The 452,003-nt window shown below is 73.4% G+C and carries 394 protein-coding genes, 4 tRNA genes, 7 pseudogenes and 1 riboswitch (2 of these 406 cut by a window edge); of the genes and pseudogenes, 168 read left to right on the forward strand and 237 right to left on the reverse strand.

Annotated elements, in window-relative coordinates; all coding sequences use genetic code 11:
- Positions 1-60: the beginning of an MBL fold metallo-hydrolase gene (locus tag IE308_RS04985; protein ID WP_190216734.1), read on the reverse strand. Its footprint begins 1,134 nt before the window's first position; only the first 60 of its 1,194 coding nucleotides appear in the window; its start codon is at positions 58-60; its stop codon lies beyond the left edge, outside the window.
- Between the two features lie 213 nt (positions 61-273).
- On the opposite strand from IE308_RS04985, the gene IE308_RS04990 reads away from it, so the two are divergent.
- Positions 274-1,518 carry a helix-turn-helix domain-containing protein gene (locus IE308_RS04990; RefSeq protein ID WP_190216735.1) on the forward strand — a complete coding sequence of 415 codons (1,245 nt, stop codon included), beginning with the start codon at positions 274-276 and terminating at the stop codon, positions 1,516-1,518.
- Between the two features lie 127 nt (positions 1,519-1,645).
- A complete protein-coding gene (adh, locus tag IE308_RS04995) occupies positions 1,646-3,163 on the forward strand; it encodes an aldehyde dehydrogenase (protein WP_190216736.1) in 1,518 nt (505 codons plus the stop codon).
- 120 nt (positions 3,164-3,283) lie between these two features.
- On the opposite strand, the gene IE308_RS05000 is transcribed toward adh, so the two are convergent.
- Positions 3,284-4,036, reverse strand: coding sequence for a helix-turn-helix transcriptional regulator (locus IE308_RS05000; protein WP_190216737.1), 753 nt, complete (start codon positions 4,034-4,036; stop codon positions 3,284-3,286).
- A 119-nt stretch (positions 4,037-4,155) separates the two neighbouring features.
- Here IE308_RS05000 and IE308_RS05005 point away from each other — a divergent pair, with 119 nt between their 5' ends.
- The 3 genes from IE308_RS05005 (at position 4,156) to folE (ending at position 5,864) form a co-directional block, all read left to right on the forward strand.
- On the forward strand, positions 4,156-4,695 hold the full coding sequence (locus IE308_RS05005; RefSeq protein ID WP_110633460.1) for a DUF2231 domain-containing protein: 540 nt from the start codon (positions 4,156-4,158) through the stop codon (positions 4,693-4,695).
- Between the two features lie 76 nt (positions 4,696-4,771).
- Positions 4,772-5,212, forward strand: a complete 441-nt coding sequence (locus IE308_RS05010; RefSeq protein ID WP_190216738.1) for a hypothetical protein — start codon at positions 4,772-4,774, stop codon at positions 5,210-5,212.
- A 1-nt stretch (position 5,213) separates the two neighbouring features.
- Positions 5,214-5,864 carry a GTP cyclohydrolase I FolE gene (gene folE, locus IE308_RS05015; RefSeq protein ID WP_190216739.1) on the forward strand — a complete coding sequence of 217 codons (651 nt, stop codon included), beginning with the start codon at positions 5,214-5,216 and terminating at the stop codon, positions 5,862-5,864.
- Between the two features lie 73 nt (positions 5,865-5,937).
- Here folE and IE308_RS05020 read toward each other — a convergent pair whose 3' ends face one another.
- Positions 5,938-6,141, reverse strand: a complete 204-nt coding sequence (locus tag IE308_RS05020) for a cold-shock protein (RefSeq protein WP_086605444.1) — start codon at positions 6,139-6,141, stop codon at positions 5,938-5,940.
- A gap of 330 nt (positions 6,142-6,471) precedes the next feature.
- Here IE308_RS05020 and IE308_RS05025 point away from each other — a divergent pair, with 330 nt between their 5' ends.
- The 3 genes from IE308_RS05025 (at position 6,472) to IE308_RS05035 (ending at position 10,237) form a co-directional block, all read left to right on the forward strand.
- Positions 6,472-7,992 carry a glycoside hydrolase family 43 protein gene (locus IE308_RS05025; protein ID WP_190216740.1) on the forward strand — a complete coding sequence of 507 codons (1,521 nt, stop codon included), beginning with the start codon at positions 6,472-6,474 and terminating at the stop codon, positions 7,990-7,992.
- Positions 7,989-9,716: a cellulase family glycosylhydrolase gene (locus IE308_RS05030; RefSeq protein WP_229908705.1), complete on the forward strand. Its 1,728-nt coding sequence runs from the start codon at positions 7,989-7,991 to the stop codon at positions 9,714-9,716. Before IE308_RS05025 ends, IE308_RS05030 begins: the two co-directional genes overlap by 4 nt.
- 119 nt (positions 9,717-9,835) lie before the next feature.
- On the forward strand, positions 9,836-10,237 hold the full coding sequence (locus IE308_RS05035; protein ID WP_190216741.1) for a DUF779 domain-containing protein: 402 nt from the start codon (positions 9,836-9,838) through the stop codon (positions 10,235-10,237).
- A 30-nt stretch (positions 10,238-10,267) separates the two neighbouring features.
- Here IE308_RS05035 and IE308_RS05040 read toward each other — a convergent pair whose 3' ends face one another.
- Positions 10,268-11,053, reverse strand: coding sequence for an SGNH/GDSL hydrolase family protein (locus tag IE308_RS05040; protein WP_110633446.1), 786 nt, complete (start codon positions 11,051-11,053; stop codon positions 10,268-10,270).
- Between the two features lie 148 nt (positions 11,054-11,201).
- On the opposite strand from IE308_RS05040, the gene pdxR reads away from it, so the two are divergent.
- Both pdxR and IE308_RS05050 read left to right on the forward strand, forming a co-directional pair.
- Entirely contained in the window at positions 11,202-12,614 is a 1,413-nt protein-coding gene (pdxR, locus tag IE308_RS05045) for a MocR-like pyridoxine biosynthesis transcription factor PdxR (RefSeq protein WP_190216742.1), read from the forward strand.
- Positions 12,615-12,784: 170 nt separating this feature from the next.
- The gene (locus IE308_RS05050; protein WP_190216743.1) at positions 12,785-13,750 is read left to right on the forward strand and encodes an aldo/keto reductase; all 966 of its coding nucleotides are present in this window, start codon (positions 12,785-12,787) and stop codon (positions 13,748-13,750) included.
- A gap of 107 nt (positions 13,751-13,857) precedes the next feature.
- Here the strand turns inward: IE308_RS05050 and IE308_RS05055 are convergent, their stop codons facing one another.
- The gene (locus tag IE308_RS05055) at positions 13,858-14,751 is read right to left on the reverse strand and encodes a M23 family metallopeptidase (protein ID WP_190216744.1); all 894 of its coding nucleotides are present in this window, start codon (positions 14,749-14,751) and stop codon (positions 13,858-13,860) included.
- Between the two features lie 4 nt (positions 14,752-14,755).
- Positions 14,756-14,915: riboswitch (cyclic di-AMP (ydaO/yuaA leader) on the reverse strand.
- Between the two features lie 491 nt (positions 14,916-15,406).
- On the opposite strand from IE308_RS05055, the gene IE308_RS05060 reads away from it, so the two are divergent.
- Positions 15,407-16,204, forward strand: a complete 798-nt coding sequence (locus tag IE308_RS05060; RefSeq protein ID WP_190216745.1) for a tyrosine-protein phosphatase — start codon at positions 15,407-15,409, stop codon at positions 16,202-16,204.
- Positions 16,205-16,228: 24 nt separating this feature from the next.
- Here IE308_RS05060 and IE308_RS05065 read toward each other — a convergent pair whose 3' ends face one another.
- The 20 genes from IE308_RS05065 to IE308_RS05155 form a co-directional block, all read right to left on the reverse strand.
- A complete protein-coding gene (locus tag IE308_RS05065; RefSeq protein ID WP_190216746.1) occupies positions 16,229-16,351 on the reverse strand; it encodes a DUF6126 family protein in 123 nt (40 codons plus the stop codon).
- Positions 16,348-16,971: a helix-turn-helix domain-containing protein gene (locus tag IE308_RS05070; RefSeq protein ID WP_190216747.1), complete on the reverse strand. Its 624-nt coding sequence runs from the start codon at positions 16,969-16,971 to the stop codon at positions 16,348-16,350. Before IE308_RS05070 ends, IE308_RS05065 begins: the two co-directional genes overlap by 4 nt.
- Before the next feature lie 62 nt (positions 16,972-17,033).
- The gene (locus tag IE308_RS05075; protein ID WP_190216748.1) at positions 17,034-18,455 is read right to left on the reverse strand and encodes an aspartate aminotransferase family protein; all 1,422 of its coding nucleotides are present in this window, start codon (positions 18,453-18,455) and stop codon (positions 17,034-17,036) included.
- Positions 18,452-20,389, reverse strand: coding sequence for a 1-deoxy-D-xylulose-5-phosphate synthase (gene dxs, locus IE308_RS05080; RefSeq protein ID WP_190216749.1), 1,938 nt, complete (start codon positions 20,387-20,389; stop codon positions 18,452-18,454). The genes IE308_RS05075 and dxs overlap by 4 nt, the downstream gene beginning before the upstream one ends.
- A gap of 31 nt (positions 20,390-20,420) precedes the next feature.
- Positions 20,421-21,584: a flavodoxin-dependent (E)-4-hydroxy-3-methylbut-2-enyl-diphosphate synthase gene (ispG, locus tag IE308_RS05085; RefSeq protein WP_110633419.1), complete on the reverse strand. Its 1,164-nt coding sequence runs from the start codon at positions 21,582-21,584 to the stop codon at positions 20,421-20,423.
- Positions 21,585-21,588: 4 nt separating this feature from the next.
- Entirely contained in the window at positions 21,589-22,611 is a 1,023-nt protein-coding gene (hpnH, locus tag IE308_RS05090; RefSeq protein ID WP_110633416.1) for an adenosyl-hopene transferase HpnH, read from the reverse strand.
- Positions 22,612-22,616: 5 nt separating this feature from the next.
- A complete protein-coding gene (locus tag IE308_RS05095) occupies positions 22,617-23,258 on the reverse strand; it encodes a phosphorylase family protein (protein WP_110633413.1) in 642 nt (213 codons plus the stop codon).
- Positions 23,258-25,306, reverse strand: coding sequence for a squalene--hopene cyclase (gene shc / locus IE308_RS05100; protein ID WP_110633410.1), 2,049 nt, complete (start codon positions 25,304-25,306; stop codon positions 23,258-23,260). Before shc ends, IE308_RS05095 begins: the two co-directional genes overlap by 1 nt.
- Positions 25,307-25,422: 116 nt before the next feature.
- Positions 25,423-26,559: a polyprenyl synthetase family protein gene (locus IE308_RS05105; protein WP_190216750.1), complete on the reverse strand. Its 1,137-nt coding sequence runs from the start codon at positions 26,557-26,559 to the stop codon at positions 25,423-25,425.
- The gene (gene hpnE, locus IE308_RS05110; protein WP_190216751.1) at positions 26,559-27,986 is read right to left on the reverse strand and encodes a hydroxysqualene dehydroxylase HpnE; all 1,428 of its coding nucleotides are present in this window, start codon (positions 27,984-27,986) and stop codon (positions 26,559-26,561) included. Before hpnE ends, IE308_RS05105 begins: the two co-directional genes overlap by 1 nt.
- Positions 27,983-28,111: a DUF6380 family protein gene (locus IE308_RS37415; protein ID WP_373314432.1), complete on the reverse strand. Its 129-nt coding sequence runs from the start codon at positions 28,109-28,111 to the stop codon at positions 27,983-27,985. Before IE308_RS37415 ends, hpnE begins: the two co-directional genes overlap by 4 nt.
- Positions 28,111-29,061, reverse strand: a complete 951-nt coding sequence (gene hpnD / locus IE308_RS05115) for a presqualene diphosphate synthase HpnD (protein WP_110633403.1) — start codon at positions 29,059-29,061, stop codon at positions 28,111-28,113. The genes IE308_RS37415 and hpnD overlap by 1 nt, the downstream gene beginning before the upstream one ends.
- Complete coding sequence (gene hpnC, locus IE308_RS05120) at positions 29,058-30,011, reverse strand: squalene synthase HpnC (RefSeq protein ID WP_229908706.1); 954 nt, start codon at positions 30,009-30,011, stop codon at positions 29,058-29,060. Before hpnC ends, hpnD begins: the two co-directional genes overlap by 4 nt.
- Positions 30,012-30,342: 331 nt before the next feature.
- Positions 30,343-31,131 (reverse strand): ABC transporter ATP-binding protein, encoded by a 789-nt coding sequence (locus IE308_RS05125; protein ID WP_190216753.1) that lies wholly within the window; start codon positions 31,129-31,131, stop codon positions 30,343-30,345.
- Positions 31,124-32,053 carry an ABC transporter permease gene (locus IE308_RS05130; RefSeq protein ID WP_190216754.1) on the reverse strand — a complete coding sequence of 310 codons (930 nt, stop codon included), beginning with the start codon at positions 32,051-32,053 and terminating at the stop codon, positions 31,124-31,126. The genes IE308_RS05125 and IE308_RS05130 overlap by 8 nt, the downstream gene beginning before the upstream one ends.
- 118 nt (positions 32,054-32,171) lie before the next feature.
- Positions 32,172-33,056: a glycosyltransferase family 2 protein gene (locus IE308_RS05135; RefSeq protein WP_190216755.1), complete on the reverse strand. Its 885-nt coding sequence runs from the start codon at positions 33,054-33,056 to the stop codon at positions 32,172-32,174.
- Complete coding sequence (locus tag IE308_RS05140; protein WP_190216756.1) at positions 33,053-33,832, reverse strand: CDP-alcohol phosphatidyltransferase family protein; 780 nt, start codon at positions 33,830-33,832, stop codon at positions 33,053-33,055. The genes IE308_RS05135 and IE308_RS05140 overlap by 4 nt, the downstream gene beginning before the upstream one ends.
- Positions 33,810-34,871 carry an iron-containing alcohol dehydrogenase family protein gene (locus IE308_RS05145; protein WP_110633389.1) on the reverse strand — a complete coding sequence of 354 codons (1,062 nt, stop codon included), beginning with the start codon at positions 34,869-34,871 and terminating at the stop codon, positions 33,810-33,812. The genes IE308_RS05140 and IE308_RS05145 overlap by 23 nt, the downstream gene beginning before the upstream one ends.
- Positions 34,859-35,611, reverse strand: a complete 753-nt coding sequence (locus tag IE308_RS05150) for a phosphocholine cytidylyltransferase family protein (protein WP_190216757.1) — start codon at positions 35,609-35,611, stop codon at positions 34,859-34,861. The genes IE308_RS05145 and IE308_RS05150 overlap by 13 nt, the downstream gene beginning before the upstream one ends.
- Positions 35,608-37,446, reverse strand: coding sequence for a DUF5941 domain-containing protein (locus IE308_RS05155; protein ID WP_190216758.1), 1,839 nt, complete (start codon positions 37,444-37,446; stop codon positions 35,608-35,610). The genes IE308_RS05150 and IE308_RS05155 overlap by 4 nt, the downstream gene beginning before the upstream one ends.
- A 414-nt stretch (positions 37,447-37,860) precedes the next feature.
- On the opposite strand from IE308_RS05155, the gene IE308_RS05160 reads away from it, so the two are divergent.
- Both IE308_RS05160 and idi read left to right on the forward strand, forming a co-directional pair.
- On the forward strand, positions 37,861-38,799 hold the full coding sequence (locus IE308_RS05160) for a cation diffusion facilitator family transporter (protein ID WP_110633381.1): 939 nt from the start codon (positions 37,861-37,863) through the stop codon (positions 38,797-38,799).
- A gap of 154 nt (positions 38,800-38,953) precedes the next feature.
- The gene (idi, locus tag IE308_RS05165) at positions 38,954-39,550 is read left to right on the forward strand and encodes an isopentenyl-diphosphate Delta-isomerase (RefSeq protein WP_110633378.1); all 597 of its coding nucleotides are present in this window, start codon (positions 38,954-38,956) and stop codon (positions 39,548-39,550) included.
- A gap of 41 nt (positions 39,551-39,591) precedes the next feature.
- Here idi and IE308_RS05170 read toward each other — a convergent pair whose 3' ends face one another.
- Positions 39,592-40,101, reverse strand: coding sequence for an ATP-binding protein (locus IE308_RS05170; RefSeq protein WP_110633375.1), 510 nt, complete (start codon positions 40,099-40,101; stop codon positions 39,592-39,594).
- A gap of 230 nt (positions 40,102-40,331) precedes the next feature.
- A complete protein-coding gene (locus IE308_RS05175) occupies positions 40,332-40,910 on the reverse strand; it encodes an HdeD family acid-resistance protein (protein ID WP_190216759.1) in 579 nt (192 codons plus the stop codon).
- 153 nt (positions 40,911-41,063) lie between these two features.
- On the opposite strand from IE308_RS05175, the gene IE308_RS05180 reads away from it, so the two are divergent.
- Positions 41,064-41,813 carry an enoyl-CoA hydratase/isomerase family protein gene (locus tag IE308_RS05180; protein ID WP_190216760.1) on the forward strand — a complete coding sequence of 250 codons (750 nt, stop codon included), beginning with the start codon at positions 41,064-41,066 and terminating at the stop codon, positions 41,811-41,813.
- Here IE308_RS05180 and IE308_RS05185 read toward each other — a convergent pair.
- Positions 41,800-42,435, reverse strand: coding sequence for a DJ-1/PfpI family protein (locus IE308_RS05185; protein ID WP_190216761.1), 636 nt, complete (start codon positions 42,433-42,435; stop codon positions 41,800-41,802). The two genes, IE308_RS05180 and IE308_RS05185, sit on opposite strands and share 14 nt — an antisense overlap.
- Positions 42,436-42,731: 296 nt before the next feature.
- Positions 42,732-43,694 carry a GlxA family transcriptional regulator gene (locus IE308_RS05190; RefSeq protein WP_190216762.1) on the reverse strand — a complete coding sequence of 321 codons (963 nt, stop codon included), beginning with the start codon at positions 43,692-43,694 and terminating at the stop codon, positions 42,732-42,734.
- 124 nt (positions 43,695-43,818) lie between these two features.
- Between IE308_RS05190 and IE308_RS05195 the strand changes: the two genes are divergently transcribed.
- The 3 genes from IE308_RS05195 (at position 43,819) to IE308_RS05200 (ending at position 47,501) form a co-directional block, all read left to right on the forward strand.
- Positions 43,819-44,688: an SCO6745 family protein gene (locus IE308_RS05195; RefSeq protein ID WP_190216763.1), complete on the forward strand. Its 870-nt coding sequence runs from the start codon at positions 43,819-43,821 to the stop codon at positions 44,686-44,688.
- 131 nt (positions 44,689-44,819) lie between these two features.
- Positions 44,820-44,951: an LPFR motif small protein gene (locus IE308_RS37185; protein WP_268256463.1), complete on the forward strand. Its 132-nt coding sequence runs from the start codon at positions 44,820-44,822 to the stop codon at positions 44,949-44,951.
- 147 nt (positions 44,952-45,098) lie between these two features.
- Positions 45,099-47,501 (forward strand): Tex family protein, encoded by a 2,403-nt coding sequence (locus IE308_RS05200; RefSeq protein WP_190216764.1) that lies wholly within the window; start codon positions 45,099-45,101, stop codon positions 47,499-47,501.
- A gap of 36 nt (positions 47,502-47,537) precedes the next feature.
- Here the strand turns inward: IE308_RS05200 and IE308_RS05205 are convergent, their stop codons facing one another.
- From IE308_RS05205 to IE308_RS05215, 3 genes are all read right to left on the reverse strand, one after another.
- A complete protein-coding gene (locus IE308_RS05205) occupies positions 47,538-49,175 on the reverse strand; it encodes an ABC-F family ATP-binding cassette domain-containing protein (RefSeq protein ID WP_190216765.1) in 1,638 nt (545 codons plus the stop codon).
- Between the two features lie 73 nt (positions 49,176-49,248).
- Entirely contained in the window at positions 49,249-50,274 is a 1,026-nt protein-coding gene (locus IE308_RS05210; RefSeq protein WP_190216766.1) for an oxidoreductase, read from the reverse strand.
- A 169-nt stretch (positions 50,275-50,443) separates the two neighbouring features.
- Positions 50,444-52,399, reverse strand: coding sequence for a Xaa-Pro dipeptidyl-peptidase (locus tag IE308_RS05215; RefSeq protein ID WP_190216767.1), 1,956 nt, complete (start codon positions 52,397-52,399; stop codon positions 50,444-50,446).
- Positions 52,400-52,586: 187 nt separating this feature from the next.
- Here IE308_RS05215 and IE308_RS05220 point away from each other — a divergent pair, with 187 nt between their 5' ends.
- Positions 52,587-54,092 (forward strand): M1 family metallopeptidase, encoded by a 1,506-nt coding sequence (locus IE308_RS05220; protein WP_190216768.1) that lies wholly within the window; start codon positions 52,587-52,589, stop codon positions 54,090-54,092.
- A 7-nt stretch (positions 54,093-54,099) separates the two neighbouring features.
- Here IE308_RS05220 and IE308_RS05225 read toward each other — a convergent pair whose 3' ends face one another.
- The 3 genes from IE308_RS05225 to IE308_RS05235 all read right to left on the reverse strand — a co-directional run bounded on the left by IE308_RS05225 (position 54,100) and on the right by IE308_RS05235 (position 57,038).
- The gene (locus IE308_RS05225; RefSeq protein WP_190216769.1) at positions 54,100-55,023 is read right to left on the reverse strand and encodes a PfkB family carbohydrate kinase; all 924 of its coding nucleotides are present in this window, start codon (positions 55,021-55,023) and stop codon (positions 54,100-54,102) included.
- Positions 55,020-55,508 carry a macro domain-containing protein gene (locus IE308_RS05230; RefSeq protein ID WP_190216770.1) on the reverse strand — a complete coding sequence of 163 codons (489 nt, stop codon included), beginning with the start codon at positions 55,506-55,508 and terminating at the stop codon, positions 55,020-55,022. The genes IE308_RS05225 and IE308_RS05230 overlap by 4 nt, the downstream gene beginning before the upstream one ends.
- A 63-nt stretch (positions 55,509-55,571) precedes the next feature.
- The gene (locus IE308_RS05235) at positions 55,572-57,038 is read right to left on the reverse strand and encodes an amino acid permease (protein ID WP_190216771.1); all 1,467 of its coding nucleotides are present in this window, start codon (positions 57,036-57,038) and stop codon (positions 55,572-55,574) included.
- A 230-nt stretch (positions 57,039-57,268) separates the two neighbouring features.
- Between IE308_RS05235 and IE308_RS05240 the strand changes: the two genes are divergently transcribed.
- Positions 57,269-57,967 carry a MerR family transcriptional regulator gene (locus IE308_RS05240; protein WP_190216772.1) on the forward strand — a complete coding sequence of 233 codons (699 nt, stop codon included), beginning with the start codon at positions 57,269-57,271 and terminating at the stop codon, positions 57,965-57,967.
- A 48-nt stretch (positions 57,968-58,015) separates the two neighbouring features.
- On the opposite strand, the gene IE308_RS05245 is transcribed toward IE308_RS05240, so the two are convergent.
- Genes IE308_RS05245 through IE308_RS05255 form a run of 3 tightly spaced genes read right to left on the reverse strand, consistent with a single transcriptional unit; the run spans position 58,016 to position 62,639 of the window.
- Positions 58,016-60,196 (reverse strand): 3-hydroxyacyl-CoA dehydrogenase NAD-binding domain-containing protein, encoded by a 2,181-nt coding sequence (locus IE308_RS05245; RefSeq protein WP_190216773.1) that lies wholly within the window; start codon positions 60,194-60,196, stop codon positions 58,016-58,018.
- Positions 60,197-60,240: 44 nt separating this feature from the next.
- Positions 60,241-61,455, reverse strand: a complete 1,215-nt coding sequence (locus IE308_RS05250) for an acetyl-CoA C-acetyltransferase (protein WP_190216774.1) — start codon at positions 61,453-61,455, stop codon at positions 60,241-60,243.
- The gene (locus IE308_RS05255) at positions 61,452-62,639 is read right to left on the reverse strand and encodes a CaiB/BaiF CoA transferase family protein (RefSeq protein WP_190216775.1); all 1,188 of its coding nucleotides are present in this window, start codon (positions 62,637-62,639) and stop codon (positions 61,452-61,454) included. Before IE308_RS05255 ends, IE308_RS05250 begins: the two co-directional genes overlap by 4 nt.
- Before the next feature lie 216 nt (positions 62,640-62,855).
- Here IE308_RS05255 and IE308_RS05260 point away from each other — a divergent pair.
- Positions 62,856-64,034: pseudogene (locus IE308_RS05260) on the forward strand (saccharopine dehydrogenase family protein).
- Positions 64,035-64,061: 27 nt separating this feature from the next.
- On the opposite strand, the gene mmpA reads toward IE308_RS05260, so the two are convergent.
- A complete protein-coding gene (gene mmpA / locus IE308_RS05265; RefSeq protein ID WP_190216776.1) occupies positions 64,062-64,223 on the reverse strand; it encodes a morphogenic membrane protein MmpA in 162 nt (53 codons plus the stop codon).
- A 180-nt stretch (positions 64,224-64,403) separates the two neighbouring features.
- On the opposite strand from mmpA, the gene IE308_RS05270 reads away from it, so the two are divergent.
- Entirely contained in the window at positions 64,404-64,622 is a 219-nt protein-coding gene (locus tag IE308_RS05270) for a hypothetical protein (RefSeq protein WP_190216777.1), read from the forward strand.
- On the opposite strand, the gene IE308_RS05275 is transcribed toward IE308_RS05270, so the two are convergent.
- Complete coding sequence (locus tag IE308_RS05275) at positions 64,553-65,293, reverse strand: endonuclease V (RefSeq protein ID WP_190216778.1); 741 nt, start codon at positions 65,291-65,293, stop codon at positions 64,553-64,555. The genes IE308_RS05270 and IE308_RS05275 overlap by 70 nt on opposite strands.
- 101 nt (positions 65,294-65,394) lie before the next feature.
- Here IE308_RS05275 and IE308_RS05280 point away from each other — a divergent pair, with 101 nt between their 5' ends.
- Positions 65,395-65,691, forward strand: a complete 297-nt coding sequence (locus IE308_RS05280) for a YciI family protein (protein WP_190216779.1) — start codon at positions 65,395-65,397, stop codon at positions 65,689-65,691.
- 19 nt (positions 65,692-65,710) lie between these two features.
- Here IE308_RS05280 and IE308_RS05285 read toward each other — a convergent pair whose 3' ends face one another.
- Positions 65,711-66,034, reverse strand: coding sequence for a plasmid stabilization protein (locus tag IE308_RS05285; protein ID WP_110633316.1), 324 nt, complete (start codon positions 66,032-66,034; stop codon positions 65,711-65,713).
- A 73-nt stretch (positions 66,035-66,107) separates the two neighbouring features.
- Complete coding sequence (locus IE308_RS05290; protein ID WP_373314435.1) at positions 66,108-67,235, reverse strand: WD40/YVTN/BNR-like repeat-containing protein; 1,128 nt, start codon at positions 67,233-67,235, stop codon at positions 66,108-66,110.
- Positions 67,236-67,469: 234 nt separating this feature from the next.
- Between IE308_RS05290 and ssgD the strand changes: the two genes are divergently transcribed.
- Positions 67,470-67,886 carry a spore wall synthesis regulator SsgD gene (gene ssgD / locus IE308_RS05295; RefSeq protein ID WP_110633313.1) on the forward strand — a complete coding sequence of 139 codons (417 nt, stop codon included), beginning with the start codon at positions 67,470-67,472 and terminating at the stop codon, positions 67,884-67,886.
- 44 nt (positions 67,887-67,930) lie between these two features.
- Here the strand turns inward: ssgD and IE308_RS05300 are convergent, their stop codons facing one another.
- Positions 67,931-68,761, reverse strand: coding sequence for an isocitrate lyase/PEP mutase family protein (locus tag IE308_RS05300; protein WP_190216780.1), 831 nt, complete (start codon positions 68,759-68,761; stop codon positions 67,931-67,933).
- A gap of 400 nt (positions 68,762-69,161) precedes the next feature.
- On the opposite strand from IE308_RS05300, the gene IE308_RS05305 reads away from it, so the two are divergent.
- The 5 genes from IE308_RS05305 to IE308_RS05325 all read left to right on the forward strand — a co-directional run bounded on the left by IE308_RS05305 (position 69,162) and on the right by IE308_RS05325 (position 75,029).
- A complete protein-coding gene (locus IE308_RS05305) occupies positions 69,162-70,790 on the forward strand; it encodes an ABC-F family ATP-binding cassette domain-containing protein (RefSeq protein WP_190216781.1) in 1,629 nt (542 codons plus the stop codon).
- A gap of 138 nt (positions 70,791-70,928) precedes the next feature.
- Positions 70,929-71,705 (forward strand): dimethylargininase, encoded by a 777-nt coding sequence (ddaH, locus tag IE308_RS05310; RefSeq protein WP_110633302.1) that lies wholly within the window; start codon positions 70,929-70,931, stop codon positions 71,703-71,705.
- 219 nt (positions 71,706-71,924) lie between these two features.
- Positions 71,925-72,899 (forward strand): acyl-ACP desaturase, encoded by a 975-nt coding sequence (locus IE308_RS05315; RefSeq protein WP_190216782.1) that lies wholly within the window; start codon positions 71,925-71,927, stop codon positions 72,897-72,899.
- Positions 72,900-73,005: 106 nt separating this feature from the next.
- A complete protein-coding gene (locus tag IE308_RS05320) occupies positions 73,006-73,848 on the forward strand; it encodes a hypothetical protein (RefSeq protein WP_190216783.1) in 843 nt (280 codons plus the stop codon).
- A gap of 227 nt (positions 73,849-74,075) precedes the next feature.
- Positions 74,076-75,029 (forward strand): hypothetical protein, encoded by a 954-nt coding sequence (locus tag IE308_RS05325; RefSeq protein WP_190216784.1) that lies wholly within the window; start codon positions 74,076-74,078, stop codon positions 75,027-75,029.
- Positions 75,030-75,074: 45 nt separating this feature from the next.
- Here IE308_RS05325 and IE308_RS05330 read toward each other — a convergent pair.
- Positions 75,075-75,150: transfer RNA gene (locus IE308_RS05330), tRNA-Trp, on the reverse strand.
- A gap of 113 nt (positions 75,151-75,263) precedes the next feature.
- On the opposite strand from IE308_RS05330, the gene IE308_RS05335 reads away from it, so the two are divergent.
- Together IE308_RS05335 and IE308_RS05340 are read left to right on the forward strand one after the other, a co-directional pair.
- A complete protein-coding gene (locus tag IE308_RS05335) occupies positions 75,264-76,673 on the forward strand; it encodes a vWA domain-containing protein (protein WP_190216785.1) in 1,410 nt (469 codons plus the stop codon).
- A complete protein-coding gene (locus IE308_RS05340; RefSeq protein ID WP_190216786.1) occupies positions 76,674-78,500 on the forward strand; it encodes an AAA family ATPase in 1,827 nt (608 codons plus the stop codon).
- 11 nt (positions 78,501-78,511) lie between these two features.
- Here the strand turns inward: IE308_RS05340 and IE308_RS05345 are convergent, their stop codons facing one another.
- From IE308_RS05345 to IE308_RS05365, 5 genes are all read right to left on the reverse strand, one after another.
- Positions 78,512-80,095 (reverse strand): ribonuclease inhibitor, encoded by a 1,584-nt coding sequence (locus IE308_RS05345; protein ID WP_229908707.1) that lies wholly within the window; start codon positions 80,093-80,095, stop codon positions 78,512-78,514.
- Positions 80,092-81,432 carry an SDR family NAD(P)-dependent oxidoreductase gene (locus tag IE308_RS05350; RefSeq protein WP_190216787.1) on the reverse strand — a complete coding sequence of 447 codons (1,341 nt, stop codon included), beginning with the start codon at positions 81,430-81,432 and terminating at the stop codon, positions 80,092-80,094. Before IE308_RS05350 ends, IE308_RS05345 begins: the two co-directional genes overlap by 4 nt.
- 30 nt (positions 81,433-81,462) lie before the next feature.
- Positions 81,463-81,534, reverse strand: a tRNA-Glu gene (locus IE308_RS05355).
- 9 nt (positions 81,535-81,543) lie between these two features.
- Positions 81,544-81,618 (reverse strand) — tRNA-Gly (locus tag IE308_RS05360).
- A 94-nt stretch (positions 81,619-81,712) separates the two neighbouring features.
- Positions 81,713-81,958 (reverse strand): WhiB family transcriptional regulator, encoded by a 246-nt coding sequence (locus tag IE308_RS05365; protein WP_110633283.1) that lies wholly within the window; start codon positions 81,956-81,958, stop codon positions 81,713-81,715.
- Positions 81,959-82,173: 215 nt separating this feature from the next.
- Between IE308_RS05365 and IE308_RS05370 the strand changes: the two genes are divergently transcribed.
- Entirely contained in the window at positions 82,174-82,965 is a 792-nt protein-coding gene (locus IE308_RS05370) for a VOC family protein (protein ID WP_110633280.1), read from the forward strand.
- 49 nt (positions 82,966-83,014) lie between these two features.
- Here IE308_RS05370 and IE308_RS05375 read toward each other — a convergent pair whose 3' ends face one another.
- Together IE308_RS05375 and ligD (IE308_RS05380) are read right to left on the reverse strand one after the other, a co-directional pair.
- Positions 83,015-84,055 (reverse strand): LacI family DNA-binding transcriptional regulator, encoded by a 1,041-nt coding sequence (locus tag IE308_RS05375; RefSeq protein ID WP_190216788.1) that lies wholly within the window; start codon positions 84,053-84,055, stop codon positions 83,015-83,017.
- Between the two features lie 344 nt (positions 84,056-84,399).
- Entirely contained in the window at positions 84,400-85,431 is a 1,032-nt protein-coding gene (ligD, locus tag IE308_RS05380; RefSeq protein ID WP_190216789.1) for a non-homologous end-joining DNA ligase, read from the reverse strand.
- Between the two features lie 73 nt (positions 85,432-85,504).
- Between ligD (IE308_RS05380) and IE308_RS05385 the strand changes: the two genes are divergently transcribed.
- Entirely contained in the window at positions 85,505-86,575 is a 1,071-nt protein-coding gene (locus IE308_RS05385; RefSeq protein ID WP_190216790.1) for an ATP-dependent DNA ligase, read from the forward strand.
- A gap of 52 nt (positions 86,576-86,627) precedes the next feature.
- Here the strand turns inward: IE308_RS05385 and IE308_RS05390 are convergent, their stop codons facing one another.
- Positions 86,628-87,818: a zinc-dependent alcohol dehydrogenase gene (locus IE308_RS05390; protein WP_110633270.1), complete on the reverse strand. Its 1,191-nt coding sequence runs from the start codon at positions 87,816-87,818 to the stop codon at positions 86,628-86,630.
- Between the two features lie 260 nt (positions 87,819-88,078).
- Here IE308_RS05390 and IE308_RS05395 point away from each other — a divergent pair, with 260 nt between their 5' ends.
- The gene (locus IE308_RS05395) at positions 88,079-89,050 is read left to right on the forward strand and encodes a DUF3048 domain-containing protein (protein WP_190216791.1); all 972 of its coding nucleotides are present in this window, start codon (positions 88,079-88,081) and stop codon (positions 89,048-89,050) included.
- A gap of 3 nt (positions 89,051-89,053) precedes the next feature.
- Here IE308_RS05395 and IE308_RS05400 read toward each other — a convergent pair whose 3' ends face one another.
- The gene (locus IE308_RS05400; RefSeq protein ID WP_190216792.1) at positions 89,054-89,518 is read right to left on the reverse strand and encodes a MarR family winged helix-turn-helix transcriptional regulator; all 465 of its coding nucleotides are present in this window, start codon (positions 89,516-89,518) and stop codon (positions 89,054-89,056) included.
- Between the two features lie 180 nt (positions 89,519-89,698).
- Between IE308_RS05400 and IE308_RS05405 the strand changes: the two genes are divergently transcribed.
- From IE308_RS05405 to IE308_RS05435, 7 genes are all read left to right on the forward strand, one after another.
- Entirely contained in the window at positions 89,699-90,454 is a 756-nt protein-coding gene (locus IE308_RS05405) for a CoA transferase subunit A (RefSeq protein ID WP_190216793.1), read from the forward strand.
- A complete protein-coding gene (locus IE308_RS05410; protein WP_190216794.1) occupies positions 90,454-91,101 on the forward strand; it encodes a CoA transferase subunit B in 648 nt (215 codons plus the stop codon). Before IE308_RS05405 ends, IE308_RS05410 begins: the two co-directional genes overlap by 1 nt.
- Positions 91,102-91,177: 76 nt before the next feature.
- A complete protein-coding gene (gene pcaH / locus IE308_RS05415; RefSeq protein ID WP_190216795.1) occupies positions 91,178-91,951 on the forward strand; it encodes a protocatechuate 3,4-dioxygenase subunit beta in 774 nt (257 codons plus the stop codon).
- 6 nt (positions 91,952-91,957) lie between these two features.
- Positions 91,958-92,563 carry a protocatechuate 3,4-dioxygenase subunit alpha gene (pcaG, locus tag IE308_RS05420; RefSeq protein WP_190216796.1) on the forward strand — a complete coding sequence of 202 codons (606 nt, stop codon included), beginning with the start codon at positions 91,958-91,960 and terminating at the stop codon, positions 92,561-92,563.
- Positions 92,560-93,897 carry a 3-carboxy-cis,cis-muconate cycloisomerase gene (pcaB, locus tag IE308_RS05425; RefSeq protein WP_190216797.1) on the forward strand — a complete coding sequence of 446 codons (1,338 nt, stop codon included), beginning with the start codon at positions 92,560-92,562 and terminating at the stop codon, positions 93,895-93,897. The genes pcaG and pcaB overlap by 4 nt, the downstream gene beginning before the upstream one ends.
- The gene (pcaDC, locus tag IE308_RS05430) at positions 93,894-95,009 is read left to right on the forward strand and encodes a bifunctional 3-oxoadipate enol-lactonase/4-carboxymuconolactone decarboxylase PcaDC (protein WP_190216798.1); all 1,116 of its coding nucleotides are present in this window, start codon (positions 93,894-93,896) and stop codon (positions 95,007-95,009) included. The genes pcaB and pcaDC (IE308_RS05430) overlap by 4 nt, the downstream gene beginning before the upstream one ends.
- A gap of 40 nt (positions 95,010-95,049) precedes the next feature.
- Entirely contained in the window at positions 95,050-95,841 is a 792-nt protein-coding gene (locus IE308_RS05435) for an SDR family NAD(P)-dependent oxidoreductase (RefSeq protein WP_190216799.1), read from the forward strand.
- A gap of 275 nt (positions 95,842-96,116) precedes the next feature.
- Here IE308_RS05435 and IE308_RS05440 read toward each other — a convergent pair whose 3' ends face one another.
- From IE308_RS05440 to IE308_RS05450, 3 genes are all read right to left on the reverse strand, one after another.
- A complete protein-coding gene (locus IE308_RS05440) occupies positions 96,117-98,798 on the reverse strand; it encodes an ATP-binding protein (RefSeq protein WP_190216800.1) in 2,682 nt (893 codons plus the stop codon).
- 232 nt (positions 98,799-99,030) lie between these two features.
- Positions 99,031-99,915, reverse strand: coding sequence for a hypothetical protein (locus tag IE308_RS05445; RefSeq protein ID WP_190216801.1), 885 nt, complete (start codon positions 99,913-99,915; stop codon positions 99,031-99,033).
- Positions 99,916-99,942: 27 nt separating this feature from the next.
- Positions 99,943-100,341 carry a hypothetical protein gene (locus IE308_RS05450; protein ID WP_190216802.1) on the reverse strand — a complete coding sequence of 133 codons (399 nt, stop codon included), beginning with the start codon at positions 100,339-100,341 and terminating at the stop codon, positions 99,943-99,945.
- A gap of 89 nt (positions 100,342-100,430) precedes the next feature.
- Here IE308_RS05450 and IE308_RS05455 point away from each other — a divergent pair, with 89 nt between their 5' ends.
- The gene (locus tag IE308_RS05455) at positions 100,431-104,171 is read left to right on the forward strand and encodes a CHAT domain-containing protein (RefSeq protein WP_190216803.1); all 3,741 of its coding nucleotides are present in this window, start codon (positions 100,431-100,433) and stop codon (positions 104,169-104,171) included.
- 76 nt (positions 104,172-104,247) lie between these two features.
- Positions 104,248-105,357, forward strand: a complete 1,110-nt coding sequence (locus IE308_RS05460; protein ID WP_190216804.1) for a DUF2510 domain-containing protein — start codon at positions 104,248-104,250, stop codon at positions 105,355-105,357.
- Between the two features lie 173 nt (positions 105,358-105,530).
- On the opposite strand, the gene IE308_RS05465 is transcribed toward IE308_RS05460, so the two are convergent.
- Positions 105,531-106,145, reverse strand: coding sequence for a TetR/AcrR family transcriptional regulator (locus IE308_RS05465; protein WP_110633229.1), 615 nt, complete (start codon positions 106,143-106,145; stop codon positions 105,531-105,533).
- A gap of 169 nt (positions 106,146-106,314) precedes the next feature.
- Here IE308_RS05465 and IE308_RS05470 point away from each other — a divergent pair, with 169 nt between their 5' ends.
- Positions 106,315-107,115 carry a phosphatase PAP2 family protein gene (locus IE308_RS05470; RefSeq protein WP_190216805.1) on the forward strand — a complete coding sequence of 267 codons (801 nt, stop codon included), beginning with the start codon at positions 106,315-106,317 and terminating at the stop codon, positions 107,113-107,115.
- Positions 107,112-108,074: a DMT family protein gene (locus IE308_RS05475; RefSeq protein WP_190216806.1), complete on the forward strand. Its 963-nt coding sequence runs from the start codon at positions 107,112-107,114 to the stop codon at positions 108,072-108,074. Before IE308_RS05470 ends, IE308_RS05475 begins: the two co-directional genes overlap by 4 nt.
- 46 nt (positions 108,075-108,120) lie before the next feature.
- Here the strand turns inward: IE308_RS05475 and IE308_RS05480 are convergent, their stop codons facing one another.
- The 6 genes from IE308_RS05480 to IE308_RS05505 all read right to left on the reverse strand — a co-directional run bounded on the left by IE308_RS05480 (position 108,121) and on the right by IE308_RS05505 (position 115,376).
- Positions 108,121-109,002 (reverse strand): LURP-one-related family protein, encoded by an 882-nt coding sequence (locus IE308_RS05480; protein ID WP_110633223.1) that lies wholly within the window; start codon positions 109,000-109,002, stop codon positions 108,121-108,123.
- Positions 109,003-109,077: 75 nt separating this feature from the next.
- Positions 109,078-111,129, reverse strand: coding sequence for a phosphocholine-specific phospholipase C (locus tag IE308_RS05485; RefSeq protein ID WP_190216807.1), 2,052 nt, complete (start codon positions 111,127-111,129; stop codon positions 109,078-109,080).
- 263 nt (positions 111,130-111,392) lie between these two features.
- Positions 111,393-112,208, reverse strand: coding sequence for an ABC transporter permease (locus tag IE308_RS05490; protein WP_110633219.1), 816 nt, complete (start codon positions 112,206-112,208; stop codon positions 111,393-111,395).
- 18 nt (positions 112,209-112,226) lie between these two features.
- The gene (locus IE308_RS05495; RefSeq protein ID WP_110637273.1) at positions 112,227-113,102 is read right to left on the reverse strand and encodes an ABC transporter permease; all 876 of its coding nucleotides are present in this window, start codon (positions 113,100-113,102) and stop codon (positions 112,227-112,229) included.
- On the reverse strand, positions 113,099-114,298 hold the full coding sequence (locus tag IE308_RS05500; protein WP_190216809.1) for an ABC transporter substrate-binding protein: 1,200 nt from the start codon (positions 114,296-114,298) through the stop codon (positions 113,099-113,101). The genes IE308_RS05495 and IE308_RS05500 overlap by 4 nt, the downstream gene beginning before the upstream one ends.
- Before the next feature lie 40 nt (positions 114,299-114,338).
- Positions 114,339-115,376, reverse strand: coding sequence for an ABC transporter ATP-binding protein (locus IE308_RS05505; protein WP_190216810.1), 1,038 nt, complete (start codon positions 115,374-115,376; stop codon positions 114,339-114,341).
- 115 nt (positions 115,377-115,491) lie between these two features.
- Between IE308_RS05505 and IE308_RS05510 the strand changes: the two genes are divergently transcribed.
- Together IE308_RS05510 and IE308_RS05515 are read left to right on the forward strand one after the other, a co-directional pair.
- Complete coding sequence (locus IE308_RS05510) at positions 115,492-116,226, forward strand: FadR/GntR family transcriptional regulator (RefSeq protein ID WP_110633211.1); 735 nt, start codon at positions 115,492-115,494, stop codon at positions 116,224-116,226.
- Between the two features lie 37 nt (positions 116,227-116,263).
- The gene (locus IE308_RS05515) at positions 116,264-117,052 is read left to right on the forward strand and encodes a cache domain-containing protein (RefSeq protein ID WP_229908709.1); all 789 of its coding nucleotides are present in this window, start codon (positions 116,264-116,266) and stop codon (positions 117,050-117,052) included.
- 72 nt (positions 117,053-117,124) lie between these two features.
- Here the strand turns inward: IE308_RS05515 and IE308_RS05520 are convergent, their stop codons facing one another.
- On the reverse strand, positions 117,125-117,793 hold the full coding sequence (locus IE308_RS05520; protein WP_190216811.1) for an MmyB family transcriptional regulator: 669 nt from the start codon (positions 117,791-117,793) through the stop codon (positions 117,125-117,127).
- 240 nt (positions 117,794-118,033) lie between these two features.
- On the opposite strand from IE308_RS05520, the gene IE308_RS05525 reads away from it, so the two are divergent.
- From IE308_RS05525 to IE308_RS05535, 3 genes are all read left to right on the forward strand, one after another.
- Positions 118,034-118,690 carry a helix-turn-helix domain-containing protein gene (locus IE308_RS05525; protein WP_110633203.1) on the forward strand — a complete coding sequence of 219 codons (657 nt, stop codon included), beginning with the start codon at positions 118,034-118,036 and terminating at the stop codon, positions 118,688-118,690.
- A 15-nt stretch (positions 118,691-118,705) separates the two neighbouring features.
- Positions 118,706-119,254, forward strand: coding sequence for a toxin-antitoxin system, toxin component (locus IE308_RS05530; RefSeq protein ID WP_110633201.1), 549 nt, complete (start codon positions 118,706-118,708; stop codon positions 119,252-119,254).
- A 141-nt stretch (positions 119,255-119,395) separates the two neighbouring features.
- A complete protein-coding gene (locus IE308_RS05535; protein WP_110633198.1) occupies positions 119,396-119,620 on the forward strand; it encodes a hypothetical protein in 225 nt (74 codons plus the stop codon).
- On the opposite strand, the gene IE308_RS05540 is transcribed toward IE308_RS05535, so the two are convergent.
- Both IE308_RS05540 and IE308_RS05545 read right to left on the reverse strand, forming a co-directional pair.
- Entirely contained in the window at positions 119,617-120,429 is an 813-nt protein-coding gene (locus tag IE308_RS05540; RefSeq protein WP_190216812.1) for a 4'-phosphopantetheinyl transferase family protein, read from the reverse strand. The genes IE308_RS05535 and IE308_RS05540 overlap by 4 nt on opposite strands.
- A complete protein-coding gene (locus tag IE308_RS05545; protein WP_110633192.1) occupies positions 120,426-121,286 on the reverse strand; it encodes a metallophosphoesterase family protein in 861 nt (286 codons plus the stop codon). The genes IE308_RS05540 and IE308_RS05545 overlap by 4 nt, the downstream gene beginning before the upstream one ends.
- 258 nt (positions 121,287-121,544) lie before the next feature.
- On the opposite strand from IE308_RS05545, the gene IE308_RS05550 reads away from it, so the two are divergent.
- Positions 121,545-122,666 (forward strand): ATP-grasp domain-containing protein, encoded by a 1,122-nt coding sequence (locus IE308_RS05550; RefSeq protein ID WP_110633189.1) that lies wholly within the window; start codon positions 121,545-121,547, stop codon positions 122,664-122,666.
- Positions 122,667-122,812: 146 nt separating this feature from the next.
- The gene (locus IE308_RS05555; RefSeq protein WP_190216813.1) at positions 122,813-124,504 is read left to right on the forward strand and encodes a carbohydrate binding domain-containing protein; all 1,692 of its coding nucleotides are present in this window, start codon (positions 122,813-122,815) and stop codon (positions 124,502-124,504) included.
- A gap of 286 nt (positions 124,505-124,790) precedes the next feature.
- On the opposite strand, the gene IE308_RS05560 is transcribed toward IE308_RS05555, so the two are convergent.
- Positions 124,791-126,128, reverse strand: a complete 1,338-nt coding sequence (locus IE308_RS05560; RefSeq protein WP_190216814.1) for a 6-phospho-beta-glucosidase — start codon at positions 126,126-126,128, stop codon at positions 124,791-124,793.
- A 101-nt stretch (positions 126,129-126,229) separates the two neighbouring features.
- A complete protein-coding gene (locus IE308_RS05565) occupies positions 126,230-127,213 on the reverse strand; it encodes a phosphotransferase family protein (RefSeq protein ID WP_190216815.1) in 984 nt (327 codons plus the stop codon).
- A gap of 220 nt (positions 127,214-127,433) precedes the next feature.
- Between IE308_RS05565 and IE308_RS05570 the strand changes: the two genes are divergently transcribed.
- Positions 127,434-128,618 carry a sensor histidine kinase gene (locus tag IE308_RS05570; RefSeq protein ID WP_190216816.1) on the forward strand — a complete coding sequence of 395 codons (1,185 nt, stop codon included), beginning with the start codon at positions 127,434-127,436 and terminating at the stop codon, positions 128,616-128,618.
- On the forward strand, positions 128,615-129,280 hold the full coding sequence (locus IE308_RS05575; RefSeq protein ID WP_190216817.1) for a response regulator: 666 nt from the start codon (positions 128,615-128,617) through the stop codon (positions 129,278-129,280). Before IE308_RS05570 ends, IE308_RS05575 begins: the two co-directional genes overlap by 4 nt.
- Here IE308_RS05575 and IE308_RS05580 read toward each other — a convergent pair.
- On the reverse strand, positions 129,275-129,685 hold the full coding sequence (locus IE308_RS05580) for a VOC family protein (protein WP_110633171.1): 411 nt from the start codon (positions 129,683-129,685) through the stop codon (positions 129,275-129,277). The two genes, IE308_RS05575 and IE308_RS05580, sit on opposite strands and share 6 nt — an antisense overlap.
- 202 nt (positions 129,686-129,887) lie before the next feature.
- On the opposite strand from IE308_RS05580, the gene IE308_RS05585 reads away from it, so the two are divergent.
- The 3 genes from IE308_RS05585 to IE308_RS05595 all read left to right on the forward strand — a co-directional run bounded on the left by IE308_RS05585 (position 129,888) and on the right by IE308_RS05595 (position 134,486).
- The gene (locus IE308_RS05585; RefSeq protein ID WP_190216818.1) at positions 129,888-132,008 is read left to right on the forward strand and encodes an MMPL family transporter; all 2,121 of its coding nucleotides are present in this window, start codon (positions 129,888-129,890) and stop codon (positions 132,006-132,008) included.
- A 158-nt stretch (positions 132,009-132,166) separates the two neighbouring features.
- Complete coding sequence (locus tag IE308_RS05590) at positions 132,167-133,567, forward strand: glycoside hydrolase family 16 protein (protein WP_190216819.1); 1,401 nt, start codon at positions 132,167-132,169, stop codon at positions 133,565-133,567.
- 184 nt (positions 133,568-133,751) lie between these two features.
- Positions 133,752-134,486 (forward strand): D-Ala-D-Ala carboxypeptidase family metallohydrolase, encoded by a 735-nt coding sequence (locus IE308_RS05595; RefSeq protein ID WP_110633163.1) that lies wholly within the window; start codon positions 133,752-133,754, stop codon positions 134,484-134,486.
- Between the two features lie 9 nt (positions 134,487-134,495).
- Here the strand turns inward: IE308_RS05595 and IE308_RS05600 are convergent, their stop codons facing one another.
- The gene (locus IE308_RS05600; RefSeq protein ID WP_190216820.1) at positions 134,496-135,425 is read right to left on the reverse strand and encodes a helix-turn-helix domain-containing protein; all 930 of its coding nucleotides are present in this window, start codon (positions 135,423-135,425) and stop codon (positions 134,496-134,498) included.
- Positions 135,426-135,571: 146 nt separating this feature from the next.
- Here IE308_RS05600 and tkt point away from each other — a divergent pair, with 146 nt between their 5' ends.
- The 8 genes from tkt (at position 135,572) to IE308_RS05640 (ending at position 146,149) form a co-directional block, all read left to right on the forward strand.
- Positions 135,572-137,647 (forward strand): transketolase, encoded by a 2,076-nt coding sequence (gene tkt, locus IE308_RS05605; protein ID WP_190216821.1) that lies wholly within the window; start codon positions 135,572-135,574, stop codon positions 137,645-137,647.
- 19 nt (positions 137,648-137,666) lie between these two features.
- Positions 137,667-138,812, forward strand: a complete 1,146-nt coding sequence (gene tal, locus IE308_RS05610; RefSeq protein WP_190216822.1) for a transaldolase — start codon at positions 137,667-137,669, stop codon at positions 138,810-138,812.
- Positions 138,809-140,371, forward strand: a complete 1,563-nt coding sequence (zwf, locus tag IE308_RS05615) for a glucose-6-phosphate dehydrogenase (RefSeq protein WP_190216823.1) — start codon at positions 138,809-138,811, stop codon at positions 140,369-140,371. Before tal ends, zwf begins: the two co-directional genes overlap by 4 nt.
- On the forward strand, positions 140,368-141,294 hold the full coding sequence (opcA, locus tag IE308_RS05620; protein WP_110633148.1) for a glucose-6-phosphate dehydrogenase assembly protein OpcA: 927 nt from the start codon (positions 140,368-140,370) through the stop codon (positions 141,292-141,294). Before zwf ends, opcA begins: the two co-directional genes overlap by 4 nt.
- 1 nt (position 141,295) lies before the next feature.
- Positions 141,296-142,942, forward strand: coding sequence for a glucose-6-phosphate isomerase (gene pgi, locus IE308_RS05625; RefSeq protein WP_190216824.1), 1,647 nt, complete (start codon positions 141,296-141,298; stop codon positions 142,940-142,942).
- Between the two features lie 2 nt (positions 142,943-142,944).
- Complete coding sequence (gene gnd, locus IE308_RS05630; RefSeq protein WP_110633142.1) at positions 142,945-143,820, forward strand: phosphogluconate dehydrogenase (NAD(+)-dependent, decarboxylating); 876 nt, start codon at positions 142,945-142,947, stop codon at positions 143,818-143,820.
- Between the two features lie 83 nt (positions 143,821-143,903).
- Entirely contained in the window at positions 143,904-145,367 is a 1,464-nt protein-coding gene (locus tag IE308_RS05635; protein ID WP_190216825.1) for an AsmA family protein, read from the forward strand.
- A gap of 116 nt (positions 145,368-145,483) precedes the next feature.
- On the forward strand, positions 145,484-146,149 hold the full coding sequence (locus IE308_RS05640) for a TetR/AcrR family transcriptional regulator (protein ID WP_190216826.1): 666 nt from the start codon (positions 145,484-145,486) through the stop codon (positions 146,147-146,149).
- Positions 146,150-146,166: 17 nt separating this feature from the next.
- On the opposite strand, the gene IE308_RS05645 is transcribed toward IE308_RS05640, so the two are convergent.
- Positions 146,167-146,508: a VOC family protein gene (locus IE308_RS05645; RefSeq protein ID WP_190216827.1), complete on the reverse strand. Its 342-nt coding sequence runs from the start codon at positions 146,506-146,508 to the stop codon at positions 146,167-146,169.
- A 179-nt stretch (positions 146,509-146,687) separates the two neighbouring features.
- On the opposite strand from IE308_RS05645, the gene IE308_RS05650 reads away from it, so the two are divergent.
- Both IE308_RS05650 and IE308_RS05655 read left to right on the forward strand, forming a co-directional pair.
- Complete coding sequence (locus IE308_RS05650) at positions 146,688-147,461, forward strand: maleylpyruvate isomerase family mycothiol-dependent enzyme (protein WP_190216828.1); 774 nt, start codon at positions 146,688-146,690, stop codon at positions 147,459-147,461.
- 67 nt (positions 147,462-147,528) lie between these two features.
- Positions 147,529-148,740 carry an MFS transporter gene (locus IE308_RS05655; protein WP_190216829.1) on the forward strand — a complete coding sequence of 404 codons (1,212 nt, stop codon included), beginning with the start codon at positions 147,529-147,531 and terminating at the stop codon, positions 148,738-148,740.
- Positions 148,741-148,776: 36 nt separating this feature from the next.
- Here the strand turns inward: IE308_RS05655 and IE308_RS05660 are convergent, their stop codons facing one another.
- A complete protein-coding gene (locus IE308_RS05660) occupies positions 148,777-149,232 on the reverse strand; it encodes a PPOX class F420-dependent oxidoreductase (protein WP_190216830.1) in 456 nt (151 codons plus the stop codon).
- A gap of 89 nt (positions 149,233-149,321) precedes the next feature.
- On the opposite strand from IE308_RS05660, the gene IE308_RS05665 reads away from it, so the two are divergent.
- The 3 genes from IE308_RS05665 (at position 149,322) to IE308_RS05675 (ending at position 152,578) form a co-directional block, all read left to right on the forward strand.
- Positions 149,322-149,903, forward strand: a complete 582-nt coding sequence (locus IE308_RS05665) for a TetR/AcrR family transcriptional regulator (protein WP_190216831.1) — start codon at positions 149,322-149,324, stop codon at positions 149,901-149,903.
- Positions 149,900-151,285, forward strand: a complete 1,386-nt coding sequence (locus IE308_RS05670) for an MFS transporter (protein WP_190216832.1) — start codon at positions 149,900-149,902, stop codon at positions 151,283-151,285. Before IE308_RS05665 ends, IE308_RS05670 begins: the two co-directional genes overlap by 4 nt.
- Positions 151,286-151,348: 63 nt before the next feature.
- A complete protein-coding gene (locus IE308_RS05675) occupies positions 151,349-152,578 on the forward strand; it encodes a serine hydrolase domain-containing protein (RefSeq protein WP_190216833.1) in 1,230 nt (409 codons plus the stop codon).
- 14 nt (positions 152,579-152,592) lie between these two features.
- On the opposite strand, the gene ribA is transcribed toward IE308_RS05675, so the two are convergent.
- Entirely contained in the window at positions 152,593-153,267 is a 675-nt protein-coding gene (ribA, locus tag IE308_RS05680; RefSeq protein ID WP_110633113.1) for a GTP cyclohydrolase II, read from the reverse strand.
- Between the two features lie 45 nt (positions 153,268-153,312).
- On the opposite strand from ribA, the gene IE308_RS05685 reads away from it, so the two are divergent.
- Complete coding sequence (locus IE308_RS05685) at positions 153,313-154,083, forward strand: creatininase family protein (RefSeq protein WP_162655647.1); 771 nt, start codon at positions 153,313-153,315, stop codon at positions 154,081-154,083.
- 119 nt (positions 154,084-154,202) lie between these two features.
- Here the strand turns inward: IE308_RS05685 and IE308_RS36785 are convergent.
- The 5 genes and pseudogenes from IE308_RS36785 to IE308_RS05705 form a co-directional block, all read right to left on the reverse strand.
- Positions 154,203-155,576: pseudogene (locus IE308_RS36785) on the reverse strand (lysylphosphatidylglycerol synthase transmembrane domain-containing protein); the annotation flags it as partial.
- On the reverse strand, positions 155,573-156,583 hold the full coding sequence (locus IE308_RS05690) for a class I SAM-dependent methyltransferase (RefSeq protein WP_190216834.1): 1,011 nt from the start codon (positions 156,581-156,583) through the stop codon (positions 155,573-155,575). The pseudogene IE308_RS36785 and the gene IE308_RS05690, both read right to left, overlap by 4 nt.
- The gene (locus IE308_RS05695) at positions 156,580-157,788 is read right to left on the reverse strand and encodes a glycosyltransferase family 4 protein (protein ID WP_190216835.1); all 1,209 of its coding nucleotides are present in this window, start codon (positions 157,786-157,788) and stop codon (positions 156,580-156,582) included. The genes IE308_RS05690 and IE308_RS05695 overlap by 4 nt, the downstream gene beginning before the upstream one ends.
- On the reverse strand, positions 157,761-158,159 hold the full coding sequence (locus IE308_RS05700) for a 6-pyruvoyl trahydropterin synthase family protein (RefSeq protein WP_110633104.1): 399 nt from the start codon (positions 158,157-158,159) through the stop codon (positions 157,761-157,763). The genes IE308_RS05695 and IE308_RS05700 overlap by 28 nt, the downstream gene beginning before the upstream one ends.
- Positions 158,160-158,272: 113 nt before the next feature.
- Positions 158,273-159,265 (reverse strand): zinc-dependent alcohol dehydrogenase, encoded by a 993-nt coding sequence (locus IE308_RS05705; protein WP_190216836.1) that lies wholly within the window; start codon positions 159,263-159,265, stop codon positions 158,273-158,275.
- Positions 159,266-159,372: 107 nt separating this feature from the next.
- Between IE308_RS05705 and IE308_RS05710 the strand changes: the two genes are divergently transcribed.
- A complete protein-coding gene (locus tag IE308_RS05710) occupies positions 159,373-160,146 on the forward strand; it encodes a CDP-alcohol phosphatidyltransferase family protein (protein ID WP_190216837.1) in 774 nt (257 codons plus the stop codon).
- Between the two features lie 30 nt (positions 160,147-160,176).
- Here IE308_RS05710 and IE308_RS05715 read toward each other — a convergent pair.
- The 6 genes and pseudogenes from IE308_RS05715 to IE308_RS05740 form a co-directional block, all read right to left on the reverse strand.
- A pseudogene (locus tag IE308_RS05715) lies at positions 160,177-160,399 on the reverse strand (MFS transporter); the annotation flags it as partial.
- Positions 160,400-160,443: 44 nt separating this feature from the next.
- Positions 160,444-162,198 (reverse strand): ABC transporter permease subunit, encoded by a 1,755-nt coding sequence (locus IE308_RS05720; protein WP_190216838.1) that lies wholly within the window; start codon positions 162,196-162,198, stop codon positions 160,444-160,446.
- Positions 162,199-162,201: 3 nt separating this feature from the next.
- Positions 162,202-163,707: an ABC transporter substrate-binding protein gene (locus IE308_RS05725; protein ID WP_190216839.1), complete on the reverse strand. Its 1,506-nt coding sequence runs from the start codon at positions 163,705-163,707 to the stop codon at positions 162,202-162,204.
- Positions 163,704-164,255 carry a GNAT family N-acetyltransferase gene (locus tag IE308_RS05730; RefSeq protein ID WP_190216840.1) on the reverse strand — a complete coding sequence of 184 codons (552 nt, stop codon included), beginning with the start codon at positions 164,253-164,255 and terminating at the stop codon, positions 163,704-163,706. Before IE308_RS05730 ends, IE308_RS05725 begins: the two co-directional genes overlap by 4 nt.
- A gap of 113 nt (positions 164,256-164,368) precedes the next feature.
- Entirely contained in the window at positions 164,369-165,481 is a 1,113-nt protein-coding gene (locus IE308_RS05735; protein ID WP_229908712.1) for an ADP-ribosylglycohydrolase family protein, read from the reverse strand.
- 31 nt (positions 165,482-165,512) lie between these two features.
- Positions 165,513-165,911: a hypothetical protein gene (locus IE308_RS05740; RefSeq protein WP_110637266.1), complete on the reverse strand. Its 399-nt coding sequence runs from the start codon at positions 165,909-165,911 to the stop codon at positions 165,513-165,515.
- Between the two features lie 163 nt (positions 165,912-166,074).
- On the opposite strand from IE308_RS05740, the gene IE308_RS05745 reads away from it, so the two are divergent.
- Positions 166,075-166,404 carry a deoxyxylulose-5-phosphate synthase gene (locus tag IE308_RS05745; RefSeq protein ID WP_190216841.1) on the forward strand — a complete coding sequence of 110 codons (330 nt, stop codon included), beginning with the start codon at positions 166,075-166,077 and terminating at the stop codon, positions 166,402-166,404.
- 21 nt (positions 166,405-166,425) lie between these two features.
- Here the strand turns inward: IE308_RS05745 and IE308_RS05750 are convergent, their stop codons facing one another.
- The 10 genes from IE308_RS05750 to IE308_RS05795 all read right to left on the reverse strand — a co-directional run bounded on the left by IE308_RS05750 (position 166,426) and on the right by IE308_RS05795 (position 178,206).
- Complete coding sequence (locus tag IE308_RS05750; RefSeq protein ID WP_190216842.1) at positions 166,426-168,324, reverse strand: discoidin domain-containing protein; 1,899 nt, start codon at positions 168,322-168,324, stop codon at positions 166,426-166,428.
- Between the two features lie 144 nt (positions 168,325-168,468).
- Entirely contained in the window at positions 168,469-169,827 is a 1,359-nt protein-coding gene (locus IE308_RS05755; RefSeq protein WP_190216843.1) for a GH1 family beta-glucosidase, read from the reverse strand.
- Positions 169,828-169,856: 29 nt separating this feature from the next.
- Positions 169,857-170,696 (reverse strand): carbohydrate ABC transporter permease, encoded by an 840-nt coding sequence (locus IE308_RS05760; protein WP_110637262.1) that lies wholly within the window; start codon positions 170,694-170,696, stop codon positions 169,857-169,859.
- 31 nt (positions 170,697-170,727) lie between these two features.
- On the reverse strand, positions 170,728-171,720 hold the full coding sequence (locus IE308_RS05765) for a carbohydrate ABC transporter permease (RefSeq protein ID WP_110637264.1): 993 nt from the start codon (positions 171,718-171,720) through the stop codon (positions 170,728-170,730).
- A 5-nt stretch (positions 171,721-171,725) separates the two neighbouring features.
- Positions 171,726-173,042: an ABC transporter substrate-binding protein gene (locus tag IE308_RS05770; protein ID WP_190216844.1), complete on the reverse strand. Its 1,317-nt coding sequence runs from the start codon at positions 173,040-173,042 to the stop codon at positions 171,726-171,728.
- Positions 173,043-173,265: 223 nt separating this feature from the next.
- Entirely contained in the window at positions 173,266-175,341 is a 2,076-nt protein-coding gene (gene fusA, locus IE308_RS05775; RefSeq protein ID WP_190216845.1) for an elongation factor G, read from the reverse strand.
- Positions 175,342-175,765: 424 nt separating this feature from the next.
- The gene (locus IE308_RS05780) at positions 175,766-176,461 is read right to left on the reverse strand and encodes a nucleotidyltransferase domain-containing protein (RefSeq protein ID WP_190216846.1); all 696 of its coding nucleotides are present in this window, start codon (positions 176,459-176,461) and stop codon (positions 175,766-175,768) included.
- Positions 176,462-176,564: 103 nt separating this feature from the next.
- Positions 176,565-177,560, reverse strand: a complete 996-nt coding sequence (locus IE308_RS05785) for a zinc-binding dehydrogenase (RefSeq protein WP_229908714.1) — start codon at positions 177,558-177,560, stop codon at positions 176,565-176,567.
- A gap of 118 nt (positions 177,561-177,678) precedes the next feature.
- Positions 177,679-177,766: transfer RNA gene (locus IE308_RS05790), tRNA-Leu, on the reverse strand.
- A 122-nt stretch (positions 177,767-177,888) separates the two neighbouring features.
- A complete protein-coding gene (locus tag IE308_RS05795; protein ID WP_190216847.1) occupies positions 177,889-178,206 on the reverse strand; it encodes an ANTAR domain-containing response regulator in 318 nt (105 codons plus the stop codon).
- 419 nt (positions 178,207-178,625) lie between these two features.
- Between IE308_RS05795 and IE308_RS05800 the strand changes: the two genes are divergently transcribed.
- The 6 genes from IE308_RS05800 (at position 178,626) to IE308_RS05825 (ending at position 187,722) form a co-directional block, all read left to right on the forward strand.
- Entirely contained in the window at positions 178,626-181,133 is a 2,508-nt protein-coding gene (locus IE308_RS05800) for a glycosyltransferase (protein ID WP_190216848.1), read from the forward strand.
- A complete protein-coding gene (locus IE308_RS05805; protein ID WP_190216849.1) occupies positions 181,130-182,683 on the forward strand; it encodes an ArnT family glycosyltransferase in 1,554 nt (517 codons plus the stop codon). Before IE308_RS05800 ends, IE308_RS05805 begins: the two co-directional genes overlap by 4 nt.
- A complete protein-coding gene (locus tag IE308_RS05810) occupies positions 182,680-183,981 on the forward strand; it encodes an alkaline phosphatase family protein (RefSeq protein WP_190216850.1) in 1,302 nt (433 codons plus the stop codon). Before IE308_RS05805 ends, IE308_RS05810 begins: the two co-directional genes overlap by 4 nt.
- Positions 183,966-184,976 (forward strand): hypothetical protein, encoded by a 1,011-nt coding sequence (locus IE308_RS05815; RefSeq protein ID WP_190216851.1) that lies wholly within the window; start codon positions 183,966-183,968, stop codon positions 184,974-184,976. The genes IE308_RS05810 and IE308_RS05815 overlap by 16 nt, the downstream gene beginning before the upstream one ends.
- Positions 184,977-185,038: 62 nt before the next feature.
- Positions 185,039-186,256: an endo-1,3-alpha-glucanase family glycosylhydrolase gene (locus tag IE308_RS05820; RefSeq protein WP_190216852.1), complete on the forward strand. Its 1,218-nt coding sequence runs from the start codon at positions 185,039-185,041 to the stop codon at positions 186,254-186,256.
- Positions 186,253-187,722 (forward strand): purple acid phosphatase family protein, encoded by a 1,470-nt coding sequence (locus IE308_RS05825; RefSeq protein WP_190216853.1) that lies wholly within the window; start codon positions 186,253-186,255, stop codon positions 187,720-187,722. Before IE308_RS05820 ends, IE308_RS05825 begins: the two co-directional genes overlap by 4 nt.
- On the opposite strand, the gene IE308_RS05830 is transcribed toward IE308_RS05825, so the two are convergent.
- The 20 genes and pseudogenes from IE308_RS05830 to IE308_RS05925 form a co-directional block, all read right to left on the reverse strand.
- Positions 187,712-188,179, reverse strand: coding sequence for a MarR family winged helix-turn-helix transcriptional regulator (locus IE308_RS05830; RefSeq protein WP_190216854.1), 468 nt, complete (start codon positions 188,177-188,179; stop codon positions 187,712-187,714). The two genes, IE308_RS05825 and IE308_RS05830, sit on opposite strands and share 11 nt — an antisense overlap.
- A gap of 59 nt (positions 188,180-188,238) precedes the next feature.
- On the reverse strand, positions 188,239-189,387 hold the full coding sequence (locus IE308_RS05835; protein WP_190216855.1) for a sugar phosphate isomerase/epimerase family protein: 1,149 nt from the start codon (positions 189,385-189,387) through the stop codon (positions 188,239-188,241).
- Positions 189,384-190,799: an alkaline phosphatase family protein gene (locus IE308_RS05840; protein WP_190216856.1), complete on the reverse strand. Its 1,416-nt coding sequence runs from the start codon at positions 190,797-190,799 to the stop codon at positions 189,384-189,386. The genes IE308_RS05835 and IE308_RS05840 overlap by 4 nt, the downstream gene beginning before the upstream one ends.
- Complete coding sequence (gene eboE, locus IE308_RS05845; protein ID WP_190216857.1) at positions 190,796-191,956, reverse strand: metabolite traffic protein EboE; 1,161 nt, start codon at positions 191,954-191,956, stop codon at positions 190,796-190,798. Before eboE ends, IE308_RS05840 begins: the two co-directional genes overlap by 4 nt.
- Positions 191,957-191,959: 3 nt before the next feature.
- Positions 191,960-192,808, reverse strand: coding sequence for a TatD family hydrolase (locus tag IE308_RS05850; RefSeq protein ID WP_190216858.1), 849 nt, complete (start codon positions 192,806-192,808; stop codon positions 191,960-191,962).
- Entirely contained in the window at positions 192,808-193,428 is a 621-nt protein-coding gene (locus IE308_RS05855) for an EboA domain-containing protein (protein WP_373314482.1), read from the reverse strand. Before IE308_RS05855 ends, IE308_RS05850 begins: the two co-directional genes overlap by 1 nt.
- Positions 193,425-194,426, reverse strand: coding sequence for a sugar phosphate isomerase/epimerase family protein (locus IE308_RS05860; RefSeq protein ID WP_190216860.1), 1,002 nt, complete (start codon positions 194,424-194,426; stop codon positions 193,425-193,427). The genes IE308_RS05855 and IE308_RS05860 overlap by 4 nt, the downstream gene beginning before the upstream one ends.
- Positions 194,423-195,481 carry an SCO3242 family prenyltransferase gene (locus IE308_RS05865; RefSeq protein ID WP_190216861.1) on the reverse strand — a complete coding sequence of 353 codons (1,059 nt, stop codon included), beginning with the start codon at positions 195,479-195,481 and terminating at the stop codon, positions 194,423-194,425. The genes IE308_RS05860 and IE308_RS05865 overlap by 4 nt, the downstream gene beginning before the upstream one ends.
- A complete protein-coding gene (locus tag IE308_RS05870; RefSeq protein ID WP_190216862.1) occupies positions 195,478-196,602 on the reverse strand; it encodes an inositol-3-phosphate synthase in 1,125 nt (374 codons plus the stop codon). The genes IE308_RS05865 and IE308_RS05870 overlap by 4 nt, the downstream gene beginning before the upstream one ends.
- A gap of 84 nt (positions 196,603-196,686) precedes the next feature.
- Positions 196,687-198,024, reverse strand: a complete 1,338-nt coding sequence (locus IE308_RS05875) for a ThuA domain-containing protein (protein WP_190216863.1) — start codon at positions 198,022-198,024, stop codon at positions 196,687-196,689.
- 14 nt (positions 198,025-198,038) lie between these two features.
- Positions 198,039-200,516, reverse strand: a complete 2,478-nt coding sequence (locus IE308_RS05880; RefSeq protein WP_190216864.1) for a PQQ-dependent sugar dehydrogenase — start codon at positions 200,514-200,516, stop codon at positions 198,039-198,041.
- An 83-nt stretch (positions 200,517-200,599) separates the two neighbouring features.
- Positions 200,600-201,598, reverse strand: coding sequence for a sugar phosphate isomerase/epimerase family protein (locus IE308_RS05885; protein ID WP_190216865.1), 999 nt, complete (start codon positions 201,596-201,598; stop codon positions 200,600-200,602).
- A 16-nt stretch (positions 201,599-201,614) separates the two neighbouring features.
- Positions 201,615-202,931, reverse strand: a complete 1,317-nt coding sequence (locus IE308_RS05890; RefSeq protein WP_190216866.1) for a Gfo/Idh/MocA family protein — start codon at positions 202,929-202,931, stop codon at positions 201,615-201,617.
- A gap of 64 nt (positions 202,932-202,995) precedes the next feature.
- Positions 202,996-204,048: a substrate-binding domain-containing protein gene (locus IE308_RS05895; protein WP_190216867.1), complete on the reverse strand. Its 1,053-nt coding sequence runs from the start codon at positions 204,046-204,048 to the stop codon at positions 202,996-202,998.
- A 17-nt stretch (positions 204,049-204,065) separates the two neighbouring features.
- The gene (locus IE308_RS05900; RefSeq protein WP_190216868.1) at positions 204,066-205,085 is read right to left on the reverse strand and encodes an ABC transporter permease; all 1,020 of its coding nucleotides are present in this window, start codon (positions 205,083-205,085) and stop codon (positions 204,066-204,068) included.
- Complete coding sequence (locus tag IE308_RS05905; RefSeq protein ID WP_190216869.1) at positions 205,082-206,599, reverse strand: sugar ABC transporter ATP-binding protein; 1,518 nt, start codon at positions 206,597-206,599, stop codon at positions 205,082-205,084. Before IE308_RS05905 ends, IE308_RS05900 begins: the two co-directional genes overlap by 4 nt.
- Before the next feature lie 237 nt (positions 206,600-206,836).
- Entirely contained in the window at positions 206,837-208,018 is a 1,182-nt protein-coding gene (locus IE308_RS05910) for an ROK family transcriptional regulator (protein ID WP_190216870.1), read from the reverse strand.
- A 222-nt stretch (positions 208,019-208,240) separates the two neighbouring features.
- A pseudogene (locus IE308_RS05915) lies at positions 208,241-208,918 on the reverse strand (GntR family transcriptional regulator).
- Positions 208,919-209,170: 252 nt separating this feature from the next.
- Positions 209,171-210,118: a beta-ketoacyl-ACP synthase III gene (locus IE308_RS05920; RefSeq protein WP_190216871.1), complete on the reverse strand. Its 948-nt coding sequence runs from the start codon at positions 210,116-210,118 to the stop codon at positions 209,171-209,173.
- Between the two features lie 133 nt (positions 210,119-210,251).
- Positions 210,252-210,602, reverse strand: coding sequence for an ArsR/SmtB family transcription factor (locus IE308_RS05925; RefSeq protein WP_110633003.1), 351 nt, complete (start codon positions 210,600-210,602; stop codon positions 210,252-210,254).
- 135 nt (positions 210,603-210,737) lie between these two features.
- Between IE308_RS05925 and IE308_RS05930 the strand changes: the two genes are divergently transcribed.
- From IE308_RS05930 to fdhD, 3 genes and pseudogenes are all read left to right on the forward strand, one after another.
- Positions 210,738-212,186: an MFS transporter gene (locus tag IE308_RS05930; RefSeq protein ID WP_190216872.1), complete on the forward strand. Its 1,449-nt coding sequence runs from the start codon at positions 210,738-210,740 to the stop codon at positions 212,184-212,186.
- A gap of 104 nt (positions 212,187-212,290) precedes the next feature.
- Positions 212,291-212,419, forward strand: a pseudogene (locus tag IE308_RS36790) (2Fe-2S iron-sulfur cluster-binding protein); the annotation flags it as partial.
- Positions 212,420-212,426: 7 nt separating this feature from the next.
- Positions 212,427-213,275, forward strand: coding sequence for a formate dehydrogenase accessory sulfurtransferase FdhD (gene fdhD, locus IE308_RS05940; RefSeq protein ID WP_190216873.1), 849 nt, complete (start codon positions 212,427-212,429; stop codon positions 213,273-213,275).
- 119 nt (positions 213,276-213,394) lie between these two features.
- On the opposite strand, the gene IE308_RS05945 is transcribed toward fdhD, so the two are convergent.
- Complete coding sequence (locus tag IE308_RS05945; RefSeq protein ID WP_190216874.1) at positions 213,395-213,832, reverse strand: MarR family winged helix-turn-helix transcriptional regulator; 438 nt, start codon at positions 213,830-213,832, stop codon at positions 213,395-213,397.
- A 113-nt stretch (positions 213,833-213,945) separates the two neighbouring features.
- Here IE308_RS05945 and IE308_RS05950 point away from each other — a divergent pair, with 113 nt between their 5' ends.
- Positions 213,946-214,863, forward strand: a complete 918-nt coding sequence (locus IE308_RS05950; protein ID WP_190216875.1) for a quinone oxidoreductase family protein — start codon at positions 213,946-213,948, stop codon at positions 214,861-214,863.
- Positions 214,864-214,935: 72 nt separating this feature from the next.
- Here the strand turns inward: IE308_RS05950 and IE308_RS05955 are convergent, their stop codons facing one another.
- A complete protein-coding gene (locus IE308_RS05955; protein WP_190217377.1) occupies positions 214,936-215,952 on the reverse strand; it encodes a bile acid:sodium symporter family protein in 1,017 nt (338 codons plus the stop codon).
- Positions 215,953-216,141: 189 nt separating this feature from the next.
- Here IE308_RS05955 and IE308_RS05960 point away from each other — a divergent pair, with 189 nt between their 5' ends.
- A complete protein-coding gene (locus tag IE308_RS05960; RefSeq protein WP_190216876.1) occupies positions 216,142-217,023 on the forward strand; it encodes a LysR substrate-binding domain-containing protein in 882 nt (293 codons plus the stop codon).
- Here the strand turns inward: IE308_RS05960 and IE308_RS05965 are convergent.
- The gene (locus IE308_RS05965; RefSeq protein WP_190217378.1) at positions 217,002-217,976 is read right to left on the reverse strand and encodes an Lrp/AsnC family transcriptional regulator; all 975 of its coding nucleotides are present in this window, start codon (positions 217,974-217,976) and stop codon (positions 217,002-217,004) included. The two genes, IE308_RS05960 and IE308_RS05965, sit on opposite strands and share 22 nt — an antisense overlap.
- A 120-nt stretch (positions 217,977-218,096) precedes the next feature.
- Here IE308_RS05965 and IE308_RS05970 point away from each other — a divergent pair, with 120 nt between their 5' ends.
- The 4 genes from IE308_RS05970 (at position 218,097) to IE308_RS05985 (ending at position 223,440) form a co-directional block, all read left to right on the forward strand.
- Entirely contained in the window at positions 218,097-219,596 is a 1,500-nt protein-coding gene (locus IE308_RS05970; protein WP_190216877.1) for an MFS transporter, read from the forward strand.
- A 256-nt stretch (positions 219,597-219,852) separates the two neighbouring features.
- Positions 219,853-221,679 carry an AMP-dependent synthetase/ligase gene (locus IE308_RS05975; protein ID WP_190216878.1) on the forward strand — a complete coding sequence of 609 codons (1,827 nt, stop codon included), beginning with the start codon at positions 219,853-219,855 and terminating at the stop codon, positions 221,677-221,679.
- 130 nt (positions 221,680-221,809) lie between these two features.
- On the forward strand, positions 221,810-222,646 hold the full coding sequence (locus IE308_RS05980; RefSeq protein WP_110632978.1) for an aldo/keto reductase: 837 nt from the start codon (positions 221,810-221,812) through the stop codon (positions 222,644-222,646).
- A gap of 110 nt (positions 222,647-222,756) precedes the next feature.
- A complete protein-coding gene (locus IE308_RS05985) occupies positions 222,757-223,440 on the forward strand; it encodes a glycoside hydrolase family 75 protein (protein ID WP_190216879.1) in 684 nt (227 codons plus the stop codon).
- Between the two features lie 6 nt (positions 223,441-223,446).
- On the opposite strand, the gene IE308_RS05990 is transcribed toward IE308_RS05985, so the two are convergent.
- The 3 genes from IE308_RS05990 to IE308_RS06000 form a co-directional block, all read right to left on the reverse strand.
- Positions 223,447-224,148 carry an SDR family oxidoreductase gene (locus IE308_RS05990; RefSeq protein WP_190216880.1) on the reverse strand — a complete coding sequence of 234 codons (702 nt, stop codon included), beginning with the start codon at positions 224,146-224,148 and terminating at the stop codon, positions 223,447-223,449.
- A 113-nt stretch (positions 224,149-224,261) separates the two neighbouring features.
- On the reverse strand, positions 224,262-225,185 hold the full coding sequence (locus IE308_RS05995) for a class I SAM-dependent methyltransferase (protein ID WP_190216881.1): 924 nt from the start codon (positions 225,183-225,185) through the stop codon (positions 224,262-224,264).
- 162 nt (positions 225,186-225,347) lie between these two features.
- Positions 225,348-227,096, reverse strand: a complete 1,749-nt coding sequence (locus IE308_RS06000; protein WP_190216882.1) for a glycoside hydrolase family 6 protein — start codon at positions 227,094-227,096, stop codon at positions 225,348-225,350.
- Positions 227,097-227,609: 513 nt separating this feature from the next.
- On the opposite strand from IE308_RS06000, the gene IE308_RS06005 reads away from it, so the two are divergent.
- Both IE308_RS06005 and IE308_RS06010 read left to right on the forward strand, forming a co-directional pair.
- Positions 227,610-230,528 carry a glycoside hydrolase family 48 protein gene (locus IE308_RS06005; protein ID WP_190216883.1) on the forward strand — a complete coding sequence of 973 codons (2,919 nt, stop codon included), beginning with the start codon at positions 227,610-227,612 and terminating at the stop codon, positions 230,526-230,528.
- A gap of 271 nt (positions 230,529-230,799) precedes the next feature.
- Complete coding sequence (locus IE308_RS06010) at positions 230,800-233,484, forward strand: cellulose binding domain-containing protein (RefSeq protein WP_190216884.1); 2,685 nt, start codon at positions 230,800-230,802, stop codon at positions 233,482-233,484.
- Positions 233,485-233,526: 42 nt separating this feature from the next.
- On the opposite strand, the gene IE308_RS06015 is transcribed toward IE308_RS06010, so the two are convergent.
- On the reverse strand, positions 233,527-234,492 hold the full coding sequence (locus IE308_RS06015) for a helix-turn-helix transcriptional regulator (RefSeq protein ID WP_190216885.1): 966 nt from the start codon (positions 234,490-234,492) through the stop codon (positions 233,527-233,529).
- Between the two features lie 39 nt (positions 234,493-234,531).
- On the opposite strand from IE308_RS06015, the gene IE308_RS06020 reads away from it, so the two are divergent.
- Together IE308_RS06020 and IE308_RS06025 are read left to right on the forward strand one after the other, a co-directional pair.
- On the forward strand, positions 234,532-235,011 hold the full coding sequence (locus IE308_RS06020) for a hypothetical protein (protein WP_110632954.1): 480 nt from the start codon (positions 234,532-234,534) through the stop codon (positions 235,009-235,011).
- On the forward strand, positions 235,008-235,508 hold the full coding sequence (locus IE308_RS06025) for a hypothetical protein (RefSeq protein ID WP_190216886.1): 501 nt from the start codon (positions 235,008-235,010) through the stop codon (positions 235,506-235,508). Before IE308_RS06020 ends, IE308_RS06025 begins: the two co-directional genes overlap by 4 nt.
- On the opposite strand, the gene IE308_RS06030 is transcribed toward IE308_RS06025, so the two are convergent.
- Together IE308_RS06030 and IE308_RS06035 are read right to left on the reverse strand one after the other, a co-directional pair.
- On the reverse strand, positions 235,453-236,214 hold the full coding sequence (locus IE308_RS06030) for a class I SAM-dependent methyltransferase (protein ID WP_190216887.1): 762 nt from the start codon (positions 236,212-236,214) through the stop codon (positions 235,453-235,455). The two genes, IE308_RS06025 and IE308_RS06030, sit on opposite strands and share 56 nt — an antisense overlap.
- A 22-nt stretch (positions 236,215-236,236) precedes the next feature.
- Positions 236,237-236,542, reverse strand: a complete 306-nt coding sequence (locus tag IE308_RS06035) for a 4a-hydroxytetrahydrobiopterin dehydratase (RefSeq protein ID WP_190216888.1) — start codon at positions 236,540-236,542, stop codon at positions 236,237-236,239.
- A 164-nt stretch (positions 236,543-236,706) separates the two neighbouring features.
- On the opposite strand from IE308_RS06035, the gene IE308_RS06040 reads away from it, so the two are divergent.
- A complete protein-coding gene (locus tag IE308_RS06040; RefSeq protein ID WP_190216889.1) occupies positions 236,707-237,546 on the forward strand; it encodes a helix-turn-helix domain-containing protein in 840 nt (279 codons plus the stop codon).
- A 7-nt stretch (positions 237,547-237,553) separates the two neighbouring features.
- On the opposite strand, the gene IE308_RS06045 is transcribed toward IE308_RS06040, so the two are convergent.
- Complete coding sequence (locus IE308_RS06045; RefSeq protein WP_190216890.1) at positions 237,554-237,979, reverse strand: hypothetical protein; 426 nt, start codon at positions 237,977-237,979, stop codon at positions 237,554-237,556.
- Between the two features lie 222 nt (positions 237,980-238,201).
- On the opposite strand from IE308_RS06045, the gene IE308_RS06050 reads away from it, so the two are divergent.
- The 4 genes from IE308_RS06050 to narJ all read left to right on the forward strand — a co-directional run bounded on the left by IE308_RS06050 (position 238,202) and on the right by narJ (position 240,749).
- Positions 238,202-239,065 carry a Sco1979 family transcriptional regulator gene (locus tag IE308_RS06050; protein ID WP_190216891.1) on the forward strand — a complete coding sequence of 288 codons (864 nt, stop codon included), beginning with the start codon at positions 238,202-238,204 and terminating at the stop codon, positions 239,063-239,065.
- A gap of 22 nt (positions 239,066-239,087) precedes the next feature.
- Positions 239,088-239,903 (forward strand): SAM-dependent methyltransferase, encoded by an 816-nt coding sequence (locus tag IE308_RS06055; protein WP_110632934.1) that lies wholly within the window; start codon positions 239,088-239,090, stop codon positions 239,901-239,903.
- Between the two features lie 97 nt (positions 239,904-240,000).
- Positions 240,001-240,255, forward strand: a complete 255-nt coding sequence (locus IE308_RS06060) for a hypothetical protein (RefSeq protein WP_190216892.1) — start codon at positions 240,001-240,003, stop codon at positions 240,253-240,255.
- Positions 240,255-240,749, forward strand: a complete 495-nt coding sequence (gene narJ, locus IE308_RS06065; protein WP_190216893.1) for a nitrate reductase molybdenum cofactor assembly chaperone — start codon at positions 240,255-240,257, stop codon at positions 240,747-240,749. The genes IE308_RS06060 and narJ overlap by 1 nt, the downstream gene beginning before the upstream one ends.
- Before the next feature lie 39 nt (positions 240,750-240,788).
- Here narJ and dnaK read toward each other — a convergent pair whose 3' ends face one another.
- The 5 genes from dnaK to IE308_RS06090 form a co-directional block, all read right to left on the reverse strand.
- Complete coding sequence (dnaK, locus tag IE308_RS06070) at positions 240,789-242,654, reverse strand: molecular chaperone DnaK (protein ID WP_190216894.1); 1,866 nt, start codon at positions 242,652-242,654, stop codon at positions 240,789-240,791.
- Positions 242,655-242,808: 154 nt separating this feature from the next.
- A complete protein-coding gene (locus IE308_RS06075; protein WP_110632925.1) occupies positions 242,809-243,234 on the reverse strand; it encodes an OsmC family protein in 426 nt (141 codons plus the stop codon).
- A 120-nt stretch (positions 243,235-243,354) separates the two neighbouring features.
- A complete protein-coding gene (locus IE308_RS06080; protein WP_190216895.1) occupies positions 243,355-244,734 on the reverse strand; it encodes an amino acid permease in 1,380 nt (459 codons plus the stop codon).
- 87 nt (positions 244,735-244,821) lie between these two features.
- Positions 244,822-246,969: an alkaline phosphatase family protein gene (locus tag IE308_RS06085; protein ID WP_190217379.1), complete on the reverse strand. Its 2,148-nt coding sequence runs from the start codon at positions 246,967-246,969 to the stop codon at positions 244,822-244,824.
- A 170-nt stretch (positions 246,970-247,139) separates the two neighbouring features.
- A complete protein-coding gene (locus tag IE308_RS06090) occupies positions 247,140-247,541 on the reverse strand; it encodes a hypothetical protein (protein ID WP_110632917.1) in 402 nt (133 codons plus the stop codon).
- Positions 247,542-247,624: 83 nt separating this feature from the next.
- Between IE308_RS06090 and IE308_RS06095 the strand changes: the two genes are divergently transcribed.
- Both IE308_RS06095 and IE308_RS06100 read left to right on the forward strand, forming a co-directional pair.
- Positions 247,625-248,398 carry an MBL fold metallo-hydrolase gene (locus tag IE308_RS06095; RefSeq protein WP_190216896.1) on the forward strand — a complete coding sequence of 258 codons (774 nt, stop codon included), beginning with the start codon at positions 247,625-247,627 and terminating at the stop codon, positions 248,396-248,398.
- Positions 248,395-249,033: a DedA family protein gene (locus tag IE308_RS06100; RefSeq protein WP_373314443.1), complete on the forward strand. Its 639-nt coding sequence runs from the start codon at positions 248,395-248,397 to the stop codon at positions 249,031-249,033. The genes IE308_RS06095 and IE308_RS06100 overlap by 4 nt, the downstream gene beginning before the upstream one ends.
- A 27-nt stretch (positions 249,034-249,060) precedes the next feature.
- Here the strand turns inward: IE308_RS06100 and IE308_RS06105 are convergent, their stop codons facing one another.
- The 3 genes from IE308_RS06105 to IE308_RS06115 form a co-directional block, all read right to left on the reverse strand.
- A complete protein-coding gene (locus tag IE308_RS06105) occupies positions 249,061-250,209 on the reverse strand; it encodes an MBL fold metallo-hydrolase (protein ID WP_190216897.1) in 1,149 nt (382 codons plus the stop codon).
- Positions 250,206-251,453 carry an aminotransferase class I/II-fold pyridoxal phosphate-dependent enzyme gene (locus tag IE308_RS06110; RefSeq protein WP_190216898.1) on the reverse strand — a complete coding sequence of 416 codons (1,248 nt, stop codon included), beginning with the start codon at positions 251,451-251,453 and terminating at the stop codon, positions 250,206-250,208. The genes IE308_RS06105 and IE308_RS06110 overlap by 4 nt, the downstream gene beginning before the upstream one ends.
- Positions 251,454-251,587: 134 nt before the next feature.
- Complete coding sequence (locus IE308_RS06115; protein ID WP_190216899.1) at positions 251,588-252,349, reverse strand: hypothetical protein; 762 nt, start codon at positions 252,347-252,349, stop codon at positions 251,588-251,590.
- Between the two features lie 236 nt (positions 252,350-252,585).
- Between IE308_RS06115 and IE308_RS06120 the strand changes: the two genes are divergently transcribed.
- The 5 genes from IE308_RS06120 to IE308_RS06140 all read left to right on the forward strand — a co-directional run bounded on the left by IE308_RS06120 (position 252,586) and on the right by IE308_RS06140 (position 256,461).
- Positions 252,586-254,379: a thiamine pyrophosphate-requiring protein gene (locus IE308_RS06120; RefSeq protein WP_110632906.1), complete on the forward strand. Its 1,794-nt coding sequence runs from the start codon at positions 252,586-252,588 to the stop codon at positions 254,377-254,379.
- 62 nt (positions 254,380-254,441) lie between these two features.
- A complete protein-coding gene (locus tag IE308_RS06125; protein ID WP_190216900.1) occupies positions 254,442-254,840 on the forward strand; it encodes a DUF2795 domain-containing protein in 399 nt (132 codons plus the stop codon).
- Entirely contained in the window at positions 254,837-255,268 is a 432-nt protein-coding gene (locus IE308_RS06130; protein WP_229908715.1) for a CBS domain-containing protein, read from the forward strand. The genes IE308_RS06125 and IE308_RS06130 overlap by 4 nt, the downstream gene beginning before the upstream one ends.
- Positions 255,265-255,912, forward strand: a complete 648-nt coding sequence (locus IE308_RS06135; protein WP_110632900.1) for a diguanylate cyclase — start codon at positions 255,265-255,267, stop codon at positions 255,910-255,912. The genes IE308_RS06130 and IE308_RS06135 overlap by 4 nt, the downstream gene beginning before the upstream one ends.
- Before the next feature lie 6 nt (positions 255,913-255,918).
- Positions 255,919-256,461 (forward strand): type 1 glutamine amidotransferase domain-containing protein, encoded by a 543-nt coding sequence (locus IE308_RS06140; protein ID WP_190216901.1) that lies wholly within the window; start codon positions 255,919-255,921, stop codon positions 256,459-256,461.
- Between the two features lie 15 nt (positions 256,462-256,476).
- On the opposite strand, the gene IE308_RS06145 is transcribed toward IE308_RS06140, so the two are convergent.
- On the reverse strand, positions 256,477-256,755 hold the full coding sequence (locus tag IE308_RS06145) for a DUF6158 family protein (RefSeq protein ID WP_110632894.1): 279 nt from the start codon (positions 256,753-256,755) through the stop codon (positions 256,477-256,479).
- A 60-nt stretch (positions 256,756-256,815) separates the two neighbouring features.
- On the opposite strand from IE308_RS06145, the gene IE308_RS06150 reads away from it, so the two are divergent.
- The gene (locus tag IE308_RS06150; RefSeq protein WP_190216902.1) at positions 256,816-257,934 is read left to right on the forward strand and encodes a baeRF2 domain-containing protein; all 1,119 of its coding nucleotides are present in this window, start codon (positions 256,816-256,818) and stop codon (positions 257,932-257,934) included.
- 18 nt (positions 257,935-257,952) lie between these two features.
- Here IE308_RS06150 and IE308_RS06155 read toward each other — a convergent pair whose 3' ends face one another.
- Complete coding sequence (locus IE308_RS06155; protein ID WP_110632888.1) at positions 257,953-259,572, reverse strand: ABC-F family ATP-binding cassette domain-containing protein; 1,620 nt, start codon at positions 259,570-259,572, stop codon at positions 257,953-257,955.
- A gap of 190 nt (positions 259,573-259,762) precedes the next feature.
- Between IE308_RS06155 and IE308_RS06160 the strand changes: the two genes are divergently transcribed.
- The 3 genes from IE308_RS06160 to IE308_RS06170 all read left to right on the forward strand — a co-directional run bounded on the left by IE308_RS06160 (position 259,763) and on the right by IE308_RS06170 (position 262,464).
- Positions 259,763-261,256: a bifunctional phosphatase PAP2/diacylglycerol kinase family protein gene (locus tag IE308_RS06160; RefSeq protein ID WP_190216903.1), complete on the forward strand. Its 1,494-nt coding sequence runs from the start codon at positions 259,763-259,765 to the stop codon at positions 261,254-261,256.
- 158 nt (positions 261,257-261,414) lie between these two features.
- Positions 261,415-262,236 carry a methyltransferase domain-containing protein gene (locus tag IE308_RS06165; RefSeq protein WP_190216904.1) on the forward strand — a complete coding sequence of 274 codons (822 nt, stop codon included), beginning with the start codon at positions 261,415-261,417 and terminating at the stop codon, positions 262,234-262,236.
- A gap of 54 nt (positions 262,237-262,290) precedes the next feature.
- Positions 262,291-262,464: a hydrophobic protein gene (locus tag IE308_RS06170; protein WP_110632880.1), complete on the forward strand. Its 174-nt coding sequence runs from the start codon at positions 262,291-262,293 to the stop codon at positions 262,462-262,464.
- A gap of 63 nt (positions 262,465-262,527) precedes the next feature.
- Here the strand turns inward: IE308_RS06170 and IE308_RS06175 are convergent, their stop codons facing one another.
- From IE308_RS06175 to IE308_RS06235, 13 genes are all read right to left on the reverse strand, one after another.
- The gene (locus tag IE308_RS06175; protein ID WP_190216905.1) at positions 262,528-262,812 is read right to left on the reverse strand and encodes a gas vesicle protein K; all 285 of its coding nucleotides are present in this window, start codon (positions 262,810-262,812) and stop codon (positions 262,528-262,530) included.
- The gene (locus IE308_RS06180; RefSeq protein ID WP_110632874.1) at positions 262,809-262,997 is read right to left on the reverse strand and encodes a gas vesicle protein; all 189 of its coding nucleotides are present in this window, start codon (positions 262,995-262,997) and stop codon (positions 262,809-262,811) included. Before IE308_RS06180 ends, IE308_RS06175 begins: the two co-directional genes overlap by 4 nt.
- Entirely contained in the window at positions 262,994-263,785 is a 792-nt protein-coding gene (locus IE308_RS06185; protein WP_110632871.1) for a GvpL/GvpF family gas vesicle protein, read from the reverse strand. The genes IE308_RS06180 and IE308_RS06185 overlap by 4 nt, the downstream gene beginning before the upstream one ends.
- Positions 263,782-264,138, reverse strand: a complete 357-nt coding sequence (locus IE308_RS06190; RefSeq protein WP_190216906.1) for a gas vesicle protein — start codon at positions 264,136-264,138, stop codon at positions 263,782-263,784. Before IE308_RS06190 ends, IE308_RS06185 begins: the two co-directional genes overlap by 4 nt.
- Entirely contained in the window at positions 264,135-265,364 is a 1,230-nt protein-coding gene (locus IE308_RS06195) for an SRPBCC family protein (RefSeq protein ID WP_190216907.1), read from the reverse strand. The genes IE308_RS06190 and IE308_RS06195 overlap by 4 nt, the downstream gene beginning before the upstream one ends.
- The gene (locus tag IE308_RS06200; protein ID WP_162655640.1) at positions 265,364-266,029 is read right to left on the reverse strand and encodes a DNA primase; all 666 of its coding nucleotides are present in this window, start codon (positions 266,027-266,029) and stop codon (positions 265,364-265,366) included. The genes IE308_RS06195 and IE308_RS06200 overlap by 1 nt, the downstream gene beginning before the upstream one ends.
- The gene (locus IE308_RS06205; RefSeq protein WP_110632863.1) at positions 266,026-266,289 is read right to left on the reverse strand and encodes a gas vesicle protein GvpG; all 264 of its coding nucleotides are present in this window, start codon (positions 266,287-266,289) and stop codon (positions 266,026-266,028) included. The genes IE308_RS06200 and IE308_RS06205 overlap by 4 nt, the downstream gene beginning before the upstream one ends.
- A 3-nt stretch (positions 266,290-266,292) precedes the next feature.
- Positions 266,293-267,066 carry a GvpL/GvpF family gas vesicle protein gene (locus IE308_RS06210; protein WP_110632861.1) on the reverse strand — a complete coding sequence of 258 codons (774 nt, stop codon included), beginning with the start codon at positions 267,064-267,066 and terminating at the stop codon, positions 266,293-266,295.
- A complete protein-coding gene (locus IE308_RS06215) occupies positions 267,063-267,494 on the reverse strand; it encodes a gas vesicle structural protein GvpA (protein ID WP_110632858.1) in 432 nt (143 codons plus the stop codon). The genes IE308_RS06210 and IE308_RS06215 overlap by 4 nt, the downstream gene beginning before the upstream one ends.
- Positions 267,495-267,574: 80 nt before the next feature.
- A complete protein-coding gene (locus IE308_RS06220; protein WP_190216908.1) occupies positions 267,575-267,928 on the reverse strand; it encodes a gas vesicle protein GvpO in 354 nt (117 codons plus the stop codon).
- Positions 267,929-268,027: 99 nt separating this feature from the next.
- A complete protein-coding gene (gene ligD / locus IE308_RS06225) occupies positions 268,028-268,954 on the reverse strand; it encodes a non-homologous end-joining DNA ligase (RefSeq protein ID WP_229908716.1) in 927 nt (308 codons plus the stop codon).
- Positions 268,951-270,798, reverse strand: a complete 1,848-nt coding sequence (locus IE308_RS06230) for a transketolase (RefSeq protein ID WP_190216909.1) — start codon at positions 270,796-270,798, stop codon at positions 268,951-268,953. Before IE308_RS06230 ends, ligD (IE308_RS06225) begins: the two co-directional genes overlap by 4 nt.
- Complete coding sequence (locus IE308_RS06235; RefSeq protein ID WP_190216910.1) at positions 270,795-272,426, reverse strand: NAD(P)/FAD-dependent oxidoreductase; 1,632 nt, start codon at positions 272,424-272,426, stop codon at positions 270,795-270,797. The genes IE308_RS06230 and IE308_RS06235 overlap by 4 nt, the downstream gene beginning before the upstream one ends.
- A gap of 168 nt (positions 272,427-272,594) precedes the next feature.
- Between IE308_RS06235 and IE308_RS06240 the strand changes: the two genes are divergently transcribed.
- Positions 272,595-273,554, forward strand: a complete 960-nt coding sequence (locus IE308_RS06240) for an LLM class F420-dependent oxidoreductase (RefSeq protein WP_110632843.1) — start codon at positions 272,595-272,597, stop codon at positions 273,552-273,554.
- A gap of 12 nt (positions 273,555-273,566) precedes the next feature.
- On the forward strand, positions 273,567-274,658 hold the full coding sequence (locus IE308_RS06245) for an enolase C-terminal domain-like protein (RefSeq protein ID WP_190216911.1): 1,092 nt from the start codon (positions 273,567-273,569) through the stop codon (positions 274,656-274,658).
- Between the two features lie 55 nt (positions 274,659-274,713).
- On the opposite strand, the gene IE308_RS06250 is transcribed toward IE308_RS06245, so the two are convergent.
- The 3 genes from IE308_RS06250 to IE308_RS06260 form a co-directional block, all read right to left on the reverse strand.
- Positions 274,714-275,757, reverse strand: a complete 1,044-nt coding sequence (locus IE308_RS06250) for an SDR family oxidoreductase (RefSeq protein WP_190216912.1) — start codon at positions 275,755-275,757, stop codon at positions 274,714-274,716.
- 6 nt (positions 275,758-275,763) lie between these two features.
- Positions 275,764-276,306: a phage holin family protein gene (locus IE308_RS06255; RefSeq protein ID WP_190216913.1), complete on the reverse strand. Its 543-nt coding sequence runs from the start codon at positions 276,304-276,306 to the stop codon at positions 275,764-275,766.
- 159 nt (positions 276,307-276,465) lie between these two features.
- Positions 276,466-277,404, reverse strand: a complete 939-nt coding sequence (locus IE308_RS06260) for an arginase family protein (protein ID WP_190216914.1) — start codon at positions 277,402-277,404, stop codon at positions 276,466-276,468.
- 112 nt (positions 277,405-277,516) lie between these two features.
- Here IE308_RS06260 and IE308_RS06265 point away from each other — a divergent pair, with 112 nt between their 5' ends.
- Positions 277,517-277,864, forward strand: coding sequence for a DUF6204 family protein (locus IE308_RS06265; protein WP_190216915.1), 348 nt, complete (start codon positions 277,517-277,519; stop codon positions 277,862-277,864).
- Here IE308_RS06265 and IE308_RS06270 read toward each other — a convergent pair.
- The 9 genes from IE308_RS06270 to IE308_RS06310 all read right to left on the reverse strand — a co-directional run bounded on the left by IE308_RS06270 (position 277,836) and on the right by IE308_RS06310 (position 290,256).
- Entirely contained in the window at positions 277,836-278,399 is a 564-nt protein-coding gene (locus tag IE308_RS06270; RefSeq protein ID WP_190216916.1) for a GNAT family N-acetyltransferase, read from the reverse strand. The two genes, IE308_RS06265 and IE308_RS06270, sit on opposite strands and share 29 nt — an antisense overlap.
- A 259-nt stretch (positions 278,400-278,658) precedes the next feature.
- A complete protein-coding gene (locus tag IE308_RS06275) occupies positions 278,659-279,582 on the reverse strand; it encodes a S66 peptidase family protein (RefSeq protein ID WP_190216917.1) in 924 nt (307 codons plus the stop codon).
- Positions 279,579-281,543: a S9 family peptidase gene (locus IE308_RS06280; RefSeq protein WP_190216918.1), complete on the reverse strand. Its 1,965-nt coding sequence runs from the start codon at positions 281,541-281,543 to the stop codon at positions 279,579-279,581. The genes IE308_RS06275 and IE308_RS06280 overlap by 4 nt, the downstream gene beginning before the upstream one ends.
- A gap of 5 nt (positions 281,544-281,548) precedes the next feature.
- Positions 281,549-282,853, reverse strand: a complete 1,305-nt coding sequence (locus IE308_RS06285; RefSeq protein ID WP_190216919.1) for a M20/M25/M40 family metallo-hydrolase — start codon at positions 282,851-282,853, stop codon at positions 281,549-281,551.
- Positions 282,846-283,679 (reverse strand): M55 family metallopeptidase, encoded by an 834-nt coding sequence (locus tag IE308_RS06290; RefSeq protein WP_190216920.1) that lies wholly within the window; start codon positions 283,677-283,679, stop codon positions 282,846-282,848. The genes IE308_RS06285 and IE308_RS06290 overlap by 8 nt, the downstream gene beginning before the upstream one ends.
- 100 nt (positions 283,680-283,779) lie before the next feature.
- The gene (locus tag IE308_RS06295; protein ID WP_190216921.1) at positions 283,780-284,520 is read right to left on the reverse strand and encodes a class I SAM-dependent methyltransferase; all 741 of its coding nucleotides are present in this window, start codon (positions 284,518-284,520) and stop codon (positions 283,780-283,782) included.
- Positions 284,521-284,597: 77 nt separating this feature from the next.
- Entirely contained in the window at positions 284,598-287,108 is a 2,511-nt protein-coding gene (locus IE308_RS06300) for a SpoIIE family protein phosphatase (protein WP_190216922.1), read from the reverse strand.
- A 160-nt stretch (positions 287,109-287,268) separates the two neighbouring features.
- The gene (locus tag IE308_RS06305) at positions 287,269-289,662 is read right to left on the reverse strand and encodes an MFS transporter (RefSeq protein ID WP_190216923.1); all 2,394 of its coding nucleotides are present in this window, start codon (positions 289,660-289,662) and stop codon (positions 287,269-287,271) included.
- Positions 289,663-289,812: 150 nt separating this feature from the next.
- On the reverse strand, positions 289,813-290,256 hold the full coding sequence (locus IE308_RS06310; RefSeq protein WP_190216924.1) for an SRPBCC family protein: 444 nt from the start codon (positions 290,254-290,256) through the stop codon (positions 289,813-289,815).
- Positions 290,257-290,437: 181 nt separating this feature from the next.
- Here IE308_RS06310 and IE308_RS06315 point away from each other — a divergent pair, with 181 nt between their 5' ends.
- The 4 genes from IE308_RS06315 (at position 290,438) to IE308_RS06330 (ending at position 294,180) form a co-directional block, all read left to right on the forward strand.
- Positions 290,438-291,484 (forward strand): Rv2578c family radical SAM protein, encoded by a 1,047-nt coding sequence (locus IE308_RS06315; protein ID WP_190216925.1) that lies wholly within the window; start codon positions 290,438-290,440, stop codon positions 291,482-291,484.
- Positions 291,485-291,619: 135 nt separating this feature from the next.
- On the forward strand, positions 291,620-293,215 hold the full coding sequence (locus IE308_RS06320) for an alpha/beta hydrolase (protein WP_190216926.1): 1,596 nt from the start codon (positions 291,620-291,622) through the stop codon (positions 293,213-293,215).
- Positions 293,216-293,260: 45 nt separating this feature from the next.
- On the forward strand, positions 293,261-293,659 hold the full coding sequence (locus tag IE308_RS06325) for a RidA family protein (protein ID WP_190216927.1): 399 nt from the start codon (positions 293,261-293,263) through the stop codon (positions 293,657-293,659).
- A 20-nt stretch (positions 293,660-293,679) separates the two neighbouring features.
- The gene (locus tag IE308_RS06330) at positions 293,680-294,180 is read left to right on the forward strand and encodes a GNAT family N-acetyltransferase (protein ID WP_190217381.1); all 501 of its coding nucleotides are present in this window, start codon (positions 293,680-293,682) and stop codon (positions 294,178-294,180) included.
- Positions 294,181-294,234: 54 nt separating this feature from the next.
- On the opposite strand, the gene IE308_RS06335 is transcribed toward IE308_RS06330, so the two are convergent.
- Positions 294,235-294,822 (reverse strand): adenylosuccinate lyase, encoded by a 588-nt coding sequence (locus IE308_RS06335; RefSeq protein WP_190216928.1) that lies wholly within the window; start codon positions 294,820-294,822, stop codon positions 294,235-294,237.
- A 373-nt stretch (positions 294,823-295,195) separates the two neighbouring features.
- On the opposite strand from IE308_RS06335, the gene IE308_RS06340 reads away from it, so the two are divergent.
- The 9 genes from IE308_RS06340 to pssA all read left to right on the forward strand — a co-directional run bounded on the left by IE308_RS06340 (position 295,196) and on the right by pssA (position 306,131).
- On the forward strand, positions 295,196-297,001 hold the full coding sequence (locus IE308_RS06340) for a 3-hydroxyacyl-CoA dehydrogenase family protein (protein ID WP_190216929.1): 1,806 nt from the start codon (positions 295,196-295,198) through the stop codon (positions 296,999-297,001).
- Between the two features lie 160 nt (positions 297,002-297,161).
- On the forward strand, positions 297,162-297,974 hold the full coding sequence (locus IE308_RS06345) for a TetR family transcriptional regulator (RefSeq protein WP_190216930.1): 813 nt from the start codon (positions 297,162-297,164) through the stop codon (positions 297,972-297,974).
- Between the two features lie 407 nt (positions 297,975-298,381).
- On the forward strand, positions 298,382-299,719 hold the full coding sequence (ccrA, locus tag IE308_RS06350; RefSeq protein ID WP_190217382.1) for a crotonyl-CoA carboxylase/reductase: 1,338 nt from the start codon (positions 298,382-298,384) through the stop codon (positions 299,717-299,719).
- A gap of 17 nt (positions 299,720-299,736) precedes the next feature.
- Positions 299,737-301,785, forward strand: a complete 2,049-nt coding sequence (locus IE308_RS06355; RefSeq protein WP_110632776.1) for an ethylmalonyl-CoA mutase — start codon at positions 299,737-299,739, stop codon at positions 301,783-301,785.
- Positions 301,782-302,741: an HpcH/HpaI aldolase/citrate lyase family protein gene (locus IE308_RS06360; protein WP_110632773.1), complete on the forward strand. Its 960-nt coding sequence runs from the start codon at positions 301,782-301,784 to the stop codon at positions 302,739-302,741. Before IE308_RS06355 ends, IE308_RS06360 begins: the two co-directional genes overlap by 4 nt.
- Before the next feature lie 4 nt (positions 302,742-302,745).
- Entirely contained in the window at positions 302,746-303,258 is a 513-nt protein-coding gene (locus tag IE308_RS06365) for a MaoC family dehydratase (protein WP_110632770.1), read from the forward strand.
- Between the two features lie 2 nt (positions 303,259-303,260).
- Positions 303,261-304,466 (forward strand): acyl-CoA dehydrogenase family protein, encoded by a 1,206-nt coding sequence (locus IE308_RS06370; protein WP_110632767.1) that lies wholly within the window; start codon positions 303,261-303,263, stop codon positions 304,464-304,466.
- 170 nt (positions 304,467-304,636) lie between these two features.
- Complete coding sequence (locus IE308_RS06375; RefSeq protein ID WP_110632764.1) at positions 304,637-305,293, forward strand: phosphatidylserine decarboxylase; 657 nt, start codon at positions 304,637-304,639, stop codon at positions 305,291-305,293.
- A 22-nt stretch (positions 305,294-305,315) separates the two neighbouring features.
- Positions 305,316-306,131: a CDP-diacylglycerol--serine O-phosphatidyltransferase gene (gene pssA / locus IE308_RS06380; RefSeq protein ID WP_190217383.1), complete on the forward strand. Its 816-nt coding sequence runs from the start codon at positions 305,316-305,318 to the stop codon at positions 306,129-306,131.
- A 70-nt stretch (positions 306,132-306,201) separates the two neighbouring features.
- On the opposite strand, the gene IE308_RS06385 is transcribed toward pssA, so the two are convergent.
- The gene (locus IE308_RS06385) at positions 306,202-307,353 is read right to left on the reverse strand and encodes a glycerate kinase (protein WP_229908717.1); all 1,152 of its coding nucleotides are present in this window, start codon (positions 307,351-307,353) and stop codon (positions 306,202-306,204) included.
- 167 nt (positions 307,354-307,520) lie between these two features.
- On the opposite strand from IE308_RS06385, the gene IE308_RS06390 reads away from it, so the two are divergent.
- Together IE308_RS06390 and IE308_RS06395 are read left to right on the forward strand one after the other, a co-directional pair.
- Positions 307,521-308,654 carry an ADP-ribosylglycohydrolase family protein gene (locus tag IE308_RS06390; RefSeq protein ID WP_190216931.1) on the forward strand — a complete coding sequence of 378 codons (1,134 nt, stop codon included), beginning with the start codon at positions 307,521-307,523 and terminating at the stop codon, positions 308,652-308,654.
- Positions 308,651-309,142 (forward strand): NUDIX domain-containing protein, encoded by a 492-nt coding sequence (locus IE308_RS06395; RefSeq protein WP_190216932.1) that lies wholly within the window; start codon positions 308,651-308,653, stop codon positions 309,140-309,142. The genes IE308_RS06390 and IE308_RS06395 overlap by 4 nt, the downstream gene beginning before the upstream one ends.
- A 32-nt stretch (positions 309,143-309,174) precedes the next feature.
- Here IE308_RS06395 and IE308_RS06400 read toward each other — a convergent pair whose 3' ends face one another.
- Entirely contained in the window at positions 309,175-309,372 is a 198-nt protein-coding gene (locus tag IE308_RS06400) for a type II toxin-antitoxin system VapB family antitoxin (RefSeq protein ID WP_110632748.1), read from the reverse strand.
- A gap of 83 nt (positions 309,373-309,455) precedes the next feature.
- Here IE308_RS06400 and IE308_RS06405 point away from each other — a divergent pair, with 83 nt between their 5' ends.
- Together IE308_RS06405 and IE308_RS06410 are read left to right on the forward strand one after the other, a co-directional pair.
- Positions 309,456-310,181, forward strand: a complete 726-nt coding sequence (locus tag IE308_RS06405) for an SIR2 family NAD-dependent protein deacylase (protein ID WP_190216933.1) — start codon at positions 309,456-309,458, stop codon at positions 310,179-310,181.
- Between the two features lie 125 nt (positions 310,182-310,306).
- Complete coding sequence (locus IE308_RS06410; RefSeq protein ID WP_190216934.1) at positions 310,307-310,666, forward strand: DUF4190 domain-containing protein; 360 nt, start codon at positions 310,307-310,309, stop codon at positions 310,664-310,666.
- An 18-nt stretch (positions 310,667-310,684) separates the two neighbouring features.
- On the opposite strand, the gene IE308_RS06415 is transcribed toward IE308_RS06410, so the two are convergent.
- From IE308_RS06415 to IE308_RS06425, 3 genes are all read right to left on the reverse strand, one after another.
- Positions 310,685-311,173 carry a methylated-DNA--[protein]-cysteine S-methyltransferase gene (locus tag IE308_RS06415; RefSeq protein WP_190216935.1) on the reverse strand — a complete coding sequence of 163 codons (489 nt, stop codon included), beginning with the start codon at positions 311,171-311,173 and terminating at the stop codon, positions 310,685-310,687.
- 20 nt (positions 311,174-311,193) lie between these two features.
- Complete coding sequence (locus tag IE308_RS06420; protein WP_308440076.1) at positions 311,194-312,678, reverse strand: DNA-3-methyladenine glycosylase 2 family protein; 1,485 nt, start codon at positions 312,676-312,678, stop codon at positions 311,194-311,196.
- 79 nt (positions 312,679-312,757) lie between these two features.
- Positions 312,758-314,695, reverse strand: a complete 1,938-nt coding sequence (locus IE308_RS06425) for a heavy metal translocating P-type ATPase (protein ID WP_190216936.1) — start codon at positions 314,693-314,695, stop codon at positions 312,758-312,760.
- 44 nt (positions 314,696-314,739) lie between these two features.
- Here IE308_RS06425 and IE308_RS06430 point away from each other — a divergent pair, with 44 nt between their 5' ends.
- Both IE308_RS06430 and IE308_RS06435 read left to right on the forward strand, forming a co-directional pair.
- On the forward strand, positions 314,740-315,099 hold the full coding sequence (locus IE308_RS06430; RefSeq protein WP_190216937.1) for an ArsR/SmtB family transcription factor: 360 nt from the start codon (positions 314,740-314,742) through the stop codon (positions 315,097-315,099).
- A 19-nt stretch (positions 315,100-315,118) separates the two neighbouring features.
- Positions 315,119-316,264 (forward strand): MFS transporter, encoded by a 1,146-nt coding sequence (locus IE308_RS06435; protein ID WP_190216938.1) that lies wholly within the window; start codon positions 315,119-315,121, stop codon positions 316,262-316,264.
- Here the strand turns inward: IE308_RS06435 and lpdA are convergent.
- The 3 genes from lpdA to msrA all read right to left on the reverse strand — a co-directional run bounded on the left by lpdA (position 316,261) and on the right by msrA (position 322,595).
- Positions 316,261-317,673 carry a dihydrolipoyl dehydrogenase gene (gene lpdA, locus IE308_RS06440; protein WP_190216939.1) on the reverse strand — a complete coding sequence of 471 codons (1,413 nt, stop codon included), beginning with the start codon at positions 317,671-317,673 and terminating at the stop codon, positions 316,261-316,263. The genes IE308_RS06435 and lpdA overlap by 4 nt on opposite strands.
- 134 nt (positions 317,674-317,807) lie before the next feature.
- Positions 317,808-321,731, reverse strand: coding sequence for a glycoside hydrolase family 2 TIM barrel-domain containing protein (locus IE308_RS06445; protein WP_190217386.1), 3,924 nt, complete (start codon positions 321,729-321,731; stop codon positions 317,808-317,810).
- Positions 321,732-322,073: 342 nt separating this feature from the next.
- Positions 322,074-322,595, reverse strand: coding sequence for a peptide-methionine (S)-S-oxide reductase MsrA (gene msrA / locus IE308_RS06450; RefSeq protein ID WP_190216940.1), 522 nt, complete (start codon positions 322,593-322,595; stop codon positions 322,074-322,076).
- A gap of 289 nt (positions 322,596-322,884) precedes the next feature.
- Between msrA and IE308_RS06455 the strand changes: the two genes are divergently transcribed.
- The gene (locus IE308_RS06455) at positions 322,885-323,565 is read left to right on the forward strand and encodes a class I SAM-dependent methyltransferase (RefSeq protein ID WP_229908718.1); all 681 of its coding nucleotides are present in this window, start codon (positions 322,885-322,887) and stop codon (positions 323,563-323,565) included.
- Between the two features lie 9 nt (positions 323,566-323,574).
- Here the strand turns inward: IE308_RS06455 and IE308_RS06460 are convergent, their stop codons facing one another.
- From IE308_RS06460 to IE308_RS06475, 4 genes are all read right to left on the reverse strand, one after another.
- Positions 323,575-324,099, reverse strand: coding sequence for an O-acetyl-ADP-ribose deacetylase (locus tag IE308_RS06460; RefSeq protein WP_190216941.1), 525 nt, complete (start codon positions 324,097-324,099; stop codon positions 323,575-323,577).
- Positions 324,096-325,505 (reverse strand): phytoene desaturase family protein, encoded by a 1,410-nt coding sequence (locus tag IE308_RS06465; protein ID WP_162655639.1) that lies wholly within the window; start codon positions 325,503-325,505, stop codon positions 324,096-324,098. Before IE308_RS06465 ends, IE308_RS06460 begins: the two co-directional genes overlap by 4 nt.
- 164 nt (positions 325,506-325,669) lie before the next feature.
- Positions 325,670-326,518, reverse strand: a complete 849-nt coding sequence (locus IE308_RS06470) for an inositol monophosphatase family protein (RefSeq protein ID WP_190216942.1) — start codon at positions 326,516-326,518, stop codon at positions 325,670-325,672.
- Positions 326,519-326,617: 99 nt separating this feature from the next.
- Positions 326,618-328,456, reverse strand: a complete 1,839-nt coding sequence (locus tag IE308_RS06475; protein ID WP_190216943.1) for a gamma-glutamyltransferase family protein — start codon at positions 328,454-328,456, stop codon at positions 326,618-326,620.
- A 126-nt stretch (positions 328,457-328,582) separates the two neighbouring features.
- Between IE308_RS06475 and lplAB the strand changes: the two genes are divergently transcribed.
- On the forward strand, positions 328,583-329,647 hold the full coding sequence (lplAB, locus tag IE308_RS06480) for a lipoate-protein ligase LplAB (protein ID WP_190216944.1): 1,065 nt from the start codon (positions 328,583-328,585) through the stop codon (positions 329,645-329,647).
- Between the two features lie 33 nt (positions 329,648-329,680).
- On the opposite strand, the gene IE308_RS06485 is transcribed toward lplAB, so the two are convergent.
- Both IE308_RS06485 and IE308_RS06490 read right to left on the reverse strand, forming a co-directional pair.
- The gene (locus IE308_RS06485; protein ID WP_190216945.1) at positions 329,681-330,343 is read right to left on the reverse strand and encodes a response regulator; all 663 of its coding nucleotides are present in this window, start codon (positions 330,341-330,343) and stop codon (positions 329,681-329,683) included.
- A complete protein-coding gene (locus tag IE308_RS06490) occupies positions 330,340-331,611 on the reverse strand; it encodes a sensor histidine kinase (protein ID WP_229908719.1) in 1,272 nt (423 codons plus the stop codon). Before IE308_RS06490 ends, IE308_RS06485 begins: the two co-directional genes overlap by 4 nt.
- A gap of 167 nt (positions 331,612-331,778) precedes the next feature.
- Here IE308_RS06490 and IE308_RS06495 point away from each other — a divergent pair, with 167 nt between their 5' ends.
- Positions 331,779-332,804 (forward strand): carboxymuconolactone decarboxylase family protein, encoded by a 1,026-nt coding sequence (locus IE308_RS06495; protein ID WP_190216946.1) that lies wholly within the window; start codon positions 331,779-331,781, stop codon positions 332,802-332,804.
- A gap of 118 nt (positions 332,805-332,922) precedes the next feature.
- A complete protein-coding gene (locus IE308_RS06500) occupies positions 332,923-333,594 on the forward strand; it encodes a hypothetical protein (protein WP_190216947.1) in 672 nt (223 codons plus the stop codon).
- 40 nt (positions 333,595-333,634) lie between these two features.
- Here the strand turns inward: IE308_RS06500 and IE308_RS06505 are convergent, their stop codons facing one another.
- The 9 genes from IE308_RS06505 to IE308_RS06545 all read right to left on the reverse strand — a co-directional run bounded on the left by IE308_RS06505 (position 333,635) and on the right by IE308_RS06545 (position 344,829).
- Positions 333,635-335,158, reverse strand: a complete 1,524-nt coding sequence (locus IE308_RS06505) for an NCS1 family nucleobase:cation symporter-1 (protein ID WP_190216948.1) — start codon at positions 335,156-335,158, stop codon at positions 333,635-333,637.
- Positions 335,159-335,277: 119 nt separating this feature from the next.
- Positions 335,278-336,300 carry a TIGR03842 family LLM class F420-dependent oxidoreductase gene (locus IE308_RS06510; protein ID WP_110632694.1) on the reverse strand — a complete coding sequence of 341 codons (1,023 nt, stop codon included), beginning with the start codon at positions 336,298-336,300 and terminating at the stop codon, positions 335,278-335,280.
- 30 nt (positions 336,301-336,330) lie between these two features.
- The gene (gene hydA / locus IE308_RS06515) at positions 336,331-337,731 is read right to left on the reverse strand and encodes a dihydropyrimidinase (RefSeq protein WP_110632691.1); all 1,401 of its coding nucleotides are present in this window, start codon (positions 337,729-337,731) and stop codon (positions 336,331-336,333) included.
- A 34-nt stretch (positions 337,732-337,765) separates the two neighbouring features.
- Complete coding sequence (locus tag IE308_RS06520; RefSeq protein ID WP_190216949.1) at positions 337,766-338,608, reverse strand: nitrilase-related carbon-nitrogen hydrolase; 843 nt, start codon at positions 338,606-338,608, stop codon at positions 337,766-337,768.
- Between the two features lie 158 nt (positions 338,609-338,766).
- Entirely contained in the window at positions 338,767-340,332 is a 1,566-nt protein-coding gene (locus IE308_RS06525; RefSeq protein ID WP_190216950.1) for a PucR family transcriptional regulator, read from the reverse strand.
- 37 nt (positions 340,333-340,369) lie between these two features.
- Positions 340,370-341,620 (reverse strand): aspartate aminotransferase family protein, encoded by a 1,251-nt coding sequence (locus tag IE308_RS06530; protein ID WP_190217389.1) that lies wholly within the window; start codon positions 341,618-341,620, stop codon positions 340,370-340,372.
- A gap of 29 nt (positions 341,621-341,649) precedes the next feature.
- Positions 341,650-342,492, reverse strand: coding sequence for a nitrilase-related carbon-nitrogen hydrolase (locus tag IE308_RS06535; RefSeq protein ID WP_190216951.1), 843 nt, complete (start codon positions 342,490-342,492; stop codon positions 341,650-341,652).
- Positions 342,493-342,610: 118 nt separating this feature from the next.
- The gene (locus IE308_RS06540) at positions 342,611-344,464 is read right to left on the reverse strand and encodes a hypothetical protein (protein WP_190216952.1); all 1,854 of its coding nucleotides are present in this window, start codon (positions 344,462-344,464) and stop codon (positions 342,611-342,613) included.
- A 113-nt stretch (positions 344,465-344,577) separates the two neighbouring features.
- Complete coding sequence (locus tag IE308_RS06545; RefSeq protein WP_190216953.1) at positions 344,578-344,829, reverse strand: helix-turn-helix domain-containing protein; 252 nt, start codon at positions 344,827-344,829, stop codon at positions 344,578-344,580.
- A 33-nt stretch (positions 344,830-344,862) separates the two neighbouring features.
- Between IE308_RS06545 and map the strand changes: the two genes are divergently transcribed.
- Complete coding sequence (gene map, locus IE308_RS06550; RefSeq protein WP_190216954.1) at positions 344,863-345,630, forward strand: type I methionyl aminopeptidase; 768 nt, start codon at positions 344,863-344,865, stop codon at positions 345,628-345,630.
- A 120-nt stretch (positions 345,631-345,750) separates the two neighbouring features.
- A complete protein-coding gene (locus tag IE308_RS06555) occupies positions 345,751-348,291 on the forward strand; it encodes an ATP-dependent Clp protease ATP-binding subunit (RefSeq protein WP_110632671.1) in 2,541 nt (846 codons plus the stop codon).
- 6 nt (positions 348,292-348,297) lie between these two features.
- Here the strand turns inward: IE308_RS06555 and ggt are convergent, their stop codons facing one another.
- Entirely contained in the window at positions 348,298-350,100 is a 1,803-nt protein-coding gene (ggt, locus tag IE308_RS06560) for a gamma-glutamyltransferase (protein ID WP_190216955.1), read from the reverse strand.
- A 79-nt stretch (positions 350,101-350,179) separates the two neighbouring features.
- On the opposite strand from ggt, the gene IE308_RS06565 reads away from it, so the two are divergent.
- The gene (locus IE308_RS06565) at positions 350,180-350,935 is read left to right on the forward strand and encodes a hypothetical protein (protein ID WP_190216956.1); all 756 of its coding nucleotides are present in this window, start codon (positions 350,180-350,182) and stop codon (positions 350,933-350,935) included.
- A gap of 449 nt (positions 350,936-351,384) precedes the next feature.
- Here the strand turns inward: IE308_RS06565 and IE308_RS06570 are convergent, their stop codons facing one another.
- Together IE308_RS06570 and IE308_RS06575 are read right to left on the reverse strand one after the other, a co-directional pair.
- Positions 351,385-352,128, reverse strand: a complete 744-nt coding sequence (locus tag IE308_RS06570; protein WP_110632665.1) for an amino acid ABC transporter ATP-binding protein — start codon at positions 352,126-352,128, stop codon at positions 351,385-351,387.
- 125 nt (positions 352,129-352,253) lie between these two features.
- A complete protein-coding gene (locus tag IE308_RS06575; protein ID WP_190216957.1) occupies positions 352,254-352,673 on the reverse strand; it encodes a DUF6278 family protein in 420 nt (139 codons plus the stop codon).
- 177 nt (positions 352,674-352,850) lie between these two features.
- Between IE308_RS06575 and IE308_RS06580 the strand changes: the two genes are divergently transcribed.
- Positions 352,851-354,614, forward strand: a complete 1,764-nt coding sequence (locus tag IE308_RS06580) for an SGNH/GDSL hydrolase family protein (RefSeq protein WP_190216958.1) — start codon at positions 352,851-352,853, stop codon at positions 354,612-354,614.
- A 40-nt stretch (positions 354,615-354,654) separates the two neighbouring features.
- On the opposite strand, the gene IE308_RS06585 is transcribed toward IE308_RS06580, so the two are convergent.
- From IE308_RS06585 to IE308_RS06600, 4 genes are all read right to left on the reverse strand, one after another.
- A complete protein-coding gene (locus tag IE308_RS06585) occupies positions 354,655-355,434 on the reverse strand; it encodes an exodeoxyribonuclease III (RefSeq protein WP_110632655.1) in 780 nt (259 codons plus the stop codon).
- Between the two features lie 53 nt (positions 355,435-355,487).
- Entirely contained in the window at positions 355,488-356,123 is a 636-nt protein-coding gene (locus tag IE308_RS06590; protein WP_190216959.1) for an MBL fold metallo-hydrolase, read from the reverse strand.
- 38 nt (positions 356,124-356,161) lie between these two features.
- Positions 356,162-357,457 carry a bifunctional 3-oxoadipate enol-lactonase/4-carboxymuconolactone decarboxylase PcaDC gene (pcaDC, locus tag IE308_RS06595; protein WP_190216960.1) on the reverse strand — a complete coding sequence of 432 codons (1,296 nt, stop codon included), beginning with the start codon at positions 357,455-357,457 and terminating at the stop codon, positions 356,162-356,164.
- A gap of 270 nt (positions 357,458-357,727) precedes the next feature.
- Complete coding sequence (locus tag IE308_RS06600) at positions 357,728-358,867, reverse strand: PucR family transcriptional regulator (protein WP_190216961.1); 1,140 nt, start codon at positions 358,865-358,867, stop codon at positions 357,728-357,730.
- Between the two features lie 87 nt (positions 358,868-358,954).
- On the opposite strand from IE308_RS06600, the gene IE308_RS06605 reads away from it, so the two are divergent.
- Entirely contained in the window at positions 358,955-360,010 is a 1,056-nt protein-coding gene (locus IE308_RS06605) for a ferredoxin reductase (protein ID WP_190216962.1), read from the forward strand.
- 7 nt (positions 360,011-360,017) lie between these two features.
- Positions 360,018-361,136, forward strand: coding sequence for a fatty acid desaturase family protein (locus IE308_RS06610; protein WP_190216963.1), 1,119 nt, complete (start codon positions 360,018-360,020; stop codon positions 361,134-361,136).
- Positions 361,137-361,413: 277 nt separating this feature from the next.
- On the opposite strand, the gene IE308_RS06615 is transcribed toward IE308_RS06610, so the two are convergent.
- The 6 genes from IE308_RS06615 to IE308_RS06640 form a co-directional block, all read right to left on the reverse strand.
- A complete protein-coding gene (locus IE308_RS06615; RefSeq protein WP_190216964.1) occupies positions 361,414-363,099 on the reverse strand; it encodes a ribonuclease J in 1,686 nt (561 codons plus the stop codon).
- 687 nt (positions 363,100-363,786) lie between these two features.
- The gene (locus IE308_RS06620) at positions 363,787-364,131 is read right to left on the reverse strand and encodes a MerR family transcriptional regulator (protein ID WP_030176886.1); all 345 of its coding nucleotides are present in this window, start codon (positions 364,129-364,131) and stop codon (positions 363,787-363,789) included.
- Positions 364,132-364,817: 686 nt separating this feature from the next.
- On the reverse strand, positions 364,818-365,276 hold the full coding sequence (locus tag IE308_RS06625) for an ATP-binding protein (RefSeq protein ID WP_190217390.1): 459 nt from the start codon (positions 365,274-365,276) through the stop codon (positions 364,818-364,820).
- Between the two features lie 220 nt (positions 365,277-365,496).
- Complete coding sequence (locus IE308_RS06630) at positions 365,497-366,885, reverse strand: MFS transporter (RefSeq protein WP_373314445.1); 1,389 nt, start codon at positions 366,883-366,885, stop codon at positions 365,497-365,499.
- Positions 366,882-368,912, reverse strand: coding sequence for a PEP/pyruvate-binding domain-containing protein (locus IE308_RS06635; RefSeq protein ID WP_190216965.1), 2,031 nt, complete (start codon positions 368,910-368,912; stop codon positions 366,882-366,884). The genes IE308_RS06630 and IE308_RS06635 overlap by 4 nt, the downstream gene beginning before the upstream one ends.
- A complete protein-coding gene (locus IE308_RS06640; protein ID WP_190216966.1) occupies positions 368,909-370,282 on the reverse strand; it encodes an ATP-grasp domain-containing protein in 1,374 nt (457 codons plus the stop codon). Before IE308_RS06640 ends, IE308_RS06635 begins: the two co-directional genes overlap by 4 nt.
- 299 nt (positions 370,283-370,581) lie before the next feature.
- Here IE308_RS06640 and IE308_RS06645 point away from each other — a divergent pair, with 299 nt between their 5' ends.
- The 9 genes and pseudogenes from IE308_RS06645 to IE308_RS06680 all read left to right on the forward strand — a co-directional run bounded on the left by IE308_RS06645 (position 370,582) and on the right by IE308_RS06680 (position 381,572).
- The gene (locus tag IE308_RS06645; RefSeq protein ID WP_229908720.1) at positions 370,582-371,883 is read left to right on the forward strand and encodes a PAS domain-containing protein; all 1,302 of its coding nucleotides are present in this window, start codon (positions 370,582-370,584) and stop codon (positions 371,881-371,883) included.
- Positions 371,884-372,356: 473 nt separating this feature from the next.
- Positions 372,357-374,002: pseudogene (locus IE308_RS06650) on the forward strand (M4 family metallopeptidase).
- A 135-nt stretch (positions 374,003-374,137) separates the two neighbouring features.
- Positions 374,138-374,701, forward strand: a complete 564-nt coding sequence (locus IE308_RS06655) for a phosphatase PAP2 family protein (RefSeq protein ID WP_190216968.1) — start codon at positions 374,138-374,140, stop codon at positions 374,699-374,701.
- Between the two features lie 155 nt (positions 374,702-374,856).
- On the forward strand, positions 374,857-375,228 hold the full coding sequence (locus IE308_RS06660) for a phage holin family protein (RefSeq protein ID WP_190216969.1): 372 nt from the start codon (positions 374,857-374,859) through the stop codon (positions 375,226-375,228).
- Entirely contained in the window at positions 375,225-375,737 is a 513-nt protein-coding gene (locus IE308_RS06665) for a DUF3618 domain-containing protein (RefSeq protein WP_190216970.1), read from the forward strand. Before IE308_RS06660 ends, IE308_RS06665 begins: the two co-directional genes overlap by 4 nt.
- Before the next feature lie 301 nt (positions 375,738-376,038).
- Positions 376,039-377,793: pseudogene (locus tag IE308_RS36795) on the forward strand (DNRLRE domain-containing protein); the annotation flags it as partial.
- A 258-nt stretch (positions 377,794-378,051) separates the two neighbouring features.
- Positions 378,052-380,034 (forward strand): amidase domain-containing protein, encoded by a 1,983-nt coding sequence (locus IE308_RS36800; RefSeq protein WP_229908768.1) that lies wholly within the window; start codon positions 378,052-378,054, stop codon positions 380,032-380,034.
- Position 380,035: 1 nt separating this feature from the next.
- Positions 380,036-380,560 (forward strand): hypothetical protein, encoded by a 525-nt coding sequence (locus IE308_RS06675; RefSeq protein WP_110632610.1) that lies wholly within the window; start codon positions 380,036-380,038, stop codon positions 380,558-380,560.
- Positions 380,561-380,798: 238 nt separating this feature from the next.
- Positions 380,799-381,572 carry a polysaccharide deacetylase family protein gene (locus IE308_RS06680; protein WP_190216972.1) on the forward strand — a complete coding sequence of 258 codons (774 nt, stop codon included), beginning with the start codon at positions 380,799-380,801 and terminating at the stop codon, positions 381,570-381,572.
- Positions 381,573-381,594: 22 nt separating this feature from the next.
- On the opposite strand, the gene IE308_RS06685 is transcribed toward IE308_RS06680, so the two are convergent.
- The 8 genes from IE308_RS06685 to IE308_RS06720 all read right to left on the reverse strand — a co-directional run bounded on the left by IE308_RS06685 (position 381,595) and on the right by IE308_RS06720 (position 392,558).
- On the reverse strand, positions 381,595-383,967 hold the full coding sequence (locus IE308_RS06685; RefSeq protein ID WP_190216973.1) for an SWIM zinc finger family protein: 2,373 nt from the start codon (positions 383,965-383,967) through the stop codon (positions 381,595-381,597).
- Positions 383,967-386,831 carry an SCO1167/SCO6262 family helicase gene (locus tag IE308_RS06690; protein ID WP_373314446.1) on the reverse strand — a complete coding sequence of 955 codons (2,865 nt, stop codon included), beginning with the start codon at positions 386,829-386,831 and terminating at the stop codon, positions 383,967-383,969. Before IE308_RS06690 ends, IE308_RS06685 begins: the two co-directional genes overlap by 1 nt.
- A 127-nt stretch (positions 386,832-386,958) precedes the next feature.
- Positions 386,959-387,540 carry a sugar kinase gene (locus tag IE308_RS06695; protein ID WP_190216974.1) on the reverse strand — a complete coding sequence of 194 codons (582 nt, stop codon included), beginning with the start codon at positions 387,538-387,540 and terminating at the stop codon, positions 386,959-386,961.
- Entirely contained in the window at positions 387,537-388,685 is a 1,149-nt protein-coding gene (locus IE308_RS06700; protein WP_110632599.1) for an ROK family glucokinase, read from the reverse strand. Before IE308_RS06700 ends, IE308_RS06695 begins: the two co-directional genes overlap by 4 nt.
- Before the next feature lie 117 nt (positions 388,686-388,802).
- Positions 388,803-389,594, reverse strand: a complete 792-nt coding sequence (locus IE308_RS06705) for an ATP-binding cassette domain-containing protein (RefSeq protein ID WP_190216975.1) — start codon at positions 389,592-389,594, stop codon at positions 388,803-388,805.
- Positions 389,591-390,628, reverse strand: coding sequence for an ABC transporter permease (locus IE308_RS06710; protein WP_110632593.1), 1,038 nt, complete (start codon positions 390,626-390,628; stop codon positions 389,591-389,593). Before IE308_RS06710 ends, IE308_RS06705 begins: the two co-directional genes overlap by 4 nt.
- Positions 390,625-391,626: a sugar ABC transporter substrate-binding protein gene (locus IE308_RS06715; protein WP_190216976.1), complete on the reverse strand. Its 1,002-nt coding sequence runs from the start codon at positions 391,624-391,626 to the stop codon at positions 390,625-390,627. Before IE308_RS06715 ends, IE308_RS06710 begins: the two co-directional genes overlap by 4 nt.
- A gap of 194 nt (positions 391,627-391,820) precedes the next feature.
- The gene (locus IE308_RS06720) at positions 391,821-392,558 is read right to left on the reverse strand and encodes a GntR family transcriptional regulator (RefSeq protein ID WP_190217393.1); all 738 of its coding nucleotides are present in this window, start codon (positions 392,556-392,558) and stop codon (positions 391,821-391,823) included.
- Between the two features lie 128 nt (positions 392,559-392,686).
- Between IE308_RS06720 and IE308_RS06725 the strand changes: the two genes are divergently transcribed.
- A complete protein-coding gene (locus tag IE308_RS06725) occupies positions 392,687-393,709 on the forward strand; it encodes a Gfo/Idh/MocA family oxidoreductase (protein ID WP_190216977.1) in 1,023 nt (340 codons plus the stop codon).
- A gap of 68 nt (positions 393,710-393,777) precedes the next feature.
- On the opposite strand, the gene IE308_RS06730 is transcribed toward IE308_RS06725, so the two are convergent.
- The 13 genes from IE308_RS06730 to IE308_RS37190 all read right to left on the reverse strand — a co-directional run bounded on the left by IE308_RS06730 (position 393,778) and on the right by IE308_RS37190 (position 407,242).
- Entirely contained in the window at positions 393,778-394,278 is a 501-nt protein-coding gene (locus IE308_RS06730; protein WP_190216978.1) for a hypothetical protein, read from the reverse strand.
- A gap of 33 nt (positions 394,279-394,311) precedes the next feature.
- Positions 394,312-395,496 carry a cytochrome P450 family protein gene (locus IE308_RS06735; protein ID WP_190216979.1) on the reverse strand — a complete coding sequence of 395 codons (1,185 nt, stop codon included), beginning with the start codon at positions 395,494-395,496 and terminating at the stop codon, positions 394,312-394,314.
- Positions 395,497-395,575: 79 nt separating this feature from the next.
- On the reverse strand, positions 395,576-396,259 hold the full coding sequence (locus IE308_RS06740) for a response regulator transcription factor (protein ID WP_190216980.1): 684 nt from the start codon (positions 396,257-396,259) through the stop codon (positions 395,576-395,578).
- Between the two features lie 100 nt (positions 396,260-396,359).
- Positions 396,360-397,616: a sensor histidine kinase gene (locus IE308_RS06745; protein ID WP_229908721.1), complete on the reverse strand. Its 1,257-nt coding sequence runs from the start codon at positions 397,614-397,616 to the stop codon at positions 396,360-396,362.
- A 121-nt stretch (positions 397,617-397,737) separates the two neighbouring features.
- Entirely contained in the window at positions 397,738-398,427 is a 690-nt protein-coding gene (locus IE308_RS06750) for a DUF5825 family protein (RefSeq protein ID WP_308440080.1), read from the reverse strand.
- Between the two features lie 32 nt (positions 398,428-398,459).
- Positions 398,460-400,388: a RiPP maturation radical SAM C-methyltransferase gene (locus IE308_RS06755; RefSeq protein WP_190216981.1), complete on the reverse strand. Its 1,929-nt coding sequence runs from the start codon at positions 400,386-400,388 to the stop codon at positions 398,460-398,462.
- 221 nt (positions 400,389-400,609) lie between these two features.
- A complete protein-coding gene (locus IE308_RS06760; protein ID WP_190216982.1) occupies positions 400,610-402,448 on the reverse strand; it encodes a S9 family peptidase in 1,839 nt (612 codons plus the stop codon).
- Positions 402,445-403,755: an MFS transporter gene (locus IE308_RS06765; RefSeq protein WP_190216983.1), complete on the reverse strand. Its 1,311-nt coding sequence runs from the start codon at positions 403,753-403,755 to the stop codon at positions 402,445-402,447. The genes IE308_RS06760 and IE308_RS06765 overlap by 4 nt, the downstream gene beginning before the upstream one ends.
- A gap of 527 nt (positions 403,756-404,282) precedes the next feature.
- Positions 404,283-404,909, reverse strand: coding sequence for an Rv1733c family protein (locus IE308_RS06770; protein WP_190216984.1), 627 nt, complete (start codon positions 404,907-404,909; stop codon positions 404,283-404,285).
- A gap of 269 nt (positions 404,910-405,178) precedes the next feature.
- Positions 405,179-406,084 (reverse strand): rod shape-determining protein, encoded by a 906-nt coding sequence (locus IE308_RS06775; protein WP_190216985.1) that lies wholly within the window; start codon positions 406,082-406,084, stop codon positions 405,179-405,181.
- Positions 406,081-406,455, reverse strand: coding sequence for a TraR/DksA family transcriptional regulator (locus tag IE308_RS06780; protein ID WP_110632563.1), 375 nt, complete (start codon positions 406,453-406,455; stop codon positions 406,081-406,083). The genes IE308_RS06775 and IE308_RS06780 overlap by 4 nt, the downstream gene beginning before the upstream one ends.
- Positions 406,456-406,501: 46 nt before the next feature.
- Positions 406,502-406,813 (reverse strand): TraR/DksA C4-type zinc finger protein, encoded by a 312-nt coding sequence (locus tag IE308_RS06785; protein ID WP_110632560.1) that lies wholly within the window; start codon positions 406,811-406,813, stop codon positions 406,502-406,504.
- Between the two features lie 294 nt (positions 406,814-407,107).
- Entirely contained in the window at positions 407,108-407,242 is a 135-nt protein-coding gene (locus IE308_RS37190; protein ID WP_268256468.1) for a hypothetical protein, read from the reverse strand.
- On the opposite strand from IE308_RS37190, the gene IE308_RS06790 reads away from it, so the two are divergent.
- The 4 genes from IE308_RS06790 (at position 407,193) to secD (ending at position 411,588) form a co-directional block, all read left to right on the forward strand.
- Positions 407,193-408,146 carry a sensor histidine kinase gene (locus IE308_RS06790; RefSeq protein ID WP_190217396.1) on the forward strand — a complete coding sequence of 318 codons (954 nt, stop codon included), beginning with the start codon at positions 407,193-407,195 and terminating at the stop codon, positions 408,144-408,146. The genes IE308_RS37190 and IE308_RS06790 overlap by 50 nt on opposite strands.
- 2 nt (positions 408,147-408,148) lie before the next feature.
- Positions 408,149-408,844: a response regulator gene (locus tag IE308_RS06795; protein WP_110632554.1), complete on the forward strand. Its 696-nt coding sequence runs from the start codon at positions 408,149-408,151 to the stop codon at positions 408,842-408,844.
- A 59-nt stretch (positions 408,845-408,903) separates the two neighbouring features.
- Complete coding sequence (locus IE308_RS06800) at positions 408,904-409,275, forward strand: hypothetical protein (protein WP_190216986.1); 372 nt, start codon at positions 408,904-408,906, stop codon at positions 409,273-409,275.
- A gap of 78 nt (positions 409,276-409,353) precedes the next feature.
- Positions 409,354-411,588: a protein translocase subunit SecD gene (gene secD / locus IE308_RS06805; RefSeq protein ID WP_190216987.1), complete on the forward strand. Its 2,235-nt coding sequence runs from the start codon at positions 409,354-409,356 to the stop codon at positions 411,586-411,588.
- Positions 411,589-411,738: 150 nt separating this feature from the next.
- On the opposite strand, the gene IE308_RS06810 is transcribed toward secD, so the two are convergent.
- Positions 411,739-412,557: an AIM24 family protein gene (locus IE308_RS06810; protein ID WP_190216988.1), complete on the reverse strand. Its 819-nt coding sequence runs from the start codon at positions 412,555-412,557 to the stop codon at positions 411,739-411,741.
- A gap of 102 nt (positions 412,558-412,659) precedes the next feature.
- Here IE308_RS06810 and IE308_RS06815 point away from each other — a divergent pair, with 102 nt between their 5' ends.
- On the forward strand, positions 412,660-413,406 hold the full coding sequence (locus IE308_RS06815; protein ID WP_190216989.1) for an SDR family oxidoreductase: 747 nt from the start codon (positions 412,660-412,662) through the stop codon (positions 413,404-413,406).
- A gap of 168 nt (positions 413,407-413,574) precedes the next feature.
- Here IE308_RS06815 and alc read toward each other — a convergent pair whose 3' ends face one another.
- Together alc and allB are read right to left on the reverse strand one after the other, a co-directional pair.
- Positions 413,575-414,690, reverse strand: a complete 1,116-nt coding sequence (gene alc / locus IE308_RS06820; protein WP_190216990.1) for an allantoicase — start codon at positions 414,688-414,690, stop codon at positions 413,575-413,577.
- A 78-nt stretch (positions 414,691-414,768) separates the two neighbouring features.
- A complete protein-coding gene (allB, locus tag IE308_RS06825) occupies positions 414,769-416,106 on the reverse strand; it encodes an allantoinase AllB (RefSeq protein WP_190216991.1) in 1,338 nt (445 codons plus the stop codon).
- Between the two features lie 248 nt (positions 416,107-416,354).
- Between allB and IE308_RS06830 the strand changes: the two genes are divergently transcribed.
- Positions 416,355-417,158, forward strand: coding sequence for an IclR family transcriptional regulator (locus tag IE308_RS06830; RefSeq protein WP_110632541.1), 804 nt, complete (start codon positions 416,355-416,357; stop codon positions 417,156-417,158).
- Between the two features lie 363 nt (positions 417,159-417,521).
- On the opposite strand, the gene IE308_RS06835 is transcribed toward IE308_RS06830, so the two are convergent.
- Positions 417,522-417,806: a DUF5955 family protein gene (locus IE308_RS06835; RefSeq protein WP_373314448.1), complete on the reverse strand. Its 285-nt coding sequence runs from the start codon at positions 417,804-417,806 to the stop codon at positions 417,522-417,524.
- Positions 417,807-418,026: 220 nt separating this feature from the next.
- Here IE308_RS06835 and IE308_RS06840 point away from each other — a divergent pair, with 220 nt between their 5' ends.
- Positions 418,027-418,641: a nucleotidyltransferase family protein gene (locus tag IE308_RS06840; RefSeq protein WP_190216993.1), complete on the forward strand. Its 615-nt coding sequence runs from the start codon at positions 418,027-418,029 to the stop codon at positions 418,639-418,641.
- A gap of 186 nt (positions 418,642-418,827) precedes the next feature.
- Positions 418,828-420,453 carry a malate synthase A gene (aceB, locus tag IE308_RS06845; RefSeq protein ID WP_190216994.1) on the forward strand — a complete coding sequence of 542 codons (1,626 nt, stop codon included), beginning with the start codon at positions 418,828-418,830 and terminating at the stop codon, positions 420,451-420,453.
- Positions 420,454-420,509: 56 nt separating this feature from the next.
- On the opposite strand, the gene IE308_RS06850 is transcribed toward aceB, so the two are convergent.
- Both IE308_RS06850 and IE308_RS06855 read right to left on the reverse strand, forming a co-directional pair.
- The gene (locus IE308_RS06850; protein ID WP_190216995.1) at positions 420,510-421,415 is read right to left on the reverse strand and encodes a HipA family kinase; all 906 of its coding nucleotides are present in this window, start codon (positions 421,413-421,415) and stop codon (positions 420,510-420,512) included.
- Positions 421,416-421,430: 15 nt separating this feature from the next.
- Entirely contained in the window at positions 421,431-422,927 is a 1,497-nt protein-coding gene (locus IE308_RS06855) for an IucA/IucC family protein (RefSeq protein WP_190217397.1), read from the reverse strand.
- Positions 422,928-423,669: 742 nt separating this feature from the next.
- On the opposite strand from IE308_RS06855, the gene IE308_RS06860 reads away from it, so the two are divergent.
- The 5 genes from IE308_RS06860 (at position 423,670) to IE308_RS06880 (ending at position 429,718) form a co-directional block, all read left to right on the forward strand.
- Positions 423,670-425,175, forward strand: a complete 1,506-nt coding sequence (locus tag IE308_RS06860) for an IucA/IucC family protein (protein ID WP_190216996.1) — start codon at positions 423,670-423,672, stop codon at positions 425,173-425,175.
- A 106-nt stretch (positions 425,176-425,281) separates the two neighbouring features.
- A complete protein-coding gene (locus IE308_RS06865; RefSeq protein WP_190216997.1) occupies positions 425,282-426,820 on the forward strand; it encodes a hypothetical protein in 1,539 nt (512 codons plus the stop codon).
- A 16-nt stretch (positions 426,821-426,836) separates the two neighbouring features.
- Positions 426,837-427,598 carry an NUDIX hydrolase gene (locus tag IE308_RS37195; RefSeq protein ID WP_268256465.1) on the forward strand — a complete coding sequence of 254 codons (762 nt, stop codon included), beginning with the start codon at positions 426,837-426,839 and terminating at the stop codon, positions 427,596-427,598.
- Between the two features lie 51 nt (positions 427,599-427,649).
- Positions 427,650-428,912 carry a VWA domain-containing protein gene (locus IE308_RS06875; RefSeq protein ID WP_110632515.1) on the forward strand — a complete coding sequence of 421 codons (1,263 nt, stop codon included), beginning with the start codon at positions 427,650-427,652 and terminating at the stop codon, positions 428,910-428,912.
- Complete coding sequence (locus tag IE308_RS06880) at positions 428,912-429,718, forward strand: hypothetical protein (protein WP_190216998.1); 807 nt, start codon at positions 428,912-428,914, stop codon at positions 429,716-429,718. The genes IE308_RS06875 and IE308_RS06880 overlap by 1 nt, the downstream gene beginning before the upstream one ends.
- Before the next feature lie 90 nt (positions 429,719-429,808).
- Here the strand turns inward: IE308_RS06880 and IE308_RS06885 are convergent, their stop codons facing one another.
- The gene (locus IE308_RS06885) at positions 429,809-430,438 is read right to left on the reverse strand and encodes a winged helix-turn-helix transcriptional regulator (RefSeq protein WP_190216999.1); all 630 of its coding nucleotides are present in this window, start codon (positions 430,436-430,438) and stop codon (positions 429,809-429,811) included.
- A gap of 87 nt (positions 430,439-430,525) precedes the next feature.
- On the opposite strand from IE308_RS06885, the gene IE308_RS06890 reads away from it, so the two are divergent.
- The gene (locus IE308_RS06890) at positions 430,526-431,734 is read left to right on the forward strand and encodes a pyridoxal phosphate-dependent aminotransferase (RefSeq protein WP_190217000.1); all 1,209 of its coding nucleotides are present in this window, start codon (positions 430,526-430,528) and stop codon (positions 431,732-431,734) included.
- Here IE308_RS06890 and IE308_RS06895 read toward each other — a convergent pair.
- From IE308_RS06895 to IE308_RS06905, 3 genes are read right to left on the reverse strand one after another with little or no spacing between them, the layout of a single operon-like run.
- Positions 431,715-432,389, reverse strand: coding sequence for a 4'-phosphopantetheinyl transferase superfamily protein (locus IE308_RS06895; protein ID WP_190217001.1), 675 nt, complete (start codon positions 432,387-432,389; stop codon positions 431,715-431,717). The two genes, IE308_RS06890 and IE308_RS06895, sit on opposite strands and share 20 nt — an antisense overlap.
- Positions 432,386-436,945 (reverse strand): type I polyketide synthase, encoded by a 4,560-nt coding sequence (locus IE308_RS06900; RefSeq protein ID WP_190217002.1) that lies wholly within the window; start codon positions 436,943-436,945, stop codon positions 432,386-432,388. The genes IE308_RS06895 and IE308_RS06900 overlap by 4 nt, the downstream gene beginning before the upstream one ends.
- An 11-nt stretch (positions 436,946-436,956) precedes the next feature.
- Complete coding sequence (locus tag IE308_RS06905; protein WP_190217003.1) at positions 436,957-439,161, reverse strand: MMPL family transporter; 2,205 nt, start codon at positions 439,159-439,161, stop codon at positions 436,957-436,959.
- A 210-nt stretch (positions 439,162-439,371) separates the two neighbouring features.
- On the opposite strand from IE308_RS06905, the gene IE308_RS06910 reads away from it, so the two are divergent.
- The 3 genes from IE308_RS06910 to IE308_RS06920 all read left to right on the forward strand — a co-directional run bounded on the left by IE308_RS06910 (position 439,372) and on the right by IE308_RS06920 (position 441,147).
- A complete protein-coding gene (locus IE308_RS06910; RefSeq protein WP_110632497.1) occupies positions 439,372-439,971 on the forward strand; it encodes a histidine phosphatase family protein in 600 nt (199 codons plus the stop codon).
- Between the two features lie 62 nt (positions 439,972-440,033).
- Positions 440,034-440,666 (forward strand): hypothetical protein, encoded by a 633-nt coding sequence (locus IE308_RS06915; protein ID WP_190217004.1) that lies wholly within the window; start codon positions 440,034-440,036, stop codon positions 440,664-440,666.
- A gap of 58 nt (positions 440,667-440,724) precedes the next feature.
- Positions 440,725-441,147 (forward strand): acyl-CoA thioesterase, encoded by a 423-nt coding sequence (locus tag IE308_RS06920; protein WP_110632491.1) that lies wholly within the window; start codon positions 440,725-440,727, stop codon positions 441,145-441,147.
- Here IE308_RS06920 and IE308_RS06925 read toward each other — a convergent pair.
- Positions 441,144-442,001: an NAD(P)H-binding protein gene (locus tag IE308_RS06925; RefSeq protein ID WP_373314449.1), complete on the reverse strand. Its 858-nt coding sequence runs from the start codon at positions 441,999-442,001 to the stop codon at positions 441,144-441,146. The genes IE308_RS06920 and IE308_RS06925 overlap by 4 nt on opposite strands.
- 96 nt (positions 442,002-442,097) lie before the next feature.
- Here IE308_RS06925 and IE308_RS06930 point away from each other — a divergent pair, with 96 nt between their 5' ends.
- Entirely contained in the window at positions 442,098-442,895 is a 798-nt protein-coding gene (locus IE308_RS06930; RefSeq protein ID WP_229908722.1) for a helix-turn-helix domain-containing protein, read from the forward strand.
- 4 nt (positions 442,896-442,899) lie between these two features.
- Here the strand turns inward: IE308_RS06930 and IE308_RS06935 are convergent, their stop codons facing one another.
- From IE308_RS06935 to IE308_RS06975, 9 genes are all read right to left on the reverse strand, one after another.
- A complete protein-coding gene (locus IE308_RS06935; protein WP_190217005.1) occupies positions 442,900-443,850 on the reverse strand; it encodes an endonuclease/exonuclease/phosphatase family protein in 951 nt (316 codons plus the stop codon).
- A 143-nt stretch (positions 443,851-443,993) separates the two neighbouring features.
- Positions 443,994-445,361 carry a nucleobase:cation symporter-2 family protein gene (locus IE308_RS06940; protein WP_190217006.1) on the reverse strand — a complete coding sequence of 456 codons (1,368 nt, stop codon included), beginning with the start codon at positions 445,359-445,361 and terminating at the stop codon, positions 443,994-443,996.
- A gap of 249 nt (positions 445,362-445,610) precedes the next feature.
- Entirely contained in the window at positions 445,611-446,996 is a 1,386-nt protein-coding gene (locus IE308_RS06945; RefSeq protein ID WP_190217007.1) for an 8-oxoguanine deaminase, read from the reverse strand.
- Positions 446,997-447,071: 75 nt separating this feature from the next.
- Positions 447,072-448,484, reverse strand: a complete 1,413-nt coding sequence (locus IE308_RS06950) for a nucleobase:cation symporter-2 family protein (RefSeq protein WP_190217008.1) — start codon at positions 448,482-448,484, stop codon at positions 447,072-447,074.
- 64 nt (positions 448,485-448,548) lie between these two features.
- Positions 448,549-449,484, reverse strand: a complete 936-nt coding sequence (gene pucL, locus IE308_RS06955; RefSeq protein ID WP_110632474.1) for a factor-independent urate hydroxylase — start codon at positions 449,482-449,484, stop codon at positions 448,549-448,551.
- Between the two features lie 8 nt (positions 449,485-449,492).
- Positions 449,493-449,894: a hydroxyisourate hydrolase gene (gene uraH, locus IE308_RS06960; protein ID WP_190217009.1), complete on the reverse strand. Its 402-nt coding sequence runs from the start codon at positions 449,892-449,894 to the stop codon at positions 449,493-449,495.
- Between the two features lie 8 nt (positions 449,895-449,902).
- Positions 449,903-450,412: a 2-oxo-4-hydroxy-4-carboxy-5-ureidoimidazoline decarboxylase gene (gene uraD / locus IE308_RS06965; RefSeq protein WP_190217010.1), complete on the reverse strand. Its 510-nt coding sequence runs from the start codon at positions 450,410-450,412 to the stop codon at positions 449,903-449,905.
- Between the two features lie 143 nt (positions 450,413-450,555).
- Positions 450,556-450,924 carry a helix-turn-helix domain-containing protein gene (locus IE308_RS06970; protein ID WP_190217011.1) on the reverse strand — a complete coding sequence of 123 codons (369 nt, stop codon included), beginning with the start codon at positions 450,922-450,924 and terminating at the stop codon, positions 450,556-450,558.
- The gene (locus IE308_RS06975; protein WP_190217012.1) at positions 450,921-451,169 is read right to left on the reverse strand and encodes a YkoF family thiamine-binding protein; all 249 of its coding nucleotides are present in this window, start codon (positions 451,167-451,169) and stop codon (positions 450,921-450,923) included. Before IE308_RS06975 ends, IE308_RS06970 begins: the two co-directional genes overlap by 4 nt.
- Before the next feature lie 136 nt (positions 451,170-451,305).
- Here IE308_RS06975 and IE308_RS06980 point away from each other — a divergent pair, with 136 nt between their 5' ends.
- On the forward strand, positions 451,306-452,003 hold the 5' portion of the coding sequence (locus tag IE308_RS06980) for a TIM barrel protein (RefSeq protein WP_190217013.1). Its footprint extends 142 nt past the window's final position; the window shows 698 of its 840 coding nt (coding positions 1-698); the start codon lies at positions 451,306-451,308; its stop codon lies off the right edge, out of view.

A 452,003-nucleotide genomic window follows, 5' to 3' on the forward strand; every position in this document is an offset into this window, starting at 1 on the left:
GCCGAAGGCCGCGGGCCGTAGCGCGCTGGGCCCGGGGCTCGTCAGACGGAAACCGGTCACGGCACCTCCAGGTGGAGTCGGGGCGTTCCATTATGGTCGGCTGGTGTGACGGACGGCGTGGCGGGCGGGAGCGGCCCGCACCGGCGGACGCCGTGGAGGAGCCCCGTCCCGCCCCCGCGACCTTGCTTTCGCGGCCCGCTTGACCGATAACTCTGTGGTCGGCTCGTCACGCACGGACAACGGGCCCCGTCCCCGACGACGGCAGGGGAAGTGATGTCACAGCGCAGTGACCTGAGGCAGCGCAGGGCCACGCTGGAGGGCGAGTGGTCCCGCTGGATCCCGCAGCTGAGGACGGCTCGCCGGTCACCGGCCGGCGGCGGAGTCGCGCTGCGCCCGGAGGTGGCCGAGTCCTGGCTGCGCTCGCTGAGCAGTGTGGACCCGCACCGCGACAGCGCTCCGGCCGCCGAGGACGGCTCGGTGGCGCGGCGCTGGGCCGCCTCGCCGCTGCGCCGGCCCGTCGACGACCTCGCCGGGGAACTGCACAGCATCGCCGACGACGCCGGGTTCGTCACCGCGGTCACCGACGAATCGGGCACCATCCTGTGGACCTGTGGCGGGCGCACCATGCGCAGCCGCGCGGAACGCGTCAACTTCGCTCCGGGCGGCCGCTGGGACGAGCCGGACATGGGCACCAACGCCCTCTCCCTCGCCCTGCGCACCGGCCGCCCCAGTACGGTCTTCTCGGCCGAGCACCTGGTGTCCGCGCTGCACGGCTGGGTCTGTTACTGCGCCCCGGTGCACGCCCCGGACGGCCGGATCCTCGGCGTCCTCGACCTGTCCACCACCTGGGACCGTTCGCACCCGCTGGCCATGTCCACGGTGCGGTCGCTGGTCACCGCGATCGAGAGCCGGCTGGCCGCCGAGCTGCCCGCGCCCCGGCCGCCGGCGCCCGGCACCCCGGTACGGCTGGCGTGCCTGGGTGTGGAGCGGGCGGAACGGGGCGGCGTACCGCTGCCGCTGCGCCCGCGCCAGCTGGAGATCCTCACACTGCTCGCGCTGGAGCCGGACGGGTTCACGGCGGAGCGGCTGCGGGAGGCCGTCTACGGCGACCGCCCGGTGACCGCCTCCACGTTCAAGGCGGAGATCTCGCATCTGCGGCGCGCCCTCGGCGGTGGCGTCACCCCTCGCCGCTACGCCCTCACCACCCCCGTGACCTGCGACGCGGTGGAGGTGCTTGACGCGCTGCGGCGGGGCGACACCAGCACCGCGCTGCGGCACTACCGCGGCCCCCTGCTGCCCCGCTCCGAGGCGCCCGGCATCGTCGAGTGGCGGGCCCAGCTGGAGGTGGCCGTCCGTGAGGCGGTGCTCGCGAGCACCGGCCCGGAGGACGCCCTGCGCTACGGGGAGCGGGCGCCGTACGACGCGCAGGTGCACGAGCACGCGCTGCGCCTGCTCGCCCCGGACGACCCGCGCCGCCCGATCGCGCTGGGCCGGCTCAGCACGGCGCTGCGCGACTGACCGGGCGGGCCGTGCGCGGGGGACGTACGCCAACCTCCCGCCAACCTTGCGGAGCGACAGTGGCCCCGGCACCGCGGCACCAGGCCGCCGTGCCGGGGATACGCACCGTCCTTCGAGGAGAGCCGCCATGGTGTACGCGCAGCCCGGATCAGAAGGCAGCATCGTCGAGTTCGCCCGCCGCTACGACAACTTCATCGGCGGCGAGTGGGTCCCGCCGGTCGAGGGCCGGTACTTCGAGAACCCCTCTCCGGTCACCGGCGCGACCTTCACCGAGGTGGCGCGTTCCACCGCGCCCGACGTCGAGCTGGCGCTGGACGCCGCGCACCGGGCCGCCGAGAAGTGGGGCCATACCTCCACCACCGAACGCGCCAACATCCTCAACCGGATCGCCGACCGCATCGAGGCGAACCTGGAGAGGATCGCCGTCGCCGAGACCTGGGAGAACGGCAAGCCGGTGCGGGAGACGCTGGCCGCCGACATCCCCCTGGCGATCGACCACTTCCGCTACTTCGCGGGCGTGGTCCGCGCCCAGGAGGGCAGCATCGCGGAGATCGACGCGGACACGGTCGCCTACCACTTCCACGAGCCGCTGGGCGTGGTCGGCCAGATCATCCCGTGGAACTTCCCCATCCTGATGGCCGCGTGGAAGCTCGCGCCCGCGCTCGCCGCCGGCAACTGCGTGGTCATCAAGCCGGCCGAGCAGACCCCGGCCAGCCTGCTGTACGTGGTCGACCTGATCGCCGACCTGCTGCCGCCCGGCGTCCTCAACGTCGTCAACGGCTTCGGCGTCGAGGCGGGCAAGCCGCTGGCCTCCAGCCCGCGCGTGGCCAAGGTCGCCTTCACCGGCGAGACCACGACCGGCCGCCTGATCATGCAGTACGCCAGCGAGAACATCATCCCCGTCACCCTGGAGCTGGGCGGCAAGAGCCCGAACATCTTCCTGCCGGACGTCATGGCCGCCGACGACGACTTCCTGGACAAGGCGGTCGAGGGCTTCGTGATGTTCGCGCTCAACCAGGGCGAGGTGTGCACCTGCCCGTCCCGGGCGCTGGTCCACTCCTCGATCTACGACGACTTCATGGCCCGCTGCGTCGAGCGGACCCGGGCCATCGTCAGCGGCGACCCGCTCGACCCGGCCACCATGATCGGCGCGCAGGCCAGCAACGACCAGTACGAGAAGATCCTTTCCTACATCGACATCGGCAGGAAGGAGGGCGCCGAGGTCCTCACCGGCGGCGCCCCGCGCACGGTGTCCGGCCTGGAGGGCGGCTACTACATCGAGCCGACGATCTTCCGCGGGACGAACGACATGCGGATCTTCCAGGAGGAGATCTTCGGCCCGGTCGTCTCGGTGACGACGTACGACTCGGTCGACGAGGCCCTGAAGATCGCCAACGACACGCTGTACGGCCTCGGCGCGGGCGTGTGGACCCGCGACGGCAACACGGCCTACCGCCTGGGCCGCGAGATCAAGGCCGGCCGCGTGTGGACCAACTGCTATCACGCCTACCCGGCCCACGCGGCGTTCGGCGGGTACAAGAAGTCCGGCATCGGCCGCGAGACCCACAAGATGATGCTGGACCACTACCAGCAGACGAAGAACCTCCTCGTCTCCTACTCCGCGAAGAAGCTGGGCTTCTTCTAGACACCGGCACAAGGGGCGCCCGACCAGGAAAGCTGCCTGGTCGGGCGCCCCTTTTCGCGTGCGGCGTGCGGCGCGCGGCGTGCGGCGTGCGGCGTGCGGCGCGCGGCGTGCGGCGCGCTGTCAGCGGTCCTCGGCTGCCGCCTCGTCGGGATCCGTCTCCGCGGGCGTGAGCCGGACGCAGCACTCGCCGGGCCGGGGGGCCAGGACGGCCTGGACTCCGCTGATCCGCAGGCCGTCGAGATAGCCGGTGAGGAAGGCGTGGTTCATGCCGCACACCAGGTCGGGGGCCTTGGCGGCCAAGGGGTGGAAGGGGCAGTTGCGCAGGCGGATGTCGGTGGGGGTCTCCCGGACGGGTTCGTAGCCGTGCTCGTCGAGCATGCGCTCGCACAGGGTCAGCCCGCGTTCGGCGCCGAGGCGGCCGGGGCGCGTCTGCTCCCGTTCGCTCTCGCCGAGCAGGCGTCCGCGCACTCCGGCGGTGCGGGTCGCCGCCTGCGTGGCTCTCTCGTCGGGTCCCTCGGTCAGGACGGCGTCCAGCAGGAGGTCCGCCAGGAGTTCATGGCGCCGGTCGGGGATGCTCACGGTGAGCTGGGTGTCGGTGGGCTCGTAGACCTTGGGCTGCCGGCCGACCTTGCGGACGCCGCCGGGTGTTTCGTAGCGGGCGCGCAGCAGGCCGGCGTCGACGAGCTTGTCGAGGTGGAAGGCGGCCAGCTTGCGGGAGATGCCGACGCTGGCGGCGGCCTCGTCGCGGGTGACCGCGCGGTGGGCCCGCCTGATGAAGGTGAACATGCGTCGCCGCAGGTCCTCGCCCAGGACGCTCACGGAGTCGATGGCGGCGTCGGCCGCCCGGGTCGGCGGTATCGGATCAGAAGCCACGGGACCACGGTAACTCCTTCTCGTATGGGTATTCGCGTTGTTCGACCACGTCGACCTGGGCATCTTGACGACCGGACGTAATAAGACCAAGATTTGTTGGTGAAACTACGGAGGTCGCGATGACGGTGAACGAGTCCCAGCTTCAGGCGAAGCGGCCGGTCAGTGCCGCGCTCGCCGGCCCGTACGGCCACCCCTTCCACCCGATCCTGGTGACGGTGCCGATCGGCGCCTGGGTGGCGAGCCTGGCGTTCGACATCGCCTCCCATGTGGTGGACGATCCGGCGTTCCTGACCCAGGGCTCGGAGTGGCTGATCGCGGTCGGGGTGATCGGCGCGCTGCTGGCCGCCATGGTCGGCTTCCTCGACCTGTTCGCGATCCCCTCCGGAACGCCCGCGTTCCGCACCGGCCTGGTGCACATGGCGCTGAACCTGGGCGTGACCGTCGCCTACGCGCTCAACTTCCTGTGGCGGTACGGCACGTACACCGACGGCGGCAGCGTCGGCGCCGGCCGGCTCGCCCTGTCCGCGGTCAGCCTGGCCGTCCTCGGTGTCTCGGGGTTCCTTGGCGGCAAGCTCGCCTACCGCTACGGCGTGCGGGTCGCGGACGAGAGCACGCAGGCCGAGGGATACGCGGCCGGCGGCTCCGGCCGGGCCTCCTGACGGCCGCCCCGTTCCCTTCCCACGGCCCGGTACCCGGCGGGCCGCCTCTCCCCTCACCATCGGCTAGGAGTTCCTCATGGACATCGCCGCACTGATCGCCTGGGTGGTCACCGCCCTCGGCGGCTTCTACCTGCTCGGCACCTGGATCCAACGCGGCGGGATCCGGCAGCAGCAGTCCGGCACCAGCCGCCTGCCCGCGCCGGTGATCTTCGGGCACTTCGCCCTGGCCGCGATCGGCCTGGTGGTGTGGATCGTCTACGTCGTCGCGGACAAGGACGCCCTGGCCTGGACGGCCTTCGGCCTGCTGCTGCCGGTCGCCCTGCTCGGTTTCGCGATGCTGGCCCGCTGGATCCCCGTGCACCGCGAGCGCGCCGCGGCCGCTGCCACTCCGGGCGCGGAGGGGACCGTCCCCGCCGAACGGCACTTCCCCGTGGCCGTGGTCGTGGCGCACGGCCTGTTCGCCGTCGTCACCCTCGTGCTGGTCCTGCTCACCGCTCTCGGCATCGGCGGCAGCTGACATGACCGAGTCGTCCCACCGCACAGCGGTCCGCATACGCCCCGCCGACCAGGCGGCGCCCGCCGTGCCCGCCCTGCGGGTGGTCCACGAGCCCGACGGGATCGACCTGGCCGCGGCGGAGCGCGCGGCCGGCCAGTTCCTGAACGCCCTGGGCGTCTCCACCGCTTCGGAGAGCCTGCGCGGCACACCGGGCCGGATGGCCCGCGCCTACGCCGAACTGTTCAGCCCGCGCCCCTTCGACCTGACGACGTTCCCCAACGACGAGGGCTACGACGAACTCGTCCTGGCCCGCCGCATACCGGTCCGCAGCGTCTGCGAGCACCATCTGCTGCCGTTCGTCGGCACCGCCCATGTCGGCTATCTGCCCGGCGGCCGGATCCTCGGCCTGTCGAAGCTGGCCCGCGTCGTCGAGCACTTCTCCTGCCGCCCGCAGGTCCAGGAGCGCCTGACCAAGCAGGTCGCCGACTGGCTGCAGACCCATCTGGAGCCCAAGGGCGTCGGCGTCGTCATCGAGGCCGAGCACAGCTGCATGACCCTGCGCGGGGTGCAGGCCACCGGCTCCAGCACCATGACCTCCACCCTCCTCGGGCTGCTGCGCACCGATGCCCGCTCGCGCAGCGAGTTCCTCGCGCTGACCGGCACCACCACCTGACCGGCGGCACCTGCCCGCATACGCCGAGCCCGGCGCCCCCGCGGTGGGGACGCCGGGCTCGGCGTTCAGCGTGTCAGGCGGGGCGGATGTTCTCCGCCTGCGGGCCCTTCTGGCCCTGGGTGACGTCGAACTCGACCTTCTGGCCCTCGTGCAGCTCGCGGTAGCCCTGGCTCGCGATGTTGGAGTAGTGGGCGAAGACGTCAGGCCCGCCACCCTCCTGCTCGATGAAGCCGAAGCCCTTCTCGCTGTTGAACCACTTGACCGTGCCCTTGGCCATGGCTGTCTCCTTGGAGGAAAGCCGGGCCCGCACCTTGCGGCCCCGGAGGTGATCGCCCTGGTCCAAAGAGGCGCCGTACAGCAAGAACGCCCGTGAGGCGATCACGGGCGAACGGAACTTCGGAACCACGACTGCTGATCACGACGCTACACCGGCGACACGGTGTCCGCCACCGATCACGCGGCGGCGTCCGAAAAGCGTCCGGCGTGGGGGCTGCCGCTCGTGTCGAAGCGCATCGACGACCACCGAACCCTTGTTTCACCGGAATCACGTCCACTAGCTTGCCGTGCCTAGTGAAGCGCTTCGACGCGCACTCGACGAAGGGACAGCGTGTCCGCCGAGCCTGTGATTCCCGGCTTCCATCCCGACCCGAGCATCTGCCGGGCGGGTGACGACTACTACCTCGCCTGCTCCAGCTTCGAGTACTTCCCGGGCGTCCCCCTCTTCCACAGCCGCGACCTGGTGCACTGGAGGCAGATCGGCAATGTCCTGGACCGGCCCGGGCAACTGCGGCTGCCGGCCGGCATGCCGTCCTCCGGCGGGATCTACGCCCCCACCCTGCGGTATCACGACGGGCGCTTCTGGCTGATCGTCACCAACGCCAGTGAGGGCGGCGGGAACCTCGTGGTCACCGCGACCGATCCCGCGGGGCCCTGGTCGGACCCCGTGTGGGCGCCGGGCGTGCCCGGCATCGACCCCGACCTGGCCTGGGACGAGGACGGCACCTGCTGGTGCACGGTGGCCGGGGTCTCGCAGCTGCGGATCGACCCGGTCACCGGACAGACGTACGACACCCCGCGGCCGGTCTGGTCGGGTGCGCCCGGCGCCAAGGCCCCGGAGGCACCGCATCTGTACCGGATCGGCGCGTACTGGTACCTGCTGATCGCGGAGGGCGGCACCGAGCGCGGCCACGCCGTGTCGATCGCCCGCTCCCGCACACCGGACGGCCCGTTCGAGCCGTGCCCGGCCAACCCGGTCCTCACCCACCGCGGCACCGACCACCCCGTGCAGAACACCGGCCACGCCGACCTGGTGGAGGGGCCCGACGGCTCCTGGTGGATGGTCTTCCTCGGGGTACGGCCCCGGGGCGGGACGCCCGGCTGGCACGTGCTCGGCCGGGAGACCTTCCTGGCGCCCGTCACTTGGGTGGACGGCTGGCCCGTCGTCGGCGAGGTGGCGCCGGACCCGTCCGCGCTGCCCTGGCCGCTCACCCCCGGCCCCGCCGAGGAACCCCGGGACGACTTCGACGACCCCGGCCTGCGGCCGTACTGGATCTCGGTGCGCGACCGCCCCGCCGAGCACGTCACCACCGGCGAACGCCCCGGATGGCTGACGCTGCGCGCGCGGGGCGGCTCCCTCGACGCGCCCGACGTCGTCTTCACCGGTCGCCGCCAGCAGCACCACGCCTGCCGGGCCCGCACCCTCGTCGACGCGTCCGAGGGGCGCGGCGGCCTCGCCCTACGGCTCGACGAACGGCACCACTACGCCATCGAGGCGAGCGGCACGCGCGTGCGGGTCATCACGCGCATCGGTGACGTGCGGGCCGTCGTCGCCGAACGGGAGGTTCCCGCCGGGCCCTTGGTGCTCGCCGTCGCCATCGCCGATCCCCCACCGCCGCACGGCCCGTGCACCGGCCCCGACGTCGTCTCCCTCGGCGTCGAGGAGCCGGACCGCACGTTCAGCGAGCTGGCGTCGCTCGACGGCCGCTATCTGTCCACCGAGGTCACCGGCGGCTTCACCGGCCGGGTCATCGGCATGTACGCCGCGCACGGCTGCGTCCGCTTCGACTGGTTCGACTACCTGCCGGACGACCGTGCCCGCACGACCGATCGAGAGGGGAACAGCACGTGAACACCCTGCACGGAAGTCGCCGCGGCCGCGGCCCGGGACGTCTGGCCGTCCTGCTGCTGGCGCTGGTCACCCTGCTGGGGATCGGCGCGGGCACCGCGCCGGCCGCCCCCGGCCGCCACCGGGTGCCGGTCTCCGCCCTGGGCGCGGTCGCGGCGATGCAGCCCAGCTGGAACCTGGGCAACACCCTCGACGCCATCCCCGACGAGACGTCCTGGGGCAACCCGCCGGCCACCCGGGAACTGCTGCACACCATCCGCACGCAGGGCTTCCGCAGCGTCCGCATCCCGGTGACCTGGACGGACCACCACACGGCCACCGCCCCGTACACCATCGACCCCGCATGGCTGGACCGCGTCGAGCAGGTCGTCGACTGGGCGCTCGCCGAGGGCCTGTACGTAGTCCTCAACCTCCACCACGACTCCTGGCAGTGGATCGCGAAGATGGCCGGCGACCACGACCACGTGCGCGCCCGCTTCGACGCCCTGTGGACCCAGATCGCCCACCGGTTCCGCAACGCGCCGCGCACGCTGCTCTTCGAGAGCGTGAACGAACCGCAGTTCGAGAACGCCACGGACGCGCAGAAGGCGCGGTTCCTGAACGAGCTGAACACGTCCTTCCACTCGATCGTCCGCGGCTCGGGCGGCGCCAACGCGGACCGTCTGCTGGTCCTGCCCACGCAGTACTGCACGCCGTCACAGCCCCTGATGGACGACCTGGCCGCCACGATCGGCGCGCTGCACGACCGCAACCTGGTCGCGACGGTGCACTACTACAGCTGGTATCCGTTCAGCGTGAACATCGCGGGCGGCACCCACTACGACGCCACCGCGCGCAAGGACCTCGACGACGCGTTCGCCCGGATGCACGACACGTTCGTCGCCCGTGGCATCCCCGTCTACCTCGGCGAGTACGGCCTGCTCAGCTGGCCCGACCACTTCCACCCGGACCGCGTCGAGCGCGGCGAGGCGCTGAAGTACCTGGAACACCTCGGGTACCGGGCGCGCGCCGCCGGTGTCACCACCGCCCTGTGGGACCCCTTCGCCTATCTGGACCGCACCACGCTGCGGTGGCGGGACCCGGCGCTGTTCGCCTGGATCAGGTCGAGCTGGACCACCCGCTCGGCGACCGCCTCCTTCGACAAGGTGTTCGTGCCGAGGTCCCGGCCGGTCACGGACCAGTCCCTCACCCTGGACCTCAACGGCACCCGCTTCCGGGGGCTGTGGCACGACGGCACCAGGCTCGTGGCCGGGCGCGACTACACCCTCTCCGGCAGCCGGCTCACCCTCACCGCGCGGGCCCTGACCCGGCTGACCGGGGACCGCGCCTACGGCGTCAACGCCACGCTCCAGGCCCGGTTCACCAGCGGGCTGCCGTGGGTGATCGAGGTGATCACCCAGGACACCCCGGTTCTCGCCGACGCCACCGGGACGACGGGCTCGTTCACCGTCCCGACGCTGTTCCGGGGCGACGTGCTGGCGACCCTGCACGCCACGTACGCCGACGGCGGCAACGCGGGACCGGCCGACTGGACGCCCTACCAGGAGTTCAACAAGGCGTTCTCGCCCGACTACGGCAACGGCGCGATCGTGCTGACGCCGGACTTCCTGAACACCCTGCGCGACGGCCAGCCGGCCACGCTGGTCTTCCACTTCCACAGCGGCGCCACCGTCACCTACCAGGTCACCCGGTCCGGCGACTCGGTCACCGGCACGGTGGTGCCCTGACCGCCGGTCGCAGGTTCCCGTGGACGGCCTCCTGACGTCCGGCCGCCGATCGCGCAGTATCGGGTGAGGGAGGCCAAGGCCCGTCCGGGCCTGCCGGCCGGTGACGAGACGAGGTGCGCATGGACACGCGACGGGTGACCCGGGTCGAACTGACCGAGGCCGCGGCGGACTTGCTCCGGCAGCTGACGAGCCGTCACGGCCCGGTCATGTTCCACCAGTCCGGCGGCTGCTGCGACGGCAGCGCACCGATGTGCTACCCGCGCGGCGAGTTCCGCGTCGGCGGTTCGGACGTCCTGCTCGGCCATGTCGCCGGGGACACGCCGTTCTGGATGAGCGCCGACCAGTACCGGTACTGGGAGCACACCCATCTCACCGTCGACGTGGTCCCCGGCCGCGGCAGCGGCTTCTCCCTGGAGGCCCCCGAGGGCGTGCGGTTCCTGCTGCGCTCGCGGGTGCTCACCGACGAGGAGTGGCAGCGGATGGCGGCGGAGCCGCCGCTGCCGACGGGCGCCGAGGGCTGACCCCGGGCCCGCCGGGCAAGGCGGCGCGGCTCAGGCCACCGCCGCGATCCGCATCTTGATGTCGTCCGGGGAGAGCGCGCCCTTGGCGGTGACGTGGTCGCCGGAGGACTCGCCGCGCAGCCGGCGCCCGATCCAGGGCACCAGGTACTCGCGGGCCCAGTGGACGTCGTCCCGCCGCACCTCCAGCGTGCCGCGCGGCGGCAGCGGCGGCCAGGCCTGCTCCGGGTCGGCCGGCACGTCGAGGCCGAGCGCCTGGCCGGCGCGCAGCGCCACCCGCGTGTGGCCCTCGGGCGACAGGTGCAGCCGGTCGTCGTCCCAGGCGCGCCGGTCCTGCACGGACTTCAGCGACCACAGGTCGAGCACCGGGCAGCCGTACCGGTCGGCGATGGCCCGCACATGCCCGTTGTAGGTGGCGATCTTGCCGCGCAGGTGCTTGAGCAGCGGCACGCCGCGGGTGTCGAAGCCGGTCGTCACCATCACGGTGCCGGCCGCCGCGGCGAGCTGCGCGACCGCCCGCTCGAACCGTTCTGCGACCTCGTCGGGGTCGGTGCCGGGGCGGATGATGTCGTTGCCGCCGGCGCAGAACGACACCAGGTCCGGCGCCATGGCCACGGCCTGCGGAAGCTGGTCGGCCACGATCTGGTCGAGGAGCTTCCCGCGCACGGCGAGGTTGGTGTACCGGAAGTCGCCCTCGGGCCGCCGGTCCGCGAGGAGTACGGCGAACCGGTCGGCCCAGCCCACGAACTGCCCGTCGGGTCCGGGGTCGCCCACGCCCTCGGTGAAGCTGTCCCCCAGCGCCACGTACGACCCGATCACTGATCTGCTGTCACTCTTCGAATCGTCTGCCACAGCCGTCCATGATTCACCCTTGAATGTGACCTACGCGACCGTAGGCAAGGGTTGACGGTCGGTGAGATAAGCCACTGCCCAACTCCTTAAAGTGTTGGCCAAGGAGGGAATAGGCATGCCTCAGGACCGCCCGGGTCCCGCCTGGAGCACCCTGCTCGACCTCGACGGGCAGCCCGCCGGGCCCCTGCACCGGCGGCTCGGCTCGGCGCTCAGGTCCGCCGTCGTCACCGGCCGGATCGCGCCGGGCAGCGCCCTGCCGCCGAGCCGGGTCCTCGCGGCCGACCTCGGCTGTTCCCGCTGGGTGATCACCGAGGCGTACGCACAGCTCGTCACCGAGGGCTATGTGGAGGCGCGCAGCGGCTCGGCGACCCGGGTCCGGGCGGGCGCGGTGTCCGTGCCGGGGCCGGCGCGGACCGGCCCGGAGCCGTCGCGGCCACCGGAGTTCGACATGCTGCCGGGCGTGCCCGATCTGCGGGCCTTTCCCCGCAAGCGGTGGGCGGACGCGGTGCGCGCGGCGACCTCCTCGATGAGTTCGGCCGACCTCGGACTGCCCGACTGGCCGGGCCATCCCCGGCTGCGGCAGCGGCTGGCCGCCTATCTCGTGCGCGGCCGGGGCGCCGTGGCCGCCGCGGAGAACGTCGTCGTGTGCGACGGCACCCTGGACGGCGCGGTACGGCTGTGCCGCGCGCTGCGCCGGGCCGGGCACACGTGCGTGGCCGTGGAGGACCCCGGCTGGTCGCGGCTGCCGGCGGCGGTCACGGCGGTCGGGCTGACGCCGGTGCCCGTGCCGGTCGACGGCGACGGGCTGCGCGTCGACCGGCTGCGCGCGCTGCCGGAGGTGCGGGCCGTCGTGGTGGCACCCGCCCACCAGTTCCCCACCGGCACGGTGCTGTCACCGGCCCGGCGCGCCGAACTGCTGCGCTGGGCGCGGGAGGCGGACGGTCTGGTGCTGGAGGACGACTACGACGCCGAGTTCCGCCACGAGCGGCGGCCGATCGGCACCGTCCAGGGCATGGACCCGTCCCGGGTGGTCCTCATGGGGTCGCTGAGCAAGACGCTGTCCCCGGCCCTGCGGCTCGGCTGGCTGGCCGCCCCGCCGCGCTGGACGGAGGCGCTGCGCGCGGAGGAGGCGGCCACGACGCCGCCGCCCGTCATCGACCAGCTGGCGTTCGCGGAGTTCCTGGACGCCGGGTGGTACGACCGTCATCTGCGGGCGTCCCGGCTGCGCTACCGGCGCCGGCGGGACCTGCTGCTGCGGGAGCTGGCCGCCGCGCTGCCCGGGCTGGAGGTGTCGGGCGCCGCGGCCGGCTTCCATCTGCTGCTGCACCTGCCGGAGTGCTCCGCCGAGCGGGTCGTCCGCCGGGCGGCGCGGCGCGGGCTGCGCCTGGCCGGCCTCGACCGCTACCGGGCCGAGCCCGCGGGCGGCTCTCCCGCCCTGGTGCTGGGCTACGGCAATCTCTCCGACGCCGCCGTCCCGGAGGCCGTACACCGCCTCGCCGCGTGCGTGCGGGCGGAGTGCGGGGGGTGAGGGGCCGGCGGGGCGGGCGGGTCCCCGGTGCCGGCCGGCCGGAATCGGTCCGGTTTTCCGCGCCGGAATCGGTCCGGTTTCCCGGTCCGCTCGGCGCCTACGGTGGCAGGGCGCCGCGGCCCCGCCCGCGGCCGCATCCCAAGTGACCCAGCGAGCAAGGGAGTTGCGCCATGCTGCGACGCCGTATCGGAGGGGCGGACGGGCCGGAGGTGGGCGCGCTGTGCCTCGGCGCGATGACGTTCGGCACCGCCCTGGACGAGGCGACGTCCTTCGCCGTCCTGGACCGCTTCGTGGAGGCGGGCGGGAACCTGATCGACACCTCGGACAACTACGCCTTCTGGCTGCCCGGGGCCACGGGCGACGAGAGCGAGACCACCGTCGGCCGCTGGATGGCGAGCCGCGGCGCCCGCGACCGCGTGGTGATCTCCACGAAGTTCGGCGCGCGCCCCACCGTGCCCGGGGGCGGCCTGGAGGCGGCGGAGGGCCTGTCCGCGCCCGTGGCGCGCAAGGCGGCCCAGGAGAGCCTGCGCCGCCTGGGCACCGACCGGATCGACCTGTACTGGACCCACATCGAGGACCGGTCCGTCCCGCTGGAGGAGACCCTCGGCGCGCTGGACGAGCTGGTGACCGCCGGGCAGGTGCGGGTGCTGGGTGCCTCCAACCACCCGGCGTGGCGCATGGAACGGGCCCGCGCGCTCGCCCGGCGCAACGGCTGGACCGGCTACACCTGCGTGCAGCAGCGGTATTCCTACCTCCAGCCGCGGTTCGACGTCGCCCTGCCCGAGGGCGGCCATGTCCATGTGACGCCGGAGATGCTGGACTACGTGCGCAGCGAGCCCGATCTGACGCTGATGGCGTACTCGACGCTGCTGTTCGGCGCGTACTCCCGGGACGACAAGCCGCTCTCGCCGGCCTACGACCATCCCGGCACCGCCCGTCGCCTGGCCGCCGTGCGCGCGGTGGCCGCCGAGCTGGGCGCGACGCCGGGCCAGGTGGTGCTGGCGTGGCTGCTCGGCGGTGACCCGGCCGTCCTGCCGATCGTGGGCGTCAGCTCGGTCGCGCAGCTGGAGGAGCTGCTCGGCGCCCTGGAGCTGACGCTGGACCCGGAGCAGCGGGACCGGCTCGACCGCGCCTGAGAGCCGTGCGCAGACGGGCCGAAGGCCGGACCCAGGGGAAGAGGTCCGGCCTTCGGCGGCGCGTGTCGGGCAGGGGGTGGCGTCGGTGAGCAGCCCCCTGGCCGGGGTCAGCCGACCGAGACGCCGTGCGAGCGCAGGTAGGCGACCGGGTCCACGTCGGAGCCGTAGTCCGGCGTGGTGCGGATCTCGAAGTGCAGGTGCGGGCCGGTCACGTTGCCGGTGGCGCCCGAGAGGCCGATCTGCTGGCCCGCGGTCACGGTCTGTCCGGCGGAGACGGACAGCTGCGACAGGTGGGCGTACTGGGCGTAGTAGCCGTCGTTCAGCTTGATGACGACCTGGTTGCCGTACGCACCGCCCCAGCCCGCGGAGACGACGGTGCCCGCGGCGACGGCCTTGAGCGAGGTGCCGGTCGGGACGACGAAGTCGACGCCGGTGTGGTAGCCGCTGGACCACATGCTGCCCGCCAGGTGGTACGGCGTGCCGACGGTGGCGCCGCTCACGGGGAGGCTGAAGCCGGTGACGGGGGCGGCCTGGGCGGCCGGCGCCGCCTTGGCGGCGGACTGCTGCGCCTTCGGCGCCGAGGACTTGGCGGCCGGCTTCCTCGCCGGACGCTCGGCGTTCGTGGAGGCCGCCGCCTTCTTGCCGAGGGTGAGCTTCAGGCCGGGGTGGATCAGCGACGGGTCGCTGCCGATGGCCTCGCGGTTGTCGGCGTACAGCTTCTTCCAGCCGCCACTGACGTGCTGCGTCTGGGCGATCTTCGAGAGGTAGTCACCGGACCTGACCGTGTAGGTACGCACGCCGGTCTTCGTCGCGGCCGTCTTCCCGGCGGCGACGGGAGCCGACTGCACGGCCTTGTCCGGGGCGGACTGCGGGGTGGCCGCGTGGGCGCCGGTGGCTCCCAGGAGCGGGAGGGCGAGCGCGGCGCCACCGGTACCGGCGACGGCGATGGAACGGGTGAAACGCTGAGCCTTGGGACGACGGTGCTTACCCTTCGCGGGCATGGCGAATTCCTCTCCGGCGCCTGCGAGGTGAGCTGTCGGGTGCGGACTGGAGATGTCCGGCCGCGCTTTTCGGCGCGACTAAACCCCAAGCCGTTCCGGGAACCGGAACAGGCGGTCGTACCTGTGGGTCCCCCGCTCCTGCCGGGCACGGGTGAGTGTGTGCGGGCCCCGGGCGGCGGCAGGATTCGGCGTTCCGCCCGGATCGGTGTGGAACGTAAGCGAGCAAGACGCACGGAAACAAGCGCGGGGTTCCACATACGCCGATTTCACGTGATCGACAGGCGGAATCGCCGGTCACCCTGCGTGTATTCCGTACCGCTTCGCTCTGCCAATTCCCCAGCAGAATGGCAGGTATTACGTGAACATGACGGGCGACGGACGGTCACGGTTATGACGCTCCTCACGCACGCCACCGCCATGACCCCCTATTTCCTTGCGACTTGGAATGAAGGCTGCAATTCGGACAGAAAGCCCAGAGGTGCCGCAGTCGGGGGAAATCTCTCGCTCTGCGAGCGTGCCCCGGCGTGTGCCCCGTCGCGCCCCCGCCGAGCGCCTGTGGACAACCCGTTGCCCCAGGAATCCATGTCGTATCGTCGAAAGGCACATCCCGTCGGCCTGAGCCGCGCCGGCGGGAGCCGAGAGGGAGGAGCCCTTCGTGACGCAGCAGGTGCCGTCGACCGAACCCGAGCTGGCCGGAGTGCGCAACTTCCGCGACGTGGGCGGACTGCCCACGGTCGACGGACGGCGGGTGCGGCACGGCGTGCTGTTCCGCAGCGGTCACCTCGCGCACGCCACGCAGGAGGACGCCGCCTTCCTGTCCTCCCTCGGCCTGCACACGATCTTCGACTTCCGCAACGCGGCCGACCAGAAGCTGGAGGGCCCGGACGTCGCCCTGCCCGGCGTGCGGAACGTGAACCTGCCGCTGAGCGACCCGGCCGACGGCGCCGAGTTCTGGAAGATGGTCCGTGACGGCGACATCGAGCAGCTGCGCGGAATCCTCGGCGACGGCAGGGCCGCGGCCCGGATGATCGCCTCCTACCGGCAGATCATCAAGGAGCGCACCGCCGAGCACTCCCGGGTGCTGCACGCGCTCGCCGAGGACAGCGTCCCGGCCCTGATGCACTGCGCGGCGGGCAAGGACCGCGCGGGCCTCTCCATAGCCGTCACGCTCCTCGCCCTCGGGGTGGAGCGGGAGGCGATCATCGCCGACTACCTGGAGTCCAACGCCAAGCACCGCCGCTACAAGGTGCACCGCAGCAACGGCTCGGGCGACGCGTACTCCCCCGAGGTCATGGAGCTGCTCAGCCCCCTGTTCGACGCGCGCGCCGAGTACCTGACGGCCGCCTTCGAGACGATCGAGCAGACCTGGGGCGACGTCGACACCTATCTGGAGCAGGGCCTCGGCCTGGCGCCCGCGACCCGCGAGCGGCTGCGCGAGCGCCTGCTGGACTGACCGCTCCGGCGGGCCGTCGTACGGCTACTGGTTGGCGCCCACCTCGAACAGCAGCCAGATGAACGCGGCCAGCACATGGCCCACCGCGATGTAGATGATCAGCCGGATCCACAGGGTGCGCGGAAACCTCTCCTCGCGGTCGTTCATGACGTCTCTCCAGGGGTGTGGCCGAGGCACAGCGTGGCCGTCGGGCTCTGCAGCAGCGTGTGGACGAAGAGCAGCTCCGCCCCGCCCTCGTCCTGGGCGGCGATACGGTGCGGGGTCAGCGAGTCGAAGTGCGCGCTGTCCCCGGGGGCGAGGCGGTGCGTGGTGTCGCCCAGGCGCAGCACGAGCCGGCCGGCGAGGACGTACAGCCACTCCTCACCGGGGTGGACGCGCACGATGTCGCCCTGCGAGCCGTAGGGGACGCGGACGCGCAGGGCCTGCATGCCCCGGCCCGGCGCGCCCGCCTGCCAGTACGTCCAGCCGCCCGCCGCCGTCGGCTCCATGTCGGCGTGGCGCACGACGGCGTCCCGCTCGGCGACCGTCTCGCCGAGCAGCTCGGAGACCGTCGTACCGTAGATACGGGCGAGCGCGAGCAGCATCGGCAGGGAGGGCTGGCGCTGCCCGGTCTCCAGGCGGGACAGGTGGGCGGGCGACAGTCCCGCGGCGCGGGCCGCCGCCTCCAGGGTGAGACCGGCCCGGCGGCGCAGGGCGCGCAGCTGGGGCGCCACGGTCGGCAGGCCTTCGGGGGCCGGCCCGTCGGGCGGGCCGTCGGAGGAGCTCATGCCTCCATTGAGCCGAAGTTTTGCCTCTGCGGCAATTTTCTTGCCTCAGAGGCAAAAGCTCGTCAGCGGTTGGCCACCGCCTGCTTCACCAGCGTCTTGCCGAAGTCCCACATCAGCCCGCCGCCGCTGTGCGCGTCGTCCATCACGGCGGTGAAGGCGTCGACGAACCGGTCCACGTCCGCCTCGTCGATCACCAGCGGCGGGATCAGCTTGATCACCTCCAGGTGGTCGCCGGAGACCTGGGTGAGGATCCGGTGCCGCTGGAGCAGGGGCACGACCACCATCTGCGCGAACAGACCCTTGCGGGCGGCCTGGAGCATGGTCCAGCGGCTGCGCAGTTTCAGCGACTTCGGTTTCCCGAACTCGATGCCGATCATCAGGCCCCGGCCGCGCACGTCGGCCAGCAGCTCGTACTTGCCGATCAGGGCGGTGAGCCGGGACTTCAGCAGCTCCCCCATGGCCCGGGCGTTCGCCACGGTCTGCTCGTTCTCCATGACGGACAGCACCGCGAGCCCGGCGGCCATGGCCTGCGCGTTGGACCCGAAGCTCGCCGAGTGGACCAGCACGCGGTCCATCGACGAGTACACCTTCTTGAAGATCCAGTCCTTGCCGAGGGTGGCGCCGACCGGCACATAGCCGCCGGAGAGCGCCTTGGCGACGCACACCAGGTCCGGCTCGACGCCGTCCTCGTGCTGGTAGGCGTAGAAGTCGCCGGTGCGGCCGAGGCCGGTCTGCACCTCGTCGGCGATGAGCAGCGCCTTGTGCCGGTGCAGCAGCTCCTGCGCGGCCCGCAGATAGCCGGGCGGGGCCTCGTGGACGCCCTTGCCCTGGATCGGCTCGACGATCAGCGCGGCGACATCGCCCTTGCGCAGCTCCCGGGCGAGCGCGTCCAGGTCGCCGAGCGGGACGGCGGTGTCCGGCAGCAGCGGGGCGAAGCCGTCCCGGAAGCCGGACTCGCCGTTGACCGACAGGGAGCCGGTGGTCAGGCCGTGGAAGGCGTGCTCGCAGTACAGGACGCGCGGCTTGCCGGTGGCGTACCGGGCGAACTTCAGCGCGCCCTCGACCGCCTCGGTGCCGCTGTTGCCGAAGAACACCCGGTCCAGGTGCGGGCTGTGCGCGAGCAGCTTCTCCGCGAGCAGGCCGGGCAGCGGCTGGCAGTCGAACCGGGTGAGGTCGGCCAGGTTCAGGTCCAGCACGTCGTGCAGCGCCTGGCGGACCACGGGGTGGTGGCGGCCCAGGCCCATCACCCCGAATCCGGCGAGCATGTCCAGGTAGTCGTTGCCGTCCGCGTCCCAGAAGTGGGCGCCCTCGGCCCGCTCGTAGACCTTGTCGAAGCCGATGGTGTGCAGCATGCGCGGGAGCTGGTGGTTGAGGTACTTGCCGTGCAGCTCGTAGCGCTCGGCCCCGCGTGCGGCCAGCAGGGCGGCGAGGTCGAACCCACCGGCCTGCGAGGGCGACGGCGACGCGGATTTGGCGGTTGTCATGCCTGTTTCTCCTTGGACGGCTCTTCCTCGGCGGCCGGGCCGGTGCCCTCGGCGTGCGCACCGATGTCCTTGACGGCCAGGCTCGCGCTGATCCGGCCCGCGACCTCGACGGGCGTCAGCCCGATGTCGGCCAGCACCTCGCCGCGCTTGGCGTGCGCGAGGAACTGCTCCGGGATGCCGAACCGCCGTACGGGGACGTCCACGTCGGCGTCGCCGAGTGCCAGCGCCACCGCGCTGCCGACGCCGGCCGAGCGGCTGTTGTCCTCCACGACGGCGACCAGCCGGTGCCGGGCGGCGAGGCCGGGCAGCGCCGGGTCGACCGGCTTGACCCACCGGGGGTCCACGACCGTGCAGCCGATGCCGCGCGCTTCGAGCAGCTCCGCCGCCTGGAGGCAGACGGGCGCCATCACGCCGACCGCGACCAGCAGCACCTCCGGCCGCTCGGCGCGGTGCAGGACGTCCAGTCCGCCCACCCGGTCGACCGCCGGGATGCTCGGCCCGGCCGACTCCTTCGGGAAGCGGACCAGTGTCGGCGCGTCGTCCACGGCGACGGCCTCCCGCAGCTGGGCGCGCAGCTGGTCGGCGTCGCGCGGCGCGGCGATCCTGAGGCCGGGCACGACCTGGAGGATGGACATGTCCCACATGCCGTTGTGCGAGGGCCCGTCGACGCCGGTGACCCCGGCCCGGTCCAGTACGAAGGTGACCCCGCAGCGGTGCAGGGCGACGTCCATGAGCAGCTGGTCGAAGGCGCGGTTGAGGAAGGTGGCGTAGACGGCGACGACCGGGTGCAGCCCGCCGGTGGCCAGGCCGGCCGCGGAGACAACCGCGTGCTGCTCGGCGATGCCCACGTCCCACACCCGGTCGGGGAAGCGGGCGGCGAACGTGCCCAGGCCGACGGGGTGCAGCATGGCCGCGGTGATCGCCACGACGTCGTCGCGCTCCTCGCCGATGCGGACCATCTCCTCGCCGAACACCGACGTCCAGGACGGCCCGCCCGCGGGGACGAGCGGCTCGCAGGTGAGCGGGTCCATCACGCCGACGGTGTGGAAGTGGTCCTCCTCATGGGCGAGGGCGGGCTCGTAGCCGCGGCCCTTCTCCGTGAGGCAGTGCACGAGGACCGGCCCGTGGAAGCGCTTGGCTCGCCGCAGCGCCGACTCGACCGCCTTGATGTCGTGCCCGTCGATCGGGCCGACGTACTTCAGGCCCAGGTCCTCGAAGAGGCCCTGCGGGGCGAAGGCGTCCTTGAAGCCCTTCTTGGCGCCGTGCAGGGCCTCGTAGACGGTGCCGCCGACGACCGGGGTGCGCTGCAGGACCTCCTTGCCCCAGGCGAGGACCTTCTCGTAGCCGTCGGTGGTGCGCAGGGTCGCCAGGTGGTTGGCGAGGCCGCCGATGGTCGGCGCGTACGACCGCTCGTTGTCGTTGACGACGATGATCAGCGGCCGGTCCTTGGCGGCCGCGATGTTGTTCAGCGCCTCCCAGGCCATGCCGCCGGTGAGCGCGCCGTCCCCGATGACGGCGACGACGTGCCCCTTCCCGCCCTGCACCTGGCGTGCCTTGGCGAGGCCGTCCGCCCAGCCGAGGGCGGTGGAGGCGTGGCTGTTCTCGATGACGTCGTGCTCGGACTCCTCGCGCGAGGGATAGCCGGACAGACCGCCCTTGCCGCGCAGCTTGGAGAAGTCCTGACGTCCCGTCAGAAGCTTGTGGACATAGCTCTGGTGTCCGGTGTCCCACAGGATGCGGTCGACCGGCGACTCGAAGACCCGGTGCAGGGCGACGGTGAGCTCCACCACGCCCAGGTTGGGGCCGAGGTGACCGCCGGTCCTGGCGACCGCGTGCACCAGGAACTCCCGTATCTCCTCGGTCAGTTCACCGAGTTCCGCCTCGGACAGCGCCTTCAGGTCGCGTGGTCCCCGGATGTTCTCCAGAATGGTCACGCTCGGGCCCCCTCTCGGTCCGTGCCGTACGTCAGCTCACCGTCACTGCCGGTTTCCCCGGGTCCGGGGCGGTGCCCTCCCGTTCCATCCGCTCGGCGATCTTCATCGCCTCCTCGATCAGCGTCTCGACGATCTTCGACTCGGGGACCGTCTTGACGACCTCGCCCTTGACGAAGATCTGGCCCTTGCCGTTGCCGGAGGCGACGCCGAGGTCGGCCTCGCGGGCCTCGCCGGGGCCGTTGACGACGCAGCCCATGACGGCGACCCGCAGCGGCACCTCCATGCCCTCCAGGCCCGCCGTGACCTCGTCCGCCAGCTTGTACACGTCGACCTGGGCGCGCCCGCAGGACGGGCAGGAGACGATCTCCAGCCGCCGCTGCCGCAGCCCCAGCGACTGGAGGATCTGGATGCCGACCTTGACCTCCTCGACGGGAGGCGCGGACAGGGACACCCGGATCGTGTCGCCGATGCCCTGGGAGAGCAGCGCGCCGAAGGCCACCGCGGACTTGATCGTGCCCTGGAAGGCCGGGCCCGCCTCGGTCACGCCGAGGTGGAGGGGGTAGTCGCACTGGGCGGCGAGCTGGCGGTAGGCCTCGATCATCACGACGGGGTCGTTGTGCTTGACCGAGATCTTGATGTCGCGGAAGTCGTGCTCCTCGAAGAGGGATGCCTCCCACAGCGCCGACTCGACCAGCGCCTCCGGGGTCGCCTTGCCGTACTTCTCCAGCAGCCGCTTGTCGAGCGAACCGGCGTTGACGCCGATCCGGATCGGCGTGCCGTGGTCCTTCGCGGCCCGCGCGATCTCGCGCACCTGGTCGTCGAACTTCTTGATGTTCCCCGGGTTCACCCGCACCGCCGCGCAGCCGGCCTCGATGGCGGCGAAGACGTACTTCGGCTGGAAGTGGATGTCGGCGATGACCGGGATCTGCGACTTCCGGGCGATCGTCGCGAGGGCGTCCGCGTCGTCCTGCGTCGGACAGGCGACGCGGACGATCTGGCAGCCGGACGCGGTGAGTTCGGCGATCTGCTGGAGCGTGGCGCCGATGTCCGACGTACGGGTCGTCGTCATGGACTGCACCGACACCGGCGCCCCGCCCCCGACCGCCACCGGCCCGACCTGGATCCGCCGCGACACCCGCCGCTCGGCGACCGGCCGGACCGGTACCTCGGGAACGCCCAGGGAAATGGCGGTCATGACGTCACTCCCGGTTTCCGGAGACCGTCTCGCGCATCGCCCGCAGGGACTCCTTCAGCGAGCCCATGGTGGCGAGGACGGCGGTGGGCTCGTAGCCGCAGTGCGCCATGCAGTTGGCGCAGCGCGGGTCCTTGCCCCGGCCGTACTTGTCCCAGTCGGTCTCCTCGATGAGTTCGCGGTACGTCGGCACGTAGCCGTCGCTCATCAGGTAGCAGGGCCGCTGCCAGCCGAAGAGGGAGTAGTTGGGGATCGCCCACGCGGTGCACGGGAAGTCCACCTTGCCCTCCAGGAAGTCCAGGAAGAGCGGGGAGTGGTTGAGCCGCCACTTGCGCCGGTTGCCGCCCGCGAAGGCCTTCTTGAACAGCTCGCGGGTCTGCTCCACGCCCAGGAAGTGCTCCTGGTCGGGCGCCTTCTCGTAGGCGTAGGCGGGCGAGATCATCATCTCGTCGACCTTGAGGTCGTCGTTGAGGAAGTTCAGGACCTCGATGATGGTCTGCGGGGTGTCGGTGTTGAAGAAGGTGGAGTTGGTGGTCACCCGGAAGCCGCGCCGCTTGGCCTCCTTGATGGCCTCGACCGCCTCGTCGAACACGCCCTCCTTCGCGACGGACTCGTCGTGCCGCTCACGCAGCCCGTCGATGTGCACGGCGAAGGCGAAATAGGGAGAGGGCTTGAACTTGTCGATCTTCTTGCGCAGCAGCATGGCGTTGGTGCACAGGAAGACGTACTTCTTCTTGGCCACCAGCTGGCGCACGATCTCGTCGATCTGGGGGTGCATCAGCGGCTCACCGCCGGCGATGGACACCATCGGCGCGCCCGACTCCAGCACGGCACCCACGGCCTGCGCGACCGGCATGCGCTGCTTCAGCACACCCGCCGGGTGCTGGATCTTGCCGCAGCCCTCGCACTTGAGATTGCAGGCGAACAGCGGTTCAAGCTCCACGATCAGCGGGAACTTGTCCCGCTTGCGCAGTTTCTGTTCGGCCAGGTATGTAGCGACCTTGATGGACTGGCGCAGCGGCATGGCCATCGGGCTTACCTCCTCGGGAGCAGCACATTGCGGTGCCATTCGTAAAAAGCAGGTAGTACGGAACGAAGAACGCGGAAAGCCGATATTCCACCGCGCACCGTGCCGATCCGGACGAGTTCATGTTCTGGAGCGTCCACGACCACCCGGACGGCCGCAACCGGGCGCTCGCCCGAGCGCACGGCGCTCAGGAGCGTGGCCGCCGACTCCATGTCGACGGCGATCGCGCCGGTCGCGCGCAGCGCGGAGCGCTCCGGGCCGCGGACCACATGGTCCGAGCCGGTGAGCGGGCCGGTGTGGACCGTGCGCCCGGGCAGGATCCGGGCGAGTTCCTTGACGAGCAGTTCGGTGCCGACGCAGGCCACCGTGGACCGCGGGTCCCGGGTCTCCTCGGCGACGACCAGGTCGCCGGGGTGCATGCCGGGCGCGAGTCCCGCGCAGAAGCCGGTGGCGAGCACGGCGGCGTCGGCGAACGCGGGGTCGGCCAGCAGCCGGGCGACCGACCTCTCGGCCGCCCTCGGACCCATGCCGGTGCGCAGCACGGTGACCGGCCCGCCCGTCTCACCGCGATCGCGCCGGCGCAGGGCGAGGTGCTCGATGCCGAGCGCGCAGGCGATCAGCAGCGGGGCCGGGGCGGGCTGGGTGCTCATCACATCCCCTTGGCCTCGGCCCGGGGCCGGTCCGCGGCGCGGGCGCCGGGTGCCGGAAGCCGGCCGGCGAAGGGGTCGCCGTTGAGGTACCGGCCGAGCGCGGTGAGCGGGAACACCTGCCGGTACAGGTGGTAGTTGATGGAGAAGTCCCACGGGAAGCCGGTGCCGGTGAAATACGGCTCGTCCCAGGAGCCGTCCTCGCGCTGGGTGGCGGCCAGCCACGCGACGCCGCGCTCGACGGCCTTGGACTCCTTCTCCCCCGCCGCCAGCAGCGCCATCAGCGCCCACGCGGTCTGCGAGGCGGTGGAGGCGCCGCGCCCGGCCCACTTGCGGGCGTCCTTGTAGGAGCGCAGGTCCTCGCCCCAGCCGCCGTCGTCGTTCTGCACGGACTCCAGCCAGGCCACCGCGCGCCGGACCGCCGGGTGCGAGGCGGGGATCCCGGCGGCCACCAGGGCGGGTACGACGGATCCGGTGCCGTAGATGTAGTTGACGCCCCAGCGTCCGAACCACGAGCCGTCCGGCTCCTGTTCGGCGAGCAGCCACTCGATGCCGCGCCGGGTGCGCGGGTCGTGTGCGAGGCCCTCCACGGCGAGCATCTCCACCACGTGCGCGGTGACGTCCGCCGACGGCGGGTCGATGACCTCACCGAAGTCGCAGAACGGCAGCCGGTTGGGGAAGGGGCTGGTGTTGTCGACGTCGAAGGCGCCCCACGCGCCGTTCTTCGACTGCATGCCGAGGTTCCAGCGCACCCCGCGCGCGATGGCCCCCTCGACCCGGTCGGGGTCGTGGTGCCGGACCCTGCGCAGCGCGAGGACCACCTCGGCGGTGTCGTCGATGTCGGGATAGTTGTCGTTGTGGAACTCGAACGCCCAGCCGCCGGGCGGCAGTCCGGGGCGGCGTACGGCCCAGTCGCCGGGGCGGACGATCTCCTCGCCGAGCATCCAGTCCGCGGCCTTCACCAGCTGCGGATGGTCGGTCGGCAGTCCCGCGTCGACGAGGGCGATGGTGGCCAGGCAGGTGTCCCACACCGGCGACTGGCAGGCCTCGATCATGCGGGCGCCGTCCTCGCGCCACACGGCGAACCGTTCCAGCGAGGCGAGCCCCTCGCGGATCACCGGGTGCTGGAGGTCGTAGCCGAGCAGGTGCAGCGCGATGATCGAGTACACGGCCGGGGGCTGGATGCCGCCCCAGCAGCCGTCGTTCTCCTGCCGTTCGATGATCCAGCGGGCGGCGGTGTTCATCGCGGCCCTGCGCAGCCGCTTCGGGGCGACCTTGCGCAGCGCGTGCAGCGCCTTGTCCAGGCGCTGGAAGGCGCCGTCCCAACTGGCCACCGGGGCAAGGGGCTTGACCGGGTTGGGGTGGGCGGGGTCGGTGTGCAGCTCGTCCAGCGGGAAGGGTGCCGGGCGCACCGGGCGCTTGGCGGAGACGATGGTCAGCGGCACGATCGTCTGCCGGGCCCAGCAGCCGAAGTCGTAGATGTTGAGCGGGACCCAGGTGGGGAAGAAGATCAGCTCGGGCGGGAGTTCGGGCAGGTCCTCCCACTTCCACCAGCCGAACAGCGCGAGCCAGATCCGGGTGAAGACCCGGGCGGCGGCGATGCCGCCCTGCGCGCGGATCCACGCGGAGGCCTTCGCCATGTGCGGCGCGTCCGGCGCGTCACCGGCCAGCCGCAGGGCGACGTACGCCTCGATGGTGGCGGACAGCTCGCCCGGCCCGCCGTAGAAGGTGGCCCAGGTGCCGTCCTCGCGCTGCTCGCCGCGGATGAACAGCGCGGCGGCCTGGGCGGTGGCCTCGTCGAGGATGCCCAGGAACTGGCGGAGCAGCAGGTCCTCGGCGTCCATGGTGACGTTGGTCTCGAGGTCGCCCTTCCACCAGCCCTCGGCGTCCTGCCGCGCCAGCAGGAAGTCGGTGGCACGCGCCACCGCGCGCCGGGCGGCGTCCGGTACATCCGGTACCCCGGCCGCCGCGGGGATGTCGGTGCGGGTTTCGCTGGCCGCGGCAGCGCGGGGCGGCAGTGCCCCGGTGCTTCCGTCGGTCGTCGCTGTCATGGCTTCCCCTTCGTGCAGTCGTGCAAGTCGTGCTGCTGTGGGTCCGCCGTCGGCCGGTGCCGTGTCTGCCGCGGCACCGGCCGGCGACTACGCGTCGGGTGTTCGACCGATAGTGATCATCTCTTCCGTACGACGACGAAGTCCGCGAGCGCCGTGAACCGCGCCCGGACCTGCTCGGGCATGTCGACGGCGTCGAGGGCTTCGATGGCGATGGTGTGCTGGCGGCGCGCCTCCTCGGCGGTCCAGTCCCGGCCGCCGGCCTCCTCGATGAGGCGGGCGCGGGCCGCGAACTCCTCCTCGGAGAAGTTCTCGAAGTCGCTGCTCTTGGCGTCGGCGGCGAGCAGCTCGCCGAGTCGCGCGGCAGCGGGGCCCTCGGCGGCGAGCGCGGCGACGACCGGCAGGGACTTCTTGCGCTGGCGCAGGTCGCTCCAGGTCTGCTTGCCGGTGGCCTCCGGGTCGCCCCAGATGCCGAGCAGGTCGTCGACGGCCTGGAAGGCGAGGCCGAGGTGGTAGCCGTACTTCTCCAGCGCGTCGGCGGTGGCGTCGTCCGCGCCGCCGAGCACCGCGCCGATGGAGGAGGCGCAGGCGAGCAGGGCGCCGGTCTTGTTGCCCTCCATCTCCAGGCACTCATCGACGCTGACGCGGTCGCGGTGCTCGTAGGAGATGTCCTGGGCCTGGCCGTCGATCAGCGCGCGGGTGGCGGTGGTCAGCCGGCGGGCGGCGCGGCCGGCCTCCACGGTGCCCAGCTCCAGCAGCACCTCGTTGGCGAGGGCGAACAGGGCGTCGCCGACCAGGATGGCCTGGGCGGGGCCGTGCACCTTCCAGACGGTGTCGCGGTGGCGGCGCTGCTCGTCGCCGTCCATCAGGTCGTCGTGCAGCAGCGAGAAGTTGTGCACCAGCTCGACGGCGACCGCGCCGGGCACGCCGGTCTCGGGGGCGGCGCCGGTGACCTCGGCGGACAGCACGGCGAGGGCGGGGCGTACGGCCTTGCCGCCGTCGCCGGCGGTGGGGTTGCCCTGTGCGTCGATCCAGCCGAAGTGGTAGGCGGCAACGGTGTCCATGGGCGGCGCCAGGCGGTCGACGGCCGTCCGCAGCACCGGCGTGGCAAGCGTCCGGCCGCGCTCCAGCAGCGCGGTCACGTCCACCGCGGTCCTCCGAGCGGCCGTCTCGGCCGGGGGCACAGTGGGCACAGTCTCTCCTCTTGTTGCGGTACCGGGGGTGCGGGAGCCTGCCGCGCCGCGCTCGCCGATCATCACGCCGCCTCCTCGAACGCGAAGAGATGGCGGGGGCGGGGCCGGCCCAGGGCGCCGAGCGCGGCCTCCGCCGCGCTCACACCGCTGCGGACCGCACTCTCCATGGTCGCGGGCCACCCGGTGGCGGTCCACGCTCCGGCCAGGTACAGGCCGGGGGCCTTGGTGCGGGCGCCGGGCCGCAGCCGCCCGACGCCGGGGGTGGGAGCGAACGTGGCGGTGCGCTCCCGGGTCACGAAGAAGTCCAGCACCTCGGCGTGCCGGGTGTGCGGCAGCAGCCGCCCGAGTTCCGGGAGGTAGCGCTCGCGCAGCTCGGCGACCGGCCGGTCGATGTCGTCCTGCGCCGCCGACTGGGACAGCGCCAGGTACTGGCCGCCGCCGCTCAGCCCGGAGGCCTCGGTGCGGTCGAACACCCACTGCACGGGCGTGCCGAGGGCGGCGAAGAAGGGGGCGTGGAGGACGGGACGGTCGTAGACGACGTGCACGTTGAGGATCGGCGCGGTGCCGATGTCCAGCAGCCGCTCGGGGGCGTCGAGCGCGCCGGGCGGCAGCAGGTCGTACGTCTCGCGCTGGGGTACGGCGAGCACGACGGCGTCGGCGGTGAGCGTGTCGCCGGGAACCTGAACGCTCCAACGCCCGTTCTCGTCAATAGAGATGGAGGTGACGCGTGTACGGAGTCCGATGCGCACGCCCGCGGTCTCGAGCGCCTTGCGGGCCAGCCGGTCGTGCAGATCGCCCAGGGGGACGCTCGCCCAGCCGATGTCGGCGGCACCCGGGTCGGACAGCAGACCGGTCTTGAACACCATGGCGGCGAGCCCCAGCGAGGCGTCGCCGGCGACCGCGTTGAGGGTGGCGACGCCGACCAGGTCCCACAGGGCCTCGACGGCACGCGCCGACTGGCCGTGCGCGGCCAGCCAGCTGCCGAAGTCCTGGTCGTCCAGGGCCGGATCGGTGAGGTCGAGCCCCTTGAGCGCGAGCGCGGCGCGCCCCACCTTGGCGCGCTCGGCGAGCGAGAGGTGCGGGTAGGTGGCGAGGCTGCGTCCCAGGTGCAGCGGGACGGGCAGCGCGTCGCGCCGCAGCCGGCCGAGCCGGCGCCCCTCGGGCTTGCCGGCGTCCACGACGGGCACGTCGAGACGGCTCTGCAGCGGAGCCAGGTCGGCGGCCTGGATCCGGTCGAGGAACCAGCGGTAGGCGGTGCAGCAGCGCAGGTAGACGTGCTGTCCGTTGTCGACGGTCAGTGCGCCGCGCCGGAAGGAGAAGGCGAGGCCGCCCAGTCTCGGTCTGCCCTCCAGCAGGGTGACGCGGACGCCCGCGTCGGCGAGCGCCAGGGCGGCGGTGACGCCGGCGAGGCCGCCGCCGATCACCACGGCGTCCCGGCCGGGCCGGGCGGCGTGATGTGGTGGCCCGTCGGACCGGGTCCCGTCGGTCATCGCACGCCCTCCCCTGCCCGTCCGCCGAGATGGGTGAATGCTGTACGGCAGGCCGTCGCAGTCAGGGACGCCGCGCCGCACCGGAGGGTTGCGTGCCGCATGCCGCCTTCCGAGGTCGAGTCCATCAGGCGCGCCTCCTGACGGTCTGCCGGGAGACGTTCCGCGCGTCCAGGCCGGACAGGCCGCGCACGGCGACGTAGGCCTTCTCGTGCCCGGGCAGCGAGACCCGGCCGCGCAGCACGGCCTCCGGGTCGCGCTCGATGCGGTCGAGCAGGCGGCGGTAGATGCCGGCCATGGCGGCGACGCAGGCGCCGCTGCGCCGGTCGAGCATGGGCAGCAGGCGGTAGCCCTCGGCGAAAAGAGCGCGGGCCCGCCGCACTTCGAAGTGCACGAGGCCCGCGAAGTCGGAGCCCTGTGGTGGGGTCGGCCCGTCGAACCCGGCGGAGCAGCCGAACTTGGCCAGGTCGTCGGCCGGGAGGTAGGTGCGTCCGCCCTGGGCGTCCTCGCGGACGTCCCTCAGGATGTTGGTGAGCTGGAGCGCGAGCCCGAGCGTGTCGGCGTACTCCGGCGCGCGTTCCGCGCCGCGCGCCCCCGGTTCGGTGCCGAACACGCCCAGGGAGAGCCGCCCGATGGCGCCCGCCACGCAGCGGCAGTACACCTTCAGGTCGTCCCAGGTCTCGTAGGTCTCGCCGCGTACGTCCATCTGGACGCCGTCGATCAGCTCGTCGAGACCGCCGAGCGGGATCGGGAAGTGCTCGGCGGCGTGCGCGAGGGCGACCGCGACGGGGTCGGTGTCGTCCTCCTCGACCTCGCCCGCGCGGATACGCGTGAGCAGCGCCCGGGTGTCCTCCAGCCGTGCGACCTTGACATCGTTGCTCAGCGCCCCGTCGCCGATGTCGTCGACGCGGCGGGAGAACGCGTACAGGGCCGACATCGCGCGCCGCTTGTGCGTGGGCAGCAGCCGGATGCCGTAGGCGAAGTTTCGGGCCTGCTGTCCGGTGACGGCCTCGCAGTAGCTGTAGGCGGCGAGTACCGGTGCGGACGCGGGCGGTGGCAGCTCCACGGTCCGGATCACCCCTCTCCTCGCAGAGTCACGCCCACCTCACGCAGCAACCGGAGCTTGCCGTGCCGGGGCGGGCCGGGAAGTACGTCGTAGTCGGCGGCGGCGATCGCGCCGAGGGCCGCCCGTCCCCCCGCCACGAACCCTGCGAGCAGCAGTTTCAACCTGCCGTGGACGCTACCCACCAGGGGGGCGCCTTCATTCAGCAGATCGCGGGCGCGTTGTGCCTCGTATGCAACCAGGGCGCGCACCGATGCGCCCGCGGTTTTCGCCGCGAGGTCCGCCTCCTGGACGTGAAAACGCTTCATGTCGGCGGCGGGGAGGTAGATACGGTCGCGGCCGAGGTCCTCGGCCACGTCCTGGAGGTGCTCGACGATCTGCAGCGCGGTGCAGACGGCGTCGGAGCGGCGGATCCGCTCGGGGGTCGAGGTGCCGGTGACGGCGAGGACGAGGCGGCCGACGGGGTTGGCGGACAGTTCGCAGTAGGCGAGGAGGTCGTCGAAGGTCTCGTAGCGGCTGACGAGCTGGTCCTGCCGGTTGGCGGCGATCAGGCCGAGGAAGGGCTCGGGGGTGAGCGAGCAGCGGCGCACGGTCGGCTGCAGGCGGCGCAGCAGCGGGTGCCGGGGCGTGCCGTCGAAGACCCGCCACAGGTCGGCCTCGAAGGCGTCGAGCAGGACGAGCCGGTCCTGGGCCTCGCCGGGGGCTACCCCGAGCAGGCGGGCGTCGGCGCCGCCGGGCGCCAGGTCGCCGTCGCCGATGTCGTCGACGAGGCGGGCGAAGCCGTAGACGGCCATGAGGTCGGCGCGCCAGGCGCGGGGCAGGAAGAAGGGGGCCACGGGGAAGTTCTCGTCCGCGGCCTTGGCGAGCGTGCCGTGCCCGGGGTCGCCCGCGTGCGCCGGCCGCGCGGTCCCCACTCCCGCTGTCGTTCCCGTCACCGCGCGCTGCCCCGGGCGGGGACGGCACATGCTGCGTTGAGCTGGGGAGTTTCCGTAGCCATTGCCGTCACATCTCCCGTTCTACACTGCCGACCCAATACACACTATTTCGGACACGCCGCCCGGCGGTCCGCACGGCTGCCCCAAGTGAGGGTGTCGCGCATTATCTCCCCACTTGCCGCCTTTGGGGACCGGTACAGCTTACGTTGTACAACGCAGCGGGGACCGCGGGGGTGTCCTGCACATCACAACAACACACCGATTGGCTCCAAGATTCCTTACGGGAGCCGTAGTTGACGTTTCTTTTGCAGACGCAGGGCCCCGCCGGAGCAGTTCCGGCGGGGCCCTGGGCCGGTCGGGGTCACTTCCCCGTGAACTTCTCGTACTCCTTGAGCACCTCTTCCGTGGGCCCGTCCATGCGCAGTTCGCCGCGCTCCAGCCACAGCACACGGTTGCAGGTGTCACGGATGGACTTGTTGCTGTGGCTGACCAGGAACACCGTGCCCGCCTCCTTGCGCAGCTCCCGGATGCGCTCCTCGGAGCGCTTCTGGAACTTCGCGTCACCGGTGGCGAGGGCCTCGTCGATCATCAGGACGTCGTGGTCCTTGGCGGCGGCGATGGAGAAGCGCAGCCGGGCGGCCATGCCGGAGGAGTAGGTGCGCATCGGCAGGGTGATGAAGTCGCCCTTCTCGTTGATGCCGGAGAAGTCGACGATGTCCTGGTAGCGCTCCTTGATCTCCTCCCGGGACATGCCCATGGCGAGCCCGCCGAGGATCACGTTGCGCTCGCCGGTGAGGTCGTTCATCAGCGCCGCGTTCACGCCGAGGAGCGAGGGCTGGCCGTCGGTGTAGACCTTGCCCGACTCCGGGGGCAGCAGGCCGGCGATGGCGCGCAGCAGGGTGGACTTGCCGGAGCCGTTGGAGCCGATCAGGCCGATGGCCTCGCCGCGGTAGGCGACGAAGGAGACCCCCCGCACGGCGTGCACCTTGCGCACCCCGCGCGCGGCCTCGTCGGAGCCCCGCTTCAGGATGCGGCTGAGGGCCGCGGTGGCGCTGCCCTTGCCGCCCCCGCCGCCGTTGACCCGGTAGACGATGTGCACGTCGTCGGCGATGACGGTGGGGACGCGGGCGTCGGTGCGCTGCTCAGCCACGGCCGTACCTCTCCTCGGCCTTCCAGAAGTACACGAAGCCGCCGGCCGCGAAGAGCACGGCCCAGCCGACCGCCGCCGCCCACACGTGGGGAGGCAGATTGGACGAGCCGTAGCCGTCGATGAGGGCGAAGCGCATCAGGTCCATGTAGATGGCGGCGGGGTTCCACTGCAGGGCGGTGGTGACCCAGTCCGGCTTGTCCGCCAGCATCACCGGGATGGAGAACATCACGCCGGACGCGTACATCCAGGTCCGCATGACGAACGGCATCAGCTGCGCGAGGTCGGGGGTCTTGGCGCCGGCCCGCGCCATGATCAGGGCGAGGCCGGTGTTGAACAGGAACTGCAGCGCCAGCACCGGCACGATCAGCAGCCAGGACAGGTCCGGGTAGCTGCCGAACCCGGCCGCCACCAGAAACAGCACGATCATCGAGAACAGCAGCTGCTGGAGCTGCTGGAGGGAGAAGGAGACCGGCAGCGAGGCGCGCGGGAAGTGCAGCGCGCGCACCAGGCCGAGGTTGCCGGAGATCGCACGGACGCCCGCCATCACGGACGACTGCGTGAAGGTGAAGACGAAGACGCCCGTGACGAGGAACGGGATGTACACCTCGCGGGCCATCCCGCGGTCCGCCTTGAGGATCACGCCGAAGATGAAGAAGTACACGGCCGCGTTCAGCAGCGGCGTGGCCACCTGCCAGAGCTGGCCGAGCTTGGCCTGGCTGTACTGGGCGGTCAGCTTCGCCTGGGAGAACGCGAGGATGAAGTGGCGGCGCCCCCACAGCTGCCGGACGTACTCGCCGAGGCCGGGCCGGGCACCGCTCACGGACAGCCCGTACCGGGCGGCGAGCTCGGCCGCCGTGAGGCCCTCGTCGGGCGATGCGGCCCCGCTCAGCGTGACGGGGTCGTCATGCGTTGTCTCACTCACAAGTGGAAACTTTCGTCTTCGGATTGCGCGGCCTGTACGGGCGTGCGGCCGGGACCGGGTCGGTCCCTCCGGCCGGAGCCGTCGGGTCACGGCCCGCACGCTCTCACGGTCGAGCCTGTCAGATGACCGGCGGGCGGCCCAGTCTCGTCAGCCGCCACACGGTACGCCACTTCATGGGCCGGCGGGGCCCGCACGGGGTGGTCCAGCCCTCCCGGAACCCGCCGAACCAGGCCCTCAGCGCCGCCACCCGCGGCCGGCGCAGCAGCGTCAGCAGCAGCCAGACCCCGAGGTAGACGGGGACGAGCGGGGCGGGCAGGTTGCGGCGGGCCAGCCAGACCCGGTTGCGGGCGACCATGCGGTGGTAGACCGCGTGCCGCGAGGGCGCGGTCGCCGGGTGGTACAGCACCATGTCGGACCGGTAGTCGATCATCCAGCCCGCGTCGAGGGCCCGCCATGCCAGGTCGGTTTCCTCATGGGCGTAGAAGAATTCCTCCGGCAGCGTCCCGACCTGCTGGAAGACCGCGGTGCGTACGGCGTTGGCGCCGCCGAGGAAGGTGGTGACCCGCGAGGAGCGCATCGGGTCGGCGGCGCGCAGCCGCGGCACGTGGCGGCGCTGGGTGACGCCGGAGGCGGGGTCGGCGATGCGGAAGCTGATGATGCCGAGCCGCGGATCGGCCGCGAAGGCCTGCCGGCACAGCTCGGCGGTGTCGGTGCGGGCGAGCAGCCCGTCGTCGTCGAGGAACAGCAGGATGTCGACGTCCCGGCCGCCCGGGCCGAACGCCTCGATGCCGGCGTTGCGCCCGCCCGGGATGCCGAGGTTCTCCGGCAGCTCGATCGTGCGCACCCCGGCGGGCAGGTCCGGCACCGGGGAGCCGTTGCCGACGACGACCACCTCGACGGGGTCGCCGTCCTGCGCGGCGACGGACTCCAGCAGCGCCCGCAGTTCCCCGGGGCGGTTGCCCATGGTGATGACGACCGCGCCGACCTTCACCGGAACGCTCACTTCAGCCTGCGCGAGGCGAGCACGGACACCAGGTGCAGCACGGTCTGCAGCATCGCGATGCCGGCCAGCACGGCGGTGCCGAGGCGGGTGAAGTACAGGTCGCCGCGGACGTGGTCGGCGATCGCGAGGACGAGGATCAGCAGGGACGCCTCGATGCCGAGGATCAGCCGGTGGAACTTGAGCGCGGCGGCGGCCCGGCGGGCCAGCGCCATGCCGGAGGAGCGCATCTCGGCGGCGACCTCCTTCACCGGAGGCATCCCGGCCTGGTGGCGGGCGACGCCGACCAGGTCGGTCTCGGCCTTGATGAGGATCGCGCCGAGCGCGGCGAGCGTGCCGAGGAAGGCCCACAGCCAGTCGATGCGCCCGCTGCCGAACAGGTCGGCGGCGCGCAGGCCGAGCCCGACCAGCACGGCCGCGTCGGTCAGATAGGCGCCGACCCGGTCCAGGTAGACCCCGCCGAGGGAGTACTGCTTCTTCCAGCGGGCGATCTCGCCGTCGACGCAGTCGAGCAGCAGGTACAGCTGCACCATGACCACGCCCAGCACGGCCCCCCACACGCCCGGCACCAGCAGCGCCGGGGCGGCGAGGACGCCGCACAGGGTCATCAGGTAGGTGAGCTGGTTGGGCGTGACCCGGGTGTTGACCAGGTAGCGGTCGACGCGCAGGGACACCTCGCGCATGTAGAGGCGTCCCATCCAGTGCTCGCCGCTGCGCCGGTCCTTCACGCCCGCGGGGTGGACGACGGGCCGGAGTTCAGCTACCGATGGCCTTGACATAGTCGGCGTAGGTGTCCTTGATCTGCTCGGTCGTGAGGTCGAGGTGTTCCAGGATGGTGTAGCGGCCGGGGCGGGTCTGCGGGGCGAACTCGACGACCTTCACGAACTCCTCCGCCGAGAAGCCGAAGTCCTCCGCGCGCACCGGCAGCCCGTGCCGGCGCAGCACCTCGGTCATGAACACCGACTCCTCCGGCGCCCCGCGCAGCCACATCGCGAAGGCCGCGCCGAAGCCGCACTGCTCGCCGTGGGCGGCGGCCCGCTTGGGGAAGAGCAGGTCGAAGGCGTGGTTGATCTCGTGGCAGGCCCCGGAGGACGGCCGGGAGTCACCGGAGACCGACATGGCGATGCCGCTGAGGACCAGCGCCTCGGCGAGCACCTGCAGGAAGTCGTTGTCGCCGATGCCGCCGGGGTGGCGGAGCACCGCCTCGCCGGCCTGGCGGGCCATCGCCGCGGCCAAACCGTCGATCTTCTCGCCGTTGACCCGGTTGGCCAGCTCCCAGTCGCGGATCGCGGAGATGTTGGAGATCGCGTCGCCGATGCCGGCCCGGACGAAGCGCACCGGCGCCTCGCGGATGACGTCGAGGTCGATCACCACGGCGATCGGGTTGGGCACGCCGTAGGAGCCGCGGCCGGCGTCGTTGTCGAGGGTCGCCACCGGGGAGCACAGGCCGTCGTGGGCCAGGTTGGTGGGGACCGCGACCAGCGGCAGGCCGACCCGCGCCGCGGCGAACTTGGCGCAGTCGATGATCTTCCCGCCGCCGAGGCCGACGACGGCGTCGTAGTGGCCGGCCTTCATCTCGCCGGCCAGCCGGATCGCGTCGTCGAGGGTGCCGCCGCCGACCTCGTACCAGTCGGCGCCGGGCAGCGACGGCGCGATCCGCTCGCGCAGCCTGGCTCCCGAGCCGCCGCTGACCGCGACGGCGAGCCTGCCGGAGTGCGAGATCCGCTCGTCGGCGAGGACGTTGCCGAGGTCGTCCAGGGCGCCGGGGCGGATGTCGACGACGACCGGCGAGGGGATGAGCCGGGTCAGTAGAGGCACGCGATCTCCCGTCCGCGGGCCAGGTCGTCGTGGTTGTCGATCTCGACCCACTGGACGTCACCGATGGGGGCGACGTCGATGCGGAAGCCGCGGTTGACCAGCTCCTGGTAGCCGTGCTCGTAGAACTGCTGGGGGTCGGTCTCCCACACGGTCTTCAGCGCGTCGGCCAGCTCGGCCGCGGCGTCGCCCTCGATGAGCGTGACACCGATGTACTCGCCGGTCGCCTCGGCGGGGTCCATCAGCTTGGTGATCTTCTGGACGCCCTTCTCCGGGTCGACGACGACCTTCATCTCCTCGTCGGCGAGGCTCTTCACCGTGTCGAGGGCGAGGATGATCTTCTTGCCGTCGCCGCGGGCGGCGAGCAGGGTCTTCTCGACGGAGACCGGGTGGACGGTGTCGCCGTTGGCGAGGATCACGCCGTCCTTGAGGGCGTCACGGCCGCACCACAGGGAGTAGGCGTTGTTCCACTCCTCGGCCTTGTCGTTGTCGATCAGGGTGAGCTTGAGGCCGTACTTCTGCTCCAGGGCCTCCTTGCGCTCGTACACGGCCTCCTTGCGGTAGCCGACGATGATCGCGACCTCGGTCAGGCCGATCTCGGCGAAGTTGCCGAGGGTGAGGTCGAGCACCGTGATGCTGTCCTCGTTGCCTGCGGGCCCCACCGGCACCAGCGCCTTGGGCAGCGTGTCGGTGTAGGGGCGCAGACGCCGTCCGGCGCCGGCCGCCAGCACGAGGCCGATCATGCGGTTTCTCCTTCGTCGTGTACGGCGGGCGCGCCACCCTGGTGGGCGGCCACCCAGAAGCGGATGCTCTCGGCGAGCACCAGCACGGCGACGGCCACGGCGAGTGCCGTGAGCGCCACCTCGAACTGCGGGGCGGTGAGCAGTGCGGCCAGGACGGTGACGAGCAGCGTCCGGCCCTCGTGTCCCCCGGTGGCCCTGACGAGCCAGGCCGGGGGTGCTCCGGCGTTGCCGCGGATGCGGTACACCGTGTCGTAGTGATGGTAGGCGACGGCCGCCACCAGCCCGAAAGCCGCCGGAAGCACGCCGTTCACCCCCGATGTCGCGGCGAGGACCAGCACGGTGCCGTACTCGCCGGCGCGGAAGAGCGGCGGGACGAGCCAGTCCAGGGGCCCGGTCAGCGGGCGGGAGACGGCCTCGGCGGCGCACAGCGTGTACAGGCCGGCGAGCAGGACGACCCACCAGCTCGGGCCCCAGGACCAGGCGGCGAGCACGACGGCGGCGGCGCCGAGGGCGGCGGCGAGCGGGGCGACGCGGGGGCCGGTCGCCGGCACCAGGCGGACGAGCAGCTGCACGACCGGACCGTCGTCCGCGAGGTCGGCCAGCGCCTGCGCCGCCCGGTCGGTGCGGCGGGCCTTGCGGGTGACGGAGCGCAGGACGCGGCCGGCGGTGGTGTAGAGGGTGGCGAAGGCCATCCAGGCGAGGAGCGCGCAGAAGGTGACGCGCGGGGTGGTGAGCGCGGTCAGCAGGGCGATCATGGCCCAGCGCTCGCCGATGGGCAGGATGATCACGCGCCGGACCCACACGCTCCAGCCGACGCCGTCGAGCCGTTCGGACAGGGCGGCGGTGGGGGCCGCGGCGGAGGTGGCGTCGGCGTCCTGCTGGGCCTCGATGAAGGCGAAGTCCACCATGTGCCGGGTGGTCTGCAGGACCATCGCGGCGAGCGCGAGCGCCCATACGTCGTCGGTGCCGCCGTGGGTGGCGCCGAGCGCGAGGCCGGCGTAGAAGGCGAACTCCTTGGCCCGGTCGAAGGTGGCGTCCAGCCAGGCGCCGAGCGTGGAGTACTGCAGGGAGTAGCGGGCGAGCTGGCCGTCGGTGCAGTCCAGCACGAAGGAGGCGATGAGCAGCACGCCGGCCGCGACGAAGCCGCCGCGGGCGCCTGTGGCGGCGCAGCCGGCCGCGATCAGCGCGGTGAGCAGCGAGGCGGTGGTGACCTGGTTGGGGGTCAGGCCGCGCCGGGCGCACCAGCGGGCGATGTAGCGCGAGTAGGGGCTGATGCAGTACGTGGTGAACAGGCCGTCGCCGGACTTCACGGCCGACTTCAGGCGTACGGCCTCCTCGTCGACGGCGGCGACGGCCTGCCGTGCCTCGTTGCGGGCCTGCGGGTCGGCGGGCACGGCGGCGACCAGGCTGCCGAGGGCGGGGCGGTGCACGTCGGCGCCGTCCGCGTCGAGCGCGGCGGTGATGCGGTCGGCGAGGCCGTCCACGACGACCGCGGTGCCGTCCCCGGCGCCGGGGACGGCGTCCGTGCCGGTCGCGGAGTGCTCACGGGCCATGGCGCGGGTGAGGGCCTGGCGGCCGGCCGCGCGCGCCGAGACGGCGCCCGGTATCGCGGCGAGCGCGAAGCGCGGGTCGGTCAGGGCCAGCCGCAGGGCGTGCACATGGCCGACGAAGCGGGCGTCGACGACGGCGACCCGGTCCTCCTCGGGGACCCGGGCGAGCAGCGTCTCCGCGTGGGCGGCGTCGGTGGCGGGGCGTACCTCGAACCCCAGCGCCCGCAGATCGCCCTCGATCGACGAGCCGGGGACCGGCTGACCGGTGAGGATGGCGGTCGGCAACCGAACTCACTTCCCTGGGTGCCGGCGCGCTGCGCCGGTGCTGAGCATGGTGGGGACGCCCCTGGGCTTGCCAGCCGGGCGGCATGTCCGGCAGAGGCTATCCGATACGGGATGAGCGGTGTTCACCGCCCGTTCACGGGCCGCTCCCCGCCGGATCCGCGCCGGTTCCGTGCGGCTCGCGGGGCCTGTGCCGAGATCATCATCGGCGATGGGCCGCGCGCCCGACAAACCGTGCACGCATACCCGGCATTCGGGACATCGGGGCGCTCTGACCTGCGGAAGCCCGCAGATCGCGGCCGGCGATGCGTTTCTGCAGGTCAGAGCAGATGACAACGGTGTTCAGTACCGCGTTGCCGGATACCCCCCACCCGTAGTTCACTGGGGGTTCCGGACGGCCGGCGGAAGGGCGGGTTCATGGGGGCTGGGCACGATCACGGGCATACGCACGCGGCGCCGGCGGGCGGCACCGCCGCCGCGGCGTACCGCGGCCGGCTGCGGGTGGCGCTGGGGATCACGGTCACCGTCATGGTGGTCGAGATCGTCGGCGGGCTCGTCGCCGACTCGCTCGCGCTGATCGCCGACGCGGCCCACATGGCGACCGACGCCGTCGGGCTGGGCATGGCACTGCTGGCCATCCACTTCGCGAGCCGCCCGGCCGGCGCCAACCGCACCTTCGGGTACGCCCGCGCGGAGATCCTCGCCGCCCTCGCCAACTGTCTGCTGCTGCTCGGGGTCGGCGGCTACGTCCTGTACGAGGCGGTGCAGCGGTTCCTCACGCCCGCGGGGACCGAGGGCTCCCTGATGGTCGTCTTCGGCGCGATCGGCCTGGCGGCGAACACGCTGTCGCTGACGCTGCTGATGCGCGGGCAGTCGGAGAGCCTGAACGTGCGGGCGGCGTTCCTGGAGGTGGCGGCGGACGCGCTGGGGTCGCTGGCGGTGATCGTCTCGGCCGCGGTGATCCTGGCCACCGGCTGGCAGGCGGCCGACCCGATCGCCTCGCTGGTCATCGGCGTGATGATCGTGCCGCGGACGCTGAAGCTGCTGCGCGAGACGCTCGACGTGCTGCTGGAGGCGGCGCCCAAGGGGGTCGACATGGACGAGGTGCGGGCCCACATCGTCGCCCTGGACGGGGTGGAGGACGTCCACGACCTGCACGCCTGGACGATCACCTCCGGCATGCCGGTGCTGTCGGCGCACGTGGTGGTGCGCTCGGACGTCCTGAACGCGATAGGGCACGAGAAGATGCTGCACGAGCTGCAGGAGTGCCTCGGCGGTCACTTCGACGTGGAGCACTGCACCTTCCAGCTGGAGCCGGTCGGGCACGCGGAGCACGAGGCGCGGCTCTGCCACTGACGCCCGCACTCCCGTACTGGCGTTCAGGCGGTTCCCGGACCGCGGCACCGGGAATGATCACCTATCGGGCCCCGCTTCCGGACGCCGTGGCGTGCCGGGAGTGCCTGAGGTGTACGGCAGACTGGGGGCGCGAGGACCGATGCGAAGGATGGGTATGCCGATCACTCCTGCCACCGCGGCGCACAGTTCGTCGGCGAACGGCACCGCGGATGCGATTTTGCTCGAACTGGTCGACGAGAACGGCGTGACGATCGGCACGGCGGAGAAGCTCACCGCCCATCAGCCGCCCGGGCAGCTGCACCGGGCGTTCTCGGTGTTCCTCTTCGACGACCGGGGGCGGCTGCTGCTCCAGCAGCGGGCGCTGGGCAAGTACCACTCCCCCGGCGTGTGGTCCAACACCTGCTGCGGCCACCCCTACCCGGGTGAGGCGCCGTTCGCGGCGGCGGCCCGGCGCACCTTCGAGGAGCTGGGGGTCTCCCCGTCGCTCCTCGCGGAGGCGGGCACCGTGCGCTACAACCACCCGGATCCGGCCTCGGGCCTGGTGGAGCAGGAGTTCAACCACCTGTTCGTGGGCCTGGTGCAGACCCCGCCGCGGCCGGACCCGGAGGAGGTCGGGGCGACCGCCTTCGTGACCGCCGCCGAGCTGGCGGAGCGGCATGCGCGCGACCCGTTCTCGGCGTGGTTCATGACGGTGCTGGACGCGGCCCGTCCCGCGATCAGGGAGCTGACGGGCCCGTCGGCCGGCTGGTGAGCCGTCGGCTCCCTTTCCTCCACGGAAGCCGTACGGCGGTTCTAACGCAGTGCGGCGGGTTTGAGCGGCAGGGCGGCCCAGATCACCTTGCCGCCGCTCGCCGTGTGCTCGACGTCGCAGACGCCGCCCGCCTCCCTGGTGATCTCGCGGACGAGGAGCAGTCCGCGGCCGCCGACCTGTGCGTGGTCGGCCTCCAGGGCGGTCGGGCGGTAGGGGTGGTTGTCCTCGACGGACACCCGCACCCACTCGGCGCCGACGGCCACCTCGACGGCGAGCATCGGGGACAGCAGGGCGGCGTGTTTGACCGCGTTGGTCACCAGTTCCGACACGATCAGCAGCAGCCCCTGCACCAGGTCGTCGGAGGCGGGCACGCCCTGGCGGTACAGCAGGTCGCGCACGGCGTGCCGCGCCTGCGGGACGGAGGAGTCGGCGGCGGGAGCGGTGAACCGCCACACCCCTTCGTACGGCAGCGGGTCCGGGGGGCTCGCCTCGTACGGTGCGTCCGCTCCGCCTGCTGGGCGTGGGCCGGGCCCGCGCCCCTGGTCGTCCATCGTCCGGTCGCCACCCTCGCGCTCGATTGTCACCACATGACGAGTGTTGGTAACGATGCGCTGCGTTCCCGATGACTGAACACAAGTCAGCGACTATCGAACGTTTCTGACCGTTGGCGTATGACACGGTCAGATGTGGGACTGCTCCTGTTCCGGCCGGACCGACTTCGCGAACTCTTCGGGTTGTACGGGTTTGGCGGCGGCGCCCTCCCGTCCGTGCCGGCGCCCCTCTAGGGGATCCGGTCGGAGACCATGCCGACGATCCTGCGGCCGCCGAACCCGGTGGCGAGCAGGCCGAGGCCGTCGAAGAGCAGGGCCAGGGAGAAGAACGTGCCGATGACGTACTGACTGCTGCTCGGCCACTCGGCCAGCACCAGGATGCCCAGCAGCAGGTCGAAGACGCCGAGCAGCAGGGTCCAGCCGAACTGGGAGCCGCGCACCACCAGGCTGCCGACCACCCGGAACAGGCCCGCGCTCAGGAACAGCAGCGCGGCGAACATGGTGAGCGCCGCGGCGGCCGCGTCGGGACGGCGGATGACGACGACACCGGCGGCGATGTTGAGGGCGGCGACGATCACGCCGAGCCAGAAGAAGCTGGTCCCGCGGGCCTGGACGGCGTGGAGCAGGCCCACCACGCCCCCGATCAGCAGCAGCCAACCGAAGAGGATCATCGAGGTGAGGGTGGCGACGGCGACGTAGACGAGTCCGACGAGGCCGGCGATCACCAGGATCACACCGAGCACGGCGATCCAGCTGAAGTCGCGCTTGAGCTTCTTCGCCTCGGGCCGGCGACGTTTGGACTTGGCCATGGGGGGCCTCCTCGGTTTCCTTGCCCTATCAGTAACGTTTGCCCAGACAGCTCCCGGTGTCACCCGTCCCACCGGATCTGTCCCCTCCGGCCGGTGTTCCCCCGGCCGACGCCGCCGCCCAGCCCCGCGAGGTGGCCGGATAGCATCCGGCGCATGGAGCCCCAGCTGCTGCACAGCGTCACCGAGTCGGTCGCCACGGTCGTCATCCGGCATCCGGAGCGGCGCAACGCCATGACGGCCGGGATGTGGCGGGCGCTGCCGCCGCTGCTGGACGGCCTGGCCGCCGACCCGGAGGTGCGGGCGCTGGTGCTGACCGGGGAGGGCGGCACGTTCTGCGCGGGCGCGGACATCACCTCGCTGCGGGAGGGGCCGCAGGAGGCGCAGGAGCTGGCCGTGCGGGCCGAGGAGGCGCTCGCGGCGTTCCCGAAGCCGACCCTGGCGGCGGTGCGGGGGCACTGCGTGGGCGGCGGCACACAGCTCGCCGCGGCGTGCGATCTGCGGTTCGCCGAGGAGGGCGCGCTGTTCGGGGTGACTCCGGCCAAGCTGGGGATCGTGTACCCGGCGTCCTCCACCCGCCGTCTGGTCTCGCTGGTGGGCAAGGCCGGCGCCAAGTACCTGCTGTTCTCGGGCGAGTTGATCGACGCGGCGCGGGCGCTGCGCACCGGACTGGTCGACGAGGTCCTGCCGGGGGGCGACCTCGACAAGCGGGTCGCCGAGTTCACCCGGATCCTGGTCTCCCGCTCGCAGCTGACGCAGGCCGCGGCCAAGGAGTTCGCCGACGGGCGCACCGACCGGGACGTCCACTGGGCCGAGCGGGCGCGCGGCAGCGGCGAGGCCGCGGAGGGCGTCGCCGCGTTCCTGGAGCGCAGGCAGCCGCGCTTCACCTGGACTACGTCAGGATGAACCGGCTCCTCGCGCGCAGCGCCTCGACGAGGTGCGCGGGGGCCTTGTCCGGAGAACCGGCGTCGTAGGCGGGCTGCGGGTCGTACTCGGTACCCAGTTGCACCGCCTGGGCGACATCGTCGCCGGCGATCCGGCCGACGAGGCTCAGGCCCATGTCGATGCCGGCGGAGACACCGGCGGCCGTGACGTACTTGCCGTCGAACACGACGCGCTCGCCGGTGGGTTCGGCGCCGTACGCCCGGAGCTGGTCGAGGGCGAGCCAGTGCGAGGTGGCGCGGCGGCCGCGCAGCAGCCCGGCCGCAGCCAGCAGCAGGGAGCCGCTGCACACGGAGGTCGTCCAGGTGCTCGTGGCGTCGGCGGCGCGCAGCCAGTCCAGCAGCGGCGCGTGCTCCATCAGCGCGCTCTGGCCGGGTCCGCCGGCCACGACGACGACGTCGGGGTGCGGGACCTCGGCGAGCGCCTTGTCGGCGGTGAGCGCGACGACGCCGGTCTCGGTGCGCAGGGGGCCGGGCCGCTCGGCGACGAAGACGGTCTCGGCGCCCGGGAGACGGGAGAGCATCTCGTAGGGGCCGACGACGTCGAGGGCGGTGAAGCGGTCGTAGATGACGAAGGCGATCTGCATGGGGTTCCTCTCGGTGGTGGGCGCTCCGGTGTCCCGCGTGGGTCGGCGGGCCGGAGTCGCCGTCGGGTGGCGGGCGGTCGGGTGATCCACGTGGGTCAGCGGGCCGGTGCCGTCGTGGTGGGCTGTCCGTCGTTCCAGGTGGGTCAGCGGGCCGGGGTCGCCGTCGGGTGACGGGCGGCCGGGTGATCCGGGTGGGTCAGCGGGCCGGTGCCGTCGTGGTGGGCTGTCCGTTGTTCCGGGTGGATCAGCGGGCCGGGTCGCCGTCGCGTGGTGCGCTGTCGGTCGTTCCGGGTGGGTCAGCGGGCCGGTGCCGTCGGGCGGAAGCGGCGCCGGTACTCGGCCGGGGCGGCGCCGAGCGCCTTCACGAAGGCGCGGCGCATCGCCTCGGGGGTGCCGTAGCCGCTCGCGCGGGAGATCTCCTCGACGCCGTCGGTCGTGTCCTCCAGCAGGCGCCGGGCGTGTTCGAGGCGGACCCGGTCGACGTAGCGGCCGGGGGTCATGCCCGTCTCGGCGTGGAAGGCGCGGGCGAAGTGGCGGGGCGAGAGCAGCGCGCGGGCGGCGAGCGCCTCGACGCTCAGGTCCGCGTCCGGGTGCTCGGTGATCCACCGCTGGACCTCGCGCAGCGGTTCCCGGCGGGCGGTCTGGGTGGCTAGCTGGGCGCTGAACTGGGCCTGGTTGCCGGGGCGGCGCAGGAAGACCACCAGGTGGCGGGCGACGGTGAGGGCGGTCTCCCGGTCCAGGTCCTCCTCGACCAGGGCGAGCGCGAGGTCGATGCCGGAGGTGACGCCGGCGGAGGTGGCGATGTGTCCGTCGCGTACGTAGATGGGGTCGGGGTCGATGTCGACGGCCGGGTGGTTGCGGGCGAGCGAGTCGCAGTACGCCCAGTGGGTCGTCGCGCGGCGGCCGTCCAGCAGGCCCGCCTGGGCGAGCCGGACGGCGCCGGTGCACACGGAGACGAGGCGCTCGGCGCGCGGGCCGTGCGCGCGCAGCCACTCGGTCAGCTCCGGGTCGGGCAGGCGGGTGCCCTGGCCGCCCGGGACGAGGAGGGTGTGCGGGTCGGGTTCGGCGGTGAGGGCCGCGTCCGGGACCAGGGTCAGCCCGCTGGAGGTGCGCACCGGGGCGCCGCCGAGCGAGGCGGTGCGGATCCGGTACGACCCCGGCCACTGCTTCTCGGCGCCCGCGAAGACCTCCAGGGGGCCCGTGACGTCGAGGCTCTGGACGCCGTCGAAGAGGACGATGAGAACGGTTCGCTGCGGCATGCCGGTGATTCTTCGGGGTCCGGAGCACGGCAGCAATGACGGGTTCCCCACCTTTCCTGCCACACGGGGGCGGGTGGCCGACCCGGGACTGGAGGAGGTACCGACCGGTCGGTAACGTGCGGGCATGACTACTGCCGTCCTGGAGCCGCGCGCCGGCCGCCGCTGTCACAACGCGCTGAACTCCCTGCACGCCACCCACTACTTCGCGCCCGAGCTGGGCAAGGAGCTGGGGGCGATCGGCGTCACGGATCCGCGTGCCGTCAACTTCGCGGTGCGGTCCGCCGCGCTCGGTCCGGTGGGAGCCGGCACCGTGGCGGCGACCTTCTACAACTACAAGTACGAGCTGGTGGCACGGCATGTGCCCGCCGTGTGGGAGACCGCCTCGCCCGAGGACGTCCTCGCGGCACGCGCGCGTGCCGTCGACGCCTCGCTGCGGCGGCTGCTGGGCACCGAGGTGCTCGCGTCCGCGGAGATGGCCGAGGCCGCGCGGCTGGCGCTGCGCGCCGCGGAGGCCTGCACGCGCGCGGGGCGCCCGCTGTACTCCGGGCACGCCGACCTGCCCGTGCCCGAGGAGCCGCACCTGGCGTACTGGCACGCGGCGACGCTGCTGCGCGAGCACCGCGGCGACGGGCACCTCGCCGTGCTCGTGGCGGCCGGGCTCGACGGTCTGGAGGCCGTGGTGACGCACACCGCCACCGGCAAGGGCATGGCGCCGAAGTGGGTGTCTGTGACCCGTGGCTGGACCCGGCAGGACTGGGACGCGGCGGTGGACCGGCTGCGCTCACGCGGCCTCCTCGACGCCGACGGCGAGCTGACGCAGGCGGGCGTCGCCCTGCGGGAGCAGATCGAGTCCGACACCGACCGCCTTGACCGGACCCCGTACGAGCACCTCGGCGCGGAGGGCGTGGCCCGCCTGACGGAACTCGCCACCGCCTTCGCCCGCACCGCCGTGGGGTCGGGGGCCTTCCCCGCGGATCTCTTCGGCAAGGGGTGAGCCTCCGGCCCGGCGCGGGCTCGGTCGCGCGGTCGACTGGCCGCCGGGAGCATGGGCGTGCGCCGGTGCGGTACCCGTCCCCCGCAGCCCGTGAGGGTGTCTCACGGGCCGTTCGACGAGAGGGGACACACGTGTTGCGTGCGATCGCGGATGTGCTGCGGCAGGTCGGCTCGGCGGTGGCGACCGTCGTGACGCTGCCGTTCCGGGCGGTGGCCCGGCTGTTCGGCGGCGCCTCGGGGACGGCACGGGGGCACCGGGCCTGACCCCCGGGCGACGCGCGGCGGCGGGCCCGGCCCCCCGGTGACGGGTGCGGGCCGGGCGCCCCGCCGGGGCCGCCCTGATCCCCGGCTGTCGGTGTCACCTGCCACAATTGCCGCGCACCCCGAAGTGGAGAAGGCGGTACGGCAATCGTGACGACACCCGGGTCCCTCGGAGCAGGGTCCATCGAAGGCAGGATCGCCGAGGAGCTCGGCGTACGGGAGCGGCAGGTCAAGGCCGCCGTGGAGCTGCTGGACGGCGGTTCGACGGTGCCCTTCATCGCCCGCTACCGCAAGGAAGCGACCGAGATGCTCGACGACGCGCAGCTGCGCACGATCGAGGAGCGGCTGCGCTACCTGCGGGAGCTGGAGGAGCGCCGGACGGCGATCCTGGAGTCGGTGCGCGAGCAGGGCAAGCTCACCGACGAGCTGGAGGCGCGGATCCGCGGCGCCGAGACCAAGGCGCGGCTGGAGGACATCTACCTGCCGTACAAGCCCAAGCGGCGCACCAAGGCGCAGATCGCGCGCGAGGCGGGGCTGGAGCCGCTGGCGGACGGGCTGCTCGGCGACCCCACCGTGGAACCGCTCGCCGCCGCTGCCGCCTTCGTCGACGCGGACAAGGGCGTCGCCGATCCGCAGGCCGCGCTCGACGGGGCCCGCGCGATCCTCACCGAGCGGTTCGCGGAGGACGCCGACCTCATCGGCGAGCTGCGTGAGCGCATGTGGGTGCGCGGCCGGCTGGCCGCGAAGGTGCGCGAGGGCAAGGAGGAGGCGGGCGCCAAGTTCGCCGACTACTTCGACTTCGCCGAACCGTTCACCGAACTGCCCTCGCACCGGGTCCTCGCGATGCTGCGCGGCGAGAAGGAGGAGGTCCTCGACCTCGTCCTGGAGCCGGAGGAGCCCACGGAGGGCCCGTCGTCGTACGAGGGCATCGTCGCGGCGCGGTTCGGGATCGCCGACCGCGGCCGCCCGGCCGACAAGTGGCTGACGGACACCGTGCGCTGGGCCTGGCGGACCCGCATCCTCGTGCATCTCGGCATCGACATCCGGCTGCGGCTGCGTACGGCCGCCGAGGACGAGGCGGTGCGCGTCTTCGCCGCCAACCTGCGCGACCTGCTGCTCGCCGCCCCGGCCGGCACGCGCGCGACCCTCGGCCTCGACCCCGGCTTCCGTACGGGCGTGAAGGTCGCCGTGGTCGACGCCACCGGCAAGGTCGTCGCCACCGACGTGATCTACCCGCACGTCCCGGCCAACAAGTGGGACGAGGCCATCGCCAAGCTGGCGCGGCTGGCGAAGGAGCACGCGGTCGAGCTGATCGCGATCGGCAACGGCACGGCGTCCCGCGAGACCGACAAGCTCGCCGGTGAACTCATCAGCAGGCATCCGGAGTTGAACCTCACCAAGGTGATGGTGTCGGAGGCGGGCGCCTCCGTGTACTCGGCGTCGGCCTTCGCCTCGCAGGAGCTGCCCGAGCTGGACGTGTCGCTGCGCGGCGCGGTCTCCATCGCGCGCCGCCTCCAGGACCCGCTGGCCGAGCTGGTGAAGATCGACCCGAAGTCGATCGGCGTCGGCCAGTACCAGCACGACCTGTCCGAGGTGAAGCTGTCCCGCTCGCTGGACGCGGTGGTCGAGGACTGTGTGAACGGCGTCGGCGTGGACGTGAACACCGCCTCGGCGCCGCTGCTCGCCCGGGTGTCCGGCATCACCTCCGGGCTCGCCGAGAACATCGTCGCGCACCGCGACGCGAACGGCCCGTTCACCTCCCGCGCCCAGCTGAAGAAGGTGCCGCGGCTCGGCCCCAAGGCGTATGAGCAGTGCGCGGGCTTCCTCAGGATCCGCGGCGGCGACGACCCGCTGGACGCCTCCAGCGTGCACCCGGAGGCGTACCCGGTGGTGCGCCGCATGGTGAAGACCACCGGCCAGGAGGTCGCCGCGCTGATCGGCAACACATCGGTGCTGCGGTCGCTGAGGCCGCAGGAGTTCGTGGACGACACCTTCGGTCTGCCGACCGTCACCGACATCCTCAGGGAGCTGGAGAAGCCCGGCCGCGACCCGCGGCCCGCCTTCCGCACCGCCACCTTCAAGGAGGGCGTGGAGAAGATCTCCGACCTGTCCTCCGGGATGGTCCTGGAGGGCGTGGTGACGAACGTGGCCGCGTTCGGCGCGTTCGTCGACGTCGGCGTCCACCAGGACGGCCTGGTCCACGTGTCGGCGATGTCGAAGAACTTCGTCAAGGACCCGCGCGAGGTCGTCAAGCCGGGCGACATCGTCAAGGTGAAGGTCCTGGACGTGGACATCCCGCGCAAGCGGATCTCGCTGACGCTGCGCCTGGACGACGAGGCCGCGCCGCAGGAGCGGTCCGCGCCGGGCGCCGGACGGCAGCGCGGCGGGCGTCCGCCGCAGCAGCGGCAGGGTGGCGGGGGCCGTGGGAGCGGCGGTGGTCGCGGTGGCGGCAACGGTGGCGGCCGGCAGGCCGCGCCTCCGGCCAACAGCGCCATGGCGGACGCGCTGCGCCGCGCCGGGCTGCTCGACCCGAAGAAGGGCGGCCGGGGCTGACCCGGCGGGGGCCCGGCCGCGGGCCGGGCCCCCGTGTCAGCGTTCGGTCACCTTGCCGTCGGCGACCTCCAGGCGGCGGGTGACGCGGACCGCGTCGAGCATGCGGCGGTCGTGGGTGACCAGCAGCAGCGTGCCGTCGTAGGCGTCGAGGGCGGACTCCAGCTGCTCGATCGCGGGCAGGTCGAGGTGGTTGGTCGGCTCGTCCAGGACGAGCAGGTTGACGCCGCGGCCCTGCAGCAGGGCGAGGGCGGCCCGGGTGCGCTCGCCCGGGGACAGGCTCGCCGCCGGGCGCAGCACATGGTCGGCCTTGAGGCCGAACTTGGCGAGCAGGGTGCGCACCTCGACGGGCTCGGTGTCGGGGACGGCCGCGCAGAACGCGTCCAGCAGGTTCTCCGGACCGTGGAACAGGCCGCGCGCCTGGTCCACCTCGCCGACCAGCACCCCCGAGCCGAGCGCGGCGTGCCCGGCGGCCGGCGGGATCCGGCCGAGCAGCGCGCCGAGCAGGGTGGACTTCCCGGCGCCGTTCGCGCCGGTCACCGCGACCCGGTCGGCCCAGTCGATCTGCAGGGAGACCGGGCCGAAGGTGAAGTCGCCGCGGCGGATCTCGGCGTCCCGGAGGGTGGCGACGACGGCGCCGGAACGCGGGGCGGCCGCGATCTCCATGCGCAGTTCCCACTCCTTGCGGGGCTCCTCGACGGCATCGAGGCGTTCGATCATGCGCTGGGTCTGGCGGGCCTTCGCGGCCTGCTTCTCGCTGGCCTCGCTGCGGAACTTGCGGCCGATCTTGTCGTTGTCGCCGGCCTTGCGCCGGGCGTTCTTGACGCCCTTGTCCATCCAGGAGCGCTGCATGCGCGCCCGGTCCTCCAGCGCGGAGCGCTTGTCGGCGTACTCCTCGTACTCCTCGCGGGCGTGCCGGCGGGCGACGTCGCGTTCCTCCAGATAGGCCGCGTAGCCGCCGCCGTAGAGGGTGATCTGCTGCTGGGCGAGGTCGAGTTCGAGGACCTTGGTGACGGTGCGGGTGAGAAACTCGCGGTCGTGGCTGACGACGACGGTGCCGGCGCGCAGTCCGGTCACGAAGCGTTCCAGGCGCTCCAGGCCGTCGAGGTCGAGGTCGTTGGTCGGCTCGTCGAGCAGGAAGACGTCGTAGCGGGACAGCAGCAGGGAGGCGAGGCCGGCGCGGGCCGCCTGCCCGCCGGACAGGGAGGTCATCGGCTGGTCCAGGCCGACGGCGAGGCCGAGGGAGTCGGCGACCTCCTCGGCGCGCTCGTCCAGGTCGGCGCCACCGAGCCCGAGCCAGCGTTCCAGGCTGGTGGCGTACGCGTCGTCGGCGCCGGGCGCGCCGTCGACCAGCGCCTGGGTGGCCTCGTCCATCGCCCGCTGCGCCTCGGCGACACCGGTGCGGCGGGCGAGGAACTCCCGGACGGTCTCCCCCGGCCTGCGCTCCGGTTCCTGCGGGAGGTGGCCGACGGTGGCGGTGGGCGGGGAGAGCCGCAGCTCGCCCTGCTCGGGCGCGGTCAGCCCGGCGAGCAGTCTCAGCAGGGTGGACTTGCCCGCGCCGTTGGCGCCGACCAGCCCGATCACGTCACCGGGGGCGACGACGAGGTCGAGTCCGCTGAACAGGGTGCGGTCGCCGTGCCCGGCGGCGAGGTTCTTGGCGACGAGGGTGGCAGTCATCAGGGCGCCGATTCTATGAGGCGGCGGAGCGGCCCCGCGCTCGGGCTTCCCCGGCGGGGCCGTCGGCGGCCGCTCAGCGGGGCACCGCCTCCACCAGCACGTCCGACGACGTCCTCGCCACGAGGAAGGCCCGGCCCCGCACCGCCTTCGGGTCCAGCGGGATGCGGTGCCGGCCCGCCTCCAGGACCCCGTCGAAGACCTCCTCCTCGTGGGTCCGTGAGAGCCGGTCGAGACGGTACGCGGTGAGACGGACCCGGCACGGCGAGCCGACCTCGACGCTCGCCTCGCCGTCTGCGGCGGCCAGCCGGGTGAGCCGCCGACGGTCGGCGGGGGCGCGGTCCAGGGCGTGTTCGATCTGTGCGACGAGCAGCGGGACGATCGGGGCGAGCGCGTCGACGCAGGTGATGTCCACCCCGGCGGCGTCGAAGGCCCGGCGCACGACGGCGCGTTCGGCGTCGCCGACCGTGTCGCCGAACGCGACGGCGCCGTAGCCGCGGAGTTCGTCGGCGGGCACGTCCTGCGCGTCGCGGGTGATGTCGGCGCCGATGCCGATGGTGCGCAGCGCGGCGGCGAGCCTGGCGAGCAGAGCGACGCGGGCGCCGATCAGCAGCACTCGGCGGCGGCCCGTGCCCGGTGCGGTGCCGTCCAGGAGGGAGCGCAGGGCCGTACGGTACTCCTCGCCGCGGAAGCGGAACGGCCCGGTGCCGTGGTAGCCGTCGCGTTCCAGGTCGACGTTCTCGCCGGTCTGCCAGGCGAAGTCCCGCCAGACGTAGTCGTCGCCGTCGCGTTCGATGACCGCGGTGACGGCCCCGCACGCCAGGTCGGCGCACTCGGGGCAGCCGTAGACGACGTACCGTCCGCCGGGCAGCGGCGCCGGGGCCTGGAGCAGCAGACTGTGCACCTGCTCGGTGAAGATGGCGGGCGGCACGTCGGAGGCGAGCGGGGAGACGGCGTCCAGGTCGGAGAGCTGGAACAGCAGTGGGCGGCCGTCGACGACGAAGTCGAGGAAGTCGCGGTGGATCTGGTAGCCACCGCCGGCGAGCACCGCGCCGGCGCGCATCGCCGGGGCCAGGCCGAAGGTCGCGTACGCGGCAGACATGCGGTGAGTATTCCCCCCGCGCGGCCGATGTGAGCACGGCATGGAGGATTCCGGTACGGCCGCGCGGATGTCCGGCCCGGGGACGGGACCGTCGGCCCTGCCCCCGGGGGTGTTCAGCCGAGCACGAGGGCGCGCGGCCGGGTCGGCGGGCCGCCTCGGGGGCGCCGGCTCACCGGACGTCCCCGGGGATGCGGTGCGCGTCCGGGGACGGTCGCACGCCGTCCAGGTGTCCGGCCCCGGGCGTCGCCGCCGGCGTCCCGGTGGTGGCGCGGGCGAAGGCGGCGGTGCCGCCGAGCAGCGGGAGCCGGGCGACGGTGCGGGACAGGTCGAGGGTGAGGGTGGGGGTGGTGGAGGGCGGGTCGATGAGGTCCTTGTCGGTGCCGGCGACGATCAGCGCGAGCCGGTGCCTGGCGGGGATCACGTGGTCGGTGGCGGCGAGGGAGAGGGTGAGGGTGTAGGGCGTGCCCGGGGTGAGCGGTTCGCCCCTGCGGTCGGAGGCGTGGTTGCCGAGGTCGCCCCAGCCGCGGCTGACGACGGTGAAGCCGACGTCGGCGGTCTTGGCCCTCGTCTCCTTGTAGCAGGCGCTGTCGCCCGTGGTGCTCGCGCCCCAGCAGGTGCGGTCGGTGAGGGTGGTGATGCCCTCGGCGGCGTCGGCGTAGTCGCGGACGGTGTCGGGGCCGAGGTCGACGAGGACGGCCGACAGGTGGGCGGTGGTGGTGGTCGGGGTGGCGGTGACGGTGACCTTGGAGGTGCCGGACAGGCGCAGGGGGCGGGTGAGCGGCGCGGTGGTGAAGCCGGCCTTGTCGGGGGTCGGTTGGTCGATGTGCGCGGCCCAGTCGGTCTCGCCGTGCCGCGGGTCGTCGGTGAAGGTCTCGGTGCCGGTGGCCCGGGCGAGGCCGAGGGTGCCGACGCCGGCCTGGGTGCCGGGGGCGGGGCGCAGGAGGGTGGTCCGGGTGCCGGTGGGCGGCCAGACGGGCGAGGTGACCCACTGGTCGGGGTGGCGTTCGATGTCGGCCATCGGCTCGCGGTCGATGCCGTTGTCGTAGCCGAGGAGTTCGTGGTCGAACCAGCGGTGCAGGGTCTCCACCCAGGCGGTCCGGCGGAAATCGAAGGGGTCGACGTGGCCGGTCTGGGAGAGCCAGATCTTGCGCTCCACGTGGTGGCGTGCGAGCGCGTCCCACCACTGGCCGACGTGCTTGGTGCGGACGTTGAGGTCCTGCATGCCGTGCACGAGGAAGACGCTGGCCCGCACCTTCGCCGCGTCCTTCACGTAGTCGCGCTCGGTCCACAGGGGTGTCCAGTCGCCGGTGCGCGGGGCGCCCTCGGCCAGTTGCCGCTGGACGGCGGCGCACTTGGCGCGGGCGTCGGGGCTCTCGACGTAGTTCGACAGCCAGTCGGGGCCCGAGTCGTACAGCGGGGCGCCTTGTTGGAAGTAGTAGTCGTACCAGGAGGAGATGGCACTGATCGGGACGATCGTCTCCAGGCCCTTGACGCCGGTTGCGGCGACGCCGTTGGCGATGGTGCCGTCCCAGCTCTTGCCGATCATGCCGGTGCGGCCGTTGGTCCAGCCGGCGGTGGCGGGGGTGGTGCCGGTGCGGGTGGTGTAGGCCCTGGCGCGGCCGTTGAGCCAGTCGATGACGGCCTTGGCGGACTGGATGTCGGAGCGGCCGCCGACGTCCACGCAGCCGTCGGAGCGATTGGTTCCGGCCAGGTCGACGCCGACGAAGGCGTAGCCGCGGGGAACGAAGAAGTTGTCGTAGAACAGCGGCATCTGCACGTCGTCGCCGTGGGCGTCGTACGTCTTCTTCTGGCTCTCGTTGCCGCGTCCGCAGCAGGAGTAGTAGGGGCTGGCGTCCATGATGACGGGCACCTTGCGGCCCTGCCGGGCGGCCTCGCGGGGCCGGACGATGTCGGCGGCGACGCGGTCGGTCCTGCCGTCCCCGTCGCCGTCGAGGCCGGTGTCCACCCAGACGGCCTCGCGGACGGCGTTCTCGTACGAGTAGACGGGCCGGCTCTCCCGCGGGGTTCCGTGGGCCGTCGCCGGGGTGAGGAGGGCGGCCGGCAGGGCGACGGCCGCCGCGGTCGCGAGCGTTCTCCAGATCCTGAAGCGCGTGCGTTTCGGCATGGGCGGACGGTACATCGGTCAACTCCCGTGCAGAAGGGGGCGAGCCGGGCCGGAAAGGCGCATGGGCCAGGTTCGGTCATGACGGCCGGATGGCGATCGTGTGACAGCAGTGGCCGTGGACATGCTCAGGGCACAGGGATTCCATAGGCTCCCAACGGACAGCGTGCCCCTACGACTTGGAGCTTTCGTGCACCGCAGAATCATCGCGCCGGGCGCACTCGCTGCGGCCTCCGTCCTGCTGGCGATCCCGGCATCGGCCGCGAGCGGCACCCCCGGCGCACCGGGCATCGGCGACCCCTACTACCCGGCCTACGGCAACGGCGGCTACGACGTCTCCCACTACGACCTCCGGCTGAAGTACCAGCCGGCCACCGACGAACTGGAGGGTACGGCGACGATCCTGGCGCGGACCACGCAGGATCTGTCCCGCTTCGACCTGGACTTCCTGCTGGACGTCAGCGAGGTGCGGGTCAACGGCGCCGTCGCCTCCTTCACCACCGCGGGCGAGCACGAGCTGGTGGTGACCCCGAAGTCGCCGCTGGCCAAGGGCACGGCGGTCACCGTCGTGGTCCGCTACCGCGGTGTGCCCTCCTCGAAGAAGGCGTACGGCTTCACCAGCTGGCACCGCACCCCGGACGGCGGTGTCGGCGCCAACGAGCCCGAGGCGGCCTGGTGGTGGTTCCCGAGTAACGACCACCCCCTCGACAAGGCCACCTACGACGTGTCGGTGCTGGTGCCCGACGGCACCCAGGCCATCTCCAACGGCACGCTGCAGTCGACGAGTTCACGGCTGGGCTGGACGCGCTTCAACTGGCGCTCCAACAAGCCCCAGGCCACGTATCTCGCGACGCTCGCCGTGGGGAGGTTCGACATCACGACCGGCACCAGCGACAGCGGCATCCCCGTCGTCAACGCCTACAGCAAGGACCTCGGCGACAACTACGACGCGGCGCGCTCCAGCGTGGAGCGGACCGGGGAGATCGCGGACTGGCTGAGCGGCTGGTTCGGCCCCTACCCGTACAACGCGCTGGGCGGGTACGTCCCGAACACCACCACCGGCTACGCGCTGGAGACGCAGACGCGGCCCTTCTACAGTCCGCGGCAGTTCGCGAACGGCTCCAACACCTCCGTGGTCGTGCACGAGCTGGCCCACCAGTGGTACGGCGACCTCGTGTCCGTCGCCGGGTGGAAGGACATCTGGATCAACGAGGGCTTCGCCCGGTACGCGCAGTGGCTGTGGTCGGAGCACGAGGGCGAGGGCACCGCGCAGGAGCTGGCGGACTACGTGTACGCCTCGCACCCGGCCGACGACCCGTTCTGGACGGTGAAGCCGGGTGACCCGGGGCCGGAGAACCAGTTCGACATCGCCGTCTACGACCGGGGCGCGCTGGCGCTGCAGGCGCTGCGCAACGAGATCGGTGACGACGCCTTCTTCGCGATCCTCAAGGGCTGGCCGCAGCGGTACGCGTACGGCAACGCCTCCGTCGCCGACTTCCAGCGCTACGCCGAGCAGGTCTCCGGCAAGCCGCTGGCGGCGCTCTTCGACACCTGGCTGTTCCAGCCGGTGAAGCCGGGTGCGCCGGCGGCACGGGAGGCGTCGGTCGCGGCGCGGACGCTCGGCGCGCCCGGGGCTCCGGTGCAGCCGAGGTCCTGGAAGAAGATCGCGGCGACGAACGGCGTGCACGCGCACTGACGCCCGGTCAGGGTCTGGATGGCGCCGGGTCCGCCTCGGCCGCGCGGGCCAGCAGTTCGTCCCGGGTGATCGCCGATGCCTCGGTCGAGGGGATCGTGCAGGCGTGGGCGCCGGCGATCGCGCCGAAGCGGGCGCACCGCTCGGGCGTCTCGCCCGCGAGCAGGCCGTGGAGGAAGGCCGCCGCGAAGGCGTCGCCCGCCCCGTTGGAGTCCACCACCGGGGCGGGCGGCGCCACCGCCGGTACGTGGGTCACATCGCCGTCGGCGAGCAGATACGCGCCCTCGGCGCCGGCGGTGGCGACGACGATCCGGGCCCGGCCGCGCTCGGCGACGCGGCGCATGACCGCCTCGGGGTCGGTGAGGGCGGCGGCGGAGAGGAACACGATGTCCGCGCCGTAGGCGAACGCCTCGTGGTACGGATTCTCCCCGTCCCAGTCGTGCAGGTCGGTGGAGACGCCGACTCCGGTCTCCCGCAGCAGCGGCAGGGCGTCGGCGCACGGCTGGGTGATGCACACGTGCACATGCCGGGCGCGCTCGGCGAGGGCGCGGACGGTGTCCTCGGGCAGCCGGTCGCCGGGCCGTGCGCGACTGGTGTCGTACAGGGACAGCCGACGGCCGTCGGGGCCGACGAGGTTGACCGCCCGCTTGGTGCCGGCCGGCTGCGGCACATCGGTGAACGCGATGCCGTGCTCCCGGTGCAGAGCCCGGACGAGGTCCCCCTCGTGATCGTCACCGACCAGATCGAGGTGATGGGTGCTCAGCCCCAGCGCGGCCAGCCCCAACGCCATGAAGTCCCCGGTCTGCCCGGCACGGGTCCGGATCCCGGAGTCGATGTGATAGCTGTCCGCGTAGGGCAACGGCAGCTCGGGCACGTACACGATCGTGTCGACCCCGGCCCCACCCAGCACGAGCACGTCGATGTCCCGGCTCATCGCGAGTCCTCCCCCTGGTCGTACACCGTCACGGTGACCCCCCTCTTGACCAGGCGCTCCTGGATGAGCGGCTCGATGCGGGACCATCTGCCGCCCGCGAGTCCGCAGCCTATCCGGGGCATGTGCACCGAAGCGCCCAGTTTCTCGGCGTGGTCGGCGAGGCGGCCGAGGGCCGTGTCGATGGCCTCGTAGCGCACGGGGACGCCGTTGCTGCCGGTCCTGATCCCCCGCTGGCCGATCATGTTCGCCACCCACACATACGGCTCGACCTGGACCAACTGCACGGCGCCCAGCCCAAAGTCGTTCGTCGACCGCGCCCGGTGCCAGGCGCGGTAGGCCTTCTCAGGCTCCGGCCAGCGGCGCGAGAGCGCCAGCACGAAGCCCTTCCCCCATCCCCCGATGTCGTTCGCGACATGGGCGATCACTTTGACGCCCTTGCCGAACGGCACGGTGGCGTCACCCCGGACATAAGTGATCTCCGACATGACGCCACCGTAGGCGATGCCACTGACAATCGCCGTGGCCTGGGGAAACGCCCCCTAGACCGGTTACTGCGTGATCTTGCCCAGTTCCCGGTCCGTCTCCTGGGAGACGCGGCGGCGGACGCCGTACCAGCCTGCTACGAGGAGGACCGCGATGCCGGGGATCAGGAGGAGGGTCTTGCGGCCGACCTCCGGGTCGTTCCACATCATGCCGAGGCAGGCCAGCAGGAACGCGATCGTCGCGATCTCGGTGACCGGGCTGCCGGGGAGGCGGAAGGACGGGCGGGCGAGGAGGCCGGCCTTGGCGCGGCGGACGAAGACCAGGTGGCAGATCATGATGATCACCCAGGTGCTGATGATGCCGAGCGAGGCGACGTTCAGCACGATCTCGAAGGCCTGGCTGGGCACGAGGTAGTTCAGGCCGACGCCCAGCACGCAGATGCCGCAGGTCAGCAGGATGCCGCCGTAGGGCACCTGGCTGCGGCTCATCACGCGGGTGAACTTGGGCGCCGAGCCCGCCATCGCCATGGAGCGCAGGATGCGGCCGGTGGAGTACAGGCCGGAGTTGAGCGAGGACATGGCGGCGGTGAGGACGACGAGGTTCATCACGTCGCCGGCGCCGTCGACGCCGATCTTGGAGAGGACCGTGACGAAGGGGCTCTCGTCGGCGGAGTACACCGAGCCCGGCAGCAGCAGGGCGAGCAGGATGACCGAGCCGCAGTAGAACAGGCCGACACGCCACATGATCGAGTTCACGGCGCGCGGGACGATCTTCTCCGGCTCGGCGGTCTCGCCCGCGGCGACGCCGACCAGCTCCAGCGCGGCGTACGCGAAGATCACGCCCTGCATGACGAGGACCACCGGCATCAGCCCGTGCGGGAAGACGCCCCCGTGGTCGGTGATCACGCTCAGGCCGGGCGTCTGGCCGCCCACCTGGTGCTGCGTGGCCAGCAGGAAGATACCGACGAGCATGAAGGCGACGAGCGTGGCCACCTTGACGATGGCGAACCAGAACTCCATCTCGCCGAAGATCTTCACGGAGATCAGGTTCACGGCCAGCACCACGGCGAGCGCGATCAGCGCCAGCACCCACTGCGGGATCGGGGTGAAGAAGCTCCAGTAGTGCGTGTACAGGGCGATCGCGGTGATGTCGGCGATGCCGGTGGTCGACCAGTTCAGGAAGTACATCCAGCCGGCGACGTAGGCGCCCTTCTCGCCGAGGAACTCGCGCGCGTACGACACGAACGAGCCGGACGACGGGCGGTACAGGACCAGCTCGCCCAGCGCGCGCACGACGAAGAAGGCGAAGACGCCGCAGACGAGGTAGGCCAGGGCGAGCGCGGGGCCCGCGTTGTGCAGCCGGCCGCCGGCGCCGAGGAAGAGGCCGGTGCCGATCGCGCCGCCGATCGCGATCATGTTGACGTGGCGGTGCTTGAGGTCCTTGCTGTAGCCGGCGTCGCCCGCGTCCGCGGGCGTCCGGGTCGCCTCGGGGGTGGCGGCGACCTGTGCCGTGTGCACGGCGTCCTTGCTCACGGGGTGGATCCGTTCTGTGGTGCGCCCGAGCGGGTTCTCCGCCGGATGTGCTTACGTGCCTCGGCCCGCACCACCGGTCGCGGCACAGACCAAGGCAGCAGCTTCCCAGAGGGATCAGCCGTCATGCGATGGTCCATGTCACAGAGCGGTTCTTCTCACACGCCCTTCACCTGCCGTTTTCTTCTCCTCACAGGTGTCACAGCATTGGTGAGACAGCGATACTGCTGCACATGACGACCACCGACGAGCCGACCCTCACGATCGACGAGCTGGCCGCCCGAGCGGGCGTCACCGTGCGGACGGTCCGCTTCTACGGCACCAGGGGTCTGCTCCCGCCGCCCGTGCTCGGCCCGCGCCGGGTGGGCCGCTACGGCGCCGGGCATCTGGCGCGGCTGGCGCTGATCGAGGAGCTGCAGCACCAGGGCATGACGCTGGCGGCGATCGAGCGGTACCTGCGGCAGCTGCCGGCCGACCTCAGCGCCCGGGATCTGGCGCTGCACCGCGCGGTGGTCGCGTCGTGGGCGCCGGACACGGTGGAGTCGCTGAGCCGGGAGGAGCTGGACCGCCGGGCGGGGCGTCCGCTGTCCGAGGCGGAGGTGGAGCGGCTGACCGCGATGGACGTCGTCGCCCGAGACGGCGACAGCTTCCGCGTCGACGCCGGGCTGCTGCGGCTCGGCGTCGAGCTGCTGGACGTACCGCTGTCGCAGGAGACCGTGCTGGCGGCCCGTACCGTCCTGATCGAGCACTCCCGGGCGGCGGCCCGGGAGCTGTCGGGGCTGCTGCGGGCCGCGGTCGCCGACCTCGGCCCGCAGGACGTGAAGTCGCTGTCCGCCCATATGCACCCGCTGGTGGTGCAGGCCCTCCTCACGACCTTCCAGCGGTCGCTGAAGGAGGAGCTGCGGGAGTGGCTGGACGGCGACGAGGGATGACGCCCGGCGCGCGCCTCGTGAAGCGGGGGCGCCGGGTGAGCCCGGCGTTCAGCGGCCGTCGGTGAACGTCTCCCCCTTCTCCGCCTTCTCCACCAGCAGCGCGGGCGGCGTGAAGCGCTCGCCGTAGCGCTCGGCGAGTTCACGCGCGCGTGCCACGAATCCGGCGGGGCCGCCGTCGTAGCCGTTGATGTACTGCAGCACGCCGCCCGTCCAGCCGGGGAAGCCGATGCCGAGGATCGAGCCGATGTTGGCGTCGGCGACCGAGGTCAGCACGCCCTCCTCCAGCAGCCGGACGGTGTCCAGCGCCTCGGCGAAGAGCATGCGCTCCTGCATGTCCCGGAAGGGGATCTCGTACCCCGGCTTCGTGAAGTGCTCGCGCAGGCCGGGCCACAGGCGCACGCGCTTGCCGTTCTCGTCGTACTCGTAGAAGCCGGCGCCGCCGCTGCGGCCGGTGCGGCCGAACTCGTCGACCATGCGGTCGATGAGGGCCTCGGCGGGGTGCGGCGTCCAGGTGCCGCCGGACTCCTCCACCGCCCGCTTCGTCTCGCTGCGGATCTTCCGCGGCAGGGTGAGCGTCAGGTCGTCCATCAGGGACAGCACCTTCGCCGGGTAGCCCGCCTGGGCCGCGGCCTGCTCCACCGACGCGGGCTCGACGCCCTCGGCGACCATGGCCACGCCCTCGTTGATGAAGTGGCCGATGACCCGTGAGGTGAAGAAGCCGCGCGAGTCGTTGACGACGATCGGCGTCTTGTTGATCTGCCGGACCAGGTCGAAGGCGCGCGCGAGGGCCTCCTCGCCGGTGCGCTCGCCCTTGATGATCTCCACCAGCGGCATCTTGTCGACCGGCGAGAAGAAGTGCAGACCGATGAAGTCGGCCTGCCGCTCCACCCCTTCGGCGAGCTGGGTGATGGGCAGGGTGGAGGTGTTGGAGCACAGCAGCGCGTCCGGCGCGACGACCGATTCGATCTCCTGGAACACCTTGTGCTTGAGCGAGGTGTCCTCGAACACCGCCTCGATGACGGCGTCGCAGCCGGCGAGGTCGGCGGCCTCGGCGGTGGGCGTGATGCGCGCGAGCAGCGCGTCGGCCTTCTCCTGGCTGGTACGGCCCTTGGCGACGGCCTTGGCGCACAGCTTCTCGGAGTAGCCCTTGCCCTTGACGGCGGCCTCCAGGGAGACGTCCTTGAGGACCACCTCGATGCCGGCGCGGGCGCAGGAGTAGGCGATGCCGGCGCCCATCATCCCGGCGCCCAGCACGGCGACCTTGCGGACCTGGCGGGGCTCGACGCCCTTCGGGCGGTTGGCGCCGGCGTTGACGGCCTGGAGGTCGAAGAAGAACGCCTGGATCATGTTCTTGGCGGTCTGCCCGGTGACCAGCTCGGTGAAGTAGCGGGTCTCGATGGTGATCGCCGTCTCGAAGTCGACCTGGGCGCCCTCGACGGCCGCCGCCATGATGTTGCGCGGCGCCGGGTAGGGGGCGCCGCCCAGCTGCTTGCGCAGGTTGGCGGGGAAGGCGGGCAGGTTGGCGGCGAACTTCGGGTGCGCCGGGGTGCCGCCGGGGATCTTGTGGCCGGGCAGGTCCCAGGGCTGGTGCGACTCGGGGTGGGCGTCGATGAAGGCGCGGGCCTTGGCGAGCATCTCCTCGGGCGTGTGGGCCAGGTCGTGGACGAGGCCGTTCTCCAGGGCGCGCTTGGGCGTGTACTGGGTGCCCTGCAGGAGGACCTTCAGCAGCGCGTCGGTGATGCCCATGAGGCGGACGGTGCGGGTGACGCCGCCGCCCGCGGGCAGCAGGCCGAGGGTCACCTCGGGCAGGCCGATCTTGGAGCCGGGGGCGTCCAGCGCGATGCGATGGTGCGAGGCGAGGGCGATCTCGTACCCGCCGCCGAGGGCCGCGCCGTTGAGGGCGGCGACCACGGGCTTGCCCAGGGTCTCGATGCGGCGCAGGGCGCTCTTGATCTCGGTGGCGGTGTCGAAGACCCGCTGGGCGTCCTCGGGGCCGGCCTTGATCATGTCCTTGAGGTCTCCGCCCGCGAAGAAGGTCTTCTTGGCGGAGGTGTAGATGAAGCCGCGGATGGAGTCCTTCTCGGCCTCCGCGCGCGCGGCGACGGCCGCGATGGAGGCCCGGAAGGCCTGGTTCATGGTGTTGGCCGACTGGTTCGGGTCGTCGAGGACGAGGGTGACGACGCCGGTGTCGTCCTGCTCCCAGCGGATGGTGGTGGGCTCAGTGCTCATGGAAGCTGCTCCGTGGAGGTCCGTGGTGATCCGTTGGGAGGGGGTCAGACGCGCTCGACGACGGTGGCGATGCCCATGCCGCCGCCCACGCAGAGCGTGGCGAGGCCGTAGCGCTTGTCCTGCCGCTCCAGCTCGTCGACGAGCGTGCCGAGGATGATCGCGCCGGTGGCGCCGAGCGGGTGGCCGAGGGCGATGGCGCCGCCGTTGACGTTCACCTTGTCCAGGGACAGGCCCATGTCCTTCACGAAGCGCAGGACGACCGCGGCGAACGCCTCGTTGATCTCGACGAGGTCGATGTCGTCGATGGTCAGCCCGGCCTTGGCGAGGGCCTTGCGGGTGGCGGGGGCGGGCCCGGTGAGCATGATGGTGGGCTCGGAGCCGGAGACGGCGGCGGAGACGATCCGCGCGCGCGGGGTGAGGCCGTAGCGCTCGCCGACCTCCTTGGAGCCGATGGCGACGAGGGAGGCGCCGTCGACGATGCCGGAGGAGTTGCCGGCGTGGTGGACGTGGTCGATCTTCTCCACCCAGTGGTACTTCTGCAGCGCCACGGCGTCGAAGCCGCCGAGTTCGCCGATGTCGGCGAAGGACGGCTTGAGCCTGGCGAGGGAGTCGGCGGTGGTGCCGGGCCGCATGTGCTCGTCGTGGTCGAGGACCGTCAGGCCGCTGCGGTCCCTCACGGGGACGACGGAGCGCTCGAAGCGGCCCTCCTTCCAGGCGGTGGCGGCCCGCTCCTGGGACAGCGCCGCGTACTCGTCGACGTCCCGGCGGGTGAAGCCCTCGATGGTGGCGATGAGGTCGGCGCCGATGCCCTGCGGGACGAAGTTGACGGCGAGGTTGGTCATCGGGTCGTTGAACCAGGCGCCGCCGTCGGAGGCCATCGGCACCCGGGACATCGACTCCACCCCGCCCGCGAGGACGAGATCCTCGAAGCCCGAACGGACCTTGGCGGCGGCCATGTTGACGGCCTCCAGACCGGAGGCACAGAAGCGGTTCTCCTGCACGCCGGCGACGGTGTCCGGCAGCCCGGCGGCGATCGCGGCGATGCGGGCGATGTCGGAGCCCTGGTCGCCGACCGGTCCGACCACGCCGAGCACGATGTCGTCGATGGCGGCCGGGTCCAGGCCGGGGAAGCGGTCGCGGAGCTCGTGGATGAGGCCGACGACCAGGTCGATCGGCTTGGTGCCGTGCAGGGCGCCGCCTGCCTTGCCGCGGCCGCGCGGGGTGCGGATCGCGTCGTACACGTACGCTTCGGTGCTCACGAGGAGGCCTTTCGCTCAAGGGGTTCGGGGCGAGGGCTGCGGCCGCGGTCGTCCGCCGCGGCCAGGAGGCGGGGCGCGTCCCAGTCGCGGGCCACGTCCTCGGTGTCGGCTCCGGGCCGCGCGGGGCCGGTGCGGACGGCGGTCGGGGTCGCGGAGAAGCGGGGCGCCGGGGCCGGCTGGGTGAGGCCGCCGTGGTCGGTGAAGGTGCCGCGGGCGGCGAGGTGCGGGTGGTGGGGGGCCTCGCGCAGGGACAGTACGGGCGCCACGCACGCGTCGGTGCCCTCGAAGACGGCGGTCCACTCGTCCCGGGTGCGGGTGCGGAAGCGGGCCGCGACGGCCTCGCGCAGTTCGCCCCAGCGGGTGACGTCCGTGTGGTCCGCGACGCGGTCGCCGAGGCCGATCAGGCGGACGAACTCGGCGTAGAACTGCGGCTCCAGCGCGCCGACGGCCATGTGGCGGCCGTCGGAGGTCTCGTACGTGCCGTAGTAGGGGCAGCCGCCGTCGAGGAGGTTGGCGCCGCGCCGGTCCTGCCAGGCGCCGGCCGCGAGCATGCCGTGGATCATGGCGCTGAGGTGGGCGGCGCCGTCGACGATGGCGGCGTCGACGACCTGCCCGGTGCCGCTCACGCGCGCGTGGTGCAGTGCGGCGAGGACGCCGACGACGAGGTAGAGGGAGCCGCCCGCGTAGTCGCCGAGCAGGTTGGCGGGGGCGGCCGGGGGCCGGTCGGGGGCGCCGATCATGCCGAGGGTGCCGGTGAGGGCGAGGTAGGCGATGTCGTGGCCGGCGGCCGGGGCGAGCGGCCCGTGCTGGCCCCAGCCGGTCATCCGGCCGTAGACGAGCCTGGGGTTGCGGGCGTGGCAGTCTGCGGGGCCCACGCCGAGGCGTTCGGCGACGCCGGGGCGGTACCCCTCGATGAGGACGTCGGCGCGGGCGGCGAGGTCCAGGACGCGGGCCGGACCGTCGGCCGCCTTGAGGTCGACGACCACCGAGCGCTTGTTGCGGTTGGTGACGTCGACGGCGGGGTCGATGCCGAGGCCGGGTCCGCCGGGGCGGTCGACCCGCACCACGTCGGCGCCGAGGTCGGCCAGCAGCATGGCGGCGAACGGGCCGGGGCCGATGCCGGCCAGCTCCACCACGCGCACGCCGCTGAGAGGGCCCTGACCCGCTGTCGGTGCTGCCGCCATCCGGCCCCCTCGCCGTGGACGTCGATATGACACAAACGATGTAACACCAGTGATGCTAAGAACACGTTCCACCGGGCACAAGACCTCACGAGCAAGCGCTTAGTCCATTGTGCGTACGGGGTGCCCGCCCCCGTCCAGGGCGGAGCACGGGCGGAGCACTCCTCACGCTAGCCTCAGCCACCGACAGCGGCGCGGCCGCACGACGCGAGGAGTGTCATGAACAGGCTGAACAGGACGGACCGCCCGTACGACATCGTGCTCTTCGGGGCCACCGGTTTCGTCGGGACGCTGACCGCGGAGTACCTCGCCGCGCACGCGCCGGACGACGTCCGCTGAGCGATCGCCGGCCGCAGCGAGCGCAAGCTGGCCGCACTGCGCGAGCGGCTGCCCGGCGGCGAGCGGGTCGGCGTCCTGCGGGCGGACGTCGACGACCCGGCCTCCCTGCACTCCCTCGCCGAGCACGCGCGCGTGGTCGCGACGACCGTCGGCCCGTACATCCGCTACGGCGAACAGCTCGTCTCCGCCTGCGCCGACACGGGCGCCGACTACCTCGACCTCACCGGCGAGCCGGAGTTCGTGGACCTGATGTACGTCCGGCACGACGCACGCGCGCGGGAGACGGGCGCCCGGCTGGTGCACGCCTGCGGCTTCGACTCCGTGCCGCACGACCTGGGGGCGCTGTTCACCGTCCGGCAGCTGCCCGAGGGCGTACCGCTGCGGGTGGACGGATTCGTGACCGCCGACGCCACGTTCTCCGGCGGCACCTTCGCCTCGGCGCTCGGCCAGTTCGCCCGCGGACCGCAGATGCTGGCCGCCGCCCGGGAGCGCCGCCGGCACGAGCCCCGGCTGCTGGGCCGCCGCGCGCTGGCCCCGACCGGAACACCCCGGTTCGCCAAGGAGATCGGGGCCTGGGCGCTGCCGCTGCCGACCATCGACCCGCAGATCGTGCGCCGCTCGGCCAAGGCCCTGGAGGCCTACGGCCCCGACTTCCGCTACCGCCACTACGCCGCCGTACGGCATCTGCCCGTGGCGGTGGGCGGGGTCGCCGCCGTGGGGGCGCTGTTCGCGGCGGCCCAGGTTCCGCCCGTCCGGCGCTGGCTGGCGGACCGGATCGAGCCGGGCGAGGGGCCGGACGCCGAGAAGCGGGCCAGGAGCTGGTTCAGGGTGCGGTTCGTCGGCGAGGGCGGCGGCCGGCGCGTCTTCACCGAGGTCTCCGGCGGCGACCCCGGCTACGGCGAGACGGCGAAGATGTTCGCCGAGTCGGCGCTCTGCCTGGCCCTGGACGACCTGCCGCCGACGGCCGGGCAGGTCACGACGGCGGTCGCGATGGGCGAGGCGCTGACCGAGCGGCTGGGCGCGGCGGGCATCCGCTTCCGGGTCGCCGCGCACGCCTGACGCGGCGCTCCCGCTGATCCGGCGGCGCTACCGGGGCCACTGCACGACCGTGTAGACCATCCCGCAGATCCAGGCGAACCCGGCCAGCGCGGCGAGCACCAGCGCGGCGGTCACGGCGCGCTCGACGGGCCGGTCGGGGTCGGTGAGCGGCGGGGCGGAACGGCGGGCGGGAGCGCGATGCGTCGTCATGGGCGCCAGCCTGGCCGAGGGCGGCGGGGCGGGGCATCCGTACGGCTACTCAGAACAGGTACTCAGTCCGGGGCGCCCGCCGCGGGCCCGCACGGCACCGCCGTTTGAGACTTTCCCCCGGCCCTCCCCCAAGGCGGTGGGAAAAGTCTCAACGGGGAGTTCAATGAAACACTTGAGGGCATGAAATTCGTACTCGAAGTCGCCCTGGACGAGGGCGCGTTGAAGGACGACCCGGTGGCGGAACTCGGCCGGATCCTGCGGTACTGGGCCGGCAACGTCCGTCACTACCCGCTGCGGCCGGGCGACCGCTCCGACATCTACGACTCGGGCTACCGGGACGTGGGCGAATGGCGGGTGGTCGCCTCCGGAGAGGCCGCCTCCCGAGAGGTCGCCTCCTGAAGCGCCCTTCGGCACAGGGAGTCCGCGCGGCGGGTGGTCTCCGGGAGGCGGTAGGCCGGGGTGAGCGCGAGGACGTGGGCGCAGGCGTTGTCGAGGGCGACGCGGTGGCCCACGGAGACGAAGACCGGCTTCACGCCGTCCCGGGTGCGCAGGGCCCGGCCGACCTCCTCCTCGCCCGCGAGCAGCGGCGAGGAGGAGCCGCGCCGGGTGCCCGGTTCGTCGTAGGTGAAGGTGAAGGGGTTCTTGGCGACGCCGATCACGGGGAGACCGGTGAGCACGCCCAGGTGGCTCGCGAGGCCGAAGCGGCGCGGGTGGGCGAGGCCGTACCCGTCGCACACGACCAGGCCGGGCGGGCGGGACAGGGCGTCGAGGGCGGCCAGCACCGTGGGGATCTCACGGAAGGCGAGCAGGCCGGGCACGTACGGGAAGGAGACGCCGCCCACGGCGGTGGCCTCGGCAAGGACCTCAAGGCTCGCCGCGTCCAGCACCACGGCCGCCGCCGCGACGACGTCGCGCTCGTCGTCGTAGGCGACGTCGACCCCGGTGACGTACCCCGTGCCCGGGGCCGGTCCCGGCTCGTCGAGCACCACCCGGGCCCGCAGTTCGTCCTGGACGGCGCGGGCCTGCTCCTCGGTCGCGGGCCAGCCCGCGGGAATCCGTACGGTCGTCATGATGATCGTGAGACTACGCCGCCGGGGCCGCTGCCGGGAGCGCCGCCGGGCCGGCCGCCCGGGCCCCGGGCCGGTGACCCGGGGAGCGTAGGCTCGCGATCATGTTCGTACTGGAGCTGACCTACACCGCCCCGCTGGAAGCCGTGGACGCCGTGCTCGACGCCCATGTGGACTGGCTGAACGAGCTGTACGCGCAGGGTGTCTGCCTCGCGTCCGGCCGCAAAAGCCCCCGTGACGGCGGGGTGATCCTCGCCGTCGCCGAGAGCCGGGAGCGGATCGAGGAGATCACCGCGGGCGACCCGTTCGTGACCGCCGGGGTGTGCACGTACCGCGTCACGGAGTTCGTGGCGACGAAGACGGCCCCGGAGCTGGAGCGTTTCCGGGAAACGCTCGCCTGAGGCTCCGGGGTCGGCCGGCTCACTTGCCCAGGGCCCGCTGCAGCTCGCTCTTGTTCATGTCCGAACGGCCCTTGATGCCGCGCTGCTTGGCCTCCTCGTAGAGCTGGTCGCGGGTCGGGCCCTGGGAGCCCTTCCCGGACCGCTGCCCGCCGCGCTTGCCGGAGGACATGTCCTGGGTGGAGGTGCGGCTGGCGGTCTTGGACTCGCCGGAGCGGGCGCGTTCCTTGTTCACCGTCCGGGCGGCCATCTCCTTGGCCCGCCCGGTGCTCTCGCCCCGCTCCTCCGCGCTCTTCTTGATGTGCTCGTACTGGCGTTCGCGCTTGGGGCTCGAACCGCGTGGCATGGTCGCTCACTTCCTCTCACGTTCGGCGACCGAGTACCCCCATCGCACACCACTACGACCTTTCAGGCGCGGCTCAGCCCTCCAGACGGGCGACGCGCCCCTTCTCGCCGGCCGCCCAGCAGCCGAAGTCCGGTGCGCAGTCCACGGTGTCGTACGACCCGGTGTCGACGGTCCGCCAGGTGCGTCCGCCGTCGGTCGTGAGGTCGGTGCCGGTGGGGCCGACGGCGAGGGCGGCGCCGCGGCTGTGCGGCAGCCAGGCGGCACCGGAGCGGTAGGCGGGCGGCGCGCCGGCCGCGGGCCGCCAGGTGCGGCCGCCGTCGTCCGTGACGGCCGCCGCGCGCGGGGAGGCCTGGTCGGGGCGGTAGTCGCCGCCGACGGCCAGTCCGTGCGTCCGGTCGCGGAAGGCGAGCGCGAAGACACCGCGGGCCGGATCACCGGCGGGGACGGGGGTGTCGGCGGCGGTCCAGGTCCGTCCCCGGTCGGCGGAGTGCAGCACGCGCGCGCGTGCCGCGCCGCCGGTGGCCAGCCAGGCGTCCTTCGGGCCGGACGTGACCAGGCACTGGCCGCTCGCCGCGAACCCGGCCTCGCCGTCCAGGGCGGGCGGCATGCCCGCGTCCGGCAGCACGGTCCAGGTGCGGCCGCCGTCCCCGGTGGACAGGATGCGGAAGCGGCCGTCGACCGGATCGCTCATCGCGAGGCCGTGGCGGTGGTCGAAGAAGGCCATGCAGTCGTAGAACGCCTTCGGGTCGGCGTTGCGGAAGGTCTCCGCCCAGGTCCGGCCCCCGTCGTCGGTGCGGTACACGCGTGAGGCCTCGCCCTCGCCGATCGCCAGCACCACCGCGTGCCGCGCGTCGAACGCCTCCACGTCCCGGAACTGCAGGTCCTCGGCGCCCGGCGGCGAGACGTTCCGCCAGCTCGCGCCGCCGTCGGTGGTGCGCAGCACGGTGCCGCGGGTGCCGGCCAGCCAGGCCGTGTCCCGGCCGACGGCGGCGAGGCCGCGGAAGCGGACCTCGGGGGTGCCGGTGTCCTTCGGCGCCCAGTGGACCGCGCCCGGCCCGCGTCCCTGCACCGGTGCCGGCTCCCGCGCCGCGGCCGGCAGCGCGGCCACCCCCGCCAGCGCCGCCCCGCACACCGCCGCGGCCACCCGTCCGAGTGCCCGCCGCCGCCGTCCCGTCCGTCCCGTACGCCCCATGGTCGTCATGGCGGGCGAAGCTAGCCCACTCCCCCGGCGCCGTCCAGACCACCGGAAATGTCCCAAGTGCCGTATACGGCACGGGAGAAGCGGGCGGTGACGGCTGTGCATGAATGCGGTGACAGAGGTCACTCGGCTCCGGGGTGCACGGATGGGCCGGTTCCGACGTCTCTAGAAGTGCCGGTGCCGTCCGCCCGTCATTGGTTGAGCCGTCACGTTGAGCCGTCACAAGGGAGCAAGGCGTTGTCCACCGTCATCGCGCAGCCCGTGGAGGCGCGGCTCGTCGCCGCCGCGCCGCGCATGCCGACCATCCCCGCCACACTGCACTACGACCGGCGGGACCCCTTCGCCGTCCGCATGACCTTCCCCGCCCGGGCCACGCTGGAGGGCGTCGAGGTGTGCTGGACCTTCGCCCGCGAGCTGCTCGCGGCCGGTCTGGAGGGACCCGAGGGCCAGGGTGACGTCCGGGTCCGGCCGTACGGCTACGACCGCACCGTCCTGGAGTTCCACGCCCCCGAGGGCACCGCCATCGTGCACGTCCACTCGTCCGACATCCGCCGCTTCCTGGAGGCGACCGGCGCCCTGGTGCCGGCGGGTCTGGAACACCTCCAGCTCGACCTGGACCACGGTCTGGCCGAGCTGATGCGGGACGCGCGCTGAGGCCGGTGGGAGCACCCCGCCCTGACGGCCCCTGACGGCTCCGCTCAGCCCTCGACCGACAGCAGCCCGTTGAGCCGCCCGTAGTCGAGCCCCCCGGCCAGCGTCCCGTACGTCCCCGCCTCCAGCAGCTCCCGGGCGGCGCGGTGGACCAAGGCGTGCACGGCCTGGGCGATGCCCGAGCCGACGCTGACGCGGGCGACGCCGAGCGCGGCCAGTTCGGCGACGGCTGGCGCGCCGGGACCGGCCATCACGTTCAGCGGCGCGTCGACGCCGTCCACGAGCAGCTTCACCGTCCCCGGTTCGGCCACCCCGGGCACGAAGACCCCGTCGGCGCCCGCCGCGCGGAAGGCGGCGGCCCGCTCCAGCGTCTCGTCCACCCCGCCGGCGCCCTGGAGGAAGGTGTCGATGCGGGCGTTGACGAACAGCGGCACCCCCGCCCCGTCCGCGGCGGCCCGCGCGGCCGCGATCCGCTCGGCCTGCTCGGCGACCGGCCTGAGGCCCCCGCCCCCGTGCAGGGCGTCCTCGATGTTGACGCCGACGGCACCCGCCGCGAGCACCGCGCGCACGGTCTCCGCGACACCGTCCGCGTCGGCCGCGTAGCCGCTCTCGATGTCCGCGCTGACCGGCACCCGCACCGCCGCGGCGACGTCCGCGACCACGGCGAGCGCCCGGCCGCGGTCCACCCGGTCCCCGTCCGCGGCCCCCAGGGCCCAGGCGAGCCCCGCACTGGTCGTCGCCACCGCGGCGGCCCCGGCGTCCTCGACGAGGCGGGCACTGGCGAGGTCCCAGGCGTTCGGCAATACGAGGGGCCGCCCCGGGACGTGCAGGGCGTGGAAGGCGAGGGCGCGGTCACGAAGGGTGTTCGGCGTTGTCATGCGGATCACTCAAGCAGCCCGCACCGGACGGTGGCTGGCAGGAATCCGACATCAACCGCGCGCCCCTGATTGCCCCCGATTTAATTCCGTTGACACCCCGGAGGCCCCTTCCTACGGTGTACGAGGTCCTGTTGCCGTCGATTGGAGAAGGACGTTGCTCCTCTGAGGTCATGAGACACCGCGTCACGCACCGGTGAGGTGTGTGCGCAGCGTGCGACCTCGGCGTCGAGCCGTCCTCCGGCACAGGGCTTTTCTCCGTCTCCGCCCTCCCCGGACGCCCGGGACACCCCTGGGCTCCCCCGGACCTGCCCGGACTCTTCCGACTCCCGCCTCCGCTGTCGCCGCGCGGTGTCTCGACACGCGTTTGCCCTGACCGCACCGACGCAACCGCGAGGCCTGTATGACCATGTCGATCACCTGTACGTCCCTCTCCTTCGCCTGGCCCGACGGCACCGTCGTCTTCGACGGCCTCGACGCCTCCTTCGGCCCCGGCCGGACCGGACTCGTCGGCGTCAACGGCTCCGGCAAGTCCACCCTGCTCAAGCTGGTCGCCGGGGAACTCGCCCCGGCCGACGGCGCCGTCCGCGTCGCCGGCGAGGTCGGCTGGCTGCCGCAGAACGTCACCCTCGACACCGCGCTGCGGGTCGACGAGGCGCTCGGCATCGCCGCGCGCCGCGCCGCCCTGCACGCCATCGAGGCCGGTGACGTCTCCGAGGAGCACTTCGAGACCGTCGGAGACGACTGGGACGTCGAGGAGCGCGCCCTCGCCACCCTCGGCGAGCTGGGCCTCGGCCACATCGACCTGGACCGCACCATCGGCGAGGTGTCGGGCGGCGAGTCCGTGCTGCTGCGGCTGGCCGCGCTGCTGCTGCGCCGCCCCGACGTCCTGCTGCTCGACGAGCCCACCAACAACCTCGACCTGTACGCCCGGCGGCGGCTGTACGCGGCCGTGGAGGCCTACTCCGGCGTCCTGGTCGTCGTCAGTCACGACCGTGAACTGCTCGACCTGGTCGACCGGATCGCCGACCTGCGCGGCGGGGAGGTCACCTGGTACGGCGGCAACTACTCGGACTACGAGGAGACGCTCGCCGTGGAGCAGGAGGCGGCCGAGCGGATGGTGCGGGTCGCGGAGGCGGACCTGAAGAAGCAGAAGCGCGAACTCGTCGAGGCGCGCACCAAGCTGGCCGCGCGCACGCGCTACGCCAACAAGATGTACGAGAACAAGCGCGAACCCCGGGCAGTGATGAAGCTCAGGAAGCGCGCGGCGCAGGTCTCGGCCGGCAAGCACCGCATCCTGCACGAGGAAAGGCTCGCCGAGGCCAAGGAGCGGCTCGACGAGGCGGTGGAGGCCGTACGGGACGACGACGAGATCCGCGTCGAACTGCCGTACACGGCCGTACCGCCGGGCCGCGGCGTCCTCACGCTGCAGGACCTGCACCTCGCGTACGGCGCGCGCGTCGAGGGCGGCCTGGATCTGCGCGGCCCGGAACGCATCGCGCTGATCGGGCGCAACGGCGCGGGCAAGACGACCCTGCTGCGCACGATCGCCGGGGAGCTGGCGCCGGTGTCGGGCGAGGTGGCGGCGCATGTGCCGCTGCGGTTCCTGCCGCAGCGGCTGGACGTCCTCGACGACGAGCTGACCGTCGCCGAGAACGTGGCCCGGTTCGCGCCGGACGCCGGCAACAACCGGGTGCGGGCGCGGCTGGCCCGCTTCCTGTTCCGCGGGGCGCGCGCCGACCAGCAGGCGGGGACCCTGTCGGGCGGCGAGCGGTTCCGGGCGGCGCTGGCCGCGCTGATGCTGGCCGAGCCCGCGCCGCAGCTGCTGATGCTGGACGAGCCGACGAACAACCTCGACATGGCGAGCGTCCGGCAGCTGACCACGGCCCTGGAGTCGTACCAGGGGGCGCTGCTCGTGGCCAGTCACGACCTGGCGTTCCTGGAGTCGATCGGCATCACGCGCTGGCTGGTGCTGGAGGAGGGTGTGCTGAAGGAGGCCACGGAGGAACATCTCGGGAGGGCCACAGCCTGACAACGGCGGTTTTGCCCGCACGGGCCCGGCCTGCATGATGGCGGACCGGGCCCGTCACGGCCCGACCGGGTCCGGAGACGGCCCGACCGGGTCCGGTGACGGCCCGCAGAACCACCCCGCCGATACGGAGACCAGCTCGTGCCCAGCAAGAAGGCCCTCGTCCGCCGCCCCAGCCCCCGCCTCGCCGAAGGTCTGGTGACGCACATCGAGCGCGAGAAGGTCGACGTCGAGCTGGCCGTGGAGCAGTGGGAGGCGTATGTCGCCGCCCTGAGCGCGCACGGCTGGGAGACGATCGAGGTGGAACCGGCCGACGACTGCCCCGACTCGGTGTTCGTCGAGGACACGGTCGTCATGTACAAGAACGTCGCGCTGATCACCCGGCCCGGCGCCGAGGCCCGCCGCCCGGAGACCGCCGGGGTCGAGGAGGCTGTGGCGGCGCTGGGCTGCTCGGTCAACTGGATCTGGGAGCCCGGCACGCTGGACGGTGGTGACGTGCTGAAGGTCGGCGACACGATCTACGTCGGCCGGGGCGGGCGGACCAACCCGGCCGGTGTGCAGCAGCTGCGGGCCGCGTTCGAACCGCTCGGGGCCCGGGTCGTCGCCGTCCCGGTGAGCAAGGTGCTGCACCTGAAGTCGGCGGTCACCGCGCTGCCGGACGGGACGGTCATCGGGCACATCCCGAAGGTGGACCGGCCCGCGCTGTTCCCGCGGTTCCTGTCCGTGCCGGAGGAGTCCGGGGCGCACGTGGTGCTGCTGGGCGGCAGCACGCTGCTGATGGCGGCGAGCGCGCCGCGGACCGCGGAGCTGCTGACCGACCTCGGCTTCGAGGTGGTGACGGTCGACATCGGCGAGTTCGAGAAGCTGGAGGGCTGTGTGACATGCCTCTCGGTGCGGATGCGGGAGCTGTACGCCTGACCGGGTGATCCTCTCCCCCGTTCGGCCCTGGGACCTGCGGGTCCCGGGGCCGCTCTGTACGGGGTGGCCGGCCGTGTTGACGGTGCTGATCAGCGGTCTTTACGTCGTGCTTAACCTACGGCTTCGTAACCTACGGGTTCGTAGCCTACGATCCCGTAAGTTCCCGGCGCCCGCTCGCCGGAAGATGTTGCTCCGCTTTCACGTCCCCCTGGAGATCCCGTGACGATCACTTCCCCGCACCTCGGCAGCCCCGCCGTCTGGACCGACGCCCGGCTGCTGTACGCCCTGGAGGAAGTGGTCGAGCAGGAACTGAACCGGCATCTGAAGGTCGCCAAGGACTGGATGCCCCACGAGTACGTCCCCTGGAGCGACGGCCGCAACTTCCCCGGCTTCTTCGAGGACGGCGAGGCCTGGGACATGGAGCAGTCGAAGGTCACCGAGGTCGGCCGGATCGCCCTGGTGGTGAACCTGCTGACCGAGGACAACCTTCCCAGCTACCACCACGAGATCGCCACCCTGTTCGGCCGGGACGGCGCCTGGGGCACCTGGGTGCACCGCTGGACCGCCGAGGAGGGCCGGCACGGCATCGTGATGCGGGACTACCTGCTGGCCTCCCGCGCGGTGGACCCGGACAAGCTGGAACGTTTCCGCATGTCCCACATGAGCGAGGGCTTCGAGTCGGACAACCGGCACTCGATGCTGCACTCCATCGCCTACGTGGCCTTCCAGGAGCTGGCCACCCGCATCTCCCACCGCAACACCGGCCACCAGTCCGGCGACCCGGTCTGCGACCGCATGCTGGCCCGCATCGCGACCGACGAGAACCTGCACATGGTCTTCTACCGGAACCTGCTGAAGGCCGCCTTCGAACTCGCCCCCGACCTCACCATGCAGGCCGTGCGTGACGTCGTCGTGAACTTCCGCATGCCCGGCCACGGCATCCCCGGCTTCGAGCGGGCCGCCGCGCAGATGGCCATCGGCGAGGTCTACAACCTGCGGATCCACCACGACGACGTGCTCCAGCCGGTGCTGCGCTTCCTGAAGGTCCTGGAGATCGACGGCCTCGGCCCCGAGGGCCTGCAGGCGCAGGAGGAGCTGGGGATGTTCCTCGGCGGCCTGGACGCGGAGGCGTCGAAGTTCGACGAGCGCCTGGCGGCCCGCAAGGCGCGGATGGCGGCACGCGGCCGGATCTGACGCGCGGGGCGGTACGGCACAGGGCTCGGGTCAGGGTGCCGAAGGCTCGCACACGGGGTCGATTTCACGGTGCGGGGCGGCCCTGGCCTGCGGCATCATGCCGTCCATGTCTGACACCAGCACCGCGGAACGGGCGGCCGGGTTCCTGCTCGGCCTCACCGACGAGGACACAGCCGCCCGGGTACGGGCGCGCACCGGCCTGCCCGGCCCGGAGGACCGCGACGAGACCCGGCTGCGCATCCGGCGCACGCTGACCTGGGCGCGCGCGGGGCTGCCGGGCTCCGTGACCCTCTGGGCGCTGCAGGAGGACGACCCGGAACTCAACGCAGTGCTGTGGCAGTACGCGGTCACCGACCCGGGCCTGCGCCGGGCCCTGGCCCGTGGCGTGCCCTTCGGGCCCGGCCGCACGGAACAGCTGCCGGTGGACGAGGCGATGGCGGCCGAGGAGCCCGAGATCCCCGAGAGCTACCTGCGTCTCGGCCTGGTCGGCGCGCTGCGCGCCGTCGACTCGCTCGGCAGGGCCCGCTCGGCCGCGTCCATGGTGCTCACCGAGGAGGACTGGTGGACGGTCACCGTGGCGGACGACGAGCAGCCGCTGCCCGGGTACGCCCGCTGGGCGCTGTCCGTCCGCCCGGACTGTCCGCCCGAGCTGCGGGCACAGTTCGGCTCCCACCCCAAGTTCACGCACCGGCTGCGGCAGGCCGGGGTGCTCGACGGCCCCGCCGAGTACGCCACCGCGCACGGCCCCGCCGTCCGCGTGCTGGACGTGCTGTCGCTGGGCCATGTGCTGTTCCCGGCCCGGATGCGCGCCGCCGAGGACGCCCTGCGCCCGCTCGTCCACGAGCATCTGGGCGACCACGAGGAGGCCTGGGCGATCCTGGCGCAGCTGATGGGCACCTTCCACGGCACCGCACCGGAGCTGATCGCGACGGCGGGCGCCATCGCCTGACGGAAGCCGGGGGACGGCACAGGGGCGGACGGCCGTACGCGCTGCCCCTCCCCGCTGGTGACTCTAAGCTGACAAAAGGTACGTCTTGCATCCCGGGCTGACGGAGGCGCCGCCGCGACTGCTCATCGGCGAGGGAGGCCACCATGGGGCACAGGAGACACCCGCGATCCCGGGGACGCGTTCTCGCCGCAGCGGTCCTCACCGGGGTGTCGGTCGCCGGAGGAACCGTGGGCCATGCCGCAGCGGCGGGTGCGACGGCCCGGGAGCGCGCCGAGGCCACGGTGACATGGCCGGCCACCGCGACCGCTCCCGGATGCGAGGTGGCTCTGCCCTCCAGCGTGTGGAGGGCCCCCGTCGACGCCCTGCCACGCCATGCGCGCTCCGACGCCTACGTGGCCTCGATCGGCGCCGACGCGCGCTTGCATCCCGACTTCGGCTCCGGCCTGGACGACGGCCGGCCCTTCGGGATCCCGGTCACCGTGACCGACGGGAACGTCCCGGAGGCCGAGGTCGCGTTCGACTACGCCGACGAATCGGACCCCGCGGGGTACCGGATACCCGACGACGCGCGTGTGGAGAACGGCCCCACCAGTGACGGCGACCGCCATGTCGTGGTCTTCGACCGCGCCCGGTGCCGGTCGTACGAACTGTTCGACGCGCACCTGCAGAGCAGCGGCCGGTGGCACGCGGGGTCCGGCGCGGTGTTCGATCTGCGGTCCACCGCCTTGCGGCCCGACGGGTGGACGTCGGCCGACGCGGCGGGGCTGCCGATCCTGCCTCTGCTGGTCCGCTACGACGAGGTGGCGTCCGGTGCCGTCCGGCACGCCCTGCGCATCACCGTTCCGCGCTCCGACCGGTCACATGTGTGGCCGGCGCGCCACGACGCCGGTGCGGCGGACGACCCCGATCTGCCCCCGATGGGCCTGCGGCTGCGGCTGAAGCAGTCGGTGGACACCTCCGGGCTGCCCCCGCAGGCGAAGGTGGTCGCGGAGGCACTCAAGCGTTACGGAGCCGTGGTGGCCGACAACGGCTCCGCCTGGTTCGTCTCCGGCGACCAGGACGAGCGGTGGGACAACGAACAGCTCGCGGCGCTCAAGGCCTTCAAGGGAAGCGACTTCGAGGCTGTGGACACCTCCTCGCTGCGGACCGACCCGGACTCGAGCGCCGCCCGTACTCCCTGAGTCATCAGGTGCGGTGCGGCGGCGGGAGACATACGTCGCGGGAGGGGCGGGGCGGCTGGATTCGAACCAGCGTGTTCTGGTTTTGGAGACCGGTGCGCCTGCCTCTGCGCTACGACCCCGCCTTGCCGGCCAGCGTAATGGCTTGGCCCGTTGTCAGTGGCGGCTGGTACCAATGGAGCACGGGGGATCCCGGGGATCGGGGGATCCGGGGGACGGCACCACGGGGGAGCACACATGACGTACGGAGACGGGGGGCGACGGCTGCGCGCCCCGGTGGTCGAACTGACCGACCTCAGGGCGCTGGAGCGGTACCGGCCGGCGGACCCGGGCGTCGTCGCGGAGGCGCGGCGGCTGAAGGAGGCCGCGCTGCTGGACTTCGGGCTGACCGAGTCGGCGGTGGCGTCCTGGCTGTACGCGAAGTGCCGGCACCAGATCCCGACGACGGCGGTGGACACGGCGGCCGTGGTGGCCTCGGGCGACGGCACCTGCCTGCTGCTGTACCACCCCGGCTTCTTCGTCGGACTGGGCCTGGACGGCGTGAAGTTCGTGCTGTTCCACGAGGCGCGGCACCTGGTGCACCGCCATCTGCTCGCCGAGCCCGAACTGCGCGAGGACCCGGTGTTCGAGCTGGCCGCCGAGGTGTCCGTCAACCACGTGGCGCTGATCCGGCTGGAGCGCGAGGAGCTGCCCCTCCTCGACGGGCGTCCGACGGGCGTGGACCCGCGGCGGGTGTACGAGGCCTACACCGCCGACCTGACGGCGCACGGGCTCCAGCCGGTGCCGTACGAGACGTTCACCGAGACGGACATGCGGGTGTACGGCGAGCTGAAGCGAATGCACCACCCGCCGGTCCCGGACCCCCGGCTGTGCCTGCACCTCGGCGAGGACGGCGTGCCGCTGGACCAGCGGACGATCGACGAGATCACCTCGTCCGCGCTGCTCAACTCCCTGCTGGCGGCCCGGCGCGGGCACGCGGGCGCCGAGCGGGAGCTGCTGGACCTGATGGGCCGCACGGAGGAGGGCTCGGCGCGGGCGGCGCGGCTGTGGGGCAACCTCGGCGCGGGCCTGCTGCGCGGGGAGACGGCCCGTACCCGGACGGTCGACTGGTGGCAGCGCTGGCTCGTCGACGTGCTCGGCTCGAAGCTGCGGGACGGCGAGCGGCTGGTGTACCCCAAGAAGCGGGGCGCCCTGCTGGCGGCGCTCGGCCAGGACCCGATGCTCGCGCGGCGCGGCCCGGTGCGGGAGAAGGTCCTCGTCATCGCCTACGACACCTCCGGGTCGATGCCCGACCACGTCGTCCGCTGGCTGACCGACCTGGTCGGCCGGATCGACGGCGTGGAGGCGCACTGGCTGTCCTTCGACGCGGTGGTGATGCCGTTCCGGCCGGGCGAGCGGGTCTACGGCGGGGGCGGCACCAGCTTCCAGGCCGTCGCCGACTACGTGGAGGGCCGTACGGAGGTCGGTGGCCGCCGGCTGGACGTCACCCCGGACGCGGTCGTCGTCCTCACCGACGGTTACGCGCCGCCGATCAGCCCGGCCGAGCCGGAGAAATGGATCTGGCTGATCACACAGGGCGGCAGCGAGTGGCCCGAGACGCACACCCCGGCGATGGCCTGCCATCGCGTCACGACAGGATCGCGGTAGATGAGCACGCAGACGGAGCAGTTGACGGGCCTTGCCGACAGGCGCCGCCCCGACGGGCCCTCGCGGCTTGAGGAGTTCATCGACGCGATGATCGAACTCGGCCAGACGGGGCAGATCTTCGGCGAGCACGGCATCGGCAAGACGGCGACGTTCTTCTCGCACATCGCCCGCGCCCACCCGGACACCGCGCTGGTGTACGTCCCGGCGGCCAACCTCACCCCGGACGACCTGCTGGTCAACGCGCCGGTGCGGGACCCCGAGACGGGCGAACTGGTGCTGCAGCAGCTGGTGATGAGCCAGCTGAAGCCGGGCCGGCCGTTCGTGCTGCTCATCGACGACTCCCTGCAGGCGGGCGACACGATCCAGTCGCAGCTGATGCAGGTCGCCTGCAACTGGACGCTGGGCGAGCACGACCTGCGGGAGCTGGGCTGCGTCGGCGTGTTCCTCACGGACAACGAGTCGCTGGCGGAGACCTCGGCCCGGCGCGGTGACCTGGCGCTGCTCGACCGCATGGTGACGATGCGGATCACGGCGAACGACACCTCCTGGCGGCGGCATCTGGCGGCCAGGTACCGGCCGTGGGACCTGACCGAGGTGTTCTCGTTGTGGGCGTCGCTGCCGCACGGGCTGCGGGAACTGCTGTCCCCGCGCACGCTGGACCACATCCTGGCCAACGCGCGCGAGGGGTTCCCGCTGCGGTGGGGGCTGCCGCTGGTGGACGGCGAGCGGCTGCGGCTCGCCGAGCCGGGCCCGGACGGCCGGCCGGGCCAGAACCGCACGGCGGAGATCCTCGACCGCATCGCCCGTGCCGTCGGCGCGCCGAACCCGCCGCGGATCGCCGACCCGGTACGGCAGGTGGTGCGGGCGGCGCTGCGCAACCGCTGGACGGTGCTGCTGCAGGGCCCGCCCGGCTGCGGCAAGACGGAGCTGGTGCGGGAGACGGTGCGGGAGGGCCTGGGCCGGGAGGCGCTGTACTTCTCGCTGCCCGTGACCAACGTGGAGGACCTGTGCGCCCCGGTGCCCGCGCCCGACGGTACGCTGGACAACCTGCTCGCGGCGAAGTTCACGGGTCCGGAGCCGAAGGCGATCGTGTGGGACGAGTACAACCGGCCCAAGGACAAGGCGGCGTTCGCCAAGCTGATGGAGATCACCCAGGAGTGGTCGCTGGCGGGGCGGCGGATCGAGAACCTGCGGGCGCAGATAGCCGTGCAGAACCCGCCCTACCACCTGGGCCGCAAGCTGCTGGTGTCGCGGAACAACATCGCGCAGGCGACCCGGTTCACGGCGTCGCTGGAGGTGGAGCCGGAGGACATCCCGGCCAACGAGTGGCTGATCGACCGGTACGGCGCGGACGCCGAGACGGTGCTGGAGTGGTGGAAGCACGACATCGACGAGGAGGGGCGGGCCTGGATCACCAAGCGCACCCTGGAGCGGCTGATCAAGCTGCACCGGCGGGGGCTGCCGCTGGAGATGGCGACGGTCTACCTCGGCGACGGGGAGTACGCGCCCGTGCCGCTCACCGCGCTGATCGACCGGCTGCGGGGCCGCCCGGTGACCGGTCTGCGGGAGCTGGCCCGGGACGTGGACGCGTGGGAGGCGCGGCTGCGGCGGGCGGCCGAGCGGTCCTCGGAGGGCGGTGCCGACAGTGACGTCGTGCACCAGATCCTGGCCAACGCGGAGCTGTCCCAGCTGAAGAAGCACCGGGCCGCGGTGGTCCGGCTGGTGGCGCTGCTGCCGGCGAAGCTGCGGGCGACCTATCTGGTGGGGGCGTCGGAGAAGCAGCAGCGGTTCTGGACGGAGGTCTTCATGACGATGCGCAAGCGCTGACGGCGGACCGGCTACGGCTGCCGGGGCGGGGGCGCCGTGCGGTGGACGCTGCGGACGGCGGCCACGTCGGCGGGGACGGCGGGGGCCGGGATGTGGGCGCTGAACGCGGCGAGGCGGCGTTTGATGCTGGAGGCGATGCCGGGACCGAGGACGAAGCGGGTGGGCGTGGCGGCGCGCGGCGCGGTGTCCAGGAGGCGGTGGGCCTCGCGGCTGCGCATCCCGGTGTGGCTGAGCACCAGGTGGGCGAGGCGGTGCTCGGCGCCGGCCAGGGCCGCGGCGATCGTCTCGGCCGCCGCCAGGTCGACGCGGTTGTCCGCCGCGCCGAGCACGGCCGCGGCGCGTACCCGGCCGAGGTCCAGCAGGCCGACGCCGGCCGCGGTGGCCGCCGTGACCAGCCGGGCGGCGGCAGCGGGCCCGATGCCGTTGCTCGCGACCGACAGGCGGGTGAGGCGTCCGTGCGGGGCGCGGTCCAGGGCGTCGGCGAGCCGGAGGGCGCCCGCGTCGCCCAACCGGGCGGCGGAGACGTACAGTTCGTCGACCGCGCCCGCGGCGAGCACCGCGCCGAGGGCGTCCGCGCCGGCCTCGCCGAGCGGGTTGCCGCCGAGGTAGAGGCGGGCGATCCGGCGGCCGTTGCCCGCGGCGGCGAGCAGGGCGTCGGCGAGGACGACGGCACCGGCCGGGTCGAGGCCGGTCTGCACGAGGTCGAGGGTGCGCAAGGTGCGGGCGGAGTCGATGAGTTCGGCCGCGGCCCGGCCGGCGGCGCTGCCCAGCGGGTTGCGCTTCAGCCACACGCCGGTGACGACCTGCGGCGAGGCGCGCAACCGGTCGGCGATACGGCAGGCGCCGCCCGCGGTGATGCCGTTGCAGCCGAGGTACAGCGTCTCGACGGCGCTGCCGGCCACCGCCTCGGCGCCGTCGTCGCCGAGCGCGTCCGTGCCGAGCAGCAGATGCCGTACCGGGGAGGGACCCTGCCCGAGTGCCTCGGCGACCAGACCGGCGCCGCGCGCGCCCAGCGCCTGCTTGCACAGATCGAGCCGCCCGTCGGGCAGCACGGTCCCCGCGGCGAAGTCCAGCCGCTCCCCCGCCGGCCGCCCGGCCCGCAGCCAGTCCAACAGCGGCTCCAGCTCCCCCAGCGGCCGCGGCACGACCACCGGCACCCCGGCGAACCTCACCGGCCTTCCGCCCGGCACCGGCCCGACGGGGTCGGGCTCGGTGGGGTCCGTCCCGACCGCGTCCGTCCCGGACGGGTCCGGCTCGGTGGGGCCCGTCCCGATCGCGGCCGCGGACGCCTCCGTCTCGCCGGGCACCGGCCCAACCGAGTCCGGCTCGGCAGGGTCCGTCCCGACCGCCTCCGCCCCGGACGGGTCCGGCTCGGTGGGGCCCGTCCCGAGGGCGGCCGCGGACGCCTCCGTCTCGCCGGGCACCGGCCCGACGGGGTCCGGCTCCGTGCGGTCCGCCCTGATCTCCTCGGCTCGGGACGCCTCCGCTCGGGACGGGCCGCGCTCGACGGGGTCCGCCCCGACCGCCTCCGCCCCGGACGGGTCCGGCCCAGTCGGGCCCGGTTCCCTCGGCTCCGGTTCCGTCGGGTTCGTCACCACTCCGCCTCCTGGTAGTCCTTGAGGAACACGCCCGAGAGCGGGGCGCCGGCCTCGCCGCGGACTATCGGGTCGTAGACGCGGGCCGCGCCGTCCACGACGTCCAGCGGGGTGCGGAACCCGGCGCCCGCCATGCGGGCCTTCTTCGGGGCGGGGTTCTCGTCGGTGATCCAGCCGGTGTCGACGGCGCACATGTGGACGCCCTGCTCGGCGAGTTCGGCGGCGGAGGTGCGGGTGAGCATGTTGAGCGCGGCCTTGGCCATGTTGGTGTGCGGATGGCCGGCGGTCTTGTTGCGGACGGCGAAGCGGCCCTCGACGGCGGTGACGTTGACGACGTAGCGGCGCGGGTGCGGGGAGGCGAGCAGCAGCGGCAGCAGCCGGTCGCACAGCAGCGCCGGCGCGAGGGCGTTGACGAGCTGGGTCTCCAGCACCTCGGCCGGGTCGAGCGCGCCGAGCCGGGCGGACCAGGAGTTCTCCGGGGAGGGGTCGGGCAGCAGCCCGGCCTCGTCGGCCTCGCGCAGCGCGGCCGGCAGCGCGGCGGCCGAGCCGGACAGCATCCGCATCGGCGTGAAGCCGGGTGCCCGGCGCGCGCCCTCGGGCAGGGCGTCGTACTCGCCGGCGGCGAGCAGCGCGTAGGACTCGGGCGGCCGGCGCACGGTCTGCGCCGCGTTGTTGACGAGGATGTCCAGCGGGCGTCCCTCGCCCCGCAGTTCCTCGCACAGGCCGAGCACCTGCCGCGGGTCGCGCAGGTCGACGGCGAGGACGGTGAGCCTGTCCCGCCAGGCCTCGCTGCCGGGGACGGCGTGGAAGCGGCGGACGGTGTCGTGCGGGAAGCGGGAGGTGACCAGCAGCTCGGCGCCGTCCCGCAGCATCATCAGCGCCAGCTGGAAGCCGATCTTCACGCGGCCGCCGGTGAGCAGGGCGCGGCGGCCGGTCAGGTCGGTGCTCAGGGCGCGGCGGCGCCGGTTGTCGGCGGCGCAGTCGGGGCAGAGCCGGTGGTAGAAGGTGTCGACCTGGCGGTAGGCCGACTTGCAGACATAGCAGTGGCGCGACTTGCGGTACACGCCCCCGCTGCCGGGCTCGGCCAGCGGGGCGTCCTCGCGGCGGTCCAGGGCGCCGGTGGCGGTGGCGGCCATCGTCGCGGCGTCGGAGGCGGACACCTCGGCGCCGCGTGCCTTGCGCCGTTTCAGCCGCCCGTCGCGGGCGAAGGAGGCGGCGACCTGTTCGGCCCGCAGCCGGACCGGGTCGTCGACGGGCAGCGCCCGCAGCTTGCCCACCACCGCGTGGAAGGCGGCCAGCTCCGCCTCGCTGATCGCCGTACCGGTCCCCTCGCCCATCCGTCCCCGCCCCTGTCCGTGCCGCAACCGTGGTCCCGGCCGGATTCGAACCGGCGTATCCGCCCTGAGAAGGCGGCGAGTCTGCCTCTGCTCTACGGGACCCGGGACGCGCCCGGACGGCCGGATTCGAACCGGCGTGTCTTCGTCTGGGCAAGACGGGTGCGCCTGCCTCTGCGCTACGCCCGGACGCGCCCGGTGATCCTATCGGCACCCGGCCCCACGGCTCGCACGCGTTTTCGTACGGCGGTCGGCTGGAAGCCCTGCGGGGAGGGCGGGGCGCTCACGAGCAGGTACGCCGCAGGGCGAGGCGTTCCTTCTCGGACAGGCCGCCCCAGACGCCGAAGCGCTCGTCGTGCTCCAGGGCGTACTCCAGACAGGCCGAGCGGATCGGGCACAGCCCGCAGATCCGCTTCGCCTCCCGCACGGAGCTGCCGGGCTCGGGGAAGAAGAAGTCGCCCCCGGTCTGCGCGCACAACGCCTCCTGCTGCCAGGCGAGGTCGGGCGCGGGGATCGTGTCGATGTGCATGGCCGAGAGCCTGCCGCGCGGCGAAAAACGTTCGATCAACGCGCGATCAACGCGCCCTGTCAGACCTCCCGCCGCTCGATGATGCCCGCGCCGCGGGGCCGGGCGCACGGCGGCGCGCCCGCGCGGTGCGGCGGCGGTTGTCAGTGGGCGGTGCAAGACTCGGCAGAGCAGGCACCCCGGACGACGGGGCCCGGCACAGGAGAAGGAGGGCGAAGATGCTCACCACCCGTTTCGTCGACGGCGCCCCGAACTGGATCGATGTCGGCACGTCCGACATCGAGGGCGCCACCCGCTTCTACGGCGCGCTCTTCGGCTGGCAGTTCGTCTCGGCCGGCCCGGACGCCGGTGGCTACGGCTTCTTCCAGCTGGACGGGAAGACCGTGGCGGGCGGCATGCAGACCACGCCGGAGCAGGGCCCGCCGTCCTGGACGGTGTACTTCCAGAGCCGGGACGCGCAGGCCACGGCCCAGGCCGCCGGGCAGGCGCACGGCCGGGTGCTGTTCCAGCCGATGGATGTGATGGGCCAGGGCCACATGGCGATCCTGGCCGACCAGGCGGGCGTGTCGTTCGGGATCTGGCAGCCCGGGCAGAACAAGGGCGTCGACCTGGCCGGCGATCCGGGCTCGCTGTGCTGGGTCGAGCTGTACACGCCGGACATCGCGGCGGCCGCCGCGTTCTACCACTCGGTGCTGGGCCTGGAGACCTCCGCCGTGCCGTTCCCCGGCGGTGTCTACACCTGCGTCAACCCCGCCGAGGGCGGGGAGGACGCGATGTTCGGCGGGATCGTCCCGCTGGCCGACGACCCCACGGAGACGGACGCCTTCTGGCTGCCGTACTTCGAGGTGCCGGACACCGACGCGGTGGTGGCCGACGCCGAGAAGCTCGGCGGCACGGTGCGGGTGCCGGCCACCGACATCGAGGGGGTGGGCCGCGTGGCCCGGCTGGCCGACCCGTACGGCGCCCGCTTCGCGGTGATCAAGAGCGCGCCGCCGCAGCAACAGCAGTAGGCATCGCCGCAGCGGCCCCTCGGCAGCTGTCGTCGTCCCGGCGGCCGTGTCAGGCGGAGGCGCGGCGGACCAGGGTTGTCGGCAGGACCACCCCGGTGGGCGGCTCGGAGCCGTCGGCCGGCGCCGCGCCGTCCCGGGGGCTGCCGAGCAGCAGCCTGGCCATGAGCCGGCCCATCTCCTCGATGGGCTGGCGGACGGTGGTGAGCGGCGGGTCGGTCTGCTCGGCGAGGGGCAGCATGTCGTCGAAGCCGATCACGGCGATGTCGTCGGGCACCCGCAGCCCGCGCTCGCGCAGGACGCGCAGCGCTCCGGACGCGGTGAGGTCGTTGGCGGCGAAGACGGCGTCGAGGCCGGGGCAGCGGTCGAGCAGGGCGCGCATCGCGCGCTCCCCGCCGGCCGGGGTGAAGTCGCCCTCCGCGACGAGCCCCGGGTCCGTGCCGGCCATGACGTCCCGGTAACCGGCGAGGCGGTCGGCGGCGGAGGTCTGGTCGAGCGGGCCGGTGATGTGCGCGACGCGGGTGCGGCCGAGGCCGACGAGGTGGCGTACGGCGTCGCGGGCGCCGCCGCGGTTGTCGCTGTCGACGTAGACGGCGGCGCGTTCGTCGTCGTCGCTCCAGCCGGGCCGTCCGCCGAAGACGGTCGGCACACCAGCCCGGCGGATCAGTCCCGGCAGCGGGTCGTCGAGGTGCAGGGAGAACACGAGTGCCCCGTCGACATGGCCGCCGGCGAGGTAGCGGCCGACGCGCGCGTGGTCGTCGCGGCCCTCGGTCAGCAGCAGCACGAGCTGGTTGTCGTGGGCGGTCAGCTCCTTGCTGATGCCGCGCAGTTGCAGGGCGAAGAAGGGATCGGCGAAGACGCGGGTCTCGGGTTCGGCGATGACGACGGCCACGGCGTCGTGGCGCCGGGTCACCAGGCTGCGGGCGGCCTGGTTGGGCACGTATCCCAGCTCGTCCACGGCTCGCAGGACCCGCTCGACCAGGGGCGGGCGGACCCCGTCGCCGCCGTTGACCACCCGGGACACCGTCGCCCGCGACACCCCGGCCCGCGCCGCCACGGCCTCCAGGGTCGGACGCGGCGCTGTCTCGGTCACTTCGGGGCTCCTCACCGGCGGTTGCGGCTCAGGATAGCCCCGGCGCGACGGGCACACGCCGTCAGCCGTCCTGCGCCGGCAACGCACGGACACGGCCCTCGACGGCCCTCCACGCCCAGCGCACGGACACGGCCCCCGACGGCCCTCCACCCCCAGCGCACGGACACGGCCCCCGACGGCCCTCCACCCCCAGCGCACGGACACGGCCCCCGACGGCCCTCCACCCCCAGCGCACGGACACGGCCCCGACGGCCCTCCACCCCCAGCGCACGGACACGGCCCCCGACGGCCCTCCACCCGAGCGCCGGGACACAGCCGTCGGCCGCCCGTGCGCGTCCCGCCCCTCAGTCGCCCTCCGCCGCCTGCTTGGGTTTCCTCGCCCGGCTCGGCTGCACCCGCTTCGGCTCGCCCGGCATCTTCGGGTACTCGGGCGGGTACGGCAGGTCGCCCAGGCCGTGGTCGTGCTCGTCCTTCGTGGCCAGCTCCAGGAGCGCTTCCAGGGAGTAGCGGTGGTCGTCCATGTCGGCGTGGACGTCGCCGAGGGCGGCGAAGCGGGCCGGCATGGTGGCGAGGTCGAAGTCGCGGGGGTGGGCGTCGCCGACCTCCTCCCAGCGCAGGGGCGCGGAGACCGGGGCGTGCGGGCGGGGCCGTACGGAGTAGGCGGAGGCGATGGTGCGGTCGCGTGCCGTCTGGTTGTAGTCGACGAAGATCTTCTCGCCCCGTTCCTCCTTCCACCACTTGATCGTCACGTGGTCCGGCATGCGCCGCTCCATCTCGCGCCCCACCGCGATGGCGGCCCGCCGCACCTGGGTGAAGGTCCAGCGCGGCTCGATCGGCACGAAGACGTGCAGGCCGCGCCCGCCGGAGGTCTTCGGGAAGCCGCGCAGCCCGCCGAACTCCTCCAGCACGGCGCGCAGTTCGCCGGCGGCGCGCACGGCGTCGGCGTAGTCGGTGCCGGGCTGCGGGTCGAGGTCGATGCGCAGCTCGTCGGGCCGGTCGACGTCGGCGCGGCGCACCGGCCAGGGGTGGAAGGTGAGGGTGCCGTACTGGGCGGCCCACACCACGGCGCCCTCCTCGGTCGGGCACATCTCGTCGGCGCTGCGCCCGCTGGGGAAGGTGATGTGGGCGGTGGGGATCCAGTCGGGCATGTTCTTCGGGGCCCGCTTCTGGAAGAACCACTCGCCGGTCAGCCCGTCGGGGTAGCGCTCCAGGGTGGTGGGGCGGTCGCGCAGGGCGCGCAGGATGCCCGGGCCGACGGCCAGGTAGTACTGCGCGAGGTCCAGCTTGGTGAAACCGCGCTCCGGGAAGAAGACCTTGTCCGGGTGGGACAGCCGTACCGTGCGACCGCCCGCCTCCAGTTCCACCGCGTCACCCATGCGGCCACCGTAGGCGCACCCCGCAAACATCGCATACCGGGCATTCCTGGCCGTGGCAGAGCAGAATCGAGGCATGGATCTTCCGGTGATGCCCCCCGTGAAGCCGATGCTCGCCAAGTCCGTGGCGAGGATTCCGGAGGGGATGCAGTACGAGGCGAAGTGGGACGGGTTCCGGGCGATCGTGTTCCGGGACGGGGCCGAAGTCGAGCTGGGCAGCCGTACCGGCAAGCCGTTGACCAGGTACTTTCCCGAGCTGGTGGCGGCGCTGCGGGAGCGGGTGCCCAAGCGGTGCGTGCTGGACGGGGAGATCGTGATCGCGCGGGAGGGGCATCTGGACTTCGACGCGCTCACCGAGCGCATCCACCCGGCCGACTCCCGCGTGCGCACGCTGGCGGAGCGGACCCCGGCCTCCTTCGTCGCCTTCGACCTGCTGGCGCTGGACGACGAGGCGGTGCTCGACGTGCCGCTGAGCGACCGGCGGGCCCTGCTGACCAGGGCGCTCGCCAAGGTCACTCCGCCGGTGCACGTGGCGCCGGCGACCACGGACATCGAGGTGGCGCGGTCCTGGTTCGAGCGGTTCGAGGGCGCGGGCCTGGACGGGGTGATCGCCAAACCGCTCACGCTGCGCTATCTGCAGGACGAGCGCGCCATGTTCAAGATCAAGCACGAGCGGACGGCGGACGTGGTCGTCGCGGGCTACCGCCTGCACAAGTCCGGCCCGGTGGTCGGCTCGCTGCTGCTCGGGCTGTACGACGACAAGGGCGCCCTCCAGCACGTGGGCGTCTCCGCGGCGTTCCCGATGAAGCAGCGGGCCCAGCTGGTGGACGAGCTGGAGCCGCTGCGGATGGACGACGTGGCCGGGCATCCGTGGGCGGCCTGGTCCGACGAGGCCGCCCACGAGACGGCCCGGCTGCCGGGGGCGCCGAGCCGCTGGTCGGGCAAGAAGGACTTGTCGTGGGTGCCGCTCAAGCCGGAGCGGGTGGCCGAGGTGGCCTACGACCACATGGAGAACGGGGCGCGGTTCCGGCACACGGCCCGCTTCCGCCGCTGGCGCCCGGACCGCACCCCCTCCAGCTGCACGTACGCGCAGCTGGAGGAGCCGGTGCGCTACGACCTCGCGGAGGTGCTGGGCACCGGCGGCTGACCGGGGCCTCGCCGGGCGCCCCGCCCTCTCCCGCTCAGGCCTCGCCCCGCGGTCAGGGCTTCATCAGCACCTTCACCGCGCCCTCCTGCTTGCGCTGGAACATCTCGTAGGCGTGCGGCGCCTCCTCCAGCGGCACGCGATGCGTGGCGAAGTCGTCGACGCCGAGCGGGTCCTCGTCGGTGAGGTACGGGATGATCTCGTCGCTCCAGCGGCGCACGTTGGCCTGGCCCATACGGATCTGGATCTGCTTGTCGAACAGCGTGAGCAGCGGCAGTGGGTCCGCCATGCCGCCGTAGACGCCGACGAGGGAGAGCGTGCCGCCGCGGCGCACCAGGTCGATGGCCGTGTACAGGGCGGCGAGCCGGTCCACGCCGAAGCGTTCCGTGAGCGGCGCGCCGATCTTGCGCGGGAGGATCGAGACGGCCTGCTGCGCGAGCTTGGCCGCGGCGCTGCCGTGCGCCTCGGTGCCGACCGCGTCGATCACCGCGTCGGGGCCGCGCCCGTCGGTCTCGTCGCGGATCGCGGCGACCAGCTCCTTGTCGCTGTCGAAGCTGCGCAGGTCGAACGTCTCCACGCCCCGCTCCTTCGCCCGGCGCAGCCGCTCGGGCACCAGGTCGATGCCGAACACCCGGCCGGCGCCGCGGACCTGCGCGACCCGGCAGGCCATGTCGCCGATCGGCCCGAGCCCGAGGACGGCGACGCTGCCGCCCTCGGGCACGTCGGCGTAGGAGACCGCCTGCCAGGCGGTGGGCAGCACGTCGGAGAGGTACACGAAGCGGTCGTCGGGCGGCCCTTCGGGGATCTTGATCGGCCCGAACTGCGCCTGCGGCACCCGCAGGTACTCGGCCTGCGCGCCCGGTACGGCGCCGTACAGCCGGGTGTAGCCGAAGAGCGCGGCGCCCATGCCCTCGCCGGCCACCTGGGTGGTCTCGCACTGGGTGGGCAGTCCGTTCAGGCACATCCAGCAGTCGCCGCAGGCGATCTGGAAGGGCACCACGACCCGGTCGCCGGCCTTCAGGTCGGGCACGCCCGCGCCGACCTCCTCGACGATGCCGATGGGCTCGTGCCCGAGGATGTCGCCCGGTGTCATGAACGCCGTCAGCACCTCGTACAGGTGCAGGTCCGACCCGCACAGGCCGGTGGAGGTGACCCGGATGACGGCGTCCGTCGGCTCCTGGATCTTCGGATCGGGCACGTTCTCCACGCGCACGTCCCGCTTGCCCTGCCACGTCACTGCCCTCATCTGCCCGCTCCTCGGTCGTGTCGCGTCGCCTGGCATGCCCCCGTCCGTCGGGCGCCGGGTACCCGGCGGCTCCGCGGACAACCGTTCGACGGGCCGGTACGTCGAACCGGGGACCCGGGGCCGATCGGCGGATTCGCCGAGCACGAACAGAGCAGGGACGGGACCGCACGGCTCTCCGCCTGATTTGTCCGGGTATGCACGCAATAGTCCTATGAGCGGACAATCGACATACAGCGGAGAACGGGGTGGCGGCGGTGGGCATGAGACGAGGAACGCGCACCCGGCGCGCGGAACGGGCGAGAGCGGCGGCCCTGCTGGCCGCCGCGGTGACGATGGCACTGGCGGCGGCCTGCACCGCCCCGGGCGGCACGCACGACGACGGGCGCCCGCCGGACCCGTCGCCGAGCACCCGGCACCACGGTGCCGTCCTCGCGGTGAAGATCGACAACGCGCGGGCGGCCCGGCCGCAGACCGGCCTGAACGCCGCGGACATCGTCTACGCCGAGCAGGTCGAGGGCGGCCTGAGCCGGCTGATGGCGGTGTACGCGACGGACATGCCGAAGGCGGTCGGCCCGGTGCGCAGCGCCCGCGAGTCCGACCTGGAGCTGCTGCGCCAGTTCGAGCGGCCGACGCTCGCCTTCTCCGGCGCGCAGAAGAAGCTGCTGCCGCTGATCGACGCGGCCCCGCTGCGGCCGGAGACACCCGGCAAGGTGTCCGGGGCCTTCTACCGGGGCACCGACAGGCCCGCCCCACACAACCTCTATCTGCGCCCGGACCGCCTGCTGCCCACCGCGCCGGGCCGGGACGCGCTGACGACCGGCTTCCGCTACGGCGCGCGGCCCGCCGGCGGCACGGCGGCGACGAGCCGCACGGTGCGCTTCCCCGCCGCGACCTTCACCTTCACCTGGTCCGACGCCCTGCACGGCTACCGGGTCTCCATGGACGGCACCCCGACGGTGACCACGGACGACGGGCCGGTGGCGCCGCCGACGGTGGTCGTGCAGTACGTGAAGGTCCACCCGTCCGCCTTCCACGACTTCCTCGGCAACCACACGCCGTACACCGAGACGGTCGGCTCCGGGCGGGCCGAGGTGCTGCGCGACGGCCGCGCCTACGACGTCACCTGGGAGCGGCCGACGCCGGCCGACGGCACGCGCTTCACGACGCGGGACGGCACGCCGGTGAACTTCGCCGAGGGCCAGGTGTGGGTGGTGTTCGCGTCGGCGAGCTGAAGCTCAGCCCTGCGTGACGAGGGGTTCCGCCGGGTTGCGGAGCCCCTCCGCCGCGTCCGAGACCCGCCGGATCAGCTCCAGGAACACCGCCTGTTCCTCGGCGGAGAGCGGGGCGAGGAAGACCTGGTTCATCCGGGCGGTGCGCACGGCCAGCTTCCGGTGCGTGCGCTGCCCCTCGTCGGTCAGCCGCAGCAGGGAGCGCCGGCCGTCCTGCGGGTCCCGGACCTTGTCGAGCAGGCCCCGCCGGGTCAGCCGGCTGATCACTTCGGCGATGGTCGAGCGGTCGAGGCCGACGCGCTCCCCCACGGTCCGCTGGTCGAGCCCCGGCTCGGTCACGAGCGCGTTGAGCACCGCGAACTGCGGTGAGGTGATCTCCTCGGAGACCATCGTGGTCCACAGCAGGTAGTGGGCCTGCTGGAGCCGCCGGGCAAGGTGCCCGGGGTGGGTGGAGAGGTCCACCGCGGCCATGTGCGCTCCTGGTGTCGGTGCCGTCGATTCCGTCGGTGCACTGAACAATAGCGACCATCCCCGTCCCTGTCTCGCGCCATCACTCCAGCTCTTGACGGCTTCGAGCTCCGGTGGCACCGTGAGCGCACCGCGCCGAAATACTCAGTGCGCTGACTAATTGACGGAGATGGGGCTACACGGATGGACAAGGTGGTCGCCACGGCGCCGGAGGCGGTGGCCGACGTGCCCGAGGGCGCGTCGCTGGCCGTGGGGGGCTTCGGGCTGAGCGGTGTGCCGAACGTGCTCATCCAGGCGCTGTACGAGCGCGGGGTGGGCGGCCTGTCGGTGGTGTCGAACAACTGCGGGGCGCTGGAGACCGGGCTCGGGGTGCTGCTGGCGGCGGGCCGGATCACCCGCGTGACCGGCTCGTACATCGGCGGGAACAAGGAGTTCGCCCGCCAGTACCTGGGCGGGGAGCTGGAGCTGGAGCTGATCCCGCAGGGCACGCTGGCCGAGCGGCTGCGGGCCGGCGGGGCCGGCATCCCCGCGTTCTACACCCCGGCCGGAGTCGGCACGCAGATCGCCGAGGGCGGGCTGCCCTGGCGCTACGACGGCTCGGGCGGGGTGGCCCTCGCCTCGCCGCCCAAGGAGGTGCGGGAGTTCGACGGGGTGGAGTACGTGCTGGAGCGCGGCATCCGCACCGACTACGCCCTGGTGCGCGCCGCGAAGGGCGACCGGCACGGCAACCTCGTGTTCAACAAGTCCAGCCGGAACTTCAACCCGCTCGCGGCGATGGCCGGGCGGATCACGATCGCCGAGGTCGAGGAGCTGGTCGAGCCGGGCGGGCTGGACCCGGACCAGGTGCACCTGCCGGGCATCTTCGTGCAGCGCGTGGTCGCCCTCACCGCCGACCAGGCGGCGGACAAGAGGATCGAGCAGCGGACGGTGAGCAGCTGATGGCCTGGACACGCGAGCAGATGGCCGCCCGCGCGGCGCGCGAACTTCAGGACGGGCAGTACGTCAACCTCGGCATCGGTCTGCCGACCCTGATCCCCAATCACCTCCCGCCGGGCGTCGAGGTGGTGCTGGAGAGCGAGAACGGCATCCTGGGCACCGGCCCCTACCCCACCGAGGACGCCGTCGACCCGGATCTGATCAACGCCGGCAAGGAGACCGTCACGGTCCTGCCGGGCGCGTCCTTCTTCGACTCGGCGCTGTCCTTCGCGATGATCCGCGGGGGGCACATCGACGTCGCGGTGCTGGGCGCGATGCAGGTCTCCGCCCGCGGCGACCTGGCCAACTGGGCCGTCCCCGGCAAGCTGGTCACCGGCATCGGGGGCGCGATGGACCTGGTCCACGGCGCCCGCACGGTCATCGTCGTGATGACCCACACCGCCAAGGACGGCAGCCCGAAGATCCTCGACACGTGCACGCTGCCGCTCACCGGCCGGGCGTGCGTGAACCGGATCATCACCGACCTCGGCGTCCTCGACGTCACCGACGACGGACTGGTCCTCGTCGAGACCGCGCCCGGCGTCACGGCCGAGGAGATCACCGCCCGGACCGCCGCGAAGATCCGCGTCCCGGAGGAGACCGCGGCATGAGGGATGTCTACATCGTCGACGCGGTCCGCACCCCGTTCGGCAAGAACAACGGCGGACTGGAGCGTTAGGAACGTCCATGACCCTCACCCAGCACGACATCGACCAGGAGATCGCGGCCGAGCACGCCGCGTACGACAAGCGCGTCGCCGACGGCGCGCCCGTGGAGCACCACCCGCGGCGCGACTACGCGCCGTACCGCTCCTCGGTGCTGCGGCACCCGAAACAGCCGCCGGTCACCATCGACGTCACCCAGGACCCGGAGCTGGTCGAGCTGTCCTCGCCGGCCTTCGGCGAGCGGGACATCACCGAGATCGACAACGACCTCACCCGCCACCACCGCGGTGAGCCGATCGGCGAGCGCATCACCGTCTCCGGCCGGCTGCTGGACCGCGACGGCCGGCCCGTGCGCGGCCAGCTGGTCGAGATCTGGCAGGCCAATGCGGCCGGCCGGTACGCCCATCAGCGCGAGCAGCACGACGCCCCGCTCGACCCGAACTTCACCGGCGTCGGCCGCACGCTCACCGACGACAGCGGCTTCTACCGGTTCACCACGATCCAGCCGGGCCCCTACCCGTGGCGCAACCACGTCAACGCCTGGCGGCCCGCGCACATCCACTTCTCGGTGTTCGGCACCGCGTTCACGCAGCGGCTGGTGACGCAGATGTACTTCCCGAACGACCCGCTGTTCCCGTACGACCCGATCCTGCAGTCGGTGACGGACGACGCGGCCCGGCAGCGGCTGGTCGCCACCTACGACCACAGCCTGTCCGTGCCGGAGTTCTCGCTGGGCTACCACTGGGACATCGTGCTGGACGGCCCCGCCGCCACCTGGCTGGAAGAAGGACGCTGACCTGCCATGACGAAGATCGACACGAGCAGGCCGGAGACCGTGCTGCCCACCCCGTCGCACACCGTCGGCCCCTTCTACGGGTACGCGCTGCCGTTCCCCGGCGGCGGTGACATCGCCCCCGTCGGCCACCCCGACACCATCACCCTCCAGGGGCGTGTGTACGACGGCGAGGGCGTCCCGCTGCCGGACGCCTTCCTGGAGCTGTGGGGCCCCGCCCCGGACGGCACCGTGCCCACCACGGACGGCTCCCTCCGCCGCGACCCGGCGACCGGCGGCTATCTCGGCCGCAACGGCGTGGAGTTCACCGGCTGGGGCCGCGTCCAGACGGACGCGGGCGGCCACTGGTACGCGCGGACGCTGCGGCCGGGGGCGCGCGGGAACAGCGCCCCGTACCTCAGTGTGTGCGTGTTCGCGCGCGGACTGCTGGTCCACCTGTTCACGCGGATCTACCTGCCGGGCGACGACGCGGCGCTCGCCGCCGATCCGCTGCTGGCCCGGCTCGACGCCGGGCGGCGCGACACGCTGATCGCGCGGGCGGACGGTGCGGGCACCTACCGTTTCGACATCCGCCTTCAGGGCGAAGGCGAGACGGTCTTCCTGGAGTTCCAGTGACAGCTGCGGAGTTCGACACCGGCCTGCTCGCCCCCGGCTGGGCGGGTTCCCCCGCCGCGTCCGCGACGAGCGACGCGGCCTACCTGCGGGCGCTGCTCGACGCGGAGGCCGCGCTCACCCGGGCGCAGGCCGCGCTGGGCCTCGTCCCCGAGGCGGCGGCGCGGGCGGTGACCGACGCGGCGGACGCCGGCGGCTTCGACGTGCGGTCGCTCGCCGAGCGGGCGCGCGGCGGCGGCAACCCGGTGATCCCGCTCGTCGCCGACCTCACGCGGGCCGTGGGCGAGGAGTACGGCCCGTACGTCCACCGGGGCGCGACCAGCCAGGACATCATGGACACGGCGGCCATGCTCGTCGCGGTCCGCACGCTGGACCTGGTCCTGGCCGACCTGGACCGTACGGCGGACCGGCTCGCGGAACTGGCCGCGGCGCACCGGGACACGCCGATGCCGGGGCGGACGCTCACCCAGCACGCCGTGCCGACGACGTTCGGGCTGAAGGCGGCCGGCTGGCGTTCGCTGGTGCTGGACGCGCGGGACCGCTGCCGCGCGGTGCGGGAGTCCCTGCCGGCGCAACTCGGGGGCGCGGCGGGCACGTTGGCCGCGTTCGCGGTGTACGGCGCCGAGGACCCGACGGGGCTCGTGGCGGCGTACGCCCGTGAACTCGGGCTCGCGGCACCGGTGTTGCCCTGGCACACGCTGCGCACACCGGTCGCCGACCTGGCCGGCGCGCTGGCGTTCACCGCCGGGGCGCTGGGGAAGCTCGCGGTGGACGTGCTCACCCTGTCCCGTACCGAGATCGCCGAGGTCGCCGAGGGCAGCGGCGGGAGCTCGTCCGCGATGCCGCACAAGGCGAACCCCGTGCGGTCCACGCTGATCGCCGCGGCGGCCCGGCGCGCCCCGCAGCTCGCGGCGACGCTGTACGGCTCGCTCGCGGCGGAGGACGAACGTCCGGCCGGCGCCTGGCACGCCGAGTGGGAGCCGCTGCGGGAGCTGCTGCGGCTGGTGGGCGGCGCTGCCCGCGACGCGGCGGAGCTGGTCGAGGGGCTGCGGGTGCGTCCGGAGACGATGCGGGACCACCTCGGCCTCACCCATGGGCTGATCGTCTCCGAACGGCTCTCGGCCGAACTGGCGGGGGCGCTCGGCCGCGCCCGCGCCAAGGAGCTGCTGACCCGGCTCGCCGAGCGCACCTGCGCGGAAGGCGTGCCGTTGGCCGAACTCCTGGCCGCCGAGCCCGAGTTGAAGGACGTCGACGTCGACCTCGGCGCGTCGGCCGACCCCGCCTGTTACACGGGCTCCGCGGGAGCCCTCACCGACCGTGCTCTGGAGCGACGTTGACCAGGAAGCTGCTCGACCACCGTGCCGAGGGACCCGATACGGCTCCCCCGCTGCTGCTGGGGCCGTCGCTCGGCACCTCGAACGCCCTGTGGGACGCAGTCGCGCCCGAGCTGTCGGCCGGGCACCGGGTGGTCCGCTGGGACCTGCCCGGGCACGGCGCCTCGCCCGCCGGCCTGATCGGGCCGGGCGCCACCGTGGGCGACCTCTCCGGCCTGGTCCTCGACCTCGCCGACTCCCTCGGCGTCGAGCGGTTCGCGTACGCGGGCGTGTCGCTGGGCGGCGCGGTCGGGCTGCACCTGGCCGTGCACCACCCGGAGCGTGTCACGTCGCTCGCGGTGATCTGCGCGTCGGCGCACTTCGGCGGGACGAGCCCCTGGCGGGAGCGGGCCGAACGGGTCCGGCGGGAGGGTGTCGGCTGGCTGCTGGAGAGCGCCCCGGCCCGCTGGTTCGCCGGTGACTTCACCGTGCCCCGCCTTATCCGCGACCACGGCGAGGCCGACCCCGGTGCGTACGCCGCCTGCTGTGACGCGCTCGCCGCGTTCGACCTGCGGGACCGGCTGGCGGACATCGCCGCGCCCACGCTGCTCGTGGCCGGGCGGGAGGACCCGGCGACCCCGCCCGCGCATCTGCGGGAGATCGCGGACGCGGTGCCGGACGCCGCGCTCGTGGAGATACCCGGCGCCTCGCACCTGGCGCCCGCGCAGTGCCCGGAGGCGGTCCTGACGGCGCTGCGCGCGCACCTCGGCGGGGGTGCGCGGCGCGGGATGGAGGTGCGGCGGCAGGTGCTCGGCGACGCGCACGTGGACCGGGCGCAGGCCCGGCAGACGCCGTTCACCGCGCGGTTCCAGGACTTCATCTCCCGCTACGCGTGGGGCGAGATCTGGACCGACCCGACGCTCAGCCGCCGCGAACGCAGCATGATCACGCTGACGGCGCTGGTGGCGCACGGCCACTACGAGGAGCTGGCCATGCACGTGCGCGCGGCCCGCCGCAACGGGCTCACCCCGGAGGAGATCGGTGCCGTCCTCCTCCAGACGGCCGTGTACTGCGGGGTGCCCGCGGCCAACTCGGCGTTCGCGACGGCGCAGCGGGTGCTGGCCGAGGAGGACTGAACGGGCCGCGCGGTCCCCGCCGGGGCCCTACGGTGGTGTCATGTCCACTGTTCTCCTCACCGGCGCGACCTCGGGTCTGGGCCGGTACGTCGCCTTCGAGCTGGTCCGCTCGGGCCATCTGGTCCTCGCCCACGGCCGCGACCCGGCCCGCACCGAACAGCTGGTGACGGAACTGCGCGCCGAGGGCGAGGCCGAGGGGTTCGTCGCCGACCTGGCCTCGCTGGCGCGGGTACGGGAGCTGGGCGAGCGGGTCGCGCGAGCGCACCCCGAGCTGTCCGTCCTCATCAACAACGCGGGCATCGGCGCCGGGCCGCCCGGCGCGGGCCGCGAGGTCAGCGCCGACGGACACGAGCTGCGCCTCGCGGTGAACTACCTGGCGCCGGTCGCGCTCACCCGCGCCCTGCTGCCGGTGCTGCGCGCCAACGCCCCCGCGCGGATCGTCAACGTCGGCTCGGCGGGCCAGGAGCCCGTCGACTTCGACGACCCCGGACTGAGCCGCGACTACGGCGGCTTCGCGGCGTACTGCCGCAGCAAGTTCGCCCTCGCCGCGCACACCTTCTCCCTCGCCGAGGAGCTCGCGGGCACCGGGGTCGCGGTGAACGTCCTGCACCCGGCGACCTTCATGAACACCGGCATGGTCCGCGAGGCCGGCGTCCAGCCGTGGAACACGGTCGCGGACGGAGCCCCGGGCGTCCTGGCCCTGGCCACGGAGGACCTGGGCACGGGCCACTACTTCGACGGCACCACCCCGGCCCGGGCCCACGACCAGACGTACGACGCGAAAACCCGCGAACGCCTGACCGAACTGACGGAGCGGCTGCTGGGCGATTGAGCGCCGCCCGGGCGGACTGCGGAGGCGGCCTCGGGGCCCGGTGGCCGCCGGGGTTGCCGGGAGGCGCGGCTGCCGCCGGGCCCGAGGCGGCGGCGCGGGGCAGGGGCCGGCTCGCCGGGGCGGGCGGCGCGCGGCCCTCCCGGCCGAGCCACCCCTCGGCGCGCTGCCGCGAGGCCGCCCCGTGGGCCGACCACCGTCCCGGCGCTGCGCCGAAAGCCACCTCGCGAGCCGGCTACCGTCGGGGCGCTGCCGCGAGGTGGGCTCGGTCGGATCCCTCAGGTCAGGCCGTGGCCCGTGTCCAGTTCCTGTTGGGCCCGGGCTGCCAGGCCGTCCGCGCCGCAGGCCCGGGCCAGGTCCAGGCCGCGGCGGAGTTCGGTGACCGAGCGGGCGGCGATGCCGTACTCGACGCGGGCCGCGGCGTGTTCGTACTGGCAGGGGGAGGACTCCAGGTAGGCGACGGCCTGCCCGGCGAGGCGGACCGCGCGCTGACCGGTCTCCAGGGCGGCGGCGCAGCGCAGGGCCTCGCCGATGGCGGTGTCGGTGCCGAAGCGCTCGGCGCGGCGGCGGGCCTCGGAGGCCAGCTGGGCCGCCCGGGACGGCTCCTCCGTGGCGAGGGCGCGGGCCAGGTCGACCGCCCAGGGCACCATGACCGGGTTGTGGTGCCCACGGGAGGCGGCGGCCTTCTCGGCGGCCTGCAGCTCGTCGACGCCCTCCTCGGTGCGGCCGACGGCGAGCAGCAGCCGGCCGCGCACGGACTGCGGGTCGGGCAGCACGATGGTGGACGGGTAGGGCGGGTGGAAGCCGTACTGGTCGGCGACCGACCAGGCCTCGTCGATGTGGCCGCGGGCGAGCAGGGTGTCGACCAGGCCGCAGGTCGCGGACCAGTACAGGGGCAGCCCCCGGCCGACACGCTCGGCGAGGCGCAGGGACTCCCGCAGGATGCTCTCGGCGTCCCGGAGACGGCCCTGGCGGCGGTAGGCGAGGCCGAGGAAGGCGTTGGCCAGGGCGAGGTGGCCGCCGCTCCAGCCGGCCACGGTGTAGGCGCGCAGGGCCTCGGCGAACAGGCTCTCGGCGCGGTCGAGCCGGTCCGCGTAGGCGTACGAGCTGCCCAGCATCATCAGCAGCTCGACGCCCCACTCGGTGTCGGTCCAGCCGAGGCCGGGCGCGAGGCGGCCGTTGACGAGGGCGCGGTCGCACAGCTCGACGACCTCCTCGGCGCTCTCTCCGCGGGTCATGGCGTCGAAGCCGCGCAGGATGAGCAGCGCCCGCTCGGAGTTGTCCCGGCCGGTGCACGTGCGGGCGAGGCCGGCGAGCCGCTCGGAGCGGCCGGGCGTGGCGGACTCGCCGGCGTGGATGCCCTCCCACATGTACTGCACGGCCTGCAGGCGCAGCCGGGCCGGACCGTCCGGGTGCCGGGCGGCCTCGGCCTCGACGGTGCGGACGGCCTCCTCCAGCTGGTCGTTGTGGAGGAGCGCCTGGGAGAGGCGGAAGACGGCGTCGACGCGTTCGGCGCCCTCCAGGCCGGGCATGGCGAGCGCGGTCTGCAGGTGGCCGATGGTCCTGGCGGGCGCGGTGAGCAGGCTGGCGCAGCCGAGTTCGAAGAGCACGCGCGCGTGGACATCGGGCAGCGGCGGTTCCAGCAGGGCGCGCTCCAGGCAGCGGCGGGCCGCGTCGGGCGCCCCGACGGCGAGGTGCTCGCGGGCGGCCTCGCGCAGTTGCTCGACCAGTTCCTGGTCGTCGTCGGGGTGCACCTGGAGCAGGTGGCGGGAGGCGGCCGCGGCGCCGAGGCCGCTGTCGGTGACGACCTGCGCGGCGACGCCGTGCCAGGCACGCCGCAGGGCGTCGGGGATGGAGTTGTACACGGCGGTGGCGATCAGGGGGTGCACGAACTCCAGGGCGCCTTCGCCCGCCCGGCCGGAGGCCGGGTCGGGGGCGGTGAGGATACGCGCGGCCTTGAGCAGGTCGGCACACCGCGCGGCGTCGTCGAGGCCCATCGTGGCGAGCTTGGCGACCAGGTCGACGGTGATGCCGTCGCCGAGGATGGCGGCGGCCCAGGCGCACCGGGTGGCGTCGATGCCCAGTTCCTCCAGGCGGGCGACGAGGCCACCGCCGCGGGCGGAACGGTTCAGGGCGCGCAGTTCACCGGCCGAGGTCTCGGCCGGCTCCAGCTCGCTGTCCTGGACCTTGGCGAGGAGTTCGACGGTCTCGTAGGGGTTGCCGCCGGTGACCGCCCACACCTCGCGGCAGAACGGGGCGTCGGCGTGGGCGCCGAGGGTGGCGCGGGTGAGGCCGGCGACGGCGTCCGGGGTGAGCGCGCTCAGCGTGCCGGCGGGGCGTCCGGCGGCGGCGATCTGCTCCAGCAGCTCGGCGTTGACGCCGCGGACGTCGCCGGGCCTGCGGGCGACGACGACCAGCACGGACAGGTCGTCGAGGCGGTCGGCGAACGCGGCGAGCCAGCGCAGGGTCTCCTGGTCGGCCCAGTGGGCGTCGTCGACGAGCAGGACGAGCGGCCAGTCCCGGCGGGCGAGGCGCCGTACGGCCGCGACGAGTCCGTCGCAGACGCCCTGCGGGTCGGCGGGCCGTTCGCTGGGCTCGGCTATGCCGAGGGCGGGGCCGGCGATGTCGTACCAGTCGCCGAGGTACTCCCGGGCCTCCTCCGGCATCATCGACACGAGCGCCGGCTGCAGCAGCTGCCGTACGACGTTGAAGGGGACGGAGCGCAGCGTCTCGCCGCCGCGCGCGGACCAGACGGTGCAGCCGCGGGCCTCGGCGAGCCGGCGGATCTCGGCCAGCAGCGCGGTCTTGCCGAGGCCGGCCTCGCCCCGGAACACCAGTAAGCTGCCCGAGGACGACCGGTCGGCGCACAGGGTGTCGACCGCCCGTGCGACGGCGGCGACTTCCTCGTCACGCTCCCACAGGGAAGCCGAGGCGGCCGCCGTGGGCCGGACCTCCGTCATCCCGCTACCTCCCCAAGTCGCCCGACCGACGTGCAGGTCCCGAGCGTAGTCCCCCGGCACGGCGTTCGGACAAGGGTCGGCGGACCTGTTGCCGTGACGGGTGAAAGGGGGTAGAGGGCGCGGCGGCACATGGGGCGCGATGGCGCGCGGTCGGCGTCAACGGGACACCGGGCGCGGAGAATTGACCGTCCGTCGCCCGGGTTTGACGCCGCGCACGGATCCGGCGGCCCCTTCATGCGCCCTTCCTCAGCTGTTCGGTGATGCGCAGCCCGACCGCGTGGGAGAGCGGGTGGCCCGCGGGCGCCTCGATGCGCAGCGCCGCCGCGAGGTCGTGGCCGTGCAGGTCCACGACGGACTCGGCGAGGTCGGCCAGGCCGGCCGCCGCGCTCCTGCCCCGCTGCCGTCCCGCCACCACCGCGGCGAGGGCGATCACGGCGGCCGGCCACCAGCGTGTCGCGAGCACGGCGTAGGGCACCGCCCAGGCCGTGAGCCGGGTCGCCGCGTCCAGCCGGTCCCGGGCGCCGGTGATCGCCGTCCGGACGGCGTCGGGGACGATGAGCCACAGCCGCGGCCACGCGGCCACCAGGTCGATGCGGTACTGCTGCCACACACGGCGGTCGGCGGCCGCGACCCGGTCGCCGATCCACGTCGGGCGGCACGGCGGCTCGACGCCGATCCGGGCGCGGCGGGCCGCCAGCCGGTCGAGGCGGTCCTGGCGGCCGGGGGCCGAGGACGCCGCGCGAGCGGCCTCGAAGGCCTCGTCCGCCGCCTCCCACCGCTGGTGACGGCTGTTCACCAGGGGGGCGCCCAGGCGGCCCGGCCACTGTCGCAGCCAGACCGTCTCGACCAGTGCGGCCAGGGCCCGGTTCACCAGACCCGCCGCGGTCGCGGCGAGGCCGGCGCCCACGACGAGCGCCCCCATCGACGCCGGCCGCCCGTCGAGGCCGGAGGCCTTGCGGTCGAGGGTGTCGACGAGGAACCGCGCGTCGAGACCGTGCCGGTGGCCGAGCGTGAGCGCCACCACGGTCGTGCCCACGAGCAGGAGGCCGGGCAGTACCACTGCGCTCAGCCATCGGTCCGCGATCCTGCGGCCCACGTCGACCAGCAACGAGCCCATGTTCCGCCCCCGCCCCGGTGGTTCGTGTCATCGGCCGGTCACGAGTGGCCGTTCGCCGATGTCGCACATCGGCGCGTCGTGCCCGGCCCGCCGCAGGACCGCGCGCGGGCAGACCCCCAGCGGGCAGACGTAGGGCCGGTCCGCCACATGGCCGCCGCCCGTGGCGACCGACGGCACGCCACCGGGCGGCTCCTGGCCACCGGCCGTTCTGGTGCCGCCCGCACCGGGAGAACCCGTCCCCGGTCCCGCGGCGTCCGCGTCCAGGCCCAGGGCGGCGAAGAGCGCGTCGAGGCGGTCGGTGTCGGGCCGTCGCCCCTGCCGTACCACGTCGACCACTTCGTCGAAGACGTCACGCGCGCCCCGCCGCTCGGCGAGGCGCAGCAGTCCGAAGAAGTCGTCGCACAGATCAGCGAGCACGAGAGCCATGGCGCATCCCCCCATATCCTGGTTTGTTATCCCCAACACCCGGGCTGCCAACCGCCGTTGGGGGACCCGGGCCAGGGAGGGGGAGGCTCGTGGGTATCGGCGCCGACATCCTGACCGGGCTGCGCAGGGCCACGCTGCGTCGCCGTCTCAGCCGGCGGCTCGACCGCCACCGCGCCACCGGCGATCCGCGGGCCGTCCTCGCGGCTCCGGCCCGGGCGGTGGCAGAACGGCTGGCCGCAGCCGTCGGGGACCGCGTGGACCTGCCCTCCCTGCGGGCGCTGGCCCGTTTCCACGCTGCGTGCGGGGAGGAACGGGGCCCGGACGACGGGCGGGCCGACCGCTTGCGGGCACGGGAACTCGCCGACCGCATCAAAAGCGTGGACCCCGATGCCGTACCCGAGTCGGTGATCGCGCTGTCGGGCCGGTCCGAGGCCCTGGAGCCCCCGGGCGACGACCCCGCACTCGCCCTGCTGGTCCACGCCCTGCGCACCGGTGAGGGCGCACCGGCCGTGGAGGCGGCGCGGCTGCTGCGGCAGGAACTGCGGTCGAGGCCCGACGACCCGGAGCGCGGCATCACGCTGGCCCTTCTGGGCGGGGCACTCCTGATCGCCTCCGCGACCGGGACGCCCGGAGCCGACGTCGACGAGACGGTCGACGTGTTCCGTGCGGCGACGGCCGCGCTCGAGGACGATCCGGACGGCGCCTCCGCCGTGGGCCAACTCGGGTGGGCGCTGGCCCTGAGGTACCTCGACCGCGGCAGCGCCTCCGACCGCGACGAGGCCGTCGAGGCGCTGCGGGAGTCAAGCGTCCTGGTCGCCGGCGACCCGGCCCAGATGGTCGTCACGCTCACCCTGCTCGGCGGGCTGCTGCTGGAGAGGTTCGCCGCCGACGGGCGGCCCTCGGACGAGGCGGAGGCGCTGGACGTCCTGCGCGACGCGGCGGCGCGGACCGCCGCCGACCCGGCCGGTGTGGGCGAGTTCGCGGGCCTCGCCGTTCCGGCGCACCTGCGTCCCAGCCCGGGCAAGGCTCCCGCGCTCCTCGGCTCCGCGCTGTACGAGCGCTTCGTGAGCGGCCGCGGTCCGGCGGACCTCGACGAGGCGATCGACGCCCTGCGTACGGCGTTGTCCTTCGACGGGACGACCTGGCACGGCGGTGCCCCGCAGCCCGGGTCCGGCGCGTCGTCGGCGATCGGGGGCGATTCCCGGCTGCACACCCTGCTGAACCTGGGCTCCGCGCTGATCAGCCGCTACGACCGCGACGGGACACCGGGGGACGCGGACGAGGGCATCGCTCTGCTGGACGAGGCGGCGCGGAGCCGGCCGTCCGGTGATCCGGACCGCGCCCTGACGTACGGACGGCTGGGCATCGTCCTGACGCGCGCACTCGGCCATCGGGACGCCGCGGCGGACCTGTCGCGGGGTATCGAGGCGCTGCGGGAGGCCGTGGCGGCCACCCCGGACACCGACGCCGGGCGCGCGGACCGGCTCGCCGACTTGGGTCAGGCGCTCCTGGACCGGTTCGTCGTCTCGGGCGCGTACGACCCGGACGAGACCATCGAGACGCTCCGCGCGGCCGTGGCCGCGACCGGGGAAGGGCACCCGGACCGGTCCCGGAGGCTGACGTCCCTCGGCACGGGCCTGTGGACGCGGTTCCAGCGCGTCGGCGGGCTGGCCGATCTCGACGAGGCGATAGGGCTGGGGCGCCGCGCCGTGGCCGCGGCCGCCCCGGGTTCGTTCGACGAGCGCGCTTCGCGGCTCATGCTGGCGGCCTGGCTGCACGGCCGGTTCCGCCGTACGCGTCAGGACGTGGATCTCGAGGAGGCGCTGGAGGCCATCCGGCGGGCCGTCGCGCTCACCGGGGACGACCCCGAGACCCGAGGGGTCGCCCTGGCCACGCTCGGCACCCTCCTGCAGTCCCGCTTCCAGCACCGTGGCGCGCCCGAGGACCTGCGGGCGGCCGTCGAGGCCCTCCGCGCCGGCGTCGAGCTGCGGCCCGCGGACCATCCCCGCGGACGCGCGCTCGCGCGGGCCAACCTCGCCAACGCCCTGCGTCTCGCCTTCGACCAGGGCGGCCCGCTGAGCGACATCGACGAGGCCGTCGACGCCCTGCGCGGCAAGCTGCCGTTCGACGCCGACGTCGTCAACCTGGCCGCCACCACCTGCGCGCTGGGCGAGGCACTGGCGAGCCGGTACCGGCGCACCCGGGAGGAGGCCACCCGGCGGGAGGCCCTCGGCTGCCTGCTGGAGGTCGCCGACATGGTGGCCGCACCGGCTCACCTGCGTCTGCAGGCGGCCAAGGCGTGGACGGCCCTCGCCGCGGACGTGGAGGACTGGCCCGACGCCGTCGCGGGCGCCTCCCGCGCGACCGAACTGCTCGCCCTGCTGGCCTGGCGGGGGCTGCCCCGCCGGGACCAGGAGCGGCTGCTGTTCGACCACGAGGGGCTGGCGGGGGACGCCGCCGCCTACGCGCTCCTCGCGGGCGACAGCGGGCGTGCCCTGGAGATGCTGGAACACGGTCGCGGTGTGCTGCTCGGCCAGGCCCTCGACACCCGCACGGACATCGGCGGGCTGCGGTCCCGCCGGCCGGACCTCGCGCGCCGCCTGGAGGAGATACGCGACGCCGTGGACTCGGGCGGGTCCGGCGACCTCGTCCCCGGACAGCCGCCGGCCGACGCGCGGCCGGCCACGGGCGCCGACTACGAGCGGCGTCTGCTGCTGGCGCGGGAGTGGGACGGCCTGGTGGAGCGGATCCGCCGGCTCGACGGCTCCCTCGCCGGCTTCCTGCGGCGTCCCGACGCGTCCCGGCTGCGCGGGGTCGCCGCCGAGGGCCCGGTCGTCGTCCTCAACGTCTGCGACCTGCGCAGCGACGCACTGGTCCTGACGGCCGGCCGGCTGCTGACCGTGCCGCTTCCGGACGTCACACCGCAGCGGGTGGCCGAGTACGTCGTCGACTTCTACCTGGCCCTGCAGGACCCGGCGAAGCCGAGCGCCCGCGCGGCCCTGGAGGACACCCTCGCCTGGCTGTGGGACGCCGCCGCGGAACCCGTGCTGGACGCCCTCGGCCTGAGTGCGGTGCCCCCGGACGGGACACCGCCCCGGTTGTGGTGGGTGCCGACGGGACTGCTCACGCTGCTGCCCCTGCACGCCGCCGGACGGGCGGACGACGGAGTGCTCGACCGTGTCGTGTCCTCCTACGCGCCCACCGTCGGTGCCCTCGCGCACGCCCGGAACGCCGTGCGGGCGCCCGGGGCCACGCGGGTGACGGTGGTCGCCCTGCCCGGCGACGGCCTGCCCAACGCCCGGCGCGAGAGCGAGGACATCGCGCGTCTCTTCCCCGGTGTGCGGCAGCTGGTGGACGGCGGGGCGACCCGGGACGCCGTCCTGCGCGCCCTGCCGGCCAGTCACGTGGTCCACTTCGCCTGCCACGGCGCCCAGGACCTGGAGGACCCCTCCCGCGGGCATCTGCGCCTGCACGACGGGATTCTCGACGTCCTGGAGCTGAGCCGCCTCCGGCTGGGTACCGCGGAACTCGCCTACCTGTCCGCCTGCCAGTCCGCGACGGGCGGTGTCGCCCTGGCCGACGAGGCCGTCCATCTCGCGAGCGCGTTCCAACTCGCCGGATACCGCCAGGTGATCGGCACCCTGTGGCCCATCGAGGACGCCGCCGCGGCGGACATCGCCCGGGACGTGTACACGCGCCTGCGACGGGAGGACGGCGCCCCCGCCACGGACGAGGCGGCGGCGGCACTGCACACCGCCGTCCGCCGGGCACGCGCCGCGCATCCGCGCGAACCGCACCTGTGGGCCTCCCACATCCATCTCGGACCCTAGTCTGGCGCCCTGCACCAGGGGGCCGGGCGCGGGGGCCTCTCATCCGGCTTTCAGCGAGGGCTCATACCGTAGGCCCATGACGCAGGTGACTCCCCCCGGGTGGTACCCCGACCCCGGGCAGACAGATGACGGTCCCGCCGGCGAGCGCTGGTGGGACGGCACGGCGTGGACGGAGCGGACGCGCCCCGCGGGGCCGGCCGCCGCGTGGGGTCCGCCCGGGCAGCCGCCCGCGCCCGCCGGGGCGGACCCGGCGGCGCCGACGCAGACGGCGTTCCCGGCGTACCCGGGCGCCTCGACTCCGCCCGGCGCGCCCGGGTACGGCGCACAGCCCGGGCAGGGAAACCCGTTCGGGTACGGCCCGCAGTCGGGGTACGGCGCGCAGCCCTACCCGGTGCACCCGGGCTACCCGGGCGTGCCGCCGGCGCCGGGCGGGCGGCGCGGGGTGCGGACCGGGATAGCCGTGGCCGCCGCGGTCGCGGTGCTCGCCTGCATCGGGGTCGGGGTGTGGGCGCTGGCCAAGGACGACGGCGGTGGCGGCCGGGACGAGGCCCGGCAGGGACAGCCCACGCCCGGCGGGCCGGACGGCGGCGGTCCCGGCGGCCCGGGCGGCGGCGGGTCCTCGCCCTCGCCGCGGCAGTCCGAGGCGCCGCGGATCGAGAGCGGGGCGGTGACGGACCGGGTCAGCGGCATCAGCCTGCCGATCCCGAAGGGCTGGTACGGCCAGGAGAGCGCGGCCGGCGCCGCGGTGACCGACAACGACAGCTACAAGTGCCCCGGGGACACCAGCAAGACCTGCACCAAGGGCGGCGCGTACTCGGCGCCCGCGTTCGCGCTGGGCACCCGCGGCAGCACGGCAGAGGAGGTCGCCAAGGCGGACATCGCGGACAACGCCGAGGAGTCCTACGGCGGCGCCACCTACGGCAGCATCACCTCGCACCAGCAGCTCGCCGCGAAGGCCGTCACCGTGGCCGGGCAGAAGGGCTATCTGGTCCGCTGGAAGGCGGTCACCAGCAAGGGCGCCGACGGCGTGGTCGAGTCGCTGGCGTTCCCCTCCCCGGCCGACTCCCGGCAGATCGTGGTGGTCCGCTTCGGCGTCGACGCCGACCAGGACGTGTCCGTCATCGACGAGATCACCCGGGGCATCCAGGCCGCGTCGACCGGCGGCGGCAACGGGCAGGAGGTGTAAGGGCCGTCCAGCCCGTGAGAGCGATCGGCCGGGCGGGGTCCCTCTCCGCTCAAGAGGGACCCCACCCGGCCGGGGGGTGCGCGCCGCCCCCGTCCCCACGGTGCGGCGCGGTCAGACCACCGTCCAGTCATCCCGTGGACGGCGGCCTGGGTCTCAGGGCCTGTTGACGGTCCCTAGGTCAGGCCGAGTGCCGGCAGCACGGCGACCTCCGTGAAGCGGACCAGGTAGTCCTGGTCGGCGTACTGACCCTCCAGGATCGGCCGGACGCGCAGCAGGCCGAACAGCTGCGCGGGCACGAACTCCAGCGCCGGATGGCCGGCCGCGACCTCGCCCCGCTCGACCCCGCGGCGCAGGATCTCCTTGAGCGCGGCGACCTCGGGCTCGACGAGCGCCTCGCGCAGCGCGCCCGCCAGCTCGGCGTCCTGGGTGACGGCGTGGCCGAGCGCCTGGAGCAGCTTGGTGTCCTTCACCGCCCAGTCCCCCGCGGCGCGGGCGGCCTCGCGCAGATCGTCGGCGAGCGAGCCGGTGTCGATCCCGGTCAGCCGCGAGGTGCGGCGCGAGCGCAGGGCGGCCACCACGAACTGCGGTTTAGTCTTCCACTGCCGGTAGAGGGTGGACTTGCTGCAGCGGGTGCTGGCGGCGATGCCCTCCATGGTCACGGCGTCGTACCCGCACTCGCGGATCTGGTCGAGGACAGCGTCGAAGAACTCCTGCTCACGCTCGGGCGTGAGCTTGGAGCGGCGCGATGCGGCGGTCGTCTCCGGCCCGTCCGCGGCCTGCGACGTCATCGGTGTCTCTCCTCGGATCCATGGTGTGCCGAACGTCATCGATACGCCAGTGTACCGGTACCCGCGCGTATCGGTACACTGGCGTATCGGTACGACGTCGTATCGATGCCGTGTTCAGCCACACGGCAACGCACCACCCACGCACCACCGTCAGCGAAGGGGCCGGGGGATGAATGCCCGCACCGAGCCTGAAGAAGAAGCGGAGTCCGACGCGATAGCGCGGCCCCCGCTCGTCCGTGAGCTCCTGCTCGTCGCAGGTCTCTTCCTCGTCTACAAGTTCGGCCGGCAACTGGCCACGGGCCACACCGGCGAGGCCTTCCACAACGCGCACCGCGTGTGGGACCTCGAACGAGCGGTCCGGCTGCCCGGCGAGGGCTCGGTGCAGTCGCTGCTGCTGCACGGCGACACCCTGGTGCACCTCGCGAACACCTACTACGCGACGGTCCACTTCCCCGTCACCGCGGCGTTCCTGGTCTGGCTGTACCTGCGGCGCCCCGCCCACTACGTGTGGGCCCGCCGGGTGCTGGCGGCCGTCACCGCCGCCGCCCTGGCGCTGCACCTGGCGTTCCCGCTGGCGCCGCCGCGGATGCTCGCGGCCACCGGCCTGGTCGACACCGCGGCCGTGTACGGCCCGTCGGTGTACGGGCCGCCGCGGACCGACCACCTCTCGAACCAGTTCGCGGCGATGCCGTCGCTGCACTTCGGCTGGGCCCTGATGGTCGCCGTCGGTCTCATCGCGGCGACCCGCTCCCGGTGGCGGTGGCTGTGGCTGCTGCACCCGGCCCTCACCCTGTTGGTCATCGTCGGTACGGCCAACCACTACTGGCTGGACGCGCTCGTGGCCACCGCCCTGCTCGGCGCGACCCTCGCGGTGATCCACCTTCCGCGCCGCACCGCCACGACGGCGGGCCGCGCACGCGACGACCTCGCCCCGGCCCCGGAGCGCGAACTCGTGGGGGCGCACCGATGAGCGCCGCCCTGACCGCCGTCGTCCTGTCCCTGTTCTCCGCGGTCGCCTACGCGGCCGCCGCCGTGGCCCAGGAGCGGCTCGCCGCCCGGTCCGCCGGCACCGGCCTGCTGCGGCTGCTGGGCAGCGGCGCGTGGTGGGGGTCGGTGACGCTGAACGCCGCCGCGGCGCTGCTGCACGTCGTGGCGCTGAAGTACGGCCCGCTCACCGTGGTGCAGCCGCTGGGCGCGCTGACGCTGGTCGCGGCGGTGCCGATGGGCGCGCGGCTGGCCGGGCGGCGGGTCGGCGCGCTGGAGTGGCGCGGCACCGGCTTCACCCTGCTGGGCCTCGGCGCGATCCTCGTCACGGCGTCGGGTCCGGCGCCGGACGACGTGCTGAGCGTGCCGGAGGCGCTGGCGGTGGCGGGTGCGACGGCCGCCCTGATCGGCACGCTGTCCTGGGGCGCCCGGCCGGGCCTGCGGCACGCCACCGCCTCCGGGGTCGCCTCCGGGGTGGCCTCGGCGCTCACCCAGACCGTGACGGTGGCGGCGACGGACCGCTCGGGTCCGCTGCTGAGCATGCAGGTGGTCGGGGTGGCGCTGCTGGTCGCGGCGTTCGCCACGGGCGGCCTGCTGCTGTCGCAGACCGCCTACCGGGGCGGGCTCGGCGCCCCGCTCGCGGTGGTGACCCTGGCCAACCCGGTGGCCGCGGCCGTGATCGGCGTGGCCCTGCTGGGCGAGCGGCTGCAGGGCGGGGCGCTGGGCGCGCTGCTGGCACTGGCGGGCGCGGGGCTCGCCGCCTGGGGCGTCGTCCTGCTGACCCGGGCGAACGCGCCCGCCGCCCCGGTGGGCGAGGAGCGGGACGATACGGCCGAGGAGGCGCACCCCGTGGCCGCGGTGCTCGCGCTGGACCCGGCGGGGGCGTCGGCGGAACCCGCGCTGGTGCCCCGCCCGGCGGACCCGGGACGCCTCACGCCCCTGTGAACGACAGGCCCCGGCCGGGGCGGCGGGCGGCCGGGGCGGCGGCCGGTCAGCCCAGGCCGCGCGCGTCCTGCTTGAGCGCGGTGTCGACGGTCAGCGCCGTCGCCACGACCAGGCTCAGCAGCGGCTCGGGCAGCTGGTAGTGGATCTGCAGGACGTAGTTGTCCGCGGTGGTGAACATCGTCTTGGCGAGGCCTTCCCAGGTCTTGGTGATCCGGGCGACCTCGTTGCCGGCGTGGTCGACGATGGCGAAGTTCCACGCCCGCCAGTTCTCCGCCTTGATCGCGCCGACCTGCTGGCCGTTGACGTTCATCGCGAAGTTGATCTTGCCGAAGACGTTCTGCTGGACGATCTCGCCGACCGGGGTGCCGTCCGGGCGCTCGACGATCACCCGCGACTTGAAGATCTTGCCCGGGCGGGTCAGCAGCAGGACGGGCTGCCCGTAGGCGTCCCGGATCTCCAGCCTGATCTTCATGAACTGGTCGATGCTGTACAGGAAGCGCACGATCTTCCGGAACCAGCTCTGCCCGACCTGGACGACGGCGCCGAGCTGGTTGCCGTTCTGATCCATGACCTTGTACTCGTTGGTCAGCTCGATCAGCTTGGCCTTCTGGTTCACCACCAGCACCGGCTCGGAGAAGAGGGTGCCGCCGCCCGCGGCGCCGCCGGCCACCCCGGCCTGCTGCTGCACCTGGCGCTGCACGCGCTGGTCGGGGCCGGCCTGGTGGGGTATGTGCGGGGCCTGCGCGGGCTGGTGGGCCTGCTGGACCGGCACGGCCTGCTGGGCGGGGGCCTGTTGGGCCTGGGCCGCGGCCTGCTGGTCCGGGCTGGTGTGCTGGGTCCACTGCGCTCCGTCCCAGTAACGGAGTGTCTGGGGCGCCCCGTGCGGATCGGGGTACCAGCCTGCAGGTGTGTTCGAATGCGTGGTCACCGGGGCACACTACCCCGAGCCCACCAGCCCGTGACCAGACCCTACGGCTCGCTGTTCACCGCCGCTTCACCCACCTCACAGGGTGGCGATCGCCGGGTCGCTGACGCCCGGCGCCCCGTTCTCGACATGTCCGGCGAACCGCCGCAAAAAGGCCGGGTCGCCCTCGGCGGTGACGGTGAGGTCGTACCAGCGCCTGCTCGCGGTGAGGTCGACGCTCTGCCGGACGGTGGCGCCGGGACGCATGCTGAGGGTGCGCCGGGTGCCGGTGTAGCCGTCGGCGACCGTCAGACGCACCGTGCCGGAGCCCTTGTTGGTGAAGGTGAGCTGGAGGCCGCTCCCGCTGTGCCGTGCGGTGACCTCCGGGCCGGCGGCCTTGTTGCGGCCCTTGAAGGCGCGCAGGAAGCCGTTGGGGCCGTGCACGGTCAGGTCGTAGGAGCCGCCGGAGTACACCGAGTTCCAGGTGTCGGCGAGCGTCTTGCCGGCCTCGGTGGTGTACGTCCAGGGGCCGTCGGTGCGGTTGCCGGACGTCACCAGGAAGGCGGCGCCCGCCTGCGCGCCGGAGGCGAAGGTGAGGGTGAACTTCCCGGCCGCCGCGTCCACCGAACCGTCCGTGTACGGCGCGTACTTCAGCGGGCGGGTGGGCCGCTGCCCGCGCTCCTGCCGGGGCAGGACGCCGTGCGCGGGCGGCGTGGGCACGTAGTCGGGGTGGCGCAGGCGGTCCGGCGGCTCGTAGCCGGCGGTGTCCGGCAGGGCGACCGGCCGGGTGTCCGTCGCGGAGAAGTCGAAGGCGGAGGTCAGGTCGCCGCAGACCGCGCGCCGCCAGGGCGAGATGTTCGGTTCGCGCACGCCGAAGCGGCGCTCCAGGAACCGGATGACGGAGGTGTGGTCCAGCGTCTCCGAGCAGACGTAGCCGCCCTTGCTCCACGGCGAGACCACGAGCATCGGCACCCGCTGGCCGAGCCCGTAGGGACCGGCGGCATGGCTCGCGTCGCCCGGGAACAGGTCCGGGCCCGGGTCGACGGTCGATTTCCCCTGCGCGGCCGAGCCGGGCGGGAAGGGCGGTATCACGTGGTCGAAGAAGCCGTCGTTCTCGTCGTAGGTGAGGAACAGGGCCGTCTTCGCCCACACGTCCGGGTTCGCGGTGAGCGCGTCCAGCACCTGGGCGATGTACCAGGCGCCGTAGTTGGCGGGCCAGTTGGGGTGCTCGGTGAAGGCCTCGGGGGCGACGATCCAGGAGACCTGCGGCAGCGTCCCGTTCTTCACGTCGGCCCGCAGCCGGTCGAAGTAGCCCTCGCCCTTGCGGTGGTCGGTGCCGGTGCGGGCCTTGTCGTACAGCGGGTCGCCCGGCTGGGCGGTGCGGTACTGGTCGAAGTAGAGGAGCGAGTTGTCGCCGTAGTTGCCCCGGTAGGCGTCGGTGATCCAGCCCCAGGAGCCGTTCGCGTCGAGGCCGTCGCCGACGTCCTGGTAGATCCGCCAGCTGACGCCGGCCTTCTCCAGCCGCTCGGGGTACGTCGTCCAGCCGTACCCCTTCTCCTCGTTGCCGAGGACCGGGCCGCCTCCGGTGCCGTCGTTGCCGGTGTACCCGGTCCACAGGTAGTAGCGGTTGGGGTCGGTCGAGCCGATGAACGAGCAGTGGTAGGCGTCGCAGACGGTGAAGGCGTCGGCGAGGGCGTAGTGGAAGGGGATGTCCTCCCGGGTGAGGTACGCCATCGTCGTGGCGCCCTTGGCGGGCACCCACTTGTCGTACTTGCCGGCGTTGAAGGCGGCGTGCCCGTCGTTCCAGCCGTGCGGCAGGTCCTGGAGGAAGGCGAGGCCCAGGTCGTCGGCGTCGGGGCGGAAGGGGAGGATGTCCCGGGTCCCGTCGGACTGGTGCCAGACGGAGGTGCCGTCGGGCCGGGTCACCGGGCGCGGGTCCCCGAAGCCGCGCACTCCGCGCAGCGAGCCGAAGTAGTGGTCGAAGGAACGGTTCTCCTGCATCAGGACGACGACGTGCTCGACATCCTCGATCGACCCCGTGCGGCGGTGCGCCGGCAGCGCCGCCGCCCGCTGGATGCTGGCCGACAGTGCGCTGAACGCCGTGGTGGCGCCCGCCAGTTGGAGGAATCTGCGCCGGTTGACGTCGGGCATGACTGAGGGACCTCTCTGCCAGGGGACGGGTCGACCGGCCGGGTGGTGACGGAACGCGCGCGAAAGGAGTGTTCCAGGAGCACCAAACGTCAGGGAAGGGTGCGGTGGCGCCCGTGTGAAAGTCGCCGGTACGCGAGGTGTTGGGGACCGGCGCCGAAGGGGCGGTCTGCGATCCCCCTGCAACACCCCTTCAGCAACCACGCACCACGGCGCCCGCGCCCGGAGAGGTCACCGGGGCGCGGGCGCCGTTACGGGGTGGGGGGTCAGACGCGGCTGCCGGTCGCCGTGTCCGCCGAGAGGCGCTGGGCGACGTAGATCGGGATCACGGAGAGCAGGACGAGGACCGCGGCGACGACGTTCACCACGGGTGCCTGCTGGGGCCGGGTCATGTTGTTGAAGATCCAGATCGGCAGGGTCTCCACGCCGGGCCCCGCCGTGAAGGTGGTGACGACGATCTCGTCGAAGGAGAGCGCGAACGCCAGCAGCCCGCCCGCCAGCAGCGCCGAGCGCACCAGCGGGAACGTCACGTCGGCGAAGGCGCGGAAGGTGTTGGCGCCGAGGTCCATGGCCGCCTCCTCGTACGAGCCGGAGGTACGGCGCAGCCGGGCGACCACGTTGTTGAAGACGACGACGATGCAGAAGGTGGCGTGGCCGACGACCACGGTGAACAGGCCGAGGCCCACGCCGAGCGGCTTCAGCACCGTGCCGAACGCCGAGTTGAGGGCGATGCCGGTGACGATGCCGGGCAGCGCGATCGGCAGGACGACCACGAAGGAGAGCGTGCCGCGGCCGAAGAAGCGGTGCCGGGCGACCGCGAACGCGATCAGGGTGCCGAGCACCAGCGCGATGGCGGTGGCGCCGAGGCCGGCCTTCACCGACACCCACACCGCCTCGCGCGCCCCGGAGTTCCGCCAGGCGACCGACCACCAGTGCGGGGTCAGGCCGGGCGGCGGCCAGCTCGCGCTGCGGTCGGGATTCAGGGAGTTGACGAGGACGAGCAGCAGCGGCACGTAGATCACCGCGAAGCCGAGCGCCGCGGCGGCGCGCAGCGCGATGCGCGCCGGACGGGACAGGTGCATGAGGCTCCTCCGGGCTTCCTACAGGCTGCTCAGGGCACCGGTGCGGCGCATCAACAGCAGGTACAGCACGATGACGACGACCGGGACGGTGCCCAGCGCGGCGGCCATGGGCAGGTTGAGCTCGATGTTGGCGTAGACGAGGTTGCCGATGAGCTGGGTCTTGCCGCCGACGATCTGCACGGTGATGTAGTCGCCGAGGCTCAGCGAGAAGGTGAAGATCGAGCCGGCGGCGACGGACGGCAGCACCAGGGGCAGCACCACCGACCGGAAGGTGCGCCAGCTGCGCGCCCCGAGGTCGGCCGAGGCGTCGAGCAGGCCGGAGGGCAGCTGCGCCAGCGCGGTGTGGATGGGCAGCACCATGTACGGCAGCCAGAGGTACGTCAGGGTCAGGACGGTGGCCGGCAGTCCGAAGCCCGGCCCGCCCGTGCCGAACGGCCCGAGCATCCAGTCGGCGAGCCCGCCCTCGGACAGGATCAGCCGCCAGGCGTACACCTTGACCAGGTAACTCGCCCACAGCGGGGTGAGGATGGCGACGACGAGCAGCGGCCGCCACCTCGGCTTGGCGACCCGCGCGGTGTAGAAGGCGAGCGGGAAGGCGATCACGGCGCACAGCGCGGTGACCGCGAGGGCGACGGCCACGCTCCTGACGACGACCTGCCGGTAGACCGGGGTGGTCAGCAGGGCGTGGAAGTTGTCCGTGGACCAGACCTTCACCACCTGGGAGGTGAAGGAGTCCGTCGTCCAGAACGCGGAGACGAAGAGCACCGTCAGCGAGCCGAGGTAGAGCACCGCCAGCCACAGCAGCGGGGCGGTGAGCAGCAGGGTGAGCCGGAGCCGGGGATGGCGGTGCAGCACCCCGGCCAGCCGGCCGGCCGTCCGGGCCACGGGCGTCAGCCCTTGATCTCGGTCCACGCCTGGACCCACTTGGCGTACGGCACGCACTTCACGTCGGTGCGGCCGTCCAGGCACTGCTCGATGGGCGTGTTCCAGAAGGCGATCCGCTTCCAGTAGTCCTCGTCGCTCGCGTGGTAGGTGGTGCAGAAGTTCTTGTCGCTGGTCAGGGCGCACGCCTTGGAGTTGGCCGGTGCCTCGCCGAAGTACTCGGCGACCTGGGCGTTGACCTTCGGGGAGACGATCCAGTCGAGCCACTTGTAGGCGCAGTTGGGGTGCTTGGCCTTGGAGGAGACCATCCAGGTGTCCGACCAGCCGGTCGAGCCCTCCTTCGGCACGAAGGCCTTGACCTTCGCCCCCTCGTCGGCGGCGAGGCTGGCGATGACCTGCCAGGTGGTGCCGACGACGGAGTCGCCGCTCTTGAAGGCGGAGACCTCCTTGAGGTAGTCGCTCCAGTACTCGCCGATGCTGGCGTTCTGCTTCTTCAGCAGGTCCACGGCGGCGTCGAACTGCTTCTGGTCGAGGGCGTAGGGGTCCTTGATCTTCAGCTCGGGCCGGGTGGCCTTGAGGTAGAGGGCGGCGTCGGCGATGTAGATCGGCGAGTCGTAGGCGGTGACATGGCCCTTGTGCTTCGGGGCGTCGTCGAAGACCGCCGCCCACGAGGTGGGCGCGGGCCGGACCTTGTCGGTGTTGTACATGAGCAGATTGGCGCCGCGGCCGTGCGGGATGCCGTACATCTGCCCGTCGACGGAGTTCCAGGAGCCGTTCTTCAGCCCGGCGAAGACGTCCTTGTAGTTCGGCACGAGGTCGGTGTTTACGGGGGCGGCGTCGCCGGAGGCGATGAGCCGCAGCGAGGCGTCGCCGGAGGCGGACACGGCGTCGTACTCGCCGGTCTTCATCAGCTTGACCATCTCGTCGGAGCTGGCGGCGACCTTGGAGCTGACCTGGCAGCCGGTCTGTTTCTCGAAGTCGGAGACCCAGTTGACCTTGGGGTCGTTGGAGCCGTCCTCGACGTAGCCGGCCCAGGCGATGAGGTTGACTCTGCCCTCGGTCTTGCCGAGTTCGGACGGCTGCTTCAGGTCGGGCGGGTTGAGCCCGCCGGACGAGGAGCCGTTGCCGGAGTCGGAGGAGCCGCAGGCGGCGGCCGCGACGAGCACCGCGGCGGCGGCCGCGGCCTTGAGGGTACGGGTGAGGCGCACGACGATCTCCCAGGGGTGAGTGGGCCTGGCGTGGGGGTGGTCAGCGGGAGCCGGGCACCTCGACGGCGTGGCGTCGGTGCCACAGCAGGCGGACCCGGGTGCCGCGGTACGCGGCGACGTCCGCGGAGGACGTCTCCAGGTTCTGCTGGAGGGCGGCGAGCCGGCCGCCGGCGTCGAGGTCGACCAGGAAACGGGTCACGTCCCCCAGATAGACGACCTCGGCGACGGTGCCCGTCGCGCTGGTGTGCTCCGGCAGGTCGGCGTCGGCGGACTCCTTGAGGATCCGGATCTTCTCGGGCCGGATGCTGTAGGTGCCCGGGGTCCCGACGACGCGGTGGGCCGCCTCCCCCTCCAGCAGGTTGGACGTGCCGACGAAGGACGCGACGAACGGGCTCGCGGGGCGTTCGTACACTTCGGCGGGGGTGCCGACCTGCTCGATGCGGCCCTGGTGGAAGACGGCGATGCGGTCGCTCATCGTCAGGGCCTCCTCCTGATCGTGGGTGACGAAGACGAAGGTGATGCCGACCTCGCGCTGCAGCTCCTTCAGCTCGACCTGCATCTGCTCCCGCAGCTTGAGGTCGAGGGCGCCGAGCGGCTCGTCGAGCAGCAGGACGCGGGGGCGCCCGACGAGGGCGCGGGCGAGGGCGACGCGCTGGCGCTGGCCGCCGGAGAGCTGGCCGGGGCGCCGCTTGCCGAAGCCTTCCAGGCGGACCTCGGCGAGGGCCTTGCGGGCCCGGACCAGGCGCTCGGCCTTGGGGACCTTGCGGATCCGGAGGGGGTAGGCGACGTTCTGCTCGACCGTCATGTGCGGAAAGAGCGCGTAGTCCTGGAAGACGGTGTGCACGTCCCGCTCGAAGGGGGCGAGACCGGTCACGTCCTGCCCGGCGAGTTCGATCCGGCCGCCGGTGGGGGTCTCGAACCCGGCGATCAGGCGCAGCACCGTCGTCTTGCCCGAACCGGAGGGCCCCAGCATGGAGAAGAACTCCCCGTCGCGGACCTCCAGGTCGATCCCGGCCACGGCGGTCGTCTCCCCGAACGACTTGCGCAGATCCCGCAACCGGATCGCAATCCCCTCCATGGGCGGCAACCTTTCTGGCGCTCGCTTACGTCGGCGGGAAACATATGAAGTCATAGTTCAAATCTCAAGGCCCCCTTAGGGTAAAGCTTGCGCAACGTTCAAGGTGGTGGCCGTGATGGAACCGACTGACGGCGGGGCTCGTAGAGCCATTTTCGCGCCGGTCGACAATCTGGCGCGCGTCGAGGCGGTCGTCCACCGGCTGGGCGACGCCATAGAGCTGGGCCTTCTCGCCGACGGGGAGCAGCTGCCCGGCGAGAGCGAACTGGCCGGCCTGCTGGGCGTCTCCACGGTGACGCTGCGCGAGGCCCTGATGGCCCTGCGCCAGCAGGGCCTGGTGACCACCCGGCGCGGACGCGGCGGCGGCAGCTTCGTGTCCCAGCCCGCGGTCCCCGCCGAGGAGCGGCTGAAGGCCCGGCTGCGCGGCTGGAGCACCGAGGAGCTGCGCGACCTCGGCGACCACTGGGCCGCGCTGTCCGGAGCCGCCGCGCGACTCGCCGCCGACCGCACCGCGCCCGAGGACCTTCGGCCGCTGCGCCGAACGGTCGAGGAGCTGACCCGCGCCGGGGACGCCGCGGCCCGCAGCCGTGTCTACGGCCGCTTCCACGTCGAGCTGGCGGCCGCCGCGCAGTCCGCCCGGCTCACCCGCGAACAGGTCACCCTGCAGACCGAGATCGGGGCGCTGCCCTGCCTCGTGCTGAGCGACGACGCATATCGTGAAGAAGTAGCGGAACGTCAACGCGCCGTGATCTCGGCGGTGCAGGATGGGGCGCACGACTCGGCCGGCGCGCTGGCCGAGCGGTGCGTGCGGGAGTCGACGGCGCGGCTGATCGCCGTACGGCTCGCGCTGTAGGCACACCCGGTCCGGTCCCCGTCCGCTGGAGGGCGCCATGAGCGCGAGCCCGGATCTCGTCGACGTCGCCGGGACACCGGTGACGCCCACTCGCCGGACCGAGGCCGAGGAACGCGTCGCGGCCCGCGTCGGCGGCGCCCTCGAAGCGGTCTTCGACGCGGTCGCCGCCACCCGCGCCGAGACGGCCGCCCTGCTGGGCCGTGTCCTGGGCGAGGGCCGCACCCCCGCGACGGCCGACCTCGCCGCGCTGCGCCCGGGCCTGCATCTGCGGCTCGCCCGGCACGAGCTGGTCTCCGGGCTCGGCTTCGTCGCCGCGCCGGGCCTGCTGGGCGACGTACCGGCCTGGCTGGAGTGGTGGCAGTCGTGCGCCGGGGGCGGGGTACGGCCGCTGCTGCCGGACCTGGATCCCGGCCGGTCGGCGTACTCCGACTACACCCACTGGGACTGGTTCGCGCTGCCCCGCGACACCGGTCGGCGCGCGGTCGCCGGGCCCTACGTCGACTACCTCTGCTCCGACGAGTACAGCCTCACCCTGTCCGCGCCCGTCGAGGCCGGCGGACGCTTCGCCGGCGTCGCCGCGGCCGATGTCTACCTGCGCCACTTCGAGGCGGCCGTGCTGCCCCTGCTGCGGGAGCTGCCCCGGCCGGCCCGCCTGGTCAACGCCCGCGGCCGGGTCGCCGCCTCCGCCGACCCGGCACACCTGGCCGGCTCCCTCACCCGGGGCGCCGACGTCGCGGCGGTCCTGGAGCGGGGCCGGGCCGTGGCGGGCGCGGGGGTGCGGATGGTGCCGTGCGGGGGTGTGCCGCTGGTGCTGGTGGTGGGGTGAGCGGGATCGCCGAACGTGGTGTTGTGCGCTGACCGAGGCGCCGTCGGCGACCTGAACGCCGACGGTGCCCGGTCAGGGTTCCGGGGTGGGCACCACCGTGAGGTGCGCCGCGTGCCGGCGGGCGGGGCGGGTGCGCGACGCCGGGGCCGGGCGGCGGGCCTCGCGCAGGACCAGCGTCAGCCGGGTGCAGCCCACCTCGCGCAGCGTGCGCGGCGCCTCCTCCACGATGCGGCACTCCACGGCGCCCCGGCGCGGATCGGGATGTACCAGGGGACGCACCGCGCCGTCCTGCTGCACCGCCTCCTCGCCGACCGCGCTGATCCAGTGCGGCAGGCCCTGCCGGTAGGCGGCTTCCATGAGCGGGTCCTGGGCGAGGTCCCGGCGCACCGTCTGCAGCCCGTGGTCGTGCGGATGCCGCTCCAGCGCCGTGCGCAGCTGCGCCAGCATCGGCAGGCACCAGCTCGACTCGTGATCACCGAGCACCGCGGAGGCATCCGGGTGGAACAGGACGAACCGGAGGAAGTTGTCCCCCGGCATGGCCGTCGGATGGGGGCCGACCGCCCGGAAAAGTGACGCGAAAGCGCTGTTGGCCGCCACGACGTCCCACCGGTGGTCGACGACGAAGGACGGAAAGGAGACCGCCTCCACGAGCAGGGCGTAGTCCTGGACGTACGCCTGAGCCTCGGGGCTCTCGAGGACCGGCCGCGGCGCCGGCCGCTGCCCTCCTGCCTGAAATGCCATCGGGAGGTCACCCCTCTTGCCTATGCGCCTTCACGCGGCGCCCCGATCCTGCTGCCCCGGCGCGAGCCATGTCAACTATCGTGGCATTTCGCGCTTGTTGACGGCTGAAATTGGCCACAGTTGTGGCGAGACCTGGATGTGAGTTCGAACGAGCGGATAATCTCCCGGCAGTTCACAGTGACCGCCCGAGCGCGGCGCGACGCCTGTGAGAGGGCTGTGAGAGACACAGGAGACGAGTCGGTGACGGATGGCTACGAGGTTCCCGGCGCCACGGCTACATCCGCTCTGTCCGCCGTCGCCGCCCGCGTCTCCGCACTGGCCGACCGGCTCGGCGTCGCGCACGCGGAGGTCTTCGACACCGCGCGTCTGTCCGTCGAGTGCGGCGTCCCCGAACCCGTGGTCAAGGCCCTGCTGAGCGGGAGACCCGCCGGCGAGCCCGATGTGCAGGCCCGCTTCCTGCAACGCCTGGACCTGCTGCGCCGCACCCGGCTGAAGCCCAACGGCCGCAAGTACACGCAGCAGGAGATCGCCGACGGCGCCGGCATGTCCCGGCAGCAGGCCGGCGCCCTCATCAACGGCGACCGGCGGCCCACGATGGAACACTGCGACGCCCTCCAGCGCTTCTTCCGCGTCCACGCCGGCTTCCTCACCGCCGAGGACCCCGAGGCGCTCGCCGGCGCGCTCCAGCGCACCGAACAGGAACTCCTGCAGAAGCTCGCCGACCGCGAACGGGCGGCCGCCGAGGCCGCCGACGACCCGCTGGAACGGCTCCTGCAGGACCACGGGGTGCGCGGCATCGCCTGGCGGGCCGCGCAACTGCCCACCGACCAGCACCGCGACAAGGTCGCCGAATGGCTCGACATGCTCCTGGAAAGCGTCAAGCGGCCCGAGTCGTGATCCCGGGAGACAACTGTGGGCATCGGTAAGGAAATGCGCCGCCTGTGCGGCGAACTGGTCGCCGAGCTGGACCTCCCGGCACCGGCCCGGCCCGACGAGCTGTACACCGCCCTGTGCGGCGCGATGAGCAGACGCCGTGGGCGCCCGGTCCGCGTCCGTACGTCCGCCTTCCCGCCCGGCACCGCCAGCGGGCTCTGGCTCGACATGGCGGACCAGGACCTCGTCGTCATCGAGGAACGCACCGCGCCCGAGCACCAGTTGGTCATCCTCGGCCACGAGCTGTGGCACATGCAGGCCGGGCACGGCGGCCACCACGTCGACGGCGCCGGCGTCGCCGCCCGGCTCCTCGACGACACCACCGACCTCACCGCGACCGTGCGCGCGGTCGCGGCCCGCACCCGGTTCGACCTGGCGGAGGAGCAGGACGCCGAGCGGTTCGGCCTGCTCCTGGCCAGCAAGTGCCGCACCTGGCTCACGGGGGCGGCACGGGGCGCAGGGCAGGACAACCGGCAGGCGGAACATCTGGCGGGGCGGATCGGGGCGTCCCTGGGGTACCGGGGCTGACCCGGGGGCGGGAGCCGGCGTCGCCGTGCTCCCGCGCGCTGCGCTGAGCGGGCGAACCCGGAGGCGGCTCGGGCCGATTGTCAGTGGCGGGCGGCAAGCTGGGGAGTGACACCTTGCTGCGATCCACGGGGAGACCGAGCCATGCCGACCGCCGTCCTGACCGACCGTGAACGCGCCGCCGTCCAGGCCTATCTGCGGCTGCTGCAGACCGTCCGGGCCTCCTTCGCGCAGGCCGACGGGGCGCGGCCGGCGGTGGTGCCGCCCTCGGTGCTCGCCGAGGCCGAGGAGGCACTGGCCGGAGCGGGACTCGCGGGCAACGAGGAGGAGTTCTTCCGGCTGCTGCGGGGGTGGGGGTCGGCGGGCTAGGGGGTGCCGGATCCCGCGTGTGGTCCGGACTGTGCGGACACGCCCTGGTCGTACGGCAGGGCGATGGCCGTGGCCACCAGGCCCTGCTGGACCGTCCAGCGCCCCTCGAAGGCCGGGACGCGGCGGCCGGCGACGGTCGGGCCGGGCACGAGGAGCCGGGCGCGCAGACCGCCGTGTGCGGCGGTGCCGGCGTCACCGCCGGGGCCGGAGTCACCGCCGGGGCCGGAGTCACTTCCAGTTCCGGCGTCACCGCCGGTTCCGGCGTCGTCCGCCCACAGTTCGATGTCCGCCTCCGAGAAGTCCAGCCACTTGCCGGTGAGGGGGAACCACGTCTTGTACACCGACTCCTTGGCGCTGAACAGGAGGCGGTCCCAGTGGATCTCCGGGCGGGCCGCGGCCAGGCGGCGCAGCCGGTCCCGTTCCGCGGGCAGGGTCACGGCCGGGCCCACGCCCTCCGGCAGCGGCCCGTGGGGTTCGGCGTCGATGCCGAGGGAGGCCAGGTCGGTGGCGCGGACCAGGGCGGCGGCGCAGTAGCCGTCGCAGTGGGTCATGCTGCCGGCCAGGCCCCGCGGCCAGCGGGGTGCGCCGCGGTCGCCGGAGAGCACCGGCTGCGGCGGCACGCCCAGCGTCACCATGGCGCGCCGGGCGCAGGAGCGTACGACGGCGAACTCGCGGCGGCGCTTGGTGACGGCCCGCGCCACGAGCGCCGCCTCCTCGGGGTGCAGGCCGGCCTCCAGGGCCGCGGTGTCGCCCTCGTCAAGGCGGGCTTCGACGGTGACGACGGAGCCGGGCAGGAGTTCCCCGATCACCTGGGGGCGTCTTCCGCGGGCAGGATGCGGCGCGGGCGGCCGGGCGGGGTGGAGCGCTTGCGCCACTCGCGGGGGTAGCCGACCGACACCTCCTCGAAGCGGACGCCCTCGTGGTGGGTGGTGCGGGGGATGTGCAGATGGCCGTAGACCATGGCGGCGACGCGGAAGCGGCGGTGCCAGTCGGCGGTCAGCCGGGTGCCGCACCACATGGCGAACTCCGGGTGCCACAGGACGTCCATGGGGTGCCGGTCGAGCGGGTAGTGGTTGACCAGGACCGTGGGCAGGTCCTCGGGGATGCCGGACAGGCGGCGCTCGGTCTCGGCGACCCGGGCCCGGCACCACGCCTCGCGGCTCGGGTAGGGGTCGGGGTGGAGCAGGAACTCGTCGTTGCAGACGATGCCGGTGCCGTGCGCGTAGGCCAGGCCCTCCTCCTTGGTGGCGCAGCCCTGCGGCAGGAAGGAGTAGTCGTACAGCAGGAACAGGGGCGCGATCGCGACCGGGCCGCCGGGGCCGTCCCAGACGGGGTAGGGGTCCTCGGGGGTGAGCACGCCGAGGTCGCGGCACAGGTGCACGAGGTGTTCGTAGCGTTCGACGCCGCGCAGGGTCACCGGGTCGCGCGGGTGGGTCCACAGTTCGTGGTTGCCGGGCACCCAGACGACCTGGCGGAAGCGGCTCGCGAGGGTCTTCAGGGTCCAGCGGATGTCGGCGACGTTCTCCGAGACGTCACCGGCGACGAGCAGCCAGTCGTCGTCCGTGCCGGGGCGCAGCCGCTCCACCAGGGCCCGGTTCTCCGGGTATCCGATGTGCAGGTCGCTGATGGCCAGGAGCTGTCCGGCACCACCGGCCGTCGACGCCACGTCCTCCCCCTCCGGTCGCACGACTGGCACCACGACAACACATTCGGGGGCCCGGGACAAGCACCCCCGCCAGGGGCGGAGCGGGGCGGGGGATTCCGTAACACGCGCGTTGCACGCGGGGCCCCTTGAAAGCCGTATGATCTGGCCCGACACCACCGCCGGAACTCCCTTCTGACAGGGCGGTTTGGTGACCCTCCCTCCCCCCTGCCCGGGCACGGGCTGCTTCGCCCTGCCCGCGAACCGTGAAAGGCGGCCTGCATGGTCTCTCGCGTACGCGTCTGGCTCAACCGCACGTACGCGGAGAACGTGTTCTTCATGGATCAGCTGCGGCGAAATCCGAGCGATCGCGCGGTCGAGATCCACGCCACCCACGGTGACGCCGACTCCCCCGTGCTGGCCGCCGCCGACACCGCCGAGCTGGAGCCGGAGGGCCTGTCCCCGGCCGGGTACGTCGAGTACGCGCTCGACCAGTGCCGGCGGCGCGGCATCGACGTGTTCGTGCCGCGGCTGCACCAGGCCGCGATCGTCGCGCACCGCGCGGAGTTCACGGCGGCCGGTACGGCGCTGCTGGCGCCGCCACCGGAGGCCGTCGCGGTGTTCCAGGACAAGGTGATCGCCTACGAGGCCGTCCAGGCGATCGGGGTGCCGGTGCCGCCATGGCGGCGAGTGCGCGACGCCGACGGACTCCTCGCGGCTGTCGAGGAGTTGGAGGCGGCCGGGCACAAGGCGTGCTTCAAGCCGGCGTCCGGCGCGGGCGGGGTGGGCTTCCGCGTGATCACACGCGCCCCCTTCTCGCTCGCGCACCTCAACGGCTTCCCCGGCCCGTACGTGCAGCTGGACCTGGTGCTGGACGCGCTGCGGCGGGCCGAGGAGCCGGTGGACTGGCTGGTGATGCCGCGGCTGGAGCAGCCCGAGGTGTCGGTGGACTGCCTGACCGGTCCGGACAACCGGGTGCGTCTCGCGGTGGGGCGCACGAAGAACGGGCGGCGCCGGGGCTTCACCCTGCACGAGCAGTGGCTGGAGCCGGCGCGGCGGCTCGCCGAGGGTTTCGGGCTGCACTACCTGTCCAACATCCAGTTCCGGATGTTCGGTGAGCGGCCGGTGCTGATGGACGTCAACACGCGTCCGGCCGGCGGGCTGCACCAGCTGTCCCTGTGCGGGGTCAACGCCCCGTGGGCGGCGGTGCAGCTGGCGCTCGGGGAGGACCCCGGGGAGATCGTGCCGCCCTTCCTCGGGCAGGACTACACGGTGGTGTCCGGGCCGCGCCCGCTGCGGCCGGTCGCGCTGCCGCAGCAGCGGGAGCCGCTGCCGGCCGTGCCGGCGCCCGCTCCGGCGGCGCCGGTGGAATCGGCCCAGGCGGCCCAGGCCCTGCCGCTGTAGGCGGCGGCCGGAACCCGGACCTCCTACAGGTATGGACCAATTCCGCTCCACCTCTTGACAGCGAGATTGGTCCATACCAACTTGGTTGCGCACCATCCCGCACTTCCGTGCACTCCCGAACACCCCCACTCCTTCAGGGAGATCGTGTGCGCACCTCCACTCTCGGACGTCCCAGACATCGCCTCGTCGCCCTGCTCGGCACCGCCGCCCTCGCGCTCACCGGTGCCGTCGCGCTGCCCGGCAGCGCCGAGGCGGCCAACATCCTCAGCAACGCCGGGTTCGAGTCGGGCGGCCTCTCCCCCTGGACCTGCACCGGCAACCTCGGTTCCGTCGTCTCCTCCCCCGTGCACAGCGGGAGCAAGGCCCTTCAGGGGGCGGCGAGTTCGAGCGACAACGCCAAGTGCAGCCAGACCGTCGCGGTCCAGCCCAACACCACGTACTCCCTGACCGCGTGGGTGCGCGGGAACTACGTGTACCTGGGCGTGGACGGCGGCGCCTCGACCTGGACGCCGTCCGCTTCCTCGTACACGCAGCTGTCGGTGAGCTTCACGACCGGCGCCTCGCAGACCAGCGCGACCATCTACACCCACGGCTGGTACGGCCAGGGCACCTACTGGGCCGACGACATCAGCCTCGACGGGCCCGGCGGCGGGGGCGGCGGCTCCGACACACAGGCGCCGACCGCGCCGACGGGGCTCACCTCCACCGGCAAGACGTCGTCGAGCGTGTCGCTGTCCTGGAACGCCTCCTCCGACAACGTGGGCGTGACCGGCTACGACGTCTACAACGGGTCGAGCAGGGTGACGACCGTGACCGGCACGAGCGCCACCGTGGGCGGGCTGTCCGCGAGCACCTCGTACACGTTCACCGTGCGCGCCCGGGACGCGGCCGGGAACACCTCCGGCGCCTCCAACGCCGTGACGGTGACGACCAGCACGGGCGGCGGGGGCGGCACCGGGTTCAAGCAGGCCGCGCCCTATCTGTACGAGGGCTGGGGCGACCCGCCGAACCCGCAGACGGTGATGAGCGCCACCGGCATCAAGTGGTTCACGATGGCGTTCGTGCTGGACTCCGGGGGCTGCAACCCCGCCTGGGACGGCAGCCGGCCGCTGACCGGCGGCGCCGACCAGACCGCCATCAACCAGATCCGGGCCGCGGGCGGTGACATCGTCCCGTCGTTCGGCGGCTGGCAGGGCAGCAAGCTCGGCGCCAACTGCTCCTCCGCGAGCGCGCTCGCGGCCGCGACGCAGAAGGTCATCGACGCCTACGGCCTCAAGGCCGTCGACTTCGACATCGAGAACACGGACGAGTTCGAGAACGAGGCCGTGCAGGCGAAGATCCTCACCGCGCTGAAGACCCTGAAGGCCAACAACCCCGGCCTGAAGACCATCGTGACCTTCGGGACGTCCACGACCGGGCCGACGTACTACGGCAACCGGCTCATCGAGCAGGCCAAGTCCATCGGCGCCGACATCGACGTCTTCACCATCATGCCGTTCGACTTCGGCGGCGGCTCCGACATGTACGGCAACACCGTGAACGCGACGGAGGGGCTGAAGAACAAGCTGAAGTCCACCTTCGGCTGGGACGACGCCACCGCCTACGCGCACATCGGCATCTCCGGCATGAACGGCCTGTCCGACCAGCAGGAGAACACCACCCCGCAGATCTGGACCCAGATCCGCGACTGGGCCAACTCCCACCACATCGCCCGGCTCGCCTACTGGGCCGTCAACCGTGACCGGCCCTGCCCCGGCGGCGGTGTGACCAGCAACTGCTCCGGCATCAGCCAGACCAACTGGCAGTTCACCTCCATCACGGCCGGCTTCACCGGCTGACCCGTTCCGCCCCTCGGCGCCCCCCACGGGAGGCCGACGTTCCCCCGGTCCGCGGACCGGGGGAACTTTTTTTCCCGAGGGGTGTATCAGAGTCCGCGGCCGGCGCTCATAAGAGTGCAAGAGAACGGGGACGGTCCCCACGGGGGACGGGGGAGCGGGGCCCACGGGGGAAACGCACGGGGGGTGCGGGGTACGGGGGAAGCGCACGGGGGCCCGGGTCGGTCGGCCGCAGGCAACGGGGGACGGCCGACCGGCCCGGGGCGCTGAGCCCCACGGGGTCTTGCTCCTAGGTGAGATAGGCCAGGCCGGGGTGGACGGCGGTGTAGCCGTCGACCAGGCGGCGGGCCACCGTCACGGAGTCGACGAGCGGGTGCAGGGCGAACGCCTTCACGGCCGTCGCCCGGGACCCCGACTCGGCGGCGGCGAGCACCTCCCGCTCGACCGCCTTGACCGCGCAGACCAGCCCTGCGGCGTGCCCGGGCAGCGGCTCCGCGGCGAGCGGGTGCGCGCCGCTCGCGTCGACCAGGCACGGCACCTCGACCACCGCCTCGCCGTCCAGCGCGGACAGCGTGCCGCGGTTGCGGACGTTCAGGACGAGCGTGGCCCGCTCGTCGCGGGCGATGGCCCGCATCAGCGCCAGCGCCACCTTCTCGTAGCCGCCGGACAGGTCCTCCTCCTCGCGCTCGCCGGCGCCGGCGGTCTCCCGGTTCTCGGCCATGTAGGTGGCCTCGCGCTCGGCACGGGTCCGGTCCCAGGCGGCCAGCGCGGCGGTGCCCGGGTCGCTCGCCTCGGCGTAGAACCGGGCCTGCTGGTCGCGCAGGAAGGCGCCGCGGGTCTGCTCCACCTCCTGGTAGGCGCGGACGGTCTCGCGGTTGAAGTAGTAGTAGTGCAGGTACTCGTTGGGGATCGCGCCGAGCGAGCGCAGCCAGTCGGCGCCGAACAGCCTGCCCTCCTCGAAGGAGCCCAGCAGGGCCGGGTCGGCGAGCAGCCGCGGCAGCACGTCGCGTCCGGCGACGCGCAGGCCGCGCACCCAGCCGAGGTGGTTGAGACCGGCGTAGTCGACGAACGCCTCGCGCGGATCGACGCCGAGCACCCGGGCGATACGGCGGCCGAGGCCGACCGGCGAGTCGCAGATGCCGATGACGCGGTCGCCGAGGTGGCGGGACATGGCCTCGGTGACCAGTCCGGCCGGGTTGGTGAAGTTGATGACCCACGCGTCCGGGGCGAGCCGGGCCACCCGCCGGGCGATGCCGACGGCGACCGGGACCGTGCGCAGGCCGTAGGCGATGCCGCCCGCGCCGACCGTCTCCTGCCCGAGGACGCCCTCGGCGAGCGCCACCCGCTCGTCGTCGGCCCGGCCCTGGAGGCCGCCGACGCGGATCGCGGAGAAGACGAAGTCGGCGCCGCGCAGCGCCTCGTCGAGGTCGGTCGTCGCGGTCACCGCGGGCGCGTCGGGGACGCCGGCGGCCTGCTCGCGCAGGACACGGGCGATCGCGGACAGCCGGCGGTCGTCGAGATCGTGCAGGACGACCTCGGTCACCCGTCCCTCGCCGCGGTCGCCGAGCAGCGCCCCGTACACCAGCGGCACCCGGAAACCGCCGCCGCCCAGAATCGTCAGCCTCACACCCGCACCTTTCCCGCGACGACCCTCACCGCGCACCCTACGTCGCGGTGGGCGGGACGCCGGCGGCAGCACACGCCGGGGATCCGCTGCGGGGACGACGTTCAGGCGTAGCGGCTGAAGAGGGAGGCGATGTATTCCTCCAGCCGTCGCGTCAGGACACCGGCTGTCAGGTCGACGCGGCCCAGTTCGCGCCAGGGCACGGCGACCTTCTCCGCGTCCGGAGCGAAGCCCAGCGCGTCCAGCAGCCGCCAGTGGAGATGGTCGGCGGTGTCCTCGGCCAGGGTTCCTCCCGCGGCGACGTAGCGGTCGGCGAAGCGCATGCCCGCGGGGACCCCGTGCAGCAGGGCGAGGGCCGTCGAGCAGTGAGCCACGTCCAGGTCGGCCGGGCCCCAGGAGGTCTCCACCCAGTCGACGATCCCGCTGATCCGAGGGTCGTCGTCGGTGCCGGTGAAGAGGACGTTGCCGGGGTGGAAGTCGCGGTGCAGGAAGCACCCCTGCCAGGCCGGGGGCTCGCGGCGGATGACGTCGAGGGCCCGCTGCCAGAGTTCCGGCCGCTCGGTCGCCGCGGGCACGGTCACCCGCTCGGGCGAGGCCCAGGCCTGGTAGGTGCGAGGCCGCTGCTGCGCGGTCACCGGCAGCCGGTGGATACGCACCAGTTGCCGCGCCAGCAGGTCGGCGCGGGCATCGGCACCCGTGTCGCCCAGGCGCACGGTCCCCGGTAGAAGGGACATCAGCAGGGAGGGGTGGTCGCAGTACCGTGCCGTCGCGTCCACGGCCACGAGCGAGGCCGCGGGCACGTCCGTGTCGGCGAGCAGGCGCAGGACGGCCGCCTCGCGAGTCAGCAGACCCTCCGCGTGCCGGCGGAAGAAAGGCTTGACGAAGGACCGCAGGACGAGTGGGCGCCGACCGCCGGGACCGCGCAGGTCCAGGCGGCGCATCTCCGACGTCCAGCCGCCGCGCAGCCGCACCGCCTTCTCGACGCGCTCCCCCTCGGACAGCCCCTTCTCCACCCAGGAGCGCGTGGCACCCCAGCCCTGACCACCGAGATCCGTGCCGATGTCCTCGGCCCCCTCGTCCGAACCCACGCAGGCAGGTTATCCGCCTCCCGCCGCACGCATGCCGTGAACCCGCATCGCAACAGTGCCGGGAAACAGCCGGAGGCTGCGCGCCGGTGACGACCCGCCGATATCCCTCTCGCCGGTGAGGACCGGGCCGCGAGCGGCTGGTGATACTGGAGGCCCGCAGCCGCTTCGGCGTGCGCGCCCGCGCCCGCACCCGCCCCGGCAGCCGCCCGAGGAGCCGCCGATGTCCCGCCGTCCCTGGATCTCCGGCGCGCGTGACCGTCTGCGCGCCGCCCCTCGGTACGCCGTCGACGCGGCGCTGGCCGCGCTGGTGCTGTTCGCCGTCTCGCTGCCGTGGATCTTCCCGGAGCACGGGGGCGACCGGCTGTCCTGGCAGGGCTGGCTGCTCGGCGCGGCGACCGCCGTACCGCTGGTGTGGCGGCGCCGGGCGCCGTTCGCGACCGCCTGGGCGGTGTCGGCGGCCACGCCGGCGATGGCCGTCCTGCACGCGCCGCCGCCGCACGTGATGTACGGCGGGTTCGTCGCCCTGTACACCCTGGCCGTGCTGGGCCGGCCCTGGCAGCGGCGGCTGATGCTGGCCGGCTGGCTGTGCGGGGTCGCCGTGACGATGACGCACAAGCAGGAGCCGCAGCCCTACGAGTACGCCTTCCAGCTGCTCAGCGTCGCCGCCGCGTACGGGTTCGGGATCCTCGCCCGGGTGCAGCGCGCCTACACGGCCGAGCTGGAGGACCGGGCGCGGCGGCTGGAGCGGGAGCGCGCCGCCGACGCCGAGCGGGCCCGGGCGCAGGAGCGGGCCCGGATCGCCCGGGACATGCACGACATCCTCGCCCACGCGGTCAGCCTGATGGTGGTGCAGGCGGAGGCCGGGCCGGTGGTGGTGCGCAGCGATCCGGCGCGCGCGGAGGCCGCGTTCGACGCGATCGCCGCGTCCGGGCGGGACGCCATGACACAGCTGCGGCGGATCCTCGGAGTGCTCAAGGAGCAGCCGGGCGCGGCGGTCTTCCCGCAGCCCGGACTGGCCGCGCTGCCCGAGCTGGTCCGGCGGGTCGGCGCGTCCGCCGGGCTGCGCACCGAGCTGCGCACCACCGGCACGCCCCGCCCGCTGCCCCCGGACACGGAGATCGCCGCGTTCCGCGTGGCGCAGGAGGCGCTGACCAACACCGTCAAGCACGCGTACGCTTCCCGCGCGGAGGTGGAACTCGGCTGGACGGAGGAGACGTTGACCCTGACGGTGACCGACGACGGGCGCGGGCCCGCGGGCACGCCCGGCGGGCACGGGCTGATCGGCGTCCGGGAGCGGGCCGCGGCGTGCGGCGGCACCGCGGAGGCCGGGCGCGCTCCGGGCGGCGGCTTCCGGGTCGTCGTACGGCTGCCGCTGTCCGCCGACCGGCAGGCGGCGGTGGGATGAGCCTGCGGGTGGTCGTCGCCGACGACCAGGAGCTGGTCCGCAGCGGCTTCAGCATGATCCTCGACGCGCAGCCGGACATCGAGGTGGTCGCGGAGGCCGGGGACGGGGCCGAGGCGGTCGCCGCGGTGGAGCGGCACGACCCGGACGTGCTGCTGCTGGACATCCGGATGCCGGTGATGGACGGCCTGGAGGCGGCCCGGCGCGTGTGCGCGGGGTCGGCCTGCAAGGTCGTCATGCTCACCACGTTCGACCTGGACGAGTACGTGTACGAGGCGCTGTACGCGGGCGCCAGCGGCTTCCTGCTCAAGGACGTCCGCCGGGACGACCTGGTGCACGCCGTGCGGGTGGTCGCGGCCGGGGACTCGCTGCTGGCGCCGGCCGTGACCCGCCGTCTGGTCGCCGACCTGGTGCGCCGCCGCCGGGCGCGGGCCGCCGAGGAGGTCACGCCGGGGCGGCTGGACGTGCTGACCGCCCGCGAGGTGGAGGTCCTGCGGATGCTGGCCCGCGGGCTGACCAACGCGGAGATCGCCACGACGCTGTTCGTCAGCGAGCACACCGTCAAGACGCATGTCAGCAACGTGCTGAGCAAGCTGGGCCTGCGCGACCGGGTGCAGGCGGTGATCTGCGCGTACGAGACGGGCCTGGTCACCCCCGGCTCATGAGGGGTCGCCCAGCTCCTCGAACAGGGTGAGCTGAAGGGCTGCGGGTGCCTCCAGGCGGGAGTTGAGGGAGTTCCAGGGGGTGCGGGTCGGCTCTGCGAGCACCTCCGCGCCGGCGGCGGCCAGCCGCGCGGTGACCGCCGCGGAGTCGCCGACCTGGAAGGCGACCCGGACGTGCCCGGCGACGCGCCGGCCCACCTCGACGTCGTCGATGAACGCCGCGTGGTTCGGGTCGGTGATCTCCAGGGTGGCCCGGCCGGCCTCCAGGATGGTGACGTGGCCGCCCGGCGAGGAGAACGCGGCCCGCTCGGGCAGCCCGAGGACGTCCCGGTAGAAGTGCAGGGCCGCCTCGTAGTCGTCGGCGGTGACGACCAGTCGCAGTTCGCGGACAGCGGGTTCGCCGGACATGGGACTCCTTCTCGATCACGGGTACCGTCCGGGTCAACGACCGTACCCCCAGCGCGATTCCCTCCCCCGCGCGACCGATCCCGGCGCCCGGCTCCCCCGTACGAGCGAGGCCTGTGAACCGCTCGCTCCGGCGATCCGGGGGCCGGGGGTGCGGCGGGAGTCTGTGGGCGTAGCCGATGGACGAAAACTGCCGGGAGGGGCCGTGCTCGACACGCTCGCCCGGGTGGCGACGCGCCGCCCGCTGACCGTCATCCTGTTCTGGACGCTGTTCCTGCTGCTCGGCTTCGGCCTCGGCACGGGCGTCTTCGGCCGTCTGTCCGACGAGGTGCCGAACGTGCCGGGCACCGAGTCGCAGCGCGCCGCCGCGTACCTGCGGCACGCCGACCCGGACGGCGACACCGTCGTCGGCGTCGTCGAGGGCGCCAGGGTCTCCGGCCCCGCCCTGCGCGGCCAGGTCGAGCGGGCGGTCGCCGAGGTGCGCGCGGTCGGGGGGATCGCCGCCGTTCCCGACCCGTACACGACGCGCGGGCTCGTCGCGGCCGACGGACGCGCGCTGTTGATCCCCGTCACCCTGAAGGGCGGTCTGGACGACGCCGCCGAGAAGCGGGCGGTGGACGCCGCCGCCGAACGCATCCGGCGGATCGACGCGCCCGAGGTCCATGTCAGCGGCGGCCCGCTGCTCGGCACACAGATCGGCGAGCGGGCGCAACAGGACGTGCGGAACGCGGAGTTGATCTCGCTGCCGGTCGTGCTGGCGCTGCTGCTCGTGGTGTTCGGCGGGCTGCGCGCGGCCGGGCTGCCGCTGCTGGTCGCGGTCAGCGGGATCGCCGGCGCGTTCCTCGCCCTGTTCGGCTTCAGCCAGGTCACGGGCATCTCGGTGTACGCGATCCAGGTCACCACCATGCTGGGCCTCGGACTCGCCGTGGACTACGCCCTGTTGATGCTGGTCCGCTTCCGCGAGGAGCGCCGGCACACTCCGGACGTCACCGAGGCCGTGCACCGCACGGTCGCCGCGGCCGGGCGGACGGTGCTGTTCTCCGGGCTGACGGTGGCGGTCAGCCTGACCGGGCTGCTGGTGTTCCCCAGCACGTTCCTGCGGAGCATGGGGCTGGCCGTGGCCGCGGTGGTGGTCGTCGACATGCTCGCCGCGCTCACCCTGCTGCCCGCGCTGCTCGTCAGGTTCGGCGGGCGGATCGCCCCGGCGAAGGAGCGGCCCGCGGGTGAGGAGGGCCGTCCGTTCGCCCGGCTGGCCCGCTTCGCGGCGCGCCGCCGCGTCGCCGTGCTCGCCGTGGTCGTGCCCGTGCTGCTGGTACTCGCCCTGCCGGTGACGGGGATGCGCATCGCCATCGGCGACGCCCGGCAGCTCCCGTCGCACACCGAGGCCCGGCAGCTGTACGACACCGTGGACGCCCACTTCCCGCCCGGCACCGGCGTCTCCCCGGTCCTCGCGGTGCTGCGCCCCGGCACGGACCCGGCGACCGCCGGCCGCATCCGCGCCCTGTCCCCCGGCGCGCAGAGCCGCACCCTGCCCGACGGCACGGAGGTCGTCCGGCTGCGGCCGTCCGGCCGCGTCGACGGCGCCTCGGCGACCGCCCTGGTGGAGCGGGTGCGCGAGCTGCGCGGCACGCAGCCGGTGCAGGTCACCGGGACCGCGGCCCGGCTGGCCGACTTCCGGGCGATGCTCGCCGACCGCGCGCCGTGGGCGGCGCTGACCGTGCTGGCCGGGATCTTCGTGCTGCTGTTCGCGTTCACCGGCTCGGTGCTGGTCCCGTTGCGGACGATCGCGACCACGCTGCTCAGCCTGGGTGCCGCGCTCGGCGTGGTGGTGTGGGTGTTCCAGGACGGGCATCTGGCGGGGCTGCTGGGCGCCGAGGGCCTGGGCGCGCTGAGCCTGACCGCGCCGCCGCTGATCGTGGCCATCGCCTTCGGACTCGCCATGGACTACGAGCTGTTCATCCTCGCCCGGATGCGGGAGGCCCGGCAGCTCACCGGCGACGACCGGGAGGCCGTGGCCGACGGACTGCGCCGCTCCGGCCGTGTGGTGACCTGCGCGGCGCTGCTCCTGGCCGTCGTGTTCGCCGCGTTCATGACCGGCGGGTTCTCGCCCATCCTGCAGATCGGCCTGGGCCTGACCCTGGCGGTGCTGATCGACGCGACCGTCGTCCGGATGCTGCTGGTGCCGGCGACGATGACGCTGCTGGGCCGGTACGCGTGGTGGGCGCCCGCGCCGCTGCGCCGCCTGCACGACCGGTTCGGGCTGCGGGAGGCACCGGGCCGTCCCGAGGGCGCCTCGGCACCGGCACATTCCGCATTCATGCGGTGAACTCGCCCCGCCCGCACAGACTTTCCGTGCTTCAACTCTTGACGACCGGAGGGAGCGGGAGCACATTGGGGCCACTTTGAGAGCGCTCTCAAGAACGGTTCGGGAGCGCTCCCGAAGCGGCATCCGCACTTCCCCACAGCACCGAGAGGCACCCCCCTATGCGTGACTCCTCCGGCACCCGCTCCAGACGGCGCCCGCTGCGGCGGGCGCTCGTCGCCGCGATCTCCGCGCTCGGCATCGCGGCGGCCGCGGCCACCCTGGCGTCCCCGTCCGCCAGCGCCTCCGCGCCACCGGCCCCGTCCGGCTGGACGCAGGTCTTCGTCGACGACTTCAACGGCCCCGCGGGCACCGGTGTCAACACGGCCAACTGGCTGTACGACACCGGCACGTCCTACCCCGGCGGCGCGGCCAACTGGGGCACCGGCGAGGTGGAGACGATGACGTCGAGCACCTCGAACGTCTCGCTCGACGGCAACGGCAACCTGCGCATCACCCCGCTGCGCGACTCCTCCGGACGCTGGACCTCGGGCCGTATCGAGACCGTCCGCACCGACTTCCAGCCCCCGGCCGGCGGCAAGCTGCGCGTCGAGGGCCGGATCCAGATGCCCAACGTCACCGGCACCGCCGCCGAGGGCTACTGGCCGGCCTTCTGGGCGCTCGGGTCGCCGTACCGGGGCAACTACCAGAACTGGCCCGGCGTCGGCGAGCTGGACATCATGGAGAACGTCCAGGGCCTGAACAAGGTCTGGGGGACGATGCACTGCGGCACCAACCCGGGCGGCCCGTGCAACGAGACCACCGGCATCGGCAACTCGACCGCCTGCCCGAACACCACCTGCCAGTCCGGCTTCCACACCTACGCCATGGAGTGGGACCGCTCGGTGAGCCCCGAGGCGATCCGCTTCTCCGTGGACGGGGTCGTCTACCACACGGTGACGGCCGCTCAGATGGACGCCGCGACCTGGGCCAACGCCACGAACCACGGCTACTTCCTCATCCTGAACGTGGCCATGGGCGGCGGCTTCCCGGACGCGTTCGGCGGCGGCCTGGACGGGGACACCCAGCCCGGCCACCCGATGGTCGTGGACTACGTGCAGGTGCTGTCGACCGGCGGTGGGAGCGGTACCACTCCCCCGCCGAGCGGCAACCGCGACGCCTACAGCGCCATCCAGGCCGAGTCCTACGACAGCCAGTCCGGCACGATCACCGAGACGACCTCGGACAGCGGCGGCGGCAAGAACATCGGCGCGATCGCCAACGGCGACTGGGCGCTGTACAAGGGCGTCAACTTCGGCTCCACGGCGGCCCGGCAGTTCTACGCCCGGGTGGCGAGCGGTGCCGCGGCCGGGGTGAGCGGCCTGGTCGAGGTGCGCCTGGACAGCCGCAGCAACGCGCCGATCGGCAGCTTCGCCCTCGCCAACACCGGCGGCTGGCAGTCCTGGCGCACGGTCCCGGCGAACATCAGCGGCGTCACGGGCACCCATGACGTCTACCTGACCTTCAGCAGCGGCCAGCCCGCGGACTTCGTCAACGTCAACTGGTTCGACTTCGGTCACTGAGCCACCGACCGACCGGCACGCCCCGAAGGCCTCCCCACCCCCCGGGCCTTCGGGGTCCGGCCGGGCTGACACGAGTTGCCAGTCGTCCGGTTGACGCGCGTAGTCTCCGGCCCCATCCTGGCACCGGCCGCCCCGACGGCGGCCGGTCAGCTTCCGATGACAGGACGGACGGTCGGGAGGCCGGATGTTCAGACGCGTGGCACGTCTCCTTCTCTCCTTTGTCATGATCTCGACAGGTGTGCTGCTCGGTACGGTCGCCACCACCGGCACGGCACACGCCGACGAGTGCTACACCTGGAGCCGCACCCTGTCCCAGGGCGCCTCCGGCAGCGATGTGACCCAGCTGCAGATCCGGGTCGCCGGCTGGGTCGGCTCCGGTGAACGGCTCTCCTACGACGGCCAGTACGGCGAGCGGACGGCCGCGGCCGTGAAGAAGTTCCAGGCCGCCTACGGGCTGCCCGCGGACGGCGTCGCCGGCCCGCAGACGTACAGCAAGATCTACGCCCTCCAGGACCCGGACTGCACCCCGGTCCACTTCAGCTACGCCGAGCTGAACAAGTGCAACTCGGACTGGTCGGGCGGCGCCGTGCCGGCTGCCACCGCCAAGGCGAACGCCCTGAAGACCATGTGGAAGCTGGAGGCGATGCGGCACGCACTCGGTGACGTGCCGCTCACGATCTCCAGCGGCTTCCGCTCCTACGCCTGCAACAGCGCCGTCGGCGGCTCCTCCACCAGCCGCCATCTCTACGGCGACGCGGCCGACCTCACCGGCTCACCGAGCCTGTGCCGCCTCGCCCAGGAGGCGCGCACGCACGGCTTCTCGGAGATCCTCGGCCCGGGCTACCCCGACCACAACGACCACACCCACGTGGCGCTCGACCCGTCGCCGTACTGGTCGGCCCCCAACTGCGGCATCTGACCCGCGACTTCACCCGGCCCCGGCGGTCTGCCGCAGCTCCGCGCGGAAGGCCGCCGGGGTCATCTCCGTGTGCTGGTGGAAGAACTTGGAGAAGTTCGCCGCGTCGGGGAACCCCACCGCGACGCCGACGCGACCGATCGGCAGGTCGGTGTGGGCGAGGAGGCGTTTGGCCTCCAGCACCACCCGCTTGTCGATGAAGCCCTTCGGGGTCTCGCCGGTGGCGGCGCGCACCGCGCGCACCAGGGTGCGGCGGGAGACGGCGAGGGCGTCGGCGTAGGCGCTGACGCTGTGATTGGTGGCGAACCCCTCCTCCACGGCGTCCCGGAAGAGGGTGAAGGTGGTGTCCGCCCGGCGGCGTTCGGCCTCCGCGGAGCTGGCCGCCAGGTGCGCGAGACGCAGCAGGAACGCCGTCAGCTGATGGCGCAGCACCGCCGTGTGCAGGCTGAGCGGGAGCGAGGTGTCCTCGTACTCGCGCCGCAGTTGCGCCAGGGAGGCGTGCAGCGCGGCGAGCCGCTCCTCGTCGGGCCGCAGCAGCGGCGGCAGGTCGTAGCGGTAGAGGCCGGTGGCCTCGACGGTGGCGCGCGGCAGGAAGCCGGGCTGCATGGTCAGGACGGTTCCGCGGTACTCGCTCTCCTCCGAGAAGCGGTGGACCTGGCCCGGGCGGATCCAGAGCACGTCTCCGACCCCGGCCTCGTACTCGGCGAAATCGACCATGTGGCGGACGGGACCGGCGGAGAAGAACATCACGACGTGGAAGTCGATGCGGTGGACGCGGTGCAGCGGCGCGTCCGCGTGCCAGGTGTGCCCCGCGCCCATCGGGCCGACCTGCATGCCCACACCGCCGACGCTCAGGTCGACCGGGAAGGGGAAGGTTCTGATTCCGTCCGTGTCCTGGCTGTCCTGGCCGCCGGCCGCGCCTTGCTGTGATCTGTCCGCCATGTCCTTCTCGTACCGCCCGGCTCGCGCTCTAGCTGTCCCACTTTCACCACAGGCTGACACACGCCGACCTTCCCGAGAAAAAGTCAGACTTTTAACTTTGAACACGTCAGACCACCGATACGGCTCCTGATGAGGATTTCTTGAAGATGAGCACGCAGACATCCGACAGCTTCGAGTGGACCGAGCTCGACCGGCGTGCCGTCGACACCGCCCGCCTTCTGGCGGCCGATGCCGTACAGCGGGTCGGGAACGGCCACCCGGGCACGGCGATGAGCCTGGCCCCGGCGGCGTACACGATCTTTCAGAAGGTGATGCGTCACGACCCGGCCGACCCGGAGTGGACCGGCCGCGACCGCTTCGTGCTGTCGCCGGGCCACACCTCGCTCACCCTCTACACCCAGCTCTACCTCGCCGGGTACGAGCTGGAGCTGGACGACCTGAAGGCCTTCCGCACGCACGGCTCGAAGACTCCCGGCCACCCGGAGTACGGCCACACGGCCGGCGTGGAGACCACCACCGGCCCGCTCGGCCAGGGCGTCGCCAACGCCGTCGGCATGGCCATGGCCGCCCGCTACGAGCGCGGCCTGTTCGACCCCGAGGCCCCGCGGGGCGAGTCGCCGTTCGACCACATGATCTGGGCGATCGTCTCCGACGGCGACCTGCAGGAGGGCGTCTCCGCGGAGGCCTCCTCGCTCGCCGGCCACCAGAAGCTCGGCAACCTCGTCTTCCTCTACGACGACAACCACATCTCCATCGAGGGCGACACCGCGACCGCGTTCTCCGAGGACGTGCTGAGGCGCTACGAGGCCTACGGCTGGCACACCCAGCGCATCGAGCCCGCCGGGAACGGCGACATCGACGTGCACGCGCTGTACGCGGCGCTGAAGGCGGCGCAGGCGGAGACCGAGCGCCCCTCGATCATCGCGATGCGGACGATCATCGCCTGGCCGGCCCCGAACGCGCAGAACACCGAGGCCTCCCACGGCTCGGCGCTCGGCGAGGACGAGGTCGCCGCCACCAAGCGGGTCCTCGGCTTCGACCCGGAGCAGTCCTTCGAGGTGGCCGACGAGGTCCTCGCCCACACCCGCCAGGCCCTCGACCGGGGCGCGGAGGCGCACGCCGCCTGGGACAAGCAGATCGCCGCCTGGCGCGGCGAGCAGCCCGAACGGGCGAAGCTGTTCGACCGGATCGTGGCCGGTCAGCTGCCCGAGGGCTGGGAGGACGCGCTGCCGGTGTTCGAGGAGGGCAAGGCGGTCGCCACCCGTGCCGCCTCCGGCAAGGTGCTCCAGTCGCTCGGTGCGGTCCTGCCCGAGCTGTGGGGCGGCTCCGCCGACCTGGCCGGCTCGAACAACACCACCATCGACAAGACGTCGTCGTTCCTGCCGGAGGGCAACCCGCTGCCCGAGGCCGACCCGTACGGCCGTACCGTCCACTTCGGCATCCGCGAGTTCTCCATGGCCGCGGAGATGAACGGCATCGCCCTGCACGGCAACACCCGCATCTACGGCGGCACCTTCCTGGTGTTCTCCGACTACATGCGCAACGCGGTGCGCATGTCGGCGCTGATGCAGCTGCCCGTCACCTACGTCTGGACGCACGACTCCATCGGTCTGGGCGAGGACGGCCCCACCCACCAGCCGGTCGAGCACCTGGCTTCGCTCCGGGCCATCCCGGGCCTGAACGTCGTCCGCCCGGCCGATGCCAACGAGACCGCCGCCGCCTGGGCCGAGATCCTGAAGAGGCACGCCACCCGTCCCGCCCCGCACGGGCTCGCGCTCACCCGCCAGGGCGTGCCGGTGTACGCGCCGAACCCGGACGCGGCCAAGGGCGGGTACGTCCTGCGCGAGTCCTCGACGACGACCCCGGAGGTGATCGTCATCGCGACCGGCTCCGAGGTGCAGCTGGCGGTGGCCGCGCGCGAGCGGCTGGAGGCCGAGGGAATCGGCACGCGCGTGGTGTCGATGCCGTCCGTGGAGTGGTTCGAGGAGCAGTCCGCCGAGTACCGCGAGAGCGTCCTGCCGGCCGCCGTGAAGGCCCGCGTCGCGGTCGAGGCCGGGATCGGCCTGACCTGGTACCGGTACGTCGGCGACGCCGGACGCATCGTCTCCCTGGAGCACTTCGGCGCCTCCGCCGACGCGAAGACCCTGTTCGTCGAGTACGGCTTCACCCCCGAGAACGTCGCCGCAGCAGCGCGGGAATCCCTCGCTGCCGCGCGTGGTTGATCCGACCGCCAGAAAGAAGATGATCACTGTGACCGAAGCAACCGCCACCGCGGGAGCACTCAAGCGCCTGTCCGACGAGGGCGTCTCGATCTGGCTGGACGACCTGTCGCGCAAGCGGATCGCCTCCGGCAACCTCGCCGAGCTGGTCGGGACCGGGAGCGTCGTCGGCGTCACCACCAACCCGTCCATCTTCCAGGCCGCCATAGGCTCCGGCGAGGGCTACGAGGAGCAGCTCGCCGACCTGGCCGTGCGGGGCGTCACCGTCGACGAGGCCGTCCGGATGATGACCACGGCCGACGTGCGGGCCGCCGCCGACATCCTGCGCCCGCTGTACGAGGCGACCGGCGGCCGGGACGGCCGGGTCTCCATCGAGGTCGACCCGCGCCTCGCGCACGACACCCGGGCGACCGTCGCCGAGGCCAAGCAGCTCGCCTGGCTCGTCGACCGGCCCAACGTCATGATCAAGATCCCGGCGACCGAGGCCGGTCTCCCCGCGATCACCGCGGTGCTCGCCGAGGGCATCAGCGTCAACGTCACGCTGATCTTCTCGCTGGAGCGCTACCGCCAGGTCATGGACGCCTATCTGGCCGGCCTGGAGCAGGCCGCGGCCAAGGGCCTGGACCTGTCGGCGATCCACTCGGTGGCCTCCTTCTTCGTCTCCCGCGTGGACAGCGAGATCGACAAGCGGCTGACCGTGCTGGGCACCGGGGAGGCCCTCGCGCTCAAGGGCCGCGCGGCGCTCGCGAACGCCCGCCTGGCCTACGAGGCGTACGAGGAGGTCTTCTCCGGCGGGCGCTGGCAGGCGCTGGCCGGGGCGAAGGCGAACAAGCAGCGCCCGCTGTGGGCGTCGACCGGGGTGAAGGACCCGGCGTACAAGGACACCCTGTACGTGGACGAGCTGGTCGCCCCCGGCACGGTCAACACCATGCCGGAGGCCACGCTGCACGCCGTCGCCGACCACGGCGAGATCACCGGCGACACCGTCACCGGCGCCTACGCCCAGGCCCGCGCCGACCTGGCCGCCGTCGAGCGGCTCGGGATCTCCTACGACGAGGTCGTGCGGCAGCTGGAGGACGAGGGCGTACGGAAGTTCGAGGCGGCCTGGCAGGACCTGCTGGACGCCGTCGCCAAGGCACTGGACAGCAAGGGGGTGGACGCGGAATGACCGCGACCCCGCTCATGGAGCTGACGGCTCCGGCCGCCGGCTGGGACAACCCGCTGCGCGACCCGCGCGACCGCCGACTGCCGCGCATCGCCGGCCCCTCGGGCCTGGTCATCTTCGGCGTGACCGGTGACCTGTCCCGCAAGAAGCTGATGCCGGCCGTGTACGACCTGGCCAACCGCGGCATGCTGCCGCCGGGCTTCTCCCTGGTCGGCTTCGCCCGCCGCGACTGGGAGGACCAGGACTTCGCGCAGGTCGTCCACGACGCCGTCAAGGAGCATTCGCGGACCCCGTTCCGCGAGGAGGTCTGGCAGCAGCTCGCGGAGGGCATGCGGTTCATCCCCGGCGACTTCGACGACGACACCGCCTTCGACCAGCTGCGCGACACCGTCGACGAGCTGGACCGGGTGCGCGGCACCAGCGGCAACTACGCCTTCTACCTGTCGGTGCCGCCGAAGTTCTTCCCCAAGGTCGTCCAGCAGCTGAAGAAGCACGGCCTGGCCGACGCGCCCGAGGGGGCCTGGCGGCGCGCCGTCATCGAGAAGCCGTTCGGCCACGACCTGGCCAGCGCCCGCGAGCTGAACGCGATCGTGCACGAGGTGTTCGAACCGGAATCGGTGTTCCGGATCGACCACTACCTCGGCAAGGAGACCGTCCAGAACATCCTGGCGCTGCGCTTCGCCAACCAGATGTTCGAGCCGATCTGGAACCGGTCGTACGTCGACCACGTGCAGATCACCATGGCCGAGGACATCGGCATCGGCGGCCGGGCCGGCTACTACGACGGCATCGGCTCGGCCCGGGACGTCATCCAGAACCACCTGCTCCAGCTGATGGCGCTCACCGCCATGGAGGAGCCGATCGCCTTCGACGCCGAGTCGCTGCTCACCGAGAAGCTCAAGGTGCTGAAGTCGGTCAAGCTCCCCGACGACCTCGGCAAGCACACCGTGCGCGGCCAGTACGGCCCGGCCTGGCAGGGCGGCGCCAAGGTGCGCGGCTACCTGGAGGAGGACGGCATCGACCCGGCCTCCACCACCGACACCTTCGCGGCCGTCAAGCTCGGTGTGGACAACCGCCGCTGGGCGGGCGTCCCCTTCTACCTGCGCACCGGCAAGCGGCTGGGCCGCCGGGTCACCGAGATCGCGGTGGTCTTCCAGCGCGCCCCGCACTCCCCCTTCGACACCACCGCGACGGAGGAGCTGGGCCAGAACGCGATCGTCATCCGCGTCCAGCCCGACGAGGGCATGACCGTGCGGTTCGGCTCCAAGGTGCCGGGCACCTCGATGGAGATCCGGGACGTGACGATGGACTTCGCCTACGGCGAGTCGTTCACCGAGTCCAGCCCGGAGGCGTACGAGCGGCTCATCCTGGACGTGCTCCTCGGCGACGCCAACCTGTTCCCGCGGCACCAGGAAGTGGAAGAGTCCTGGAAGATCCTCGACCCGATCGAGGAGTACTGGGCGACGCACGGCAGGCCGGCCACGTACCCGTCGGGGAGCTGGGGACCGAAGGAAGCGGACGAGATGCTCGCACGAGACGGACGGAGCTGGCGCAGGCCATGAAGATCGACCTGACCGACACCACGGCAAGCAAGATCAACAAGGCGCTGGTGCAGGGCCGCCGGGCGATCGGCACCCCGGCCGTGGGCATGGTCCTGACGATGGTGATCGTCACGGACGAGGAGAACGCCTACGACGCGATCAAGGCGGCGGAGGAGGCCTCGCACGAGCACCCCGCGCGCACCCTCGTCGTGATCAAGCGGCATGCGCGCACCCCCCGCGACCGCACCCAGTCCAAGCTGGACGCCGAGGTGCGCGTGGGCGCCGACGCCGGTACCGGCGAGACGGTCGTGCTGCGCACCTACGGCGAGGTGTCCGACCACGCCGACTCGGTGGTGCTGCCGCTGCTGCTGCCGGACGCGCCGGTGGTGGTGTGGTGGCCGGTGGACGCGCCGGACAACCCCGCGCAGGACCCGCTGGGCGCGCTGGCCCAGCGCCGCATCACCGACCTGTACGCGGTGGAGAACCCGCTGCAGACGCTGGAGGCCCGGGTCCGCTCGTACGCGCCCGGCGACACCGACCTGGCCTGGACCCGGCTCACCCCGTGGCGTTCGATGCTGGCGGCGGCGCTGGACCAGGCCCGCGCGAAGGTGACCTCGGCGGCGGTGGAGGCGGAGGCGGAGAACCCGGCCGCCGAGCTGCTGGCCCGCTGGCTTGAGGCCCGTCTGCACGTGAAGGTGGACCGGGTGGTCACCGCGGGACCGGTGGTCACCGCCGTCCGGCTGGGCACCGAGGACGGCGAGATCGTCATCGACCGCCCCGAGGGCCCGCTGGCCACGCTGACGCTGCCCGGCCAGCCCTCCCGGACGCTGGCGCTGAAGGTCCGCGCCACCTCCGAACTCATCGCCGAGGAGCTGCGCCGCCTCGACGCCGACGAGATGTACGCCATCGCCCTGCGCGGCGGCGAGGTCAAGGAGAACGTCTGAGATGACCGAGAACCCGCACCTCACGCGGCGCCCCGAGTGGGCGTCCCTGGCCGACCACCGCGCCGAGTGGCAGGCCCATCTGCGCGACCTGTTCGAGGCCGACCCCGGCCGCGCCGAGCGCTATGTCGTCACCGTCGGCGACCTGCGCATCGACTACTCCAAGCACCTGATCACCGACGAGACGCTGGCCCGGCTGCAGGAACTGGCCACCGCCACCGATGTGTTCGGGCTGCGCGACGCCATGTTCCGCGGTGAGAAGATCAACCTCACCGAGCACCGGGCCGTGCTGCACACGGCGCTGCGCGCCCCGCGCGACGCGGTGATCGAGGTCGACGGCGAGAACGTCGTCCCGGCCGTGCACGCCGTCCTGGACAAGATGGCCGGCTTCGCGGGCCGGGTCCGCTCCGGCGAGTGGACCGGCCACACCGGCAGGCGCATCCGCAACGTCGTCAACATCGGCATCGGCGGCTCCGACCTCGGTCCGGCCATGGCGTACGAGGCGCTGCGCGCCTTCACCGACCGCGATCTGACCGTGCGGTTCGTCTCCAACGTGGACGGCGCCGACCTGCACGAGGCGGTGCGCGACCTGGACCCGGCCGAGACGCTGTTCATCGTCGCGTCGAAGACGTTCACCACGATCGAGACGATCACCAACGCCACGTCGGCCCGCGCCTGGCTCCTGGACGGCCTCGGCGGCGACGACAAGGCGGTGGCGAAGCACTTCGTCGCGCTGTCGACCAACGGTGAGAAGGTCACGGAGTTCGGCATCGACCCGGACAACATGTTCGAGTTCTGGGACTGGGTCGGCGGCCGCTACTCCTACGACTCGGCGATCGGCCTCTCCCTGATGATCGCCATCGGCCCGGACCGCTTCCGGGAGATGCTCGACGGCTTCCGCCTCGTCGACGAGCACTTCCGCACCGCCCCCGCCGAGGCCAACGCCCCGCTGCTGCTGGGTCTGCTGGGCATCTGGTACGGCAACTTCTTCGACGCGCAGTCGCACGCGGTGCTGCCGTACTCCCACTACCTGTCGAAGTTCACCGCCTACCTCCAGCAGCTGGACATGGAGTCCAACGGCAAGTCGGTGCAGCGCGACGGGGAGCCCGTCGAGTGGCAGACCGGCCCGGTGGTGTGGGGCACGCCCGGCACCAACGGCCAGCACGCCTACTACCAGCTGATCCACCAGGGCACCAAGCTGATCCCGGCCGACTTCATCGGCTTCGCCCGCCCGGTGGCCGAGCTGGACGACCGGCTGGCGGCGCAGCACGACCTGCTGATGGCGAACTTCTTCGCGCAGACGCAGGCGCTCGCCTTCGGCAAGACCGCCGAGGAGGTGCGCGCCGAGGGCGTCGCCGAGGAGCAGGTCGCCCACCGCACCTTCCAGGGCAACCACCCCACCACCACCATCCTGGCGCGCGAGCTGACCCCGTCGGTCCTCGGCCAGCTCGTCGCCCTCTACGAGCACAAGGTGTTCGTGCAGGGCGCCGTCTGGAACATCGACAGCTTCGACCAGTGGGGCGTGGAGCTGGGCAAGGTCCTCGCCAAGCGGGTCGAGCCCGCCCTCACCGAGGGCGCCGACGTCCCCGGCCTCGACGCCTCCACCGCCGCTCTCGTCGCGGCCTACCGCGACCTCAAGGAAGTGAAGTAACCATGCAGATCGGTCTTGTTGGTCTCGGCAAGATGGGCGGCAACATGCGCGAGCGTCTGCGCAACGCCGGCCACGAGGTGATCGGGTACGACACCAACCCCGAACTCTCCGACGTGAAGAACCTGGTGGAACTGGCCGACCGCCTCGCCGCGCCCCGCGCGGTCTGGGTGATGGTGCCGGCCGGCCGGGTCACGCAGAGCGTCATCGACCAGCTCGGGGGCATCCTCAAGCCGGGCGACACCGTCATCGACGGCGGCAACTCCCGCTGGACGGACGACGAGAAGCACGCCGAGGAACTCGCCAAGCGGGGCATCGGCTTCGTCGACGCGGGTGTCTCCGGCGGCGTGTGGGGCCTGGAGAACGGCTACGCGCTGATGGTCGGCGGCGAGAAGGAGCACGTCGACCGCCTCAAGCCGATCTTCGACGCCCTCAAGCCCGAAGGCCCCTACGGCTACGTCCACGCGGGCAAGGTCGGCGCCGGGCACTTCGCGAAGATGGTCCACAACGGCATCGAGTACGCGATGATGCAGGCCTACGCCGAGGGCTGGGAGCTGCTGGAGAAGGTCCCCTCCGTGGAGAACGTCCGCGAGGTGTTCCGCTCCTGGCAGGAGGGCACCGTCATCCGCTCCTGGCTGCTCGACCTCGCCGTCAACGCCCTCGACGAGGACGAGCACCTGGACAAGCTGCGCGGCTACGCCGAGGACTCCGGCGAGGGCCGCTGGACCGTCGAGGCGGCCATCGACAACGCCGTCCCGCTGCCCGCGATCACCGCGTCGCTGTTCGCCCGGTTCGCCTCCCGGCAGGACGACTCGCCGCAGATGAAGATGATCGCGGCGCTGCGCAACCAGTTCGGCGGCCACGCCGTCGAGAAGAAGTAGCGCCGCCGGGCCCCAGTGCCCTGAACACCCCCTCCGGCGCCCGGAGTTGACACCCCCCGTTCGGCCGGGTCAGAGTCCCCGCGATGGACACCGACGATCTGACCCCGGCCGAACGGCGGGTCCGGGAAGCCTTCGTGACCGGCGCGCACCTGGACTTCCGCCCCTCCCCCGACGACGACCCCGCCGACGGGGCGGCCTGGGGCCCGGAGCGCACCGTCCGCGCCGAGGTACTGCGGGCCCTCCTGCTCGACGGCCCCCGCCGCACCGGCGAGATACCGGCGCTCAACCTGGCGGGCGCCCGGATCACCGGACGGCTCGACCTCCAGTACGCGACCGTCGACCACCCGGTACGGCTGCGGCACTGCCACTTCGCCGAGGCACCCCGCTGCTACGCGGCCCGGCTGCGCGAACTCAACCTCAGCGAGTCCGTCCTGCCCGGGCTCGTCGCCCACGCCGTGCACGTCGACGGCGTCCTGCGCATGACCCGCGCCCGGTTCACCGGGACGGTACGGCTCGGCGGAGCGCAGATCAGCGGCAGCCTCTACATGGAGAGCGCCACGATCGACGCGGGCGACACCGAGGAGCCGGTGCTCCAGCTCAACCCGACGGCCGTCGGCGCCGACCTGTGGGCGCCCGGGTTGCACACCCACGGGCAGATACGCCTCAACGGGGCGAACGTCGCCGGGACCCTGAACCTCAACGACGCACTGCTCGACCACCCCGGACACGCCGCCCTGGACGCCGAGACCCTCAGCGTCGGCGGGCATCTGCTGCTGCGCCAGGCCGAGGTGCGCGGCTGGGTCGGTCTGCGCGGCGCGCGCGTCGAGGGGCGGCTGGACCTGTCGTACGCCCGGCTGGCCAATCCGGGCGGGCACGCGCTGCGGGTGGCCAGTTCGAGCATCGGTGAGCTGTGGCTGCGCAAGAGCCCGCCCATGGAGGGCGTCCTGAACCTGCGGCGCGCCCAGCTCGACACGCTGCTGCTGGAACCGGAGGTCGTGCCGGACGAGGTGCTGCTCAGCGACCTCACCTACACCTCCCTGACGCCGCACGAGCCTCCCGAGCGCCGCCTGCCGATGCTGGAGCGCGACCGGCACGGCTATGTGCCGCACGCCTACGAGCAGTTGACCGCCGCCTACCGGCGCATCGGCGACGACCACGCCGCCCGCCTGGTGCAGCTCGCCAAACAGCGCCGGCACCGGGGCACCCTGCCCTGGTACGGGCGGCTGTGGGGGCACGTCCAGGACGCCACCGTCGGCTACGGCTTCCGCCCGCTGCGCGCGGCGGGCTGGCTGCTGTCGCTGCTCGCCGTCGGCTCGGCCGTCTACGCGCTGCACCCGCCGCAACCGCTGAAGGCCGGGGAGGCACCGCCGTTCAGCCCGCTGTTCTACACCCTCGACCTGCTGCTGCCGGTGATCTCCTTCGGGCAGGAGTCCTCGTTCGCGCCGACCGGCTGGTACCAGGCGCTCGCCTACGTCCTCGTCCTCGGCGGCTGGATCCTCGCCACCACCGTCGTCGCGGGCGTCACCCGTACCGTCAGCCGTCCCTGACGGGCCGTGGGGCGACGCGGCCGGGTCCGGACGGATCCCGGCGCCGGGCGGCCTGGCGCCTTCTACAATCACCGGCACCGGCCGCCGCCACCGCCCCCAGACCCCGAAAGGACCCGATGACCAGCGTCGACGAACCGTCACGTCCCGGCGGACGCGACCGTGACGCCGCCCGCACCCGGGCCGAGATCCTCGACGTGGCCACACAGGAGTTCGCCCGGGCCGGCTACGACGGGGCCCGCGTCGACGAGATCGCCGCCCGCACCCGCACCACCAAGCGGATGATCTACTACTACTTCGGCGGCAAGGAACAGCTGTTCACGGCCGTCCTGGAGCGGGCGTACGAGGCGGTCCGCGAGGCCGAGCAGCAGCTGGACGTGACGGGCCTGGACCCGGTGGCGGCCGTCCGGCGGCTGGCGGAGCTGATCTTCGACCAGCACGAGCGGCACCCGGACTTCGTCCGGCTGGCCGGCATCGCGAACATGCGCGGCGCCGAGCACATCGCCGCCTCCGCACAGCTCGGCCGGGCCGGCTCCCCCGCCCTCGACGTCATCCGCCGCGTCCTGGCCGCGGGGCGGGAGTCCGGCCGGTTCCGAGCCGACGTGGACGCCGTCGACGTGCACGCGCTGATCAGCTCGTTCTGCTTCTTCCGCATCGCCAACCGGCACACGTTCCGCGCCCTGTTCGACCGGGACCTGGCCGACCCCGCCCGGCGCGGGCACTACCGCACCCTGCTCGGCGACATGGTGATCGCCTACCTGACGGCGGAACGCCCCGCGGACTGATCCGGCGGTGCCCTGCGCTACGGCCGCGGATGCCGGGGCTCGTACAGGGAGATCTCGCCGCCCCCGGGCAGCCGGATCCCGGTCAGCCGGCCCCAGGGGGCGTCGACCGTGGGCCCGGTGATCTCCACGCCCCGGTCGGTGAGGTCGGCGACGGTCGCGGTCAGGTCGTCGCACATCAGCATCAGCTCGTGCGACGGCTCCCCGTCGGCCGGATGGCAGGCCACCTCGGCGGGCGGTGTGCGGAAGATCAGCCAGCCGTTGCCCGCGTCGACGTGCGGCCAGCCCAGCACGTCCCGCAGGAAGGCCCGGTCCGCCTCGGCGTCCCGCGAGTACAGCACGACATGCACTCCATCGATCACGCGGCGAGGCTAGGCCCCGCCCGCCCCGACGGCAAGGACCGCCGCGTACAGGGGCCTCCGGCCAGTGACGGGGTGTCAGGACCGTTCCGGCGCCGGCGCCGGCGCTCCGCCCGGTCGGCCGGGCGTTCGTCGGACAAATTCGCTATCTGACGACCGGAGCCCCGTGATACACCTTCGAAGTGCACACCATCTTGGAGTTCCCCGAGGTCCTGCGGCTGATCGAAGACCGCTCGGCCGCCTTCCGCGCCGCGCTCGCCTCCGCCCCCGACCTCGACGTCCAGGTCCCGACCTGCCCGGACTGGACGCTGCGCGAGCTGGCGCAGCACCTCGGCGACGGCCGCCGCCGCCAGGCCGCCATCGTCACGGCGGGCCCGGGCGCCGAGCCCCCGGCGAAGACGGACCCGAAGGGCGCCCCGACCGCGCCCCGCGACCGAGAGGCCCTGGACGCCTGGCTCGCCGAGTCGACCGGGCTGATGCTCGACGCGCTGCGCGAGGCCGGCCCGGACCGCGGCTGCTGGACCTGGTGGGGCCGCTCGCAGGCCCCGCAGACCAGCGGAGCCGTGGCCCGGCACCAGATCCAGGAGATCGCCGTCCACACCTACGACGTCCAGCTCACCCTGGGGGCCGCGCAGCCGCTGCCGGCGGACGTCGCGGTCGAGGGCGTCGACGAGTTCCTGACGACCGTCTCGGCGACGGACGTCCCCTGGCCGTTCAAGCCGGCGACCATCGACCTGCACGCGGCCGAGGGCGGCTCCTGGCGTCTGACCCTCGACGCCGACGGCGTGCGCTGCGACGACCTCGCCGCCAACGCGGAGCCGGCCGACCTGACGATGCGGGGCCCGGCGAGCGAACTGGTCCTCTACTTCTACGATCGCCTCCCGTTCGACGACCTGGAGATCACCGGCGACACCGAGCCGATGGAGCGGCTCGCCGAGTGGGACCCGACCGCGTAGAGCGCGCACCCGTCCCGCGTCTGCCGCTCTTGAACCTGACACCAGTGTCAGGGTCGACCCTGCGGGCATGAGCATTCGGACCGAACAGACCTCGCGGCCGGTCGGTGCCCCCGCCCGTGCGCCGCGCCTTCCCCTGGCCGCCCTACTCGCGCTGGCCACCGCCGTGTTCGTCACGAGCCTCACCGAGACGCTGCCCGCCGGGCTGCTGCCCGCGATGAGCGCGGGCCTGAAGGTGGGCGAGCCCGCGATGGGGCAGTCGGTGACGATCTACGCCGTCGGCACGGCGCTCACCGCGATCCCGCTGTCGGCGGCGACCGCCGGCTGGCGGCGCAAGCGGCTGCTGCTGACGGCGATGGCCGGGTTCGCCGCCGCCAACACGGTGACCGCCCTGTCGGCGAGCTATCCGCTGACCATGGCCGCCCGGTTCCTGGCGGGCGTCGCCGCCGGCCTCGCCTGGGCGCTGCTCGCGGGCTACGCGCGCAGCCTGGTCGCCGCCCCGCTGCGCGGCCGTGCGGTCGCCGTCGTCATGACCGGCATCCCGGTGGCGCTGTCGCTCGGGGTGCCCGCGGGGACGTATCTCGGTGAACTGCTGGGCTGGCGGGCGGCGTTCGCGCTGATGACCGCCGTGGCGGTGGCGCTGCTCGGGTGGATCGGCCTGCTGGTGCCGGACCGGCCGGGGCAGGAACGCGGCGCGCGGGCGCCGATGCTGCGGGCTGTGGGCGTGCCGGGCGTGGTGCCGGTGCTGTTCGTGACGCTGGTGTTCGTGCTGGCGCACACCGTGCTCTACGCCTATGTGGCCGCGTTCCTCGACCACGCCGGGCTGGGCGGCTCGACCGGCCTGGTGCTGCTGGTGTTCGGGGCGGCGTCCCTGGTGAGCATCTGGTACGTCGGCGCCCGTATCGACCGCCGGCTGCGCGCCCTGACCGTGGCGGCCACCCTCCTGGTCGGGGCGGGGGCGGCGCTGCTCGCGGTCTCCGCGCACAGCCTGCCTGCGGTGTACGCCGCCGCCGCGCTGTGGGGGCTCGGCTGGGGCGGGGTGCCCACGCTGCTCCAGACGGCCGCCGCGGACGCGGGCGGTGAGCACGCCGAGGCGGCGCAGGCGATGCTGGTCACCCTGTGGAACGTGGCGATGGCGGGCGGCGGGGTGGTCGGCGGGGTGCTGCTCGACCGGTTCGGCGCGGGCGTGTTCCCGTGGAGCGTGCCGGTGCTGCTGGCGCCGGTCCTCGCGGTGGTGGTCGGCGCCCGCCGGCACGGCTTCCCGGCGGGGCCGGCGGCCTGACGCGGACGCCGGTCCCGTGCCGGGCCCTCCCTCAGGTCAGCCGGTCCTCTTCGGGATGCCGTACGCCCGCTCCACCCGGATCCGGACGACCAGGCGGCGGTCGCGGACCATCGCGGCGCGGTAGTCGTCCCAGTCGGGGTGCTCGCCCTGGACGTCCCGGTAGAGGCGGACCAGTTCCTCGACCGTCTCGTCGTAGGGGTCCCCAGCGACCGGGGACAGCTCGGCCGTCCCCTCGGCGACGGTGTAGGCCCACCGGTCGGCGGAGGTCACGTGGTACGAGGCGCGCGGGTCGCGGCGCAGGTTGCGGGTCTTGGCGCGGTCGTCGGTCACCGAGATCCGGATCGTGCGCTCGTCCGGGTGGTAGTGGTGGCTGACGTTGGAGAGCTGGGGGCGGCCGTCGCGCCGGAGGGTGACCAGCACCCCGCTGTGGCCCTCGGAGAGCAGGGCGAGGAGGGCGGCCTCGGTGGCGTCGGGTCCGGTGTGCTGAGTCATGTCTTTCTCAACCCACCACGCAAGAACACCCATTCCCCGCATGTCACAGGCCGTAGACACTGTCTACCCCGCTCTGGTAGACAGTGTCTATGCGGGATGAGGAGTCCGGGCTGCGGGCCCGGCTGGTGGACGTCGGAGTCGAGCTGGTCGCACGCGAGGGGGTGCAGGCGCTGACCCTGCGGGAGATCGCCCGCCGGGCGGGGGTCTCGCACGGGGCGCCGCGCCGCCACTTCCCCACCCATCTGGAGCTGCTGTCGGCCATCGCGCGGCGCGGCTTCGCCGAGCTGGGCGAGCGGGTGGCCGCGGTGCCGGGCGGCGGCGACGCCGACCCGCGCCGCCGGATCGGGGAACTGGCGCGTGTGTACCTGGAGTTCGCCTCCGGCAACCCCGGCATGTACGAGCTGATGTTCCGTCACGACCTGCTGGAGAGCGGCCATCTGGGCCTGCGGGACACCAGCCTTCCGCTCTTCGGCGTCCTGGTGGACTTCGTCGGCCGGGTCCGGCCCGGCGCCGACGCCCGGGCCGTCGCGGGGGCGCTGTGGGCCAACCTGCACGGCCTCGCCCAGCTGTGGCGCTGGGGCAGCCTGCAACTGGCCACCGGCTCACAGGACTTCGGGCCCCTGCTGGACACCGTGCTCACCGCGCACCTGGGCGCCGGGGACGCCCGGTGAACCCGCGTCTCGCGCTCGCGGCCAGCGTGGCCGGGGCCGTGGTCGTCGCGCTGGACGGCACGGTCCTCACCGTCGCCCAGCCCGCGCTCCAGCGCGACCTGGGCGCGTCGTTCGCGGCGGTGCAGTGGACCAGCACCGGGTACCTCATCTCGGTCGCGGGCCTGCTGGTGTTCGCCGGGCGGCTCGCCGACCGGTACGGGCACCGGCGGCTGTTCGGCATCGGTCTGCTCGGCTTCGGCGCGGTGTCGGCGGGCATCGCGGTGGCGCCCGGCGTCGGCTGGGTGATCGGGCTGCGGGTCGTGCAGGGCGTGTGCGGGGCGCTGCTGCAACCGGCCACCCTCGGCATGCTGCGCGCCGCGTACCCGCCGGAGGGGCTGCGCACCCCGCTGGCCGTGCGCACGGCGGCGATCGGGCTGGCCGCGGCGGCCGGCCCGGTGGTGGGCGGGGCGCTGGTGACGGGGGCGGGCTGGCGGGCGGTGTTCCTCCTCAACGTCGTCCCGGCCGCGGTGTTCGGCGTGCTCGCGCTGGCCCGGCGGGCGGAGGTGCGCCGACCGGAAGGACGCCATCAGGCAGGCGCTCCCGCCCTCGACCTGCCGGGCGCGCTCCTGCTCGCCGCACTGCTGACCTGCCTCGTGCACACCCTCGTCGCACTGCCCGCGAGCGGCTGGACCCCGGCGCGGCTCTGCGGCCTCGCCGCGGCCGCGGGGTGCGCCGTGGCGCTGGTGCGCCATGAGCGCCGTACGCCCGGTCCGCTGCTGCCCGCCGCGGTCGTCGGCGCACCGGCCGTCGCCTCGGCGCTCGGCATCCTGGTCGCGGCGTCGGCGGCGCTGCACGGCGCCCTGTTCGCCTGCGTGTACCTGCTCCAGCGCGGGCTCGGCCTCGACGCGCTGCACTGCGCGCTGCTGAGCCTGCCGCTGGCCGTCCTGATGATCGCCGCCGCGCCCTGCTGCGCCGTGCTGCTGCGCCGCGCCGGTGCCCGGCGCACGACGGTGTCGGCGATGGCCGTGCTGGCGCTCGGGGTGCTGGTGCTGGACCGGGCCGCCGGACCCCTCGGCTTCGGGGCCGGGTTCGCGCTGCTCGGCGCCGGGTTCGGCACGGTGATGGTGGCGGCCACCCATGTCGTCGTACGGGAGGCGGAGGCGTCCTCGGCCGGGGTGGCGGGCGGGCTGCAGCAGACCGCGCTGAACGTCGGTCCGGTGCTCGGCGTGGCCCTGGCGGCGACGCTGACGGACGCGGGCGGGGCCCGGGCGCCGCTGCCGGTGCTGGCGGGGGTCGCGCTGGTGGGGGCGGTGGCGGGCCGATGGCTGCCGGGACGTTTCTCCGGGGCCGGCGGGGGACACGGCCAAGAGAGGGTTCGTGCCCGTGTTCCCGCGCGACGGTGAGGTCTTCGGACGGGTCGGGCGGGTATGCCGGAACGCACCCAGCGGCGCGATGTGAGGAGAGCGATGGCACTGCTGCGACAAGAGGTCGACCCGGCCGAGGCCGGGCTGGGCGCGAAGGCGCTGGACCGCCTGGACCGGCACCTGGCGCACCTCGTCGACGAGGGCCGGCTGCCGGGTTTCCTGGTGTCCGTCGCCCGCGGCGGCCGCGTCGCCCACCTCACCGCGCACGGGCTGCGCGATGTCGCCGCGGGGGCGCCCGTCACGCCGGACACGCTGTGGCGGATCTACTCCATGACCAAGCCGGTGACCGCCGTCGCCGCGCTGCTGCTGGTGGAGGAGGGCCGGCTGGCGCTGGACGACCCGGTCGAACGGCATCTGCCGGCCTTCGCGAACCCGCGGGTGTACGTGAGCGGAACGGGCGAGGACGTCGTCACCCGGCCCGCCGCCGGACCGATACTGGTCCGGCATCTGATGACCCACACCGCGGGCCTGACCTTCGCCTTCTACCACACCCACCCGGTCGACGCGCTCTACCGGGCGGCCGGCCTGCACTCCTCGGTGCCCTCCGGCGCGGACCTCGCCGAGACCATCGAGGTGTACGCGCGGCTGCCGCTCCAGTTCGACCCCGGCACCCAGTGGAACTACTCGGTCGCCTCCAATGTGCTGGGCCGGGTGATCGAGGTGGTGTCCGGGCAGCCGCTGGACACCTTCTTCGCCGAGCGGATCCTCGGCCCGCTCGGCATGACCGACACCGGCTTCCAGGTCACGGCCGAGCAGGCGGGCCGGCTCGCCGAGCTGTACGGCGACACCGACGACGGCGGCATCACGCCGATCCCCGGGCTGCCGGTGCACGGCCGGCCCCGGTTCCTGTCCGGCAGCGGCGGGCTGGTGTCGAGCGCGCCCGACTGGCACCGCTTCATGGAGTTCCTGCGCCGCCGCGGCGAACTCGACGGCGTCCGCCTGCTCGCCCCCGAGACGGTGGACCTGATGACCCGCAACCACCTGCCGGGCGGCGCCGACCTGCGCTCCTTCGGCAGCCGCCCCGCGCACGACGAACCCGGCAACGACGGCGTCGGCTTCGGCCTCGGCGTGTCGGTGGTGGTCGACCCGGCCCGCACCCAGGCGCCGTCGGGGCTCGGCACGTTCGGCTGGAGCGGCGTCGCCACCACGACCTTCTGGGTCGACCCGGGCCGCGATCTGACCGTGCAGTTCCTCACCCAGGTGCGGCCCCGCCGCTCGCTGCGGATCTTCCCGGAGCTGAGGCGGCTGGTGCACGAGGCGGTCACCGGCTGACCGCCTTCACGCCCTCAGCGGGTCAGCTGCCCCACCGCGTCCAGGTGGGGCAGATGGTGGTCCATCCGCTCCCGCTTGGTCCTCAGGTAGGTGATGTTGGACTCGCACGGCGGGATCAGCAGCGGCACCTGCTCGGCGACCCGCACCCCGTGGCGGACCAGCGCCTCGCGCTTGCGCGGGTTGTTCGACATCAGCCGCACCGACCGCACCCCGAGGTCGCGCAGGATGCCCGCGGCGACCCCGTAGTCGCGGGCGTCCACCGGCAGCCCCAGCGCGAGGTTCGCCTCCACCGTGTCCAGGCCCTCCGCCTGCAGGGCCATCGCCCGCAGCTTGGCGAGCAGGCCGATGCCGCGCCCCTCGTGCCCGCGCAGGTAGACGACGACGCCGCTGCCCTCGGCGGCCACCGCGCGCAGCGCGGCCTCCAACTGGTCGCCGCACTCGCAGTGCCGGGAGCCGAAGGCGTCCCCGGTCAGGCACTCCGAGTGCAGCCGGACCAGGACGTCCTCGGTGCCGATCTCGCCGTACACCAGGGCCACTTGCTCGTCGCCGCGGTCGTGGTCGAGGTAGCCGACGGCCCGGAACTGGCCGTACACCGTGGGCAGCGGGGCGGTCACGACGCGTTCCACGCCGGTGCGCGGAGACGGCTGGGCGCCGAGGAGGCCGAGGGGCGCGGTGCTGTTCTCTGTCATGATCTGGTTCCTAAGCTTCGGGCGACGACGAAAGGCCGGGGGACGATGGGCGGTTCGGACAGGGACGCGGCGGCGGCGCACATGCTGGTGCCGGCGGACACCGCACAGGACGTACGGGAGCGGGCGGAGGGCGTCTCAGCACAGGTCGCCGTCCTTCCCGTGGGCAGCTACGAGCAGCACGGGCCGTACCTTCCGCTGGCCACCGACACGCTCGTCGCCTGTGCCATCGCCCGGGAGATCGCGGCAGCGCACCCGGTGCACCTCCTTCCTCCGGTGACGGTCTCCTGCTCGCACGAGCACGCGGCCTGGCCGGGGACCGTCAGCATCTCCTCCGTCACGCTGCACGCGGTGGTGCGGGACATCGCGGACTCCCTGCGCCGCTCCGGCGTCGGCGCGCTGGTGCTGGTCAACGGGCACGGCGGGAACTACGTCCTCGGCAACGTCGTCCAGGAGGCGTCGGCCCGCGGGGAGCGGCTCGCGCTGTTCCCGGCCGTCGAGGACTGGGAGGCGGCGCGCGAGCGGGCCGGGGTGGTCACCTCGCTGCTCAGCGACATGCACGCGGGGGAGATCGAGACGTCGATCCTGCTGCACGTTCATCCGCACCTTGTCCGCCCTGGGTACGAGTCCGCCGATCACCTGGCGGACGACCGCCGTCATCTGCTCACCGCCGGCATGTCCGCCTACACCGACTCGGGGGTCATCGGCCGTCCTTCCCTGGGTTCGGCGGACAAGGGGAAGGCGCTGCTGGCGAGCCTCGTGGACGCCTTCGGCGCGACCCTCGCGCTGCTGACCGGGGACGGGCCGGAGGCCGCCTGACGCATATCGCCCCACCAGCGGGCGACGAGGACGACCGCGCCCGGCAACGCCGCCGCGAGACACAGCACGCCGTAGACGACGGCGGTGGCGAGGCCGGTGCCGGCGCCGAGTCCTGCCGCGCCGAACGCCCAGGCGGTGACGCCCTCGCGGGGCCCGAAGCCGCCCACGTTGAGCGGCAGCCCCATGGCGAGCAGGGCGAGCACCGCGAGCGGCAGCAGGGCGGTGAACGGGGCGCCGCTGCCGGCGACACGGGCCGCGACGAAGAAGGTCGCCACGTGCCCGGCCAGCACGACCAGGGACGAGGCGGCGACGCCGGGTCCGTTGCGCCGCGACAGCAGCCCCTCCCGCGCCTCGGCGAGCGCCGCGCGCAGCGCCCGCGCCCGCGGGGACGCGGTGCGCTCGGCCGCGCGATGCGGGGCCCGGCCCGGCGTACGGCTCAGGCGCAGGGCGAGTACGACGGCCAGCACGCCGGCCGCGGCGAGGGCGGCGAGCGGCACCAGGCGGCGTACGTCGGCCCGCACCGGGGAGTCCACGACGAGCAGGACGCCCGCGCCGACGGCGGCCAGCGCGAGCTGCCCCGCCGTGCGCTCCAGCACCACCGCCCGCACGCCCCGGCCGAGGTCGCCCGCGCTGCGCCCGTGCCGCACGGCCCGGTGCACGTCGCCGAGGACGCCGCCGGGCAGGGCCGCGTTGAGGAACAGGGCGCGGTAGTAGTCGGCGACGGCCGCGCCCAGCGGCAGCCGGATGCGCAGCGCCCGGGCGACCAGCGTCCACCGCCAGGCGCTGGCGGCGGTGGTGAGGGCACCGAGCGCGACGGCCGCGAGCAGCGCGGTCAGGTCGATCCGCCGCAGCCCGTCCAGGAACGCGCCGGTGCCCAGCCGCCACACCAGCACCCCCAGGATGAGCAGCCCGGCGAGGGTGCCGAGGTGCCGGCGGAGGGAGCGGGAGGGGCGGGGGGCGGCGGGCGCCGTGGTCTCCTCCTCGGGTATTTGGTCCGACAGGGCCGTCACTTCGGGTGAGGCAGGCGGGCCCACCGGGTGGGTCGCCTCTGGGCGGGCCGACGGGAGCGCCTGTGCCGACGCGTCCGGCGAGACCGACACGACCGGCGAGGCCAATCCGCCCGGCGAGGCCGACTCGGCCGCCGGAGTGGGCATGGCCGCCGTAGTCGGCATAGCCGCCGGGGCCACTGCATCCGGCGTGCCCGACACGACCACCGGGGCCAATCCACCCCGCGTGCCCGACACGACCACCGGGGCCAATCCGCCCGGCGAGGCCGACTCGGCGGCCGGGGCCTCCTCCTCCGGCAGCCGACCCGACGGTGTCGTCACTTCGGACGAGGCCGACAGGACCGCCGGCCCGGACGCCTCTGGGCAGACCGGCGGGACCGCCGGGACCGGCGTGTCCGGCGAGGCCGGCACGGCCGCCGGGGCCGGACCCTCCGACGAAGTCCGCTGGGCGGTCCGCGCCGGAGCAGGGGCTGGGGCCGCCGTCATGCTGTGCCTCCCCTCGGGCGGGACAGGGCGAGCAGGTCGCTGTGGTGGACCGTGACGCGCAACTCGCCCGAGGCCAGGGCGGCCAGACGGGCCGCCAGGTACTTCTGGGCGCGGTCGGCGAGTTCGGGGCGTTGTTCGACGGCCGCGCCGACCCAGCCGCGCAGCCACTGCGCGGTCAGCGCGGCCGCGTCCGGGCCGAGCCGCCAGGGGCTGGGGCGGACGTGGACGGTCGCGCCGTGCGCGGCGAAGGCCTCGCAGGCGGCGGTGACGGCGTCGGGGCCGAGCAGTCCGGTGCGGCGCTGGTGGTCGTTGAAGGCGGCGGTGAGCTCCGCGTCCAGCGGGTCGGCCGGGGTGAACTCGACCCGGCCGGCCACCGACAGGGTGAGCAGGGCGGGGCACCCGGCGCCCGTGCACGCCGCGGCGAGCGTGTCGACCTCCTCGCGGGTGAGGACGTCCAGCAGCGCGGAGGCCGTGACCAGGCCGGCACCGGTCAGCGCGTCCGGGGTGAGCCGGGCGACGTCGCCGCGCCGGGTCTCGACGGTGACGCGGCTGCCGTCGGCGGCGGCGCGCGGGGAGGCGACGGCGGCGAAGTGCAGCAGGTAGGGGTCGCGGTCGTGCAGCACCCAGTGCTGGGGGCCGTCCAGGCGCGGGGCGAGCCAGCGGCCCATCGAGCCGGTGCCGCAGCCCAGGTCGTGCACGACCAGCCCGCCGGGGCGGCCGGGCAGGTTGGCCAGCCGGATCCGCAGCGGATCCAGCAGCTCCCCGGCGCGTGCGGAGGCGTCGGCGGCCTCCCGCAGCTCCAGCCACTCGGGCGCGTACCGCGGCGGCTCCTCCTGCTGTGCCCCGCCGTCCCGCAGCCGCAGGGTGGGCCGCTCCCCCGGGCGGGGGGCGGGCCCGGCGCCCGGGATCACCGTGTCCTCGTCCTGCCCGGCGGAAGCCGTCCGCCCCGGGCCCGGCTGGGACGGGATCATCGCGGCCCCCTGGGCGCTCGTCGTCGACTTCGTCATGCCGCGCTCCTCGGTTCGCCGGGGAGCCGGCCGAGAACGGCGGCCAGGCTCCGTGCGGTGGTGGCCCAGCCGGCGAGCGCCGCGCGGCGGGCGCGGGCGGCGGCCTTGAGCCGGCGGCGCACGTCCGCCTCGCCGAACCAGCCGCGCAGCTCGGCGGCGAGCGCGGCCGGGTCCTCCGGCGGGACGAGGATGCCGGGCACCCCGCCGTCGGGTGCGCGGCCGACCGCCTCGGGCACCCCGCCGACGTCGGTCGCCAGCACCGGAATGCCCCGGGCGAGGGCCTCGGTGACGGCCATGCCGTAGGTCTCGGCGTAGGACGCGAGGACCATCAGGTCGGCGGCGGCCCAGCTGGCGTCGAGCGCGGCGCCGGTCTGCGGTCCGGCGAGGCGGACGCGGTCTTCGAGGCCGTACGACGCGATGAGGCGGCGCAGGTCGGCGACGTACTCGGGGTCCTGGGTGAGCCCGCCGACGCACACGCAGCTCCACGGCAGGTCGGTGACGGCGGCGAGCGCCTCCACCAGCCGGTGCTGGCCCTTGCGCGGGGTGACGGCGGCGACGCACAGCAGGCGGGAGACGCCGTCGGTGCCGGGGGCGAGCGGGGCGATGTCGGCGCCGGGGGCGGCGACGTGCACCCGGTCGGGGGCGAGGCCGTGGTGGGAGACGAGGCGGCGGACGGCCCAGTCGCTGGTCGCGATCACCGCGGGCACGGCCCGCAGCACCTCCCGCTCCCGCGCGTCCAGTTCGGCCGCGACCCGCGGCGCGAGCCCGGTCTCGTCGCCGAGCGGCAGATGGACCAGGACGGCGAGCCTCAGCCGCGCCGCCTCGGGGACGACGATCTCGGGCACCCCGCAGGCGACCAGCCCGTCCAGCAGGACGACCGCCCCGTCCGGCAGCTCGCGCAGCACGCGGGCGAGTTCGCGGCGCGCCGGTTCGGCGGGGCGGGGCCAGGCGCCGTCCACCAGGTGCTGCCGCACCTGCCAGCCGAAGCCGGGCAGGTCGAGGCAGATACGGCGGTCGTAGGCGTTGCCGCCGCTCGGCGCGGCCGGGTCGGCGACGCCGCCCGGCATGACGAAGTGCACCTGCCGCAGGGCCATGGGGACGATCTCCGCGTGGGCGAGGGCCGAGTGCTGCACGGGGATGTGGCCGAGCCGCGCGGGCGATGCCACCACCGCGCCGGTCACACCGCACGCTCGTAACTCGCCCACGCGACATGCGACTCGTGGAGCGTGACGGAGATCTGGGCGATGCCCTTGGCGCCCTCCCCCAGCGCGCCCTTGTGGATGCGCTCGGCGAGGCGGTCCGCGATGACCTTGGCGAGGAACTCCGTGGAGGTGTTCACTCCGGCGAAGTCGGGCTCGTTGTCGAGGTTGCGGTAGTTCAACTCGCCGACGACGGCCCCGAGTTCGCGGGTGGCCAGTCCGATGTCGACGACGATGTTGTCGTCGTCCAGCTGCGCGCGCCGGAACGTGGCGTCCACCAGGAACGTCGCTCCGTGCAGTCGCTGCGCGGGCCCGAAGACCTCGCCGCGGAAGCTGTGGGCGACCATGATGTGATCGCGGACGGTGACACTGAACAACGGACGACCCTCCAGGTGCGGTGCGTCGGACCCCGGCCGGCGGTGGCCGGGGCTGCCGTGTAGTACGGCTCTTCGCTTCCCCGTGTTCAGCTCCCCCTCACTCTTTTCTCAGGTCAGGCACTGCTCCCGGGGTCCTGGTAGCGGATCCGGTGGCACAGGGCGGGCAGTTCGCCCGAGGCGAGCCTCGGAAGTACTTCAGGCAGTTCCTCGAAACCGGATTCACCTGTGACGAGCGCGTCGAACACGGGGTCGGCGAGCAGGTCGAGGGCGAGGGCGAGGCGGTCGCCGTAGGAGCGGGTGCCGGACCGGGCCGGGGAGACGGTGCCGACCTGGCTGCCGCGCACGGTCAGCCGCCGGGAGTGGAAGGCCTCGCCGAGGGGGACGCTCACCCGCCGGTCGCCGTACCAGCTCAGTTCGAGGACGGTGCCCTCGGTGCGCAGCAGTTCCAGGGAGCGGGCGAGGCCGGCCTCGGTGGCGCTGGCGTGGACGACGAGGTCGCAGTCGCCGCGGGCGTCCTCGGGGGCGGCGAAGTCGACGCCCAGGGCCTGCGCGGTCTTCGCGCGGGCCGGGTCGGGGTCGACGAGCTGGACGCGGACGCCGGGGAAGCGGGTGGCGAGCGCGGCCACCGAGCAGCCGATCATGCCGCCGCCGACGACCGCGATCCGGTCCCCGACCAGCGGCGGGGCGTCCCACAGGGCGTTCACGGCGGTCTCCACGGTGCCGGCGAGCACGGCCCGTCCGGCGGGCACCCGCTCCGGTACGACGGTCAGCGCGCTCACGGGGACGGCGTACCGCGTCTGGTGCGGGTACAGGCAGAACACGGTCCGCCCGAGGAGGTCGTCGGGGCCCTCCTCGACCACGCCGACGTTGAGGTAGCCGTACTTCACCGGGGCGGGGAAGTCGCCCTCCTGGAAGGGGGCGCGCATCACGGCGTGCTGGCTTGCGGGGACGCCGCCGCGGAACACCAGCGTCTCCGTGCCGCGGCTCACCCCGGAGTACAGGGTGCGCACCACCGCCTCGCCCTCGGCGGGGCCGGCGAGGGCGGTCTCACGGATCTCGCCTCGGCCCGGCGAGCTGAGCCAGAACGCGCGTGCGGTGCGGTTCATCGGCCTCCTCCTGAACGGTCGGGAAGTTGTTCACGTACCGAGAAGTGCACAGGCCGCGCACAGTACGCGGCGTTGATCGACTCTGTCACTCGGCCGGAGGGTGTGCGGTGGCCCTGAACAACCTTGACCCAGCGAGGACTGTCCAGCAGGAGCCCGCTCTGGGAGCGGGCGTACAGCTGGTACTGCTGGGCCTGCTCGGTACGGCGATCGGCATGGGCGTCGCGGGCTGGCTGACCGGCCTGGCCTTCGCGCTGGCCGGCTGGGCGGCGCTCTCCCGCGCCCTGCACCGTTCCGGCCTCGACTCCTTCGGCCCCGCCAACCGGGTCACCCTCGGCCGCGCCACCCTGGTGGGCGGGGTGACGGCCCTGGTCGCGGACTCCTTCGAGAGCGCGCCGCCGGTGACGCTGCTGGTCGGTCTGACGGCGGTGGCGCTGCTGCTGGACGGCGTCGACGGCAAGGTGGCCCGCCGCACGGGCACCTCCAGCGCGCTGGGCGCCCGCTTCGACATGGAGGTCGACGCGTTCCTGATCCTGGTGCTCAGCGTGTACGTCTCCATGGACCTCGGCCCGTGGGTGCTGCTGATCGGCGGCATGCGGTACGGCTTCGTCGCCGCGGCCCGCTGCTGGCCGTGGCTGAACGCCCCGCTCCCGCCGAGCACCGCCCGCAAGACGGTCGCCGCGCTGCAGGGCGTCCTGCTCCTGCTCGCGGGCGCGGACCTGCTGCCGCGTGCGGTCAACGCCGGGGTGGTGCTGCTGGCGCTGGGCCTGCTGGTGTGGTCGTTCGGCCGGGATGTGCGGTGGCTGTGGCTGACCGGGCGGACTGTGGAGGAGCCGCTCCCCCGCGAGCGCGAGGAGCAGGAGCCGGTCCTGGCCGCCGGCTGAGCCGGCCGGCTCCCGCGCGGTCCGCCGGGTTCAGCCGACGCCCACCGCGGACCGCCTCGGCAGGAGCCGCACCGCCGACAGCGGTACGGCGGCCAGGACCAGCCAGGGCACGGCGGGCGGCAGCCCGCTGTCGAGGAGGGCGCCGGTGGCCGCGCTGCCCACGAGGACGATCAGTCCCGACACGGAGGACAGCGCGCCCGGTGTACAGGCCGAGCCGCCCCGGCTCGGCGAGGTCGGGTACCCAGGCGCGGGCGCGATGAGCAGCCGCCCCGCGGTGAGCAGGTGAGCCGGTCGGCCTCATGGCGTGGTCGCCACCTCACGGGCCGGCACGGTCCTTTCCCGCGCCCGGGGGCGGGGCACGCGCACCCCGCCCGCCGCGCCGACCGCCAGGGCGCCGAGCAGGGCGAGGACGGCGGCGGGCGCGAGGACGGCCCAGGGGGCGCGTTCGGCGTAGGGCTGGTTCTCGGCGAGGAGCAGACCCCATTCGGGGGACGGCGGCTGGGCGCCGAGGCCGAGGAAGCCGAGGGAGGCGAGCGCGAGGGCGGTGCCGGGGAGGCGGAGCAGGGCGTGCCGGGTGACCGAGGGCAGGACCGCCGGGAGCAGTTCGCGGGTGAGGATCCACCAGCGTCCGGCGCCGAGGGCGCGGGTGGCGGTCAGGTGGAGGGTGGCGCGTTCCTGGCGCAGGAGGGCCGAGGTGTGCGCGGCGAGGGGCGCCCAGGCGACGACGGCCACGGCGAGCGCGGGCGTGGCACCGTCGCCCCCGGTGACGGCGGTGACGAGGAGGGCGACGAGGACGGGCGGTACGGCGTTGACGGTGTCGGCGACCGGTGCGGACAGCCGGGGCACCAGCCCGAGCAGCACGCCGGTGACGAGGGCGGCGGCGCCGAGGAGGCAGGCGAGCAGCAGGGTGTCGAGGGCGCCGTGGGCGATCCGGGCGAGCAGGTCCCGGCCGAGCGCGTCGGTGCCGAACGGGTGCTGGGCGGACGGGGGTTGCAGCCGGGTGGTGGTGTCGAGGGCGAGCGGGTCGCGGGGCAGGCCGAGCGCGACGACGGCGGCGAGTACGGCGGCCAGGGCAAGGGGCAGGGCGCTGCGGGCGGGCGGCGCGGGCCGGTGCAGGGTGGACAGGGCGCCGTCGCGCGGGGCGGGTCCGGTGAGCAGGCGGGCGGCGAGGTGGGCGGCGGCCGTGGTGGCGGCCGCGAGGAGCAGCAGGGCGAGGGTGCCCGCCTGGAGGACGGGCAGGTCCTGGGCGAGGGCGGCCTGGAGGGTGGTGCGGCCGAGGCCGGGGATGTCGTAGACCTGCTCGACGGTGACGGCGCCGCCGGTCAGGCCGACGACGAACAGGCCGGCGTTGGGCAGCAGTGCGGGCAGGCAGCGGCGCAGGGTCTGGCGGGCGATGCGCCGGTGCGGCAGTCCGCGGGCGGCGGCGGCCCGCGCCCAGGGTTCGGCGAACGCGCCGGGCAGCAGGTCGTCGAGGAGCCGGCCGAGGACGGCCCCGGCGGGCAGGCCGAGGGCGAGCGCGGGCAGCACCGTCCACCGGGGGCCGTACCAGCCGAGTGCGGGCAGCCAGCCGAGCTGGACGCCGACGACGGTGGCGAGGACGGAGGCGGTGAGGAACTCGGGCAGTGCGGCGAGGACGGCGGAGCCGGTGCCGGCGCGCGGGCCGCGGTGTCCGGTGCGCAGGGTGCGGGCGCACACCAGAGTGGCGGTGAGGACGGCGACGGCGAGCGCGACGGCCATGACCAGCAGGGACACTCCGAGGGCGCGCAGCACCTCCGGCGCGACCTCGGTGCCGGACACCCACGACCGTCCGGCGTCCCCGCGCGGCAGCCCCGCCAGCCAGCGCCCGAGCAGGGGCAACGGCCCCTGGTCGAGGCCCAGTTGTCCGCGGACGGCGGCGAGCACCTCGGGCGTCGGGTCGCGGTCGGCGGACCGCGCCTTGAGCACGGTGAGCGCGGGGTCGGTGCGGGCGAGCCAGGGCAGCAGGCCGATGCCGCAGACGAGGCCGGCCGCGAGCGTGAGGCGCCACAGGGCCGTGACGGGACTGCTCTTCATGGGTCAGCGGCGGGTTCCGGTGTCGATCAGGGTGCGCTCGTAGGGGTCGAGGAGCACGCCCCGCACGCCGGTCGCGACGCCGGTGAGGACGCGCTGGTGGACCAGCGGTACGACGGTGTCCGTGCCGAGGATCGCCGCCTCGGCGGCCAGTGCCGCCTCCTGCCGCTTTCCGGTGTCGGCGGTGGCCTCGGCGCGGGCGACGGCCCGGTCGATGCCGGGGTCGCACACCTGGGCGATGTTGTAGCCGCCGTGGCAGGTGTGGTCACTGGCGAGGACGGCGACGGGGTCCCCGGTGTCGACGAGGCTGTTCCGGGCGAGCACGAACGCGTCGAACTTCCCGGCGAGGGCGTCGCTCTCCAGCCGTGAGTACTCGCGCACGACGAGCCGGACCCCGAACCCGGCCTTCTCCAGCTGCTGCTTCAGCACCTGGGCGGCCTCGGGCAGTTCGGGGCGGTTGTCGTAGGTGGCGAGGGAGACGGAGACCCCGTCGGGCCGTGCGGCCCGCGCCCGCCCGACCGGCGGGGTGCGCTTGCCGGCGGCCCAGGTGACGGCGGGTCCGTAGATCCCCGAGCCGGGGTCGGCGTGTCCCTCGTAGACGCCCCGGGCGAGGGCGTCGGTGTCGACGGCGGCACGCGCGGCGGCCCGCAGCCCGGCGTCCCGGAAGGGTCCGGCCTCGCTGTTGAGCAGCAGGCTGGTGGTGCGGGTGGTGGCGGTCTCCCGCAGGGTGCCCTTGGGGAGGGCGGCGGCCTGGGAGACGGGGACCGCCTCGGCGATGTCGACGTCGCCGGTGCGCAGGGCGTTGGCGCGGGCGGTGCCGTCGGCGACGAAGCGGGCGTCGATGCCGGCGGCCTGGGCGCGTCCGCCCCAGTAGTCGTCGTGGCGGTCGAGGGTGGCGGCGGTGGCGCCGGTGACCTTGGTGAGGACGAAGGGCCCGGTGGCGGTGCCGGCGGGGTCGACGCGGCCCTGGCGGTCGTAGGCCTTCGGGGAGAACACGGCGAGGCTGGGGCTGGACAGCCGCAGGGGAAGGATCGGGTCGGGAGCCCGCGTGGAGACCTCCACGGCGTCGGCGCCGCGGGCGCGCACGGCGAGGCTGACGCCGGAGAGCGCTGCGGGCGCCGGCTGGGCCTTCCCGGCGCGGGTGAGGGCGTTGACGACGGCGGCCGGGGTGAGCGGGGTGCCGTCCTGGAAGGTGGCCTCGCGCAGGGTGAACCGCCAGGTGCGGTCGTCCTCCCGCTGCCAGGAGGAGGCGAGCGCGGGCGCGGCGGCGCCGTTGGCGTCGAGCGCGGTCAGCCCTTCGGTCACGCCGAGCCGGCTCAGCAGGGTGGCGTCGGCGCCGTAGGGCGAGAGGTTCTCGGCGGGCGGGAAGGCGAGGGCGACGCGCAGCCGGGAGCCGCCGGACCGCGAAGGGCCGTCCCCGCTCCCGGAGTCGGCGAAGCAGCCGGCCAGGCCGGGTATGAGGAGGAGGACCGTCAGCAGCCGCAGCCGACGGGACGGCGAAGCGGCGTTCACCGGCTCACCGCCTCGGCGGTCACGGTCATCGGCACCTCGAAGTGCACGGTCCGCTGCCCGTGCCCCTCGGCACGCTCGTCGAGCACGACGCGGCCGAGCGACCGCCAGAAGGCCTCGGCCCCCGGCACGGCCGGATCGGTGTGCAGATAGACGGCCCGGTATCCCCCGTCGGCTGCGGCGAAGGCGACCAGGTCCCGCACGATCCGCCGGGCGAGCCCGCGCCTGCGGTGCTCGGGCCGGACGTAGACGCGCCGCAACTGCGCGGTGGTCCCGGAGGGGTACCGCTCGGCGAGCCGGCGAGGGTTGGGCGGGTGTGCGGGGCCGCGGGAGTCGAGGGCGCCGGTGGCGGCGACCTCGCCGTCGGGGGTGACCGCGACGAGCAGGGCGTGCCGGTCGGGCGTCAGATACGCGGCGGCCGGATCGACGATGTCGCCGTGCCACCGGGGCACGTAGCCGGTGCCGAAGTCGCGGTAGACGGTGTCGAGCATGACGGCGCGGGCGGCGTCGAGGTCTTCGGGCCGTGCGGGCCTGATGCGGAAGTCAAGCACTTGCACATCATATGCAAGAAGCGTCGGAGTGATCACGACGGGCACTCTGCCACATGACATTCATTTTCAACACCTGCCCGCGACGGGCGGGACACCCCCTGGGCCTTGGGCGTTCACCAGCCCGGATACCGGTTCCACCAGTGCGGGTCCCAGCCCTGGACGTACTCGCTGCCGCTCGGGGAGTCGTCGAGTTCCAGGACCAGGTCGCGGGCCAGGGTGTCGAGGACCCAGGCCAGTTCGTGGCGGGCGACCAGGTCCGTGGGGAGTGCCTCGACGCCGTGGGTGGCGCCGAGGAGGGCGCCGGTCACGCAGGCGACCGAGTCGCCCGCCGGGGCGGTGGCCGCGAAGGCGAGGGCCGCCCGCAGGTCGGCGGGGCGGGGGAAGGACGCCGCCGCGTAGATCCCGCCGAGCAGGGCCGAGGGCGCGGTGGCGTCCGGGGCGAGACGGGCCAGGCGGGCCGGGTCGGCCGGGGCCTCGGCCGCCTCGCGGAAGGCCGCCCTCAGCCGGTCGTGCTCCTCCTCGGACAGATTGCGCGCTTCCGACGGCAGGGCGGTGAGGCCGGCGTCGAGGGCTTCCCCGAGGATCCCGTCGAAGGGGGCGTAGGGGGTGCGGTCCGGGAGCGGGTGGTTCAGGCAGTGGCGGGTCAGCAGGGCCGCGTGGACGGCGGCGGCGCGCGCGGCCGGGTCGCCGTGGGTGAGGCCGGCGAGCGCGTCGACCAGGGCGACGCCTTCGACGCCGGTGACGGCGACGGGGAGGCTGCGGGTCAGCGCGTGGGCGCCCCGGCTGGGGGTGGCCATCGCCTTCTCGCCCTCGTCGATGCGGGACAGGGCCGCCACGGTCGCCGGGGCGCTGCCGCGCCGCTCGGCCAGGGCGGGGACGCCCGCGAGCCAGCCGTCCGGCCAGGGCCGGTCGCCGGGCGACTGCCAGCGGGCGAGCATCTTCTCCGCCGCGATGCCCTGGAGGTAGGCCCACCGCGAGTACGCGTGCAGGACCACGCCGGGCGCGTAGCAGATGCCCTTGTGGTTGCCGCGGACCTGCGCGCGGATGACGCCCTCGGCCGTGAAGCAGGCGAGCTGGGTGGCGACGCCCGCCCGCAGCGGGCCGGCGTCGGGCACGGTGCCCCGGGCCGCTCCGAGGGTCTCCCCCAGGGCCAGGCCCAGCATCATCCCCCGGACCCGGGACTGCCTGGTGACGAGGTTGCGCTGGTGGTCCTTGGCGTGCGGCACGGGGGCACCCTACCGACCGGCGGACGGACGGTCAGAGACCGGCCCGCTCCAGCAGCAGGGGCAGCGCCGCCGGCTTCACCTTCTGCACCGAACGCACCTGGCCCAGGCCGAGTTCGTCACGGCCCACCGGGGCGCGGTACAGCGCCTTCGTCGCCTCGGTCAGCAGCGTCACGGGGACGAGGTACGAGCCGTCGCCGGCCTCGGAGTCCAGCCGGGGTTCCTCGTCGACCTCGCCCACGGCCGCGACCGCCGCGTCGGGGCTGGTGAAGAAGAACCACACGCGGTCGCCGGGCACCATGCGGTTGCGCCGGCTGAGCCAGAACTCCGCCTCCGGGTCCTCCTCCGCCAGGCCGAGGATCTTCTCCTTGTCGCAGGGTTCCTGGTCCAGCACGTCCCTGAGGGGGTTGAGGATGTAGATCCAGTCCGCCACGGTTTCCCCCTTGATCAGGACCACTTCGACCAGGACGTGCGCCGCACGGCGCCGCAACGCACAGTGCGGCGGCCCATCTTGCCAGGCGCGCGCCACCCGTGCGTACACATTTTCGCGTACGCCACCTCACCGCTCGCGGGCGGGGTGACCTAGCCTTGTCCGCATGCCTCCCGCCAAGACCTCGTTCGTCTGCCTGCCCTGCCGGGCCTCCTTCAAGCAGCCGTACGCCGGGGCCTGGGCGCGCCGGTGTCCGCGCTGTGCGCGGGAGTTGGTGCACGTCGGGTCGGCGTTCGCGGCGCCGCCCCGGCGGGACACCGAGGGCTGGCGGGTGCTGTCCGTGCTGCTGCACGCCGGCGTCCGCTTCCACAAGAGCTGCTGCGGCGGCCCCGGATACCGCCCGCGCACCCTGCGGGAGGTGCGCGAGCGGATGGCGTACGCCCGGCGGACGGGTGAGCCGGTCGCCCGGGCGCTCACCCGCCCCGAGGTGCCCTGAGCCCTGGCCGGGCAGGCACGTCTACCGCTTCTGCTCCACCCGCACCCAGTCCACCTCCGCCTGCACTCCCCCGGCCGCGATCCGGTCCACGCTGGACTGAGGCAGGCCCCAGTAGGGAGTGGTGACCTTGTTCCAGCCGGCCGGGTAGGCGCCGCCGAGGGCCAGGTTGAGGATCACGTACTGGTTGTGGTCGTAGACCCACTGGCCGCGCGTCGACTCCAGGACGTTGCGGGTGGTCTCCTGCACGAGGCGGTCGTCGACGTAGAACCGCATCGCCGTCGGGGTCCACTCCACGGCGTACGTGTGCCACTGGTCGGCGCGGCCGCCGTTCGGGTAGGTCTGGCGGGCGCCGATGTTGCCGTCGGCGGAGTAGCCGGGGCCGTGCAGGGCGCTGCTCGTCCAGTCGGCGTAGCCGATGTTCTCCATGATGTCGGTCTCGCCGGAGGCCGGCCAGGACACCGACGGGTCGTCGACGTTGCTGCCGAGCAGCCAGAAGGCGGGCCAGTAGCCGTCGCCCACCGGGAGCTTCATACGGGCGCTGACCCGGCCGTAGGAGAAGTCGAACCTGGTGTGGGTGTCGATGCGGCCGGAGGTGAAGTCGTAGGTGGTGCCGCCCGCCTGGGTGCAGCCCTTGCAGTACCTGGCGCGCAGGACCAGGCTGCCGTTCTCGGTGCGGATGTTCTGCGGGGAGTCGACGTACGCCTGTGACTCGCCGTTGACCGGGCCCATCTCGGTGCCGGTGCGCACCACCCGCCACTTGGAGCGGTCGAGCCCGGCCGAGGTGAAGTCGTCGAAGAACGTGGTCTGGTAGGTGCCCTGCTGCTCGCCGGGGAGGGCCGGGTAGGCGGCCGAGGCGCTGCCGCCGGTGCCCCAGACCTGGAACTCGTAGAGGGAGTAGCCGAACTGGGCCGTGGCGGGGGCGGGGTTGTAGAAGGAGCGGCGTTCCTTGCCGAGCATGCGGACGTAACGGCCGGTCGCCGGCTGGGGCAGGCGGATGGTGTCGTGCAGGCCGGTCGCCTCCGCCGGGGACTTGACGTTGGCGCGGCGGGCGGCGACGTCGGACGCCGAGGGCTGGTACACCGTGCGCCAGGTGCGGTTGTCGTCGGAGACCTGGAGCTGGTAGTCGACGGCGTAGGCCGCCTCCCAGTACAGGTCGACCGTGTCGATCGTCGACGTCGCGCCCAGGTCGACCGCGACCCAGCGGTCCGCGTTCCAGTCGCTGGACCAGCGGGTGGCGTCGGCCTTGAGGTCGGCCGGCCAGCCGCCGTCGGTGACGAACGCCGGTGAGTTGCCCGCGTGCTGGTAGAAGTTCGAGTAGGCGGGGTGGTTCAGGGCGAGGTTGGCGCGGGTCGTGGCGGCCGGGGCCGGTTCGCCGCCGTAGACGCGGAAGGACCACAGCGAGTAGCCGTACGGGGTGGCGCGCTGGATGCCCCGCAGGCGGAGGTAGCGGCCGGTCACCTCCTGGGGGTAGGTGTGGGCGGTCACCGTGCCGCCCTTGCCGTCGGTCTCGGTGAAGAACGGCGTCCAGTCCGTGCCGTTCTTCGAGATCTCCAGGGCGTAGCGCTTGCCGTAGGCGGCCTCCCAGTCGAGCACCACCCGGTCGACGCGGATCGTCGATCCGAGGTCGAGGCGGATCCAGGCGTCGTCGGCGAAGTTGCTGGACCAGCGGGTGGAGCCGTTGCCGTCGAAGGCGAGGCCGGGCGCGGTGCCGCCGTTCTCGCTGCCGGAGGCGGTGACGGCGGCGGGGTTCACGGCGTAGGCGGCGGCCGCGCGGTCGGTGTCCCAGCCGGCCGCGGCGGCGGTGGGCGCGGCGGCGGCCGGTGCGGTCAGGGCCGGGCCCGCGGCGAGCAGGGCGAGGGCGGCCAGGGCGGTCAGGAGCACGCGTGGGGTACGGCGCGTGCGGGGGGTGCGGACGGTCATGCGGCTCTCCTCCGTGTGGGGTGCGGTGAGGAACAACGGGTGACGCGTTCATGACAGAAAAAGGGGGGTGTGCGGGCCTGGGGGGCGGCCCTCGCCGCGGTGGGCGCCGGCTCCCGCACCGGCGTCCACCACGGCTCCGCGGTCTCAGGCGGCCCGTGCCGTCCTGTCCCGGTGGGCACGGATGATCTCCGCATAGTGGTGGCCGCTGCCCTTGATGGTGCGCTTCTGGGTGCGGTAGTCGACGTGGACCAGGCCGAACCGCTTGTCGTAGCCGTACGCCCACTCGAAGTTGTCCAGCAGCGACCAGGCGAAGTAGCCGGCCAGCGGGGCGCCCCGGCGGGCGGCGCGGGCGCAGGCGGCCAGGTGCTGGGTCAGGTACTCCTGGCGCTCGGGGTCGTCGACCGTGCCGTCCGGGCGGACGACGTCCGGGTAGGACGAGCCGTTCTCGGTGACGTAGATGCGGCGCGCCCGGTACTCGTGGGTGAGGCGCATCAGCAGGTCCTCGATGCCAGTCGCGTCGACCTCCCAGTCCATGCCGGTGCGCGGCACGCCCGGGCGGCGCACGGAGCGCACGTGCGGGGCGGGACCGGCGGGGTCGTCGGCGACGGTCATCGGGAAGTAGTAGTTCAGGCCCAGCCAGTCCAGCGGCGCCGCGATCAGCTCCAGGTCGCCGTCCTTCTCCGGGAGGTCGACGCCGTACAGCTCGCGCATGTCCTCGGGGAAGCCGCGGCCGTGCACCGGGTCGAGCCACCAGCGGTTGGTGTGGCCGTCCATGCGGCGGGCGGCGGCGACGTCCTCGGGGCGGGGGGTGGCCGGGTGCACGGTGGAGAGGTTGTTGACGATGCCGACCTGGGCGCCGGGCGCGGCGGCACGGATCGCCTGGGTGGCCAGGCCGTGGCCGAGGAGCAGGTGGTACGAGGCCCGGACGGCGGCCGTGAGGTCGGTCAGGCCGGGCGCCATCTTCCCTTCCAGGTGGCCGATCCACGCCGAGCAGAGCGGCTCGTTGAGGGTGGCCCAGTGGGTGACGCGGTCGCCGAGCCGCTCGGCCACCACGGCGGCGTACGCGGCGAAGTGCTCGGCGGTCGCCCGCTCCGGCCAGCCGCCGCGGTCCTGGAGGACCTGCGGCAGGTCCCAGTGGTAGAGGGTGACGGACGGGGTGATGCCCGCCTCCAGCAGGCCGTCGATCAACTCGTCGTAGAAGTCCAGGCCCTTGCGGTTGACCGGGCCGTCGCCGCCCGGCACGACCCGCGGCCAGGCGATCGACAGCCGGTAGGCGTCGGTGCCGAGCTGCCGCATCAGGGCGATGTCCTCGCGCCAGCGGTGGTAGTGGTCGCAGGCGACGTCGCCGTGGTCGTCGCCGTCGATCTTCCCCGGGGTGTGGGAGAAGGTGTCCCAGATCGACGGGGAACGGCCGTCCTCCGCCACGGCACCCTCGATCTGGTACGCCGATGTGGCCGTGCCCCACAGGAAGTCGTGCGGGAGTGCGGCGAAGTCGATGGTCACAGAGGTCCTTTCGGCAGGCGGGGAGGGGGTCACTTGACGGCTCCGGCCGTCAGCCCGGCGACGAGATAGCGCTGGAGCAGCAGGAAGCCGGCCACCACGGGGACGCTGACCACGAGCGAGGCGGCCATGATCTGGTTCCAGTACACGTCGTTGAGGGTGGAGTAGCCCTGCAGGCCCACGGCGAGCGTGCGGGTGGTGTCGTTGGTCATGACGGAGGCGAAGAGCACCTCGCCCCACGCGGTCATGAAGGCGTACACGGCGACGGCGACGATGCCGGGGACCGCCGCCGGGACGACGACCCGGAACAGGGCGCCGAGCGGGCCGCAGCCGTCGACCAGCGCCGCCTCGTCCAGATCGCGCGGCACGGAGTCGAAGTAGCCGATCAGCATCCAGATCGAGAACGGCAGCGAGAAGGTCAGATACGTCAGGATCAGCCCGCCGCGCGAGCCGAACAGGGCGATGCCGGTGGCGTTGCCGATGTTGACGTAGAGGAGGAAGAGGGGCAGCAGGAAGAGGATGCCCGGGAACATCTGCGTCGACAGCACGGTGACCGTGAAGACGCGCTTGCCGCGGAAGTCGTAGCGGCTGACGGCGTACGCGGCGAACACCGCGATCACCACCGAGCAGACCGTCGCCGCGCCCGCCACGATCAGGGAGTTCACGAAGTACTTGGCGAGCGGGACCGTCGACCAGATGTCGATGTACGGGCGGATCGTCAGACCGCTGGGCAGCCAGCGGAAGGTGCCCGAGACGTCCGCGAGGGGCTTCAGCGAGCTGGACACCATGACGTACACCGGCAGCAGGACGAAACCGGTGAGCAGGGTGAGGAAGACCCGCCGGGCCCACAGGAAGGAACGGGGCGGCGCCAGCGGCGAGCTGCGCCGCACGGCCAGGGACGGATCAGGCATCGGCGGTCCTCCGTCCGCGCGAGGTGACGGCGAGGTAGACGCCGGTCACGAGGAGCAGGAAGAGCAGCAGCAGGACGGACATCGCCGAGCCGGTGCCGAAGTTCCAGGTGACGAACGACGCCTGGTAGATGTGGACCGAGATCAGGTCGGCGGCCTGCGGGGCCGCCTTGCCGAACATCACGTACGGCGTGTTGAAGTCGTTGAACGTCCACAGGAACAGCACCAGGACCAGCACCTGGTTGACCGGGCGCAGCGACGGCAGGGTGATGCGGCGGATCTGCTGCCACATCCCGGCGCCGTCCAGCGCGGCGGCCTCGTACAGCTCGCCCGGGATGTTCTGCAGGCCGGCCATGACAATGAGGAAGGCGAACGGCCAGCCCTTCCACACCGACACGGTCAGCAGCGCCCAGAAGCTGTTGTCGCCGATCAGCCAGAACGACGGCTCGTCGGTGAGGTGCAGCTGGTCGTGCAGGACGTGGTTCACCAGGCCGTTGTCGTGCTGGAACATGAACACCCAGGTGATGACGGCGGTGTACACCGGCAGCGCGTACGGCACCAGGAACAGCGTCCTGAGCAGGCCCCGGCCGCGGAAGGTGTCCTGCATGAAGACGGCCGCGGCGGTGCCGATCAGCCAGCACAGGCCGACCGAGAGCAGGGTGAAGCCGACGGTGACGAGGAAGGAGTGCAGCAGGGCCTCGCCGACGGGGGCGTCGAAGTCGACCGACACCTTGTAGTTGTCGAGGCCGGACCAGGGCGCGGTGCCCCAGTCGCGGATGTAGAACTGGGTGAGCTGCTTGAAGCTCATCACGATGCCGATGACCATCGGCACCAGGTGCACGAGGAGTTCGAGCACCAGGGCGGGCAGCAGAAGAAGGTACGGCAGTCCGATGCGGCGGATCCGCCCGGTGCGGCGGCGGGGAGTGCCGGAAGGCGCCGCACCGGGCGAGTTCTTGCGCACCGCGGGTTCGGCGGCGGTGGTGGTCATCGTGCTCACTTCGCCGGCATCTGCTGCTGGGCCTTCTCCAGCTTCGCCTTCACCGACTCCGTGGTGACCGCGCGGCCGGCGGCGGCGTCGGCGAACAGCTCCTTGACGGCCGTGCCGACCGCCGTCTCGAACTGCGACTCGTCGGGCACCTGGGGCAGGGCGGCCGCGCTGCGGGCGAGGGTGTCCTTCAGGACGGCGTTGGCGGGGGCGGTGAACGCGGCGTCGGCCTGGGCGGTCTTCACCGGCGGGATGGAGCTGTACGCCTTGTTGAGGATCTTCTGCTCCTCGTCGCTGGTCATGAACTTCACGAACTTGGCGGCGCCGTCGAGGTTGTCGGTGTTCTTGAACACGGCCAGGTTGATGCCGGCGACCATCGAGTTGACCTGGGTGCCGGTGCCGGGGGTGCCGGACTGCACGGGCACGGGGGCGATGCCGTAGGCGTCCTCGCTCATGCCCTGCGACTTGAGGTTGGCGGAGGCGGACTGCCACAGCAGCATCGCCGTCTTGCCCTTGGCGAAGTCGCTGACGGACTGGTTCTGCGCGTACTCGGCGTTGCCGGCCGGTATGGCCTTGTCCTTGGCCATCAGGTCGACGTACTGCTTGACGGCGTCCACGACCTTGGGGTTGGTGAAGTCGGGCTTGCCGTCGGCGGTGAAGAAGTCGGCACCGTGCTGCTTGGCGAAGACGAAGATGTGGTGGATGTTCTCGGAGACGTTGGCGCCCTCGGCGCCGAGCACCTGCTTGCCCTTGGCCTGGATCTTCTTGCCGTCGGCGACCAGCTCGGCCCAGGTGGCCGGGGGCTTGGCGATACCGGCGTCGGCGAAGATCTGCTTGTTGTAGTAGAGGGCGTACGCCATCGAGTACAGCGGTACGGCGGCCGGGTCCTGGCCGGGGACACCGGTGGAGCCGAGCGCGGAGTCGACGAAGCGGTCCTTGCCGCCGATCTTGGAGAAGTTCTGCGCGTCCCAGGGCAGCAGCGCGCCGGTCGCCTGGAGGGAGGCCGACCAGGTGTTGCCGATGTTCAGCACGTCCGGGCCCTGGCCGGAGGTGGTGGCGGTGAGGATCCGGTTCAGCAGGTCCGACCAGGGGACGACCTCCAGCTTCACCTCGATGCCGGTCTGCTTCTCGAACTTGTCGAGTTCGGGCTGGAGGACCTTCTTGTCGATCTCGATACTGGCGCCCTGGTTGGAGGCCCAGTAGGTGAGCGTCTTGGGCGAGTCGTTGGACCCGCCACCCGTCGACGAACCGCCTCCGCAGGCCGACGCGGCCAGGACGAGAGACAGGGTGACGGCGCCTGTGGCCGCGGCTCGGATGCTGCGCATGGCTCCCGGTGTCCCTTCAGGGGTTGCACTCATGGCTTAATTTAGGACGTGAGTTAATCCGGCGGCGAGGGGGACGTCAAGGGGTCGGGACATCACTATTCGAACCTGGCGGGGGCGACGTTCACTTCTTGAATGCGGGGAGCCGCCCTGGACGGCCGGGGAGGCCTCCCCCGTGTCGACGGGAGAGGCCTCCTTCGGGCGGACCGGCGGTGCCGGCCGTCGGTCACCGGGTCGCGGTGGCCGTCGCGGCGGGTGCCGGGGCGTGGCCGGCCGGGCGGGCCGTGAACGTGCCGCGGCCCTGGGTACGGCTGCGCAGCCGGGTCGCGTACCCGAACAGCTCGGCGAGCGGCACGGTCGCCGTGACCGTCGCGGTGCCCGCCCGGGACGTGGAGCCGGTGACGCGGCCGCGGCGGGCCGCGAGGTCGCCGAGGACGCTGCCGAGCGCGTCCTCGGGCACCGTGACGGCGACCTCGGCGACCGGCTCCAGCAGGACCATCGCGCAGGCGCGCAGGGCCTCGCGCAGGCCGAACCGGCCGGCGGTGCGGAAGGCCTGCTCGGAGGAGTCCTTCACATGCGTGGACCCGTCGGTGAGCGTCACCCGCAGCCCGGTCACCCGGTGCCCGCCGAGCGGGCCCTCGGCGAGCGCGTCCCGGCAGCCGGCCTCGACCGCGCGGACGTACTCCTGCGGCACCCGGCCGCCGGTGACGGCCGAGCGGAACACGAAGCCGGACCCGGCGTCCAGGGGCTCGACGTCGAGGACGATGTGCGCGAACTGGCCCGCGCCGCCGTCCTGTTTGACGTGCCGGTGGACGAAGCCCGTCACCCCGCGCGCCACCGTCTCCCGGTAACTGACCTGCGGGCGGCCGACGTTCACCTCCAGACCGTGGTCGCGCCGCAGCTTCTCCGCCGCGACCTCCAGGTGCAGTTCGCCCCGGCCGGACAGGACCGTCTGCCCGGTCTCCGCATCGGTGCGCAAGACCAGTGAGGGGTCCTCCTCCGCCAGCCGGGCGAGCGCCCCGGCGAGCCGTTCGGTGTCGGTGGCGCGGCGCGCCTCGACCGCGACGGACACGACCGGTTCGGCGACGTTCGGCGGTTCCAGGACGAGCGGCGCGTCCGGCGCGCACAGGGTCGACCCGGCGCGCGCGGCCTTCAGCCCGACGACGGCGACGATGTCACCGGCGACGGCTCGCTCCAGCGGCGCGTGCCGGTCGGCCCGCACACGCAGGATCCGGCCGACGCGCTCGGTGCGGCGGGCGCCCGCGTCCCACACGGTGTCTCCCTTCTCGATCGTTCCGGAGTAGATCCGCAGGTAGGTCAGGCGTCCGGTCGGCGTGGCCTGCACCTTGAACGCCAGGGCGGCCAGCGGCGCCGCCGGGTCGGCGGGCCTGCGCTGGACCACACCGTCGTGCATACCGTCGACCGGCGGCCGGTCGGCCGGCGACGGCAGCCAGGCCACCACCGCGTCCAGCAGCGGCTCGACCCCGCGGTTGCGGTAGGCCGAGCCGCACAGCACGACGACACCCTCACCGCTGCCGGTCAGGTCGCGCAGGGCGCCGCGCAGGGTCGGCACGGACAGCCGCGAGGTCGCGCAGAACTCCTCCAGCGCGCCCGCGTGCAGCTCGGCCACCTGCTCCTCCAGCAGCCGCCGGCGCCGCCCGGCCTCCGCGCGCAGCTCCTGCGGCACCGGTCCCACGCTCATGCCGTCCTGCCCGTCGGCCCAGGTCAGCGCCCGCATCTCCAGCAGGTCGACGACCCCGGTGAAGGCGTCCTCCGCGCCGATGGGCAGCTGCACGACCAGCGGGGCCGGGTGCAGCCGCTCCCGGAGGGAGGCGACGGCCGCGTCCAGGTCGGCTCCGGCCCGGTCCAGCTTGTTGACGAAGGCGATCCTGGGCACCCCGTGCCGGTCGGCCTGCCGCCACACCGCCTCGCTCTGCGGCTCGACGCCCGCCACGGCGTCGAACACGGCGACGGCGCCGTCCAGGACGCGCAGCGAACGCTCCACCTCGTCGGCGAAGTCGACGTGCCCGGGGGTGTCGATCAGGTTGATGCGGTGCCCGTCCCAGGCGCAGCTGACGGCCGCGGCGAAGATGGTGATGCCGCGGTCCCGCTCCTGCGGGTCGAAGTCGGTGACGGTGGTGCCGTCGTGGACCTCGCCGCGCTTGTGCGTGGTGCCGGTGGCATACAGGATCCGCTCGGTGACGGTGGTCTTGCCGGCGTCGACGTGGGCCAGGATGCCCAGGTTGCGAACGGCGGCGAGCGGGTGGGCGACGGTACGGTCGAAGGTGTTGGTGGTGCGCACGGCCCTTGGCCTTTCGTGTGGTGCGACAAAAGGGGCAGCGCGATTTCCCGGACGGAAGGTCAGAAGTACGCGGAACAGAGCGGGTCGGCGTACTCAGGCGGGCGTCGCGGGCATCCGGTACCGGCCGCGCAGCGGGCACCGGACGGCACGAGACACCAGGATCACCTCGTAACGGGCGCGGGGAACGGCGACAGCGGTGCGGTCACGCACGGCCGGGCTCCCCTCACTCGTCGAACAGCGGCGCACCGCCCGGTCGTTGAGGGGCGGCGCGCGATGGCGTTGTGAGTGTAGGGAGGCGGGGCGGCGGGAGGCACATGGTTTTCCCAGCGAGTTGCCGCCCCGCGCCGCCCCCTCAGCCGGGAGGCACATGGTTTTCCCCGGCCGGTGACCGCCCCCGGCCGCACCCGCCACCCCCGCTGCCCCCTCAGCCCGCGGCCCCCGGAACGTCGTAGAACCGCCGCCGCACGCGCCGCAGCCATGCCTCGGCGGGACGTTCGTCGGGGTGGTCGGGCAGTGCGCTCGGCGTCTCGTCGAAGGCGGTCTCGAAGCGGCGCAGCAGCGGTTCGGCGGTCGTGGGGTCGGCGGCGACCTGCTCACCGAACCGGTGGTAGGCGTCGGGGTCGTCGACGCGGATCGTCAGCCGGCCGGTGGCGTACAGCTCGAAGCCCTGCGTGCACAGCCGCTTGAGGTGCCGGGCGTGCTTGGCGGTGCGGCGGGACGCCTCGTCGGTGGCGCCGCGGGAGATCAGCTTGCGGAACTGCTGGGTGGCGTATCCGAGGTAGGCGTCCCGCACCCGGCGGGCGCTCAGGAACGACGTGCGGATGCCGATGAGTTCCTCGCCGAGCGGCGTCCGCACCTCGTACAACTCCTCGGGCAGCCAGACGAGTTCCATCACGGTCGGGTTGCCGCCGAGCGCGAGCCGGCACCACTTGGCGGCCTCGTGCAGGGTGCGGTCGGGTGCCGTGCCGACGTGGGACTCGGCGGGCCGGCGCAGGCCGTGCAGCTCCTCTGTGGGTGCGGCGAACAGGCCGAGCCGGTCGATGTCGGAGCCCTCGTGGGCGAGGCCGTAGGCGGTCGAGCCGACCACGCCCGACAGCAGGATGTTCCTCACGGCGGTCATGGATCCCCCCGGTGGTGCGCTCTCACCCGCGCCGGACAGGCGCGGCGCAGGCGCCCATGATGCCGGGCGGCGCGCCCCGCCCACCTCGCATTTTCCGCGCCGGTCAGGCGGAGGGGCGGCCGGTGAGCCCGACGAGCTTGCCGACCCTGCGGCCCTCCTCCAGGTCACGGTGGGCGGTGCGGATGTCGTCGAGGGCGTAGGTGTGGACGGGGCCGAGGCCGATCTCGCCGGCGGCGATGCGGTCCAGGTAGGTCTGCAGGACGGGGGCGGGCAGGTCGCTCGCGTCCCCGCCGTAGGCCGTGAGCCGTACGCCGGTGGGCAGGTAGCCGATGGGGTAGAAGTCGGGCACGGTCCACTCGTTGGAGAGCATGCCGGTGAAGCAGACGGTGCCGTGGACGCGGGTGGCGCGCAGGGTGTCGGGCAGGGTCGGGGTGCCGACCAGCTCCAGGGCCGCGTCCACCCCCTCGGGGAGGAGCCGCCGGACCTGCGCGGCGACGTCGCCGTCGTCGAGCAGGGGGTGGTCGACGCCTTGGCGCTTGAGGTCGTCGAGGCGTTCGGGACGGCGGCTGGTGGCGAGCAGGGTGGCGCCGAGGTCCTTGGCGAGGGCGGCGGTGGCCAGGCCGAGGGCGGAGGTGCCGCCGCGGATGAGCAGGGTCTGCCCGGCCCGCAGGTCGAGGCCGGTGGTGAGGGAGCCGTAGGCGGTCTGGAGGGTCTCGGGTACGGCGCCGAGCGTTGCCCACGGCAGGTCGGAGCGGAACGGCACGATCTGGGCGCGGGGTACGACGGTGTACTCGGCGTAGCCGCCGTCGAAGACGCGCCCCATGCCGCCCATGAGCGCGGCGACCTGCTGTCCCGGCGGCAGCAGTCCGTCGGGGTCGGCGTCCACGGTCCCGACGGCCTCGATGCCGGGCACCCGGGGGAAGGTGACGCCCTCGGCGAGGCCGAGCCGGGTGTGCAGCTCGGACCGGTTCAGCCCGAACGCCTCGACCTTGATCCGCACCCACCCGCGCTCCGGCTCCGGCAGGGGCAGCTCCCGCAGGTGCAGCCGGGTCACGGGGCCGGGCTCGTCGAGGACGACGGCTCGCATGGTGGCGGTCATGGACGCTCCCTGACTAGCTCGAATCGAGGTACCTCGTGGGATGCTACCTCGATTCGAGGTGAGGGGGCGAGAAAAAACCCCGGGCGGATCGAGCCGTGCTCGACCCGCCCGGGGTTCGTGGTGTCCGAGGGGGGACTTGAACCCCCACGCCCGATAAAGGGCACTAGCACCTCAAGCTAGCGCGTCTGCCATTCCGCCACCCGGACCAGGTGTCTGTCGCTCGCGTGGGTGTTCCCCGCGGCGACACGGACAACCATACCAAGCTTTGGGAGTGCGTTTCACCTGCGTATCCTTCCGGCCTGACCGGCCCGGTCGGCGTGGCCGCGGGTCACGGGAGCGGCAGCGGGGCGCCGCCCGTGGTCATGTCCGCGGCGACCGCGCGGACCTTGCGGCCCTGCTTGCGGGAGAGCGCGACGAGCAGCTGGAACGCGGTGCCCTCGTCGCAGCCGCGCACGGCCATGAGCATGCCCTTGGCGCGTTCGATCAGGGCGCGGCCCTCCAGGGCCTCCTTCAGCTGGCGGTTCTCGGTGCGCAGCGCCTCCAGCTCGTCGACCAGGGCGAAGACCGCGCGCAGCGCCTCCAGCAGGGCGGTGGCGTGGTCCCGGGGTGGTCCGGGCTCGACGCCCGGCGGTTCGTCGAGGGGCATACCGGCCATCTTTCGGGACCGACCGGGAAACGCAGCAGTGTTTCCGTGGGAAATGCGACGAATTTTCCCGGCGCGTAGTCAATGGCGTAGGTCTGGCTACGTATGGACGGGGCCGGTGGGACGATTGCGTCTCCTGAGACGCAAAGCGTTCGAAGCAGGTAAACAACAGGCTAATTACGGACGTAAGCCGACCGAATCCCCGACGAACGGTGGGAGCCCGCTGCTAGCCTCTGGCCACCGCTCCTGACCGCGGAGCCCGGGTGCGCCCCGCGCACCCGATGCACCTCCCGTCACCTCCCCGCGTCGCGTCGAGCCCGTACGCCGCGAGGGTCACCGCTCACTCCCGCCGCCCCGTCCCACGGGCGGCACCGGTGTCCGTCGTGTCGCTGCGCCGACGGCCCATGTCCAGGGGGGCTCTCATGACGCACGTCGTCCCATCCCGTCCGGCTGCCCGCACAGGCGCGGACGGCCCACCCGTACCGGAACCCACCGACGGCGGTCCCGCCGCACCGAATCCCGCCGACGGCAGTCCCGCCGAACCGGACCCCGCTGACGGCGACTCCGCCGTCCTGGAGCTCGGCGGGGGCGGCGGCCCCGCCGGGCCGCCCCGCCTCACCGTCGTCGTCCCCACCCGCGACGAGCGGGAGAGCGTCCCGCTGCTGCTCGACCGGCTCGGGCCGGCCCTTTCCGGGCTCGGCGCCGAGATCCTCTTCGCGGACGACAGCGACGACGACACCGTCACGGAGCTGACCGCCCTCGCCCCGCGCTGCCCGGTCCCCGTGCGGCTGCTGCACCGGACGCCCGGCACGCGCGGCGGCGGCCTCTCGGGGGCCGTCGTCGCGGGCATCCGGGCCGCGCGCGGCGGCTGGGTCCTGGTGATGGACGCCGACCTCCAGCACCCGCCGCAGGCCGCCGCGGTGCTGGCGCGGACCGCGATGCGGGAGGGCGTCGACATCGCCGTCGGCACCCGGTACGCGGGCACCGGCCGCTCCGGCGGCCTCGCCGGGGCCGGTCGGCAGGCCACCTCCTCCACGGCGACCCGGCTGGTCAAGGCGGCCTTCCCGCGCCGGCTCGCCACCGTCAGCGACCCGCTCAGCGGACTGTTCGCCTTCCGCCGCGACGCCGTCGACCCCGCGCTGCTGCGCCCGGTCGGCTTCAAGATCCTGCTGGAGATCCTCGTACGGCACCCCGCCGCCCGCGTCGCCGAGGTCGCCTACGCCTTCGCGCCCCGGCAGGCGGGCCGCTCCAAGGCCTCCCTGCGCGAGGGGCTGGCGTTCGTCCGGCATGTGGCGCGGCTGCGGCACTCGGTGGCCGGCGGGCAGCGTCAGCTGGCACGGATGGCCGCGTTCGGGCTGGTCGGGGCGAGCGGCATCGCCGTCAACACCGCCGCACTGTGGCTGTTCTTCGAGGTGCTGGGCCTGCACCACCTGCTGGGCGCGGCCCTCGCCACGCAGTTCTCCACCGCCTGGAACTTCGCCCTGACCGATACCGCCGTCTACCGGCGCGGGCACCGCCGGGGCCGCCGGCCCGGGCGGGCGGGACGGTTCTTCGCCCTGAACAACCTGCTGCTGCTCGCCCGGCTGCCGCTGCTGCAGTGGCTGGTCCTGGCCGGCACCGGTGTGCTGACCGCCAACGCGCTCACCCTCGTGCTGCTGTTCGCGCTGCGCTTCCTCGTCAGCGACCGGCTGATCTACCGCGCGGGCGAGGCGAAGGTACGGCGCCGCGACCCGGTGAAGCTGCTCGTCGACCCCGACGCCGCCGCGGCGCCGCCGCCGCACCGCAGGCGCTCCGGCTATCTGCCCTACCGGTACGACGTCGCCGGCACCGTCACCATCGGCTCCCAGATCCGGCTGCCGGAGCTGGAGTTCTTCCGGGCGCAGTGGGTCCCGGACGCCGACGTCGACATCGCCGTACGCGTCGGGGACGTCGGACGGCGCAGGCCACGCGGGCGGGCGGCGCTCACCGAGGACCACAGCGGATCGGCCGCGCTGCGCTACGAGGAGCACCTGGGCCGGCTCGGCGCCAACTTCCGGGTGCGGCTCGGCCCGCCCATCACCGTCGAGGTCGGCCCCCTGCTGGCCCGCTCCCCGCACGTGGTCTACACGAACGTCGTCGAGGCGCTGCTCAGGTTCGTGCTGATCTCACGCGGCCGGATGCTGCTGCACTCCGCGTGCGTGGAGCTGGACGGGCGCGGCGTGATGCTGTCGGCGCTCACCGACACCGGCAAGACGGCGACCGTGCTGCGGCTGCTGCGCGAGCACGGCGGGCGGTTCCTGTCGGACGACATGACGGTCGTCGACGCGAGCGGGCGGGCGGTGTGCTTCCCGAAGCCGCTCACCATCAGCGCGCACACGCTGCGGGCCGTGCACGCCGAGGACCTGACCCGCGGCGAGTGGCGGCGCCTGGCGCTGCAGTCGCGGCTGCACAGCAAGGGCGGCCGGTCGATCGCGCTGCTGCTGTCCCGGTTCAACCTGCCGATCATGGGCATCAACGCGCTCACCCAGATCCTGGTGCCGCCGCCGAAGTACAGCGTGGACCGGCTGGTGCCGTGCCGGCTCGGGTCGAGCACCGAGGTGAAGGACCTCTTCGTCATCGAGCGCGGCGCCCCGGACCTGTACGACCTGGACCCGGCCGAGGCGCTGGAGCGGATGCTGGCCAACACCGAGGACGCCTACGGCTTCCCGCCCTACCGGCACCTCGCGCCCGCGCTGCGCGTCGGCGGCCTCGACCACGCCGAACTGCGGGCCCGGGAGCGGGAGATCCTCGCCGGGTTCCTGTCCGGGGTGCGCACCCGCGTACTGGCCTCGGACTGCTTCGGCTGGGCCGACGAGATACCCCGCCTGCTGGCCGGCGAGGAGTCCGCCGCACCCGTGCGGACGGCCGAGGCCTGGCCCCGCTGGGACCTGCGGACCTTCCCGGCGGCATGACCGACCGCTCCGTGCTCCCGGCGGGAGCACCCAGAACCGCCCCGGCGCCGACTCCCTCCGGCGCCGGGGTGCCCGCCGCCCTGCCCCTGGCCGCCGTCCTGCTGCTGGCGGCCGGGCTGCGGCTGTGGCGGCTGACCGCGACCGGCTTCAACAGCGACGAGGCCGTGTACACCGCTACGGCCGCCTCCCTCGCCGGGGACGAGCAACTCGGCGCGCTGTTCCCGGTGTTCCGGGCGCACCCGGTGCTGTTCCAGTCGCTGCTCTCGCTCGCGCTGCGGATCCACGGCGGCGACGGCACGGCCCGCGCGGTGCCGGCGCTGCTCGGCGTGGCGACGGTGGCCGTGACGTACGCGCTGGGGCGGCGGCTGTACGGCCGCGCGGCCGGGCTGGTCGCCGCGCTGCTGCTGGCGGTGATGCCGTACCACGTCGTCGTCAGCCGCCAGGTGCTGCTCGACGGCCCGATGACACTGTGCGCGACGGGCACCCTGTACTGCGTGGTGCGGTACGCCGAGTCGCCCGCCCCGCGGTGGCTCATGGCGGCGGGTGGCACGCTGGGGCTGACGGTGCTGGCGAAGGAGACGTCGCTCGTGCTGCTCGGCTCGCTGTACGCGTTCTTCGCGCTCACGCCGGCGGTGCGCACCCGTGGACGGGCCCTGCTGCCGGCGCTGGCCGCGCTGGCGGTGGTGGCGCTCGCGCATCCGCTGGCGCAGGCGGTGTCCGGGCACGCGCAGGCGGGCGGCAGCTATCTGCTGTGGCAGATGTTCCGCCGCGCCAACCATCCCTACGACTTCTACGTGCGTGAAGTCCCCTGGTCCATGGGCCCGTTGGCGGTGCTGGCGGCGGGGGCGGGGCTGGTGTGGCTGCGGCGGGAGAACACCTGGCGGGAGCGGCTGCTGGTGTGCTGGGTGGCGGTGCCCGCGCTGTTCTTCACGGTGTGGCCGGTGAAGGGCTTCCAGTACCTGGTGCCCGCCGCGCCGGTGTGCGCGGTGCTCGCGGCGCGGACGCTGACCGGGCTGCCGCGGACCTTGCGCGCACCGGCCCAGGCGTCGTGGGCCGGGGCCGTGCGGCGGGTCGTCGCCGTGGTGGCCGTCGCGGTGGTGGCGGTGTCGCTGGCGGTGCCGGCGTGGGCCAGGATCCCGCCGCAGACCTCCACCCGGTTCCTGGCCGGCACCGGAGGCCTGCCGGGCGGGCGGGAGGCCGGGCTGTGGGTGCGCGCGCACGCCCCGGACGGCGCGCGGCTGCTGGCGATCGGCCCGTCCATGGCCAACGTCGTGCAGTACTACGGGCTGCGGCCGGTCTCCGCGCTGTCCGTCTCCCCCGACCCGGCGCGCCGCAACCCCAGTTACCGCGCCGTCCCCAACCCGGACCGGGCGTTGCGCGACGGGGACTTCCAGTACCTGGTGTGGGACGCGTACACGGCCCGCCGTACGCCCTTCTTCACCGCCCAGCTGGAGAAACTGACGGTCCGTTACCACGGGGCGGCGGTGTTCCGGGTGAACGACCTGCGCGGTGATCCGGTCGTGGTGGTCTACCGGGTGAGGGCGTCATGAGGGCGCCGGGCGCCGCGCTGCTGCTGGCCCTGCTGCTCGCAGCCGTGGGCGGCGGCCCTGCGGCGGCCCGAGAGTCGGCGGGCGGGGCGGCGGGCGGTCCGGTAGGCGGGACGCGCACGCCCGTCCAGCACTTCGTGTACGTCCTGCAGGGCGACCGCACCTTCGACCACTACTTCGGCACCTACCCGGGCGCCGACGGGCTGACGGCGGGGCTGCGTCAGCCCGTCGAGCCGGGACGTCCCGAGCGGGGCACGGTCGCGCCCTATCCGCTGCACGGCACCGCCCCCGCGGCGCCCGGCGCGGGGCCGCGGCTGGTGCGGCAGCAGTACGACGGCGGCCGGATGGACGCCTTCGTCGCCGCCTTCACCCGGCAGGGCCGCGACGGACGCCTGGCCATGGGCCACTACGACCGCCGTGACCTGCCCTTCCACTGGAACGCCGCCGACCGCTACGAGCTGTTCGACCACTTCTTCGCCTCCTCCCTCGACGGCACCCGCGCCAACCGCGCCCACTGGGTCACCGGCACCCCGGAGCTGACCGGCCCGACCGTCTTCGACCGGCTGGAGGAGGCGGGCGTGAGCTGGAAGTTCTATGTGCAGAACTACGACCCGCGGGCCACCTACCGCGCCGCGGGCGGGCTGTCGACGCAGCCGCTGCGCGTCCCGCTGCTCGCCGTCCCCCGGTTCGTCGACGACCCGCGGCTGCCCGCGCACATCGTGGACCTCGGCACCTACTACCGGGACCTGGAGGCCGGCACGCTGCCCGCGGTGGCGTTCGTCGCGCCCTCGGGTGCGGCCGAGCGCTCCGCGCGGTCGGTGGCGGCCGGGCAGCGGCTGCTGCGGGAGCTGACCACCCAGCTGATGGTGAGCCGGTACTGGCCGTCGTCCGCGCTGCTGTGGTCCTACGACGGCTCCGGCGGCTGGTACGACCATGTCCGCCCGCCGGCCGGGCTGGGGCTGCGGGTGCCCGCGCTGCTGGTCGGCCCGTACGTGCCGCGCGGCGTGGTGCAGCACGGCCGGTTCGAGGCGGCGAGCGCGCTGCGGTTCGTGGTGGAGAACTGGCGGCTGCGACCGCTGGGCGGGCGGGCCGGCACTGCGCGCAGCCTCGCCGACGCCTTCCGCTTCGACGCCCCGCCGCGCCGCGCGGAGCTGATCCCGGACGGCGAGCCGGGCACGGCGGCGCTGCCGGTGGTGCGGCGGCCCCGGCCCGGACCGGTGTATGCGATCTACGGAATGGCGTCCGCGGTCGTCGCGGGCCTGCTGTGGGGGGCGGTGCGGCCCCGATGGCGTACCTCGTGAGCCGGCTGCTGCTGCTCGGGGCGGTGGTGGTGGCGGCGGTGGCGGGGCTGGTGCCGACGCCGGCCGCGGCGGCGACGCCGGTGACCGTCACCGTGCGCACCACGCCGCAGTTGGCGGGGGTGCGGTTCGTCTTCGACGGGCGGGCGGCCGTGACCGGCGCGGACGGCGCGGTGCGGTTCACCGGCGGGCACGACCGCGCCGGGCACACCCTGGGCGTCGACGACGGCGGGCTGTCCTTCGCCGACCGCCGGTTCTCCTTCGCCCGGTGGGCCGGGCAGCGCGATCCCGACCAGGCGTTCCGGCGCACGGTCGGCGGGCTGCCGCTGCGCCGCGACTACACGGTCACCGCGGCGTTCACGGCCCGGTTCCGGGTGACGGTGCGCTGCGTCGACCAGGACGGGACGGCCGTACCGCGCGAGCGGGTGCCGTATGTGACCGTGCGCGCGGACACCGGGCAGACGCTGCGGCTGCCGGTGGCGCGGCCGGTGTGGCTGGACGGGCTGCTGCCGGTGTACCGGCGCAGTGTCCTCGGCAGCCGGGCGATCGTCTACAGCCTGCAGTCGGCGGTCGCCCACGGCGCGAACACCGTGGACGCCGGACGGCAGCGGTTCGCTCCCGCGCGGGTGCGTCAGGCCGTCTTCACCACGCCCTTCCACGATCTGACCGTGTCGGCGCGGGACGCGGTGTTCGGGTCGGCCGCGGGCCGCGCGGCGCGGGTGACGCTGCCGGACGGGTCGGTGCGCCAGGTGCCGTTCGGCGCGGACCGCACGGCCACGCTGCGGGGCCTGCCGCACGGGCAGTACCGCGTCGAGGTGACCGGCGGGCGGGGGCTGCGGGCGGACCGGCTGGTGCGGCTGTCCCGGACGCAGACCGTGCGGGTCCGCGTGGTCAGCCGCGCGGACCTGGCCGTCGCGGGCGGCACGGTCGTGCTGTTCGCGGCGGGCCTGCTGCTGGCCGGGCGGCGGCTGCGGGCCGGACGGGGCGGTGCGGGATGAGGGAGGGCGACGGCGGTCCCGCGAAGCGGACGCCGGGTGCGGGCCGGCCGGGGCGCAGCCGGATGACGGGCGCGACGGCTGTCGTGCGGGGCGGGCGGCGGGTGTGGGTCGCCGTGCTGCTGCTCCTGCTGGTGTCGGTGGGGGCGCCGCCGTCCGGCGGCGGGGCCGCGGCGGCCGTCCCGGCGGCCGGCGGAGCCCGTCCCCCGCTGCTCGCCTACTACTACCAGTGGTTCCAGCGGTCCTCGTGGCAGCGGGCCAAGACCGACGCACCGCGGCTCGGGCCGTACTCCAGCGACGACGCCTCCGTGGTCCGTACGCACATCGCGTGGGCGAAGGCGGCCGGCATCGACGGGTTCGTGGTCAGCTGGAAGTCGACGCGGGTCAACGACCGCCGTCTCGCCCTGCTGTTCGCCGAGGCCCGCGCGCAGCGCTTCCGGGTCGCCGTCATCTACCAGGGGCTGGACTTCCACCGCCGCCCGCTGCCGGTGGCCCGCGTCGCCGCCGACTTCCGGCTGCTGCGCGACCGGTACGCGGCCGACCCGGCGTTCTTCCGGATCGGCGGCCGGCCGCTGACCGTGTTCAGCGGCACGTGGGAGTACGCGGCGGCGGACGTCGCCCGGGTCACCGGCCCGGTGCGCGACCGGCTCATGGTGCTCGGCACCGAGAAGAACCCGGCCGGTGTGCGCCGCGTCGCCGCCGCCACCGACGGCGACGCCTACTACTGGTCGTCGGTGAACCCCGGCACCAACGACCGCCACGCGGCCAAGCTGCGCGCCATGGCCGCCGCCGTGCACGCGGCGCACGGCTGCTGGATGGCGCCGTTCGCGCCCGGCTTCGACGCCCGGCTGGTGGGCGGGACGCGGTCGGTGCCGCGGAGCGGCGGGCGCACGCTGCGCGCGGAGTACGCGGCGGCGCTGGCGTCGGACCCGGAGGTGCTGGGCCTGATCAGCTGGAACGAGTTCAGTGAGAACTCGCACGTCGAGCCGTCCCGGGCCTACGGCACCCAGGCCCTGGACACCCTGCGCGAGCTGCGCGGCGTGCCCGCGCCGCCCGCCGGATCCGCCCCCTCGGGAGCCGCCCGGCACACCTCCCCCGGCTACGGGCCCGGCCTGCTGCGCCTCGCCGGCTGTCTCGCCCTGCTGGTCGGCGCGGTCGCGGTCCTCGGCCGACGCGCGGCCGGGAAGCGGGGCGGGGGCGGAAGTCGGGGGCGGGACGGAAGCCAGGATCGGGACGGGGGCGGAGGCCGGGGCGCCGGAAGCAGAAGGGAACGAAGAGCATGAGCAGACCACCGAGACCGAGGCGGGTCCGCGGCGCCCTGTGCGCCCTCGCGCTGGGCACGGGCGCGGCGCTGGCCTTCGCGCCCGCCGCGCACGCCGATCTCCCGGGCGCCGACCCCCAGTTGACCCGCGCCCCCTACCTCTCCGACCCCACGACCGCCTCGATGCAGGTCAGCTGGGCGACCACCACCCAGAGCCGCGGCTTCGTGCGCTACGGCCCGCCCGGCGACTGCGCCGCCCGGACGGCGACCTCCGCCTCCCTCGGCTCCCCGATCACCGTCGGCACGGCACGCGAGTACGCCACGTCCGTCACCCTGACCGGCCTGAGCCCGGACACCCGGTACTGCTACCGGGTATACACCGCGGCCGGCACCGACCTGCTGGGCACGCTGCCCACCCCGTCCTTCACCACCCCCGAACCCGCGGCGGCCGCGGGTCCGTTCACCTTCGCCGTGCTGGGCGACACGGGTGAGACGACGGACTCCGGGGTGAACGACGGCTCGGTCAACGTCCACCAGGCGAATGTGCTCGACGGCATCGCGCGCAGCGGAGCCCGTTTCGTCGTGCAGACCGGGGACAACACCCATCCGGGCACCTCGCAGATCCAGTACGGGGACCTCGCCCAGACCGGGCCGGACGTCAGCGCCTGGTTCGGGCCGTCGTACTGGGCGCAGCCCGGGATGCGCGTCCCGCTGGTGGGGATCGTCGGCAACCACAGCATGACGGCGACGTACCTGGCGGTGTGGCGGCAGCAGTCGCTGGCCGCGGCCTCGGGCGGGGTGTGGGCGATGGTGGACTACCCGTCGTACCTCGGCTCGGCGGCGGTCTCCTACCCGACTACGTACTACGCCTTCACGACCGGCGGCATCCGCTTCTACCTGCTCGACACGGCGTGGGGGAACTCCAACACCGGTTCGGCGACGGGCGGTTCGTGCGGAGCGCACTGCGCGATCTACGAGCAGGACGCGCACGCGCACTGGCAGGACGCGTCGGCCGAGCATGCCTGGCTGCGGGCGGATCTCGCCGCCCATCCGGGTGTGCCGAAGTTCGCGTTCTTCCACTTCCCGCTGCGCTCGGACAGCGCGAGCGAGCCGGGTGACACCTTCCTCGCCGGTCTGGAGCAGACGCTGCTGGAGGGGGGCGTGGACCTGGTGTTCAACGGCCACTCGCACGTGTACCAGCGCAACAGCGCCGGTGACGGCCGGATCGTCTCCTACGTCACCGGGGGCGGCGGGGCGACGGTGCACTCGGTCGGTGAGAACGGCTGCTCGGCGGCCGACGCCTACGCCGTCGGCTGGTCGTACGCCCGGGACCGCGGCTCTGCGTGCGGGTCGGCGCCGGTGCCGATGGACGACGCGCAGGTGTACCACTTCCTGAAGGTGAGCGTGGACGGTACGGCGGTGACGGTCGCGCCGACGGACTCGCTTGGGCGCACGTTCGACGTGCAGACGTACACGGTCACTCCGTGACGGGAGCGGACACGGGCGCGCCGTCGGTGGCGGTGAGGGCGCGCAGCGCGCGGACGAGTGTGGTGGCGGTCTCCTCGTCGAGCGGGGCGAGGAAGCGGCGTTCGGCGGCCCGGTGGGCGCGTTCGGCGCGGCGCAGGCACTCCCGCCCGTCGGGTGTCAGTTCGACGAGGTTGCGGCGGCGGTCCTCGGTGCAGCGGCGGCGGCGTACCAGGCCGTGGTCCTCCAGGCCGTCCAGGAGGGCGGCCGTGGTGGTGCGGTCCAGGCCCAGCCGCCGCGCCGTCTGTGCCTGCGACAGGGGTGCGCCGTCGGCGAGGGCGGCGAGCACGGCGAGGTCGTGGCCGTCCACGCCGTGCGGGACGAGCGCTGCGGCGGACACTCTGGTGAGCCGGGTGTGGGCGGCGTGGAGGAGGTGGACGAGCCGGACGTCGGAGGCGAGGGGCTGCTCGTCACGGGGCATGTCGTGACTGTAGCCGGAGGTGATCGCCGGAGGTCTGCGATCACCTCCGTCGCCGGCGGCTACCTGCGGCGCAGGCGGGCGAGGTTGTCGTAGCCGATGCGGGCGTGCCGCAGGGACTGGGCGGGGTCGGTGGCGCTGGGCGCGTTGTCCTGCTCGACCATCGGGTTGTGGTAATTGCGGTGGCCGACGCGGGAGAAGAACGTCGTGTAGTCGATGACGCCGGTGCCGAACGGGACCATGTCGTAGCCCATGCCGTTGGTGGTGTTGGTGACGCCGTCCTTGGCGTGGAAGAGCGGGTAGCGCTTGTCGTACCGCTCGACCAGGCCGGCCGGGTCGAAGACGTTCGTCTGTGCGGAGCCGTCGTGGGCGGTGTAGGTGCGGAACTTGTACTGGGCGACGTGCGCCCAGAACACGTCCATCTCCAGCCAGACCAGTTGGGGGTCGGTGACGGTGAGGAAGTACTCCAGTTTGCGGACGCCGGAGCTGCGGGTGGGCCGGCCCTGGGCGTCGAGCGGGCCGCCGTCGAGGAGGAAGTTGTAGGCGGCGTCGTGGTTGTGGGTGTACAGCTTGATGCCGGCGCGGCGGGCGATCTCGCCGAGGGTGTTCCACTTGTCGGCGGCCACGTCCCAGTCGGCCTTGTAGGAGCTGGAGGTGGGGTCGCCGCCGGTGCCCATGTGGGCCATGCCGAGGATGTTCGCGATCTCCAGGTGCCTCTTGAAGGTGTCGAGGTCGGCGGTGGTCAGCGGCCAGGACGGCGGGATGAAGCCGTGGTTGCCCTGGGCGCGCAGGCCGAACTCGTCGAGCCAGCCCCGCAGGAGCTTGGCGCCTGCGACGGACTCCAGGCTCGCCCCGCCGGGGGCGTTGGCGTGCTGGCCGTAGCCGGCGAACTCGACCTGCCGGTAGCCGAAGCGGGCGAGCTGCTCGAACACGGCGCGGAACCCGGAGGGCAGCGGCGTGGACAGCGGGTCGCGGCCGATGGCGTCGCGGACGGTGTAGAGGATGATGCCGCGTCTGTCGGCGGGCACGAGCGCGTGGCCGGTGCCGGTGGGCTCGGCCGCCGGGGCCGGGGCCGCGTGCACGGGGGTCGCGCCGAGGACGGGGGCGGCGATCGCGCCCGCGGCGACGGCGGTGCAGGTGCTCAGGAAGCGGCGGCGGTCGAGGCCGAGGGTGCGGCGCAGGGGTTCGTCGCTGGTGCGGAGGTCGGTCACGGGTGCCTCTTTCCGTACGGGCCGTCGTCAAGACCGGCGAGGGTGAGCAGCAGGGACTTCACGTCGGTGGCCGCGAGGCGGTCGCCGACGGCGCGGGGGGTGGAGCACAGGAGGAGCGGACCGTCGTCGTCGCTCGCGGGGAGACGGCCGTGGCTGCCGCGCACGGGCGCGGGGTCGAGGGGTACGACCGCCATGCGGTAGCGCAGCCCGAGCTTCTTGCGGGCGAGCGCCCCGGCCGCCCTGACCTTCACGTAGGGGTCGAGGGGGTCGAGGAACAGCTCGGCCGGGTCGTAGCCGGGCTTGCGGTGGATCTCGACGAGCTGCGCGAAGTCGGGGGCGCGTGCGTCGTCGAGCCAGTAGTAGTACGTGAACCAGGCGTCCGGCGCGGCCACGGCGACGAGTTCGCCCGAGCGCGGGTGGTCCAGGTGGTGGGCCTTCTTGCCTTCGTCGTCGAGGAGCAGGTCGAGCCCGGGCAGGTCCTGGAGGGCGGCGCGGGTGGCGTCGAGGTCCCCGGGGCGGCGGACGTAGACGTGGGCGATCTGGTGGTCGGCGACGGCGAAGGCGCGGGAGGCCATCGGGTCGAGGTACTCCATGCCGTCCTGGGTGTGCACCTCCAGCAGGCCGGCGCGGCGCAGCGCGCGGTTGATGTCGACGGGGCGGCTGACGCGGGTGATGCCGTACTCGGACAGGGCGACGACGGTTCGGCCCTCGGCGCGGGCGTCGTCCAGCAGCGGGGCGAGCGCTGTGTCGAGGTCGCGGGCGGCCCGCAGGGAGCGCGGGTCGTCGGGGCCGTACCGCTGGAGGTCGTAGTCCAGGTGCGGCAGGTAACACAGTGTCAGGTCGGGGTGGCGGGTGCGCTGGATGTGGCGGGTGGCGTCGATGATCCAGCGGCTGGAGACGAGGTCGGCGCCCGGCCCCCAGAAGTGGAAGAGGGGGAACGTGCCGAGTTCGGAGGTGAGTTCGTCGTGCAGGGAGGGTGGCCGGGTGTAGCAGTCGGGTTCCTTGCGGCCGTCGGCGTAGTAGACGGGCCGCGGGGTGACGGTGTAGTCGGTGTCGGCGCCCATGGCGTACCACCAGCAGATGTTGGCGACGGTGTAGCCGGGGTGGGCGCGGCGGGCGGCGTCCCACAGCTTGTCGCCGGCGACGAGGCCGTTGTGCTGGCGCCACAGCAGGACGTCGCCGAGTTCGCGGAAGTACCAGCCGTTGCCGACGATGCCGTGTTCGCCCGGGTGGGTGCCGGTGAGGAACGTCGACTGGGCGGCGCAGGTGACCGCGGGCAGCACGGTGCCGAGGTGGGCGCGGGAGCCGGTGTCGGCGAGCGCCTTCAGGTGCGGCATGTGGGGCAGCAGGCGCGGGGTGAGGCCGACGACGTCGAGGACGAGCAGCGGGGTCGGCGCGCCGGGTGCGGTCATGGCAGCTCCTTCAGGCCGAGGTCCGTGAGCAGGTCGCGGGCGAGGGTGAGTTCGGCGGCGATGCCGTCGGCGAGCCGGTCCCGGGTGCGGGGGCGCAGCTCGGGCGGGAGGGCCTGCCAGGTGTAGGTCTCGACCTCCAGGTGGCGGGTGAGCGGGCGCGGCCCGCCGACGAGCCGGGCCAGCGCGGTCTTGAGCACGGGGAGGGTGGAGGTGAGGGGCGGGGCGGGCGCGGCGTGCAGGGGGACGTGGAAGTGGGCGCGCCAGGGCGCCGCGTCGGGCAGCGCGTCCCCGGTGAGGGCCTCGTCGAGGTCGTCGGTGCCGCGCAGGCCGGCGGCGGTGAGGGTGCGGGTCTGGTGCAGGAAGCGGGGCTCGGCGAACGCGGCGAGCGCCCGGCGCACCTCGGGCAGGTGCGGCTGCCCGGCGTGCAGCGCGGCGGACAGCTGCGCCTTGACGACGGGCACGCCGGCCTCCGTGAGGGCGTCCAGTGCGCGCCGCGGGTCCTCGAAGGAGGTGGCGAGATGGCATGTGTCCACGCAGACGCCGATCCTTGGGTGGCCGATCGCGGTCAGCGGGGCGAGGGCGTCGCCGGTGGTCTCGACGACACAGCCGGGCTCGGGTTCGAGGCCGACGCGGACCGAGCGGCCGGTCAGTTCCGCCAGCGCGTCGAGGCAGTCGGCGAGCGAGCGCAGCGCGTCGAGCGCGCGGGGCGTGCCGGGTGCGGTGCGCCAGGCCAGCGGCAGCGTGGAGATGCTGCCCTCGGTGACGTCGTCCGGCAGCAGCCCGGTCAGGACGCGCGCGAGGGCGGTGGTGTACTCCAGCCGTTCCGGGTCGGTCCAGTCCGGCCGGTAGACGCGGTACTTGACCTCGTCGGCGCCGAACCCCTCGTAGGGGAAGCCGTTGAGGGTGACCACCTCCAGACCGCGCCGGTCCAGCTCGTCCCGCAGGGTGCGCAGAGCGGAGGGGTCGGCGGCGAGGGTGCGGGCGGCGTCCCGGGCGAGCCACAGGCCGATGCCGAGCCGGTCGCGGCCGAGGCGGCGGCGGACCGGCTCGCAGTGGTCGCGCAGCTGGGCGAGGACGCCGTCGAAGGTCTCGGCGGGGTGCACGTTCGTGCAGTACGCGAGGTGGACGATGGTCCCGTCCGGGTGGCGGAAGCGCATCGCTCACTCCCCGCCGCGCAGCACGGAGTTGCCCTCGTGGGTGGGCGCGGTGGCGGCGACGTCGAGGACGAGCCGGCCGCTCATGCCGTAGAACTCCACCGGGTTGCGCCACAGCACCCGGTCCACGTCGTCCTCGGAGAACCCCTCGGCCAGCATCAGGTCGCCGACCTTGCGGGTCTTCAGCGGGTCGCTGCGGCCCCAGTCCGCGGCCGAGTTGACCAGCACCCGCTCCGGGCCGTACGCCTTCAGCAGCGCGACCATGCGGGCCTCGTCCATCTTGGTGTCCGGGTAGACGGAGAAGCCGAGCCAGCAGCCGCTGTCCTTCGCCTCCTCGACGGTGGTCTCGTTGAGGTGGTCGAGCAGCACGCGTTCCGTCCCGAGCGCGGACTCCCGTACGGCGTCCAGGGTGCGGCGCAGCCCGGCGAGCTTGTCGCGGTGCGGGGTGTGCACGAGGGCGGGCAGGCCGTGGTCGGCGGCGAGCTGGAGCTGGGCGGCCAGTGCCTTGTCCTCGGCGGGGGTCATCGCGTCGTAGCCGATCTCGCCGACGGCGACGACGCGGTCCTTGACCAGCCAGCGGGGCAGTTCGTCGAGGACGGGCAGGCAGCGCGGGTCGTTCGCCTCCTTCGGGTTGAGGGCGATCGTGCAGTGGTGGGCGATGCCGTACTGGGCGGCGCGGAACGGCTCCCAGCCGAGCAGGGAGTCGAAGTAGTCGCGGAAGGTGGCGGGCGCAGTGCGGGGCTGGCCGAGCCAGAAGGCGGGTTCGACGACGGCGCGGACGCCCGCCGCCCGCATGGCCTCGTAGTCGTCGGTGGTCCGGGACGTCATGTGGATGTGCGGGTCGAAGATGCGCATCACACCTCCTGGTCGGCGTGGTGGAGCACGCGGTGCAGGTCCTCCGGTACGGCACGGCCCGCGGCGGTGCGTTCGGCGGCGTAGTCGCGCAGCATGCGGGCGAGTTCGCCGTCGCCGCGGGCCCGCTCGGCGAGGTCCGCGACGGCGTCCACGGGCACGCCGGTGAACAGGCACTTCAGGACGGCGTGCCGCCAGCCGTGCCGGTCGAGGTGGCGGGCGGCGTACGGTCCGACGGCGGCGGCCAGCAGCCGGGTGTCGTTGGTGCGCAGGGCGTCCTCGACGAGCGGGAGGGCGTCCGGGCCGGGTACGAGGTCGGGCAGCGCCCGCAGCACGGCGAGGCGTTCCTCGGCGGTGCCCTGGAAGTAGACCCGGGCCAGGGCGGTCGCGTCGGGGCGGGCCGCGGCGAGGATGCGGATACGGGCGGCCTCGGCGTGCGCGGGCCCGCAGCGGCGGCCCGCCTCGGCCAGGCGCAGCTCCCACACGGAGATCGGGCCCTGGCTGTTCGGGCGGGCGGCGGCCTCGGCGAGGGCCTGGTCGAGCCAGGCGCGGGCGGCACCGGGCAGGTCGTCGGTGGTGGGTCGGCTCATGGGGTGCTCCCTAGGGGGTGTCTCGTCGGTCAGGCCGGGCTCCCGGCGCCTGGCACCGCGCCTCGCCGCGTTGTCGTCGGTCCCCGACGCTCCGCGTCGACTCCCTCCTCCGCCTTGCGATGCACGGCACCAGACGCCGCTCGCTGATCCGGCCTGACCGACGAGACACCCCCTGGTGCGGTTTCCGCCGCCCGCCGCAGGAACGGCAGCGAGACGGCGGCCTGGTGGGGGCCGGCGTGGGAGTGGCGGGGCAGCTCGACGACGGTCAGGCCGCGGTAGCCGGCCGCGGCGAGGGCCGCGAGGACGGGCGGGACGTCGAGTTCGCCCTCGCCGAACGGCAGGTGCTCGTGGACGCCGCGCCGCATGTCCTCGATCTGCACATGCCGTAGCCAGGGTGCGGCATCCCGTATGCAGTCGGCGGGCGACAGCGGCTCCAGGCACAGGCAGTGGCCGATGTCGAGGGTGAGCCCGAGGGCCCCCGGGTCGCCGAGGGTCCGGCGCAGCCGGTGGAAGTCGGCGAGCGTGGCGAGGAGATGACCGGGCTCGGGCTCCACGGCGAGGGGCACGCCGGCGGAGGCGGCGGCGTCCAGGACGGGGCCGAGCGCGTCCGCGAGCCGCTTCCAGGCGGTGTCCTCGTCCGTGCCGGCCGGGAGGACGCCGCTGAAGCAGTGCACGGCGTGCGCGCCGAGCTCGGCGGCGACCTGGACGGCGCGCAGCAGCAGGCCGGTGCGGCGGTCCCGGTCCCGGGGGTCCGGGTCGAGCAGCGAGGGCCCGTGCTTGCGGCGCGGATCGAGGACGTACCGGGCTCCGGTCTCCACAGTGACCTGGAGGCCGAGCGCGTCGAGGCGCCGGGCGACCCGCCGGGTGCGCTCGGCGAGGCCGGGGGCGAGCGGGTCGAGGTGCATGTGGTCGAGGGTCAGGCCGACGCCGTCGTAGCCGAGGTCGGCGAGGAGCGCGAGGGCGTCGTCGAGGCGCAGGTCGGCGAGGCCGTTGGTGCCGTAGCCGAAGAGGAGGGGGCTGCCGGGCGTCATGTGATGCTCACCTTCCGGGCGAGGCGGGCCCCGAGCGGGGCGAGCGCGGCGGTGACCAGCGCGGTGCCCCGGGCCCCGGACCGCGCGGCGAGCGCCGCCTGCAGCGGCACGGTCGCCCGGATCCCGGCGCCGACGGCCCGCTGGGTGAGCGGGGGCGAGGCGTTGAGGACGGCGTGGGCGTAGGGGCGGGCCACGGTGGCGGCGTAGAGGGCGGTGAGGGCGGGGACGACTGCATGGGCCGGACGGCCGGGGGTGGGGGTGCCGGTGGGGCGGGATGCGCGGGTTCCGGCGGAGCGGGCCGCGAGTGCGCCGGAGAAGTACGAGGGGAGGGCACGGGTGAGGCGCTCGATGACCGCACCGGCGGAGCCCGGTGCGAGTGCGCCGGTGGGCGTCGCCGCGCCGGAAGCCGGCCCGGTGCGGGCGGAGGCGGGTCGGGTCAGGGCCCCGGCCAGCAGGGTCGTCGCCGTCAGTGCCGCCAGGGGGGCCAGCGGGGCGCCGCCGCGGGTCTCGGTGCGGGAGACGGTCGTGACGGCGAGGGTGTGGGTGCCGAGGAGGGCCGCCGAGGAGAGGGCGGCCCGGGTGCGGCCGGTCGTGGCCGCGGCGCCGAGCAGCAGGTCGAGGGCGCGCGCGGCCGCCATGGCCGCGGGTCCTGCCGGGGTGTGCTTCAGGACCAGGTCGTACGCCCAGACCGTGGCCGCCAGCGGTACGGCGACCATGAGGGCGGGGCGGCCGGCGCGGGCCGCGAGGCCCAGGCCGGCCGCCGTGAGCGCGCCGGCCGCGGTGAGCGCCGCCGCGGGGCGGACACGGCCGGACGGCAGCGGCCGGTGCGGGCGGTCCACGGCGTCCTCGGCGCGGTCCGCCCAGTCGTTGAGGGCCATCCCGGCCTCGTACAGGCACACCGAGGCGCCGGCGGCGAGCAGGGTGCGCCGGCCGGGGCGGGCGCCGGCCGCCGCCGTGCCGGCCAGGACGTCGCCGGGGACGGTGACCAGGGCGGGCAGCCGCAGCAGTTCGGCCCAGGCGCGCAGCCGCCCGGCCCGGCGCGCGGCGCGGCTCATCGGGTGGCCCCGGCGAGCCGGCCGGCGAAGGCGACGAGCGCCGCGTACTGCTCGCCCAGCGCGGCGGGCCCGTCCCCGACCGGGTCCTTGAAGTAGAAGCCCAGGTCGCTCAACGGCCCGGACAGGCCGATCTGGTGGGCGCGGGCGGTGAACCGGGCCAGGTCGAGCACGAGGGGTGCGGCGAGGGCCGAGTCGCAGCCCTGCCAGATGGTCTGCAGGACCATGCGGGTGCCGAGGAAGCCGTCGAAGGCGACATGGTCCCAGGCGGTCTTCCAGTCGCCGAGCGCCGGTACGTCGTCGATGTGGACCTCGCCCTCGGGTGCGGCGCCCAGGGTGTCGGCGAGGACGCGTTCCTTCCCGGCGTTCTTGGCGGCCGCGGCGGCCGGGTCGGCGAGGGCGGCGCCGTCGCCGCCGCCGAGCAGGTTGGTTCCGGACCAGGCGCGCACGGCGAGCGCCCGCTGCGCGAACATCGGCCCGAGGACGGCCCGGAGCAGCGTCTGCCCGGTCTTGCCGTCCCGGCCGGCGTACGGCAGTCCGCTCGCGGCGAGCGGCGCGGCGAGTGCCGGGTGGTGCAGCCCGGTGGAGGGCGTGAAGTTGACGTAGGGACAGCCGGCGCGCAGGGCGGCGGCCGCGTACAGGGAGCTGGGCGGCAGTTCGGCGCCGGTGGGGGCGGGTTCGGTGGAGGCGACGTTGACGACGACGGCCCGCGCCAGCCGGTGACGGTATACGAAATCCTGGATGTCGGATGCGAAGACGGTGATCAGCTCGTCGGCGTCGCGGGTGTCGCCGGGCAGCGGGCCGCCGGGGCGGATCTCCCGGTCGGCCGCGGCCAGTTCGGCGGCCACGGCCGACGGCAGGCCCGGCGGCAGCACGCCGCCCGCCGCGAGCTGTTCGGCCCGCTTGGGCAGCGGGCAGTCGGTGGTGTCGTGGCCGCCGAAGACGAGCGCGGTGAGCGGCGGCAGGCCGCTGCCGGCGCACACGGCCGTCTCGGTGACCAGGCCGGTGGGTGGGCGCAGGCCCGCGGTCAGCGCGGCGCAGCCCGCGACGACGGTGGTGGCGACGGAGCCGCGGGCGCCGACGAGCCAGACGCCGGCACGGTCTGCGGAAGGGGACGCGGGCATGGGGCAGCCTCCTGGTCGTACGCGGACAACCTGCGGGTGGGGGGAGCGGCGGGCGGGGGTCCGGCGTCCCCCGCCCGCCGCCGCTCAGTCGCCCTTGACGGGCGGCGCGGGCAGTTCCTTGATGCGGATGTCGCGGAAGGACACCTGGTCACCGTCACCGTGGTTCTGGATGCCGATGTGTCCGTCCGCCAGGCTCCGGGCCGGGTCGGTGTTGGTGAAGTCGTTGATCTTCACGCCGTTGAGCCAGACGCGCAGGCGTTCGCCCTGCACGCGGATCTCGTACGTGTTCCACTCCCCCGGCGGGTTCAGCGCGCGGTCGCGCTTCTTCAGGTCGGCGGACTGGAAGCCGTAGACGGACCCGGTGGTCTTCTCGGGCACGTCGGTGGCGTCGATCTGGACCTCGTAGCCGTTGTTCACCGCCGACCACGGGTCGTCCGAGGGCGGGAAGCCCACGAACACCCCGGAGTTGTCGTCGCCGGCCACCTTCCAGTCGAGCTTCAGCGAGTACGAGCCGAAGCTCCGCGGGGTGTACCAGAGCAGTCCCAGGCCGCCGGACGAGGTGAGCGTGCCGTCGGCATCCAGGGTGAAGGAGCCGGGGCCGGCCTGCTTCCACCCGTCGAGGGAGGTGCCGTCGAAGAGCGGCCGGTAGCCGTTCTCCGGCCGGCAGTCGGCCTGTGCGTCGCCGGCCGCGTACCGGATCCCGCCCAGCAGGTGGGCGCGGAAGGCGGGTTCGGCGTAGGACTCCTTGGTGTGGCCGCCGCCGGTGTAGAAGGCGCGGCCGCCCTGGTACTCCTGGCACCAGGCGATCGGATGGTCGCCGTTCATGGTGCCGCCGGTGTACGACGTCTCGTCGAGCGAGGCGAGGACATGGGCGCGGTCGCGCGGGTTGGAGCGGTAGTTGTACCACTCGTCGGTGCGCTCCCAGGTGCGGGCGAGTGCCGAGGTGGCCGGGTGGGCGCGGTCCTCGACGTCGACGGTGGCGGGCTGGATCGCCGGGTGCGACCGGAAGTAGGCGCCGGCGAGGCCGCCGTAGAACGCCCAGTCGTACTCGGTGTCGGCGGCGGCGTGGATGCCGACGTAGCCGCCGCCCTTGTGGATGTAGTCCTCGAAGGCGCTCTGCTGGGCGGTGTCGAGGACGTCCCCGGTGGTGGACAGGAACACCACGGCGTCGTAACGGCGCAGGGTGTCCGGGGTGAAGGCGCCCGCGTCCTCGGTGGCGTCGACGGTGTAGCCGGCCTCGGCGCCGAGCTGCCGGAGCGCGGCGACGCCCTCGGGGATGGAGTCGTGGCGGAAGCCGGCCGTCTTGGAGAAGACGAGGAGGTGCTTGCCGTCGCCGGGCTTGGAGACGGCCGGGCCGGTCAGGCAGCCGAGCAGGACGGCCGCGCCCGCGACCGCGGTGGTGAAGCGGGTGGTGGTGCGCACGGGGTGTCCTCCTCTCAGCTGGTGGTGAAGGTGAAGTCGTCCACGTCGAAGAGGGCTCCGGCGCCGCCCTTGAAGACGAGGTAGAGGGTGGTGGTGCCGCGCGGGGCGCGGGACAGCCCGGCCTGGACGTCCTGGAAGGTCTCCCAGCTGCCGGTGACGGGGACGGCGGCAGAACCGAGCAGGGTGCCCGTCGGGGAGCCGGCGCGGATCTCCAGGGTGCCGCCGGCGCCGCCGGAGGAGACCCGGGCGGTGATCTTCGTGGCGTTGCTCAGGACGTACGGGGTGAAGGAGATCCAGTCGCCGTTGTCGATGTCGCCGACGGTCCGGCCGCCGTGCGCGGCGTCCTTGGTGATGACGCTGACGCCGGAGCTGTCGCCGAAGTGCTCGGCCTGGCGGTGCTTCGGCTGGGCGACGGCCTGGTCGTGCGAGGTGAGCGGGGCCTGGCCGCCGCCTCCGTTGTCGGTGTACTCGGCGTCGAAGACACCGAAGATGTTGGCGTCCTCGTCGTGGCCGCCGTCGGCGCTGGTCTGGATGGTGCCGGTGCAGCCGTTGGCGGAGGTCACCGGGTGGCCGTGGCTGTCGTGACCGAGGACGAAGGTGACCTTGACCTTGGCGCAGTCGATGGCGGTGCCGTCCTCGGGGTCGGTGACCTTCACCTTGAACGGGATGGCGTCACCGAAGCTGAACAGCTGCCCGTCCTGCGGGAGTTCGAGGGTCACCTTGGGCGCGGTGTTTCCGACGACGATCCGCGTGCCGGCGCTGCCGGTGCGGCCGGAGGGGTCCTTCGCGGTCAGCGTGGCGGTGTAGGTGCCGTTCTTCTTGTACTTGTGGATGGGGTTCGCCTCGGTGGAGGTGCCGCCGTCGCCGAAGTCCCAGCTGTACGTGAGGGTGTCGCCGTCCTGGTCGGAGGTGCCGGCGGAGGAGAACTGCACCTTCAGCGGGGCCTGGCCCGAGGTGCGGCTCGCGGCGGCCTGGGCGACCGGGGAGTGGCCGTCGGTGGCGTTCTCGATGCGGTACAGGGCGGAGTTCTCGTCGCCGCCGAACCAGGCGAGGCCGTAGTCGAGGACGTACAGGGCGCCGTCGGGGCCGAACGCCATGTCCATCACCTGGGTGCCGGTCCACGGGAACGGGTTGATGGACTGCACGGTGCCGCTGCCGTCGGTGACGATCCGCTTGATCCAGCGCCGGCCGAACTCCCCGGCGAAGAAGTTGCCGTCGTAGGCCTCGGGGAACTTCACCGGCGAGTCGAGGGTGGCGTCGTAGTGGTAGACCGGGCCGCCCATCGGGGACTCCGAGCCGGAGCCGAACTCGGGGACGGAGCCGCCGTCGTAGGGGATCCAGGCGGGCTGTGCCGGGGGCAGGTCGGTCAGGCCGGTGTTGTGCGGGGAGGTGTTCTTCGGGGCGGCGCAGTCGAAGGCGGCGCCGGAGGTGCCGGTGGCGAAGTCGTAGTCGACGTAGGCGTCGTTGTCGCCGGTGCAGTACGGCCAGCCGAAGTTGCCGGGGCCGGTGACGCGGGCGAACTCGACCTGGCCTGCCGGGCCGCGGGCCGGGGAGGCGGTGCCGGCGTCGGGGCCGTAGTCACCGACGTAGAGGACGCCGGTCTGCTTGTCGACGCTGAAGCGGAAGGGGTTGCGGAAGCCCATGGCGTAGATCTCGGGCCGCGTCCTGTCCGTGCCCGGCGGGAAGAGGTTGCCCTCCGGGATCGAGTACGAGCCGTCGGCGTTGACCTTGATGCGCAGGATCTTGCCGCGCAGGTCGTTGGTGTTGCCGGAGGTGCGCTGGGCGTCGAAGCCCGGGTTACGGTTCGCGCGCTCGTCGATGGGGGTGTAACCGTCCGACTGGAACGGGTTGGTGTCGTCGCCGGTGGACAGGTACAGGTTCCCCGCCGCGTCGAAGTCGATGTCGCCGCCGACGTGGCAGCACAGGCCGCGGGTGGTGGGCACGTCGAGGATCTTCGTCTCGCTGGCGGTGTCGAGGGTGCCGTCGGTCTTCAGCACGAACCGGGAGAGCCGGTTGACGCCGTCGAAGGGCGCGAAGTCGGCGGCGGTGCCGGTCTCGGGGGCGTCGCCCGCGGGGGTGTTCAGCGGGGGCGCGTAGTAGAGGTAGATGAAGCGGTTGGCGGCGAAGCCGGGGTCGACGCCGACGCCCTGCAGGCCCTCCTCGTCGTGGGAGTACACGGCGAGCTTGCCGGCGATCCTGGTGTTGCCGGCGGCGTCGGTCAGGCGCAGTTCGCCGTCGCGGGAGGTGTGCAGGACCGAGCGGTCCGGCAGGACGGCCAGCGACATCGGCTCGCCGACCTCCGGCTCACCCTTGGCGAGGGTGACCTGCTGGAAGTCCTCGGCCGCGGCGGCGTCCGGGCCGGTGACGGCCGCGCCGGCCGGGGGTGTGGTGAGGGTGAGGGTGGCTCCGGCCAGCAGGGCGCCGGCGAACAGGGCGAGTGCCCGGCGCAGCCGTGAGCGAGGGGATCTGGTGGTGCGGTCGTTCCCGTGCACGAATGCCTCCAGAAGGGGCCGGTTGTACGGGCGGGTGCGGTACGCCGGGATGCGCCGTCATCCCGGAGAAGGGGAAAGGGGTGTCAGTTGCCGAACGCCGCGTCGAACGAGGCCGACGGGGGTTCGAAGTCGTAGGCCTTCAGGCGGGTCAGCGCCTCGGGGGCGCCCTGCAGCCGGTCCATTCCGGCGTCCTCCCACTCCACGGAGACCGGGCCCTGGTAGCCGATGGAGCGCAGCATGCGGAAGACGTCCTCCCAGGGGACGTCGCCGTGCCCGGCGGAGACGAAGTCCCAGCCGCGGCGGGGGTCGCCCCAGGGCAGGTGGGAGCCGAGGCGGCCGTTGCGTCCGTCGAGGCGCTTGCGGGCCTCCTTGCAGTCGACGTGGTAGATCCGGTCGCGGAAGTCCCACAGGAAGCCGACCGGGTCGAGGTCCTGCCACACGAAGTGGGAGGGGTCGAAGTTGAGGCCGAAGGCCGGTCGGCGGTCGACCGCGTCCAGTGTGCGGACGGTCGTCCAGTAGTCGTAGGCGATCTCGCTGGGGTGGACCTCGTGTGCGAAGCGGACGCCCTCGGCGTCGAAGACGTCCAGGATCGGGTTCCAGCGGGTGGCGAAGTCCTCGTAGCCGCGGTCGATCATCGCCTCGGGGGCGGGCGGGAACATGGCGACCAGGTGCCAGATCGCGGAGCCGGTGAAGCCGATGACGGTGTCGACGCCGAACGCGGCGGCGGCGCGGGCGGTGTCCTTCATCCGGTCGGCGGCCCGCTGCCGTACGCCCTCCGGGTCCCCGTCGCCCCAGACGGCGTCCGGCAGGATCGCGCGGTGGCGTTCGTCGATGATGGCGTCGCAGACGGCCTGCCCGACCAGGTGGTTGGAGACCGCCCAGCACTTCAGGCCGTACTTGTCGAGGAGCTGGTGGCGGCCCGCGAGGTAGGCGGGGTCGGTCAGGGCCTTGTCGACCTCGAAGTGGTCGCCCCAGCAGGCGAGTTCGAGGCCGTCGTAGCCGAAGTCGCGGGCCAGGCGGCAGACCTCCTCCAGCGGCAGGTCGGCCCACTGTCCGGTGAAGAACGTGAACGGGCGCGGCATCGGTGGCAAGCCCTCCTCAGACGGCGATCGGCGTGTAGACGGAGTTCTTCTCGGCGCTCTCCTCCACCGCGGCGAGGACGCGCTGCACCTGGAGCCCGTCGGCGAAGGAGGGTTCGGGCGCGCGGCCCTCGGCGACGGCGAGGACCAGGTCGCAGGCCTGGTGGACGAAGGTGTGCTCGTAGCCGAGGCCGTGGCCCGGCGGCCACCAGGCGTCCAGGTAGGGGTGGCCGGGCTCGGTGACGAGGATGCGGCGGAAGCCGGCGTGGTCGGCGGGTTCGGTGCCGTCGTGGTACCAGAGCTCGTTGAGCCGTTCGAGGTCGAAGGCGAGGGAGCCGCGCTCGCCGTTGAGTTCGATGCGCAGGGCGTTCTTGCGGCCGGTGGCGTACCTCGTCGCCTCGAAGGAGGCGAGGGCGCCGGAGGTGAACCGGCCGGTGAACAGGGCGGCGTCGTCGACGGTGACCGTGCCGGTACCGGCCGACGACACGGCGGCCAGGCCGCTGGTGGGCGCGCTGGGCAGCGGGCGCTCCCGGACGAACGTCTCGGTGAGCGCGGAGACGCCGGCGAGCGGTTCGCCCGCGAGGTACTGGGCGAGGTCGACGATGTGCGCGCCGAGGTCGCCGAGGGAGCCGGAGCCGGCGTGTTCCCTGCGCAGCCGCCAGGTCAGCGGGAAGGCGGGGTCCACCAGCCAGTCCTGGAGGTACGTCACTCTGACGTGCCGCAGGGTGCCGAGGCGGCCCTCGGCGACCATGCGGCGGGCGAGGGCGGTGGCGGGCACCCGGCGGTAGTTGAAGCCGACCATGGCCACCTGGCCGCGCCGCCGTGCCTCGTCGGCGGCCCGCACCATGGTCTCCGCCTCGGCGACGGTGTTGGCCAGCGGCTTCTCGCACAGGACGTGCTTGCCGGCGGCGAGCGCGGCGACGGCGATCTCGGCGTGGCTGTCGCCGGGGGTGCAGATGTCGACGAGGTCGATGTCGTCCCGGGCGATCAGGGCGCGCCAGTCGGTCTCGGCGGCCGCCCAGCCGTGCCGGTCGGCCGCCGCGCGCACGGCGGCCGCGTCGCGGCCGCAGACCGCGGCGAGGACCGGCCGGCGGGGCAGGTCGAAGACGCGGCCGACGGTGCGCCAGCCCTGGGAGTGGGCGGCGCCCATGAAGGCGTACCCGACCAGGCCGATCCGCAGCGGCGGCTTGCCGGCAGGGGTGTCCGGACGGGCCGGGGTGTCCGCTCCGGCCGCGGTCTCCGGTCGGGCCGGGGTGTCCGGTCCGGCCGCCGGGTCTGCTGCGCGCCGGGCGTCCGCCTCGGCCTCCGTGTCCGCCGGCTGCTGCGGCTGTCCCATGGATGGGTCCTCCTCGTCCTCGTCCTGGTGGGGTGGTGCCGTGGGGGGTGCGGGCTGATTCGGCTCAGCGGAAGCCGGTGGACATGTACTGGTCGACGTTGGTCTTGTCGACGACGGCCGAGTAGAGGGTGAGCGAGGCCGGGATCTCGTACTCGGCGAGGCCGCCGACGCCCTTGCCCTGGCCGAGGGCGCGGGCGAGGTCGATGGCGGAGGCGGCCATGGTGGGCGGGTACAGGACGGTCGCCTTGAGCACGCCGTTGTCCTGCTTGATGGCCTGGAAGGCGGAGAGGGCGCCCGCACCGCCGACCATGAGGAAGTCGTCGCGGCCGGCCTGCTCGATGGCGCGCAGGGCGCCGACGCCCTGGTCGTCGTCGTGGTTCCACAGCGCGTCGAACTTGGGCTGTGCCTGCAGGAGCTGGGCCATCTTGGCCTGGCCGGACTCGACGGTGAACTCGGCGGCCTGGCGGGCGACCTTCTTGATGTTGGGGTAGTTCTTCAGGGCGTCGTCGAAGCCCTGGGTGCGCTGCTTGGTCAGCTCCAGGTTGTCCAGCCCGGCCAGTTCGATGACGCGGGCGTCGGGCTTGTCCTTGAGCTTCTCGCCGATGTAGTGGCCGGCGTTGAGGCCCATGCCGTAGTTGTCGCCGCCGATCCAGCAGCGGTAGGCCTGCGGGGTGTTGAAGATGCGGTCGAGGTTGACGACGGGGATCCCGGCGCGCATGGCCTTCAGGCCGACCTGGGTGAGGGCCTTGCCGTCGGCGGGCAGCACGACCAGCACGTCGACCTTCTTGTTGATGAGGGTCTCGATCTGGCCGATCTGCTGGGCGGTGTCGTTGGAGCCCTCGGTGATCTCCAGGGTGACGTCGGAGTACTTCTCGGCGCGCTTCTTGGCGTTGTCGTTGATGGCGTTGAGCCAGCCGTGGTCGGCCTGCGGGCCGGCGAAGCCGATGGTGACGTGCTTGCCGGGCTTGTCGTCGGCCGCGGACTGGCCGTTCGCGGCCGGGGTCTCGTCCTTGGACTCGTTGCTGGTGCAACCGGCGAGGAAGGCACCGGCCGAGACGGCGGCCGTCCCGAAGAGCAGTCCTCTGCGTGAGGTGACACGTGACACGGGGTGGGACATGGCGGGGAACCCTTTCCTCAGGTCGTGCTCGCGGTACGGCGCTGGACCAGCACGGCGGCGACGATGATCGCGCCCTTGGCGATCTGCTGGACGTCGCTCTGCAGGTTGTTCAGGGCGAAGATGTTGGTGATCGTGGTGAAGATCAGGACGCCGAGCACGGAGCCGGTGATGGTGCCGCGGCCCCCGCTGAGCAGGGTGCCGCCGATGATCGCGGCGGCGATGGCGTCGAGTTCGTACAGGTTGCCGTTGGTGTTCTGGCCGGAGCCGGACAGGACGATCAGCAGGAAGGCGGCGATGCCGCAGCACAGCCCGGACAGCAGGTAGAGGTAGAGGCGCTGGCGGCGGACGTCGATGCCGGCGAGCCGGGCGGCCTCCGCGTTGCCGCCGACGGCGACGGTGCGCCGGCCGAAGGTGGTGCGGTTCAGCACCAGCCAGCCGGCGATCGTCACGGCTGCGAAGACCAGCACGAGGGGCGGCACGCCGAGGACGTAGGAGTCGCGTTCGCCGAGGTCGAGGATGCCGTCGACGGTGACGATCTGGGTGCGGCCGTCGGTGATCTGCAGGGCGAGGCCGCGGGCGGAGGCGAGCATGGCGAGGGTGGCGATGAAGGGGACCATGCCGCCGTAGGCGATGAGCAGTCCGTTGACCAGTCCGCAGCCGACGCCGACGATCACCGCGGTGAACAGGATGCCGGCGAAGCCGTACTCCTGGGTGGCGACGGTGGTCGCCCAGACCGAGGCGAGCGCGACGATCGCGCCGACCGACAGGTCGATGCCGCCGGAGGTGATGACGAAGGTCATGCCGACGGTGACGACGCCGATCACCGAGGCCTGGGTGAGGACGAGTTGCAGGTTGCGGGTGTCGAGGAACTCGTCGGGCTTGGTGACGCCGCCGATCACGACGAGCGCGGCGAGCACGCCGAGCAGGGACAGGGTGCGGACGTCGGTACGGCCCATCAGCCCGCGCCAGGCGGGCAGTTCGCCCGCCGGGGCCGTCTTTCCGGTGCCGTCCCGCGGTGGTGACACATGCTGCGTCATGACGCCGGGCTTCCTTCCATGACGAGGTCGAGTACGCGGTGTTCGTCCAGCTCCCCCGCGGGCGCGGTGTGTACGACGCTGCCCTCGCGGAGCACCAGCACCCGGTCGGCGAGGCCGAGCACCTCGGGCACCTCGCTGGAGACCAGCAGGACGGCGAGCCCTTCGTCGGCCAGCCGGCGGACGACGGCATACAGTTCGGCGCGGGCGCCGACGTCGACGCCGCGGGTGGGCTCGTCCAGCAGCAGGACACGGCAGCCGCGCAGCAGCCAGCGCGCGAGGACGGCCTTCTGCTGGTTGCCGCCGGACAGGGTGCGCACGGGCACGGACGGGTTGTCCGGCCTGAGGGACAGCTCGCGGGTGGCGGCGCGTGCGGCGGCGCGTTCGGCCCCGCGGTCGATCCAGCCCGCGCGGGAGAAGCGGGACAGCGAGGAGACGGAGACGTTGCGGGTGACGGACTCCAGCATCAGCAGCGCCTGCGCCTTGCGCTCCTCGGGGGCGAGGCCGACGCCGGCCCGGACGGCGGCGCGGACGCTGCCGGGGCGCAACGGCCGACCCTCGACCAGCACCTGACCGGCGGTCGGCTTCCGTGCGCCGTATACCGTCTCCAGTATTTCGGACCGCCCGGAGCCGACCAGACCCGCGAGGCCGACGATCTCTCCCGCGTGGACCTCCAGGTCGAGCGGGGCGAACTCGCCGTCTCGGGCCAGTCCGCGCACCTGGAGCACGGGCGTACCGGTGGGCGGCGCGGCGGGCCGCTCGGGGAAGACGTATTCCATGGTCCGGCCGGTCATCAGGGAGACGACCTCGCGGGTGGGGGTGGTCTTCGCGGGGAGCCCGCCGGCCACGGCACGGCCGTCCTTGAGGACGGTGACGCGGTCGCCGATGCGGCGGATCTCCTCCAGCCGGTGGGAGATGTAGACGACGGCGACGCCGTCGGCGGTGAGGTCGCCGACGATGCGGAAGAGGTTGTCGACCTCGTCCGGGTCGAGCGCGGCGGACGGCTCGTCCATCACGATGAGCCGGACGTCGTGGGAGAGGGCGCGGGCCATGGAGACGATCTGCTGCTGGGCGGCGGACAGGTCGCCGACGAGCCGGCCGGGGTCGATCTCCGGGTGCCCCAGCCGCTTGAGCAGCGCGGCCGTCGACGCCTTGGCCGTGCGGCGGCGTACGACGAACCCGGCGGCCGTGGGTTCGTGGCCGAGGTGGACGTTCTCGGCCACTGACAGGTGCTCCACCAGGTCGAGTTCCTGGTAGATGGTGGCGATGCCGAGGCGCATCGCGGCGATCGGCGAGCGCAGGACGACCTCCTCGCCGCGCCAGCGGATGGTGCCGGTGTCGGGCTGGTGGGCGCCGGCGAGCACCTTGATGAGGGTGGATTTGCCGGCACCGTTCTGGCCGAGCAGGCAGTGCACTTCACCGGCCTGGACGTCGAGGTCGACGCCGTCGAGGGCCCGTACTCCGGGGAACGACTTGGTGATGCCGGACATGCTGAGCAGAGATGGTGGTGAGGCCATGCGGATCTATCCCCTCGGCGCGGACGTGCGGGGGCCGGTTCAGGGCAGGGCGAAGCGGCGTGCGGTGCGGGTGGGGTGTGCGGACGCGGGTGCGCTGGGTGCGGGTGCGCTGGGTGCAGGTGGGTGTGCGGGTGCGCTGGGTGCGGGTGGGGTGTGCGGGTGCCTGAAGGCGGGTGGAGCGTGCGGGTGCGGTGAGTACGGTGAGTACAGGTGGGGCGTGCGGGAGGGTCGGCTCGGTTACGCGGGCGAGAACAGGTGGTCGCTGATCAGCCGGGCCGCGCCGATGACTCCGGCGGTGGGGCCCAACTCCCCCAGGACGATGGGCAGGTTGCCGGTCGCCAGCGGCAGCGACTGGCGGTAGACCTGGGTGCGGATCGCGGCGAGCAGGGTGTGGCCGAGTCCGGTCACACCGCCGCCGATCACCACCAGGCCGGGGTTGAAGAAGCTGACGAGCCCGGCGATCACCTGGCCCGTGCGGGTACCGCCCTCGCGGATCAGCTCGAGGGAGGTGGCGTCGCCGGCGGCGGCCGCGGCGGCCACGTCGACGGCGGTCAGGGTGCCGTGCGTCTCCAGCCGGGAGGCCAGTTCCGCGGACAGGCCCTGGCGGGCGGCCTCCACGGCGTCGCGGGCGAGCGCGGCACCGCTGAAGTGGGCCTCCAGGCAGCCCCGGTTGCCGCAGGCGCAGGGGCGGCCGTCGGGTACGGCCTGGATGTGGCCGATGTCGCCGGCGCTGCCCGTGACACCGCGGTGGACGGCGCCGCCGACGACGATGCCGCAGCCGATACCGGTGCCGATCTTGACGCAGAGGAAGTCGCCCACGGAGCGTGCGACGCCCGCGTGCATCTCCCCCGTCGCCATCAGGTTCACGTCGTTGTCGACCATGACGGGGCAGCCGAGTTCCTGGCTGAGCGCCTCCCGCACGGGGAAGCCGTCCCAGCCGGGCATGATCGGCGGCGCCACCGGGACGCCCTCGGGGAAGCGGACTGGGCCGGGGACGCCGATGCCGGCGCCGTCGAACCCCTCCGCGAGCCCCGAGTTCCTCAACTTCTCCGCCATGGAGAGGACTTGCTCGAAGACCGCGACCGGTCCGTCGCGGACGTCCAGGGGGTGGTTGAGATGGCCCAGGATCTCCAGTTCGGCGTTGGTGACGGCGACGTCGACCGAGGTCGCGCCGATGTCGACGCCGAGGAAACGCAGGCCGGGGGCGAGCCGGATGTTGTGGGAGCGGCGTCCGCCGCGCGAGGCGGCGAGTCCGTCGGCCACGACCAGGCCCGTCTCCAGCAGCCGGTCGACCTCCACGGCCAGTTTCGACCGGGACAGATCGATCTGATCGCCCAGCTGCGCGCGGGAGTTCGGTCCCTGGTCGCGCAGCAGCTTCAGCAGCCGGGCCTGATGGGCGTTCGCGGGTCGTGCCGTCATGCGTCTCACGTGCCCCTCCCCGCCTCAATTCGGCCACTGTCGTCGGGCTTTCGAGGGGAACGTAGCAGTGACTGTTGAAGGTGGGAAGAAGTCGCGCACGGATTCCCGCAGACTTTTTCCACTGACAGGACAAAGAAGAGGGCGAGCCGGTACGGCGGATGGGGTCCGGACAGCGCGACGGCGGCCCCGCGCCACGGGACCGCCGTCAGGCCGAAGAGGCGGTCAGGAGCCCGAACGGGCGTGGTAGGACCGCCGGGTGTGCTCGGTGTGGTCGCGCATGAGCCGGGTGGCGAGGTCGGCGTCCCGGGAGACGATGGCCCCTATCAACGCCTGGTGTTCGATCCACGACTTGTGACCGCGCTGCCGGGCGACCGGCGTGTGGTATCAGCGGACCCGGCGCTCGACCCGGGCGGCCAGCTCGGCGAGGACGGCGTTGCCGGCCAGCTCCATGATCTTGGCGTGGAAGCGGGCGTTGAGCGCGACGGCGGCGTCCACGTCGTCGGCCTGGACGGCCTTCACGCCCTCGGCGACGATCTCCTCCAGCGCCTCGATGCCCGCGGCCGTGGCGTAGAGCGCGGCGAGCCGGGCGGCCTCGGCCTCCAGCAGCGTACGGACCGTCAGCAGCTGGTCGGCCTCCTCCTCGGTCGGCTCGTGCACGAACGCGCCCTGGGCGGGCCGCAGGTCCACCCAGCCCTCGGTGTTGAGCCGCTGCAGCGCCTCGCGCACGGGCTGCCGGGAGACTCCGAGGTGTCCGGCGAGTTCGCTCTCGACCAGGTGCCGGCCGGGCGGCAGGGCGCGGGTGGTGATGAGTTCGAGCAGCGCCTCGTAGACACGTTCGCGCAGCGGGCCGGGGCGCTCCAGCCTGGGCACCGCACCGTGCGGCAGTCCTTGCGACAACATCGGTCCCCCTCCTCGGCACGGACGCCCAGTGTCGACTGTCCTTCGTCGACAGGCTACGGCGCACAAAAGCCCGGAGGGGGAGCGGAGCCGGCCGTGCACACCGGGGCGTCGGCGACCGCGCAGGGCCGCCGCAAGGAGACTCGTCCCCTCAGGGTTCGGCCCCTCGGGGTTCGGCCCCTCAGGGTTCGGCCCCTCAGGGTTCGGCCCCTCAGGGTTCGGCCCCTCAGGGTTCGGCCCCTCAGGGCTCGGGCCCTAGGGGCAGCGCACGACCTGCCCCGCGTACGACAGGTTGCCGCCGAAGCCGAACAGCAGGACCGGGTCGCCGGTGGTGATGCCGCCCTGTTCGACGAGCTTGGACAGGGCGAGGGGGATGCTGGCCGCGGAGGTGTTGCCCGATGCGGTGACGTCACGGGCGACCACGGCGTTGACGGCGCCGATGCGCGCGGCGAGCGGTTCGATGATGCGCAGGTTGGCCTGGTGCAGGACGACGGCGGCGAGGCCCTCGGGGGCGATCCCGGCGCGCTCGCAGGTCTGCCGGGCGAGCGGCGGCAGTTGGGTGGTGGCCCAGCGGTAGACAGTCTGCCCCTCCTGCGCGAAGCGGGCGGGCTCGCCCTCGATCCGTACGGCGTGCCCCATCTCGGGCACCGATCCCCACAGCACAGGCCCGATGCCGGGCTCGGTGCCCTCGGGGCAGGCCTCGACCACGGCGGCGCCCGCGCCGTCACCGACGAGGACGCAGGTGGTGCGGTCGGTCCAGTCGGCGACGGCGGACATCTTGTCGGCGCCGATGACGAGCGCGCGGCGGGCGGCGCCGGCCCGGACGGTGTGGTCGGCGGTGGCGAGGGCGTGGGTGAAGCCGGCGCACACCACGTTGAGGTCCAGCGCGGCGGGCCGGGGCACGCCGAGCCGGGCGGCGACGCGGGCGGCGGTGTTCGGGGAGCGGTCGACGGCGGTGGAGGTGGCGACCAGCACCAGGTCGATGTCGCCGGGGGTCAGGCCGGCCGCGGCAAGGGCCTTGGCGGCGGCGTGCGCGGCGAGTTCGTCGACGGGCTCGTCGGGTCCGGCGATGTGCCGGGTCCGGATGCCCACCCGGGTCCTGATCCACTCGTCACTGGTGTCGACCATGCCGGCCAGGTCCTCGTTCGTGAGCACCTTGGCGGGCTGATAGTGGCCGACGGCGGCGATGCGTGAGCCGTTCATCGGTGGCGTTCCCCCTCGTGGCCTCGGGTAGCGGGATGCACCAGTCTGATCAGTGACCCACGGGTACGAGGGCAGGTGAAGCGACAGGAATCGGGCGCCGGGGTTGTCGGCTTCCCTCAGCGCCGCCCTGGGGTCACGCGGACGTCCCGCGCGCCCCGGACGTCTCCGGCGCCTCGTCCGCGCGCGCCCCGGCCAGGACGGCGTCGAGCAGCCCGGGATAGCGGGCGTCGAGGTCGTCGCGGCGCAGCGACAGCAGGTTCTCCCGTCCGGAGGGGTGCTGCCAGATGACGCCGCTCTCCCGCAGGACCCGCCAGTGGTGGGTCATGGTCGACTTGGCGGTGATCCCGAGGACGTTCAGCACGCTGGTGCAGTTGTGCTCGCCGCCGGCGTCGAGCACGCGGACGACGGCGAGGCGGACGGGACTGCCCAGGGCGGACAGCACGCCGTCGATCCGGATCTGGTCGCGGTCGGGGTGACGGCTCATGGTTCAACAGTACCCGTACAGACGAACGGATTGACCGCACGACACCGATCGTACGTATAGTGGCGAACAATCGAACGTACGTATAGATACGAACGATCAGGGGCGCGACCCCACCGACCCGAGGGGCAACCTGGCATGTCCTCATCCTTAAAGTCGTCCATGGCGTCCCGCTGGACCCTGGCGCTGCTCGCGCTGGCGCAACTGCTCTACGCGCTCGACCTCAACATCGTGTTCGTGGCCCTGCCCGAGATCGGCCGGGACCTGGGCTTCCCCGGCCAGACGCAGCAGCTGGTGGTCAGCGCCTACGTCGTCTTCGCGGGCGGTTTCCTGCTGTTCGGCGGGCGGGCGGCCGACCTGCTGGGCCGCCGCCGGATGTTCGTCCTCGCGCTGTGGCTGTACGCGGCCTCGTCACTGGCCGGCGGACTCGCGACCGGGCCCGGGGTCATCATCGCGGCCCGTGCCGTGCAGGGCATCGCCGGCGCCCTGCTGCTGCCCTCGACGCTGTCGCTGATCAACACCCTGTTCGAGGAAGGCCCCCGGCGGAACCGGGCACTGGCAGTCTGGGGCGGCGCCGGGGCCAGCGGCCTGACGATCGGCGCGCTGCTCGGGGGCGTCCTGACGGAGAACTTCGGCTGGCACGCCGTCTTCTACGTCAACGTCCCGCTGGGCGCGGCCATCGCGCTGGGAGCGCTGTTCGTCGTACCGCGCGACCCGGGCCGCACCGTACGGTGCGGCTTCGACCTGCCGGGCTCCCTCAGCGTCACCGGAGGCGCCACGCTGCTGGTGTTCGCGCTCGTCGAGGGGCCCGAACGGGGCTGGGGCGACGGCCTCGTGGTCTGTGCCCTGGTCGTCGCCGCTCTCCTGCTGGCCGTGTTCGCGGTCGTCGAGGCGCGCAGCGCCGACCCGCTGATGCCGTTCCGGCTGTTCCGCAACCGCCACCTGACGGTCGGCATGGCCGTCACCTTCCTCTACATGGCGACGTTCGGCGTCCTGCCGTACTTCCTCACCGTCCTGATGCAGACCGTGCACGGCTACGGCGCCCTGCGCACCGGCCTCGGCTTCCTGCTCCCCTCGGTGGCGATCGCCGCCGGCACCCAGCTCGGGGAGCGATTCGCCGGCCGGATCGGTACCCGCACCACCCTGGTGACCGGGTTCGTCACCGGCGCGATCGGCACGGCCGTGCTCGCCCTCGGCTTCGACGCCGACGCCGGTTACGGCCTGCTCGTGCCCGGTCTGGTCGTCTCCGGTGTGGGCCAGGGCATCGTCTGGACCGCGATGTGGATCGTCGCCGCCACCGGCACCGCCCCCCAGGAGCAGGGCGTGGCCAACGGCATCGCCTCGACCGCGCTGAACATCGGCAACGCGATCGGCCTGGCGGTGTTCACCGTCGTCGCCGACCTGGGCACCGAGGGCAGGACGGGCGGGGCGCTCAGGGCCGCCACCGCCGACGGCGGGGCCCTGGTCGTCCTGCTCACCGCGGCGGGCATGGTGGCCGGCCTGCTCGCCACGCTCACCCTGCGGCGCGGCCCGTCACGGGCGGCCGCGTCCGTCGCGGAGTACGAGAAGGCGCCGGCCGCGCGCTGATCCGGGGCCGGGGCGGTGGAGCAGGGGGCTCTCCACCGATCCGGGCTTGGCCGGTGGAGCAGGGGGGCTCTCCACCGGCCCGCGCTCCTCCCCGGCCCGCGCTCCTCCCCGTGCAGGACAATGAGATCGTGAAGGTCACCTCCCCGCACGACGACCCGGTGACCCACGGCAACCTCTGCAGCAAGGGCGGCTTCAGCTGCCGGCACGTACGGAACCGGGACGGACGGGACTGAGCGCACCATGGGACGAGTCACCGAACGACGCAAAGTGATCCGCATCCGCGACGGCGCGGTCTCGTCCCGCGCGGACACCCTCGTCGCCGAGGAACCGCTGGAGATCCGCCTCAACGGCAAACCCCTCGCCATCACCATGCGCACCCCTGGCGACGACTTCGCCCTCGCCGCGGGCTTCCTCGTCAGCGAGGGCGTCCTCGCCGAACAGGCCGAACTGCAGAACATCGTCTACTGCGCGGGCGCCACCGCCGACGGCTCCAACACCTACAACGTCGTCGACGTCCGCACCGCACCCGGCGTCGCCCTCCCCGACATCACCCTCGAACGCAACGTCTACACCACTTCCTCCTGCGGCCTGTGCGGCAAGGCCAGCCTCGACGCGGTCCGCACCACCGCCCGCTGGCCCATCGCCGACACACCCCCGCTCCGCATCGAACCCGGCCTGCTCGCGGGCCTCCCCGACCGGCTGCGCGCCGCCCAGCGGGTCTTCGACCGGACCGGAGGACTGCACGCCGCAGCCCTCTTCGACGAGCACGGCGAACTCCTCGACATCCGCGAGGACGTCGGCCGGCACAACGCCGTCGACAAGCTCGTCGGCCGCGCCCTGCGCGACGGCCGCCTCCCCCTCAGCCGGACGATCCTGCTGGTGTCCGGGCGGGCCTCCTTCGAACTCGCCCAGAAGGCCGTCATGGCCGGCATCCCCGTGCTCGCGGCCGTCTCCGCGCCCTCGTCCCTCGCCGTCGACCTGGCGGTGGAGACCGGGCTGACCCTGGTGGGCTTCCTGCGGGGCCCCAACATGAACGTGTACGCGGGCGAGGACCGCATCACCCTGCAGGCGGCGACCGCCCAGGGCTGACCGCTTGATGGGTCGGTCGCCTGCGGGGCGCCTTCTGCCTTCGGCTCCCTCCCGGCCGGTGTCCTGGGGACACACGCCCATGGTGGGCCCTTGCCCCGCGCCCCGGCCACGCCCCCGGCTCAGTCCTCCTGCGTCGCGATGCGGCGCAGCACCCCCAGGAAGCGCTCCCGCTCCGTGGCCGTCAGAGGGGCCAGCAGCGCCTCGTTCGCCTCCCGCGCCGCCTCCTCGCACCGCCGCAGCATCCGCTCCCCCTCCCCCGTCAGGCTCACGGCGTTCTTGCGGCGGTCCGCGGGGTCGGGCCGGCGGACGACCAGGCCGGAGGTCTGCAGGTCGTTGAGGACGCCGACCAGGTCCTTGGGGTCCAGGCCGATGCTGCGGCCCAGCTCGGCCTGCGCGACCGGGCCCAGGTCGCGTACGGCGGACAGCACCACGTGGTGCCACATCTTCATGCCCTGCTCGGCCAGCGCGTCGGCGACCAGGGCGCGTCCGCGGGCGGCGGCGCGGCCGAGCAGCCAGCTGGGCAGGGAGCGGATCGCGGGGAGGGGCGCTTCGGGCATGGCGGAAGCCTAACGGAAAGTCATTGGGGTTCCCTATGAAAAACCGTTGGGAATCCCCACGGGTTTCGTTATCGTTGGGAGCACCAACGGTTCCCTGCCTCTGGAGGTGCTTCATGCGCCGCGTCCGCTATACGTCCCCCGGCGGCCCTCTCTTCGTCGAAGAGGTCCCCGTGCCACGACCCGGCCCCGGTGAGCTGCTGGTGCGCTGCGCGGCCGTCGGCGTCACGCTGCCCGTCGTCCGCAAGGTCACCGAGGCGGCCGAGCCGATCGCGCTCGGCGGGGAGGTCGCCGGAGAGGTCGTGGCCGTCGGCGACGGCGCCGGACGGTTCCGGGCCGGCGACCGGGTGACCGGGCTGTGCTTCGGGCACGGCTACGCCGACTACGCCGTGCTGCACGAGGCGATGGCCTCACCGGTGCCCGAGTACGCGTCGTACGTCGACGCCGTCGCCCTGGTGCGCAGCGGCCTCGTCGCCCTCGGTGCGCTGCGGGCGGCGCGGCCGGAGCCCGGTGAGGCGGTGCTGGTGACGGCGGCGGCGAGCGGGGTGGGGCACCTCGCCGTCCAGCTCGCGCGCGCCCTGGGCGCGGGCCGGGTCGTGGGTGCCGTGTCCGACGCGGGCAAGGCGGACTTCGTGCGCTCCCTCGGCGCCGACGAGACCGTCGTCTACGGCGACGACGGCTGGGGCGCGCCCGTGGACTGCGTCCTGGACGCGGTGGGCGGCGACCTGCTCTCCCCCGCGCTGGCCGCGCTCGCGCCCGGCGGCCGGCTGGTGGCGTACAGCTCGGGCGGCGGGACCCTCCAGGCGTACGACCTGCTGGTGGGCGGCAAGTCGGCGATCGGGTTCCAGCTGGGGCTGGTCGCCCGCCGGGAACCGGAGCGCTACGAGACCTGGCGGCGGGAGCTGTGGGAGCTGTTCGAGACGGGCGCCGTTCGGCCCGTCGTGCACGGAGAGTTCGCGCTGGAGGACGCCGCGGCGGCGCACGCCCTGATCGAGGCGCGGGGCAACCGGGGGAAAGTCGTACTCCGCCCGTGACCTGCCCGGGTGCGGTGTTCGGGGGGTGGCTGCCGCTGGACGAGGTGGGCCGTCCCTGACGCCGGCCGTGGCTCAGCGGGGGCGGGGCGAGGTGGCGACCGTGGTGCGGGAGGGTGCGGCCGGCTCCGGGGCGGTGTGCGGGTCCGGCTCGGGGTCGTGGGAGCGGCGCTTGGCGATCACCGCGCACACCATGAGCTGCATCTGGTGGAACAGCATCAGCGGCAGCACGGCGAGGGAGGCGTGCGCGCCGAACAGGACGCTCGCCATGGGCAGCCCCGAGGCGAGGGACTTCTTCGACCCGGCGAACTGGATGGCGATGCGGTCCTCGCGGGAGAAGCGCAGCGCCTTCGCGCCGTACCAGGTCAGCAGCAGCATCACGGCGAGCAGCACGGCCTCCACGGCGAGCAGCGCGCCGAGCCGGGCGGGGCTGACCTGGTGCCAGATGCCCTGGACCATGCCGGCGCTGAAGGCGGTGTAGACGACGAGGAGGATCGAGCCGCGGTCGACGTAGCCGAGGACCTTCTTGTGCCGGGCGACGAAGTCGCCGATCCAGGGCCGCAGCAGCTGCCCGGCGACGAACGGCACCAGCAGCTGCAGGACGATCTTCACCAGGGAGTCGGCGGAGAAGCCGCCGCCGCTGCCGCCGAGCAGGCCGGCCGCGAGCAGCGGGGTGACGACGATCCCGACGAGGGAGGAGAAGGAGCCCGCACAGATCGCGGCGGGCACGTTGCCGCGGGCGATGGAGGTGAACGCGATCGACGACTGGATGGTGGACGGCACCAGCGTCAGGAAGAGCAGGCCCTGGTAGAGGGGGTGCGTCAGCAGGACCGGGACCAGGGCGCGCGAGGCCAGGCCCAGCGCCGGGAAGATGACGAAGGTGCAGGCCAGGACGGTGACGTGGAGGCGCCAGTGGCGCAGGCCGTCCAGGGCCTCGCGGGTGGACAGGCGGGCGCCGTAGAGGAAGAAGAGGAACGCGATCGCCGCGGTGGAGGCGCCGGAGGCGACGTCGGCGGCCGTGCCGCGGGCGGGCAGCAGGGCGGCGAGGCCCACCGTCCCGAGCAGCAGCAGGATGTACGGGTCGATCGGCATCCAGCGCGGCCAGTGCAGGCGTTTCACGGTGCTCCACGTACTTCGTCGGCGATCTGCGCACCCCGCGGGTCCCCGGTGTCGGGGGCCTGAGGGCTCTCCTCCATCGTGCTCCCGGACGCGCCGATCGGGAATCCGGCATACCGTTCTGACTGTCATCACGAACGACGATCACCGGCTACGGTGGGCGGTGTGTACGACCCCTCCCAGCTGCGGACCTTCCTCGCCGTGGCGCAGACGCTGAGCTTCACGCAGGCGGCGCGGCGGCTCGGGCTGCGCCAGTCCACGGTCAGCCAGCACGTGCGCCGCCTGGAGGAGGCGACCGGGCGGACGCTGTTCGACCGGGACACGCACTCGGTGGAGCTGACCGAGGACGGTGAGGCGATGCTCGGCTTCGCGCGGCGGATCCTGGAGGTGCACGAGCAGGCGGCGGCCTTCTTCACCGGCACGCGGCTGCGCGGCCGGCTGCGGTTCGGGGCGTCGGAGGACTTCGTGCTGACCCGGCTCCCGGAGATCCTGGAGGGCTTCCGGCACGACCACCCCGAGGTCGACCTGGAGCTGACGGTGGAGCTGTCCGGCACCCTGCACGAGCGGCTCGCGGCGGGCCGGCTCGACCTGGTGCTGGCCAAGCGGCGGCCGCAGGATCCGCGCGGTGAGCTGGTGTGGCACGACGAGTTGGTGTGGATCGGCGCAGAGCGGCTGCGCCTTGAGCCGGACCGGCCGGTGCCGCTGATCGTGTACCCGCCGCCGGGCATCACCCGGGCGCTGGCCCTGGAGGCGCTGCAGCGGCAGGGGCGGCCGTGGCGGATCGCGTGCACGAGCGGCAGCCTGAACGGGCTGATCGCCGCCGCGCGGGCGGGTCTCGGGGTGATGGCGCACTCGCGCGGGCTGATCCCGCCCGGGCTGGTGCGGGTGCCGGACCGGTCCGGGCTGCCGGAGCTGGGCGGGGTGGACTTCGTGCTGGTGCACGGCCGGCGCGGCGGCGCCGCGCAGGAGGCGGCCGACGCGCTGGCGGCGGCGGTCCTCGCGGGCGGGGACCGGCTGCAGCGCCGTCAGCGGACCGGTATCGGATAGGTCAGCTGCTTGACGCGGCGCAGGAACGGGCTGGCCTCCACGTGCTGCACCCCGGCGAGCCCGCCGAGGGGGCCGCTGAGATAGGCGTACAGCTCGGCCGTGCTGCACACCACGGCGGTCGCGGTGATGTTCGACGGGCCGGCGGTCGCGGCGGCGTGCGCGATCTGGTCGTGGCCGGCGAGCGCCTCGCCGACCGCGGTGAGCGCGGCCGGGGTGGTGGTGATCCACAGGGCGGCGGCGGTGGGGAAGCCGAGCGTCTCGGAGTGGTACTCGACGTCGATGTAGACGGCGCCGGAGCCGAGCAGTGCGGCGATGCGTCGTTTGACGGCGGATTCGGAGCGGCCGGTGGCCCGCATCAGCTCGGGGTACCCGGCGCGCCCGTCGCGTTCCAGCACCGCCAGCAGGGGTTCGTCGGCGGGGTCGATGCGGGCCTCGCCGGGCTCGGGGGCCGGCTCGGGACGCAGGGCGGCGATCTCGTCCGGGGCGAGCAGGCCGAACTTGCCGAGCCAGCCGCTCGGGCCGCCGTAGAAGCGGTGCAGCATCTGGTGGGCGCGGATCTCCAGCACGCGCGGGGTGCGGGGCAGTTTGCCGAGCAGCAGGTCGTCGCGGTCGCCGGCGCTGCGCGGGCGGGTGCCGCAGACGATCTCGGTGCCGCCCGCGGCGAGGCCGATCCAGTTGGTGTCCGGCCGCTTGGCGAGCGCGTCGGCGATGGTGAGGGCGGCGTCGGGGACACAGCGCAGTCGCAGCGTCCACTGGTCGTGGCCGAGCCGCTCGGCGTCGCGCACCGCCACCACCCTCAGGCCCGCCTCGGCGCACAGCCGCCGGTAGCGGCGGGCGACGGTCTGGTCGGACACGCCGAGGACCGCGCCGAGCCGGCTGAAGGAGGCCCGGGCGTTGACCTCCAGCGCGCACAGCAGGCGCACGTCCAGCTCGTCGAGGATGTCGGATTCCATCTGCAGCACGGCCGCCTCCGTCGGGTTCCGTCGCGCTGATGCCGGTTTCCGCTGCGATCGGCCGCGACGGGGTCATCGTACGGAATCGGACCACACACGGACGCGTGAGGAGAGAAGGACATGCGCACATGGGGGCCGCTGACAGCGGTGTGCCTGGGGACGTTCATGCTGCTGCTGGACGTGACCATCGCGGTGGTCGCGCTGCCGGACATGGCGAAGGGGCTGCACGCGTCGCTGAGCGATCTGCAGTGGGTGATGGACGGCTACGCGCTGGCGCTGGCCGCGCTGCTGCTCGGGGTCGGCGCCGCGGCCGACGTGCTCGGGCGGCGGCGGGTGCACGTGGCGGGGATCGCGCTGTTCGCGGCGGCGTCGCTGTGGTGCGGGCTGGCGACCGGGCCGGGGATGCTGGTCGCCGCGCGCTGTGTGCAGGGCGTGGGGGCGGCGGCGATGTTCGCGACGACGCTGCCGCTGCTGGGCTCGGTGTACCAGGGGCGGCGGCGGTCGGTGGCGCTCGGTGTGTGGGGCGCGGTGAGCGGGGCCGCCGCCGCGGTCGGGCCGGTGCTGGGCGGGCTGCTGACGGACGGGCCGGGCTGGCGGTGGATCTTCTTCGTGAACCTGCCGGTGAGCGTGGCCGCGGTGGCGCTGACGCTGCGGGTGGTGCCGGAGTCGCGCGCCGAGCGGGCGCGGCGGGTCGACGTGGCGGGCACGGTGACGTTCGCGGGCTTCGCCGGGGCGCTGACGTACGGGGCGGTGCGGGCCGGGTCGCACGGCTGGACGGAGCGCGGGACGCTGCTGTCGTTCGGGCTGGCGCTGCTGGCGCTGGTGTGCTTCGTCGTGGTGGAGCGGCGGGTGGCCGATCCGCTGCTGGACCCGCGGCTGTTCCTGCGGCCGGCGTTCGCCGGGGTGATGGTGGGGGCGTTCGCCTTCAACGCGGCGGCGTTCTCCGTGATGGCGTACACCTCGATCTGGTTGCAGACGCTGCTGGGGATGAGCCCGGTGCGCGGTGGTGTGGTGTTCCTGTGGCTGTCGCTGGCGTCGTTCGTGGTGGCCGCGGCCGGGGGCCGGCTGCTGCACGGGGTGCCGGCGCGGCTGACCGTGGGCGGCGGGCTGCTGCTGATCGCCGCCGGCCAGTTCTGCACGGCGGTGCTGGACGCGGGGTCGACGGCGACGACGCTGGTGCCGGGTCTGGTGCTGGTGGGCGTCGGTACGGGGCTGGTGTCGCCGGGCATCGCGGGCGCGGCGCTGGCCGTGGTGGAGCCGGAGCGGGCCGGCATGGCGGGCGGCGCGGTCAACACCTTCCGCCAGCTCGGGTACGCGCTCGGCATCGCCGTGTTCGGCACGGTGCTGACCTCGCGGATGCAGGACGCGCTGCCGCACGACGCGGCGCACGCCCTGGCCGGCGGCGGCGCGGGCGGGCTGCGCGGCGCGTTCCCGGAGCACGCCCTGCGGTCGGCGTTCGCCTCCGGCCTGAACGCGGCCTCGGTCGCCGCCGCGGTGGTGGCCCTGGCGGGCGGGGTGCTGGTGCTCGCGCTGGTGCGGGCGCCGCGCGGGCCGCGGGCCGCTGTGACGGAATCGGCGCCCGCGACGCTGGAGGAAGTGACGGCACAGCCGCGGGGGTGAGACCGCGCCCGCGCGGTGACAGGGTCGTACGGAGTCGTACAGATTCGGTGGAGATTACGGCCCCGAAACTTACGGAACCGTCGGTTTTCTGTCCGACCCTTCCCCATGTGAGCCCATTTTCCTCCCGTGACCAGCACGGTCGTGAGCGCTGCTCGCTTTCGCCGCCCCTCCCGGCGCTGTGCCGGGTGGGGTAGCTTTCACGGCGCTGTGCGGGGCGCCACAAGTGAGCCGAGCACCAAGGAGCGGGGAGCGGGGTTTGCGCGAGTACACCAACCCTCCGTTGGCGTCGGCACCGCCGGTGGGCGGTCTGGCCGACGTCGTCTTCCGGCATGCCGAGACCGATCCGCAGCACATCGCCCTGGGCCGCAAGGACACTGAAGGCGTGTGGCGGGACGTGACCTCCGCCGAGTTCCGCGACGAGGTGCTCGCGCTGGCCAAGGGGCTGCTGGCGAGCGGCATCCGGTTCGGGGACCGCGTCGCGATCATGTCCCGCACCCGGTACGAGTGGACGCTGTTCGACTTCGCGCTGTGGACGATCGGCGCGCAGGTGGTGCCGGTGTACCCGACGTCCTCGGCGGAGCAGTGCTTCTGGATGCTGTACGACGCCGAGTGCACGGCCGCGATCGTGGAGCACGAGGACCACGCGATGACGATCGCCACCGTCATCGACCGGCTGCCGCGGCTGCGCCGGCTGTGGCAGCTGGACTCGGGCGCCGTGCGGGAGCTGTACGACGCGGGCGCCCACCTCGACGACGACATGGTGCACCGGCACCGCGAGGCGGTCACCCCGGAGACCGTGGCGACGATCATCTACACCTCCGGCACCACCGGCCGGCCCAAGGGGTGCGTCCTCACCCACGGCAACTTCATGATCGAGGCGGACACCGTCATCGAGCGGTGGGAGCCGGTGTTCCACTCCAAGAAGGGCGACGAGGCGGCCACCCTGCTGTTCCTGCCGCTCGCGCACGTCTTCGGGCGGATGGTGGAGGTCGCCGCGATCCGCGGCCGGGTCCGCTTCGGCCACCAGCCGCAGCTGAACGCGGCCGCGCTGCTGCCGGACCTCCAGGCGTTCAAGCCGACGTTCATCCTGGCCGTGCCGTACATCTTCGAGAAGGTGTTCAACGCGGCGCGGCGCAAGGCGGAGAAGGAGGGCCGCTCCGGGCCGTTCGAGAAGGCGGTCGACGTGGCGGTGAAGTACGCCGACGCACTGGAGGCCAAGGCCTGGGGCATCGGCCCCGGCCCGTCGGCGGGGCTGCGGATGCAGCACCAGTTCTTCGACAAGCTGGTGTACGCCAAGGTCCGCGCGGCGATGGGCGGCCGCATACGGAACGCGATGTCCGGCGGTTCGGCGATGGACCGCCGGCTGGGGCTGTTCTTCGCGGGCGCGGGCGTGCAGATCTACGAGGGGTACGGCCTGACCGAGTCGACGGCGGCGGCGACCGCCAATCCGCCCGAGCGCACCCGCTACGGCACCGTCGGGCAGCCGATCCCCGGGGTGACCGTGCACATCGCCGACGACGGTGAGATCTGGCTGCGCGGCGGCAACATCTTCCAGGGCTACCTCAACAACCCCAAGGCCACCGACCAGGCGCTGCACGACGGCTGGCTCGCCACCGGCGACCTCGGCTCCCTCGACGAGGACGGCTATCTCACCATCACCGGCCGCAAGAAGGAGATCCTCGTCACCTCCGGCGGCAAGAGCGTCTCGCCGGGCGTGCTGGAGGAGCGGGTGCGCGAGCATCCGCTGGTCAACCAGTGCATCGTGGTCGGCAACGACCGCCCGTTCGTCGCCGCGCTGGTCACCCTCGACCAGGAGGCCGTCGAGCACTGGCTCCAGATGCGCGGCAAACCCCGGATGAGCCCGGCCGAACTGGTGCGCGACGCGGACCTGGAGACCGAGGTGCGCCGCGCGGTCGTCGCCGCGAACACCCTGGTCTCGCAGGCCGAGTCGATCCGCACCTTCCGCATCCTCGCCCAGCCGTTCACCGAGGAGCACGGACTGCTCACGCCGTCGCTGAAGCTGAAGCGCAAGGCGATCGAGAAGACGTACGAACGCGAGGTCGAGGCGCTGTACCGGGCGTAGCGCCGGACCGGGTGCAGCGCCGGACCGGGTGTAGCGCTCGCCACGGATTTCCCGGTCAGGAATGCATCACCGCCCGTGATCGTTGACCATGGGTGTACCACCTGACGGACAACCGAAGGATCGAGAGCTCGTGAGCAGCAAGGTCCCCCCGATCACCCTGAACAACGGCGTCGAGATGCCCCAGCTGGGCTTCGGCGTGTGGCAGGTGCCGGACGACGAGGCGGAGCGGGCCGTCGCCACCGCGCTTCAGGCCGGGTACCGCAGCATCGACACGGCGGCGATCTACGGGAACGAGGAGGGCACCGGCCGGGCCATCGCCGCCTCGGGCCTGCCCCGTGAGGACATCTTCGTCACCACCAAGCTCTGGAACAGCGACCAGGGGTACGACTCCACCCTGCGGGCCTTCGACACCTCGCTCGCCAAGCTGGGCCTGGACTACGTCGACCTGTACCTGATCCACTGGCCGCTGCCGGGCCGCGACCGTTACGTCGACACCTACAAGGCGTTCGAGAAGCTGCACGCCGACGGCCGGATCCGCGCGATCGGCGTCTCCAACTTCCTGCCGGAGCACCTGGAGCGGCTGATCGCCGAGACGTCGGTGATCCCTGCGGTCAACCAGATCGAGCTGCACCCCTACCTGCAGCAGCACGCGGCCCGTGAGTACCACGCCGAGCAGGGCATCGCCACCGAGGCGTGGTCGCCGCTGGGTTCGGGCAAGGGTCTGCTGGAGGTCCCGGCGATCGTGGCGATCGCGCGCAAGCACGGCCGCACCCCCGCCCAGGTGGTGCTGCGCTGGCACCTGCAGACCGGCAACGTCGTGATCCCGAAGTCGGTGACGCCGTCCCGCATCGAGGAGAACATCAGCGTGTTCGACTTCTCCCTGGACGACGAGGACCTCGCCGCGATCAGCGCGCTCAACGAGGACCGGCGCCTGGGTCCCGACCCGGCCACCTTCGACCTGGGCTGAGCACCGTCGCGGCGGCGCCGCGCCCCGGATACCGCGGTGCCGGGGCGCGGCGCCCGCGCATGTCGCGCAGCGGCCGGGAACCTCTCGCGGGCCCGGCTCGTCCCCTCACTGTGCGCACCCGACGACTGACCCTCACCGCGGCCGGTGCCGCCGCCGTGCTCGCCGCCGCGACGGCCGGCTGCACCGGTGCCCCGGCCGGCACCCAGGAGGGCGGGGTGAGCGCCGCCGAGCTGCTGGCGAAGACCCGCACCTGCCACCGCATATCCCACGGCACCTACCGCACCGACCAGGAGAAGCGGCCCTCGGTCCAGGTGTGCGGGGCGCGGGGCGCGGTGTTCTTCACCGCGGACCTGGACGTCGACTGCGACGGGCAGCGCACGGAGCGGTGCAACGAGCGCACCGACCCCTGGTACCAGGACGACACCGCCTACCACGACTCGGCCGGCCGGCCGCTGCGCGCGGACCGGCTGCCGTACGTGGTGATACCGGGCCCGAGCGGCGTCTGGGACCACCGCTCGGCGGGCGTCGAGGGCGGCAGTGTCGTCGCGGTGATCCGCGGCGACCGGGTGCACTACGCGGTGGTCGGCGACACCGGCCCGAAGGAGATCATCGGCGAGGCCTCCCACGCCACCGCCCGGGCCCTGGACATCGACCCGGACCCGGCCCGGGGCGGCACCGACGAGCCCGTCACCTACGTGGTGTTCACCGGCCCCCGGGTGCGGCCGATCGAGAGCCACGACGCGGCGGTCGACCTCGGCGACCGGCTGGCCCGGGAGTTCGTCCGGACCGGCTGAAGCCCGCTAGTTGGGCTGGCCCAGCGGCCGTACCACGACGGTGTTGACGTCGACGCCCTCCGGCTGTCCGATCGCCCAGGTGACCGACTCGGCGATCTGGTCGGCGGTGAGCAGATGGCCGGGCGGCAGGCTGCCGTAGGAGTCCCAGAACGGGGTCTCCACCCGGCCGGGCGCGATCAGCGTCACGCCGATGCCCAGCTCGGTGACCTCGCGGCGGGCGTTCTCGGCGAGCCCGGTCACCGCCCACTTCGTCGCGCCGTAGATGTTGCCGGGGGTGTGCACGAACCCGGCCACGCTGCCGACCAGCACGATCCGGCCGCGGGTCTCCTTCAGCGCCTCGACCGAGGCACGGATCAGCAGCGCCGGGCCGAGCACGTTGGTCAGCACCATCTCCGTCCAGCCGGCCGGGTCGCCGGTGGCGACGCTGTCATGGGTGGCGAAGCCGGCGTTGGCGACGACGGTGTCGAGACGGCCGTACGTCTTGAGCGTCTGCTCGACGGCGGCGGCGACGTCGCCGTACTCGGCCGCGCTGCCGGTGATCGTCAGCAGTTCCTGCGGGTTGCCGAGTCCCTCGGCGAAGTCCCGCAGCCGCTGTGCGCCGCGGCCGACGACGGCCACCCTCCAGCCGCCGTCCAGCAGCCGCCGCGCGACGGCCGCGCCGATGCCGCTGCCGCCGCCGGTGATGAGCGCGACCTTGGACTCGGACATGTGTGCCCCCTGTGTCGTTCCGGCCGGCCGGACGGACCCGGTCGGCCTGGTACGCGGGGAGTCCATCACTTGGAGCGCGCTCCAAGTCAAGGCACGCGGGCGGCGGCCGGTGTTCAGTGCGGCTTGACCGCCGTGTGCACGGTGTGGGCGGCGAGCACGAACAGGTCGGGGCGGCGGTGGACGCTCGCCGGGTCCTCCGGGTCGAGGAGGCGGTCGACGGTGGCGCGGTCCTCGGCGTCGAGGCCGTCGCCGACGGTCTCGCGCAGCCGGCCCAGCCAGGTGGCGACCAGGGTGCGGGCCCGGTCGGGAACCGGTGCGGGCAGGTCGAGCAGGAAGCTGCGGGTGCGGGTGTGCTTGAGGCCGACCGAGGTCAGCAGCGCGGGCCAGTCCTCCGTCACGGGGACGCTGCCGGGCAGCTCGGCCCGCATCCGCGCGAACCACTCCTCCTCCAGCGCGTCCAGTCGCGCCTGCAGGCCGGGCCGGCCGAAGCCGAGGTCGCGGGGCAGATAGCGGGCGGGCAGGCCCCCCTCCATCAGGGCCAGCGTGCCGTCGGGCGCGAGCCGTTCGGCGAACGCGGCCAGGGCGGCCCGCTGGTCGCCCAGGTGGTGCAGGCTCCGGCTGGCCCACAGCAGGTCGGCGGGATAGTCCAGCTCGTCCAGGGCCTGCGGCAGCTCACCGGCCACGGTGCCGAAGCGGTCGGCGACACCGGTGCGCTCGGCGCGCGCCCGTGCGCGCTCCAGCAGCTCCTCGGAGCCGTCCACGGCGAACACGCGGGCGCCCGGGAAGGTCTCCGCGAACAGGCAGGAGATCACGCCCGGCCCGCTGCCCGCGTCCACGATCAGCCCCGGCTCGGTCACCTCCTTGCCCAGCCAGGCCAGCGCCCGCTCGTACAGCGGGGTGTACAGCTCGGCCTGCGCTTCGAGGTGCGCGGCCATCGCGGCCCAGTCGATGTCGGTGCCGTGGGCGTGATGGGCGTGCCCGGTCTGCGGGGTGCCGGGGCCGTGTGCCGCGTCGGGGGTGTGGTGGTCGTGCGCCATGGGGTCAGCCTCTCGTCCGGATGCCGACAGCGTGCGCCGACGCACCGCCGGACGGCCACTCCGTTTGCCGGGACGGCAAACAGGCGCGGGCAGCGGTTTCCGGACACGGCGGTCCGCCGGGACCGGTCCCTCTCGGGCCGGCCCCGGCGGATCGTCACGGCGCTACAGCGCCGGGTAGGCGTTCTTCATCAGCTCCTGGAACTGGGCGGAGAACCACTTGCCGGCCAGCGGCGAGTTGGGCAGCGCACCGGTCGGGTTGTTGCCGTTGCGGGCGTTGCCGCCGTACGTCGGGTCGCACATCCGGTCGAAGCCCTTCCCCTCGTCGTTGGAGATGGCCGTGCTCGACCCGTCCGACTCCCCCGGCGGCTTGACCCACACGTAGGCGTCGATGCCGGCGGCGGGCGCCGCGGTGGGCCGTTCGCCGAGTCCGGCGCCGCTCTGGTTGCACCAGTTGCCGGCGTGGATGCGGCGGTCGATGCGGCCGCCGTCGACGTAGGCGTCGACCGAGGTCGTGGGACCGGCGGCGGTGGGCCGCGCCGAGCCGCCCCAGCCGTTGCGGGAGGTGTCGACCAGCATGCCCAGGCCGGAGTTGAAGCCGACCGAGACGAGCTTGGTGCGCAGCGCCTGCGCGAAGGACTGCTCGTCCACGTACCAGTTCCAGTCGATCCACTTGGACTGGCGCACGGTCTGCCCGTTCACCGAGTCGGTGATCTTGACGAACGGCTCCTTGGTGGCCCCGTAGTTGGCCGTGTTGACGATGAAGCCGGTGACGTCGTTCACGCTCGCGCCGTTGGTGGTCGCGACCTTGTAGAACTCCTGGACGGTCGGGTCGAAGTTGCTGTCCCAGCCCAGCCAGGCGTGGTGACCGGCGTCGATGTAGTTGTAGACGTTGGGGATGGCGCCCAGCTTGTCGAGGGCGTAGCTCACGCCCTTCTCGTAGTTGCCGTTGGCCTTCATGGTCGCGCAGGCGTCGGTGCTGCCCGCGGTGCCGCCGGCGTTGGTGACCAGGTTGGGCAGGGAGTCCGGCTCGATGACGGTGGCGATGCGCAGGCCCGCGTACTTGGAGTCGGAAAGGATCGACGCGATCGGGTCGATGTACTGCGACTTGTACTTGTCGAGCTCGGTCGGGCCGAGCTCGCCGTTGGAGGCGAGGGCCGCGCAGTCACGTCCGGGCAGGTCGTAGATGACCAGCTGGATGACGAGCTGGCCGGAGCCCTTCTGCTTCAGGGCCTCGTCGAGGTGGGCGCGCAGGCCCATGCCGCCGTTGACGCCGTTGATGGCGGCGATCCGGTCCAGCCAGACCGCGGTGGACTGGTTGGCGACGCGGCTGCCGCCCGGCTCGGCGGCGGCGTGGGCCGACCACTCGGGGTTCACGTAGCCCTTGGCGCCCACGAAGGGGTTGTCGACCTTGCCGGAGGGGTCGGTCGGGGTGGGCGTCGGGTCCGTCGGCGTGGGCGTCGGGTCGGTCGGGGTCGGGGTGGGCGTGCCGCCGGAGTCGGTGTTGCAGGTGACGCCGTCGAGGGTGAACGTGGCGGGCACGGCGTTGCTGCCGCTGTAGCTGCCCTGGAAGCCGAAGCTGACCGAACCGCCGCCGGCCAGGCTGCCGTTGTAGGACTCGTTGGCGGCGGTGACGTTGGTGCCGGACTGGGTGACCTTGGCGTTCCAGGCGTTGGTCACCTTCTGGGTGCCGGCGTACGTCCACTTCACCGCCCAACTGCTCTTGGCGGCGCCGTTGTTGGTGACGGTGACGTTGGTGGTGAAACCGCTGCCCCAGTCGTTCTGGACCTTGTAGTCCACGGTACAGGCGGGGGCGGCCGCGGCGGCGCCGGCCGGGACGACGGCGAGGGCCGTCGCGGTGGATCCGGCGGTCAGCGTGAGCGCCGCTATCAGGGCAAGTCTCGTACGACTCATAGGTGCGGGTTTCCTTCTGAGTGACGGGAGTTCTCCGGGGGACACCGGTCGGCCCGGTGCCGGAGGGGGTCGGGTTCCGGCGTGGTCGAGGACCAGCGCGTGCGGAAGCGGTCAGGCGAACGCGCCGGCCTCACCGGTGTCCGGCGGGTCGGTCGGACCCGTCGGGTCCCGCGGGGAGGCGAGAGGGCCGGCGCCAAGGCGCGCACCGGCGGCCGACGGGTAAAAGTACTGAACGCGGGGGATGTCGCATGAGCGATTCCTTGCAGTTCGGCGCCGGGTGACGGACGCGTCGACTGGTGGAAGCGCTCCCACTGGTGCGAAGGAAGGTAGCGCCAAGTGACGGCGAAGAACAGAGGGTCGTCTGACCCTTTTTCAGGCGCACCCCCTCTGACCTGTGTCGAATCTTTTCGACTCTTCAACCCTCTTGACCGCTGTCATGCCCATACCCACCATGGGAGCGCTCCCACTGGTTCAAGCCTTGACTTCTCCGAGCCGCAAGGAGGAACCAGCACCATGCATCCCCCGCCCAGGAGGCGCAGAGTTGCGCGACGGCTGTGGACGGCCGCCGGCGCCGCTCTGGCGCTTCCGCTGTCGATGCTCGCCACCGGTGCGACGACCGCGCACGCGGCGGCGCTGCAGTGCAGCGTCGACTACAAGACCAACGACTGGGGCTCCGGCTTCACCGCGGACCTGACCCTGACCAACCGCGGTACCGACGCCATCAACGGCTGGACCCTGACCTACTCCTACTCGGGCAACCAGAAGCTGTCCAACGGCTGGAACGGCACCTGGAGCCAGTCAGGCCAGCAGATCACGGTGAAGAACGCCTCGTACAACGGGACCGTCGCCGCGGGCGCGGCCGTGAGCGCCGGGGCGCAGTTCACCTACAGCGGCACCAACACGGCGCCCACCTCCTTCGCGGTCAACGGCACCACCTGCGCCGGCGCGCACCAGCCGCCGGTCGCCGTGCTGACCAGCCCCACCGCGGGCGCGGTCTACACACAGGGCGACGCGGTGCCGCTCGCGGCCACCGCGGCGGCGGCCGACAACGCCACGATCAGCAAGGTGGAGTTCTACGACGACACCAAGCTGCTCGGCACGGACACCACCGCGCCGTACACCCTGTCGGCCACGGGGCTCGCCACCGGCAGCCACTCGCTGCTGGCGAAGGCCTACGACAGCCTGGGCGCGTCGGCGGAGTCCACGCCGGTCGGCATCACCGTCGCCGCGGGCCCGTCCGTGGTGGCCTCCACCAACCAGCTGGCCGTGCAGCAGGGCAAGACGGGTTCGTACGAGCTGAAGCTGTCGACGCAGCCGACCTCGAACGTCACCGTCACCACCGCGCGCACCGGCGGCAACACGGGCCTGAGCGTGACGGGCGGCGCCTCGCTCACCTTCACCCCGTCGAACTGGAACACGCCGCAGAAGGTGACGATCACCGCCGACGCCTCCGGCACCGGCGCGGCCACCTTCGAGTCGACGTCGCCGGGCCTGGCCAAGGCCGCGGTGACGGTGACCCAGATCGCGGCGACGAAGACCTACGACGCCCGCTTCCTGGATCTGTACGGCAAGATCACCAACCCGGCGAACGGCTACTTCTCCCCCGAGGGCATCCCCTACCACTCGGTGGAGACGCTGATCGTCGAGGCCCCGGACCACGGACACGAGACCACGTCCGAGGCGTACAGCTACCTGCTGTGGCTGCAGGCGATGTACGGCAAGGTCACGGGTGACTGGTCGAAGTTCAACGGCGCGTGGTCGATCATGGAGAAGTACATGATCCCCACCCACGCCGACCAGCCGACGAACTCCTTCTACAACGCCTCCAAGCCGGCGACGTACGCGCCGGAGTACGACACCCCGAACGAGTACCCGGCCAAGCTCGACTCCGGTGTCTCGGTCGGTTCGGACCCGATCGCCGGTGAACTGAAGTCGGCGTACGGCACCGACGACGTCTACGGCATGCACTGGATCCAGGACGTCGACAACGTCTACGGCTACGGCAACGAGCCCGGCAAGTGCGAGGCCGGTCCGACGGCCACCGGCCCGTCGTACATCAACACCTTCCAGCGGGGTCCGCAGGAGTCGGTGTGGGAGACGATCCCGCAGCCGACCTGCGACGCCTTCAAGTACGGCGGTACCAACGGCTACCTGGACCTGTTCACGGGCGACTCGTCCTACGCCAAGCAGTGGAAGTTCACCAACGCCCCGGACGCCGACGCGCGTGCGGTGCAGGCCGCCTACTGGGCCGACGTGTGGGCCAAGCAGCAGGGCAAGGGCTCCGACGTGTCCGCGACGGTCGCCAAGGCCGCGAAGATGGGCGACTACCTGCGGTACGCGATGTACGACAAGTACTTCAAGAAGATCGGCAACTGCGTCGGTCCGTCCGCCTGCCCGGCGGGCACCGGCAAGGACGCCTCGCACTACCTGCTGTCCTGGTACTACGCCTGGGGCGGTGCCACCGACACCTCCGCGGGCTGGGCCTGGCGCATCGGCTCCAGCCACACCCACGGCGGCTACCAGAACCCCCTGGCCGCCTACGCGCTCAGCTCCTACGCCGACCTGAAGCCGAAGTCGGCGACGGGCCAGCAGGACTGGGCCAAGTCGCTCCAGCGCCAGCTGGAGTTCTACCGGTGGCTGCAGTCCAGCGAGGGCGGCATCGCGGGCGGCGCGACCAACAGCTGGGCGGGCCGGTACGCCACGCCTCCGTCCGGTACGTCGACCTTCTACGGCATGTACTACGACCCCGCGCCGGTCTACCACGACCCGCCGTCCAACCAGTGGTTCGGCTTCCAGGCGTGGTCGATGGAGCGGGTGGCGGAGTACTACCAGCAGACGGGTGACGCCAACGCCAAGGCCGTGCTGGACAAGTGGGTGAAGTGGGCGCTGTCCAAGACCACGATCAACCCGGACGGCACCTACCTGATCCCCTCCACGCTCCAGTGGTCGGGCCAGCCCGACACCTGGAACGCCTCCAGCCCGGGCTCCAACGCGGGCCTGCACGTGACGGTCGCCGACTACACCAACGACGTCGGTGTGGCCGCCGCGTACGCCAAGACGCTGACGTACTACGCCGCCAAGTCCGGTGACACGGCGGCCAAGACGACGGCGAAGGCGCTGCTCGACGGCATGTGGGCGAACTACCAGGACGCGCTCGGCATCGCGGTTCCGGAGACCCGCACCGACTACAACCGCTTCGACGACGGCGTGTACGTCCCGAGCGGCTGGAGCGGCAAGATGCCCAACGGCGACACGATCAACTCGTCGTCGACCTTCATGTCCCTGCGGTCCTTCTACAAGAACGACCCGGCCTGGTCGAAGATCCAGAGCTACCTCGCCGGCGGGGCCGCGCCGGTCTTCACGTACCACCGGTTCTGGGCGCAGGCGGACATCGCCCTCGCCATGGGTTCGTACGCGGAGCTTCTCGAATAGTCCCCGCGGGGCGCTCCGCGGGTCGGGCGGTTGTCCGGCTGCGGGCCGGTTGTGGCCGGTCGCGCAGTTCCCCGCGCCCCTGGGGGCGTGGTGGTCACCGCCCGCTCCCCGCGGAGCCGCCTGACAGCTCCGTGTACGAGGTCCCGCTCCCTGACGGCGGGACCGACCGGCCGGGCGGCTCCTCCCGCACAGGGGCCGCCCGGCATCTTTCACCCCTCCTGGAAAGCGCTTACCCCCCTCTCTCTCTCCGTTTCGCCGAAAGGACCCCTCCGTGCGAAGAACCCGTGTCCTCGCGGCCGTTCTGGCGCTCGGCGCCGGGCTGGTCGTGGGCGCGCCGCCCGTGCTCGCCGCCGGCTCGCCCGCCCCGCGGGCAGCCGTCGCGGCCGAGTCGTACACCTGGAAGAACGCCCGCATCGACGGCGGCGGCTTCGTCCCCGGCATCGTCTTCAACCGCAAGGAGAAGAACCTCGCCTACGCCCGCACCGACATCGGCGGCGCCTACCGCTGGCAGCAGTCGACGAAGACCTGGACGCCGCTGCTGGACTCCGTCGGCTGGAACGACTGGGGGCACACCGGCGTGGTGAGCCTCGCCACCGACTCCGTCGACCCGAACAGGGTCTACGCGGCGGTCGGCACGTACACCAACGGCTGGGACCCGGGCAACGGGGCCGTGCTGCGCTCCGCCGACCGCGGCGCCAGCTGGCAGAAGGCGGACCTGCCGTTCAAGCTGGGCGGCAACATGCCCGGCCGCGGCATGGGCGAGCGCCTGGCCGTCGACCCGAACAAGAACAGCGTGCTGTACCTGGGCGCGCCCAGCGGCAAGGGCCTGTGGCGGTCCACGGACTCCGGCGCGACCTGGTCGCAGGTGACCAACTTCCCCAATGTGGGCAACTACGTGGCCGATCCGGGCGACACCTCCGGCTACGGCAACGACAACCAGGGCATCGTCTGGGTCACCTTCGACGAGTCGACCGGCAGCGCGGGCAGCGCCACGAAGACGCTCTACGTGGGGGTCGCCGACAAGGCCAACGCGGTGTACCGGTCGACGGACGCGGGCGCCACCTGGCAGCGGCTCGCCGGGCAGCCGACGGGCTACCTCGCGCACAAGGGGGTGCTGGACGCCGTCAACGGTTATCTGTACCTCGCGTACAGCGACACGGGCGGCCCGTACGACGGCGGCAAGGGCCGGCTGATGCGGTACGCGACCGCCACCGGCACCTGGACGGACATCAGCCCGGTCGCCGAGGCCGACACCTACTACGGGTTCAGCGGGCTGACCGTCGACCGGCAGCACCCGGGCACCGTGATGGCGACGGCGTACAGCTCCTGGTGGCCGGACACGCAGATCTTCCGCTCGACGAACAGCGGGGCGAGCTGGACGAAGGCGTGGGACTACACGTCGTATCCCAACCGGGAGAACCGCTACACGATGGACGTGTCGTCCTCGCCGTGGCTGACCTGGGGCGCCAACCCGTCGCCGCCCGAGCAGACGCCGAAGCTGGGGTGGATGACCGAGGCGCTGGAGATCGACCCGTTCGACTCGGACCGCATGATGTACGGCACGGGCGCGACGATCTACGGCACCGAGGATCTGACCAAGTGGGACAGCGGGACCAAATTCACCGTGAAGCCGATGGTGCAGGGCCTGGAGGAGACCGCGGTCAACGACCTCGCCGCTCCCCCGGCGGGCGGCGCGACCCTGTTCAGCGCGCTCGGTGACATCGGCGGTTTCCGGCACACGGACCTGACCAAGGTGCCGTCGATGATGTACAGCTCGCCGAACTTCACCACGACGACCAGTGTCGACTTCGCCGAGAGCAACCCGGACACGGTGGTGCGGGTGGGCGACCTGGACTCCGGGCCGCACATCGCGTTCTCCACGGACAACGGCGCCAACTGGTTCGGCGGCAGCGACCCGTCGGGGGTCAGCGGCGGCGGCACGGTCGCGGCGGCGGCCGACGGCAGCCGGTTCGTGTGGAGCCCGCAGGGTGCGGGCGTGCAGTACACCACGGGCTTCGGCTCGTCGTGGCAGGCGTCGTCCGGCATCCCGGCGGGCGCGGTCGTCGAGTCCGACCGGGTCGACCCGAAGACGTTCTACGGTTTCAAGTCCGGCAAGTTCTACGTCAGTTCGGACGGCGGCGCCACCTTCACCGCGTCCGCGGCGACCGGGCTGCCCGCCGGGGACAGCGTCCGCTTCAAGGCGCTGCCCGGCACCAAGGGCGACGTGTGGCTGGCGGGCGGCGCGAGCGACGGGGCGTACGGCCTGTGGCACTCCACGGACGGCGGCGCCAGCTTCGCCAAGCTGGCGAACGTCGAGCAGGCCGACACCGTCGGTTTCGGCAAGGCGGCCACGGGGGCGTCGTACCAGACGCTGTACACCAGCGCGAAGATCGGCGGGGTGCGGGGCATCTTCCGCTCCACCGACAAGGGAGTGACCTGGACCCGGATCAACGACGACGCCCACCAGTGGGGCTGGACCGGCGCGGCGATCACCGGCGATCCGCGGGTGTACGGGCGGGTGTACGTCTCGACCAACGGGCGGGGCGTGATCTACGGCGACACCTCCGACACGGGCGGCGGCACCGGCGGAGGCGGCGGGGGCGGTACGGATCCGACGCCCACACCGACGCCCACGGGTGCCTGCGCGGTGACGTACAAGATCACCAACCAGTGGTCGGGCGGCTTCCAGGCCGACGTGCAGCTGGCCAACACCGGTACGGCCGCCTGGAACGGCTGGTCGCTCGGCTGGTCCTTCGCCGACGGGCAGAAGGTCACCCAGCTGTGGAACGCCGGCTTCACCCAGTCGGGCGCGGCGGTGACGGTGAAGAACACCAGCTGGAACGGGACGGTCTCGGCGGGCTCGTCGGTGGGCTTCGGCTTCACCGGCAGCTGGTCGGGAACGAACACGAAACCGACCGCGTTCCGACTCGGCGACCAGACCTGCACGGTCAGCTGAGCGGCGAGGGGGGCGTGCCGGACGCGGCACGCCCCCCTCAGGTCAGGTCGCCGCGTCTCCGTCGGTGCGGTATCTCCGGGCCAGTTCCGTCACCGTGTCGGCCATGCGTGCGCGCAGTTCCGCCGGTTCCAGGACCTCGATGTCCGTGCCCAGGCGGAGGAATTCGGCGTGGGCGTGGTCGAGCGACTCGATGGGGACGCGGGCGAGGGTCCAGCCGTCCGGCTGGGGGTGGGCGGTGCGGTGGGCCGCTTCGGCCGCGGGGCCGGTCAGACGGGCGCCCGGGCCGAGGCGGACCAATGCCTCGGCGCGGTACAGGGCGCGGTGGAAGTCGCGCTGGTACGCCGTCCAGTAGGCGGCCAGGTCGAAGTCGGCGGGGCGGGTGAAGTCCTCGTCGGCCGGGGTGAGTTCGAGGATCTGGTCGACGCGGTAGGTGCGGGGGCCGGGAGCTGCGACGACGTACCAGCGGCCCGCCTTCAGGACCAGGCCCAGGGGTTCGAGGCGGCGCCGGACGTCGGTGGGTTCGCGCCAGCGGCGGTAGGTGACGTGCAGGACGCGGCTCCGCCAGACGGCGTCCGCGACGGCCGGGAGGTACGGCGTGTCGTCGGCGTCCGTGTACCAGCCGGGGGCGTCCAGGTGGAAGCGGCCGGCGACACGGTCGGCGTGGGTGCGCAGCTCGGCCGGGAGCGCGGCGCGGACCTTCAGCTGGGCGGCGGCGAGCACGGGGCCGAGGCCCAGCTCGGCGGCGGGGCCGGGGACGCCGGAGAGGAACAGCGCCTCGGCCTCCTGGGCGGTCAGACCGGTGAGGCGGGTGCGGTAGCCGTCGAGGAGGCGGTAGCCGCCGGCGTGGCCGGCGTCGCCGTACAGCGGAACACCGGCGGCGCTGAGCGCCTCGACGTCGCGGTAGACCGTGCGCACCGAGACCTCCAGCTCCTCGGCGAGCTGGGCGGCGGTCATCCGGCCGCGGGTCTGGAGCAGCAGGAGGAGGAAGACGAGTCGGCTGGACTTCACTGACACAGGATGTCAGGGGACCGTGCCTAGCGTGCGGGTATGGCCTTCAGGGAGAAACTGCTGACCGTGCCGCCGCCGATCGAGGTGGGCGGCCGGTACGTCAAGCGCTATCACGTCACCGACGATCCGGACGGCATCGCAGCCGAGGTGCAGGATGCCGCATACAGGATCCTGCCGACCTTGCTGCCGGATCCCGACGGCACCCCGCCGGCGACGTTCGTGGTGCTGCACCGCGGCGGCGACAGCGGCGCCTATCTCAATGTCTACAGCTGGGTGTGGGACAACGTGCTGCACTTCCGGGGCGCGGCGGCCGGGCAGCCGGTGCTGGGCTGCCCGGACACCGATCCGACGCACTTCGTGCCCACAGACCGTCCGTGGATCGGCTGCGTGTGGGAGCTGCCGCCGCTGCTGCACGAGCGGGACGCCTGGGTGCGGCACCTGCTCGCCCCCGAGACGCCCGACCTGACGGCCTACCTGGCCGACGCCCTGCCCGCCGGAACCACCGGAGACCGCTCATGAGCAGCCCGCACGACTTCGACTTCCTCCACGGCGACTGGGAGATCCGAAACCGCCGCCGCACGGACTTCCTCGACCCGGACAGCGGCTGGGAGGAGTTCGGGGCCACCGGTCACTGCCGCCCGCTGTTCGACGGGGCCGCCGACATCGACGAGATGGACGTACCGGATCAGGGGTGGAAGGGGCTGACGCTGCGGCTGTTCGACCCGGTGGCGCGGGAGTGGTCGCTGCACTGGTCCTCCAGCCGCAGCGGGCGGCTGTTCCCGCCGGTGACCGGCCGGTTCGAGGGCGGGCGGGGCGAGTTCCACGGCGGCGACACCCATGACGGCAGGGACGTGCGGGTGCGGTTCGTGTGGTCGGGGATCTCGCCCGCCGCCGCCCGCTGGGAGCAGGCGTTCTCCCTCGACGGCGGTGAGACCTGGCTGACCAACTGGGTCATGGAGTTCAGCCGGCGGCCGTCGGCCCCGGCACCGTCGCTCTCCGGAACGCCCGCAGGCTGAACACCGGGTCCGGGCGGGGCCGTTCCTGGTCCGGCAGCGAGGCCAGACGGGCCGCGAACCCCTCGGCGAGCGGCTCGCCCGGCGGCAGCGTGACGAACCAGCCGCGCCGCAGGTCGGCGATGGTGCGGCGGGGACTGCGGCCCTGCCCGTGGCCGGTGAAGCGGCCCTGCCCGACCGGGACGAGGCGGTGCTCGGCGGCGTACGCCTCGACCGTCGCGGCGGCGTCCGTCGCCGGGGTGGGCGGGCGGGAGGCGAGGACGGTGTCGATGTCGCTGCCGACGTTGTGGGCGGCGGCCTTGTCGACCGTCGTGACGTAGACCCCGCCGGGGCGCAGCACCCGGGCGCACTCGGCGACGACGGCGCGGGCGTCGGCGGGGCCCGCCAGGAGGTGGAGCAGCCACACGCTCGTCACGGCGTCGAACACGCCGTCCGGGAAGGGCAGCCGCCGGCAGTCGGCCCGCACGACGGCGCCGGGCAGCCGGGCCGCGGCGTGCCGGACCATGCCCTCGGCCAGGTCGACGCCGGTGACGTCGAGGCCGCGGGCCGCGAGGCGCCGGGTGACGATGCCGGTGCCGCAGGCGAGGTCGAGGACGCGGCGGGTCCCGGCCGGCATCAGGCCCAGGACGGCGTCGGCCGCGGCGGCCGCCCGGGGTTCGCCGCCGCGCAGGGCGTCGTACCGCTCCGCTTCCGCGTCGTAGTCCAGCATCCGCGTTCCCCCGCCGGCCGCGTCACCGGGCGCCGTGCGCCGGGGCGAGGGCGGCGATACGGCGGGCCAGCTCGACGTCGAGGCCGGTGACCCTGCCGCCGGCGCTGTGCGTGGAGACCGCGACGGAGACCGTGTTGTAGCCGAGGGTGAGGTCGGAGTGGTGGTTCAGCTCCTCCTGCACCTGGGCGACGTGGATGACCATCGCCGTCGCCGCGAAGTGGTCGGCGAGCCGGTAGGAGCACACCAGGCGGTCCTCGTCCAGGGACCAGCCCGGCAGTTCCGCCAGCCGGTCCTCGATCTCCTTCTGTGACAGCGGTTCCACGGCCATGGCCCGGGCTCCCTTCGGTCGGCTGCTGCCCGTCCCAGCGTGCCACAGCGCGGCGGTCCCGGCGCTGGTCGGCGCGGTGCGCCGGGGGGAGCGTCCGCGGCACGCGGGGGTCGTCCGCGGCGTACGGGTCGATCATCCGTACGATCCTCGGCTACGGTCGGTGTATGGCCACTGCCGCGTCCACCGCCGCCGGTCCCTCCGCCGCTCCTGCCGGGCAGGGCGTCGGCCCGCTGCTGCGGGCGTGGCGGGAGCGGCGCCGGGTCAGCCAGCTCGAACTCGCGCTGCGCGCCGACTCCTCCGCCCGGCACATCAGCTTCGTCGAGACGGGTCGCTCCCGGCCCAGCGAGGAGATGGTGCTGCGGCTCGCGGAGCACCTGGAGGTGCCGGTGCGGGAGCGCAACGCGCTGCTGCTGGCTGCCGGTTACGCGCCCCGCTACCCGGAGACCCCGCTGGACGACCCGGCGCTGGACGCGGTGCGCGTGGGCATGGAGCGGCTGATCCAGGGCTACGAGCCGTACCCGGCGCTGGTGGTCGACGCCCTGTACGACGTGCGGGCGGCGAACCGCGGGATCACGATGCTGCTGGAGGGCGTCCCCGAGGAGCTGCTGGCGCCGCCGCTGAACGCGATGCGGCTGACCCTGCACCCGCGGGGACTGGCGCCGCGCATCCGCAACCTGCGCGAGTGGCGCGGGCATCTGCTAGCGCAGATGGAGCGGCAGATCGCGCTGCACCGCTCGGCGGCGCTGCGCGCGCTGTACGAGGAGGTGGCGGCGTATCCGGTGCCGGAGGGGGCGGGGGCCGGCGGGCCGGACGCGGACGATCCGCCGTATCCGTACTTCGCGCTGCCGATGCTGATCGAGCACGACGGGCGGGTGCTGTCGTTCGTGTCGTCGATCTCGACGTTCAACACGCCGATGGACGTGACCGTCGCCGAGCTGGCCATCGAGACGTTCCTCCCGGCCGACCCGGCGACGGTCAAGTACCTTCAGTCGCTCTCCTTCTGACGTCTCTTCACACACTCGTGCTCTGACGGCCGCGCAGGGCGGCGTACTGCAGCGCGGCGAAGCCGGCGACGGTGCCCGCCTGCAGCACCGTCCACACCGCGCCCGCGGTGGTCGGACTCAGCCACACGGCGAGCGCGAGCAGACTCAGCGCGGACCAGGCGAGGTTGGCCTCCACCACGGCCCGCACCGGCAGCGCGGCAGGCTGCGGCCGGGCGGCCAGCAGGCCCACGCCGGCGGCGAACACCGCCAGGAAGGCGCCGAGTCCGAGCAGGAGACCCGGTCCGACGCCGAGGAGGCGGCCGAGCGGTCCGGAGGCGGCGAGGTAGGCGACCCCGTTGGCGCCGGTGACCACGGCGTCCAGGGCGAGGAAGCGGCGCAGCATGGTGTTCGGCTCGGTGGTGCGGGCGAGGGCGGCGAGCTGGGCTGCGGACATGGGACATCACCCTTTCGTCGGGGTCGGACCGGGGACGGGACCGGTGCTGCGGCCGCGTGGGCCGCGTCCCGGGCCGGAGTGCGCCGGCCCGGAACCCGGTGACTCAACGATCCCGCCCGGCGGCGGCAGGGTCGATTACTCCCGAGGTAATGAGACTGCCGCCGGAACATGACAGACTGCCCGCGTGGTTCGGCTGCCTGGGGACACATGGGGAGGCGCGGGGTGAGTGAGAGGCGGCCCGCGCCCACGGTGGGCCAGGTGGTGCTCGGCAGACGGCTCCAGGAGCTGCGGGAGGCGGCCGGCCTCAAGCGCGAGGAGGCCGCGCGGGTCCTCAGGGTGGCCCCGGCGACCGTACGGCGGATGGAGACGGCCGAGGTCGCGCTGAAGGTGCCGTACGTGCAGGTGCTGCTGGAGACGTACGGTGTGCCCGAGCACGAGACCGCGGTGTTCGTCGCCCTGGTCGAGGAGGCCAACCGGCCCGGCTGGTGGCAGCGGTTCCACGATGTGCTGCCGGACTGGTTCAGCCTGTTCGTCAGCCTTGAGGGCGCCGCGAAGATGATGCGCTCCTACGAGCCGCATTTCGTGCCCGGGCTGCTGCAGACGGAGGAGTACGCGCGTGCCGTGCTGGAGGCGGGCACGATCGGGCAGGGCACGCCGGAGGCCATCGAGCGGCACGTGTCACTGCGGATGGAGCGGCAGCGGCTGCTGGAGCGGCCGGACGCCCCCCACCTGTGGGTGATCATGGACGAGACGGTGCTGCTGCGGCCGGTGAGCATCCGCGCGCAGGTGATGCGCGAGCAGCTGGAGAAGCTGCTGGAGTTCGCCGAGCGGGACAAGGTGACCCTGCAGATCGCCGAGTTCGCCGCGGGCCCGCACCCGGGGACGTACGCGCCGTTCTCGCTGTTCCGGTTCGCCGAGCCGGAGCTGCCCGACATGGTGGTCAGCGAATATCTGACGGGGGCGCTGTACCTGGACTCGCGGCAGGAGGTCTCCGCGCATCTGGAGGTGCTGGACCACCTCACCACGCACGCGGCGTCCGCGCAGCGCACGAAGAAGATCCTCAGCGAGTACCGCGAGACATTCTGACGAAGGCAGGAGAGCACCGCGCATGACCGGTTCGCAGGCCGAGCCCCTCCGCATCGACACCAGCCGCCCCCACCCGGCCCGGGTGTACGACTGGTGGCTGGGCGGCAAGGACAACTACCCCGTCGACGAGGAGCTGGCGCGCCGCATCCTCGCAGTGGACGGCACGGTGGTGCGCGGTGCGCGCGCCAACCGGCGCTTCATGCACCGGGCCGTACGGGCGGTCGCGGAGGCGGGGATCCGGCAGTTCCTGGACATCGGCACCGGCATCCCCACCGAGCCGAACCTGCACCAGATCGCCCAGCAGGTGGCACCCGAGGCGCGGGTGGTGTACGCCGACAACGACCCGATCGTGCTGCGGCACGCGGAGGCGCTGCTGCACTCCACCCCGGAGGGCGCCACGCACTACGTGCACGCCGACGTCCGGGACGCCGGCACGCTGCTGGCGAAGGCCGAGGAGGTGCTGGACCTGACGCGGCCGGTGGCGCTGTCGCTGGTGGCGCTGACCCACTACCTGGACGACGAGCCCGACGGCGACGACGTGTACGGGCTGGTGCGGCGGTACCTGGACGCGCTCGCGCCGGGCAGCTACCTGATCCTGTCGCAGGTCACGCCCGATCTGAACCCGGAGGCGATCGCGCGGGCGGCGGAGAACTTCCGGCGCAGCGGCACGCCCTTCCACCCCCGTACGGTCGCCGAGTTCCAGCGCTTCTTCGAGGGTCTGGAGCTGCTCGGTCCGGGTGTGATCCCGGTGTCCGGGTGGCGGCCCGGCCCGGAGGACGTCGCCGCGCAGGCGGAGGGCGTCGTACCGGTGTACGCGGGGGTGGCCCGCAAGCCGTGACGCCGGGCCGGCGCGCCTGACTCGAACGGGTGCGCTGAACAGGTGCGCTCCCCTGCCCGCCCCTAGCGTCGGTGGCGGGGTGAGCAAGGGAGCGCATGTGACCGACACGCGGACACCGCCCATCGAGCCGGGCGCGGCGCTGCCGCGGGCCGGGCGGTTCTTCCGGCCCGGGAGGCCCGCTGCTGTCGGCGGGCCCCGACCGGCCGGAGTACGAGCCGCGGGGCTGCCGGCGCCGCGTTCTCCTGGCGCCTCCGCCGTCTCCGGCCGCAGACGGCTGCCGCTGATGTCGGCGGAGACCTCCCACCCGCTCCGGCAGACCGAGGACGAGGCGGAACCGAAGGAGGCCCTGTGATGCCGGACGACTCCGTGCTGTACCAGGCCGCGGCGCTCTGTCTGACCTATCCCGACGACGACTTCCGCGCCCGGCTGCCGCTGCTGCGCGAAGCGGCGCCGCAGCTGCGGGAGTTCACCGACCACGCGGCGCTCACGCCCGCGCGGGAGCTGGCCGAGCACTATGAGCGGGTCTTCGACTCCACGAACCGGCACAGCCTCTACCTGAGCCGGTGGAGCGACGGCGGCACCCGGCGGCGCGGCATGTCGCCGGCCCGCTTCAAGGACCTCTACCGCGCCCACGGCCTGGAGTTCACCGGCGAGGAGCTGCCCGACTTCCTGCCCGCCGTGCTGGAGTTCGCGGCCCGCACCGGCGACACCGGCCTGCTCACCGAGTACCGCGACGCCCTGGAGCAGCTGCGCTCCCGGCTCACCGCCTTCGGCACGCCGTACGCCACCGTCCTGGACGCGGTGTGCGCCACGCTGCCGGCCACGACCACCGGGGCGCGCAGATGACGACCGGCCGGAGCGGCGGGGCTGGGAGCGGGCGGGCGGTCAGCCGGCGGCCTTGCCCTTGCTGTCGCGGTCCTCGTCGACGATCTCCGCGTCGACCACGCTCTCGTCGTCCTGTCCGGGCGAGGCGTGTTCCCCGGCGGTGGGCTCCTGGCGGCCCGCCTGTTCGTACATGGCCTGGCCCATCTTCTGGCTGACCGAGGCGAGCTTGTCCACCCCGTCCCGCAGGGGGCCGGTGTCGGCGTTCTGCTCCAGCAGCGTCTTCAGCTCGGCGACGGCCGCGTCGACCTCGGCGCGGGTGGCCTCGGGGACGCGGTCGGCGTTGTCGCGGAGGAACTTCTCCGTCTGGTAGACGAGCTGCTCGGCCTGGTTGCGGGTCTCGGCGGCCTCGCGGCGCTTGCGGTCCTCCTCGGCGTACTGCTCGGCGTCCCGCATCATGCGGTCGATGTCCTCCTTGGGCAGGGCCGAGCCGCCGGTGACGGTCATCTTCTGCTCGCGCCCCGTGGCGAGGTCCTTGGCGGAGACGTGCATGATGCCGTTGGCGTCGATGTCGAACGCGACCTCGATCTGCGGCACCCCGCGCGGGGCGGGCGGCAGCCCGGTCAGGTCGAAGACGCCGAGCTTCTTGTTGTACGCGGCGATCTCGCGTTCGCCCTGGTAGACCTGGATGCCGACCGAGGGCTGGTTGTCGGTGGCGGTGGTGAAGATCTCTGAACGGCGGGTGGGGATCGTGGTGTTGCGCTCGATCAGCTTCGTCATGATGCCGCCCTTGGTCTCGATGCCGAGGGAGAGCGGGGTGACGTCGAGCAGCAGCACGTCCTTCACGTCGCCGCGCAGCACACCGGCCTGGAGAGCGGCGCCGACGGCGACGACCTCGTCGGGGTTGACGCCCTTGTGCGGGTCCTTCCCGGTCAGCTCCCTGACCAGCTCGGTGACGGCGGGCATCCGGGTGGAGCCGCCGACCAGGATGACGTGGTCGATCGCGGACAGCTTGATGCCCGCGTCCTTGACCGCCTGGTGGAAGGGCTGCTTGCAGCGGTCCAGCAGGTCGGCGGTCAGCTCCTGGAACTGGGCGCGGGTCAGCTTCTCGTCGAGGTGCAGGGGGCCTTCGGCGGAGGCGGTGATGTAGGGGAGGTTGATCGTCGTCTCCGAGGAGCTGGACAGCTCCATCTTGGCCTTCTCGGCGCCCTCGCGGAGCCGCTGCACGGCCATCCGGTCGGCGGCGAGATCGATGCCGTACTGCCCCTTGAACTTCTTCACCAGGTACTCGACGATCCGCTGGTCCCAGTCGTCGCCGCCGAGGTGCGTGTCGCCGTTGGTGGCCTTGACCTCGATGACGCCGTCGCCGATCTCCAGCAGGGAGACGTCGAAGGTGCCGCCGCCGAGGTCGAAGACGAGGACGGTCTGCTCCTCGCCCCGGTCGAGGCCGTAGGCGAGGGCGGCGGCGGTCGGCTCGTTGATGATCCTCAGCACCTTCAGGCCGGCGATCTCCCCGGCCTCCTTGGTGGCCTGCCGCTGGGCGTCGTCGAAGTAGGCGGGCACGGTGATCACCGCGTCGGTGACGTCCTCGCCGAGGTAGGCCTCCGCGTCCCGCTTCAGCTTCTGCAGCACCCGCGCGGACAGCTCCTGGGCGCGGTAGCGGGTGCCGTCGACGGAGCCCTGCTCGGGGAAGCGCCAGTGCGCGTCGCCCATGTGCCGCTTGACCGAGCGGGCGGTGCGGTCGACGTTGGTGACCGCCTGCCGCTTGGCGACCTCGCCGACGAGCACCTCGCCGTTCTTGGCGAAGGCCACGACCGACGGGGTGGTGCGCGCCCCCTCCGCGTTGGCGATGACGGTGGGCTCACCGCCCTCCAGCACCGCCACGACCGAGTTGGTGGTCCCGAGATCGATCCCGACCGCCCGTCCCATCGCCGTCCCCTTCCGGTTCCGCCAGGGCACTGCTCCCAGGACACCAGCACAAAACTTGAGCGGATGGTTGTCAATGCCGCGGGGCGGTGGTGAGACAGCGGCGCGGACCGGTCCCCGGGGCGGGGGCCGGTCCGCGCGGGCTTGCGGTGCCGGGTCAGGCCAGCTTGGCCGACAGGGTGATCGGTACGGCCTTCAGGGCCTGGCTGACCGGGCAGTTCGCCTTGGCGTCCTCGGCGGCGGCGACGAACGCGTCGTTGTCGAGGCCGGGGACGGTGCCCTCCACGGTGAGGTGGATGCCGGTGATGCCCTCACCCGGCTGGAAGGTGACGTCGGCGGAGGTGATCAGCTTGGTGGGCGGGGTGCCGGCGCCGGCCAGGCCGTGCGACAGGGCCATGGAGAAGCAGCTGGAGTGGGCGGCGGCGATCAGCTCCTCGGGGCTGGTCTTGCCGTTGGCCTGCTCGGCGCGCGACGGCCACGACACCGGCTGCTGGCCGATGCCGGAGGAGTCGAAGGTGACGACGCCGTTGCCCTCGAGCAGGTTGCCTTCCCAGACGGTGTGTGCGGAGCGCGTGGTGGCCACGTTTCTTCCTTTCGCGTGTGGTCCCGTGTCCGGGATTCCTGGCCCCATCCGATCACATTCCGGCTCGGCGCACACGGAAGACCGGTGCCCGGCCGGTGAACGGCAGCCGGGCCCTCGGGCTCAGCCCGTGGCGCGCTGCCGGCGCGCCGCCAGCCACGCGTACACCGGCACGCCCGCGAAGAGGAACAGCACGCCCTGGTAGACGGCCGCGTACCCGGCGCCCGCGACCAGCCACAGGGAGAAGGCGAAGGCGAGCGCGGCGAGCACCGCGTCGCGCACCAGACGGGCCCGGTGCACCTGCTCGCCGCGGGCCAGGTGGTAGAGCTGCGCTGCGGTGGCCAGCAGGTAGGGCACGGTCGCGGTGAACGTGGTGACCAGGACGAGGATCTCGAAGACGCGCGCCGAGCCGGCCGTGTAGTTGTACACGGTCAGCAGGGAGGCCAGGACGACGGTGACACCGACGCCGGTGGTCGGCACGCCGCGCCGCTTGCGGGTGAACGCGGCCGGGAAGAGGCCGTCCCGCGCGGCCGCGTACGGGGTCTGCGCGCTCAGCAGGGTCCAGCCGTTGAGGCAGCCGGTCATCGACACCAGCGCGGCGAGCGCGACGGCCCAGCCGCCCCAGGAGCCGCCGAACATGGCGTTCACGGCGTCCGAGAAGGGCGCGGCGGAGGTGACGAGCCGGTCGTGGGCGACGGTGCCGAACACCGAGAAGGTGCCCAGCAGGTAGACGAAGGCGGCGCCGAGGGTGCCGATGACGGTGGCGCGGCCGACGTTGCGGCGCGGGTCGCGGACCTCGCCCGCGCTGACCGCGGCGGACTCCACGCCCAGGTAGGAGAAGAGCAGGATCGCCGCGGACGCGGAGACCGCGCCGAGCGCGCTGCCGCCGCCGGGGTGGAAGGGCCCGAGGTTGTCCGGGTCGAAGAAGAACAGTCCGCCGACGGCGACGAGCAGCAGCGGCGCGAACTTCAGCACCGTGGAGACCAGCTGGACCGCGCCGACGTACCGGGTGCCCGCGAAGTTGGACAGCGCGGGCAGCCACTGGATGACGAGCGCGGCCAGGCAGGCGGTCCACCGGTGGTCGTTCACCGGGATCAGGACGTCGAGGTAGCCGACGGCGGCCACGGCGAGCGCCGCGTTGGAGACCCAGGTGGTGATCCAGTAGGCCCAGGCGGCGAGGAACCCGGCGAAGTCGCCGAAGGCGGCGCGCGCGTACACGTACGGGCCGCCGGTGCGCGGGTCCCGCTCGGCGAGCCGCCCGAAGACCAGGGCGAGGGCGATCGCGCCCGCGGTCAGCACCGCGAAGGCGACCAGGCTGACCGTGCCGTACGGGGCCACGGAGGCCGGGAGCAGGAAGATGCCGCCGCCGATGATGTTGCCCGTGACGAGGGCGGTGGCGACGGGAAGCCCGAAGCGCCGGGCGTGCTGGTCGGGGGCCGCGTCCGTCCGCTGCGGTTCGGTCCGCGGGGCCGGAGCCGGTGTGACGGTCCCGGTGTCGTGCATGGGGTGGTGCGCCTCTCGTCGTGCTGGTGCTGCCCGGGATCGCCGGACGACCCCCCATGCTCGGTCACCGGTTCGAGCCGCACCAAATCACACGGATTTGTCCGGCACGGTCGGGTCGGGCACCGCAAAAGGTGCGCCGTCGAGGGCCGCGGACCGGGGATCGTCCAGGAGGGCGGACCGGGAATCGTCCAGGGGGGCGGCGTCCGTCACCGGGGACACGCCGGGCACCGGGACCTGCGGGCCGTCCGCCTCCCGCAGCCAGCGGCGCAGCACCCGGTGCACCTGCTCGGCGCCGACCAGTTCGGCCCCGTCGTCGACGGGCGGCGAGCACACCAGCGGGGACAGGAGGAACGGCCTGCCCTGCGCGCCGCCGAGCCCGCCGTGCGAGCCGATCTGCTCCTCGAAGGCGAGGACCTCGCCGTCGGCCGGGTCGTGGAAGGAGTTCACCATGATGTCGGGCGTGTTCGGGAAGCCGTGGGTGCGGCGCACGGCGTCGGCGGCGCCGGGCCCGAACGCGGCGAGCGGGCCCGGGTCGTCGTCCAGCCGGTGCAGGGGTATCTCGGCGCCGCGCGCGCCGAGGACGACGCCGCCGTGCTCCTCGCTGGCGACGAGGAGGAAGCCGATGCCGGGGTGGTTGGCGAGGGTGGTCAGCAGCGCCGGGTGGCGGGCGTCGATCTCCTCCTTCGTCATGCGGTGCGGGACGTCCGGGAAGGAGACGAGGCCCAGGTTGCCGGAGGCGAGGACGATCGGCTCGGACGGCGGCTCGGACGTCCGGTACCGCTCGCGCCCCTCCTCGACCGGCCGCCGCAGGGCGGCGCGGACGGCGGCGCGGGCCTCGGCGCCGCTGCGGGTGCGGCGCGCCCGGCGCGGCACGGGCAGCCCGCAGCCGGCCCGGACCAGGTCGGCGAGGGTGAGGCCGTAGCGGGCGCGGAAGGTCTCGCCGGGGCTCTGCCCGTGGTCGGACAGGACCACGATCCGGTACGGCCGCGGGGCGTGCTCGGCGACCTTCTCGATCAGCGCGAGGGAGCGGTCGAGGCGCTGCAGGACCTTCTCGGCGTCACGGCTCGCGGGTCCCGAGTGGTGGGCGACCTCGTCGTAGGCGACGAGGTCGGCGTAGACGGCGGTGCGGCCGGCGAGCATGTCGCCCATGACGGCGGCCACCACGACGTCCCGTTCGACGACGGTGGCGAAGGCCCGCACCAGGGGGTAGAGGCCGCCGCGGGAGACGCGCGGGCGCTGCCCGCGCAGCCGGGCCCGCACGGACTGGCCGATCTCACGGCCGGCCTCGGCGACGAAGGAGAGCGCGGTGCGCACGGCGTTGGCGGGGTCGGAGAAGTACGCGAAGTAGCCCGCCCGGGACCGGTGCTCCCGGCCGCGCCGGGCGGAGACGGACAGCACCAGGGCGAGTTCGCCGGCGCCGCCGCTGAACAGGTTGCCGCGGCTCGCGCCGTCGGCGGAGAGCAGCCCGCCGTCCCGGGTGTGCTCGACGGCGCGGCGCTGCAGCTCGGCGGCGCTGGAGGGCCGGTTGCAGACCATGATCTCGCCGCGGCGTTTGTCGTACCAGCGGAACGCGGGCACGCCGTGGTTGCTGCCGTGCAGGATGCCGAGCTGGCTGGCGCCGGTCTGGCTGGACCAGTCGGTGCGCCACTCGGTGAGCCGGTGGGTGGGCGGACCGGCGTCGCCGGCGCCGAGCAGGCGGGCGACGGTCGGCATCAGGCCCTTGCCGACGGCGTCCAGCAGGACGTCGTGCCCCACTCCGTCGAGCTGGAGGAAGACCGTGCCCGGGGTGGCCGGGCAGGGCGGGTTGGCGCGGCGGCGCCGGTCGGCGAGCCGGTACAGGCGGCGCCGGTAGGCGTCGTCGTCGCGCACGGCGAGCGCGGCGCCGGTCGCGGAGGCGACCGCGGACATCACGGCGGCGACGATGACGGCCGTCTCGGGCGCGGCCTCGCTGTCGCCGGAGGGGTTGATGCGCAGCGCGACCAGCAGCAGGGAGCCGTTGAGGAAGAACACCAGCAGGCCGAGGACGAGCGCCGGCACCAGCAGCAGCAACCGCACCAGCAGCGGCCACACCAGCGCCGACAGCAGACCGAAGGCGCCCGCGCCGAGCGCGGCGGTGACGGCGATCCGGGTGGCGCTGTCGCCGTCGGCCGACTGGAGCTGGAAGTCCGGCAGCAGGCCGGCGAGCACCAGCATGGTGACCGTGGACACGGCCCACACCGCGGTGCTCCGCCCCATCTGGCCGGCGACCCGCCGCCAACGCCCCGCACGCACGCCCCGCACCCCTCACGTCCCGGCCCGCACCCGCGGCGGGCCCGGCTTCTACCCTGACACACGGCACCGACAGCCCGCGGCGGCACGGGGACACGCGGGGCGGCCGGTCAGCGGCCGTCTTCCGGGGGCGTACGTCAGCGGCCGTCGTACCCGGCCGTCGGCATCGACAGGCGCCGGTGCACGCGGGCCTTCATCTGGGCGTCGTACGACGGTTCGGCGCAGCCCACCGTCTCCACCCGCACCCCGCGCCGGGCGCACTCGGCGGTGAACTCCTCCACGGAGGCGAGGGCGCTCTCCAGGACGCGGCGGCTCGGCGCGACGAACACGTCCACGCCCGGCCGGACACCGTCCCACAGCACGCCGTGGTCCGGGCGCAGCCCGCTGACGAGGAGCTCGCGGGCGACGACGTAGCCGCGTTCGGCGGCCCAGCGGGCGCAGATGGCGTGCTGGCTGCGGGAGTCCACCAGGAAGGGGTCGGTCTCCAGCTCCTCCAGCGGCGTCAGACTCGCGATCGCCGTGACGCGGACCGGTCCCATGGCGTCCCCCTCACCTCCGGGTTTCGCCGCCGACCCTACTCCTGCCCGTAGGCTTCGGGGAGTCGCGCGAAGGAGGCAAAGAGGTGCCGGCGGAGATCACCTGGTGGGGTCACGCCACCTGCACGGTCGAGGATTCGGGCATCCGTGTGCTCACCGATCCCCTGTTCGCCCGCAGGCTGGCGCACCTCAGGCGGCGCCGCGGGGCCCCGCCCCCGCCGGACGCCCGGCGCGCGGACGTCGTCCTGGTGTCGCATCTGCACGCCGACCACCTCCATGTGCCCTCCCTGCAGACGCTTGCGCCGGGCACGCGCCTGCTCGTGCCCCGGGGTGCGCCGCGTGCGGTCCCCGGGTTCGCGCGCCTGCGCCATCTGCGGATACGGGAGATGGCCCCCGGCGACGAGGCGACCGTCGGCGACCTGGTCGTGCGGGCCGTGCCCGCGCGGCACGACGGGCGGCGGCTGCCGGTCGGCCCGCAGCGCTCCCCCGCGCTCGGGTACGTCGTCGAGGGCGAGGCGCGCACGTACTTCGCCGGGGACACCGGCCTGTTCGAGTCGATGGCCAAGGAGACCGGGCCGGTCGACGTGGCGCTGCTGCCGGTCGGCGGCTGGGGGCCGTATCTGGGCGAGGGGCATCTGGACGCGGGGCGCGCGGCGCAGGCGCTGGCCCTGCTCGGGCCGCGCAGCGCGGTCCCCGTGCACTACGGCACGTACTGGCCGATCGGCCTCGACGCGGTGCGCCCGCACGAGTTCCACGCGCCCGGCACGGAGTTCGTGCGGCTGGCCGCGGTGCACGCGCCGGAGGTGGCGGTGCATCTGCTCGGGCACGGGGAGCGCGTGCGGCCGGAGGTGGCCCGGTGACGCTGCTGGCGGGTGCGGCGGCCGGCGTGCTGGCCGCGGCGCGCACCGTCGTGCCGACCGAGTCGACCCAGCAGGCGCTCGGCTATCCGTCGCTGTTCCTGCTGGTGCTGATCGGGGCGCTGGTGCCGGTCGTGCCGACGGGCGCGCTGGTGAGTTCGGCGGCGGTGGTGGCGTTTCATCAGACGGCGCCGTTCGCGCTGGCGCTGGTCTTCGTGACCGCGTCGCTGGCCGCGTTCTGCGGGGACGCGGCGCTGTACTGGCTGGGGCGGCGCGGGATGAAGTCGAAGAACGGCTCGCGCTGGCTGGAGGCGATCCGCGCCCGGGCGCCGCAGGAGCGGCTGGAGCAGGCACAGGAGAAACTCGCCGGGCACGGGGTGGCGGTGCTCGTGCTGTCGCGGCTCGTGCCCGCCGGGCGGATCCCGGTCATGCTGGCCTGCCTGCTGGCGAAGTGGCCGCTGCGGCGGTTCGTGCGGGGCAACTTCCCGGCCTGCCTGGCGTGGGCGGTCACGTACCAGCTGATCGGCATCCTGGGGGGTTCGCTGTTCCCGGAGCCGTGGGAGGGGGTGCTGGCGGCGGTGCTGCTGACGGTGCTGGTCAGCGCCGCCCCGGGGGTGTGGCGGCGCCTGCAGCGGTGAGTCCGGGCGGTCCGTCCGGAGCCGGGGTCACTCCAGGACGCGCGACGCTCCCACCGGCAGGTCCCAGAGGTCCTCGCGGTCCAGTCCCGCCTTCTCCCATGCCGTCCGCACCCGGGTGAGCGGCTCCAGGACCGGTTCCGCGGAGAGGACGAAGGTGCCCCAGTGCATGGGGGCCATCCGGCGCGCCCCGAGGTCCTGGGCGGCGCGCACCGCCTCCTCCGGGTCGCAGTGGACGTCGCTGAGCCACCAGCGCGGGTCGTAGGCGCCGATGGGCAGCAGGGCGAGATCGATGCCGGGGTAGCGGCGGCCGATGCGGCCGAACCAGTGGCCGTAGCCGGTGTCACCGGCGAAGTAGACGCGCTGCCCTTCGGGGTCGGTGAGCACCCAGCCGCCCCACAGGGTGCGGCAGGTGTCGGTGAGGGTGCGCTTGGACCAGTGGTGGGCGGGGACGAAGTCGAAGCGTACGCCGGACAGTTCGGCCGCCTCCCACCAGTCCAGCTCGGTGACGCGGGTGAACCGGCGGCGCTGGAACCAGCGGCCGAGGCCGGCCGGCACGAACACCGGGGTGTCGCGCGGGAGTCGGCGCAGGGTCGGGGCGTCCAGATGGTCGTAGTGGTTGTGGCTGATGACGACGGCGTCGACGGGCGGCAGCGCCTCCCACGCCACTCCGACGGGCGTGATCCTGGCCGGGGTGCCGAGGATGCGGCGGGACCACACCGGGTCGGTCAGCACGGTCAGGCCGCCGATCCGCAGCACCCAACTGGCGTGTCCCGCCCAGGTGACGGCGACGGTGCGGGTGTCGACGCGGGGCAGCGGGCCGGGCTCGAAGGGCAGGCGCGGGATGTCGGCGAGGCCCTCGCGCCCGGGCCGTACGGCGCCCTCGCGGGCGAAGCGGGCCATGGCCTTCAGGCCGGGCAGCGGGGCCGTGAGCCGGTCGTGGAAGGTCCGCGGCCACACTCTGCGCTCGCCCAGCGGGCGCGGTTCGGCGAGCGGCGGGAACGGGGCGAGCGGGGAGGCCGGTGACGGCGCCGACAGCGCGGGCGCGCCCGCCGGGTCCGTCGTGACGGCCGGGCCCGCGGGGTCCTCGGGGAGTGTCGTGTCGGTCGGGTCCGTGGTGACGGTGGCGCTCGAACCAGTGGTGGCCGTCGTGGTGTTCGTCTCGGACTGCTGCGTCATCGAGGAGGCTCCCATCGCTGAGCGTCGTCGCGGAGATCGTCGAAGACCGACCTCAGGGTGATCAACGCGCGGTGCACGTGTGGCAGTTCCAACGGGACGGGTGAGGTGAGGCATTCCGCGCGTTCGGCGTCGGTGGCGCCCAGCAGGGGCCCGGTGGACAGCCGGACGCGCAGCGCGCCGAGGTCGTCGCCGAAGCGGTGACCGCCCGGCGCGGGCATGCCGAGGCGGTCGGTGAGGAAGTCCTCCAGTTCCTGGGCGTCGCCCACGCCACGGCCCGTCAGCGCGGGGCGCAGCGGGCCGAGGTCGGCGTACAGGTGGCGGCCGGCCTGCGGCGGGCGGGCGAGGGCGCCAGCGCCGACGACGGCGGCGTGCACGGCGGCGGCCACGCGCGCGTGCAGGCGTACGGCGGCGGCGCGGCGCTCGGTGACCGCGGCGGGCTCGGTCAGGGCGTGGCCGGCCGCGGCGGCGACGGGGGCGGCGACGCGCGCGCCGAGCGCGGTGAGGATGTCCAGCACGCGCGCGTGGAGGGCCGCGCCGAGGTCGCCTGCGGGGAAGCGGGCGATCGCGGCGGGCCAGCCCGCGGGCAGCAGGGCCCCGGCCAGGTCGGCGACGACGGTGACCCGCTCGGGCAGCATCTCGGCGGGGCTGAGCAGCACGGTGCCGTGCGGCCGGTGCAGGGTGTCGCGCCACGTCTCGTCGCTGACCAGGTGCAGGCCCTCGCCGGCGGCGGCCTCCACGGCCTCGTGCAGCACCTCGGGCGGGGCGACGGTGCCGGTGGGGTCGTCGGCGACGGACAGCACCAGCAGCCGGGGGTCGCCGCCCTCGTCGCGCACCCGGCGCACGGTCTCCAGCAGCGCGTACGGGTCGGGGACGCCGCCGCACTCGGCGGGCGTGGCGACGTGGAAGACGGGTCTGCCCAGCAGGCGGGCGTACGGCGCCCACCAGGCGGCGCAGGGCCGGGGCACCAGCACGTCGCCGCCGAGGGCGGCGGTCAGCGCCACGAGCAGGGCGTTCGCGCCGGGCGCGGCGGCGACCCGGTCGGGCAGGGCGGGCAGTGCGCGGCGGCCGAACCAGCCGCAGGCGGCCTCCCGCAGGGCGGTGCCGCCGCCGGCCGGCTCGGCCTCGGCGCGGCCCGCCGCGGCGGCGACCCGGTCGGCCAGCTCGGGCAGGACGGGCAGCCCGTCGTCGGGGAGGGGCGGCCCGTAGCGGACGGGCCCGTGGCCTTCGGGGTCCGTACGCCGCATGCGTGCCTCCGCCCGGTTCCCGGTGCGGTACCGCCGCTGCCGGGATCTTCGTCGATCTTCGGTGCCTCGGTTCCCCAGTACCCACGCGACCCGTGGGCCATGGCCGCCCGCGGACGTCGCGCGTGTCACATCCGTCAGTCGTGCCGGGTCGTGTCCCGCTGCCGCAGCCGGTGCACGGCGGCGCCGGCCGCGCCCGCGATCAGCAGGCCGCCCGCGACCAGGGCGGGCACGGAGTCGGTGAAGGAGCCGCCCTCCCCCGCCCGCACGCCGTGCGGGAGCGCGGCGGCACCGCAGGAGGTGGCATGCGGGGACGGGCAGGGCGACGGCGGTGGCGGCACCGGCGGAGACACGTGCTCGGGCGGGGAAACGTGCTCGGGCGGGGAAACGTGCTCGGGCGGGGAAACGGGCTCTAGCGGGGCCACGGGCTCGGGCGGGGGCTCGGGGACGGGCGGGGCGCTGCCGTGGTGCGCGGCGTCCCGGGCGACGTCGAAGGTGGCGCTCCACGGCTTGCCCTGGCCGCCGGACGCCGCCGGGCAGGTGCCGTCGACGGTCCACGCGGTGTCCGGCCCGGTCCCGTCGACGTCCTCGAACTCCTCGGCGGGGGCGACCTGCGCGGTGCCCCGGTAGGCGGGCCCGGCGGCCCCCTCGCCCTCGCCGGGGACCTTGCGCAGCTCGACGGTGCCCTCGTCGAAGGCCTGCGAGGTCGCCTCCAGCGTCTCGGGCGCGGTGCCTCCGGCCGCGTCGCAGGAGACGGAGACGGTGACGGTGCCGCCGGGCTGCACGGACGCCGGGCCGACGTCGGCGGCGGGGTCCGCGACGCCGTGGGGCGCCGCGGCGGCCACCGCGGCCCCGCTGAGCAGGGCGACGGACAGGACACGGGCGGTGCGGCGGCGCATGGGCGGGGCTCCTTCCGGCGGCACGCCGTACACGTGCCTCCGCAAGCCATCACAGCCCGCCGGTGCCGGGGACGCGCGCGGCCGTCACCCATTGGCGGGACCCGCACGGCCAACCGGGTGAGAGCCGGACCGCCCCCGGCGGCTGCCGCCGCCCCGAGGTTTTCCCCCACCCCCGGCGGTGACTCGTCACCCGCAGACCCCTGTCACGGCATCGCACCCTCCGGGAGGTCCCGTCCATGAGCACCAAGGTCTCCGACCACGTCCTGCAGCGTCTGCGGGAGTGGGGCGTGGAAACCGTCTTCGGCTATCCCGGCGACGGCATCAACGGACTGCTCGCCGCCTGGGGCCGGGCCGAGGACCGGCCGCGGTTCATCCAGTCCCGGCACGAGGAGATGTCCGCGTTCCAGGCGGTCGGCTACGCCAAGTTCAGCGGCCGTCTCGGGGTGTGCGCGGCCACGTCGGGACCCGGCGCGATCCACCTGCTCAACGGGCTGTACGACGCGAAGCTGGACCATGTGCCGGTGCTGGCCATCGTCGGCCAGACGCACCGCACCGCGATGGGCGGCTCCTACCAGCAGGAGGTCGACCTGCACACGCTGTACAAGGACGTCGCCTCCGACTTCGTGGAGACGGTGACGGTGCCGGAGCAGCTGCCGAACGTGCTGGACCGGGCGATCCGCACCGCGTACGCGCGGCGGGCGCCGACGGCCGTCATCATCCCCGGCGACGTGCAGGAGCTGGAGTACAGCGCGCCGACGCACGACTTCAAGATGGTGCCCTCCAGCCTGGACCGCAGCGCGTGGACGGCGGTGCCGTCGCAGGACTCGATCGAACGGGCGGCGGAGATCCTCAACGCCGGTGACAAGGTGGCGATCCTGGTCGGGCAGGGCGCGGCCGGCGCCCGCGAGGAGGTGCACCGGATCGCGCAGCTGCTGGGCGCGGGCGTGGCCAAGGCGCTGCTCGGCAAGGACGTCCTCAGCGACGAACTGCCGTACGTCACCGGCTCGATCGGGCTGCTGGGCACGCGTGCCTCGTACGAGCTGATGCGGGACTGCGACACGCTGCTGACGATCGGCTCGTCCTTCCCGTACTCGCAGTTCCTGCCGGAGTTCGGCAAGGCGCGGGCGGTGCAGATCGACATCGACCCGCACATGGTGGGGATGCGCTACCCGTACGAGGTGAATCTCGTCGGCGACGCGAAGGAGACCCTGCAGCGGCTGATCCCGCGGCTGGATTCGGACCGCGGCCGCGAGTGGTACGACACGGTCTGCGACAACGTCAGGCACTGGCACGAGGTGATGGAGGGGCGCGCCCAGCTGTCCGCCGACCCGATCAACCCGGAGTACGTGGCGCGTGCCCTTGACCCGCTGCTGCCGGACGACGCGATCGTCACCTCCGACTCCGGTTCGACCGCCAACTGGTACGCGCGGCACATCACGATGCGCGGCACCATGCGCGGCTCGCTCTCCGGCACGCTGGCGACGATGGGCCCGGGCGTGCCGTACGCGATCGGCGCGAAGTTCGCGCACCCGGACCGGCCGGTGGTCGCACTGGTCGGGGACGGCGCGATGCAGATGAACGGGCTGGCGGAGATGATCACGGCGGCGAAGTACGCCGACCGGTGGGAGGACCGCCGGCTGGTGGTCGGCGTGTGGAACAACCGCGACCTGAACCAGGTGACGTGGGAGATGCGCGCCATGGAGGGCGCGCCGTCCTTCCTGCCGTCGCAGGAGCTGCCGGACGTGCAGTACGCGGCGTTCGCCCGCTCGCTGGGCCTGACCGGGGTGCGGGTGGAGAAGCCGGAGGACGTGGAGGCGGGCTGGCGGGCCGGCCTGGAGGCGGACGGGCCCGCGGTGATCGAGTTCCTGACCGATCCGGCGGTGCCGCCGATCCCGCCGCACTCCACCTGGGAGCAGATGGAGGCGACCGCCGCCTCGATCCTCAAGGGCGACACGGACCGCGGCTCGATGATCCGGCAGGGCTTCAAGGCGAAGGTGCAGGAGTTCCTGCCGCACCGGGACAAGAAGTGAGCCGTGTCGGTGCGCGGCTGCCGGGTACGCGGGGGGCCACCGTCGAGGATCTGGAGGGAGACATGCAGCGAGGCAGCGACCGGATGAGCGTGCACCGCGACAACGAGAGGAAGCACGAACTGCAGGGACTGCTCCGCTCCGGCCACCCCACGCGCGTGGAGGAGTGGCACGACCCGGAGCCGGCCGCCGAGGACGACCCGCAGATCTGGGGTGCCCCCGTCTCCCCGGGCGGGCTGGGCTCGTCGCTGGAGACGGTACGGCTGGAGCTGGCCCGCATCCTGGGCCGCAGCTCCTTCCCGGCGGCCGCGGGCGAGCTGGCGGGCGTCCTGCGCCGCAAGAACGCCCCGGACGCGCTGGTGGAGGCCCTTCAGGGGCTGCCGCGCAAGGAGCGCTACGACAACGTCCAGCAGCTGGCCGAGGCGGTCACCGCCGCCGGACGGGGCCGGGAGGGCGGCCGGTGACGGCGCAGGCCGTACGAGAGGTGATGACACCCGGCGCGGTGACCGTGCCGCCGGAGGCCTCGCTGGCCCAGGCGGCACGGCTGATGCGCTCCGGCGATGTCGGCGACGTCCTGGTGGTCGACGACCAGCAGCTCGTCGGGGTGCTCACCGACCGGGACATCGCGGTGCGGGCGGTAGCCGAGGGAGCCGATCCGCTGACGACGACCGCGCACTCGGTGTGCACACCGCACCCGGTGGCGATCGGCCCGGACGAGCCGGTCGCCGCGGCGGTGACACTGATGCGGGAGTGCGCGGTACGGCGGCTGCCGGTGGTCTCCGGCGGGCGCCCCGTCGGCATGGTGAGCCTCGGCGACCTGGCGCTGGCCCGGGACCCGGACTCGGTGCTCGCCGAGATCGCCCGGACCGCGCCGGACGGGGGCCGCGCATGAGGCGCGACCAGGCCACGCGGATCGCCGCGTCCGGCACGTCCGGCGCGTCCGTCGACGTCGGCGACGTCACCACCCGCTATCTGCTGTACGGGCTGCTGCCGAGCTGGTTCGTGCCGGGGCTCGCCGACTGGGCGATGCACCGGCGCACCCGGATCGAGGACACCGCCGGCACCAAGGAGTCCCTGATCCACGCGCTGATGATGGCCGAGGTCGGCCTGCCCATCGCGCTGACCCTGCGCTACCGGGTCAACCCGCTGCTGCTGTCGGTGCAGCTGGCGGGCGCGGCGGTGCACGAGGCGACCGCGCTGTGGGACGTGCGCACCGCCGTGCGCAGCGAACGCGAGGTCAAGCCGCTGGAACAGCACATCCACAGCTTCCTGGAGTCCCTGCCGTTCGCCGCGCTGGCCTCGCTGATGTGCCTGCACGCCGACCAGGTGAAGGCGCTGCTGCGCGGCGGGGGCGGCGATCCGCAGGCGTGGCGGCTGGTGCCGCGCCGGCCGCAGCTGTCGCCCGGCTACCTCGCGGGCATCGCGGTGGCCATCGGCGGATGCGTGGCGCTGCCGTACGGCGAGGAGCTGCTGCGGTGCGTGCGCGCGGGCTGGCGGCGCAGGAAAGACGACAAGAACAAGCGTACGAAGGACTGATCGCTCATGCGTATCGCGTTTCTGGCCGCTCCCGAGGGCGTGGAGCAGGTCGAGCTGACCGACCCGTGGCAGGCCGCCGTCGACGCCGGGCACGAACCGGTGCTGGTGTCGACCGAGCCGGGCGAGATCCAGGCGTTCAACCACCTGGACAAGGCGGACACCTTCCCGGTCGACGAGGTCGTCGGTGAGGCGTCCGCGGACTCCTTCGGCGGGCTGGTCCTGCCGGGCGGGGTGGCCAACCCCGACTTCCTGCGCATGGACGACAAGGCCGTGGCGTTCGTGAAGGACTTCTTCGACCGGGGCCTGCCGGTCGCCGCGATCTGCCACGCGCCGTGGACCCTCGTCGAGGCGGACGTCGTGCGCGGCCGGGTGCTGACCTCGTGGCCCAGTCTGCGGACGGACCTCCGCAACGCGGGCGGCACCTGGGTCGACGAGCAGGTGAAGGTGTGCGACCACGGGCCGAACAAGCTGGTCACCAGCCGTAAGCCGGACGACCTGAAGGCGTTCTGCGAGGCGTACCTCGAGGTGTTCGCCCAGGAGTCCGGCTGACGGCCGGCACGGGGGTCAGGAGCGGGGAGTCGCCGACTCCCCGCTCGTGCGTTCCCGGGCCCCTTCGCGGGTGCGCCCGGCGGCGATGGTGCGCTGCGGGTTGCGGCGCAGGTACTCGCCCTCCAGCTGCGCCATGCGCTCGTTGTGCGCCCGCAGCGCGTCGCCCGAGGCGTACAGCAGGGTGTCGTGGCGTGTGCGGTGGATGGTCTCCAGCTCTTTCATCAGCTGCTGGTCGTCCAGTCGCGCCGGGTCGACTCCGCTCATGGTGGTGCCCTGTTCGTCGTGTTCGTTCATGGGGCCCGGGTACCCGCCCGGGAACCGAGCACGACCTTTGAGCGGCACCGGGAGGGAGTCATGGATCTCGCCTTCCTGCATCCACTGTACGAACAAACCGGGCCCTGGGCCTCCGTGTACGTGGACCTGTCCCGCCATGCGGAGGACCGGCGGGAGGAGCGCCGGCCGACGGCGCGCGCGGTGGCCCGGGAGCTGGCGTCGCAGGGGGCGGACGAGGCGACCTGCCGGGCGGTGCGGGAGGCTGTGGAGGATCTCGTCCACTCCACCGGCCCGCACGGGCGGGCCCTGTTCGCGCGGGACGGCGAGGTGGTGCTGGATCCGCCGCTGGCCCGCCGCCCGGTGGCCGGCGGCTCCGCGCACTGGGCACCGCTGCCGCATGTGTCGCCGCTGCTGGAGCTGGCGGCCGAGGACCCGGTGTGCGTGGTCGCCTACATCGACCGCAAGGGCGCGGACTTCGAGCTGCGCAGCGGGCTGGGCGGCCATGAGGCGGGCGCGGTGACGGGCGGGCCGTGGCCGGTGCACCGGACGGGTTCGGCGGACTGGTCGGAGCGGCACTTCCAGCTGCGGGTGGAGAACACCTGGGACCACAACGCGGCGGAGATCGCCGACGCGCTCGCCGTCTGCCAGGAGGAGACCCGGGCGGACGTGCTGATCCTGGTGGGGGACGACCGTGAGCGGCGGGCCGTCCACGACCGGCTGCCGCGGCGGCTGCACGACCGGCTGGTGGGGGCCTCCCACGGCACCGGCAGCCGGCTCCGCGACGAGGACGTCGAGCGGGCACGCGCCGAGCATGTGCGCCGCCGGACCCGGCAGGACCTGGACCGCTTCCTGGCGGCCCGCGCCCCGGACGGCGAGGGCCGGGCGGCGGCCGTGGAGGGCGTGCCGGCGGTCGTGGAGGCGGCCCGTGAGCACCGTATCGACGAACTGCTGATCCGCCCCGAGGGCCCGGACACCCACCGTGAGGTGTGGGTCGGTGAGGGCCCCGACCAGCTGGCGGTGCGCCGTACGGAGCTGAGCGCGCTCGGCGAGCGGCACTCCTGGTCGGCGCGGGCCGACGACGCGCTGCTGCGGGCGGCGGTGGAGACCGGGGCGCCCGCGATCTCGGTCACGCCGGCGCTGCCGGACGCCTCCGAGGACACGCCGTCGGGTGGCCTGGGCGCGCTGCTGCGCCTGCGGTGACGGCCCGCTACGCCCCGTTCACCGCGCCCGCTCCACGCGCCGCTCGTCCCACACCGGCTCGGCGGTCTCCCGGACCCGGCCGTCGCTGCCGAAGACGAGGAACCGGTCGAAGGAGCGGGCGAACCAGCGGTCGTGGGTGACCGCGAGGACCGTGCCCTCGAAGCCCTCCAGGCCTTCCTGGAGGGCTTCCGCCGATTCCAGGTCGAGGTTGTCGGTGGGCTCGTCCAGCAGCAGGGCGGTCACGCCCTGGAGTTCCAGCAGCAGGATCTGGAACCGGGCCTGCTGCCCGCCGGAGAGCCGGTCGAAGGTCTGCTCGGCCTGCTGGGTGAGTTCGTAGCGGCGCAGCCGGGACATGGCGGCGCCGCGGTCCTGGGCGTGCTCCGTCCAGAGGATGTCCAGCAGGGTGCGGCCGTGGAGTTCGGGGTGGGCGTGGGTCTGCGCGAAGTGGCCGGGCACCACCCGCGCGCCGAGCTTCCACTGCCCCGTGTGGGCCACGTCCTCCCCGGCGAGCAGCCGCAGGAAGTGCGACTTGCCGGAGCCGTTGGAGCCGAGGACGGCGACCCGTTCGCCGTAGAAGACCTCCAGGTCGAAGGGTTTCATCAGGCCGGTGAGTTCGAGCCGCTCGCAGGTGACGGCGCGGACGCCGGTACGGCCGCCCTTCAGCCGCATCCTGATGTCCTGCTCGCGCGGCGGCTCGGGCGGCGGGCCGGCCTCCTCGAACTTGCGCAGCCGGGTCTGGGCGGCGTGGTAGCGGGAGGCCAGCTCGTGGCTGATGCTGGCCGCCTGACGGAGGCTCAGCACCAGCTTCTTCAGCTGGGCGTGCTTCTCGTCCCACCGCCTGCGCAGCTCCTCGAAGCGGGCGAAGCGTTCCCGGCGGGCCTCGTGGTAGGTGGCGAAGCCGCCGCCGTGCACCCAGGCGTCGGCGCCGGCCGGGCCGGGCTCCACGGAGACGATCTTCTCGGCGGCGCGGGCGAGGAGTTCGCGGTCGTGGGAGACGAAGAGCACCGTCTTGCGGGTCTCCCGCAGCCGCTCCTCCAGCCAGCGCTTGCCGGGCACGTCGAGGTAGTTGTCCGGCTCGTCGAGCAGCAGCACCTCGTCGGTGCCGCGCAGCAGCGCCTCCAGCACCAGCCGCTTCTGCTCGCCGCCGGAGAGCGTGCGCACCTGCCGCCACTGCGCCTTCTCGTAGGGCACGCCGAGCGCGGCCGTGGTGCACATGTCCCACAGCGTCTCCGCCTCGTAGCCGCGCACCTCGGCCCAGTCGGCGAGGGCCTGCGCGTAGGCCAGCTGGGCCGCCTCGTCGTCGACCGTCATCACGGCGTGCTCGGCGGCGTCGACGGCCCGGGCGGCCTCGCGGATGCGCGGCGGGGCGACGGAGACGAGCAGGTCGCGTACGGTGCTCTCGTCCCGTACGGAGCCCACGAACTGGCGCATCACGCCGAGCCCGCCGCTGACGGTGACGGTGCCGCCGTGCGGCTTCAGCTCACCGGAGATCAGCCGCAGCAGGGTGGTCTTGCCGGCGCCGTTGGGTCCGACGAGGGCGACGGAGGCGCCTTCGCCGACCCGGAAGGAGACATCGCCGAGCAGCGCCCTCCCGTCGGGAAGGTGGTACTCCAGGTGCGCGGCTTCGAGATGTCCCATGGGGCCGCATTCTCCGGGGCGGGGCGCGCGAGCGGCAAACGGATTAGATCGCTCCTCACGCTCGGTGACGGTGTCCCTCAGGGGGTGCGCCGCGGCAAAGGGCACATCGGCGCCGGCCGCCGGGCCACGGTGGCGGGTCCACGGCGGTCCGCCGGTCGGGAAACGGCCGCTTCCGGGTACCCGGGACGGTATGAGCCCAGACGTCGATCTGACCGTCCCCCTGCCCGGCCGTCACCGGCTGCGCGAGAAACTGCTCGCCCTCGACTCCCGGCTGTTCGAGTTCGCCGCCGAGCAGCACTGGCCGGGCGGAGAGCCGGTGCTGCCGCGGCTGAGCCGCAGCGCCAACCACGGTGTGCTGTGGTTCGCGACGGCCGCCGCGATGGCGGCGAGCCGCACCCCGCGGGCCCGCCGGGCCGCCGTACGGGGTGTCGCCTCCCTCGCCCTGGCCTCCCTCGCCATCAACACCCTCGGCAAGCGCTCGGTGCGCCGGCCGCGCCCGGTGCTGGACCCGGTGCCGCTGGTACGGCAGCTGAAGCGGCAGCCGATCACCACGTCGTTCCCGTCGGGTCACGCGGCGTCGGCCGCCGCGTTCGCGACCGGGGTGGCGCTGGAGTCGCCGGGGTGGGGGCTGGCGGTGGCGCCGGCCGCCTTCTCGGTGGCGATGTCCCGCGTCTACACCGGCGTGCACTTCCCGAGCGACGTCCTGGCCGGTGCGGCGCTCGGCGCGGGCGCCGCGTTCGCGGTGCGGGGCCTGGTGCCGACGCGGGCGCAGCTGGGCCCGCCGCCCCGGCCGCGCGCCGACGCGCCGGCGCTGCCGGACGGCGAGGGTCTGGTGCTGGTGACCAACACGGCGGCGGGCAGCGCCGAGCGGGTGCGGGCGCTGCAGGGCCTGCTGCCGGGCGTGGAGATCGTGGAGTGCGAACCGGAGGACGTGCGGGCCGAGTTGGAGAAGGCCGCGGCGCGGGCCCGGGTGCTGGGGGTGTGCGGCGGCGACGGCACGGTGAACTCCGGCGCGGAGGTCGCCCTGCGGCACGGGCTGCCGCTGGCGGTGCTGCCCGGCGGCACGCTGAACCACTTCTCCTACGACCTCGGGGTGGAGGGCGCCCGCGATCTGGCCGAGGCGCTGACGCGCGGCGAGGCCGTGCGGGTGGACGTGGGCCGGTTCACGTCGGGCGAACGGCGCGGTGTCTTCCTCAACACGCTGAGCCTGGGCGTCTACCCGGAGCTGGTGCGGGTGCGGGAGCGCTGGTCGCACCGGATCGGCGGCTGGCCGGCCGGGGTGCTGGCCGCGCTGCGGGTGCTGAACACCGACCGGCATCCGCTCCAGGCCGAGGTGGGCGGCCGCCCGCACCCGTTGTGGCTGCTGTTCGCCGGGAACGGCACCTACCACCGCATGGGCCTCACCCCTGGTCGCCGGCTCGACCTGGCGGACGGGCTGCTCGACGTACGGGTGGTGCACGGGGGACGCCGGCCGGCGCTGCGGCTGCTGGCCGCGGCGATCGCCGGACCGCTCACCCGCTCCCCCGTGCACGCCGCCGAGCAGGTGCCCAGGCTCCGCCTGGACGGTGTCGCGCCGGGCACGCTCCTCGCCTACGACGGCGAGGTCGTCGAGGTGTCCGGCCAGGTGACGGTGGACAAGATGCCGCAGGCGCTGACCGTGTACCGCCCGGCACCCCTCACCTGACCGCGCGCCCTGCCCCTCTTCTCGGAACTCTCTGACGGACCGTCAGACCATATGCCGGACGCCGGATCTCATCATCCGGCCGGTGCGCGGTACGGTGACGGCGATCGCCCCGCGGGCCGTTCCCCGGCGGGGACCGGTACGAGGAGAGGGGCACAGCCATGCCCGAGGCGCGGGAGACGGCCGTCTACACGCACGGCCACCACGAGTCGGTGCTGCGGTCGCACACCTGGCGCACCGCGGAGAACTCCGCGGCCTACCTGCTCGGTTCGCTGAAGCCCCACCTGAGGATCCTGGACATCGGCTGCGGCCCCGGCACGATCACCGCCGACCTGGCCGCGCTGGTCCCCGAAGGGCACGTCACCGGTGTCGACCGGGCCCCGGAGGTCCTGGAGCGGGCGCGGGCCGCCGCCGGGGAGCGCGGTCTGGCCAACGTGGACTTCGCGGTCGCCGACGTGCACGCCCTGGAGTACGCCGACGCCTCCTTCGACGTCGTCCACGCCCACCAGGTGCTCCAGCACGTCGGCGACCCGGTGCGGGCACTGCGCGAGATGGCGCGGGTGACCCGGCCGGGCGGCATCGTCGCGGCCCGCGACTCCGACTACGCGGCGATGACCTGGTACCCGGAGGTCCCGGGGCTGGACGGCTGGCTGGACCTGTACCACCGGGTGGCCCGCGCGGGCGGCGGCGAGCCGGACGCCGGGCGGCGGCTGAAGGCGTGGGCGCGGCAGGCGGGCCTGACCGACGTCACCGCGACCTCCAGCACCTGGACGTACACCACGCCGGAGGAGCGCCGCTGGTGGAGCGAGCTGTGGGCGGAGCGCACGGTGGCCTCGTCCTACGCGCGGCTGGCCGTGGACGGCGGCCACGCCACCGAGGAGGAGCTGGCGGCCGTCGCGGAGGCCTGGCGGGAGTGGGGCCGGCACGAGGACGGCTGGTTCGCGGTGCTGCACGGGGAGATCCTGTGCCGAAAGGATGCGTGAATCCCCGTTTTCCGGGCGTATTTCGGGAAACCCGGATCGCAGGAGGTTCACATTATGGTTCCCATTCTGCTCGTACTGCTTCTGGCGATAATCCTTTTCGGCGTCGGATTCGCAGTGAAGGCGCTCTGGTGGATCGCACTCGCGGTTCTGGTCGTGTGGCTGCTGGGGTTCCTGTTCCGTGGTGCCTCGACGGCCGGCGGCGGGCGGGCCCGCTGGTACAGGTGGTGACACACCGGCACAGGTGGTGGTGAGGTGACCCGGGCGGTCACTCCCGGGGGCACCCGGGGGCCGTCACTCCCGGGGCAGCAGCGGCCCGAGCGGCCCGAGGTCCAGATTCAGGTCCTCGGGCCGCAGTCCGTAGCGGTCCCGCAGCTCGGACATGCGGTCCTCCAGCAGCATCAGCGTCAGCCCGATCCGCTCCTCCTGGTCCTCGCTCAGGTCGCCGGCGTCGAACCGGCGCAGCGCCTGCCGCTCCATCAGCTGCCGCAGCAGCTCCACCACGGTCAGGACGAGTTTGACGAGGTCCCGCTCGACGGTGTCGGGATCGAGGTCCAGCCGGTTGCGCGGGGCGGTCACTGGGAGTCTCCGAAGGGCGAGGGCACCTGGGCGTTGACGGAACTGATCAGGGCGTTCAGGTCGATGCGGACGAGGTCGACGTCCGCGATGCGCAGGGTCAGGTCGCCGACGATGACGACACCGCCGGCGAGCAGCCGGTCCAGCAGGTCCACGAGGGCCACCTCACGGCGTTCGACGACGGTCACGTCTGCTCCTCCTCCACGAACGAGTACGCCGCCCACGGGCCGGTGAGTTCCACCCGCATTCCGGGCGTCCCGCCCTTGCTCTCGTCCTTGGTGCGGTCGACCAGTTCCACGAATTCCTCGGAACGGGACCGCGGCACCAGATAGGCGGCATTCAGCACATTGCGTCCGGCGGCACCGGACAGCGTGGCATTCTGCGGATTGTGCAGCCGGGAATCCTCGGCGTGCGCGCACAGGGTGGCGTGCAGGCGTCCGGCAAATTCCTCGGCCTGCTGCCACATGTTCTCGTGGGCGCGGGCCTGGGTGCTGCGGCGGCGCAGGTAGTCACGGCCCGACACGGGCTGCCCCGACACCGCGGGCGCCGAGGGCGTCCCGCTCTGCGCCTGCTCCGGGGACACCTCGGCGTACACCTTCACGCCCCACTCCACGCGGCCCTCCAGCCGCTCCAGGGTGCGCCGGAAGACCCGCTCGCGGGCCTCGATCATGGTCCGTACGCCGCTGTCGTCGTGGAAGACGGTGCCCAGCCGCAGCGGCAGCGGTGTGGTGACGACCGTGAGCGCGTCGATCACGCCCTGGTGGGCGCGGGCGGTCGCGGTCAGCCAGTCGAGGTCCTCCAGGTGGGCGCGCAGCGGTTCCTCGGCGAAGTCGCTCGCCGGGACCTCGCTGAACACGGCGACCAGGCCATGGTGGACCAGCTGCCGGGGCGGCGCGCCGGCCACCCCCGTCAGCTGTGCCTGCAGGGGCGCGCCGAAGGGGCGGCAGACCGCGTACACGTACCGCAGTCCGGTCATGAGGCCTCCTCAGGGCCGTGGGCCCGGCTGCGGGGCCGGCCGCTCTCCAGCTCGGCCAGCCGGGCCCGCAGCTCTGCGTTCTCACGGGCGAGTTCGTCGCGGCGGGCACCGCTGGAGAGGGCCGGATCGGTCTCCCACCAGTCGATGCCCATCTCCTTGGCCTTGTCGACGGAGGCGACGATGAGCCGCAGCTTGACGGTGAGCAGTTCGATGTCGAGCAGGTTGATCCGGATGTCCCCCGCGATCACGACACCCTTGTCCAGGACGCGCTCGAGGATGTCGGCGAGGTTGGCCCCGCCGCCGCTCCCGTAGGGCTCGGGCAGCCGTCCGGCCATGGGGCTCGGCTGGGTCATCGCCTGCTCCCCGAACGGGAGTACTCGTCCTCGTCCTCCTCGGCGTCCTCGTACTCCTCCTCGTCACCCTCGGGCTCGTAGCCCTCCTCGGGCTCCTCCTCGTCCTCCTCCTCGTCCTCGTCGTAGGCGTCCTGGTCCTCGGAGGTCTCCTCGCCGTACGGCTCCTCGTCCTCCTCGGCGGCAGGGGCGCCCTCGCCTTCCTCGTCCTCCTCGTACTCCTCTTCCTCGTCCTCGGGCGCCTCGTCGGACTCCTCGTCCTCGTCACGGGCTTCCCGGCCGGACTCCTCGTCCTCGGACTCCTCGCCCGACTCCTCGGACTCCTCGCCCGACTCCTCGGCTTCCTCCGCCTCCAGGGCTTCCTCGTGGCTGCGGACGACCTCGCCGTCCTCGATCTCGCCGCGCCAGCCCTCGTCCACCTCTCCCTTGAGGGTGATGAAGCGGGCGTAGTGCTTCAGGTCGAGACGGGCCCGGCGGCCCTGGGCACGCCAGATGTTGCCGGTCTTCTCGAAGAGGCCGGAGGGGTAGTACTCGATCACCAGCAGGACGCGGGTGAGGTTGTCCGCCAGCCGGTGGAAGGTGACGGCGCCCTTGGTGGAGCCCTTGGCGCCCTCCGACGTCCAGGCAATGCGCTGGTCGGGGATCTGCTCGGTGGTGGTCGCCTTCCAGCTGCGGCTCGACCACCAGACCTTCGCCTGCCAGTCGGAGTGGGTGTCGTCGGCGCGGCTCGCGCTCTTGACGCCCTTGGCGAAGCTGCTGAAGTCCTGGTACCGGGTCCACTGGTCGTAGGCGGTGCGCAGCGGCACGCCGACGTCGATGGACTCGATGATCACGGTCGGCTTGTTGCCGGCGCGGCCCTTGCCGCCCTTCTTCTTCCCGCCGAGGCCCTTCAGCGCCCCGACGACGTTGTCCTTGGCACGCGTGGCTCCCACCTCCAGGGCGGTGCGCAGCGGGCCCTTGCCCTCGGCCAGCTTGCGGCCGCCGTCGAGGGCCAGCTTGGCGAAGCCGGGACTGTTGCCCTCGGCTATGTCGTTCAGCTTCCCGGTCGTCTCGCCGAGCTTGCGCCCGACGCCGGTCAGCATCCGGGTCGCCTGGGCGGCGAGGTAGTCCTGCAGTTCCGCCTTGAGCCGGTCCGCGGCCTCGCTGTGGGCCAGGTCCGACAGCGGGTTGCCGTTGCCGCCCGCCGCTCCCCGCGCGGCCGAGCCGGCCGATCCCAGGGTGTCGGTCATCACTCACCGCCTCCCTTCGCGCTCCGGCCGGAGGGAGCGGACTTCGCCGCCTTCTTCCCGGCCGAGGCGGTCTTCCGGGCCGCTCCGGCGGCCGGTGCCTTCTTGGCGGCCTTCTTCGCGGGGGCCGTCGCGGACGTCTTCTTCGCCGCGGTCTTCTTGGCCGGTGCCTTCTTCGCCGGAGCCTTGCGCGCCGAGGACCCGCCCTCGGACTCGTCCTCCCGCGCCGACCCCTTCCGCGACCCGGCCTCCTGCTCCTCCGGCTCGTCGTCGGCGGCCTCGTCCCGCTCCTCGCGGGAGTCGTCCTCGGCCTCGGTGTCGTCCTCGTCGTCCTGCCGGCCGCGGCCCGTGCCGCCCGCCAGCTGGTCGCGCACCTGGCCGGTACGCGAGTGCAGCCGGTCGGCCAGCGCGCCGATCTGCCGCTCGACGAGCGCCCCGGAGGCCGCCTTGCCGACGCCGCGCAGATCGGAGCGGAGTTCCTCGCCGATCTCCTTGAACTGAGGGTTCTCCTTCAGCTGCCGGTTCACCAGCTCCGCGACCGCGCGCGGGCTCAGGTTCATGCGTTTGCCGGCGACGAGGCTGCCGACGGCGAACGCCAGTTTCGCCTTCTTCGTACGTCCCAGGACGTACCCTGCCCCTACCGCGAGGCCCACTCCGACTCGGTTCATCGTGCCGTCCACTCACCTGTCCCCGCGCTCGCGCGCGTCGCCGTCTCCAGCCGTTCGAGAAGTTCGTCCTCCTGCCGGTCGAACTCCTCCTCGCTGATCTCCCCGGCCTCCAGTCGCTCCTCCAGACGGGCCAGCTCGGCGCGCACGGTGGCCGGGTCGTAGTAGATGCGCTCCGCTTCCTGGAGCACCTGTTTGATCACCCAGGCGCTGCCGCGCACCGGAGCGAACGGCAGCAGCAGCACCTCGCCGAGCAGGCCCATGGCTCATCCCGCCTCTGTGTCCGCGTCGCCGGCCGCGGTGGCCGCGTGCTCGGCCGGACCCGGGTCGACGAAGCTGTACGGCGGCAGGGGTCCGTTGACGCGGATCTCCAGCTGCGGCAGCTCCTCGCGGGCCCGGTCGACGGCCTCCAGGAAGCGCGCCGCGGCGTCCCTCTCGACGAGGAACGACACGTTGGCCAGCCAGCCGGTGGACTCGGGCCCCGCGTTGACCGCCTCGGCGGCGGGCTCCAGGAGCTGCTGGAGGACGCTGCCGTCCTCGGCCTCCTTGGCCTTCACCGCGGCGGCGACCATCTCGCCGAGCCGCAGCTTGTCCTCGTAACTTCCGCCGCCGGCCTTGCGATTGGCCTCTGCGACCGCCCTGACCTCGCTGTTCTCGGCCATCACGCGATGCAGGACGGCCTCCTCGACGTGGCTGGCCTTGACGTTGTACTCGACGCGGCCGTCCAGCGCCTGCAGCCGTTCCCGGTAGTGGTCGGCGCGCTCGGCGAGGACGTCGGCGACGGTCTCGTCGTCGGGGGCGATGCTGCCGAACCGCATGGGCAGCACGCAGCCGGCCGCGCCCGCCTCACCGAGGACCGTCTGGTGGGCGAGCAGGTCGCGCCGCTTGGGGCGCAGCCCCTCGGGGGCGTCGCTGACGATGGCCGCGAGCTCGCCCGCCCGCACCACGCGCACCGGCAGGGGCGGTTCGCCCACGCCGGTCAGCCCGTCGGGCAGAGCCAGGTCGGAACCCGCGGTGATGCCGTAGACGTAGGTGCTCACTCCTCTTCCTCCCGCTTCCTGCGCGCGGCGGTGGTCTTGCGGGGACGCGGCCGCTCCTCTGCCTCGCCGCCCTCCTCACGCGCCTGCTTGAAGGCGTCGGAGATGGTCTGGGCGGCTCCCGAGAGGGCGCCCTTGGACTTGCCGCGCGCACCCGACTCGGTGATCTCTCCGACCATGTCGGGCAGGCCGGGGCTCTTGCGCGGACCGGCCTCCAGGTCGAGGCGGTTGCACGCCTCGGCGAAGCGCAGATACGTGTCCACGCTGGCCACCACGACCCGTACGTCGATCTTCAGGATCTCGATGCCGACGAGGGACACCCGCACGAATGCGTCGATGACGAGCCCCCTGTCGAGGACGAGCTCGAGAACGTCGTAGAGGCCACTGCTGCCTCCCCCGCCGCCGGACTGCTGTGCCGGGACAACGGTCATGCCGACCGTGCCTCCTTCTGTCGTGGTGGATTTCTGTCGTCGTACTCGCCGGGATCCGTGGCGAGGGCCACGGACGGCGGCTACTGCCTGCCGCCCCGGGCGTCGGCCCGGCCGCGTTCGTAACGGCGGACGCGGCGGTAACCGGTGAGCTGTCCCTCCGGATCGAGCTCCACCTGGTAGCTCGCCATGAGGCTCATGGTGTCGGGCACCCGGGCGAGTTCCATGACCTCGATCTCCAGGGCCCAGCCGTCCTCCGTCTGCTCGAAGGAGGACACGGACTCCGCCTGCATTCCGGTGAGTTCCGCGAGTTGCGCCCGCGCGTTGCGGAGCACCTCCATGGGGCGCAGCCGCTCGCCGGCCGGCTCCCGCTCCTCCGTTTCGTCCGATGAGTTCTGTGCGTTCTGTGCGTCTCTTGTGTTCTTTGTGTTCGCCATGGCCACCTCTTCTCCTCCGTGTGGCCGCTGGTTCCTTGGCCAAACCTTGACGGGCTCGCCGATCGGGGCCGGACGGGACGGCACCGGGTGCCGGGCGGCTCATCCCCGCAGCGCGTCCAGCCGCCGCCGCGCCGGGCCGAGCGCCCGCCCCCGGCCGCTCACCGCGGCCCACGGGTCGGTGCGGGCGTGCTCCACGGCGTCGGCGAGGGTCCAGCGGCGGGGACCGAGGTCCGGGTCGTCCAGCTGCTCCCAGGCGATCGGTACGGCCACGGGCGCACCGGGCCTGGCCCGCACGGTGTACGGGGCGACCGCGGTCTGGGCGTAGCCGTTGCGCTGCACGTCGAGGTAGAGCCGGTCGCCGCGGTCCTTCTTGCGGGCGGCGGTGGTGAACCGGTCGGGGTGTTCGGCGACGAGCAGGTCGGCCACGTCCCGGGCGAAGTCCCGCACCTCGTCGACCTCGTCCCGGCCGTCGAGCGGCACGATCACGTGCAGTCCGCGCGAGCCGGTGGTCATCAGCGCCGAGGGCAGCCGGAGCTGGTCCAGCAGGTCGCCGAGCCGGCGGGCCGCCTCGCGTACGGCCGTGAAGTCGTCGTCCGCGGGGTCGAGGTCGAAGACCAGCCGGTCGGGGCGGGTGGGGCTGCCGGTGCGGGAGAGCCAGCGGTGGAAGGTGAGGCAGGCCTGGTCGGCGAGGTAGACCAGGGTGGCGGTGTCGTCGCACACGGTGTGGCAGACGGTGCCGTCCTCCTTGGGCAGCTCGGCGCGGGTGATCCAGTCCGGGTAGTGCTCGGGGGTGTTCTTCTGCATGAAGCGCGGCCCGTCGAGGCCGTCGGGGTGCCGCTCCAGCATCAGCGGACGGCCGCGCAGGTGCGGCAGCATGAAGGGGGCGACCGACCGGTAGTAGTCGACCAGGTCGCCCTTGGTGTACTCCTTGGTGTCCGCGCCGCCGGGGAAGAGCACCTTGTCCGGCCGGTGGACCTCGACGGTACGGCGCCCGGCCCGCACCGTGCGCGCGCCGCCATGGCTCACGGCACGATCGCCTCCTCCACGAGGAGCTTCCCGGCGGCCGCGATCGACTCGGCGTCGATGCCGGCGGCGTGCAGCTGCTCGTCCGGGCTCGCCGAGCCGGGCATGGTGCGTACGGCGAGCCGGGCCAGCCGCGGCACCGGCCGCCCGTCGGCGAACGCCTCGGCGACCGCGTCGCCGAGGCCGCCCTCGGGGTGGTGGTCCTCGACGGTGAGCAGGCAGCCGGTCTCCTCGGCGGCCCGGTGCAGGGTGTGCGTGTCGACGGGCTTGACCGAGTACAGGTCGATCACCCGGACGTCGATCCCGTCGGCGGCCAGCGTGTCGGCGGCGGCCAGCGCCTCCGGCACGGTGATGCCGGCGGCGACGAGGGTGAGCCGGTCCCGTTCGGAGGAGCGCAGCACCTTGCTGCCGCCGACGGGGAAGTCCTCCTCGGGGCCGTAGATCACCGGGGTCTTGCCGCGCAGGGAGCGCAGGTAGCCGATGCCGTCCAGACCGGCCATGGCGGCGACCAGCCGGGCGGTCTGGTTGGCGTCGCAGGGGTGCAGCACGGTCGAGCCGTGCACCGCGCGCATCATCGCCAGGTCCTCCAGGCCCATCTGGCTGGGCCCGTCCTGCCCGATGGAGACACCGGCGTGCGAGCCGACCAGGTTGATCCGCGCCCCGCTGACCGACGCCATCCGCACGAAGTCGTAAGCGCGGGTCAGGAAGGCCGCGAAGGTGGAGGCGTACGGCACCCAGCCGCGCGCGGCGATGCCGACGGCCGCGGCGACCAGCTGCTGCTCGGCGATGTAGCACTCGAAGTAGCGGTCGGGGTGCTCCTTGGCGAAGAACTCCGCCCGGGTGGAGTCGCTGACCTCGCCGTCGAGGGCGACGACGTCGCCGCGTCCCGAGCCGAGCGCGGCGAGCGCGCGGCCGTAGGCGTCCCGGGTGGCCACCTCGTCGCCCTTCTCCCAGGTGGGCAGGTCGACGGGGGCGGTGGACATCGACCGCAGGGCGCGCACGGCGGGCGGCTCGTGCACCTCGACGCGCAGGTTCCGCTCGCCGCCGAGCTGCGCGATCGCGTCGTCGGCCTCGGGCAGTGGCTTGCCGTGCAGGCCCTCGCGGTCCTCGACGCCCTGGACGCCCTTGCCCTTGAGGGTGCGGGCGAGGATCACGGTCGGCTGCCCGACGGTGGACAGCGCCTCCCCGTAGGCGCGGTCGATCGCGTCCACGTCGTGCCCATCGACCTCGATCGTGTGCCAGCCGAACGCCTGGAAGCGGCGGGCGTAGGCGTCCAGGTCGTGGCCGTGGCGGGTCGGGCCGCGCTGGCCGAGCCGGTTGACGTCGACGATCGCGGTGAGGTTGTCCAGGTGCTCGTAGGCCGCGTGCTCGGCGGCCTCCCACACCGAGCCCTCCGCCAGCTCGCTGTCGCCGGTGAGGACCCACACCCGGTAGCCGGTGTGGTCGAGCCGCTTCCCGGCGAGCGCCAGGCCGACGCCGACCGGCAGGCCCTGCCCGAGGGAGCCGGTGGCCGTCTCCACCCACGGCAGGCGCCGCGGGGTGGGGTGTCCCTCCAGGCGGCTGCCCAGCTCGCGGAAGGTGAGCAGCTCCGCGTCGTCGATCGCGCCGGCCGCCTTGTACGCGGAGTACAGCAGGGGCGAGGCGTGGCCCTTGGAGAGCACGAAGCGGTCGTTGCCGGGGTGGGCGGGGCGGTCGAAGTCGTAGCGCAGGTGGTGGGCGAGCAGGACGGCCATCAGGTCCGCGGCGGACATCGACGACGTCGGGTGCCCGGAGCCGGCGGAGGCCGCCGCGCGGACGCTGTCCACGCGCAACTGCTGCCCCAGCTCGACGAGTTCACCGGTGTTCATGAGTCTCCTTCCGCGGGGTCGGGCGCGTCGGTGCGCTTGACGGGGCCGGGGGCGGGGTGCTCCTCGGGCAGTCCGCCGGGTGCGGGGCCGGGCTGGTTGCGGGCGGGTTCGCCGCCGGGCTGGTTCCTGGCCGGCTCGCCGCCCGGCTGGTTCTTCGCCGGTTCACCGCCGGGCCGGGCCCGGGCCTCCTCGGCGCCGGGCCGCGGGCGGGCCTCCGCGGGCCCGGTCTCGTTCTGCGCGGCCTTCTCGGCGGAGTCGGTCGGTCGCATGTGCGTCTCCTTCTCCGGTTGCTGCTGCGGGGGTTCCTCGTGCTGTCTCTGCGGCCGTCCCGGCACCCGCGCCAGCTCCGGCGACGCCGATTCCAGCGGCACCGACCAGGAGCGGACGAGCCCCAACTGGACGGCCTGGCGCGGCAGCAGGGTGTCCAGCAGCCAGTCGGCGGCGACCCGGATCCGGTTGCCCGGCATCGCCGCGAGGTGGTAGCCGCGGGTGACCGCGCCGGCCACGGGCCCGGACAGCGGCACGCCCAGCGGGTTGGCGGCGGCCTGGGCCCCGCCGAGGTCGACGACGAACCCCATGTCCTTGTGCCGGTACGGCTGCAGCTCGCCGCCGCTGAGGGAGGCGGCGACGTTGCGCCCGGCGACCGTGCCCTGCCGCCAGGCGTGCTGCGCGGTCATCGGCGTGTAGCCGCCCGGCTTGTCCAGGTCGGGTACGGCGGCCGCGTCACCGCAGGCGAAGACCTCGGGCCGGCCCGGCACCTGGAGAGAGGGCTCGACGAGCAGCCGGCCGCGTTCCATGGGCAGTCCGAGCGACGCGGCGAGCGGGTCGGGCCGTACGCCCACGCACCACACCAGGGTGCGGGTGGCGACGAACTCGCCGTCGGTGAGCAGGACCCCGTCCGGCGTGGCCTCCTTCACGGAGGTGCCCATCCGCACGTCGACGCCGCGCTCGCGCAGCACCCGGTCGGCGGTGCGCGAGAGCCGTTCGTCCAGTTCGGGCAGGACCCGGTCGGCGACGTCCAGCAGCATCCAGCGCGGCCGCACACCCTTGCGCAGGGGGTGCTTGCGTACCTGCGCGTCGGTGAACAGCTGCCCGTGGGCGGCGACCTCGGTGCCGGTGTAGCCGGCGCCGACGACGACGAACGTGCAGCGTGCGGCGCGGCTCTCCGGGTCGTCGGCGCCGGCCGCCAGCTCCACCTGGCGGGTGACGTGGTCGCGCAGGTAGAGGGCCTCGGGCAGGCCGCGGAAGCCGTGCGCGTGCTCGGCGACGCCGGGGACGGGCAGCAGCTTGTTCACGCTGCCGGCGGCGAGGACCAGCCGGTCGTAGCCGAGGCTGCCGGGGTTCCCCTCGGGGTCGGTGTAGCGCACGGTGCGCCCGTCGAGGTCGATGCCGTCCGCCTCGCCGAGCACCAGCCGCACCTGGGGCAGGGTGCCGGAGAGGGAGATCGTGACACGGCGCGGTTCGAGGAGGCCGGCGGCGACCTGGGGCAGCAGCGGCAGGTAGAGGAAGTAGTCCGTCGGGTTGAGCACGGTGATGTCGGCCCTGCCCCGGGCGAGCCGCGCCAGGGTCCGGGCCGTGCGGTATCCGGCGAAGCCGGCACCGACGATCACGATGCGGGGTCGACTCACGAGGTTCGCCTCCGGCGGTATGGGTCCCGTACGAGGGTTTCCGCGTTTCCCCGGCCTCCGGGGCCAAACGTCGGCCCGGGGCCCGGGGCGGGCGGTCACGGGTTGCCGGGGGGAGGCCCGGGTACCCGGCACGCGACCCGACCCCCCACGTCGTGGAGGCACCAGCCCATGCCCGAGTACGGCTACTTCCTCTCGTGCGAGCAGTACGGCCCCGCGGAGCTGATCGAGCAGGCCCGGATGGCCGAGCAGGCCGGATTCACGGCGCTGTGGATCTCCGACCACTACCACCCGTGGAACGACGAGCAGGGGCAGAGCCCCTTCGTGTGGTCCGTGATCGGCGCGCTGTCGGAGGCGGTGTCGCTGCCGGTCGAGACGGCGGTGACCTGCCCGACCGTGCGGATGCACCCGGCGGTGGTGGCGCAGGCCGCGGCGACCAGCGCGGTGATGACGAACGGCCGGTTCCGCCTCGGGGTCGGCTCGGGCGAGGCGCTCAACGAGCACATCCTCGGCGACCCCTGGCCACCCACGCACGTCCGCCTGGAGATGCTGGAGGAGGCGATCCAGGTGATGCGCCGGCTGTTCACCGGCGAGGAGGTCAACCACCGCGGCCCCCATTACACGGTGGAGAACGCCCGCCTGTACACGGTGCCCGACGAGCCCGTGCCGATCGACATCTCCGGCTTCGGTCCCGCGGCGACCGCACTGGCCTCCCGGGTCGGCGACGGCTATGTCACCGTCCAGCCGGACGCGTCGATGGTGGAGCAGTTCCGCAAGGGCGGGGGCGGCGGCAAGCCGGTCAGCGGCGGCACCAAGGTCTGCTACGGCACCGACAAGGACGAGTGCGTACGGACCGTGCACCGGCTGTGGGCCAACGAGCAGCTGCCCGGCGAACTGGGCCAGGTGCTGCCCTCGCCGAAACACTTCGAGCAGGCGCAGCAGCTGGTCACCGAGGACATGGTGCGCGAGAGCCGGGTGTGCGGCGACGACGTGGACGAGCACGTCGCGGAGCTGAAGCAGTTCGCCGACGCCGGGTTCGACCACGTGTACGTCAACCAGATCGGCCCCGACCTGCGCGGCTTCTTCGACTTCTACCGCACGAAGGTGCTGCCGCAGCTGCAGCAGTCCTGAGGGGGCGCGCCGATGCCACTGCACCGCCCCGCCGTGTCGGTGTACACGGTCCCGACGGACGCCCCCGAGGCGGACGGGACGCTCGCCTGGGACTCCACCACCATCGTGATCGCGGAGGTGTCGGACGGGGAGGCCACCGGCACCGGGTGGACCTACGGCCCGCCCGCGGTCGGCGCCTTCCTGGACGAGCAGCTCGCGCCGCTGGTGGAGGGCCGCGATCCGCTGGACGTCCCGGGCGCGCACGAGGCGATGTGCCGGGCGGTCCGCAACGCGGGCCGCCCGGGCGTCGCCGGGTGCGCGATCTCGGCGCTGGACATCGCCCTGTGGGACCTCAAGGCACGGCTGCTGGAACTGCCGCTGGCCCGGCTGCTGGGCCTGGCCCAAGAAGAGGTCCCGGTGTACGGCAGCGGCGGCTTCACGACGTACCGGGACAAGCATCTCGCGGCCCAGCTCAACGGCTGGGTGCACGGGCAGCGCATCCCCCGCGTCAAGATCAAGATCGGGGAGGACCGGGGCGGCGCGGTCCTGCGGGACATGGCGCGGGTGCGGGAGGCGCGGCGGGTGATCGGCCCGGGAGCCGAGCTGTACGTCGACGCCAACGGCGCCTACACGCGCAAGCAGGCGGTGCGGGTCGGGCGGGCGCTCGCCGAGGAGGGCGTCGCCTGGTTCGAGGAGCCGGTCTCCTCGGACGACCTGACCGGTCTGCGGCTGGTGCGGGACGCCCTGGTGTGCGACGTGACGGCCGGGGAGTACGGCTACGACCTCGCCTACTTCGCGCGGATGATCGGGGCGGGCGCGGTGGACTGTCTGCAGGTGGACGCGACGCGGTGCGGCGGCATCACGGAGTTCCTGCGGGCCGCCGCGCTGGCCCAGGCGCACGGCCTGGAGGTGTCCGCGCACTGCGCGCCGCACGCGCACGCCGCGGCGGCGGCCTCGCTGCCGAACGTGCGGCACCTGGAGTGGTTCCACGACCACGTGCGGATCGAGGACATGTTCTTCGACGGCGCGCTGGACCCGTCGGGCGGCACGGTGCGCCCGCTGTCGGGTGTGGGTCACGGGCTGACGCTGCGGGCGGAGGAGGTGGCGCGGTACCGGGTGGGATGAGGCCGGCGACGCCGACGCCCCCGGGGTTCCCGGGGGCGTCGCCTCGGTCCCGGCCTCAGCCTCGGCCGTTGCGCCGGCGCAGCCCCGCCGCCACCGCCGCGCCCACTCCGCCGACCAGGAGGCCCGCGCCCACCCGGGTCCGGTTGCGGGAGGCCCACTCCTGGGGGCTGGAGGCGGTGGACTCGTCGTCGAAGCGGCCGTGCGCCCCGTGGTCGTAGCCGTGCGGCCCGTCGGCGGGGGCCCACAGGTTGCCCGTCCTGCCGTGCCCGTCCTGCCCGGCGGGCGGCTCCTCCTGCTGGGAGTCGTAGCCGGTGCGGGCCAGGTAGCGGTCGAGGAACCCGGGCGCGATCGCGTTGGCGATCAGCGTGGCGGCGGTGGAGCCGCCGACCCAGTACTCGCGCCGCCGGCCGTGCGCGGCGGCGTGCACGATCGCCCGGGCGGCGACCTCCGGCTGGTAGACCGGAGCGACGGGCCGGGCCTGTCCGGGCATCCGGCTGAGCACCCAGTCGAACTGGGGGGTGTTCACCGCGGGCAGCTGCACCATCGTCGTGCGCACCTTGCTGCCGTCGTGCAGCAGTTCGCAGCGCAGGGACTCGGTGAAGCCCTGGATCGCGTGCTTGGCGCCGCAGTAGGCGCTCTGCAGCGGCACACCCCGGTAGGCGAGCGCGGAGCCCACCTGCACGATCGTGCCGCGGTCGCGCGGCACCATGTGCCGCAGGGCGGCGCGGGTGCCGTTCACATAGCCGAGGTACGTCACCTCGGTGACCCGGCGGAACTCGTCGGCGGTGATCTCCGTGAACGGCGCGAAGGCCCCGGCGAACGCGTTGTTGACCCAGACGTCGATCCGGCCGAAGGCGTCGGCCACCTGCTGGGCGGCGTCCTCGACCGCCTTGGCGTCGGCCATGTCGACCGGTACGACGAGGGCGTCGCCGCCCGCCCGCCGTACGTCGTCGGCCGCGGCGGCGAGTCCCTCACGCCCGCGGGCCAGCAGGGCGACGCGGGCGCCCCGGGCGGCGAAGGCCACCGCGGTGGCCCGGCCCACGCCGCCGCTCGCCCCGGTGACGACGACGGCCTTGCCGTGCTTGGTCGGTCCCCGCATCGCGCATCACGCCCTGTGGTGCGGCTGCTCGGGGTCGATGTCGTCCTGGCGGGGCGCCGCGGGCCCGGAGCCGCCGGGTGCCGGGGTGCCCGCGCCGGGGGCGCCGGTGGCCGCGCCCGCGCCGCCGGGGGCGACCGGCGGCATCGGCGGGTACGCCGGTCCCGGGCCGCCCGCCGGGCCCACCGGCGGGGTGCCGCCGACGACGTGGTCACGGCTCGCGGCCTGCTCCGCCTCGCGCTCCGGCGCCGGCCGGGAGCCGGCCGGGTGCGCGGCGCCGCGCAGCAGGTAGGCGGCCACGCCGAGGATCGCCGCCGTGATCAGCGCGGCGGCCCAGTCAGGGACGCCGAGCGCCAGGGCGAGGCCCAGAGCGAGCGCGAGGGCCGCGCCCGCGTACAGGGCGACGGCGCCGGAGGCGGCGTACAGCATGGCCGTACGGCGCTGCTTGCGGGTCTGCTGCCGCAGCTCGTCGCGGATCGTCTCCCGCGCCACCTGCGCCAGCTCGTCGACCAGATGCTTGTCCAGATGCTCCAGGTGATCCATGCCTGCCATGCCGGCCGGGTACCCGTGGCTGTGCGGGCGTAACGCGGCGTGGCGGCCGCCCGGGGGTGCGGCGGATCCGGTGGAGGATCACCCGCCGCGGCCCGGGCCCGGCAGGACCCGGCCCGGGCTCGCCGCCAGGGAGATCCTCAGGGCGGCGGCGGGTCAGGACTACGCGAAGGCGCCGGCGGCGCCGGGACCTGTGGAGCCGTCGAAGGCGTCGAACGCGTCCACGACGATGTCGGCGAGCAGCGCGCCCGCCGTGCCCTCGGGGTCCAGATCCGGGTCGTAGATCGTGATATTGAGGCCGACACAGTGCGGGGAGGCGAGCAACGGGCGCAGCAGGGCGAGGAGTTCGTCCGGGGTGAGGCCGTCCGGGTCGGGGCTGTCGACGGCGGGCATCACCGACGGGTCGAGCACGTCGGCGTCCAGGTGCACCCAGAAACCGTCCAGCTGCGGCACGGCGAAGGCCTCGGCGGTGGCGCGGGCGAGGGCGTCGGCGCCCCACTCGCGCACGTCGCCGACGGTGACGACGGGGATCTTCAGCGCGGCGAGTTCGGCGCGCGCCTCCTCGAAGCAGTCCCGGATGCCGAAGTAGCGCACGTCCTCGTCGCGCAGATACGGCTTCAGGCCCTCCAGGTTCGTCAGGTCCTCCTGCCCGCGCCCGGTGCCCAGGGCGATCTCCTCGCCGCCGGCCGCGCCGATCCGGCCGGAGTTGCCGGGGTGCCGGAAGTCCGGCGAGGCGTCGAGGACGGCCATGCCGTAGCGGCCGAGGCGGCGCAGGGCGAGCGAGGCGCCGAGGTTGATGGAGCAGTCGCCGCCGAGGACGAGCGGGAAGTCCCCGGCGCGGACGTGGTGTTCGATCCGGTCGGCGAGCTTGCGGGTGTACGAGGCGAGCGCGCCGGCGTTGAACACGCCGTCGCCCTCCTGCCAGTCGCCCCGGTCGTAGCGCGGCGGCACCACCACCCCGCCCCCCAGCGCGCGCAGCCGCTGCACGATCCGCTGCTCGCGCAGCGCGCCGGCGAGCTTGTAGCAGCCGGGGACGGTGCCGGGCGCGGGCGGACGCAGGCCGAGGTTGGACGGGGCGTCGAGGGCGACGATATTGCGCATGCGGTCCATCGTCGCCCACCGTACAGTCGGCCGTCGACCGTATACGGGGGACGGCCGCATACAGCGGTCCGAGGGAATGCGGCGGTCGACCGGATCCAGTGAGGAGCACGATATGAGCGAGCAGCACACCTACCGGGTGATCGTCCGGGGGACCTGGGACGGCCTGACCGACGAGGCCCGCGAAAAGCTGCTCGCCGAGGCCGCCGAGCATGGGCTGACCAGCATGCGCTTCACAGAGGAAGGGTCGCTCAGCTACGAGCCGCGCCCGCTGAAGCACTTCTCCCTGCGGTACGAGGTGGTGTCGGACGCGGCCGACGGCGAGGAGATGGCGGGTGCGCTCGCGGAGGACCGCGCCGAGCGCACCCTGCGGGAGCTCGGGTACGGCTTCCGCGACCTGAGGTCCACCGTCACCGACCTGGACACGATGAAGGTCAACCGGAAGTCCGCATCTCCGCGGTGAGCGCCCAGCGCTCGTGGTCGCGCCACGCCCCGTCGATGAAGAGCATCTTCGGCGAGTAGCCCTCCAGCCGGAAGCCGCAGGAGCGGGCGAGGGCGAGGGAGGCGGCGTTGCCGGGCTGCGCGTTGATCTCCAGCCGGTGCAGCCGCATCGGCCCGAACGCGTACCCGATGACCAGCTCCAGCCCCTCCTTCATCAGCCCGCGCCCGGCCGCGTGCGCGAAGGCGCCGTAGCCGAGGGCCCCGCACAGGAAGCCGCCCTCGACGATGTTGTTGATGTTGATGAACCCGGCGAGGGAGCCGTCGCCCGTCTCACCGCCCTTCTCGCAGACCAGGAACCCCGCCTTGGTCGGGTCCTCGATCAGCCGGCCCGCGTACGCGGTGTAGGCGCCGGCGCTGTCCGGCGGGAACAGCCACGGGTGGTGCAGGTCCTTGCTCTCCCTGGCCCGGGCGGTGAACTCGGGGCCGTCGTCGTGGGTGAAGTGGCGTATGCCCACGCGAGGGCCCTCGGCGAGGTAGCGGGATGCGTTGTGCGGCATCCCGCCACCCTACGACGGCCCCGGCCCCGGCACGCGTCGAGCACCGGCCCGGGCGGCTCAGCCACCCGCGACGGGCAGCTGGAGCACGCCGGTGTCGCCGGGCGCGCTGACCACCGTCACGGGCTTGATCCCGCGGTTGCCGAGGTAGGCGCTTCGCTCGCGGCGACGTGAGGATCCGGCCGGGCGGGCGGCGCACGGCCGGGCGCACCGGCCCCGGGATACGGCACCGCGCGGCGGGGGCGGTCGGCGGGTTCGCCCCTCAGCGGAGCGCGGGTTCGTCCAGCGTCAAGGTGCCCGCGTCCGCGTCGAGTTCGGCCGTCACCCCGAAGGGGATCGTGAGCGCGCCCTCGCAGTGCCCGAAGCCGAACTCCTCGGCCACCGGGACCCCGAGCCCGCCGAGTCGGTCGACGAGCAGTTCCCGCACCCGGTCGTAGGACTCGCACCGGTCCCACGAGCCGAGCAGCACGCCGTGGACGCCGTCCAGCCAGCCCGCGCGCAGGAGTTGGGTGAGGTAGCGGTCGAGGCGGTACGTCTCCTCGCCGACGTCCTCCAGGCAGAGCAGGCCGCCGGCCGCGGAGGGGCGGGCGAGCGGGCTGCCCAGTTCGGCGGCGAGCAGGCACAGGCAGCCGCCGAGGAGTACGCCGCGGGCCCGGCCGCCGGTCAGGGCGCGTCCGCCGGAGGTGATCGTGCGGACCGTCTCCGGCGCGAACAGGGTGGCCCGCAGGTGGTCCTGGGCGCGGGCGTTCTTGAGGAAGTCGACGCCCGCGGCCATCGGGCCGTGCAGGGTGACCAGGCCCAGCCGGGTGGCGAACGCCTCGTGCAGGGCGGTGATGTCGCTGAAGCCGACGAACACCTTGGGGCCGGCCGCCCGCATCGCCTCCCAGTCCAGCAGGTCGGCCATGCGCTGCACGCCGTAGCCGCCGCGGGCGCACACCACGGCGTCGACCGACGGATCGCACCAGGCGGCCTGGAGGTCGGCGGCGCGGTCGGCGTCGGTGCCCGCGAGGTAGTCGAACCGGGCGTGCCGGTCGAGGACATGGGGGGCCACGACCGGGTCGAGGTCCCAGCCGCGCAGCACGTCGAGCCCGGCCTGCAGGCGCTCCTCGGGCACGGGGCCGCTCGGCGCGACGACCGCCACACGGGCGCCGGATGCGAGCCGCGGGGGCCTGGTCAGTTCCTTCACTCGGTCAGCTCCAGTGCCGGGACGCCGGGCGGTTCGAGACCGAACACCTGGGCGTACAGGGACAGTTCGGCCTCCAGGGCGCGCACCATGGTGTCGGCGCGGCGGAATCCGTGGCCCTCCCCCTCGAAGGCGATGTAGGCGTGCGGCACTCCGCGTCCCGCCATGCGGGCCAGCAGCCGCTCGCTCTGGGCGGGCGGGCAGATCACGTCGTCCAGGCCCTGCAGCAGCAGGAAGGGCGCGGTGATCCGGTCGGCGTGCTCGACCGGGGAGCGTTCGGCGTACCGGTGGGGCACCTCGGCGAACGGGCCGACCAGCGACTCCAGGTAGCGGGACTCGAAGTCGTGGGTCTCCCCCGTCGCCCAGCCGGTGAGGTCGAGGACGGGGTAGATGATCGTGCCGCAGGCGTAGACGTCGGTGCCGGCGAGGGAGGCGGCCGTGGTCCAGCCGCCGGCGCTGCCGCCGCGGATCGCGAGCCGGGCGCGGTCGGCGGTGCCCTCCTCGGCGAGGGCGAGCGCGACGGCCGCGCAGTCCTCGACGTCGACCACGCCCCACTGCCCGCGCAGCCGGTTGCGGTACTCCCGCCCGTACCCGGTGGAGCCGCCGTAGTCGACCTCGGCGACGCCGATGCCGCGGGAGGTGAAGTAGGCGATCTCCAGGTCCAGCACGAGCGGGGAGCGCCCGGTGGGCCCGCCGTGCGCCCAGATCACGTACGGGGCGGGCCGGTCGCCGGGGGCGACGCAGCCCGGGTGGTGCGGCGGGTAGACGTGCGCGTGGATGTCCCGGCCGTCGGGCCCGGTGAAGGTGCGGATCTGCGGTTCGGGGTAGTAGGCGGGGTCGACGGCGTCGGTGTGCGCGGCGCCGACCACCCGGGCCCGGCCGGTGGCGGTGTCCAGTTCGACGACCTCGTAGGAGGTGCGGGGGCTGGCGCCGACGGCGAGGACCCGGTCGCCGTGGACGGCGAGCGTCGGCGCGAACTCGGTCCAGGGGCCGGCCGCGTCGACGACCTCACCGGATTCCGGATCCAGTATCCCGAGTGCGGTCGACCCGCGTCCGTGGACGACGGCGATCAGCCCGCTGGCCAGCGGGGCGAACCAGCGGTGGCCGAGCTTCCACAGCGCCCCGCCGAACTCCTCCTCGCGGGTGCACAGCGGCCGGCCGTCCCGGTGGAGGTTCCACCAGCCGCCGCGGTCGCTCGTGTACAGCAGACCGCCGTCCGGCGACCAGTCGGCCTGGGCGATGGACTCCTCCGGCCCGCCGGCCACGGTCCGCGCCCCGCCCAGGGTGCCGTCGGCGTGGACGTCGGCGACGATCAGCTCGGTGCCGTCCCACGGCATCCGCGGGTGGTCCCAGGCCAGCCAGGCGGCCCGCCGCCCGTCCGGGGAAAGGCGCGGCCCGGTGACGAACCGGTGCGCGTCGTCGGTGAGTTCGCGCACCGCGCCGCGGTCCCCGGCGGCCGAGCCGTCCAGCGGTACGGCAGCCAGGACGCGCCGCACGTCACCGGGGCCCTCGCCGGTGAACTCCTCCAGCACGCACCACACCTCGCCACGCTCGGCGAGCACCTGCGGCTCGGCCCAGCGCAGCCCGCCGCCCACCTCGGAGACCGGGGTGAGGGGGCGCGGGTCCTCGCCGGGGTGGAAGGCGTACAGCCGCTGGTCGGCGAAGTGCACGAAGACGACCAGCGGCCGCCCGTCGACCACGGCGCCGCCCCAGGGCTGCCCGCCGTACTCGATGACACGGCTGCGCACGTTCCACGGCGCCGGCAGCACCGGCTCCTCGCGGCCGTCGGCGTGCCGTCGCACCAGGGTGCGCCGGCCGCCCTCCGTGGGCCGGGGCTCGGTCCACCAGGCCTCGTCGCCGACGAAGCCGACGTACTCGGGATGCCCGTCGTGGGCGGCGGCCAGGGCCGCGTCGATGGGCGACGGCCACGCGCCGTACGGCAGGGTCTGCACGTTCTCCCCCAACTCGCCTACGCCGTCCGCAGGAAGCGGTCCAGCACCCGCACCCCGAAGTGCAGCGCCTCCACGGGTACCCGTTCGTCGACGCCGTGGAAGAGGGCCTGGTAGTCGAAGCCCTCGGGCAGCTTCAGCGGGGCGAAACCGTAGCCGGTGATGCCGAGCCGGGAGAACTGCTTGGCGTCGGTGCCACCGGACATGCAGTACGGCACCACGTGGCCCTCGGGCGCGAACTCCTCGACGGCCGCGCGCATCGCCGCGAACGTGGGCGAGTCGACCGGCGCCTGGAGGGCGACCTCGTGGTGGTGGAACGCCCAGTCCACGTCGGGGCCGGTCAGCTCGTCGATGGTGGCGCGGAACTCGTCCTCGTGGCCGGCGAGGTAGCGCCCGTCGACGTAGGCGACGGCCTCGCCCGGGATGACGTTCACCTTGTAGCCGGCGTTCAGCATGGTCGGGTTGGCGCTGTTGCGGATGGTGGCCTCGACCAGCTTGGCGGCCGGGCCGAGCTTCTCCAGCAGGCCGTCCACGTCGTCCAGGCCGGCGTCGAGGCCGTACAGCGCGGCGAGTTCGGTGAGCGCGGCGCGCACGGTCGGGGTGAGCCGCAGCGGCCACTGGTGCTCGCCGATGCGGGTGACCGCGGCGGCGAGCCGGGTCACCGCGTTCTCCCGGTTCACCTTGGAGCCGTGCCCGGCCCGGCCGCGCGCGCTGAGCTTGAGCCAGCCGGTGCCCCGCTCCCCCGCGGCGATCGGGTAGATCTGCCGTCCGCCGCCGTCGTGGAAGGTGAACGCGCCGGACTCGCTGACGCCCTCCGTGCAGCCCTCGAACAGCTCCGGGTGCCGGTCGGCGAGGAAGCCGGAGCCGTCCTCTGCGCTGTCCTCCTCGTCGGCGGTGAAGGCGACGACGATGTCCCGGCGGGGCCGGAAGCCCTCGCGGGCCCAGGCGCGCACGACGGCGAGGATCATCGCGTCCATGTTCTTCATGTCGACGGCGCCGCGCCCCCACACGACCCCGTCGCGGATCTCCCCGGAGAACGGGTGGACGCTCCAGTCCAGGGCCTCGGCCGGGACGACGTCGAGGTGGCCGTGGACGAGCAGCGCGTCGGCCGACGGGTCGGTGCCCTCGATGCGGGCGACGACGTTGGTGCGGCCCTCGGTGCGTTCCAGGAGCACGGGCTGAAGGCCCGCCCCGGCGAGCTGCTCGGCCGCGTACTCGGCGGCGGGCCGCTCCCGGCAGTCGCCCCCGCCCCGGTTGGTGGTGTCGATCCGGATCAGCTCGGAGGTGAACCGGACCACCTCGTCCAGCGCCTGCTGGTCAGCCATACTGCTCCTCCACCGCCGCCGAGACGATCGTGGTGACCGCCTTGAACGTGCGGATGCCCTCGTACATGGTGCCGCTGGTGTACGCCACCTTCCGCTCCCCGGTCCGGGCCACACCCGGCACCACGGTGGCGGCCATGGCGAGGTGTTCGGCGTCGAACTCGACGGCGACTGTATACGGTCCGCCGTCGACGGGCGCCCGGCGCACCGCCAGGGCCGCCGCCTCCTTGGCCGCGGCCCGGATGTCGGCGGCGGTGCGGGTGGGGGTGCGGCACACGGCGGCGTACCGGGAGACGTGGTCCTTGACGGCGACCTTCAGGGCCTCCGGCGCGTAGCCGAGGGCGTCCTCGCACGCCAGGTCGTCGCCGGTGACGAGGACGACGGGGACGCCGTACTCGGCGACGACGTGCGCGTTGAGCAGGCCCCCGCTGGCGCGGACGTCGTTGAGCCAGACACCGGTGATCTGGTTGGCGAGGTAGGTGTGGGCGAGGACGCCCTCCTGGCCGGCGCCGGCGTGGTAGCCGACGAAGGCGATGCCGTCGACGTCGCCGTGCTGGACGCCCTCCACCATGGACAGTGCCTTGTGCCGGCCGGTGAGCATCTGCACCCGCGGGTCCAGCTCCTCCAGGAGGAGGTTGCGCATGGTCCAGTGGGCCTCGTTGACGAGGACCTCGTCGGCGCCGCCGTCGAAGAAGCCGAGCGCGGCCGCGTTGACGTCCGAGGTGAACAGGGCGCGGCAGCGCTCCCACTGCGGGGTGCCCGGCAGCACGTCGGCCGGCCAGGTCACGCCGGTGGCGCCCTCCATGTCGGCGCTGATGAGGATCTTCATGGCATGTCACGGTACGCGCCGGGCGGGCGTCCCGCCATGACGGGGAGGGCGCCCGGTCAAGCGGTCCTGGGCGCCCGCTCAAGCGGTCCTGGGCGCCCGCTCAGGCGTCCCGGACGCCGGTCCCGGTGCCCGCGAGGACGAACCAGCGGGCGGGCAGGTCGATGCGGGTGCCGTCCGGCAGGTTCTCGGTCTGGGGCAGGGTCGTCTCGCCGGTCGCGAGGACGTCCAGGCCGGCTTCGCGCAGCAGGCCGGGGATCTCCTCGTCGGCCGCGTCGGCGGGCTTGAGGCCGTGCTCGAAGACCCGGCGCAGCTTGGGGCCCGGCCCGCCCGGCGCCGACGCCGCGCGGGCCAGTACGTCCCGCGACCCGGAGGTGAGTTCGACGACGAACGCCCGCCCACGGGTGCCGACCAGCTCGGCGACGGCCCGGGCGACGGCGGGCCGCGCCGGGGGTTCGCTCTGGTGGATGACGGCGCGCATGTACACGTTGGTGTCGCCGAGGCGGTCGTGCAGGGCCTGTACGGCCTCGGTGTCGGTCAGGTCGAGCTGCTGGAACTGAACGGCCACGCCGTCCGCGGCCCGGCGGGCATGCTCGACGGCGGCGTGCGAGAGGTCGACGCCCACGGCACGGGCGAACCGGGTGGCCAGGTACCGAGTCTGGGTGCCGTTGCCGCAGCCGAGGTCGACCACGGGCAGGGCGGGGTCGGCGTGCGGCAGGAGCAGCTCGCAATGGGGCGCCGCGGTCAGCGACGGATCGGCGTCCCAGATCGCCTCGCCCGGGGCGTCGGACGTCTCCCGCCAGTAACTCTCCCAGTTGTCGCGGTAGTTCTCGGAGATCTTCATGCGCGCTCCCCACGGCTCGGTTCCGTGATCGGAGTATCGCGACGGGAGGGTGCACCGCAAGGGCAGGGCCCCCTCTTTCACCTCGTGTTCGACGCCCCGGCCCCTGGCCTGCGCGGCGGGAGCGAGTGCTCGAACCAGACGGTCTTGCGGTGTCCTGCGGCGCTCGCGCCCCATTCGCGGGCCAGCCGGCTGACCACCCGCAGGCCGCGGCCCGACTCCTCCCAGGGGTCCGCCGCGCGCAGCGCGGGCAGCTCCGGTTCGTCGTCCGTGACCTCGCACAGCAGCGCGTCGGCGCGGACCAGGCGCAGGCCGATCCGCTCGCCGGTGCCGTGCCGTACGGCGTTGGTGACGACCTCGCTGACCAGCAGCTCGGCCGTCTCCACCGCGTCGGGCAGGCCCCAGTGCAGCAGCCGGTCGCGGACCAGTCGGCGGGCGTGGGCCACCTCGCGCGGGTCGCGGGTGAGCTGCCAGTCGGCGACGTCGTCGGCGGGGATGCCGTTGAGGCGGGCCATCAGCAGGGCCACGTCGTCCTTGCGTTCGCCGTGGGTGTTCAGGGCCCGGATGATGGTGTCGCAGGCCTCGTCCATGGAGGCGGCGGGGTGGGCCGCGGACTCGCACAGCGCGGCGAGCCCCTCGCCGATGTCGGCACCGCGCACCTCGACCAGCCCGTCGGTGCACAGCACCAGCCGGTCGCCGGGCCGGACCCGGACGCGGGTGGACTCGAAGGGGACGCCGCCGACACCGATGGGGGCGCCGGTGGGCAGGTCGAGCAGTTCGCTGCGGCCGTCGTCGGCGCGCACCAGCACCGGCGGGATGTGCCCGGCGTTGGCGATGTCCAGCTCGCCGCGGATCGGGTCGTAGACGGCGTACAGGCAGGTGGCGAGGTAGGTGTCGCCGAGGCGTCGGGCCAGGTCGTCGAGGTGGCGCAGGAGCTGTGCGGGCGGTGTCTCAAGGGTGGCCATGGTCTGTACGGCGGTGCGCAACTGGCCCATCATCGCGGCGGACTTCAGGCCGTGTCCCATCACGTCGCCGACGACGAGCGCGGTGCGCGAGCCGGGCAGTTTGACGGTGTCGAACCAGTCGCCGCCGACCCGGCCGAGGCGGGTGCCCGGCAGGTAGCGGGTGGCCACGTCGCAGCCGGCGAGGCGCGGGGTGACCTGCGGGAGCATGCTGTCCTGCAGGGTGTCGGCGACGTTCTCCTGGTAGGTGTACATGCGCGCGTTGTCGAGCACCAGGCCGGCGCGGGCGGCGAGTTCGGCGCCCGTGGTGCGGTCCATGGCGTCGAACGGCTCGCGGTCGGGGCGGCGCATCAGCACCATGAAGCCGAGGACGACATGGCGTGCCTTGAGCGGCACGATCAGCAGGGAACGGCCGTTGATCAGCGGCCTGAGGTCGCGTTTTTCGAACTCGGCGGAGATCCGGTTGCCCATCTCCTCGGTGACCCGCGGGACGAGGACCGGTTCCCCGGTGCTCATGCACTGGAAGAACGGGGTGTGTTCGGGGAAGGCGATGGCCTCGCCGACCGGGACGGTGTCGTCCCAGCGGCCCGGTTCGTCGTTGTGCTCCACCCAGACCCGGTGCCAGACGGTGGTCACGTCGGGGACGCCGTCCGGGAAGCCCTCACCGGCGAGGACCGCGGCGCGCAGATGGGTGCCGGCGAAGTCCGCGAAGCGGGGTACGGCGGCGCTGGTGACCTCGCGGATGGTGGCGTCGAGGTCGAGGGAGGAGCCGATGCGGGTGCTGACCTCGTTCAGGAACTCCAGGCGCTCGCGGACGGCGGCGTACTCCAGCTCGCGTTCGGCGGCGGGCAGGAGGGGCTCGCGCTGCGCGTCGCCGGGGCCGGCCGGGGTGCCGGTGCGGCGGCCCGGGCGGCGGGGCACGCCCCAGTCGGGGGTGACGGGCACCCGCTCGGACTGGCTGAACTCCAGGACGGGATAGCCCAGTTCGAGGACCTGGGAGACGATGCGGCCGCTGAGGCCGGGGCCCATGTTGGGCAGGATGTCGGGCAGCCGCCGGGCGAGTTCGCCGGAGGCGGGCAGCTCGCTGTGGCGGGCGAAGCCGGGCGAGATCCGCTCGGTGGACTCGTCCTCGTGGCCGCGTTCGCCGCGCAGCCGGGTGGCGTCGGTGGCGAGCACGAGCAGCCGGGCGGGCTCGGCTCCGACGAGGGGGTAGGCCCACCACAGGACGTCGATGCGCTCACCGCCGCCGTCGCGGGGGGTCTGCGGCGGGACGGCCCAGCCGTGCCGTCGCCGGTCGAGGCGGGCCCGGCCCGCCCGCGGGTAGGGGGTAGGGCCGCCGAGCGAGACCTCCGGGTCGCCGCCGAGGAGGTCGTCGTCGAGGCCGCGGGGGCCGGGCTCGTCCTCGGTGTACGCGGTGGAGACGGGGAGCAGGTCGGCGGCGGGCCGTCCGATCGCCTCGTCCTTGGCCACGCCGAGGAGCCTGCGGGCGCCGCTGCTCCAGTGGGAGACCAGGCCGTCGCGGTCGACTACGACCACGGCGAGCGGGACGCGCCCGGCGGGGTGTCCGGTCGGTACGCCGGTCCCGGCGCGACGGCTGTCCGTCCCGCCCCGGTCCGTGCCACGGTCCATGGCCCAGGCCCCTTCTCCGCACGGCTGTCCAAGATCTGTTGTCCCCCGCCCCACGGTAAGGCCGCCGTCGCTCGCCGCGGGAGACGTTTGCCGAATTGGTTGCGTCGGGCGCCTTCTTGTGGGCGACGCCCGACCGGAACGCCGGCCCGGGCCGTCCGGCTCAGTCCTCGTGGCCGAGCTGGAGGTCGCGTTCGGTACGGCCGCCGCCCGCGACCTGCAGGACGGTGGCGACGGGCGGGTAGCCGGCGGCGATCACCGTGTACTCGCCGGAGGACAGGTCGACGAACCGGAAGGTGCCGTCGGCGCCGGTGGTGAGGGTGTCGACGACGTTCCCCGCGGCGTCGAGCAGGGTCACGCGCGCGTCCTCGACGGGGCGGCCGCCGCCGGCCCGGACGGTGCCGCGCAGCACGGCGCCGCCCGCGAGTTCGATGTCCTGGCGGGTCTCCCGGGCGGCCTGCACGGTGACCGGGAGGGCGGCCGGGCGGAAGGCGGGTGCGCTGGCGGCGAGGGTGTACTCGCCGGCGACCAGTTCGGTGATGACGTAACCGCCCTCGCGGGAGCTGCGGGTGGCGGCGACGACCTCGCCGTGGACGTTGGTGAGGGTGACGGTGGCGTCGCGCACGGGGGTGCCGTCGGCGGTCAGGACGCTGCCGGCGAGGCGTCCGGCGCCGCCGAGGACGACGTCGAGTTCGACGGGGCGTTCGCCGACGGTCACGGAGACGGCCTGCGGCTGGTGGCCGCCGGCCGCGGCGATGAGGACGTACGATCCCGCGCCGGGCGTGGACAGCGCGTACCGCCCGTCCTCGCCGCTCGCGCCCCGCCCGACCTGCTGCCCGGCGACGTCGATGAGGGTGAGCGCCGCGCGGGGGACGACGGTGCCGTCGTGGTGCTGCACCGTGCCGCAGACGGGGATGCCGGCGCTGTGCGGGGAGCGCGCGTGCGGCAGCGGGGCGTTCGCCTGGCCGGTCTCCGGGGCGGTGGCGGCGGGGGCGGCGTTGTGGGACACCAGGGGTTTCTCCTTGAGGAAGAAGGCGATGAGCAGGCCGAGGGCGAGCACCGGCACGAGGTAGAGGAAGATGCGCGGCATGGCGTCGGCGTACGCCCGGATGTAGGCGTCGCGCAGCGCGGCGGGCAGGGCGTGGACGAGCTGCGGGGTGACGGACTCCGGGTCGGGCAGCTCGCCGCCTGCGGGCAGTTCGCGGCGCAGCGCGTCGGCGAGCCGGTCGGCGAAGAGGGTGCCGAAGACCGCCGCGCCGACGCTGCCGCCGATCTGCCGGAAGTAGTTGCTGGCGCTGGTGGCGGTGCCGAGGTCGGCGGGGCGCACGGAGTTCTGCACGGCGAGGACCAGGACGGGCATGACCAGGCCGATGCCGGCGCCGAGGACGGCCATCCAGATGCTGTAGTGCAGGCGCGGGGTGTCCGCCTCCAGGCGGGACAGCAGCCACATGCCGGCGACGGCGAGGGCGCTGCCGAGGACGGGGTAGAGCTTGTAGCGGCCGGTGTGGCTGATGAGCTGGCCGGAGACGACGGAGGCGCCGACGATGCCGCCCATCATGGGCAGCATCAGCAGTCCGGACTCGGTGGCGGAGGCCCCGTCGACCATCTGCAGGAAGGTCGGCAGATAGCTGGCGGCGCCGAACAGGGCGACGCCGACCACCAGGCCGACCAGGCCGGTGACGTTGAAGACGGGGTCCTTGAACAGCCGCAGGGGGATGAGGGGTTCGGCGGCGAAGCGCTCGGCGAGGAGGAACAGGCCGGTGGCGAGGACCGCTCCGGCGCCGAGGCCGGCGATGACGCGGGAGTCCCAGGCGTACTCGGTGCCGCCCCAGCTGGTCAGCAGGACCAGGCAGGTGGAGGCGGCGGCGAGCAGCAGGCAGCCGAGCAGGTCGAGCCGGGGCCGCACGGCGGGCCGGGGCAGTTTCAGCACGACGGTGACGACGGCGAGGGTGGCCAGGCCGAAGGGGACGTTGATGTAGAAGCACCAGCGCCAGGAGAGGTGGTCGGTGAAGTAGCCGCCGAGGAGCGGTCCGGCGACCGAGGCGAGGCCGAAGGCGGCGCCGATGAGGCCCATGAACCGGCCGCGCTGCCGGGGCGGCACGATGTCCGCGATGATCGCCTGCACGCCGATCATGAGTCCGCCGGCGCCGACGCCCTGGACGGCGCGGAAGGCGATCAGCTGGTCCATGCTGTGGGCGCGGCCCGCGAGCGCGGAGCCGATCACGAAGACGACGATCGCGAACTGGAAGACGCTCTTGCGGCCGAGGAGGTCGCCTAGCTTGCCGTAGACGGGCAGGCCGACGGTGGAGGTGAGCAGGTAGGCGGTGATCGCCCAGGACATGCGGTCCAGGCCGTGCAGCTCGCCGACGATCTTCGGGAGCGCGGTGGCGACGATCATCTGCTCCAGCGCGGCGAGCAGCAGGGCCAGCATGAGCCCGAGGAAGACCAGCCGGACGCGGCGGGGGCTCAGCGGGGGCGGCGCCGCGGCCGGTGCCGGGGCGGCGGCCTCGGGGGGCGCCACCGCCGGTTCGTCGTGCACCAGAGTGATCCCGCCCACGTACCGCTCCCCTCGTCACACCTGTTCACAATTCCCGCGTAATGCGACAACCACGGTCAGGTGCGACGAGTTACGGCGAAGAGGTACGGAGCGAAGATATCCACTCGAACCGGTGAAGGGGTCAACCCCCTTCACCGCGGCGTGACTTCGCTACTTCTCGACCTCGGCGGCCAGCTTGGCGAGGACGGCGTCGTAGATCCGGCCGAGGCCCTTGGGCGCGAAGGTCTTCTCGAAGAAGCCGCCGATGCCGCCGGCGCCGTTCCAGGTGGTGGTGACGACGACCCGGGAGCGGCCCTCGCCGGCCGGGGTGACGGTCCAGGTGGTGACCATGGAGGAGTTGCGGTCCTTCTCGACGAGCTGCCCGTCGGTGGGCTCGCTGACCTCCAGGAGGCAGTCGCGGACGCGCTTGCTGGTGGCCTGGAGCTTCCAGTGGACGAGGGTGCCCTCGCCGTCGCCGCCCTCGCGCACCTCGTACTCGCTGAAGTGCTCGGGCAGCAGCTTCGCGCGCGTGCCGCTGTAGTCGGCGAGGGTGTCGAACACCTTCTCCGGGTCCGCCGCCACGACCCGCTCGGTAGTGGCCTCGACCTGCGCCATGGGATCCCTCCAGGACCTGATGTTCTCGGGGTTGCGCACAGCCAACCACCCCGCTCACCGACCACCCAAATCGGGGTAGCGGAACCGATCGTTCGAGTGTCAGGGACGGACAGAGGATGACGCTCGCACGATCAAGGGAACATGTGTTCTATTCTGGGTCCAGTGCTACCGAGGAGGCGTCATGCGCTGGGAGAACCTCACCCTGGACCCGGACGATCACGGCCGGGCCGCCGACCCCGCGCTGTTCGGCGCGGACGCGGTGGTGACCCGCACCGTCGACACGCCCGAATTCGCCGGGATCACCTTCCACGAGATCCGCGCCCGCTCGATCGTCAACCGGGTGCCGGGCGCCTCGCGCATGCCGTTCGAATGGACGGTGAACCCCTACCGCGGGTGCTCACACGCGTGCGTGTACTGCTTCGCCAGGAAGACGCACAGCTACCTCGACCTGGACACCGGGCTCGGCTTCGACACCCAGATCGTGGTGAAGGTCAACGCGCCGGAGCTGCTCCGCCGTGAGCTGGGCGCGCGCGGCTGGCGGGGGCAGCACATCGCCATGGGCACCAACGTCGACTGCTACCAGCGCGCCGAGGGCCGCTACCGGCTGATGCCGGGCATCCTGGCCGCCCTGCGCGACCACGCCAACCCCTTCTCGATCCTCACCAAGGGCACGCTGATCCTGCGCGACATGCCGCTGCTGACGCAGGCCGCCGAGGTCACCGACGTCGGCCTGTCCGTCTCGGTCGGCTTCACCGACCCCGGCCTGTGGCGCACGGTCGAACCGGGCACCCCGGCGCCGCAGCGCCGACTGGACGTCGTACGGACGCTGGCGGAGCACGGCCTGGGGTGCGGTGTGCTGATGGCGCCGGTGATCCCGTTCCTGAGCGACCACCCCGCCCAACTGCGCGACACCGTGCGGGCGATCGCCGAGGCCGGGGCCACCTCCGTCACCCCGCTGGTACTGCACCTGCGGCCCGGCGCCCGCGAGTGGTTCATGGCCTGGCTCGGCCGCGAGCACCCGCACCTGGTGGCCCGGTACGAGCGGCTGTACGCGGACGGCGCCTACGCCCCGAAGTGGTACCAGCGCCGGATCACGCGTCAGGTCCACGAACTGGCGCAGGAGTACGGCATCGGCCCGGCCGGCCCGGGCATGCCGCGCCGGATCCGCCCGGCGGCCCCGGCGGAGACGCCTCCGGTGTCCGAACCGACTCAACTCTCGCTGATCTGAGAGCGTTCGAGCGCATCCGGCGGACCAATTGGGTCAAGTATTGCCAGAACACGTTCTTCCAGGCGTCCTTTCCGGGACGATGCGGCCAGGGCCGTGACCCTCGCGGCCCGCGCCCCTCCGTCCTGGGAGGACCCCATGAGACAACGCGCAGCCGTGCTGTGCGGCGCCGCCGTCGCCCTGGCCGGGTCGCTCACGGCCCTGCCCGCGCGGGCCGACGCCCCGCACCCCGCATCCACGGCGTCCGCGGCGACCACCGCTTCCGGCGCCCGGCTCGCCTGGAAGAAGTGCGGCACCGACGACTACCCGACCCTCCAGTGCGCCTCCCTGAAGGTGCCGCTCGACCACACACGCCCGCACGGGCGGCAGATCACCCTCGCCCTGTCCCGCGTCCCGCACACCGCGAAGACCTACCAGGGCCCGCTGCTGGTCAACCCCGGCGGCCCGGGCGGCAGCGGTCTGACCCTGGCCGGGTTCGTCGCCTCCGCGCTGCCCAAGACGGTCGCGGCGCAGTACGACGTGATCGGCTTCGACCCGCGCGGGGTGGGCGCGAGCAAGCCCGCCCTGAACTGCCGGCCCGGCCACTTCGACCCGGTGCGCCCCGACTCGGTGCCCGGCACCCGGGCGCTGGAGAAGGCCAACCTGGCGCGCGCCAGGGCCTTCGCGGACGCCTGCGGCAAGAAGTACGCGGACCTGCTGCCGTACATCGACACCGTCCAGGCCGTACGGGACATGGACACGATCCGGGCCGCCCTCGGCGCCCGGAAGATCAACTACTTCGGCTACTCGTACGGCACCTACCTGGGCGCGGTCTACGCCAAGCTCTTCCCCGAGCGGGTCCGGCGCCTGGTGCTGGACTCGATCGTCGACCCGACCGGCGTCTGGTACGACGACAACCTGAGCCAGGACTACGCCTTCAACGACCGGCACCGGGCCTTCATGGCCTGGGTCGCCCGCAACAACGGGACGTACAAGCTCGGCACCGACCCGGAGAAGATCGAGGCCAAGTGGTACGCGATGCGCGCCGCCCTCGTGAAGAAACCGGCCGACGGCAAGGTGGGCGCCGCGGAGCTGGAGGACACCTTCATCCCGGGCGGCTACTACAACGGCTACTGGCCCTACCTCGCCGAGGCGTTCGCCGCGTACGTCAACGGTCACGACGACGACCCGCTGGTCGAGGCGTACGAGAACTTCGGCGCCGTGGACACCTCCGGCGACAACGGCTACAGCGTCTACACCTCGGTGCAGTGCCGGGACGCCGTCTGGCCGCGCGACTGGGACCAGTGGCGCGACGACAACTGGGAGGTGTACACGAAGGCGCCCTTCATGACCTGGAACAACGCCTGGTACAACGCGCCGTGCGCGTTCTGGCCGACCCGCTCCCGCATCCCGGTGAACGTGGCCAACGGCAAGCTGCCGCCGGTGCTGCTGTTCCAGGCGACGAACGACGCGGCCACCCCGTACGAGGGCGGTGTGACGGTCCACCAGCTGCTGGCCCGCTCCAGCCTGGTCGTCGAACAGGGCGGCGGCAACCACGGCATCACGCTCAGCGGGAACAGCTGCCTGGACAAGCACCTCGCCAAGTACCTGACCGACGGCACGGTGCCGCGCGGGCACGGTGAGGCGGACGCCGTGTGCAAGGCGCTGCCCGACCCCAAGCCGCTGACCACCAAGGCCGCTTCCGGCAGCAGCCGCGGCTCGACGCTGCACGGGCTGCTGGGCTTCCGGGGCTAGGAAAACCGGGGGAGGCCTGTCAGTGCCGTCGTCCATGATGGGCACATGAGCGCACTGACCCGGATCACCGCCCCCGACGGGGTCGCCCCCGCCGCCCAGTACAGCCATGTCGTCCTCGGCACCGGCCGCTTCGTCGCGGTCTCCGGGCAGATCGCCCTGGACGAGGACGGCAAGGTGGTCGGCGAGGGCGACCCGGCCGCACAGGCCCGCCAGGTCTTCGAGAACCTGCGGCGCTGCCTGGCCGCGGCCGGCGCCGGTTTCGACGACGTGATCAAGCTGACGTACTTCGTCACGGACGTGGCCCATCTGCCGGCGATCCGCGAGGCCCGGGCCGCACACATACCGGACGACCGGCTCCCGGCCTCCTCGGCCGTGCAGGTCGCGGCGCTGGTGCGGCCGGAGTTCCTGCTGGAGATCGAGGCGTTCGCGGTGATCGGCGCGTGAGCGCGGTGGCGGTGCGGGAGATGGCCCTGGAGGACTGCGACCGGGTCGCCGAGATCCGGGTCCGGGGCTGGCAGAGCGCCTACCGCGGTCTCATGCCGCAGGCGTATCTGGACGCCATGAGCGTCGCGGAGGACGCCGAACGGCACCGCGCCCGGTTCACCGGGGGCGACGGCAGCGTGACGAACCTGGTCGCGCAGGACGAGGGCGGAGTCGTCGGCTGGGCCTGCCACGGCCCGTACCGGGACGGCGAGCGGCGCACCGCCGACGCCGAGCTGTACGCGATCTACGTGGACCCCGCCCACTACGGCACCGGCGTCGGCCGCCTGCTCCTCGCCGAGTCGGTACGGCGCTGCTCGGCCGCCGGGCACGCGCGCATGTTCCTGTGGGTGCTGAAGGACAACACCCGCGCCCGGCGCTTCTACGAGCGGGCGGGCTTCACCGCGGACGGCGCCGAGGAGCCCTTCGAGGTGCAGGGCGTGCCGGTGCCGGAGGTGCGGTACGTCAGGGATCTGACGGCCTGACAGTTCTGCTCAGGGGGTCCGCTTCTGCTCAGGGGATGGATCCGCTCCGCCCGCTCACCCCGGCTTCCCCCGCTGCCCGGGGATCCTGGCCAGCGCGTGGACCGCCGCCTCGGCGAGGGCCGGATGGGCGAGGGCCTCGTTCAGCACCGGGCGGGCCCGCGCGTCGCCGAGTGCGCCCAGGCCCTCCACGCAGGCCAGCGCCACCCGCCGGTAGGGGTCGTGCGGGCGCAGCCGCCGCTGGAGCGTGGTGATCAGGGCGGGTACGGACTCCGGTGCGCGCAGCTCGGCCAGCAGCCGCACCGGGTGCAGGGCGTAGGCGACGCGCAGCTCGTTGGTGGCGAGGGCCGCGGCGGCGCGGGCGGTGCGCGGGTCGCCGAGGCGGGCGAGGGCATGGGCGGCGGAGGCGCAGCGCTGCGGGTCGCGGTGGTTCAGGAAGAGGACGAGGGACTCGAAGGCCCGCCGGTCGCCGGCCAGGCCCAGCCGGAACGCGGCCAGCTCCCTCGCCCACAGCGGCTGCCCGGGCGCGGTGAGCACTCCGGCCAGCTCGTCGTGGCCCTCGGTGGCGGCCAGCCGCTCGAACTCCGCCGCTCCGCGCGCCTCCTGCCGTAAGCGGTCCGTGAGCGATCGCAACTCTTCGTCCATGACGCAGAGGTTAGGCGGGACACAGGCACGGCGGGACCTACATCACAAAGTCCGGGGGCTGGCGCGCTCGTTACCCACCGGTTAAGCTCAGACGAGCGAGATACCCCTCGCATCTCCCCCACGACGGCTTGGTGACGCAGCCTCGTGGGAGCAGTCGGTTCGGTACTGAGTACCGCAGTACGGCTCGGCCCGGGGACAGGGCCGGTCGGAACCGCCGTCCTGCCGGGCGTGTGCGCGCCCCGCGACGACGGCACCGGGCGTGTGCGCTCGCAGCCCGGCCACACCCGCACTCCTTTTCTCACGCACCCGGTGCGCCGTTTCCGGCGCACCCGGTCGTGCTTCCCGTCGTCACCCTCATTTCTGGAGTCCCGCGATGGCCACTCCCCAGCCCGACCCCTCCCTGTCCCCGCTCAGGACCGTCGCCGTGGTCGGCCTCGGCACCATGGGCACCGGTATCGCCGAGGTCCTCGCCCGCGCCGGCCGTGACGTGATCGGCATCGACATCAGCGAGGCCCAGGCCGCGCGGTGCACGGCCGCGCTGGAGTCCGCCACCGCCCGCGCGGTGGAGCGCGGGCGGCTCACCGAGGCGGAGCGCGCCGACGCCCTCGCCCGCTTCCGCACCTCCACCGAGCTGGCCGCGGCGGCCGACGCCGACCTGGTCATCGAGGTGGCTCCGGAGTCGTACGAGGTCAAGCACCAGATCATCCGCGAGCTGGACGGCATCGTGCGGCCCGACGCGATCCTGGCGACCGGCACCAACGCGCTGTCCGTGACCCGTCTGGCCGCCGACTCGGCCCGCCCGGAGCGCGTGCTCGGCCTGCACTTCTTCAACCCGGCCCCGGCGATGAAGCTGGTCGAGGTGGTCTCCTCGGTGCTCACCGCGCCGGCCGCCGTCAGCGCCGTCACCGACCTCGCGCTCGACCTGGGCAAGGAGCCCGTCGCGGTGGGCGACCGGCCCGGGTTCGTCGCCGACGGGCTGCTGTTCGGCTACCTGAACCAGGCCGCCGCGATGTACGAGGCGAAGTACGCCTCGCGGGAGGACATCGACGCCGCGATGCGGCTCGGCTGCGGTCTGCCCATGGGCCCGCTGGCGCTGCTCGACCTGATCGGCATCGACACCGCGCGCACGGTCCTGGAGGCCATGTACGCCGAGTCCCACGACCGGCTGCACGCCCCCGCCCCGATCCTGAAGCAGCTCAGCGAGGCGGGCCTGACCGGCCGCAAGTCCGGCCGCGGCTTCTACACCTACGAGGCGCCGGGCAGCGCCACCGTCGTGCGGGACGCGCTGACGCCGCTGGAGGGCGACACCCTCACCCCGGGCCGCCCGGTCCGCTCGGTCGGCGTGGCCGGCTCGGGCACCATGGCCTCCGGCATCGCCGAGGTGTTCGCCAAGGCCGGGTACGAGGTGGTCCTCGCCGCCCGCAGCGAGGAGAAGGCACAGACAGCGAAGGCCCGTATCGGCAAGTCGCTGGCGCGTTCGGTCGACAAGGGCCGGATGACCGCCGAGGCCGCCGCCGAGGCCCTGGACCGGATCACCCCGGCGGGCTCCTACGACGCCTTCGCCGACGTCGACCTGGCCGTCGAGGCGGTCGCGGAGGACCTGGAGGTCAAGCAGCAGCTGTTCGCGGCGCTGGACAAGGTGTGCAAGCCGGGCGCGGTCCTGGCCACCACCACCTCCTCGCTGCCGGTCGTCGCCTGTGCCCGGGCCACCTCGCGTCCGCAGGACGTGATCGGCATGCACTTCTTCAACCCGGCGCCGGCGATGAAGCTGGTCGAGGTGGTCCGTACGGTGCTGACGGCGGACGACGTCCACGCGACGGTCCGCGAGGTCTGCGCCAAGATCCGCAAGCACGCCGTGGACTGTGGCGACCGCGCCGGGTTCATCGTCAACGCGCTGCTGTTCCCGTACCTCAACAACGCGATCAAGATGGTCCAGGAGCACTACGCGTCCCTCGACGACATCGACGCCGCGATGAAGCTGGGCGGCGGCTACCCGATGGGCCCCTTCGAGCTGCTGGACGTCGTCGGCCTGGACGTCTCGCTGGCCATCGAGAAGGTCCTGCACCGCGAGTTCCGCGACCCGGGCCTGGCTCCCGCGCCGCTCCTGGAGCACCTGGTGGCCGCGGGCTGCCTCGGCCGCAAGACGGGCCGGGGCTTCCGCGAATATGCCCGGCGCTGACCGCCCGGGCGACCGGACGCCGGCCGGGCGGGACTGGGGCGGGCTGCTCGATCCGGCCGGGCCCCCGCCGCCCGCCCGGTCCGGCCCTCCCCCGTCCGGCCGGGGCGGGGGAAAGCCCGGACCTGCGCAAAGAAGGCCGCGCATGCAGTACGTTCGGGGCATGTCCCAGCCCGCCAAGTCCTCACGTACACCAGCTACGCCAGAAGCGCCGGAAAGTGCCGCAGGCAGTCGCGCCGCCGCCCAGCGGCTCAAGATGCGCCGGGAACTGGCGGCGGCCGCGATGGAGCTCTTCGCGACCAAGGGGTACGAGGCGACCACCGTCGACGAGATCGCCGCGGCCGCCGGCGTGGCCCGCCGCACCTTCTTCCGCCACTTCCGCTCCAAGGAAGAGGCGATCTTCCCGGACCACGACGACACCCTGGTGCGCGCCGAGGCGGTGCTCAACGCGGCCCCGGCGCACGAGCATCCGCTCGACACGGTGTGCCGCGGCATCAAGGAAGTGATGAAGATGTACGCGGCGCGGCCGGAGATCTCCGTCGCCCGCTACAAACTGACGCGCGAGGTGCCCACCCTGCGCGAGGCGGAGATCGCGTCGGTGGCCCGCTACGAGCGCCTGTTCACCCGCTATCTGCTCGGCCACTTCGACGAGCACGCGCACGACGACGACGCCAACGACGACCCGCTGCTCGCGGAGGTCGCCGCGTCCGCCGTGGTCACCGCCCACAACCACGTGCTGCGGCGCTGGCTGCGGGCCGGCGGCCAGGGCGATGTGGAGGCGCAGCTCGACCACGCCTTCGCGATCGTCCGCAAGACGTTCGGCAGCGGCATCATGGCGGGCCGTACCACCGCGCCGCCGAAGCCGGCCGCGGCGACCACCTCCACCCACGGCGAGGTGCTGGTGACCGTGGCCCGGACGGACGCCCCGCTCGACGAGGTGATGCGCACGATCGAGCAGGCTCTCAAGGAGCGCTGAGTCACTCGGTCGCTGTGATGACGGCCACCCCCTCGGGGTGGCCGTTTTGGCATGTCAGGGACCCTTTTCACGTCCTTTTTCACCGGCTGCCGAGGGCCGTTCGATCGATCATCGCTCATTTGTTACGTAAAGATTTCATCTGAGAGCAAGTTCTGGCACTCAGTGCCTTGTCACCTGACACGCGGTGTCATACGTTGAAGACGTCCGGGCGACTGTCCCAGCGGACGCACCAGCCCGCGCGCCCCGGACGCCTGCGTCACAGGCACCCTCCCGCGCCACAAAGCGCTGCCGAACCAGCACCACCCCCCGCCGAACCGACGGCACACCCTCACCACTCTCAGCAGCACCGACGTACCCATCGGCGCCCCTCCCTCAGGGCGCTCACCGCCGGAGGCAACACCGTGACCGTGAAGGACATCCTGGCCGCGATCCAGTCGCCCGAGAGCACCTCGGCCGACTTCGCCAACCTGCCGCTCCCCGAGTCGTATCGCGCCATCACCGTCCACAAGGACGAGGCGGAGATGTTCGCGGGCCTGAACAGCCGCGACAAGGACCCGCGCAAGTCGATCCACCTGGACGACGTCCCGGTGCCCGAGCTCGGCCCGGGCGAGGCCCTGGTGGCCGTCATGGCCTCCTCGGTGAACTACAACTCGGTGTGGACCTCGATCTTCGAGCCGGTCTCGACCTTCGCCTTCCTGGAGCGCTACGGCAAGCTCTCCCCGCTGACCAAGCGCCACGACCTGCCGTACCACATCATCGGCTCCGACCTGGCCGGCGTCGTCCTGCGCACCGGCCCCGGCGTCAACGCCTGGCGCCCCGGCGACGAGGTCGTCGCCCACTGCCTGAGCGTCGAGCTGGAGTCCCCCGACGGCCACGACGACACCATGCTCGACCCCGAGCAGCGCATCTGGGGCTTCGAGACCAACTTCGGCGGCCTCGCCGAGATCGCCCTGGTCAAGACCAACCAGCTGATGCCCAAGCCCAAGCACCTGACCTGGGAGGAGGCGGCCGCCCCCGGCCTGGTCAACTCCACCGCCTACCGGCAGCTGGTCTCCCGCAACGGCGCGGCCATGAAGCAGGGCGACAACGTCCTGATCTGGGGCGCCTCCGGCGGCCTCGGCTCGTACGCCACCCAGTTCGCCCTCGCCGGCGGCGCCACCCCGATCTGTGTCGTCTCCTCCCCGGAGAAGGCCGAGATCTGCCGCAAGATGGGCGCCGAGCACGTCATCGACCGCAACGCCGAGGGCTACAAGTTCTGGAAGGACGAGCACACCCAGGACCCCAAGGAGTGGAAGCGCTTCGGCAAGCGCATCCGCGAGCTGACCGGCGGCGAGGACATCGACATCGTCTTCGAGCACCCGGGCCGTGAGACCTTCGGCGCCTCCGTGTACGTCACCCGCAAGGGCGGCACCATCACCACCTGCGCCTCCACCTCGGGCTACATGCACGAGTACGACAACCGCTACCTGTGGATGTCGCTGAAGCGCATCATCGGCTCGCACTTCGCCAACTACCGCGAGGCCTACGAGGCCAACCGCCTCATCGCCAAGGGCAAGATCCACCCGACGCTGTCGAAGACGTACTCCCTGGAGGAGACCGGCCAGGCGGCGTACGACGTGCACCGCAACCTCCACCAGGGCAAGGTCGGCGTGCTGTGCCTGGCCCCCGAGGAGGGCCTGGGCGTGCGCGACGAGGAGCTGCGCGCGCGGCACATCGACGCCATCAACCGCTTCCGGAACGTCTGAGCACCCCGAGGTCATAGATGACTGAGCGTCAGCCCGCCGAGGCGAAGCGGGAGAAGGACCGGCCGTGGCTCATGCGGACCTACGCCGGTCACTCCACGGCCGAGGCGTCCAACGAGCTGTACCGGCGCAACCTCGCCAAGGGCCAGACCGGACTGTCGGTGGCGTTCGACCTGCCGACGCAGACCGGCTACGACTCCGACCACATCCTCGCCCGCGGCGAGGTCGGCCGGGTCGGCGTGCCCGTCGCGCACCTGGGTGACATGCGCCGTCTGTTCCAGGACATCCCCCTGGAGCAGATGAACACCTCGATGACGATCAACGCCACGGCCATGTGGCTGCTGGCGCTCTACCAGGTCGTCGCCGAGGAGCAGGGCGCGGACATCACCAAGCTCCAGGGCACGACCCAGAACGACATCGTCAAGGAGTACCTGTCCCGCGGGACGCACGTCTTCCCGCCGGGGCCGTCGCTCCGCCTGACGACGGACATGATCGCGTACACGGTCTCCCACATCCCGAAGTGGAACCCGATCAACATCTGCAGCTACCACCTGCAGGAGGCCGGGGCCACGCCGGTGCAGGAGATCGCGTACGCGATGTCCACCGCGATCGCCGTCCTGGACGCCGTGCGCGACTCGGGCCAGGTGCCCGAGGAGCGCATGGGCGACGTGGTCGCCCGCATCTCCTTCTTCGTCAACGCGGGCGTCCGCTTCGTCGAGGAGATGTGCAAGATGCGCGCCTTCGGCCGCATCTGGGACCGCATCACCCGGGAGCGGTACGGCATCGAGAACCCCAAGCAGCGCCGCTTCCGCTACGGCGTCCAGGTGAACTCGCTCGGCCTGACCGAGGCGCAGCCGGAGAACAACGTCCAGCGGATCGTGCTGGAGATGCTGGCCGTGACCCTCTCCAAGGACGCACGCGCGCGTGCCGTGCAGCTGCCGGCCTGGAACGAGGCGCTGGGCCTGCCCCGCCCGTGGGACCAGCAGTGGTCGCTGCGTATCCAGCAGGTGCTCGCCTACGAGAGCGACCTGCTGGAGTACGACGACATCTTCGAGGGCTCGAAGGTGATCGAGGCGAAGGTCGAGGAGCTGGTCGAGGCGTCCTTCGCGGAGATCGACCGGATCCAGGAGATGGGCGGCGCGATGGCCGCCGTGGAGTCCGGCTACCTGAAGTCGCAGCTGGTGGCCTCCCACGCCGAGCGCCGCGCCCGCATCGAGTCCGGCGAAGAGAAGATCGTGGGCGTCAACATCTTCGAGTCGACCGAGCCCAACCCGCTCACGGCCGATCTCGACACGGCCATCCAGACGGTCGACCCGGCCGTCGAGGCCCGCGTCATCGCCTCCCTGCAGCACTGGCGGGACACCCGCTACCAGCCGCCGTTCAACCACCCGCGCCCCTGCAAGGCGCTGGAGCGGCTGAAGGAGGCCGCGCGCGGCACCGACAACCTCATGGAGGCCACCCTGGAGTGCGCCCGCGCCGGCGTCACCACCGGCGAGTGGGCGGGGGCGCTGCGTGAGGTGTTCGGCGAGTTCCGGGCGCCCACGGGCGTGTCCTCCGCGCCGGTCGCGGTGCGCCCCGAGGAGGGATCCAAGCTCGCCGAGGTGCGCCGCAAGGTGGAGCTGACGGCCCGCGACCTCGGAGTGGGCAAGCTGCGCTTCCTGGTCGGCAAGCCGGGCCTGGACGGGCACTCCAACGGCGCCGAGCAGATCGCCGTGCGGGCCCGCGACGCCGGGTTCGAGGTGGTCTACCAGGGCATCCGGCTCACCCCGGAGCAGATCGTGGACGCGGCCCTCGCCGAGGACGTCCACGCCGTGGGCCTGTCGATCCTGTCCGGCTCGCACGCCCAGCTGGTGCCGGACGTCCTGGAGCGGCTGCGTGTGGCCGGTGCCACAGATATACCGGTGATCGCAGGTGGCATCATCCCCAGCGGTGACGCCGAACAGCTGCGCGCCGCCGGAGTGGCCGCGGTCTTCACCCCGAAGGACTTCGACATCACCGGAATCATCGGCGCGATCGTCGACGAGATCCGGAAAGCGAACAAGCTCGACCCCCTGGAGGTCCCCGCATGACCGTCAACCGTCTGCGTCCGCGCCGTTCCTGCCTGGCGGTCCCGGGCAGCAACCCGCGCTTCCTGGAGAAGGCGCAGGGCCTCCCGGCGGACCAGGTCTTCCTCGACCTGGAGGACGCGTGCGCGCCGCTCGCCAAGCCCGAGGCGCGGCACACCATCGTCAAGTTCCTCAACGAGGGCGACTGGACGGGCAAGACGAGGGTGGTCCGCGTCAACGACTGGACGACCGAGTGGACGTACCGCGACGTCGTCACGGTCGTCGAGGGCGCCGGCCAGAACCTCGACTGCATCATGCTGCCGAAGGTGCAGAACGCCGAGCAGATCGTCGCCCTGGACCTGCTGCTGACGCAGATCGAGAAGACCATGGGCTTCGAGGTCGGCCGCATCGGCATCGAGGCGCAGATCGAGAACGCGCAGGGCCTCAACAACGTCAACGCGATCGCGCAGGCCTCCCCGCGCGTCGAGACGATCATCTTCGGCCCGGCCGACTTCATGGCGTCGATCAACATGAAGTCCCTGGTCGTGGGCGAGCAGCCGCCCGGCTACCCGGCGGACGCCTACCACTACATCCTGATGAAGATCCTGATGGCCGCCCGCGCCAACAACCTCCAGGCGATCGACGGCCCCTACCTGCAGATCCGCAACGTCGAGGGCTACCGCGAGGTCGCGCAGCGCGCCGCCGCGCTCGGCTTCGACGGCAAGTGGGTGCTGCACCCGGGCCAGGTCGAGGCGTCCAACGAGATCTTCTCGCCGTCGCAGGAGGACTTCGACCACGCCGAGCTGATCCTGGACGCGTACGACTACTACACGTCCGAGGCGGGCGGCAAGAAGGGCTCCGCGATGCTCGGCGACGAGATGATCGACGAGGCCAGCCGCAAGATGGCGCTGGTCATCTCCGGCAAGGGACGCGCCGCCGGCATGCAGCGCACCAGCAAGTTCGAGATCCCGGAGGCGTAGGGCCATGCAGTTCGGACGCACCTACGAGGAGTTCGAGGTCGGGGCGACGTACAAGCACTGGCCGGGCAAGACGGTCACGGAGTACGACGACCACCTGTTCTGTCTCCTCACCATGAACCACCACCCGCTCCACATGGACGTGAACTATGCGGAGAAGACGACGGACTTCGGCAAGAACGTCGTCGTCGGGAACTACATCTACTCGCTGCTGCTCGGCATGAGCGTGCCGGACATCTCCGGCAAGGCGATCGCCAACCTGGAGATCGAGTCGCTCAAGCACGTGGCGCCGACCTTCCACGGCGACACGATCTACGGCCAGACGACCGTGCTCGACAAGTGGCCGTCGAAGTCGAAGAACGACCGCGGCATCGTCTACGTCGAGACCAAGGGCTACAAGCAGGACGGCACCCTGGTGTGCGTCTTCCGCCGCAAGGTGATGGTGCCCACCGAGACGTACATCAAGGAGCGCGGCGGCGAGCAGCCGGGCCGCCCCGAGCTCAAGGAGCAGGAGAAGTAAGCATGGCCCGTCTCGCCCAGACCGCCGGTCTGACCGACGTCCAGCAGGAGATCCTCGCCACGGTCCGTGACTTCGTGGACAAGGAGATCATCCCCGTCGCGACGGAGCTGGAGCACCGCGACGAGTACCCGCAGCAGATCGTCGACGGCCTGAAGGAACTCGGCCTGTTCGGTCTGATGATCCCCGAGGAGTACGGGGGCCTGGGCGAGTCGCTGCTCACCTACGCCCTGTGTGTGGAGGAGATCGCCCGCGGCTGGATGTCGGTCTCCGGCATCATCAACACCCACTTCATCGTCGCGTACATGCTCAAGCAGCACGGGACGCAGGAGCAGAAGGACCACTTCCTGCCGCGGATGGCGGCCGGCGACATCCGCGGTGCCTTCTCGATGTCGGAGCCGGGCCTGGGCTCCGACGTGTCGGCCATCACGTCGAAGGCGGTGAAGGACGGCGACGAGTACGTCCTGAACGGCCAGAAGATGTGGCTGACGAACGGCGGCACGTCCTCCCTCGTGGCCGTCCTGGTGCGAAGTGACGAAGGACACCCCGAGGGCACGGCCCCGCACAAGTCGATGACGACCTTCCTCGTGGAGAAGGAGCCCGGCTTCGGCGAGGTCCGTCCGGGGCTGACCATCCCCGGCAAGATCGACAAGATGGGCTACAAGGGCGTCGACACGACCGAGCTCATCATGGACGACCTGCGGATTCCCGCCGACCGGGTGCTCGGCGGGGTCACCGGCCGAGGTTTTTACCAAATGATGGACGGCGTGGAGGTCGGCCGCGTGAACGTCGCGGCGCGTGGCTGCGGCGTCGCGCAGCGTGCCTTCGAGCTGGGTGTCCAGTACGCCCAGCAGCGTCACACTTTCGGCAAGCCGATCGCCCAGCACCAGGCGATCCAGTTCAAGCTCGCCGAGATGGCCACCAAGGTCGAGGCCGCGCATGCGATGATGGTGAACGCAGCGCGCAAAAAGGACTCGGGTGAACGAAACGACCTCGAAGCAGGGATGGCGAAGTACCTCGCCTCCGAGTACTGCAAGGAGGTCGTGGAGGACGCCTTCCGGATCCACGGCGGCTACGGCTTCTCCAAGGAGTACGAGATCGAGCGCCTCTACCGCGAGGCCCCGATGCTGCTCATCGGTGAAGGTACCGCCGAGATCCAGAAAATGATCATCGGGCGCAGGTTGCTCGAAGAGTATCGGTTCCAGGGCTGATTGTCCGGGTACGGGGTGTTTTCTCCGGGAGGAAGATCACACCCCGTAGGCACTCTTCGGCCGCCGACTCGGCTGCCTGGCTTACCCAGTTGTGCCCGTGAACCGCTACGATCGCGGAAAGCCGCCGTCCCCCTCCTGAAGCGCGGCATCATCCGCTACGAAGGTCATCCATGCCCCACAGCCAAACCTCTGCACCTCGCGACAGCCGAGCCGGCGTACGCCTCGCGCGCGGAGCATCGCCGTGGCTTCTCCCGACCGTCGCCACCGCAGCCGTCAGCCTCCTGCGCGCCCGCCGCTCCGGCGCCGCCAAGGCCGTCGCCGTCCCCGCCACCGCGCTCGCGGCGGGGATGCTGTGGTTCTTCCGCGACCCCGAGCGCGAGATCGCCCCGGGCCGGGTCATCTCGCCCGCCGACGGTGTGGTGCAGAGCATCATGCCGTGGAAGGACGGCCGCACCCGCGTCGCGATCTTCATGAGCCCGCTCAACGTACACGTCAACCGGGCGCCGCTGGCCGGCACGGTGACGTCGGTCGAGCACATCCCGGGCGGCTTCGTTCCCGCTTTCAACAAGGAGAGCGAGAACAACGAGCGGGTCGTCTGGCACTTCGACACCGAGCTGGGCGACATCGAGATGATCCAGATCGCCGGCGCGGTGGCCCGCCGTATCGTTCCCTACATCCCCGAGGGCACGAAGGTCGAGCAGGGCGAGCGCATCGGTCTGATCCGGTTCGGCTCGCGCGTCGACCTGTACCTGCCGGAGGGCGTGGAGGTCGCGGTGGAGGTCGGGCAGAAGACGGTGGCTGGGGTGACTCGCATTGACCGTGATTGATCCGGAGACACAGGCGGGCTGGGTGCCCGAGGCCGACGGGGACGACGAGGAGGAGATGCCGCTCTCGCTCCGCCTCTCGATAGCGGACACCCTCACCCTCGGCAACGCCACGTGCGGCTTCATGGCGGTGTACTTCACCACCACCGGCATCCTGATCCCGCACCTCACCGGCAGCCAGGAGTCCGGCATGGCCCGCCACAGCGCGGCCACGGCGGTCATCCTGATGCTGTGCGCGGCGGTCTTCGACCTGTTCGACGGCCTGGTGGCGCGCAAGCTGCGCTCCTCCCCCATGGGCGCCGAGCTGGACAACCTGTCCGACCTGATCAGCTTCGGGCTGGCGCCCGCGTACTTCGTGCTGGTCTACGGCATGGTCGCGGACGACGCGCACCAGCGGGTGGCCGCGCTCGGCGCGATCGTGGTGCTGCTCGCCGTGGTGCTCCGGCTGGCGAGATTCTCCTGCGTGACGATGAAGGACGGCATGTTCCAGGGCATGCCGAGCCCGTTCGGCGCGCTGACGGTGGTCTCCATCGTGCTGCTGGAGCTGCCCTTCGTGGCGACGCTGCTGGCGATCCTGGGCACCGCCTGGCTGATGGTGAGCCGCGTGGAGTACCCCAAGCCGCGGGGCCGCCTGGCCGGCGCGATGCTCGGCTGGATCGTCCTGTCGATGGGTCTGCTGGCGGCCTGGGCGTTCGACGCCCCGAGCGGCCAGCTGCTGCTCCAGACGGGCTGCGCGCTGCAGCTGGTCATGGGCGCGGTGATCCCCCTGTTCGCCACGGCCCGCCGGGTGAACAACTTCCGCGACAACCGCCGCGAGGCGCGGGCGGCGCAGCTGCCGTAAGCGGCCGTATGACGCCGAGGGGCCCCGAACCGGATGGTTCGGGGCCCCTCGGCGTTTCTCCTTGCCCGGGTCAGCTCAGGAAGTCCCGGGCGATGCGCGCGGCGACCCGCTCCAGGATGGGGCCCGCCTCCGCGATGCACAGCGCCACGTCCGGCTCCAGGTCGGTCAGCGCGTACGCGCGCCGGATCCCGGCCCGGCCCAGCACCTCCGGCGCCAGCGCCAGCCGCCCGCACACCGCGACGACCTCCTTGTCCGCGGCCCGGGCCGCCGCGGCGACGCCCGCCGGGGCCTTGCCGTGCAGGGTCTGCTCGTCGAGCGAACCCTCCCCGGTGATCACCAGCTGGGCCCGCTCCAGCGCCGGGGCGAAGCCCAGCACGTCGAGCATCACCTCGATGCCGGGCCGGAACCGGGCGCCGAGCAGCAGCGCGCCGTACCCGATGCCGCCCGCGGCGCCCGCGCCCGGCGACGCCGCGTACTCCGCGGCCTTCGGGCCGGCCGCCGTCTCCAGGACCTTGGCGTAGTGGGCGAGGGCCGCGTCCAGCGCCGCCACGTCGTCCGGGGAGGCGCCCTTCTGCGGGCCGTAGACCGCCGGGGCGCCCTTGGGGCCGGTCAGCGGGTTGTCGACGTCGCTGGCCAGCACCAGCTCGACCTCGGCCAGCCGCGGGTCCAGCCCGGACAGGTCCGCGGAGGCCAGCTCGGCCAGCCCGCCGCCGCCCGGCGGCACCGGCTCGCCGTGCGCGTCCAGGAGCCGCGCGCCGAGCGCGGCGAGCATCCCGGCGCCGCCGTCGGTGGTGGCGCTGCCGCCGACGCCGAAGACGAGGGTGCGCGCGCCGGCGTCCAGCGCGGCGCGCAGCAGCTCACCGGAGCCGTACGTGGAGGCCGTGAGCGGCGCGAAGACGCCGGCCGGCAGCCGCTGCAGTCCGCTGGCCTCGGCCATCTCCACGACCGCGGTGTCACCGCGCAGCGCGAACGCCGCGGTCACCTCCTCGCCGAGCGGGCCCGCGACCCGTACCTCCCGGCGCTCGAACCCGGCCGCGACCGCCGCGTCGACCGTGCCGTCGCCGCCGTCGGCGACGGGCAGCGCCTCCACCTCGATGTCCGGCACGACCAGCCGCAGCCCGGCCGTCACCCGCTGGGCGACCTCGACCGCCGTCAGCGAGCCCTTGAACTTGTCCGCGGCAACGAGCACCCGCCGGGTGCTGTGCACAGCAGCGTCCGCCACCTTGCTATCCCCTTGCTCTCCGGGCCCCGACGCACGTCAGGGCCAGTCGCGCCGCTGTGACCTTAACCGGAGACCGCCCACGCCGTCATGCCCCGCCCGCAGCGTGGACAGCCGTTCACCCCCTCGGACACAGGCGCGTCACCCCCGGAAACGGGTACACCGGTCCCATGACCACAGTGGGCACGACGGGCACCACGCACCGGCCGGAGGCGGCACCGGACCTCGCCGACCGCGTCCTCGGCGGCTGGCTCGGCCGGATCGCGGGCAACATGCTCGGCAAGCCGGTCGAGCAGGGCGAGGTGTGGACCCGCGACCGCATCGACCGCTACCTGCGGCGGGCCGGCGCGCTCCCGCTCACCGACTACCTCCCCGAGCCGCCCCCCGGCCACGACGGCGACCCGCCGCTGCGTCCCGAGTGGCGGCAGTGCGTGCGCGGCCGCATCGACGGCAGCTGCCGCGACGACGACGTCGACTACGCGATCCTCGGCCTGCACCTGCTGGAGACCCACGGCTTCGGCTTCAGCACCGAGCAGGTCGGCGACCTGTGGCTGCTGCGGCTGCCGTACCTGCAGACGTTCACGGCGGAGCGGGCCGCCTACCGCAACCTCGCGAACGGGCTGAAGCCGCCGCTGACGGCGACGTACGACAACCCGTACCAGGAGTGGATCGGCGCGCTGATCCGCGCCGACGTCTACGGCTGGACCTGTCCCGGCGCCCCGCGCCGCGCGGCCGGCCTGGCCCGCCGGGACGCGGTGCTGTCGCACACCGGCAACGGCGTGTACGGCGCGATGTGGGCGGCGGCGCTGATCGCGGCGGCGTTCACGGCGCCGACCGTCCGGCACGCCCTCGACACGGCCCTGACCGTCGTCCCGGCGAGCAGCCGCCTCGCCCGCACCGTGCGAAGGGTGGTCTCCCTGCACGACGCCCGCCTGCCCTGGGAGGACACGCTGACGACGCTCGCCGAGGAGACGGCGGGCCTCGGCTGGATCCACACCGTGCCGAACGCGGCCGTGCTCACCGCCGGGCTGCTGTACGGCGACGGCGACTTCACGCGGACCATCGCGCTCACCGTCCGCGGTGGCCTGGACACCGACTCCAACGGCGCGACGGCCGGCTCGGTGGCCGGGGTGCTGACCGGCGCGGAGGCGATCCCCGCCCAGTGGACGGAGCCGCTGCACGACACGGTCCGCAGCGCGGTGTTCGGCTTCGACGGGGTGCGCATCAGTGCGCTGGCCGAGCGCACCCTGCGCCTGGCGGAAACGGATGTGCTCGGGCCCGGGCTGGATACCCTTCCGGGATGACCACAGCTGACTTCGCCGCCTACATCGCCTCCCTCCCCCGCGTGCTCGCCGGGGCCGCCGCCCTGTTCCGGGACGCCGAGGGCCGGGTGCTGCTCGTCGAGCCGAACTACCGGGAGGGCTGGGCGCTGCCGGGCGGCACCATCGAGTCCGACGACGGGGAGACGCCGCGCGAGGGCGCGCGCCGGGAGACGCTGGAGGAGATCGGCCTGGACCGTCCGCTCGGGCGGCTGCTGGCCGTGGACTGGGTGCGCGGGCCGGGACGCCCGCCGCTGGTGGCGTACCTGTACGACGGCGGGGTGCTCGGCGAGGACGAGCTGAAGGCGATCCGGCTGCAGGAGGAGGAGCTGCTGTCCTGGCGCCTGGTCCCGCGCGGGGAGCTGACCGCCCATCTGCCGGGCGCCCTGGGCCGCCGGGTGCTGGCCGCGCTGGACGTCCTGGAGGACGGCACGGGCACGGCGGAGCTGGAGAACGGGGAACGGGTGGGCTGACCCGCCCGTGCCCGAGGTGACGCGGGCTGGCGTCAGCCCTCCTCGCGGGGCTTGAGCTCCACCGCGCGCAGTTCCTCCTCGCGGGCGGCGGTGCGGGCCTCGGTGCGGTGGCCGCGGGCGATGTAGTCGCGGACGACGAGTTCGACCGCGTCCTGCGGGCTGCCGACGCCGGCGAGCACCATGACTTCCACGACGAGGTCGGCATCGAGCGAGACGGTCACCTTGGCCATGGGCGGGACCCTACACCGGTCGCTCCGGGCGCCGTACGGATATCCGTTCGCCCGCCCGGAGCCCGCCGCCTACTCTCGGCTGCATGACCAAGCCCCTCGTCGCCGTCCTCAGCGGCGCCGGCATCTCGACCGACTCCGGGATCCCCGACTACCGCGGCCCCAACGGGCTGTGGCGGCAGGATCCGGAGGCGGAGAAGCTCGTGACGTACGACTTCTACATGGCCGATCCGGAGATCCGCCGCCGGTCGTGGCTCATGCGGCTGCGCACCGGCGCCCTGGGGGCCGAGCCGAACGCCGCGCACCGGGCGGTGGCCGAGCTGGAGCGGTCCGGGGTGCCGGTCCGGGTGATCACGCAGAACGTGGACGGGCTGCACCAGCTGGCCGGGATGCCCGCCCGCAAGGTGCTCGAACTGCACGGCACCGCACGGGCCGTGGTGTGCACGCGCTGTCATGCGCGCGGTTCCATGGAGGACGCTCTCGCCCGGGTCGAGGCCGGGGAGGACGATCCGCCCTGTCCGGAGTGCGGCGGCGTGCTGAAGCCGGCGACGGTGATGTTCGGCGAGCGGCTGGACCCGGTCGTCCTCGGCGAGGCCGTCGCGATCACCAAGGCGTGCCAGGTGTTCATCGCCGTCGGCACCAGTCTCCAGGTGCAGCCCGCGGCCGGCCTCGCGGGCGTCGCCGCCGACCACGGCGCCCGGCTCGTCATCGTCAACGCCGAGCCGACGCCGTACGACGAGATCGCCGACGAGGTGATCCGCGAGCCCATCGGCACGGCCCTGCCCCGCCTGCTGCGCGGGCTGAGCGGCTAGACCCGTGCGCCCCCGTCCCGGTTTGCCGGTCCCCGGTGCGGGGGTGATTCTGGAAGCAGGTCCTGGATGCCCGGCCGTGTGCGCGAGGGGGAGATGTGGACACGGCACAGGGAGAGGCATCCGTCATGAGCAGCACCGAACCGCCGAGGGATCCCCGCAATCCGTACGCCTCGCAGCCGTACCCGCCGCCGGGGCAGCCGGGCCCCTATGCGCAGTACCCTCCCTACCCCGCCCAGCAGCCGACCAACGGCAAGGCGATCGGCTCCCTGGTGACCGGGATCGTCTCCCTCGTCGTGCCGTTCGTCGGCATCGTCACCGGCCCCATCGCGGTCGTGCTGGGGGTGAAGGCGCGCGGCGAGATCCGGCAGAGCGGCCAGCGCGGGGACGGGATGGCGATCGCCGGCCTGGTGACGGGCATCCTCGGCTGCATCGGCTACGCGATCTTCGTGGTGCTCCTGATCGTCGGTCTGGCCGTCGGCGACTAGCGCCGGTGGCACGGGACCTCAGACGGCGAACAGGGCCGTGCCCGTCTCGAAGTCCAGCAGCCGCTGCTTGCGCTCCAGCCCGCCGCCGTAGCCGGTGAGGCTGCCGTCGGCGCCGACGACGCGGTGACAGGGGACGATGATGCCGATGGGGTTCTTTCCGTTGGCGAGGCCGACGGCGCGGGAGGCGGCGGGGTTGCCGAGGGCGGCGGCGAGTTCGCCGTAGGTGCACCGCTCGCCGTAGGGGATGGTGCGCAGCCGGTCCCAGACGCGGCGCTGGAACGGCGTGCCGTTCAGGCGCAGTTCGAGGGTGAACTCCTTCAACTCGCCCGCGAAGTAGGCCTCCAGCTGTTCCTCCGCCTCGGCGAAGGGGGTCTCGTCCGGTGTGCCGAAGCTCTCCTCGGGCGGGCGGTGCCGCTGGTCGGTCATGTACAGCCCGCACAGGACGCCGTCCTCGGCGACGAGGGTGAGGGGGCCGTACGGGCTGTCGATCACGGTGTGCTGCTTCATGGAGGTGTCCTTCAAAGGGCTCATACCGGGAGGAAGTTGATCGGGTGGTCGTCCGTCGCCCACAGGTACTGCACGGCGTACGCCCGCCAGGGCCGCCAGGCCGCCGCGCGGGCGGTGAGCGCGGCCGGGGTGGAGGGCAGGCCGAGTTGCTGTGCGGCGCGGCGGATGCCGAGGTCGGTGGGGAGGAAGGCGTCGGGGTCGCCGAGGGCGCGCATGGCGATGACGTCGACCGTCCAGGGGCCGAACCCGGGCAGCCCGGCGAGGCGCGCGCGGGCCTCGGCCCAGTCGCTGTCTGCGCCCAGGTGGAGCGAACCGTCGGCCAGCCGGGAGACCAGGGTGGTGAAGGTGGTGCGGCGGGTGCGCGGCATCGCCAGGGTCTCCGGGTCGAGGGCGGCGAGCGCGGCGGGGGCCGGGAAGAGGTGGGTGAGGCCGCCCTCCGGGTCGTCGACCGGGTCGCCGTGCGCGGTGACCAGGCGGGCCGCGTGGGTGCGGGCGGCGGCGGTGGAGACCTGCTGGCCGAGGACGGCGCGGACGGCGAACTCGGCCTCGTCGGCGGTGCGCGGCACACGCCGGCCTGGCGCCTTGTCGACCAGCGGGGCGAGCAGCGGGTCGGTGCGCAGCTGGTCGTCGACGGCGACGGGGTCGGCGTCGAGGTCGAGCATGCGGCGGCAGCGGCTGATCGCGACGGTGAGGTCGCGCAGGTCGCTGAGGGTGAGCCGGCAGGCGATGTGGTCGGGGGTGGGGGTGAGGGCGACAACGCCGTGCCCGTAGGGCAGCCGCAGCGTGCGCCGGTAGGCGCCGTCCCGCCACTCCTCCACACCGGGGACGGCGGTGGCGGCGAGGTGGCCGAAGAGGTTGTCGGGGTTGAGCGGGGCGCGGAAGGGCAGCCGCAGGGTCAGCGCGCCGGAGGCGGGGCCGGCCGCGGCCGTCCGGGGGGTGCGGGCGCGCAGGTCGGTCGGGGTGAGGGCGAAGACCTCGCGGACGGTGTCGTTGAAGGTGCGGATGGAGGAGAACCCGGCGGCGAACGCGATGTCCGCCATCGGCAGCGGCGTCGTCTCGATGAGCAGCCGGGCGGTCTGGGCGCGCTGGGCGCGGGCCAGGGCGAGCGGGCCCGCGCCGAGTTCGGCGAGGAGCTGGCGTTCGATCTGCCGGGCGCTGTAGCCGAGCCGGGAGGCGAGGCCGGGCACCCCCTCGCGGTCGACGATGCCGTCGGCGATCAGCCGCATGGCGCGGGCGACGAGGTCGGCGCGCCGGTTCCACTCGGGGGAGCCGGGGCTGGTGTCGGGCCGGCAGCGCTTGCACGCCCGGAACCCGGCCTGCTGGCAGGCGGCGGCGCTGGGCTGGAAGACCATGTTCTCGGGCTTCGGCGGCACGACCGGGCAGCTGGGCCGGCAGTAGATGCCGGTGGTCAGGACGGCGGTGAAGAACCAGCCGTCGAAGCGCGCGTCCTTGGACTGGACGGCGCGCACGCAGCGCTCCCGATCGGTGTGCATCCCGTTCTGCATGGCTCCAGCATGGTGCAGCGGCGGGGCGGAGGCTGGCGGGAATCCGACGTCAACGTCCGCCGGCCTGCGACGGCCCGGATCACGCGGCGCTCTGCCGCCAGGCGCTTCGCCGCAGCAGCCGGAGTCCGTTGAGGCCGACCAGGACGGTCGAGCCCTCGTGGCCGGCGACGCCGAGCGGCAGCGGCAGGTGCCCGATCAGGTCCCACAGGACGAGGCCGGTGATGAACGCCCCGGCGATGACGAGGTTCTGCACGACGAGGCGGCGGGCGGCCCGGGACAGCCGTACCACGGCCGGTACGGCGGTCAGCTCGTCGCGGACCACGACGGCGTCGGCGGTCTCCAGGGCGAGGTCGGAGCCGGCCCGGCCCATCGCGATGCCGGAGTGGGCGGCGGCGAGCGCGGGGGCGTCGTTGACGCCGTCGCCGACGAAGAGCACCGTGCGGCCGGCGCGCTGGAGGTCGCGTACGGCGTTCGCCTTGTCCTCGGGGAGCAGTCCGGCGCGGACGTCGGTGAGGCCGGTGGCGTCGGCCACCAGGGCGGCGGCCCCCGCGTGGTCGCCGGTGAGCAGGACGGGGGCGGTGCCGGTCAGGGCGGTGAGCGCGGCGGTGGTGGCGGGGGCGTCGGGGCGGAGACGGTCGGTGAGGGTGAGGGTGCCGACCGGCGTCTCGTCGCGGGTGACGAGGACGACGGTGCCGCCCTGCGACGCACCCCCGCTCTCGTCGCGGCCGACGGTGACGCGGTGCCCGTCGACGAGGGCGCTGACGCCGCGTCCCGGGGTGGCGGTGAAGTCGCCGGCGGGGGCGACGGGCAGGCCCTGGGCGCGGGCGGTGGCGACGATCGCGCGGGCCAGCGGGTGTTCGCTGGGGTGCTCGGCCGCCGCGGCGAGCGCGAGGAGCGCGTCCGCGTCGAGCCCGGAGTCCGGCCGGGGGGTCACGGCCGTCACCTCGGGGGCGCCCTCGGTGAGGGTGCCGGTCTTGTCGAGGGCGGCGGTGTCGGTCTCGGCGAGGCGTTCCATGGCGACGGCGGACTTGACGAGGACGCCGTGCCGGCCGGCGTTGGCGATCGCCGACAGCAGCGGCGGCATGGTGGCCAGGACGACCGCGCACGGCGAGGCGACGATCATGAAGGTCATCGCGCGCAGCAGGGCGTCGGTGAGGGCCTCGCCGAGGGCGAGCGGGACGCCGAAGACGGCGAGGGTGGCGGCGACCACGCCGACCGCGTAGCGCTGCTCGATCTTCTCGATGAACAGCTGGGTGGGCGCCTTGGTGCGGGAGGCCTCCTCGACGAGGGTGACGATGCGGGCGATGACCGAGTCGGCGGGGTCGCGGTCGACGCGGACGCGCAGGGCGCCGGTGCCGTTGAGGGTGCCGGCGAAGACCTCGTCGCCGGGGCGCTTGACGACGGGGAGCGGTTCGCCGGTGATGCTCGCCTGGTCGGCCTCGCTCAGCCCGTCCAGGACGGTGCCGTCGGCGCCGATGCGCTCCCCGGGGCGGACCAGCAGCACGTCACCGACGGCGAGGGCGTCGGTGGGGACGGTCTCCTCGCCGCCTCGCGAGGTGAGCCGGGTCGCGGTGGCGGGCGCGAGGTCGAGCAGCCCGCGCACGGAGTCCGCGGTGCGGGCCGTGGCCAGCGCCTCCAGGGCGCCGGAGGTGGCGAAGATGACGATGAGCAGGGCGCCGTCGAGGACCTGCCCGATCGCGGCGGCGCCGAGCGCGGCGACGATCATCAGCAGGTCGACGTCGAGGGTCTTCCCGCGCAGGGCGCGCAGGCCTTCGAGGGCCGGTTCCCAGCCGCCCGCGAGATAGGCGACCGCATACAGGATCCCGTGGACCCACACCGGCATACCGGCGACATCCGACACCAGGGCGAGCAGGAAGGCGACCGTGGCCGCGAGCGCCCAGCGCATCTCGGGCAGGGCGAGCAGACGGGTACGGCGGTGCGGTGCCGGCCGGGCGGGGGACGGGCTGGGTGCGGGGGCAAGAGTCGCTGACACCCGGGCCACGATACAGGAACACATGAAGACCCATTCATCTGTTCATACGTCGTGGGTAAGATACGGCCATGGGTCATGGAGCCGTCACCACCACCGCCGCCGACCGGGTCCGTCTCGACGCGGACAACGTCGCCAAGGTGGCCACCACCCTCCAGGCCCTGTCCACCCCCTCCCGGCTGCTGATCCTGGCGCGGCTGCGCGAAGGCTCGCTGCCCGCCACCGAGTTGGCGGCCGAGGTCGGCATGGAGCAGTCGGCCTGCTCGCACCAGCTGCGGCTGCTGCGCAACCTCGGCCTGGTGGTCGGCGAGCGGCGCGGCCGGTCGGTGGTGTACGCGCTGCACGACCACCACGTCGCCGAACTCCTCGACCAGGCGGTGTACCACGTGGAGCACCTGCGGCTGGGGATCAGTGACGCCACCGCCGAGTGACCCGGCACACCGCGGGGTGATGTGGCCGCTGTACGCCGCCGGTTTCACCACCGCCTTCGGGGCGCACGGCATCGCGGCGAACCTCGGCGCGTCCGACCCGGACGCGGTGACCTCGCTGCTGGTCCTCGGCGGGCTGCTGGCCCTGTACGACGGGGCGGAGGTGCTGCTGAAGCCGGTGTTCGGCACGCTCGCCGACCGGGTCGGGGCGCGCCCGGTGCTGCTCGGCGGCCTGGTCGCCTTCGCCGCCGCCTCGGCGCTGTACGTCGCCGCCGACCGCACCGGCTGGCTGTGGGCGGCCCGGCTCGGCCAGGGCGCGGCGGCCTCCGCCTTCTCCCCCGCCGCCTCGGCGCTGGTGTCCCGGCTGAACCCGGCGGCCCGGCAGGGGCGCGCCTTCGGCGGGTACGGCTTCTGCAAGTCGGTCGGCTACACGCTCGGCCCCTTGCTCGGCGGACTGCTGGTGTGGGCCGGCGGTCTGCGGCTGCTGTTCGGGGTGCTCGCGGTGCTCGGCGCGGGCGTCGCCTGCTGGGCGTGGGCGGCCGTACCCGCCGTACCGCCCCTGCCGAAGGTGCGGCAGACCGTGCTGGATCTCGCGCGGCGGCTCGCCGACCCGGTGTTCCTGGTGCCGGCGGCGGCCCTGGCGGGGGCGACGGCCGCGCTGTCGGTGGGGGTGGGTTTCCTGCCGGTGTCGGGCCGGGCGGCCGGGCTCGGCCCGGTGGCCACGGGGGCGGCGGTGTCGGTGCTGGCCGCGTGCGCGGCGGTGGTCCAGCCGCGGGCCGGGCGGGCGCTGGACGCCGGGCGGCTGCGCACCCGGACCGGGCTCGGCGCGGGGCTGCTGCTGGCGGCGGCCGGGCTGGCGTGCGCGACGCTGCCGGGCCTCGCGGGGGTGCTGCTCGCGGCCGCGCTGACCGGCGCCGGCACCGGTCTGATCACCCCGCTGGGGTTCGCCGCGCTGGCCGCCGGTACACCGCCGGAGCGGCTGGGGCAGACCATGGGCGCGGCCGAGCTGGGGCGGGAACTCGGCGACGCGGGCGGCCCGCTGCTCGTCGCGGGGGTGGCGTCGGCGGCGACCCTGGCCTACGGGTACGCCGCCCTCGCCGTCCTGCTGGCCCTCGGGCCGGTGCTCGCCCTGGCGGGAGGGCACCGGCCGCCGGAGCGAAGGGCCTAGAAGTTGATCATGTGACCGGCCAGGCCGTGGACCGCCTCCTTCACCGCCTCGCCCAGCGTCGGGTGGGCGTGGACGTTGCGGGCGACCTCATGGACCGTCAGGTCCCACTGCTGGGCCAGCGTCAGCTCGGGCAGCAGCTCGGTGACGTCGGGGCCGATGAGGTGGCCGCCGATCAGCTCGCCGTACTTCGCGTCGCTGATCAGCTTCACGAAGCCGGTGGAGTCGCCGAGGCCGTGCGCCTTGCCGTTGGCGGTGAACGGGAACTTCGCCACCTGCACGTCGTAGCCGAGGTCGCGGGCCTGTTCCTCGGTGTAGCCGAAGCTGGCGATCTGCGGCTGGCAGTAGGTGGCGCGCGGGATCATCGCGTAGTCCAGCTCCATGGTCTCCGCGCCCGCGATGGTCTCCGCGGCCACGATGCCCATCGCCTCGGCGGCGTGCGCGAGCATCAGCTTCGCCGTGACGTCGCCGATGGCGTACAGGTGCGGGACGCTGGTGCGGCAGCGGCCGTCGACGGCGATCGCGCCGCGCTCGGTGAGCTGCACGCCGGTCTTGTCCAGGCCGTAGCCCTCGACGTTCGGCTGGAAGCCGATGGCCTGGAGCACCTTGTCGGCCTCCAGGACCTGCTGGGAGCCGTCCTTGCCGGTGACGGTGACCCGGACCTGCGGGCCGGACTCGTCGATGGCGTCCACCCGGGTCGAGGTGAGCACGTCGATGCCGAGCCGGCGGTACTGCTTGGCGAGTTCGGCGGAGACCTCGGCGTCCTCCAGCGGGGTCATCCGGTCCAGGAACTCGACGATGGTGACCTTCACGCCGTAGTTGTGCAGGACGTACCCGAACTCGACGCCGATCGCGCCGGCGCCCGCGATGACGATGGACCGCGGGAGGTCCTCGGCGAGGATCTGCTCCTCGTACGTCACCACGCGGGAGGTGCGGCGGGTGCCGGGCAGCAGCCGCGGGGTGGCGCCGGTGGCGATGATGCAGTGGTCGAAGCCGATGGTGCGGGTCTCGCCGTCGTAGCCGGCGATCTGCAGGGTGTGCGGGTCGAGGAAGGTGCCGCGGCCGTCGTACTCGGTGATCTTGTTCTTCTTCATCAGGTAGTGGACGCCCTTGACGCGGCCGTCCGCGACCTTGCGGCTGCGCCGGAACGCCTCGCCGTAGTCGAAGGTCACCTGCCCGTCGACCTTGATCCCGAAGGTCTTCGCCTCCTTGGTGACGATGTGCGCCAGCTCGGCGTTGCGCAGCAGCGCCTTGGAGGGGATGCAGCCCACGTTCAGGCAGACGCCGCCCCAGTACTTCTCCTCCACGACGGCGACGCGTTTGCCCAGCTGGGCGGCGCGGATCGCGGCGACGTAGCCGCCGGGGCCCGCGCCGAGAACGACGACGTCGAAGCGATCGTCCGGCTCGGCCATGGGGTTCTCTCCCTTTCGGCAGGTTTCGGTCGGCGCCGACCGCACGCGGGATGCGGTCGGCTCCGATGCGATTGTTCCGCTCGTGCCGGGTCCCCGCCACACCGGCCACCGATCCCCCGCCAGGCCCCCGGGCCCTACGCGGGGAACTCCTCCGCCGTCGGCCTGCGTGAGGCCGCCGCCGCCTGCCCCAGGTCGGTGAGGGGCCGCAGCCGGTAGGTGTAGGAGTAGTCGCGGTCGGCGAAGAGCTTGTACTCGTCGTGGGTGTGCGCGCCCCAGCTGTTGTCGCCGCCGACGCCCATCTGCCGGTGGTTGACCCGCAGGACGACCTCCTCGCGCGGGTCGAGCTGGTAGTCGTGGCGGGCGCCGAGGGAGAGGTCCTCGGGGGTGAGGTGGGAGGCGTTGATCTCGATCAGCGGCTCCCCGCTGACCAGGAGCCCCCGCCCGCGGTCGTCGGTGAGGGCCGCCCACCGCACGTCGGTCTTGTTGCCGTTCTCCTGGGGGCGGATGTAGGGCGTCCACTGGCCGGAGACGGTGCCGGAGTACAGGCCGACGTCGGTGCCGTCGTTGCGGTCCCAGTAGTTCTCCTCGGGGCCGCGCCCGTAGTAGTGCAGGTGCTCCAGCCGGGCGGGCAGGAGCAGCAGGGAGCCGACCTCCGGGATGTACGGCAGGTTCGGCGCGCCGGGGTGCAGGGTGTGGTCGACGCGGATCTCGCCGTTGCCGAAGACGGTGTAGGCGGTGGTGTACGTCGAGACGGTGGTCGTCGGCAGGGTGCCCGCCACCTCGATCCGCACGGCGCGGTCGCGCAGGGCCCGCACGGCCGTGGCGGTGACGGTGCGGCGGGCACCGGCGTCACGCCAGGTCTGGTTGCGGGTGTGCTGCCCGTTGCCGTGGTCGTTGTCGGTGGGGGCACGCCAGAAGTTCGGGGCGGGCCCGGAGACGATCAGGGGCTCGCCGCCGGCCTCGTAGGAGGTGATGACGCCGGTGCGCTTGTCGACGGTGACGGAGAAGCCGGGGCCGGTGACGGTGACGGCGGTCTCGGTGTCGTCGTGGTGGAGGGCGGGGACGCTCCCCAGCGGGACGGGGGTGACGGCCGGGCTGTTCGCGTCGAGCGGGAGCTGCGCGCGGGCGATCTCGAACCCGGCCGGGGCCCAGGGGGTGGGCTCCCGGGTGGTGAAGGACAGTTCGAGGAAGTACTCGGCGCCGGGCGCGGGGTCGGCGGGCAGCCGGACGGGGAGGGTGACGTCCTTGCGGGACAGGGGCGGCACGTCCAGCTGGTCCCGGGTCAGCCTGCCCTTCCGTACCGTCTTCCCGTCGACGACCAGGGACCAACTGCCGTTGAAGTCGCGGAGGTTGGTGAAGAGGTACTCGTTGGTGAGGGTGACCGTGCGGCCGTCGCGGGCGGCGAGGGTCGCGTGGACCGCCTGGTAGATCCGTTTGATCTCGGCGGCCTTGCCGGTGTGGCCGCGGTCGGCGGTGACGATGCCGTCGGCGACGAAGTTGCCGTCGTTGGGGTTGTCGCCCCAGTCGCCGCCGTACGCGAGGAAGGTCTTCGACCTCGGGCGCTCGCGCCGTACGCCGGCGGTGGCCGCGTCGAACCAGAAGCGGACGCCGTCGGCGCCGGGGCCGCGGCCGGGGTCGGCGAGTTCGGCGGCGGTGAGCGCGCGGGCGTGGACGGCGGCCCGCCGGATGGTGCCGCTGAACTCGCGGGTCATGGTGTCGGCGTCGACGCCGAGGGAGAGCGGGGCGGTGGTGACGGCCGGCCGGCGGGTGGTGGTGCGGGTCGCCCTGACCACGCCGTCGACGTGGAGGGTGAGCGTGCCCGTGTCCGCGTCGAAGACACCGGCGACGTGGTGCTCGGTGCCGGTCCAGTCGGCGGGCGTGGCCCAGCTCGCGCTGATCCACTGGCCGCCGCCGTGGATGAAGAACTCCAGCGTCCGGTCGGTCTGCTTCAGCGCGTACTGCGTGTCGCCCTTGGCGAGGATCGGCTGGTGGTATCCGGTGACGTGGGGCGTGATCCACGCCTCCAGGGTGAGCGAGCCGGTGAGGTCGAGGCCGGGGTCGCGGGCGAAGACGGTCGCGCCGGACAGGCCCTTCGCGGGGTCGAACGTGCCTGCCGGGTTGAGGAGTTCGCCGCGCAGACGGAGCGGGCCGGTCTCGGTGAGCAGGGTGCGCGGCGGGGTGGGCCAGTTCAGGGACTGGTCGACGAAGTCCCAGATCCAGCCGCCCTGGAGGACGTCGTGGCGGCGGATCACGTCCCAGTACTTCTTGAAGTTGCCGTTCGAGTTCCCCATCGCGTGGCAGTACTCGATCATGACGTACGGCCGGGTGTCGGCGGTGTCCGTGGCGCGTTGCTCGACGCGGGCGGGGCTCTCGTACATCGCGGAGCGGATGTCGCTGATCGCGGGGCGGTCGTCGCCCTCGTACTGGATGACGCGGGTGGGGTCGTAGGAGCGGATCCAGTCGTGCATGGCGACGAAGGTGCTGCCGCCGCCGGCCTCGTTGCCGAGGGACCAGATGACGACCGAGGCGTGGTTCTTGTCGCGGTGCACCATGTTCTTCGCGCGGGCGAGGCAGGCGGCGGTCCACTCGGGGTGGTCGCCGGGGTACTGGCCGCGGATGCCGTGGGTCTCCAGGTTGGTCTCGTCGACCAGGTACAGGCCGTACGCGTCGGCGAGTTCGAGCCACTGCGGGTTGTTCGGGTAGTGCGAGGTGCGGACCGAGTTCATGTTCATCCGCTTGATGATCTTGATGTCCTCGATCATGTCGGCGCGTGTGAGGGCGGTGCCGCGGGCGGGGTGCATCTCGTGGCGGTTGGTGCCGCGGAAGGAGACCGGCTTGCCGTTGATGCGCATCAGGCCGTCCCTGATCGCGAACTCGCGCAGGCCGACGCGGTGCGAGAGGGTCTCGGTGACCCGGCCGGCCGGGTCGCGCAGCGTCAGGACGGCGGTGTAGAGGTAGGGGTCCTCGGCCGACCAGAGGCGGGGCGCGGGGACGGCCCGGGCGGCCTGTACGGTGCTCTCGCCGCCGGCGGGGACGTCGGCGGACTGCGCGAGCGGCCGGGGCCAGACGGGGTGACCGTCGGCGTCGTACAGCATCGTGTCGACGGTATACCGCCCACCGGATGCGTCGCCGTACGCCCGTACGCTCGCGGTGACCGACAGCTCGGCGGTGCGGTAGCCGTCGCCGAGCGGGGTGTCCAGCTTGAAGTCGCGCAGATGCACCGGCGGGGTGGAGTACAGGTAGACCGAGCGGAAGATGCCGCTCAGCCGGATCATGTCCTGGTCCTCCAGCCAGTCGCCGTCGGAGTAGCGGTAGACCTCGACGGCGATCTGGTTGGTGCCCGGCTTCAGATGGTCGGTGATGTCGTACTCGGCGGGGGTGAACGAGTCCTCGTGGTAGCCGACGAGGGTGCCGTTGATCCACACGTAGTGGGCGGACTTGACGCCCTCGAAGTGCAGGAACGTACGGCGGCCCGACCAGGCGCGCGGGACGGTGAAGGTGCGCCGGTACTGCCCGACGGGGTTGTAGCGGGTCGGCGCGGCCGGCGGCTGCGGCTCCTCGCCGAGGCCGTTGGGGCCCCAGTAGGGGTAGGTGATGTTGACGTAGATGGGGAAGTCGTGGCCGTGCAGCTGCCAGACGGACGGGACGGGGATCGTCTCCCACCCGCGGTCGTCGAGGTCGGTGCGGTGGAAGTCGGCGTCCCGGTCGGCGGGGCGGTCGGCGTACGCGAACTTCCACGTGCCGTCGAGGCTCAGCCGGTACGGCGATCTCGTGCGGTCGCCGGCGAGCGCCTGGGCGACGTTCGCGTACGGCATCAGCGTGGTGTGCGGGGGCTCGGTGCCGACCTGGAAGAGGTCCATCTGCCCGTTCCACTCCGGCTGCCCGGGCGCCGCGTCCGCCGGGCCGGCGGCGTAGGCGCGGCCCGGCGGTCCGGACAGGGCGAGGGCGCCGAGCACGGCGGCCGAGGACTCCAGAAGCCGGCGGCGGCTGACGAGGGCCCGCCCGGTGGGGGCGGGCCGGGACGTGTGCGGGTCCGGGTGCGGGTGCGGGTGCGGCATGACCGTGGCCTTCCTCGTGACGACCGTGGCGTGCACGGGCTGAGGGTGCGTCGGATCGTGTGCGACGTCGTGGCAACTAGCGGTGACGGTGCGGCTACTGAGGCACCGTCACCCTAGAACCCGAACACAATCGAAGCAATGATCCTGTCGGAGTCTGTGCGTTCCTGTTGGTCGCACGCGCTCCCGAGCACCCTCGCCGCGCCCGGCCGCCGGCCCCGCGGTCACGGCCGGCCCGCGCCCCTCACTCCGCCGCGCCGGTCCTCACTCGGCCGCGCCGGTCGTCACCGCGCCGCGCCGGTCGTCACCGCGCCGCGCCGGTCGTCACTGCGCCCGCGCCCGTCCTCACTCCGCCCGCGCGGCGGCCCGCTTCGGCAGCTTCCAGTTCGGCCGCGGGAAGTGGCACGTGTAGCCGTCGGGGTAGCGCTCCAGGTAGTCCTGGTGCTCGGGCTCGGCCTCCCAGAAGTCGCCGGCCGGCTCTACCTCGGTGACCACCTTGCCCGGCCACAGGCCGCTGGCGTCCACGTCCGCGATGGTGTCCAGCGCCACCCGGCGCTGCTCTTCGTCGGTGTGGTAGATGGCCGACCGGTAGCTGCGGCCGATGTCGTTGCCCTGGCGGTCCCTGGTGGTCGGGTCGTGGATCTGGAAGAAGAACTCCAGCAGGTCCCGGTAGCCGGTGACCGCGGGATCGTAGAGGATCTCGATCGCCTCGGCGTGGTCGCCGTGGTTGCGGTACGTGGCGTTCGGGGTGTCGCCGCCGGTGTAGCCGACCCGGGTGGACACCACGCCGGGCAGCTTGCGGATCAGGTCCTGCATGCCCCAGAAGCAGCCGCCGGCCAGCACGGCCCGCTCGGTTCGGACTGTCATCTCGTACTCCCTACGCCCACGGACGGCCGCCGCTCCGGGTCGCGGACGGGCGGCCGGCCTGTTCGGTCACTGCACCCAGTGTGCAGGACCCGATCACGGAGCCGGGCGGGGTCTTCCCCGGTGACGCCACGCCCGCCGGTCGCTCACGGTGAGTGACCGTCCTGCGGCTCGTCGGGGTGTGGTTCTCACCATGTGGCGGCCCCGGCGGGGCCTCGCGCGTGCCGCATACGATCACCCGCGATCCGTCGGGGTGGCACCGGGCCGCCGCTCGCAGCACCGGAGGTGTCGGTTGGCCTTACATGTCTCGCGGCTGTTCGGGGAGGACGCCGCGCGCTTCGACCGCGACCGCGCGGGGCTCGTCCCGCATCTGCACGCGCTGTACGACGTCGCCGTGGAGCTGGCCCTCCGGGGCCAGGGAACGGCTCCCCGGGTGCTGGACCTCGGCGCCGGGACCGGCCTGTTCAGCGGCGAGCTGGCCACCCACCTGCCCGACGTCTCCATCGACCTGCTCGACGCGTCCGCGGAGATGCTGGAGGTGGCCGCCCGCAGCCTCGACCTCTACGCGGTGAAGCACACCCTCGTCGAGCGCGACCTGTGCGCCCCGCTGCCCGAGGGCCCCTACGACATCGTGGTGTCCTCGCTGGCCATCCACCATCTGCCGGTGCCCGAGCAGGCCGGGCTGTACCGGCGGGTGCGGGACGTGCTGCGGCCGGGCGGGGTGTTCGTGCACGCCGAGCAGGTCGCCGCGGCGGTACCCGAACTGGACGCGCTGTACGAGGAGTTCTGGCTGCGGGAGGTGCGTGAGGCGCAGACCCCGCCGGAGACCGTCGACAAGGCCCGCCGGCGGATGGCCTACGACCGTCCGGTGTCCGTCGCCACCCACCTGGACTGGCTCGCGCAGGCCGGGTTCCGCTCGGCGGACTGCTTCTACAAGCGCTTCCGCTTCGCGGTGCTGGCCGCCTGGCGCTGACGGCACGCGTCAGGCCGTGCCGCCCTCGCCGGTCTGCCGGGCGAACGCGTCGTAGGCCCGGTCGTCGAAGAGCACGAACCGCACCTCCTCGACCCGGGTCGGTGTGTTCCGCACCGTCTCCACCGCGATGCGCGCCGCGTCCTGCATCGGCCAGCGGTACACCCCGGTGGAGATCGCCGGGAACGCCACCGTGCGCGCCCCCAGCTCGTCGGCGACGCGCAGCGACTCCCGGTAGCAGGAGGCGAGCAGGTCCGAGCGGTCCTCGCTCTCGCTGTGGACCGGGCCGACGGTGTGGATCACCCAGCGGGCGTCCAGGTCGCCGGCGGTGGTGGCGACGGCCTGGCCGGTGGGCAGACCCTTGCCGTACCGGGAGGCGCGCAGTCTGCGGCAGTCCTCCAGGATGGCGGGGCCGCCGCGGCGGTGGATGGCGCCGTCGACGCCGCCTCCGCCGAGCAGGGAGGAGTTGGCCGCGTTGACCAGGGCGTCGGCGCTGACCCGGGTGATGTCGCCGCGTACGAGCGTGATGGTGGTCATGCCTGCCTCAGCCTCCTCCAGACCGCCTTCGCCGCGTTGTGCCCGGACATGCCGTGCACGCCCGGGCCGGGCGGGGTGGCCGACGAGCAGATGAACACGGCCGGGTGGGCGGTGGCGTACGGGAACAGCGACAGCTTGGGCCGCAGCAGGATCTGCAGGCCGGAGACCGCGCCGGAGGCGATGTCGCCGCCGACGTAGTTGGCGTTGCGGGCGGCGAGCTCGGCGGGGCCCATGGTGGCGCGGGCGAGGACGCGGTCCCTGAACCCGGGGGCGAAACGCTCCAGTTGGCGTTCTATCGCGTCGGTGAGGTCGCCGGTCCAGCCGTTGGGGACGTGGCCGTACGCCCAGAAGACGTGCTTGCCCTCGGGCGCGCGGGTCGGGTCCATGACACTGGGCTGGACGGTGATCATGAACGGTTTGTCGGGGGCGCGGCCCTCGCGGGAGGCGGCGCGCAGCGCGGTGCCGATCTCGGCGGTGCTCGCGCCGATCTGCACGGTGCCGGCGGCGCGGGCCTCGGGCGCGGTCCACGGGACCGGTCCGTCCAGCGCGTAGTCGATCTTGAAGGCGGCGGGGCCGTAGCGGTAGTTCTCGTAGGTGCGGCCGAGACCTGCGATGCGGGCCAGGGCGGTGGGCGAGGTGTCGAAGACGTAGGCGCGGGCGGGCGGCAGGTCGTCCAGGCGCTTGACCTCGTAGTCGGTGTGGATGGCGCCGCCGAGGTCCTTGAGGTAGGCGGCGAGGGCGTCGGAGATGGACTGGGAGCCGCCGCGGGCGACGGGCCAGCCGCGGGCGTGCGCGGCGAGCGCGAAGACCAGTCCGATGGCGCCGGTCGCGAAGCCGTTCAGCGGTGCCATGACATGGGCGACAAGGCCGGCGAACAGGGTGCGGGCCCGGTCGTCGCGGAAGCGGCGCATCAGCCAGCTCGACGGGGGCAGCCCGGCCAGGCCGAAGCGGGCCAGGGTGACCGGGTCGCGCGGCAGCGCGGTCAGCGGCAGGGACATGAAGTCCCGGGTGAGGGTGTCCCACTTGGCGAGGAACGGCTCGACCAGTCTGCGGTAGGCGCCCGCGTCGCGCGGCCCGAACGAGGCGGCGGTCTCGGCGACCGAGCGGGACAGCACGGCGGCCGTGCCGTCGGGGAAGGGGTGCGCCATCGGCAGGTCGGCGTGCACCCACCGGAGCCCGTACCGGTCGAGCGGCATCGCGCGGAACGCGGGCGAGTTGACGGCGAGGGGGTGCGCGGCGGAGCACGGGTCGTGCCGGAAGCCGGGGAGGGTCAGCTCCTCCGTGCTCGCCCCACCGCCGACGGTGGAACGCGCCTCGAACAGGGCCACGGAGAAGCCGCGGCGGGCCAGCTCCACGGCCGCGGTCAGTCCGTTCGGCCCCGCACCCACCACGACCGCATCGAGCATCGACGGCACCTTCGGACCCCTTCGTCAGCCGACGGCCTGCCTAGGAAGGTCAGGATATGCCGGGGCACCTACAGACCGGCGGGGCGGGTGGTGGGCAGGGGACGGGTGAGGCGGGTGCGGGGCACGCCGCGGGTTTCCCCGAGACCCCGGGCGTGCCCCCGCGCTCACCCGGCGCTCCCCGACAGCAGTGCCGCGATGCGGCGCGCGGTGGCGGCGTCGCGGGCGGCGGTGAACGGCAGGGAGTTGCCGCCGGTGATGCGGAACGGCTCGCCGGTGAGGGTGAGATGGGCGCCGCCCGCCTCCTCCACCAGCAGCAGGCCCGCCGCGTGATCCCAGGCGGCCTCCCAGGAGAAGGCCAGGGCGTCCAGGTCGCCGCGGGCGATGGCCAGGTACTCCAGGCCGGCCGAGCCGCACGAGCGGAAGGCGACGCCGGGGACGCGCAGGCCGAGCAGGGCCCGCTTCTGCTCGTCGGTGGTGTAGTCGGGGTGGGAGGTGGCCACCCGCAGGTCGTGGTCCGGCTCGGGCGGGCCGGCGAACAGCCGCTCCCCGTCGAGGTAGGCACCGCCGCCCCGCACGGCGGTGGCGAGCTGGTCGCGGGCCGCGGCGTACGTCCACGAGGCGCGCACGACGCCGCCCTGGGCGAGCGCGACCAGGGTGCAGAAGCCGTCCTCGCCGTGCACGAACTGCCGGGTGCCGTCGACCGGGTCGACGATCCACACCGGCGCCTCGCCGCGGATCGCGTCGTACGACGCCGGGTTGGCGTGCACCGCCTCCTCGCCCACCACCACCGAGCCCGGCAGCAACGCGCCGAGCGCCTCGGTGAGATACAGCTCGGCTCTGCGGTCGGCGTCGGTCACCAGGTCGTGCGGTCCGCTCTTCTCGTCGACCTCGTGCGCGGCGAGGCGGCGGAAGCGGGGCATGATCTCGGCCGCGGCGGCCGCGCGGACCGCCTCCTCCACGTCGGCCGCGCTGCGGGCGAGAAACTCGTCGATGGTTTCGCTGTTCTTGATCACCCCTCCATGAGAGCACGCCCCACTGACAATCCCCACCGGGGCCGTGCATCGCGGGTGGAATCGACATGAACGGCGCGGGTCGCGTCCGCCCGGCGGGGTTCAGCGGCCGACGGCGTACCCCTGCATGCCGCGCGGGTTCGCCGCCGCCGACAGGACGCCGGTGCGCGGGTCCCGGGCGACCGCGCACAGCCGGCCCTCCGACCAGGCGGGGCCGACGGTGACGTCGTGGCCGCGGCGGCGCAGCCCGGCCACGACGGCGGGGTCGGTGCGGGCCTCGACGGTGACGCTGCCGGGGCGCATGCCGCGCGGGTGGAAGGAGCCGGGGAAGCTGTCGTTGTGCCAGTTCGGCGCGTCGATGGCGCCCTGGAGGTCGAGGCCGCCGCGGACCGGTGCGCGCAGGGCGGCGGCGAGGAAGAAGTGCAGCTGCCACTGGTCCTGCTGGTCGCCGCCGGGTGTGCCGAAGGCGAGGACCGGCTCGCCGTCGCGCAGGGCGAGCGACGGCGTGAGGGTGGTGCGGGGGCGGCGGCCGGGCGTGAGGGAGCTCGGCAGCCCCTCCTCCAGCCAGGTCATCTGCAGCCGGGTGCCGAGCGGGAAGCCGAGTTCGGGCACGACCGGGTTGGACTGGAGCCAGCCGCCGCTCGGGGTGGCGGCGACCATGTTGCCCCAGCGGTCGACGACGTCGAGGTGGCAGGTGTCGCCTCGGGTGGCGCCGTCGGCGGCGACCGGGGGCTCGCCGGGCACGGGCGAGGCGGGGTACCTGGCCACGGTCGGTTCCCCGGCGCCCATCGCCACGCTCAGGGACCGCTCCCCCGCCCCCTCGGCGACGACCACGCGCGCGTGGGCGCTCAGCCGCGGGGTGCGCCCGCCGGGGCTGCCGGGCCGCAGCTCGCGGGAGGCCCCGGGTCCGACGAGGGCCCGCCGCTCGGCGTTGTAGGCGGGCGACAGCAGGTCGTCCAGCGGCACGTCGGCGGCGTCGCCGTACCAGGCCTCCCGGTCGGCCATGGCGAGCTTGCAGCCCTCGACGAGCAGGTGCACGTAGTCGGCGGAGCCGTACGGCGGCAGCTCGGGCGGCAGCAGGGCGAGCTGCTGCAGCAGGACCGGGCCCTGGCTCCAGGGGCCGGCCTTGCACACGGTCCAGCCGTTCCAGTCGTACGTCGCCGGGCTCTCGTAGCTCGCGGACCAGGCGGCGAGGTCGTCGCCGTCGAGGGTGCCGGTGTGGCGCTCGCCGCTGGTGTCCAGGGTGGGCCGGGCGGCCTGCCGGACCAGCGCCTCGGCGATGAACCCCGTGCGCCACACCTCGCGCGCCGCCTCGATCTGCGCCTCCCGCCCGCTCCGGCCGGCGACCTCGGCGAGCAGCCGCTTCCAGGTGGCGGCGAGGGCGGGGTTGCGAAAGCGCTCCCCGGGCCGGGGCGCCCGGCCGCCGGGCAGGTACACCTCGGCCGACGACGTCCACTCCGTCTCGAACAGCTCCCGTACGGTCTCGACGGTGGCGCCGACGTTCTCCACGGGCGCGTGCCCGTGCTCGGCGTAGCCGATGGCGTACTTGAGCACGTCGGCGAGGGACTTGGTGCCGTGGTCGCGCAGCAGGAGCAGCCATGCGTCGAAGGCGCCGGGCACGGCGGCGGCGAGCGGCCCGGTGCCCGGGACGAGGTCCAGGCCGAGGCCCCGGTAGTGCGCGACGCTCGCCCTGGCGGGGGCGACGCCCTGCCCGCACAGCACCCGCACCTCGCCCCCGGCCGGCGCGAGCAGGATCGGCACCTCGCCCGCCGGTCCGTTCAGGTGCGGCTCCACGACGTGCAGCACGAAGGCGCCCGCGACGGCCGCGTCGTAGGCGTTGCCGCCGTCCTCCAGCACCGCCATCGCCGACTGCGAGGCCAGCCAGTGCGTGCTGGAGACCATGCCGAAGGTGCCCTGGAGGGTGGGGCGGGTGGTGAACAAGGGGGCGCTCCTCGGGGGTCACGGCCGGCGTCCGTCTCCCGGGTGATCGTACGGACGTGATCGCGTCCCGGGAACACCACGACGACCTGCGGCGTTGATCTCCTGCGGCAGAACGGAGGCCGAGCGGTGCATGGTGAGTACAAGATCCCCGGCGGCAAGCTGGTCGTCGTCGACGTGGACGTCGAGGACGGCGTGCTGCGCCGGCCCCGCGTGGCGGGCGACTTCTTCCTGGAACCGGACGAGGCGCTGGACGCGGTGAACGGGGCGCTGGAGGGCGCCCCGGCGGACACGGACGCGGCGGGCCTGGCCGCCCGGATCGACGCGGCGCTGCCGGAGGGGACGGTGATGTACGGGCTGACCTCGGAGGGCGTCGCGGTCGCCGTGCGCCGCGCCCTGGCGCACGCCACCGACTGGACCGACTACGACTGGCAGCTGATCCACGAAGGCCCGCAGTCCCCGGCCCTGCACATGGCGCTGGACGAGGTGCTGACCGGGGAGGTCGCGGCGGGCCGCCGCCCGCCGACGCTGCGGGTGTGGGAGTGGGGCGCCCCGGCGGTGATCATCGGCAGTTTCCAGTCGCTGCGCAACGAGGTCGACGCGGCCGGTGCCGAGCGGCACGGCATCGAGGTGGTGCGGCGGATCTCCGGCGGCGGGGCGATGTTCGTGGAGCCGGGCAACACGATCACCTACTCGCTCTCCGTGCCGGAGGCGCTGGTGCAGGGCCTGTCCTTCCAGGACAGCTACGCCTATCTCGACGACTGGGTCCTCGGCGCGCTCGGCGACATGGGCATCCGCGCCTGGTACCAGCCGCTGAACGACATCGCCACCGACCAGGGCAAGATCGCCGGCGCCGCGCAGAAGCGGATCGTGGGCCCGCACGGCGGCCCCGGGGCCGTGCTGCACCACGTGACGATGGCGTACGACATCGACGCCGGCAAGATGCTCGACGTGCTGCGCATCGGCCGGGAGAAGCTGTCCGACAAGGGCACCAAGAGCGCGGGGAAGCGGGTGGACCCGCTGCGCCGGCAGACGGGTCTGCCCCGCGAGGCCGTCATCGACCGGATGATCGACTCCTTCCGCGGCCGGTACGGCCTGACGGCCGGCAAGGTCACGGACGAGGAACTGGCGCGCGCCCAGGAGCTGGCCCGCGCCAAGTTCTCCTCGCCGGAGTGGACGGCCCGGGTGCCCTAGGGCGTTCCTGGGGCGCCTCACGCGAGCGTCCCGTCACCGCCGCCGCGCCGCCACCAGCCCCGACTCGTAGGCGAACACCACCAGTTGGGCCCGGTCGCGCGCGCCCAGCTTGGTCATCGCGCGGCTGACGTGGGTCTTCGCGGTCAGAGGGCTGATGACCATGTGGGCGGCGATCTCCTCGTTGGTGAGGCCGCGGGCGGCGAGTGCGGTGACCTCGCGTTCGCGTGGGGTGAGGTTCTCCAGGCCGGGGGCGGTCGCGCGGTCCGGGGGGCGGGAGACGAACTCGCCGATCAGGGTGCGGGTGACGGACGGGGAGAGCAGGGCCTCGCCGCGAGCGACGACCTCGATGGCCTGGAGCAGGTCGGCCGGTTCGGTGTCCTTCAGCAGGAAGCCGCTCGCGCCGGCCCGCAGCGCCTCGAAGACGTACTCCTCCAGGCCGTAGTTGGTGAGGATGACGACGCGTACGGCGGCCAGGGCCGGGTCGGCGGCGATGCGGCGGGTGGCCTCGATGCCCGTCATCACCGGCATCTGCACGTCGATCAGGGCGATGTCGGGGGCCTGAGCGCGGATCAGCGCCAGGCCCTGCTCGCCGTCGGCGGCCTCGCCGACCACCTCGATGCCGTCCTCGGCGTCCAGCAGGGCGCGGAAGCCGGCCCGCATCAGCGCCTGGTCGTCGACGAGCGCCACACGGATCATCGCGCCTCCTCCAGGGAGTGTCTCTCCAGCGGCAGCCGGGCCCGGACCCGGAAGCCGCCCTCCGGGCGCGGGGCGGCGTCGAGGGTGCCGCCGAGGGCCGTGGTCCGCTCGCGCATGCCGGTCAGGCCGATGCCGGGGCGGGGCGGGCGGGCCGGGTCGGCGGTACCGTCGTCGTCGACCTGGACCGTCACCGCGTCCGCGCCGTAGTCGAGCCGCACGTCCACCGTGGCGGGGCCGGCGTGCCGGGCCGCGTTGGTCAGGGCCTCCTGGACGATGCGGTACACCGTCTTGTCGACCTCGGACGGCAGCGGGCGTTCGTCACCGGTCACGGTCAGCGCGGTGGCGAGGCCGGCCGCGCGGGCCCGTTCCACCAGCTGGGCCGGGGCGCCGGGCAGTTCGTCGTCCTCGGTGCGCAGCACCCGCAGGGTGGCGCGCAGTTCGCGCATCGCCTCGCCGCTCGCCGACTGGATGGCCAGCAGCGCGGGCGGCACCTCCTCGCCGCGCTTGCGGGCCAGGTGGACGGCGACGCCCGCCTGCAGCTTGACGATGGAGATGCTGTGGGTGAGCGAGTCGTGCAACTCCCGCGCGATCCGCAGCCGTTCCTCGCCGGCGCGGCGCCGGGCGGCCTCCTCGCGGGTGCGTTCGGCCTCCAGGGCGCGCTGTTCGGTGGCCCTGAGGTAGGCCCGCCAGTTGCGGTCGGCCATGCCGGTGACGACGGCGCACAGGAACCAGCCGGTGAGCAGCGCCGCCCGCTCGACGGTCTGCTGGGTGCCGGGCTGGGTGAGCGCGTAGCCCGTGAGGAGGACGGCGCTCGCCGCGGCGGCGAGGGAGCGGTGTCCGACGCGCGCGGCGGTGTGCACGGCGCCGAGGACGGGCAGGACGGCGAGCGGGCCCGGGTGGGCGTGCACCACGTGGGCGGTGCCGAGCACGGTCGTCGCGGCCAGGACCGCGCGCGGGGCGGTGCGGTAGCAGGCCAGCGCCGCGCAGCTGAGGACGATCAGCGCGTAGTCCAGGGCGGTGGTGCCGTCGTCGACGGCGGCCGTGGTGACGACGAGGGCACCGACGACGAGCGCGAGCGCCCCGTCGGCGAGCCATCTGCGCACGGGCGCCGGCCGGACCGGCACCGCCTGCCCCTGCCCCTCCCCGTCCCCCTGTGTCTGCCGCTCCGTCCGCCCTTGGCTCTCCGCCTGTCCCCGCCCCTCGGCCGCCGCCGACCGCGACCCCCGCATCCCCCGCAGCCCCCGCGGCATGACCTGATCCCCGCTCATGTCCGCACGATAGACCGCCCCGCCCACCGGCGCGTCCGCCCTGGGGACAACTCCCGTCCTACTCCCGGGGAAGTAGCCGCGCCCGGCACCGGCTCCCGGTGGCGCAGCCTCGAGTGACACCGGCCGTACGACGACCGAGGACCCCCTCCCGGCGCACGCTGAGGCCCATGACCACAACGTTTCGCCACACGTCACCGCCGTCCCCGAAGACGGCCACCGGCACCACCGCCGAGGTCTTCGCGCAGATCGCCGCCGACTTCGGGATGGCCGCGCCGCCCACCTTCGTGGTGCTCGCCTCGGCGCCCGAACTGCTCGCCCCGGCCTGGGCGCTGATGCGCGAGTCGCTGATCGCAGGCCCGGGCGACCGCACCGGCAAGGAGATCGCCGCGCTCGGCGTGTCCCTCGCCAACAAGTGCCCGTTCTGCGTGGACGCGCACACCGTGCTGCTGCACGCCACCGGCGACCACGCCCTCGCCGAGCGGCTGGCGCGGGGTGAACGGCCTCAGGACGCGGACCACGCGCGTGTGCTGGAGTGGGCGGAGCACACGCGCGTGCCCGGCGCGGCGGGGTCGCCGTACCCGTTCCCGCGGGCGGAGGCCCCCGGCTACCTGGGCACCGTTCTCGCCTTCCACTTCATCAACCGGATCGTGTCGGCGCTGCTGACGGAGAAGCTGATGCCGTGCAACATGCAGCGGCTGCGGCCGGTGCGCAGCCTGGCGGGGCGTTCGATGTCCCGCGCGGTGCGCCGCCCTGCCGCGCCCGGCACCTCGCTGCCGCTGCTCGGTGACGCGGGCCCGGCGCCCGCCTGGGCGGCCGGCACACCCGTGGGGCCGGCCTACGCGGCCCTGCGGGCGGCGGCCACGGCGGGCGCCGGGCTGCTCGACGCGCAGGACCGGGCGCTCGTCGGGAAGACCCTGGCCGACTGGGACGGCACGCACCCGCCGCTGACGCCGGACCCGTTCCCGAAGCGCGGGGAGCGTCCCGGGGCGCGGCTGGCGCTGCTCGCCGCGATGGCGCCGTACCGGCTCACGGAGGAGGACGTGGCGGCCTGGCGGCGTCCGGAGCACACCGATCACTGTCTCGTCCGTCTCGTCTCCTACGGCGCGTTCCTGGCCGTGGACCGGGTGGAGAGCGCGCTCTCCGGTGCGCTTTCCGGGCAAATCGCCCAAGAGGCCGCGGAATCGCGCCCTTGACGTGACGGCGCCTGCACGGAGCGAGTTCGCACTTCCGCAGCACAGGGAGTCGTGTGACACTGTCGTCCCGTCCACAGTGTGGACGTGGTCCGCAGCCCTCCCCCACGAGAAGTGCGCCGTGCGATCCCTTCCCCTGCCGCTCGCCCTGACCGCGCGTCTGTCCCCGGTGGCCGTGCTCGCCACGGTCGGCTGGGCGCTGTCGTCCGGCCCGCTCGCCACGGTACCGACCGCCGGGGCGGAGCCCTCGCCCACCAAGACGGCCGCGCAGTCGGCCTCCGCCCCGTCGACGTCCGCGGTGTCGAAGACGTACGCCACCGCGCCCGCGCCCTGCCGCAGCCTCGCCGAGAAGACGATCACCTCGCTGGTGCCGGGGGCGAAGACGGCCGGCAAGGAGATCCCGTCCACGGACACCGCGGTGCGCCGCACGTGCTCGTGGAACGCGCTGAAGGGGTACGACTACCGCTGGCTCGACGTCACCTTCGACCTCGCGGACTCGGCGGACGAGGCGCACCGGGCGTACCTGGACCGGGTCGGGGAGAAGAGCGGCGGGGGCACGGTGCCGGGCCTCGGCGACGAGGCGTACTCCGTCGTCAACCTCACCACCGAGGACAAGCAGCAGACCCGGGAGGGCGTCGTGATCGCCCGCGCGGACAACGCGCTGGTGGTCGTGACGTACAACGGCAGCGACTTCGAGTCGAAGAAGGCGCCCGGCACGGACGAGATCAACAAGGGTGCCATCAAGGCGGCGAAGGAGGCCGTGGCGGCCCTGGGGAAGGGCCGGGCGGGCTGACCCTCCCCCGGTTCCGCGGGCACCGGAACCTGGCCGGACCTCAGTCCCGCGCCCGCCGCGCCCGCGGGGCCATCAGCAGCAGGTACAGCACCAGCGAGGTGCCGAGGCCCACCGCCCAGCCATAGTCGGCGAGCGGCCGCAAGGCCGGCACCGGCCGGCCGTCGACGAGCGGGTGGAAGTCCGCCCCGCCGACGGCGAGGACGCCGCCCACGGCGAAGGCGACGACGGCCCGCCAGTTCCAGCCGGCGCTGTACCAGTAGCGCCCGCCGGTCCGGTACAGGTCGACGAGGTCGAGGCGGCCGCGGCGCAGCAGCCAGTAGTCGGCGATGAGGATGCCGGCGACGGTCCCGAGCAGGCCGCCGACCAGGCCGAGCCAGGTGAAGATGTAGCCCTGCGGGTCGGCGTACAGCTTCCACGGGAAGATGAGCACGCCGAGCACACACGTGACCAGGGCGCCGGTGCGGAAACTGACCTTGCGGGGCGCGACGTTGGAGAAGTCGAACGCCGGGGAGACCAGGTTGGCGGCGATGTTCACCGACAGCGTCGCGACCAGCACCGTCACCAGCGCGTACAGCAGGCCGACCGTGTTGTCCGTCTTGGCGGCCAGCTGCACCGGGTCCCAGACGGGTTCGCCGTAGACCGCCGCCGAGCCGGAGGTGACCATCACGGACAGGAACGCGAACAGGGTCATCGTGGTCGGCAGGCCGAGGGCCTGGCCCCAGGTCTGCGCCCGCTGGCTGCGGCCGTAGCGGGTGAAGTCGGGGATGTTCAGGGACAGCGTGGACCAGAAGCCGATCATGCCCATGAGGGACGGCCAGAACAGCTTCCAGAAGTCGCCGCCCCAGCCGAGCTTGGAGGGCTGGTCGAGCAGCGGGCCGAAACCGCCGGCCTTGTCGCTCATCCACCACAGCATCACGAACGCGCCGACGAGCACGAAGGGCGCGGCCCAGTTCTCGAAGCGGCGGATGGTCTCCATGCCGCGGAGGATGATGGCGACCTGGAGGACCCAGAACAGGGCGAAGGACAGCCACATCGTCCAGGCGTGGCCGCCGACCTTCCCGGCGTCGGTCCACCCGTCGCCGATGAGTTTCCCGGCGAGGAAGTAGATGGCCTCGCCGCCGATCCAGGTCTGGATGCCGAACCAGCCGCACGCCACCAGCGCCCGCACCACGGCGGGCAGGTTGGCGCCGCGGACGCCGAAGGAGGCGCGGGCGAACACGGGGAAGGGGATGCCGTACTTGGGTCCGGCGTGCCCGGTGAGCAGCATCGGCACCAGCACGATGACGTTGGCGAGGGCGATGGTGAACACCGCCTGCTTCCAGTCCATGCCGACGGCGATCAGACCGGAGGCGAGGGTCCAGGAGGCGGTGTTGTGGGCCATGCCGACCCACAGCGCGCAGAAGTTGTACGTCGTCCAGGTCCGCCGGCGCACGGGCACCGGCAGCAGGTCCTCGTTGGCGTACGGGCCGCTCGGCGCGGCGGAGTCCGGGGCGAGTTCCACCCTGCCGTCGGGCAGGGTGACCTGGGTGGCCGGGGGTATGGCGGGGGGAGCGGTGTCGGTCATGGCAGCCCCATGAGGTGAGGTGGGTCGTTGAGTGGCCGTGCGGGCACCGGCCCCTCCCCGGGGGAGCGGGGAGGGGCGACCAAGGGCTGGGGGGTGGCGGGAAACCGGGAAGGGGCGGGTCAGGCGTTGACGGCGGGGATGACGTGCTGCCCGTAGGCGTCGATGACGGCTTCCTGCGCGTCGTGCATGTCGTACACCGCGAACTGGTCGACGCCCAGCTCGCGCAGCGCGTTCAGCTTCTCGACGTGCCGTTCGACGGGTCCGATGACGCAGAACCGGTCGACGATCTCGTCGGGCACGAACTGGGTGTCCGGGTTGCCGGCGCGTCCGTGGTGGGAGTAGTCGTAGCCCTCGCGCGCCTTGATGTAGTCGGTGAGGGCGTCGGGCACCTGGGCGGAATGCTCGCCGTACTTGGCGACCAGGTCGGCGACGTGGTTGCCGACCATGCCGCCGAACCAGCGGCACTGTTCCCGGGCGTGGGCGAGGGCGGCGGGCGAGTCGTCCTCGGTGACGTAGGCGGGGGCGGCGACGCAGACGGTGACCTCGGCGGGGTCGCGGCCGGCGGCCGCGGCGGCGTCCCTGACGGCCTTCACCATGTACTCGGTGAGGTACAGGTCGGACAGCTGGAGGATGAACCCGTCGGCCTCCTCCCCGGCCATCTTCAGCGCCTTGGGCCCGTACGCGGCCATCCACACCGGGAGTCGCGCGCCGGGCTTGATCCAGGGGAACCTCACCACCGTGCCGCCGCCGAGGTCGGCCTCGTCGCCGCTGCCGAGGGCGCGGATGACCTTCATGGCCTCGCTGATACGGGCGAGGGTGTTGGGTTTGCGTCCGGCGACGCGCATCGCGGAGTCGCCGCGGCCGATGCCGCACACGGTGCGGTTGCCGAACATGTCGTTGAGGGTGGCGAAGGTGGAGGCGGTCACCTCCCAGGTGCGGGTGCCGGGGTTGGTGACCATCGGCCCGACCGTCAGCCGCTCGGTGGCGGCGAGGATCTGGCTGTAGATCACGAACGGTTCCTGCCAGAGCACGGCCGAGTCGAAGGTCCAGCCGTGGGTGAAGCCGTTGTGCTCGGCCCGCTGCATCAGGGTGATGACGCGGGAGGCGGGCGGGTCGGTCTGCAGGACGAGTCCGAAGTCCATGGGCGCCACTCCTCGTTCGACTGGTTCCGGCTAGCTCAGGTACTGGCAGGTGGAGCGCGGGGTGTAGACGCCGTGACCGGGTCGGCCGGTGTACTCCCGCTCGGTGATGACGGCCTCGCCGCGCGAGAGGACGGTCTCGACGCGGCCGGTGACGCGTTTGCCCTCGTACGCCGAGTAGTCGACGTTCATGTGGTGGGTCACGGCGGACATGACCTGTTCGGCGTGCGGGTCGTAGATGACGACGTCGGCGTCGGCGCCCGGCGCGATCGTGCCCTTCTTGGGGTAGAGGCCGAACATGCGGGCCGGGGTGGCGCAGGCGATCTCGATCCAGCGGCGGCGGCTGATGTGACCGTCGAGGACCGCCTGGTGGAGCAGGTCCATACGGTTCTCCACGCCCGGCAGCCCGTTGGGGATCTTGGAGAAGTCGCCGCGGCCCAGCTCCTTCTGGCCGGTGAAGCAGAAGGGGCAGTGGTCGGTGGAGACGACCTGGAGGTCGTTGGTGCGCAGGCCGCGCCAGAGCACGGCCTGGTGCTCCTTGGGCCGCAGCGGGGTGGAGCACACGTACTTGGCGCCCTCGAAGTCGGGTTCGGCGAGGTTGTCGGTGGACAGGAACAGGTACTGCGGGCAGGTCTCCCCGAAGACGTTCAGCCCCTCGTCGCGGGCCCGGGCCAGCTCGGCGACCGCCTCCATCGCGGAGACGTGCACGACGTACAGGGGCGCGCCGGCGACCTGGGCGAGCCTGATGGCGCGGTGGGTGGCCTCGGCCTCCAGCAGCGCCTTGCGGACCTCGCCGTGGTAGCGGGGGTCGGTCTCGCCACGGGCGAGGGCCTGCTCGACGAGGACGTCGATGGCGATGCCGTTCTCGGCGTGCATCATGATCAGGCCGCCGTTCTCGGCGGAGCGCTGCATGGCGCGCAGGATCTGGCCGTCGTCGCTGTAGAAGACGCCGGGGTAGGCCATGAACTGCTTGAAGGAGGTGACCCCTTCCTCCACCAGCAGGTCCATCTCCTTGAGCGTCTCCTGGTTGACGTCGGAGACGATCATGTGGAAGCCGTAGTCGATGGAGCAGGTGCCCTCGGCCTTGGCGTGCCAGGCGTCCAGGCCCTCGCGCAGGCTGTGGCCGACGCTCTGCACCGCGAAGTCGACGATGGTGGTGGTGCCGCCCCAGGCGGCGGCGCGGGTGCCGGTCTCGAAGGTGTCGGAGGCGAAGGTGCCGCCGAAGGGCAGCTCCATGTGGGTGTGGACGTCGACGCCGCCCGGGATGACGTACTTCCCGGTGGCGTCGATGACCCGGTCGGCCGTCCAGGCCTCGGCGGCCGGGGTGCCGGAGGCGGCGAGGGCGGCGATGCGGCCGTCCTCGATCAGGACGTCGGCGTGGGTCTCGTCGGACGCGGTGACGACGAGACCGCCGCGGATGACGGTACGGCTCATGCTCCCTCTCCTTCCGGTCGGACGTACGGGGTGCTCAGGGCGCGGTGAGCGGCGTGTACGCCCCCGGCGCCCGGTCCCGGTAGAACTGCCAGCGGTCGCGGACCTCGCGCACCCTGGCCAGGTCCAGGTCGCGCACGACCAGTTCGGTCTCCTTGTCGCTCGCCGGCTCGCCGACGAACTGGGCCTCCGGGTCGACGAAGTAGGAGGTCCCGTAGAAGTCGTTGTCCCCGTACTCCTCCACGCCCACCCGGTTGATCGCGCCGACGAAGTACTCGTTGGCGACGGCCGCCGCCGGCTGTTCCAGCTGCCACAGGTAGCCGGACAGGCCGCGCGAGGTGGCCGACGGGTTGAAGACGATCTCCGCGCCGGCCAGGCCGAGGGCCCGCCAGCCCTCCGGGAAGTGGCGGTCGTAGCAGATGTAGACACCGATCTTCCCGGCGGCGGTGTCGAAGACGGGCCAGCCGCTGTTGCCGGGGCGGAAGTAGAACTTCTCCCAGAAGCCGCGCACCTGCGGGATGTGCGTCTTGCGGTACTTGCCGAGGTAGGAGCCGTCCGCGTCGATCACGGCCGCGGTGTTGTAGAGGACGCCCGGCTGTTCCTCCTCGTACATCGGCAGCACGAGGACCAGGCCCAGCTCCCTGGCCAGTGCCTGGAAGCGGCGGACGATCGGGCCCTCGGGGATCTGCTCGGCGTACGCGTAGAAGGCGGGATCCTGCACCTGGCAGAAGTACGGCCCGTAGAACAGCTCCTGGAAGCAGAGGACTTGTGCGCCCTGCGCGGCCGCGTCGCGGGCGGCCTGCTCGTGGACCTGGATCATGGATTCCTTGTCGCCGGTCCACGCGGTCTGGAAGAGGGCGGCGCGGATCACTGGGCTCATCGGGACCTCCACTCGCTCGGTGCGGTGGGGCGAGCCTAGAAAGTCCTTGTGGCGCCGGTGAGTTGCACCGTGTCACGTCCGCGGGCGTGCCGCGTGCCACCGTGTCACGCTCTGGCCGTCCCATGTTTCACCGCCGTTTTCCCAGGTCGTCACAGGTTTCACCGCTGTTGCGCGTCGTGCGCGAGGAGCGCGATGTGCACCGACGCGGCCTGCTCGAAGTCGTCGAGGTCGACGCCGAGCCGGGCCTGTATCGCCTCCAGGCGGCGGTAGAGCGCGGGCCGGGAGACGTGGTGGAGCTGCGCGGTGCGGGACTTGTTGCGGCCGGTGGCCAGGTAGGTGCGCAGGACGGCGAGCAGGTCGTCGTCGGCTGGCCCGAGCAGCCCGTCCAGCTCGCGTTCGGCGAAGGACTGCACGTGCGGGTCGTCGCGCAGCAGCCGGATCAGGCCGCGCAGATGGACGTCGCGCAGGCGGACCACGGGCGGCAGGTCGAGGGCGGCGGCGAAGCCGGCGACGGCGTCGGCGACGTGCCGGGCCTCGCGCAGTCCGGCGGGTACGTCGTCCCAGGCGGCGCGGGCGTCGGCGGCGGCCACCACGGTCGCGGGGCAGGCGGCGTCGGCGCGCAGCCGGGCCGCGAGGTGCGCGGTGAGCGCCCGGGCGTCCTGGTCGCGGGCGAGGCTGAGCAGGACGGCGGTCGCCCCGTGGGCGAGCCCGGCGACCAGCCCCGGCAGGCCCAGCAGCCTGAGCACGCGGTCCAGCCGGGCGGGTGTGGCGTCGGGAACGACGAGCGGGACGAACGTACGCCGGTTGACGGGCAGTCCGGCGGCCCGGGCCCTGGGCAGCAGCTGCCGGGCGGGTACGGCGCCGGAGAGCAGGTCGGTGAGCAGGCTCTGCGCGGACTGCTCCTCCCAGGTGCCGGCCGACGCGCCGCCGAGCATGCGGTGCAGGACGAGGGCCTCGGCGGCCCGGTCGGCGAGCAGGCGGCCGACGGCGGTGTCGCCGCGGTGCCGGCACAGCACGACCTGCCCCCACCGCTCCCCGCGCCCGCCGAGTTCGGCGCGGATCCAGCCGTCGCCCTGGCCGGCGCCGGCCTGCCGGGCGATGCGCTCCCAGTCGCGCAGCACATCGTCGACGGCGGGCCGCTCGCCGGCGGTGGCGAGGACGCGGTGGGCGAGGTTGGTGACGACGACGGGGCAGCCGCTGTGCGCGGCGATCTCGTCGAGGAGGCGCTGCAGCGGGGCGCCCGCGGTGATCAGGCCGGTCAGGGCGGTGCGGACGGCCTCCGACAGGCTGACCGCGGCGAACTTGCGGCGCACCAGCCGGGACTGCACCTCCTCGGTCAGCTCGGCGAAGGGGAACGGCCGGTGCAGGACGACCATGGGCAGCTGGCACCGCTCGGCGGCCCGGCGCATCGCGTCCGGCGGGGCGGGGAAGGCCCGTCCGAGGCCGAGGACGACGGCCGCCGCCTCGGCGCGGTGCAGGGAGCGGACGTACTCGGCCTGCTTGTCCTCGTCGCCGGCGAGCAGCACACCGGTGGTGAGGACCATCTCGCCGCCGCTGAGCATCACGCCGACGTCGGCGGCCTCGGCGACGTGCACCCAGCGCACCGGGCGGTCGAGCTGGGCGGCGCCGGCCACCACCTCGGGCTCTCCGGCGAGCACCCGTTCGAGGCCGAGGACCTGCCGGACGGACAGGGCCGGTTCCAAGGGCTCCAAGGTGGTGGTCATCGCGCCCCCTGCTCGTGCTGCCGAACGGTCTCGCTCGTTACGGGATGCTCCTCAGTGCGCGTTCGAGGATCGCGGCGCCCTCCTCGGCCTCGGCGACGGTGAGCGTGAGCGGCGGGGCGATACGCAGCGCGCTGGTGCTGTGGCCGCCGCCCTTGCCGATGAGCAGGCCGTCCGCGCGGCACGCCTCCAGTACGGCGGCCGCGGCCTGCGGGTCGGCCTCGTCGCTGCCCGGCCGGGCCAGCTCGACGCCGATCATCAGTCCGCGCCCGCGCACCTCGCGCACGGCGGGCACCTGCGCGGCGACGGCCCGCAGCCGCTCGATGAGCAGCCCGCCGACGCGCCGGGCGTTGCCCTGGAGGTCGTGTTCGAGGAGGTACGACAGGTTGGCGAGGCCGGCGGCCATGGTGAGCTGGGTGCCGCCGAAGGTGGAGATGCTGTTGGCGTCGAGGCAGTTCATGATCTCGGCGCGGGCGACGACACCGCCGATGGACATGCCGTTGCCGATGCCCTTGGCGAAGGTGACGATGTCCGGCGGGCCGCTGCGGGCGTGGGCCTGCCAGCCCCAGAAGTGGTCGCCGGTGCGGCCCCAGCCGGTCTGCACCTCGTCGGCGATCCACAGGATGCCCCGCTCGTGCAGCACCTCGCGGAAGGCGGCGTACAGGCCGTCGGGCGGGGAGGTGAAGCCGCCGACGCCCTGGACCGGCTCGGCGATCAGGGCGGCGGGCGGGCGGGTGTGGCCGAGCAGGTCCTTCAGGTCCTCGACGCAGGCGGCCACGAACGCGGCGTCGTCGAGGTGGGCGAACGGGCCGCGGGTGCGCACCCCGCCGTGCACGTACAGCGTCTGCAGCGGGGACAGCGAGGTCGGGGACCAGCCGCGGTTGCCGGTGATGCCGACCGCGCTGAAGGAGCGGCCGTGGTAGCTGTTGCGCATCGCCAGGATCGTGTTGCTGCGCCGGTACGCCGTGGCCAGCAGCAGCGCGGTGTCGTTGGCCTCGGTGCCGGAGGTGGTGAAGAAGACCCGGGCGTCGGGGATGCCGCTCACCTGGGCGATGCGCTCGGCGAGCTCGACCATCGGCCGGTTGAGGTAGAGGGTCGAGGAGTGGATGATCCGCCCGGCCTGCTCGGTGACCGCCTTGGTCACCTCGGGCAGGGCGTGCGCGGTCATGGTGGTGAGGATGCCGCCGAAGAAGTCGAGGTAGCGGTTGCCGTCGGAGTCCCAGACGTACCGGCCCTCGCCGTGGGTGATCTCGATCGGGTCGTCGTAGTAGAGGGCGAGCCAGTCGGGCATCACCGCGCGGTGGCGGGCGAAGAGGTCGCTCACGGCTGCACCAGCCCTTCGTAGGCGTCGGGGCGGCGGTCGCGGTAGAAGGCCCACTGCTGCCGCACTTCTTCGATGAGGTCGAGGTCGAGGTCGCGGACGAGGAGTTCCTCCTTGGTGTCGCTGGCGATGTCGCCGACGAACTGTCCGCGCGGGTCGACGAAGTAGCTGGTGCCGTAGAAGTCGTTGTCGCCGTACTCCTCCACGCCCACGCGGTTGATCGCGGCGATGTAGTAGGCGTTGGCGACGGCGGCCGCCGGCTGTTCCAGCCGCCACAGGTGGGAGGAGAGGCTGCGGTGGGTGGCGGACGGGTTGTAGACCAACTGGGCGCCGTTCAGGCCGAGTTGGCGCCAGCCCTCGGGGAAGTGGCGGTCGTAGCAGATGTAGACGCCGACCCGGCCGACGGCGGTGTCGAAGACGGGCCAGCCGAGGTTGCCGGGCCGGAAGTAGTACTTCTCGCGGAAGCCCTTGAGCTGCGGGATGTGGTGCTTGCGGTACTTGCCGAGGTAGGTGCCGTCGGCGTCGATCACGGCCGCGGTGTTGTAGTAGAACCCCGGCTGGTCCGCCTCGAACACCGGCACGACGATCACCATGCCGGTCTCGCGGGCCAGTGCCCGCATCCGGCGCACGGTGGGCCCGTCGGGCACCGGCTCGGCCCAGCGGTAGTGCTCCGGCTCCTCGACCTGGCAGAAGTAGGGACTGTTGAAGACCTCCTGGAAACCGATGATCTTCGCACCCTGGCGGGCCGCCTCGCGGGCGTGCTCCTCGTGCTTCGCCACCATGGAATCGGTGTCGCCGGTCCAGCTGGCCTGGACCAGAGCGGCACGTACGACGTTGGCCATGAGCTGCTCCTTCGACGCGACGTCAGAGCCTCTACGCCCGTAGAGCAGGCCGTAGAGGGATGAACGTAAGCCTCGGCGACGGGCTTGCCAAGACCATCGTCGTGTCCGTTCGGGTGTTTCAGCCGGTGGTCCCGGCGACGCGCAGGGCGTGTACGAGATCCCAGTGCCGCTCCTCCGACACGGCCCGGGCGGCCCGCAGCAGCAGGGGGGCGATCAGCTGGGGGTCGGCGGCGGCGCTGCGGGCGGCCTCCTCGGGGGTGCGGACGCGGACGCAGGCGTCGAGCAGGGCGGTGATCTCGCGGTCGCGGCCCTCGGCGGCGAGCGCGCGGACGGCCTCGCCGATCTCGGCTGCGGGGCGTACGACGCCCTGCCGGAGCATCTGCTCGCCGTCGGCGCCCAGGCCGGCCGCGGCGAGCGCGTCGGCGGCGGCGACCAGCCGGTCGGCGGGCAGGGAGGCGGCCTCCCACAGCAGGGTGGCCCAGTCGGCGCCGAGCCCGGCGCGCTGCAGTTCGGCGGCGAGCAGCGGGAAGCGGGCGGCGGGCCAGTGGGCGGCCTCGACGAGCAGGGCGTGGGCCTCACCGCTGCGGCCCTCCGCCCGCAGCAGCCCGAGCCGCGCCACGGCGTCCAGCACGTCTCGCCGGGCCCGGTCGTCGAGGCCCGGCTCCTGGCGAACGGTCGCCTGCTCCGCCTCGTCGGCGGCCCCGGCGAACCGCGCGCCCCGTGGCGCGGGCCCGGCGCCCGCGCCGGCCGTCACCGCCTCGGCCACGCCGGCCGGCGGCACGACGGCGGGCGGTGCGTCGTCCTCCGCCGCCCCGGCGAACCGGGCACTGCCGCGACGCCGCTTGCGGGGCTTGCCGGCCGGGGCGGGCCGGGCGTCCGGCGCGGGCGAGACGGGTGGGTCGGCGGGGGCACCCCCGGCAGGGCCCGCTCCCTCGGCACCCGGCCCCCAGGAGACACCGCGGACGTCGGCGGCGGTGTCCCCGGAAGGGCCGGCTCCCTCAGCACCCGGGCCGGAGAAGGTGCTGCCGGCGGCGTCGGGCGTGGCCCGGCGGGCGCCGGGGCGGCCTACCGGGGTGACGCCGGCGTCGGCAGGGCCCGGGGCCACGGGGGTCGTCTCGGCGGGAGCGGTCCCATGAGCACCGGCACCCCCGAAGCCGGCGGGGGCGGTCCCGTGAGCACCGGCACCCCCGAAGCCGGCGGGGGCGGTCCCGTGAGCACCGGCACCCCCGAAGCCGCCGGTACGGGGACGGCCCAGCGAGGCGATGCCGGCGTCGGCAGGGCCGGGGGCCACCGCGGTCGTCTCGGCGGGGACGGTCCCATGAGCACCGGCGCCCCCGAAGCCGCCGGTGCCGGGGGCGCGGAAGGTCGCGTCCCGGCCGCCGAACCAGTCGTCCGGACCGCGGACCCGGCGTCCACCGGCCACGTCCCCGGCGGCACCGTCGACCGGTCCCGCCGACCGCGCCCGCGAGCCTTCCAGCCGTGCGATCCGCCCCCGCAGTTCCGCGCAGCGCGCGGCCGCGCGGGCGTGGTCGTCGCGGGCCCAGGCGAGGTCGAGGCGGAGGGCACGGGCCTCCTCCGGGCCGGTGGCCGAGGTGAGCCGGTGGGTCAGGTCGGCCTGGCGTTCGGCGGCGTACCTCTGTTCGCGGAGCATGACGTCGAGCCGGTCCGCGAGGGCGTCCCGGGCTCCGGGGCGGGCGTCGTAGGCGGTCAGCGCGGCGGCGTGCAGCGGGCGGGCGCGGTCCGTCTCGGCCGCGGCGGCCGGGCCGCCGTACCGTCCGGCGAAGTCGGTGAGCAGCGCCTCGACCACGTCCCACGGCGGCACCTCGCGCCCGTCGAGGCAGGCCCGCATGCCGTCGGGGTCGCGCTGCCAGAAGACGCCGCACCAGCCGCCGCCCTGGTCGAGACGGGTCAGCAGACCGTCCAGCCAGCGCGCGAACTCCCTTACCCTGCCCGGGAGTTGTTCCACCGCCATCTCTCAGACTCCCGTCCGGAGCGGAAGCACTCCGACCGGTAGCCAACACGAGCCGTGTTACGGCCCGGCTACAGGGAGTTTTCAGCGGGGGTGCGGAGGCCTCCCCGCGGGCGTCACACGTCGACCGGCACGCACATCCCCGCCAGCTCGTCCATGGAGAGTCCGAGCACGCCGGCCAGCGCGGCCACCGTGAAGAAGGCCGGGGTCGGCGCCCGGCCGGTCTCGATCTTGCGGAGCGTCTCGGCGGAGATCCCGGCGCGCGCCGCGATCTCGGTCATGCTGCGGTCGCCGCGCGCCTCGCGCAGCAGCCGGCCGAGCCGTTCGCCGCGCTCGCGCTCTTCGGGGGTCAGGGGGGTGCGCACCATGACGCCCATTCTAATACCGGTATAGTAATTGGCATGGTGGAACTGAAGACGGACACATCGATCGACGCCATGTACGAGGCGGGGCAGGTCGTCGCCCGCGCCCTGACCGCCGTACGGCAGGCCGCCGGCGTCGGCGTCTCCCTGCTGGAGCTGAACGAGGTCGCCCACGACGTGCTGCGCGCGGCGGGCGCGTCCTCCCCCTTCCTCGGCTACCGGCCGTCCTTCGCGCCGACGCCGTTCCCGGCCGTGCTGATCACCTCGGTGAACGACGCGATCGTGCACGGCATCCCCACCGCCTACCGCCTGCGCGACGGCGACCTGCTCTCCATCGACTTCGGGGCCGAGCTGGGCGGCTGGGTCGGCGACTCCGCGCTGAGCTTCGTCGTCGGCCGGCCCCGCCCGGAGGACCTGCGGCTGATCGAGACGGCCGAGCGGGCGCTCGCCGCCGGGATCGAGGCGGCCGTCGTCGGCAACCGCATCGGCGACATCGCCCACGCCGTCGGCTCGGTGTGCCGGGCCGCCGGCTACGGCATCCCGCACGGCTTCGGCGGGCACGGCGTGGGCCGCCGTATGCACGAGGACCCGGAGGTCCCCAACGAGGGCCGCCCCGGCCGCGGCCTGCCGCTGCGGCACGGCATGGTCCTGGCCATCGAGCCGATGGTCATCGCGAGCGGCCGGGACGGCTACCACGAGGCGCCGGACGGCTGGACCCTGCGCACCAACGACGGCAGCCGCGCCGCGCACGTGGAACACACCGTGGCGATCACGGAGGACGGACCCCGGATCCTCACCGCACGGTGACGCCCCGGGGTGGACGGCCGCTGCACATGCCCCCCGGAACAAGACATGCCATCGTGGGCATGAGCGACCCCACCCCCGGTTACCCGGCTCCGGAACGTCTCAGCGAAGGAACGGAGCGCCATGACCAGCGGCTTCTACGGCCCGGAGGGCGACCCCTTCGGAGAATTCCTCGCCCGCTTCTTCGGCGGCCCCCGCCCCGGCCCCCGGCAGATCGACATCGGCAGGCTGCTCAGCCAGCCGGCCCGGGAGCTGGTGCGCGGCGCCGCCCAGTACGCCGCCGAGCACGGCAGCCGGGACCTGGACACCGAGCACCTGCTGCGGGCCGCGCTCGCCACCGAGCCGACCCGCAGCCTGCTGAGCCGGTCCGGCACCGACCCGGACAGCCTGGCGTCGGAGATCGACGAGCGGTCGGGGCCCGTGCAGCACCAGCCGGGCGAGGCGCCACCGCCGACCACGCTCTCCCTCACCCCGGCCGTCAAGCGCGCCCTGCTGGACGCGCACGAGCTGGCGCGCTCCAGCGGCGCCGGGTACATCGGCCCGGAGCACGTGCTCAGCGCGCTGGCCGCCAACCCCGACTCGGCCGCCGGGCACATCCTGAACTCGGCCCGCTTCTCCCCCTCCGGCCTGCCCCCCGAGCCTCCCGAGGCGGCGCCCCGGGTCCGCCCGGAGCGGCAGCAGCCCACCGGGACGCCGACGCTCGACAAGTACGGCCGCGATCTGACCGACATGGCCCGGCAGGGCCGGATCGACCCGGTGATCGGGCGGGAGGGCGAGATCGAGCAGACGGTCGAGGTGCTCTCCCGGCGCGGCAAGAACAATCCGGTGCTCATCGGTGACGCGGGCGTCGGCAAGACCGCCATCGTGGAGGGGCTGGCGCAGCGGATCGCCGACGGGGACGTGCCGGACATCCTGATCGGGCGGCGCGTCGTCGCCCTCGACCTGACCGGGGTGGTCGCGGGCACCCGGTACCGGGGCGACTTCGAGGAGCGGCTGAACACCATCGTCGAGGAGATCCGCACCCACTCCGACCGGCTGATCGTCTTCATCGACGAGCTGCACACCGTCGTCGGGGCCGGGGGCGGCGGCGAGGGCGGCTCCATGGACGCCGGCAACATCCTCAAGCCCGCGCTGGCCCGCGGTGAGCTGCACATCGTCGGCGCGACGACGCTGGAGGAGTTCCGGCGCATCGAGAAGGACGCGGCGCTGGCCCGCCGGTTCCAGCCGATCCTGGTGCCCGAGCCGACCGTGCCGGACACCATCGAGATCCTGCGCGGGCTGCAGGACCGCTACGAGGCCCACCACCAGGTCCGCTACACCGACGAGGCGCTGGTGGCGGCCGTGGAGCTGTCGGACCGGTATCTGACCGACCGGCGGCTGCCGGACAAGGCCATCGACCTGATCGACCAGGCGGGCGCACGGGTGCGGCTGCGGGCCCGCACCAAGGGCACCGACGTGCGGGCGATGGAGCGCGAGGTCGAGCAGCTGGCCCGGGACAAGGACCAGGCGGTCGCCGACGAACAGTACGAGCAGGCCACGCAGCTGCGGGACCGGATCGTGGAGCTGAAGCAGCGGATCGCCGAGGTGACCGGGGACGGCGAGGCCGACGAGGGCCAGAACCTGGAGGTGACCGCGGAGGCCGTCGCCGAGGTGGTGTCCCGGCAGACCGGCATCCCCGTCGCCAGCCTCACCCAGGAGGAGAAGGAGCGGCTGCTCGGCCTGGAGGAGCATCTGCACCGGCGGGTCGTCGGCCAGGACGAGGCGGTCAGCGTGGTCGCCGAGGCGGTGCTGCGCTCGCGGGCCGGGCTGTCCAGTCCCGACCGGCCGATCGGCAGCTTCCTCTTCCTCGGGCCGACCGGCGTGGGCAAGACGGAGCTGGCGCGGGCGCTGGCGGAGGCGCTGTTCGGCAGCGAGGACCGCATGGTGCGCCTCGACATGAGCGAGTACCAGGAGCGGCACACCGTCTCCCGGCTGGTGGGCGCGCCGCCTGGGTACGTCGGCCACGAGGAGGCCGGTCAGCTGACCGAGGTGGTGCGCCGGCACCCGTACTCGCTGCTGCTGCTCGACGAGGTGGAGAAGGCCCACCCGGACGTGTTCAACATCCTGCTGCAGGTGCTGGACGACGGCCGGCTGACCGACTCCCAGGGCCGCACGGTCGACTTCACCAACGCCGTCATCGTGATGACCAGCAACCTCGGCTCGGAGGCCATCACCCGCCGCGGCGCGGGCATCGGCTTCGGGGCGACCGGCGCCGACGCGGACGAGGAGGCGCGGCGCGAGCAGATCCTGCGGCCGCTGCGCGAGCACTTCCGGCCGGAGTTCCTCAACCGCATCGACGAGATCGTCGTCTTCCGCCAGCTCAGCGGCGACCAGCTGCGGCAGATCACCGACCTGCTGCTGGAGAAGACCCGCCGGCTGCTGCACGCGCAGGGCATCACGGTCACGTTCACCGCGGCGGCCGTGGACTGGCTCGCCGAGCGCGGCTACCAGCCCGAGTACGGGGCCCGGCCGCTGCGCCGCACCATCCAGCGGGAGGTCGACAACCAGTTCTCCCGGCGGCTGCTCGACGGCAGCGTCAAGGAGGGCGACCGGGTCACCGTCGACGTGGCGGACGGGCGGCTGGTGTTCCGCGCGGACCAGCAGCCGCCCCCCGCCGAACTCTGACCGGCCTTACGGCGCGGGCCGGACCACCATCGCCGAGCCGCCGCCGCGCCGTACCTTCTCGGCGGCGGCCAGCCAGCGGCCGTCGGGCAGCCGCTGCACGCCGGTGGCCGCGCCGATCTCCGGGTTGAGTTTGAAGGAGTGCCCGATCGCCTCCAGTTGCTGACGCAGTGCCGTGTCGTTCCAGAGGCCGGGCTCCAGCTCGGTCTGCGCGGCGTTGCGCTGGCTGGCGCGCGGCGCGGCGATCGCGTCGACGAGCGGCAGCCCCCGGTCGAGGAACCCGGTGAGGGTCTGCAGCACGGTGGTGATGATGGTGGCGCCGCCCGGCGAACCGACCGCGACGACCGGCTTGTCGTGCCGGTCCAGGACGATGGTCGGCGAGATGGACGAGCGGGGCCGCTTGCCCGGGCCGGGCAGGTTCGGGTCGTGCACGGCCGGGTTGGCCGGGGCGAAGGAGAAGTCGGTCAGCTCGTTGTTGAGCAGGAACCCGCGGCCGGGCACGGTGATGCCGCTGCCACCGGTCTGCTCGATGGTGAGGGTGTAGGCGACGACGTTGCCCCACTTGTCGGCGACGGTGAGGTGCGTGGTGTTCTCGCCCTCATACGTGGTCGGCGCCGCGACCCCCGGAGCCCCGCAGTCGGCGGGGTGCCGCGGGTCGCCGGGGGCGACGGGGCTGGTGAGCACCGCGTCGTCCTTGATCAGGCAGGCCCGCGAGTCGGCGTACCGCTGCGACAGCAGCTCCTTCGCCGGTACGTCCTCGAAGGCGGGGTCGCCGACCCAGCGCCCGCGGTCGGCGAAGGCGATGCGGCTGGCCTCGATGTAGCGGTGCAGGTACTGAGCCCGGCTCAGCTTCGACAGGTCGCTGTTCTCCAGGATGTTGAGCGCCTCGCCGACGGTGGTGCCGCCGGAGGAGGACGGCGCGATGGAGTAGACGCCGAGGCCGCGGTACGACGTCCGCGTGGGCGCCTGGATTTTGGCGCGGTAGGCGGCGAGGTCCTTTTCGGTGAGGTCGCCGGGGCGGGCGTTCCAGCCGGAGGCGGGGTCGACGGGCGGGTGGTTGACGGTGGCGACGATGTCCTCGCCGATGTCGCCGCGGTAGAGCGCGCCGACTCCCTTGCGGCCCAGCTCCTCGTAGGTGCGGGCGAGGTCGGGGTTCTTGAAGGTGGAGCCGACGGCGGGAAGCGCGCCGCCGGGCAGGAACAGCCGTGCCGTGTCGGGGAAGTAGCGGAAGCGGGTCTCGTTGGCGGCGGTCTGCGCGCGGAAGGTGTCGTCGACGGTGAACCCGTCGCGGGCGAGCCGCTCGGCCGGCTTCAGGAGCGGGCCGAGCGGTTTGCTGCCCCACTGCTCCAGCGCGGTCTGCCAGGTGGCGGGCGTGCCCGGGGTGCCGACGGCGAGGCCGCTGCTGACGGCGTCGGCGAAGGCGAGGGGCTTGCCGTTCTCCAGGAAGAGCCCGGAGCCGGCGCTCAGCGGCGCGGTCTCGCGGCCGTCGATGGTGTGCACGGTACGGGACTTGGCGTCGTAGTAGACGAAGTAGCCGCCGCCTCCGATGCCGGCCGAGTAGGGCTCGGTGACGCCGAGCGCGGCGGCGGTGGCGACGGCCGCGTCGACGGCGTTGCCGCCCTTCCTCAGCACCTCGATGCCGGCGGCGGAGGCGTCCGCGTCGACACTGGCGACGGCGCCGCCGTAGCCGACGGCGACGGGGGCCTTGGGCGTGGTGTGCCGCGCGGCGGAGGGTGGCGCCGCCGCCCCCACCGACACCACGGCGGCCGAGACCGCCAGGACCGACAGTTTCCGAGCGACGGGGTGACGCATCCGCACCTCCCGGTAGAGGGACCGTTCGCGCAGCCTATTCCACCACCATGGTCACGTCAGGCAAGTACCATGCGCGGCCATGAACGACGACGTGCGCAACATCGTCCTGGGCGTGATAGCCGCCGGTATCAGCGCGGCGCTCGGCTGGCTGGCCCGCACCTCGCTGTGGCGGCGCAGGCTCCGCCGCAAGCAGGCGTTCTTCGGGTTGCCGGACAACTCCGAGTCGCTGCTGGTGGTCAACCGCGGGGCGGCGGGCCCGGATCTGGCGGTGATGCGGTACGACGTCTTCGCGCTCCTGGAGCTCGCCGCGCTCATCAAGGACTGCAACGCCCATGCCCAGGTGGTGCCGCACGACATGGCCCGTCAGGGCTTCGGAGAGCGCACCGAGTTCTGTGTCGGCGGCCCGGCCTCCAACCGCCGTATGGCGGCGCATCTGGCGTCGCTGCTGCCGGGGGTGCGGGTCAATGTCGACGCGGAGCCGTCCCCGGACCGGGGCGCCTTCCAGATCGGGTCGGAGCGCTACCGGGTGGAGCCCGGCCGGTCCGAGTATGTGCTGCTGGCCCGGCTGACGGTTGAACAGAGTCACGGCACCCGGCCGGTGTTCCTCTTCTGCGGGCAGACCGCGATCACCAACCAGGCCGCGACCCGCTACCTGGCCCGCAACCACGAGCGGCTGCAGCGCAAGCACGGGAACGGCTCGTTTGTGCTGCTGCTGAAGGTCGTCAACTCGCAGGCGTACGGCCCCGATGTCGTCGAGACGGTCGCCGACGTGACCCGCGCGGCCCAGGCCCCGCTGCCCGTCCCGTCCCCCACGTCGCACCGGGCGACGTCCTGAACGCGGACGCCCGCGATCCCTGCAGGGTGAGCACAACCCGTCCGGCGCGCGGCTGACCTTCTCCTCGCTCGTGGGGGACCCGTGGCGTGGGCCCCGCCCGCCTGCGCGAGCAGTGATCTCCGGCCGCGGCCGGCCGGGTATGGCTCTGTGAACCGCTGCCCCCCGGGCGGGGGCCGATGGGGGCTCCCACCCCGCAGCAGCGTCCCCGGTTCGGCCGCGGCGGCTCACGCGGCCTCACATGTGCCGGCCGGGGAACCGGCCGTCAGCACGGGGACGAAGGATTCATCGTAGTCGAGGGCCGTGGCGGCGGTGGCCGGGGCCGCCGTCGGGTGAGTGGCCTGGGCGTCATGAGGCGGTGCTAGAAGGGTCGATGGGGCCGGCCGCCCTCCGTGGCGCGGGCCGGACAGGGCACACGTCGGCTGCGGGACATCGGTGCGGCACTCCCCCGGTCAGTGCTTGAGAATCTTGGACAGGAAGTCCCGGGCCCGCTCGCTTCTCGGGTCGGAGAAGAACTCCTGAGGGCTGCGGTCCTCGACGATCCGCCCGTCGGCCATGAACACGACGCGGTTGGCGGCGGAGCGGGCGAAGCCCATCTCGTGGGTGACGACGACCATGGTCATGCCCTCCCGGGCGAGCTGCCGCATGACCTCCAGGACCTCGTTGATCATCTCCGGGTCGAGGGCGGAGGTGGGCTCGTCGAACAGCAGCGCCTTGGGGTCCATGGCGAGGGCGCGGGCGATGGCGACGCGCTGCTGCTGGCCGCCGGAGAGCTGGGCGGGGAACTTGTCCGCCTGGTCGGCCACCCCGACCCGCTCCAGAAGCTCCCGGGAGCGCCGGTCGGCCTCCGCCTTCCCGCGGCCGCGGACCTTGACCTGTCCGAGGGAGACGTTCTGCAGGACCGTCTTGTGGGCGAAGAGGTTGAACGACTGGAAGACCATGCCGACTTCGGCGCGCAGCCGCGCGAGCGCCTTGCCCTCGGCCGGCAGCGGCCGGCCGTCCAGCAGGATCGTCCCGGACTGGATCGTCTCCAGCCGGTTGATCGCCCGGCACAGCGTCGACTTCCCCGACCCCGACGGGCCGATGACCACGACCACCTCCCCCTTGCCGACGGTGAGACCGACGTCCCGCAGGACGTGCAGTTCCCCGTAGTACTTGTTGACGTCACGCAGTTCGATCAATGGATCGACGGCCATGCGCAGCCCTACCCACTCTCCGCTGTGTCGTGGTCCCGCAACCTATCCAGCGGCCCGTCAACCGACCGGACGACACGCACCTTTCGGGCATTAGCCGTATTTACGCCGAAGAGTGGGCCAGGACGTCACCCTTCGGCGACCTCCGCGTACAGCTGGGAGAGTTCGGGCACCCCGCTCCCGGCCCAGCCGAGACCGGCCCGCACCACGTCGACCTCCCGCCCGGAGGCCAGCCGCACGAAGGGTTCCTGCCCCGGGCGGATCACCCAGGCCGCCCCGGGCACCGTGCGCACGATGACGGTGCCGAGATAGAGCCCGGCGTCGTGCCCCAGCTCGGGCAGCGTCTCCGCGTCGTCCCGCCAGCCCGGCACCAGCTGGTCCAGCTTCTCCAGGGACACGGCCGTGTCGTCGAGTTCGACGCCCTCCCGCACCGCCTGGGAGCGCAGCAGCCCGCACTCGGCGAGCAGGTCGGCGACCGCCTCGGGGTCCGCGAAGGACGCCGGGGCGCCGGTCTTCTTGCGCCGGTTGCCCAGAAAAGGGATGTTCATAGGCCCAGCGTGGCACCGGGCCCCCGGCGGACACCACAGGCGCGCGGCCGCCACGGACGGCCGATTTGCCCCCTTCCCCTCGCACGCCTCGTTGACGAGCCCCAGGCGGCTCCCTAGCTTCTCGGTGCGTGTCCGCACCGTCGCGGAGCGTGATCGGTGAGCGGAAGGAGTCCGTACGTGCGCCGAGGTCTACGGGGTCTGGTGGTGGCCCTCGTCCTGTGCCTGGTGGGCGCGGTCCCGGCGGTCTCCGCCGCGGCGGGCGCGGCCCGGGCCCGGGTCCCGCTCCCGCTGGAGCTGCTGTTCGACAACCGTGCCGTCAGTGACGACGCCCAGCCCGCGCAGGCCGACTTCGACGGCGCGGGTGGTTCCCTGTCGGCCCGGACGCTGACGGCGGCGGGCTGGACGCCCGGGCGGGAGCTGACCGTCCAGGGCGCCCGGCTGACCTGGCCGCGCAGCGCGCCGGGCGAGCCCGACAACGTGCGTGCTGCCGGACAGCAGGTCCACGTCACCGGGCACGGCGACGCCCTGGCCTTCCTCGTCGCGGGCACGGCCGGCGCCGACACCCGCGGCACGGGCACGGTGGCGTACGCCGACGGCACCGGCTCGCCGTACCTGCTGACCGCGCCCGACTGGCGCACCGGGCCGCTCGCGACCAAGGCGGTGGCGCTGCCGTACCGGAACACACCGGGCGGGACCCTCGCCGAGCGGGTGCGGCTGTACGTGGTGACGGTGCCCGTCCTGCCGGACCGGGAGGTCGCCTCTGTGACCCTGCCGTACGCGCCCGACCTGCATGTCTTCGCGGTGTCGGTGCGGGAGCGGGCGGCCGGCTGGACCGGCAGCTGGGCGCGGTCGACCGGCGGGTACGCGCCGGTGGGGCCGTGGACCGACCGGACGCTGCGGCTGGTGGTGCACACCTCGGCGGGCGGGCCGCGGGTGCGGCTGCGGTTCGACAACACCTTCGCCGCGGCGCCGGTCAGGATCGGCGCGGCGACGGTGGCGGTGCGGGACGCGGGCGCGGCGGCCCGGGGCACGCCGGTGCGGCTGGCGTTCGGCGGCGCGCCCGGCGTGGAGATCCCGGCGGGCGCGCAGGCGGTCAGCGATCCGCTCGGCTTCGCGGTGCCCGCCGACGCCGATCTGCTGGTCAGCTTCCATCTGCCGGGGACGGTGACGGCGGTGCCGGTGCACCAGGTGGCGGTGCAGCGGTCGTATCTGAGCGGGGCCGGTGACCACACGGGGGAGGCTGAGGCGACGGCGTACACCTCGACGCTGACCTCGTGGCCGCTGCTGACCGGCGTCGACGTCGGTGGCGGGCCCGGCTCGGTGGTCGCGCTCGGCGACTCGATCACCGACGGGCACCGGTCCACTCCGGACACCAACCGGCGCTGGCCCGACGTGCTGGCGGACCGGCTGCTGGGGCAGAGCGACGTCCCGCACTACGGCGTGCTCAACCACGGCGTCGGCGGCAACCGCGTGGTGACCGACCGCTACCCGGGCGACGGCGTCTCCACGGACCAGTCCGGGGTGAGCGCCCTGCACCGCCTGGACCGGGACGTGTTCGCGCAGTCGTCGGTGCGGACGGTGGTCGTCTTCGAGGGCGTCAACGACCTGCTGTCGGGGACGCGGGCCCCGGACATCACCGCCGGCCTGGCGGAGATCGCCGAGCGGGCGCACGCCCGCGGGCTTCGGGTGCTGGCGGCGACGATCCTGCCCTGCGAGGGCTGGGGCACCTGCACGGCCGCCGTCGAGAGCGAGCGGGCCGCGGTCAACACCTGGATCCGCGCGGGCGCCGTGTTCGACGCGGTGCTCGACTTCGACGCCGTGGTGCGCGACCCGGCCCGGCCGACGCGCATTCTCCCGGTGTACGACGGCGGGGACCATCTGCACCCCGGGGACGCCGGGCTGGCGGCGCTGGCGCGGTCGGTGGACCTGCGGCTGCTGTGACGCCGGCGGGCGCGGCCCCCGAAAACGCGGGGGCCGTCGCTCAGACGTCCAGGTCGACGACGACGGGCGCGTGGTCGGAGGCGCCCTTGCCCTTGCGCTCCTCGCGGTCGACGTAGGCGTCCTTGACGGCCTGGGCGAACGGGTCGTTGCCGTACACCAGGTCGATGCGCATGCCGCGGTTCTTCGGGAAGCAGAGCTGGCGGTAGTCCCAGTAGGTGAACGGGTGCTCGTACTTCAGCGGGCGCGGCACCACGTCGTTCAGCCCGGCGTCGCGCAGGGCGGCGAGCGCGGCCCGCTCGGCGGCGGTGACGTGGGTGGAGCCCTCGAAGGCGGCCGGGTCGAAGACGTCGTCGTCGGTCGGCGCCACGTTGTAGTCGCCGAGGACGGCGAACGGGCGGCTGCCCCGCGCGTCGTCCGCGACGGCGGCCTTGAGCGCCTGGAACCACTGGAGCTTGTACTGGTAGTGCGGGTGGGCGACCTCGCGGCCGTTCGGCACGTACACCGACCAGACGCGGACCGGGCCGCAGGTGGCGGAGAGGGCGCGGGGCTCGACCACGCCGTCGAAGCCGGGGTCGCCGGGCAGGCCCTTGACGACGTCCTCGATGCCGACGCGGGAGAGCACCGCCACGCCGTTCCACCGGCCGGTGGCGTGGACCGCCGCCTCGTAGCCCAGTTCGCGCAGCTCGTCGAACGGGAACTGCTCCTCGCCGACCTTGGCCTCCTGCAGGCACAGCACGTCGGTGCCGCTGCTCTCCAGCCAGGCGAGCAGCCTTGGGAGGCGGGCGGTGATCGAGTTCACGTTCCAGGTCGCGATACGCATGCCTCACAACCTACCGGGCGGCACTGACAACGCGGTCCCGCCCGGTCCCCGGCTCACAGCTCGGCGGCGTCGCCCGGGGTCAGGCGCAGGTGCTCGGCCCCGCCGAGGGCGCCGATCTGGCGGTCGTAGATCGGCCGGGCGAGGTCGGTGAGCAGGGCGTCGTGGATGTCGTAGGCCCGGCGCGGGGCGACCTCGCGGACGTAGTCGATGACCTCCGAGATCTTGTTCCAGGGCGCGTGCACCGGCAGCATCAGCGTCTCCACGGGCAGGCCGGGGACGGTGAGCGCGTCGCCGGGGTGGAAGACCTTGCCGCCGTCGATCAGGTAGCCGACGTTGGTGATGCGCGGGATGTCCGGGTGGATGACGGCGTGCAGTTCGCCGTGGACCTGCACGTCGAAGCCGGCCGCGGTGAACGTGTCGCCGTGGCCGACGGTGTGCACGCGGCCCGGGAAGGCCGCCGCCAGCTGCTCGGCGACCGCCCTCAGCGTCCAGACCTCGGCGGCCGGCTCGGCCTCCAGGGCGGCGCGCAGCCGGCCCTCGTCGAAGTGGTCGGGGTGCTCGTGGGTGACGAGGATCGCGTGGGCGCCGACGGCGGCGTCGGGCTCGCTGAACCCGCCCGGGTCCACGACGAGCGTGCGTCCGTCCTTCTCCAGGCGGACGCAGGCGTGCGACATCTTCGTGAGCTTCATGGCTCCATCCTGCCTGCCGGGCGGCGTGCCCCGGCGGCTCACTCGACGGGGGTGGTCTCCTCACGGATGACCTGCTGGGCCACCCGGAAGGCGCGGTGCGCGGCGGGGACGCCGCAGTGGACGGCCGTCTGGAGCAGCACCTCCTTGATCTCGTCGGGGGTGAGACCGCCCCGGAGCGCGGCGCGGGTGTGCGGCGCCAGCTCCTCGGCGTGCCCGGCGGCGACCAGCGCGGCGAGGGTGACGACGCTGCGCGTGCGGCGGTCCAGGCCCGGCCGGTCCCAGATCTCTCCCCAGGCGTAGCGGGTGACGAAGTCCTGGAAGTCGGCGGAGAAGGCGTCGGCCTGCGCCAGCTCGCGGTCGACGTGGGCGTCGCCGAGGACCTCGCGGCGGATCTTGATGCCGGTGTCGTAGGGGTCGGGCCGCCCGGCCGGCGCGGGGTCGGCGGGGGCGGGCGCGATCTCGGCGATCGGCTGGACCTGCGCGGGCTGCGCCGGCGCCGGCTTGGCGAGGGCCGCCGGGAGGGCGGTCTGGCCGGTGGCGGAGTCGAAGACCGGCTGCCAGGCGGTGGAGAAGTGCGTCACCAGCAGGTCGGTCACGGCGGCGGGCTGCTCGACCGGCACCAGGTGGGAGGCGCCGGGTACGACGGCGAGGCGGGCGTCGGGGATCCCGGCGACCAGGGTGCGTGCCTCGGCGGGACCGGTGACCTGGTCCTCCGAGCCGACGAGCACCAGCGTCGGCACGCCCACCCTGCCCAGCTCGGGCCGTACGTCGAACGCGGCGAGCGCCTCGCAGGCGGCGATGTAGCAGCCGGGGTCGGTGGTGCGGACCATCTGCACGGCCCAGTCGGTGATCGCGGGCTGGGCCGCGGCGAAACCGCCGGTGAACCAGCGGTCCGGAGCGGTACGGGCGATCGGTTCCAGCCCGTTGGTCCGCACGATCACCCCGCGCTGGCGGAACTCGTCGGCGGTGCCGAACCGGGGCGAGGCCGCGATCAGCGCGAGGGACGCCAGCCGCTCGGGGTGCCGCAGCGCCAGCTCGACGCCGACGGCCCCGCCGAGCGCACAGCCCGCGTAGCCGAAGCGCTGCACGCCGAGGGAGTCGAGCGTGGCGAGCAGGCGGGCGGTGAGTTCGGCGACGGACCCGGCCGGGTGGGCGGGGGCGCCGCCGTGCCCCGGCAGATCGAACCGCAGGACACGCCACTGCTGGGCCAGCTCCGGGACCTGGCGGTCCCACATGTGCCAGGTGGTGCCCAGTGAGGGACCCAAGATCAGGAGCGGAGCGTCTTCTGGCCCGTCGAAGCGGTATTGCAGGGTGTTCGGTGGTGTCTCACTCACGCCCCAGACCTTCTCACGTCTCACGACTGCCCCTATAACGGAGGTTACGACTGCACGGGTCTGACCAAGTGGAAGACCTCCCGGGCCGCGTAGCGCTTGAGGCAACGCGGTGCTCGAGACGCGGGCTGACGCGTCGGCAGGTGGGCGTCTCGTGGTGGAACGCTCCCTGTCAGCCGACCTGCTGCGCCTTGATCGCGTCGCTCACCCGAACCGTCCCGGCTGCAAGGACGTCCAGGAGCGCCGGGAGTTCGTGGACGGTCGAAGTACGCGTCAACTGGTCCGAAGACCGACCGCCAGCGTCAGTTCAAGGACCCGGTGGGGCGATGCGAGATCCGGAAACAGCTCCCGCAGCTGCGACATCCGGTACCGGACTGTCTGGGGATGGACGAACAACGCCGCCGCCACCTCGTCCCGCCTGCCCTGGTGCAGCAGCCACGCCCGCAACGTCTCCTCCAGCCGCCGTGCGGTCGCGACAGGCAAGGTGCGCAACGGTGCGAGGGCTCGGGCACGCAGGTCTGCGAACGCGTCCGCGTCGGCGCTCAGCACCAACTCGGGCAGGTGGTCCTCGGTGTCGCGGATATCAGAGGAGAGGGAGCGCGCGCGTACGGCTCGTGCGTACGAGGCGGACGCACGCGTCCATGGCCGGGCCGGGCCGACCACGGCGGTGCGGTCGGTCAGCTGCCGCAAGAGATGTGATCGGTCGGCATCGGGGACGAGCAGCACACCGGTGGTGTCCGGCAGATCGTCGAGGACGAGGGTGCTCGGGTCGAGCGCGCGGTAGGCAGGCCGGGACTGGGCGGCGGGCAGCAGGACCGCCGTCAGCGTAACCGGAGGCTGCCATCCGGCCCGTTGAGCAGAGGCCAGCAGCACGTCCGGGCTCGCGCCGGCGAGGAGGTCGCGGGCGAGGTGTTCCAGGTGGCGCTCCTGGGCCCTGCCCCGGGCGGCCAGTTCGTCGGCGTGGCCCGCGGCGCTCGCGGCGGAGAGCTCGTCGATGTAGGCGAAGGTCAGCTCGGCGAACTTGGCGACCTCGGCGGCGGGCAGACCTGCGGACACGGCGCCCGCTGCCAGGCTTCGCCAGGCCACGCGGGCGCCGACGCGGTAGGCGCTGAGCAGGGCGTCCATCGAACGGCCGTCGCGCACCTCGCCGCGGCCCAGCTCGTAGGCCGCGTCACCGCCGCCGCCGCCCACGGCGTTCCCGCTCGCGAGATCCAGGTAGTGCCCGAGGGCGGTGCGGACGGCTCGGCGGATGGTGCCGCCCATGCTGCCCGAAAGGGCGCCTGCGTAGGAAGGGACCTCGTCGATGATCGCCTGGACGACCTCGTCGGCGGTGGTCCTCAGCGCGGCCCGAAGTGCGGTGACCGTCGTCTCGTCCAGGGCCAGTTCGCTGGCCCTCTGGGTCACACGACTCACGTTTTTGTTCCCTGCGAACAACTCCACCCACCAGATTCACGTCCTACGGTCAGGACTTTACGCCCTGAGACGCAGCAAGCTGGAGTCATGACAAGTGCAGCCCTCCGCAGCAGGGCGTGGAAACTGCTCGAGATGGTCACGACGCCGCTGCTGCCGTCGGACTACCTCGACCTGGTCAGCCCGCTGCGTGCGGGCGCCGATCTGCGGGGGCGCATCGAGGCCGTGCACCCCGAGACGGATCACGCCGCGACCATCGTGATCAGACCGGGTCGGGGCTGGCGCGGCCACAGGGCCGGTCAGTACGTGCGGATCGGGGTCGACGTCGACGGGGTGCGCCTGTGGCGTGCCTACTCCCTCACCTCGCCGACGAACCGCCAGGACGGCCGCGTCACGATCACCGTGAAGGCGATCCCGGACGGCAAGGTCAGCAACCACCTGGTCCGCAGGGCGAAACCGGGCACGCTGATCCAACTCGACCAGGCAACCGGTGACTTCGTGCTGCCGCAGACCAAGCCCGCCAAGGTGCTCTACCTGACGGCCGGCAGCGGCATCACACCCGTGATGGGCATGCTGCGCGACACCGAGTTCGACGACGTCGCCATGGTCCACTGCGCGCCACGGCCGCAAGACGTGATCTTCCGCAACGAACTGCGCGACCTGATCGCGGACAAGAAGCTGCGGCTCACCGAGGTGCACACCGACACAGACGGCATGCTCGACATCTCCCGTCTCGACGAACTCGTGCCCGACTGGGCCGAGCGCGAGACCTGGGCTTGCGGGCCCGCGGGCCTGCTCGACGCCGCCGAAGAGCACTGGAGCGAGCACGGCGTACCGGAGCGCCTGCACACCGAACGCTTCCGCCCCAGCATCGTCGCCGCCGGCGACGGCGGCGAAGTCACGTTCAGCGCCACCGGCAAGACCGTCGACGCGGACGGCGCCACGCCGTTGCTGGACATCGGCGAGGAGGCCGGCGTGCTCATGCCCTCCGGGTGCCGCATGGGCATCTGCTTCGGCTGCGTCACGCCGCTCAGGGCGGGCGCCGTCCGCGACCTGCGCACCGGCGAGATCACCGAGGCCGAGCCAGGCGTCCTCATCCAGACCTGCGTGTCCGCCGCGGCGGGCCCCTGCGACATCGACCGGTAGGAGCACCTTGACCGCTATCGACCCCACCGCCCACCTGACCGCGGAGCAGATCGAGGAGCTGGGCCGCGAGCTGGACGCGATCCGCGACGAGGTGATCGCCAGCCGTGGCGAGAAGGACGCCGCCTACATCCGTAAGGTCATCTCGGCGCAGCGCAAGCTGGAGCTGGTCAGCAGGGGCGTGCTGCTGTTCTCGATCTTCCCGCCCGCGTGGCTGCTCGGCACCGCCGGACTGTCCGTGGCGAAAATCATGGACAACATGGAGATCGGCCACAACATCCTGCACGGCCAGTGGGACTGGATGCGCGACCCGAAAATCCACTCCACCACCTGGGAATGGGATCACGTCTCGCCGGCCGACCAGTGGAAGCGCTCGCACAACGAGCTGCACCACACGTACACCAACGTGATCGGCAAGGACAACGACCTCGGCTACGGCATCATGCGCGTCGACGAGGACCAGAAGTGGCACCCGTTCCACCTCGGCCAGCCGCTGTGGAACTTCATCAACGCCTGCTTCTTCGAGTACGGCATCGCAGCCTACGACCTGGAGCTGGGCAAGAATCTGCACAAGCGCGGCCGCAAGAACCCGGAGTTCCGCGCACGGGCCAAGGCCGTGGGCCGCAAGATCCGCAAGCAGGTGCTCAAGGACTACCTGATCCACCCGCTGCTGTCGGGCCCGTCGTTCCTCCCCACGCTCGCCGCCACGTTCACCGCGAACCTGGTCCGCAACATCTGGTCCCACTCCGTGATCATGTGCGGACACTTCCCGGAGGGCGTACAGGTCTTCGAGCGCCGGTCGATCAAGGACGAGACGCGCGGCCAGTGGTACCTGCGCCAGATGATGGGCTCGGCGAACATCAGCGGCAGCAGGGCCATGCACTTCATGACCGGCAACCTGTCGCACCAGATCGAGCACCACCTGTTTCCCGACCTGCCGAGCAACCGGTACGCCGAGGTCGCGGTGAAGGTGCGCGCCCTGTTCGAGAAGTACGAGCTGGAGTACGTCACAGGGCCACTGCCCAAGCAGGTGTTCTCCGCGTGGCGTAAGGTCTTCCGGCTCTCGCTGCCGAACAAGAAGACAGAGGTCGGAACGCCGGACCGCGAACAGGAGCTCGTCGCCGCCTGATTGTTGCAAGCGCCTGGCTCACGAACCCGAGGTCAGGCGCCCTTGCCCGCAGGCTCCGGCATCGCCACGCGCTCCACGTGATGCGTCATCGGAGACACGTCACAAAGTCAGGTCAGCTGCTGGATGTGCTGCGGGATGCCCTGCGCAGCGCTCGCCACCGGGCCGCCCGGGCAGACCCGGTGGGCCGGTGACGAGGCTCGACATCAGGACCGACTCGTCGCCGAGTTTCACCTCGTGCACATCGGCGTCCACGCCCGGACGCCTGCCCGGGTGCGGCTCAGGCGTCGATGATGACGGGGATGATGAGGGGCTTGCGGCGGTAGGTGCGGAACGCCCAGTTCGCCACGGCGCGGGCGATGAGCTGTTCGAGTTGGCGCGCGTCCCCGACGCCTTCCTCGGCCGCGGTGGCCAGCGTCTTCTCGATGACGGGGATCACCGGCTCGAAGGTGGCGTCGTCGTGGACGAAGCCCCTGGCCAGGAAGTCGGGGGCCTCGGCGAGGGCGCCGGTGTCCGCGTCGACGATCGCCACCACCGTGACCACACCCTCCTCCGCGAGGGTGAGACGGTCCTTGAGGGACGCCTCGGTGGCACCGCCGACCTCCATGCCGTCCACGTAGACATTGCCGGCGGGGACCTTGCCGGTGATGGACGCCCGCCCGTCGACCAGGTCGACGACGACGCCGTCCTCGGCGATGACCACCCGGTCTGGGTCCACACCGGTGCGGATGGCGAGGTCGCCGTTGGCCCGCAGGTGGCGCCATTCGCCGTGGACGGGCATGACGTTGCGGGGCTTGACGATGTTGTAGCAGTAGACGAGTTCGCCGGCGCTCGCGTGCCCGGAGACGTGCACCTTGGCGTTGCCCTTGTGGACCACGTGGGCGCCCCACCGGGTGAGCCCGTTGATCACCCGGTAGATGGCGTTCTCGTTGCCGGGGATGAGGGAGCTGGCGAGCAGGACGGTGTCGCCCTTGCCGATGCGGATCATGTGATCGCGGTTGGCCATCCGGGACAGCGCGGCCATCGGCTCGCCCTGGGACCCGGTGCACACCAGAGCGATCTTGTGATCCGGGAGCTTCTCCAGCTCCTTAGTGCTCACCACCAGACCGGACGGGACCTTCAGATAGCCCAGGTCACGGGCGATGCCCATGTTGCGGACCATCGACCGGCCGACGAAGGCGACCTTGCGGCCGTGCTGGTGGGCGGCGTCCAGCACCTGCTGGATGCGGTGCACGTGGCTGGCGAAGCTGGAGACGATGACCCGGCGCGGCGCGGTGCGCATCACCTGCTCGATCGCCGGGTTCAGCTCACGCTCAGAGGTGGTGAAGCCGGGTACCTCGGCGTTGGTGGAGTCGGTGAGGAACAGGTCCACGCCCTCCTCGCCGAGGCGGGCGAAGGCGCGAAGATCGGTGATGCGGTCGTCGAGAGGGAACTGGTCCATCTTGAAGTCGCCGGTGTGCAGCACCATCCCGGCGCCGGTACGGATCGCGACCGCGAGGCTGTCCGGGATGGAGTGGTTGACCGCGACGAACTCCAGGTCGAAGGGCCCGAAGCCGCGCCGGTCGCCCTCCCGCACCCGCACCGAGCGCGGCCGGATGCCGTGCTCCTTGAGCTTGGCCTCCAGGAACGCCAGCGTCAGCTTGGAGCCGACGACCGGAATGTCCCTCCGCTCGCGCAGCAGGTACGGCACGCCGCCGATGTGGTCCTCGTGGCCGTGGGTGAGGACCACGGCCACGATGTCGTCCAGCCGGTCCCGGATCGAGGTGAAGTCCGGCAGGATCACGTCCACGCCGGGCTGGGTCTCCTCGGGGAACAGGACGCCGCAGTCGACGATGAGCAGCTTGCCGGCGTGCTCGAAGACGGTCATGTTGCGGCCGATCTCCCCCAGGCCGCCCAGGGCGATGACCCGCAGCCCTCCTTCGGGAAGGGGTGGGGCAGCTTTCAGCTCGGGGTGCGGATGACTCATACCCTGACGGTACCCGGAGAGCGGGACAGGGTGATCCATTACCTCCTCCCGCGGGGACGATCCGATGACGCCGGGGGTCGGACAGGGAGAGGGGTCAAGGCGGGGTCCAGCCAAGGTGAGCTCAAAAGCCGCCACGAGATGATCTTGGAGCCCTGAAGGCGGCTGGTCAGGATGCGGTAGGTATCGCGCGAGCGGATCTTGCCGGCGCTGATGGGGTCTTACACCGAGGCGGCGACGGCGTGCTGCGAGGTGGTGATCATGTCTGCCCTCGCCGTCCGGTGCTCGCCCAGACACTCGATGCGACGATGACGGCGCCCTGCTCCTTGGCCTACCGGTACGCCGCTTCGAAGGCCGCCATGCCCGTCGCGTCGGGAATGAGGCCGGCGGGGCAGGGAGCCGGCAGCGGCTGCATGCGAACCATCATCCCAGGCGCGCGGGACGGTACAGACGTCGACACGGCAAGCATGTGCCTCACTGGGCCTGGCAGGCCGCCGATGGGCAACCGGGGCGCTGGCACGGCTCCGGCCCGGGACTGGTGGAACCGTCTTGGACAGAGAAGGACCCCAGCGTGGTGATCGCCGAGGTCCTCGCCCTGTGGTGGTCAGGGCGCTCGTTTCAGGGGCCGGTGGTGGGGTCCAGTCGGTGGCGGGCCGGGAGCGTCGTCCGTGTCTTCGTGCCGGCGTCCGGTCAGGCCGAGGTCTTCGACTGCGGCTCGGGGCCTTGTGTGCGCATTTGCTCGTTGATGCGCTGTGCTTCTTCGAGTTGGTCTTCGAGGACGATGATGCGGCAGGCAGCTTCGATGGGGGTGCCCTGGTCGACGAGTTCGCGGGCACGGGCAGCGATGCGCAGCTGGTAGCGGGAGTAGCGACGGTGGCCGCCTTCGGAGCGCAAGGGGGTGATCAGGCGGTGTTCGCCGAGGGCGCGGAGGAAGGCGGGGGTGGTGCCGAGCATGTCGGCGGCCCGGCCCATGGTGTAGGCGGGGTAGTCGTCGTCATCGAGAGGGGTGACGGCGCGGGAACTGCCAGGGGGCATAGACCTCTTCTTCCGGGGGACGCGTCGGGGGGCCCGGGCACCGTACTGGCACCCGGGCCCCGAGCTTTCAACACCATCTACCGGCGAACTGCGCCGGCCTTGTATATCCGCAGGTCCGCCTGGGAGGGCGGGGCTGCGGGGATCGCGGATGCGTGACCGGGGACCACCTTCCAATCCGGGGCCTGCGGTACCCGGGCGCACTGCTTCCTCGCCCGGGCGATCCTGATGGCGTCTCGCTCCTTACCTTCGGTTACTCGGTGACACTGCTGGATACCGCGGGTACTGCTCACGACCCTCTTGGGCCGTGTCCTGCTTGACCTGCCGGCACGGCAGTTCATGTCTGCCGTGCCCACTTCGACTTCCTGGGTACGACAAAGACAGTAACCCTGCGACGGACCAATGTCTACTGTCGTCACGACAGGTTTTCTCCATGGTCAGCATCTGGAACTCTTCTGCAGGCACATTCGGAAGAGTGCTGTCCCGGGTTGCTTCCCGGCTCGGCGACCACATGCTGGGCCGGGAGGTACAAGACCGATCCAGGTGGGGTGACAGCGCATTGACGCTGATTGATCACGGCCCTGAGGAGGCTGCTCAGCGGGCGGCCGACGACCTGGAGGGCGTTGGCTGGCGGGATCGGCCAGCGGCCGGCGGCGGACTCTCCATGAGGTAGCCGAGCAGGGCGCCGGCTACCTGCCGGGCAGGCGGCCAGCCGGATCTCCGCCGTCGGCCAGCACGATGGCGGCCCTGACTCGCTTGCCCACCGGCTCGCGGCGCACCTCGAAGCTCTGGCACACGGCCATGACGATCTCCAGGCCGTGCTGCCCGACCCGGCCCGGGTCCGCGAGGCAGGCCGGCAGTGTCGGGTCGGCGTCCCAGACGCTGATCTGGACGGTGCCTTCGCTCACCTCCAGATCCAGCAGGCAGGGGTCTGGCGCGTACTTGTAGGCGTTGGTGACCAGCTCGCTGACGGCCATCTGCGCGGTGCCCGTCGCGCGGTCGGAGACCGGGATGCCGTGTCCTGCCTGTACGTCGGTCAGGAAGCGGCGGGCCGCGCTGCGGGCCTCGGCGATCGGTTCGCCGCCCTCGAAGGCGAGGGCCGACAGTATCGGGCGGCGGGCCAGCGGCCGGTCCTCGTTTTCGTCCACCACTGGGCCCACATCGACACCCTCGTCCTGAGCAACCCGGGTAAGGCGCACGAACACCCCCGAAACGACATGGCACGCCTCCGCACCACTGGCCCCCCGCCGGCGTGACTTTGCTGTGGCGGCCACCGCAGGCCCAGTTGGTGGCGAGACCGACCTCGACGGACCCTGTCACGGGCAGCTTCATGAGGGCACCGCGGCCAAGTCGCGCTCCGTGACGCTCTCACCCGCCCCGCCGGGGGCCCGGGGGCGGCTGGGCGGCGCCCTCGTCCGCCGGCAGGGATGCCGGCTGCTCCAGCGGGCGGGGGACGCGGGAGCCGGGGCCGGGTGTACGGGCGGTGGGGTGCCCGGTCCGGGGCCCGGCGCTCCGGCGGGTTCGGCGCAGGGCCAGGTGCAGGGCCGGGATCAGGACGCAGGTGACCGCGGCGCTGTGCCACAGCAGGGCGTCGAGCCGGCCGGCCGTGAGGTAGGCGCCCGCGGCGACCGCCGCCAGTGCGCACACCCCGCGGTCCACGATGCTCTCCACGGACAGCAGCGTGGCGCGTGGCGCGTCGGCCGGGACGGCGTCGTTGACGAGCTTGCGCTGCACCGGGTACACGAACCCGGTGATCGCGGCGAACGCGCACAGCAGCGCGAGCACGGCCCACGGCGCGCCGAGGGTGGTGGCGGCGAGGGTCACGGCCAGCGCCACGCTCAGCAGGGACACCCACTGGGCGGCGGACAGCCGGCGGCTCAGCCAGCGCGGACGGGCCGAGGCCACGGCCTCGGCGACCGTCATGGCCGCGAGGACGCCGCCGTGCGCGCCCTCCCCGATGCCGTGGTCCAGGAGCACCGGCTGGAAGAGGTTGACCTGGCAGATGCGGGCGAGGGTGAACACCGCGACGCCCTGCACCATGAGCAGCGGCAGCCACGGTGAGGCGCGCAGGGCCCGCAGGGCGGCCCCCGTGTCGTGCAGGAGGGTGCTCCGCCGCCGTCCGCCCGGATCGCACCCGGCGTCCGGGCGCGGGGCGAGGCGGGGCAGGGCCAGCGCGCACAGCAGCGACCCGGCGGCGCAGGCCGCGCTGAGGACGTACGGGGCGGGCCGGGCCAGCGTCATCAGCGGGCCGACCAGCGGCCAGCACAGCACCTTCGCGGCGAGACCGAGGGAGCGCGCGGTGCCCTCGGCGTCCAGGTAGTGCGCGTCGGCCCCTTCGGCGCGCAGCGCGTCGTAGAGGTAGGCGCTCGCCGCGCCCGAGGCGAGGGAGCGTCCGGCCGCGATGGCGAGGAAGTGGACGAGGAAGCCGGTGTAGGAGGGGGCGAGGACGGGGGCCAGGTTGGCGGCCGTCATGACGACCGCGCCGGCCCGCAGGCAGTTGCGGGCGCCGATGCGGTCGGCGACCACGCCGGTCGGGATCTCGAAGAGGCAGAACGCCGTGTAGTAGATGCTCTGGATGCCGAAGATCTGGCCGTCGGACAGTCCGGCGTCACGCTGGTAGGCGTAGAAGACGGGCATCCACCACAGCAGGTTGAACAGCAGCTGGAAGGCGTTGTTGAGGCGGATGACGCGGCGGGCGGCCGGGGAGGGGGCCGGGCCGGCACGGCGGGTGGCGCGGGCGGGCATCGGACGGCTCACCGGGCGTAGGGGCGGATCTGGACCAGCCGGAAGTCCCCTTCGCCGGTCATCAGCCACTCGATGTCGAGGGCGTCGTCGGGGTCGTCGGCGCCGAAGTGGGACTGCAGCAGGCGTCCGGCGAGGGCCAGCCGGGCGAGCGCCGCGCGGGTGGCGGCGGGCAGGTCCTCTCCGGCGGTGCCGACGTCGAGCGTGCGCCCGCCGCCCTCGACGGTGTTGTACAGGTACTGCTGGGGCAGCACCGAGCCGTCCACGACGCGTTCGGGCGAGCCGGGGGTGCAGTTGACGTACACGTTGCGGAAGTCCTCGCGGCGGGTGGGGTTGCAGGTGACGAGGACGCCGCCGAGGCTCGCGGGCAGGTACTCCTGGACGATCACGCCCATGTAGGTGTCGTCCAGGCAGATGCCGACCTGGTGCCGCAGGCGCACGCTGCGCGGTGACAGCAGGGACGCCCACACCTGCCGTACCGCGTCCATGAGGTGTTCCGCTCCCCGCACGGTGGTCACGGAGTCGTAGATGCCGGCGGCGGAGAAGCCGGGCAGGTCCTCGGCGTTGGAGGAGGAGCGCACCACCATGCGGCGTCCGCCCGCGAGCAGCCGCGGCACCGCGGAGGTGATGGCGCGGGCCACGTCCGGCGGTACGGGCGTGGCCCGCACGAGCTGCTGGAGGTTCAGGCACAGGGGGTCGACGAGGTCGAACGCGCCGAGTTCCAGGGCCATCTTCAGTTTGCCGATGCCCTGCTGGAGGGCGGGCGACGAGGTGAGGAACAGATGGTGCAGGCGGAAGGGCAGCGCCACGCCGTCGGGTGCGCGGACGGTGTCCGCCACGTACCGGGCGGCGGCCGCCCGGAGGTGCTCGCGTGCGGCGTCCCGCTCACCGAGCCGGGCCGCCAGGTGGCCGAGGAGGTCCTGGCGCGGCGGGCGGGGCCGGGCGTGGAACGCCGTCAGGTCGGCGGTCCGGCTGTCGAGGACGTGGTGGAGCTCACCGAGGTTGGCCGCCTTGGTGCCGTAGCTGTCACGGTCGGAGCGCCGCAGCCGGTGCAGGGCGAGGACGGGGGCCTCTTCGAGCAGGGGCGTGTCGATGCGGATGCGCTGCTGGTGCCAGGCGGGCTTGGTCAGCCGGGGCGGGGCGGCGAGCGGCTCCAGGGTGACGGCGTCCTCGCTCACCCGGTAGCGCACCCAGGTGCCGTCCAGGCCGCCCCGCCCGTCGGGGGCGTCCGGGTCGTCGAGGGTGTCGAGGTCGCGCACGATGGCGTTCGGGATGCCCCAGCCGGAGGCGAGCACGTTGGTGTGGGAGAGCGGGGTGGTGGGCGCGGTGTTGATGAAGCCGGCCACCCTCGGCACGTCGTCGGGCAGGCGGGGCATGGCGACGATGTCCGCCCAGCCGAGACCGGCGGCGGCCGCCTCGTACGCGGCCGTGGTGCGGAAGTGCCGCAGACGGCCCTCGGCCTGCCCGGGGTTGAGGCAGGTGCGGGTCCGGTCGCCGAACAGCTTGTGGCTGAGGACGCGGGGGACGACCGCCTCGGGGATCGAGGCGAGTTCCCCTTCCTGCCCGTGGTTGGCGGGTTTCAGCAGCAGCGGGAGGCGTCCGTCCACGCGTCCGCGCACGTAGAGGTAGAACTCCTCCAGCAGGGCGCCGTGCATGGTGTCGGCCTCGGTGGTCTCCAGGACCAGGAAGGGGCACTCGGTGCCGTCGGCCGCCCGGTCGGTGTGCAGGGACAGCACGCCCAGCAGGAAGCGGCGGTCGGGGTCGGTGTAGACGGACGCGTTGAACGCGTCGAGGCAGGCATCCAGTTCGTCCACGGACATGCCGAGGACGCGGGTGGCGATGTAGTCGACGTGGAAGGGGTGGACGCGGGTGTCCAGGAGGTGCCAGGTGCAGGCGTGCCGGTCGACGACGACCTTCAGGTAGGGATGCCCGGCGAGGACACCGGACAGGGTGCGGAACAGCGGCAGCGTGAGGTTGGCGCCGACGACGGTGCGGTCCGCGCCCGCCTCGGCCGGGCCGGTGCGGTCCAGGGCGGAGGTCATGCCCGCGCTCCTTCCGTGACGTGCGGGGGCAGGAGGCCCGGCAGGGCGTCCACGAGGGCGGTGAAGTCGCGGACGACGGTCTGCGGCCGGTCCGCGGACAGCAGACACAGCGCGGCCATGGTGTTGGCGCCCGCGGCCGGGTCGTAGACGGGGACGGGGGCACCGTCCGGCAGGGAGCTCTCCTCCACGACGCGCAGCCTGCTGTGCGGTCCGACCGGGGCGGAGCGCACCACCGCGGTGGAGTCCCACAGGTGACGTCGCGGCCAGGGGGCGCCCGAGCCGTCCACGGCGAGGACGACGAGGGAGCCGGCCGCGCCCCGGGCGTCCGCGGGGGTCAGCGCCCTGGCCGGCCAGCCGGGTGTGCCGCCGAGCAACTGGTCGGTGAACAGGCCGACCAGGTCGAGTCCGAAGACCTCCTCGATCTGCGGCACGGTCATCGCGCCGCCGAAGCGGGCCGCCGTCTCGATCACCCACATGCGGCCGCCCGGCCCGAGCTTGATCTCCGTGTGTGTGCCGCAGTCCTCCAGGCCGAGCGCGTCCACGGCCCGCCGGGCCAGCGCCACGATGGCGTCCTGCGCCTTGCCGGTGACGGCGGCCGGTGTGATGCCGGCCCGTTCGGTGAACGGCGCGACGGTCGGCATCCTGCCGCTCACGCAGACCGGCCGGAAGACGCCTTGCGCGACCACGCCCTCGACGCTGACGTAGTCTCCCCAGCCCGGTCCCTCGAACCACTCCCCCGCGTGTCCGGTGACGATCTCCTCCACGAGGAAGTCCTCGCCGGCGCCCGCGACATGGAGTTCGGCGTAGCCCAGGCGCGCCGACTCGATCATCACCGCGTGTGAACGCGCCCACGCGGCCGGGGCGTCGGCGGGGACCTCGATGATCTGGTGGGCCGTCGAACCGGCGCTCCAGGCCGCCTTCAGCAGCAGCGGGCACCGTAACTCGCGGGTGGACGTCCGCAGTTGGTCCAGTGTGGCAACGGGCCGGAAGCGGGGCTGGGGGATGCCACAGCGTTCCCAGGCCGTGCGCATGAGCCGCTTGTCGCGGGCGAGGGCCGCGGCCGGGCCGGCGCCGCGCAGCCCGAGCCGGCGGGCGGCCTCGGCGACGGCGACGACCGCGTACTCCGAGAAGGTGACCACCGCGTCGGCGCCGACCTCGCGGGCCCGGGACGTGATGGACGCGACCAGGTCGTCCGCTGCCACGTCCCCGGCGGTGACCTCCGAAGCGCACCACGCGCGAATGGGCGCCGCGCTGCCCGCGGGCAGTTCGGTCAGTGCCAGCAGGTGCACCTCGGCCCTCGCGGCCACCCTGGGCAGGGCGTAGCCGACCGGGGGGCCGCCCTTGGCATGCACGTACAGCACCTTCGCCACGGGATTTCAACTCCTTCGTCTGGGGGGCTTGTCCGGTACCGGAACCCCACCGCCTCGCCCGCGCAGACCGCCGTGCGGCCTGCCGTCCGCGTGCGTCGTGGGACGGTTCCTGTCCAGCGAAGCAGTCGGGTTTCCCGGCTCCCGCCGCTTCGAGCGCGGTGGTCTCAGGCAGATGCCTGAGTCGGATCGCGGGCCGGGTGGCCCGCGGGCCTGGGGCGGGCCGCATGGCTGGGCATGTACGGGACACGCATGAGATGTCACACACCGTGACTTCCGTACGGGATTCAAGGAGTTGGGCTGTGGACGAGGTCGATTTCGAGACACTGCTCGCCCGTCTGCCGGTGTCCTGGTGGGAGACGGACGCCGACTCGGGGCGGCTGCGCAGCGGGGGCGGCGCATTCGCCGACGAGCACATGGCGCACCGGTTCCTGAAAGCCCTCTCGGCCGACGACGCGCCGTCGGGCGGAGGCGCCCGGCCGGGTGCCGGCCCCCGCCGCACCCGGTTCGAAGGCCGCACCTTCGACGTCACCTGGTCGGCCCGGGGCGGCGACAGCGGGCGCGGTGGCAGCCGGGGCGTGGCGGTGGAGGTGGGCGGCGGCGGCGCGCCGGCGGGCGCCGGTGCCTACGCGTCGTTCGCCGATCTGAGCCCGGCGGCGATGTTCGTGCGCGACGCCGCCGGGTGCTACGTGTGGGCCAACCACGCCTACGCCCACCTGTACGGCACCACGCCCGACCGGATGGTCGGCCGTCACCTCGGCGAGTTCGACGCCCCGGACGACGCGGCCCGGTTCCTGGCGCTCGACGACGAGATCCTCACCGGCGGCCGCTCCCTGCGCCACACGCTCACCTACCGGCGCCCGGACGGCTCCCCCGGCCACGCGGCGGGATACCGCTTTCCCGTGTCCTGGGGCGCGCTGCGCTGTGTGGCGGGCACCTATGTGGACGTCACCGAGTACGTCCACGCGCTGGACGGCAGGCGCCGGGCCGAGGAGGACCTGCGCGCCCTGCGGGACCGCAGCGGCCTGCCCTGCGTACGCCTGTCCGCGGACGGGGTGGTGGGCGAGGCGAGCACCGCTGCCGCCGAGTTACTGCGGCTGCGGCCGAGCGACCTGGTGGGCACGCCGGCCGACGCCTTCCTCGCCGAGAGTCCGGAACGCGCCGCGCTGCACGCCGTCTGGCGTGAACTGACCGCCGGGCGGCGCAGGAACGCGCAGTCCGGTGCCGTGCTCGTCGACGGGGACCGGCGCCTGCGCCGCGTGTGGGTCCACCTGAGCGTCGCCCACCGCACCCGGGAGCGGGACGCGGGCGTGTGGGCGGTCGTCACGCGGCCCGGCCTGAGCCACGAACCGCATCCCGTGCTCACGCCGGCCCAGGTGCGGATCCTCGCCCTGCTGGCCGCGGGACACGACAACGCCGGTGTCGCCGCGGCGCTGCGCCTGTCGCGGCAGACGGTCGACTACCACCTCGCCCGCCTCCGGCGTCTGCTGGGCGCCGCCACCCGTCCGGCGCTGGTGGCGCGCGCCTACGTGCTCGGCATTCTCTCGCCGCACTCCTGGCCGCCGCGCTCCCCCACGGCGGCGCATCCGCTGAGCCCCGCCTGAGCGGCTGCGTGTGCCTGGGCTGTGAAGGAGCTGTGGGAGAGTTGTCGGACCTTGGAAACGGGCGTAGCGCTCCCGGTCACGTCTGCGGTTCTGTCGTGTTCACCTCTCCAACCCCCCACATTCCATGGAGACTTCATGCGTCGCGCTGCCGTCAGGCTGTTGACCGCCCGAGTGACCCCGGGTCACCCGGCGAGCGCGGGCCCGGCCGGAAGACCGTAGCCCGCAGCCCGCAGCCCGCAGCCCGCAGCCCGCAGCCCGCAGCCCGCAGCCCGCCGGAGCGTACGGCCCCGCCGATCGCTCCTCCCGGCCATCGAGGTCGCGAAGTTGTTGAAACTTGTCATGTGCAGGACAGGCATGTCATGGACGGGCATGCCTGCGGGCCGGGCCGCGGCGCCGCATCGACCACCCCCCACGCCCAACCGGCCGGCGCCTGCCGGCCGGACCACCCCCCACACCCCTCTAGAGGAGTTTGTGTGACCTCCCGTTCCCAGCGTCACCAGCACACCCTGCTGGCCCTCGCCACCGCCGTCGCGGCCGGAGCGCTGCTGAGCACCACCCTCGGCGGCGCGGCCACGGCACAGCCGGCCGCACAGGACCGGCCCGGCGCGGCTCCGGTCGCCCTGTCCGCCACCGCCCGCACCAGCCTTCTCCAGCAGGCCCGGACCTCGGCCGCCGCGACGGCGCAGGCGATAGGACTCGGCACCCAGGAGAAACTGGTCGTCAAGGACGTCGTCAGGGACGCCGACGGCACCGTGCACACCCGCTACGAGCGCACCTACGCCGGCCTGCCCGTGCTCGGCGGCGACCTGATCGTGCACACGGCGAAGTCCGGCGAGCGCAAGGGCGTGACCAGAGCGGCGCAGGGTTCGGTGAAGCCCGCCTCGCTCACGCCACGCATCGCTCCCGACCGGGCAGAGCAGCAGGCCCTGGGCGTGGCGAAGTCCGCCGGCTCCGAGAAGTCCCGCGCCTCCCGGGCGCCCCGCACGGTCGTCTGGGCCGCGTCCGGCACGCCCGTCCTCGCCTACGAGACCGTCGTCGGCGGCTTCCAGGACGACGGCACCCCGAACGAGCTGCATGTCGTCACCGACGCCGCCACCGGCCGGAAGCTGTTCCAGTACCAGGCCGTCGAGACCGGCGTCGGCAACACGAAGTACAGCGGGAAGGTGGATCTGACGAGCACGCAGTCCGGCTCCTCGTACACGCTCACCGACGCCTCGCGCGGCGGTCACAAGACGTACGACCTCGCCCACGGCGAATCCGGCACCGGCACCCTGTTCACGCAGGACAACGACACCTGGGGCGACGGGACCACGGCCTCGGCGGCGACCGCCGCCGGAGACCAGCCGACGCGGCCTACGGCGCGCAGGTCACCTGGGACTTCTACAAGAGCGCCTTCGGCCGCAACGGCATCAAGAACGACGGTGTCGGCGCCTACTCGCGCGTCCACTACGGCAAGGCGTACGTCAACGCCTTCTGGGACGACTCCTGCTTCTGCATGACCTACGGCGACGGCGAGGGCGACAAGGCCCCGCTCACCTCGCTCGACGTCGCCGGTCACGAGATGAGCCACGGCGTCACGTCCAACACCGCGGGCCTGGAGTACGCGGGTGAGTCCGGCGGCCTGAACGAGGCCACCAGCGACATCTTCGGCACCGGTGTGGAGTTCGCCGCGAACAACCCGAGCGACGTCGGCGACTACCTCGTCGGCGAGAAGATCGACATCAACGGCGACGGCACGCCGCTGCGCTACATGGACAAGCCGAGCAAGGACGGCGGCTCGGCCGACTACTGGTCCGCCGACGTCGGGAACAAGGACGTGCACAACTCGTCCGGCGTCGCCAACCACTTCTTCTACCTGCTGGCCGAGGGCAGCGGGAAGAAGACGATCAACGGGGTCGACTACGACTCCCCCACTCAGGACGGCTCCACCGTCACCGGGATCGGCCGGGACAAGGCCCTGCAGATCTGGTACAAGGCCCTGACCACGTACTTCACATCCACCACCGACTACGCCGGCGCCCGCAAGGGCACCCTGTCGGCGGCCGGCGACCTCTACGGCGCCGACAGCGCCGAGGCCAAGGCGGTCGCCGCGGCCTGGACCGCCGTCAACGTCAAGTGACGACCCCTGCCTGACGGGCGGCACCCGGGACCACTCCCCCGGGTGCCGCTCTCGCGTACGGGCCCACCCACTCGAACCTGCACATGCCGGACGAGCGGACGGATTACCCTCCGCCGTTCGAGGAAATCGCAGTTCATGAGCGTCTTGACAGGTGTGCGTGCGGTCGATCGGGTGCTGACGCAGCGGGCGGCTTCCCGTGTTCCGCCCGGGGTGGCCCGGGTGCTGTCGGCGGTGGAGGAGGCGGCGGAGGGCACGAAGTTGTGGTGCGGGGCCGCCGCCGTGATGGTCTGGCGGGGCGGGTGGCGGGGCCGCAAGGCGGCCGCCGCCGGGCTCGCGGCCCTGGTGGTGGCGCAGCTGGCGTCGAACGGCCTGTGCAAACAGCTGGCCGACCGGCCGCGGCCACCCGAGGAGTTGATCCCGCACGACGAGGTGGAGGACCGCCCCGACTCGTCCTCGTTCCCCTCCGGCCACACCGCGGCGGCGGTGGCCTTCACGGCCGCCGTGGCGGCGTCGTGGCCGGTCGCGGGCGCGGTGTGCGCGGTGCCGGCCGCCGTGGTGGGGGTGCAGCGCGTGCAGTCGGGGGCCCACTACCCCAGCGATGTCGCGGCCGGCGCGGTCATCGGCCTGGTGTGCGCCCGGCTCGTGCGGCGCACCCCGCGCCTGCTCCTGCGCCTCGGGAAGCGGCGGCTTCGCCCGTGAGAGGTGGTGATCCGGGGTACTCGCGCGCCGTGCGCGGGTCGGAACGCCCGGCCCGCAGTCATGACACGAGGAGACGGGAGGTGAGCGCCGTGACGAGCACACAGCCGTCCGCGGCCGGGCCCGGCCCTGGTCCGGGCCCTACCGGCCAGGAGCCGGTGAGCGAGCTGGTGCAACGGGCCTCGCAGCAGCTGACGGAGCTGGTGCGCGGTGAGATGCGCCTGGCGCAGGCGGAGATGAAGGAGAAGGGCAAACGCTACGGCAAGGGCGGCGGGCTGTTCGGCGGTGCCGGAGTCGTCGGCTTCCTGATGCTGCAGGCCCTGGTGGCCACCGTGATCGCGGCCCTGGCCGTGCCCCTGCCCGTGTGGGCCGCGGCACTGATCGTGACCGCCGCGCTGGGCGTGATCGCCGCCGTGCTGGCCCTCGGCGGGAAGAAGCAGGTCAGCCAGGCCGCACCCCCCGCCCCCGAACAGACGATCGAGAGTGTCAAGGCCGACGTGGCCGAGATCAAGGAGAGCGCACGCCGATGACCCAGCCACCCCACGACGAGCCCACCGCCGCGAGCCCCGAGGAGCTGCGCGAGCAGGTCGAGCAGACCCGCGCCGAGCTGGGCGAGACCGTCGAGGCGCTCGCCGCCAGGACCGACGTCAAGGCGCGCGCCCAGGAGAAGGCCACCGCGGCCAAGGAGCAGGCCACGGCCAAGGCCACCGCGGTGAAGGACCAGGCCACCGCCAAGGCCATCGCAGTCAAGGACCAGGCCGCCGCCAAGGCGGGCGAACTGAAGACGCGGGCCGCGGACCTCGCCCATCAGGCGCAGGACCAGCTGCCCGCCCCGGTGAAGGACAAGGCCGCCGTCGCCGCGGAGCAGGCCCGGACGAAGGCGGCCCAGGCCGGCCGGCTGTGGCACGACAAGGCTCCCGAACCGGTTCAGCAGACGTCCGCCAGGGTCGGCCGGGCGACGCGGGACCACCGCGGCCTGGTGCTGGCGGCCGCCGGTACGGCCGTACTGGTGTGGCTGGTCCGCCGACGCAAGAGGTGACCCGTACGGGCCACCCGCAGGGGTGCCGGCGCCGGGCGGGCGCCGGCACCCTCGTACGGAAAACCGGCACTTTCGGTTGCCTCCCCCGGGCGTGATCAAGGTCTCTACCGTGACGAATCCGATATGCCGGAAACATCGCCTGCCTGGGCAGCAGGCCCCGCTCCCCCACGCATTAGCTTTACGACTTCTTCATCGATCTCTGACCTAAGGTCGAAGCACACACATGTACATATCGCCGTCCGTTCCGGGGGAACGGACATCTTCGCGCGCCCCCGCCCGGCGCACCCCGGCGCTTGTCGCGCTGTCCCTGGCCCTGTTGGGGGGTACCGTCCTGGCCGTGCCGGCGCCCGCGGTCGCCGTGCCGGCCGCCGAGGCGCACCGGCCGGCCGGGAACCTCTCCGCCCCTGACGTCGCCTCGGCGCGGGCCGCCGCCCAGCGGTCCGGGGAGCGGGTCGAGGCGCTGTCCGAGCGCACCGAGACCGCGACCACCTGGGTCAACCCGGACGGGTCGCTGACGAGCGAACTCGCCGCCGGACCGGTCCGGTTCGACCGGGACGGCCGCTGGGTGACCGTCGACACCGACCTCACCGAACGCGGCGACGGCTCCGTGGTCGCCAAGGCGCACCCCGCCTCGCTCACCCTCGCCGGCAAGGGCGGCACGCCCGCTCCGTCGCTGAGCGCGACACGCACGGCCGGCGCCCGCGACCTCGTCACCCTCGGCGAGGGCGAGCAGCAGGTCGCCTTGCAGTGGAAGGGCGGCCTGCCGCAGCCCGTGCTGGACGGCAACCGGGCCACGTACCCGAACGCCGTACCCGGCGCCGACGTCGTCGTCGAGGCGACCCGCACCGGCTTCGAGCAGTACGTCGAGATCAAGCAGCGCCCGGCGACGAAGGACTACGGCTACACCCTGCCGCTGCGCGCCAAGGGGCTGCGGGCCACCCAACAGGCCGACGGCAGCGTGCTGTTCACGGACCGCAGGACCGGGCAGCGGCGGGCCGTCATGCCCGCGCCGGTGATGTGGGACGCCACCGTCGACGAGCGGTCCGGCGAGCACACGCACCGCGTGCCGGCGGCGATGAAGGTGGTGCAGCACGGCTCGTCCGTCGACCTGGTGGTGACGCCCGACGCCGCGTTCCTGGCCGACCCGGCGACGCGGTACCCGGTGACGGTCGACCCGTCGACCTCCGTGCTCGGCACCGTCTTCGACACCTACGTCCAGCAGGGCGAGACCCGCGACTGGTCCACCGACACCGAGCTGGACTTCGGCAACCCGGGCACCAAGAACGCCAACGGGACGCCGCGTACGGCACGGTCGTACCTCACCTGGGGAACGGCTCCCATCGCCGACGCCCTGGTCAGCAGCGCCAAGCTCAGCCTGTGGAACTTCCACTCCGGCAACACCGACTGCAAGGCCCAGCCGTGGGTGGTCTGGTCGGCCGACAAGGCCTCCACCGCCAGCCGGTGGGGTTCCGCGCCCGCGCTGCACGACAAGACGGCGACGTCCACCGCGACCAAGGGCAACGCGAGCTGCGGCGCGGACGGCTGGATCGACGCCGACGTGACGTCGCTCGTGCAGACCTGGGCGTCCTCGAAGGCGCCGCAGTCGAGCATGGCCCTGACGGCCGCCGACGAGTCGGCGGTCGCGCAGTGGAAGCGGGTCAACTCGGCCAACGCCACGGACAATCCGCCGAAGCTGACGGTGACGTACAACTTCCGTCCCCGCTCCGGCAACAACCGGCAGGCCGGTCCGCCCTTCACCCAGGACGCCTCCGGCACCTGGCAGGTGAACACGACCACGCCGACGCTGCGGGACACGTTCTCCGACAAGGACGGCGACCGGGTCACCGGCACCTTCGAGATCGTCGACGCGGCGACCGGCACGCGCGTGGGCGACTACCTCGTCTCGCCGCGCGTGGAGTCCGGGCGGGCGGCGGCCGTGACCGTGCCGGACGGCCTGCTGAAGGACGGTGCCACCTACCGCTTCCGCACCAGCCCGTACGACGGCACGCACTACAACCTCGCCTGGTCCGACTGGGCCACGTTCACGGTGGCGACCGGGCGCCGGCCCGGTGGGCTGCCGGACATGCCGCAGGCGCTGGAGGCGGGTGCCACGCAGTCGCTCACGCCGGTGCTGTCTGGTCTGGTGTCCAGCCCCGAACAGGGCCGGGTGCGCGCCGAGTTCGCGGTGCGGGACGCCGACGGCAGGCAGCTGCCCGGGGTGACCGTCCCCGAGGCGTGGGTGGACAGCGGCCAGCGTGCCCTGTCCCGGGTGCCCGAGGGGGCGCTGAAGGCCGGCACCACCTATCTGTGGGCGATGCGCGCCTGCACCGACCTGGGCTGCTCGGCCTGGTCCTACGAGCAGGAGCTCACCGCCACGGCCGCGCCGGACCCGGGTGCCCCGGCGACCACGTCCGTCACGCTGAGCGGTACGGCCCTCGCCGACACGACGGTCCCGGTCGGCAGCGGTGCCTGCGCCTCCGGCGGCTGCCCCGCGGTCGACGACGCCCGGCTGACCCTGGGCGGCGGCGCGTCCGGCGAGCGGGCCGTCTGGCTCAAGCCGGATCTGGGCAAGGTGCCCGCGGGCGCGCGGATCACCCGCGCCCGGCTGCTGCTGACGCCCGCCGAGTGCGGCGGCGCGGCCTGCGCCCCGCGGCCGGTCGAGCCGTACCAGCTGTTCGAGGCGTGGCCCGCCCCGCACACCGGCACCGGTCTGCTCGGCGTGCTGGACGACGCCCCGTTCACCGACGCCGCGCTGCCCGAGGCGCAGGATCTGACGCCCGTCGTGCAGGCCTGGCTGGACGAGGGCACGGGCGAGGGGCTGGCGCTGCGGCTGCCCGCCGCCGATGTCGGCTCCACGGTGTCGTACCACTCCGGCCGCAGCCCGGAGACGGCGAAGCGGCCGCGGCTCGTCGTCGACTACGTGGCACCGGCCGCGCCGGGCGCCCCGCAGGAGCTGCGCGCCAGCGGCGGCGACGGCGGTCTGCTGGCGACGTGGAACGCGCCGCAGGACCTCGGCTCGTCGGCGGACGGCGCGGAGTACACGGTCGTCGTCCGCGCGGAGGACGGCAGCGAGGCCGCGAGGACCACCACCCGTGAGACGCACGCCGTGGTGACCGGCCTGCGCAACGCCGCCCCCTACCGGGTGACGGTGTCGGCGCGCACTCCGTACGGCACCGGTCCCGAGACCGCGTCGGAGCCGGTGACCACCGTCGCCGTGCCCGGCGGCGCGGGCAGCTACCGGGAGATCGTGCAGCAGTACGTCGACGCCCGTGCCGCCCTGCTCACCGGCGCCCGGCCGACGGCCGCGGCCGCGCTCGCGGCGAGTTCCCGGGGCGCCTCGTTCCAGGACCTGCTCGGCGCGCAGGCCGCGGACCTCGTCGCCTCCCGTGAGGCCTTGGCCCGGCACGGGCAGCGCTACACCGAGATGACGACCAAGCTGTCCGACGTGCTGGTCGGCGTCGACGAGAACGGCACGGTCTTCCTGCGGGCCGTCGTCGAGGACACGGCCGTCCTGACCGCCGCGGACTCCGGCGGCGAGCCGGAGGAGGGGCGCAGGGAGCAGCGGTTCACCTTCAGCACCAACAGCGGCGCCCCCCTGCTGCACATCGAGGCCGACGCCCCCGCGACCGAGGCGGTGCTGCCGGCGTCGGCGGCGGCGGACAGCGCCCTGGAGAGCGGCGAGGAGCCGGGCCCGGTCACCGAGGTGCCCGACGAGCCGATCGCGCTCGACGCGGACGGCCTGCCCGTCGAGCAGGCGGCACCGGCCGCCGGCACCGCCGCGGCGTCCCCGGTGCGCGTCCAGCGCGCCGCTGCCGTCTCCGGTTCGGGTACGGTCCGGTGGGCGTCGAGGAACATCAACACCGGCTGGGAGTACGGCCAGGACTGCACGAACTTCGTGTCGAAGGCCCTCTACTACGGCGGCGGCATGAAGCAGCGCATGGGCGGCCGCAAGCACGACCGGTCGTGGTGGCAGCAGTACTACTTCTTCGGCCAGATCAAGAACAAGAGCTACACCTGGGCGGGCGCGGAGAACTTCCGCCGCCACATGCTCGGTTACCGCGGCGCGCAGCACATCTCGGCCGCCTACGCCAAGCCCGGGGACCTCGTACTGTTCAAGTGGAAGAAGGAGCGGGGGTACAACCACGTGGCCATCGTGGAACGCAACCGGCACGGTCTGCAGCTGATCCAGCACGGCAGCTCGAACCGGACCAGCCTGGCGGCCGCCATCATGCGGTACAAGGGCAAGGCGAACTACATCGAGAAGGTCATCGTGCTGCGCCCCAAGGCAAGGAACTGACATGGCACGCAAGACGAGGGCGGCCGGCGCCGCCGCCGCGGCGGCCGTTCTGGGCGGGCTCCTCGCGGGCTGCTCGTCGGACACGTCGCACGCCTACCAGACCGACTACAGCAGCCACCCGCCGCTGCACGTCGTCGGCTACCCCTCCACGGGCAGCCTGCAGACCGTGCAGGAGGCCGTGTGGCGGCTGGCGGACGGTGACACCGAGGGCCTGGCCGCGCTGGGCGTCGACGACAAGGACGCCGACGCCACGGCCCGCAACTGGGTCAAGGCGTTCGGCGCGGCGGCCAAGGGCGAGGTGACGGCGGACTTCTACGACGAGGGATCCGTACGGCAGGTCGTCGTGCTGTACTTCGCCAAGTCCGGGCAGGTCAAGGAGATCGAGGCCCGTATCGGCGAGGACGACGCCTGGGGGCTGACCCTGGCGGAACCCGACCCCGCCGAGGCGTCGGCTAAGCCCGGCTGGGCTCCGGCCAAGCCGGGCGCGACCGGCTCCCGCACGTCGGGAGCGCAGCCGGGCGGCTGACGCGCGCTCCGCACGGACGGCCGCCGAGGCCGCCGAGTGCGGCTGAAGGCCGTTGAGGGCCGTACCCCGTAGGTGACTTCGGGGTACGGCCCTCACGGGTTGTCCCTGAAATCCCCCGGAATTGTCCTTGATCGGTAACGGACGCATCCTGCGGGCGCCTTTCCTCGTCCCGTCAGTTGGCAGCACAGCGGCCAGGACTTTCGGGAACTTGCGGGAACTGCGGGAAAGCGGGGCGGACATGGCACGTCACAGCGGCGGGCGCGGCTGGTACGGCAAGACGGTCGGGGCGGCTCTCGGGCTGGTGGTGGCGGCCGCCGGCGCGTCGGTGTGGGCGGCGCAGGCCGGCGCCGTCAGCTCGGCCTCGCCCGGGCCTGCCGCGTCGGCCTCGCCGGCCGCCGCCCAGCAGCGGGTGACCGTGACCATCGCGCACGCCTCGGACGCGGGGGCGCGCGGCGTCAACATCACCATCGACGACGGCCCGGACCCCGTGTGGACGCCGCAGATGCTGGACGTGCTGGACGAGTTCGGGGTGAAGGCCACGTTCTGCATGGTGGGGACGCAGGCGCAGGCCCACCCGGACCTGGTGAAGAAGGTCGTCGCCGCCGGACACCGGCTGTGCGACCACTCGGTGTCGCACGACACCGCCATGGACAAGAAGTCCCAGCAGTACCAGGCACAGCAGATACTCGACGCCGAACGCATGATCACCGAGGCGTCCGGCGGTGTGCGGCCGATGTACTACCGCGCGCCGGGCGGCGCGTTCACCCCCTACAGCCGCACCCTGGCCGCCTCCCGCGGCATGCGTCCGCTGGGCTGGAACGTCGACACCAAGGACTTCGAGCGTCCCGGCACGGACGCGATCGTCGCCACGGTCCAGCGGGAACTGCCCAACGGGCCGACGCTGCTGTTCCACGACGCGGGCGGCGACCGCTCCCAGACGGTGGCGGCCCTGCGCCGGATCCTGCCCCAGCTGAAGGAACAGGGCTACTCCTTCGGGTTCCCCGTGCGCTGACGCCCGACCGGCGCGGACCCGGTCAGCCCTCCAGGGCTTCGTCGGGCGCGCCGAGGCCCGTCAGCGCGCCGACCGGGTCCGGGTCGGGTGTGCCCCGGGGCCACCAGTCGTCGGCGCCGGGTTCCGACTCGTAGGCGTACCACAGACCGTCGCGGCCCAGGCGGAGCTGGACATGGCCGCGCGGGTGGGTGAGCCGGTTGCGCCACGGCCGGAAGGCCGGGAGGTCGGCGGCGAGCAGCAGCGGCCGGGCCCGGTCGAAGCGGCCGGCCGGCGGGTCCCACGGCTCCTCCAGCACGGCGAGCCCCTCCGGCCCGCCCTGCCGCCAGGCGGCCACCGCACGCGCCAGCTCCCCGGGGGTACGGCCGGCTGCCGCGGCCAGCGACGCGTACAGGGCACGGCTGCCGGCGGTCAGGCCCGAGCCGGGGCGGGCCGCCGCCAGCCGCACCGCGTCCTGCCACAGGGTCAGCTCGCCGGTCTCGTCGTGGCCGGTGGCGAGCAGGGCGTGGGCGCGGGCGGCGGCGTCGGTGGCCAGCTGGTCCAGCGCGAGCGCGTCCGGGCCGTCGGGAACGCCCGGGTACACGGGCGGCTGCTCCGGGTGCGCGGGCACGGGCAAGGGCGGCGGCAGCGGGGGAAGCTGACGGGGTGCCAGCGCCTGCGCGGCGCGGATCCCGGGCAGCGGGGCCGGTTCCCGCTCCTGCGCGGCGCGGGCCGCACGGGTGGCGCTGAGCCGGGACAGCGCATCCAGCAGCTCCCGCTCGCCCCGGCCGCGCAGCAGGAGCAGCACGAACGGGTCGGCGTCCAGCAGGCGTGCGGTCTGGTAGCACAGGGCGGCCGCGTGCTTGCAGGGATGGCCGCGGTCGGGGCAGCTGCAGTGCGGCTCCAGGTCCCCGGGGCCGGGCAGGAGCGGGACACCGCACTCGGCCAGGGAGTGCGGCATCTCCTTGTCGAGCAGCGCCGCGATGTGCCCGGGCCGCTCGGCCGCGGCGTCCAGGAACCGCGCCCAGTCGGCGTCGCCGAGGGTGCGCAGGCGCACCTGCACGCGGTACGGGCGGGGGCGGCTGCCCTGCACGTACGCGAGGACGAGGCCGGGCGTCACGGTGATGGCGTCCACGTTGCCCTGCTCGGCGTACCCCCGTCCGCGGGCCAGCCGCTTGGCGTCCAGCGCTCCCCGCTCCAGCGCGTCGACCCAGGCGTTGCCCCACCAGGTCTCGGCGAAGGCGGGGGTGGTGTCGCTGCTTTCGGGGGCGGTGGTTGCGGCGGTGCCGGTGCGCGGGGCGGTCCGGGGCGGGAAGCGGGGGAAGGTGCGGCGGTGGTCGCCGTCCCTGGTGGGGGCCGCCATGGTGGTGGGGGCGGGTGAGCGGGCGGGGGGTGGGGGCGCGGGGTCGCCGGCATCGCTGATGTGACGGACCTCAGCGGGATCGCCGGTGGGTGAGGCGTCGGTGGGGCCGGTTGTGGGGAGGGGGCCGAGTGCGGCCGGGGTTTCTGCACCCTCAGCACCAACGGCACGCTCCACACCCGCAGTATCGACAGGGTGGGTGGTCCCGGCGGAGCCGGTGGCTTCGGTCGGCATGCGGAAGGCGCTCGCCAGGAACCGGCGTACGTCCCGGGCCCGTTCGGCCGGCGCGTCGGCCGGGCGCTCGGCCGGGCGCTCGGTCTGGCGGCGTCGCCGGACGGGCGTCCCGGCATCCGTCTCCGCGGTGCCGGTCGAGCCGCGCCGGGCCTCCGCGCGGGCCGCCCGCAGGGCCTCGCGGGCACGGTCGGCGGGCCGTACGGCGGTCGACGCGGACGGCTCCTCGGCCGGGGTGGGCTGGTCGGCCGAGGGCGGGGGGTCGGCGGGGACGGCCGGGTCCGCCGGTACCGCCGGGTCCGCCGGGACGACCGGGTCCACCGGGACGACCGGGTCCACCGGGACGGCCGTGTCCGCCGGGACGGCCGGGGCCGCCGGGACGGCCGTGTCCGCCGGGTCGGCCGGGGTGGGCGCGACCTGGGCCGGGTCCGGGGACTCGTCAGAGGAGGGCTCGTCGTGGGGGCGCCCGCCCTCGTCACCTGGCTCGGGCTGTGGCTTCGGCTCGGGCTCCGCCCCGGTCTCGCGCCTGGCCGCCACGGCCCGCCGCAGGGCCGCGCGGGCGGCGTCGGCGGGCCTCGGCGGCAGGTCGGTGCGGGCCGGGGCGGCTTCCTTGTCGGTGACGGTCCCGGAGTCCGGGCGGGGGGCCTCGGCGCGGTCGTGCCGCACCTCGGCGAGGGCCTCGCCGGGCGTCTCGGCGGCGTACCCGGCCGTGAGGTCCTCCACGGGTCCCTCGGTCCGCTCCCCTTGCTCGAAGTTGCGGCCACGCGCCCGTGCCACCCGCAGGGCCCGGCGGGCGGCCTCGGCGGGGCTGGGTTCCGTCGGGTCCATCACGCCTCCCTCCGCAGCGAGACCAGGTCGGCCAGTTCGCGGTCGGTCAGTTCGGTGAGGGCCGCCTCGCCGGAGCCGAGGACGGCGTCGGCGAGGGCGCGCTTGCTGGTGAGCATGTCGGCGATGCGGTCTTCGACCGTGCCCTCGGTGATGAGGCGGTGGACCTGCACGGGCTGGGTCTGGCCGATGCGGTAGGCGCGGTCGGTGGCCTGCTCCTCGACGGCCGGGTTCCACCAGCGGTCGAAGTGGACGACGTGACCGGCGCGGGTGAGGTTCAGGCCGGTGCCTGCCGCCTTCAGGGAGAGGACCAGGACGGGGGTGGCGCCGCTCTGGAAGCGGTCCACCATGCGTTCCCGTTCGGGTACCGGCGTGCCGCCGTGGAGCAGGTCCACCGGGATCGCCCGGCCGGACAGGTGCGCGGTGATCAGCCGGGCCATGCCGACGTACTGCGTGAAGACCAGGGCGGAGCCGTCCTCGGCGAGGAGCGTGTCAAGGAGTTCGTCGAGCAGGGCGAGTTTGCCGGAGCGCGCGGCGAGGCGGTCGGTGTGCGCCGTGGCGTGGTCCTCCTTCAGGTACAGCGCGGGGTGGTCGCAGATCTGCTTGAGCGCGCCGAGCAGCTTCAGGACGAGGCCGCGGCGGGCGATGCCCTCGGCGGTCTCGATGGCGAGCATCGACTCGCGCACCACCGCCTCGTACAGCGCGGCCTGTTCGCGGGTGAGCGGCACCGGGTGGTCGGTCTCCGTCTTGGGCGGCAGCTCGGGCACGATGCCGGGGTCGGACTTCTTGCGGCGCAGCAGGAACGGCCGGACCAGGCGGGCGAGGCGCTGTGCCGCCTCCTCGTCCTCGCCGCTCTCCACCGCGCGCGCGTGCCGGGCGCGGAAGGACTTCAGCGGGCCGAGCAGGCCAGGGGTCGTCCAGTCGAGCAGGGCCCACAGCTCGGAGAGGTTGTTCTCGACGGGGGTGCCGGTGAGGGCGACGCGGGCGGGGGCGGGGAGGGTGCGCAGGGCCTTGGCCGTGGCGGAGTACGGGTTCTTCACGTGCTGGGCCTCGTCGGCGACGATCATGCCCCAGCGCTGCCGGGCGAGAGCCGGGGCGGCGGAGCGCATCGTGCCGTAGGTGGTGAGGACGAAGCCGCCGGACAGGTCGTCCAGGGTGCGGTCGGGGCCGTGGTAGCGGCGGACGGGGACGCCGGGTGCGAACCGGGTGATCTCGCGCTGCCAGTTGCCGAGCAGCGAGGCCGGGCAGACGACGAGCGTCGGCTCGGGGCGGGCCCGCTTCAGGTGCAGGGCGATGAGGGTGACCGTCTTGCCGAGGCCCATGTCGTCGGCGAGGCAGCCGCCAAGGCCGAGCGAGGTCATCAGGTCCAGCCAGGCCAGGCCGTGCAGCTGGTAGTCGCGGAGGGTGGCGGCCAGGCCGGGCGGCGGCTGGGCGGGGCGCAGGCCCGCGGTGAGGCGGTCGCGCAGGGCGGCGAGTGTGCCGGCCGGGACGGCCTCGACGCTCTCGCCGTCGACGTCGGCGGTGCCGGTGAGCGCGACGGCGAGGGCGTCGACGGGGTCGAGCAGGCCGAGGTCGCGCTTGCGGGCCTTGCGGACCAGCGCGGGGTCGACGAGCACCCAGCGGTCCCGCAGCCGGACGACGGGGCGGTGCGCCTCGGCGAGGGTGTCCATCTCGGCCTCGCTGAGCGGGTCGCCGCCGAGGGCGAGCTGCCAGCGGAACTGCAGCAGCTCCTCGCTGTCGAAGAAGCCGGTGCCGTCGGTCGCCGAGCCGGGCGCGGGCCGCACCACGGCGGTGGCGCTGAGGTCGTGGGCGAGGTCGCGCGGCCAGTGGACGGCGATCCCGGCCGCGGTGAGCCGGCCGGCCGCGGTGCCGAGCAGGTCGCCCAGCTCCTCGTCGGACAGGGCCAGCACGTCTGGGGTGTCCTGCTCGGCGAGCCGGCCGAGCGGCGGCCACACCCGGGCGGCCCGCCGCACGGCGAGCGCGGCGTCCACGCGCGCGCGGGGCCCGAACGCGGCGTCCGCCTCGCCCGCCCACAGCGCGGCGGCGTCGGCCACCAGCGTGGGGTCGGCGAGGCTGTGGACCTGGACGATCGCCGCCCCGGCCCGGCGCACGCCGGCGGCGCCACCGCCGTGGCCGTCGTGGTCGTCGTCGGTCCGGTCGAAGAGGTCCCGCGCGGACAGGTCCAGGCGCAGCGAGATCCGTACGCCCGCGTCCATGCCGGCGGCGACCTCCGCGGCCCAGTCCCGGGCGCGGTGCAGCCGCTGTGCCTCGCGGGCGGCGAACGGCCTGCCGTAGGCGTGGGGCGCGGCCGGGGTGCGGGGCAGGGTGTCGGCGACGGCGTCGAGGAAGGTCCGCATCAGCGCGTCCGGCGCCGGCAGGGTGAGCGGGCCGGAGCCGGGCAGGGGCACCGCGTGCCCTTCATAGGGCAGGGCGGCGGCGACGGCCCGCAGGTGGGCGATGTCGTCGGGGTCGAGGGGGCCGGCCCGCCAGGCGTCGTGGCCGGACGGGGTGAGGCCGGGCAGCAGGCGTCCGCGGGCGGTGAGCCGCAGCGCGTGCAGCGCGGCGGCGCCCCAGCAGGCGGTGGCGGGGTGGGCGGCGGGGTCGTGCCGGGCGCGCACGAGGAGCGGCAGGGCGGGGGCGAGCGGCAGGGTGAGCGCGGGGGTCGTGCGGCGGCGGGCGGAGGCTCCGTGGGGTCGTACGACCGTCAGCTCGGTGTGTTCGGCGCCGGGCGGGTCGGGCAGCGGCTGGTCGTCGGGGTCCCAGAAGGCGACGCGGCCCTCGCGCGGCAGCGGCGCGGGCAGGAAGACCGCGGCGAGCCGCACGGGCACGTCCGGGAGCGTGGCGGTGTCGCCCATGCGTCCGGTCATCTCCCCTCCCCACGCCTGTCCACGAGTCGCCGTCCGATCGGATCGGATGTCTTCGACTCTACGGGCGGGGTCTGACAATCGGTCGCGGACGGCCGCACGCCACGGCCGCCGGGCGCTGCCGGGGTGGTCAGGGCACGGTGCGGGCGACGACGTAGACCATCGGATACGCCGGGTCGGCCATGTTCACGACGACGTCGTGGGTGGGTGCGGGGTTCTTCTGCTCGTGCACCAGGCCCCACCAGGGTCCGGGGCCGGAGAAGTTCCAGCCGGTGACGTTCTGGTCGCGGTCGCTGATGGCGATGTCGCCCTGCCGCAGGTGGGAGCGGTCGGAGCCCATCGTCTTCAGGAACCGGTCGAAGTTCGCGGCGGAGGTCTGGAACTGCACGTAGAGACGGCTGGTCTTCCAGTTGTTCGTCTCGTAGTAGGCGACCTTGGTCGACGGGTCGGGGACCGGGACCTGGTAGAGGCGGCGCTGCACCCGGGAGGGCCAGCCCGCGGTGAGGCCGGTCGCCGAGTACTTGTCCTCCTTGTCCTTGCCCGCGTCGCGGCTCTGGTTGGCGGAGATCACCAGGTAGCCGGCGGGCACGCCGATGAGCAGGACGATGATCAGCAGGGTGAGCGCGCGGCGGCGGACCACATGGCGGCGGTCCTCGGCGGGCCGCTTCGGCTCGTCCGGCGGGGCGGCCTGGTGGGGCAGCGACGCGCTCATGCGGTGTCCCGGTCCGAACGGCGGGACTGGAAGTACCGCTCGTAGCGCTCGGAGCGCTCCACACGGCGCCGCTTGGCGCGCCGGAAGCGGCGGGCGACCAGGCGGGCCAGGTCGGCGGCGCCGACCATGCCGGCCTCGGGGCCGAGCTGGGCGCGGACGATCCGGGCCTCGGGGCGGTAGCCGCGGCCGGTGAGGTGCCGCTTGAAGGCGTCCCGGGCGGGGCCGATGAGCAGGTCGTCGGCGGCCGAGACGCCGCCGCCGATGACGAAGCAGGACGGGTCGAGCGCGGCGGCGAGGTTGGCGATGCCGACGCCGAGCCACTGGCCGATGTCCTGGAGCAGCTCGACGCACATGGCGTCGCCCTCACGGGCCAGCTCGGTGATCATCGGGCCGCTGATGTCGCCGATCTGCCCCTTGACGTGCTCGATGATGCCGTACGCCACCGGGGAGTCGGCCGCGGCCAGCTCCTTGGCCTCGCGGACCAGCGCGTTGCCGGAGCTGTACTGCTCCCAGCAGCCGCGGTTGCCGCACGGGCAGCGGTGTCCGCCGGGCACGACCTGCATATGGCCGAACTCGCCGGCGACGCCGTACTTGCCGCGCTTGACCTGGCCGTCCTCCAGGATCGCGCCGCCGATGCCGGTGCCGAGGGTGATCATGACGAGGTGGTCCTCGCCGCGTCCGGCGCCGAAGCGCCACTCGGCCCAGGCGGCGGTGTTGGCGTCGTTGTCGACCAGGACCGGTACGGACAGCCGGCCGGCCAGGCGGTCGCGCAGCGGCTCGTTGCGCCAGGACAGGTGGGGGGCGAACAGGACGCGGTTGCGGTCGGCGTCGACCCAGCCGGCCGCGCCGATGCCGACCGCGTGCACGTCGTGCCGGTCGGACAGGTCGAGCACCAGCTCGACGATGGTGTCCTCGACGACCTTCGGGCTCTTGGACTTGTCCGGGGTCTCCGTGCGGAGCTTCTCCAGGATGTTGCCGTCGGCGTCCACGACGCCGGCCATCACCTTGGTGCCGCCGATGTCGATGCCGACGGTCGGGACACGGGGGGCGGTCAGGTGTGACCGGCGTTCCCTCGTGCCGACCGTGCGCAGCGCCGGCGCGCGGCGGGATCCGATGGGGGCCGTGAAGGTGCCGTAGGTGCTCATCGTCGCCGATTCTGCACCACGCTCACGCTGAGTGCCGAACGGGAGTGCAAGGGGGTGTTTGCCGACACATGCCGGGTGCGGGGCGTCCGTGGCTGGTCGCGCCGTTCCTCGCGCCCCTTACCGGCGCTGCAGTTCATGGCGTAGAGCGTCCAGGTCGCTTCCCCCCGCCATCTGGCTCGTCAGCTCGTCCAGGGTGATCTCGTCCCGGGTGTGGCTGCCCGTCATCGTGCCGCGTTTCAGCAGGACGAAGCGGTCGCCGACCAGGTAGGCGTGGTGCGGGTTGTGGGTGATCAGGACGACACCGAGACCCTCGTCACGGGCCGCCGCGACGTACTTGAGGACCACCCCGGACTGCTTCACGCCCAGGGCCGCCGTCGGCTCGTCCAGGACGAGGACCTTCGCGCCGAAGTGGACCGCGCGCGCGATGGCGACGCACTGGCGTTCGCCGCCGGAGAGGGTGCCGATGGGCTGGTCGACGTCGCGCAGGTCGATGCCCATGCGCAGCAGCGCCTGCCGGGTGGTGCGGCGCATGAGGTCGACGTCCAGGCGCTTGAAGGGGCCGGTGCCCTTGCGGGGCTCGGAGCCGAGGAAGAAGTTCCGCCACACCGGCATGAGCGGGACGACGGCCAGGTCCTGGTAGACGGTGGCGATGCCGCGGTCCAGGGCCTCGCGCGGGGAGGCGAGGCGGGTCTCCTCGCCGTCGATGCGCAGGACGCCGTCGTCGTGCTGGTGCAGACCGGCCACCATCTTGATCAATGTTGACTTGCCGGCGCCGTTGTCGCCGAGGACGCAGGTGATCTCCCCGGCGTGCACCTGGAGGGAGACGCCCTCCAGGGCGCGGACGGAGCCGTAGCGCTTGCTGACGCCCGTCAGCTCGACGAGGGGCGTGCGCTGTGCGGTCTGTGTCACTTCGTGGCCTCCGCGCGCTTGCGGACCCAGGCGTTGAGCAGGGTCGCGAGGAGCAGCATCGCTCCGAGGAAGAACTTGAACCAGTCGGGGTTCCACTCGGCGAAGACGATGCCCTTGCCGGTCATGCCGAAGATGAACGCGCCGACCGCGGATCCGACCGCGCTGCCGTAGCCGCCGGTGATCAGGCAGCCGCCGATGACGGCCGCGATGATGTAGATCAACTCGTTGCCGACGCCCTCGCCGGACTGGACGACGTCATAGCTGAAGAGCAAGTGCTGACCGGAGATCCAGGCGCCGAACGCCACGCCCATGTACAGGCCGATCTTGGTGCCGTCCACGGGGACGCCCACCGCGCGGGCCGCGTCCTTGTTGCCGCCGACGGCGAAGATCCAGTTGCCGGTGCGGGTGCGCAGCAGGATCCAGGAGGCGAGGGCGACCAGGCCGAGCCACCACAGGATGGTGACCTTGATGTCGACGCCGCCGACCGTCAGCGTGGACGCGAAGACGTCATGGGCGGTCGGGAAGCCCTCCATGTCGGAGATGGTCTTCGTCGAGACGGTGCCGTCGATCAACTTGGTGAAGCCCAGGTTCATGCCGGTCAACATCAGGAACGTGCCGAGCGTGATGATGAAGCTGGGCAGCTTGGTGCGGGTGAGCATGAAGCCGTTGAAGGCGCCGATGGCGAGGGTGGCGAGCAGGGAGACCCCGACACCGACCCAGACGTTCGCCGTCATCTGGTAGCTGAACATCGACGAGATCAGCGCCGACGAGGTGACCAGCACGCCCGCCGACAGGTCGAACTCGCCGCCGATCATCAGCAGCGCGACGGGTACGGCCATGATGCCGATCGTCGAGGACGCGTACAGGACGGTGCTGAGGCTGGAGGCGCGCAGGAAGCTGTCGGCGCAGCACGCGAAGAAGACGAAGACGGCGAGCGCGCCGACGACCGAGCCCAGCTCGGGCCGGGCGAGCAGGCGGCGCAGCGGGGAGGTCTCCAGGAGCCGCTCGTCGGCGGTCTCGGTGAGCGCGCTCATCGGGTGCCCCGCCGGGTGTACGCCTGGAGGGCGTCGGCCTGGTCGCTGGTGACGATCTGCGGGCCGGTGAGCACCGGGCGCCCGCCGCCGAGGGTGTCGTTGTTGTACTTGTACAGCCACAGCAGGTCGACGGCCTCGTAGCCCTGGAGGAAGGGCTGCTGGTCGACGGCGAAGCCGAGGGTGCCGTCCTTCAGGCCGACGGCGACCTTGGCGTTGAGGTCGAAGGTGTCGATCTCGGCCTTGCTGCCGGCGTCCTCACGGGCCTTGACCGCGGTGTCGGCGTAGGGCGCTCCGAGGGTGACGACGGCGTCGACGGACGGGTCGGACTGGAGCTTGGCCTCGATGCCGGACTGCACGTCGGGCATGTTGGTGCCGTTGACGTAGACGCGCTGGAGGCTGCCGCGGAAGGTCTTGCCGATGCCGTCGCAGCGCTGTTCGTGGCCGACGTTGCCCTGCTCGTGCATGACGCACAGGGCCTTCTTCCTCCCGCGCTTGTTCAGCTCCTCGCCGACGGCCTCGCCGGCGACGGTCTCGTCCTGGCCGACGTGGGTGAGCGCGCCGAACGCCTTGGACTGGGCGGAGCCGGAGTTCACGGTGATCACCGGGATGCCGGCCTTCTCGGCGCGGGCGACGGCGGCCTTCATCGCGTCGGGCTTGGCCAGGGTGACGATGATCGCGTCGACCTTCTTGTCGACCGCGGCGTCGACCAGCTGGGCCTGCTGCTGGGCCTCGTCGTCGTGCGAGTAGAGGAAGTCGATGTTGTCCTTGCGGGCGGCCTCCTCGGCCCCCTCCTGGACGATGTCCCAGAAGGTGTCGCCGTCACCGGAGTGGGTGATCATCGCGAAGGTCCAGCGGGGCGTGCTCACCGCGGCGCGGCCCTGCGCGGCGGCCTTGCGGGCGTCCTCGGCGCGTTTGCCGCCGGTGCTGCTGCACGCCGTCAGGGACACGCACAGTGCCCCTGTCAACGCGATCCCTGCCCAGGTCCGAAACCGTGCCACGAGGCCGTGCCCTTCTTGCCGTGTGTCGTGCGAGTACTGCGGGGGCTGCCGACTGGTCCCAGTGGTCCCGGTAGTCCCAGCAGCCCCAAACGCCCCAGTATCAGGCACAGGGCACTCGCGTCACGTCACGGGGGTGGTGCGACGGTCACATTGTCCGGACATTGCGACGACCGCCCCCAGGGGCGGCGGGCGGCTCAGGACCGTACGAGGAGCTGGAACTCGAACGAGTAGCGGCTCGGGCGGTAGATGTGGTCGCCGAACTCCACCGCGCGGCCGGTGTCGTCGAAGGTGGTGCGCTGCATGGTGAGCAGCGGGGCGCCCTCCTTCTCGGCGAGCCGCTCGGCCTCGGCGGTGGTCGCCGCGCGGGCGCCGATGGACTGGCGGGCGCTGTGCAGGGTGATCCCGGCGGCCCGCATGAGCCGGTACAGACCGGTCGCCTCCAGCTGGGCGGTGTCCAGGTCGAGCAGCCCGGGCGGCAGGTGGTTGCACAGGTACGCCATCGGCTCGCCGTGCGCGAGACGCAGCCGTTCGACGCGGTGCACGTCGCCGCCCTCGGCGAGCCCGAGGGCGGCCGCCACCTCGGCGGAGGCGGGGACGAGCGTGTTGACCAGGACCTTGGTCGCCGGACGCTGGCCGGCCGCCTCCAGGTCGTCGTAGAGGCTGCTCAGCTCCAGCGGGCGCTTGACCTGGCTGTGCACGACCTGGGTGCCGACGCCCCGGCGGCGCACCAGCAGCCCCTTGTCGACGAGGGACTGGATGGCCTGGCGGACGGTCGGCCGGGACAGGCCGAGCCGGGCGGCCAGCTCGATCTCGTTGCCGAGCAGGCTGCCGGGGGTGAGCGTTCCGTGCTCGATCGCGGCTTCCAGCTGCTGGGAGAGCTGGAAGTACAGCGGTACGGGCGAGCTCCGGTCCACACGGAGCTCCAGCCGCACGGTCGGGTCCACTTCTGGTTTCGGCACGGGGCGAGCGTAGCCCCGCGCGCTGTTGACGGGAAGTTGTGTAGTCAGATTGTCCTGACATACGGATTGACAGACGCGGGAGCGGGCCCCACCTTGTTGCCATGCGCATCGGCGTCATCGGTACGGGCCGGCTCGGCACCATCCACGCGAACACGCTCAGCCGTCATCGCGAGGTCGGCTCCCTGATCCTCACGGACACGGAGCCCGCCCGGGCCCAGGAGCTGGCCCTGCGGCTCGGCGAGACGGCGGCGCCGGGCGTGGACGAGATCTTCAAGTGGGGCGTGGACGCCGTGGTCATCACGACGGCGACGCAGGCGCACGCCGATCTGATCGGCCGGGCGGCCCGCTCGGGGCTGCCGGTGTTCTGCGAGAAGCCGATCGCGCTCGACCTGCCGGGCACGCTCCAGGCGATCGCCGAGGTGGAGGCGGCCGGGACGGTTCTGCAGATGGGGTTCCAGCGCCGTTTCGACACCGGCTACACCGGGGCGCGGGACGCGGTGCTCTCGGGCCGGCTGGGGCGGCTGCACACCGTGCGGGCGATCACCTCCGACCAGGCGCCGCCGCCGGCCGCGTGGCTGCCGGTGTCCGGCGGCCTGTACCGGGACGCGCTGATCCACGACTTCGACGCGCTGCGCTGGGTGACCGGGCACGAGGTGGTGGACGTGTACGCGGCCGGGTCCGACGCCGGGCCGGCCATGTTCCGGGAGGCGGGCGACGTGGACACGGCCGCGGTGCTGCTGACCCTCGACGACGGCACCCTCGCCACCGCGACCGCGACCCGGCTGAACGGGGCGGGCTACGACGTGCGCATGGAGCTGGCCGGGGAACGGGACCAGATCGTGGTGGGCCTGGACGACCGTACGCCGATCGCCTCCACCGAGCCGACCGGTCCGCCCGCCGCCGACAAGCCCTGGCCGGGTTTCCTGGAGCGCTTCGCGCCCGCCTACGAGGCCGAGCTGGCGGCGTTCGTGGAGGTGATCCGCGGCGAGCGGCCCAACCCGTGCGACGGCCGGGAGGCGCTGCAGGCCCTGCGCATCGCCGAGGCGTGCGAGCTGTCACGACGGGAGCGCAGGCCGGTACGGCTGGCGGAGATCCCGGGCGGCGCGGGTACGGCGGCGGGCTGAGGACGTCCCCTTCCCCTCCCCCGGCACGCGTCCCGGAGCACCCGCTCTCCCCTCTGCGCCGCGCGCCGTCAGGCCAGCACCCGCACCGCCGGTGTCGTCGCGTCCGTCGCCAGCACCGCCTTGCAGTGGGTGCAGCGCAGGTCGCAGGGCCGGGCCACGTTGGTCTGGAGGCTTGTCCGGACCGGTTCGCCGGCCGTGGGGCAGTGGTAGCCGAGGTGCAGCCGGACCCAGGGGTGGCTGGGGGCGGCCGGGCAGGGGGCGCCGGTCTTCTTGTCCTCGAAGGGCGCCCACCAGAAGTCGACGAGGGCACGCAGGGCGAGCCGCTCCGCGCCCGAGGTGGTGTCGTACGCGGCGATCCGGCCGGGCGTGTAGTGACGGGCGAGGCCGCTGCGGGTGCCGGAGCACAACGCCCGCTCGGCCCCGCGCTCGAAGACCTGGGTGCGCCCGGTGCGCTCGCAGATGAAGCAGTCCACGGCGAACTCCAGCCGCGGACCGAAGTGCAGGGCGTGGAAGTCGTCGCCCTTGAGCTGTCCCGTCAGCTCGGCGGTGATCTCGACGGTGCGCAGCACGCGGGCCCCCCTCGGTGTGTCGGACGTGGCTTTCTACCAGCGCACGGGAAGGCTGCGCATCCCGCGGATCAGCAGGCCGGGCAGCCAGGGCCCGGGCGGCCCGTCGAGGGCGAGGCCCGGGGCCCGCTCCAGCAGGGCGCGGATCGCCGTGCGGGCCTCCAGGCGGGCCAGCGGGGCGCCCATGCAGAAGTGGATGCCGTGGCCGAAGGCGACATGGCCGCGCGGGTCGCGGCGGATGTCGAAGCGGCCCGGGTCGGCATAGCGGGCGGGGTCGCGGTCGGCGGCCGTGAGGCCGACCAGCACCGTCTCGCCCTGGGCGATGGGCACCCCGGCGATTTCCAGCGGCTCGGCGGCGAACCGGAACGTGGCGGCCTCCACCGGGCCCTCGTAGCGCAGCATCTCCTCGACGGCTCCGTCGAGCAGGCCCATGTCGGCGCGCAGGGCGGCGAGTTGGCCGGGGTGGGTGAGCAGGGCGTGCACGCCGTTGGCGATGAGGTTGACGGTCGTCTCGTGGCCAGCGAGGAGCAGCAGGTACGCCATGCCGCGCAGTTCACCGGCGGAGAGCCGGTCGCCGTCCTCGGCGGTGGTGCGGATCAGGTCGCTGAGCAGGTCGTCGCTCGGACCGCTGCAGCGCTTGTCCTCGATCAGCTCGGTGAGGTAGTCGGCGAGCCGCACCACCGCGTCGTACTCGCTGCCCGAGCTGCTGGGCGCGACCACCTCCGTCGACGTCTTGCGGAACTCGGCGCGGTCCAGCTCGGGAACGCCGAGCAGTTCGCAGATGACGGTGAGGGGCAGCGGGAAGGCGAACGACTCCACGAGGTCGGCGCGGCCCTGCGGCAGCATCGCGTCGAGCAGGTCGTCGGTGATCTGCTGGACGCGCGGGCGCAGCCGCTCCACGCGACGCGCGGTGAAGGCGCGGGAGACGAGCGAGCGCAGCCGGGTGTGGTCCGGCGGGTCGACGCTGAGCAGGTACTTGCCGATCAGCTCCTCGTCGAGGAAGGTCATGCCGAGCTTCGCGGGGTCCTTGGCGAGCCGGGGGTCGGCGAGCGCGGCGCGTGCCTCCTCGTACCCCACGACCAGCCAGGTCTCGTGTTCCGGTTCGGCGCCCGGGGGACGCACGCGGTGCACGGGTCCGCGGGCGCGCAACTCGGCGTAGACCGGGTGCGGGTCGGTGCGGAACGCGTCTCCGTACCGCCCCAGGTCGATCACCTCGGTCATGCTGTCCTCCCCCTCGCGACGACTCTCACGTCCCCTGACGGCTCCCACGTCCCCTCCGCTCAACGGACGGCCCGCCCGTTCAGTGCCCGTCCGGGAGATCTTCCTCGGTCAGGCCCGCGTCGTAGGCGAGAAGGGCGATCTGCACGCGGTTGTTGAGACCGAGCTTGGCGAGCACGCGCGAGACGTGCGCCTTGACGGTGGCGACGCTCATGAACAGCGTCGCGGCGATCTCGGCGTTGGACAGCCCGCGGCCGACGGCCACGGCGACCTCGCGTTCCCGGTCGTTGAGGAGGGCGAGGCGTGCACGCGCGCGCGTGCGGCGGGTGTCGCCCGCGGTGCCGGCCGCGTGCGCCATCAACTGCCGGGTGACCGCGGGCGACAGCACGGGGTCACCGGCCGCGACCGCGCGGACCGCCGCCACGATCTCGGCGGGCGGGGTGTCCTTCAGGACGAACCCGGCGGCGCCCGCGCGCAGGGCCCGCAGCACCTGCTCGTCGGCGTGGAAGGTGGTGAGGACGACGACCTGCGGGGCGTCCGGGCGGGCGCGCAGCCGCTCGGTGGCCGTGAGCCCGTCCACCGCGGGCATCCGGATGTCCATCAGGACGACGTCGGGGCGGGTGCGGTCGACGAGCGCCTCGACCTGGTCGCCGTCGCCGGCCTCGCCGACGATCCGGATGTCGTCGGCGCCGCCCATCATCAGCGAGAGTCCGGCCCTCACGAGCGGGTCGTCGTCGACGAGGAGCACTCTGATCGCAGCAGTCATGGGCTTACGAAACCACGGCGGCGGACGCGGGACGGCTGCCTCACGGCTGCCTCCTCCGCCAGGGCCCTGGGGCGTGTGCCGTGACGCTCGCCGTCTCCGTTCAGCCCCACGGCAGCCATGCCCGCACCGTGAACCCCCCGTCGGCGCCCGGTCCGTGATCCAGTCGGCCGCCCGCCAGGGTGGCGCGTTCGGTGAGGCCGATCAGGCCCTGGCCGGAGCCGGGGACGGGCGGGGCGGGCCGGTCGGGCGGCGGGTTGTGGACGGTGACGGACAGGCCTTCCCCGCGGGCGCCGGTGACGGTCACGGTGACCTCGGCGCCGGGGGCGTGCTTGCGGGCGTTGGTCAGCGCTTCCTGGACGACGCGGTAGACGGTGCGGCCGGCCGAGGCGGGCACCGCGTCGGGGTCGGTGACCCGCTGGTCGAGGGTGACCTTCATGCCGGCCGCACCGGACTCGGCGACGAGCGCGTCCAGCGCGGCGAGCGTCGGCTGGGGGCGGCCCGTGTCGTCGCGGTCGCCCGCGCGCAGCACGCCGATGATCTCCCGCAGGTCCTGCAGGGCCTCGTGGGCGCTCTCCCGGATCACGCCGGCCGCGCGGGCGATCTCCTCGCGGGGCGCGTCGGGCCGGAACTCCAGGGCGCCCGCGTGCACGCTGAGCAGGGTCAGCCGGTGGGCGAGCACGTCGTGCATCTCGCGGGCGATGTCCTCGCGGGCGAGCCGCTGGGCCTGTTCGGCGCGCAGCCGCGCCTCGGTCTCGGCCCGCCGGGCACGGTCGCGCAGGCTGAGCAGCAGCTGCCGTTTGGAGCGGACGAACATGCCCCAGCCGATGACGGCGCCGGTCAGGACGACCACGAAGGTGACGGACACCAGGTAGGGCATCTCGGGGTCGGGCCGCCACCAGTAGTACAGCGTGGTCAGGGCGAGCTGGGCGCCGCCGATCCAGGCGACGTACCGGAAGGGCCGGTGCACGGCGAGGGTGAACAGCGCGATCAGGCAGGCGCCGCCCGCCGTCTCGGAGACGAAGTTCACCGCGGTCAGCGCGACGGCGAGGGCGACGGGCAGACGGCGGCGCAGCCACACCGCGCAGCAGGCGAGCGCGCCGAGCGTCTGGTCCGTGACGGCGAGGGCGTGCGGGATGTGCGGGTTGTCGTGCAGGGGTTGCGCGGCGGTGAACCCGACGAGCAGGGCCAGCAGGAAGCAGGAGCAGTCGACGACCCAGTCGCGGGCGGTGCGCCTGGGGCGCCCGCCGCGCCCGGCGTCCAGGTCGAGTTCGAGTGCGTGGGCCAGCGCGGAGGGCAGCCACCACCGCCGCCCGGCGAGCACCGGCGCCGGGGCCGGGACCGTACCGTCGTCCTTCACAGTCGGCCAATCTACGCAGCTCCGGACGGCGTCACCCGCCGCTGCGCGCGCTCGTCGACCGAAGTCGCACGGGTGTCGACTTAGGTCTGCCCGGAGCCGGCGGAAGGCGGGTCGGCCCGGGTCAGATGGCCATCGCCTCCTGCAGCCACCGGTTCACCCGGTACGGCAGCCACCAGGCGAGGTCGCCCACGCGCAGGACCAGGTGTTCCCCGGTCAGGTCGGCGAGGACGGGCGGGGGTATCTCGTGGTGGCCGGTGCCGGCGTCCAGGGCGGCGATGGCGGCGTGGTAGGCCGGTTCGTCCGTGGTGAAGCGGCGCAGCTCGCCCCAGCGGCGGTCGCGGATCTGGACGAAGCCGGGGCCCTGCCGCCACACGAACTTGCACAGGTAGTGGTGGGTGCGCCAGGCGTAGAGGGCGGCGTCCGCCTCGGGGAGCCCGTCGATGCGGCGCGGCGGATGCAGGTGGGACAGCAGCTTCCACTGCTCGGCGCCGCCGTCGGCGGGCAGCCGCAGGTCCCAGTCGACCTGTACGGCGCGGGCGGTCAGCTCCCGGACCAGGCAGAGCAGGTCGACGGTCCGGCGCGCGGCGGCGGGGCCGTCGGCGGACAGGTCGACGGGCTCGTGGAGGGCGACGCGGCGGGCGCCGAGACGCCACAGACCGTCGCAGGTCTCGCCGGTCCCGCCGGTCTCCGCCGGCAGGTCGATCGTGCCGAGGGCCATGCCCGGCAGGGTGCGCGCCTCGTCGTCGAGGTCGCGCCACGCGGTCACGGAGATCCGCGCGGCGGCCGGCTTCTCGGCGGTCTGCGTCATCATGTGCGCTCCAGTGCTCGCGAAGGGGTCGGGGGTCAGGACAGGGCCGGTTCTTCCGCGCGGGCCGCCGGCCCGTCGGCCCGCACCCGGTGGGTGTGGCGCATGAAGTCCAGCCGCAGCAGGTCCTGGTTGACCGCGGACGGCGCGAGGTGCACGTACTGCCCGGCGTCCGTGAACACGATCCCGTCGTCCACCCAGCCGTCGAGGAGCGCCCGCACCTCGTGTTCGCCGCGGGGCTCGGAGGTCTCCTCGGCCGCCTTGCGCCGCAGGGCGGCGACGGAGTGCGGCTGGTCCAGCAGCCGGAAGACGGCGATCTCGTACGGGTCCGTCAGCTCACGGGTGCGCCACGCGAAGCCGCTGCGCCGGCTCACCAGCACGATCCGCTCGCCCAGGTCCATGTGGGTCAGCCGGGCGTCGACATGCCGCTTCCGCCACAGCGCCAGCGCCGCGTTCAGCGCCTCGACGGTGTCCTCGCCGATGCCCCGCGCGGGTGCCTCGAAGACGTACGCGAGGTCGTACAGCTCCTCCTCGGGCAGGTCGTAGGTGAAGCGGTAGTGCTGCTCGGGGCGCAGGCCCGTGAAGCCCAGTTCGGGCTTGTCGAAGTAGGGGCTGAAGCGCTCGATGGCGATGCGGGCCGACAGGTCGACCGGCGGGTTGAGGTGTTCGAGGGCCGGGATCTGGCGGATGACGGGCGCGTAGTCGTCGTCCGTCTCGCCGGGGAAGCCGTGCAGGTAGTTCCAGGAGACGGACAGCCCGGTCTCGGCGGCGTCCCGCAGCATGCGCACGTTCTGGCAGCCGCTCACGCCCTTGTCCATCAGGTCCAGGACCCGGCTGTTGAGGCTCTCGATGCCCGGCTGGACGTAGATGAGGCCCGCGTCGGCGAGGGTCTTCAGCTGCGCGCGGCGCATGTTGGCCTTGATCTCGATGTGCATGCGCAGGTCGTAGCCGCTGTCGATGATGCGGGGCAGCACCGTGGAGAGGTACTTCATGTCGAGGATGTTGTCGACGACGTACATGTCGAGCACGCGGTGCCGGGCCGCGAGGTCCATGATCTCGTCGTAGAAGGTCTCGGGGCTCTTGCTGCGGAACTGCATGAAGGAGCCGTTCAGTCCGCAGAACGTGCAGTGGTGCTTCTCCCCCCACCAGCAGCCGCGCGCGCCCTCCACGACCAGTTTGGGCTCCACCCAGTTGCGTGCCACGGACTTCGCCAGCCGCTCGAAGTAGCCGCTGTAGTCGGGCGGCAGGATGGCCGCCGGCGGCAGCGGGCTGGTCGCCATCGGGTTGGCGACGCTGCTTCCGTCGGGCGCGCGGTGGCACAGCCCGGGTACGGCGGTCAGGTCGCCGGTACCGTCACGCAGGGCGGTCAGCAGCGCGGGGAAGGCGCTCTCGCCCTCGCCGCGCACGACGTGGTCGACGAAGGGGAAGTTGCGGTGCACCGCGGCGCCCTGCTCGGAGTCGCAGTTGGCGCCGCCCATGACCGTCACGATGTGCGGTGCGAGCGCCTTGACGTGCCGGGCGGCGGCGAGGGCGGCGGTGTTCTGCTGGAAGGTGGAGGTGAAGCCGACCACGTCCGGCTCCGCCGCGACGATCGCCCGCGCGATCTCCTCGACGAACTCCGGTACGACCCGGTGCAGTTCCTTCGTCATCCGCATCCGCGACCTGCGCAGCTTCGGCGTCATCACCCGGGTGAACTCCTCGTCCTTCCACTCCGGGTCGTCGTAGAGCGCGGAGGAGAACACCCAGTCGCCGCAGCCGAGGAAGTAGGAGGACAGCGCGTAGTACTCGTAGTCCTGCGCGGTGAACTCGGTGCGGCGGGTGATCCAGTCGGTGAACTCCAGGTTGGCGTGCAGCACGTCGCAGGTGGCGTCCGGCACGCGCTCGTCGACGCTGCGCTTGAGGATGCCGAGGGCCAGCGAGGGCAGGTCGATCGGGGACCAGGGCATGTTGACCAGCAGAACGCGCACGGCTTGCTCCTTGAAACGGGACGGCGGGGAGACGGGGAGGGGCGGAGCCCGGCCGGCCCCGTGCGCGGGGCCGGCCGGGTGGTGATCAGTCCTCGTCGCCCTCGTCGGCGTTCCGGAACGGAACGGTGATGGTGATGCCGATGCCGGGCTTGCGGTTCTCCTCCTCGTCCGCGAGCGGATCGTTGTGGATGATGTCCTTCTGCACGGTGCTCTCCCTTCGTTCAGTGGGTGGTTCGTGCCGGCCCGGGCCGCCGAGTGAGCGGCGGCTCCGGGCTCCCCCGTTGGCCGGGGGAGTCGGGGGTGACCGGGCCCGGGGGCGCGGTCAGTCGGCGGCTCAGGAACGTCATCGCGCGCCGCAGTACGGCGACATGGGCGGCGCCGTCGTATCCGTCGTGGCCGGTGTCGAGCCACATCGCCTCGTGCGGGACGCCGGCGGCGTCGAGGGCGCTGAGGTAGGAACGGATCTGGTCCGGGGGGCACTTGGTGTCCCGGGTGGCGCCGACCACGAGCAGCGGCGCGGTGACGCGGGGCGCGTAGCTGAGCGGTGAGCTGCGCGCGTAGCGTTCGGGCACCTCGTCCGGGGTGCCGCCGAACAGCCGCAGGTCCAGGGCGCGCAGCGCGGACGTCGAGGAGCGGTGCGCGGCGGCCCAGTCGGCGAGCGGCTTCACGGCGATGCCCGCCTGCCACAGACCGGGGCGGGTGCCCAGGGCGAGGAGCACCAGGTACGCCCCCCAGGACACGCCCCACAGGGCCGTCGCGTCGGGTGCGGCGAGCCCGCGGCGCAGCAGGTCGGCGCGGACGGCGGCGAGGTCCTGGACCTGGGTGTGGCCGACTCCGGCGGTGAAGGCGCGCCGCCAGCGGGGGCCGTAGCCGGTGGAGCCGCGGTAGTTGACGCGGGCCACGGAGTAACCGGAGGCGACGAGGGAGTGGACGGTGGCGTCGTAGGCGTCGCGGTCCTGGTCGGCGGGGCCGCCGTGGACGAGGAAGACGAGGGGCGCGGGCCGGCCGGGGGCGGCGGTGCCGGGGAGGCTGAGCAGGGTGTGGACGGGGCCGTCGGGCGTGGGGGTCCACAGGTCCTGGTGGTGGCCGGGCACGTGCGGCGGGGTGCCGGTCACCGGCGGCAGCGGCGTGTCGTCGGTGGCGCGCAGCACCGGCGGGTGCGCGGCGTCGGTCCACAGGTAGTGCAGGCCGCCGCCGGGGCGGGGCGCGGCGTCCAGGATCGTGCCGGGCGGTGTGGGGACGCGGGTGCGGCGGCGGGCCGTCAGGTCGACGCGGTGCAGCAGGGAGCGGCCGTGGCGGTCCTGCCGTACGAGGACCGCGCGGCTGTCCGGGTACCAGCGGGCGGTGATCTCCGTGTCGAACGCGCACCAGTCGTGGACGGTCGTCCCGGCGGCCGGGGTCCAGGTGGCGAGGAGGTAGTGGTCGTCGGTCTGGTGCACGAGGAGCAGTTCGCGCCCGCCGTCCGGGCGGAAGCCGCGGCACCACTGACGGGCGGCTCCGGCCGGGGATACGGCCGTGACGGCGCCGGCCGGGTCGAGCAGCGTGACGGCGCCGTCCGCGCCGGTCACGGCGAGCAGGCCGCCGTCGGGGGCGATGCCGTGCAGGGTGAGCGGGGCGGGAGCGGTGAGGAGCCGCCGCGCGGGGTGTCCCTTGCGTCCGAGGTGGACGGTGGCGGTGCGGCCGTCGGAGAGGGCGACGGCCGTGGTGCCGTCGGCGGCGAAGGCGAGGCCGCAGGGGAGGCCGGGCGGGAGGCCGGGCAGGCCCGGGGAGTCCGGGAGTCCGCCCGCTAATTCGCCGGAGAAGGGCCGGTGGCGCCAGGTGCCGTGGCCGTCCGGGTCCTCGTCGAACCACCAGATGCCGGCATCGTGGTCGATGGCGCAGTGAAACGTTCCGGCGGGTCGGGAGGTCACCTGCCGCGCCCGGCGGGACGTGGCCTCCCAGGAGAAGACCTCGCAGCGGCCGTCCGCGTCCGCCGTGAACACCATGCGGGCGGGGTCGCGGGGACAGGCCTCGGGTAACGCGCTGCGGAAGACCTGGTAGCGGGGGGCGGTGTCGCTCATGGGCGTTCGTCCTCTCCCGCGGACGGGCGTGCGGCCGGCGCCGGCTGGTCGGTACGGGGGCGCGCGTCCGTCTCCTCGGCACGCGGACGGGCGTCCGCCTCCGCGGTCAGCGACCGGCCCGCCGCGCCCTGCGTGTACACGGCGAGCAGGGCCAGCAGCGCCAGGCACAGCACGGCCGGGGTGTGCGGGCCCCGCCACGTCACCAGGCCCGCGGCGAGCGCCGGGCAGCCGGCCGCCGCCAGCGCGGCCGCGGCGCCGACCGCCGCGCCCGCCTGCGACTGGACCTCGCGCGGTACGGCCCGCACCAGGACACCGGACAGGACGACGGTGACCGTCGGCAGCAGCAGCGCCAGCAGGGCGAAGCCCGTGGCGTAGCTCGCGGCCGCGTCCGCGGTGACCAGGACGCCGGCCGGGACGAGCAGCAGCCAGGTCGCCAGGACGACGGCGCGCCGCGCGCCCAGGCGGATCACGAGCCCCGGCGCGAGCAGGGCGCCCAGCAGGCCGGCCGCTCCGGAGGCGCTGAGGACGAGGCCGACGGTGGTGCCGCCGTCGAGCACGAACATCGCGGTGTACGACAGCAGCGTCACCAGCACCGAGGCGGCCGACGCCCACACCAGGACCATCCGCAGCGGGGCAGAGCCGAGGACCGTCCGGAAACCGGAGGTCACGGGCGTTCTGCGGCGTCCGGGCGCAACGGGGGTGTCGAGCGGTGCGCGCAGCGCCCGGATGCCGAGCGCGGTCGCGGCGTAGGACAGGGCGTCGGCCAGGAACGGCAGGGGCCGGGCCGCCTCGAACAGGGCGCCGCCGAGGCCGGGGCCAACGACGAGGGCCGCCTGGTCGCCGGCCTGGAGTCCGGCCGCGCCCCGCGTGACGTCCTCGGGCCGCGCCACATGGGCCAGCGCTCCCCGGGCCGCCGCTTCGTGGGCGAAGGCGCACAGCCGCTCGGTGAAGGCGAGGCCGAGGACGGCCCACAAGGGCGGACGCCACCAGAACAGGGCGGCGGTCAGCCCGCTCATCGCGGCGGCGGCGAGTGCCGCCGAGCCGATCAGCAGGGCGCGCCGGTGCCCGTGGTCGGCGGGCCGCGCCACCACGGGTCCGAGGACGACCCCGGCGACGGCGACGGCGCTGGCGAAGGATCCCGCCGCGGCGGCCGGATGCCCCAGGTCGAGGATCAGCAGCGGCAGGACGATCCCGGAGGCCTGGGTGCCGAGGCCGTCGATCGCGTTGGTCCACCACAGGATCCGCAGATCCCGTCGGCTCTTGCGGGGCGCCGGTGCCGGTGATGCCGGCGACGACGGCTCGTTCACGATCGTTCACCTCCTTGCGCAGCGCGTGCGAAGCCGACGGGCCGGTCGAACAACCGGCCCGAGGTGGAGAAATCGTGTGCTGATCGTGTGCTGTCGGTGAAAGCGAGCCGGAGCCTAGCCACGGGTTCGCGACGCCCACAAGGGTCAGGTGGACGTGGCGGGCGGGACCGGAGAGGCAACTTTGACCAAGAAGAATCTGGTCGGCGACGCCCGTGGCATGCCGTTCGGCGGACACCGCGGCCTGGGCGGGCGGCCGGTGGACCCGTGAGCGGCGCCCGTCGCTGCCGCACACCTGGCAGACGCGCGTCGCACGCGGTCCAGGGCACGGGGCGTGCCGTGACCGCGCCCGGCACCGGTCAAGCGGAATCTTCCCCAAGGGGTTGCGCGAATCGTTCGGGAGTCATCGACTCCCGTCCGCCGCGCAGGAGTCGGCACGGCATCCGCCCACACTCCGCCCACCCGGCCATTGGCCGAGAATGCGTCCGGCCTCGCACGTCGCCCGTCATCCCCGCGGGGCGGAGGGGGGCTTACGGCGCCGCCGTCCAGCGCGGTGCGGTGTCGGCCCACGCCCTGTCCCACGCGGCGAGTTGGCGGCGCTGGACGACGCGGGAGGTGACGCCGTAGGCGGCGATCGAGGCGGCCGGGACGCCGAGCGCGGCGATGATGGCCGACCCTCGGACCCGGTTGCGTATCTGATCCGGCGTCAGAGGCGGCTCGGTGAGTTGTCCGTCGGCGCCGACCCAGACGCGCAGGGTGCTGCCCTTGGACAGGGCGGGCGGAACGTCGGTCGTGGCGGTGCGGGGGCGGCCCTCGGGGTCGGTGTAGCGGACCTGTGCCGGGTAACGGGTGCCGCGCGCTTCGGCGGAGCCCGGTTCCGGGTGGTGCCGGGCGCTCTCCAGGAGGGTCGCGGTGGTCGCGTGGCGGGTCTGCGCCTGCCGCCGGGCGGTTTGGGTGGCACGGTCGTGGGCCGCGTCGGCCGCCAGCACCACGGCTGCCGGTGTGGCGGCCGACGCGGTCAGGAGCAGGGCGAGGCCGATCCAGCCCTGGACCAGGTCGCTGCGGCGGCGCAGCGGGTTGCGCCGCAGCCGCCACGACAGGACCCGGGGCGGCCTCCTGGCGGGCGGGGGTGGGGGTACGGCGGTGCGGCCGGGCACGGGTCCTCCTTCCGGCGACCGACGCGGCGGGTGGGGGTCGGGGGTGGGGGTGAGGGGTCGGGGGTGGAGGTAGGGCCGAGGACGGGCCGGCCGAGCGGGACCGACGCGGCAAGGCGGGGTGGGCCGAGGACGGCCCGGCTCGGTGACGCCGACGCGACAAGGCGGGGTGGGCCAAGCACGGGCCGGCTCAATGACACCGACGAGGCACGGCGGGGTGGGCAGAGACGGCCCGGCCGGATGACGCCGACGAGGCACCGCGGCGGCCCTGCTCAGTGGAGGTCGGCCGCCGGCGGGAGGCCGCCGGAGGCGGAGGGGTGCGTGTGGGCGACCTGGAGGAGCCGGGCGGCGCCGCGGACGGCGGCGGTGTGCGGGGCCGGGACCACGGACAGGGGCGTGTGCAGCAACCCGGCCAGCCGGCCGGTGATCTCGGGGCGCAGGGCGCCTCCCCCGGCCAGCAGGACGCCGCGGGCCAGCGCGTCGGCGGTGAGGGAGGTGCGGTCCTGCCGGAGCATCGCCGTCAGCATCAAGGCCACGGCCTCGCTGAGCCGCTCGGGCGGAGTCGTCCCGTCGAGGTCGCCGGTGCCGAGCGCGGTGCGCCGCGCGTCGGTGACCGCGCCCTCGTGCAGCAGGACGACCTCGGTGAGGTGGGCGCCGATGTCCGCGACGAGCAGTGGGCGGGACATGTCGGCGCCCGCCGCCACGGCGACCGCGCGGGCGCTGGGCACGGTCAGGACGCCGCGCGGGCGCAGCGCGTCCACCGCGATCCGCGCCTGGGTGCGGTAGGCGAGACCGCCCAGGGCGGGAGCGGTCACGACGATCAGGGGGTGGCCGAGGCGGGGCAGGCGGTCGGCGAGCAGGCGGAGCAGCATCCGGGCGCACCCCGGCGTGTCGACGATGGCGCCGCGCCGGACGGGGTACAGGGCGCCGGTACCGGTGGCGGAACCGGTGCCGGTGCCGGTGGCGGTACCGGTGGCGGTACCGAAGCGAGCCCCGGCTTCACCGCCTGCCCCCGTGCCGGTGCACGTCACCGTCGGCACGTCGACGACGACCCCGCTGCCGGTGATCCAGGCGCGGGTGCGGGCGCTGCCCAGGTCCAGGGCGATGCCGCAGCAGCGCCGGCACAGTGGTCCCGGCCGGTGTGCCGCGGTGGTGCACGGTGCGGGTGTGCCGGTCATGGGACGGCCTCCTTGACCTGCTGGCAGCGGGCGCAGTAGCGGGCCTGCGGCACGATCATCAGCCGTTCCCGGTCGATGGGCCGCCGGCACAGCCGGCAGCTGCCGTAGGAGCCGTCCTCCATGCGGCCCAGGGCGGCCTCGACGTCGGCGAGGACCATGCGGGCGGTGGCGGCGAGTCTGATGTGCACCTCGATCTGTCCGGCGGTCCGCTGCCGGAGCCGGTCGTCGGCGCGGGAGGGGACCGGTCCGGCGAGCCGGCGCAGTTGCTCCTCGCGGAACAGGCGCTGCTCGTGCAGGTTCTCGCGCAGGGCGGCGAGATCCTCGGCCGACAGGTGTGCCGTACGTCGGCCGACGGTCTGGTGGTTCACCACGTCACCCCTTCTCAGGGCAGGGCAAGGGAGGTCCGGCGGGAGCGGGTCAGACGGCGCGGCGCCGGCAGGCCACGCAGTGGCGGGTGTACGGGAGGATCTCCAGCCGTTCCGCGGGGATGGGCTTGGCGCAGCTCAGGCAGGTGCCGTAGGTGCCGTCCTCGATGCGGGCGAACGCGGCCTCGATCTCCTTCAGGACGCGTTCCATCGCGGTCCGCTGCTCGGACAGCAGGTGGTCCTCGGCGCTCTGCCCGGTCTCGCGGAGGGCTTCGAGCTGCGCGAGCCGGGAGGAGCGGGCGTGCTCCAGGCGCTGCCGCGCCTCGTCCAGGTGGGGTTCGGCCCGGGAGACATCGAGTGACATGGTCCGTCCCTTCTCAGGGGCTTGCCGACGCGCCGAGACGCTCGGTGGGCTTTTCGGTGCCTTCCACCCTGGCCGACCCGGCGGCGGACGCCCATCGGGCGCGGACCCCATTTGCGGGGGGTCACGGCATCCATAGGCCGACCTCATGGGTGCCGTACGGGCCGGGAAATGGGGGCTGGGCCCCATCGACGGGCCGACCGGCGCCGGGCAGGCTGGCCGTGCGAGTTCACTTCGGGCACCGGCGCCGTGAGCGTCACGGGCGGACAGTGGAGGTGGAGCGGAAAGAGGGAGGCGTCAGCCGATGCAGATGTCGAGGCCGGTGTCGGGTTCGGTGTCGGGTTCGGTGTCGGGGTCGACATCGGGTTCGGTGGCGAGGTCGGTGTCCCTGTTCTGGCGGATCTTCGCCCTCAACGCGGTGGTGCTGGGCACGGCCACCGCCCTGCTGCTGTGGGCCCCGGTCACCGTCTCGGTGCCGGTGCTGCTGACGGAGGCGGTCATCCTGGTCGCCGGGCTCGCGGTGATGCTCGTCGCGAACGCCGCCCTGCTGCGGCTGGGCCTCGCCCCGCTGGACCGCCTGACCCGGCTGATGGCCACGGTGGACCTGCTGCGGCCGGGGCAGCGGCTGACCGCGTCGGGTGGCCGCGAAGTCGCCGAAGTGATCCGCACGTTCAACGCCATGCTGGAGCGGCTGGAGCAGGAGCGGGCCACCAGCAGTGCGCGGGCGCTGCTGGCGCAGGAGGCCGAGCGCCGCCGTATCGCCCAGGAGCTGCACGACGAGGTCGGCCAGAGCATGACCGCGATCCTGCTCGGCCTGAAGCGGGCCGCGGACGCCGCGCCGGCGCCGTTGCGCGAGGACATCGAGGAGGTGCGGGAGATCACCCGGGAGAGCCTGGACGAGGTGCGCCGCCTGGTGCGCCGGCTGCGGCCCGGCGTGCTGGACGATCTGGGCCTGGTCAGCGCGCTGACCTCGCTCGCCGAGGACTTCGCCACCCACACCGGGCTGCACGTCACCCGCCGCTTCGACGGCGATCTGCCGGCGCTCGCCCCGGAGACCGAGCTCGTGCTGTACCGGGTCGCGCAGGAGTCGCTGACCAACGTCGCCCGCCATGCCGACGCCCGGCGGGTCACCGTGGCCCTGCGCCGCGCCGGGGAGAGCGTGGTGCTGACGGTCACGGACGACGGGCGCGGCATCAAGGCCCCGCGCGAGGGCGCCGGCATCCGCGGCATGCGCGAGCGCGCGCTGTTCGTCGGCGCCGGCCTGGAGATCACCCCGGCGCCCGGCAGCGGCACCCGCGTCCAGCTCACCGCTCCCGTCGCCAGGAAGCAGCCCTGACCATGCCCCACGACACCGCCCCGCCCCCGGCCGGTACGACCGCTCCCGCCGGCCCGATCCGCATCCTGCTCGCCGACGACCACGCGCTGGTGCGCCGCGGGGTGCGGCTCATCCTCGACCAGGAACCCGATCTCGTCGTGGTCGCCGAGGCCGGGGACGGCGCCGAGGCCATCGAGCTGGCGCGGGCCCACGACATCGACCTGGCCGTGCTCGACATCGCCATGCCTCGCCTGACCGGGCTGCAGGCGGCCCGCGAGCTGACCGCGCTCAAGCCGGGCCTGCGGATCCTGATGCTCACCATGCACGACAACGAGCAGTACTTCTTCCAGGCCCTCAAGGCCGGGGCGGGCGGATACGTGCTGAAGTCCGTCGCCGACCGGGACCTCGTCGCCGCGTGCCGGGCCGCGATGCGCGACGAGCCCTTCCTGTACCCCGGCGCGGTCACCGCGCTGATCCGCAACTACCTCGACCGGGCCCGCCATGGCGAGGAGACCCCCGACCAGATCCTCACCCCGCGCGAGGAGGAGGTCCTCAAGCTGGTGGCCGAGGGACACTCCTCCAAGGAGATCGCCGACCTGCTGTTCATCAGCGTCAAGACCGTCCAGCGGCACCGCGCCAACCTGCTGCAGAAGCTGGGCCTGCGCGACCGGCTGGAACTCACCCGGTACGCCATCCGCGCCGGCCTGATCGAGCCCTGACCGCACGCCCATCCACCCCCGGCCGCCCGCCGGACGACATCCAGGAGAGGGGACGGCCCGTGCACGCCATCCGACGCGCCGTCCTCTCCCCCGCCGTCGCGCTGCTGACGGCCGTCCTGCTGGCGTTGCCGGCCGTGCTCGGCTTCGGCGCGTCGCCGCTCGCCACCAGGGATGTGCCGGCAGCCGTCGGCGCGCAGACACAGGCCGACGAGAAGTGGGACACCGCCGCCTCCCCCGCCCGGCCGGTGGCCCGGCACGAGGCGCACACCGACCCCGCCCCCCGCGCCCACCCCGCCTTCGGTGACCCGGGCCCGCTCCCCGTACCTCCGCGGTCGTGGCGGCTTCCGGCCCCGGCCGGGAAGGCCCTCTGCCCGGCCCCGCACACACCCCCCGACCGCGGGCGCGCACCGCCCGCCACCTCCGGCACCTGACGACACCCCCTTCCTTTCCTCACCCACCACCGGGCCGGGCCGCCGCCCCGGCTGCCGGTGTGCCTGCCGGAGGCCCCCTTGAACCGTTCCCTGCGTGTGCGGGCGCTGCTCGCCCTCGCCGTGCTCGCCGTGTCCCTGTTCGTCGCCGTCACCGTCCCGGTCCGCCTCGGGCTCGACCTGCGCGGCGGTACCCAGATCGTGCTGGAGACCCGCTCCACCCCCACCGCCGACGCCGACGGCGAGGCCACCGAGCGCACCCTGGAGGTGCTGCGCGGCCGGATCGACGCGCTCGGCGTGGCCGAACCCACCCTCGTGCGCTCCGGTGAGCGGCGGATCATCGTCGAACTGCCCGGTGTGCAGGATCCGGAGAAGGCCGCCGCGGTCCTCGGCCGTACCGCACAGCTCACGATCCATCCGGTGCTGGGCACGGCCGGGGCCGGCGAGGACACCTCCCGTCCCCTGCCCAAGCGGCCCGCGCCACGGGTGCTGCCCGACGAGTCCGGCACACCGCTGCGGCTGGGGCCCGCTGCGCTGACCGGTGAGCACGTCGAGGAGGCCGCCGCCCGCTTCGACCAGGACGGCGGCGCCGGCTGGCACGTCACCGTCGGCTTCGAGGGCGCGGGCCGGGACGGTTGGGCGCGGCTGACCGGCGAGGCGGCGTGCCGTCCGGCGGGCGATCCCGCGCGGCGGATCGCCATCGTCCTGGACGACAAGGTGATCTCCTCACCGCAGGTCGATCCGTCGGTGGCCTGCGGAAGCGGCATCGCCGACGGAGCGACCCGGATCACCGGCTCGTTCGGGCCGGAGGAGGCCCGCGAGCTGTCGCTGCTCATCAACGGCGGGGCGCTGCCGGTGCCCGTGGAGACCGTCGAGCAGCGCACGGTCGGGGCGAGCCTCGGGGCGCAGGCGATCACCGCCAGTGCGTGGGCGGCGGCCCTCGGCACCGCGCTGACCGCGCTGTTCATCGTCGCCGTCTACCGGCTGCTGGGCGCGCTCGCCGTCGTCGCCCTCCTCTGCTACGGCGTGCTGTCCTACGCCGCCCTGGCCGCGCTCGGCGCCACGCTGACGCTGCCGGGGCTGGCCGGTTTCGTCCTGGCGATCGGCATGGCCGTGGACGCCAACGTGCTGGTCTTCGAACGGGCCCGTGAGGAGTACGCGGCCCGTCGCGCCCCCAGCGTCCGCTCGGCGCTGACGGCCGGATTCCGCAACGCCTTCAGCGCGATCGCCGACTCGAACATCACCACCCTGATCGCGGCCGGGCTGCTGTTCTTCCTGGCGTCGGGACCGGTGCGGGGTTTCGGCGTCACGCTGGGCATCGGTGTGCTCGTGTCCATGTTCAGCGCCCTGGTGATCACCCGGGTCCTGGCCGAGTTCGCCGCGGGCCGCCCCGGGGTGCGCCGCCGGCCCCGGCTCACGGGCATCGCGGCCACGGGCGTCGTACGCGACCGGCTCGCCCGCCGCGACCCCCGGCTGATGCGGCACGCGCGGCGCTGGCTGGCCGCCTCAGCCGCCGTGCTCGCGCTGGCCGCCTCCGGCATCGCCGTGCGGGGCGTCGACCTGGGCGTGGAGTTCACCGGGGGCCGGCTCGTCGAGTACGCCACCACCGACCGTGTGGATCCCGACCGGGTCCGTACGGCGCTCGCCGACGCCGGGTTCCCCCGGGCCGTCGTGCAGACCTCCGGCGACAGCGGCCTGACCGTGCGGACCGGTGTGCTCAGCGACGCGGAGGAGGACGAGGTCACGGGCACGGTGCGGGCGCTCGCCGGAGGGGCGGAGAAGGTCCGCGACGAACTGGTCGGGCCCAGCCTCGGCGAGGAACTGCGCCGCAGCGCGCTGATCGCGCTCGGTCTGGCGCTCGCCGCGCAGCTCGTCTATCTCGCGGCGCGCTTCCGCTGGACGTTCGGCGCGGCCGCGGTGACCGCGCTCGCGCATGACGTGGTGATCCTCGTCGGTGTGTTCGCCTGGCTGGGCAAGCCGCTGGACGGGGTGTTCCTGGCGGCGCTGCTGACCGTCATCGGCTACTCCGTCAACGACTCCGTCGTCCTGTTCGACCGGGTGCGGGAGCTGGCCCGCAAGGCGCCCCGGGCACCGCTGGGGGGCGTGGCGGACCGGGCGATCCTGCAGACGCTGCCGCGCACCGTGAACACGGGCATGGGCGCCGCGTTCATCCTCACCGCCCTGGCCGTGCTGGGCGGCTCCTCCCTCACCGACTTCGCCCTGGCGCTGCTCATCGGCCTGGCCGTCGGCACGTACTCGTCCGTGTTCACGGCCGCCCCGGTGGCGGTGGAACTCGCCCGGCGACGGGGGCGGTGACGTCACGGTCGCCACGGGGCCGGCCGGGGTGACGGCACCCGCGCCGCAGGGCCGGCCGCCTCCCCGTCGGGCGGGCGGCCCCGGGGCTCGGCGTGCGGGGCCCCGGGGGCATGGCGCGCGGGCCCCCGGGGCATGGCGTGCGGGGCCGGCTCAGCCGGCGTGGGTGGAGAACAGTCCGCCGGTCGGGCCCTGCTTGTCGCCGCCCTGGGCCTTCTTCAAGGCGTTGGCCAGGGACTCGATGGTCAGTGACTGGAGGATGACGCGGCCGTTGCCCTCCAGGGTGGCCAGGGACAGGCCCTCGCCGCCGAAGACGGCGTTCATCAGACCCTGGCGGTTGAGGCCGCCGACGCGCTGGACGCCGTACCGGATGCCGTCCTCGAAGGCGACGACGCAGCCGGTGTCGACCTCGATGCGGCCGCCGAAGTCGGCCGGGTTCAGGTCGATGAAGTTGCCGGCGCCCGCGATGATCACGGTGCCGCGTCCGGTGAACTTCTCCAGGACGAAGCCCTCGCCGCCGCTCATGCCGGTGCGGCCGCCCTGGAAGGCGATGCCGAAGTCGACGGTGGACTCGGCGGCCACGAAGGCGTCCTTCTCGGCGAACCACGCGCGGGTGCCGTCCAGCTCCAGGGCGCGCATCTCGCCCGGCAGCACGCCGGCGAAGCCGACGGTGCCCTCGCCGCTCTGCGCGGTGAAGTACTGGAAGGCCAGCGACTCGCCGGCCAGGGCGCGCTGGCCGACCTGCATCGCGGTGCCCACGGCCTGGCGCAGCAGACCGCCCATGCCGCCGCCCGCGCCGCCCTGCTGCTGGCCGCCGCCGCTGTTCGACGGGCCCGACAGGCGGGTCTCCATGGTCACGTTCGTCGTCTTGAACAGGAACTTGCCCGCCTCGCAGTACACGGTCTGGCCGGGCTGGAGGCTGACGACCGCCATCTGCATGGCGTTGCCGACGATTTCTTGCTGAAGAGTCACACCGGGGGAACGCACCGGGCGGAGCGAAAGGTTCCGGCCGGGGGCCAGGTCGACGTCCGTTCGCCGCCAGCGCACCCGGCCGGCGGTCGCTGAGATGGACGCATGACCACAACAGACGGTTCTCTGAACGGCAAGGCGGCTCTGGTGACCGGCGGCAGCCGGGGCATCGGCGCGGCGACGGCGGTACGGCTCGCCCGGGCGGGCGCGGACGTGGCCCTGACCTACGTCAGCGACAAGGAGGCGGCCGAGGGCGTCGTACAGGCGGTGACGGCCCTCGGGCGCCGGGCGGTGGCGCTGCGCGCGGACGCAGGGGACGCCGCGGAGGCGGCCGCTGCGGTGGACCGGGCGGCGGAGGCGCTGGGCGGCCTGGACGTGCTGGTGAACAACGCGGGCGTCGGGGTGCTCGGCCCGCTGGACGGCCTGAGCCTCGACGACGTGGACCGGGTCCTCGCGGTGAACGTGCGGGGCGTCTTCCTCGCCTCGCAGGCGGCGGCCGCGCGGATGGGCGAGGGCGGGCGGATCGTCACGATCGGTACGTGCATGACGCAGCGCGTGCCGGGTCCCGGCGGGACGCTGTACACGATGAGCAAGGCGGCCCTGGTCGGGCTGACCAGGGCGCTGGCGCGGGAGCTGGGGCCGCGCGGCATCACCGCGACCATCGTCCACCCGGGGCCGATCGACACCGACATGAACCCGGCCGACGGCCCCTACGCGGCCGGTCAGGCGGCGATGACCGCGCTGGGCCGCTTCGGGCGGGCCGAGGAGGTGGCCGACCTGGTCGCGTACCTCGCGGGGGCGGCGTATGTGACGGGAGCGGAGTTCGCGGTGGACGGGGGCCACGCGGCATGACGCCGCCGGGCCGACGGGGGCGTGTGCCCTAGGTCCGTCGCGAAGGCCGCCTGACGGTGTCGGGCCCGCACGCGCGCGGGGAGCCGGCGGAGGGTCCTGCCGCCGTGACGTGCCGCAGGGCGCACCGGTGCTGTCCGGCCGGTGCGCCCTGCGTGTCCTCGGGAGCCGTCAGCCGCCCAGTTCCTGGTGGCGGGCCGTCAGGCGGGCGGCGCCCTCCGCGGTCAGGGAGCCGTGCAGGCGCAGGCGGGAGATGCCGCCGTCGGGGTAGATGTCCACGCGCGCGTGGGTGCCGACGGCCGGCTCCGGCAGGACGAAGCGGTGGTTGGTGTCGGGCTGGAGGCGGGTGCGCGGCAGGATCTCGCGCCACTCCCCCGCCTCGCCGTCCTTCACCGACACCGACGCCCAGCCGGCGCTGTTGCCCTTGAGGTAGGCGGTGTCGATCTCGATCGCGCGGATCTCGGACTGCTCGGCCAGCCGGTAGCGGATCCAGTCGTTGCCCTGGTCGCGGCGGCGGCGGGTCTCCCAGCCGTCGTCCATCTTGCGGGAGCGGCCCGGCTGGATGGTGTTGGTGGCGGGCGAGTAGAAGAGGTCGGAGGCGTCCTCCACGCCGCCGCCGTTCTCCAGCGCGACGACGTCGAAGGTGCCGAGCGCGGCGAGCCACTTCGGGTCGGGGACGACTTCGCCGTACACGCGCAGGCGGGCGATGCCGCCGTCGGGGTGCTGGTTGACCCGCAGGTGCGTGAAGCGCTGCTCGACGTCGACGGCGAAGCCGTTGGCGGCGTGGCCGCCGACCGGGGTGCGCGGGACGAGGGTCGTCCACTTCACGTCGTCGGCGAGCAGTTCCTCGGGCGAGGGGGAGCCGGCCACCGAGGTGCCCTCGATCGAGACCGCCTGCGGGTAGTTGCCGCGGAAGTGGGCGGTGTCGACGACGATGCCGCGGACGACGCCGGGGGCGCCGAGGCGGATCAGCGCCCAGTCGTGGTCGTCGGCGGTCGGCCAGGGGTGCCCGGCGGAGGCACCGCGCCGGCGGCGGGTCTCCCAGCCGTCCATGATCTTGCCCTTGTGCCCGAAGTGCTCCGGGTCGAACTCGGCGCGCTCGGGCACCAGCAGGTTCTCGCGCTGGGCGAAGAACTCGTCGTTGGCGGCGATGACTCCCGCGCCCAGCCGGCGGTCGGCGAGGTCGGCGTGGTGGGTGAAGGGGAAGTCGGCGGTGCGGTAGTCCGCGTACGGGTCGCCGCCTCCGTAGGGGTTCGCGTCGCCGGTGAAGCTGGGAATCGCCGTCACGGTGATCAGGTCCTGCCTTTCGGGAAGTCGGCCGCTGCCGTGCGGGGCGGGCGGTGCGGGAAGGGAGCGGGCGGTGGCTCAGGGGTGCCGGGTGAGCAGGCGGCCCCGCGGCTCGGTGAACTCGCCGTCCGCCACGATGCGCCGCCCGCGCAGCCAGGTGGACCGCACCACGCCGTGCAGCGTCCGGCCCGCGTACGCGGTGACGCGGTTGCGGTGCTGGAGCTCGGCCGGGTCGACGGTGAAGGTCGCGTCGGGGGCGAGGACGGCGAAGTCGGCGTCGCGGCCGGGCGCGATGGCGCCCTTGGCGTCCAGGCCGACGAGGGCGGCGGTGCGCTCGGACATCCAGCGGACGACGTCCTCCAGGGTGTGGCCGCGGCGGCGGGCCTCGGTCCACACGGCGGACAGGCTGAGCTGGAGACCGGAGATGCCGCCCCAGGCAGTGGCGAAGTCGTCGGTCTTCAGGTCGGCGGTGGAAGGCGAGTGGTCGGTCACCACACAGTCGATGGTGCCGTCGGCGAGCGCCTCCCACAGCAGATCCTGGTTGGCGGCCTCCCGGATGGGCGGGCAGCACTTGAACTCGCTGGCGCCGTCGGGGACCTCCTCGGCGGTGAGCGTCAGGTAGTGCGGGCAGGTCTCCACGGTGATCGCCACGCCCTCGGCGCGTGCCTCGCGGATCAGCGGCAGCGCGTCGCTGGAGGACAGGTGGAGCACGTGCACGCGCGCGTGGAGGCGTTTGGCCTGGGCGATGAGGCCGGCGATGGCGGTGTCCTCGGCGTCGCGCGGGCGGGAGGCGAGGAAGTGCGCGTACTTCGGGCCGCCGTGCTGGGGGGCGGCGGCCAGGTGGTGGGGGTCCTCGGCGTGCACGATCAGCAGGCCGCCGAAGCCGGCGATCTCCGCGAGCGAGCGGGCCAGCTGCTCCTGGTCCAGGTGCGGGAACTCGTCCACGCCGGACGGGGAGAGGAAGGCCTTGAAGCCGAAGACGCCGGCCTCGTGCAGCGGGCGCAGGTCCTTGACGTTGTCGGGCAGGGCGCCGCCCCAGAAGCCGACGTCGATGTGGGCCTTGTCGCGGGCCACGTCCTGCTTCACGCGCAGGTTGTCGACCGTGGTCGTGGGCGGCAGGGAGTTGAGCGGCATGTCGACGAGGGTGGTGATGCCGCCGGCCGCCGCGGCGCGGGTGGCGGTCCAGAAGCCCTCCCACTCGGTGCGGCCCGGGTCGTTGACGTGCACGTGGGTGTCGACCAGACCGGGCAGCAGGACGTCGTCGCCGAAGTCCTCGAGGCGGGCACCGGCGGGCACCTCGGCGTCGTACGGCAGTACGGCCGTGATCTTGCCGGCGGCGACCGCGACGGACGCCGCGCGCGTCCCCTCGGGAGTGATGACGCGCCGCGAGCGCAGCACCAGTTCAGCCTCGGACACCCGGACCCCTCTCTCTGCCACCACTTTTTCAACACTCTGTTGAAGCCGTGTTTCCGGAGTCTTCACTCCCGCTTCGGCCTCGTCAAGGGCACACTCGTCCACAGTGCACCCGAGAGGCGCCCCTCTGGACGTTTCCACAAAGCGAAATTAGAATTCCGGCAAGCAGAACGTAGCTACGCACAAGCGGGGAGTCAACCGACTGCCGGGTAGGCTTCTGCCTCTCCCGCCCGCCCCGAAAGGAACGCGCCGTGCCGACGTCCAGCGCCAGCACCACCGACTCCGCCAAGTCCGCCGCAACGGGCGGGGTCCAGTCCCTGGAGCGCGCCTTCGACCTGCTGGAGCGGATGGCGGACGCGGGCGGTGAAGTGGGGCTCAGCGAGCTGTCCGCGAGCAGCGGGCTCCCGCTGCCGACCATCCACCGCCTGATGCGCACGCTGGTGGCGTGCGGGTACGTCCGCCAGCAGCCCAACCGCCGCTACGCGCTCGGCCCGCGCCTGATCCGCCTCGGCGAGTCGGCCGCCCGGCTGCTGGGCACGTGGGCGCGGCCGTATCTGGCGCGGCTGGTCGAGGAGACCGGCGAGACGGCCAACATGGCGCTGCTGGACGGGGACGAGATCGTGTACGTCGCCCAGGTGCCGTCCAAGCACTCGATGCGGATGTTCACCGAGGTCGGGCGGCGGGTGCTGCCGCACTCCACCGGCGTGGGCAAGGCGCTGCTCGCGGACTTCCCGGCGGAGGAGGTGCGCGCCCTGCTGGCCCGTACCGGCATGCCGGCCGCGACCGAGAAGACGATCACCACGCCGGACGGGTTCCTCGCGGCGCTGGAGGACGTGCGGCGGCTCGGCTACGCCGTCGACGACAACGAGCAGGAGATCGGCGTGCGCTGCCTCGCGGTGTCGGTGCCGGACTCCCCCACCGCGGCGGCCATCTCCATCTCCGGCCCGGCGGGCCGTGTCACGGAGGCCGCGACGGACAAGATCATCCCGGTGCTCCAGCAGGTCGCCCTCGAACTCTCCGAGGCGCTGGCCAGCTCGGGCAACAACGGCGGCTGAGCGCACCCGCGCGGGGCGGCCGAGGGGACGCTCCCCGGACTCGGCCGAGCGCCCCGCCCGACGCGGCCGAGAGGACACTCCCCGAACGCGGCTGAGCACACCGCCCCAGCACGGCTGAGCGCACCTCCCGAACGCGGCTGACCTCACCGACCCGAGCACGAACGCGGCTCACCCTCACCGATCCGAGCACGACTGCGGGGGCCCTCCCCGAACGCGGCCGAGCACACCGCCCGACGCGGCCGAGCGCATCGCGCCAGACGCGGCTGAGCGCGCTTGCCGAACCCGGTTCAGCGCACCGCCCGGCCGCCGCAATCCCAGGCGGTGCGCACGGCGTCACGCACCCGCCCGCCTGCCGGGCAGGTGTCAGCGGGGCGGCTCTCCGAACAGGTCCACCGCCGCGCGGACCTCCCGCACGCCCCGGGCCAGGGCGCTCACCGAGCCTATGGCGCCCGCGATCAGGAGCAGGGAGCGGCGCAGGTGGCGCAGTTCCGGGGCGCCGCCGGCGGCCATGGCGTCCAGGGCGGCCAGTTCCTCCTCGGCGATCCCCCGGTCCCGGAACTCGGCGGGGTAAGCGGCGAGTTCCCGGCGCAGCCGGGACACGGCGGAGCGCAGCTCCGTCACCCGCGGATCCTCGTCCCTGCCGGTCACCGGCCTCTGCCTCTGCTCGACGCTCCGCACCAAAGCCCTCCCCCTCGCACGTCGTTGTGCACGCCCCGGCCCCGGGCGGCCACGAATCGCCCGGGCGGTGCGGGCGCCCAGTAAACGCCACCCCGGCCCGCGCGCGCCAGTCCGGTGCGTGAGGGAATTGCTGCGCAGGGTGACGAGGGGACGCCGCCCCGGACCGGCTCGTGTGCGGTATGCAGGGGGGATGACGACACAGGAGACACCGCGCGAGCCGGACGCGGTCGCCGGGCTGGTGCTGGCCGCGGGCGGCGGACGGCGGCTCGGCGGGCGCCCCAAGGCCCTGCTGACCCACCGGGGACGGCCGCTCGTGGAGCACGCCGTCGCCGTGCTGCGCGCCGCGGGGTGCACGCGCGTGCACGTGGTCCTGGGGGCCGCCGCAGACGCCGTACGGGAGCGGGCCCGGCTCGACGACTGCGTACTCGTCGACAACCCGGACTGGGCGCAGGGCATGGGCGGCTCGCTGCGCGCGGGGCTGGACTCGCTCGCCGGCACCGGCGCCCGGGCGGCGCTGGTCTCGCTCGTCGACCAGCCCGGTATCGGCCCCGAGGCGGTCGCACGCGTGCGTGCGGCGTACCGGGACGAGACCTCGCTCGCATCGGCCGCCTACGACGGCGTACGCGGGCATCCCGTGCTGTTCGGCGCCGCGCACTGGGCGGGCATCGCCGCGACTGCCACCGGCGACCAGGGGGCACGCGCCTATCTGAAGGCACACGCGGCGCGGATCACCCTCGTGGAGTGCGGGGACGTGGCGCAGGCCTACGACGTCGACACCGAAGCCGACCTGGGCCACCTTGAGTGAACGGCGTGGCACGCGGCGCCACCTTGCCTCGACTCAGAGAATCTCGACATCAACAAACCATTGAAGTTCCACGATGAGGAAACTACTATCCACTGCTCAGAAGCACTCGACCGCACAGCGGGTGTTGAATCCTCCCTGTTCATCCCCTTAGGCACCCGGTGCCACCGCTGAAGGAAGTGACAGCTCATGTCCGCACCAGCGCCGTCCCCGCTGGCCATCGTCGACGCCGAGCCCCTGCCCCGGCAGGAGGAGGTCCTCACCGACGCGGCGCTCGCCTTCGTGGCGGAGCTGCACCGGCGGTTCACGCCGCGCCGTGACGAACTCCTCGCCCGCCGTGCCGAGCGACGCGCCGAGATCGCCCGCACCTCCACCCTCGACTTCCTCCCGGAGACCGCCGCGATCCGCGCGGACGACTCCTGGAAGGTGGCCCCGGCCCCCGCGGCGCTGAACGACCGCCGTGTCGAGATCACCGGCCCCACCGACCGCAAGATGACCATCAACGCCCTGAACTCGGGCGCGAAGGTCTGGCTCGCGGACTTCGAGGACGCCTCCGCCCCCACCTGGGAGAACGTCGTCACCGGTCAGCTCAACCTGATCGACGCCTACACCCGGAACATCGACTTCACCGACGAGCGCACGGGCAAGTCGTACGCCCTGCGCCCGGACGAGGAACTCGCCACCGTCGTGATGCGCCCGCGCGGCTGGCACCTGAACGAGCGGCACCTCGTGGACGCCGACGGCACGCCCGTCCCCGGCGCCCTCGTCGACTTCGGCCTGTACTTCTTCCACAACGCCCAGCGGCTGCTGGACCTCGGCAAGGGCCCGTACTTCTACCTGCCGAAGACCGAGTCGCACCTGGAGGCCCGCCTCTGGAACGACGTGTTCGTCTTCGCGCAGGACCACGTCGGCATCCCGCAGGGCACCGTCCGCGCCACCGTCCTCATCGAGACGATCACGGCCGCGTACGAGATGGAGGAGATCCTCTACGAGCTGCGCGACCACGCCGCCGGGCTGAACGCCGGCCGCTGGGACTACCTGTTCTCCATCGTGAAGAACTTCCGCGACGGCGGCGCCAGGTTCGTCCTGCCGGACCGCAACGCGGTCACGATGACCGCGCCGTTCATGCGGGCGTACACCGAACTCCTCGTGCGCACCTGCCACAAGCGCGGCGCGCACGCCATCGGCGGCATGGCGGCCTTCATCCCCTCCCGCAAGGACGCCGAGGTCAACAAGGTGGCCTTCGAGAAGGTCCGCGCCGACAAGGACCGCGAGGCGGCCGACGGATTCGACGGCTCCTGGGTCGCCCATCCCGACCTGGTGCCGATCGCCATGGAGTCCTTCGACAAGGTCCTCGGCGACAAGCCGAACCAGAAGGACCGCCTGCGCGAGGACGTGGCCGTCAAGGCCGAGGACCTGATCGCCATCGACTCCCTCGACGCCAGGCCCACCTACGCCGGTCTCGTCAACGCCGTGCAGGTCGGCATCCGCTACATCGAGGCCTGGCTGCGCGGCCTCGGCGCGGTCGCCATCTTCAACCTCATGGAGGACGCGGCCACCGCCGAGATCTCCCGCTCCCAGATCTGGCAGTGGATCAACGCCGGTGTCGTCCTGGACAACGGCGAGCAGGTCACCGCCGAGCTGGCCCGCAAGGTCGCCGCGGAGGAACTGGCGAGCATCCGCGAGGAGATCGGCGAGGAGGCCTTCGCCGCCGGCAACTGGCAGCAGGCGCACGACCTGCTGCTGCAGGTCTCCCTGGACGAGGACTACGCCGACTTCCTCACGCTGCCGGCGTACGAGCAGCTGAAGGGCTGAGTCCCGGCCGCGACGCCGAGCGGCCCCGGGGGCGTCCCCGGGGCCGCTCGGCCCGTTCAGCCCAGGTGTACCGACCAGTCCTGCCGCGCTGCCGGCTTGCCGTGCAGGTCGGGCACCCGCTTCAGCCAGTCCGGGCGGCCCGCCTGGGTGCGCGCCGCCCGCCGGGCCTCGTCCGCCGCCAGCTCCTCCCGGCTGGGGAAGTCGGTGGGCAGCCAGGTCCCGGAGTCCCGCACGCGCGCGTGCAAGTACGCCACATACGCCTCGCGCATCTCACCCGGGTTCGCGAACTCCGTCAGCCAGGCGTCCGGGACCTCGGCGACGATCGCGCGCAGCAGCTCCTCGGTGACCTTCGGCGCCAGTTCGGCGTCGGCGGCGCGCACGTCGGGGCCGTAACGGCCGAGGGCGTGGTGCCGGAAGTCGTAGGCCTTGGCGGGGTCGGCGCCGTCCCAGCGGTGGTGGAAGACCAGGGCGGCCCCGTGGTCGATGAGCCACAGCCGTGGGGGCGCGACGCCGAGCGTGGGCCACACCATCAGGTTGGAGCTGTGCACCGTGCGGTCCACGTTCGCGGTCAGCGCGTCCAGCCAGACGATCCGGCCGGCCTCCACCGGGTCCACGGGGAAGGCCTCGGCGATCTCGGGTGTGAAGTCGACCGCGCCCGGCAGATGGTCCATCCCGAGGTTGACGCCCGCGCTCGCGGCGTGCAGCTCGCGCACCTCCTGGTGCGGCTCGTCGGCGGCGACCGCCGGGTCGAAGTGCACCAGCACCAGCTCGGGGAAGCGCAGCCCGAGCGCGCGGGCCAGCTCACCGACGATCACCTCGGCGACCAGCGCCTTGCGGCCCTGCGCGGAGCCGGTGAACTTCACGACGTAGGTGCCGTCGTCGTCGGCCTCGACGACCGCGGGCACGGACCCGCCCGACCTCAGGGGGGTCACGTATCGAACAGCAGTCACGTCGCGCAGCACACCGGCCAGGGTAGATCAGGGCGCGGCGAGCGGGTTGGGCAGCGGCCGGTAGCGGGCGTCGGCGCCGTCGGCGCCGGTCCAGCGCAGCAGCAGGTTGGTCTTGCCGGGCAGGGTGGGCGCGGCGAGCAGGGCGGCGGTCTCGGGCAGGTCGCGGCGGGCGAACGCACGGCGGGCGGCGGGCCACGGGTCGAGGCCGGGGTGATGTTCGGCGAGGGCCGCGGCGACCTCGGTGAGGTGGTTGACGACCAGGCAGTACACCAGCCGTTCCCACCCGGCGGCCCGGCCGACGTCCGGCAGCAGCTTCACGCCCTCCGCGTCCCGGAACAGCGCCTGCACGGGCGTACCGCCGGCGTCCACGGCGACCAGCGTGTTCTGCAGGTGCGCCTCCAGTACGACGCCGTGGTCGGCGTAGGCGGCCAGCGCCGGCGGGACGACGGCCGCGAGGTAGGCCTCCCACCAGGCGGCCGGGTCGGGGGCGGCGGCGAGCGGGTTGCCGGGGAAGCCCTCGACGAGGGCGGCGGCGAGCAGCGGGGTGGCGCCGGGCCGCAGATGGCCGCGCAGGCCGTCGCGGACCACGACGGCGAGTTCCTCGAAGGCGAAGCCGGCGGTGCGGTAGCCGCGGTCGCTCAGCCAGGCGGCGGGGCCGGGGGCGGCTGCGAGGGCGTGCCCGGCGGCCGCGTCGGTGCGGCGGAGCTTCAGCAGGTCGTGGCGCCACAGGCGGCGGATGTCGTTGGTGATGCGCACGTCGAGGCTGAACTTGACGAACAGGTCGGCCCCGGGGGCGTACACCGTGCGGATCGCGGCCGTCGGCCACACGTCGGCACCGGTCGTGCCGAGCCGGATCAGCCGGCCGTCCGCGAAGGCGTCCGCGAGGCCCGGCCCGGCCAGGTCGAGCTGCCAGGGGTGGGCGGGCAGCAGCCGGTAGCCGGGCGGGGCGGTGCCGAGGGCGTCCAGGGCGCCGGTGTCGCCCTCCTCGACGACGGTGTCCTCGCGCAGGCCGAGCAGCACGAGCGGGAAGCGGGCGTGCGCCTCCGGGGCGTACGGCAGCCAGCGGGCGGCCGGGCCGATGCCGCGGAACTTGGGGGCCGGGTGGTGCGGGTGGCCGGTGAGCAGGGCCTGCTCGGACCGCACGTACGGGTCGGCGGGCGGGGTCGTGCGCGAGCGGGCGGCGAGCAGCGCGGCGACGGTGTCCCGTCCGGCGGTCATCTCGGCGGGCAGCTCGTCGTTGGCCAGGCCGGTGTGCCGGCGCAGCTCCTCGGCGACGAGGGCGACCAGGGCGGCGTGCCCGAGCGGACGCCAGCCGTCCCCGTCCCGCGTCTCGGGCTCCGCGGGCCGCCGCCCCCCGCGCACCCGCAGCAGCCGCCCGGTCGCCGGCAGCCGGTACACGTCCCGGCCGTCCTCGCCGCCCCACGGCTCGGCCACCTCGCGCAGGAGACAGTTCAGGAGGGGGCTGACGGCATGCGTCTCGGCGCGCGCGACGATGTCCCCGGACGGCGAGCCGGAAGCCGGCAGGCCGCCCGGGACCACGCCGTCGGACGGCCCGCTGACACCGGCCGCCGGGGCAGCGGCGCGGGATCCCTCGGCGGCGCCGTCAGGCAGCCGGGTCGCACCGGCCACCGGAGCAGCGGCGCGGGACCCCCCAGCAGCGCCGTCAGGCACCCGGGTCGCACCGGCCGCAGGGGCAGCGGCGCGAGACGGCCCGCTGGCGCCCTCGGACGGCCCGCCGGCACCGAACGCCGGGGCAGCCGCGCGGGACCCCCCAGCAGCACCGTCAGGCACCCCGGCCGCACCAGCCACCGAAGCAGCAGCGCGGGACCCCCCAGCGGCACCGTCAGGCAGCCCGGTCGCACCAGCCGCAGGGGCAGCGGCGCGGGAGCCCCCGGCAGCACCGTCAGGCAGCCCGCTGACACCGGCCACCGGAGCAGCAGCACGGGAGCCCCCCACGGCGTCGGCCTCCGTGCCGGATGGCCGGGCGGCGTGCGACGGTGCGGAGGCGGACCTGGCCCCGTGCGCCGGCGCGGCGGCGCCCGACGCAGCGTCCTGCGGGGCCGGCGCGGCGGACGTCGGTGGCCGGTGCCGGGACGGGGGCCGCCCGGCGGCTGCGGCATCATCGTGCGCGGCGTCGTCGCCGGCGGCCTGGGGCATGAGGTCCACGCGTTCCACTCGTTCCCTGTGGTCATGTCGGGCGGAGACGATCAGTATCGCCGCCGTTCCGCCCGCCCTGACGCCCTACTCGTACCCGAGGAGCCCGCCCGTGCACCGACCGCCCACCGCCGAGGACGAGGTCGCCGCCGACCTGGCCGCCGTACGGCCGGATCTGGTGCCGCGGTTCGCCGCGGAGCTGCCCGGCGCGCGGGCGGCCGTGCTCACCCGGCTGTGGCGGGCGCTCGCGCACGAGCCGCTGCCCTGGGTCCGGCGCCGGGAGCGGACCGGGGACGGCCTCACGCTGTGGCTGGCCGACGGCCGCCGGCTGCACGGGCCGGCCGCCGACCCGTACGCGACCGCCGCGTACGTCACGGCCGTGGACCTGGACGGCACGCCGTACGACCGTCCGGAGCCGCTGATGACCGCGCTCGCCGTGCCGCACGCGACCGGCTTCGCCGTCGAACTCGGCCACAGCACGGCCTCGTTGGCGCTGTCCCGGGCCGGGCAGCCGGCCCCCTCGGCGCAGTGGCCCGGCACCGACTGGGAGTGGGAGCAGCGGGTGGTGGACGGTCATCCGTATCACCCCAACTGCCGTTCCCGGCCGGGTTTCTCGGTGGCCGAGCAGCTGGCGTACGGCCCGGAGCACCGGCCCGTGGTGCGGCTCGGTCTGCTGCCGGTGCCGGAGCGGGAGTGCCTGGTGTCCGGCGCGTGGCCGGGCGGGCTGCGGGACGGGGACCGGCTGCTGCTGCCGGTGCACCCGTGGCAGGCGGCCCACGTGCTCAAGCGCGGCGGCGAGGCGACGCTCGACGCGCATCCGCTGATGTCCCTGCGCACCCTCGCGCTGCCCGGCGGACCGCATGTGAAGACCGCGCTGAGCGCCCGGCTGACGTCGTCGGTGCGGGACATCTCCGTGGGGTCGGTGCGTTCGGCGGCGGCCCTGTCGGCGTTCGGCGAGGAGCTGGCGGCCCGGACGGACGGGCTGCTGCACATGACCCGCACACTGGGCGCGGCCACCGCCCACTCCCCCGACCTGGCGGCGGTGCTGCGCGAGTCGCCGCAGGTGTACGCGGGGCCGGGCGAGCGGGTCGTCCCGGTGGCGGCGCTGCCCGGCACGGGCCTGCCCGGCTCCCCGGCCTGGCTCGCCGCCTTCGCGCGGCTGGCGCTCGGAGTGGGGGTGCGGCTGCTGGAGCTGGGCGTGGCCCTGGAGGCACACGGGCAGAACCTGCTGGTGGTGCTCTCCTCGCGGGGTGAGCCCGTACGGCTGGTCTACCGGGACCTCGCGGACATCCGGGTGAGCCCGGCCCGGCTGGACCGGCACGGCATCGCGCTGCCGGAGCTGCCCGGGCGGATCCTCACCGACGACGTGACGGCCCTACGGCGCAAGCTGTTCGGCTCGCTCGTGGCGGGGGCCCTGGCGGCGACGGCCGGGGCGGGCCCGGCGCTGGCGGCGGCACTGGCGGCGGCCGTACCGGACCTGCCGGACTCCCCCGACCTCGCGGCACTGCGCGAGGAGCCGGTGCCGGCCAAGGCGTTGACGCTGATGCGGCTGACGCCCGGCCACGCCGGTGATCTGTGGACGGCGCTGCCGCGCCCCCCGGCCGTCGACACGATCTGACAGATCGTCACTTCGCTTGCGTAAAAGGCGGGTCGGGCGGCCTCGTTCACCCGTACGGTGTAACCACAGGGCGTTCGCCGGACGGGGAGAGGTTCGAGAGCAGCAGATGACTGACGTCGACAGCAGTGACGGCCTGATGACGCCGATCCGCCCGGAACAGCTGGACCCGGGCGCGGTGATCGCGCAGTCGCTGGACAACCAGTGGGTGCCCGCCCCGCTCGCCAGGAAGATGATCGAACGCGGCGAGTCGCTGGACGACGTGGCCCGGCAGCGGCTGACGGACGTGCGGGCGGAGTACTTCCGCAGCCTGATCAACGCCAGCCAGGTGGTGGTCAACCGGGCCTACTTCTACAACAACGACGCGATCACCGTGGACCTCATGGAGGAGGGGGAGGCGCGGCAGGCCCACCGCAGGCTGCTCGCGTCGGGGGCGATCGTGCCGTTCCTGCTGACCGAGCGGCATCCCGCGGAGGAGCCGCCGGCCCATCTGCATGTGCGGCAGGCGGGGTTCACCGCCTGGCAGGAGACGCTGGCGGGGCTGCCGGCCGGCGACCGGGTGCGCTGTGTGCGGATGTCCTGGGACGACCCGGACGACGACCGGGAGAACCGCGAGCGCTCTCGGACCCGGCTGTTCCAGCCGTTCGCGGAGAAGGTGCAGGGGCTGACCGCCAAGGACATCGACATCCTGGCCGCCCAGGTGGGCGTCGCCCCCCGGGACGCCGACCGGTTCGGGCAGCGGCTCGGCGAGGTGGTCGCGTTCAGCAACAGCCTGAGCGTGAACCGGCGGCAGGTGGTGCGCAACACCCTCTACGAGGAGTTCGTGTCCGTCCCCGGCAGCAACGTCGCGGAGGGCCGCTACGACGCGGGCAAGCCGTTCGCCGGGGAGATCAAGCAGCTGCTGGACCTGATCTACAGCGTCAACCTGGCCGACGCGCTGGGCCGTTACCCGCTCACCCCGGTCGGCAGTCTGCGCCGCGTGGTGCTGCAGGAGGCGCGCGAGGCCCGGGCCACGCCGGGGATCGTGCAGGATCCGGAGCAGTTGCTGACGTTCCTGCGCCGTCAGACCTTCGCCGCCGTGCAGGACCATCTGACGCCCGCGGCCGTCAACGGGCTGGCGCTGCAGGACATCTGGCGGCTGCGGCAGACCGCCGCGTGGAACGCGTACGTGCGGGCGTTCGGGGCGCTGACCGCGTCCCCGGAGGCGTTCCGGGACTCCGTGGGGGAGGTCTTCGACTGCTATGTGCGGCTCAACTCGGAGATCCTGAAGCTGGCCCGGGAGCGCCGGCAGGCCCGGCCCAATCCGTGGCGTCCGGTGGTGGAGGTCGTCGTCACCGTGGGGGCGGCGGTGTTCACCGCCGTCAGCGGGGACGACTTCTGGGAGGTGGCGGGCGCCGCGCTGCCGCTGGCGGTGTCCGGTTCGCTGAGCGGTTCGGTGCAGCTGGTGCTGCGCAACCGGATCCACGGACGCCAGGAACAGAGGTTCGCGCGGGAGATCGCGAGCGTACGGCTGGCGAGTGCCCGAGAATGGGAGCAGTTCCACGACCTGGTGCGGCGGCTGCCCGGCTACCGCGAGAGCGCGGGCCCCGGACCGACCGGCCGGGCCGCGACGACCACCCAGGACAACGAGGACCTGCCCGAGTACTGACGTCCTGGCTGGAGAGATGCGTGCACCGTCCTGGAAGCGCCCGATGAACCGGTACGAGGCCCTGCGCCGGGCCGTCCCCGAATGGTTCCGCGACGATCCCGGCGGCGTCCGCATCCTGAAGGACCCCGCGCTGGTGCAGCGGGCGCGGCGGGAGGTGACGCGCAGGCAGCAGGGTCCGGTGCGGGGCCTGCCGGGGGCGTTGCGGGCGCGGCTGCGGGCGGTGGTGCGCCCGGTGCGGGCCGGTGTGGTCTCCGCCAACCGCTATCTGTGGTACCTGCGGGATCCGGTGCGGTTCCCGGACGGGCGGCTCGGGCTGTACGACCGGCTGCTGCCGCCGCCGGGCTCCTCCCCTGGTGTGGTGGTCCTGCCGCTGCTCGGGCCGGAGGGCAAGGTGGTGCTGATCGAGCATCACCGGCACGCCACCCGCGGCCGGCACTGGGAGGTCGTACGCGGCTTCGGGGCGCCGGGGGCCACGGGCGAGGAGAACGCGGTGCGGGAGCTGCGGGAGGAGATCGGCGTCACGCCCACGGAGGTGACGGCCCTCGGCGCCGTCCATCCCGACACGGGCCTGCTCGCGCACAGAGTGGAGCTGTACGCCGCCCGCGTCGACGGCGTCGGCGCCCTGGAGACCGGTGAGGCGATCGCGCGGGCGCTCGTCGTGACGCCGGCCGAGGCGGAGGCCATGGTCGCGGACGGCCGGATCACCGACGGGTTCACCCTGGCCGCGCTCTACCGGGCGCGTCTGTCCGGGCTGTTGGGCGGCGGTCCGGGCGGCTGACGTCCACCGGCCGTTTTGAAGCGGAGCCGGTCCGATCAATAAGATCCGCCGATGATCAGAAGACAACGGCTGGCGGCCGGGCTCGGTGCCCTGCTCGCCGCGCTCGCGGCCGGGCTCGCGTTCCCGGCCGGGGCGGTCGCCGACGAGACCACCGCCATGGCCCCGAAGGTCGATCTCGTGATCGACGTCAGCGGCTCGATGCGGGCGAAGGACATCGACGGCCAGTCGCGGATGGCCGCGGCGAAGCAGGCCTTCAACGAGGTGCTGGACGCGACGCCGGAGGAGGTGCAGCTCGGCATCCGCACGCTCGGCGCCAACTACCCCGGCGACGACCGCAAGACCGGCTGCAAGGACACCGCGCAGCTGTACCCGGTGGGTCCGCTGAACCGCACCGAGGCGAAGACGGCGGTGGCCACGCTCACCCCGACCGGCTGGACGCCGATCGGCCCGGCGCTGCTGAAGGCGGCCGACGACCTTCAGGGCGGCGAGGGCTCCAAGCGCATCGTCCTGATCAGCGACGGCGAGGACACCTGCGCGCCGCTCGACCCGTGCGAGGTGGCCCGGGAGATCGCGGCCAAGGGCATCGGCCTGACCATCGACACGCTGGGCCTGGTGCCCAACGCGAAGATGCGCGCGCAGCTCAGCTGCATCGCCGAGGCGACCGGCGGCACGTACACCTCCGTCGAGCACACCGACGAACTCACCGACCGCGTGAACCAGTTGGTGGACCGGGCGGCCGATCCGGTGGTGGTGCCGGTGGCGACCGAGGGCGCGGCGGAGTGCGCGAAGGCGCCGACGCTGAAGTCGGGCCTGTACACGGACCGAGAGGAGTTCGGGCAGGAGCGCTGGTACCGGGTGGACGTGAAGCCCGGGCAGGAGCTGCGGGCCGCGGTGAGCGTCGCCGCGGACCGGGCGGTCAGCCCGGACTACGGGGTGCTGCTGCGGGCGGTGACCGTGCACGACCGGGAGATCGTGCGCGGTGAGGCCGCGGGCACCGGCCGTACGGACGTGATCTCGACCGGCCTGCGCTACCCGAAGGCGGACAGCGACGACGAGAACGCGCCCGCGGAGACCGTCTGCCTCCAGGTCACGCACTCCTTCGCGGCGGCGGCCGGCGTGAAGGCCACGCCGGGTCTGCCGCTGGAGCTGACCGTCGACGTGGTGGACGGTCCGTCCGACGCGAGCGACGTGGCTTCCTTCGGGCTGGGCCGCGGCTGGTGGCTGCTGGGTGCGCTGATCGTGGCCGGCTTCCTGGCCGGTCTGGTGTGGGGCTGGCTGTCGCGCTGGCGTGTCGCGGTGTGGAGGACGAACTGATGCGTATCACCCGTGTGTTGAGCGTGGCGCTGTTCGCCCTCGGCCTGGCCGCGGGCCCGGCGGCGGCCGACTCCTCCCCCTCCGCGAGCCCGTCCGGGGACGGCGGCGCGCCGACCGAGGCGGGCACGTCGTTCCGTACGGCGACGGAGATCGAGCAGGGCCAGACGGCGACCGCGAGCGGTTCGGCCGGTGACTACCTGTACTGGTCGTTCCCGGCGGACACCGGCCAGCGGCCCACCGTGAAGGCGACGGTGAAGCTGCCGGAGGACCACTCGGGCAGCGAGAAGTGGCAGGTCGACGTGTACGACGGGCTGCGCCGCCGGCAGGCCTGCCAGTACGGCGCGCAGACCCGGACCGCGGCGCGGGGCGCGTCCTCCGTGGAGCTGTCCTGCACGCTGCGTACCGTGCGGTCCTGGTCGGAGCCGTGGGCCGACGACCCGCTGCCGGGGACGTACTACATACGGCTGACCGTGGTGGGCCTCGCCCAGTCCGATCTCGGCCTGCCGGTCGGCGCCGAGGTGCGGGTCGACTCCAAGGACATCGGCGGCTCGGCCGCGGTGGACGGCTCGCTGGCGAAGCCGCTGGTGCCGGGCATCGCGGTGACCTCCGCGGGCGAGGACGACGACAAGCCGGGTTCGGCGGTCCTGTCGGCCATCGACCCGGACGACGGCTGGTCCTCCGGCTGGTGGACCGACCGCTGGGTGTGGACCGGGATCGGCGGCGTGCTGGCCGCGCTCGCGGGCATCGGCGGGTACGCGCTGACGCGCGGCTCGGGCAGGCCCTCCCGGGTGCCGCCGGGCGCCTGACGATACGTCAGCACCCAGGTGCAGGCAGGCCCGTCCCGCGGCGTGCGGGGCGGGCCTTCGCCTTGCGCCCTACGTACGGCCGTACGTGGGTCACAGGTCCCGCAGTTCCTTGGCGAGCGCCCCCTCGCCGGACACCTCCACGCGGCCCCCGCGCACCGCGTCGGCGAGGTCCAGCTCGCCGCGGGCGAGGGCGAATCCGGTGCCCGAGTCCATCACCAGGCGGGCGTCGGGCTCCCCGGGGGCGGGCCCCTCGCCGTAGACCGGGGTGTCCTCGGCACCGACGTACAGGTGGAAGTCACCTTCCTCCAGCCGGACTTCGACCAGTCCAGCCCGGCCGTCCAGTGCCCGCAGCAGCGGCAGCGCGAACCAGTGGGCGCGCACCGCGTCGGTGGGCCGCGGCTCGCCCAGCTCGGCCTGCCCCCACACCCCGAGGGCCTGCAGGACCGGCAGCAACGCACGTCCGCGCGGGGTGAGTTCGTAGACGTAGGCGGCGCCGGGCGGGGGCAGCCGGCGCCGGGTGGCGAGGCCGTCGCGTTCCATGTCCTTCAGCCGGGAGGCCAGTACGTCCGTGCTGACGCCCGGCAGGTCCGCGTGCAGGTCGGTGTAGCGGCGCGGCCCCGCGAGCAACTCCCGGACGATCAGCAGGGTCCAGCGGTCGCCGACGACGTCGAGGGCGCGGGCGGCGGAACAGAACTGGTCGTAGCTTCGGCGCGGTGACATGCGACGCAGTCTAGACATGTTGTTGGACTTTCCAAGCTCCAACTTGGTAAAACCAAGCAACACCCGACAGCGGAGGGGAAGCGGCGCATGGAGTTCCGGCAGTCCAACAAGCTCAGCGAGGTCTGTTACGAGATCCGCGGCCCGGTGATCGAGCACGCCAACGCGCTGGAGGAGGCGGGCCACAGCGTGCTGCGCCTCAACACCGGCAACCCCGCGGCCTTCGGCTTCGAGGCGCCCGAGGAGATCCTCCAGGACATGATCCGGATGCTGCCGCAGGCGCACGGCTACACCGACTCGCGCGGTGTCCTCTCCGCCCGCCGCGCGGTCGCCCAGCGCTACCAGACGCTCGGCCTGGAGGTCGGCGTGGACGACGTCTTCCTCGGCAACGGCGTCTCCGAACTCGTCTCGATGGCCGTGCAGGCGCTGGTGGAGGACGGCGACGAGATCCTGATCCCGGCCCCGGACTTCCCCCTGTGGACGGCCGTGACGACCCTCGCCGGCGGCAAGGCGGTCCACTACCTGTGCGACGAGCAGGCGGACTGGAACCCGGACCTCGCCGACATGGCCTCGAAGATCACCGACCGGACCAAGGCGGTCGTGATCATCAACCCGAACAACCCGACCGGCGCGGTCTACCCGAAGGAGGTCGTCGAGGGCATCCTCGACCTGGCCCGCCGGCACGGCCTGATGGTGTTCGCCGACGAGATCTACGACCAGATCCTCTACGACGACGCCGTGCACCACTCGGCCGCCGCGCTCGCCCCCGACCTGGTCGTCCTCACCTTCTGCGGCCTGTCCAAGACCTACCGGGTGGCGGGCTTCCGCTCCGGCTGGCTGGTGGTGACCGGTCCGAAGCAGCACGCCAAGGACTACCTGGAGGGCCTGACCATGCTGGCCTCCATGCGCCTGTGCGCCAACGCGCCCGCCCAGTACGCCATCCAGGCCGCGCTCGGCGGACGCCAGTCCATCAGCGAGCTGACCCGGCCGGGCGGCCGGCTGTACGAGCAGCGCAACACGGCCTGGGAGAAGCTGAACGAGATCCCGGGCGTGAGCTGCGTGAAGCCGAAGGGCGCGCTGTACGCCTTCCCCCGGCTCGATCCCAAGGTGCACCGGATCCACGACGACGAGAAGTTCGTCCTGGACCTGCTGCTGCGGGAGAAGATCCAGGTGGTGCAGGGCACCGGCTTCAACTGGCCGACCCCCGACCACTTCCGCATCCTCACCCTGCCGTACGCCGACGACCTGGAGGCGGCGATCGGGCGGATCGGCCGGTTCCTCAGCGGGTACCGGCAGTAGGCGGCGCGAGGACGAGCGCCACGGCGGCCGTGCCCGTGGCGCGGACCAGGGCGCGCCGGCCGCCGTCGAGGAGGGGCGGGGCCAGGCCGAGGATGCGGACGCGGCGCGGGGCCTCGCCGGACAGCCCCCGGCGGTCGGCCTTCACAGCGGCCTCCTTCAACGCCCAGGCGGCGGCGAGGCGTTCGGGGTCCGTCCCGGCGATCCGGCGCTCCTCCGGGTGCAGGACGTGGTCGGCCGCCCGCAGCACGGCGGGCGCGCAGGACGTCTCGCACACGTCCACGCCCACCGGGCCCGGCGCGGTCGCCGCGGCGACGTGCACGGCCGTGTGGCTCAGGGAGATCCGCAGGCCGGGGACGGAGAGCCGGGGGCTGCCGTCGGCGCGGGGCAGGATCTCCACGTCGCCGGCCCGCTCCCCCGTCACCCGGGCCACCAGCTCCTTGGCGAGGACGCGGGCCGCCGCCCACTCCGCCCGCCGCCGGGCGGGCAGCCCGTCCAGGACGTGCCGCTCGGCCGGGGTGAGCAGCGGGGACCGGGCTGCGGACCGGTCGAGATCCGCACGCCGGGCCACCACCAGGGCGGCACCGCCCCAGCGGTGCACCCGGCCCGGCGCGAGCGACGGGAACACGGCCCCGGTGTACGTGGCTCCGCCCCTCACGCAGCGGGCTCCAGGTCCGTGTCGGCGAGGGCCCGCAGCTCCCGCCGCAGTGCCGCGACCGTGGATCGGATCTGCTCCGGGGTGTGCGTGGCGGTCACGAAGAACCGCAGCCGCGCCAGCTCCTCGGGGACCGCCGGGTGCAGGATGGGGTTGACGCTGACGCCCTGCCGGAACATCCCCTCGGCGAGCCGCAGCGTCCGCGCCGAGTCCCCGACGATGCACGGCACGATCGGCGTGCCGTCGCTGTCCCCGGTGTCGACGCCGGCCTCCTGGGCGAGGCGCAGGAACAGCGCCGCGTTCTCCCGCAGCCGTACCAGCCGCTGCGGCTCCTCCCGCAGCACCCGCAGCGAGGCCAGCGCGGCGGCCGCGTCGGCGGGGGTCATGCCCGCGCTGTAGACGAAGCCGGGCGCGGTGTAGCGCAGGTAGTCGACGACGGCGTGGCTCGCGGCCGCGTAACCGCCGCAGCCCGCCAGCGCCTTGGACAGCGTGCCCATCCACAGGTCGACGTCGGCCCGGTCGACGCCGCAGTGTTCGCCGACCCCGCCCCCGCTCTCCCCCAGCACGCCGATGCTGTGCGCCTCGTCGACCATCAGCAGCGCGCCGTGCCGCCGCTTGACGGCGACGAGTGCGGGCAGGTCGGCGATGTCGCCGTCCATGCTGTACACGCCCTCGGCGACGACCAGCACCCTGCGGTACTGGTGGCGGACGCGGGCCAGGAGGGTGTCCAGGGCGGCGGCGTCGTTGTGCGGGAAGGGGCGCCGGGTCGCGCCGGAGAGGCGGCAGCCCTGGAGGATGCTGTCGTGGGCGAGCGCGTCGTGCACGATCAGGTCCCCGGGGCCGACGAGGTGTCCGATCACGGTGACGTTGGTGGCGTGTCCGCTGGTCAGGGTGAGCGCGTCCTCGGTGCCGAGGGTGCGGGCGAGTTCCCGCTCCAGCTCCAGGTGGAGCGGCCGGCTCCCGGACAGCAGCCGGCTGGCGGAGGCGGAGGTGCCGTACCGCTCGACGGCCTCCTGGGCGGCGGTCCGCACCCGCGGGTGCGTGGCCAGGCCGAGGTAGTTGAAGCCGGAGAAGGAGACCAGCTCCCGGCCGTCGACGACCGTCCGGTCCGTCAGCCCGCTGTCGTGGACCATCAGGTACGGGTTGGGCAGGCGGAGTTCGTCGAGGAGGGCCTTGCGCTCGCGGTGCGCGGCGACCTCCGGGAAGGACTCGATGCGCCCGTGCTCCGGAGCGGGCGGCGCGGGTGCCTCCCGGTCGTCGGCGTCGCTGCCGGTGCCGGTGTCGGTGTAGGTGTCGATTGCCGCCTCCGCCGGGAGCAGCGCGGTGACCCCGGCGACGGTCGGGCGGGCGCACCGCTCGTCGATGGTGAGCGACGGCCACCGGCGCTTGAGCGAGGTGAACAGGTCGGTCAGCATCAGCGAGTCGAAGCCGAGGTCGTCGACGAGGCTCTGGTCGCCGCGCAGATGGTCCACCGGGAAGGCGCTGACGCGGGCTATCTCCTCGCGTACGACGCGTGCGGCACCGCCGCCCGGATCGCCGACCGTCGCGGACGGGGGCGGGGGCGGGTGCGGTACCGCGTGGTCGACGGCGGTGGCGGGGGGCCGTACGGCGTCGGTGGCGGTCTCGGCAACGGCCGCGTCGGTGCCGGTGCGGGCGCCGGGGAGGGTCTCGCTGAGGCGCCGCAGGACGGTCACCTGCTGCTGAAGGAGGTCGAGCAGTTCCTGCATGGGGGTCTCCTGAGGGGCGGGGGCGGGCACGGGCAGGGGTGCGGGGAGGGCCGGGGCGTCCGGGCCCGGGCGGCGGATCCAGTAGGGGCGGGCGTCGAGGCGGGCGGGCGGCAGGTCGAGGACGCGGCGGTCGGACTCCGCGACCGGGGCGCGCGGGTCGGCCGGTACGCCGAGGACGGCCAGCCGGGCCAGGGCGCGGGGCAGGGCACGGGTGTCGTCCGGTGCCGTGCCGTCGAGGGCGACGACGTGGACGCCGTCGTACCCGGCGAGGTTGCGGCGGACGGAGGTCAGCAGCGAGCCGCCGCCGGTCACCTGGAGGAAGATCCGCGCCCCGGCCTCGTGGGCGGCGCGGACGGCGTCGCCGAAGCGGACCGGCGCGGACGCGTGCCGGGCCCACAGCGCGCGCAGCTCCTCCGGGTCGGAGCACGGCGTGCCGCTCACGGCCGACACGAACGGCAGCCGGGGCGCGGTGAGGGGCCGCCCGGCGAGGTCGGCGCGCATCGCCTCGTCGGCCGGGGCCAGCCGGGGCGAGTGGAAGGCGTTCGACACCTGCAGCGGCAGGGTCGCGACGCCCGCCTCGGCACACACCCGGCGCAGCGCGTCCAGGCCCTCGCGGCTGCCGCTGACCACGATCTGGCGGGGCTGGTTGAAGCAGGCCGGCCACACCTCGTCGAGGCCGTCCAGCAGCCGCCGGCAGGTCTCCTCGTCGGTCTGCACGGCGAGCATCCCGCCGCGCGGCCCGGCCTCGGCGGACCTGAGCACCGCGCCCCGCCGGGCGAGCAGCCGTACGGTCTCCTCCGCGTCGAGGAACCCGGCCGTCGCCGCGGCGGCGAACTCGCCGACGCTGTGCCCGAGGAGGAGGTCGGGCCGTACCCCGCAGCGGGCCAGCACGCGGGTGGCGGCGATCTGCAGGGTGCCGAGCACGGGCTGGCACACCTCGGTCGGGGTGAGCCGCTCCGGGTCCTGGGCGCCGTACACCAGGTCGGTGACGTCCAGGCCGGCCGCGGCGCCCAGCACCTCCAGGGTGCGCCGGAAGTCGGGGAAGCGTTCGTGCAGGTCCCGCAGCATGCCGGGCTTCTGGCTGCCCTGGCCGGGGTGGACGAGGGCGAGGCGGCGGGCGTGCGGCGGCAGGGGCGCGTCGGCGGCCCAGGCGTCGTCGCCGAGGTCGCCGCGGACGCCGTCGGCGAGCTGGCGGCGGGCCCGGCGCAGCCGGTCGGTGAAGGCGGCCGGGTCGGCGGCCACGACGGCGAGCCTGCTGGGCAGCGGCGCGCGGCCGCCGAGGGTGTGGGCGAGCGCCGCCATCGACGGGGCGGGCGTGCGCTCCAGCGTGCCGAGCAGGTCGTCGATGTGCTCGCGCAGCAGGGCCGGGCTGCCCGCGGTGACGAGGGCGAGCTGGGGCCGGGCGGCGGGCCGGGTGCGGGCGGGCGGGCGCGGGCGGTGCGGCGTCGGGGCGGGGGCCTCTTCGAGGACGACGTGCACGTTGGTCCCGCCGAAGCCGAAGGAGCTGACGGCGGCGCGGCGCGGGGTGTCGCCGTCCGGCCAGGGCCGGGCGGTGCCGGCGAGGCGCAGCGCGGCGGCGTCCAGGCCGAGTTCCGGGTGCGGGACGGTGCGCGGCTGCGGCACGACCGTGCGGTGGTGCACGACCAGCGCGGTCTTGATCAGGCCGGCGATGCCCGCGGCGGACAGCCCGTGCCCGATCAGGGCCTTGGCCGAGGACAGCCAGCAGGGGGCGACGTCCTTGCCGCGCAGCCGCCGGAGCGCCTCTATCTCGACGCGGTCGCCGACGGTGGTGCCGGTGCCGTGGGCCTCCAGGAAGCCGACGGCGCCGGGCGGCAGGCCCGCGTCGGTGTAGGCGCGGCGCATGGCCCGCAGCTGGCCCTCCGGGGTGGGGCTGAGCGGGCCGCTGCTCGCGCCGTCGTTGGCGGCGCCGGTGCCCTTGACGACGGCGTAGATCCGGTCGCCGGCGGCGAGCGCGTCGGCCAGCGGGCGCAGGACGACGGCTCCGGCGCCCTCGCCGAGGACGAAGCCGTCGGCCCGCTCGTCGAACGGGCGGCACACGCCGTCGGCGGAGAGCGCGCCCAGCCGGGAGAAGCCGACGAGGCTGTCCGGGGTGAGGCTGACGTACACACCGCCGACGACGGCCGCGGCGCAGGAACCGCTGCGCAGCTGGTGGACGGCCTGGTCGAGGGCGATGAGCGAGCCGGAGCAGGCGGCGTCGACGGCGAAGCTCGGCCCGCCGAGGTCGAAGTGGCGGCTGATCGCGGCGGGGGCCATGTTGAGCAGGCTGCCGGGCAGGGTGAAGGCGCTGAGCGCGCCGGTCCGCCGGCCGACGTGCGCGCGCAGGGCCTGCGTGAGGGCCGTGTCGGTCCCCTGGCCGCCGTCGTGGTCGAGCAGGCCGAGGGCGCGGATCCGGGCGGTCATCAGCTCCTTGTAGTCGGACACGGACAGGGCGACGAAGACGCCGGTGTTCTCCCGGTCGAAGCCGCCCCGGCCGAGGCCCGCGTCGTCGAGCGCCTCGCGGGCGACGTCGAGCATCAGCCGGTGCTGCGGGTCCATCGCCTCCACGCGCCGGGGCGGCAGCCCGTAGTGCAGGGCGGCGAAGCGGTCGACGCCGTCGAGGAAGGCGACCTGGTCGGTGTAGGCGGCGTCGGCGGCGGCCCGGTCGCCGGGGGCGTGGAAGGCGCGGTGGTCCCAGCGTTCCCCGGGGACGGAGGTGAACTGCCGCTCGGCGCCGAGGAGGAGCCGCCAGTAGGCGTGGTGGTCGGGGGCGCCGGGGAAGCGGCAGCCGATGCCGGTGACGGCGATGTCGCGGGCGAGGTCGGTGGAGTGCATGGCGTGTCGTCTCAATCGTGGGAGGGGCAGGGGACGGGCGGGGGCGGAGGACAGGGTGGGGGCGGTGGTGGTGGAGGCGGGGGCGGCAGGGCCGTGGGCGCGGGGGTCCCGGCGGCGGACGGCCGCTGCGCGCCGCGCCCGCCGAGCCGCAGCGCCGGCACGAGCAGGCCCCGCACGAGGGCCAGGTCGAGCAGGACGCCGAGGCCGGCGCCGATCCCGAAGAGCTGGACGGGGGCGACTCGGGAGGTGCCGAGGCCCAGCAGGCCGGCGGCGAGGAGCAGGCCGGCGGAGGTGACGAGGCCGCCCGTGCGGGCGACGCCGGTGACGCTCGCGTCGGCGGCGGGCTGTCCCGCGTCCCGCGCGTCCTGGACCCGGGCGAGGGCGCAGACCGTGTGGTGCACGGAGAGCCCGAACAGGACGCAGAACAGCAGGACCGGCAGGGCGGGGTCGAGCGGTCCGGACGCGTCGGGGAGCAGGCCGAGCGCCCGGCCGTCCTGGACGGCCCACACCAGGGTGCCGAGGGCCGCGGCCACGCTCAGGGCGCCGAGCACGATCGCCCTGAGCGCCGCGAGGACGCTGCCGGAGAAGAGGAACAGCAGGACGAAGGTGGTCCCGGCGATCAGCACGCCCGCGACCGGCAGCCTCTGCGTGAGGGCGTCCCGGGCATCCGCCAGGGCGGCGCCGGGTCCGGTGACGTGGAGGTCGGTGCCCTCCGGGGTGGGGACCCGGCGGATGTCGCGGACCAGTCGCTGCGTGGCGTCGGAGCGCGGGTCGGCGGACGGGACGACGGTGAGGATCGCGGGCGCCCCGGGCTCGGCCGGGCCGGGCGGCGCCACGCGGGTGCCGTCACGCCACACCCCGGACGGGCCGTCGACCTCGGCGACGTCCGGCAGCACGGACAGCTGGGGCGCGTAGTCGAGGGCGGTCTCGGGTGTGCGGCTGGTGGTGAAGACGGTGAGGGCGTCGACGGGCCTGCCGTCGAAGCCGTCGCGGACCAGGTCGCCCACCTGCCGGGCGGCCGCGGCCGGGGGCAACGCCCGGTCGCCGGAGGGCGCGAAGGCGGCGTGCGCGACCGGCGCGGCGAGCAGCGCCAGCAGGCCCAGCGCGGGGAGCGCCGCGAGCAGAGGGCGCCGTACGGCCTCGCGGGCCAGGCTCTCCCACCGCCGGGAGGCGGACCCGGCGCGGGCAGCCCGCCGCCCCGGCACCGGCCCGGCGTTCACCCGCCGGCCGAGCAGGGTCAGCAGCGCGGGCAGCAGCGTCACCGCGGCCACCGCGGCCGGTACGACCGCGGCGACGCCCGCGCAGGCGAGGGAGCGCAGCGCGTACGGCGGGAGGACGAGCAGTCCGGCGAGGGCCGCGCACAGGGTGGCGGCGCTGAACACGACGGTGCGTCCCGCCGTGGCCACGGTCCGCCGGGCGGCCTCGCGCGGTGCGTGTCCGGCGGTGAGGTGTTCGCGGAAGCGGGCGACGACGAGCAGCCCGTAGGCGATGCCGAGGCCCATGCCGAGGACGGTGGTGAGGTGCGGCGCGTACACGGACACGCCGGTGACAGCGCCGAGCAGGTGGAGGGCGAGCAGGCCGGTGGCGGTCGCGAGGACGCCGGCCAGCAGGGGCAGGGCCGCGGCGGCCAGGCTGCCGAGGACCCATACGAGCAGCGCGACGGTGACCGGCAGGGCGACGGCCTCGGCGCGCCGCAGGTCGGCGGCGGCCAGCCGGCGGGTCTCGGCGTCGGCGAGGGCCGGGCCGCCCACGCGGACGTCCAGCCCGTCCCGCGGGTCCGTGGTCAGGGCGGCGCGGATCCGCTCGGCGTACCGGCCGCGTGCCTCGGCGTCGCCGTCCAGGTGGGCGAGCAGCAGGGCCGTACGGCCGTCCCGGCCGCGCAGGGAGGGCGTGCCGTCGGTCCAGTAGGAGGAGACGTCGCCGACGTGCCGCTGCGCGGCGAGCCGGCGGGTCAGCCCGGTGCCGGCGCGGCGCGCGGCCGGGTCGTCGACGCCGTGCGGGGTCCGTACGACGACGACCAGGTCGGTCGGGGCGCCCCGGTGGGCGGCGGTGATCTCCGCCGGCACCGCGGAGTCGGCGCCCGGATCGTCGTACCCGTGGGTCCGCAGCGCGGCGGCGCCCGGTCCGCACACCACGGTCAGGACGAGGAAGCCCAGCGCGGCGAGCAGGACGAAGCGGGGGTGGCGGGTGACGAGGGCGGCGGGCCGGCGGTGCACGGGGGCCTCCTTCCGGGGCGGTCGTTGCCGCTCGTGCCGGGAGCACGGCGGGTGGACTGCCACCGTCGCCCGTCGGCGGGGGTGCGCCCCAGACACGGCTGTTCGTTACTTGCCGCCGCAGGGCCCCTCTGCTACGGACGGCCCACCCGGCCCTGCGGACCCGGAGGACGTTGTGAAAGCGTGCAGGCAGAGAGTCGGGAGGGTGCAGGCGTGGGTGATCTGTTTCTGGTGCGGCACGGCGAGACCGAGTGGTCCCGGTCCGGGCGGCACACCGGGTCGACAGACGTGCCGCTGACCGAGCGCGGGCGCGAGGAGGCGCGGCGGCTGGTGCCGCTGATCCGCTCGCACCGGATCGGGGCCGCGTTCGTGAGCCCCTTGCAGCGGGCGCGGGAGACGGCCGAGCTGATCGGGCTGCACGACGTGCGGATCGACGAGGATCTGCGGGAGTGGGACTACGGCGGCTACGAGGGCGTCACCACCGTCGACATCCAGCGGGAGCGGCCGGACTGGTTCCTCTTCCGCGACGGGGTGGCGCCGGGCCCGCCGGAGCATCCCGGGGAGAGCCCGGAGCAGGTCGGCGCCCGGGCCGACCGGATGCTGGCGAAGGTGGACGCGGCGCTCGCCAACACCGAGGGCTGTGTGGTGCTCGTCGCCCACGGGCACTTCCTGCGGGTGCTCACCGCGCGGCGGCTGGGGCTGCCGGCGGGCGGCGGGGCGCTGTTCCAACTGGCGACGGGGACGCTGTGCCGGCTGGGCACCGAGCACGGGCGGCCGGTGATCGCCGCCTGGAATGTCAGACCCCCGGCGTAACCTGCGCAGCAGGGGGCCGGGACCGCGCGGGGCGGTGGGCCGGGGCCGGGAAGGAGCGTGCTGTGACCCGTCAGCCGACCGCCGCGCAGCGGCGGGTGATCGAGGCCGCCGATCCCGTCACGGGGCGGCTGCGGGGTACGGAGGCGCAGCTCGCGGCGCTGGTGAAGCGGGGGCTGGCGTTCCGGCATCCGCGCCCGCCGCACGACCACTTCCTGACGCCTGCCGGGCACCGGATACGGGAGGCGGAGCCGGAGCCCCCCGCGCCGGAACCCCGGTCCGCCGACGGGGTGTTCGCGGCGCGCGTCGGCGGCGAGGAGGACTCCCCGCAGGCCGGGGCGGGTGGCGCGGCGCGGCTGCGGGAGGTGCGCAGTGCCTGGCAGGGGCTGCTGGAGCTGCGCCGGATGACGAACCCGGGCGGGGGCACGGACCGGCCGTGCGGCTGGGAGCGCGCGCATCTGGTGCGGGCCGCGGCGCTCGCCCTGGAGGCGGCAGGGCATCCGCCGGCCGGCCCACGGGGCGCCGGGTACCGGGTGCGGGCGACGCCGCAGCCCGAGGCGGTCGCGGTGTACGACGAGGACACCGCGGCCCTGGCCGGTCTGGCGGCGACGCTGGAGCGGGCCGGCTGGCAGGCCGGGGAGTACACCGAGCCCCGCACCCGGGTCCGCTATGTGCTGGCCTCGCCGCGGCGGGCGTGAGAAGCGTGCCAAGATCGGCGGTCAGGGCACACGAGTGCGAGGCGACAAGGGGAGATTCGTGAGCGAGCCGTTTTCCGTCCGGGTCACCGTGCGCGGCTACGAGACCGACACACAGGGCCATCTGAACCAGAGCGTGTACCTCAACTACGCGGAGCACGCCCGCTGGTCGCTGCTCCAGGCCGCCGGCATCACCCAGGCCGGGCTGATCGCGACCGGGGTGGGGCCGGTGGCGCTGGAGACCACGATCCGCTATCTGCGGGAGCTGCTCGCCGGTGACGAGGTCGATGTGACGTGCGCCTTCGAGTGGGGCGGCGGCAAGACGTTCCGCATCCGGCAGGAGATCCGCAAGACGGACGGCACGCTCGCCGCGCAGGTCACGGGCGTCGGCGGGCTGCTGGACCTGAAGGAGCGCCGTCTGGTCGCGGACCCGGCGGAGCGCTTCAAGCAACTGGCCGCCGACCCCGCCCTGTTCGACCTCTAGAGTGCCGCGGCGAAGGCCTCGCGGTGGTCCTCGGCCCACTCCCGGAAGGTGCGGGCGGGCCGGCCGAGGACCTCGCGGACGTCGCCGGTGACGACGTCGTTGCCGCCGCCGCGGACGTAGGCCATGCCCGTCAGCATGGCCTCGGCCTGCTCCTCGCCGAAGCCCCAGGCGGTGCGCAGGAAGTCACGGGTCTGCTCGGGTGAGAGGTCCCGCGTGGTCACCGGGCGGCCGAGGACCGCGGCGAGGACCGCGGCCTGCTCCGGCACGCCGATCGTCTCCGGCCCGGTCAGGGTGTACGTCCGTCCCGCGTGCCGCCCGTCGAGCAGCGCCCGCACGGCGACCTCGGCGATGTCCCGCGGGTCGATCACACCGGAGGGCGCGTCACCGGTGAAGTTCGGCACCGGATCGCCCTGCCCGATCGCCTGCGCCCAGGTGAGGCTGTTGGAGGCGAACGTCGACGGCCTCAGGACCGTCCACGCGATGCCGCTCTCCCGGACCGCCCGCTCGCCGGGCACGTGCCACTGCCCCGAGGGGCCGAGCGCGGGCTCCCCCGTCGCGATCGCCGACAGCTTCACCAGCCGCTCCGCGCCCGCCTCCCGCGCCGCCGCGACCAGTGCCGCGTCCTCCCCCTCGTCGGGGCCGGGGGGACGCACCAGGAACACGGCCGTCACCCCGGTCGTCGCCGCGCGCAGGGAGGCGGGGTCGCCGTAGTCGCCGCGTACGACCTCCACTCCGGGGGCCGCGGGGACCTTCCCGGGGTCCCGCGTCAGGGCGCGTACCTTCTCGCCGCGCGCCGCGAGCTGCCGTACGACTTCACTGCCTGTGGTGCCCGTGGCACCCGTCACCAGAATCATGCGGTCCAGGCTGCCCGCGGCCGGGCGCCGGGATCTTGGAGATTCCGGCACGGCCGGACGACCGGGAGGGGCGGGCGGGCCGCCTACAGTGAACGGGTGACGCTTGCCGCCGTGGACCAGTTCCTGACCGTGCCCGAGCCGCTGGCCTCCTGGGTGTCGGGCGCCCGCCGGGTGTCCCTGCCCGACGCCTCCGAGGACGCGCTGGTGCATCTGCCGGACGCGGCGGCCCGGCTCGTGGTGCGGGTGGGGCCGCGCGGGGAGCGGGACGTGCTGGCCGTCGGCCCCCGGGTGCGTGCCGCGTACTACCGGGGCAGGTCCGGGGTCTCGTGTGTGGAGCTGCGGCTCGCGCCGGGCACGGTCCGCCCGCTGCTCGGCGTACCGGCCGCCGAGCTGGTCGGGCGGGCGGTGCGGCTGGAGTCGCTGCCGACGCGGGCGGCCCACCGGCTGGCACGGGAACTGCGCTGGACCGGCCCGGAGGAGACCGTGGCCCGGGCGGCCGAGGTGCTGCCGGAGCTGATGGCCGAGGCGGCGGATCCGTCGCGTACGGCGCTGCTGCGGGCCGGGGTCGAGGCGCTGTCCGTGCGGGCGGGGCGGACGCCCGGCCAGGTGGGAAACGTGGCGCGGGAACTGGCGGTCAGCGAGCGGCAGTTGCGCAACCTGTTCACCGAGGGCGTCGGCGTCTCCCCCAAGCACTACGCCCGGATCGACCGGGTCCGCGCGGTCGTCGACCGGGCCCCCACCGCGCCCTGGGCCGAACTGGCCGCCGCCACCGGCTACTACGACCAGTCCCATATGACGACCGACTTCCGCGCCCTGATGGGCGTGCCGCCCCGCTCGTACTTCACGGGGCGGCTGCCGGCCGACTCGCCCTGCCGGCTGACCGCGCGGGCCTGAAGCCCTACGGGGTGGTGACGGTGAGGGTGGCGTCGACGATGCGGTGGTTGGAGCAGGGGATGTACAGGCCGCTGCGGTTGGTGCAGCGGTCGGTGGCGATGGGGTGGGCGTCCTCGTCGTAGGAGACCAGCCGGGAGGCCGCCGCCCACACGAGGTCCACCTTGGCGCGCTGGTCGCACCGGCCCAGCAGGGAGCCCTCGGTGGTCGCCTCGCCCCAGCCCGGGCACAGGCCGTCCTGGTCGTCCAGCTCGTGGAACTGGCCGGTGTTGCCGCCGTTGTCGGCGGTCGCCACGGCCGGCGTGTACCAGCTGTCGAGCAGGGTGTCGTGGGGCTGGGTGTTGAAGTCACCGGCGGTGACGACCGTGCCGCCGGCCGCCGTCCACTGCTGGAGCTGGGTGCGCACCGCGTCGAGCTGGGCCGGCTTGACGGCCGTCTTGAAGGTGATGTGCGTGGTGCAGAAACGCAGGCCGCCGGGCTGGGAGGCGATGGACACGCACAGCAGCTTGCGGGCCTTGTCGCCGTCGGAGGGCAGGGTGATGCGGTCGGTGCCGCTGGGGGCGAACCGGCTGAACACGGCGACGCCGTACGGGTCGGAGTCGCCCGTGGCGTCGTCCTTGCAGAGGTCGGCGTCGACGTCCGGCATGGGTTCGAACCGGGCGAAGTTGGTGGAGCTCTGCGGCCAGCCCCGCTCCTGGAGGCCCTTGAGGATGGCCCGGTACTGGTCGGGGCAGACCTCGTTGAGGGAGATGAAGTCGGGGTCGCGGTAGTCGACCGAGCCCAGGATGGCGTCGACCAGGCCGTTGGTGGTGGAGTTGTAGTTGGACTCGTCGCCCGCGACGTTCCAGTGCCACACCTTGTAGGTGGCGGTTCCGGCGGCCGAACCGGCGGGCGCCGCCCACACCGTCAGGCCCAGCACGGCGGCGAGCGCCAGGACGAGGACGCGAAGTCTTCGCACGTTCCCCCCAGTTGTCTGTGATGTCGTTCCGGCGGGTCGCCGGAGGTGATGACGAGGGAAGATCATCACACGGATCGCGCCGCGCGGCGGAACGGCCGCGGGGCGCGGTGAGCGTCCTCACAGCGCCCCGCCCCGCGTGGTTGTCAGTGCACGGCGGCGATCTCCTCCCCCGCCTCCATCGGGTGGGTCACGTCGTGGGCCTCGCGGCCCTTGCCGATGTGGTTGAAGACGAGGTTGAGCAGGACGGCCATCACACAGCCGGTGGAGATGCCGGAGTCCAGGACGATCTTCGCGGTCTCCGGGAAGGCGTGGTAGAAGTCCGGCTCGGTGATGGGGATGATGCCGACCGCCAGGGAGACGGCGACGATGAGGACGTTGTTGTCCCGGTCGAGGCCGGCCCGCACCAGGGTCTGGATGCCGCTCGCGGCGACCGAGCCGAACAGCACGACGCCCGCGCCGCCGAGGACCGGCCGGGGTACGACCGCGATCAGCGAGGCCGCCACCGGACACAGGCCCATCAGCACCAGGAAGGCGCCGCCGGTGGCGACGACGAACCGGCTGCGGATCCTCGTCATGGCGACCAGCCCGATGTTCTGTGCGAAGGCGCTGCACATGAACCCGTTGAACAGGGGGCTGAGCGCGGAGCCGAGGGTGTCGGCGCGCAGCCCCGCGGCGATGGTCCTCTCGTCGGCGGGGCGCTCCACGATCTCGCCGAGGGCGAGCATGTCGGCGGTCGACTCGGTCATCGAGACGACCATCACCACGCACAGCGAGAGGATCGCGGCGAGCTGGAACTGGGGCGCGCCGAAGTGGAACGGGGTGGGGAAGCCGACGATGTCCGCGTCTCCGACGGGGCTGAAGTCGGTGACGCCGAACGGTATCGCGATGAGCGTGCCGGCGATCAGGCCCAGCAGGACGGCGATCTGCTTGACGAAGCCGCGGGTGAAGCGGCGCAGCAGCAGGACCACGAGCAGGGTGATGCCGGCGAGGGTGAGGTTGGTCGCCGAGCCGTAGTCGTGGGCGGCGGGGTTCGGGCCCTGCGCCCAGCCGAAGGCGACGGGCAGCAGCGAGACACCGATCAGGGTGATGACGGTGCCGGTGACGACGGGCGGGAAGAAGCGGATCGCCTTGCTGAAGAAGGGCGCGGCGAGGAAGCCGAGGAGTCCGGCGACGATGACCGCGCCGAAGATGATCGGCAGGGCGTCGGACTTGTCGTCGGTGGAGGCGACGATCGCGGTCATGGGGGCGACACCGGCGAAGGTGACGCCGTTGACGAAGGGCAGCCTGGCGCCGATCTTCCAGATGCCGAGGGTCTGCAGGAAGGTCGCGAGGCCCGCGGTGAACAGGCAGGCGCCGGTGAGGAAGGTGAGTTCGGTGCCGGTGAGGCCGATGGCCGCGCCGACGATCAGGGGTGGGGCGACGACTCCCGCGTACATGGCGGCCACATGCTGAAGGCCGGTGGTGGCCATCTTCAGCGCGGGGAGTTTCTCGTCTACGGGATGGGCGGCCACGGCGGCTCCTCCGGACGGGTAACACGTCTTTGTCGACGTGGGTTTCAGGGAGGTGGTGCGGTTGTGGTCGTGCGGGACCGTGACGGGGGTGGCGCGGCGGGGGGGTTGTTGGTGCTGAGCGGTGCTGAGCGGTGACCGTTCCGGGGCGCGGGCGTGTGCGCGCGCCCCGGAGACGGCTGCCGTGGATCCCGCTCGGATCCACGGTCCCGGCCGGGAGCCGTCCCTCTCGGCCGGGAGTCCTGGGGGTGATCAGGCCTGTGCGGCGATCCGGGCCAGGCGCTGGGCCTCTTGGCGGGTGGAGCGGGCGACGGCGTCCTCGTCGACGGTGAGCAGGCGGCCGTTCTCGACGATCTGCCGACCGTTGACGAAGGAGGCGGTGACCGGGGCCGCGGCACCGAAGACCAGCGCGGTGACCGGGTCGGCGATGGAGGCGTGGGCGAGGGTGTCCATCTTCCACAGCACGACGTCGGCGAGCTTGCCGGCCTCCAGCGAGCCGATCTGGTCGGCGCGGCCGAGGACCTGCGCACCGCCGTGGGTGCCCAGGCGCAGCGCCTGGCGGGCGTTGAGCGCGGCCTCGCGGTGGGCGCCGAGGCGGTTGATCAGCAGGGCGTTGCGCAGTTCGGTGTGGAGTTCGCCGGACTCGTTGGAGGCGGTGCCGTCCACACCGAGGCCGACGGGGACGCCCGACTTGAGCATGTCGGGGACGCGGGCGATGCCGGCGGCGAGGCGGGCGTTGGAGGACGGGCAGTGCGCGACGCCGGTCCTGGTGCGGGCGAAGGCGGCGATGTCGGAGTCGTTCATGTGGACGCAGTGCGCCATCCACACGTCCTCGCCGAGCCAGCCGGTGGACTCGAAGTAGTCGGTCGGGCCCATGCCGAACAGCTCGTGGCAGAACTTCTCCTCCTCCACGGTCTCCGAGCCGTGGGTGTGCAGCCGTACGCCGAGGCGGCGGGCCAGTTCGGCGCCCTGGCGCAGCAGTTCGGTGGAGACGGAGAACGGCGAGCAGGGCGCGACGGCGACCTGGGTCATGGCGTCGAAGGAGGCGTCGTGGTGCTTGCGGACGGTTTCCTCGGTGGCGGTGAGGGCGCCCTCCAGGGTCTCGACGGCGAAGTCCGGCGGCAGCCCGCCGTCCTTGACGCTGCGGTCCATCGAGCCGCGGGCGAGGGTGAACCGTACGCCCATCTCGGCGGCGGCCCGGATGATTGCGCCGGACAGGTCGCCGGAGCCGTGCGGGAAGACGTAGTGGTGGTCCATGGCGGTGGTGACGCCGCCGCGGGCCATCATGGCGAGGGAGCCCTGAGCCGCCGAGTAGCACATCTGCTCGTCGATGCGCGCCCACGTCGGGTACAGCGCGACCAGCCAGTTGAACAGGTTGTGGTCGGTGGCCAGACCGCGGGTGATCCACTGGTAGAAGTGGTGGTGGGTGTTGACCAGACCGGGCGTGGCCAGATGGCCGCTCGCGTCGATCCGGCGCACCACGTTCTCCAGGCCTTCGGGGGCCTGGCCCGCGCCGACCGACTCGATCCTGTTGCCGGCGAGGACGAGGTACCCCGAGGCGTACTCGGTGTCGCCGGCGTCCACGGTCGCGATCGCGCAGTTCTCGATGACGATGCGCGGGGCTGCCGAAGGTGCCATGGTGCTTCCTTGTCTTTCGGTGGCGGACCCGTGCACACGGGACCAGGAGTGTCCACGGGAGGGCACGGCAGGACCCTAGGAGGATTTGAGTGCCGGGGCGGGGCTGCCGCTCCGGGTGCCGAGATGGTGGAAGAACAGGTTCAGCGATACGGCGACGAGCGCGCCGGCGCTGATGCCGGAGCCGAGCACGGTCTGCGCCCAGGCGGGGAAGCCGGCGTAGAAGGTCGGTGCGGCCAGCGGGATGATGCCGGCGCCGAGCGCGACGGCGACCAGGATGATGTTGGAGCTGTCGTCGAGTCCGGCCTCGGACAGCGTGCGGATGCCGCTGACGGCGATCGAGCCGAACAGGACGATGCCCGCACCGCCGAGGACCGGCATCGGGACGAGGGAGACGACCGCGCCGAGCACCGGGAAGGCGCCTAGGACGAGCAGGGTGCCGCCGGCGACGGCGACGACGTACCGGCTGCGCACCCGGGTGAGGGAGACGACGCCGACGTTCTGGGCGAAGGCGGAGGTGGGGAAGCCGCCGAAGACGGGGCCGATCAGGGTGGCGATGCCGTCGGTGCGCAGGCCGCGGGTGATGGTCCTCGCGTCGGTGCGGCGGTCGCAGATCTCGCCGAGGGCGAGCATGCCGGCGCTCGACTCGGTCATCAGCACCAGCATCACGATGCACAGCGACAGCACGGCCGCGGGCTGGAACTCGGGCGCGCCGAAGGCGAACGGGGCCGGCAGGGCGGCGACGGGCGCGGACTTAAGGCCGCTGAAGTCGGCCATGCCGAACGGGATCGCGGCGACCGTGCCGACGAACAGGCCGCACAGCAGGGCCACTTGCCTGAGGAAGCCGCGGCCGAAGCGCTGGATGAGCAGGATGACGGCGAGGGTGAAGGCGGCGAGCGCGAGGTACTTCATCGCGCCGAAGTCGGCGGCGGTCTTGTCGCCGCCCTGCGCCCAGCTCACCGGCACGGGCATCAGGGTCACGCCGATCAGGGTGATCACCACGCCGGTGACCAGCGGCGGGAAGAAGCGCAGCAGCCGGCCGAAGAACGGTCCGAGGGCGAGGCAGAAGGCGCCGGCGACCATCACCGCGCCGTAGATCGCCGGGAGTTGGTGGCCCTTGCCGTTGGTCTCGGCGATCGCGAGGATCGGCGCGATGCCCGCGGAGGAGGCTGCGTTGACGAAGGGCAGCCGGTTGCCGACGAGGCCCTTGACGCCGATGGTCTGCAGGATGGTCGCGACGCCCGCGATGAGCAGGGACGCGGCGATCAGCCGGGTGCGGGCCGCGACGTCGAGTCCGCAGGCCTGGCCGATGATGAGCGGAGGAGTGACCACGCCCGCGTACATGGCGGCGATGTGCTGGAGCGCGGCGGGGACGAGCCGCGAGGGGTGGAGCTTCTCGTCCACCGGGTGCACGGACGTGACGGCGTCCTCGGTGTGCACCGGCGGGGTGGGACAGGAGCCCTTCGCCGGCTCTGTTGCAGGCTGTGCCATGGTGTTCCCTCCGGTGTGGCGCGCCCCCGGTCCAGGTGGCGGGACCGGGGGCGCGCGTCCCGCGTCAGAGGTTGGTCATGTCGACCGGGATGAGCTGCTCGGCGCCGTCGCGCAGGATGGTGGCCTCGATCAGGCCGTAGGGCCGGTCGGCGGCGTAGTACACGGCGCCGTCCTTGGCCTCGTTGTCGATCCCGAAGGGCGACAGGTCCGAGCGGAAGTGGTGCTTGTTGGGCATGGAGAAGCGGATCTCGTCGACCTCGTCGCGCGAGTTCAGCACCCGTACGCCCATCTCGAACAGGGTCTGCTGGAGCGAGTACGAGTAGGTCTCGGCGAACGCCTGCAGCGCGTGCTTGCGCACCCCGTTGTAGGAGCGGTCCCAGTTCGGGGCGTGGGAGTCGATGCCGTCCCAGTTGTGCCGCCACCAGGTGGAGACGGTGGTGGCGAGGATGCGGTCGTAGTCCTCCTGAAGGGTGGTGTACTTGTCCTTCAGGAAGCCCCAGAACTCGGAGTTCGTCGTGTTCAGGACGGTGAGGTCCTTGAACCCGGAGAGCACCTGGATGCCGTGGCCGTCGTAGGTGATCTGCGCGACGCGGGTCTCCTGGCCCTTGCGGACGAAGGAGTGGGCGATCTCGTCGGCGCCGACGAACCGGGCCCCGGACTGCGAGGTCTCGATCCGCTCCCAGCCGTACTCCTCGATGCGGATGCGGGCCCGGTGGATCGGCTCGTTGTTGTCCACGAAGTGGCGGGCGAGCTTGACGCCGAAGTCCTCGGCGCTGTCGATCCCGTGCTCCTTGGCGAAGGCGAACACCGTGTTCTTGGTGGTGTCGGTGGGCAGGACGTTCGCGTTGGACCCGCTGCGGTGGACCTCCTCCATGTCGCCGGAGAGGGCGACGGAGACGTTCAGGTCCTTGATGTGGTGCGTGTCGCCGTCACGCGTGATCTTTACGACGCGGTTCTCTGCCTTGCCGTACTGGTTCTGTCCCAGGACGAATCGGGTCATGGTGTCGGTCAGCTCCCTCGGTAAACGGAGTAGCCGAACGGGTTGAGCAGCAGCGGAACGTGGTAGTGCTCGCCGGGCACCACCGCGAAGGCGATGGTGACCTCGGGGAAGAACACGGGCCGGCCGTTCTCGCTGTCCCGGAGCGCGGGGGCGTCCTGCTGGGCCGCGGCTTGTTTCTTGGCGAAGTACGTCTCGGTGTCGAAGTCGAGCCGTACGTGGGTGGTCCCCTCCGGCAGGGCCGGGAGGTCCTTGCACCGCCCGTCCGCGTCGGTGGCCGAGCCGCCGAGCGGCTGCCACTCCGCGTCGGACCCGGAGCGGGCCGAGAGGCGGACGGCGACGGCTTCCGCGGGGCGGCCTACGGAGGTGTCCAGGATGTGCGTGGACACCGAGGCGGTGGTGCTGGTGCTCATGGCTGTGGTCAGTCCTCTTCGACGAGTCGTGCCAGTCGGATGCGGTTGATCTTGCCCAGCTCGGTGCGGACGATCTCCCGCTCCTGCTCCGGCGAGTTCCCGATCCGTTCCTTGACCGCGTCGCGCATCTGCTCGCCGGTCCGGCCGGTGGCACAGATGAGGAAGACGTGGCCGAACTTGTCCTGGTAGGCCAGGTTCAGTTCGAGCATCTCCGCCTTGAGCTGGTCGGAGGCGCCGGCCATGCCGCTCTGCTCCCGGGCCGAGGTGGGGTCCCCCGGCTTGGGGCGGCCGATCGGCGGGTGCCCGGCCATGGCCTCCGCGAGGTCCTCGGCGGTCAGCTCGGCCATGGCGGCGTCGCTCGCGGCGTAGAGGTCCTCGGGGGCGGCATAGGGGCGGGCGGCCAGCAGCCGCCGCGCCCATGCCGTGGAGCTGCACGCCTCGTGGAGCGCGGCGCGTGCCGCGTCCTCCTCCAGGGCGTTGAAGCGGGCCAGGCCCGGCGGCGTGGAAGTCGAAGTCACGGGTGCCTCCGTGGCCTTGTGCTGTACGGGCTGCGGATAGCTAACGCCCTCCGAAACACCACGTCAACAGTTTGTTGAAAATTCCGGGTAACAAAAGGCCGCCGCCCGGCGGGTCCGGACGGCGGCTCGGTGAAGCGGTGCGATCAGGCTTCTTTCTGGCGGTTCAGGTAGTTGTAGACCGTGAAGCGGCTGACGCCGAGGGCGCTCGCCACCGTCTCCACACCGTGCCGGACCGAGAAGGCTCCGCGCGCTTCCAGTATGCGCACGACCTCCTGCTTGGCCTTGCGGTCCAGGTCCGCGAGCGGCTTGCCCTTGCGGCGCTCCATGGCGGCCAGGATGTGGTCGAGGGAGTCGGCCAGCTGCGGCAGCCGTACGGCCACCGCCTCATTGCCCTCCCAGGACAGCACCACGTCCTCGGGGGCGGCCTCGTCGGGCGGCACCATCTCGCCGCCGATCGCGTCGACGAGCGGCTTCACGGCCGCGATGAACGTCTCGTCCCCGGCGCCGTTCACTCGCCCTCCCGGATCACGTTGACCTGGAGGGAGACACGGGTCGCGCCGGCTTCGAGGCTCTTGCGGAGCAGCGCGTCCACGGCCGTCAGGACGGCGTCGGCGCCGCCCTCGGCGGTGTTGCCGAACGGGCCGACGTCCACCGACTCCAGGTCGGCGGTCTCGATGACCCGGCGGGCCACCACCGCGTGCTCGGGCGCCTCGTCGAGGTCGAAGGGCTCGGTCGTGAACTCCACTCTCAATCGCACGCGCACAACCTAACGCGCGGGGCCGCTTTCCGCCGACCCCTCTTGACAAGGGCGACACCCCGACGGCAATCTTCCAATACGCAGAAACTAACTTCCGTCATACGGAAATTCGACACGGAAGGGAGCGCGGCACCCGATGGGATTCGCAGACCAGCGCTTCAACGTCAACCTGTCGATCCTCTTCACGGAACTCCCGCTCCTGGAGCGCCCCGCGGCCGCCGCCGCGGCCGGCTTCACCGCGGTCGAGCTGTGGTGGCCCTGGATCGACACCCCGACCCCCGAGCAGTCCGAGCTCGACGCCCTGAAGGGGGCGATCGAGGACGCGGGCGTCCAGCTCACGGGCCTGAACTTCTACGCCGGGCAGCTGCCCGGACCGGACCGCGGCGCCCTGTCGGTGCCGGGCGAGGAGTCCGAGCGGTTCCGCGCCAACATCGACGTGGCCGCCGGCTTCGCCGCCTCGCTGGGCTGCCGGGCGCTCAACGCGCTGTACGGCAACCGCGTCGAGGGGGTGGACCCGGCCGAGCAGGACGCGCTCGCGCTGGAGAACCTCGTCCTCGCGGCCCGGGCCGCCGACCGGATCGGCGCGATCCTGCTGATCGAGGCGCTGAACAAGCCCGAGTCGCCGCTGTACCCGCTGGTGAGCGCGCCGGCCGCGATCGGCGTCGTGGACCGGGTCAACGAGGCGACCGGCCTCGGCAACGCGACGTTCCTCATGGACCTGTACCACCTGTCCATGAACGGCGAGGACCTGCCGGCCGTCATCGAACAGTACGCGGCGAAGACCGGCCATGTGCAGATCGCCGACAACCCCGGCCGCGGCGCCCCGGGCACGGG

It is taken from the genome of Streptomyces griseosporeus, assembly GCF_014656055.1.
GTDB lineage: Bacteria > Actinomycetota > Actinomycetes > Streptomycetales > Streptomycetaceae > Streptomyces > Streptomyces griseosporeus.

What these genes read in the sequence shown, in the direction of transcription:
- IE308_RS06195 (WP_190216907.1), bottom strand. Translation starts at nt 265,364, where the DNA reads ATGACCGACACCCTGGGATCGGCCGGCTCGGCCGCGCGGGGAGCGGCG.
- IE308_RS05470 (WP_190216805.1), top strand. Translation starts at nt 106,315, where the DNA reads ATGAATGCCCGCACCGAGCCTGAAGAAGAAGCGGAGTCCGACGCGATA.
- IE308_RS06215 (WP_110632858.1), bottom strand. Translation starts at nt 267,494, where the DNA reads ATGACCGTTGTCCCGGCACAGCAGTCCGGCGGCGGGGGAGGCAGCAGT.
- IE308_RS05010 (WP_190216738.1), top strand. Translation starts at nt 4,772, where the DNA reads ATGGACATCGCCGCACTGATCGCCTGGGTGGTCACCGCCCTCGGCGGC.
- IE308_RS06355 (WP_110632776.1), top strand. Translation starts at nt 299,737, where the DNA reads ATGACTGAGCGTCAGCCCGCCGAGGCGAAGCGGGAGAAGGACCGGCCG.
- IE308_RS06425 (WP_190216936.1), bottom strand. Translation starts at nt 314,695, where the DNA reads ATGTGTTCCTGTATCGTGGCCCGGGTGTCAGCGACTCTTGCCCCCGCA.
- IE308_RS06375 (WP_110632764.1), top strand. Translation starts at nt 304,637, where the DNA reads ATGCCCCACAGCCAAACCTCTGCACCTCGCGACAGCCGAGCCGGCGTA.
- IE308_RS05505 (WP_190216810.1), bottom strand. Translation starts at nt 115,376, where the DNA reads ATGGAGGGGATTGCGATCCGGTTGCGGGATCTGCGCAAGTCGTTCGGG.
- IE308_RS06410 (WP_190216934.1), top strand. Translation starts at nt 310,307, where the DNA reads ATGAGCAGCACCGAACCGCCGAGGGATCCCCGCAATCCGTACGCCTCG.
- IE308_RS05340 (WP_190216786.1), top strand. Translation starts at nt 76,674, where the DNA reads ATGAGCACGCAGACGGAGCAGTTGACGGGCCTTGCCGACAGGCGCCGC.
- dnaK (WP_190216894.1), bottom strand. Translation starts at nt 242,654, where the DNA reads ATGGGACGGGCGGTCGGGATCGATCTCGGGACCACCAACTCGGTCGTG.
- IE308_RS06320 (WP_190216926.1), top strand. Translation starts at nt 291,620, where the DNA reads ATGAGACAACGCGCAGCCGTGCTGTGCGGCGCCGCCGTCGCCCTGGCC.
- IE308_RS05290 (WP_373314435.1), bottom strand. Translation starts at nt 67,235, where the DNA reads ATGACGACCATGGGGCGTACGGGACGGACGGGACGGCGGCGGCGGGCA.
- IE308_RS06160 (WP_190216903.1), top strand. Translation starts at nt 259,763, where the DNA reads ATGAGCCCAGACGTCGATCTGACCGTCCCCCTGCCCGGCCGTCACCGG.
- IE308_RS06925 (WP_373314449.1), bottom strand. Translation starts at nt 442,001, where the DNA reads ATGATTCTGGTGACGGGTGCCACGGGCACCACAGGCAGTGAAGTCGTA.
- IE308_RS06635 (WP_190216965.1), bottom strand. Translation starts at nt 368,912, where the DNA reads ATGACCTCCGCCCTGGACCGCACCGGCCCGGCCGAGGCGGGCGCGGAC.
- IE308_RS06365 (WP_110632770.1), top strand. Translation starts at nt 302,746, where the DNA reads ATGCAGTTCGGACGCACCTACGAGGAGTTCGAGGTCGGGGCGACGTAC.
- hpnE (WP_190216751.1), bottom strand. Translation starts at nt 27,986, where the DNA reads ATGACCGACGGGACCCGGTCCGACGGGCCACCACATCACGCCGCCCGG.
- IE308_RS06240 (WP_110632843.1), top strand. Translation starts at nt 272,595, where the DNA reads ATGCCCGAGTACGGCTACTTCCTCTCGTGCGAGCAGTACGGCCCCGCG.
- IE308_RS05215 (WP_190216767.1), bottom strand. Translation starts at nt 52,399, where the DNA reads ATGCCGAAACGCACGCGCTTCAGGATCTGGAGAACGCTCGCGACCGCG.
- IE308_RS05720 (WP_190216838.1), bottom strand. Translation starts at nt 162,198, where the DNA reads ATGAAGAGCAGTCCCGTCACGGCCCTGTGGCGCCTCACGCTCGCGGCC.
- ligD (WP_190216789.1), bottom strand. Translation starts at nt 85,431, where the DNA reads ATGGGTGACGCGGTGGAACTGGAGGCGGGCGGTCGCACGGTACGGCTG.
- IE308_RS05920 (WP_190216871.1), bottom strand. Translation starts at nt 210,118, where the DNA reads ATGAACGGCTCACGCATCGCCGCCGTCGGCCACTATCAGCCCGCCAAG.
- IE308_RS05895 (WP_190216867.1), bottom strand. Translation starts at nt 204,048, where the DNA reads ATGTCCCACCCCGTGTCACGTGTCACCTCACGCAGAGGACTGCTCTTC.
- pcaG (WP_190216796.1), top strand. Translation starts at nt 91,958, where the DNA reads ATGACGAAGATCGACACGAGCAGGCCGGAGACCGTGCTGCCCACCCCG.
- IE308_RS06945 (WP_190217007.1), bottom strand. Translation starts at nt 446,996, where the DNA reads ATGGCACCTTCGGCAGCCCCGCGCATCGTCATCGAGAACTGCGCGATC.
- IE308_RS05475 (WP_190216806.1), top strand. Translation starts at nt 107,112, where the DNA reads ATGAGCGCCGCCCTGACCGCCGTCGTCCTGTCCCTGTTCTCCGCGGTC.
- IE308_RS05460 (WP_190216804.1), top strand. Translation starts at nt 104,248, where the DNA reads ATGACGCAGGTGACTCCCCCCGGGTGGTACCCCGACCCCGGGCAGACA.
- IE308_RS06400 (WP_110632748.1), bottom strand. Translation starts at nt 309,372, where the DNA reads ATGGCCAAGGTGACCGTCTCGCTCGATGCCGACCTCGTCGTGGAAGTC.
- IE308_RS06370 (WP_110632767.1), top strand. Translation starts at nt 303,261, where the DNA reads ATGGCCCGTCTCGCCCAGACCGCCGGTCTGACCGACGTCCAGCAGGAG.
- IE308_RS05195 (WP_190216763.1), top strand. Translation starts at nt 43,819, where the DNA reads ATGACTACTGCCGTCCTGGAGCCGCGCGCCGGCCGCCGCTGTCACAAC.
- IE308_RS05070 (WP_190216747.1), bottom strand. Translation starts at nt 16,971, where the DNA reads ATGAGCTCCTCCGACGGCCCGCCCGACGGGCCGGCCCCCGAAGGCCTG.
- IE308_RS06205 (WP_110632863.1), bottom strand. Translation starts at nt 266,289, where the DNA reads ATGGGCCTGCTCGGCGAGGTGCTGCTGCTGCCGTTCGCTCCGGTGCGC.
- IE308_RS05795 (WP_190216847.1), bottom strand. Translation starts at nt 178,206, where the DNA reads ATGCCCCTCGACGAACCGCCGGGCGTCGAGCCCGGACCACCCCGGGAC.
- IE308_RS05750 (WP_190216842.1), bottom strand. Translation starts at nt 168,324, where the DNA reads ATGACCGTCCGCACCCCCCGCACGCGCCGTACCCCACGCGTGCTCCTG.
- IE308_RS04990 (WP_190216735.1), top strand. Translation starts at nt 274, where the DNA reads ATGTCACAGCGCAGTGACCTGAGGCAGCGCAGGGCCACGCTGGAGGGC.
- IE308_RS06655 (WP_190216968.1), top strand. Translation starts at nt 374,138, where the DNA reads ATGAGCGTCTTGACAGGTGTGCGTGCGGTCGATCGGGTGCTGACGCAG.
- adh (WP_190216736.1), top strand. Translation starts at nt 1,646, where the DNA reads ATGGTGTACGCGCAGCCCGGATCAGAAGGCAGCATCGTCGAGTTCGCC.
- IE308_RS05350 (WP_190216787.1), bottom strand. Translation starts at nt 81,432, where the DNA reads ATGGGCGAGGGGACCGGTACGGCGATCAGCGAGGCGGAGCTGGCCGCC.
- IE308_RS05860 (WP_190216860.1), bottom strand. Translation starts at nt 194,426, where the DNA reads ATGACGCCCGGCAGCCCCCTCCTCTTCGGCTACGGCACCAACGGCCTC.
- IE308_RS05050 (WP_190216743.1), top strand. Translation starts at nt 12,785, where the DNA reads ATGCTGCGACGCCGTATCGGAGGGGCGGACGGGCCGGAGGTGGGCGCG.
- IE308_RS05440 (WP_190216800.1), bottom strand. Translation starts at nt 98,798, where the DNA reads ATGACGGAGGTCCGGCCCACGGCGGCCGCCTCGGCTTCCCTGTGGGAG.
- IE308_RS06260 (WP_190216914.1), bottom strand. Translation starts at nt 277,404, where the DNA reads ATGCGCAATATCGTCGCCCTCGACGCCCCGTCCAACCTCGGCCTGCGT.
- IE308_RS06165 (WP_190216904.1), top strand. Translation starts at nt 261,415, where the DNA reads ATGCCCGAGGCGCGGGAGACGGCCGTCTACACGCACGGCCACCACGAG.
- IE308_RS06890 (WP_190217000.1), top strand. Translation starts at nt 430,526, where the DNA reads ATGGAGTTCCGGCAGTCCAACAAGCTCAGCGAGGTCTGTTACGAGATC.
- IE308_RS06035 (WP_190216888.1), bottom strand. Translation starts at nt 236,542, where the DNA reads ATGGCCGTGGAACCGCTGTCACAGAAGGAGATCGAGGACCGGCTGGCG.
- IE308_RS06020 (WP_110632954.1), top strand. Translation starts at nt 234,532, where the DNA reads ATGGCCTTCAGGGAGAAACTGCTGACCGTGCCGCCGCCGATCGAGGTG.
- IE308_RS06360 (WP_110632773.1), top strand. Translation starts at nt 301,782, where the DNA reads ATGACCGTCAACCGTCTGCGTCCGCGCCGTTCCTGCCTGGCGGTCCCG.
- IE308_RS06115 (WP_190216899.1), bottom strand. Translation starts at nt 252,349, where the DNA reads ATGCGCCGCCGCACCGCCCGTGTCCTGTCCGTCGCCCTGCTCAGCGGG.
- IE308_RS06220 (WP_190216908.1), bottom strand. Translation starts at nt 267,928, where the DNA reads ATGGCGAACACAAAGAACACAAGAGACGCACAGAACGCACAGAACTCA.
- IE308_RS06330 (WP_190217381.1), top strand. Translation starts at nt 293,680, where the DNA reads ATGGCCCTGGAGGACTGCGACCGGGTCGCCGAGATCCGGGTCCGGGGC.
- opcA (WP_110633148.1), top strand. Translation starts at nt 140,368, where the DNA reads ATGAAGATCGACCTGACCGACACCACGGCAAGCAAGATCAACAAGGCG.
- folE (WP_190216739.1), top strand. Translation starts at nt 5,214, where the DNA reads ATGACCGAGTCGTCCCACCGCACAGCGGTCCGCATACGCCCCGCCGAC.
- ribA (WP_110633113.1), bottom strand. Translation starts at nt 153,267, where the DNA reads ATGACAGAGAACAGCACCGCGCCCCTCGGCCTCCTCGGCGCCCAGCCG.
- IE308_RS06505 (WP_190216948.1), bottom strand. Translation starts at nt 335,158, where the DNA reads ATGACCGACACCGCTCCCCCCGCCATACCCCCGGCCACCCAGGTCACC.
- IE308_RS06025 (WP_190216886.1), top strand. Translation starts at nt 235,008, where the DNA reads ATGAGCAGCCCGCACGACTTCGACTTCCTCCACGGCGACTGGGAGATC.
- IE308_RS05405 (WP_190216793.1), top strand. Translation starts at nt 89,699, where the DNA reads ATGGACAAGGTGGTCGCCACGGCGCCGGAGGCGGTGGCCGACGTGCCC.
- IE308_RS05995 (WP_190216881.1), bottom strand. Translation starts at nt 225,185, where the DNA reads ATGGCGCACGACCACCACACCCCCGACGCGGCACACGGCCCCGGCACC.
- IE308_RS05690 (WP_190216834.1), bottom strand. Translation starts at nt 156,583, where the DNA reads ATGACGAAGTCGACGACGAGCGCCCAGGGGGCCGCGATGATCCCGTCC.
- IE308_RS06575 (WP_190216957.1), bottom strand. Translation starts at nt 352,673, where the DNA reads ATGAACATCCCTTTTCTGGGCAACCGGCGCAAGAAGACCGGCGCCCCG.
- IE308_RS06080 (WP_190216895.1), bottom strand. Translation starts at nt 244,734, where the DNA reads ATGCACGACACCGGGACCGTCACACCGGCTCCGGCCCCGCGGACCGAA.
- zwf (WP_190216823.1), top strand. Translation starts at nt 138,809, where the DNA reads ATGACCGCGACCCCGCTCATGGAGCTGACGGCTCCGGCCGCCGGCTGG.
- IE308_RS05665 (WP_190216831.1), top strand. Translation starts at nt 149,322, where the DNA reads ATGCGGGATGAGGAGTCCGGGCTGCGGGCCCGGCTGGTGGACGTCGGA.
- pdxR (WP_190216742.1), top strand. Translation starts at nt 11,202, where the DNA reads ATGCCTCAGGACCGCCCGGGTCCCGCCTGGAGCACCCTGCTCGACCTC.
- IE308_RS05170 (WP_110633375.1), bottom strand. Translation starts at nt 40,101, where the DNA reads ATGGACGACCAGGGGCGCGGGCCCGGCCCACGCCCAGCAGGCGGAGCG.
- mmpA (WP_190216776.1), bottom strand. Translation starts at nt 64,223, where the DNA reads ATGACGACGCATCGCGCTCCCGCCCGCCGTTCCGCCCCGCCGCTCACC.
- IE308_RS06460 (WP_190216941.1), bottom strand. Translation starts at nt 324,099, where the DNA reads ATGACCACCATCACGCTCGTACGCGGCGACATCACCCGGGTCAGCGCC.
- IE308_RS05800 (WP_190216848.1), top strand. Translation starts at nt 178,626, where the DNA reads ATGACGCACGTCGTCCCATCCCGTCCGGCTGCCCGCACAGGCGCGGAC.
- IE308_RS05395 (WP_190216791.1), top strand. Translation starts at nt 88,079, where the DNA reads ATGAGACGAGGAACGCGCACCCGGCGCGCGGAACGGGCGAGAGCGGCG.
- msrA (WP_190216940.1), bottom strand. Translation starts at nt 322,595, where the DNA reads ATGACAGTCCGAACCGAGCGGGCCGTGCTGGCCGGCGGCTGCTTCTGG.
- hpnH (WP_110633416.1), bottom strand. Translation starts at nt 22,611, where the DNA reads ATGGCCATGCCGCTGCGCCAGTCCATCAAGGTCGCTACATACCTGGCC.
- IE308_RS05320 (WP_190216783.1), top strand. Translation starts at nt 73,006, where the DNA reads ATGTCTGACACCAGCACCGCGGAACGGGCGGCCGGGTTCCTGCTCGGC.
- IE308_RS05765 (WP_110637264.1), bottom strand. Translation starts at nt 171,720, where the DNA reads ATGACCACCACCGCCGCCGAACCCGCGGTGCGCAAGAACTCGCCCGGT.
- IE308_RS05805 (WP_190216849.1), top strand. Translation starts at nt 181,130, where the DNA reads ATGACCGACCGCTCCGTGCTCCCGGCGGGAGCACCCAGAACCGCCCCG.
- IE308_RS06675 (WP_110632610.1), top strand. Translation starts at nt 380,036, where the DNA reads ATGGCACGCAAGACGAGGGCGGCCGGCGCCGCCGCCGCGGCGGCCGTT.
- IE308_RS06485 (WP_190216945.1), bottom strand. Translation starts at nt 330,343, where the DNA reads ATGATCCGTGTGGCGCTCGTCGACGACCAGGCGCTGATGCGGGCCGGC.
- IE308_RS36800 (WP_229908768.1), top strand. Translation starts at nt 378,052, where the DNA reads ATGCGCGCCTGCACCGACCTGGGCTGCTCGGCCTGGTCCTACGAGCAG.
- IE308_RS05685 (WP_162655647.1), top strand. Translation starts at nt 153,313, where the DNA reads ATGGGCGGTTCGGACAGGGACGCGGCGGCGGCGCACATGCTGGTGCCG.
- IE308_RS06615 (WP_190216964.1), bottom strand. Translation starts at nt 363,099, where the DNA reads ATGAGTCATCCGCACCCCGAGCTGAAAGCTGCCCCACCCCTTCCCGAA.
- IE308_RS05965 (WP_190217378.1), bottom strand. Translation starts at nt 217,976, where the DNA reads ATGGAATCCGACATCCTCGACGAGCTGGACGTGCGCCTGCTGTGCGCG.
- IE308_RS05450 (WP_190216802.1), bottom strand. Translation starts at nt 100,341, where the DNA reads ATGGCTCTCGTGCTCGCTGATCTGTGCGACGACTTCTTCGGACTGCTG.
- IE308_RS06245 (WP_190216911.1), top strand. Translation starts at nt 273,567, where the DNA reads ATGCCACTGCACCGCCCCGCCGTGTCGGTGTACACGGTCCCGACGGAC.
- IE308_RS06525 (WP_190216950.1), bottom strand. Translation starts at nt 340,332, where the DNA reads ATGACCACCACCTTGGAGCCCTTGGAACCGGCCCTGTCCGTCCGGCAG.
- IE308_RS05900 (WP_190216868.1), bottom strand. Translation starts at nt 205,085, where the DNA reads ATGACGCAGCATGTGTCACCACCGCGGGACGGCACCGGAAAGACGGCC.
- IE308_RS06435 (WP_190216938.1), top strand. Translation starts at nt 315,119, where the DNA reads ATGTGGCCGCTGTACGCCGCCGGTTTCACCACCGCCTTCGGGGCGCAC.
- IE308_RS05705 (WP_190216836.1), bottom strand. Translation starts at nt 159,265, where the DNA reads ATGAACCGCACCGCACGCGCGTTCTGGCTCAGCTCGCCGGGCCGAGGC.
- IE308_RS06045 (WP_190216890.1), bottom strand. Translation starts at nt 237,979, where the DNA reads ATGTCCGCAGCCCAGCTCGCCGCCCTCGCCCGCACCACCGAGCCGAAC.
- IE308_RS06700 (WP_110632599.1), bottom strand. Translation starts at nt 388,685, where the DNA reads ATGAGCACCTACGGCACCTTCACGGCCCCCATCGGATCCCGCCGCGCG.
- IE308_RS05180 (WP_190216760.1), top strand. Translation starts at nt 41,064, where the DNA reads ATGGAGCCCCAGCTGCTGCACAGCGTCACCGAGTCGGTCGCCACGGTC.
- IE308_RS05810 (WP_190216850.1), top strand. Translation starts at nt 182,680, where the DNA reads ATGAGGGCGCCGGGCGCCGCGCTGCTGCTGGCCCTGCTGCTCGCAGCC.
- IE308_RS05140 (WP_190216756.1), bottom strand. Translation starts at nt 33,832, where the DNA reads ATGTCAAGGCCATCGGTAGCTGAACTCCGGCCCGTCGTCCACCCCGCG.
- IE308_RS05865 (WP_190216861.1), bottom strand. Translation starts at nt 195,481, where the DNA reads ATGAGCCGCGCCGCGCGCCGGGCCGGGCGGCTGCGCGCCTGGGCCGAA.
- IE308_RS06795 (WP_110632554.1), top strand. Translation starts at nt 408,149, where the DNA reads ATGCCCCACGACACCGCCCCGCCCCCGGCCGGTACGACCGCTCCCGCC.
- IE308_RS06145 (WP_110632894.1), bottom strand. Translation starts at nt 256,755, where the DNA reads ATGAACGAACACGACGAACAGGGCACCACCATGAGCGGAGTCGACCCG.
- IE308_RS06200 (WP_162655640.1), bottom strand. Translation starts at nt 266,029, where the DNA reads ATGAACCGAGTCGGAGTGGGCCTCGCGGTAGGGGCAGGGTACGTCCTG.
- IE308_RS06290 (WP_190216920.1), bottom strand. Translation starts at nt 283,679, where the DNA reads ATGAAGATCCTCATCAGCGCCGACATGGAGGGCGCCACCGGCGTGACC.
- IE308_RS06950 (WP_190217008.1), bottom strand. Translation starts at nt 448,484, where the DNA reads ATGGCACAGCCTGCAACAGAGCCGGCGAAGGGCTCCTGTCCCACCCCG.
- IE308_RS05160 (WP_110633381.1), top strand. Translation starts at nt 37,861, where the DNA reads ATGGGGGCTGGGCACGATCACGGGCATACGCACGCGGCGCCGGCGGGC.
- IE308_RS06340 (WP_190216929.1), top strand. Translation starts at nt 295,196, where the DNA reads ATGGCCACTCCCCAGCCCGACCCCTCCCTGTCCCCGCTCAGGACCGTC.
- IE308_RS06335 (WP_190216928.1), bottom strand. Translation starts at nt 294,822, where the DNA reads ATGGACGAAGAGTTGCGATCGCTCACGGACCGCTTACGGCAGGAGGCG.
- IE308_RS05270 (WP_190216777.1), top strand. Translation starts at nt 64,404, where the DNA reads ATGAAATTCGTACTCGAAGTCGCCCTGGACGAGGGCGCGTTGAAGGAC.
- IE308_RS06415 (WP_190216935.1), bottom strand. Translation starts at nt 311,173, where the DNA reads ATGAAGCAGCACACCGTGATCGACAGCCCGTACGGCCCCCTCACCCTC.
- IE308_RS05005 (WP_110633460.1), top strand. Translation starts at nt 4,156, where the DNA reads ATGACGGTGAACGAGTCCCAGCTTCAGGCGAAGCGGCCGGTCAGTGCC.
- IE308_RS06695 (WP_190216974.1), bottom strand. Translation starts at nt 387,540, where the DNA reads ATGAGCGCGTCGCTGCCCCACCAGGCCGCCCCGCCGGACGAGCCGAAG.
- pucL (WP_110632474.1), bottom strand. Translation starts at nt 449,484, where the DNA reads ATGACCCGATTCGTCCTGGGACAGAACCAGTACGGCAAGGCAGAGAAC.
- IE308_RS06055 (WP_110632934.1), top strand. Translation starts at nt 239,088, where the DNA reads ATGACCGGTTCGCAGGCCGAGCCCCTCCGCATCGACACCAGCCGCCCC.
- IE308_RS06840 (WP_190216993.1), top strand. Translation starts at nt 418,027, where the DNA reads ATGACGACACAGGAGACACCGCGCGAGCCGGACGCGGTCGCCGGGCTG.
- IE308_RS05950 (WP_190216875.1), top strand. Translation starts at nt 213,946, where the DNA reads ATGCGCCGCGTCCGCTATACGTCCCCCGGCGGCCCTCTCTTCGTCGAA.
- IE308_RS06585 (WP_110632655.1), bottom strand. Translation starts at nt 355,434, where the DNA reads ATGCGTATCGCGACCTGGAACGTGAACTCGATCACCGCCCGCCTCCCA.
- IE308_RS06110 (WP_190216898.1), bottom strand. Translation starts at nt 251,453, where the DNA reads ATGCGGCGTACGGACCCCGAAGGCCACGGGCCCGTCCGCTACGGGCCG.
- IE308_RS06680 (WP_190216972.1), top strand. Translation starts at nt 380,799, where the DNA reads ATGGCACGTCACAGCGGCGGGCGCGGCTGGTACGGCAAGACGGTCGGG.
- IE308_RS06785 (WP_110632560.1), bottom strand. Translation starts at nt 406,813, where the DNA reads ATGTCACTCGATGTCTCCCGGGCCGAACCCCACCTGGACGAGGCGCGG.
- IE308_RS05945 (WP_190216874.1), bottom strand. Translation starts at nt 213,832, where the DNA reads ATGCCCGAAGCGCCCCTCCCCGCGATCCGCTCCCTGCCCAGCTGGCTG.
- IE308_RS37415 (WP_373314432.1), bottom strand. Translation starts at nt 28,111, where the DNA reads ATGGACTCGACCTCGGAAGGCGGCATGCGGCACGCAACCCTCCGGTGC.
- IE308_RS06735 (WP_190216979.1), bottom strand. Translation starts at nt 395,496, where the DNA reads ATGACCGAGGTGATCGACCTGGGGCGGTACGGAGACGCGTTCCGCACC.
- IE308_RS05230 (WP_190216770.1), bottom strand. Translation starts at nt 55,508, where the DNA reads ATGTCGGAGATCACTTATGTCCGGGGTGACGCCACCGTGCCGTTCGGC.
- IE308_RS06535 (WP_190216951.1), bottom strand. Translation starts at nt 342,492, where the DNA reads ATGGCCAACGTCGTACGTGCCGCTCTGGTCCAGGCCAGCTGGACCGGC.
- IE308_RS06345 (WP_190216930.1), top strand. Translation starts at nt 297,162, where the DNA reads ATGTCCCAGCCCGCCAAGTCCTCACGTACACCAGCTACGCCAGAAGCG.
- IE308_RS05890 (WP_190216866.1), bottom strand. Translation starts at nt 202,931, where the DNA reads ATGGGACAGCCGCAGCAGCCGGCGGACACGGAGGCCGAGGCGGACGCC.
- IE308_RS05390 (WP_110633270.1), bottom strand. Translation starts at nt 87,818, where the DNA reads ATGAGGGCAGTGACGTGGCAGGGCAAGCGGGACGTGCGCGTGGAGAAC.
- IE308_RS05280 (WP_190216779.1), top strand. Translation starts at nt 65,395, where the DNA reads ATGTTCGTACTGGAGCTGACCTACACCGCCCCGCTGGAAGCCGTGGAC.
- IE308_RS05400 (WP_190216792.1), bottom strand. Translation starts at nt 89,518, where the DNA reads ATGGCCGCGGTGGACCTCTCCACCCACCCCGGGCACCTTGCCCGGCGG.
- IE308_RS06120 (WP_110632906.1), top strand. Translation starts at nt 252,586, where the DNA reads ATGAGCACCAAGGTCTCCGACCACGTCCTGCAGCGTCTGCGGGAGTGG.
- IE308_RS05335 (WP_190216785.1), top strand. Translation starts at nt 75,264, where the DNA reads ATGACGTACGGAGACGGGGGGCGACGGCTGCGCGCCCCGGTGGTCGAA.
- IE308_RS06495 (WP_190216946.1), top strand. Translation starts at nt 331,779, where the DNA reads ATGACCACAACGTTTCGCCACACGTCACCGCCGTCCCCGAAGACGGCC.
- IE308_RS05150 (WP_190216757.1), bottom strand. Translation starts at nt 35,611, where the DNA reads ATGATCGGCCTCGTGCTGGCGGCCGGCGCCGGACGGCGTCTGCGCCCC.
- IE308_RS05635 (WP_190216825.1), top strand. Translation starts at nt 143,904, where the DNA reads ATGGACACCGACGATCTGACCCCGGCCGAACGGCGGGTCCGGGAAGCC.
- IE308_RS06295 (WP_190216921.1), bottom strand. Translation starts at nt 284,520, where the DNA reads ATGAAGATCTCCGAGAACTACCGCGACAACTGGGAGAGTTACTGGCGG.
- IE308_RS05225 (WP_190216769.1), bottom strand. Translation starts at nt 55,023, where the DNA reads ATGAGCCGGGACATCGACGTGCTCGTGCTGGGTGGGGCCGGGGTCGAC.
- IE308_RS06865 (WP_190216997.1), top strand. Translation starts at nt 425,282, where the DNA reads ATGACTGACGTCGACAGCAGTGACGGCCTGATGACGCCGATCCGCCCG.
- IE308_RS05020 (WP_086605444.1), bottom strand. Translation starts at nt 6,141, where the DNA reads ATGGCCAAGGGCACGGTCAAGTGGTTCAACAGCGAGAAGGGCTTCGGC.
- IE308_RS05815 (WP_190216851.1), top strand. Translation starts at nt 183,966, where the DNA reads ATGGCGTACCTCGTGAGCCGGCTGCTGCTGCTCGGGGCGGTGGTGGTG.
- IE308_RS05485 (WP_190216807.1), bottom strand. Translation starts at nt 111,129, where the DNA reads ATGCCCGACGTCAACCGGCGCAGATTCCTCCAACTGGCGGGCGCCACC.
- IE308_RS05930 (WP_190216872.1), top strand. Translation starts at nt 210,738, where the DNA reads ATGTCCTCATCCTTAAAGTCGTCCATGGCGTCCCGCTGGACCCTGGCG.
- IE308_RS06190 (WP_190216906.1), bottom strand. Translation starts at nt 264,138, where the DNA reads ATGACCCAGCCGAGCCCCATGGCCGGACGGCTGCCCGAGCCCTACGGG.
- IE308_RS06310 (WP_190216924.1), bottom strand. Translation starts at nt 290,256, where the DNA reads ATGGCGCAGGTCGAGGCCACTACCGAGCGGGTCGTGGCGGCGGACCCG.
- IE308_RS06885 (WP_190216999.1), bottom strand. Translation starts at nt 430,438, where the DNA reads ATGTCACCGCGCCGAAGCTACGACCAGTTCTGTTCCGCCGCCCGCGCC.
- IE308_RS05870 (WP_190216862.1), bottom strand. Translation starts at nt 196,602, where the DNA reads ATGCCCGCGTCCCCTTCCGCAGACCGTGCCGGCGTCTGGCTCGTCGGC.
- IE308_RS06005 (WP_190216883.1), top strand. Translation starts at nt 227,610, where the DNA reads ATGCATCCCCCGCCCAGGAGGCGCAGAGTTGCGCGACGGCTGTGGACG.
- hpnC (WP_229908706.1), bottom strand. Translation starts at nt 30,011, where the DNA reads ATGTGCCGTCCCCGCCCGGGGCAGCGCGCGGTGACGGGAACGACAGCG.
- IE308_RS06085 (WP_190217379.1), bottom strand. Translation starts at nt 246,969, where the DNA reads ATGGGGCGGAGCACCGCGGTGTGGGCCGTGTCCACGGTCACCATGCTG.
- shc (WP_110633410.1), bottom strand. Translation starts at nt 25,306, where the DNA reads ATGACAGCGACGACCGACGGAAGCACCGGGGCACTGCCGCCCCGCGCT.
- eboE (WP_190216857.1), bottom strand. Translation starts at nt 191,956, where the DNA reads ATGCGCTTCCGCCACCCGGACGGGACCATCGTCCACCTCGCGTACTGC.
- IE308_RS05210 (WP_190216766.1), bottom strand. Translation starts at nt 50,274, where the DNA reads ATGTCTGCCGCGTACGCGACCTTCGGCCTGGCCCCGGCGATGCGCGCC.
- IE308_RS05245 (WP_190216773.1), bottom strand. Translation starts at nt 60,196, where the DNA reads ATGAGCACTGAGCCCACCACCATCCGCTGGGAGCAGGACGACACCGGC.
- IE308_RS05175 (WP_190216759.1), bottom strand. Translation starts at nt 40,910, where the DNA reads ATGGCCAAGTCCAAACGTCGCCGGCCCGAGGCGAAGAAGCTCAAGCGC.
- IE308_RS05820 (WP_190216852.1), top strand. Translation starts at nt 185,039, where the DNA reads ATGACGGGCGCGACGGCTGTCGTGCGGGGCGGGCGGCGGGTGTGGGTC.
- IE308_RS05580 (WP_110633171.1), bottom strand. Translation starts at nt 129,685, where the DNA reads ATGTCCGGCGAACCCGCTGTCCGCGAACTGCGACTGGTCGTCACCGCC.
- IE308_RS06405 (WP_190216933.1), top strand. Translation starts at nt 309,456, where the DNA reads ATGACCAAGCCCCTCGTCGCCGTCCTCAGCGGCGCCGGCATCTCGACC.
- IE308_RS05105 (WP_190216750.1), bottom strand. Translation starts at nt 26,559, where the DNA reads ATGATCGGCGAGCGCGGCGCGGCAGGCTCCCGCACCCCCGGTACCGCA.
- IE308_RS05255 (WP_190216775.1), bottom strand. Translation starts at nt 62,639, where the DNA reads ATGGCGGCAGCACCGACAGCGGGTCAGGGCCCTCTCAGCGGCGTGCGC.
- IE308_RS06690 (WP_373314446.1), bottom strand. Translation starts at nt 386,831, where the DNA reads ATGACCGGACGCATGGGCGACACCGCCACGCTCCCGGACGTGCCCGTG.
- IE308_RS06740 (WP_190216980.1), bottom strand. Translation starts at nt 396,259, where the DNA reads ATGACTGCTGCGATCAGAGTGCTCCTCGTCGACGACGACCCGCTCGTG.
- IE308_RS06590 (WP_190216959.1), bottom strand. Translation starts at nt 356,123, where the DNA reads ATGAAGCTCACGAAGATGTCGCACGCCTGCGTCCGCCTGGAGAAGGAC.
- IE308_RS06315 (WP_190216925.1), top strand. Translation starts at nt 290,438, where the DNA reads ATGCGCTGGGAGAACCTCACCCTGGACCCGGACGATCACGGCCGGGCC.
- IE308_RS06545 (WP_190216953.1), bottom strand. Translation starts at nt 344,829, where the DNA reads ATGGTGCGCACCCCCCTGACCCCCGAAGAGCGCGAGCGCGGCGAACGG.
- IE308_RS06725 (WP_190216977.1), top strand. Translation starts at nt 392,687, where the DNA reads ATGCGCATCGGCGTCATCGGTACGGGCCGGCTCGGCACCATCCACGCG.
- aceB (WP_190216994.1), top strand. Translation starts at nt 418,828, where the DNA reads ATGTCCGCACCAGCGCCGTCCCCGCTGGCCATCGTCGACGCCGAGCCC.
- IE308_RS05520 (WP_190216811.1), bottom strand. Translation starts at nt 117,793, where the DNA reads ATGGCATTTCAGGCAGGAGGGCAGCGGCCGGCGCCGCGGCCGGTCCTC.
- IE308_RS06135 (WP_110632900.1), top strand. Translation starts at nt 255,265, where the DNA reads ATGAGGCGCGACCAGGCCACGCGGATCGCCGCGTCCGGCACGTCCGGC.
- IE308_RS05970 (WP_190216877.1), top strand. Translation starts at nt 218,097, where the DNA reads ATGCGCACATGGGGGCCGCTGACAGCGGTGTGCCTGGGGACGTTCATG.
- IE308_RS05785 (WP_229908714.1), bottom strand. Translation starts at nt 177,560, where the DNA reads ATGACCGCCACCATGCGAGCCGTCGTCCTCGACGAGCCCGGCCCCGTG.
- IE308_RS06815 (WP_190216989.1), top strand. Translation starts at nt 412,660, where the DNA reads ATGACCACAACAGACGGTTCTCTGAACGGCAAGGCGGCTCTGGTGACC.
- IE308_RS06665 (WP_190216970.1), top strand. Translation starts at nt 375,225, where the DNA reads ATGACCCAGCCACCCCACGACGAGCCCACCGCCGCGAGCCCCGAGGAG.
- IE308_RS06685 (WP_190216973.1), bottom strand. Translation starts at nt 383,967, where the DNA reads ATGGACCCGACGGAACCCAGCCCCGCCGAGGCCGCCCGCCGGGCCCTG.
- IE308_RS05925 (WP_110633003.1), bottom strand. Translation starts at nt 210,602, where the DNA reads ATGAGCCGTCACCCCGACCGCGACCAGATCCGGATCGACGGCGTGCTG.
- IE308_RS06105 (WP_190216897.1), bottom strand. Translation starts at nt 250,209, where the DNA reads ATGACGCAGCAGTCCGAGACGAACACCACGACGGCCACCACTGGTTCG.
- IE308_RS06155 (WP_110632888.1), bottom strand. Translation starts at nt 259,572, where the DNA reads ATGGGACATCTCGAAGCCGCGCACCTGGAGTACCACCTTCCCGACGGG.
- IE308_RS05275 (WP_190216778.1), bottom strand. Translation starts at nt 65,293, where the DNA reads ATGACGACCGTACGGATTCCCGCGGGCTGGCCCGCGACCGAGGAGCAG.
- IE308_RS05655 (WP_190216829.1), top strand. Translation starts at nt 147,529, where the DNA reads ATGAGCATTCGGACCGAACAGACCTCGCGGCCGGTCGGTGCCCCCGCC.
- IE308_RS05510 (WP_110633211.1), top strand. Translation starts at nt 115,492, where the DNA reads ATGGAACCGACTGACGGCGGGGCTCGTAGAGCCATTTTCGCGCCGGTC.
- IE308_RS05640 (WP_190216826.1), top strand. Translation starts at nt 145,484, where the DNA reads ATGACCAGCGTCGACGAACCGTCACGTCCCGGCGGACGCGACCGTGAC.
- IE308_RS05660 (WP_190216830.1), bottom strand. Translation starts at nt 149,232, where the DNA reads ATGACTCAGCACACCGGACCCGACGCCACCGAGGCCGCCCTCCTCGCC.
- IE308_RS05205 (WP_190216765.1), bottom strand. Translation starts at nt 49,175, where the DNA reads ATGACTGCCACCCTCGTCGCCAAGAACCTCGCCGCCGGGCACGGCGAC.
- IE308_RS05575 (WP_190216817.1), top strand. Translation starts at nt 128,615, where the DNA reads ATGAGCCTGCGGGTGGTCGTCGCCGACGACCAGGAGCTGGTCCGCAGC.
- IE308_RS05515 (WP_229908709.1), top strand. Translation starts at nt 116,264, where the DNA reads ATGAGCGCGAGCCCGGATCTCGTCGACGTCGCCGGGACACCGGTGACG.
- IE308_RS06420 (WP_308440076.1), bottom strand. Translation starts at nt 312,678, where the DNA reads ATGCAGAACGGGATGCACACCGATCGGGAGCGCTGCGTGCGCGCCGTC.
- IE308_RS05955 (WP_190217377.1), bottom strand. Translation starts at nt 215,952, where the DNA reads ATGCCGATCGACCCGTACATCCTGCTGCTGCTCGGGACGGTGGGCCTC.
- IE308_RS05745 (WP_190216841.1), top strand. Translation starts at nt 166,075, where the DNA reads ATGCCTCCCGCCAAGACCTCGTTCGTCTGCCTGCCCTGCCGGGCCTCC.
- IE308_RS05035 (WP_190216741.1), top strand. Translation starts at nt 9,836, where the DNA reads ATGGACACGCGACGGGTGACCCGGGTCGAACTGACCGAGGCCGCGGCG.
- IE308_RS05550 (WP_110633189.1), top strand. Translation starts at nt 121,545, where the DNA reads ATGGTCTCTCGCGTACGCGTCTGGCTCAACCGCACGTACGCGGAGAAC.
- IE308_RS06040 (WP_190216889.1), top strand. Translation starts at nt 236,707, where the DNA reads ATGGCCACTGCCGCGTCCACCGCCGCCGGTCCCTCCGCCGCTCCTGCC.
- IE308_RS05910 (WP_190216870.1), bottom strand. Translation starts at nt 208,018, where the DNA reads ATGACGGCACGACCCGCGAACGCCCATCAGGCCCGGCTGCTGAAGCTG.
- IE308_RS37195 (WP_268256465.1), top strand. Translation starts at nt 426,837, where the DNA reads ATGCGTGCACCGTCCTGGAAGCGCCCGATGAACCGGTACGAGGCCCTG.
- IE308_RS05840 (WP_190216856.1), bottom strand. Translation starts at nt 190,799, where the DNA reads ATGACCGCACCCGGCGCGCCGACCCCGCTGCTCGTCCTCGACGTCGTC.
- IE308_RS06710 (WP_110632593.1), bottom strand. Translation starts at nt 390,628, where the DNA reads ATGAGCGCGCTCACCGAGACCGCCGACGAGCGGCTCCTGGAGACCTCC.
- IE308_RS06750 (WP_308440080.1), bottom strand. Translation starts at nt 398,427, where the DNA reads ATGATGACGCAGACCGCCGAGAAGCCGGCCGCCGCGCGGATCTCCGTG.
- IE308_RS05830 (WP_190216854.1), bottom strand. Translation starts at nt 188,179, where the DNA reads ATGCCCCGTGACGAGCAGCCCCTCGCCTCCGACGTCCGGCTCGTCCAC.
- IE308_RS05095 (WP_110633413.1), bottom strand. Translation starts at nt 23,258, where the DNA reads ATGAGCACCCAGCCCGCCCCGGCCCCGCTGCTGATCGCCTGCGCGCTC.
- IE308_RS05600 (WP_190216820.1), bottom strand. Translation starts at nt 135,425, where the DNA reads ATGGCGGACAGATCACAGCAAGGCGCGGCCGGCGGCCAGGACAGCCAG.
- IE308_RS05465 (WP_110633229.1), bottom strand. Translation starts at nt 106,145, where the DNA reads ATGACGTCGCAGGCCGCGGACGGGCCGGAGACGACCGCCGCATCGCGC.
- IE308_RS05490 (WP_110633219.1), bottom strand. Translation starts at nt 112,208, where the DNA reads ATGCACCTGTCCCGTCCGGCGCGCATCGCGCTGCGCGCCGCCGCGGCG.
- IE308_RS06125 (WP_190216900.1), top strand. Translation starts at nt 254,442, where the DNA reads ATGCAGCGAGGCAGCGACCGGATGAGCGTGCACCGCGACAACGAGAGG.
- IE308_RS05435 (WP_190216799.1), top strand. Translation starts at nt 95,050, where the DNA reads ATGTCCACTGTTCTCCTCACCGGCGCGACCTCGGGTCTGGGCCGGTAC.
- IE308_RS05305 (WP_190216781.1), top strand. Translation starts at nt 69,162, where the DNA reads ATGACCATGTCGATCACCTGTACGTCCCTCTCCTTCGCCTGGCCCGAC.
- IE308_RS06570 (WP_110632665.1), bottom strand. Translation starts at nt 352,128, where the DNA reads ATGGCCGTCGATCCATTGATCGAACTGCGTGACGTCAACAAGTACTAC.
- IE308_RS06250 (WP_190216912.1), bottom strand. Translation starts at nt 275,757, where the DNA reads ATGCGGGGACCGACCAAGCACGGCAAGGCCGTCGTCGTCACCGGGGCG.
- IE308_RS05075 (WP_190216748.1), bottom strand. Translation starts at nt 18,455, where the DNA reads ATGACAACCGCCAAATCCGCGTCGCCGTCGCCCTCGCAGGCCGGTGGG.
- fdhD (WP_190216873.1), top strand. Translation starts at nt 212,427, where the DNA reads ATGGGACGAGTCACCGAACGACGCAAAGTGATCCGCATCCGCGACGGC.
- IE308_RS06620 (WP_030176886.1), bottom strand. Translation starts at nt 364,131, where the DNA reads ATGCCCCCTGGCAGTTCCCGCGCCGTCACCCCTCTCGATGACGACGAC.
- IE308_RS05770 (WP_190216844.1), bottom strand. Translation starts at nt 173,042, where the DNA reads ATGCGCAGCATCCGAGCCGCGGCCACAGGCGCCGTCACCCTGTCTCTC.
- IE308_RS05850 (WP_190216858.1), bottom strand. Translation starts at nt 192,808, where the DNA reads ATGCGCATCTTCGACCCGCACATCCACATGACGTCCCGGACCACCGAC.
- IE308_RS05990 (WP_190216880.1), bottom strand. Translation starts at nt 224,148, where the DNA reads ATGTCCGAGTCCAAGGTCGCGCTCATCACCGGCGGCGGCAGCGGCATC.
- IE308_RS06270 (WP_190216916.1), bottom strand. Translation starts at nt 278,399, where the DNA reads ATGCCGCACAACGCATCCCGCTACCTCGCCGAGGGCCCTCGCGTGGGC.
- IE308_RS05595 (WP_110633163.1), top strand. Translation starts at nt 133,752, where the DNA reads ATGTTCAGACGCGTGGCACGTCTCCTTCTCTCCTTTGTCATGATCTCG.
- IE308_RS06565 (WP_190216956.1), top strand. Translation starts at nt 350,180, where the DNA reads ATGAACGACGACGTGCGCAACATCGTCCTGGGCGTGATAGCCGCCGGT.
- IE308_RS05780 (WP_190216846.1), bottom strand. Translation starts at nt 176,461, where the DNA reads ATGACCGCCGTGAGGAACATCCTGCTGTCGGGCGTGGTCGGCTCGACC.
- lpdA (WP_190216939.1), bottom strand. Translation starts at nt 317,673, where the DNA reads ATGGCCGAGCCGGACGATCGCTTCGACGTCGTCGTTCTCGGCGCGGGC.
- idi (WP_110633378.1), top strand. Translation starts at nt 38,954, where the DNA reads ATGCCGATCACTCCTGCCACCGCGGCGCACAGTTCGTCGGCGAACGGC.
- IE308_RS06530 (WP_190217389.1), bottom strand. Translation starts at nt 341,620, where the DNA reads ATGCCCGACTGGCTCGCCCTCTACTACGACGACCCGATCGAGATCACC.
- IE308_RS05675 (WP_190216833.1), top strand. Translation starts at nt 151,349, where the DNA reads ATGGCACTGCTGCGACAAGAGGTCGACCCGGCCGAGGCCGGGCTGGGC.
- IE308_RS05365 (WP_110633283.1), bottom strand. Translation starts at nt 81,958, where the DNA reads ATGCACATCGACACGATCCCCGCGCCCGACCTCGCCTGGCAGCAGGAG.
- IE308_RS06300 (WP_190216922.1), bottom strand. Translation starts at nt 287,108, where the DNA reads ATGGACCGTGGCACGGACCGGGGCGGGACGGACAGCCGTCGCGCCGGG.
- IE308_RS05370 (WP_110633280.1), top strand. Translation starts at nt 82,174, where the DNA reads ATGCTCACCACCCGTTTCGTCGACGGCGCCCCGAACTGGATCGATGTC.
- IE308_RS05285 (WP_110633316.1), bottom strand. Translation starts at nt 66,034, where the DNA reads ATGCCACGCGGTTCGAGCCCCAAGCGCGAACGCCAGTACGAGCACATC.
- IE308_RS06430 (WP_190216937.1), top strand. Translation starts at nt 314,740, where the DNA reads ATGGGTCATGGAGCCGTCACCACCACCGCCGCCGACCGGGTCCGTCTC.
- IE308_RS06605 (WP_190216962.1), top strand. Translation starts at nt 358,955, where the DNA reads ATGACAAGTGCAGCCCTCCGCAGCAGGGCGTGGAAACTGCTCGAGATG.
- IE308_RS05590 (WP_190216819.1), top strand. Translation starts at nt 132,167, where the DNA reads ATGCGTGACTCCTCCGGCACCCGCTCCAGACGGCGCCCGCTGCGGCGG.
- IE308_RS05410 (WP_190216794.1), top strand. Translation starts at nt 90,454, where the DNA reads ATGGCCTGGACACGCGAGCAGATGGCCGCCCGCGCGGCGCGCGAACTT.
- IE308_RS05190 (WP_190216762.1), bottom strand. Translation starts at nt 43,694, where the DNA reads ATGCCGCAGCGAACCGTTCTCATCGTCCTCTTCGACGGCGTCCAGAGC.
- IE308_RS05905 (WP_190216869.1), bottom strand. Translation starts at nt 206,599, where the DNA reads ATGGCCTCACCACCATCTCTGCTCAGCATGTCCGGCATCACCAAGTCG.
- IE308_RS06285 (WP_190216919.1), bottom strand. Translation starts at nt 282,853, where the DNA reads ATGGCTGACCAGCAGGCGCTGGACGAGGTGGTCCGGTTCACCTCCGAG.
- tkt (WP_190216821.1), top strand. Translation starts at nt 135,572, where the DNA reads ATGAGCACGCAGACATCCGACAGCTTCGAGTGGACCGAGCTCGACCGG.
- IE308_RS06465 (WP_162655639.1), bottom strand. Translation starts at nt 325,505, where the DNA reads ATGCTCGATGCGGTCGTGGTGGGTGCGGGGCCGAACGGACTGACCGCG.
- IE308_RS06265 (WP_190216915.1), top strand. Translation starts at nt 277,517, where the DNA reads ATGAGCGAGCAGCACACCTACCGGGTGATCGTCCGGGGGACCTGGGAC.
- IE308_RS06395 (WP_190216932.1), top strand. Translation starts at nt 308,651, where the DNA reads ATGACCACAGCTGACTTCGCCGCCTACATCGCCTCCCTCCCCCGCGTG.
- IE308_RS05445 (WP_190216801.1), bottom strand. Translation starts at nt 99,915, where the DNA reads ATGGGCTCGTTGCTGGTCGACGTGGGCCGCAGGATCGCGGACCGATGG.
- IE308_RS06030 (WP_190216887.1), bottom strand. Translation starts at nt 236,214, where the DNA reads ATGCTGGACTACGACGCGGAAGCGGAGCGGTACGACGCCCTGCGCGGC.
- IE308_RS06555 (WP_110632671.1), top strand. Translation starts at nt 345,751, where the DNA reads ATGACCAGCGGCTTCTACGGCCCGGAGGGCGACCCCTTCGGAGAATTC.
- IE308_RS05055 (WP_190216744.1), bottom strand. Translation starts at nt 14,751, where the DNA reads ATGCCCGCGAAGGGTAAGCACCGTCGTCCCAAGGCTCAGCGTTTCACC.
- IE308_RS06090 (WP_110632917.1), bottom strand. Translation starts at nt 247,541, where the DNA reads ATGGGACCGGTCCGCGTCACGGCGATCGCGAGTCTGACGCCGCTGGAG.
- IE308_RS05535 (WP_110633198.1), top strand. Translation starts at nt 119,396, where the DNA reads ATGCCGACCGCCGTCCTGACCGACCGTGAACGCGCCGCCGTCCAGGCC.
- tal (WP_190216822.1), top strand. Translation starts at nt 137,667, where the DNA reads ATGATCACTGTGACCGAAGCAACCGCCACCGCGGGAGCACTCAAGCGC.
- IE308_RS05240 (WP_190216772.1), top strand. Translation starts at nt 57,269, where the DNA reads ATGACGACCACCGACGAGCCGACCCTCACGATCGACGAGCTGGCCGCC.
- IE308_RS05385 (WP_190216790.1), top strand. Translation starts at nt 85,505, where the DNA reads ATGGATCTTCCGGTGATGCCCCCCGTGAAGCCGATGCTCGCCAAGTCC.
- IE308_RS06140 (WP_190216901.1), top strand. Translation starts at nt 255,919, where the DNA reads ATGCGTATCGCGTTTCTGGCCGCTCCCGAGGGCGTGGAGCAGGTCGAG.
- IE308_RS06170 (WP_110632880.1), top strand. Translation starts at nt 262,291, where the DNA reads ATGGTTCCCATTCTGCTCGTACTGCTTCTGGCGATAATCCTTTTCGGC.
- IE308_RS05570 (WP_190216816.1), top strand. Translation starts at nt 127,434, where the DNA reads ATGTCCCGCCGTCCCTGGATCTCCGGCGCGCGTGACCGTCTGCGCGCC.
- ispG (WP_110633419.1), bottom strand. Translation starts at nt 21,584, where the DNA reads ATGACCGCCATTTCCCTGGGCGTTCCCGAGGTACCGGTCCGGCCGGTC.
- IE308_RS06150 (WP_190216902.1), top strand. Translation starts at nt 256,816, where the DNA reads ATGGATCTCGCCTTCCTGCATCCACTGTACGAACAAACCGGGCCCTGG.
- IE308_RS06540 (WP_190216952.1), bottom strand. Translation starts at nt 344,464, where the DNA reads ATGGCGGTGGAACAACTCCCGGGCAGGGTAAGGGAGTTCGCGCGCTGG.
- IE308_RS05185 (WP_190216761.1), bottom strand. Translation starts at nt 42,435, where the DNA reads ATGCAGATCGCCTTCGTCATCTACGACCGCTTCACCGCCCTCGACGTC.
- IE308_RS06255 (WP_190216913.1), bottom strand. Translation starts at nt 276,306, where the DNA reads ATGGCAGGCATGGATCACCTGGAGCATCTGGACAAGCATCTGGTCGAC.
- pcaH (WP_190216795.1), top strand. Translation starts at nt 91,178, where the DNA reads ATGACCCTCACCCAGCACGACATCGACCAGGAGATCGCGGCCGAGCAC.
- hydA (WP_110632691.1), bottom strand. Translation starts at nt 337,731, where the DNA reads ATGAGCCGTACCGTCATCCGCGGCGGTCTCGTCGTCACCGCGTCCGAC.
- gnd (WP_110633142.1), top strand. Translation starts at nt 142,945, where the DNA reads ATGCAGATCGGTCTTGTTGGTCTCGGCAAGATGGGCGGCAACATGCGC.
- IE308_RS06325 (WP_190216927.1), top strand. Translation starts at nt 293,261, where the DNA reads ATGAGCGCACTGACCCGGATCACCGCCCCCGACGGGGTCGCCCCCGCC.
- IE308_RS06490 (WP_229908719.1), bottom strand. Translation starts at nt 331,611, where the DNA reads ATGAGCGGGGATCAGGTCATGCCGCGGGGGCTGCGGGGGATGCGGGGG.
- IE308_RS05825 (WP_190216853.1), top strand. Translation starts at nt 186,253, where the DNA reads ATGAGCAGACCACCGAGACCGAGGCGGGTCCGCGGCGCCCTGTGCGCC.
- IE308_RS05885 (WP_190216865.1), bottom strand. Translation starts at nt 201,598, where the DNA reads ATGCCGCGCCCGTTCACGTTCTTCACCGGACAGTGGGCCGACCTGCCG.
- map (WP_190216954.1), top strand. Translation starts at nt 344,863, where the DNA reads ATGGTGGAACTGAAGACGGACACATCGATCGACGCCATGTACGAGGCG.
- IE308_RS06000 (WP_190216882.1), bottom strand. Translation starts at nt 227,096, where the DNA reads ATGAGTCGTACGAGACTTGCCCTGATAGCGGCGCTCACGCTGACCGCC.
- IE308_RS06230 (WP_190216909.1), bottom strand. Translation starts at nt 270,798, where the DNA reads ATGAACACCGGTGAACTCGTCGAGCTGGGGCAGCAGTTGCGCGTGGAC.
- IE308_RS06775 (WP_190216985.1), bottom strand. Translation starts at nt 406,084, where the DNA reads ATGACCGGCACACCCGCACCGTGCACCACCGCGGCACACCGGCCGGGA.
- IE308_RS06900 (WP_190217002.1), bottom strand. Translation starts at nt 436,945, where the DNA reads ATGCACTCCACCGACCTCGCCCGCGACATCGCCGTCACCGGCATCGGC.
- pgi (WP_190216824.1), top strand. Translation starts at nt 141,296, where the DNA reads ATGACCGAGAACCCGCACCTCACGCGGCGCCCCGAGTGGGCGTCCCTG.
- IE308_RS06185 (WP_110632871.1), bottom strand. Translation starts at nt 263,785, where the DNA reads ATGACCGGACTGCGGTACGTGTACGCGGTCTGCCGCCCCTTCGGCGCG.
- IE308_RS06880 (WP_190216998.1), top strand. Translation starts at nt 428,912, where the DNA reads ATGCGTATCACCCGTGTGTTGAGCGTGGCGCTGTTCGCCCTCGGCCTG.
- IE308_RS06445 (WP_190217386.1), bottom strand. Translation starts at nt 321,731, where the DNA reads ATGCCGCACCCGCACCCGCACCCGGACCCGCACACGTCCCGGCCCGCC.
- ggt (WP_190216955.1), bottom strand. Translation starts at nt 350,100, where the DNA reads ATGCGTCACCCCGTCGCTCGGAAACTGTCGGTCCTGGCGGTCTCGGCC.
- IE308_RS06510 (WP_110632694.1), bottom strand. Translation starts at nt 336,300, where the DNA reads ATGGACTTCGGACTCGTCCTGCAGACCGACCCGCCCGCCTCCCGCGTC.
- IE308_RS05300 (WP_190216780.1), bottom strand. Translation starts at nt 68,761, where the DNA reads ATGACAACGCCGAACACCCTTCGTGACCGCGCCCTCGCCTTCCACGCC.
- IE308_RS05065 (WP_190216746.1), bottom strand. Translation starts at nt 16,351, where the DNA reads ATGAACGACCGCGAGGAGAGGTTTCCGCGCACCCTGTGGATCCGGCTG.
- uraH (WP_190217009.1), bottom strand. Translation starts at nt 449,894, where the DNA reads ATGAGCACCAGCACCACCGCCTCGGTGTCCACGCACATCCTGGACACC.
- IE308_RS06760 (WP_190216982.1), bottom strand. Translation starts at nt 402,448, where the DNA reads ATGAGCGACACCGCCCCCCGCTACCAGGTCTTCCGCAGCGCGTTACCC.
- narJ (WP_190216893.1), top strand. Translation starts at nt 240,255, where the DNA reads ATGCCGGACGACTCCGTGCTGTACCAGGCCGCGGCGCTCTGTCTGACC.
- IE308_RS06875 (WP_110632515.1), top strand. Translation starts at nt 427,650, where the DNA reads ATGATCAGAAGACAACGGCTGGCGGCCGGGCTCGGTGCCCTGCTCGCC.
- IE308_RS06520 (WP_190216949.1), bottom strand. Translation starts at nt 338,608, where the DNA reads ATGAGCCCAGTGATCCGCGCCGCCCTCTTCCAGACCGCGTGGACCGGC.
- IE308_RS06390 (WP_190216931.1), top strand. Translation starts at nt 307,521, where the DNA reads ATGACCACAGTGGGCACGACGGGCACCACGCACCGGCCGGAGGCGGCA.